Origin of the sequence: Bacillus sp. MRMR6 (assembly GCF_001940785.1) — a bacterium.
Classification (GTDB): Bacteria; Bacillota; Bacilli; order Bacillales; family Cytobacillaceae; genus Neobacillus.
Window position 1 is genome coordinate 1 of record NZ_MSLS01000003.1, and the last position, 336,886, is coordinate 336,886.

308 protein-coding genes, 4 tRNA genes, 1 rRNA gene, 3 pseudogenes and 2 riboswitches are annotated in these 336,886 nt (G+C 40.6%); of the genes and pseudogenes, 75 read left to right on the forward strand and 241 right to left on the reverse strand.

Annotation, left to right across the window (positions count from 1 at the left end; genetic code table 11):
- The 22 genes from BTR25_RS26815 to BTR25_RS04375 form a co-directional block, all read right to left on the reverse strand.
- Positions 1 to 174 (reverse strand): helix-turn-helix domain-containing protein (locus BTR25_RS26815; RefSeq protein ID WP_139311167.1); only part of this gene is annotated, 174 nt, incomplete at its 3' end.
- Between the two features lie 347 nt (positions 175 to 521).
- Positions 522 to 1,535, reverse strand: a complete 1,014-nt coding sequence (galE, locus tag BTR25_RS04275) for a UDP-glucose 4-epimerase GalE (RefSeq protein WP_075686496.1) — start codon at positions 1,533 to 1,535, stop codon at positions 522 to 524.
- 352 nt (positions 1,536 to 1,887) lie between these two features.
- Positions 1,888 to 3,417 (reverse strand): lipopolysaccharide biosynthesis protein, encoded by a 1,530-nt coding sequence (locus BTR25_RS04280; RefSeq protein ID WP_075686498.1) that lies wholly within the window; start codon positions 3,415 to 3,417, stop codon positions 1,888 to 1,890.
- Positions 3,417 to 4,631: a glycosyltransferase family 4 protein gene (locus BTR25_RS04285; RefSeq protein WP_075686500.1), complete on the reverse strand. Its 1,215-nt coding sequence runs from the start codon at positions 4,629 to 4,631 to the stop codon at positions 3,417 to 3,419. Before BTR25_RS04285 ends, BTR25_RS04280 begins: the two co-directional genes overlap by 1 nt.
- Before the next feature lie 28 nt (positions 4,632 to 4,659).
- Positions 4,660 to 5,913, reverse strand: a complete 1,254-nt coding sequence (locus BTR25_RS04290) for a glycosyltransferase (RefSeq protein ID WP_175596698.1) — start codon at positions 5,911 to 5,913, stop codon at positions 4,660 to 4,662.
- Entirely contained in the window at positions 5,879 to 6,961 is a 1,083-nt protein-coding gene (locus BTR25_RS04295) for a glycosyltransferase family 2 protein (protein ID WP_075686504.1), read from the reverse strand. The genes BTR25_RS04290 and BTR25_RS04295 overlap by 35 nt, the downstream gene beginning before the upstream one ends.
- Before the next feature lie 17 nt (positions 6,962 to 6,978).
- Positions 6,979 to 7,950 carry a glycosyltransferase family 2 protein gene (locus BTR25_RS04300; protein ID WP_075686506.1) on the reverse strand — a complete coding sequence of 324 codons (972 nt, stop codon included), beginning with the start codon at positions 7,948 to 7,950 and terminating at the stop codon, positions 6,979 to 6,981.
- 93 nt (positions 7,951 to 8,043) lie between these two features.
- Positions 8,044 to 9,486: a hypothetical protein gene (locus BTR25_RS04305; RefSeq protein WP_075686508.1), complete on the reverse strand. Its 1,443-nt coding sequence runs from the start codon at positions 9,484 to 9,486 to the stop codon at positions 8,044 to 8,046.
- A 4-nt stretch (positions 9,487 to 9,490) separates the two neighbouring features.
- Positions 9,491 to 10,708, reverse strand: coding sequence for a glycosyltransferase family 4 protein (locus BTR25_RS04310; protein ID WP_075686510.1), 1,218 nt, complete (start codon positions 10,706 to 10,708; stop codon positions 9,491 to 9,493).
- A 2-nt stretch (positions 10,709 to 10,710) separates the two neighbouring features.
- Positions 10,711 to 11,835: a non-hydrolyzing UDP-N-acetylglucosamine 2-epimerase gene (wecB, locus tag BTR25_RS04315; RefSeq protein WP_075687051.1), complete on the reverse strand. Its 1,125-nt coding sequence runs from the start codon at positions 11,833 to 11,835 to the stop codon at positions 10,711 to 10,713.
- A gap of 17 nt (positions 11,836 to 11,852) precedes the next feature.
- Positions 11,853 to 13,172, reverse strand: a complete 1,320-nt coding sequence (locus tag BTR25_RS04320) for a nucleotide sugar dehydrogenase (protein WP_075686512.1) — start codon at positions 13,170 to 13,172, stop codon at positions 11,853 to 11,855.
- Positions 13,173 to 13,175: 3 nt separating this feature from the next.
- Positions 13,176 to 14,285 carry a capsular polysaccharide biosynthesis protein CapF gene (locus BTR25_RS04325; protein ID WP_075686514.1) on the reverse strand — a complete coding sequence of 370 codons (1,110 nt, stop codon included), beginning with the start codon at positions 14,283 to 14,285 and terminating at the stop codon, positions 13,176 to 13,178.
- A 16-nt stretch (positions 14,286 to 14,301) separates the two neighbouring features.
- Positions 14,302 to 15,339: a polysaccharide biosynthesis protein gene (locus tag BTR25_RS04330; protein ID WP_075687053.1), complete on the reverse strand. Its 1,038-nt coding sequence runs from the start codon at positions 15,337 to 15,339 to the stop codon at positions 14,302 to 14,304.
- 10 nt (positions 15,340 to 15,349) lie between these two features.
- Positions 15,350 to 16,549: a glycosyltransferase family 4 protein gene (locus BTR25_RS04335; protein WP_075686516.1), complete on the reverse strand. Its 1,200-nt coding sequence runs from the start codon at positions 16,547 to 16,549 to the stop codon at positions 15,350 to 15,352.
- Between the two features lie 42 nt (positions 16,550 to 16,591).
- Positions 16,592 to 17,329, reverse strand: a complete 738-nt coding sequence (locus BTR25_RS04340; RefSeq protein ID WP_075686518.1) for a GNAT family N-acetyltransferase — start codon at positions 17,327 to 17,329, stop codon at positions 16,592 to 16,594.
- Between the two features lie 15 nt (positions 17,330 to 17,344).
- Complete coding sequence (locus BTR25_RS04345; RefSeq protein WP_368482966.1) at positions 17,345 to 18,058, reverse strand: sugar transferase; 714 nt, start codon at positions 18,056 to 18,058, stop codon at positions 17,345 to 17,347.
- Complete coding sequence (locus tag BTR25_RS04350; protein WP_075686522.1) at positions 17,979 to 19,220, reverse strand: DegT/DnrJ/EryC1/StrS family aminotransferase; 1,242 nt, start codon at positions 19,218 to 19,220, stop codon at positions 17,979 to 17,981. Before BTR25_RS04350 ends, BTR25_RS04345 begins: the two co-directional genes overlap by 80 nt.
- A gap of 215 nt (positions 19,221 to 19,435) precedes the next feature.
- Positions 19,436 to 20,317: a UTP--glucose-1-phosphate uridylyltransferase GalU gene (gene galU / locus BTR25_RS04355; RefSeq protein ID WP_075686524.1), complete on the reverse strand. Its 882-nt coding sequence runs from the start codon at positions 20,315 to 20,317 to the stop codon at positions 19,436 to 19,438.
- 73 nt (positions 20,318 to 20,390) lie between these two features.
- A complete protein-coding gene (locus BTR25_RS04360; protein ID WP_075686526.1) occupies positions 20,391 to 22,217 on the reverse strand; it encodes a polysaccharide biosynthesis protein in 1,827 nt (608 codons plus the stop codon).
- A gap of 210 nt (positions 22,218 to 22,427) precedes the next feature.
- Positions 22,428 to 23,192 carry a tyrosine-protein phosphatase gene (locus tag BTR25_RS04365; protein WP_075686528.1) on the reverse strand — a complete coding sequence of 255 codons (765 nt, stop codon included), beginning with the start codon at positions 23,190 to 23,192 and terminating at the stop codon, positions 22,428 to 22,430.
- A 106-nt stretch (positions 23,193 to 23,298) separates the two neighbouring features.
- Positions 23,299 to 24,003 (reverse strand): CpsD/CapB family tyrosine-protein kinase, encoded by a 705-nt coding sequence (locus BTR25_RS04370; RefSeq protein WP_075686530.1) that lies wholly within the window; start codon positions 24,001 to 24,003, stop codon positions 23,299 to 23,301.
- A complete protein-coding gene (locus BTR25_RS04375; protein ID WP_075686532.1) occupies positions 23,993 to 24,745 on the reverse strand; it encodes a YveK family protein in 753 nt (250 codons plus the stop codon). Before BTR25_RS04375 ends, BTR25_RS04370 begins: the two co-directional genes overlap by 11 nt.
- A 241-nt stretch (positions 24,746 to 24,986) precedes the next feature.
- Here BTR25_RS04375 and BTR25_RS04380 point away from each other — a divergent pair, with 241 nt between their 5' ends.
- Positions 24,987 to 25,745, forward strand: coding sequence for an SGNH/GDSL hydrolase family protein (locus BTR25_RS04380; RefSeq protein WP_075686534.1), 759 nt, complete (start codon positions 24,987 to 24,989; stop codon positions 25,743 to 25,745).
- Between the two features lie 38 nt (positions 25,746 to 25,783).
- Here BTR25_RS04380 and BTR25_RS27415 read toward each other — a convergent pair whose 3' ends face one another.
- Entirely contained in the window at positions 25,784 to 25,924 is a 141-nt protein-coding gene (locus tag BTR25_RS27415; protein ID WP_175596699.1) for a YwzD family small protein, read from the reverse strand.
- 210 nt (positions 25,925 to 26,134) lie between these two features.
- Between BTR25_RS27415 and BTR25_RS04385 the strand changes: the two genes are divergently transcribed.
- The 4 genes from BTR25_RS04385 to BTR25_RS04400 all read left to right on the forward strand — a co-directional run bounded on the left by BTR25_RS04385 (position 26,135) and on the right by BTR25_RS04400 (position 31,180).
- Positions 26,135 to 27,058, forward strand: a complete 924-nt coding sequence (locus tag BTR25_RS04385; protein WP_075686536.1) for an LCP family glycopolymer transferase — start codon at positions 26,135 to 26,137, stop codon at positions 27,056 to 27,058.
- 134 nt (positions 27,059 to 27,192) lie between these two features.
- Positions 27,193 to 28,269: a C40 family peptidase gene (locus BTR25_RS04390; protein ID WP_075686538.1), complete on the forward strand. Its 1,077-nt coding sequence runs from the start codon at positions 27,193 to 27,195 to the stop codon at positions 28,267 to 28,269.
- 704 nt (positions 28,270 to 28,973) lie between these two features.
- Positions 28,974 to 29,768, forward strand: a complete 795-nt coding sequence (locus BTR25_RS04395) for a DUF4240 domain-containing protein (RefSeq protein WP_075686540.1) — start codon at positions 28,974 to 28,976, stop codon at positions 29,766 to 29,768.
- Positions 29,769 to 30,178: 410 nt separating this feature from the next.
- The gene (locus BTR25_RS04400; protein ID WP_083652236.1) at positions 30,179 to 31,180 is read left to right on the forward strand and encodes a DUF3231 family protein; all 1,002 of its coding nucleotides are present in this window, start codon (positions 30,179 to 30,181) and stop codon (positions 31,178 to 31,180) included.
- Here the strand turns inward: BTR25_RS04400 and BTR25_RS04405 are convergent.
- Complete coding sequence (locus BTR25_RS04405) at positions 31,167 to 31,688, reverse strand: DUF5683 domain-containing protein (protein ID WP_075686544.1); 522 nt, start codon at positions 31,686 to 31,688, stop codon at positions 31,167 to 31,169. The genes BTR25_RS04400 and BTR25_RS04405 overlap by 14 nt on opposite strands.
- Before the next feature lie 552 nt (positions 31,689 to 32,240).
- Between BTR25_RS04405 and BTR25_RS28035 the strand changes: the two genes are divergently transcribed.
- Complete coding sequence (locus BTR25_RS28035) at positions 32,241 to 32,675, forward strand: LytS/YhcK type 5TM receptor domain-containing protein (protein WP_254842627.1); 435 nt, start codon at positions 32,241 to 32,243, stop codon at positions 32,673 to 32,675.
- Complete coding sequence (locus BTR25_RS28040) at positions 32,639 to 33,334, forward strand: GGDEF domain-containing protein (RefSeq protein WP_254842628.1); 696 nt, start codon at positions 32,639 to 32,641, stop codon at positions 33,332 to 33,334. The genes BTR25_RS28035 and BTR25_RS28040 overlap by 37 nt, the downstream gene beginning before the upstream one ends.
- Before the next feature lie 709 nt (positions 33,335 to 34,043).
- Here the strand turns inward: BTR25_RS28040 and BTR25_RS04415 are convergent.
- Positions 34,044 to 34,241 (reverse strand): hypothetical protein, encoded by a 198-nt coding sequence (locus BTR25_RS04415; RefSeq protein WP_075686546.1) that lies wholly within the window; start codon positions 34,239 to 34,241, stop codon positions 34,044 to 34,046.
- Between the two features lie 313 nt (positions 34,242 to 34,554).
- On the opposite strand from BTR25_RS04415, the gene BTR25_RS04420 reads away from it, so the two are divergent.
- From BTR25_RS04420 to BTR25_RS04430, 3 genes are all read left to right on the forward strand, one after another.
- Positions 34,555 to 35,574 (forward strand): DUF3231 family protein, encoded by a 1,020-nt coding sequence (locus BTR25_RS04420; RefSeq protein WP_075686548.1) that lies wholly within the window; start codon positions 34,555 to 34,557, stop codon positions 35,572 to 35,574.
- A 173-nt stretch (positions 35,575 to 35,747) separates the two neighbouring features.
- A complete protein-coding gene (locus tag BTR25_RS04425) occupies positions 35,748 to 36,104 on the forward strand; it encodes a hypothetical protein (protein ID WP_139311168.1) in 357 nt (118 codons plus the stop codon).
- 65 nt (positions 36,105 to 36,169) lie between these two features.
- Complete coding sequence (locus BTR25_RS04430; protein WP_083652237.1) at positions 36,170 to 36,931, forward strand: hypothetical protein; 762 nt, start codon at positions 36,170 to 36,172, stop codon at positions 36,929 to 36,931.
- A 32-nt stretch (positions 36,932 to 36,963) separates the two neighbouring features.
- Here BTR25_RS04430 and BTR25_RS04435 read toward each other — a convergent pair whose 3' ends face one another.
- A complete protein-coding gene (locus tag BTR25_RS04435) occupies positions 36,964 to 37,176 on the reverse strand; it encodes a hypothetical protein (RefSeq protein WP_075686551.1) in 213 nt (70 codons plus the stop codon).
- A 608-nt stretch (positions 37,177 to 37,784) separates the two neighbouring features.
- Between BTR25_RS04435 and BTR25_RS04445 the strand changes: the two genes are divergently transcribed.
- The 3 genes from BTR25_RS04445 to wrbA are packed head-to-tail and all read left to right on the forward strand — an operon-like array spanning position 37,785 to position 39,869.
- Positions 37,785 to 38,183 carry a DoxX family protein gene (locus BTR25_RS04445; RefSeq protein WP_075686555.1) on the forward strand — a complete coding sequence of 133 codons (399 nt, stop codon included), beginning with the start codon at positions 37,785 to 37,787 and terminating at the stop codon, positions 38,181 to 38,183.
- A gap of 39 nt (positions 38,184 to 38,222) precedes the next feature.
- Positions 38,223 to 39,161 (forward strand): ring-cleaving dioxygenase, encoded by a 939-nt coding sequence (locus BTR25_RS04450; protein ID WP_075686557.1) that lies wholly within the window; start codon positions 38,223 to 38,225, stop codon positions 39,159 to 39,161.
- A 42-nt stretch (positions 39,162 to 39,203) separates the two neighbouring features.
- A complete protein-coding gene (gene wrbA / locus BTR25_RS04455; RefSeq protein WP_075686559.1) occupies positions 39,204 to 39,869 on the forward strand; it encodes an NAD(P)H:quinone oxidoreductase in 666 nt (221 codons plus the stop codon).
- 246 nt (positions 39,870 to 40,115) lie between these two features.
- On the opposite strand, the gene BTR25_RS04460 is transcribed toward wrbA, so the two are convergent.
- Positions 40,116 to 41,558, reverse strand: a complete 1,443-nt coding sequence (locus BTR25_RS04460) for a glycoside hydrolase family 1 protein (protein ID WP_075686561.1) — start codon at positions 41,556 to 41,558, stop codon at positions 40,116 to 40,118.
- Positions 41,559 to 42,065: 507 nt separating this feature from the next.
- Here BTR25_RS04460 and BTR25_RS04465 point away from each other — a divergent pair.
- On the forward strand, positions 42,066 to 43,988 hold the full coding sequence (locus tag BTR25_RS04465; protein ID WP_075686563.1) for a beta-glucoside-specific PTS transporter subunit IIABC: 1,923 nt from the start codon (positions 42,066 to 42,068) through the stop codon (positions 43,986 to 43,988).
- A 199-nt stretch (positions 43,989 to 44,187) separates the two neighbouring features.
- Positions 44,188 to 45,018 (forward strand): BglG family transcription antiterminator LicT, encoded by an 831-nt coding sequence (gene licT / locus BTR25_RS04470; RefSeq protein ID WP_075686565.1) that lies wholly within the window; start codon positions 44,188 to 44,190, stop codon positions 45,016 to 45,018.
- Between the two features lie 88 nt (positions 45,019 to 45,106).
- On the opposite strand, the gene BTR25_RS04475 is transcribed toward licT (BTR25_RS04470), so the two are convergent.
- A complete protein-coding gene (locus BTR25_RS04475) occupies positions 45,107 to 45,295 on the reverse strand; it encodes a DUF4177 domain-containing protein (protein ID WP_075686567.1) in 189 nt (62 codons plus the stop codon).
- 442 nt (positions 45,296 to 45,737) lie between these two features.
- Between BTR25_RS04475 and BTR25_RS04480 the strand changes: the two genes are divergently transcribed.
- Positions 45,738 to 46,925: an MFS transporter gene (locus tag BTR25_RS04480; RefSeq protein ID WP_075686569.1), complete on the forward strand. Its 1,188-nt coding sequence runs from the start codon at positions 45,738 to 45,740 to the stop codon at positions 46,923 to 46,925.
- A gap of 183 nt (positions 46,926 to 47,108) precedes the next feature.
- Here BTR25_RS04480 and BTR25_RS04485 read toward each other — a convergent pair whose 3' ends face one another.
- The 4 genes and pseudogenes from BTR25_RS04485 to BTR25_RS04500 all read right to left on the reverse strand — a co-directional run bounded on the left by BTR25_RS04485 (position 47,109) and on the right by BTR25_RS04500 (position 51,505).
- Positions 47,109 to 47,756 carry an O-methyltransferase gene (locus tag BTR25_RS04485; protein WP_075687057.1) on the reverse strand — a complete coding sequence of 216 codons (648 nt, stop codon included), beginning with the start codon at positions 47,754 to 47,756 and terminating at the stop codon, positions 47,109 to 47,111.
- A pseudogene (locus tag BTR25_RS04490) lies at positions 47,743 to 48,105 on the reverse strand (hypothetical protein); the annotation flags it as partial. The gene BTR25_RS04485 and the pseudogene BTR25_RS04490, both read right to left, overlap by 14 nt.
- A 495-nt stretch (positions 48,106 to 48,600) precedes the next feature.
- Positions 48,601 to 50,766, reverse strand: coding sequence for a YhgE/Pip domain-containing protein (locus BTR25_RS04495; protein ID WP_075686571.1), 2,166 nt, complete (start codon positions 50,764 to 50,766; stop codon positions 48,601 to 48,603).
- Between the two features lie 169 nt (positions 50,767 to 50,935).
- Positions 50,936 to 51,505 (reverse strand): TetR/AcrR family transcriptional regulator, encoded by a 570-nt coding sequence (locus BTR25_RS04500; protein ID WP_075687059.1) that lies wholly within the window; start codon positions 51,503 to 51,505, stop codon positions 50,936 to 50,938.
- Positions 51,506 to 52,031: 526 nt separating this feature from the next.
- On the opposite strand from BTR25_RS04500, the gene BTR25_RS04505 reads away from it, so the two are divergent.
- The 4 genes from BTR25_RS04505 to BTR25_RS04520 all read left to right on the forward strand — a co-directional run bounded on the left by BTR25_RS04505 (position 52,032) and on the right by BTR25_RS04520 (position 58,137).
- Positions 52,032 to 53,663 (forward strand): SWIM zinc finger family protein, encoded by a 1,632-nt coding sequence (locus tag BTR25_RS04505; RefSeq protein ID WP_075686573.1) that lies wholly within the window; start codon positions 52,032 to 52,034, stop codon positions 53,661 to 53,663.
- 216 nt (positions 53,664 to 53,879) lie between these two features.
- The gene (locus tag BTR25_RS04510; protein ID WP_075687061.1) at positions 53,880 to 56,885 is read left to right on the forward strand and encodes a DEAD/DEAH box helicase; all 3,006 of its coding nucleotides are present in this window, start codon (positions 53,880 to 53,882) and stop codon (positions 56,883 to 56,885) included.
- Positions 56,886 to 57,239: 354 nt separating this feature from the next.
- Positions 57,240 to 57,458: an aspartyl-phosphate phosphatase Spo0E family protein gene (locus BTR25_RS04515; protein ID WP_075686575.1), complete on the forward strand. Its 219-nt coding sequence runs from the start codon at positions 57,240 to 57,242 to the stop codon at positions 57,456 to 57,458.
- Between the two features lie 115 nt (positions 57,459 to 57,573).
- A complete protein-coding gene (locus BTR25_RS04520) occupies positions 57,574 to 58,137 on the forward strand; it encodes a CBO0543 family protein (protein WP_075686577.1) in 564 nt (187 codons plus the stop codon).
- A 33-nt stretch (positions 58,138 to 58,170) separates the two neighbouring features.
- On the opposite strand, the gene BTR25_RS04525 is transcribed toward BTR25_RS04520, so the two are convergent.
- The 3 genes from BTR25_RS04525 to ssb (BTR25_RS04535) all read right to left on the reverse strand — a co-directional run bounded on the left by BTR25_RS04525 (position 58,171) and on the right by ssb (BTR25_RS04535) (position 60,655).
- The gene (locus BTR25_RS04525) at positions 58,171 to 59,241 is read right to left on the reverse strand and encodes a 3D domain-containing protein (protein WP_075686579.1); all 1,071 of its coding nucleotides are present in this window, start codon (positions 59,239 to 59,241) and stop codon (positions 58,171 to 58,173) included.
- Between the two features lie 553 nt (positions 59,242 to 59,794).
- Positions 59,795 to 60,097 (reverse strand): hypothetical protein, encoded by a 303-nt coding sequence (locus BTR25_RS04530; RefSeq protein WP_075686581.1) that lies wholly within the window; start codon positions 60,095 to 60,097, stop codon positions 59,795 to 59,797.
- Between the two features lie 27 nt (positions 60,098 to 60,124).
- Positions 60,125 to 60,655 carry a single-stranded DNA-binding protein gene (ssb, locus tag BTR25_RS04535; RefSeq protein WP_075686583.1) on the reverse strand — a complete coding sequence of 177 codons (531 nt, stop codon included), beginning with the start codon at positions 60,653 to 60,655 and terminating at the stop codon, positions 60,125 to 60,127.
- 255 nt (positions 60,656 to 60,910) lie between these two features.
- Between ssb (BTR25_RS04535) and BTR25_RS04540 the strand changes: the two genes are divergently transcribed.
- Positions 60,911 to 61,354 (forward strand): YwpF family protein, encoded by a 444-nt coding sequence (locus tag BTR25_RS04540; RefSeq protein ID WP_075686585.1) that lies wholly within the window; start codon positions 60,911 to 60,913, stop codon positions 61,352 to 61,354.
- 97 nt (positions 61,355 to 61,451) lie between these two features.
- Here the strand turns inward: BTR25_RS04540 and BTR25_RS04545 are convergent, their stop codons facing one another.
- The 7 genes from BTR25_RS04545 to BTR25_RS04575 form a co-directional block, all read right to left on the reverse strand.
- Complete coding sequence (locus tag BTR25_RS04545; RefSeq protein ID WP_075686587.1) at positions 61,452 to 61,814, reverse strand: hypothetical protein; 363 nt, start codon at positions 61,812 to 61,814, stop codon at positions 61,452 to 61,454.
- Between the two features lie 205 nt (positions 61,815 to 62,019).
- Positions 62,020 to 62,448, reverse strand: a complete 429-nt coding sequence (gene fabZ / locus BTR25_RS04550; RefSeq protein WP_075686589.1) for a 3-hydroxyacyl-ACP dehydratase FabZ — start codon at positions 62,446 to 62,448, stop codon at positions 62,020 to 62,022.
- Positions 62,449 to 62,606: 158 nt separating this feature from the next.
- The gene (locus BTR25_RS04555) at positions 62,607 to 64,937 is read right to left on the reverse strand and encodes a hypothetical protein (protein ID WP_075686591.1); all 2,331 of its coding nucleotides are present in this window, start codon (positions 64,935 to 64,937) and stop codon (positions 62,607 to 62,609) included.
- Positions 64,938 to 64,940: 3 nt separating this feature from the next.
- Positions 64,941 to 66,113 (reverse strand): hypothetical protein, encoded by a 1,173-nt coding sequence (locus BTR25_RS04560; protein ID WP_075686593.1) that lies wholly within the window; start codon positions 66,111 to 66,113, stop codon positions 64,941 to 64,943.
- Positions 66,114 to 66,168: 55 nt separating this feature from the next.
- A complete protein-coding gene (locus BTR25_RS04565) occupies positions 66,169 to 67,473 on the reverse strand; it encodes a type IV secretory system conjugative DNA transfer family protein (RefSeq protein WP_075686595.1) in 1,305 nt (434 codons plus the stop codon).
- Positions 67,473 to 68,324: a hypothetical protein gene (locus BTR25_RS04570; protein ID WP_075686597.1), complete on the reverse strand. Its 852-nt coding sequence runs from the start codon at positions 68,322 to 68,324 to the stop codon at positions 67,473 to 67,475. Before BTR25_RS04570 ends, BTR25_RS04565 begins: the two co-directional genes overlap by 1 nt.
- A gap of 64 nt (positions 68,325 to 68,388) precedes the next feature.
- On the reverse strand, positions 68,389 to 69,756 hold the full coding sequence (locus BTR25_RS04575) for a zinc ribbon domain-containing protein (protein ID WP_075686599.1): 1,368 nt from the start codon (positions 69,754 to 69,756) through the stop codon (positions 68,389 to 68,391).
- A 348-nt stretch (positions 69,757 to 70,104) separates the two neighbouring features.
- Between BTR25_RS04575 and BTR25_RS04580 the strand changes: the two genes are divergently transcribed.
- Entirely contained in the window at positions 70,105 to 71,742 is a 1,638-nt protein-coding gene (locus tag BTR25_RS04580; RefSeq protein ID WP_075686601.1) for a zinc ribbon domain-containing protein, read from the forward strand.
- Positions 71,743 to 71,821: 79 nt separating this feature from the next.
- On the opposite strand, the gene BTR25_RS04585 is transcribed toward BTR25_RS04580, so the two are convergent.
- The 5 genes from BTR25_RS04585 to BTR25_RS04605 all read right to left on the reverse strand — a co-directional run bounded on the left by BTR25_RS04585 (position 71,822) and on the right by BTR25_RS04605 (position 75,666).
- Positions 71,822 to 72,118 (reverse strand): DNA-directed RNA polymerase subunit beta, encoded by a 297-nt coding sequence (locus BTR25_RS04585; protein ID WP_254842630.1) that lies wholly within the window; start codon positions 72,116 to 72,118, stop codon positions 71,822 to 71,824.
- Between the two features lie 210 nt (positions 72,119 to 72,328).
- A complete protein-coding gene (locus BTR25_RS04590; protein ID WP_075686605.1) occupies positions 72,329 to 73,282 on the reverse strand; it encodes a calcium/sodium antiporter in 954 nt (317 codons plus the stop codon).
- 251 nt (positions 73,283 to 73,533) lie between these two features.
- Entirely contained in the window at positions 73,534 to 74,538 is a 1,005-nt protein-coding gene (mreB, locus tag BTR25_RS04595) for a rod shape-determining protein (protein ID WP_075686607.1), read from the reverse strand.
- 147 nt (positions 74,539 to 74,685) lie between these two features.
- Complete coding sequence (spoIIID, locus tag BTR25_RS04600; RefSeq protein ID WP_075686609.1) at positions 74,686 to 74,958, reverse strand: sporulation transcriptional regulator SpoIIID; 273 nt, start codon at positions 74,956 to 74,958, stop codon at positions 74,686 to 74,688.
- Between the two features lie 477 nt (positions 74,959 to 75,435).
- Entirely contained in the window at positions 75,436 to 75,666 is a 231-nt protein-coding gene (locus tag BTR25_RS04605; protein WP_075686611.1) for a pyroglutamyl-peptidase I family protein, read from the reverse strand.
- 5 nt (positions 75,667 to 75,671) lie between these two features.
- Between BTR25_RS04605 and BTR25_RS04610 the strand changes: the two genes are divergently transcribed.
- Both BTR25_RS04610 and BTR25_RS04615 read left to right on the forward strand, forming a co-directional pair.
- Positions 75,672 to 75,998, forward strand: a complete 327-nt coding sequence (locus tag BTR25_RS04610; RefSeq protein ID WP_075686613.1) for an MGMT family protein — start codon at positions 75,672 to 75,674, stop codon at positions 75,996 to 75,998.
- A 379-nt stretch (positions 75,999 to 76,377) separates the two neighbouring features.
- Complete coding sequence (locus tag BTR25_RS04615) at positions 76,378 to 79,440, forward strand: rhamnogalacturonan lyase family protein (protein WP_075686615.1); 3,063 nt, start codon at positions 76,378 to 76,380, stop codon at positions 79,438 to 79,440.
- 365 nt (positions 79,441 to 79,805) lie between these two features.
- On the opposite strand, the gene BTR25_RS04620 is transcribed toward BTR25_RS04615, so the two are convergent.
- Positions 79,806 to 81,800, reverse strand: a complete 1,995-nt coding sequence (locus BTR25_RS04620; protein ID WP_075686617.1) for a penicillin-binding transpeptidase domain-containing protein — start codon at positions 81,798 to 81,800, stop codon at positions 79,806 to 79,808.
- A gap of 238 nt (positions 81,801 to 82,038) precedes the next feature.
- Entirely contained in the window at positions 82,039 to 82,854 is an 816-nt protein-coding gene (spoIIQ, locus tag BTR25_RS04625) for a stage II sporulation protein SpoIIQ (protein WP_075686619.1), read from the reverse strand.
- A gap of 149 nt (positions 82,855 to 83,003) precedes the next feature.
- Here spoIIQ and BTR25_RS04630 point away from each other — a divergent pair, with 149 nt between their 5' ends.
- On the forward strand, positions 83,004 to 83,438 hold the full coding sequence (locus BTR25_RS04630; RefSeq protein ID WP_368482967.1) for a VanZ family protein: 435 nt from the start codon (positions 83,004 to 83,006) through the stop codon (positions 83,436 to 83,438).
- Positions 83,439 to 83,660: 222 nt separating this feature from the next.
- Here the strand turns inward: BTR25_RS04630 and BTR25_RS04635 are convergent, their stop codons facing one another.
- From BTR25_RS04635 to BTR25_RS04725, 18 genes are all read right to left on the reverse strand, one after another.
- Positions 83,661 to 84,101, reverse strand: coding sequence for a hypothetical protein (locus tag BTR25_RS04635; protein WP_075686623.1), 441 nt, complete (start codon positions 84,099 to 84,101; stop codon positions 83,661 to 83,663).
- A gap of 109 nt (positions 84,102 to 84,210) precedes the next feature.
- The gene (locus BTR25_RS04640; protein ID WP_139311171.1) at positions 84,211 to 85,173 is read right to left on the reverse strand and encodes a nuclease-related domain-containing protein; all 963 of its coding nucleotides are present in this window, start codon (positions 85,171 to 85,173) and stop codon (positions 84,211 to 84,213) included.
- Between the two features lie 658 nt (positions 85,174 to 85,831).
- On the reverse strand, positions 85,832 to 87,247 hold the full coding sequence (locus tag BTR25_RS04645) for a glycoside hydrolase family 1 protein (protein ID WP_075686627.1): 1,416 nt from the start codon (positions 87,245 to 87,247) through the stop codon (positions 85,832 to 85,834).
- 76 nt (positions 87,248 to 87,323) lie between these two features.
- Positions 87,324 to 89,195: a beta-glucoside-specific PTS transporter subunit IIABC gene (locus tag BTR25_RS04650; RefSeq protein ID WP_075686629.1), complete on the reverse strand. Its 1,872-nt coding sequence runs from the start codon at positions 89,193 to 89,195 to the stop codon at positions 87,324 to 87,326.
- 409 nt (positions 89,196 to 89,604) lie between these two features.
- Entirely contained in the window at positions 89,605 to 90,444 is an 840-nt protein-coding gene (gene licT, locus BTR25_RS04655; RefSeq protein ID WP_075686631.1) for a BglG family transcription antiterminator LicT, read from the reverse strand.
- A gap of 264 nt (positions 90,445 to 90,708) precedes the next feature.
- A complete protein-coding gene (spoIID, locus tag BTR25_RS04660) occupies positions 90,709 to 91,731 on the reverse strand; it encodes a stage II sporulation protein D (RefSeq protein WP_075686633.1) in 1,023 nt (340 codons plus the stop codon).
- Between the two features lie 317 nt (positions 91,732 to 92,048).
- Entirely contained in the window at positions 92,049 to 93,359 is a 1,311-nt protein-coding gene (murA, locus tag BTR25_RS04670; protein WP_075686636.1) for a UDP-N-acetylglucosamine 1-carboxyvinyltransferase, read from the reverse strand.
- A 32-nt stretch (positions 93,360 to 93,391) separates the two neighbouring features.
- Positions 93,392 to 94,141 (reverse strand): YwmB family TATA-box binding protein, encoded by a 750-nt coding sequence (locus tag BTR25_RS04675; protein WP_075686638.1) that lies wholly within the window; start codon positions 94,139 to 94,141, stop codon positions 93,392 to 93,394.
- Between the two features lie 293 nt (positions 94,142 to 94,434).
- Positions 94,435 to 94,671 carry a DUF1146 family protein gene (locus BTR25_RS04680; RefSeq protein WP_075686640.1) on the reverse strand — a complete coding sequence of 79 codons (237 nt, stop codon included), beginning with the start codon at positions 94,669 to 94,671 and terminating at the stop codon, positions 94,435 to 94,437.
- A gap of 166 nt (positions 94,672 to 94,837) precedes the next feature.
- Positions 94,838 to 95,161, reverse strand: a complete 324-nt coding sequence (locus BTR25_RS04685; RefSeq protein WP_075686642.1) for a YflT domain-containing protein — start codon at positions 95,159 to 95,161, stop codon at positions 94,838 to 94,840.
- Positions 95,162 to 95,243: 82 nt separating this feature from the next.
- Positions 95,244 to 95,843 (reverse strand): PP2C family serine/threonine-protein phosphatase, encoded by a 600-nt coding sequence (locus BTR25_RS04690; protein ID WP_075686644.1) that lies wholly within the window; start codon positions 95,841 to 95,843, stop codon positions 95,244 to 95,246.
- On the reverse strand, positions 95,836 to 96,630 hold the full coding sequence (gene sigB, locus BTR25_RS04695; protein ID WP_075686646.1) for an RNA polymerase sigma factor SigB: 795 nt from the start codon (positions 96,628 to 96,630) through the stop codon (positions 95,836 to 95,838). The genes BTR25_RS04690 and sigB overlap by 8 nt, the downstream gene beginning before the upstream one ends.
- Entirely contained in the window at positions 96,596 to 97,066 is a 471-nt protein-coding gene (gene rsbW / locus BTR25_RS04700; RefSeq protein ID WP_075686648.1) for an anti-sigma B factor RsbW, read from the reverse strand. Before rsbW ends, sigB begins: the two co-directional genes overlap by 35 nt.
- A gap of 15 nt (positions 97,067 to 97,081) precedes the next feature.
- The gene (locus BTR25_RS04705; protein WP_075686650.1) at positions 97,082 to 97,396 is read right to left on the reverse strand and encodes an anti-sigma factor antagonist; all 315 of its coding nucleotides are present in this window, start codon (positions 97,394 to 97,396) and stop codon (positions 97,082 to 97,084) included.
- A gap of 287 nt (positions 97,397 to 97,683) precedes the next feature.
- A complete protein-coding gene (locus BTR25_RS04710; protein WP_075686652.1) occupies positions 97,684 to 98,691 on the reverse strand; it encodes a PP2C family protein-serine/threonine phosphatase in 1,008 nt (335 codons plus the stop codon).
- A 13-nt stretch (positions 98,692 to 98,704) separates the two neighbouring features.
- Complete coding sequence (locus tag BTR25_RS04715; RefSeq protein WP_075686653.1) at positions 98,705 to 99,106, reverse strand: anti-sigma regulatory factor; 402 nt, start codon at positions 99,104 to 99,106, stop codon at positions 98,705 to 98,707.
- A 2-nt stretch (positions 99,107 to 99,108) separates the two neighbouring features.
- Complete coding sequence (locus BTR25_RS04720) at positions 99,109 to 99,471, reverse strand: STAS domain-containing protein (RefSeq protein WP_075686655.1); 363 nt, start codon at positions 99,469 to 99,471, stop codon at positions 99,109 to 99,111.
- A 3-nt stretch (positions 99,472 to 99,474) separates the two neighbouring features.
- A complete protein-coding gene (locus BTR25_RS04725; RefSeq protein ID WP_075686657.1) occupies positions 99,475 to 100,293 on the reverse strand; it encodes an STAS domain-containing protein in 819 nt (272 codons plus the stop codon).
- A gap of 230 nt (positions 100,294 to 100,523) precedes the next feature.
- Between BTR25_RS04725 and BTR25_RS04730 the strand changes: the two genes are divergently transcribed.
- Together BTR25_RS04730 and BTR25_RS04735 are read left to right on the forward strand one after the other, a co-directional pair.
- Entirely contained in the window at positions 100,524 to 100,802 is a 279-nt protein-coding gene (locus BTR25_RS04730) for a hypothetical protein (protein ID WP_139311172.1), read from the forward strand.
- Between the two features lie 187 nt (positions 100,803 to 100,989).
- Positions 100,990 to 101,994 (forward strand): DUF3231 family protein, encoded by a 1,005-nt coding sequence (locus BTR25_RS04735; protein WP_075686661.1) that lies wholly within the window; start codon positions 100,990 to 100,992, stop codon positions 101,992 to 101,994.
- Positions 101,995 to 102,496: 502 nt separating this feature from the next.
- On the opposite strand, the gene nuoN is transcribed toward BTR25_RS04735, so the two are convergent.
- The 43 genes from nuoN to spoIIR all read right to left on the reverse strand — a co-directional run bounded on the left by nuoN (position 102,497) and on the right by spoIIR (position 142,737).
- Positions 102,497 to 104,011 carry an NADH-quinone oxidoreductase subunit NuoN gene (gene nuoN / locus BTR25_RS04740; RefSeq protein ID WP_075686663.1) on the reverse strand — a complete coding sequence of 505 codons (1,515 nt, stop codon included), beginning with the start codon at positions 104,009 to 104,011 and terminating at the stop codon, positions 102,497 to 102,499.
- 6 nt (positions 104,012 to 104,017) lie between these two features.
- On the reverse strand, positions 104,018 to 105,523 hold the full coding sequence (locus tag BTR25_RS04745; protein WP_075686665.1) for a complex I subunit 4 family protein: 1,506 nt from the start codon (positions 105,521 to 105,523) through the stop codon (positions 104,018 to 104,020).
- A gap of 1 nt (position 105,524) precedes the next feature.
- A complete protein-coding gene (gene nuoL, locus BTR25_RS04750) occupies positions 105,525 to 107,387 on the reverse strand; it encodes an NADH-quinone oxidoreductase subunit L (protein ID WP_075686667.1) in 1,863 nt (620 codons plus the stop codon).
- 68 nt (positions 107,388 to 107,455) lie between these two features.
- Positions 107,456 to 107,770, reverse strand: a complete 315-nt coding sequence (nuoK, locus tag BTR25_RS04755) for an NADH-quinone oxidoreductase subunit NuoK (protein WP_075686669.1) — start codon at positions 107,768 to 107,770, stop codon at positions 107,456 to 107,458.
- Positions 107,767 to 108,288 carry an NADH-quinone oxidoreductase subunit J gene (locus BTR25_RS04760; protein WP_075686671.1) on the reverse strand — a complete coding sequence of 174 codons (522 nt, stop codon included), beginning with the start codon at positions 108,286 to 108,288 and terminating at the stop codon, positions 107,767 to 107,769. The genes nuoK and BTR25_RS04760 overlap by 4 nt, the downstream gene beginning before the upstream one ends.
- Positions 108,285 to 108,704 carry an NADH-quinone oxidoreductase subunit NuoI gene (gene nuoI, locus BTR25_RS04765; protein ID WP_075686673.1) on the reverse strand — a complete coding sequence of 140 codons (420 nt, stop codon included), beginning with the start codon at positions 108,702 to 108,704 and terminating at the stop codon, positions 108,285 to 108,287. The genes BTR25_RS04760 and nuoI overlap by 4 nt, the downstream gene beginning before the upstream one ends.
- 79 nt (positions 108,705 to 108,783) lie before the next feature.
- Positions 108,784 to 109,791, reverse strand: a complete 1,008-nt coding sequence (gene nuoH / locus BTR25_RS04770) for an NADH-quinone oxidoreductase subunit NuoH (protein WP_075686675.1) — start codon at positions 109,789 to 109,791, stop codon at positions 108,784 to 108,786.
- The gene (locus tag BTR25_RS04775) at positions 109,791 to 110,891 is read right to left on the reverse strand and encodes an NADH-quinone oxidoreductase subunit D (protein ID WP_075686677.1); all 1,101 of its coding nucleotides are present in this window, start codon (positions 110,889 to 110,891) and stop codon (positions 109,791 to 109,793) included. Before BTR25_RS04775 ends, nuoH begins: the two co-directional genes overlap by 1 nt.
- 3 nt (positions 110,892 to 110,894) lie before the next feature.
- On the reverse strand, positions 110,895 to 112,190 hold the full coding sequence (locus BTR25_RS04780) for an NADH-quinone oxidoreductase subunit C (RefSeq protein ID WP_075686679.1): 1,296 nt from the start codon (positions 112,188 to 112,190) through the stop codon (positions 110,895 to 110,897).
- Between the two features lie 3 nt (positions 112,191 to 112,193).
- Positions 112,194 to 112,706, reverse strand: a complete 513-nt coding sequence (locus tag BTR25_RS04785; protein ID WP_075686681.1) for a NuoB/complex I 20 kDa subunit family protein — start codon at positions 112,704 to 112,706, stop codon at positions 112,194 to 112,196.
- Positions 112,697 to 113,071: an NADH-quinone oxidoreductase subunit A gene (locus BTR25_RS04790; protein WP_075686683.1), complete on the reverse strand. Its 375-nt coding sequence runs from the start codon at positions 113,069 to 113,071 to the stop codon at positions 112,697 to 112,699. The genes BTR25_RS04785 and BTR25_RS04790 overlap by 10 nt, the downstream gene beginning before the upstream one ends.
- A 97-nt stretch (positions 113,072 to 113,168) precedes the next feature.
- Positions 113,169 to 113,552, reverse strand: coding sequence for a hypothetical protein (locus BTR25_RS04795; RefSeq protein ID WP_075686685.1), 384 nt, complete (start codon positions 113,550 to 113,552; stop codon positions 113,169 to 113,171).
- A gap of 335 nt (positions 113,553 to 113,887) precedes the next feature.
- Positions 113,888 to 114,052, reverse strand: a complete 165-nt coding sequence (locus tag BTR25_RS27420) for a hypothetical protein (RefSeq protein ID WP_175596701.1) — start codon at positions 114,050 to 114,052, stop codon at positions 113,888 to 113,890.
- A gap of 13 nt (positions 114,053 to 114,065) precedes the next feature.
- Positions 114,066 to 115,217 carry a Ger(x)C family spore germination protein gene (locus BTR25_RS04800; protein ID WP_075686687.1) on the reverse strand — a complete coding sequence of 384 codons (1,152 nt, stop codon included), beginning with the start codon at positions 115,215 to 115,217 and terminating at the stop codon, positions 114,066 to 114,068.
- A 29-nt stretch (positions 115,218 to 115,246) separates the two neighbouring features.
- Positions 115,247 to 116,806, reverse strand: a complete 1,560-nt coding sequence (locus BTR25_RS04805; RefSeq protein ID WP_075686689.1) for a spore germination protein — start codon at positions 116,804 to 116,806, stop codon at positions 115,247 to 115,249.
- A gap of 13 nt (positions 116,807 to 116,819) precedes the next feature.
- Positions 116,820 to 117,917: a GerAB/ArcD/ProY family transporter gene (locus BTR25_RS04810; protein WP_075686691.1), complete on the reverse strand. Its 1,098-nt coding sequence runs from the start codon at positions 117,915 to 117,917 to the stop codon at positions 116,820 to 116,822.
- 212 nt (positions 117,918 to 118,129) lie between these two features.
- Positions 118,130 to 118,885 carry a GntR family transcriptional regulator gene (locus BTR25_RS04815; protein WP_075686693.1) on the reverse strand — a complete coding sequence of 252 codons (756 nt, stop codon included), beginning with the start codon at positions 118,883 to 118,885 and terminating at the stop codon, positions 118,130 to 118,132.
- A gap of 96 nt (positions 118,886 to 118,981) precedes the next feature.
- Complete coding sequence (locus BTR25_RS04820) at positions 118,982 to 119,809, reverse strand: PfkB family carbohydrate kinase (protein ID WP_368482969.1); 828 nt, start codon at positions 119,807 to 119,809, stop codon at positions 118,982 to 118,984.
- Positions 119,810 to 119,816: 7 nt separating this feature from the next.
- A complete protein-coding gene (locus BTR25_RS04825) occupies positions 119,817 to 120,671 on the reverse strand; it encodes a carbohydrate ABC transporter permease (RefSeq protein WP_075686697.1) in 855 nt (284 codons plus the stop codon).
- Position 120,672: 1 nt separating this feature from the next.
- The gene (locus BTR25_RS04830; protein WP_075686699.1) at positions 120,673 to 121,557 is read right to left on the reverse strand and encodes a carbohydrate ABC transporter permease; all 885 of its coding nucleotides are present in this window, start codon (positions 121,555 to 121,557) and stop codon (positions 120,673 to 120,675) included.
- A 93-nt stretch (positions 121,558 to 121,650) separates the two neighbouring features.
- Entirely contained in the window at positions 121,651 to 122,934 is a 1,284-nt protein-coding gene (locus tag BTR25_RS04835) for an ABC transporter substrate-binding protein (RefSeq protein ID WP_075686701.1), read from the reverse strand.
- Positions 122,935 to 123,131: 197 nt separating this feature from the next.
- The gene (locus BTR25_RS04840) at positions 123,132 to 124,106 is read right to left on the reverse strand and encodes an SIS domain-containing protein (protein ID WP_075686703.1); all 975 of its coding nucleotides are present in this window, start codon (positions 124,104 to 124,106) and stop codon (positions 123,132 to 123,134) included.
- Between the two features lie 177 nt (positions 124,107 to 124,283).
- Positions 124,284 to 124,925, reverse strand: coding sequence for an HAD family hydrolase (locus BTR25_RS04845; RefSeq protein ID WP_075686705.1), 642 nt, complete (start codon positions 124,923 to 124,925; stop codon positions 124,284 to 124,286).
- Between the two features lie 166 nt (positions 124,926 to 125,091).
- Complete coding sequence (locus BTR25_RS04850) at positions 125,092 to 125,499, reverse strand: F0F1 ATP synthase subunit epsilon (RefSeq protein WP_075686706.1); 408 nt, start codon at positions 125,497 to 125,499, stop codon at positions 125,092 to 125,094.
- A 20-nt stretch (positions 125,500 to 125,519) separates the two neighbouring features.
- Entirely contained in the window at positions 125,520 to 126,941 is a 1,422-nt protein-coding gene (gene atpD, locus BTR25_RS04855) for a F0F1 ATP synthase subunit beta (RefSeq protein WP_075686708.1), read from the reverse strand.
- A gap of 353 nt (positions 126,942 to 127,294) precedes the next feature.
- A complete protein-coding gene (gene atpG, locus BTR25_RS04860; protein ID WP_075686710.1) occupies positions 127,295 to 128,152 on the reverse strand; it encodes an ATP synthase F1 subunit gamma in 858 nt (285 codons plus the stop codon).
- An 85-nt stretch (positions 128,153 to 128,237) separates the two neighbouring features.
- Positions 128,238 to 129,746 (reverse strand): F0F1 ATP synthase subunit alpha, encoded by a 1,509-nt coding sequence (gene atpA, locus BTR25_RS04865; RefSeq protein WP_075686712.1) that lies wholly within the window; start codon positions 129,744 to 129,746, stop codon positions 128,238 to 128,240.
- Between the two features lie 172 nt (positions 129,747 to 129,918).
- Positions 129,919 to 130,455 (reverse strand): F0F1 ATP synthase subunit delta, encoded by a 537-nt coding sequence (locus BTR25_RS04870; RefSeq protein ID WP_075686714.1) that lies wholly within the window; start codon positions 130,453 to 130,455, stop codon positions 129,919 to 129,921.
- Positions 130,452 to 130,979, reverse strand: coding sequence for a F0F1 ATP synthase subunit B (locus BTR25_RS04875; RefSeq protein ID WP_075686716.1), 528 nt, complete (start codon positions 130,977 to 130,979; stop codon positions 130,452 to 130,454). Before BTR25_RS04875 ends, BTR25_RS04870 begins: the two co-directional genes overlap by 4 nt.
- A gap of 198 nt (positions 130,980 to 131,177) precedes the next feature.
- On the reverse strand, positions 131,178 to 131,390 hold the full coding sequence (gene atpE, locus BTR25_RS04880; protein ID WP_059171849.1) for a F0F1 ATP synthase subunit C: 213 nt from the start codon (positions 131,388 to 131,390) through the stop codon (positions 131,178 to 131,180).
- Between the two features lie 72 nt (positions 131,391 to 131,462).
- Positions 131,463 to 132,173 carry a F0F1 ATP synthase subunit A gene (gene atpB / locus BTR25_RS04885; RefSeq protein WP_075686718.1) on the reverse strand — a complete coding sequence of 237 codons (711 nt, stop codon included), beginning with the start codon at positions 132,171 to 132,173 and terminating at the stop codon, positions 131,463 to 131,465.
- A 21-nt stretch (positions 132,174 to 132,194) separates the two neighbouring features.
- Entirely contained in the window at positions 132,195 to 132,569 is a 375-nt protein-coding gene (locus tag BTR25_RS04890) for an ATP synthase subunit I (RefSeq protein WP_075686720.1), read from the reverse strand.
- Between the two features lie 6 nt (positions 132,570 to 132,575).
- On the reverse strand, positions 132,576 to 132,797 hold the full coding sequence (locus BTR25_RS04895) for an AtpZ/AtpI family protein (RefSeq protein ID WP_075686722.1): 222 nt from the start codon (positions 132,795 to 132,797) through the stop codon (positions 132,576 to 132,578).
- A gap of 316 nt (positions 132,798 to 133,113) precedes the next feature.
- The gene (locus BTR25_RS04900) at positions 133,114 to 135,315 is read right to left on the reverse strand and encodes a S8 family serine peptidase (RefSeq protein WP_075686724.1); all 2,202 of its coding nucleotides are present in this window, start codon (positions 135,313 to 135,315) and stop codon (positions 133,114 to 133,116) included.
- Positions 135,316 to 135,442: 127 nt separating this feature from the next.
- Entirely contained in the window at positions 135,443 to 136,072 is a 630-nt protein-coding gene (gene upp / locus BTR25_RS04905; protein WP_075686726.1) for a uracil phosphoribosyltransferase, read from the reverse strand.
- A 111-nt stretch (positions 136,073 to 136,183) separates the two neighbouring features.
- Entirely contained in the window at positions 136,184 to 136,468 is a 285-nt protein-coding gene (locus tag BTR25_RS04910; protein WP_483295230.1) for a phosphotransferase family protein, read from the reverse strand.
- A 279-nt stretch (positions 136,469 to 136,747) separates the two neighbouring features.
- Complete coding sequence (locus BTR25_RS04915; protein ID WP_075686730.1) at positions 136,748 to 137,989, reverse strand: serine hydroxymethyltransferase; 1,242 nt, start codon at positions 137,987 to 137,989, stop codon at positions 136,748 to 136,750.
- 199 nt (positions 137,990 to 138,188) lie between these two features.
- The gene (locus BTR25_RS04920; RefSeq protein ID WP_075686732.1) at positions 138,189 to 138,755 is read right to left on the reverse strand and encodes a TIGR01440 family protein; all 567 of its coding nucleotides are present in this window, start codon (positions 138,753 to 138,755) and stop codon (positions 138,189 to 138,191) included.
- 160 nt (positions 138,756 to 138,915) lie between these two features.
- Positions 138,916 to 139,350 (reverse strand): low molecular weight protein arginine phosphatase, encoded by a 435-nt coding sequence (locus BTR25_RS04925; RefSeq protein ID WP_075686734.1) that lies wholly within the window; start codon positions 139,348 to 139,350, stop codon positions 138,916 to 138,918.
- A 60-nt stretch (positions 139,351 to 139,410) separates the two neighbouring features.
- The gene (locus BTR25_RS04930) at positions 139,411 to 139,953 is read right to left on the reverse strand and encodes a manganese efflux pump MntP (protein WP_083652240.1); all 543 of its coding nucleotides are present in this window, start codon (positions 139,951 to 139,953) and stop codon (positions 139,411 to 139,413) included.
- A gap of 151 nt (positions 139,954 to 140,104) precedes the next feature.
- The gene (locus BTR25_RS04935) at positions 140,105 to 141,148 is read right to left on the reverse strand and encodes an L-threonylcarbamoyladenylate synthase (RefSeq protein WP_075686736.1); all 1,044 of its coding nucleotides are present in this window, start codon (positions 141,146 to 141,148) and stop codon (positions 140,105 to 140,107) included.
- Between the two features lie 174 nt (positions 141,149 to 141,322).
- Positions 141,323 to 141,769, reverse strand: coding sequence for a GNAT family N-acetyltransferase (locus BTR25_RS04940; protein ID WP_075686738.1), 447 nt, complete (start codon positions 141,767 to 141,769; stop codon positions 141,323 to 141,325).
- Positions 141,770 to 141,900: 131 nt separating this feature from the next.
- Positions 141,901 to 142,737, reverse strand: coding sequence for a stage II sporulation protein R (gene spoIIR, locus BTR25_RS04945; RefSeq protein WP_075686740.1), 837 nt, complete (start codon positions 142,735 to 142,737; stop codon positions 141,901 to 141,903).
- A 207-nt stretch (positions 142,738 to 142,944) separates the two neighbouring features.
- Here spoIIR and BTR25_RS04950 point away from each other — a divergent pair, with 207 nt between their 5' ends.
- Positions 142,945 to 144,741 carry a bifunctional metallophosphatase/5'-nucleotidase gene (locus BTR25_RS04950; protein ID WP_083652241.1) on the forward strand — a complete coding sequence of 599 codons (1,797 nt, stop codon included), beginning with the start codon at positions 142,945 to 142,947 and terminating at the stop codon, positions 144,739 to 144,741.
- Positions 144,742 to 144,854: 113 nt separating this feature from the next.
- Here BTR25_RS04950 and prmC read toward each other — a convergent pair whose 3' ends face one another.
- The 13 genes and pseudogenes from prmC to BTR25_RS05015 all read right to left on the reverse strand — a co-directional run bounded on the left by prmC (position 144,855) and on the right by BTR25_RS05015 (position 155,414).
- Positions 144,855 to 145,721, reverse strand: coding sequence for a peptide chain release factor N(5)-glutamine methyltransferase (prmC, locus tag BTR25_RS04955; RefSeq protein WP_075686742.1), 867 nt, complete (start codon positions 145,719 to 145,721; stop codon positions 144,855 to 144,857).
- On the reverse strand, positions 145,714 to 146,787 hold the full coding sequence (gene prfA, locus BTR25_RS04960) for a peptide chain release factor 1 (RefSeq protein WP_075686744.1): 1,074 nt from the start codon (positions 146,785 to 146,787) through the stop codon (positions 145,714 to 145,716). The genes prmC and prfA overlap by 8 nt, the downstream gene beginning before the upstream one ends.
- Positions 146,788 to 147,041: 254 nt before the next feature.
- Positions 147,042 to 147,551: a membrane lipoprotein lipid attachment site-containing protein gene (locus BTR25_RS04965; protein WP_075686746.1), complete on the reverse strand. Its 510-nt coding sequence runs from the start codon at positions 147,549 to 147,551 to the stop codon at positions 147,042 to 147,044.
- Positions 147,552 to 147,652: 101 nt separating this feature from the next.
- On the reverse strand, positions 147,653 to 148,123 hold the full coding sequence (locus tag BTR25_RS04970) for a hypothetical protein (RefSeq protein WP_075686748.1): 471 nt from the start codon (positions 148,121 to 148,123) through the stop codon (positions 147,653 to 147,655).
- Positions 148,124 to 148,368: 245 nt separating this feature from the next.
- Positions 148,369 to 148,986 (reverse strand): thymidine kinase, encoded by a 618-nt coding sequence (locus BTR25_RS04975; protein ID WP_075686749.1) that lies wholly within the window; start codon positions 148,984 to 148,986, stop codon positions 148,369 to 148,371.
- A 157-nt stretch (positions 148,987 to 149,143) separates the two neighbouring features.
- Complete coding sequence (gene rpmE / locus BTR25_RS04980) at positions 149,144 to 149,359, reverse strand: 50S ribosomal protein L31 (protein WP_075686751.1); 216 nt, start codon at positions 149,357 to 149,359, stop codon at positions 149,144 to 149,146.
- Positions 149,360 to 149,618: 259 nt separating this feature from the next.
- Positions 149,619 to 150,884, reverse strand: a complete 1,266-nt coding sequence (gene rho, locus BTR25_RS04985; protein ID WP_075686753.1) for a transcription termination factor Rho — start codon at positions 150,882 to 150,884, stop codon at positions 149,619 to 149,621.
- 287 nt (positions 150,885 to 151,171) lie between these two features.
- A pseudogene (locus tag BTR25_RS04990) lies at positions 151,172 to 151,321 on the reverse strand (fructose-bisphosphatase class II); the annotation flags it as partial.
- On the reverse strand, positions 151,284 to 151,421 hold the full coding sequence (locus BTR25_RS28600; protein ID WP_483295231.1) for a fructose-bisphosphatase class II: 138 nt from the start codon (positions 151,419 to 151,421) through the stop codon (positions 151,284 to 151,286). The pseudogene BTR25_RS04990 and the gene BTR25_RS28600, both read right to left, overlap by 38 nt.
- 74 nt (positions 151,422 to 151,495) lie before the next feature.
- Positions 151,496 to 152,785, reverse strand: a complete 1,290-nt coding sequence (locus tag BTR25_RS05000; protein ID WP_075687066.1) for a UDP-N-acetylglucosamine 1-carboxyvinyltransferase — start codon at positions 152,783 to 152,785, stop codon at positions 151,496 to 151,498.
- 210 nt (positions 152,786 to 152,995) lie between these two features.
- On the reverse strand, positions 152,996 to 153,646 hold the full coding sequence (gene fsa / locus BTR25_RS05005; RefSeq protein WP_075686755.1) for a fructose-6-phosphate aldolase: 651 nt from the start codon (positions 153,644 to 153,646) through the stop codon (positions 152,996 to 152,998).
- A gap of 299 nt (positions 153,647 to 153,945) precedes the next feature.
- Positions 153,946 to 154,803, reverse strand: a complete 858-nt coding sequence (locus BTR25_RS05010) for a class II fructose-bisphosphate aldolase (RefSeq protein ID WP_075686757.1) — start codon at positions 154,801 to 154,803, stop codon at positions 153,946 to 153,948.
- Between the two features lie 239 nt (positions 154,804 to 155,042).
- Positions 155,043 to 155,414 (reverse strand): response regulator, encoded by a 372-nt coding sequence (locus BTR25_RS05015; protein WP_075686759.1) that lies wholly within the window; start codon positions 155,412 to 155,414, stop codon positions 155,043 to 155,045.
- A gap of 175 nt (positions 155,415 to 155,589) precedes the next feature.
- Here BTR25_RS05015 and BTR25_RS05020 point away from each other — a divergent pair, with 175 nt between their 5' ends.
- A complete protein-coding gene (locus BTR25_RS05020) occupies positions 155,590 to 156,108 on the forward strand; it encodes a DUF2529 domain-containing protein (protein WP_075686761.1) in 519 nt (172 codons plus the stop codon).
- Between the two features lie 108 nt (positions 156,109 to 156,216).
- On the opposite strand, the gene BTR25_RS05025 is transcribed toward BTR25_RS05020, so the two are convergent.
- The 10 genes from BTR25_RS05025 to BTR25_RS05075 form a co-directional block, all read right to left on the reverse strand.
- The gene (locus BTR25_RS05025) at positions 156,217 to 157,812 is read right to left on the reverse strand and encodes a CTP synthase (protein WP_075686763.1); all 1,596 of its coding nucleotides are present in this window, start codon (positions 157,810 to 157,812) and stop codon (positions 156,217 to 156,219) included.
- Positions 157,813 to 158,028: 216 nt separating this feature from the next.
- Complete coding sequence (rpoE, locus tag BTR25_RS05030) at positions 158,029 to 158,622, reverse strand: DNA-directed RNA polymerase subunit delta (protein ID WP_075686765.1); 594 nt, start codon at positions 158,620 to 158,622, stop codon at positions 158,029 to 158,031.
- 117 nt (positions 158,623 to 158,739) lie between these two features.
- Positions 158,740 to 158,937, reverse strand: coding sequence for a hypothetical protein (locus tag BTR25_RS05035; protein WP_075686767.1), 198 nt, complete (start codon positions 158,935 to 158,937; stop codon positions 158,740 to 158,742).
- 220 nt (positions 158,938 to 159,157) lie between these two features.
- Positions 159,158 to 162,424, reverse strand: a complete 3,267-nt coding sequence (gene icmF / locus BTR25_RS05040) for a fused isobutyryl-CoA mutase/GTPase IcmF (RefSeq protein WP_075686769.1) — start codon at positions 162,422 to 162,424, stop codon at positions 159,158 to 159,160.
- A gap of 54 nt (positions 162,425 to 162,478) precedes the next feature.
- Positions 162,479 to 163,123, reverse strand: a complete 645-nt coding sequence (locus BTR25_RS05045; protein WP_075686771.1) for a TetR/AcrR family transcriptional regulator — start codon at positions 163,121 to 163,123, stop codon at positions 162,479 to 162,481.
- Between the two features lie 29 nt (positions 163,124 to 163,152).
- Positions 163,153 to 164,295, reverse strand: a complete 1,143-nt coding sequence (locus BTR25_RS05050) for an acyl-CoA dehydrogenase (RefSeq protein ID WP_075686773.1) — start codon at positions 164,293 to 164,295, stop codon at positions 163,153 to 163,155.
- A gap of 197 nt (positions 164,296 to 164,492) precedes the next feature.
- Positions 164,493 to 165,623: an acyl-CoA dehydrogenase gene (locus tag BTR25_RS05060; RefSeq protein ID WP_075686777.1), complete on the reverse strand. Its 1,131-nt coding sequence runs from the start codon at positions 165,621 to 165,623 to the stop codon at positions 164,493 to 164,495.
- A 20-nt stretch (positions 165,624 to 165,643) separates the two neighbouring features.
- Complete coding sequence (locus BTR25_RS05065; RefSeq protein WP_075686779.1) at positions 165,644 to 166,495, reverse strand: 3-hydroxybutyryl-CoA dehydrogenase; 852 nt, start codon at positions 166,493 to 166,495, stop codon at positions 165,644 to 165,646.
- 91 nt (positions 166,496 to 166,586) lie between these two features.
- Entirely contained in the window at positions 166,587 to 167,774 is a 1,188-nt protein-coding gene (locus BTR25_RS05070; protein ID WP_075686781.1) for an acetyl-CoA C-acetyltransferase, read from the reverse strand.
- A 256-nt stretch (positions 167,775 to 168,030) separates the two neighbouring features.
- Positions 168,031 to 170,130, reverse strand: a complete 2,100-nt coding sequence (locus BTR25_RS05075) for a 4Fe-4S dicluster domain-containing protein (RefSeq protein WP_075686783.1) — start codon at positions 170,128 to 170,130, stop codon at positions 168,031 to 168,033.
- A gap of 335 nt (positions 170,131 to 170,465) precedes the next feature.
- Between BTR25_RS05075 and cls the strand changes: the two genes are divergently transcribed.
- The 3 genes from cls (at position 170,466) to BTR25_RS05090 (ending at position 172,827) form a co-directional block, all read left to right on the forward strand.
- The gene (cls, locus tag BTR25_RS05080) at positions 170,466 to 171,671 is read left to right on the forward strand and encodes a cardiolipin synthase (RefSeq protein WP_075686785.1); all 1,206 of its coding nucleotides are present in this window, start codon (positions 170,466 to 170,468) and stop codon (positions 171,669 to 171,671) included.
- Positions 171,672 to 171,689: 18 nt separating this feature from the next.
- Positions 171,690 to 172,646 carry a UV DNA damage repair endonuclease UvsE gene (gene uvsE, locus BTR25_RS05085; protein WP_075686787.1) on the forward strand — a complete coding sequence of 319 codons (957 nt, stop codon included), beginning with the start codon at positions 171,690 to 171,692 and terminating at the stop codon, positions 172,644 to 172,646.
- Between the two features lie 61 nt (positions 172,647 to 172,707).
- Positions 172,708 to 172,827 (forward strand): DUF4023 family protein, encoded by a 120-nt coding sequence (locus BTR25_RS05090; protein ID WP_075686789.1) that lies wholly within the window; start codon positions 172,708 to 172,710, stop codon positions 172,825 to 172,827.
- A gap of 31 nt (positions 172,828 to 172,858) precedes the next feature.
- Here the strand turns inward: BTR25_RS05090 and BTR25_RS28740 are convergent, their stop codons facing one another.
- From BTR25_RS28740 to speE, 5 genes are all read right to left on the reverse strand, one after another.
- On the reverse strand, positions 172,859 to 173,158 hold the full coding sequence (locus tag BTR25_RS28740) for an H-type small acid-soluble spore protein (RefSeq protein WP_483295232.1): 300 nt from the start codon (positions 173,156 to 173,158) through the stop codon (positions 172,859 to 172,861).
- A 39-nt stretch (positions 173,159 to 173,197) separates the two neighbouring features.
- On the reverse strand, positions 173,198 to 174,868 hold the full coding sequence (argS, locus tag BTR25_RS05100) for an arginine--tRNA ligase (protein WP_075686791.1): 1,671 nt from the start codon (positions 174,866 to 174,868) through the stop codon (positions 173,198 to 173,200).
- Positions 174,868 to 175,290 (reverse strand): YwiB family protein, encoded by a 423-nt coding sequence (locus BTR25_RS05105; RefSeq protein ID WP_075686793.1) that lies wholly within the window; start codon positions 175,288 to 175,290, stop codon positions 174,868 to 174,870. Before BTR25_RS05105 ends, argS begins: the two co-directional genes overlap by 1 nt.
- A 132-nt stretch (positions 175,291 to 175,422) precedes the next feature.
- On the reverse strand, positions 175,423 to 176,295 hold the full coding sequence (gene speB, locus BTR25_RS05110) for an agmatinase (RefSeq protein WP_075686795.1): 873 nt from the start codon (positions 176,293 to 176,295) through the stop codon (positions 175,423 to 175,425).
- 227 nt (positions 176,296 to 176,522) lie between these two features.
- Positions 176,523 to 177,350, reverse strand: a complete 828-nt coding sequence (gene speE, locus BTR25_RS05115; RefSeq protein WP_075686797.1) for a spermidine synthase — start codon at positions 177,348 to 177,350, stop codon at positions 176,523 to 176,525.
- Between the two features lie 518 nt (positions 177,351 to 177,868).
- Between speE and BTR25_RS05120 the strand changes: the two genes are divergently transcribed.
- Positions 177,869 to 179,935 carry a transglycosylase domain-containing protein gene (locus BTR25_RS05120; RefSeq protein WP_075686799.1) on the forward strand — a complete coding sequence of 689 codons (2,067 nt, stop codon included), beginning with the start codon at positions 177,869 to 177,871 and terminating at the stop codon, positions 179,933 to 179,935.
- Positions 179,936 to 180,152: 217 nt separating this feature from the next.
- On the opposite strand, the gene BTR25_RS05125 is transcribed toward BTR25_RS05120, so the two are convergent.
- Complete coding sequence (locus tag BTR25_RS05125) at positions 180,153 to 180,665, reverse strand: YwhD family protein (protein WP_075687070.1); 513 nt, start codon at positions 180,663 to 180,665, stop codon at positions 180,153 to 180,155.
- A gap of 21 nt (positions 180,666 to 180,686) precedes the next feature.
- The gene (locus BTR25_RS05130) at positions 180,687 to 181,340 is read right to left on the reverse strand and encodes a site-2 protease family protein (protein ID WP_075686801.1); all 654 of its coding nucleotides are present in this window, start codon (positions 181,338 to 181,340) and stop codon (positions 180,687 to 180,689) included.
- 136 nt (positions 181,341 to 181,476) lie between these two features.
- Here BTR25_RS05130 and BTR25_RS05135 point away from each other — a divergent pair, with 136 nt between their 5' ends.
- Positions 181,477 to 181,662, forward strand: coding sequence for a 2-hydroxymuconate tautomerase (locus BTR25_RS05135; RefSeq protein ID WP_075686803.1), 186 nt, complete (start codon positions 181,477 to 181,479; stop codon positions 181,660 to 181,662).
- A gap of 49 nt (positions 181,663 to 181,711) precedes the next feature.
- Here BTR25_RS05135 and BTR25_RS05140 read toward each other — a convergent pair whose 3' ends face one another.
- The 3 genes from BTR25_RS05140 to BTR25_RS05150 all read right to left on the reverse strand — a co-directional run bounded on the left by BTR25_RS05140 (position 181,712) and on the right by BTR25_RS05150 (position 183,988).
- Entirely contained in the window at positions 181,712 to 182,227 is a 516-nt protein-coding gene (locus BTR25_RS05140; protein WP_075686805.1) for a YwgA family protein, read from the reverse strand.
- Positions 182,228 to 182,240: 13 nt separating this feature from the next.
- Entirely contained in the window at positions 182,241 to 183,551 is a 1,311-nt protein-coding gene (locus tag BTR25_RS05145) for an HD domain-containing protein (RefSeq protein ID WP_075686807.1), read from the reverse strand.
- 197 nt (positions 183,552 to 183,748) lie between these two features.
- Positions 183,749 to 183,988, reverse strand: a complete 240-nt coding sequence (locus BTR25_RS05150) for a YuzB family protein (RefSeq protein WP_075686809.1) — start codon at positions 183,986 to 183,988, stop codon at positions 183,749 to 183,751.
- Between the two features lie 267 nt (positions 183,989 to 184,255).
- Here BTR25_RS05150 and BTR25_RS05155 point away from each other — a divergent pair, with 267 nt between their 5' ends.
- Positions 184,256 to 185,014 (forward strand): RsfA family transcriptional regulator, encoded by a 759-nt coding sequence (locus BTR25_RS05155; RefSeq protein WP_075686811.1) that lies wholly within the window; start codon positions 184,256 to 184,258, stop codon positions 185,012 to 185,014.
- A 742-nt stretch (positions 185,015 to 185,756) separates the two neighbouring features.
- On the opposite strand, the gene lipL is transcribed toward BTR25_RS05155, so the two are convergent.
- The gene (gene lipL, locus BTR25_RS05165) at positions 185,757 to 186,581 is read right to left on the reverse strand and encodes an octanoyl-[GcvH]:protein N-octanoyltransferase (protein WP_075686815.1); all 825 of its coding nucleotides are present in this window, start codon (positions 186,579 to 186,581) and stop codon (positions 185,757 to 185,759) included.
- 258 nt (positions 186,582 to 186,839) lie between these two features.
- Positions 186,840 to 187,811: a phosphate acetyltransferase gene (gene pta, locus BTR25_RS05170; RefSeq protein WP_075686817.1), complete on the reverse strand. Its 972-nt coding sequence runs from the start codon at positions 187,809 to 187,811 to the stop codon at positions 186,840 to 186,842.
- Positions 187,812 to 188,070: 259 nt separating this feature from the next.
- On the opposite strand from pta, the gene hemQ reads away from it, so the two are divergent.
- Positions 188,071 to 188,814 carry a hydrogen peroxide-dependent heme synthase gene (hemQ, locus tag BTR25_RS05175; protein ID WP_075686819.1) on the forward strand — a complete coding sequence of 248 codons (744 nt, stop codon included), beginning with the start codon at positions 188,071 to 188,073 and terminating at the stop codon, positions 188,812 to 188,814.
- A 230-nt stretch (positions 188,815 to 189,044) separates the two neighbouring features.
- A complete protein-coding gene (gene gerQ, locus BTR25_RS05180; protein ID WP_075686821.1) occupies positions 189,045 to 189,503 on the forward strand; it encodes a spore coat protein GerQ in 459 nt (152 codons plus the stop codon).
- A gap of 39 nt (positions 189,504 to 189,542) precedes the next feature.
- Here gerQ and BTR25_RS05185 read toward each other — a convergent pair whose 3' ends face one another.
- From BTR25_RS05185 to fdhD, 14 genes and pseudogenes are all read right to left on the reverse strand, one after another.
- Positions 189,543 to 189,914: a DUF423 domain-containing protein gene (locus BTR25_RS05185; protein ID WP_075686823.1), complete on the reverse strand. Its 372-nt coding sequence runs from the start codon at positions 189,912 to 189,914 to the stop codon at positions 189,543 to 189,545.
- A gap of 74 nt (positions 189,915 to 189,988) precedes the next feature.
- A complete protein-coding gene (locus BTR25_RS05190) occupies positions 189,989 to 190,294 on the reverse strand; it encodes a YwdI family protein (RefSeq protein ID WP_075686825.1) in 306 nt (101 codons plus the stop codon).
- Between the two features lie 149 nt (positions 190,295 to 190,443).
- Positions 190,444 to 191,463 (reverse strand): thiazole biosynthesis adenylyltransferase ThiF, encoded by a 1,020-nt coding sequence (locus BTR25_RS05195; protein WP_075687072.1) that lies wholly within the window; start codon positions 191,461 to 191,463, stop codon positions 190,444 to 190,446.
- 74 nt (positions 191,464 to 191,537) lie between these two features.
- On the reverse strand, positions 191,538 to 191,771 hold the full coding sequence (gene moaD, locus BTR25_RS05200) for a molybdopterin converting factor subunit 1 (protein ID WP_075686827.1): 234 nt from the start codon (positions 191,769 to 191,771) through the stop codon (positions 191,538 to 191,540).
- Positions 191,764 to 192,228, reverse strand: a complete 465-nt coding sequence (locus tag BTR25_RS05205) for a molybdenum cofactor biosynthesis protein MoaE (RefSeq protein WP_075686829.1) — start codon at positions 192,226 to 192,228, stop codon at positions 191,764 to 191,766. Before BTR25_RS05205 ends, moaD begins: the two co-directional genes overlap by 8 nt.
- 13 nt (positions 192,229 to 192,241) lie before the next feature.
- The gene (locus tag BTR25_RS05210; RefSeq protein ID WP_075686831.1) at positions 192,242 to 194,164 is read right to left on the reverse strand and encodes a molybdopterin biosynthesis protein; all 1,923 of its coding nucleotides are present in this window, start codon (positions 194,162 to 194,164) and stop codon (positions 192,242 to 192,244) included.
- 14 nt (positions 194,165 to 194,178) lie between these two features.
- On the reverse strand, positions 194,179 to 195,411 hold the full coding sequence (locus BTR25_RS05215; protein WP_075686833.1) for a molybdopterin molybdotransferase MoeA: 1,233 nt from the start codon (positions 195,409 to 195,411) through the stop codon (positions 194,179 to 194,181).
- 115 nt (positions 195,412 to 195,526) lie between these two features.
- Positions 195,527 to 196,126 carry a molybdenum cofactor guanylyltransferase gene (mobA, locus tag BTR25_RS05220; RefSeq protein ID WP_075686835.1) on the reverse strand — a complete coding sequence of 200 codons (600 nt, stop codon included), beginning with the start codon at positions 196,124 to 196,126 and terminating at the stop codon, positions 195,527 to 195,529.
- A 15-nt stretch (positions 196,127 to 196,141) separates the two neighbouring features.
- A complete protein-coding gene (locus BTR25_RS05225; RefSeq protein ID WP_075686837.1) occupies positions 196,142 to 196,951 on the reverse strand; it encodes a formate dehydrogenase accessory protein FdhE in 810 nt (269 codons plus the stop codon).
- Positions 196,952 to 197,074: 123 nt separating this feature from the next.
- Positions 197,075 to 197,785: a formate dehydrogenase subunit gamma gene (locus BTR25_RS05230; protein ID WP_075686838.1), complete on the reverse strand. Its 711-nt coding sequence runs from the start codon at positions 197,783 to 197,785 to the stop codon at positions 197,075 to 197,077.
- Positions 197,778 to 198,605 carry a 4Fe-4S dicluster domain-containing protein gene (locus BTR25_RS05235; protein ID WP_075686840.1) on the reverse strand — a complete coding sequence of 276 codons (828 nt, stop codon included), beginning with the start codon at positions 198,603 to 198,605 and terminating at the stop codon, positions 197,778 to 197,780. Before BTR25_RS05235 ends, BTR25_RS05230 begins: the two co-directional genes overlap by 8 nt.
- Positions 198,605 to 201,007 (reverse strand): annotated as a pseudogene (gene fdnG / locus BTR25_RS05240) (formate dehydrogenase-N subunit alpha); the annotation flags it as partial. The gene BTR25_RS05235 and the pseudogene fdnG, both read right to left, overlap by 1 nt.
- 12 nt (positions 201,008 to 201,019) lie before the next feature.
- A complete protein-coding gene (locus BTR25_RS28745; RefSeq protein WP_483295233.1) occupies positions 201,020 to 201,592 on the reverse strand; it encodes a twin-arginine translocation signal domain-containing protein in 573 nt (190 codons plus the stop codon).
- A 74-nt stretch (positions 201,593 to 201,666) separates the two neighbouring features.
- Positions 201,667 to 202,422: a formate dehydrogenase accessory sulfurtransferase FdhD gene (fdhD, locus tag BTR25_RS05245; protein ID WP_075686842.1), complete on the reverse strand. Its 756-nt coding sequence runs from the start codon at positions 202,420 to 202,422 to the stop codon at positions 201,667 to 201,669.
- Positions 202,423 to 202,927: 505 nt separating this feature from the next.
- Here fdhD and pdxK point away from each other — a divergent pair.
- The 6 genes from pdxK to BTR25_RS05275 all read left to right on the forward strand — a co-directional run bounded on the left by pdxK (position 202,928) and on the right by BTR25_RS05275 (position 207,781).
- A complete protein-coding gene (gene pdxK, locus BTR25_RS05250) occupies positions 202,928 to 203,767 on the forward strand; it encodes a pyridoxine/pyridoxal/pyridoxamine kinase (RefSeq protein ID WP_075686844.1) in 840 nt (279 codons plus the stop codon).
- Positions 203,768 to 203,913: 146 nt separating this feature from the next.
- A complete protein-coding gene (locus BTR25_RS05255) occupies positions 203,914 to 204,264 on the forward strand; it encodes a YojF family protein (RefSeq protein WP_075686846.1) in 351 nt (116 codons plus the stop codon).
- 65 nt (positions 204,265 to 204,329) lie between these two features.
- Positions 204,330 to 205,001 carry a bacillithiol biosynthesis deacetylase BshB2 gene (gene bshB2, locus BTR25_RS05260; protein ID WP_075686848.1) on the forward strand — a complete coding sequence of 224 codons (672 nt, stop codon included), beginning with the start codon at positions 204,330 to 204,332 and terminating at the stop codon, positions 204,999 to 205,001.
- A gap of 312 nt (positions 205,002 to 205,313) precedes the next feature.
- Positions 205,314 to 206,036: an ABC transporter ATP-binding protein gene (locus tag BTR25_RS05265; RefSeq protein WP_075686850.1), complete on the forward strand. Its 723-nt coding sequence runs from the start codon at positions 205,314 to 205,316 to the stop codon at positions 206,034 to 206,036.
- Positions 206,033 to 207,121: an ABC transporter permease gene (locus BTR25_RS05270; protein ID WP_075686852.1), complete on the forward strand. Its 1,089-nt coding sequence runs from the start codon at positions 206,033 to 206,035 to the stop codon at positions 207,119 to 207,121. The genes BTR25_RS05265 and BTR25_RS05270 overlap by 4 nt, the downstream gene beginning before the upstream one ends.
- Positions 207,122 to 207,130: 9 nt before the next feature.
- Positions 207,131 to 207,781: a TetR/AcrR family transcriptional regulator gene (locus BTR25_RS05275; protein WP_083652243.1), complete on the forward strand. Its 651-nt coding sequence runs from the start codon at positions 207,131 to 207,133 to the stop codon at positions 207,779 to 207,781.
- A 33-nt stretch (positions 207,782 to 207,814) separates the two neighbouring features.
- On the opposite strand, the gene BTR25_RS05280 is transcribed toward BTR25_RS05275, so the two are convergent.
- From BTR25_RS05280 to BTR25_RS05290, 3 genes are all read right to left on the reverse strand, one after another.
- The gene (locus BTR25_RS05280) at positions 207,815 to 208,882 is read right to left on the reverse strand and encodes a PQQ-dependent sugar dehydrogenase (protein WP_075686856.1); all 1,068 of its coding nucleotides are present in this window, start codon (positions 208,880 to 208,882) and stop codon (positions 207,815 to 207,817) included.
- Between the two features lie 22 nt (positions 208,883 to 208,904).
- On the reverse strand, positions 208,905 to 209,759 hold the full coding sequence (locus BTR25_RS05285) for a Cof-type HAD-IIB family hydrolase (RefSeq protein ID WP_075686858.1): 855 nt from the start codon (positions 209,757 to 209,759) through the stop codon (positions 208,905 to 208,907).
- A 73-nt stretch (positions 209,760 to 209,832) separates the two neighbouring features.
- Complete coding sequence (locus BTR25_RS05290) at positions 209,833 to 210,498, reverse strand: DNA alkylation repair protein (protein ID WP_075686860.1); 666 nt, start codon at positions 210,496 to 210,498, stop codon at positions 209,833 to 209,835.
- A 131-nt stretch (positions 210,499 to 210,629) separates the two neighbouring features.
- Here BTR25_RS05290 and BTR25_RS27425 point away from each other — a divergent pair, with 131 nt between their 5' ends.
- A complete protein-coding gene (locus BTR25_RS27425) occupies positions 210,630 to 210,788 on the forward strand; it encodes a hypothetical protein (RefSeq protein ID WP_175596702.1) in 159 nt (52 codons plus the stop codon).
- A gap of 41 nt (positions 210,789 to 210,829) precedes the next feature.
- Here BTR25_RS27425 and BTR25_RS05295 read toward each other — a convergent pair whose 3' ends face one another.
- Both BTR25_RS05295 and ybaK read right to left on the reverse strand, forming a co-directional pair.
- Positions 210,830 to 211,936 carry a PRK06851 family protein gene (locus BTR25_RS05295; protein WP_075686862.1) on the reverse strand — a complete coding sequence of 369 codons (1,107 nt, stop codon included), beginning with the start codon at positions 211,934 to 211,936 and terminating at the stop codon, positions 210,830 to 210,832.
- 107 nt (positions 211,937 to 212,043) lie between these two features.
- Positions 212,044 to 212,523, reverse strand: a complete 480-nt coding sequence (gene ybaK, locus BTR25_RS05300) for a Cys-tRNA(Pro) deacylase (RefSeq protein ID WP_075686864.1) — start codon at positions 212,521 to 212,523, stop codon at positions 212,044 to 212,046.
- 396 nt (positions 212,524 to 212,919) lie between these two features.
- On the opposite strand from ybaK, the gene BTR25_RS05305 reads away from it, so the two are divergent.
- Positions 212,920 to 214,728, forward strand: coding sequence for a TIGR04190 family B12-binding domain/radical SAM domain protein (locus BTR25_RS05305; protein ID WP_075686865.1), 1,809 nt, complete (start codon positions 212,920 to 212,922; stop codon positions 214,726 to 214,728).
- A gap of 69 nt (positions 214,729 to 214,797) precedes the next feature.
- Here BTR25_RS05305 and BTR25_RS05310 read toward each other — a convergent pair whose 3' ends face one another.
- The 8 genes from BTR25_RS05310 to BTR25_RS05345 form a co-directional block, all read right to left on the reverse strand.
- On the reverse strand, positions 214,798 to 216,003 hold the full coding sequence (locus tag BTR25_RS05310; protein WP_254842631.1) for an MFS transporter: 1,206 nt from the start codon (positions 216,001 to 216,003) through the stop codon (positions 214,798 to 214,800).
- A 211-nt stretch (positions 216,004 to 216,214) separates the two neighbouring features.
- The gene (locus tag BTR25_RS05315; protein WP_075686867.1) at positions 216,215 to 218,077 is read right to left on the reverse strand and encodes an ABC transporter ATP-binding protein; all 1,863 of its coding nucleotides are present in this window, start codon (positions 218,075 to 218,077) and stop codon (positions 216,215 to 216,217) included.
- A complete protein-coding gene (locus BTR25_RS05320; protein WP_075686869.1) occupies positions 218,077 to 219,804 on the reverse strand; it encodes an ABC transporter ATP-binding protein in 1,728 nt (575 codons plus the stop codon). Before BTR25_RS05320 ends, BTR25_RS05315 begins: the two co-directional genes overlap by 1 nt.
- 123 nt (positions 219,805 to 219,927) lie before the next feature.
- A complete protein-coding gene (locus BTR25_RS05325; protein ID WP_075686871.1) occupies positions 219,928 to 220,278 on the reverse strand; it encodes an ASCH domain-containing protein in 351 nt (116 codons plus the stop codon).
- A 269-nt stretch (positions 220,279 to 220,547) separates the two neighbouring features.
- Positions 220,548 to 221,345 (reverse strand): ABC transporter permease subunit, encoded by a 798-nt coding sequence (locus tag BTR25_RS05330; protein ID WP_075686873.1) that lies wholly within the window; start codon positions 221,343 to 221,345, stop codon positions 220,548 to 220,550.
- A 21-nt stretch (positions 221,346 to 221,366) separates the two neighbouring features.
- Positions 221,367 to 222,164, reverse strand: coding sequence for an ABC transporter permease subunit (locus BTR25_RS05335; RefSeq protein ID WP_075686875.1), 798 nt, complete (start codon positions 222,162 to 222,164; stop codon positions 221,367 to 221,369).
- A gap of 6 nt (positions 222,165 to 222,170) precedes the next feature.
- Positions 222,171 to 223,055 carry an ABC transporter ATP-binding protein gene (locus BTR25_RS05340; protein WP_075686877.1) on the reverse strand — a complete coding sequence of 295 codons (885 nt, stop codon included), beginning with the start codon at positions 223,053 to 223,055 and terminating at the stop codon, positions 222,171 to 222,173.
- A 31-nt stretch (positions 223,056 to 223,086) separates the two neighbouring features.
- Entirely contained in the window at positions 223,087 to 223,710 is a 624-nt protein-coding gene (locus BTR25_RS05345; protein WP_075686878.1) for a TetR/AcrR family transcriptional regulator, read from the reverse strand.
- Positions 223,711 to 223,970: 260 nt separating this feature from the next.
- Here BTR25_RS05345 and BTR25_RS05350 point away from each other — a divergent pair, with 260 nt between their 5' ends.
- Together BTR25_RS05350 and pepT are read left to right on the forward strand one after the other, a co-directional pair.
- Positions 223,971 to 224,957 carry a nuclease-related domain-containing protein gene (locus BTR25_RS05350; RefSeq protein ID WP_254842632.1) on the forward strand — a complete coding sequence of 329 codons (987 nt, stop codon included), beginning with the start codon at positions 223,971 to 223,973 and terminating at the stop codon, positions 224,955 to 224,957.
- A gap of 437 nt (positions 224,958 to 225,394) precedes the next feature.
- The gene (gene pepT, locus BTR25_RS05355) at positions 225,395 to 226,627 is read left to right on the forward strand and encodes a peptidase T (protein WP_075687077.1); all 1,233 of its coding nucleotides are present in this window, start codon (positions 225,395 to 225,397) and stop codon (positions 226,625 to 226,627) included.
- A gap of 119 nt (positions 226,628 to 226,746) precedes the next feature.
- Here the strand turns inward: pepT and BTR25_RS05360 are convergent, their stop codons facing one another.
- From BTR25_RS05360 to BTR25_RS05415, 11 genes are all read right to left on the reverse strand, one after another.
- A complete protein-coding gene (locus tag BTR25_RS05360) occupies positions 226,747 to 227,049 on the reverse strand; it encodes a hypothetical protein (RefSeq protein ID WP_075686880.1) in 303 nt (100 codons plus the stop codon).
- Between the two features lie 23 nt (positions 227,050 to 227,072).
- Positions 227,073 to 227,816, reverse strand: a complete 744-nt coding sequence (gene cuyB, locus BTR25_RS05365; RefSeq protein ID WP_075686882.1) for a cysteate racemase — start codon at positions 227,814 to 227,816, stop codon at positions 227,073 to 227,075.
- Positions 227,817 to 227,849: 33 nt separating this feature from the next.
- Positions 227,850 to 229,697, reverse strand: a complete 1,848-nt coding sequence (asnB, locus tag BTR25_RS05370) for an asparagine synthase (glutamine-hydrolyzing) (protein ID WP_075686884.1) — start codon at positions 229,695 to 229,697, stop codon at positions 227,850 to 227,852.
- 42 nt (positions 229,698 to 229,739) lie between these two features.
- The gene (locus tag BTR25_RS05375) at positions 229,740 to 231,224 is read right to left on the reverse strand and encodes a UDP-N-acetylmuramoyl-L-alanyl-D-glutamate--2,6-diaminopimelate ligase (protein ID WP_075686886.1); all 1,485 of its coding nucleotides are present in this window, start codon (positions 231,222 to 231,224) and stop codon (positions 229,740 to 229,742) included.
- 30 nt (positions 231,225 to 231,254) lie between these two features.
- Complete coding sequence (locus BTR25_RS05380; protein ID WP_075686888.1) at positions 231,255 to 232,439, reverse strand: carboxylate--amine ligase; 1,185 nt, start codon at positions 232,437 to 232,439, stop codon at positions 231,255 to 231,257.
- A 299-nt stretch (positions 232,440 to 232,738) separates the two neighbouring features.
- A complete protein-coding gene (locus BTR25_RS05385; RefSeq protein ID WP_075686890.1) occupies positions 232,739 to 233,341 on the reverse strand; it encodes an ABC transporter ATP-binding protein in 603 nt (200 codons plus the stop codon).
- Complete coding sequence (locus BTR25_RS05390) at positions 233,331 to 234,254, reverse strand: oligopeptide/dipeptide ABC transporter ATP-binding protein (protein WP_075686892.1); 924 nt, start codon at positions 234,252 to 234,254, stop codon at positions 233,331 to 233,333. Before BTR25_RS05390 ends, BTR25_RS05385 begins: the two co-directional genes overlap by 11 nt.
- A gap of 34 nt (positions 234,255 to 234,288) precedes the next feature.
- The gene (locus tag BTR25_RS05395) at positions 234,289 to 235,110 is read right to left on the reverse strand and encodes an ABC transporter permease (RefSeq protein ID WP_075687079.1); all 822 of its coding nucleotides are present in this window, start codon (positions 235,108 to 235,110) and stop codon (positions 234,289 to 234,291) included.
- A gap of 5 nt (positions 235,111 to 235,115) precedes the next feature.
- Positions 235,116 to 236,102 (reverse strand): ABC transporter permease, encoded by a 987-nt coding sequence (locus BTR25_RS05400; RefSeq protein WP_075686894.1) that lies wholly within the window; start codon positions 236,100 to 236,102, stop codon positions 235,116 to 235,118.
- Positions 236,103 to 236,123: 21 nt separating this feature from the next.
- Entirely contained in the window at positions 236,124 to 237,719 is a 1,596-nt protein-coding gene (locus BTR25_RS05405) for an ABC transporter substrate-binding protein (RefSeq protein WP_075686896.1), read from the reverse strand.
- Between the two features lie 475 nt (positions 237,720 to 238,194).
- The gene (locus tag BTR25_RS05415; RefSeq protein ID WP_075686900.1) at positions 238,195 to 238,641 is read right to left on the reverse strand and encodes a DUF3052 domain-containing protein; all 447 of its coding nucleotides are present in this window, start codon (positions 238,639 to 238,641) and stop codon (positions 238,195 to 238,197) included.
- 361 nt (positions 238,642 to 239,002) lie between these two features.
- Here BTR25_RS05415 and BTR25_RS05420 point away from each other — a divergent pair, with 361 nt between their 5' ends.
- Positions 239,003 to 239,830 (forward strand): hypothetical protein, encoded by an 828-nt coding sequence (locus tag BTR25_RS05420; RefSeq protein ID WP_075686902.1) that lies wholly within the window; start codon positions 239,003 to 239,005, stop codon positions 239,828 to 239,830.
- A gap of 46 nt (positions 239,831 to 239,876) precedes the next feature.
- Here the strand turns inward: BTR25_RS05420 and BTR25_RS05425 are convergent, their stop codons facing one another.
- A complete protein-coding gene (locus BTR25_RS05425) occupies positions 239,877 to 240,485 on the reverse strand; it encodes a hypothetical protein (protein ID WP_075686904.1) in 609 nt (202 codons plus the stop codon).
- A gap of 12 nt (positions 240,486 to 240,497) precedes the next feature.
- Positions 240,498 to 241,676 carry a ParM/StbA family protein gene (locus BTR25_RS05430; protein WP_075686906.1) on the reverse strand — a complete coding sequence of 393 codons (1,179 nt, stop codon included), beginning with the start codon at positions 241,674 to 241,676 and terminating at the stop codon, positions 240,498 to 240,500.
- Between the two features lie 424 nt (positions 241,677 to 242,100).
- Here BTR25_RS05430 and BTR25_RS05435 point away from each other — a divergent pair, with 424 nt between their 5' ends.
- Positions 242,101 to 242,865, forward strand: a complete 765-nt coding sequence (locus BTR25_RS05435; RefSeq protein WP_083652244.1) for a C40 family peptidase — start codon at positions 242,101 to 242,103, stop codon at positions 242,863 to 242,865.
- A 152-nt stretch (positions 242,866 to 243,017) separates the two neighbouring features.
- Complete coding sequence (locus BTR25_RS05440) at positions 243,018 to 244,667, forward strand: M20/M25/M40 family metallo-hydrolase (RefSeq protein ID WP_075686907.1); 1,650 nt, start codon at positions 243,018 to 243,020, stop codon at positions 244,665 to 244,667.
- Between the two features lie 35 nt (positions 244,668 to 244,702).
- Here the strand turns inward: BTR25_RS05440 and BTR25_RS05445 are convergent, their stop codons facing one another.
- Together BTR25_RS05445 and BTR25_RS05450 are read right to left on the reverse strand one after the other, a co-directional pair.
- The gene (locus BTR25_RS05445) at positions 244,703 to 245,053 is read right to left on the reverse strand and encodes a dehydroquinate synthase/iron-containing alcohol dehydrogenase family protein (protein ID WP_083652245.1); all 351 of its coding nucleotides are present in this window, start codon (positions 245,051 to 245,053) and stop codon (positions 244,703 to 244,705) included.
- A 124-nt stretch (positions 245,054 to 245,177) separates the two neighbouring features.
- Positions 245,178 to 246,389 carry a NupC/NupG family nucleoside CNT transporter gene (locus BTR25_RS05450; protein WP_075686911.1) on the reverse strand — a complete coding sequence of 404 codons (1,212 nt, stop codon included), beginning with the start codon at positions 246,387 to 246,389 and terminating at the stop codon, positions 245,178 to 245,180.
- Positions 246,390 to 246,696: 307 nt separating this feature from the next.
- Between BTR25_RS05450 and rluF the strand changes: the two genes are divergently transcribed.
- Both rluF and ilvA read left to right on the forward strand, forming a co-directional pair.
- Positions 246,697 to 247,404 carry a 23S rRNA pseudouridine(2604) synthase RluF gene (gene rluF / locus BTR25_RS05455; protein ID WP_075686913.1) on the forward strand — a complete coding sequence of 236 codons (708 nt, stop codon included), beginning with the start codon at positions 246,697 to 246,699 and terminating at the stop codon, positions 247,402 to 247,404.
- Between the two features lie 118 nt (positions 247,405 to 247,522).
- Complete coding sequence (ilvA, locus tag BTR25_RS05460) at positions 247,523 to 248,731, forward strand: threonine ammonia-lyase (RefSeq protein ID WP_483295234.1); 1,209 nt, start codon at positions 247,523 to 247,525, stop codon at positions 248,729 to 248,731.
- 275 nt (positions 248,732 to 249,006) lie between these two features.
- Here ilvA and rpiA read toward each other — a convergent pair whose 3' ends face one another.
- The 8 genes from rpiA to BTR25_RS05500 form a co-directional block, all read right to left on the reverse strand.
- Positions 249,007 to 249,705: a ribose 5-phosphate isomerase A gene (gene rpiA, locus BTR25_RS05465; RefSeq protein ID WP_075686917.1), complete on the reverse strand. Its 699-nt coding sequence runs from the start codon at positions 249,703 to 249,705 to the stop codon at positions 249,007 to 249,009.
- Between the two features lie 153 nt (positions 249,706 to 249,858).
- On the reverse strand, positions 249,859 to 252,744 hold the full coding sequence (locus BTR25_RS05470; protein WP_075686919.1) for a glycosyl hydrolase 53 family protein: 2,886 nt from the start codon (positions 252,742 to 252,744) through the stop codon (positions 249,859 to 249,861).
- Between the two features lie 131 nt (positions 252,745 to 252,875).
- Positions 252,876 to 256,193, reverse strand: a complete 3,318-nt coding sequence (locus BTR25_RS05475) for a glycosyl hydrolase 53 family protein (protein ID WP_075686921.1) — start codon at positions 256,191 to 256,193, stop codon at positions 252,876 to 252,878.
- 308 nt (positions 256,194 to 256,501) lie between these two features.
- Positions 256,502 to 258,565, reverse strand: a complete 2,064-nt coding sequence (locus BTR25_RS05480) for a beta-galactosidase GanA (RefSeq protein WP_139311176.1) — start codon at positions 258,563 to 258,565, stop codon at positions 256,502 to 256,504.
- A 21-nt stretch (positions 258,566 to 258,586) separates the two neighbouring features.
- Complete coding sequence (gene ganQ, locus BTR25_RS05485; RefSeq protein ID WP_139311177.1) at positions 258,587 to 259,438, reverse strand: galactooligosaccharide ABC transporter permease GanQ; 852 nt, start codon at positions 259,436 to 259,438, stop codon at positions 258,587 to 258,589.
- Between the two features lie 3 nt (positions 259,439 to 259,441).
- Positions 259,442 to 260,698: a galactooligosaccharide ABC transporter permease GanP gene (gene ganP / locus BTR25_RS05490; RefSeq protein WP_075686925.1), complete on the reverse strand. Its 1,257-nt coding sequence runs from the start codon at positions 260,696 to 260,698 to the stop codon at positions 259,442 to 259,444.
- A gap of 117 nt (positions 260,699 to 260,815) precedes the next feature.
- Positions 260,816 to 262,093 (reverse strand): galactooligosaccharide ABC transporter substrate-binding protein GanS, encoded by a 1,278-nt coding sequence (gene ganS, locus BTR25_RS05495; protein WP_075686927.1) that lies wholly within the window; start codon positions 262,091 to 262,093, stop codon positions 260,816 to 260,818.
- Between the two features lie 189 nt (positions 262,094 to 262,282).
- Entirely contained in the window at positions 262,283 to 263,275 is a 993-nt protein-coding gene (locus BTR25_RS05500; protein ID WP_075686929.1) for a galactan degradation operon transcriptional regulator GanR, read from the reverse strand.
- 322 nt (positions 263,276 to 263,597) lie between these two features.
- Here BTR25_RS05500 and BTR25_RS05505 point away from each other — a divergent pair, with 322 nt between their 5' ends.
- From BTR25_RS05505 to BTR25_RS05520, 4 genes are read left to right on the forward strand one after another with little or no spacing between them, the layout of a single operon-like run.
- A complete protein-coding gene (locus BTR25_RS05505) occupies positions 263,598 to 264,779 on the forward strand; it encodes a galactokinase (RefSeq protein WP_075686931.1) in 1,182 nt (393 codons plus the stop codon).
- Position 264,780: 1 nt separating this feature from the next.
- Complete coding sequence (gene galE, locus BTR25_RS05510; RefSeq protein ID WP_075686933.1) at positions 264,781 to 265,776, forward strand: UDP-glucose 4-epimerase GalE; 996 nt, start codon at positions 264,781 to 264,783, stop codon at positions 265,774 to 265,776.
- A 2-nt stretch (positions 265,777 to 265,778) separates the two neighbouring features.
- Positions 265,779 to 267,257, forward strand: coding sequence for a UDP-glucose--hexose-1-phosphate uridylyltransferase (gene galT, locus BTR25_RS05515; RefSeq protein ID WP_075686935.1), 1,479 nt, complete (start codon positions 265,779 to 265,781; stop codon positions 267,255 to 267,257).
- Between the two features lie 13 nt (positions 267,258 to 267,270).
- Positions 267,271 to 268,308 (forward strand): aldose epimerase family protein, encoded by a 1,038-nt coding sequence (locus tag BTR25_RS05520; protein WP_075686937.1) that lies wholly within the window; start codon positions 267,271 to 267,273, stop codon positions 268,306 to 268,308.
- A gap of 237 nt (positions 268,309 to 268,545) precedes the next feature.
- On the opposite strand, the gene BTR25_RS05525 is transcribed toward BTR25_RS05520, so the two are convergent.
- The 5 genes from BTR25_RS05525 to BTR25_RS05545 form a co-directional block, all read right to left on the reverse strand.
- The gene (locus BTR25_RS05525; RefSeq protein ID WP_075686939.1) at positions 268,546 to 269,715 is read right to left on the reverse strand and encodes an ROK family transcriptional regulator; all 1,170 of its coding nucleotides are present in this window, start codon (positions 269,713 to 269,715) and stop codon (positions 268,546 to 268,548) included.
- Positions 269,716 to 269,842: 127 nt separating this feature from the next.
- Positions 269,843 to 270,970, reverse strand: coding sequence for a glycerate kinase family protein (locus BTR25_RS05530; protein WP_075686941.1), 1,128 nt, complete (start codon positions 270,968 to 270,970; stop codon positions 269,843 to 269,845).
- A 133-nt stretch (positions 270,971 to 271,103) separates the two neighbouring features.
- On the reverse strand, positions 271,104 to 271,460 hold the full coding sequence (locus tag BTR25_RS05535) for a nucleotide excision repair endonuclease (protein WP_075686943.1): 357 nt from the start codon (positions 271,458 to 271,460) through the stop codon (positions 271,104 to 271,106).
- Positions 271,461 to 271,572: 112 nt separating this feature from the next.
- Positions 271,573 to 271,914 (reverse strand): helix-turn-helix domain-containing protein, encoded by a 342-nt coding sequence (locus BTR25_RS05540; protein WP_075686945.1) that lies wholly within the window; start codon positions 271,912 to 271,914, stop codon positions 271,573 to 271,575.
- 22 nt (positions 271,915 to 271,936) lie between these two features.
- Complete coding sequence (locus BTR25_RS05545) at positions 271,937 to 272,866, reverse strand: hypothetical protein (RefSeq protein ID WP_075686947.1); 930 nt, start codon at positions 272,864 to 272,866, stop codon at positions 271,937 to 271,939.
- Between the two features lie 469 nt (positions 272,867 to 273,335).
- Positions 273,336 to 273,419, forward strand: a riboswitch (cyclic di-GMP riboswitch).
- 104 nt (positions 273,420 to 273,523) lie between these two features.
- On the opposite strand from BTR25_RS05545, the gene BTR25_RS05550 reads away from it, so the two are divergent.
- From BTR25_RS05550 to BTR25_RS05560, 3 genes are all read left to right on the forward strand, one after another.
- Positions 273,524 to 274,192 (forward strand): hypothetical protein, encoded by a 669-nt coding sequence (locus BTR25_RS05550; protein ID WP_075686949.1) that lies wholly within the window; start codon positions 273,524 to 273,526, stop codon positions 274,190 to 274,192.
- A 124-nt stretch (positions 274,193 to 274,316) separates the two neighbouring features.
- Positions 274,317 to 274,400: riboswitch (cyclic di-GMP riboswitch) on the forward strand.
- 32 nt (positions 274,401 to 274,432) lie between these two features.
- Positions 274,433 to 277,480 carry an Ig-like domain-containing protein gene (locus tag BTR25_RS05555; RefSeq protein ID WP_075686951.1) on the forward strand — a complete coding sequence of 1,016 codons (3,048 nt, stop codon included), beginning with the start codon at positions 274,433 to 274,435 and terminating at the stop codon, positions 277,478 to 277,480.
- 215 nt (positions 277,481 to 277,695) lie between these two features.
- Positions 277,696 to 278,112: a hypothetical protein gene (locus tag BTR25_RS05560; RefSeq protein WP_075686953.1), complete on the forward strand. Its 417-nt coding sequence runs from the start codon at positions 277,696 to 277,698 to the stop codon at positions 278,110 to 278,112.
- 53 nt (positions 278,113 to 278,165) lie between these two features.
- Here the strand turns inward: BTR25_RS05560 and BTR25_RS05565 are convergent, their stop codons facing one another.
- Together BTR25_RS05565 and BTR25_RS05570 are read right to left on the reverse strand one after the other, a co-directional pair.
- Positions 278,166 to 278,819, reverse strand: coding sequence for a YczE/YyaS/YitT family protein (locus BTR25_RS05565; RefSeq protein WP_075686955.1), 654 nt, complete (start codon positions 278,817 to 278,819; stop codon positions 278,166 to 278,168).
- Between the two features lie 130 nt (positions 278,820 to 278,949).
- Complete coding sequence (locus BTR25_RS05570; protein WP_075686957.1) at positions 278,950 to 279,762, reverse strand: undecaprenyl-diphosphate phosphatase; 813 nt, start codon at positions 279,760 to 279,762, stop codon at positions 278,950 to 278,952.
- A 197-nt stretch (positions 279,763 to 279,959) separates the two neighbouring features.
- Here BTR25_RS05570 and modA point away from each other — a divergent pair, with 197 nt between their 5' ends.
- From modA to BTR25_RS05600, 6 genes are all read left to right on the forward strand, one after another.
- Positions 279,960 to 280,748: a molybdate ABC transporter substrate-binding protein gene (gene modA, locus BTR25_RS05575; RefSeq protein WP_075686959.1), complete on the forward strand. Its 789-nt coding sequence runs from the start codon at positions 279,960 to 279,962 to the stop codon at positions 280,746 to 280,748.
- Positions 280,749 to 281,429, forward strand: coding sequence for a molybdate ABC transporter permease subunit (modB, locus tag BTR25_RS05580; protein WP_075686961.1), 681 nt, complete (start codon positions 280,749 to 280,751; stop codon positions 281,427 to 281,429).
- 4 nt (positions 281,430 to 281,433) lie between these two features.
- Positions 281,434 to 282,495 (forward strand): sulfate/molybdate ABC transporter ATP-binding protein, encoded by a 1,062-nt coding sequence (locus BTR25_RS05585; RefSeq protein WP_075687085.1) that lies wholly within the window; start codon positions 281,434 to 281,436, stop codon positions 282,493 to 282,495.
- Positions 282,496 to 282,694: 199 nt separating this feature from the next.
- Positions 282,695 to 283,792, forward strand: coding sequence for a CotS family spore coat protein (locus BTR25_RS05590; RefSeq protein WP_075686963.1), 1,098 nt, complete (start codon positions 282,695 to 282,697; stop codon positions 283,790 to 283,792).
- Entirely contained in the window at positions 283,789 to 285,201 is a 1,413-nt protein-coding gene (locus BTR25_RS05595) for a glycosyltransferase family 4 protein (protein ID WP_083652246.1), read from the forward strand. The genes BTR25_RS05590 and BTR25_RS05595 overlap by 4 nt, the downstream gene beginning before the upstream one ends.
- A gap of 542 nt (positions 285,202 to 285,743) precedes the next feature.
- On the forward strand, positions 285,744 to 286,886 hold the full coding sequence (locus BTR25_RS05600) for a YdcF family protein (protein WP_075686965.1): 1,143 nt from the start codon (positions 285,744 to 285,746) through the stop codon (positions 286,884 to 286,886).
- A gap of 185 nt (positions 286,887 to 287,071) precedes the next feature.
- Here the strand turns inward: BTR25_RS05600 and BTR25_RS05605 are convergent, their stop codons facing one another.
- The 17 genes from BTR25_RS05605 to BTR25_RS05685 form a co-directional block, all read right to left on the reverse strand.
- Positions 287,072 to 287,920, reverse strand: a complete 849-nt coding sequence (locus BTR25_RS05605; RefSeq protein WP_075686967.1) for an NAD-dependent epimerase/dehydratase family protein — start codon at positions 287,918 to 287,920, stop codon at positions 287,072 to 287,074.
- Positions 287,921 to 288,259: 339 nt separating this feature from the next.
- Positions 288,260 to 288,451: a hypothetical protein gene (locus tag BTR25_RS05610; protein ID WP_075686969.1), complete on the reverse strand. Its 192-nt coding sequence runs from the start codon at positions 288,449 to 288,451 to the stop codon at positions 288,260 to 288,262.
- A gap of 18 nt (positions 288,452 to 288,469) precedes the next feature.
- Complete coding sequence (locus BTR25_RS05615; protein WP_075686970.1) at positions 288,470 to 289,666, reverse strand: class I SAM-dependent rRNA methyltransferase; 1,197 nt, start codon at positions 289,664 to 289,666, stop codon at positions 288,470 to 288,472.
- 55 nt (positions 289,667 to 289,721) lie between these two features.
- Positions 289,722 to 290,201 (reverse strand): 23S rRNA (pseudouridine(1915)-N(3))-methyltransferase RlmH, encoded by a 480-nt coding sequence (rlmH, locus tag BTR25_RS05620; protein ID WP_075686972.1) that lies wholly within the window; start codon positions 290,199 to 290,201, stop codon positions 289,722 to 289,724.
- Positions 290,202 to 290,301: 100 nt separating this feature from the next.
- Positions 290,302 to 290,460 carry a CxxH/CxxC protein gene (locus BTR25_RS05625; RefSeq protein WP_075686974.1) on the reverse strand — a complete coding sequence of 53 codons (159 nt, stop codon included), beginning with the start codon at positions 290,458 to 290,460 and terminating at the stop codon, positions 290,302 to 290,304.
- 182 nt (positions 290,461 to 290,642) lie between these two features.
- The gene (locus tag BTR25_RS05630; RefSeq protein WP_075686976.1) at positions 290,643 to 291,863 is read right to left on the reverse strand and encodes a S1C family serine protease; all 1,221 of its coding nucleotides are present in this window, start codon (positions 291,861 to 291,863) and stop codon (positions 290,643 to 290,645) included.
- A 456-nt stretch (positions 291,864 to 292,319) separates the two neighbouring features.
- Complete coding sequence (locus BTR25_RS05635) at positions 292,320 to 293,114, reverse strand: MBL fold metallo-hydrolase (protein WP_075686978.1); 795 nt, start codon at positions 293,112 to 293,114, stop codon at positions 292,320 to 292,322.
- 5 nt (positions 293,115 to 293,119) lie between these two features.
- Positions 293,120 to 293,917, reverse strand: coding sequence for a two-component system regulatory protein YycI (locus tag BTR25_RS05640; RefSeq protein WP_075686980.1), 798 nt, complete (start codon positions 293,915 to 293,917; stop codon positions 293,120 to 293,122).
- Complete coding sequence (locus BTR25_RS05645) at positions 293,904 to 295,226, reverse strand: YycH family regulatory protein (protein WP_075686982.1); 1,323 nt, start codon at positions 295,224 to 295,226, stop codon at positions 293,904 to 293,906. The genes BTR25_RS05640 and BTR25_RS05645 overlap by 14 nt, the downstream gene beginning before the upstream one ends.
- On the reverse strand, positions 295,223 to 297,046 hold the full coding sequence (gene walK / locus BTR25_RS05650; protein WP_075686984.1) for a cell wall metabolism sensor histidine kinase WalK: 1,824 nt from the start codon (positions 297,044 to 297,046) through the stop codon (positions 295,223 to 295,225). The genes BTR25_RS05645 and walK overlap by 4 nt, the downstream gene beginning before the upstream one ends.
- A gap of 8 nt (positions 297,047 to 297,054) precedes the next feature.
- Complete coding sequence (yycF, locus tag BTR25_RS05655; protein ID WP_075687086.1) at positions 297,055 to 297,765, reverse strand: response regulator YycF; 711 nt, start codon at positions 297,763 to 297,765, stop codon at positions 297,055 to 297,057.
- Between the two features lie 315 nt (positions 297,766 to 298,080).
- Positions 298,081 to 299,541, reverse strand: a complete 1,461-nt coding sequence (locus tag BTR25_RS05660; protein WP_075686986.1) for a peptidoglycan DD-metalloendopeptidase family protein — start codon at positions 299,539 to 299,541, stop codon at positions 298,081 to 298,083.
- 390 nt (positions 299,542 to 299,931) lie between these two features.
- A tRNA-Phe gene (locus BTR25_RS05665) sits at positions 299,932 to 300,004 on the reverse strand.
- Positions 300,005 to 300,313: 309 nt separating this feature from the next.
- Positions 300,314 to 300,390 (reverse strand) — tRNA-Asp (locus BTR25_RS05670).
- 70 nt (positions 300,391 to 300,460) lie between these two features.
- Positions 300,461 to 300,532 (reverse strand) — tRNA-Glu (locus tag BTR25_RS05675).
- Positions 300,533 to 300,552: 20 nt separating this feature from the next.
- Positions 300,553 to 300,628, reverse strand: a tRNA-Lys gene (locus tag BTR25_RS05680).
- A 472-nt stretch (positions 300,629 to 301,100) separates the two neighbouring features.
- The gene (locus tag BTR25_RS05685; protein WP_075686988.1) at positions 301,101 to 302,393 is read right to left on the reverse strand and encodes an adenylosuccinate synthase; all 1,293 of its coding nucleotides are present in this window, start codon (positions 302,391 to 302,393) and stop codon (positions 301,101 to 301,103) included.
- A gap of 216 nt (positions 302,394 to 302,609) precedes the next feature.
- Between BTR25_RS05685 and BTR25_RS05690 the strand changes: the two genes are divergently transcribed.
- Positions 302,610 to 303,524 carry a nuclease-related domain-containing protein gene (locus BTR25_RS05690; RefSeq protein WP_075686990.1) on the forward strand — a complete coding sequence of 305 codons (915 nt, stop codon included), beginning with the start codon at positions 302,610 to 302,612 and terminating at the stop codon, positions 303,522 to 303,524.
- Between the two features lie 616 nt (positions 303,525 to 304,140).
- Here the strand turns inward: BTR25_RS05690 and dnaB are convergent.
- The 11 genes from dnaB to BTR25_RS05745 all read right to left on the reverse strand — a co-directional run bounded on the left by dnaB (position 304,141) and on the right by BTR25_RS05745 (position 315,193).
- The gene (gene dnaB, locus BTR25_RS05695) at positions 304,141 to 305,496 is read right to left on the reverse strand and encodes a replicative DNA helicase (RefSeq protein ID WP_075686992.1); all 1,356 of its coding nucleotides are present in this window, start codon (positions 305,494 to 305,496) and stop codon (positions 304,141 to 304,143) included.
- Positions 305,497 to 305,660: 164 nt separating this feature from the next.
- The gene (rplI, locus tag BTR25_RS05700) at positions 305,661 to 306,110 is read right to left on the reverse strand and encodes a 50S ribosomal protein L9 (RefSeq protein WP_075686994.1); all 450 of its coding nucleotides are present in this window, start codon (positions 306,108 to 306,110) and stop codon (positions 305,661 to 305,663) included.
- Positions 306,110 to 308,080 (reverse strand): DHH family phosphoesterase, encoded by a 1,971-nt coding sequence (locus tag BTR25_RS05705; RefSeq protein ID WP_075686995.1) that lies wholly within the window; start codon positions 308,078 to 308,080, stop codon positions 306,110 to 306,112. Before BTR25_RS05705 ends, rplI begins: the two co-directional genes overlap by 1 nt.
- A 35-nt stretch (positions 308,081 to 308,115) precedes the next feature.
- Positions 308,116 to 309,048: a YybS family protein gene (locus tag BTR25_RS05710; RefSeq protein WP_075686997.1), complete on the reverse strand. Its 933-nt coding sequence runs from the start codon at positions 309,046 to 309,048 to the stop codon at positions 308,116 to 308,118.
- 126 nt (positions 309,049 to 309,174) lie between these two features.
- Positions 309,175 to 309,414, reverse strand: coding sequence for a 30S ribosomal protein S18 (gene rpsR, locus BTR25_RS05715; protein ID WP_075686999.1), 240 nt, complete (start codon positions 309,412 to 309,414; stop codon positions 309,175 to 309,177).
- A 53-nt stretch (positions 309,415 to 309,467) separates the two neighbouring features.
- Complete coding sequence (gene ssb / locus BTR25_RS05720; protein ID WP_075687001.1) at positions 309,468 to 310,016, reverse strand: single-stranded DNA-binding protein; 549 nt, start codon at positions 310,014 to 310,016, stop codon at positions 309,468 to 309,470.
- 64 nt (positions 310,017 to 310,080) lie between these two features.
- The gene (gene rpsF, locus BTR25_RS05725; RefSeq protein ID WP_075687003.1) at positions 310,081 to 310,368 is read right to left on the reverse strand and encodes a 30S ribosomal protein S6; all 288 of its coding nucleotides are present in this window, start codon (positions 310,366 to 310,368) and stop codon (positions 310,081 to 310,083) included.
- 211 nt (positions 310,369 to 310,579) lie between these two features.
- Positions 310,580 to 311,680, reverse strand: a complete 1,101-nt coding sequence (gene ychF / locus BTR25_RS05730; protein WP_075687005.1) for a redox-regulated ATPase YchF — start codon at positions 311,678 to 311,680, stop codon at positions 310,580 to 310,582.
- 327 nt (positions 311,681 to 312,007) lie between these two features.
- Positions 312,008 to 314,014: a molybdopterin-dependent oxidoreductase gene (locus BTR25_RS05735; protein WP_075687088.1), complete on the reverse strand. Its 2,007-nt coding sequence runs from the start codon at positions 314,012 to 314,014 to the stop codon at positions 312,008 to 312,010.
- An 84-nt stretch (positions 314,015 to 314,098) separates the two neighbouring features.
- Positions 314,099 to 314,296: a DUF951 domain-containing protein gene (locus BTR25_RS05740; RefSeq protein WP_075687007.1), complete on the reverse strand. Its 198-nt coding sequence runs from the start codon at positions 314,294 to 314,296 to the stop codon at positions 314,099 to 314,101.
- Between the two features lie 12 nt (positions 314,297 to 314,308).
- A complete protein-coding gene (locus BTR25_RS05745; RefSeq protein ID WP_075687009.1) occupies positions 314,309 to 315,193 on the reverse strand; it encodes a mechanosensitive ion channel family protein in 885 nt (294 codons plus the stop codon).
- Positions 315,194 to 315,415: 222 nt separating this feature from the next.
- On the opposite strand from BTR25_RS05745, the gene yyaC reads away from it, so the two are divergent.
- Complete coding sequence (gene yyaC, locus BTR25_RS05750) at positions 315,416 to 316,033, forward strand: spore protease YyaC (protein ID WP_075687011.1); 618 nt, start codon at positions 315,416 to 315,418, stop codon at positions 316,031 to 316,033.
- A gap of 68 nt (positions 316,034 to 316,101) precedes the next feature.
- On the opposite strand, the gene BTR25_RS05755 is transcribed toward yyaC, so the two are convergent.
- The 11 genes from BTR25_RS05755 to rpmH all read right to left on the reverse strand — a co-directional run bounded on the left by BTR25_RS05755 (position 316,102) and on the right by rpmH (position 326,389).
- Positions 316,102 to 316,803 (reverse strand): DUF554 domain-containing protein, encoded by a 702-nt coding sequence (locus BTR25_RS05755; protein ID WP_075687013.1) that lies wholly within the window; start codon positions 316,801 to 316,803, stop codon positions 316,102 to 316,104.
- A 115-nt stretch (positions 316,804 to 316,918) separates the two neighbouring features.
- Positions 316,919 to 317,776, reverse strand: coding sequence for a ParB/RepB/Spo0J family partition protein (locus tag BTR25_RS05760; RefSeq protein ID WP_075687015.1), 858 nt, complete (start codon positions 317,774 to 317,776; stop codon positions 316,919 to 316,921).
- Positions 317,769 to 318,530: a ParA family protein gene (locus BTR25_RS05765; protein WP_075687017.1), complete on the reverse strand. Its 762-nt coding sequence runs from the start codon at positions 318,528 to 318,530 to the stop codon at positions 317,769 to 317,771. Before BTR25_RS05765 ends, BTR25_RS05760 begins: the two co-directional genes overlap by 8 nt.
- Positions 318,531 to 318,827: 297 nt before the next feature.
- A complete protein-coding gene (gene noc / locus BTR25_RS05770) occupies positions 318,828 to 319,709 on the reverse strand; it encodes a nucleoid occlusion protein (RefSeq protein WP_075687019.1) in 882 nt (293 codons plus the stop codon).
- Between the two features lie 105 nt (positions 319,710 to 319,814).
- A complete protein-coding gene (gene rsmG / locus BTR25_RS05775; RefSeq protein WP_075687021.1) occupies positions 319,815 to 320,531 on the reverse strand; it encodes a 16S rRNA (guanine(527)-N(7))-methyltransferase RsmG in 717 nt (238 codons plus the stop codon).
- A 119-nt stretch (positions 320,532 to 320,650) separates the two neighbouring features.
- Complete coding sequence (gene mnmG / locus BTR25_RS05780) at positions 320,651 to 322,537, reverse strand: tRNA uridine-5-carboxymethylaminomethyl(34) synthesis enzyme MnmG (protein WP_075687023.1); 1,887 nt, start codon at positions 322,535 to 322,537, stop codon at positions 320,651 to 320,653.
- 92 nt (positions 322,538 to 322,629) lie between these two features.
- Positions 322,630 to 324,015 carry a tRNA uridine-5-carboxymethylaminomethyl(34) synthesis GTPase MnmE gene (gene mnmE, locus BTR25_RS05785; RefSeq protein ID WP_075687025.1) on the reverse strand — a complete coding sequence of 462 codons (1,386 nt, stop codon included), beginning with the start codon at positions 324,013 to 324,015 and terminating at the stop codon, positions 322,630 to 322,632.
- Positions 324,016 to 324,281: 266 nt separating this feature from the next.
- A complete protein-coding gene (gene jag / locus BTR25_RS05795) occupies positions 324,282 to 324,902 on the reverse strand; it encodes an RNA-binding cell elongation regulator Jag/EloR (protein ID WP_075687029.1) in 621 nt (206 codons plus the stop codon).
- Positions 324,899 to 325,675, reverse strand: coding sequence for a YidC family membrane integrase SpoIIIJ (gene spoIIIJ, locus BTR25_RS05800; RefSeq protein WP_075687031.1), 777 nt, complete (start codon positions 325,673 to 325,675; stop codon positions 324,899 to 324,901). Before spoIIIJ ends, jag begins: the two co-directional genes overlap by 4 nt.
- A 164-nt stretch (positions 325,676 to 325,839) precedes the next feature.
- On the reverse strand, positions 325,840 to 326,184 hold the full coding sequence (gene rnpA / locus BTR25_RS05805; RefSeq protein ID WP_075687033.1) for a ribonuclease P protein component: 345 nt from the start codon (positions 326,182 to 326,184) through the stop codon (positions 325,840 to 325,842).
- A gap of 70 nt (positions 326,185 to 326,254) precedes the next feature.
- On the reverse strand, positions 326,255 to 326,389 hold the full coding sequence (gene rpmH / locus BTR25_RS05810; protein WP_075687035.1) for a 50S ribosomal protein L34: 135 nt from the start codon (positions 326,387 to 326,389) through the stop codon (positions 326,255 to 326,257).
- Between the two features lie 766 nt (positions 326,390 to 327,155).
- On the opposite strand from rpmH, the gene dnaA reads away from it, so the two are divergent.
- The 8 genes from dnaA to BTR25_RS05850 form a co-directional block, all read left to right on the forward strand.
- Complete coding sequence (gene dnaA, locus BTR25_RS05815; RefSeq protein WP_075687037.1) at positions 327,156 to 328,502, forward strand: chromosomal replication initiator protein DnaA; 1,347 nt, start codon at positions 327,156 to 327,158, stop codon at positions 328,500 to 328,502.
- A gap of 208 nt (positions 328,503 to 328,710) precedes the next feature.
- The gene (dnaN, locus tag BTR25_RS05820; RefSeq protein WP_075687039.1) at positions 328,711 to 329,847 is read left to right on the forward strand and encodes a DNA polymerase III subunit beta; all 1,137 of its coding nucleotides are present in this window, start codon (positions 328,711 to 328,713) and stop codon (positions 329,845 to 329,847) included.
- 121 nt (positions 329,848 to 329,968) lie between these two features.
- Entirely contained in the window at positions 329,969 to 330,184 is a 216-nt protein-coding gene (gene yaaA / locus BTR25_RS05825; RefSeq protein ID WP_075687041.1) for a S4 domain-containing protein YaaA, read from the forward strand.
- A gap of 21 nt (positions 330,185 to 330,205) precedes the next feature.
- Positions 330,206 to 331,324 carry a DNA replication/repair protein RecF gene (gene recF, locus BTR25_RS05830; RefSeq protein WP_075687043.1) on the forward strand — a complete coding sequence of 373 codons (1,119 nt, stop codon included), beginning with the start codon at positions 330,206 to 330,208 and terminating at the stop codon, positions 331,322 to 331,324.
- A 9-nt stretch (positions 331,325 to 331,333) separates the two neighbouring features.
- Positions 331,334 to 331,582 carry an extracellular matrix regulator RemB gene (remB, locus tag BTR25_RS05835; RefSeq protein ID WP_075687045.1) on the forward strand — a complete coding sequence of 83 codons (249 nt, stop codon included), beginning with the start codon at positions 331,334 to 331,336 and terminating at the stop codon, positions 331,580 to 331,582.
- Positions 331,583 to 331,644: 62 nt separating this feature from the next.
- Positions 331,645 to 333,567: a DNA topoisomerase (ATP-hydrolyzing) subunit B gene (gyrB, locus tag BTR25_RS05840; protein WP_075687047.1), complete on the forward strand. Its 1,923-nt coding sequence runs from the start codon at positions 331,645 to 331,647 to the stop codon at positions 333,565 to 333,567.
- 98 nt (positions 333,568 to 333,665) lie between these two features.
- Positions 333,666 to 336,185: a DNA gyrase subunit A gene (gene gyrA / locus BTR25_RS05845; RefSeq protein ID WP_075687049.1), complete on the forward strand. Its 2,520-nt coding sequence runs from the start codon at positions 333,666 to 333,668 to the stop codon at positions 336,183 to 336,185.
- A 330-nt stretch (positions 336,186 to 336,515) separates the two neighbouring features.
- Positions 336,516 to 336,886, forward strand: a 16S ribosomal RNA gene (locus tag BTR25_RS05850); the annotation flags it as partial.

Sequence of the window (336,886 nt, forward strand, 5' to 3'; positions counted from 1 at the left end):
TTTCTTTGATCTATTACTGGTTGTTTGTACCCATTCAGTTGCTTCATCAAAGTTCATATTCAAATACTTATACACAGTGTTTCTAGAAATATCTAATTTTTTCGCAATGGCTGCAATTTTAAATCCCTGATTTTTGAGTTGATGAATCTCAACATACAATAGTAATTTTTCCACCTTTCAAATCCTCCAGCTAAATATAATGTTATAAAATCATAATAGCTTAGCTGATGATTATTTTGGTAAAAAAGTGTTCATTCCTATCGAGCAGAAACTGTTGATTTTAGTTTAGCAGTTACACACCCCAGCAACTGTTATGAGTAAAGGGATTATATAAGTTATCATATTCATTTTGTGGCCTCCGTATAAGTATTAATATTCATACGGAAAAGAGGACAAATTGTTTCAAAAATAGAAAGGTCTTAAAATAAATTAAGAGCCCGAATAGATGGAATTTGTAAGCACAAAAGAACAGATTTCACAACCTGTTCTTTGCTCAAACAACTATACTAAACAATAATACCCTAGCTATTATACCCACCCGGATTCTTCTCCTGCCATCTCCAAGAATCCCGACACATCTCTTCAATTCCTCTTAAAGCAGTCCAACCTAATTTGTTTCGTGCTTTTGTCGGATCCGCATAACAAACTCCTACATCACCAGGTCTTCTATCTACAATCTTATAAGGTACCTTCATTCCTGATGCTTTCTCGAAAGCTGAAACGATTTCTAGTACACTATAACCGGTTCCTGTCCCTAGGTTATAGGCTTCTACACCATTAGATGACATTACTTTCTCAAGCGCTTTTAAATGCCCATTAGCAAGGTCTACTACATGGATATAATCCCTTACACCTGTTCCATCTACTGTAGGATAGTCATTACCAAACACTTGTAGTTCTTCTAATTTACCTACAGCAACTTGTGTAATAAATGGCATTAAGTTGTTAGGAATGCCGTTTGGATCCTCGCCAATCATGCCGCTTTCATGTGCTCCAATTGGGTTAAAGTAGCGTAATAAAGAGATACTCCAACTATTATCTGAAACATATAAATCTCTTAATATCTCTTCAATAAATAGCTTAGTACGTCCGTAAGGATTTGTTGCTGAAAGTGGGAAATCTTCTGAAATAGGTACTTCATCTGGGATACCATATACGGTGGCGGATGAGCTAAACACCAAGTTCTTTACCCCAAACTTATTCATAACATTACAAAGAATAAGTGTCCCAGTTATATTATTATGATAATAGTGAAGTGGTATAGATACCGACTCTCCAACTGCTTTTAACCCTGCAAAATGAATAACAGCATCAATACTATAGTCGAAAAACACTTCCTCAACAGCATTTCGGTCTAGTAGATCAACCTCGCAAAACTTAATATCTTTACCTGTTAACTCTGTTACTCTCATTAATGACTCACGATTACTGTTTGAGAAATTATCGAGCACAATTAGTTCATATCCAGCATTTAGTAGTTCCACACAAGTATGACTACCAATATACCCTGACCCGCCAGTTACTAATATAGCCATTTACAAGTATCTCCCTAAACTTAAATATTTGTAGTTCTTCTAATTCTTATAAAAATATGGGGAAGGTAAGTCTGCTTCTTCAAATGGTACTTTCATATTGGTACCTAAAAATGAGCTAAATTATCGGCAAAATTTTGCTGATTTTTCTGCCTGCTAATTTATACTGAAGATTAACTTTAGCTCCTTTTCTGGGAAAAATAGAAACAAACTGACTCTTTATAGTTATTTATCATAATATTACGTTTCTTACAAATTAGTATCTATAAAGATGATTCCTTTCACCAGATTCTTGGTGAAGCTACCAAAAATCATGAATATAATAAAAGAAACCTAAATAGTTTTAACGTGACGTTCATTCATTTCTAAATTTCTTTAAAAATACTGAGTTTAAAATATTAAATAAGTATTTAAATTCTTTAGTTTTGAAAAATATGATCAAATATACAATATTTGGTATACAAAAACTTATAAGTGTTTTAATAATTATTCCAAATATTCCATAAACTAGTATAAAGGAATTAATGTAAAAAGTTAATAGGCATGTAAATGATACTAATAATGCATATTTTAAATAGTTTTTTAGATATTCCATTATAGAAACTTTAAATCCAACTTTGTGGACCACATATGGTTCCCACCAAAAATTTGTTAACATTGTACTAAAAATTGTCCCTAAGAATATACCTGGCATTCCTATATATTTCAAAAAGAACAGTGAGGACAGTAAATTTAAAAGTGCTTCGATTAAAGATTTGTATCTTAATGGCCAAAATAACCCCATAGCATTTATATATACAATATTGGTCTGTCTCATACCTGTGATGTAAAACAAAATTATTATTAAAAAAACTGTTCTTAAGTCTAATAAATAACTTTCACCAATCCAAAAGTTAATAAAAGGATTCAGTAATGAAAACAATACACATACACAAATACCAAATATCCAAAAACTAATTAAATTTAAGGTTGAATATACAAAATAGGAATGTTGTTTATCCGACTCACTTGCACTAAGGTTACCTACACTCGCCGTAACAGAATTAAAGATTTGATTTATAAAAGATGTTAAAATACTTATAATCAATTTATAATTTGAATATACTCCTACAGATGTTATTCCAACAAAAGATGCTAAAAGAAGATTATCAGTACCACTTACAATAACTGAGCCTATTTTATGGAAAAACATTGCACCGACATTTTTATATATGTCTTGCTTACTACTCTTATCTATTCTTTCTTTTTTATTTTCTTTTAAATAGGGATAAAGTCTATCTACCTTTATAGAAATCACTATATTTGATAAAACGGTACAAACAATTTGTATAATTAAAAAAAGAAAGTAATTTTTAGTTAACAACAAGAATACAGCCTGTAATGAATATTGGATAAGTTGGAACGTATATATATTTTTTGTATTTATATATTGTTTCTGATCTGCTATTATTAGAGTTCTCTTAAATGTAAAAAAATAAGATATAGCAGAATTTGTCAAGAATAGTAAGTAAATTGTCTCAAGATTAGAAATATTAGTATTACCTTTTATCAATAATTCTAAAAAAGGTGTAAGACATAAACCAATAATAGCAACAATACACCCAATTGTTTTATATAATCTTGAAAATAAATTCATAATTGAACTTATTTTTTTTATATCATTTTCTAGTAATGGTTTATATAATGCAAAAGTTATAGCAGTACTTACACCTAATTCTGCTAGAGACAGCATGTATAACAAATCGGTAAATAAACCATTTATACCCAAATATTCTGCACCTAGAACATAGATAAACACGGTTCTATTGACAAAACTAAATAAAATAGTTAAAGCTTGACCGAATATTGCATATACTGTGTTTATCAATGAATTTTTTGTTCTCATTATTTAGATATCTTACTTTCTACTTTTTTAATTATTCTCAAAAAATTATTATAGTACATTTCTATACTGTACTGAGCAACATTTTTTCTTCCTTCTCTTCCCATGTTTTGCCGTAACCCTTTATCTAAAACCAACTTTTCTATAGCCATTCTTAAGCTCTCTACTATATTTTCATCCCGATCAATTAATATAGAGCAATCACCATTTACATATTCCGGTATACCTCCGACATTTGTTGTAATTAACGGAGAGGATGTAGCCATTGCTTCCAATAATACCAATCCAGCTGGCTCCTCCCATAAAGATGGAACAACATTAATATCCGCTATTGAATATATTTCAGGTAATTCATTTGGATTTATAAACCCTGTAAATATAATATTCCCCTTGTTTTTCTCTGATATTTCCCTAATTCTTTTTACAAACTCTGTATCATTATTATCACTAAACCAAGCACTTCCAACTAGTAAGAGCTTTATATTTGAGTTATTTTTAAATTGTAAAAAAGCCTTTATTAAAGGTTCAATTCCTTTTTCGGGGGATAACCTTCCACTGTACATAATAACAATATCATTATGAGATATCTTATACCTTTCACGGATAATATCCCTAATATCTAAGTATAATTCTTTATTAAATCTATCAACATCTACACAGTTTTTTAGCACTATAACATTACTTTCATCAAAATACTTTGATTCTAACACACGATTTTTAATATAATCGCTTACAGTAATTATATAATCAATCTTCTTTGAAAGCTTTTCTATATTTTTAGTTTTCTCATTAATAAAATCATTATGAAGATGAACATATATCTTTGTATTTTTTACTACTTTTGATAACTCATAAGCAAAGGTAGGATCATTTTCAATCACTATCGAATCATAATTTTCATTTTGTATTTTTTTTATTATTTGTGAAAGATATGCCCCTCTTAAACATTTAGTTGCATTAAACACTTTATTCATTATTCGTGCATAAATCTCATAATAACGCTTTTTTATAACATTAACATGAATAAATTCAAATTTAGTATTATTAAATTTTAATGATTTATTATATGCATTATTTTCATAAATACTAAATACAGTTAAATGAATTTGCTTGGCAGATTCATTTTTATCTATTATATGTTGTATTAGAGTTTCAACAGCTCCACCCTTTGTTACAGGTACCGGTAATTGCCCTACAGTTATAATAGCTACTTTCAAAATATCACCTCAAGAACTACTTACTTCATTAATTGGATATTAATTTATCTATAAATTTACTGTAACTCATATCAGCATTATACTTTTCTTCCCAAAGTTCCCTAGAATTATTACGCATTTTAATATATGACTGTGTATCCATATTAAATAAGAATTCTATTTTCCTTGCCAATTCAGAAGTAGAGAAATTCTTGGGAAGTAAATACCCATTTAGACCATCAATTACAATTTCCTTAGTACCTCCTACATCAGTTCCAATAACCGGGATACCAAAAGATATTGCTTCCATAATTGATACTGGAACACCTTCTGACTCACTTACATTAATAAACACATCATACTGATTGTCTTTATACTTATTTAATATATCCTTATTTTCTAATGCACCTTTAAATATACATTTAATGTTACTTTTTTCTATTTTTTTTGCACGCTGTTTTATTTCCTCTAACAATTCCCCGTCACCAATATGTGTCCATTCAATTGGTATATTCAACTCAATAAGAGCATCCAAAATTTTAGAAACCCGCTTTACAGGTCTTACCCATGAACAAGACACAATCCGAAAAATATGGCTACGTTTGAAATCCTTGGACAAACCAAAATCTCTTGTACCTAATCGGCTTACTTCAAATTTGTCTAAATGTTCAGGGTACTTACTTATTAAATAACTGAGGGCATCATCGGATATACAATAAATTTTTTCCATGTTATTAATGATGTATTGTCTCATTGGTATATATTCATACACATGTAAATCTTCATATAAATCGAATCGATGGTTCCTTGTAATTACAAAACATTTATTGGAATTCATTAAATTTTTCTTTAAAAGAATTGCAATATATGAAGGAATATGCATCCAATAGGAATAAATATATATGTCATACTCATTTTTATTAGGAATATTCGAGATATTACTTAATAATTCTTTAAAATAAAAATTCCCATTGGAAATAAAAGAAATTAAAACCTTTATTGTTGTAAGATTTAATTTGTTAATTTTATTCAGATATACAATTTCACGAATTACTTCTCTATTCAATAATGCAGCCATACCATTAAAAAGTTTTTTAAATATATGATTTTCCTTTTTATTTTTGATAATCTCAACATTCGCATCAAAAGTAAAACTAGTTTCATTATCAGGGCCAGACGGAAATGGATATATTAATACTTTATCAAACTTGTTATAATATTTTATTTCAGTTTCTAAAAATGTTTCACCCGGTTTGAATGGGAATGAATCATTGATTAAAACTAGCAGTTTTTTCTTTTCCAAAGATACCATCCCTTACTTTCCCAAACAAGCTGGGTAAATTTCTTCTAATAAATAACTTTAATTTTACTAATCCTAAAATACCATAAGTGAATTTTGTTTCTATTAATTTATTTAAAATTAATTGGTATATATTGATATTTGTAGATATCTTTGCAGCTTCCTGCACTCTTTTTTCTATTATTATACTTTTTATTAATGTTAATGACTCTTTTAAACTTTCATTTAAGGCAATTGATTCAAAACAATAACCAATTCTAGTAATAAAAAAATTAGCAATCGTCTGCTCTTTTACTTTTGAAATTTCCACTCCCCAGTTGTTTAATTTTACATTCAAGTCTTGATCCAATAATATACAAATTCTGTAATAATCTCTTGGTAATTTAAATTTTAAATTCTCATAAGGCATTGTTCTAATATTATAATAACAATTGTCATCTATAAATAAACTTTGTACATAACTGAAGTAGTTATTATTGAAAATAATATCCTGAGATCTACGTAAGTCGGGGAATTTTACTTTATTTTTATCTATTATATTTCTCTTATATAGTTTACAAACAGGTCCGTGTACTATACCTCTGGTATATAGATCAAGATATATTTCTTTACATTCATTCCTACCGTTAATTAATCTACTAGAAACTCTGTTATGCCCTATTTTTTTATAATTACCATCTTTAAAAACAAAATTGGTACTTCCAGTTATTACAAGGTCAACCCCATTTATCTCAGCGGATAACACCATCTTCTCAATCATATCGCTGTCTATCCAGTCATCACCATCTACAAAAATAATATAAGTGCCACTAGCATTTTCTATACCATTATTTCTTGCAGGACCAGATCCCATATTTTGTTGAGATATCACCTTAATCCTTTTATCTTTATAACAAATATTTTTTATTATTTTCTCTGTATTATCTGTAGGTCCGTCTAATACTAAAATAATCTCTATATCCTTATATGTTTGACTTGTTACGCTATTAATGCATTTTTCTATATATTGTTCAACATTGTAAGCAGGTATTATTACACTTACCTTAGGCATAATTCAATCACATCTCTCTATTTTCTAATTAAATAGTACTGGTTTATAATTCTTTTATACAAAGAGAAATTTGTTTTTGTTAAAAAAAGAATAGCTCTATACAAAACAGGAATATCTTTATATTTCTTTTCAAACATTAACCCCTGTACATTTTTTAAATGTTTCTCAATATCTTCAGTTGATTTGCCATACTTAATATATTCATTTAAAATTGATATTACAGATATACAATATGTCGTAAAGGCTAAACTATCTAATCCTTTATACTCATTTTTAATAAATTCATATCTTTGTTTATTCGCTAATATAAAATCTACTTTTTTTTCAATATTCTTAGATGAGGTTATACTGCCTTCTCTATTAACATAGTGATATAAAGTGGCATTAGTATAAACTATCTGGTCAGACTTAGAGAATAATTTATACACTGTAAATGTATCCTCATATATTTTAGAGACGGGAAATCTTATATCCTTAAAAAGTGTAATATCATATAACTTATTCCAGACATAACCCATAAATCCACTATTTAACTGAAGTAGATTTTTCATACCTTCAAAATTATTGAAAACTGAAGAAGTATTTATGTTTTTTATTAATAATTTGTCTCTAGACATATCTTCATTTTCTTGCGATATATTGCATACACTAATTTGTGCTTTATTATTTACTAGTGATTTATACAATTCTTCGATGAAACTAGGCTCAACATAATCATCACTGTCAATAAAGGAAATATAGGCACCAGTTGCAATCTCTATTCCCTTATTTCTAGCTCCTGAAAGTCCAATATTTTGTTGATGAATAACTTTAATACGGGAGTCCCTAATTGAATACTCATCACAAATACTTCCACTATCGTCATTTGATCCATCATCAACTAATATTATTTCCAGATCACGATAAGTTTGGTTTACGATACTATCCAAACATTTTCGTAAGTACCTTTCAACTTGGTATACTGGAACAATAATACTTACTTTTTTCATAATATAGCCCTTTCTCATTTGAACTATGATTAATAGATTGGAAGGAATATTTAACAATTCCATTTTAATTAGGTTTTAAAATGGAATATATTATTAAATATCCTTCTTCTTCCCAACAATATAATCATTCATTTTTAATATCAGAAAATAAAATAAAACAAACTTACTCCAAGACCAAACTATTGTAATTAAACAGTAGCACATTATTAAACCCATAACGACTGACATAAATACATACATGTATTTATATTTAACATCCTCTACTATTTGACTCATTGTTTCCATTCTAACTAACAAAAAAACCATCATTACATTCCCAAGAATCGCAAAAAGCCAACCAAAAACTGGTCCACCATATATCCACATTTGTCCTGAGAGTGTAATCATGGCCCCTGGCGACCATGGATAAAGGTAACTTAAGTATATATCTGTAGTTGAATTTATGGGATTAAACAAGTCCCTTATCCATATTAACCCTGGAATTCGAAATGGATAAAAGGATTCTACAAAGTCCTTTATAGGAGTTAAAACAGAAATACTCGATCTCATAGAATAACTTGCATCAAGGATTGAAGCCATTGGCCAAATACCATTTGTATAGTTCTCAATAATATTTGAAATTTCTTTGAGAGAAATATCGAATCCATTAGTGTTAGCTATATCAACTCCAAATTGTTTTTTAAAATACATATCTAAAATAATGTAAATTGACATTGGAGCCAAGAAGACTAATATCGCTTTTTTTTGTTTTGGAAAAACATATAGATATATTAATACCGTTGCCAAAATGGTTTGAACTACAAAAGACCTGTTTGACCCAAAATAAATACCAATATTTAAAAAGGCAAAAAAGTAAACAACTACTAATGGATATAGGCTTTTAGAAATGTTTTTCCTTGCCCAAATAAGTGAATTCACAAAGAAAAAGGCAGTAAGACATTTCACTACTAAAGCCTCGTATGAACCTAAGTCAATTGTTGGCTCTTTTAAAAAGAATATACCCATAGTCGGTATAAAACGATTACTTCTTAATGCTATTATTAATATTAGAAATGTACAAAGTAATATACCTCCAAGGGATAACCATTTAAAATTATTACCTCGAACATTAACCTGTAGTTTAGCTTTATTTACATATCTTTCCCAAAAAAAGTTTATTACTATGCATGCAATAATTAGTTCTACACAGATAATTAATGTTGCCAAATAGTTTGATGCGGCGGTAACATCCACCATGTGTATATTTCTATAACCTTCAGTAATACTTATAAAAAATGGAGAGATTAGATATCTAATTATTATGATGGTATAGAAAACCTTTAATCCAATTCCACCTTTATGAAATATTATAATCTTCCCAAAAATCAGCACACAAGCAGCAAATGTAAGAGGTAATAAAAATAATAAATCTAATCCTTCTCTTGGAACAGGTCTAAGAGCTATAAATATAAATTCTACCAAACCTATAAAAAATAAAAAGGTTCTTAATATTAGATTATTGTCGGTAATTACTATATTATTATTTTTTATCGTCAAGTTATCATTCAACCTTTTTTTGTAAAGATAAGGTATACAACTTTAGGTAGCTCTTATACATATTCTTTTTATCAAAATATGAGGCCGCCTTCTCCATACCTGCTGTTTTATATTTATTATTTCCATTATTATTTAGGTAAATTATTTTATTTATTAATTGTTTAGTATTTTCTTTTTCTATTACAAATCCCGTATCATTGTCAATGGTTTCTGGACTTCCCCCTGTATCAAATGTAATAACTGGTAATCCACATGCCATTGCCTCTAAGTTAGTTGTAGGGAAATTATCCTCTAATGTTGGGTTAACAAAGACATCTGCAGTTGTGTAGATCTGAGCCAATTCTTCAGTATTGTTAGTCCTTGTTATACCTAAAATATTATTAGGTAGATTCTTTTTTTGTTTATTAGTTAAACCAACCACAACTACCTTGAAGTTCTCTCCTAGTTGGTTTGATAGTTCTATAAAATATTTCAGCCCCTTTCTTTCGTCCCAAGTACTGGCAACCCCTAATACTATAAATTTATCCTCTAAATTATGAATTTGCCTAAACTGATTTTCGGAAGGCTTAAAAACAGTTAGATCAATCCCATTATTTATAACCTCTACAGGGTAATCACCTAAAAAGGAGTGATTTACAATGTTAGCAAGCCATTTTGAGGGTGTAACTATGGTCAAGTTTTTAATTTTGGTAAAAAGCTCTTTCTTTTTATTGAAATTACTTTTTGAATTATCATATAAGACACTTTCAGGATATCTTCTTTTTTGCGGGCAAGAAAAACACGCTGTCTTCCATTTATCACAACCTATATAATCAAAGTGCACGCAATGTCCAGTAAATGCCCAACAGTCATGTAATGTCCATATAATTGGTTTATTTGCATTCCTTAAATAATCAAATAATATGTCAATATCGATATAATATCCGTGTAAATTATGCAAATGGATAATATCTGGATCTATATCCATTATGACATTTATAAAGTCCTTTGTAGCCTTAGTTGATCCAAACCCTGATTTATCAAAGATACGTGTGTTAATAGCATGTAGATAATTGTCAACTTTATTTCCAATAGGTATAGCAGTATCACAGTTCATTGGTTCACCTCTGCCATATGCTATATAACTTTCATGACCAGATTCTTTTAGTACTTTATTGATATCTGAAGCTATTCTTCCAGTACTACCAATACCGCACACAGTATTTATTTGTAATACTCTCACTATTATTTACCCCATACAAACTTATCTATTATTTTAGAATAACTTTGAATTATTTTAACTACTTTAGCTGAAACATTTGTATCTTTATAATCTGGTGCTAGAACTGTTTGCTCCTCGTTAACTCTCATTAGTGCAGCTAATTCTGTTGCCTGTTCTAATTCCTTTCCATTAATTCCACCAATAATGACCGTCCCCTTATCAAGTACTTCCGGCCTTTCAGTTGAAGTTCTTAGTAATACTCCAGTAAAACCTAAAATTGCACTCTCTTCTGAAAGTGTTCCACTATCAGATAGTACACAATATGAATTCATTTGAAGTTTATTATAATCAATGAATCCAAATGGCTTTAAATTTTTTACAAGTGGATGAAATTTAAAGTTCCTTTTTTCGATATATTTCATACTTCTTGGGTGGGTTGAGTATATAATTGGCATTTGATATTTTTCAGCTATATTATTTATTGCCCCCATTAGAGAAAGAAAATTCTGTTCATTGTCTATATTTTCTTCTCTATGGGCTGAAACAAGGAAATACTTTCCTTTTTCTAAATTTAGCTTTTCTAATATATCACTACTTATAATTTTTTCTAAATTACCCTCTATAACTTCACTCATAGGAGAACCAGTCACAAAAATATGTTCTTTTTTAACCCCTTCTGATAAAAGATTTCGCCTTGAATGTTCAGTATAAGTTAAATTGATATCACTAATATGATCCACTATTTTCCTATTAATTTCTTCAGGTACGTTCTGATCAAAACACCGATTACCAGCTTCCATATGAAAAATTGGAACTTTTAGTCTTTTTGCACTAATTGCGGATAAGGCAGAATTTGTATCCCCAAGTATTAATAAAGCATCTGGTTTTTCTTTATTTAATACGCTATATGATTTAGCTATTATATTCCCCATTGTCTCACCTAATGAATCCCCAACACTTTCAAGATAGTAATCAGGTGACCGAATGCCTAATTCTTCAAAAAACACTTGGTTTAAAGTGTAATCCCAATTCTGTCCAGTATGGACTAACACATGATCAAAGTATCTATCACAAGCTTTTATTACAGAAGATAACCTTATTATTTCTGGACGTGTCCCAATTATAGTCATTACTTTTAATTTATTCATATTTAATCCCCCGATTTTTACAATCTCCAATATTCATATCCTTCATCTATGAATACTTTTTTATCTAGTATTCCTTTAACATCTATTAACACTTTGCTCTCGTTTGAATTATCATTGTACAAACTATTTATTTTTTCAAAAGTTAAATGCTTAAACTCATCATGGGAAACTGCAATAATTACGCCGTCGATATTATTGACACTCTCAATATTTTGAAGTTCATAGCCAAATTCATAAAATGCATCATTTTTTTCAGCAATAGGGTCAATGATTGATATATCAATTTCGTATTGCTTTAACTCTTCGATTATATCAATTACTTTAGAATTTCTTATATCAGGGCAATTTTCTTTAAAGGTAATACCAAATATCGCTATTTTAGAACCTCTAACTTTTTTATTTGCTTTTATTAATTTTTTTATTGTAGCATCAGCTACAAACTTTCCCATTCCATCATTTATTTTTCTTCCTGAAAGAATAATTTGAGAGTGATAACCTAATTTCTCAGCTTCATATATAAAATAATAAGGGTCTACTCCTATACAATGGCCGCCTACTAAACCTGGATAAAACTTAAGAGCATTCCACTTTGTATTCATGGCATTTATTACGTCCTTAGTATCTATATCCATTTTATCAAATACCATTGCTAGCTCATTCATAAATGCTATGTTTATATCTCTCTGAGAATTCTCTACTACTTTTGCAGCTTCTGCAACTTTTATAGATTGTGCCTTAAAAACCCCTGCTATTATCACAATTTCATATACCTTTGCTATATTATCCAGAGACTCTAGGTCAATTCCTGAGACTATCTTCTTAATATTCTCTAGTGTATTTATTTTGTCTCCTGGATTAATTCTCTCAGGAGAATATCCTATTTTAAAATCTAATCCACATTTTAAACCTGACTCTCTTTCTAAAATTGGGATACATATATCCTCTGTTACACCTGGGTATACGGTTGATTCATAAACAACATAAGAGCCTTTTTGAAGATTCCTTCCTATTATTTCACTTGCTCCAATAACTGGTGTCAAATCAGGTGTTTTATCAGCATTTATAGGAGTAGGAACAGCAACAATATGAAAACTAGCCTCATTAAGTCTTGATTCATCACTAGTAAAATCTACCTTGCAATTTTTAATAGCCCCGTTACCTACTTCGTTTGTTGGATCTATACCACTCCTATAGAGTTCAATTTTAGAAGAGTTAATATCATATCCAATAACATCCACTTTTTTGGAAAAGGCTACAGCTAGTGGCATACCTACATATCCTAATCCTATTACTGATATCTTACTTTTTTTTGATATTAAATTTTCATATATTTTCATATCTTATACCTCCAAATAATACGTATCAGGGATTTCTTTATTAAAGCATTCATTTACCCACATTACAGTTACTAAATCAGTTTCTCCAACATTCACGATTGAGTGAGTGTAACCTGTAGGTATATCTACCACTTGCAATTTATCTCCACTAACATGGTATTCGATGATCTCATCTGAATCTATTTTTCTAAAACGAATGAGACCTTCTCCACTTACTACCAAAAATTTTTCATTTTTTGTATGATGCCAATGGTTACCTTTTGTAATCCCTGGCTTTGATACATTTACTGAAACTTGGCCTCTTTCTGGTGTTCTAATAAATTCCGTAAAAGAGCCTCTTGCATCACAATTCATTTTAAGATCATATGAAAACTGATCTTCTGGTAGGAAGCTAAGATACGTACTATAGAGTTTCTTAGTTAAAACATCTTCCATATTTGGAATACTTATGTTCGCTCTGCTCTCTTCGAATCCTCTTATTAAATTTGCTAATGCACCAAGAGTGATTGTATGGGTCACAGGTACAAGGCAATAATTATCTTGAATAGTTGGATTTCCATCTAAAGCTCTTAGAAATTCCTCTAATACATCATCTATATAGCTTAGAGTAAGAATGGCCTCTGGGTTACTAACCTTAATATCTAGGTCTCTAGAAATATTATGGCAATAAGTAGCGACTACTGTATTGTAGTTAGGTTTGCTCCATTTTCCAAAAAGGTTAGGCAATCTATATACTAAAGCTTTGGCCCCAGTTTCTTTACCGTGAGCAAACACTAAGTCCTCTCCAGCCTTCTTACTCTCACCATAAAGATTATCCTTTTCGGCCTGAATAGATGAAGTGATAAGTACAGGGGATTTATTACCGTGTCTCTTTAGAGACACTAGTAATTCATTCGTAAGACCAAAATTACCTTCCATAAATTCTTTGTCATCCTTTGGCCTGTTTACTCCTGCTAAATGAAAGACAAAGTCACATTCTTTCGTATATTTATCTAATAGTGAACGGTCACTTTCTCTAGTAAACTCAATAATGTTGTTAAACCCTTTATTTTTCAGCTCAGCAACAAGATTTTTTCCGACAAAACCATTTGCTCCGGTAACAAGAATATTCATAAATTTACTCCATCCTCTAGTTCAATACGTGAATATTTTTATTCCATTCTTTAAGTTCATTTTGAACATACTCTAACTCTAATAATTTTTCCTTTATCTGCTCAACATCTAATATCTCTGTATTATGAGAGTTATATTCTTCTACTGTTGTTAGCTTCTGATCGCCTTCTGCGAAGTATTTATCATAATTAAGGTCTCTATTATCAGCCGGAACTCTATAAAAGCCACCCATATCTTCTGCTACCACATATTCTTCTCTTGTAAGAAGAGTTTCAAATAATTTTTCCCCATGACGGGTACCTATTACTTTAATCTCATTATCAGCATTAAATAGCTCTTTAACTGCTTGAGCAAGATCACCAACAGTACTAGCTGGAGATTTTTGAACCATAATATCGCCTGCTTCAGCATTTTGAAAAGCAAACACAACAAGTTCTACTGCCTCTTCAAGACTCATTAAGAATCGTGTCATAAAGGGATCTGTCACCGTTAGTGGTTTTCCACTTTTGATTTGATCAATAAATAATGGTATAACCGACCCTCGTGAAGCCATAACATTTCCATATCTGGTACCACAGATTAGAGTTTTGTCAGGAGAAACAGTTTTTGATTTAGCAACCAATACCTTCTCCATCATCGCCTTTGAAATCCCCATTGCATTAATTGGATAAGCTGCTTTATCTGTTGAAAGGCAAATTACTTTCTCTACTCCATAATCGATAGATGCTGTTAACACATTATCCGTACCCAAAATATTGGTTTTTACCGCTTCAAGAGGAAAGAATTCACATGAAGGAACTTGTTTTAACGCTGCAGCATGAAAAACATAATCTACCCCATGCATCGCATTTTTTACACTAGCAAGATCTCTAACATCTCCTAGATAAAACTTCAATTTATCGTTTTTATATTGTTTTCTCATATCATCCTGTTTCTTCTCGTCACGGGAAAAGATTCGAACTTCTTTTAGATCGGTATCTAAGAACCTTTTCATTACCGCATTTCCAAATGAACCTGTTCCACCGGTTATTAATAATGTTTTATCTTTAAACATATCCTCAACCTCACTTTTCGAAATGTTTCTCAAGTATTTCAACAGAGTAATTGACATTAAATTTTTCTTCTATATACTTACGGCCGTTCTCACCCATAATAGAAAGTCTTTTTGATTTGGCCAATCCTTTAGCTTTATTAATAAAGCTTTGTAAATCACCTGACCAAGCCCACTCACCACAATCCGCTTCTTCAATCAACTCTTTAAGATCAGTTATCTTATCTGTAGCTGCTAATACAGGCTTAGAGTACTCCATGTATGACAAGATACGAGATGGGAAGTTTGGTATAGAGAAACGTGGATCAAGTACTATTAGTCCAACATCACATTCTTTTGTTATTTGTTCATACTCATTTCTTGGTAAGTTTTCAATGACAAGAGCATTGTTAATATTATTTTCTTTTATGGTTTGTTCTAACTTATATCGATCAGTACCTCTTCCTATAAAGAGGAAGTACATATTTTTCTCGTTTTTACAATCAATAATTAATTCAGTTAAAATATCAATATACTGTGGTCTCCCCATATTTCCACCAAAGAGAAAAACACATGCATCTTCAGGAATCCCTAACCGTTCTCTCATCGGAAATCCATCTGGAAATATGTTATTTGTTAACTTCTTTGTATTTGGAAAAATCTCGACTTTTTCTTGATTGATCCATAAATTATGTTCCAATATATATTGCTTATTTGCAGGTGACATACACCCAATAATATCCGCAGTTTGTAATAATTTTTTTTCTTTGGATTTGAAATATTTTTGAAGAAAACCTTTATCTTTAATTATCCCTAAGTCTACTGCATTCTGAGGAAATATATCCTTCAACATAAGATAAGAAGGACAATTAAATTTCTTTTTAGCCCATGCTACCAAGCCTGCATTTGTCACTGGTGGTGATTCAAATAATATAAAATCAAATTTCCTACCACCTAGATACTTTTCTATCCCCTTTTTCATAAGAAAAGGAATTTTCAAGGTAGTTATTCCTTTTTCTATAAAGCCTACATCATAATAATTCCCAGTAACAATTCGCAGTACATCAAAACCTCGTTCTTTCTTCATTTCAGTATGTTCTTTATTTTTAGCTTGTTCAGATACAGCAACTGTTATTTCGTGACCAGCTTCATTTAATGCTTCTGCTAAGTCAGTATATATTGTAGCTCCCTTATCCGGCTCTGGGAACGAAGTCGCAATGTAAAGTACTCTCAAAAAAATCTCTCCTCAATTCCTTACTGCAAACAAGTCTTAATTCTATAAATTCCATAAATGGTAAATTTGATGACAACCAACTTGCCTACAACCTACTTTATGATAAAAGTTTACCGCTCCTAGATTTCTTACCTGAGTACCCACTTTAATTATTTTCGAACCATTTTTAATGGCTGAGTGCTCTACAGTATTGAATAAACTAGTACCGACGCCACTCTTAGGAACCCTTTGTGATACGGCAATGAGCTCTATAACACATGCATCATCTGAATAGGAGTATAATAAAAAACCATTTATCTCCTCATTCTCATCTTTCGACAGAGCAAAATACTTATTAGGCTTATCAAAAGAGTTAATTAGCCATTGACTATAAACCCTCTCTCCTCCACGATTAGCAAGTTCAATATCAGCTGTAAATTTTGAAAATTGAAAGTCCGCCATTTCGACGATTTTATCATTCCTCTTTAAAGAATGATGAAGAGTAATATTATTGAAAAGGTGCTGCTCATCTTTTTCTTCGAGATACTTTACAAACTGAATATTTATATCCGCTAAAAATGCTGGTGTATCTTTCCCAATTAATTGAGCATTAATAGGGTCTGAATTTTGATTTTCAATAGAAATAAATTGGTACTCTTTAAAGAGTAACTTTAGTTCAGTCCATACATCCAATGTTAACGGCTTATGCAATATGGCTTTGGCACATTTCACTCCAAAAAACTCAGTATCCCACTCTAATTTATAGAATGTTACTCCATTTCTTGTATCAATATCGCTCATTCTGTTCAAAGCCTCCTAAATCCCTGTCGGAGTATGGCTATCAGACTTTTCTCTCTGATCCGTTACAAAAACATCTTCTCGTTTCAATACAGAAACTGCTGTTTTAAAGAAGATTTTAATATCCATCCACCATGTTAAGTGATCAATATAGTAAATATCATTTTTAATTCTTTCTTTCCAAGGAACTGTGTTTCGAAAGTATGCTTGATTATACCCGGTAACACCTGGTCTAATTTCAAGCTTCCGCTCCTCATTCCCAACATATAATTTATAGTGTTCTGGTAAATCAGGCCTTGGTCCTATAATACTCATATCACCTTTAATGATATTTAAAAGCTGAGGTGTCTCATCCAGACTTGTTTTGCGAATAAACTTTCCAATTCGAGTTAATCTGGGGTCATCTTCAGAATTAAAAGTGGATCCATCTTCATTTCTCAAATCAGGAGCATTCAATTTCATGGAACGAAATTTGTACATTTTAAATACCTTTCCATTCTTTCCAAGCCTCGGTGCATTATAAAAAATGTTCCCCTTGTCCTGGAAATATATGAAAGGGCCAACTAGGGCCAAGATTAATATCCAAAAAGGTAAGGCTACTATCGAAAGTATTAAATCGAAAACTCTTTTAAAAAATAATTTATACATTTTCTCACCCCACTCTAGACTCATCATAAATAACTTCTTTAATGATCTTTTTGAAGTTGTCAGTGATATACTCCAAATCTTCATTACTAAGTAAAGTGTGAAGTGGTAGGGTTATCTCGTTTACATACATATCAAATGCATTCGGATAGTCCTTAATGTCAAATCCTAAATTCTTATAAGCGGTAAACATAGGTAATGGTTTATAGTGTACGTTACAAGAAATTCCCGCTTCCGCCATCTTAATGATGATCTCATTTCGCTCATCTTCTTTAATTCCCGGTATCCTAGTTAAATAAAGGTGACCTGATGAAGCGAAGTCCTCACTATAATGTTGCAAGCTTTGAATTCCTATCGGTAAAAGTGCATCGTCGTACATATTAATGATCTCTTTACGTCTTTTCATGATGCTTTCATATCTATCTAACTGTACCAGACCCACACCGGCCATCAAATCTGTCATATTACATTTATAGGCGGGATATACAATGTCATACTCCCATGCACCTTTTTGTGTTTTTGCCAATGCATCTTTAGACTGACCATGAAGGCTGTATAACATATATTGCTTATAGAGCCATTCATCATCTAACCTAATTTCATTCCGCCATACAACAGCACCGCCTTCAGCTGTTGTCAAATTCTTTACAGCATGGAAAGAGTAGCAAGTAAAATCCGCAACCTCTCCGCATTTCATTCCATTTCTTTCAGCCCCAAACGCATGAGCAGCGTCAGTCATTACAATGATTCTATTAAATATCCATTGGAGTTCATTATTAGGTTTAAATAAACCTTTTTTGCTTTGCACAATTTCAAAAATAGTATCGTAATCACACATCTTCCCTGCAATATCAACAGGAATGATTACCTTAGTCTTTTCAGTTATTGCATCTGCAAGCTTTGAATAATCCATCTCAAAAGAATCAGGGGCTGTATCAACTAAGACAATTTTTGCTCCAACATGCTCAATAATTGATGCAGACGCTGTATACGTATAAGCAGAGGTAATTACTTCATCCCCAGGTCCTACTCCCAATATCCGAAGAGTAAGTTCCATAGCAGCTGTCGCCGAGTTTAAACAAACTGCCTTATTTACACCGACATATTTAGCAATAGCTCTTTCAAATTCCTTGGTCCGTGGTCCGGTTGTGATCCAGCCAGACTTCAAAGCCTTAATAACTTCTGTAATTTCAGCATCTGTAATATCTGGTGGAGAGAAGGGTATGTTTCTTACCTTTAAATCAATCATTTCTAGATAACCTCACTTTAGTATTTATTTGATCGTTAAGTATAATTCTTTAGTCGCTTAGTACTTAAGCAGTACAAGGAGATTAGACTATTTAACTACTAAACAACTAAATCCAATTAATTTTTCTTTAAAGAATCGTGCAAATCAATCGCCTTCAAATGCTATGCTCCTCTTCTAGTAAATTTATTTAGAAAAGGAGCATTAAAATTCAGTTATTATTTTACTTTTCTAGATTCCAACAATTCCTCAAGATAAGTTAGCAATTCGCTTTTAATTTCATCATTCTGAAGAGCAAACTCAACCGTCGTCTTCACAAACCCAATCTTCTCCCCAACATCATACCGCTTACCCTCAAAATCATAGGCAAATACTCTTTGAATCTGATTCAACTTCTGAATCGCATCCGTTAACTGAATCTCCCCACCAGCACCAGTTTCCTGCTGTTCCAAGAACATAAAGATCTCCGGCGTAAGAATATAACGTCCCATAATAGCAAGATTAGAAGGTGCAGTACCTGGTGCAGGCTTCTCCACAAAGTTCTGCACCTGATATCTCCTACCTTCTTGAACAGAAGGCTCAACAATCCCATAGCGATGTGTCTCATTATCAGGAACAGTCTGAACTCCAATCACAGATGAAAGAGTTTCTTCATATTGGTTAATAAGTTGTTTTAAACAAGGAGTTTCACTCTGAACAATGTCATCCCCTAGTAATACCGCAAATGGTTCATCCCCAATAAAATTACGAGCACACCAAACCGCATGTCCAAGTCCTCTTGGTTCCTTCTGACGAATATAGTGAATATCCGAAAGGTCAGTAGCGTAACGGACCTTCTCAAGGATATCTAATTTCCCTTTTTCTAAAAGGTTTTGTTCTAGTTCATGAGCAATATCAAAATGATCTTCAATCGCCCGCTTCCCTTTACCCGTAACAATAATAATATCTTCAATCCCCGAAGCCACCGCTTCTTCGACAATATATTGGATCGTTGGTTTATCAACAATCGGCAGCATTTCTTTTGGCATAGCTTTCGTTGCTGGAAGGAATCTCGTTCCAAGTCCTGCCGCAGGAATGATTGCTTTTCTAACTTTTTTCATTTATTTACCCACCTTCATAGTACAAACATAGTCATAAATCATCGTTCTTCATCGAATATTTTTATAAGTAAGCCTAATTTGCTAAAGCTACCAATGACGTTGTTTCAAACCTGTTGTTCGCAACATCAATTAATGTATCGTGCATGTCCTTTTCAGACATTTCTAGTAAACTAGCAATTAGCTCAGCCAACACATCCGCATTAATAACCTTAGCTTTTCCAATATGAATCTTAGGGAAAATCTGCTCTGGATGGATTTCCCCTTCATTAAGAAGCTCTTCGTACATCTTTTCACCAGGACGAAGCCCAGCATAATGAATCCCGATTTCTTCTATAGAATAACCAGACAGCTTGATTAAGTTTTTAGCCAAATCGACAATCTTAACCGGTTCGCCCATATCCAAAACAAAGATTTCTCCACCACGTGCTAGTGTACCTGACTGAATAACAAGACGAGATGCTTCTGGAATGGTCATGAAGTAACGTGTCATATCAGGATGAGTAACCGTAACAGGTCCGCCTGCTTGAATTTGCTTTTTAAATAACGGTATAACACTTCCGCGGCTGCCAAGTACGTTTCCAAATCGTACCGCAACGAACTTAGTATTACTATGCTGCGCTAAACTCTGGATGATCATCTCTGCAAATCGCTTTGTTGCACCCATCACATTCGGAGGATTAACCGCCTTATCAGAAGAAATCATCACAAAAGTATTCACACCGAAAGTGTCCGCCGCCTCTGCAACATTCTTCGTACCATATATATTGTTCTTAACCGCTTCTCTCGGGTTATACTCCATCAATGGAACATGCTTATGCGCTGCCGCATGGTAGACGACAAATGGCCGATGCTCTTCCATTACTTCAAAGATTCTAGTCCGGTCTTGGATATCGCCAATCACCGGAACAATCTCAATTGTATGTTGATAAAGCTTCCGAAGCTCCATATCAATTAAATAAATGCTGTTTTCGCCGTGACCGACTAGAACAATTTTTCGAGGTTTGAACTTACAAATCTGACGGCAGATTTCCGAACCAATTGACCCACCTGCACCTGTTACTAACACGGTTTTTCCTGTAACAGATTCTGAAATACTGCCCATGTCCAACTCTACTGGCTCTCTGCCTAATAAATCTTCTACCTCAACTTCGCGGAACTGGTTAACGGAAACCTTACCCGTCATCAAATCCTCAAGCTTTGGAATGATCTGTGTTTTCGCTTTTGTTTTGACACACTCATCAAAGATCCGCGTAATTTCACTCTGTCTTAATGAGGGGATGGCGATAACGATATGGTCAATTTTATATTTTTCAACTGCTGTTGTGATATAGCTTGAATCCCCGACTACTGGTATCCCAAGGATATCTAATTTCTGCTTCAATGGATCATCATCAATAAACACGACTGGCTTCAAATCAGTATCCGGGTTATGAAGCAATTGACGAACAACCATGGTTCCGCCTCTACCCGCACCAATGATCATCGTTCTTTTGATGTTCTTTTGCTGATTCATATAGTTGTCGCGAAATACCCTCCAAGAAAACCTTGATCCTCCGATTAACAGGACATGCAGCATCCATGTAATCATTAACGCTCTTACGTTTATATGACCAAACACGAGCGATTGCATCAATGCGGTTACCATGACCGAATAGGTGATGGCTTTAACGATGGCTAAGAGCTCTCCGATACTCGCATATTGCCAGGCCTTGTTATACAGTTTATAAATAGAAGCAAATACATGATGGCTGAGTAATAACGTAACCGCGCTGGCCAAGATCATCGGGCTTTTAAAGATATTCAAATCTGGATTTAACGTAAAAATACTTATGTAAATCGCAGTTATGACAATCAGTGAATCTAACATCGCAAGTGCCGTCAATCTTTTCCCGTATGTCATCTCTTCTCCCCCTTTTTGATTATTTCGTTTATCTAAGCATCTTGTTGCAAAAAAATAAATACCTAATGGAAATGCAAGTGCTCGGTCACCTATATTTTCATTAGATATTTATTATTTTCTTTATTTTTCTATCATCTGCCCTATCCTCGTAAGATCTAGTTGCCGATACCTATTATAGAGGGGAGGATTACCCTTACCTCCCAAATTGACCTAAAAAATTTTAAAAAACTTCTTCTTTTTAATTCGCTCTGGCACTTCCTGATACGCGTGTTTCCCGTCGATGGCAAGTGCAGCATTTTCACTAAACAGATACACCATGTCATTCCCATACTTCGCTTGGATCGTGCTATAGGCTTCTCGCAGCTTAAATGTCCTGGTGCTCGTGTTATGAGCATCAGAAGCAATGAAATGAGTTAAATTAGCTTCAATGAGTTGATGTGTAAAGTTCTTAATCTTCTTCCCGAAATCCCCGCAAATACTAGCAGCCGTCACCTGCGTCATTGCTCCCTTTTTCACAAGCTGATACAATATCTCGGGGCGTTCAATGATTTCCTGATTGCGTTCTGGATGGACAATTACTGGAATCAACCCGTTCAGCTGTAAGTCATAAAAGAGCTTTTCGGTATACCGCGGTACATGACTGGATGAGAACTCGACTAATACATACTGCGTGTGATCAACCGGCAGGATTTCTCCTAGCTTGTACCCATCGACCATTTCTCCATGGATCCGTACTTCTTGACCTGGAAGTACCGTTAGGTCAATTTTCTCCTGAAGCAATGCCTGGTTTAATTCTTCTACTCTATTGATAATTACTTGTTTAGGATTTTCATAGCTGCTAGTTAAATGATGTGGTGTGGCCACTATGGTAGTGATTCCTTGTTCGACAGCCTTCCTCGCCATACTGATGCTTTCAGATAAATTCTGTGCTCCATCATCTAAACCTGGTAGTATATGACAATGTAAATCGATCATCGGCAACACACTCTTTCCAGCTAATTGCTAGTTTTCTAAGACTTTTTTAATGGTAACACCGTCGAAAGCACTAGTAAAGGGAGGAATTTTGTCGAATTATATAACTTTACTTTGAACCATAATAATAATAGTAGTCGTTATTCTTGATCTCTTTGTGGTTTAGTACCACGCCAAGTAACTTGCTTTTCGCATTGCTTAACAGCTCTTTCGCCTTTTTCGCTTGGTCAATTTCGGTCTTGCCACTATAAACAACGAGAATCGAACCATCGCACTTATTCGCTAAGATTTGCGGATCGGCTACTGCTAATAATGGCGGTGTATCAAAAATGACATAATCAAAATGTTCTTTTGCTTCCACTACCAATTGCTCCATTGATTTCGAGCTTAATAGTTCAGCTGGGTTCGGAGGAACTGGACCGCTTGTTAGGATAAACAGATTTTCCTCCTCTGTTTCAAGAACTGTCTTTTCAAGTGTTGCCTGCTTTGTTAGGACTGTTGTAAAACCGAATAAATTGTTAACGCCAAAGGTACGGTGAACCGTCGGCTTGCGCAAATCGGCATCGATTAGCAGCACTTTCTTGCCCAGCTGTGCAAATACAACTGCCAGATTTGCCACCGTTGTCGACTTTCCTTCTGCCGGACCGGCCGATGTAACCATCAGCGTGCGAATTTCTTGGTCAATCGACGAATATTGGATATTTGTCCGAATCGTTTTATATTGCTCTGAAATCGGCGACTTTGGGTCTAACTGAGCAATCAACTTTCGGCTAGGATCTGTTGTTTTAAGTTTCTTATTTCTCTTAAGCACCAAAGGTCTCACCTCTTCCTGCTGCTCTTCTTGATTTCCCTCTGCGGAGTTTCAGCTCTTCCATCTTCTGATCGTCAATCGTTGCGATCACCCCTAAGATTGGAAGTTCAAGAATTTTTTCAATATCCTGCTCGTTCTTAATCGTGTTATCAAAATACTCTAGTAAGAAAGCAAGTCCGACAGCAACCATTAACCCAACCACGATGGCAATCGCGATATTCATAACCGGCTGCGGTTTGATTGGTGATGGATTTTCCCCAATATCCGCTTTCGCAAGGATGCTGACATTGTCGACCTTCATAATTTTAACAATTTCTCTTTGGAACACTTCTGCTGTTTTATTCGCAATTAATGCCGCAACTTCCGGTTTCGGGTCTTGAACAGACATATTCACTACCTGTGAATCCTTTTGGCTGCCAACCGTGATTTTCCCGCTCAACTGAGAAGCTGTCATCTCCAAATCTAGTTCTTGTGCTACGATATCTAAGATTCTCGGGCTAGTGATGATGACATTATAGGTGTTAATTAACTGAAGGTTGGTTTGGACTTCACTTGGATTGTAAAAGGATTGTTCACTCTTCACTTGGTTTACAAGTATTTGTGTTGAAGCCTGATAAATCGGCGTAAGGAAAAAGTAGCTAACCACACCGCTAACTAGGGCAAAAGTCGTGGTAATCAATATGATCATAACGAATCGTTTTTTTAATGTATCCAGCAATTCTTTTAAACTAATAGTCTCTTCCATAAGATCCTCCCTTTTGTACATGAAAACAAAAAGTATTATACCATGAAATCTGTCAATTTTTGTGTTTTTATGATGATCTTAACAGGTATTTTTTTGCTGAACTCATTGTAACAGGTTTTTTTGTAAAAAAATGTAGTTTTTTTAGATTGGCAACAATTGCCTAGTCGAAATTTGCTATAATTAGTGGAGGGTCTTATTGCCCGTTAAAACGGGATATACTGGTTAACAGGAGGTACTAAGTATGAAATACATATTAACAGCAGCCTGGTCGCTTGTTTGCATCATCGTTCTCTTTTATGGACATACGCACTATCAAGAACGAATCGAAGCGAAATCAGCCAAAGCAAGTGTGTCTGCGAATGCCGTGAAAGAAGTGAATAACTACGATTCTTATCTGTTGCTCGCCAATAACTGGCCAGACTCTGCCAAACAGCAGCTACAAGCAGCCTTAGAAGCAAAAACACCCTTTCACATCCTGTTCGCCGGCTCCACCGCGTTAGGTGAACCTGCCCAAAACTTGATAACCGCAAGCTTAGCAGAAGCCTATGGCGAACATGTTACCACTAGCGTTCATACATATGATGTCACTTCGGCGGATTTTGTTGCGAACCAGCACGTTTTAGAAGTAGCCGCGCAAAACGCTCAACTGATTATTTTTGAGCCATTTCTATTGAAGGACAACGGTGAAATTGCGATTGAGGATACACTCGCAAATATCACGACGATCATGGAGACAATAAAGAACCTAAAGCCTGACACCACCTTTATTCTCCAGCCGTCCTATCCAATTTATAAGGCAAAGATTTATCCGCTTCAGGTGGAGGCCCTAAAAGCCTATACAGCAGAGAATCAGATTGCCTATCTCGATCATTGGGCAGCCTGGCCGGATTATAATAGTGAAGACTTGATACATTACCTCGAGGCTGACCAGAGCGCACCAAATGAAATCGGATATGAGGTATGGGGGCAATCGATTGTTGATTACCTTATCCACAATTAAAGGCAAACCAGATTGGTTTGCCTTTCTTATCTATATAATTAGCCAACTAGCATCTTTTTTAAATCCGCTTCAATATCTGCAACTAAGGTTGATACCGTTGCATCCTGATCTCGTAACCCTTTTTCATAGGCTTTTTTAATAATTTCTGTAAAATTTTGTTGGTCTTCCTTTGACTCCACCCTCCCTATTCCCCCTTCACAAGATTCTCTTAATTAAACCATTCTAGTAGAAAATCCAGGAACTGTAAATATCTTTCCAGTAGAAAATTGTTGAATTTTGGTGAATCCGCTTTCATTTACCATAACCCAACAAACTCCACTATCTATTTAGTTACAATTTTGATAATCTGGTTGTTAGGTAGAAATTTGTCAAATTTCCGGAGGACTCTTATGAAGAAGAAAAAAGCAGTAAAAATTACCGTTTACATCCTTCTAGCCTTCCTACTTATTGGAGGAACCTATGGCTTTATCGTCTATCAATCATTAAAGTCAGCTGTTAAAACGATGCACGAACCAATCGAACGCGAAACCATCAAACGCTCCGACCCTGTTACCTTTAAAGAAAAAGATCCATTTTCCGTCCTATTGCTTGGAACCGACTCTACTGGCGAGAAAGGACGTACCGATACGATTATCGTGTTAACCGTTAATCCTAATACAGACAGTGTCCATATGCTAAGTATCCCGCGTGACACCCGAACCGAAATCATGGGTTTAGGCTACGAGGATAAAATCAACCACGCGCATGCCTTTGGCGGAGTAGAAATGGCGATGGATACCGTCGAGAACTTCCTTGATATCCCCATTGATTATTATATGAAAATCAACATGGAAGGCTTCAAGGATATTGTTGATGCCGTCGGCGGTGTAACCGTCACTAACACATTGGACTTCAGCGTTGGAAATACCCACTTTCCAGTAGGTGAAATCACCTTAAATGGGGAAGATGCATTAGCATATTCCCGAATGCGGAAAGAGGACCCTAACGGCGACTTTGGGCGTAACACAAGACAGCGCCAAATTATCCAGGCAGTAATCAAAGAAGGTGCCAGCCTCTCAAGCATAACGAACTTTTCTGATATCTTCCAAGCACTTGGAACCAATATCAAAACCAACTTAACCTTCGATGAAATGGTGAGTATTCAAAAGCACTATAAAAGCGTCGCAGGCAATGTACAGCAAATGCAAATGAGTGGTACCGGTACGATGATTAACAGTATCTATTATTTGCAAATATCAGCGGAAGAACAGCAACGGGTTCAAAAGGAACTAAAAGCCCAGCTCGAACTAGACAGTGCCACCGCACAAAACTAATTGATACAATGCGCCCTTACTGTTAGACACAGTAAGGGTGTTTTTTTGCGCTTAAATTGTAAGTTTATGTAGGGTGGTGAGGGAAATCATGGTAGAATATAGATAATATAGTAAAAACATGAGGTGATATCTGCATGAAGAAAACAATCGTCCGGGTGGTTTCGACAACCGCTCTCCTTTCGACGGTTTTTGCCGGCTCCGCATTCGCCAGCACCTATACCGTCCAAAAAGGTGATACTTTAACAAAGATCGCCATAAAGTATCAAACATCCGTTAGTGAACTAAAAACCATGAACAGCTTAACGTCTGACATGATTTATGTCAACCAAACACTAAAGGTTGCACCTGCAGCTGAACTGTCAGCACCAGCAGCTACACCAACAGCCCAAGATATGTATACCGTTGTAGGCGGCGACTATCTCGGGAAAATTGCTCGAGCATACAGTATGACCGTTGCTCAGCTAAAATCACTGAACGGTTTAACCTCTGATATGATCTATATTGGTCAAAAGCTGAAGGTATCTGCAGCGGTAACGGTCGTCAATCCGACACCTGCTCCTCCACCAGTACAGACAATAACACCGCCGCCGGCTAGCACTACTCCTGCACCAAGTGCACCCTCCACCACAGTGTCTGAGTACAGTGTGAAAAGCGGAGATTATCTTGGAAAAATTGCCAAGGAATTTGGATTGACGGTCGCGGCGTTAAAGGCGCTGAACGGTTTAACGTCAGACTTGATCTTCGTTGGTCAGAAACTAAAGGTATCTATCGGAACAACGACAGTGGTGGAAACAGCTCCACCAGCAGCCGTGACAGCTCCTCCTAGCACGCCTGTATTGACAACACCTGAAGTTAGCAATCTGATCGACATCGCCAAAAGCTTAATGGGCATCCGTTACGCTTGGGGTGGACAAACCGTGAACGGCTTTGATTGCAGTGGCTTTATCTATTATGTAGTGAACAAATCAGGCAAATCGATTGTCCGTACCTCAGCTGATGGCTATCACAACCGTTCTTATTACGTCAATCAGCCGCAAATTGGCGATCTTGTCTTTTTTCAAAATACATACAAACAAGGGATCTCGCATCTCGGCTTCTACATCGGCAACAACCAGTTCATCCACGCCGACGCAACACTTGGCGTTACGATTACGAGCCTTAGTAACTCGTACTGGTCCAAGCACTTTGAAGGATTTAAACGATTCTATTAAACTACCGCCTAGTCTTTGGACTGGGCTTTTTTCTACTTGCTTGAGAGTCTGTTTTGGTTGAGGGGGTAGAGTACTGACCTTATGAACCAGTTAGGGAACTGTTTAGGAAGAAATGGGTTTTAGTTTTTACCTTAAAAGCTAATGAGGCGGTTCCTCGGGCAAAACTCGTTAATAGTTTTTACCCTAAAAGCTTGTGAGGCGGTTCCTCGGGCAAAACTCGWTAATAGTTTTTACCCTAAAAGCTTGTGAGGCGGTTCCTCAGGCAAAACTCGATAATAGTTTTTACCCTAAACGCTTGTGAGACGGTTCCTCGGGCAAAACTCGATAATAGTTTTTACCCTAAAAGCTTGTGAGGCGGTTCCTCRGGCAAAACTCGWTAATAGTTTTTACCCTAAAAGCTAGCGAGGCGGTTCCTTGGGCAAAACTCGATAATAGTTTTTACCCTAAACGCTAGCGAGGTGGATTTTCGGGCAGAACTGGGTGCTATTTCTGACCAACAAGCCAGCCGGAGGAGTAATTCCAACAAAGTGCAGCCCTCCACCTGAGCTTTTATTTTTTCAACAACAGTTAAATATTTATATATTATAGTAGAAACTAAATTTTTTTATCATAAAAGGTATATTTCAAATCCTTCTCCCTTATGATGTATAAATGTGGTACTGTTAGTGTAATGATTTTTCCAAAATGAATTGTTTAGGAGAAGGATGATGAACGAGACACTACTAATCTTTAAAAATGGGCCCTTCAATAAGTACTGGCGGATTATTACGAGTGGTAACACCTTGGAAGTGACCTATGGAAAGGTTGGTTCCGTTCGTTCTGTGAAACGAAAAAGGTTCTCAAACTCTGATATTTGCCGAAGAGAAAGTGAAAAACAGATTAAATCTAAACTTGAAAAGGGCTATGTGGTCGTTCAAAGCTCCTTCCAGCTGACAATGGCAAGCACAATGAATGAAGAGTTGTTCTGGGAGCTGCTGGAGCTGTGTAAGCAAAACGAGAACAGCTTTGACGAGCAACAGCAATGGCTGGTCGAGCAATTAACAAAGAAGACGATTAAAGATCTTGTCGTGTTTGATTTCATTTTCAGTCAACAATTCCGCAAGTCGTTCACGTCTGATTTATGGGCGGCAAGTTTCATTGCCACCGGCGTGAGCACGGATGAATGCTTTGATGGTTTCAGAGCCTGGATGATTACCCTCGGCAAGGAAGCGTACGAAGCTGCCATCAAGGACCCGGAAACCTTACTCCCCTACTTAGAGGAACTAAGAGAACAGGGTGAACAGCCTCAGCAAGAAGAAATCTTGGATGTCGCCAGCCTGGCCTATGAAGAAAAAACAGGTCTAGATGAAGATGCTTTTTATAATCTATACAATCAGTACGTACACGATCTCTACCTTGACCCCGTCCTCCAATTTGATTGGAATGAGTTTGACCATGAAAGCCTGAAGAGGAAGTTTCCGAAGCTGTGGGATGTGTATGGCGAAAAACCGTTTAAATAGGGCGTTTCCACTTTGGTGGAGACGTTTTTTTTGTATTAGATTTGGCGTTGGCCCGCTCTCTCGACTTTCGGGCATCTAAGTGCTCCAAGATGACCGTATTGGCTGGCTCCCTCGACTTTCGGGCATCTTAAGTGCTCCAAGATAACCGTATTGGCTGGCTCCCTCGACTTTTGGGCATCTTAAGTGCTCCAAGATGACCGTATTGGCCGCTCTCTCGATTTTCGGGCATCTTAAGTGCTTTGCTTCATGCGACCGAAACTCCACTGCCTTTATGTTCACCAGGTTATACTGAAACTACTCATTATAGGACGTTTTACCCTCTACCCAAAATTAAATTAGACCGATTGACATGGTATAGTTTTTGACTAGTTGAAAAAACTAAGGGAAAATCTGGTTGAGGGGACATGGTGATGAGTGCAGATCAGCGTAAATTAACTTCAGTTGAAATGGGAAAGCTTTGGATTACCTATGCAGGCAATACGATGTCTCAATGCATCTTCAAATATTATCTTCAGCATGTCGAGGACGCAGAGATTAAAAAAGTAGTCGAGTACGCTTTGAATTTATCAGAGTCGATTTTAGCAAGCATAAAAGAAATCTACGAAGAAACAGGTTTTCCTGTACCCATTGGAATGACAGAGGAAGATGTAAACATTCATGCACCAAGATTATTTGCCGACGAGTTCTATCTTTTTTATCTAAGATATGTAGGGAAAACAGGGCTCAGCATTTATTCGATTGCCGTCCCTTTAGTCATGCAGAATGATATTCGTGACCTTTTTATCAGCTGGCTTAACTCTACGGTGGAGCTATCCAATATGGTGAACGATTTGTTGCAGACAAAGGGTCTATACGTTCAACCACCTACCCTTCCTATCCCTGAAAGAGTGACTTTTATTGATAAGCAATCGTATTTACGTGGTTTTTTGGGAGATACTCGCCCCCTTCACGCGATGGAGATCACCCATCTTCACAATAACATGGATAATAACGTAACGAGCAAGGCCTTGCTGACTGCCTTCAGTCAGACCGCTCGGGATGAGAAGGTTCGGGATTTTTTTAAAAGAGGAGAAAAAATCGCCCATAAGCATATTGAAAGCTGTTCTAAACAGCTAAGCGATGAGGATTTACCCGGAGCGCCACTCATAGACCATTTAATCAGCACATCGACCACTCCGCCCTTTTCTGACAAGTTAATGCTGGCGCATAAAATTGATATGTTTTCGATGAAAATCAGGTCGTATGGAAACGGTGCCTCCCTTAATGGCAGACGTGATATCGGTGCGATGTATGCAAAGTTTTTGCTCGATGTCTCACTTTACGTCGAGGACGGAGCCAATTTGATGATTGATATGGGCTGGATGGAACGACCACCCTCCGCCGCCAATCGAAAGCATCTTAATTCAGAATAGTTTTTCGAACTGTCTTTTCAATTAAATGTCCGATGTACCCAAGTACTAGTCCGAGGATCAGTCCATTGAATACCGGCATGTCGAGTATAAAAGTAACAGGGTTTTTCCCCAAAAAGGTATAATCATGCAGCATTAAGCCCAAGTCCATCCCAATGACCATACCAATAAAAAAGCCAGTCAGATAGGTTCTCCGTGCAATCGTATGATGGAGGACCTGGGCGTTGTTTGCTATAGCTATATTGTACGCATGCCATAATGAAAAACAATAGAGTGATGGGTAAAATAAACCCCATTTAAAATTGATGATTTCGTGTGCTTGGAGGAAATCACCTTTAATAGAGTAGAGAAGAGCCAGGTTTAGATTTGAATAAACATTTACTAGAATTTCAAAGACAATTAGTACCCCGCCAATAAAGTAATTTTTATTATATAATTGCCCGAATCCCGGTAACACCATTGACCACACTAGTGCAGCCCCTGGGGATTTGTACCCACGTTGTTGTCTCATGATGTTTGCCTCCTCTTTTCTATATATTACTAGTTTTCACAGTATTTTTGGGGGTTTTTTTGCAGTTTTCACAAATAATGGTAAAATAGTTATAGCAAAATAGCTTGCGCATTGGGTACTTTTACCTATTATCGGTATATTACTAGATACCCTTATTCTCAGTCGATTTTTGTCGGCTGCTACTGCAGAAATTGTCTAACGGTTATGTGTGAAAAAAGGGAACTGAGATGGTACCCTAAACGTCATATATGTTAGAGATTATTCAGGGGGCAGTTTACATGAAAAGAATGCTTATTGCATTATTTATTACGTTGGTGTTGTTTATCGCCACTGGTGGCTTGAACAACTTTACCGTCGTCGACAACCAGGTTAACACCACAGAGAATTTATAGTTAAATAGTGGGCAACCACTTTGAGATTGAAGTCATCCTTTTTATGGGGGTGGCTTTTTTATGTTTAGTGGCAGATAAATGGTTGATTTCTCTAAAAATTGTCACAAATTTAGTTTTCTTTTTGGGAAATAATGTGGTATTTTACATAATGGTGATAAATGTGATTATTAAACAACTTTTTGCAAATTTGACGATACTTGTGTCACTTTTGTTCTTATACACGCAGATTTCTTCTAGTGCTCCTCTTCAATCTAGTTCATCGGCAACGCGGAAAATATTTGCTGGTATCATTGGCGGACTATTAAGCAACATACTCATGCACTACAGTATTCGGATTGAAACAACGATGATTGATTTAAGGCATATCCCCATCATTTTGTTAGCGTATTACGGCGGAGCATTACCCACTGTAACAGCCATGATCTTAGTCATCCTGGGCCGTTTTATGATTGGAGTTAGTCCAGCTGCCTATGCCTCGATTATTTTAGTAACTTTCATAGGATTTTTTGCCCTTTTTATATCAAAATGCAGTTATCTAAAAAAGTTAAAATCCTTCTTATGCTTACTTTTTCAAATATCGTCTTTTCAAGTTTAGCTTTGGTACTTATTAAGGATACAGATTTACATGGTCCCATCATCGTCACCTATTGTGCAATCTCGTATATTGCCGGCTATATGTCCTTTTACATCGTTCACTTTTTGCGGTCAAGCCAGGAGATGTTCAATAAATATAAGTCGGAGTCAACGACAGACCGGCTGACTGGATTAAATAATGTCAGGAAATTTGACGAGGTTTATAACAAGCTAATCAATGATTTAAAAACAAACAATCAAAGCCTGTCTCTTCTTTATATTGATATTGATTTTTTCAAAAAAATAAATGATACCTATGGCCACACGGAAGGCGATGAGGTTTTAAAAGAACTAGGATCGCTTCTTCTGAACAATACAAGAAATTTTGATTTAGTCAGTCGAAACGGCGGCGAGGAATTTACGGTGATATTACTAGATTGTCGATTGGACCGGGCATTCGAAATCGCTGAGCAAATCCGAAAAAAGATTGAAAAGCACAACTTTACCTTGAATAGCGGTAAGGAAATTAACCTCACCATTTCCATTGGAATTGCGAGTTATCAAGAAACCACCGAGGATTCGGCCATGCTGATCAAAGATGCCGATCAAGCATTGTACCAAGCGAAAAATACGGGGCGCAATAAAGTGGTTGCTTTTAAAAATACCCTTAGCCAGGCTTAATGCCTGGCTTTTTTCCAAAGGACACGCTTTTCTCTAAAGTGGGTAGTCATACTTGGGTATCTGCCATTTTGGTGTGGCTATCTGCCAAATTTGCACTTTTATCTGCCAAAATCCACATCCTATCTGCCAATCCAGCCTCTCCCCCCACTAGAGCTTGAAAAAGCCAGGCTTGAGCCTGGCTCAGGTAACTAAATTACCTTTTTTTGGAATTTCAAGGTGCACTCTTTGCTTTAAAGTGGATGGTCATACTTGGGTATCTGCCATTTTGGTGTCGCTATCTGCCAAATTCGCACTTTTATCTGCCAAAATCCGCATCCTATCTGCCAATCCAGCCTCTCCCCCCACTAGAGCTTGAAAAAGCCAGGCTTGAGCCTGGCTCAGGTAATCAAATTTCCTTTTTTTAGAATTTTAAAGTTAGCGCTTTGCTTTAAAGTGGGTAGTCACACTTGGTATCTGCCATTTTGCTGTGGCTATCTGCCAAATTTGCACTTTTATCTGCCAAAATCCGCATCCTATCTGCCAACCCTGCCTACCCACCCCATTAGAGCTCGAAAAAGCCAGGCTTGAGCCTGGCTCAGGTAACTAAATTACCTTTTTTTGGGATTTTAAAGTGAGCGCTTTGCTTTAAAGTGGGTAGTCATACTTGGTATCTGCCATTTTGGTATGGCTATCTGCCAAATTTGCGCTTTTATCTGCCAAAATCTACATCCTATCTGCCAACCCTGCCTACCCACCCCATTAGAGCTCGAAAAAGCCAGGCTTGAGCCTGGCTCAGGTAATCAAATTTCCTTTTTTTGGAATTCCAAGGTGCACCCTTTGCTTGGTCATACTTGGTATCTGCCATTTTGGTGTGGCTATCTGCCAAATTTGCACCTTTATCTGCCAAAATCCGCATCCTATCTGCCAATCCTGCCTTCCACCCCACTAGAGCTTGAAAAAGCCAGGCTTGAGCCTGGCTCAGGTAATTAAATTACCTTTTTTGGGGGTTTTATAGTGCGTGCTTTGCTTTAAAGTGGGTGGTCTTACTTGGTATCTGCCATTTTGGTGTCGCTATCTGCCAAATTTGCACCTTTATCTGCCAAAATCCGCATCTTATCTGCCAACCCTGCCTATCCACCCCACTAGTACCACCAGAAAAGCCAGGCTCTTTGAACTAGGATGGATATTTAAGGTGATAATTGGGGAATTTATTTGATAGTATTTCTTTTTGGAGGTTGCTTATGGAAGAACACGAAAAGCAGATTAGGCTTACGGCCGGTGAGCTGGCCCAACTTTGGTTTCAGTACTTAAATGATAGTGCAAGCGTATGTCTTCTAACATTTTTTCTAGAAAAAGCGGAGGATGGTGAAATTAAGCCATTAATTGAGTATTCTTTAGCCTTATCTACGTCACATATTGAAAAGGTTACAGCCTTCCTGACTGAGGAAAAAAATGCCGTGCCAACTGGTTTTAGCCTTGAAGAGGATGTTGATGTAACGGCACCTAGGCTTTATTCTGACAGTTTTGTACTTAATTTTATAAACCAAATGTCTAAGGTTGGACTGACAACCTATGCAGCAAGTGTTGGAACATGTGTCAGAAAGGATATTCGTGCCTATTATATGGACTGTCTCGCGGAAACCATGCAATTATATAATCGATCTACCGAATTATTACTATCCAAAGGATTGTTTATCAGATCACCGTTCCTGCCTAATTTAGAGAAGGTTGAATTTGTGAAAAAGCAATGGTTTATGCTAGATGTGTTTGGTGAAAAAAGACCATTGGTTGCCGCCGAGGTCGAACATATATTTGCAAATATGCAAAGAAATGCCTTAGGTGTGGCTGCCCTTACTGGATTTAGTCAGGTGGTTACGGACAAGGACGTCAAACAATTCTTTTTAAAAGGATTGGAAATTGGCAATAAGCATATTCGATTATTCAGAGGTAAGCTAGAGGAAAGTAAACTCCCTGCACCGATGGGCTGGGATTCAGAAATAACCAATAGTATCTCCCATACTTTTTCTGATAAATTAATGATGTTCTTCACCTCTGGATTGATTGCTTTAAGCGTTGGCTATTACGGTACCGCGGTTAGTCAAAGTCCTAGAGGCGACCTTGCTGCCATGTATAATAGACTATCAATGGAAGTTCAGATGTACTCTGAAGATGGTGCCAATATCATGATTAAGCATCGATGGTTAGAACAGCCTCCAATTGCATCCGATCGAGATGAGTTAATCCGACAAAAGAATAAATGAGAATCTAAGCTGCCGTCATTTGACGGCTTTTTTTTGTGGATGGTAAGTGGATAGTAACCGGCGCAACTTCCCCTTCTTCCCTACTGAAACGTTCTCTCTGCCCATTAATCAAAGGACTTGTTTCCTGAAGGTAGACGACTACATACCTTATTAAAGATTATGAAGGGAGGAATATGATGGATTATCAACAATTACAACAAAGAAGGCAACATTGCCTTTCAAAAATGCAAAAAGCCGTTGCCAAGTATCATCACTATCAAAATATGCTTCAACAAACAGAGTCTTTATTGGCTCAGCAGCCGTTCCTGCAAGTTAATCCTGCTACTCAAATTAACCCGCACTTAAATGTCAGCCCGTTCACACAAGTTAATCCGCATCTAAATGTGAGCCCGTTAACTCAGGTGAATCCACATGTAGAAGTCAATCCAATTACACAAATTAATCCGAAGTTATTTAGCGATATTCAAGTAAGCCCTACGACACAAACTTATTTAAATTTAGATCCTGATCTTTATTTGAAACTAAAGTAAAAACTACCTGCCCTGCTCCTTAAAAGGTGGGGCTTTATTTTCTAGAAAGTGACGGGTGTGTGTTCATGCAATATTTTAGCGTAGTTTCAAATGAAAATAGCATCACGATTATTAGAAAAAATAAGACGGTACGAGTAGACAAAGTTTCAATTTTTGTAGACCAATCTCTAGTCGGTTCGATGTCATTGGTGGATTCGATTGTGATCAATACCCACGGCTATCAGCCTAGGATCGTGCAAATTCAGTCAGACCTACTCGTAAACGGGAAATCATTCCAGCACCAGGAAGCACATTTCATAAAACAAACTGCCTTTCGTGAACCTTCATACAAACCGGGAGATATTCTCGTGAGCTGCGATAATGTAAATGGCCTGCCATATGGCTATATGGGACATGGGGCGATGGCGATTGATGATCAGCTGGCGATTGAAGTGGCACCGGATGATCCCATTGTGAGGGTGATCCCGATTGACAGCTTCAAAAAAGACCACCCGATTCATGCACAGTTTCGCCCAGTTTCTGAACAAATGGGACAAAATGCCGTGACCTATGCTTTACAATACTTGAAGGGATTTGAAGAGCATAAAAAAAATGGCATCCATAAACCTATTTTTCACTTTTCTCTCGATACCCCGTTGTATGATGAATGGACCTATATTTACTGCACCAAACTCATTTGGTTAAGCTATTACTATGGGGCTGGCTATCAATTTATAAATGATCACCTATGGTTCTCACCTGAAGACGTCTACTCTAATTGTATAAACAATCCCTACTTTGAATTAATTTATATCCATCCAAACTTTAAATTTTACGTTGATTCGTAATATTTTTTTCTCAAAAAAAAAAAAACACCCGACTATTCGGATGCGTACTTAATGATTCCATGTAAATAAACGGAGTATTCACGCTGGATACATTCTCTTAACCTGATCTTTCCTTCGCTTTCTAATTCTCTAATCCATTCTTGAATCCTTTTTTCATCTTCCTTTGTAGCCTTCGGAATCTCTGTTGAAAACAAATTTCCTCGACTGGCATTTCGTAATTTTTTTAATAAATCAACTTTATTCATTTGGGTCAGCCCCTTTATTTATTTAATTTCGACATAAAGAGGGATTTCTCCTTCAAATTGACATATTATAGTTGATAAAAGAATAATAATTTTAATCATTCGCTTTTTTAGTGATTGTGCTTGTTGATGATGGTCACAGGTGTTTTTCCTGCGAAATTCCAGCGTTTCGACTCCTCCCTTCTCTCTTTGGAAAATGTTTACTCCACGGTTCATAACAAAAACACGTTATACTTTATATATTATACCGCATGAGTCAAATCATGCGTTTTTTTTATTGGTATTCTATTAATTACTATAATAGAAAGTAATTTTACTAGAAGGGGGAACAGCTAGATGAACAGGATTAAACTACTAGTGGCGTTTTTGCTCGTCATCTCTTCGACGTTTGCTAGTTTGGCTGCGGTTGCGTCACCTATGGAGCTGTCCACGTGAAAGTGCCGACACGCTGGAAGGAGTTCCTCATTGAACTACTTTTTTACATGGTGTTGACAAAAGATTTTATCTGTTTTACAATTATCTCGAATTCAAGATATTCCGAAACGTCGGAACATCTTTTTTTTAAAAATAAATATCTTGAATTCGAGATAAAAATTTAGGAGGATTTTAAAATGATGAATATTGGATTATTAATCATTCGTGTAGTCATAGGATTACTGTTTGTAGGTCACGGTGCACAGAAGTTGTTTGGCTGGTTCGGCGGCCATGGTTTAAAAGGAACCGGTGGCTGGTTTGAATCGATCGGCATGAAACCTGGAGTGACGTTGGCCCTTTTCGCAGGCTTGGCAGAATTTATTGGCGGCGCCTTGTTTGCTTTAGGACTGTTAACTCCTCTTGCAGCAATCATGATTGCCGGAGCGATGGTCATCGCGATCGTGAAGGTTCATGGAGCAAACGGAATATGGTCAACAGCAAATGGGTATGAATATCACCTCACCTTAATTGCCGTTGTGATTGGTTTAGCTTTAATCGGTCCTGGTCAATATGCGATTGACGCATTTTTATTCTAAATTTCAGGGAAAATAAATGTTAAAAGGGGCGTGAAAGAAATGAGTAAGAAAACGATGGGGATTCACCATATCACAGCGATTGTCGGTCATCCACAGGAGAATGTTGATTTTTACGCTGGTGTTTTAGGGTTACGACTGGTAAAAAAGACAGTCAATTTCGATGATCCGGGAACGTACCACCTTTATTTCGGAAATGAAGCGGGGAAACCAGGAACCATCATTACTTTCTTTCCTTGGGCCGGAGCACATCAGGGAACCATCGGGGACGGCCAAGTTGGGGTCACCTCCTATGTGGTTCCAAAAGGGGCGTTTGATTTTTGGAAAAAGAGGTTGGAAAGGTTTAATGTATCATTTATGGTTACGGAACGCTTTGGCGAGCAGTATTTGGTCTTTGATGACCCGCACAGTCTACATTTGGAACTCGTCGAAAGAGAAGAAGGCGAAGTCAACTCGTGGACCTTTGGTGAGGTCACACCCGAAGTGGCAATCAAAGGCTTTGGCGGAGCAATGCTGCTATCAGCACAGCCTACCCAAACCGCTGAATTGTTGGAAAAAGTAATGGGCCTTGAGTTCATCGGAAAAGAAGGAGATTTTGCCCGCTATCGTTCTACGGGCGATCTCGGAAATGTCATCGACCTTAAATTAACATCCAGCGGCCGAGGACAAATGGGGGTCGGAACCGTTCACCACATTGCATGGCGCGCGGTTGATGATGAAGATCAATTAGATTGGCAAAAACACGTGGCATCCCATGGCTACCGGGTAACTCCGGTACAGGATCGAAACTATTTTAACGCGATTTATTTTAGAGAACACGGTGAAATTCTCTTTGAAATTGCGACCGATCCACCGGGATTTTCCCATGATGAATCTGCTGAGACCATGGGTGAAAACTTGATGCTGCCAGAACAGTATGAAATTCATCGTGATAAAATCGAACGCATTTTACTGCCGTTTCAAGTGAGAAAATTAGATTGACTATAAATCTAAAAAGAAAGAAATAATAGGAGGTGTATTGCAATGGGTTTCTTATCTAAATTATTTGGGTATTCAACTGACAAGGAGGAAGAAAAAATGACCAATGTAAAATTAGCAGTAATCTACTACAGCATGGGCGGCACAAACTATCAACTCTCAAAATGGGCAGAAGAAGGTGCCAAAGAACTTGGTGCTGAAGTGAAAGTCCTAAAGGTTCCTGAATTAGCTCCGGAATCAGCAATTGAAGGAAATCCCGCATGGAAAGCACATGTAGAGGCAACCAAAGATGTACCAGAGGTTAAACTAGATGACCTCGAATGGGCCGATGCGATCATTTTCAGCGTGCCAACTCGATTTGGAAATATGCCGTCACAAATGAAGCAATTCCTTGATACAACCGGCGGCCTTTGGTTTAACGGCAAGCTGGTCAATAAGGTCGTCAGTGCGATGACCTCCGCCCAAAATTCTCATGGCGGTCAAGAAGCAACGATTCTCTCACTATACACCACGATGTACCACTGGGGTGCGATTGTCGCAGCGCCAGGATATACCGATCCAGTTATTTTTGGATCAGGCGGAAACCCTTATGGAACCAGTGTCACCGTCGGTCAAGATGGAAAAATGATCGAAGATGTGGAAGCCGCCGTTAAACATCAAGCAAAACGCACCGTCACCATCGCAGAAGCGGTGAAAAAAGCAAATCAATAAGTTGTCATGGTTGTCATGGGGACGGTTCTCCTGCTTCTTTAAAGAAGCAGGAGAACCGTCCCTGATTAGTTTTCCAGAAGACTCTATAGTGGGCTTTGGCATTTTGACCGCTTTAAGATGACCGGGTTCGGGGTTTTCTCGTGGGTTCAAGGTTTTCTCGTGGGTTCGGGCATCTTGAACGCTTTAATACACACAGGGACGGTTCTCCTGCTTCCTAAAGGAAGCAGGAGAACCGTCCCTGCGCGTTTATAGTTCTTGGCCATTTGTGGCAATGACGTTTTTGTACCAGTGGAATGATTTTTTCTTTTTACGTTCGAGTGTTCCGGTGCCGTCATCGTTTTTGTCGACATAGATGTAGCCGTAGCGTTTGGACATTTCTCCTGTTGACGCACTGACTAGGTCGATACAGCCCCATGATGTGTACCCCATTAGTTCGACACCGTCTTCAATCGCTTCACCCATCGCTTCGATATGTTCACGCAGGTAGTCGATTCGGTAATCGTCGTTAATACTGCCATCCTCTTCTATTTTGTCATATGCACCAAGGCCGTTCTCCACAATAAATAGCGGTACACGGTAACGGTCATATAATTGATTTAAACTAATTCTAAGTCCAACCGGATCGATTTCCCAGCCCCAGTCACTAGCTTTTAGGAATGGATTTTTTATGCCGCCAATCAGATTCCCTTGGCCAATTTCTTCTGGAGTTTTATGCTTCTTCTCTGTGCGCGACATATAGTAGCTGAAGGAAATGAAATCAACTGGATATTGCTTGATCGTTTCTAAGTCGCCTTCTTCCATCTTGATGCTGATGTCGTTTTCTTTGAAGTAACGCTTTGAAAACGCCGGATATTCCCCGCGGACTTGTACATCCCCGCAAATATAGTTAAAGATTTGCTCTTCTTTTAACGCATGCATAACATTGACTGGATTACAGTCGTAAGCGTAAACAGGAGCGTAAATTAACATACAACCGATTTGTGCGCCAGGAATGATTTCATGGCATGCTTTTACAGCTAAACTGCTGGCAACAAATTGATGGTGCAAGCCTTGGAAACTTTCCTGAAGGCGAACGTCTTCTGTGGCAGGGGAAAACCCAAGACCGAAAATCGGCATATGTGTGGCACCGTTAATTTCGTTAAACGTTAACCAATACTTGACTTTGTTTTTATAACGGTTAAATAAAGTCGTTGCATAGCGCTCGAAGAAGCTGATGACTTCTCGGTTTCTCCAGCCGCCGTACTCTTTAATTAAATATAAAGGCATTTCATAGTGAGAGATGGTTACGACTGGTTCGATTCCATGCTTCAAGCACTCATCGAATACGCGATCGTAGAATGCAAGACCTTCCTCGTTTGGCTCAAGCTCGTCCCCATTAGGGAAAATGCGTGACCAAGCGATAGACAGACGGAATGCTTTAAAGCCCATTTCCGCGAATAGAGCGATATCCTCTGCATAACGGTGATAGAAATCAATTCCGTCATGGTTTGGATATGTATATTTTTCTTTGTCAATTTCAAAATCGAATCCAGGAGTAGAGATCACCTTTAAACGAACTTTTCCGCCGGGCATAACATCTGCCAAGTTCATTCCTTTGCCGCCTTCAAGATAGGCACCTTCTAATTGGTTCGCAGCTGTTGCCCCGCCCCATAAAAATCCTTTTGGAAATTGATAAGTTGTTTTACTCATAGAGAATCCCTCCATTTTTTAGTGGTTACACCTCTTAGTTTCTTATAAAACTACACAAAAAAACCTAAATCACCTAACAAAGACACAACAGTCCCATAGTTAAGTGATTTAGGTTTTGCCTGCATAATCAGTTACAATCCTAAAAGGTTGTTTATTGAATTACGCTTACTATAGCATACCTTTTTTAATCTAACAACCATTTTTGAAACCGTTATTTTTTTGCCATATATATAACAATAAGAAGCTTTTTGGATTTTTTTAAAAAAATTATTTTTTAAAAAAGAAAGCGTTGACACCAACTAAACAACCATGCTAAATTACACGTATCAAATAAATTTTAATAAATTCCTCTCAGGAATGTAACCTTAAGCGGGCATAACCTGATCTGATTAAAAACGAACGCACAGCGCTATCTTTGTGTGCAGTTTCTAATCGGATCAGGTTTTTTATTTGATAAAAATCAAATTGGATAAAAATAAAAATCAAATAAAGAAGGAAGTGTCAGAAATGAAACACGAACAGTTAGCTACAGATATTCTTGCAAATGTCGGCGGAAAAGAAAACGTTTCTAGTGTTGTTCATTGTGTAACGCGCTTACGCTTTAAGTTAAAGGATGAAAGCAAGGCAAATACAGAAGTGTTAAAAAATATGGATGGTGTTGTGACCGTTATGAAGAGCGGCGGGCAATATCAAGTCGTAATCGGAAATCATGTACCGGATGTGTATGCAGCCGTTTTACATGTAGGCAATCTTGGTGCTGAGAGTGAAAACAGTGATTCAACTAGTGATGAAAAAATGAGTATGGGTGCAAAATTTATTGACTTGATTTCAGGCGTTTTCCAGCCAATTCTGGGCGTTTTGGCTGCAACTGGTATGATCAAAGGATTTGCCGCTTTAATTTTAGCATTAGGCTGGGTTGATGCAACTTCAGGAACTTACCAGCTAATGAACATTGCCGGAGATGGTTTATTTACCTTCTTGCCCATCTTCTTAGGGTATACAGCCATGAAGAAATTTGGTGGTTCACCGTTTATTGGGATGGCGATCGCCGCAGCATTGGTACACCCTGCATTGTCAACATTAACGACAGGAGAAGTTTCAAAGGTGCTTTTCCAAGGTACCGTCTTTGAATCACCTATCCACATTACATTCTTAGGAATTCCTGTTATTATGATGAGTTATGCATCAAGCGTTATTCCTATCATTCTTTCTACCTATGTCGCTTCAAGAGTAGAAAAAGCTTTAAAGAAGATTATTCCAGATGTAGTAAAAACGTTCGTAGTTCCATTCTTTACCATCGTGATTATGGTGCCATTAACATTCCTTGCGATCGGACCAATCTCTACATGGGCTGGCAGTTTGTTAGGTGCAGCGACTTTATGGATTTATGAATTAAGCCCTCTTGTAGCAGGTTTAATTATCGGCGGATTGTGGCAAGTATTTGTTATTTTCGGTCTTCATTGGGGCCTTGTTCCAATCGCCATTAACAATTTAACGACTTTAGGTTACGACCCAGTTTTAGCAACAACGGTTATGGTATGTTTTGCACAAATCGGTGCCGTATTAGCCGTCATGTTAAAAACTAAAAACAAAAATTTAAAATCACTCAGCGTTTCATCGTTCATTTCAGGTATATTCGGGGTAACTGAACCAGCCATTTACGGTGTTACATTACCGCTTAAAAAGCCATTCATCATGAGCTGTATCGGTGGTGCAGTCGGCGGCGGTATCATCGGTGTTGCAACAGGGAAATTATGGATGTTTGGTGGAATGGGAATTTTCGTTTTCCCAGCCTTTATTAAACCAGGTTCAGGACTTGATATGGCTTTCTACGGATCCATTATTGCATTAGTTGCAGGTTTTGCAGTTGCATTTGTTTTAACTTATTTATTCGGCGGAATGAATCAAGAGAAATCTTCAAACCTAACAAATGAAACAACATCCGCTTCTAAGGAAGTAGCAGCTACAAAAGTTGAAAATGAAGAAGTAGTAAGCCCGTTAAATGGAGAAGTAAAGGCATTATCAGAAATAGCAGATGCTGCATTCTCATCTGGTGCTCTTGGACAAGGTGTAGCGATTGAACCGAGCGAAGGGAAGTTACTCGCTCCTGTGTCTGGAACAGTTTCCGCATTATTCCCGACAAATCATGCGATTGGGATTACGACCGATTCAGGTGCAGACATTCTCATTCACATTGGAATGGACACGGTTCAATTAGAAGGTAGGTATTTCACAGCACATACCACTCAAGGTGAATATGTTAAAAAAGGCCAGCTACTAATTGAATTTGATATGGAAGAAATTAAAAAAGCAGGCAAGCCGTTAACAACACCAATTGTTGTAACGAATCTTAAGGAATTCAACTTAGAGTTATCCAAGCAAAAGCAAGTCAAAACTGGCGATTCCTTATTTACTTTAGGTAAGAAGTAACAACTCTTCAGGAAAAGGAAAGCGGTCCTTTCCTTTTTCCTGTTGTGTTAGAATAGCGGTAATTTCCTCCTAATATTGCAACGAATGGAGAAAATCTATAGTATATAGTGAAGGAAAGCTCGTTTTAAGTTTCCTTCTCTTAAAAAATTTCTGATCACTCGTCCATAGTATATACTATATTTTACCTATAGGTGATTTAATGAAAATAGCCAAAGTTTACAATAACAACGTAATCAGTGCATTTAATGAAAAAAACGAAGAGCTAGTGGTGATGGGAAGAGGGCTCGCTTTTCAAAAAAGGCCTGGAGATTTAGTGGACGAACAGAAGATCGAAAAGATTTTTACGATAAAAAATAATGATCTTTCAGAGAGATTCAAAACTCTTTTACATGAAGTACCGATTGAATACATGGTCATCACGGAGGATATTATTAAAATTGCTAAAAGCAGGTTAGGAAGAAACCTTAACGAGAGCCTCTATATCTCTTTAACTGACCATATTCACTTTGCCGTAGACAGACACAAAAAAGGCTACGACATAAAAAATGCCCTATTGTGGGAAATCAAAAGGTTCTATAAGGAAGAGTTTTCCATCGGAACCGAAGCACTAAAGATGATTAACGAGAAAATCGGTGTTCTCTTGCCCGAGGATGAAGCTGGTTTTATCGCAATGCACATTGTTAACTCTGGCTTGAACGAGGAAATGCCAAACGTCGCTAATATTACTAGAGTGATGCAAGATATCCTAAACATTGTGAAATACCATTATAAAATGAGCTTTGATGAGGAATCATTGAATTACTTCCGATTTGTCACTCATTTAAAATTCTTTGCCCAAAGACTTTATAACCAAAGCTATATAGAAGACGATGACCCCTTCCTGTACGAATCCTTCAAGCAAAAACATAAAGAAGCGATCGAATGTACAGAAAAAATCAACGACTACATCGTCAATCAATTCAACTATAACCTCACCAACAACGAAAAACTATACCTAGCCATCCACATCCAGAGAGTCGTAAATCGCTGAAAGACACAGGAAAGGACACGGGGACGGTTCTCCTGCTTCCTTAAAGAAGCAGGAGAACCGTCCCCGTGTCTTTCCTTCTTTCATAAAATTACTCCCCTTCTACTGGCCTTTCGAAAATAATCTCATATTCTGTTGGTTTTCCATGGCCGTTATGCTTTAAAGGCAATACCTGCACTAACCGCCAGCCCTTTGAAGCATGCTCCTCGATCGTCTCCCTATGCTCGGCATCTGTGAAAAATCCCCCTAAAGTAGTCGTAACAAACTTATATTCGTACATCTCAACACCTCCATTTTCTACCATTATATACGTGAAGTCTCAAATAATGGTTTCAATTTATAACTAAATGTTTTTTCTTTTAATGCGATCGCTATTGTCTCGATAAGAAATAGCAACTGCGAAACCCATCATTTACTGGTATAATTAAAGATGAGATTCACGAACGTTTAACCGATTAGACAGACAGATCCGTTGTATTGGTACGGACTAAGACGGTCTAAATATCCAAGTATATTGAAAAAATAAAATTAAAATTATAATAGACGTACACATGGCTCAGTAACTACTAAGCCATTTTATTTTTGTTTGCAAAATATATTTAATTAGAACATCTTCCGGAGCTTATCATGAGTGGTTGGAAACAAGACTATTTATTTGGAATTACAAAGTCTTGAGCTTGATCTCATGATTACCGACAAATCCAATTGAAAGCAGGTTCTATATGGCAACATTCTTTTTAATCATCATCTACCTGGCATTTATCAGCCTCGGTTTACCCGATTCCTTGTTGGGCGTTTCCTGGCCATTGATGCGATCGGAACTTGGCGCACCCCTTGAGACCGCAGGATGGCTGTTTATGACCATTGCTGCCGGAACGATTATTTCGAGTTTGGCAACCGGCGCTGTCCTTAAACGGTTCGGAACCGGCATGGTCACGTTTGTCAGCGTCCTCATGACGGCTGGAGCCCTGCTCGGATTTCATTTTGCTCCTTCGATTTTTTGGCTGTTTATTTGTGCGATTCCACTCGGACTAGGTGCAGGTGCCGTTGATGCGGGAATAAACAATTATGTCGCGACGCATTACCAGGCACACCACATGAGCTGGCTTCATTGTTTTTGGGGAGTCGGGGCTACGATGGGTCCCGTTATTATGGCTCAGTTTATTACAGGGCAGCAGTCTTGGCGAAGCGGGTACCTTGCGATCGCTGGGCTTCAGTTTGCATTAGTGGTTATCTTGTTTTTCTCTTTGCCGTTATGGAATAAAATTGCCGGCGATGCCCCTAAGGAGCCTGAAACGACTAGACCAGAGCATGATACGCAAAAACCCCTGCAAATTAGCGGGGTAAAACTAGCTTTAGTCGCTTTCTTGTTTTATTGCGGTGCAGAAGCAGCGGTGGGCCTTTGGGGAAGCAGTTTCCTGATTAAGATGAAAGATTTATCCGTCGATACCGCCGCTAAATATGTTTCTTTCTATTATGCTGGTATAACAATCGGCAGATTTATTACAGGCTTCATTACGTTAAAAATAAACAGCACCACACTCATACGAGGCGGGCAAATCATCACGTTGGCTGGTGCCGTACTGCTGTTCCTGCCGCTACCGTCGACTTTTTTGCTTGCCGGATTTATCTTGGTCGGGCTAGGATTAGCACCTATTTTTCCATGTATGCTACAAGAAACACCGATCCGCTTTGGAGAAAAGCATTCTCAAACGATTATGGGCTACCAAATGGCGGTTGCCTATACAGGCAGTACGTTCTTGCCTCCGCTTCTTGGTTTCGTTGCAGCACGCTCCACCATCGGGATTTTCCCCTTTGTCATAGCGGGTTTTATCGCATTTATGCTTTTGGGGTCTGAACGATTAAATAGCTTGTTGAAAAAGAAGGATACGAACTCAACAGTATTTTAATTGAATAGTAGACTTACAGGGAAAAAGATCATTCTCAATAAAAACAGTACCGCAAATCGCAGTGCTGTTTTTTACTAGAAAATGAATGATTTGTACATACTTTGCTAGTGTCCTACTATTGATCCATCCTGTTTCGTCATCAGTAGGAACTTTCCTTTTTTAAAAAGAGAAAAGCATTACCGTTTATTCAGTAATGCTTACTCTAGAAATCGTCATTCCATCACCGATTGGCATCAGGACAGATTCTAGTTGAGGATGGTTGGCCACCGTTTCATTGAATTTCTTCATAAAATCCGTATAGCGTTTTGGTGCGGCATCTAGATCGGCAACACTGCCCCCGGCCAGAACGTTATCGATTACGATTAAAGCTCCCTCTTCTGCCAGGTTCACACAGGCTTCAAGGTAATTTTCGTAATTCTCTTTGTCAGCATCAATAAAGAAGAAATCAAATTTCTTGTTTTCTTCGGATAGTTTTTCGATTGATTGTAGTGCGGGGCCGGTTAGATAGGTGACCTGCTCACCAAAGCCTGCCTTCGCTAAATTGCTGTGAGCTAACTTTGCATACTGTTCCTCTAATTCGAGAGAAGTTAAATGGCCTTCGCCGCCGCCGAATCCTCTGGCCAGGCAAATCCCGCTATAGCCGCCCAGTGCTCCGATTTCAAGGATATTTTTAGCCCCAGAAATGGATACGAGCATGGAAAGCAGCTTTCCGGAAGCCGGAGATACTGAAATCGAGCGCATTCCGTTTTCTGTTATTGATAAAAGGACTTCCGCTAAAAGAGCATCCTCACTGCAAAACACGGAATCGATATAACGATTAATTTGTTTCATCTGCTTCATTACCTTCCGCACCAAGACCCGGCTCATTCTCTTTCTCAACATCATTTGGTTCTAATTTAGCTGCTTCACTTTCATGGATCTCAAATAACTGCGTAAATTCGTTGATCATCAAATCAAGCATCTTTAATTCCCCAATTAAAATTTGGTTAATTGATTGAAATTCAGGTTCCTCCAGCTGCTGCTTAATCGTTGTCCGCTTAAGATTCATCATCTCTAAAAAAGCAATCGCCCGACCGCGACGAAAGGTTTTCGGCCCACGATGTTCACCTTTGGAACGCTCACCACGGTGATGAGAACCACCTCTCCCTTTTGAACCCTCACCTCGATGCGAACCATCCTTTTCATTAAAACGTTCACCTCGATGCGAATCATCCTTTTCATTAAAACGCTCACCACGATGCGAACCATCCTTTCCTCTTGAACCCTCACCACGAGGATGCCCTTCTCTTCTAATTTCATTTCTCATAATAAAAATCCTCCTTGTGTATACAATTGTATACTTACTACTTACAAGTTAATTGTATACCTTTGTATACACCATGTCAATTATTTCCTTAAATTGATAAAGTTGCAATTTTAAACTAGATCAGTTTGCAATTTGCTGCCCTATAAGTGACCTCTTTCTCTTAACCGGACTGGTTTTAGGTCACTTAGAAGCTTTCTAAGTTACCTCTTTCTCTTTATACCACTGCTTTTAGGCCACTTAGAACATCTATACGTGAACTCTTTTTTTACCCTACTGCCTTCAGGTCACTTATCCTTCTATACCAATCATTGCATTTATTTTTTAAAAAAATCACTATACAAAAAAACGAGCCCCTATAGCGGGGACCCGTTATGCTGCTTTTTCAATTAGTGTTTCATTGGCGCGACCACGTTTGAAGCTAAATGCAAAGTAACTGAAGGTTACGAGCATAAACCCAAGCATGCAGGTTAATAGAATAAGATTATTTTGCCACATGTAGTGGAAATCACCGCTTGAAATGACCGCTTTGAACGCCTGCACGGTGTACGTCATTGGGAAGAAGGCGTTCAATGGCTGCAACGCTTCTGGAATCAGTACGAGCGGGAACGTTCCAGCACTTGTTGTTAATTGGATAATGAGGATCAGGATTGCGACGAATCGACCTGCATCCGCCATCGTGGTGACCAGCATTTGAATCAGTGTCACGAACACCATACTGGTAATCATCGATGTGACAATGAACAATGGCACACTTTGCACTTGTATGTCCAAGCCGACCAATAAAATAACATCCACTAAAACGGCCTGGATCACGCCGATGATCGCGATCATGCCTAGTTTGCTTAAAAACCATTGCAGAGCTGACTGGGGTTGAATAGCTGGTTCCTTCAATTGGTACACAATCGATATAATCAACGCGCCTACAAATAATCCAAGCGAGATAAAGTAAGGGGAAAACCCTGTTCCGTAGTTTGGCACAGTGTTAATCTCCTGTTTCTCAACCGTGACCGGTTCGCCCATCATATCATAGGTGTTGTCATCGGCTTGAACCGACTTGGCTCCTTCCGCACCTGCTGCTAGCTTCTCGTTCAATTCAGTGTTGCCTGCTGTTAATTTTTCAGAACCATCCTTTAGAGACTTTGACCCTTCAGCCAATTTCCCTGAGCCATCAGCTAATTGCCCGGCCCCAGCTGAAAGCTGCCCCATTCCTGAAGTAAGTGAGTCGGCACCATTTTTCACAGCGCTTGATCCTTCAGCCAGCTGATGAATTCCTTGCTGCAACTTAGCCTGATTGGAACTGATTTCTCCAAGCCCGGCAATTAATTGGTTAAATACAGGATCGGTTTGCTGTTTCAGCTGGCCTTCAAGCCCGTTCACTGAACCGAGCAATTGCCCATTTACTTCTGTTTTAAATTGGGTAAAACCTTGATGTAGCCCAGGCTGAATCGCCTGTGAAATCTGCTGTTCCACTTCGGACTTTGTTGGTGCCGCTTGCTGCTGCTGAGCCATGATCTCTGAAACGGTTTCTGCTGGGACGCCATTTTCGATTAAAGCACCGGCAAGCTCCTGCATTTTTGCCGTCTGCTGTGCAATCATTTGGTCCGCAACCTGTGACGATAACCCGGCACCAAGCTGCACTTCAAACTGGTCTATCCCGCCGTTTAACTTCTCACTGCTTCCCTTTAGCTTATGATCAACTTCTGCTGCAATCCTTCCCGGTAGTTCCGCTTTGATTTGTTCCGCACCCAGCTGCGCTTCTTCGGTGCCTGTCACCAATTGCGGGAGTTTCGCATCTATTTCTTCTAATGCTTGACTGATTTGCGCTGTACCTTTTGCAAGATCATTTGAGCCTGTTGCAGCACTTTTTACCCCTTGCTCGAACTCGATCGATTTGCTTGCCAATGTTTCAAGGTTTGTTTTGATTTGGTCGACACCATTGTCAAGCTCTGCGGTGCCATCGCTTAATTGGCCTGCACCATCACTTGCTTGCGCTAAACCGTCGGCCATATCGCCTATTTTGTCAAAAATAGTCTCCGAATAGGTTGCAATAATCTGTTTGGAGATCTCGGCTTTGATTTCCTTCACAGCCGTTTCACCAATCTGCGCGGTAAGAAAGTTTGCCCCCTCATTCGGGACATATTTCATTTCTAGCTTCTGAGGCTGATCCTCTAGCAAGGTGGTTGCATTTTTTGAAAAATCCTTCGGAAGTTCTACCACCATATAATATTTCTGTGACTCCAGACCTTGATAGCCTTCGTCTCTATCGACAATATGAAAATCAAAGGTTTTGCTTTCCTCGAGTTTTTTGACTAAGTCACCGCCCAGATTGAGCTGTTCCCCCTCAAGCACAGCACCCTCGTCCTGATTCACAATCGCAACGGGTAAATCGGAAAGGTGTACATATGGATCCCAAAAGGCCCAAAGAAACATTCCCGCATACAATACAGGAATAAAAAGAATCGCAATCACCGGAATAAGCGTTTTACGATTGAACAGTATACTTTTTAACTCAGCAAAAAATGAAGATTTCTTCATGATGTATTCCTCCTTAAGTATCACTGACTAGTTTTCCCAATTAGTCATTTTGGGTTAAAAAATTTTGATGTGGATTCTTGAACTTTTTTTGTATTAAACACCCAAGTTGGGCACTTGACTGTTTTCCTCATTTGGTCATTTTGTTGCAAAAATGAATGACTATTGCTAGTCATTTTGTTGATAAACCCTTTAGTAAGTAAAGTTCAAATAGCTTTGAAATTTCTTCCTTGCCTAGTGGCGGGTGATTTCTTTGCCAATCAACGATTAAAGAAAAATACATTTTCAACATCACGAACGCCGTGATTTCAGGGTCACACGATTTGATTTCACCCATTTCGATCGCTTTTTGAATAATCCCCATCATGTACTGGACAATCGCCTGCTCGATCTGCTGCATCGCTTCCACCACTGTTTGCGTACCCATATCTCGTTCTTCCTGAATCAGTTTAATCGTCAGCTGATGACTCTCACGAAATTCATGGATCATAAATAAAACTCGGTGTACATTTTCATGAAATGAAGCATTTTCATCTAGGACCTCTTCAACAGCCATTTTGATATCAAAGATGAGTGTTTTAATGATTTCTTCAAATAGCTCTTCTTTCGTTTTGTAAAACGTATAGATTGTTCCCTTTCCGACATTAGCTAGCTTGGCAACCTGCTCCATCGTCGTCGCTTTATACCCATACAAAGAAAATGACTTTGCCGCAGCCTCATGAATCAAATTCCTACGATCAATAATCGCCACACCGCACACCTCACCTTCAATAATGACCAAAAAACCATTTCGGTCATTTTCACAAAAAGTACTATAGCATATAAAAATTCATTTAGCAAGGAAGTCTAAATTCAGCCTTTATGTTAAGTGGCAGGTAACCCTTTGAAAGTGGAAAGTAAATCTCGGGAAATGGAAAGTGAATCTCGGGAAATGGAAAGTGAATCTCAGAAAGTGAAAATAAATCCCACAAAATGTAAATTAAATTTCGGAAAGTGAAAATAAATCCCGTAAAATGGAAATAAAATCTCAGGAAACGGAAAGTAAATCTCAGAAAGTAATAACTTAAATCTGTGAAAGTAGCAAATTCGTCTCTGAAACTGGAATGTAACCTCCTCCACCTTATTCATCTTCCCTTGAACTCTTTTTTATTCTAAACTCTTCTCTCCTCTAATGAGCAATTTTTGGGTATAATAAAGGAATATGGATTTTTTGAGAAATCTACTTGCGTTTTTTATATAGAGATTTTTTTATAAAGGGGGTTGTGGGCTTGGAATCTATTCATGCTACGGAACGGATTGGATTTATTTCAGAGGACTTAAAGGAATTGCTGCATCCACATTCCACCGATGATGCGAAGCTTGTGCAAAAGGGCTTGATGCTCTACCGGCAAGGGTTGGTGAAGCAGGTTCAAATTTGGAATGAAAAAGTGACGGCTATGGTTCAGGATGTTATTCCATGCCATGTTTCATTTCATTTACGTTTCCTGTCGCAGAGTACGTGTACCTGTCCTTCTGACGGATTGTGCCGCCATCAGATCGCTGTGTTTTTTGCTGCCTATGCGAAGGTCGGCAAGAGTGTAGCCGATTGGGTAGCAGAATGGCGCGAACCGATGAAGGAGAAAAATGATGCGGCGAATTGGGGACTGCAGACGGCGAAGGATTTGGTGAAGGCAAACGGCGTGATGAAGCCTGATTATGACCGCTGGGTCGAAGCGTTTGAGGTCAGCTTTGATACGATTATTACCAAAAAGCATACGAGTCCGTACGTGGTGGCCGAGCTGTTTCAAATTTATGAGCGGAGAATCAAGGCGAGCTCGCCGGTTGAGAAGGAATGGCGCTTGCTGTATGAATTGGTCGGGAATATCATTTCATTTAAAAAACTTGCTGTTTTTACGGCCGATGCCGGTTTTGCTGAAGAGGTTGTCAAACGGGTTTACCTGCATGTGTTCCACAACCTTGTTGACGATGCCGAGGATCTCGTTCAACGAATCGGCTTTCAATCGCTGCCGTTTGACTTTGATGAGTTTATTTTAAAATTAAAGACCGATGTGTTTGAACTTTTGACGGTTGTTCAAGGTCTAGAGGCTGAACGGGTTTATTTGTACCGCCACTTGTGGACTAGTCTTTTTAAAAAGAAGGAATGGCGCCAGGAGGAAATTCAGAAAATTCGCGACCGGATGCAAGCATTGGAGTCTTGGGAAAATTCCACACCGCTTATTATTGCGGCGATCCATCTGACTATTTTGTCTCAGGATGATGATGTTGCCCTTGACATGGTGGAAAAATCAGCTAATGAAGTGATTGTCCCTTATTTGATTTATTGGATTGAGCTTTTGGCACAGGCAAAGGCTTGGAAACGGGTCGGTCCGTTCATCGAAGTGCTGATTCAGAAAATAAAAGGCTATTTTGTTTATGTTCGAACATATCATACATGTGCAAGCTTTTCGCGGATGGCAATGAAACACATTTCGGCATACGCTACGGAGACAGGCCGAGTGGATGTGTATGAGCGGGCATTGCTTACGACATTGCCGTATAGCTATGCCGATTATGAACATATGCTGTTTGAGCGCCGCCAATATGATAAATGGGGTGAGCTCCAGGCGTTCATGGGCTGGAACTTTCACGATATCCCGAAGGAACGGGTGAAGGTGATTGAGAAGGAAATGCCGGAAGTGCTCCTCGGCCTTCTCCATCAATCAGCGATTCAAGAAATCAACCAGAAGAACCGTCAAAGCTACAAAATGGCTGTTCGCCACCTAAAGAAACTGCGGACCCTATACAAAAAACTCAAGCGCCAAGACGACTTCCAATACTTCCTGGACACCCTAATCGAAAAAACCAAACGCCTCAGAGCCTTCCACGAAGAATGCCGCCGCAGCAAACTCATCGAAGAGTGACAGCGGGGGGCGGGCGCGGCGGCGCTGTAGTGCTGTGACGCAATGATGGTGCCTGTCACCGGAGATGGACAAATGGGGCCATTTGTCCATCTCCGGTGACAGGCACCGCCCGTGGACACTGTCCACCTCAGGCGTACAGTTGATCGGTTTTTTACACTTACATATTAGAAACGCTAATTTTTTTATCCTCCCCTAGTTGAAGGAGTGACGTGGATGATGCTTAGTACGAGATTTATTAAATTGTTGACTTTGAAATTAGAGGATGGACGTTATTTTCTTGCTGCGCTAGATGATCGTGGCGATGATTTAAGGCTGTCTGAATGGAAGAATCTTGTCTTCAGCCGCCATGAAGAGAGCTTCTTTGGCACGCTTTTGGAGCCAGAAACGGTCGATGGGATCGAGGGTGTAATTATCAGCGGCTGGCACCTTGTTTCGCTTTTTGCAAAAGAGTCGTTCAACCGGTTCATTGATTGGGACTGGAGCGATCAGTCTGAGATTTCTCTTGCTTCCGCTCATGCCCTATACGAAGGCATTCTAGAGAAAGATTGGCTGCCTGACTTTACGGTTTGGGAAGACGGCGAATTTCGCTGGAAGCTCCCTGAGCGTGTGAAAGAAGAGTTTGACCCTTCCTTCTGGGAACAAGAGGTATCCATGCTTGCCAATGATTCTTTTGAAAAAGCGGAACCGGCGGATGAATATATTTCCGATTTGTACAACGACGCCCTTGATGCGTATCTCACACGGAATGCCGCAATGAAGCAACTGTTTGGTCCGAAGCTTGATTTGCTGCGGAAACAAAACATTTCCGGCAGCGAGCTTGCGCGGTATTTTGACGAGGAAAGCTGGCTTGAATGGGTTGGCATTAAGGAAAATGATACCCCGTTTACGATTGGGTTGCGGCTTGAGGAGCCTGAAGATGGTGAAGGCCCTTGGAACCTTGGTGTCTTTTTACGCAGCAAAAAGAATCCAGATGATGTCCATGAGTTAGGCGGGAAGATGCCTGCAAGATGGCGGCCTTTTTTAGAAAAAGCGGACCGCGAACTCGAGCGCTGGGTGCGGTTAATCCCGTGGCTGAGCGAAGACGGAGTGACGTTAAAATCTGGGCTTACAGAGGAAGAATCGTGGATATTTTTAACCGAGGCGAGCGAAACGCTTGTCGCTTTGGATGTTGAAATCCTCCTCCCTTCCTGGTGGCAAGCGATGAAAAATGCCAATTTGAAGGTGAAGGCATCGTTGAAGGGTTCTGGGAGCCATCGTCCATCGTTTGTCGGATTGCAGGCGATGCTTGATTTCAACTGGCGTTTTTCAATGAACGGTGTTGACCTCTCTGAGGAGGAATTCGGAAAGTTAGTGGAAGAAAAGCGCCGGCTTGTGTTTATCCGTGGCCGTTGGGTTAAGCTTGACCCTCAGTTTATCCGCAGCATTCAGGATTTAATGAAGCGCGCTGAAAAGGAAGGCTTACACGTAAGAGACCTGCTCGAGCAGGAGCTAATCGAGTCAGAAGCAACGGAAGATGAACTTGAAAATCCAAAGGCCTTTGCCAAAATACAAATCGAACTGAACAGCCAGTGGAAAAAAATGATCAAACAGCTGTCAGAAGTGCACGAACTTCCGTTAGAAACCGTTCCTGCGGGCTTACAAGGAGAACTGCGACCCTATCAGCAGCTTGGGATGAGCTGGCTCTGGTTTCTTCGCAAATTTGGCTTCGGTGCCGTCCTCGCTGATGACATGGGACTCGGAAAAACCGTACAGTTGATCACGTACCTTTTAAAAGTGAAAGACGAACAAGCGACTAGTGGTAGGAAGAGTTTAGCGGTGGTGCCAGGCACTAGGGCTGGAATCGAAAAGGTGGACGATGGTACGGTGACAGGCACCAAGGCCGAGTCCGTGGCGGTGACAGGCACCGAAACCAAGGAAGTTGCTTCGACTACCACTAAGTCCAAAGCAAAGCTTTCGACCAAGTCGGCGTTAATTATTTGCCCGACGTCGGTACTAGGAAACTGGCAAAAGGAGCTTGAACGGTTTGCACCGGAACTCGACGTGTATCTGCATTATGGATCTAACCGTTTGAAGGGAGAAGCATTCTCTGACAATGCACAGGATGTTGATGTTGTGTTAACTTCCTATGGTTTGAGTCATTTAGATTCTGAGGAATTCGAGGGTATGATTTGGAGCTCGATTTCTATTGATGAGGCCCAAAATATCAAGAATGCCGGGACAAAGCAATCCCGTGCGGTTCGCAGGCTCCGTGGCCAGCATCATATCGCACTGACTGGTACACCGATGGAAAATCGGTTATCTGAGTTGTGGTCAATCTTTGATTTTACCAATCATGGGTACCTTGGCAGCCTCGGACAATTCCAAAAGAAGTTTGTTGTTCCGATTGAAAAGGATGAAAAACGAGAAAAAGTCACCCAGCTGCAGTCATTAATCCGTCCGTTCCTGCTACGCAGAACGAAAAAGGATGAAGAGGTGGCTCTTAACCTACCAGATAAGCAGGAGCAAAAAGAATATTGTCCGCTTACCACGGAGCAGGCCTCACTTTATGAGCAGCTAATTCATGACACATTTGCGGAGATTGAAAAGCTATCAGGATTTGAACGTAAGGGGTTAATTTTACAAATGCTCAGCCGCTTGAAGCAGCTATGTGACCATCCGGCCCTCTATTTAAAGGAAAAGGCGGCAGATCGGAAGCTGCTCGATCGTTCGAATAAAATGGAGAAGCTTGTTGAACTGGTTGATGCAGTTCTCGATGCTGGTGAAAGCTGCTTGATCTTCACTCAGTACATTGAAATGGGTGAAATGATTCGAACGACAGTGAAAAAGAAGTTCGGTGTTGAGGTACCATTTTTGAATGGAAGCGTTCCGAAGACACAGCGTGATGAGATGATTGAGAGGTTTCAAAACCATGAGTTCCCGGTATTCCTCTTATCGCTTAAAGCTGGTGGGACGGGACTGAATTTGACCGCCGCCAATCATGTCATCCATTATGACCGTTGGTGGAATCCAGCTGTCGAAAACCAGGCCACCGACCGTGCTTATCGGATTGGGCAATCTCGATTCGTCCACGTGCACAAACTCATCTGCACCGGCACATTAGAAGAAAAAATCGACGCCATGCTCGAAAAGAAACAACACCTAAACGACCAAATCATCACAAGCGAAAACTGGATCACCGAACTCTCCACCGACGAACTGCGCGACCTCGTCTACCTAGGATAAAAGCGTAACAGTTATATAGCCGTGATGAATTGACAGTGACAATGTCGGTGTCATTGTATGGTGACAGGCACCGCCCGTGGACAAAACCACCCCATTTGTACGCCTGGGGTGGACACTTTTTTTCAAACTTATACTTATAGATAGAAGCCCAGTCCAAATTGGACTGGGCTTTTGATTTTATCTCATTTAAAGCACGATGTTCGGCTCAGTGGTGAGCCGGCGGAAAGCAAGATTCCGCAAAAATCACCGCTACATCTTAAGTGCCGGTAGTCCAATATTTTACAAATATGTTTCCTTCTGGCCAATATTGGGTATTACTTTCCTAAACACAAAAAATGATTAGGAGACATGCCCATGTTTGTATGTATGGAAAATGTTGAAATATCAAGTAGAATCCATGAACTAAGGGAGAAAATGATTGAGTCTGGTAAGCAGAATGGTTTTCTTAATTCAGAAACCATAAAATACAGTCAGGAGCTTGATAAATTAATATATAGACAACAAACTGTTAAAAAGGTTTCCTATGGTAGTCAAACTAAGTCAAGATTGCCTAGGTCCAGCCCAAACCGTTGATCCCTGAAACCTTTTTAATCCCCTGTGTAGAGTGGTTGAGTTTCTACTTTAAAGAATACTTTTATCATTTGGTTTCATACTAAGAATAGTGGACATAAATTTTACGGGGTAGTTTATGACGAATAAGGAAAAGACGATTGAGATCACAGACGAAGTGAAAAATCAAATTGAAATGTTGATTCACAAGAAGATTGAAATCTGGTTTGAGCATGTACTATTTACTGGTTTGTGGTGGATGGGGGTCGGGTTATCGACCATTCCATGGGTACTCTGGTTTATTTTCAGAAAAAAGGAAAGCACTGACCGCTTATTGTATGCAGGTTTCTATGTAATGACTATTTCTCTCATTCTTGACGTTCTAGGTGACCAGCTGGGGTTTTGGCATTACCGCTTTAATGTCATGCCGATACTACCAACGTATTTTCCATGGGATATTACGTTAATGCCTGTAGCTATTCTTTTTTTACTACAAGTAAAACCTAACATCAACCCTTGGATTAAAGCCGTATTTTTCGCCCTAATCACTTCCTACCTAGCAGAACCTTTTTTTCATTGGATAGATGTATACGCACCAATGGCATGGAAGTACACTTATTCTGTGCCTATACAGATTTTCATTTATATGACCGCGCATTATCTAAGCTCGCGGAATCAATTCGCCCCATTAAAAAAGACCTGACATTTTTTTAGAAATGTCAGGTCTTTTATCTTGTTAGTTTAATACAATTACTTTCACCGTTCTTCTGCCCCATTGCAGTGCTGCTGCTTTTGTTGGCATTAAGAGATCGATTTTGTAACCTTTGATCGCACCGCCTGTGTCGCCTGCAATTGCTTCACCATAGCCCTCGACCCAGACTCTGCTTCCTAGTGGAATGACAGAAGGATCGACTGCGATTAATTTCATATTGGGATTGGCTTGAATATTATAGCCTAGAGCCGTATACGTTCCAGACTCTTCTGGGCTATAAGCCGTTGCCGTTACATAGAACGCTTCACCGGCTGGTGCTGCTCCTGTCGCTGCTGTAGCTGCTGGTGCAGATGGTTGAGTTGCTGCTGCCGCAGTAGCCTGCTCTCTACGAACCTGCTCTTGAGCCGCTTTTAACTGCGAAGCAATCCCAGCCAATTGCTCGTCCACTTTAGCAAACTTCTCTTCCAATGCCGTTAAGGTTTCTTGACGCTTTTGCAGGTTTTCTGCAAGTTCTGCCTGCTGCTTCGTGAGAACTTCTTGTTCCTCTATTAAAATTCTTTCTTGTTTATCAATCTCTTTTTTATCTTCTTCTATCTGGTTCAAATCTTCCTGCTGCGATTTTAATATGTCCTTATCTGCATTAAAAAGAGTAGAAACCGCGCTCGCACGTTGAATAAAGTCATCTAAGTCCTTTGACTCTAGAAAAACCTTAATGACTAGATTAAGATTATCATCTTCCTGAAGAGCCACGAGTCTAGTCTTCATGACATCTTTACGTGCTAACATTTTATCTTGAAGGATAACAATTCCTTCCTTTTTACCTTCAATCAACTGTTGTGTATCGGCAATTCTCTTTTGTGTTGCTGCCATTGCTTCTTTATTCTTCGAAATGTAAGTATGTAGAGCTTCCATTTCCTCTTCAATCTGTTCTATTTCTCTATTAATTGCTTGCTTTTCTTCTGCTTTTTGCTCAAGCTCTCGCTGTGCATTGTTTATTGCTTCATTACTTGCTTGTGCAGATGAAACCATCATTCCAGACACACACAAAACAAATGTAAGCATTATGAGAATCATACGCTTCATTGACTTCTGCATACTCTTTCCCCCTTTAGATACTCTAGTTATACCAAAAGAGTATGTTAGCCATGTTACAAAGATATTAAAAAAACCAGCTATTTTGTCATATAACAGGAAAAATCAACAAATTGTAACAATTTATAGGCGATACACAAGTTGTTACATTGAAAATAATGGAATTTTGCGTTGCTTTACATTCACGAAAACTTTATAAAATCCGACTAACCCAATCAAAAAAACTACTGCTGGCAGACCAATGGCTGCTAAAATCAGAACATTTATTTCACCAACTCCACTCTAGTTTCTCTATCTTATCTGAATCTAAGACTCCCAGACATGATATTCCTCCATATGGAACAAAAAAATAGACCACAGCTTTGAGCTGAGGCCTTCAAATATATAACAGGGGGGGTTTTATATTAGTTTTACCCTTTTTGTATGATTGTATGCATAAAAACTGAAAAATACTCAAAAAAACTACCGGCGAATATTCACCGGTAATGGGTTGTTGTGGCAGATGGGAGAGTGGATTGATTCTATATAAGAAAGGAATCACATTACGGGGAGAATATTAAATATGAAAAGGGAAATTCTCCGAGATTTCGGATATCATGTTGGTGGGTGATGTGGGGTAAACTTTTAGTGGACCCATTTCTCTGTGGTGTAGCTGCCTTTTCATGATCCATTCCAGCTGGCAGATTCTTTTTTGCAGACTTTCTACATCTTGATTGGCCACATGCAGCTGTTTTTGCAAGCTATCGGCATTTTGGTTTGCCTTGCCAACCATCTTAATCAGGCTTTCTAGCAATTGTTCCAAGCTATCTGCTACTTGATCATTCAACACCAAAAAGGAAACCTCCTTCATCATTCGCATGAGGAAATTTATTCCTCCTTTATCAACCTAAAAGGGAAGATCGACAACTAATTCTTTCTTCAATACTGGCGGCTCTACATTTCGTAACGGAATCTCTGACTCCGCAAACGTTTGAACATGCGCCTGGCCCTGAACTGAGCCCTGTGCCTGCCCCTGCGAATAATTTTGCGCTTGAGCCTGTGATTGAGACTGCCCTTGAACTTGAACCTGAGGCTGAGGCTGCTGTCCCTGAACCTGTGTGGGTTTACTCAAGAACCGAATCGTTTCTGTCACCACCTCGGTCACAAAGACGCGCTTTCCTTCTTTATTGTCGTATTGCCGGGTTTGCAGCCTTCCGGTGATTCCGACGAGTGCCCCTTTCCGACAATATTGAGCCGTATTTTCAGCGGCCTTTTTCCACAGTGTGCATTGGACAAAATCGGCATCAACCTCTCCATTTTGATTCCGAAAATGCCGGTTTACTGCCAAAGTCACATGCGATACAGGCGTACCATCCGTCGTTACTCTCAACTCGGGATCCTTTGTCAACCGTCCAACAAGCGTCACTTGGTTGATCATGAATTTTTCTCCTCTCCTTTTGATGGCTCTATCATAGCGCCTCCCTGATACTATTGTAAAACAGCCAAATTCAAATTTTCTCAGCCCTTTTCCTTCGAAAACACTGAATTTCACCACGAAAATGATTATTTTTGAAAAGCTTTTTTAAAAAAATAACCAAAATACGACAATCGACAAATATTTTTCGACATTTGTTTCTCTTTCAGGTATGTTATAATTTAGAGAAGTGAACGTAACGAACAGGGGGGAATGTGGATGAAAACCTTTAAATTAATCGCGTTAGAAATCGTGGATGATGGTAACACGTTGAATGTACCATTAGAAGATGGATTAATTATCAATAAAGAAAATGAACGCTCGACCTGGATCCTAGAAGCATACACGACCACGGCCCTCTATGATTACTTTAAACGCATCCATGACCAAAACCGTGAAGTCATTGTTCAAGCGGTGATCACCAAACTCGAAAACGACCCTGCTTTCTTCCAAACAAAAATTGCTGTCATAACCAAGTTTGAGCATCACATTAGTGTTCTCTTTGAAGGTCAGCTTCGCCGGAACCGAAGTGACTATTCAGAGCTTCTGCTCGACAGCCTGCTTGAAAAAGGCCTTGGCGGTCAAGCGCTGCTTGTGGAGTTTAAAGAAAAAATGAAAAGCAAACCAAAACTTAAAATCAAAAATACAAGCCCGTCAACATGACTGGCTTTTTTTTATAAAAAAAAGAGAATCGCCAGGAGCCTTTTGTTCGAACATTATATAAGAAAGGACAGACTGTCTTACAGTCTGCCCCCATTTCCTAGCGGTCTCTGTTGTCTCTGTCATTTCTGTCTAATCTGTCTTCAAACATTTCTTCACCGCGAGTATTTCTGTCTCTCACTGGGTCCATATCGTTAGGTGTGTTGATGTCGTTTTGGTAACGAGTGTTTCTGTTGTTCAGGTCATTACGATTGTTCACGTTGCGGTTATTCATGTTGTTTGTACGGTTGTTCATGTTGGTGCCGTTGTCATCACCATCTAAAGTGCCATTGTTGTCAAGCGGAGTATCGACCTCATCGTTGACAGGAGGTGCAGGGTTTTGGTCATTATTTGCATTACACCCCGTTACCATCATCGCAGATAGAACAGAACCAACAAGAAGTAATAACAGCTTTTTCTTCAAAAGTAAAAGCCCCTTTCGTAAAAAATTTGTGACCTTTTCACTGGTCTGCTGTTAGATTTCCCTAAAACCGACAATAATTATTTATCAATTTTTTCCAATAATAAGATGCGAACTATTAAAGGACATATCCGGAATAAATTGACAAAGTCCTTCATCATTCGATGAAGGACAACTTTTAAAAATAATATTCATACAAAAGTAGGTTTTAGCTCTGCACCGCAAACATAATTTCTGCTTCCATAGCTGTCTCGCCGTCTACTTTGGCAATGGCCTTCCCTTTACCAATTCCCCTGCGGATGGAAAGCAATTCAACCTCCATAATTAGGGTATCACCAGGTCGAACTTGACGTTTCCATCTACATTTCTCAACGCCCGCAAAAAAAGCGATTTTCCCTGCATACTCTGGCATCGATAAAAGTGCCACTGCACCAGTTTGCGCACAAGCCTCTAGCGTTAAAACTCCTGGGAAGACAGCGTAGTTTGGAAAATGTCCGTTAAATACTTCTTCATTAGCAGTAAGATTTTTCTTTCCCACTGCCCGTTTGCCCGGCTCCAATTCCACGATTGAATCAATTAATAAAAAAGGATAACGATGTGGAATGATTTCTTTAATTTGCTCGACATTTAGTTCCATTATTAACACCTCATAATAGGATTTAGTACCAATATACCTTTTGCTTATTATACAATAAGATAATCCTATTTAAAAACTTCTTTAATGAACATACTAAAAAGGAGGCAGGGATTTTAAATCTGTATCCCTTGCCTCCTCAGATTCTTTAGTTATTGCTTTTATAAGCTTTCATTGTCATCGTCATTATTAGTTGCTGATGGTGTATTTGGATCTTCAGGCTGTTCTTGAGGAACCTCTTCCGGCTTTTCCTCTGGTATTTCCTCTGGTTGTTCGTGTGGTACCTCTTCAGGCTGTTCACTCGGGACTTCCTCTGGTTGTTCGCTAGGGACCTCTTCTGGTTTTTCGCTCGGAACTTCCTCTGGTTGTTCGCTCGGTTCCTTTTCTGGCTGTTGGTTTGGAACTTCTTCTGGGTGCTCATGTGGTACTTCGTTAGGTTGCTCATTCGGCATTTCTTCCGGATACTCGTTTGGTACTTCATTTGGCTGCTCATTCGGCACTTCTTCAGGTTGTTCGTTTGGCATCTCTTCTGGAAATTCACTCTGTACTTCTTCTGGCTGGTCATTTGGATCCTCATGGGGCTGCTCTACGTGTGTTTCGGTTGGTTCTATATTAGGAATTTCTTCAGGGTGGTCGTTTGGATTCTCCTCAAATTGTTGTTCTTCAGGAGTTTCTGGCATTTCCTCTAGTTCCTCTTCTGGACTGTTCTGTTCTTCCGGTTGCTCACTTGGCGAGTCTTCAGGATTTTCTTCTGCCACTTCTTCTGGTTGATTTTCCGGACTTTCCTCTTGAACTTCTTCTGCCTGTTCTACCTGTTCCTCAGTTTGGTCGCTTTCTGAACGTTCTTCTGGTGTTTCTTCTAATTGACTGTTCTGTTCTTCCGGCTGCTCACTCCGGGAGTCTTCAAGATTCTCTTCTGCCACTTCTTCTGGTTTATCCTGTGGATGATCGCCTGTTTCTTCTCCTGGGCCTTCACCAGATCCATCTCCTGTGTTTTCACTAGGTTCTTCTCCCGGGCCTCCACCTGAGCCTTCCCCGGGACCTGTTCCTGAGCCTCCGCCCGAACCCCCACCTGGACCTTTGTTCGAGTCTTCTCCATTATTTTCATTTTTAGCATCATTTTTTTTGCGATCTGTCACCCTATCATAAGCCTCTTCTGCAATTGTATCACTCACTTCGGAGAAAACATTAACCGCCTTGTTATCTTCGAACATATCCTTTTCAGAGTTACCATCTGGTTCTGTTTCGTTATTTTCTTGTGAGTCTCCCTCAGACGAATCTGCATCCTCTGTGTTGGAATCTTCGTCCGGGTTTTGTTCCGATTCTCCCGGCACGGCCCCTTCCTCAGGGGCCGTATCATTTTCTTCCGTACTCGGCTCTCCTTCTGGAGCGGTCTCCGGCGCACCATCCTCTCCTCCTGTTGAACCGCCATCAGTTCCTGCCCCTTCCTCAGGGGCTGTATCATTTTCTCCCGTACTCGGCTCTCCTTCTGGATCGGTCTCTGGCGCACCATCCTCTCCTCCTACTGAATCTCCATCAGTTCCTGCCCCTTCCTCAGGGGCCGTATCATTTTCTCCCGTACTCGGCTCTCCTTCTGGATCGGTCTCTGGCAATACCTCATTTTCTGGTGCAGGATTTTCACCTGCAGTCTCATCACTTTTGTCGGGTTCTCCCCCAGAGTCTGAATTTTCCCCAGGAGGACCGTCTTCACCTGGTTTTGGCTCTTCTCCTGTCATATCCTGTTCCTCGGGCGTTGCTTCTTCTTGAGATGGAGGCCCCTCAACCGAAGTCGGCGTCGGTTCTTCCCGTGGCTCTGCCTCCTCGCCTGAGACCGGACTTTCTCCTCCATGACTTTCTTCTTTCGCTAATGGCATTTCCTCAGAATTAGTCCCATCCCCTTGTCCTACATCTTGCATTTCCGATTCTGTCGGGGTGTCCTTAGCCTCTGACTCCCCCATTGTATCTTTAGACGCGTCATAATTTTCAACTTGCTGGTCCATATCCTGCAAATCCGAGGCTTCGACTACAGTAGGGTTTTCAAAGAGTATATTTTTCGTTCCAAAAGGAAGAACATCTTTGGCCATATCAAAGCAAGCTGATCGGTATGTACCTGCCTTCTCGAGAATCTTGGATTCGTCCTTAAATCCTTCAGTCCATTTGCCGAAAGCTTCCTTCATCCTGGTATTTCCTTCACGCAAATCACCATTGGACCAATGATTCCATCCTTCTTTCACCGAGGAAAAGCCTTCTTTCGCACGATCCAAATCTACAAAATCCTTTGTCCAAAATTCTTTTTTCCAATACCCACTCACAGAACCATGCTCTTCTTTATAATCAACTGCTGCTCTCGTAATTTCCTGAGCTTTTGTTAAAGATGGCCTTACAAATATAAAAAGCGGTCCTGTAAGACCTACGCCGACTGCTTCCCCTATTTTGTAACCGAACCGATTAAAATCCCGGTTCAAGAATTGTTGTGTTAACCAGGAGGGCATACTTTATTCCCCTCCTGCTACCAAGGTCATTAAATCATGACACATCAGGTATGGAATAAACTCATAAATTGCTTCCTTGGCCTCTTCGTATGTACAGTTTGTTTCTTCTAGGAAAAGCCTTTGTAATTCAGTTAAACTTCCATTTACATTGCTATTTGACCAAATTAAAAAAATTGGAAATTCAATTTTGATTTTGTCTGCGATGGGTGATGCTATTAAAACTACTTGCCCTTTATCATTACTAAGTCCAATCCCTAACGGCAGTGGCCGCAAACCATCCAATGTTCCTGCCGATTTCAATGACCAAGGAGTGATCAGCTTTTTCTCAATCATGGGCTTAATATAGTTCGTTATGAACTGATCTTCCTGTTCCTCCAACGCCTCGATCAGGTCACCTATCCTTAAGACGTTTCGGCGAACTAGCCTCCAGAGGAAGTACTCTCCTGGACTTAAAGCTACTGTTCCTTGCCCATTTGTCACATAAAAGGTCGATTCATCTTCAAATATTCCAAGTTCCTGACCTAGGGGCAGCATGACTGTATCAAATGTCAGGTTTTCAGCTAATGGTTTTTGCGCACTAGGAACAGATCTTTTCTCCACAACCTCACTATTCCACATGCCTTTTTGAATAAACTCACGGCCATGCTGACCGAAGAATGTCAAGGCTTCCTCTAAAGAACAAGCTCTTCCCTTTTGCACTTCCTTTAAGACTTCAGCCACACTCGAAAGCCCATCGGCAGTCCCCCACAGAAGGTACATTTCCTTTGACAGCTTAATCATTTTGTTCTCAATACCCTGCGTTCCAACATACCAGCCACCATCTTCATTCAAACCAAGCCCGGTTCCGTTTCTTGAAATTTTGACCTGGTCCAGTTCCTTTTCTTTCCCTGTTACGACCTCCACCAATAGTCTCTTTCCCGAATAGAAATCTAGCACCTGCTTAAAATCTTGCTCATTCTCAATCAGGTTCTCCCTAAAAAGCTGGCTTTTCCATTCTTCTAGGTTAGTTGAAGTCTTGACCAGCTTCCACGCCTGGTACTGCTTCAAAGATAGCAGAGTGATCGTACCTGCACTGCGAACCGCAAAAACCGTTTCGCCTTCTTTTGTAACCCATTTGCCAAGGCCGCGGCCGGTACTAAGCAATAGACCCGGCTTCTTTTTTCTAAAGAAAAACATCCAATCCCTCCTATAGATATAAAAATAGGAACAACCGCAATTGTCCCTACTTTTCTTACAAATATTCTGTTGGGTAAAACAAGAATGGTTCGCCATTTGGCAGTGATACAACACATTCCCCAATATTGAGTTTGACGATATCCCAGTCCTCGACGACATGGCCGTCGATGAGTGTGTCCTGTACTCCTTTATTAGAATTAGAGGATAACAGACTCACCCACTTTTTCGACTTGCCGTGACGTCCGGAAACAAAGGTCCTGCTCTCAAAGTCAAACAAGCGGAACGCAAACACGGAGCCGAATCCGCTCAAGATACTGCCTGCGAGTGTTTTCCCGTAGCGGTACTCAACCTGGCCGACGTTTTGAATTCCGGCAATTACTTTTACACCTAGAGAACGTCCAAAGTTCAGGGCATTATCCATATAGTTCAATTTCGGAATCAGCGGAAACTCATCAAGAACAAAGTACACATTTCCGTTCGACTTGGAGCGCCCAAGCACTTCCTTCATCGCTAAATCCAATAACACGGTATAGACGGACTCAAGCACATTTCCGCTCGCAAGGTCATATTCAAGAAAAACAGCTTTGCCGCCCTTTTTCGTGACCGCTTCGCGAATCGAAAAGTCTCCTGCCTTTCCAAACGAACCGCCGAACAGCTTATAAATCGTTTGATAAAAGTGGACCATAAAGCTTTGTGTAGTAGACCCGCCATCTTTTTGAATGTAGTTCCGCACCCATTTATGCTCTGGATATTCTAAAAATAAATTCCGTAAAATTAAGTCTGTTGAATCCCGCGTATATTCGATCAATTTTTCATGGTCCCAGTTTTTCTTACCGGCTTCCATTTCCTGAACATGAATATCGAGCAGTGCCGCAAGGATATCCCTTGCCCCCATGCCAAATACAGGAGCCTGGGAATTTTCAATATCCTCTTTAAACAATGCCGAAGTGATTTCACGAATCGTTTCTTGGCGCTTTTCCTTTGGAGTATGCAAAATATCTTTATAAATATTCCAGTTCACACTCCCGGGATGTGGCTCAAGGCTATTGGAAATGACATAATCAACAGGCTGATAAAACTTTTCCAAATAATCGCCTTTCGCATCAAAAAACACCATGACATCCTCTTCGGTCATCATCTTGCGTACGGCCTCAATGACATGATACATCGTATTGGATTTTCCGCTTCCGATGGCTCCCAATGTCAGGATATGCCGGGCAAGCAGTCCTTCATGAAGGGTGATGCCGGTATTTTGATTACCGCGGATTCCGACCTTTGCCTTACCCTTGCCAACAACCGTACCTGCTTCCAATGTCCCGAGCGTTTGCCCATTTAATACATTATTTTGCAAGTATGACATTATCCAAAGATCTCCTCATCTTCTTCTTTCTTTACCTTTTTCCCGCAACTGCCGCAGAACATATCATCTGCTCCAACCACCGCACCACAAGTACAGCTTGCACTTGCCTTATGAGCAGATGCTGTTCTCTCTTGAATTTTTTCAACAGTTGCTGCTAACTGTTCTTTGATCAAATTCGTTTGCGGCTCTGAATTCATTTTCGTTGCTTTCATTTCCACTTGACCCCATTTTTCAATCGCATGGTCGCCCATTACCTGGATGTCTTGAATCAAGGCACCAAGTTCTCTGACCATCACTTCCGTATGCTTGCCAGGTCCTGCTGCTGCAACCGACATCCATGCATGGCTCCCACCAAGACCTAAAGAGCTAAATAATGTTCCTAAAATCCCTGTATTGGATTCAACGGCAACCCCAATCGGACTTGGAGACTGAGCTGTTGCAATAACCTGTAATGCCATTTGGTTACCAGGGTTTGTTACCATTTTATACACGATATAGGCAGGCCAAGCTAACGCCAAAAGGAAAAGAAAGCTGATCCCCACGACGCCGTAAGGGCTGCTCGTGGCACTGTACATCATAAGGAAAAATATCGTTAAAATAATAGCTAAAATTAACTTCCCAATACTCCAGCCTTTTCCATAAAAGGATTCAATTCCAGAGATCTGGTCAATTTTCACTTCGCGCACGAGCACACTTTTACCAGAAATCCCGCTTCCCTCACCAGAAAAAATCAAGCGGCGGTTTGTAGCAATTAAATACCCCTTTGACTTCGGCTTTTTCAGCACAGAAGCCTCATATTTCCTTACAACCTTCTCCCCATTTGCCAGGGCAATTCCATTTACATAATCCATTTTTCTCCCCCTAAGTTGTTGCTATATATATATATTTTCTAGGTAAATCCTAGAATGGACAACCTTATAAATCTCTGCTTTCCAACTCTTTCGTGCTTAATAAAGTATGAATCCTTAACCCATCCTTTAACAGTGTGACAAAAAACTCTGACTCAAAGGACTTGTATTTTCCTGTGTCATCACCATAAAAAATATGATACTCTTCATTGGTTCTAACCTGAAAGCCTCCTTCAACTTCCTCGTAGCTGAGAAGCTCCATACTGAGATATTCTTCCGTAATGCCGCGTTCCTCAAGAACCTTTAAGTAGTCGCGATGCTCTGTGTAAGCCTTGCCCTCTAAGTCCATAACGAACCTTGCAACAGAAGCATCTCTTGTATTGATCGAGGCAACCATCGTTGAAAAATAAGAATCCATAAATCGTGCTATCTCAGCTTCAGTAAAGACAATTGGTTCTTCTAACGTAAAGCGAACCCTTGTGTCCTCGAAAATCTGAATCTGGTCTGATTTCACTGTTTCTCCTTTATGGGTTCTCTCGACATGCAATGTGACAGAGCCGTCGCTTGCAAGCGGGCCTACGGTTCCTATTTCTCGTATACTTTTACCTGTGCTCTTTCCATTCACGAACAGAATCGCATCATCAAAATTGGCATCAAGTTTAACAGTAGTGCTATCAAACTCTAGCATGGCTTCTATCTGATTATTTGCCGCAGCCGAAAAATCAATTTCCTCTTCTAGCTGAAAATTGGTATATTCTGAAGCCGCTTCTGCCTTTATTACATGCTTTCCTGGGAAGAGATAGCCAGCTTCGATGTAGGCGTCTTGCTCCGTTTGCCTTTTGAGCTTTTCACCATTCAACCAAATTTCAGCAGCTTCCAGATTTGAACCAATTCTCAATTCCATAGGATAGAAAATGATTTCATACTGTTTGTACAAAAACCACTTCTTGTCAGCCTTTTGTTCAAGCTTGAACATATTGTTTCCATTCCGGTCTGTGACCGGATACGAAGATTGGAAGTTTAAATCCTCTAGTAAAGATAAGTAGTTCTGCTCATCCTCTGTTAAATACTCTATGTATGATGCTGCTTCCTCTTCAGAGACTTGAGCGGCTGATTGCCCCTCATTCATCATCTCCGCTAGTGCATCTGCATCGTTCCCCTGGATGGCAGCATCAAACTTGTCAATCACCTTCAGCAGGTCGGCTTGTTTCATCATATACATATGACCCCCGCCTAATGAGGCAGCTATCACAATGCCTATGACTACGATTGTCACTAGCTTCCACGGAATCTCCACTTTTTCGTTCAAGGCAATCCTTGAGGTTTTTTCTTGTTTCATTACTCTTTCCTGAGAGGCAGCCGCCTCTGTCCCACATTTAGTACAAAATACCTGACCTTTTGCCAACTGATTACCACACTTTTTACAGAAAAACATATTCCTCTCCTCTACTTTTAAGCTTTTTATATTATACAAACAATCTAGGAGTATAGTACCCTAAATTCAAAAACTGGTCTTCATTTCCATATTTAAAGGATTAATGCCTTATGATAAGATTAATTAGATTTACGAACTATTTAATTATGGACCATTTTACCCTACTTTTCACAAAATTTTAACATTTTTTTCAAAATCGGATCATTTTTTTTAGGAATATAGACTTGCTTTTTTGAAATAAACTAGAAAACTTCCACAAAAAAGGGATTTAGCTACAAATCTAGTGAATTTACTATATAATGGACAGTAATTTGCTTTTTTTAACCGATACATACTAGGGGGTACAACATGAATTTCTGTAAAAAATGTGGAAATCCACTCGCAGCTGAAGCAAAATTCTGTACGAAATGCGGCACGCCCGCAGAAGTCACTGCTGTGGCAAAACAAATTACGAAGGACAATAAATCAAAGCAACCAGAAAAAGAAGAACAACAAGTTAGTGTACCTACTAGCACCTTAAACTTAACGAAAGAGACGAAGGACGCTAAACCGGAAAGAAAAACACCTGCGGCTTGGGAGAAAAAAGTTCCTAAGTGGGCGATTGGTGTCGGGGCAGCGGTCATCTTAGCAATTGCAGGTATTGCCGGCGCGATGACCATGAATAACGGCGGCGAGAAAAAAGAGACAACAGCTCTAGTAGCCGAACCTGAAGAAACAGCTGACAAAAAGCCGCCAGAAATGAGCGATGAAGACGTATCTGCTCTATTCCCAGGCTGGCAGATGATCAAACAGGAAGTAGTCAATATTAAAGGTTCCTACTACACGCTCCTAGCTATTGGAAATAACGAAGTCGAGTTTGAAGAAAAGGTAAAAATGGCCGTAATCGACTACGATTCTGAAAACAACTGGGATAGTGTTTGGGAGTCAGAAGAATATTATGCAGATCCCATTATTGATATCGAATCATATGTAGGAGATTTTTATCTGTTAAATCCTAAGGGCGCGAGTGCAGCCTTGGTTGTATTTAATGTCATGCACAGTGGTACAGCTCAAACCTATGATACACACGCCATTCAAATCGATGAAAAGGGAACAGGTGAAGTTGCTTGGACAGGCAGCGGAAGCTATATCGAGGAACATGAAGATTATATAGAAGTCATGGTTCATGGCGCTGTCCAATTTGCAGTCGAGAAGGATCAAGTAAAGATTACCGAAATCCTCCGCAGTGAAGTAGGCTCAAAGGATGCTTTGAAAATAGAGTTCACACTCGATTCTAACGGCTACGTAGTTCCTACCGGAGACGAAGCCATCTATGTTAAAGTAGGCCAGCCAATTACGTTTGTACCCGCAGATGATGAATCGAAACGCCTGTTTGATAAAGGGGATATTAGTATTTATAGTAACAGCATGGAATATGCGCCTATCGATACTTCTAATGCTAATTTTGTCGCGGCAGGGAATGAATTTACTTTTACCTCTGAAGGTGAGTATGGGTTTTTACTGGAAAACTATACAGGTGACATCGATTCTATCCTTCCTCCTTACACCTTTGTCGTCCATGTGGGAGATGGAAAAAAGCCTGAAGCAAGTGAGAAAAAGTCAGCAACATCTGAAATTACCTCTCCTTTCCCATTGGGGACTAGCTTAAGCGACTTGAAGGCCCATTATGAAGAGCCGGATTTTGACGATTATTATTCAGGTGCCAGATTGGTTGCATTCGGTAAGGAAGGCTACTTCATCGATGATTTTGATGAAACGGTTACCGGCTATTATTTCTCTGCTCCTACTCTATCGGTGTTTGGGGCAACAGTTGGAATGACAGGAGAAGAAATCAACAGCCTTTACTCCGAAAATGTTGAGGGATCTTTCAATGAAGTTGAAGGCGAAGGATATGTTTATACTTACTATAAAAATGGTTATAAAATCTTCTTCGACGCCGAAGAAGTGGATGGTCCAACCATATCGGTTATCGTTGTAAAGGAATAGACGCCGGTTGCTTGCTCCTATGATAGGGCAAGCTTTTTTATTTATAAAACAAAAAGGAAGAGCTGAACAGCTCTTCCCGCTATTTTTTTTCTATTAATTCAAGAATATGATTCCAAGTTGATTGCTTTAGAACATCTCCAGCCTGCCCGTCTCCAAGTATACCATAGCCAACCGCTGCTCCACCGATGACACTAACGACAATCATCATCACCAGTAATAGAACGCGGAGCCAAATAGGAATTAAGCGGATCCGAACCCGTTTGTACGTATTTGGACGAACTGCTGCCGTCGTCTTACTACTTTCCTCTTCCTTGATCTTCTTATATTCTTCTCTGGATTTTACTTGTTGATGGTTCAGATGGTTTACTGACATCATTTATTCCCCTTTAAACGATCTATATATAGGTTTGGACCTTTAGCTTGTCCAAAAGGTTTCTTTTTTCAAGAGATTTTATCTAATATTATACTCTATTATAAAAAATAATTAGTGAATAGACAGTATTTTTTTGCGAAAAAAGTATTTCCATGGAAAAATAACGCAAAAAAGGCGGAAATCTGCGGAGATTTGGCACCTTAAAATGCTCCATTACCCTCTCATAATGATAAAAACAAGATAAATGATATACCCTATGGCAAGGATGATTCCTTCTCCCCTTGAAATTCTAAGCTGAGACCTTGAGAAAATGAACAAAGCACCGGTTACGCCAATTAATATGAGCATATCTGTAAAGATATTGGGGTCTACCGGAAGCGGGGATATGACGGCAGATGTCCCGAGCACAAAGAAAATATTAAAAATATTGCTTCCGACAATGTTACCTAAAGCAATTTCACTTTGTTTTTTCATCGCAGCGGTAATCGAAGTGACAAGCTCAGGCAGTGAAGTTCCAATTGCGACTATCGTCAGCCCAACAAGTGTTTCGCTCATCCCAAATGAAAAGGCAATTTTAACTGCGTTTGTAACAACCAGCTGCCCCCCGAAAATAATCGCAGCAAGACCGCCGAGGGTTAATAAGGTATTCTTTCCCCATCCGGTCTTCGGTGCAGGCTCGTCATCCACCGTTTCGGTTCGATTATTTCGTGCCACTTCAAAAATATAGTAAATAAAGATGCTAAAGATTGCCAGAAACACAAGCCCGTCACTTCGGGTTAGAAGGTTTTCATTTGAGCCATTCAGAGCAACATCGCTGATTAAAACTAACAAAACGATGCTTCCTAGCATGGTAAAAGGAATTTCCTTGCGGATCGTAGAGCTTTCAACCATTAAAGGACTTAAAAAGGCTGTTACACCCACAGTAAAAGTAATATTAAGGATATTGCTCCCAATGACATTTCCGACGGCAACATCTGCACTTCCTTCCAATGCCGCCAGGATACTTACCGTACCTTCCGGTGCACTCGTGCCAAATGCCACAATGGTCAGCCCAATCAACAGCGGGGAAACCCTAAGTGTACGAGCAATATTAGAAGCCCCTTCAACGAAATAGTCTGCTCCTTTAATAAGTAATGCAAATCCAACCAGTAATAGCAGATACGTCATGCTTTCATACCTTCCTTTTTTTATTAGTTCTTTAAAGTTGCCTGTTGACGGGTGCTCCAGATGCTTCGCTTTTAGCAGGAGGTACGGGGAGCCTTCTTAGAGCTAAAGCCCCTTACTGCTGAGTCTCGCACTTGGAACACATTTATCATGATACAAAATCAACTTTTTACTTTGACATTTCCTTAATACAAAAAAGCCCAATGATTCAGGCTTGTCTGCCCATTCATTAGACTTCTCTTGTTTGCAAGCTTTTACCCAAGCAGCTTCCTTTTTGCAATGCGGTCGATGTTGTCGAGCATGATGCCTGTTCCAATGGCGACGCAGTCCATTGGATTCTCGGCAACGAGTACGGGTACCTTCAACTCGTCTGCAAGAAGCATGTCTATTCCGTGCAGCAACGCGCCTCCGCCTGTAAGAATAACACCGCGGTCGATAATATCAGCAGATAGTTCTGGCGGTGTCCGCTCAAGAACACTTTTCGCTGCCTGTACGATCACGGCAACAGATTCTCTTAAAGCACCTTCGATTTCTTCTGAACGTACTGTGATGGTACGTGGTAAACCGCTAACCATATCACGGCCGCGGATTTCCATTTCCTCAGAGCGTGACCCTGGGAAAACTGTTCCGATGTTAATCTTGATATTTTCAGCGGTGCGTTCACCAATTAATAGCTTGTACTCACGCTTGATATGGCTGAGGATTTCCATGTCGAACTTATCCCCGGCCATTTTAATGGAGGAAGACGTTACGATATCACCCATTGAAAGCACGGCAACATCTGTCGTTCCTCCTCCGATGTCCACAACCATGTTACCACTAGGCTGGAAAATGTCCATTCCGGCACCAATGGCAGCAACCTTAGGCTCTTCTTCTAAGTAAATCTTCTTGCCGCCGCTCTTTTCAGCAGCTTCACGAATCGCTTTTTGCTCTACACTTGTGATATTTGTTGGGCAGCAAATTAAAATCCGCGGCTTTGACAAAAATCCCTTTACATTAAGCTTATTAATAAAATGTTTTAACATTGCTTCAGTTACATCAAAGTCTGCGATGACGCCATCTTTCAGCGGGCGAATCGCGACAATGTTCCCAGGTGTCCGTCCGACCATGCGACGAGCTTCCTCACCAACGGCAAGAACACGGTTCGTATTCCTATCAATAGCGACGACAGAAGGCTCATTCAATACAATTCCACGGCCTTTTACGTGGATCAACACGTTAGCCGTTCCCAAATCAATCCCAATATCCCTAGCAAACATTCTCTTTTCTTTCCTCCTTGAAACGGTCATACTTACCTAATTGTTTATTTTACCATACTCATTAAAATTTCCATACTTTTAATAAAAAAAGATGTAAAATTTTGCAGGATGGTGTCGATAATGGAGGAGTCCAAGAGAATCATCTTCTTACTTTACAACTTCTCCTTCCTTTTCTTCCTTCTGGTACTTCATTTTCGTGGCTTCTCCACCTCGGAGGTGGCGAATTGATTTATGATAATCTAATATTTCTTTCACTTCATTTGCAAGTTCAGGGTTAATTTCAGGAAGTCTCTCTGTTAAATCTTTATGGACTGTACTTTTGGATACGCCAAACTCCTTCGCTATGACGCGAACTGTTTTCCTCGTCTCCACGATATACTTTCCAATCTTGATAGTTCTCTCTTTGATGTAATCGTGCACACCACTCGCCCTCCCTAAATTGGATGTGAGAAGTGTGAAATGAGACTCGCTTATCACTTCAACGAATTCTGCTCCGCACAATCATGATCTTGCGGCAGAAGGTACTCATACCTTCTAATCATACAATGAATAGTCATGTCCCCGACTGGATCCACGTTAATTTCAAACGACTCCTCACCTCAAACACTCTCTTTGTAAAGGTTTGTAACCATTCTATTAGCTTGGATACGAGAATATGCACGAATTAAGTAAACAGGACAAGGTATAAAGTAAATTTTTTGAAAAATCGGACATTTTACCGATTTTAAACTCTTTTTCGACATCTCGGCGAAAAGGCTGTAATCCTCTTTGTTAACATGTTTATCCAGGAAATGGCAACGTTTTTGATTATTTCCCAAGGAATTTGTCGCAGAACCATGTCGAATGAAAAATTTTCAGCTGTATAATAATTTTTGTGAATTTTAAGCGTTTTGAGCGCTAAACTAATGTTCCAACAATAACTTTCACTGCCTTCAACAGGTCCTCATCTGACCATGAAGCCATTTCCTTTTTACTATGGATCGCCAGGCTATGGGATGCTGGAATATGAATAAATCCTGCTGGTATTTTATATTCATGAAGGTTGAGATACATGATATTATTGCAGAGATAGGTTCCTGCGGTATTTGATATTTTTGCAGGATAGCCACGAGTGTTGGAAAGGAACAAACTGTATGCAGCCTTTTACAGAAAAAGTGATTACAATTATACAATTTATCCCCGAAGGAAGAGTGATGACCTACGGACAAATTGCAGCCGCAGCAGGTAGTCCGCGTGCTGCCCGTCAAGTCGTCCGCATCCTTCATTCGATGAGCAAAAAGCACCGTCTCCCATGGCACCGTGTCGTTAATGCCAAAGGACAAATCGCAATGCAGGACGACGAGTCCTACCAAGAGCAGCTGTTTTCACTCGAAAGCGAAGGCGTTGCGGTCGGCCTCAAGGGCATCATTGACTTGGAAAAATATCAGCATCATCCAGAGAATCTTTTAGTGGAAAAATAGACCCGAGACCATTTTCCTAGCACTAGAACCATGGTCCTACACACAAAAAAACCGCATTTTTTCTAAAAAGTATTAGTGAAAAGGACAAAGCCTTGAGCCATCAGGGCTTTTTTTCATGCAAAAATGTGTAATAGACGGGTTATCCGGGCGGGTGATAGGATGAAAATTCAGAATAATCTTTTTTCTGACAGAACACTCATTTTGGCTTGCTGACTTTTGTATCCGCTTGCACGAGTGTTTGAAAGGGGGATCAAAAGGACAAATGAAGTTTTCTTGACACAACAGGATGTACATATAAGAATCTTATCTTAATCGGGGGAGACATTCAGCACGATAAGCTTCTTTCCTTGGTCAAAAAACAGAGGAGTGGAAATGTAAATTGAGAAATTTTCAAAAGTTCTTTTCAATCGTTTTGGCATTTGTTCTTGTTTTTTCAAGCCTGCAGTTTGTTGCTAGTGCTGACACCAGCAGCTATAGCCTCGAAACAGGCACTGATTTCGAAGACAACAGTACATGGGGCTTTACTACTGCAGCTGCTACTGTTTCAATTAATTCCGAAAATGTAAGCGGTAACGATACCTCGAAACTACAATTTAGCATTAACAATCAATCTGGCGGCCGCGTTGCCAGCAAGAATTTTGATACAGCGGTAAAAGGACAGGACATCCTGGTCAAATTTGACTGGTATCCTGGTAAGAATAATGATAAAGGTTCGCGAGCTTTTGAAAATGCTGGTGAATTTAGAATCATCGATGCAACAGGTAACATTGTTTTTACCTTAAATAACACAAATAATGCTCCTTTAACCTACTTTGCGGGCAGTCAGACTCCATCAGAAACAAGCATCATCAATCCACAAGCATGGTACGAAGTGGCTGTGAACTTTGATCTCATCAACAATGAAGCTACCTTAACACTGACAAATAAAGAAACAGGTGAAACGGAAGAATACACTTCTACATTAGAAGGCGTTGCTTTTGACGGTTCGGTTGCTGCAGTGAGACTTGTCGGCATCCGTACATCTGGAAACAATCATTCATGGACCACCTACCTTGATGATTTCGGCGTCTACAGTGTGCAGATTCCTGGCAATACCATTTCAAAGGTGAATCAACTACCATACCACCGCGTATATGCTGGTGAAACTACTGCTAACTTCGATTCGATCGGTTTGCCTGAAACGGTAAAAGTCACTCTTGCCGATAACCGGAACGTTGATGTGGCTGTAAGTGAATGGAGAACAGTAGGAAAGGCTTGGACACCAAGCGAAGCAGGGGTTTATGAATTCAGAGGAACTCTTGTTGAAACAGAAGGGATTGTTAACAGTTTTAATAGAGAAGCAACGCTCTACGTATACAACCGCTTAGCTCCTCCTGAAAATGAAAGACAGACAGAATGGCTTGATCGCGGCGTCATCGCGCTTAAATCAGAGGATGGCGTCTTCGTAAGCTGGCGTTTGCTTGCAGACGAGTATGCCGAGGACGTGAAATTCAATATTTTCCGAAATGGCAAAAAATTAAATTCTAAAGCTTTGAATGTGACAAACTATCTTGATGCAGCCGGTAAGCCTGGCGATACCTACACAGTAGAAACACTTGTAAACGGCAAATCTACTGAAAAAAATAACGCCGAAGCTGCAGGTACTGATTACCTGTCGATCCCAATGCAAAAGCCTGAAGGCGGCGAAACCGCTACAGGTAAGTATACGTATACGGTAAATGATTCAAGTGTCGGCGACCTTGACGGCGATGGCGAGTACGAAGTTATTGTAAAATGGTATCCTACCAATGCCATTGACAGCTCGCAAACTGGGATGACTGGTCCAACGATCTTTGATGCGTATAAGCTCGACGGTACGCTTTTATGGCGAATCAATATGGGACTTAACCTGACTTCAGGTGCCCATTATCATCAATTTATCGTTGCTGATTTTGACGGTAATGGAAAAAGTGAATTCCTGATTAAAACAGCTGACGCTACCACTTCCTACGGTGTAACCGATGGTAAGTTTGACAGCAGTAAGGTTTTAAGTGTGATTGGAAACGCTGAGGATAATGGAAAATGGTTAGGAGCTAACGGTCACGTCATCGGCGGACCTGAGTACATCTCTGTTTTCAATGGTGAAACGGGAGAAGTGATTGATACGATTGACTACGCCTTCCCTCTTGGCGAAGATGGCGGGGCTTCATGGGGCGACACGTGGCAAAACCGTTCTGACCGCTTCCTTGCTGGATTAGCTTATTTAGACGGTAAAAAGCCAAGTGCGATCTATGGCCGTGGTTATTATGAAAGAACAAGCTTTGTCGCTTATAGTTTAGTGGACGGCGAGCTTGTTGAGGAATGGACTTTTGATTCTGATGTGGCGGGCCGCGGGAAAAGTATGGGCTTCCATAGTCTGGCAACAGGCGATGTGGATAATGATGGTTTTGATGAAATCATTGCCGGATCCTTGACGCTAGACCATGATGGCTCTATTTTATACGTAATGGATGGCGAAATGCAGCGTGAACAAGGTTCCCACGGCGATGCCATGCATGTTGGTGCCTTTGATCCTGACCGTGAAGGTTTGCTGTTCTTTGGTGTCCACGAGGTACCAGCTGTAGCTTCTTTAGAGCTGCATGATGCAGCAACCGGTGAAACCTTAATGTCCTACTTTGGCTCTATTGACGCAGGCCGAGGTGTTGCCGCTAATATCACCTCTAAGCCAGGCTATGAATTCTGGGGCTGGGGTGGCGACACAGTCGAAACTGGAGGCGGAATCTACAATGTTCAAGGCAGTGTAGTCGCTGACAGCTCTAGAGCTGCAGGACTTTCTTCTAACTTTGCCCTTTACTGGGATGGCGATTTATTACACGAGCTCTTAGATAACACTTCTATCACAAAGTATAATGAATCAACAGGTAAAACTGACCTTGTAGAAGCTTTTAAAGGCGTTCATAGCAGCAATGGAACAAAGGCTACTCCTACACTCCAGGCTGATATTCTTGGAGACTGGCGTGAGGAAGTGCTATTACCGACTAATGACGATACTGAGCTTCGCGTATACAGTACAACCATTCCAACTGAGTATCGACTGTTTACCTTAATGCATGATTCTGTTTATCGAAATGCAATTGCATGGCAAAACGTTGCCTACAACCAGCCGCCGCATATCGGATTCTACCTTGGTGAAGACATCCGCGACGCTGTGCTAGCCGGCGAATTGGCAGCACCGGCAGTAGGCTATACAACCACTCTAGGTTCTTTAACACATACTGTTAACTTAAAAGTAGCTATTCCTGTCTTAAAGAACACCCTAGATCAAGTACAGCACCACCTGGAAAAAGGAAACACGAAACAGGCAATCAAACATATGCAGGACTTTATCAAGCACGCACACAAAAATAAGGTTGATCAAGCACTGATTGCTGCTGCGGAACAATTGATTGAGGATTGGAAGTAAGTCTTATTGAGATGAGGTTAGGCAGAGGATTCTGCCTAACCTTATTTTTTTGGGGTTCTGATTACCGTTCCAGCTATTTTTCCTCGATTACTGGCATCGTTCGTGGTGTATGATTCCCTTGCCAGGTGAAAAATGGTTACCACGGGCATCAGGGGTGGCGTTTGATTCCCTTGGCCGGTGAAAATTGGTTGCCACGGGCATCAGTGGGGACGTTTGATTCCCTTGGTCGGTGAAAATTGGTTGTCATAGGCATCAGTGCAAGTGAATGGTTCCCTTACCCAATAAAAAATGGTAACCAAAGGAATCAAACACTCCCAAAAAAATAACGCCCAGGCGAGTACCCCAAGGCGTTATTTTTCCAATCATTATTTCATTAATTCAAACACATTCTTCACTTTGCCCACCGGAACCTTGGAGCCGCCGCGTTCCTGCACGTTTTCGACCATCATTGCGATCATTAAATTAGGCACGCTGGCGTTATAAGCAATAAACCAGCCATTTTCTGTGCCCTTCTCTCCTTGTTTCTGTTTGATTTCAGCCGTACCTGTTTTACCAGTAAGCGGGTAGTCAGCCATTTCCGCCGAATGCGCCGTTCCTTCCTTACTAGAAACAACCTTCCGCAAACTTCCGTTAATCAATCCTACATGCTCCTTAGCCATTACGCCCTCTTTCAGCACCTGACTTTTCTCTTCATCCGCTAAAAGAATCGACTTAATCATATTGCCACCATTCACAAGCGGTGTGTAGGTTTGCAATAAATGAACAATGCTCATTTGGATTTGGCCCTGACCGTACCCTGAGTCAGCGAGTGAAATCTCCTTCCCCAAATCCCCGATCGTTGATTTTTGCAATGGGAATGGATAATCTAACTCCGCTTCAAAGCCAAATTGCTTCAAGCCCTCGGCAAAAGCATCCTTCCCAACCGTCAAAGACGCCTGCGCAAAATAAATATTGTCCGAGTACACCAGTGCTTGATCAAGATTCACAGAACCTGCTTCATGAACACGGGTAACAAAATAGCCGCCCCATGATTTATCCTTTTGCCATTTTAAACCGCTCACTTCCATCTTTTGCTCTGGTGTAATCGCCTTGGTACCGAGACCAATCGAGGCCGTCAGCGGCTTCAACACCGACCCCGGTGCATACCCTTTATTGAAGCGTGTCGTCATCGGTCGCAAAGGGTCTTCCTGCAAAGCTTTCCACTCACTCGTAGAGAAGCCCAGAGCCGCCTGATTTGGGTCAAAAGACGGGCTACTGACAAGTGCCAGGGTTTCGCCCGTAGTAGGGTCTATTGCGGCTCCTGTGCCTGCCTCCCCTTTCAGCTCATCATATAAATCCAACTGTACATCCCCGTTGATGGTAAGCTTGATATCCTTGCCATCCTCCACGGCTTTTTCAGCAAGGAGTTCCTCTTTACCATCCGGTTTTTTAATGGTAATTTTCACGCCACTCTTGCCCTTCAGCTGCTCATCATACACTTCCTCCAGACCTCTTTTTCCAATCAGGTCTGTGCTGGTGTAGCCTTTATCCTTCAGCTTTTCCAATTCCTCCGCGGTAATCGAGCCGACATAGCCAATTAAATGCGCTGCCGCTTCCCCGTATGGGTAAATCCTAGCCCCGACTTTTTTCGTCCGAACCGGTTCTAACGCAACCAATTGAGCAATCCGCTCCTTTTCATCCATCGAAACCTTCTTCAATGGTACAAACAGCTCTCGCTTTACCCAGCTGGCATTCAATGCCTTGTTTATTTGATCCGGGGTCATTTTTAACAGGCTTGAAAGCTGTTGAATCACCGGCTCCTTCTGACCTTCCAGCAACTCAGGCACCACGCCGATTTCATAGACTTGGCCATTGACCGCCATTCCATTGCCGCTACGATCGAGGATTTGTCCTCTTTGAGGTGCTACGAAACTAAGGCTGATTTTATCAGCATCCTTCAATTCTGGAAAAATAAGCGTCGTGTTCCAGTTTACATACCAGTTGTTTTTATTCTCTCGCTCTTCTTTTTTCATCTTCGCATTATGTGTGAATTCAATCTCTCCTGCGATGCTATTCATTTTGGCAGAAAACGTATAACCGGCTGTTTCTTCCTTGGCCTGCTCATCTTCTTCCGGCTTGTCGAAGGTCATCTTGAGGTCAGTAATCTGTAGGTCGTCGTAGATTTTTTGATAGCGGCTCACGAAATCTTCCTTGGTGATGATTTCTTTCGAACCGTCGGTAAGGTAGTCATACATTTTATCAAATTTCTGTTCATTCCATAATTCTATGTACTCAGCGAATCGGTCCTGAGGCGTCGGTTCCTTGCTGCAGCCAGCCAGCACAGCGATCAACACCAGCAGCACCCCAATTATTTTTTTCAAAAAAATCCCCTCCCTGTCTACTTTACCATATGCTAGAAACTCCTCTTTAATAAGACGATTGAAAGAGAGAAACGTTCCAAACTTTTACAAGATTACTTATAAGTATCCTCTTTCTCTTGGCACAATCCCATTTTGGTCACTTTTCGCCAAAAATCAACGAAAAAAAAGAGGAAGGTTTTTTCCCCTTTCCCCTTTTGTCACTAGTCAACGACACCTAATCGGCATGGTTTCTATCTGATTATGAATTTGTATTGTTAGTTGATCCAGAAGACTCGTCTTCAGCTGGAGTTCCCTCTTCAGCTTCCTCTTCGGAAGATGCAGGGTCTTCAACTTTCTTTTTATCTTCTTTCTCTTCCACAAGAGGTTCTTGCTGTAATACGCTTAACGATTTGTTAAAATAGTTTGCAGGATTAACAGCTACACCATCTTTACGGATTTCAAAATGTACATGTGTTCCAGCTTCTTCATTGAACAAGCTTTGTCCAGCCATGGCAAGGACTTGTCCCTGTTTTACTTGCTCGCCAACCTTGACCTTAACATCTTTAACCGATTGATAATGTGTTACAATACCTTTATCGTGTTCGATTTCGATAACGTTACCAAGTACGGCATCTTCTTCGACTCTGATTACTTCACCGCTGAGAGCAGCCACTACTGTAAAGGATTCGCCATCTTCCATCACGATGTCGACACCAGTGTTTGGAACATACGTATTATTGTAAAATACTAATGCTGCTTCCTGGTCTTCGTCTTTAGCTTTGAAATCATAGAATCCCATTTTGATAACAGCTTCATCTGCTTTTTCCACAGGCATTTTGAAGTTTTCCATTACGGTATTAACTTCAATTGCTGGTTTGTCATTGTTTTTACCAGCTATGTCAGTGGCATCGTAGTTATACTTGTCTGTTGCATTGTCACTGCCTTGGTACCAAAGGACTCCTGTCAAAATGATTGCTGCACTTGCAATATAAATGGCTGGAAATACCCAACGCTTTTTGAAAAAGCGTTTTACGCTGGAACCTTGAGAAGATCGTTTGTTTTCTTCCTCTCTCATTTTCATCACCTCAGCAATCATTCTGAACAGATAAGTAGAATTATATACACTAGCAAAAAAAAAATTTTAAAACTTATTTTTCGACAAGGGTACTTGTTTTATACATAGATTGGGGAAATTTTTTTATTTCCTGTAAATGACTAGGAGGAATGAGAATTATGAACATTTTAAAATGGCTGCTGCGCCTGCTGCCTGTAGCTTATATGGCCGCAATCTGGACGATGTCGAGCCTGCCCGCCAATCATTTCGTCGAGCTGCCAGACTCACAAATTGACCGGACGATTAAGGAATCCTTGCATTTAATAGAGTTCGGTATTCTATATGTATTACTCGTACTAGCTTTCTTAACCGGACGGCGTGAATTCACACCTGCCCTCAATCTGGTATGCGCAGTGATTGCCGGCCTGTACGGGATAACGGACGAACTTCACCAATCCTTCTATCCGTACCGTTCCGCATCGTGGTTTGATTTGGTAAAAGATTTCATCGGTGTGGGTGTGGCGTTTTATTTTATAAGAGGGGCACTGTTTAAAGGGAAATTTAAGCGGCTTGGAAGTGCATTAAATTTAATTAGGAAAATCTAGCCATTACAGATTACTGGAACGGGTTCTGTTTTTGGGTGCAAAATGCCAAAAAACACTTTAATTATAAGTTGTTTTGCACCCCTTGCTACACTTAAGTAGAAGAGAAAAACGAAGGCGAAATGATTGCCTTCTTTTTAAATTATGATGTACGTTTTCTTCGGACTGTGTAATGAACCATTTGGAAATTATTTGAAGAACAAAAAATAAGGAGCAATATCCTCCTTATTGGTTCTTTACTATGCGCTTAAAGTCTTTCATTTCACTTTCGTGCTTAACAGAACGAGCTGCTAAGGTATCAATGACCCGTTGTTGGTCTTCTAATGAACCTTTTAGTTCTACTGTCTTTTCATCTATATGTTTCTCTATGTGTTCAAAGTATGGACCCAAACCGTTGATCAGGTTATCTTTAATACTAGAAACGTCCTTCTTTAGTTCTTTCTGTCCTTCTTTAAGATTCGAAACGTCTTTCTTCAGTTCTATCTGTCCTTCTTTAATATTCGAAACGTCTTTCTTCAGTTCTTTCTGGCCTTCTTTAATATTCGAAACGTCTTTCTTCAGTTCTTTCTGTCCTTCTTTAATATTCGAAACGTCTTTCTTCAGTTCTTTCTGGCCTTCTTTAAGCTCTTTTAATTCATTGAGAATTAATTTTAATGTTCTTTCCATTAAAAATCACTCCGAATTTTTTTTATATTATAACACGGTTAAGTCAAGAATAAATTGTTTTAATCTATTATTTCTTTCTTAGATTATTTTGAGATTTCTATGGTGGTTTTTATTGTGTTTGTTGATAAATGGTGTGTTTATATTTACCAGTTGCGGTAAGATTCATTGAGTTTAAGAGGTGATGCATGATTTTAGGAGAATCAATTTGAAGAAATTTACGGGCAGCAGCGTTTGTGATAGTAGGATTAATCAGAAGGAAGTAATCATGAATAGAATCTTCAAAAGCCGTTTTGGACTCTAGTCGGCACTTTTTGCACCTCCATTTCCCGGCATGGTAAGACATCGGTAATGCATTACATTCGGGACAGTGAACCCCTGGGCGGATATCCTTGCTCGTAAGGTTATACTTTGAAAATAAATTTGGCTCGTCCGGGGTGTTCTTTGTTAACAGCAGCTTATTTATCCTATTTAAGTCTTTCTCGTCAAGTGTTTCATTTTTATAAAAGTGAGCTAGTTGTTCAATTCTTTCCAGTAGAAACTCGCTATTACAGGCATTCCACCTTTCTTTATTGTCCTCAGTTATGAAAATACTCGCTTTTTCATTTGCATTAACGAATAGATATAGAATCGGCAAACCTTGAAAACCATGTGCTCTTAACCACCCCTTCAGTTTATAGGCTTGGAGCTTTGCTTGCAGAATTGGATTATTTGCTCTTTCTTTTTTCCCCTCGTTATCAAAGCTGGTTTGATTCATTACTTTATCAAAGTGCCAGTCTCTCGCTCTATTTTTCACTTCCAGAACTAATGCAAAGTATGTATTTATGATTAGAATATCCATTTGAAAATAATAATTCCCATATAGGAGTCGCAGGTTATGGTAGATTCTGAAGTCTGAATTGGCTAGGGGATCAAGATGGAAGTTCATTACTGATTCTTCTCCTAAACAACCTGTTAGTCGATTGTTATAATCATTAACTAATCCGAACTTTGATATATTACTATCTGAAACCCTCCTTATTAATGCTTGATACATCTCAATACTTCTTAGCATTTTGTATGGCTTTGCTATCATGGGCAACAGTCCTTTCTTCTTTTCCTTCTATTTTCTCTCTTTCCTGTATTACCTCCTGCTAAAAGTTTGTTACAAAATTATGTATTATTTTAAGGCTGGAAAGGCGGCTATGTAGATTTCAGATCCTATCTGCCGTTTTACTAGTTCTATCTGCCAAAACAGCAGTTCTATCGGCCAAAATCCTCATCCTATCTGCCAATCCCACCTGGCCACCCCTCTAGAGCTCGAAAAAGCCAGGCCTGAGCCTGGCCCAGGTCTCTAAATTACCTTTTTTTGGAATGCGAAGTGTTAATCTTTGCTTTAAAATGGGTGGTCCCACTCGCTATCTGCCTTTTTGGTAGTTCTATCTGCCAAAACAGCACTTCTATCTGCCAAATTACACATCCTATCTGCCAATCCCACCTGGCCATCCTCTAGAGCTCGAAAAAGCCAGGCCTGAGCCTGGCCCAGGTCACTAAATTACCTTTTTTTGGAATACGAAGGGTCCATCTTTGCTTTAAAATGGGTGGTCCCACAAGGTATCTGCCTTTTTGGTAGCTCTATCTGCCAAAATAGCACTTCTATCTGCCAAATTCCACTCCCTATCTGCCAATCCCACCACACTCCAAACCAAAAAAGCCAAGCAGTCTCCTGCCTGGCTTAGATAATCTTTGCACCACTATTCCAAATTCTCTCCATTACTACGAATAACATCCTTATACCAATAAAAGCTCTGCTTCGGAATTCGGCGCAGTTCCTTCAAATCAAACTCGTCACGATCAACGAATATAAATCCATAGCGCTTCTTAGCACCTTGGTGTGTGGAAATTAAGTCAATCGCTGACCATGGGCAGTAGCCGAATACGTCTACTCCATCTGTCACAGCAAGCTGCATTTGCTCGATATGTCTTTTAATATAGTCAATTCGGTACGGGTCGCGTACAGAGCCGTCCTCTTCAACCACATCATACGCACCAAGACCGTTCTCCGTAATGATCACTGGCAGCTGATAGCGGTCGTATACTTCACGCAAAGTTGTCCGGAACCCGGTCGGGTCGATTTCCCAGCCGAAGTCATTTTTCGGAAGGTTCGGGTTGCTGTGTCCCTTATAGACGCCAGCCTCACCTATCACGATTTCCTGGTCACCAGTACCGCCCTTGTCGTTGCCATCGCCGACAGAAGCTTCAACCGTTTTCGAAGTATAGTAGTTGAAGGCAAGAAAATCCGGGCGGGCATTTTTCAAAATGTCCATGTCGCCGTCAACAATACTAGGAGTATAACCTTTTTCTTCTAAAAAGCTCCATGCTGTCGCATTATAGCGGCCGTAAACCGCTGCATCTAAGTATAACCAGTTGCGAATCGCGTTAAAGTTCTGCGCCGCTAACACATCCTCTGGCTTTGAACTTGCTGGGTAAACATAAGAAATGTTTGGTGCTGGCCCGATCAACGCAGTAGGCAAGACACCATGACAAATGTCCATTACCTTTGCCTGTGCCACTAACATATGGTGGTTTTGCTGATAAAGCTCACGGTCTGGATCCTCTAGGTTCGGATCTAGTGTGCCAAGGGCTTTTCCGTGCATAATCATCATGTTCTGTTCGTTAATCGTTAACCAGTACTTCACGCGGTCGCCGTAGCTTTCGAACAATACCTTAGCGTACTCAACAAAAGCATCAATCGTTTCACGGTTCGACCAGCCGCCGCGCTCCTGCAAGGCATATGGAAGGTCAAAATGGTACATCGTGACAATCGGTTCAATCCCATGCTTGATCAATTCATCGATTAAATGGCTGTAGAATTCAATTCCCTTCGGATTCACTTCACCTGTTCCGCTCGGGATGACCCGCGTCCAGGCAACCGAGAAACGGTACGCCTTAAAGCCCATCTCCGCCATGAGAGCCACATCTTCTGCGTAGCGGTGATAGTGGTCGCTCGCTACTTTATAATCGGTTGTGCCTTCTGGATACTTCTCGCGCATATCAATGACTGACGGGCCTTTGCCATCCTCATTCCATGCTCCTTCTACCTGGTAAGCAGAAGTTGAAGCTCCCCAGAAAAAATCCTTACGAAATGGTTTCAATTGTGCGTGTTTCATACTTACATTCCTCTCCCTCTAAAAACAGATGGTTTCAGCCTACTGAACTGAAACCATATATCATTTTTTAAAAATCTTAAGCAATGTTTTCTTTCACGTTGGAATCTAGGATGAGTAACGTTTCGTTTTCTGCTACATTTCCTTTTTTAGAAATCGTAATGTCAGAGTACTTGCCGGAATTCGTCACGATCACTGGTGTTGTCGTGTCATAACCAGCTTCATTGATTTTTGCTATATCGAATTCTACTAGTAAATCACCAGCTGCCACTTTATCACCTTGTTTAACATGTGAAGTGAAGTATTTACCTTCAAGCTGTACCGTATCTAGACCAACATGGATTAAAATTTCTGCACCATTGTCTGAAACAAGTCCAATGGCATGCTTTGTTTTGTAAGCAACGGATACCACACCGTTTACTGGTGAAACAACACGGCCAACAGCCGGTTCGATGGCAATTCCCTTGCCCATTGCTTCTGAAGAGAACACTGGGTCTGCTACATTTTTCAACTCGACTACCTTACCTGTAATTGGACTTGCAATTTGTTCGCTAGCCGTTACGTTATCTGTTTCTGTTTCTTCTTCTTCCACTGGATCTTCAAAGCCTAATACATAGGTTAAACCTAAAGATACAAAGAATGCGACAAGGATCCCGACGATTAAACCTGTGAAACCTTCGCCGCCTGGTCCGTAGAAAATAGGTAATGTTAATAATCCAGGAGCACCTGAAGCAAATGCGTTTGTACCAGCCCAACCGATGATACCTCCACCGATTGCTGCACCAATTACACCTGCGATAAATGGCTTTTTAAGTGGTAATGTTACCCCGTAAATCCCTGGCTCTGTGATACCAAATAGACCTGTAATCGCTGCTGAACCTGATAATGTTTTTAACTTTTTGTTCTTTGTTTTTAACATAACCCCAACCATTGCACCCGTTTGTGCGAATACAGAAGCGGTTGCTGCTGGTTTTACACCATCTTGACCGTGAACGGCGATGTTGTTGATGAATACTGGCACCAATCCCCAGTGAATCCCGAACATAACGAGTAACTGCCAGCTCGCACCCATGATCGCACCAGCTAAAATTGGGTTGAATTCAAATGCTGCTACCATTGCCGCTGCTACTGCATTACCAGCGTTTACACCGATTGGACCAAATACGATTAAGGTTAATGGAACCATGATCACTAATAAGAATAATGGCGTTAAGAAATTTTTCACACTTTCGTGAATTCTCTTATTAAAGAAACCTTCAAGCTTACACATAACGAAAACGGCAAGAATGATTGGAAGAACGGTAGATGAATAACTCATCAGGGTTACTGGAATTCCAAAGAAGTCCACTCCGCCTTCTGGTGGTGTTGATCTTAGTGCAATAATCGACGGATACAATAACGCACCAGCAATCGTTAAGGCAACAAAAACGTTTCCGCCGAACTTACGTGCCGTTGTTACAGCTAACAACACGGGTAAGAAGTAGAACAAGCTATCTGCTGCTGCAAAAAGAATCGTGTAAGTCGGATCTGTGTTTGCTAACCAGCCGAAGTTTACCGCGATTAACAATAAACCTTTTAGAATACCGGCACCCGCCATAACACCTAGTAACGGAGCGAAAATACTTGATACGATATCTACTGCTTTCCCTAATAGATTTCCTTTTTCTTCTGTGTTCTTAGGAGCATTTTTTGCATCCTTTGTGATATTGGAGATTTTGCCGATTTCAGCAAATACTTCAGGGACATTGTTACCGACTACCACTTGGTACTGTCCGCCGCTTTCTTTAACCGTAATAACACCATCTGTTTTTAATAATTTTGCTGTGTTTGCTTTTGATGTATCTTTTAATCCAAAACGAAGTCTAGTAGCACAATGTACAAGAGAGTTTACGTTTTGCTCTCCGCCAACTAGTGCAAGAACTTCTTTAGCAATTCTTTCATTTTTTGACATTTTACACACCCCAGTATTTTTTATTGGTAGATTTCAAAAGTCGAAAACCTAGAACGAAAATCAACCTTTTTTAAAAATAAAAAACCCAAGTCGTATGAGCATAGAAGACAAATAGTCCTCTGGTTCTCTCACGACTTAGGTTTTGCCTGCTTGACCAGTAACAATCCTGCTGTCAGATATTATTTTGTTGTTGATATTCATGATTCTAGCATTGTACCTGCGCCTTATTTCAACAGTCCGGATCCATTCAAATAAAAAAACCTAAACTACACACCTCTGACAATGAGAGACGGTAATTTAGGTTTTGCCTGCTTAACCAGTAACAATCCTATTGATTGACGAATATGTAATTTACATTCATAGAGTACCATCTCTTTTTTTACCTGTCAACGCTTTCATTGAAATTTTTTTATTTTTCTAGTTTGGTAATAATTCTTGAAATATGCAGTGTCAAATAAAGCATCTCTTCACTTGTCAGCTCATACTGATATTTTTTCTCGATGAAATCTCGTATTTTTTCCGTACAGGCGTATGCATCCTTGTACTTTTCTTTGACGACTTTAAAAAGAAAATCATCTTCCCCGGTCATATAATTTTGACTAAACATCCGCTGGGCAAAAAATTTAAGATGGGTGACAAATCGATAATAAATCAACGACTCCTCATCAAATTCAATCTGAAAATGATATTTCACAATATTTAAAACCTCTTGGATGACCTTCGTGATGTTGACAATATTCGGCATCTCTTCATTGAGTTCCGCATTCACGAAATGAAGCGCAATAAAGCCGGCCTCATCCTCAGGAAGCGTAATCCCCAGCTTTTCCTGAACAATTTTCAGTGCCTGTTTACCCACTGCGAACTCATCACGATACAGCCTTTTAATTTCCCAAAGAAGGGCATTTTTAATATCAAGCCCTTTTTGATGGCGCTCAACGGCAAAATGAATATGGTCTGTCAACGACACATATATGCTTTCATTCAACTTTTTGCCAAGCGCCGATTTTCCATGCTCGATCACCGCATCGGCCATCTCCATGTACTCCATCGGAATTTCATAAAGCAGCATCTTAAACCGTTCCGAAACATCCTTATTTTCCATCTTAAAAATCTTCTCAATATTAGCCTCATCGACAGGATCCCCAGGCTTCTTCTTAAACGCAAGCCCTCTCCCCATCACCACTAGCTCCTTACCATGCTCGTCCAACACACTGATGACATTGTTATTAATCACCTTATCGATTTCCATGCTGTTTCACCTCTCTCTATTCGTCCTAATCTATATGAAAATTCTTTAACCTACTCTGATAAATTATATTATCTACATTCGCCGTAGAGGTCAATAGTCAGAATTGTGACTGTGGTGATAGATTCGTTCTTTGAGAAAGATTTTTAAATTTTTTCTTAGTATGAACAGTTTAAGAGAATTAATTTGAAGAAGTAAACGTAATGGAAAAGAGAACCCCACCACAACCACAAAAAGAGCCAGACCCAATAGTCCGACTCTCCAATCTTATTTCTGTGCGGTAATCGTCGCGAACATGCTCTCAGCAGACGATATCTCGATCCCTTGATAATAATGTTTCACAATATCTTGATAGTTTTTCCCTTCAGCAGCCATGCCGTTGGCCCCATACTGACTCATCCCGACGCCATGGCCAAAGCCCTTGGTTGTGATGACGATATTGCCACCCTTCCGTTCCCATGAAAAATCAGATGACCTCAGTTCAAGTTTTTCGCGTATTTCTTTTCCTGTTAACACTTTTCCGTTAAAGTCTACCTTCGCGACCCGTTTGCCTGCGGTTCGGTCAACAATCGTTCCAATCGTTGCACTTGAACCAATTTTCACACCTAACTTGGATTCAAATTCAGTCACACTCACGACTTTTTGGTCGCTGAACTTTGGTGAGTTTGTATCCCATGGACTTGATACACTGCGTAAGTAAGGCAGTTCGTTGGGCCAATAATCCTCTGAGTTTTCAGTGTATCCATTGCTTGTTGAGTGGAACGAGGCATCGATGGCTTCGCCGTTATAGGTTAAAATTTGTCCGCTTGTGGTACGGACGGCTTCTAAGACCTTTTTCACTTTCCATTCATAATCTTTTCCCCAGTTATCGCGCAGCTGGGCATCGCTGTAATACACTTGGTGGAGTTGAGTATCTGTGACCTCTGCCCCTTCAGGAACACCAATTTTATCTTTACTAAGTAATTTCTTCACAATATATGTTCTCGCGGTCAGTGCTTGAGCTTTCAAGGCCTCTTCTTCAAAGTCTGCAGGCATTTCTGCGGCGACAACTCCGACCAGATAGTCTTCTAGTGAGACATTTTCAATTTGCCCTAATGTGGAGCGATAGACTGCTACTTCGACAGCTGCGTCTGCAGTAGGACCGGTTTCTTCGGTGGCAGGTGTGACATGTTCACCCAATTTACCGCTGGCCTTGTCGTCTGCAAAGGGCAGCACGAGTACGGCTGGTATAATTAAGACTAAGGCAAATAAAAATGATACTAGTACGATGAGTGGTTTGATTTTTTTCATGAATGTGCCTCCAGTTAGAAATTTGTTTCATCTCATTCAATACTATGGAGGAGGACAAGCATTTATGACTAAAAATGAATGATAGAAAATTCGGAATTTACCGTACAAATAATAACCTTAAATCTCAGCAAAAAGTTGCACGGGGACGGTTCTACTGCTTAAAAAGATGCAGTAGAACCGTCCCCGTGCAACCGCCCTATAAAAAGCAAAAACCGAAGAATGTTGAACATCCCTCGGTCAGGCTTTATGCATTTTTTAAAAAGATTGCGGGCATACTAATTTTCGTTGTATGAATTTTGCAGATGGACTTACATCCTTTACGCGTTCATATCTGAGATTAACGTGTTTACTTCGGTAAAGATTACTTCTGCATCGTTAACACGTTCAATGTCTGCGCCTAATGCTTCAAGCTTGCCGTGGAAGTTCACGTAGCCACGATCTAAATGCTTTAATTCAGTTACCCTTGTGTTTCCTTCAGAAACCAGCCCTGTTAAAATAAGAGCGGCTGCTGCACGAAGGTCTGTAGCAGAAACTTCAGCGCCTTGAAGGTTAGATGGTCCGGTCAGAATCACCGAACGACCTTCAATTTTAATTTCAGCATTCATCCGGCGGAATTCCTCAACGTGCATAAAGCGGTTTTCAAAAACCGTCTCGGTAATCATAGAGGTGCCTTTTGCACGGAGCAATAGGGCCATCATCTGCGATTGCATATCTGTTGGGAAACCTGGATGCGGCATCGTTTTAATATCGACTGCCTTAAGCTTTTCTGGACCGATGACACGAATGCCATCATTTTCCTCGACGATCTCTACACCCATTTCCTCCATTTTTGCAATTAGAGAAGATAGATGCTCTGGAACTGCTCCCTGTACAAGGACATTTCCACCCGTAATGGCAGCTGCTACCATAAAGGTTCCAGCTTCAATCCGGTCTGGAATGATATTGTGGTCAGCGCCAAACAACACATCCACACCCTCAATACGAAGTGTCCCTGTGCCAGCGCCGCGTACGTTTGCGCCCATCTTATTCAAGAAGTTTGCAAGGTCGACGATTTCAGGTTCTTTCGCTACGTTCTCAATGATGGTTGTTCCTTTTGCAAGGGTTGCAGCCATCATGATATTTTCAGTCGCCCCAACACTTGGGAAGTCTAAATAGACTTTTGCACCTTTTAAGCGGCCATCTACTTCCGCTTCAATAAAGCCATTACCAACCTTCACTTTCGCACCCATGGCTTCAAAGCCTTTCAGATGCTGGTCGATTGGGCGAGAACCGATTGCGCAGCCGCCTGGTAATGCTACACGAGCACGGCCATTGCGGGCGAGTAATGATCCCATTACAAGTACAGAAGCACGCATTTTTCGAACATATTCGAAAGGCGCTTCTACTTCTAACTCTCTTGATGCATCGACGACAACCGTATTGTTATCAAAAGCAACTTCAGCGTTCAAGTTGCGCAATACTTCATTGATTGTGTATACATCGGAGAGTGTAGGTACATCACGTATTACACTTTTTCCGTCACTTGCTAATAATGTGGCAGCGAGTACAGGCAAAACGGCATTTTTTGCACCTTCAACTTTAACCGTTCCATATAGCCTTTTTCCGCCGCGGACGATGATCTTTTCCAAGAGTATTCCCCTCCGCGTCCATTTTCTCTATATTAATATTCAATCGTAATGATTGGTGTGCCAACTACAAGGGTAGTTCGAGCGCCCAATCCTTCGGAGCGTATCGCAATTTGTAAGTTCATGTTATCGTATGTTTTTCCAATGGTGTCTGAAAACAGCGGTGAAAACGCCGATACAGACATGAAATTATCCTCTTTTAACGCTTCGACCTCGTTAGCTTTAAAAATTTCAAGCAAATTACTTGCCATTACAGGTAAAGCCGTATCAATCTTATCATTGACGCTGCCTTTCATACAAGAAAAAATTGTTGGTTTTCCTCGAAATATGTCTGATAGCCTATTTTCGTATTGATCCTTTGTGAAAAAGGACTCCATCTCCTTATTCCACTCTTTACCGCTGACCCTATAAACTATATACGCATTAACAGGTTGTTTTGTGTGGGTTGCCATAATTTGAAGCGTTTCTTTGTGGTGTTTAGAAGTTGGAGAAACTGCCATTACTTCCCATTTTTGGCTGGTTTCAGCCCGGGACCAATCCCAATCTGGAAATTTCTGCTGAAGCTCCTGTACATATTCCTGTACCTCTATCTCTGAATTAAGGTCAACCAGTTGTTCCCTTGCATAAAAAGACCATTCTTCGAGCATGATATCTTCTGTTTGAAAAACTTCTGCGATTTTCACTATATCGAGACCGCCTTTTGCTTCTGTTAGGCGGTTACCAAAGCCAACCATCGTCGTTAAAATTATCATCATGATGAATATGCTTGAAAATTTCTTTCTCATCTCTATCTCCCCCTTACTACCATTGTTACCAAGGAGAGAAAGAGCATACTTGGGAAATGTCGTCACTTTTTGACAAAGTACTTTGTTCAAAACTTCACTTGCTGTCGTCTAGCTGTATGTTGGTTTTTAACATAAATAACTTTGTTATAAAAATTACGGTCTTTTTCACACTAAATACGATTGTACTCAATTTATTCGTAAAAGGGAACATGTACGAAGACCTAAATTTTTTCCAGTTCTACTTTTACCCCGCATTAACGGACAGTAAAACCCCCACTGATGGAAGTTTCACTCTATTGGAACATTAAGGGTAGCTGCCTTGACCATTGTAGGTAGTCTAGGAAAAAATTACTAACAGTCGATCCAAGAAAAACAGCCAATAATATGTACAATAATCTCGCTTGAAAAACATGGTTCGGTTTCAAAACTTGATCTAAGCGAACTGCTTGAAGTGCCCACCAGGCAAGACTAATAAAAACCAAATGTGAAAAAATACTTACTAACGCCATTTGTCCAAAATCATTAAACATCCTACGACCTCCTTATAAGACAATAAAATACCCAACTATATTGACGTATCAAAGCAGAAAAGGTTTCGGTTATCTGTAATATTTGTAACATTTTTTAGTGAAGGTTCAAAGCATCGAGAGGAAACAAAAGACCACCTTGGTCTTTCATTTCCTCTCAAGTCCTTGATTAATTCGTTTTTGCGACAACTAACACTTTTCCTTGGTCCAGTTCCTCTTCGTACTCTTCGGCTTCTGCTGAGGTTAAGCCCAGCGACTCGAGCTTTGCACGAAGTTCGTCACCACGGGAGCGGAACACGTTGGCAAAGGTATCGAACAAGCCTTGCTCGGCTACCCCAATTTGGTTAATGTCAAAGGCATCTGTTAAGTTCTCCGAGCGCTGCCGATCATGTGCCAGCACATAAATTTCGTCTTTTAGAAAACCTGTAGTGATAAACTTATCAATCTCCGCTCTCGCTTCTACACCATTTTCAACCACTCTTACAAATTCCATTTTCGGTTCCTCCTTTTAAAAATTAGAAACTTACCATGTATTTATCCGTTTTTTTGAATTTCAAACCTTTTTTTGCAAAAGATCAAAGCAGCTGTCCAACTACAAAGGTCGCGTCGTCCTTGCGTGCTTTTGTATAAGGCTGCAGCCGGCTCGACACGCCTTCAATCGTTTGAAAATCGGCTAGTACACGTTTAATGGATGGAGGATGAAGGCCGTCGGTGTGGATGATAAATTTAGACTCTTTTTCATATGGAAATGTTTCAATGCGATACGTTTGGGGCTTTCCTGATAAAAAACCATTAACAGGGATCGGATAAATATAGAGTCCTGGAGGGTTGTAAAAGGCAAATTGAATATTTCCAACTGAGCAATAGGAAACGAGCTTCTGATGAAAATCTACTCTTAAAATCGATACGGTCGCCCCCCTTTTCAACTTCAAACTTTGATTACAAGCATCCATCAGCACATCAATCTCTTCAGAATGCCGCTTTTCAACCACTTCCTTAATCGCATTTGACGAGTCATGGGCATGCTGACCGCTTCCTAACCCATCAGCCACCACACAAATATAATAATTCTCCGTTGCTTTCATATAAAAACTATCGCCGTTACAGCTGTTTCCTTGCTTTGCTAGCTGATAGGCTAATGATTGAATATACTGATTCGATTGATGTTCAAGCATTGGTAGCCTCGAGACGGGCATTTTTATCTAACTCGCTGCGGAGCTTTTCAATCGCCTTCTTTTGTAAACGGGACACATGCATTTGCGAAATCCCCATAACCTCACCTGTATCCTTTTGCGTTTTATTTTCAACAAAGGTCCAGTGGAGAATTTCCTTTTCACGATCTGATAAAACATGTAAGACACTTTGGAGCAGCTCCTGTTGCTCTACTAATTCAAATCCCCTATCACGGGTGCCGACAACATCGAGTGCCGTCAGTGTACTGCCCTCAGAACTTGTTTCAATCGGAGTATCGACCGACAGAGCTTGATAGCCTTGCCCCATTTCCATTGCCTCTAACACTTCTTCCTCACTGACCTCCAGAGTCTGAGCAATTTCCGGTATCTTTGGCGAGCGCTGATAACGATTCGTCAGCTCGTCCACTACTGTTTTCACCTTTGGCCATAATTCTTTAATTCGTCTCGGAACATGGACACTCCACGTCTTATCCCTTAGGTACCGCTTAATTTCTCCAATAACGGTCGGAATTAGATAAGCTTCAAACGATTTACCTGCATCAGGGTCATATCTTCTAATTGCCCCTAATAACCCAATCATTCCTACCTGTCTAATATCTTCATGATAGTCCCTGCCCTTCGAATACTTGTAAGCAAGGCTCCCGACAAGGGCGGTATAATGTTCAACCAGCACGGTTTGGACTTCAGGACTTTCCGTTCGCTGAAATTCTAAAATTAACTGATCGATTTCCTCTTTATTTCGTTTCCAGGTTTGAGATGGCTGTGTCATGAGTTTCACGCTCCCCGCATACATGCTTCACCATGAATACTGTCACGCCAGAATCATTTAATACATGGACTTCATCCATAAGTGTTTCAATTAAAAATATACCTAACCCTCCCTCAGAAAGGTCGTCTGCTGTACTTGATTTGGTATATGGTCCGAACCTGTCTTTCATTTTTTCAAAATGAAAGCTTTTCCCATAATCCGCCACCATCGTTTCTAGCTTTTCTGGATAAATCCCAAAGCCGATGACAACTTCCCCGCCTTCGTCCGCGCGATAGGCGTGCTGGACCGCATTGGTACAGGCCTCACTAACAGCAATCTTCATATCTTCTATCTCTTCATAGCTAAAGCCCATTCGGCCCGCAATTCCTGATAATGTTAATCGAATAACACCTACATATTCTGGTTTTGCTGGAATCTTGATTTCGATGTATTCCATAATCCCCCACCCTCTTTAGTTTACAGAAATATTTATTAGATTACTTAGACCGGTGATCTCGAAAAGCCGACTGAGTCTTTCAGACAAATCGACCAGCTTTAGCTCTCCACCATTTTGGTTCAATTGCTTGAAGAGGCCCACAAACACACCTAAGCCTGTACTATCTAAATAGGACACTTCCTTTAGACTAATGACAACGGTTTGATTGTCCGCTTCCGCCAGCGGAAATAACTTTTCTCTTAGCATCGGCGCTGTAAAGGCATCAATTTCTCCGGTTACTTGTACGAAGGTTTCTCCATTTATGTGATGCTTGTCTATTTTCAGATCCATTTCTATCACCTCTGGAATATTTAGTTGTTATATACCCGGGCCCAGCAAGCCTGAAACCTTTTTTTAAAAATAAGCTGTTTTAAATTTGCCTGATAATTTCCGCTCCAGGCACTTCGCTTTCCGCGGGGAGGTCCTGGAGTCCCCTCAGCGCTAAATCGCTTGCAGGTCTCCTGCAACCTCTACATCCCGCTGGAGTCGAGTGCCTTCCGCTCCAATCATCAATATCCTATAACCCAGCCTAAAAAGGTTGCATCAGAGCTTTCCTTTTAAAAGTAATTCCCTAATCCTTAGAATTTTCTTTTTAAAATAATCAAGGTAAAGTCATCGCGAATTTCGTATTTTTGCATTTTCTCGAGTTCGCGGTAGATTTTTTCGACCATTTCCTGCGCGGGCCTGTCTTTGTAGCTTAGAATCATATCGGTAATGACTGAACGCTCGATAAAGCCATCTTCTGTCCTCGACTCTGTCACACCATCAGATAGTAAAACAATCATATCGCCACACTCGACCTTTTTTTCAAATTGCCGATAATTCATGTTGGGATCTACCCCTAACACGAGGCCGTTTGCATGAAATTCACTAAGTTCATTTTTTGAAAAATCATAGTAAAATCCCGGCTCATGTCCTGCTGAAGAGTAGGTAAAGGTGTGCTGATTCTGGTCATAAACACCGTAAAGCATCGTAATGAACATGCTGGTGTCGACATTGCTTTCGACCACTCGGTTCAGGTTTTCTAATACTTGGTGTGGACGTTTCCGCAACTCGGGGAAACTATCCATTGTATACTTGATCATCGACATACATAGAGCAGCAGGTATACCTTTGCCAATCACATCAGCGATGGCGATACTGATTAGCTGCTGATCCTGAACAAAACGATAATAATCACCATTCATTTGCTTGGCCGGAACACTGATGGCTCCAATATCTACTGCTTCGGTTTGGGGGATTTGCGTTTCTAAAAGAGTATCTTGAAGGCCTGCGGCAACTTCGATTTCGGATTTCATTTCAAACTGCTTATCTCTTAATGATTGATGTTCCTGATAGGCTAAGCCATAGTCCATCATCACCTCTAAGAGAAAGTCAAACGAGGCGAGTACTTCTTTTGGAAGGTCGGGAAGAAGATCCTTTAAGGCACTTCGATGCACATTGATGATTTCCTCGGGGGATATTTGCTGTTCAATTGCTTGTCTGCTAAACCGATGTCCTTGATATAAGGCTATTTCGGTTGACTTTGTTAAATAATTTTCCAGTATGGCTCGATACCTTGGTTCTAATCTTTCTCTGAAATTCATGGTCATCCTCCTCCTAGCGAAGCCATTTAATTACCTGAATACAGGTTCCTCCCCCTACAGTAGAAGTGATATCGAAATCATCCATTAATCGCTTCACTCCTGGTAATCCCGCCCCTAAACCTCCCGATGTGGTAAAACCATCTTCCATGACTTTTCGGATATCTTGAATTCCCGGACCTTGATCCGTGGCAATGACCTTAATGCCGCGTTTTTCAAATTCATTGATCGTTTCGAACTCAATTCTGCCTCGCCCTGCATACAAATAGATATTGCGTGCAAGCTCCGAAATGGCTGTCGTGATTCTCGCTTGATCCACCGAACCAAATCCAAGCTCCTTTGCAACGTTTCTCCCTAGCTGACGCGCTGCAACGATATCCCATTCCGTAATAATTTTTACATAGGATTCGTTCTCCATGCTTACTCCCCCAACTCCCGTTGTAGTGTTTCTAAGCCTTTTTCCAAATCAAGTGCTGTCCTTACGTCTTGAAGGTGAATCCCAAGCTCTACTAAGGTAATCGCTACAGCCGGCTGTATGCCTGTCAAAACCACCTTTGCCCCCATCAGATGCGACATACTCACCACATCGCCGAGCACCTTTGCAATAAAGGAATCTATCACATCCACAGACGTTAAATCGATGACTACCCCATTCGCACCAGTTTCGTGAATTTTATTAAGAAGATCCTCCTGAAATTGAATGGCTGTTTGGTCATCTAGCTCCCACTGTATCGAAACGAGGAGGCAGTTGTATAGTTTTAAAATTGGTATTCTGACCGCCATGCTTTATTCCCCCACTGAGATGATTTTACGGTTTGTCATTGCAAGTGCTGTTTCCACGCCTTTTTGCAGGCTATTCTTCGTAATCAGCTGCTCTAGATTAATTCCTAAATTGACGATTGTTTGCGCAATCTCCGGCCGAATGCCGACAATTAAACATTTCGCTCCGACCAATCTGACTGCCTCGGAAGCCTGAATAATGTGATGGGCTACCATTGTATCCACCACGGGCACGCCGGTAATATCAATTAACACGACCTGGGCCCGATGCTTCACGACACCTTGCAAGAGATTATCCATAATCTGCTTCGCTCTCTCGGTATCAATCGCACCCACTAAAGGCATAACCGTGATATTATCAAAAATCGGAATTAATGGTGCTGACAGCTCCTGAAGAGCAATTTTTTGCAGAGAAACCGTCCTTTGCCACGAGGCAGCATAGTGATTAAGCACCTCTTTGTTCAGCGGCATCACCCACTTGTCATAATCCCAGCCAAATTGCACCTGCTGTTTTTTTGAAGCATCCTCGGTCATATGCTGATTGAGGACTTTTTCAAACTCTCCTAAACTATCGATAATAAAACTAATATTCCAGCCGAGCGGAACCATTTTTTGCGCAAAATCACTAATCTTGTCCGATAAATCTGTTTCATTTTTCATTAAATGTGAAATTAATAGATTGATATATTCGTTACCGATATTCGTATAAACCTGGTCTGACAGGTAGATGGAAACCTTCTGTTCATCCATCCTCATCAGTTTCTCTGTCCATTCCTCTAGCAGCTGTGACCGGTTTGTTTGAATATACTCCACAAAGCGACGCATTCTCAGTCCCCTTTCTCTCCTCTTGTCAGAATTATCTATTATTATAGCAATATACGCTTGGTAAAACATAATTACAGCACATTTTGGCTCAATAGTCCCATTCGGGATACACCATTATTATTTTAAAAAATTTATAGAAATAATGTTTACCATCAGTTATCAGGGGTATATAGATTGTAAGTCAAATGTATATCCTATTTGGTCCTAAGGGCTATATCGAGGAGGAATTTATGATGAAACAGGTTTTAAGTAAATCTCTAATCGCGGTTGGAATTGGTGCCTCGGCTTCGGCTGCAGCACTCTGGTTATCATCCAAGCCAAATCGAATCAAAGCAGAAAGCGTCCTTCGAGATCTAAAACATAAGATCAAACCGAATGAATTTATAAAAAGCGAGCTGCTTCCAGTTAAAAAAGGGGGTAACCCAGATCCACATGATGTGGAAGATAACAATATGGTGAGTGAAGGTGCGATGTATTCCGTTAATTTCTATAATGAGAAGGTTCAATAGTTGGGGTTCAGTTGCCCCAGCTTTTTTTATTTTGGCATTGTTAATAGTTTACTCTCATCATTTATTATTTTGCATATTAAAGCAGGTCAACTTATCATTAGGTTCTTCTAAGTGAAATTTAAAACTAAAGTTAAAAGACATTAATATCTATAGTTAAATTGGAAAATAATATCCAAGAGGTGATTGTGTGGATGAGAATAAATTAAAACTTACATCTTCCGAAATAGGAACTCTGTGGGGAGAATATGTAAATGGGACCATGACAGATGTGGTAAATAGATATATGGTTTCGATCATTGAGGACGAGTCCATTAAAGCTATTTTTGAGGATGCTATTACTACATTTGAAAAACAAAAGAATCAAATCGTTACTTTTTTGGAGAACGACGGGTTTCCAATTCCAATTGGATTTACTGAATCTGACCTCTTTAAAGGTAAACCAAGATTGTTCACGGATATATTTTGCCTAAATTATTTACATATCATGACATTACATGGTTTGCTGGGGCACAGCACTGCATTAGCCGTATCGGTTAGAAAAGACTTAAGGTATTTTTATGATTCCTGCGATAACGATGCGAAAAAAATGTATCACCAGACCATTGAGTTATTACTTGAGAAAGGAAATTTTCAGAGAGACCCTTTATTTTATCCAGCTAAAAACCCTGAATATATTTCAAGCAAAGATTTCGCCGATGGATTTTTCGGTAAGGGGCGAAAATTAGCAGCGACTGAAATCATTAGTATTTCTCTCAACCTTAAAAAGAACATTATGGCTAAAACACTTTCTATCGCATTTAGTCAAGTCGCTCAAACAAAAGAAACAAGAAAGTTTTTAACTGATTCAGAGAAAACGGCTGACCAACAAATCAAAGCTTTTTCAAAAATTATGCAAGCAGATAATTTACCAGTTCCGAAATCATGGGAAACAGAAGTGACCACTTCAACAGCCTCTCCTTTTTCGGATAAGTTAATGTTATATCATATCGGTTTCTTATTTCAAGCTGCACAAAACTATCATGGAGCAGGTCTTGCATCTTCTATGAGAGTTGATCTTGTGACAGCTTATGAGGGTACTATCCTAAAAAATCTTATGGTAACAAAAAAATGGTTTGATTTGATGGTAGAAAATAAATGGTTAGAACAACCTCCTCTTGCTCCTAATAGAAAAGAAATTGCAAAAGAAGTGTAGTAATACGCTTTGGTTATTTAAGTGGATAATAATTGTTTATACTTTTTTCTATGTGGGATGCTGTAAAAGATTCATGCGGAGGAAGTTCATGTATAACATGATTGTACAGGAATAACCTTCGCGGCTTCCCCGGGACAGACAACCTAGCACTTGTTTCTGCTGACTTTGTCCCGCAGCTTCCCCGGGACAGACAACCTAGCACTTGTTTCAGCCGACTTTGTCCCGCAGCTTCCTCGGGGCAGACAACCTAGCGCTCGTTTAAGCCGACTTGTCCCGCGGCAAACAAAAAAGCACTAGACTAAGCGAACCCTAAACGGGTCCGTTAATCTAGCACTTTTCAATATCTATGTTACCCCTTTTATTTGGACCGTAATCGCAAATCGGCCATACTCACGACCCTACTTACAACCAAGCCCCACATAGCAGCTGGTCCCCCAACCAACATGCATGCTACAAGACAACCATCCGCATAGACTCCCCCAAGCCCACGCGGGTCGCTCCTTTACTGCAAGAAATCCATAAACTGATTAAAGTTTCCGTTGATGAATTCATTTGCTAGGTTTGGTGCTAGACCGAACAGCACCGCACCGCCTGCACCGATGATCAAAACGACTAAGATTCCAAATGGAATTTTCGCGAACTTGCTGTCATCTGCTGCTGGACGGAAGAACATTTGTGTCATAATGCCAAAATAGTAGAAATACGATACGACCGTGGTCGCAATCATGATCGAAGCTAGTACATAATGCGGTTCGCCTAAAAACGCTCCGATAAAGATGTTCAGCTTGCCGATGAAGCCTGCTGTTCCCGGGAAGCCGGCCAGGGAAACTAACAACACACCCATTACCACTGCCAACAAAGGTGAACGGCGATACAAACCAGCGTAGTCCGCAATCTTAGAGGAGCCTGTTTTCGACTCAACCAGTTGAATCACCGCAAATGCACCTAGATTCATGAACAAGTACGCAAATAGGTAGAACCAAATCGAATAGAACAGGTTCGCACTCATCGTCGTTAACGCAACTAGAATATAACCAGCGTGCGCGATACTTGAGTAAGCAAACATTCTTTTAATATTCGACTGCCTTAACGCAATGACGTTACCGATAATCATCGTCGCACCTGCGATAAACGCGATATAATCCTGCATGTTATAAAGGATTGGAATCGAACCAGGACCTTCTGTTACCGCTAAGCCAAATACCGATAACAAAATTCGAATCACAATTACAAAGCCTGCAGTCTTTGATACCACACTTAAAAATGCGGTAACAGGTGTTGGTGCACCCTGGTACACGTCCGGAGCCCACATATGGAACGGGGCTGCCGCTAATTTAAAGGCTAACCCGACGAAGATCATTAAGAACGCTAAACCAAGCAAATAAGCGTGCTGCGGGTCTGCAAGCGACTGCAAACGACCAGCTATTTCAATCAAATTAGTCGTGCCGGTTAAACCGTACACATAGCTCATCCCGAACAAGGTAATCGCAGTAGAGATTCCGCCGTTGATGACGTATTTCATCGCCGACTCGTTTGACTGCAAATTGCGCTTCTTCATACCTGCTAGAATATAAGACGAAATCGACAATGTTTCTAAACCGATAAATAACGTGATTAAATCGCCGCTTGATGTCATGAACATCGCACCGAGCAAGCCCGTTAAAAATAAGTAATAAAACTCCCCGTGATACTCATCCAAACTGTCTTTCTTCTCGTAGCTGATGGCTAAGAACATTACTAATCCCGCTCCACCAAGCAATAAGAATTTAAACGCCTTACCAAAGCCGTCCAAGCGGAAGGTATCATCTAGAATGGACGTTGTCTGCATATCGACTAAACCAGCCAGCGATACCATGGCAGCAAGAATTGCTGCGATTGAGATCCACCCGAGGATGCGGCGGTCTTGATTTTTCGGCATAAATAAATCCATCAATGTAATAAGCGCGGCTACACCGACGATGATGAACTCTGGTGTCATGATGCTCCAATTATATGACATTAACTCTTCAAGACTCATCCTTCATCACCCTCCTAACCCAAGCATAATCGTTTCAAGTGTGGCCTGAAGCGGTGAGCTTAGAACGCTTGGATACACTCCGATTAATACAATAAAACCCATCAGCACAAGCACTGGAATCAATTCCAGCCCGTTTAAGTCGCGCAGCCCTGTGAACTCGCGGTGCGCCTTACCGTAGGTAATCGCTAGAACCGCACGCAGTAAGTACACTGCGGTCATGATAATCCCGAGTGTTCCGATCGCCGCAATCCACGGCATTTCCTTGAATAAACCAAAGAACGCCATAAACTCACTGACAAATCCGGACATCCCCGGTAAACCAAGCGAGCCAAGAGCCCCCGCAAGCAAGAAGCCTGACGCAATCGGCATTCCCTTTGCCATACCGCCCAGATTCTCTAGCAGCGACGTATCTGTACGCTCATAGAACGCCCCAACCAAGAAGAACAATAGTGCTGAAATCAACCCGTGCGAGATGACCTGGAAAATCGCCCCTTGCACACCGGCCTCATTCATTGCCGAAAGCCCAATCAACACAATTCCCATATGCGAAATCGAGCTGTAAGCCAAAACCATTTTAAAGTCTGTTTGAATGAACGCTAGGTAGGCTCCGTAAAGGAGATTAACGACTCCGAGTATGGCCAGCCCTACGGCTAACGTCTCAAACTGTCCGGGAAATAATCCCATCCCAAAACGGATCAAACCGTACGCACCAATCTTTAAGAGAATACCAGAGTGAATCATCACAATTGGCGGCGGTGCTTGTACGTGAACTTTCAGCATCCAGCTGTGCAATGGGAAAATCGGTAATTTCACCCCAAAAGCAATCAGTAAAGCGATCAATAAACCTAGCTTCTGATCATTCGTCATTGGGAAATTAGGATCAGCCAGGATCGCCTGCAAATTATCAATATTCGTTGTACCTGTGCGGGCAAATAGAATCATAATCACGATTAACAGGACCGCTGAACCGAGACCGTTGTAGATTAGGAAGCTGTAAGCCGCTTTTTCTTTTTCAAAATAGCCCCATTTTCCAATTAAGAAGAACATTGGAATCAAGGTAAGCTCGAAAAAGACGAAGAATAGAATCAGGTTTTCAGCTGTAAACACGCCGAGTATTCCTAGTTCAAGAAGCAGGAATAGCATGAAATAACCTTTCCATTCTTTTTTAATATACATGCTTGCAATTGCTGCTAACGTTGCCACTACTGTTGTCAGAACAACCAGCAGCATCGAAAAGCCGCTTAGGCCCAGCTCGTAATTGACGGCGAAGATCCCGTCCTGGACACCCAGGCCGCGGAACTGAATCCACTCTGCATATACGTCGAAGTCTGCTAAATCTTTGCCCCAAAGGTAATGAAAATAAGTGCCTAGTGCGGTAATCAGTGCCGGCAGGGTGGCTAGGAAGCCAACCGTTTTAATCGACTTTTCCTGGTCTTTAGGCATGAATGCTAACACGGCAATCCCTAGTAACGGGGAGAATACTAAGATGGTTAGAACGAAAGAAAGATCCATTTTATAAGTACCCCCCTGTTAACGCAAAGATGACGACGAGGATGGCCAAGCCAACAAAGGCGACTGCACCGTACGTTTGCACCTGTCCGGATTGCAGCTTCGAGCCTGAAGCTCCAAGTCCCTGAACAAAACCAGCTACGCCCTTGACGATTCCTTCTACTAAGAAGACATCGATAAAGCGTAAGAAGTAGCTGACACCTTTTGTAAACGCCACAATCGTATATTTATAAAACTCATCCACGAAATATTTGTTGAAAAGAATCGCATGCAGCGTGTCACCTGAGCCTGACAGCCAATTGCGGGCGATCGAACGCTTGAAATAGATTAAATAGGCCAAGTAAATTCCCGCTAATGAAACCAGAGTTGCGGCAATCATTATCCAAATCGGTCCTTCAATATGGCTGTGTCCCAGTGCTTCATTACCGTCAACAAGCCAAGCACCAAGATTATGGTTGAAAGGCGTTTGCACGTAACCTGCCACGACCGCAAGAACGCCAAGGACGATCATAGGATAGGTCATATTTGTTGGTGACTCGTGAACATTTTTCAATGAGCTGCGAGATTCTCCGGTAAACACCATGAAGAACAAGCGGAACATATAGAAAGCCGTCATAAAGGCTGCTGCTAACGCAAGCAAGAAAAGAACAGGATGTCCGCCTTCCCAGGCTGCGATTAAAATTTCATCTTTACTAAAGAAACCAGAGAACAATGGTACTCCGCTGATGGCGAGTGTTCCGATTAAAAACAACGGCGCGGTAAACTTAAGCTTCTTCCAAAGCCCGCCCATTTCTTCAATGTTTTGCGTGTGTACCGCATGAATAACGCTTCCTGCTGCTAAGAACAGTAATGCTTTGAAGAAAGCATGTGTCATTAAGTGGAATACACCGGCAACATAGCCTGCAGACCCTAGAGCGAGCATCATGTAGCCAAGCTGTGAAACCGTTGAGTAAGCGAGTACTCGTTTAATATCCGTTTGGACAAGACCGATGCTCGCGGCAAAGATGGCCGTAAAGGCACCGATTGTCGCGATGGTTAACAGTGCTGCTTCACTCGCTGCAAACAGCGGGAATAGGGCAGCCACAAGGTATACCCCGGCAGCAACCATGGTTGCTGCGTGGATTAACGCTGAAACCGGTGTTGGACCTTCCATCGCATCCGGAAGCCATGTATGTAGTGGGAACTGACCAGATTTACCAACCGCACCAATGAAAATTAAGATGGCGATTACGGTAATCATTGATTGTGATACAGCGCCAGCCTCTACTGCATGGAAAATTTCACTGTATTCAAAGCTTTTTGTTTCCCAGAATAATAGGATCATCCCAATAAAGAGTCCCACGTCCCCGATCCGGGTCATGATAAACGCCTTTTTTGCTGCCGCTCTCGCCTCATTTTTATAAAAGTAGAATCCGATCAGCAAGAACGAGCCGACGCCGACTAGCTCCCAGAAAATATAGGTTTGCAGAAGGTTTGGCGAAATCACAAGGCCAAGCATCGCAAACGTAAATAATCCTAAATAGGCATAGAATACTGGAAACCGCTCATCCCCGTGCATATATCCCTTTGAATAGGTATGTACCAGGAAGCTGACGAGCGAGACAATCACTAGCATTAATGCATTTAATTGATTCACTTCAAAGCCCGCTGTTAAAGAAATATCTCCTATCGTGAGCCACTCAACTGATGTCTTATAGGTTGGTTCTGTAAAACGTTCAAACAGCACCAATAACGAGTAGACCAGCGCTGCCAATGTAGCAAGAATCCCCACATAAGCACTCGCTTCTCTCAGTCGTTTGCCAAATAGAAGAAGGATCAAAAACGATAATAGCGGGAAAAGCGGTATAATCCATGCATTTTCCATCATTATCACTATCCCCTTTTAAACTGGTACCTGTGCGGTGACAGGCACCACCTATCATTTTTACAATCTTGTTAGTTTTTCATTGTATTTATGTCGTCGATATTAACGGTTTTGCGTGTGCGGTATAGGGCAATCAGGATTGCCAGACCGACAGCTGCTTCGGCAGCGGCAACGCAAATGACGAACAATGCGAAGATCTGACCGGTGATGGACGGTGCCATTCCATATTTACTAAAGGTTACTAGGTTGATATTGACGGCATTTAGCATTAGTTCAATCGAAATCAACACAATTACGGTGTTCCGTTTTGTTAATGCACCATATAACCCGATGCAAAAAAGAATTAGTGCCAGCGCTAGGAAGGCTGAAGCGGGAACTGAACTCATTCCTTATCCGCCTCCTTCTCCTCTTTTTTGGCTAAAACAATCGAACCCACAAGTGCCACTAACAATAAGGCAGAAGTCAATTCAAAAGGAATGACCCATTTTGAGTAAAGGGCTACCCCAATTTGCATGGTATTCTCTACATGTAGGTCGGTTGGAACCTGTGGGATGTTGAAGTCATAAATACCGATGTAAAAGGCAATTGCAAAGCCGACAACACCCAGGAATAAGAAAATCCTTCTCCAACTTCCCGGTGAATTGGTCTCTCCCTTGTCATCATGCTTCGTTAACATGATTCCAAATAGCATGATTATCGTAATCGCACCTGAGTAAATTAAGATTTGCACAGCGGCCACAAATTCTGCTGACAGCAAAACGAAGATACCGGCGATGCTTACGAATGTGAAGATCAGGGCAACGACCATGTGCACGACTTTGGTAAGGTTCAACAGCAGCACGCCGCCGATGATGGCGACAAGTGCAAGGCCCATAAATGCGATAAATTCGCCTGTTATTGTCATGCTTTATTCACCTGCCGTACGTTTTCATCGTTCTCATCTAAATATTCAAGGTTTTTAAATAACATATCACGGCTGTACTCGGCCAATTCAAAGTTATTGGTCATGACAATCGCTTCCGTCGGGCAGACCTCCGTACACAGGTCACAGAGGATACAAATCTCGAAGTTAATGTCGTACGTATCGATGATTTTTCCCTTTTTCGCTGGATCAGGATGCTTTTTACCCGTTAATTGAATACAGTCCGTCGGGCAAATATTCGCACACTGATTACAAACAATACATTTCTCAGGATAAAACTTCTGAATCCCGCGAAATCGGTCTGGCAGTGGAAGCGGCTCCTTCGGATAATTATATGTTACTTTTTCCTTCGTTAATTGTTTTAGGGTATATTTCAAGCCTTTTGTAAATCCAAGCACGTTTTTTCACCCCTTTTTTCATTTGAATGGTGCCTGTCACCTTTAATTATGTCAACCTGGTGCCTGTCACCCATTTTATTTAGAAAAATAATGTTTTGATTAAAGCTGTTAAGAAAATGTTTGCCAATGCTACAGGGAACAGTACTTTCCAAGCGAATTCCATGAGTCTGTCGATTCGGAATCGCGGCAGTGTTGCCCGTAACCATATATAAACAAAGACAACCACGCTAAATTTGAGTGCAAACCAAACGGCACCAGGGATAAACCCTAAAATGTCGAGCGGTGGCAGCCAGCCGCCTAAGAAAATGACGGTGATCAAGGATGACATTGCGAATAAGTAAACATATTCAGTCAGCATAAAGAATGCCCAACGGAATCCTGAATACTCAACAAAGTATCCGGCAACAAGCTCGTTCTCTGACTCTGGGAGATCGAATGGTGTCCGGTTTAATTCGGCAATCGATGCGATAAAGAACACAACAAACCCCACTGGCTGCAAGAAAATGAACCAAGCGGTTTCACCTTGCCGTAAGACAATATCATTTAGGTTTAAGCTTCCTGATAAAAGGATTACGCCCAAGACGCTCATAACGAGCGGAATTTCATAGGAAATCATCTGTGCACCCGCACGCATGCCTCCTAGGAGCGCATATTTATTGTTAGATGCCCAGCCGCCAAGGACCAAGCCAAATACAGTCATTCCGGAAACGGCAATATAATAAAGCAGTCCCACCCCGATATCGGCAAATTGGAATCTGTCCGTAAACGGAATGGTCGCCAGTACCATAAAGGCTGGAGTAAAGGCAATGATTGGTGCCAGGATAAATAACGGCTTGTCGGCTGCCTTTGGTATTACGTCTTCTTTTAATAATAGTTTCAGAACGTCGGCTACCGTCTGCAATAATCCCCACTTACCACCGAGCTGGTTTGGGCCGTGACGTGCCTGCATGTATCCTAAAACCTTTCGCTCTGCTAAAATGGCATAGGTTACGAAGCCTAGTACCACTAATAGTAAGACAACGGCAAGTAAAAAGAAGATTCCAAAGTTGGCCCAGCCTGGACTGGAATGGAGCAACTCTTCTACCATTAGCCGTCCACCTCCCCAAGGACAATATCAATTGCCCCTAAAATCGCAATCAAGTTTGCAATATTTTCGCCTACTAATAATTTCGGAAGAATTTGCAGATTATAGAATGAAGGTCTTCTAAACTTCAAGCGATATGGCTCTTTTTTACCGTTACTTGCGATATAGCAGCCGATCTCTCCGCGTGGAGATTCAATTCTGACAAATGCCTCACCTTTTGGCGCCTTAATAATCTTCGGCACCTTTGCAAGGATATCACCCTCCGCCGGAAATTGTTCACAGGCTTGCTCAAGGATATTTAATGATTCTTCGATTTCCTCTAAGCGAACATGATAGCGCGCCAAACAGTCTCCTGTTTCCCGTGTTACCGTCTTAAACTCAAAACGGTCATAGATTGAATAGGGTTCGTCTTTACGAAGATCCCATTTCACACCGGTACTGCGCAGATTCGGTCCACTTAGTGAATAGTTGATGGCATCTTCTTTCGAGTAAACGCCAACCCCTTTTACCCTGTCCAAAAAGATTTCATTTCCAGAAACCAGGTCGTGGTATCCCTTCAGCTGCTCGCGCAAATATGGAACAAATTCTCTGACCTTATCTACCCAGCCTTCAGGAGCATCCCACTTTACCCCGCCTACACGCATATAGTTAAACGTCAGGCGTGCACCTGATAGTTCATTCAGCATATTAATAATCATTTCGCGGTCACGGAAGGCATAAATAAATGGACTTGTTGCACCCAAGTCAAGGATGTATGTTCCCCATGCGACAAGATGGCTCGCAACGCGCCCAAGTTCCATTGCCATTACACGCAGATATTCGGCACGATCTGGCACTTGAATGCCCGTCATCGTTTCAACTGCGTGACAAAGGACATAGTTATTGGTCATCGCTGACAAATAATCCATCCGGTCGGTATAAGGAATAATCTGCGTGTATTGGAGATCTTCCGCAATTTTTTCCGTACCGCGGTGTAAGTAGCCGATGACTGGAGTTGCTTCCGTGATAATTTCACCGTCTATTTTGACGACAAGCCGGAACACCCCGTGCGTACTTGGATGCTGAGGACCGACGTTTAGTAACATTTCTTCTGTTCTGATCATTGGCTATACCTCCACATCATACGGTTCATAATCTTTGCGCAGTGGATGGCCAACCCAATCTTCTCCAAGCATAATCCGATGTAAGTTCGGATGTCCGGTAAACTTTATTCCCAGTAAATCATACGCTTCGCACTCAGGCCAGTCTGCTCCTGCCCAAATAGGCTGCAAGGACTCGATTGTTGGTTCATCTCGGTCAATCTTCACCTTCAAGGCAACCGATTGACGGTTTTTGTATGAGTATAAGTGAACATACACTTCCATATGGGTTTCAAAATCCGATCCATGAAGCTCTGATAGATAATCAAACCCTAGGAGCTCGTTATACTTTAAAAATTGAGCCAGTTTGAAATATGTATCACGCTTCGCCACAAGGGTCGGAACGTCCTTTGATAATTTATTAATATAAGAATCTTCTAATATGTCAGCGCCTAGGTTTTCTTCTATCACCTTTCTGTATTTATCAAGGAAAGGTTGATTTGCTGATGGTGCCGCTGGGGCTTCCTCGGCTGCCGTGTCGCCAGTTTTTCCAGCTACTTTTGCTTTTGCTGCTGCCGCCGCTTTCGCCTTGGCTTTTGCCGCTGCAATTGCTTTCGCCTTTTCGTCATCGCCGCCCGCTGTGTCCTCGGTTCCGCCTGCTTTTGCCGCTGCCGCTGCTTTTGCCTTCGCCGCTGCTGCCGCTTTGGCTTTCGCTACTGCTGCTGCCTTTTTCTTCGCAAGATCATCTGCATCACCAGAGTCCGCCGCTTCTTCAGCTGGCGTATCTCCCGCGAGCTCCATCGCCTTACGCTTTGCCGCTGCTGCCGCTTTGGCTTTCGCTACTGCTGCTGCCTTTTTCTTCGCAAGATCATCTGCATCACCAGAGTCCGCCGCTTCTTCAGCTGGCGTATCTCCCTCGAGCTCCATCGCCTTACGCTTTGCCGCTGCCGCCGCTTTTGCCTTCGCTACTGCTGCTGCTTTTTTCTTCGCAAGGTCATCTGAGTCACCGCTCAGTTCAGGCTCAGAGGTTTCTACCACTGACGCTTCGGACGCTGGCTCCTCATCTGTGATTCCTTCGCGTTTCTTTTTCGCTAATGCTGCAGCTTTCGCTTTCGCCGCCGCAGCTGCCTTTTTCTTCGCAAGGTCAGCGTCGCCGGACCCAAATGTTGCTTCCTCTTTAGGGGCCTCCGGTTCGGTTTCCTGTTTCGGTGCCGCTGCTGCCGTTTCGCCTGCTTCCTTCGCCTTACGTCTAGCTAAAGCTGCAGCCTTGGCCTTTTCAGCGGCCTCCTTCTTCAATTGGTCGAGATCTTTTTCCCCGCTCATCGGTTAGATCACCTTCTTCCCAGTCTTCGCTTCGTAACGAATCTTTTCCTTTAATTTATTTATTCCATAAATTAATGCCGCTGGGTTTGGAGGGCAGCCAGGAATGTACACATCAACCGGTACGATTTGGTCAACACCTTTAACCACTGAATACGACTTCACATACGGCCCGCCTGCAGTGGCACAGGATCCCATCGCAATTACCCATTTCGGCTCCGGCATTTGATCATACAAACGGCGGACAATCGGCGCCATTTTCTTGGTCACCGTACCAGATACAATCATACAATCAGATTGCCTTGGTGATGTACGGAAAATCGTCCCAAATCGGTCAAGGTCATAATTTGCTCCCCCCGTACCCATCATTTCAATCGCACAACAAGCCAGACCAAATGTCATCGGCCACAGCGAATTACTGCGCGCCCATGCTTTAATTTGCTCCAGCGTAGCGAAAAACACATTTCTTTCTAACTCCTGCATTTCTTCTGGCGAAAGGTTGTCTAGTTTTAAATCCATTGTAGCACCTTCTTATTCCAAGCGTAGATTAAGCCAATTAACAGCATCACTACAAATATCAACATCTCAATTAACGCAAAAACTCCAAGCTTTTCATAGGCAACAGCCCAAGGATATAAAAATACAGTCTCTACATCAAAAATAACAAACATAAGGGCAAAAATATAATAGCGGACATTGAACTGTACACGGGAATCGTGAAACGGATCAATACCGCTTTCATACGTGGTATACTTCTGTTCACTCGGCTTATGAGGACGCAAAAGCTTACCTAAATATAACGCCACCACTGGCAGCAAAACCCCAAGACATAGGAACACAAAAACTATCAGATAATTATTCTGATATAAATTAAAAAGTTCCATGCCTATCCCCTCCAATGTTGTAAATTTTCATATTAATGAAATTTGTAACCGATAACAATTATAGCATTGTTACAAACTTGTGTCGACCGCGCCCACTTTAAAAATTGGAAATTCTATCGCCGCAAAATTTCCCATTCCAAGCGTTTGAGAGCTCGCTCTCAGGAAACGCCTTGGAATGGGGAATTTTGCAAGCTTCAGCGATAGCTGAAGCGCAAGTTGCGATAGCAACTGGCGAGAGAATTTCCAATTTTTCAACCAGGACCGGTCTTAGTCGACACAAGGCCCCAGCCCTGAGCGTTTGCGTGATCTCGCAGTTATAGCTGCCTGAAATCACTTCAGAGATGACGCAAAAAGCGAATGGTATCAATATAGAAGAAAGCTTACCTGCACGTGATCTGAAGCAAAGCGGAAGATGACGTGCCTTTTTAAACAGGCTCGCAAGAGCCATGCACAGCAACAGGCTCGCAAGATCCGCGTCCATCCCCCTGTTGACAACTACCCTTATTAAACACCAAATTTTTCAATATCACAGTGATAATTGTCATGAAAAGTTCACTGGATACACGCATTTTGGTAAAAAAGCTCACTATCTCACAAACATTTCCTCTATCTTAAAATGTGGTATTATGCATTTACTCTATAGGTATGTACAAAAAAACTAGGAAATACGTAAAAAAACAATAACTATTTATTTTTCACTACTATTGAAAAATTCACCTGCCATTTCAAACAATTTATCAGTGGCTACACATTATTTTGGACAAAAAGGTCACTCTCTTGGTTCCCTCCACATCAAACTCACACAGAGAACGACCACTAGATAAATGCTCGAATTACCACAAATATGCTTAATACCAGTCCAATAAGGGCAAGAAAAGAAAAAACCACTAATTCTTTCATTTCTCTTTTTCTTACTAACTGTGGAACTTCCCAGGCAAAAAGTATCGCAAAAATGGATATCATCATTAAAATCTTCAGCATTTTTTTATCCTTTTCATTTAATTAAGCCAATTCTTCTTATGAAGGTTTTTGAAGTTATCTGAACGTCTAATTGGGGAAATCTTTGTTCCCAATCATTTTTATAGGTCGCATTCCATTCTCTTGGATATTTCTTGTATACCGATTGCCCGAATCCGAATATGTCTGACTGATAGCCCTTTTGCGCCTTATCCACGACCATTTGGACTCTTTTCCTAACATTCTTATTAATTTCTTTTTGAATATCCTCAAGTACTTTTGTGTCTGAAAGATCTAACTGTGAGTCATTTTCTATTACACTCATTTCTGAGGTCACATTCAATCTCATTTTTATTTCATCATGTTTTAGAATGGGAATCCTTTTCGTCTCTGCTCTACTAATTTCCATACTTATGTTCCCGCCGCCTTTCTCTTGAGGAACCTTAATCGTAATAACTCCTGTTTCAATTTCATCACGAATCCAAAGCAGGCCGCGCGTTTCCACTTCATCCATCCAGCCCACCAATTTGTCATCTTTAAACACAGCAAGTCCATTAATCGCTTGTGTTTTTGTTTTATTTTTGGAATCAACCTCTAGTGGCTTTAAAGAATACTGGGGGGCAAATGGTTCTATACCCTCTGTAAGAATCATGTTTAAAAAATCCCTAACATACACGGTTACACCTACATTCAGTTTTGCCAGTTCTTTCATTTCTTCCGCCGAAATGTTTTCAAACTTTGGTATGATGGTGATGATTTCAGAGGCTTTACCCTTTGTAAACATGACAAAACTGTTTATCCGAGGCTCAGCGTACCTTGTATGGAAATCAATTATATGATAAACCCCTTGTTTTGCTAAGTCCTCTCCAATCAAAAGGACCCGACTTTGAGAGAAGAATATTCTCCTAGGCAGCTTTCCTTGGATATTTCGGTATGCTTCTGATACGGTAGCACCCGTTTCTGAAATAAGGATGGTGCTTTGCTCACTGCTTCCGCCCTGGCCTCCCCCAGTTGATCCTAACTTTGCTGGAACTGCTACTTGAAGCGATAAGCGAAGTTGATTTTCTTCTACAAGGTCTATTCCAATTGCCGATACAATGGCAATATCGTTAATTTCAGACCGGTCCCAGCAGCCTGCAAGGATACTCATTGTGATTACCCAAAGTGGAAATAGTCTAATCCCTTTCATCGATACCATCCTGTCCTTTTAAAAACATACTAGTATTTACGATTTCGAGTTCTCACCCTCTTCATGTTTCCTTTTCCCGTTTCATGCGGGCGTTCATTCATTTTCCACCACGGAACGCGGATAAAGATATCTTTAAGGTTGTTATAATGAAATGGGGCAACAGGTGCAAAATAAGGAACACCAAACGAACGAAGCTGAACGAGGTGAACCATTACAAAGAAAACTCCAAGGAGAATACCATAAAAACCAAGCGTCCCCGCGAGAAAAATCATAAAAAAGCGAAGGAGGCGAATCGCACCTGTTAGAGGGTAACTAGGAAACATAAACGAGGCAATCCCTGTTGTTGCTACTACAATGACTAGTGGTGCGGAAACAATTCCAGCCTCAACAGCTGCCTGACCAATTACCAACGCTCCGACTATACTTACGGTCGAGCCAATCGGTTTTGGCAGACGCAACCCCGCTTCCCTTAACGCCTCAAAGGTTATTTCCATTAATAATGCTTCAACCACCGCTGGAAAGGGCACCTTTTCCCTGGAGGCAGCGACACTAAATATTAGATTAGTTGGCAATAATTCATGATGGAAGGTGGTCACCGCAATATAAATAGCAGGAAATAATAAAGCAACTAATAAAAATAAATATCTAATCATCCTTATAAACGAAGTCATAATAAATCTTCCATAATAATCCTCTGGAGAACTCATCATCTCAAAAAAAGTGATAGGCACTATAAGTGCAAAAGGACTATTTTCAACGATAATCCCTACTTTTCCTTCAAGAAGATTACCTACTACCCGATCCGGCCGTTCTGTCTGCAGCACTTGAGGAAACAGTGAAAATGGATGATCCTCAATAAACTCAACAATATACCCACTATCCTCAATCGCATCGATATCAATTCGCTTTAATCGGCTTCGAACTTCCTCGATAATTGACGGCTGTGCGATATCTTCAAGATATGCAATGACTACTTCCGTTTTAGAAAGGGTTCCAATCTTCATATATTCAAATTTCAATTTAGTTGTTTTTATCCGTCTTCGAATCATACTTATGTTCGTTCCGATATTTTCAGTAAAACCTTCTCTTGGACCTATGACAACAGCTTCAGACACTGGTTCATCTACTGAACGCTCTTCCCATGACTGTTCGCTTATAATAAGTGCTTTTTTAAAGCCATTCAATAGTAATATCGTTCCGCCTGACAAAATTTCGTCAATCACATCCTGGAATGTTTCCCCTTGAGCAATTTGAGCTGAGCTTAGCACAGCTGTGATCTGATCAATACTTTGTTTCGAAAGCTTTTGTAATTCCTCTCCATTGCTTAACAAAGGCTTGATTACATGTGATTCCATTCTTTCTACATTCACCAAGCCGCTAAGGTATAAAATGACAGCAGAGTGAACAGAGTTGATTTCAAGCTCCCGATAAGCAAAATCCCCAGCCCCTTCAAAAAGCTGTTTTATCTTTGTAAAGTCATCAACAAGGATGCCCGATAATCCATCATTTTCATTACTAACCTGAATTTCAACCCGATTATAGGTTTTATTATTTGCCGCAAATTTTAATATCCGCTTTAAAATTCTCAATGGCCGCACCACCCTATAGATGACCCAATTTTTTACGAATAAAAGCAATACAAAGAAACAAGATTGGCATGATAATTTGTAAAACGGTATGAATATATGGAACATAATATTTAAAGCCAATTTCTATATGTTCCACAAAACTAGATGCGCTTAAAAGTGATAATGGAGTAATAATCGTCCCTAATGCAATTAGCACCGATCGAGTCTGCCTAAGCTTCAGCAATTGCGATATTCCCACTGCAGCTCCAAAAAAAAATGCACCTAACTTAAAAAAAACACCTGCGACCATCATTAATATAATAAGTGCATCAAACCGTTCTAGAAAATCAGCTACAGAAACCATTTGAGTGGCTGCAAGAAGTGAAAAAATATCCCTACTGTATATTTCTGGTCCTAATACAGAAATCATCATAATGGAGTTGACGGTTAAGAGAATACCACCTATGAGAATGATCGATATTCCTACCTTTCTGACATATTTCTTATCATTTAGATATGGAAAGAACATCATGATCACGATGGTTTCTCCAAATGGGAAATTAATTGCACTAGGAATGGCTTCCTTCAAAACTGGCTTTAACCCATTTCCTAAAATAGGTGTAAGGTTATCCACATTAAATTGATCAACACTAAATAGAAGAATCCAAATGAGAATAAGCGATAAAATATAGATGGGAAAGACGATTTCCGCCATTCGGCCAAACGTTTCGACACCGCCTATCAAACAATAAATCATCAGTACCATAAAGCTTGCGATTACCACAAAGATTGGCGTTTCAAACAATATCGTCGTGACAATAAGGTGGCCTAATTCCCTAACCGCTCTAGCAGCAGAATAGGTAAAATGTAAAATATACAGCAATATGACAGGATAGGAAAGAAACTTCCCAATAATCTTAGGAAGCATCTGAACAAGTGAATCACCTGGTAAGTAGCCAGATAATTGGGTATAGACAACCATTAATATCAAACTAGATAACATACCGATTAAGATAAAGATCCATGCATCCTGCTTCGAATCTAAGCCTAGTCCTAAAATAATGGCAGTCCCTAATACATATCCAGCCATTAAGTAAAAAAGTTGGAGTGCACTTATCTTTTCCGTATTCATCCTTAATTCACCCTCAATTTAGCAAACATCTACCTCCGTTTACTATTTTCCAATAAGTAACAGACTATACACATTGAGGGAATCTAGTGAAAATAAATGGTCTCAACTGCCTCCTAACTCGTTTTATCAGTCAACCCTGTACACAAATACAATCATCCGAACAACAACAAAAAACCCTTGCGACGCGAGGGTCTTCATATTGTTGAAGGAAATTATTCAGAGTCGCTGCTCATATCGATATCAATGAAAAAGTTTACTTTATTTGCAAGGAGATAGTACAAAGAATAATGTACTGCTCTACCATGATCATCCATGATTGTCTTTTTGATTTGAATGACAGGTTCCATTCTGGATACTTCAAGGAGCTTACTAATATCCTGAGGAGGGAGAATAATCTCCATTTCCTTTCGCGCCTTGCCGAACTTGATTCCATAATCGTTATTGATCACTTTAAAGGTGGAAACATTATCTTTTATTTTCTCAGATATGTCTGGATAAATATCGCAAGGCAAATAGGCATAGTCAACACTAAATACATTGTTTCTGTCCCTAATTAATCGAACAAGCTTTACCACTTCAAATGGCTCATCACGGTTAAAGTGCTGCATCAGTTCACTGTCAGCGGTTTCAATTTGATTCACTAACACTTCCTTCGAGAAGTTGCCTTCTCCAGCTGATAACCCTTCGGAATAGCCTAACAAATTGAGAATATGAATCTTTTGTTTCGTGCTTTTGACAAAGGTGCCCTTGCCATGGATAATTTCAATAATCCCTTCACTAGCCAGTTCCTTTAATGCCCGTCTGATTGTGATTCGACTCGTGTTGAACGTTTCACATAATTCCTTCTCATTCGGAAGCTTCTGACCCGCAACGATTTTTCCACTTGTAATCATTTCCATAATACCGTGCTTTACCTGATCGTATAAAAATACTGGACTCTCTGTTTCAACGGATTTTTCCTTATTCATAATTTACCTCTTCTAAAATTATTCTGTTATAAGTAATTATAATAAGAAAACAATTCTAAAACTAGTTCTCTAAGAAAAATAACAGCCTAAAGGCTATTATTCCAACTCCTTCGGATAACCGAATCCGCCATAAAACCCGCAAGTAATACTTGCTTGTTTCGCTGCAAAATCTAATGCCTCCGTCATGGCTTTTCCATCATAGAAAGCTGTCAAAAATCCAGCAATAAAACTGTCTCCCGCTCCCATTGTATCAACGATTTCAGTTTCATACACTTCTTGATAAAACCTTTCACCTTGATGGATAAAAAGGGCAGGCTTTGATCCTCTTGTAATCCCGATGGTTTCCAGATTATATTTTTCTAATTCCGCTACTAAATTCTCCAGCTCCTCATCACTTAAATGAGCCCCCGAGAAAAATCCGTTCGTGATATACGGGCAAACTTTACTGAGATAGGCGGCATTGTATTTATCCGAAAAATCAAAGGATACCTTACTATACTGCCCCAAACCTGGAAGTTCTTCCTCCATTGATGAATAACAGCTAGAATGGCAGACATCAAACCCTTTAATAAATTCATAGTCCTCAGGAGTTAGTTTTAATTTTAAGATATGCTGAACTGTATTCTTGGGGCCGCCTACAAATACACGATCCCCAGCAGCCGTCAGATTCACACGCGGCTGGCCGCTAATTCCTTCCGCCACCCGTGACCGGTTGTAAGGAATGCCTTCCAGCTCAAGGACGCTTTTTAAATGGGCGGCTTTTTCGTCAGTGGCAAAAATCCCAATATAACTGACATCCTCCGCCCCTGAACGCTTACAATTTACAGCCACATTGACACAGTTGCCTCCAGGGTAATATTTCCCCTGATCCAAATAACAATCTACCACATTATCTCCTATTGCAATAATTTTCAATATGCTCATCCTTTCTTTACCCTTTTACAGAACCTTCAGATAGTCCTTGAACTAAATACTTTTGCAAGAAAATGAGCAGCGCGATCATTGGAAGCGACGCTAGAACCATCCCCGCAAGCAATACGCCCCAGTCTGTCCGTAAGGCATCTCTAAAGTTCATTAATCCTGATGGAATTGTTTTCAATGACTCTGAATCAATAAAGATTGTTGCAAATAAGAACTCATTCCAAGCAAAGAAAGCAGTTAATACCACAGTTGTCAGTAAAATAGGCATGGACATTGGCAAATAGATTCTTCGATAAATACCGAACTCTGTACATCCATCAATAATCGCCGACTCTTCCAGTTCTTTTGGAATACTTAAAAAATATCCTCTTAAAAGCAGAATCGTCAACGGCAGTCTATACGCGATATACGTCAGGATTAACGCCCAATGAGTATTGATTAAATCCAATGAAGTAAGGATATTAAACAATGGAATTAAGGCAACCTGGGGATTCATCATCATCCCGCCAATGGTAAAAATTAGTGCAATGTCAATCCATCTTGTTCGATATCTAGCCAATACAAATGCCGCCATTGAACCAATAATTAGGACCGCAATAATCGTTATTCCAGTAACAAACGTGCTATTCACAAAATAACCGGAAATCCCTTTTGACCAGGCCAATGCGTAGTTTTCAACAATCCAAGTGCTTGGTAAGCCCCACACATCATTAAAGATTTCCTTATAGCTTTTCATAGAAGAGATAACCATCCAAAAAAGCGGGTAAAGGATGACCATGGCAAAAGCAGCTAACATTAACATGATTAAATATTGGCTGAACCCAATTTTCCGAAGTTTCCGAGAGGTTTTTATGATCTGCTCCATGTTATTCATCCTTTCCCGTGCGAGACAGTTTAATTTGAATAAGTGCTAGAATCGCTGTCAGAAGAAAGATAATAATCGCGAGGGTGGACGCATAGCCCATGTTATCTTTCACAAAACCAGTCTGATACATATGTACAGACAAAACGGTTGAACTGAAGCCCGGTCCGCCATTCGTCAGAATATACGGTTCATTAAAAACGAGCATCGACCCGGTGACCGTAATTAAGGTGTTAACAAAAATAGCTTCTCTTACTTGTGGGACGGTAATGCTAAAAAACTTTCTAACCCTTCCAGCCCCATCTATATCAGCAGCTTCGTAAAGCTCTTTCGGAATTTTCTGAATCGCAACGATAAATAAAAGCATAACAAACCCGATACTATGCCATTGTGACATCGCAATGACCGCATAAATGGCTGTCTTTGAATTGCCTAGCCAAACCTCTTTCAGGTTTTCTAGTCCAACTAGTTCTAGGAAACTATTTAATAGTCCCATTTGCGGGTTATATACAAACCCAAAAAGCAATGCAACAACAGAAATAGAAATCATAACTGGCATAAAGTAAACGACCCTAAGGAAAGGGGCTACTCTTCTAAGTAATTTATCTTCTAATATATAAGCTAACACCAGTGCAAATCCCACCTGTAGTACAACAGATACGATCGCGTACTTAACATTATTGAACAGTGCAACAGTTACTACTTTATCGGTTAATAAGATTTTAAAGTTGTCCAAACCAACAAACGTCTTTGTTTGAGAGAAAACAGAGAAATCGAAGAAGCTATTGTAAAAATTTTGTATAAGCGGAATATAGACAAATACGAGCAGCAAGGCGATGCTCGGCAATAAGAACAGTACAGGGATAATATTAAACTTCCTTCTATACATTGACCCCACCCCCTAATATTTTTCACTTGTTTGGTAGTTTTCCCAAGACTCGGGGAACAAAGTCCTCGAATCTTGGAAAGGGGAATTCATATTCTATTTTTTCAAACGTTTCGCTTCAGCTTGAACTTCCTTCATGATTTCTTCAGGAGTTGTTTGTTCATTTGCTAATGTCTGTCCGCCTCTCATGAATATATCGGCAATATTGATATTAACAGCATTATCAAACCATGGTGTCGTCGCAGAAGCATTTGTTACGATTTCGTAGGCTTCTAATCTAGCAGGAGAAGTATTGCCCTCATCTACAGCACCCTGGACTGCATTCAATTGTCCGTCTGTTTTTGTAAAGTCGTACGCAGTTTCTTCTGATGCTAAGAACTTCAAGAAATCGATTGCTTCTTTTGGAGCATTTTTGCTTAACATCCATCCTTCAGGTGCCCCAGTAAGTGCTCCAGAATCACCTTTTCCTCCTTCAATTTCAGGGAAGTTAAAGAATCCGAAATTTTCCATCCCTTGATCTTCTACCATTTTGACTTCAGCAAATTGCATGTAAACAATTGGAGCGTCACCACTAGCAAACATATTTCTTGCTGCCTCATGGTCAATGGCCGTTGAGAGATCTCCCATGTAATCGGTAAGCTCTTGGAAGATTTCTAATCCTTTAATATAGCCTGGATCGGTAAACTCACCAGTCGCCACACTATAATCTTTTTCTAATACAGCAGGATCGACAACCCTTTGGAAGATCGTTCCCATATAGTGAGAAATGGCCCAAGCATTTGTTAAACCCTCTACTAATGGAGTTTCGTAACCAGCATCCTGCAGCTTATCTAATACTGAGATAAATTCCTTATAGGTTTTAGGCGCTTCAAGATTATTTTTCTTGAAAATTTCCTTATTATAGAAGAATGCTTTTCCGTCAACCGTAAATGGTACACCATACGTTTTTTCATCAAATGTAAACCCGGCAAACTGAGACTGAATGAATTTTCCTGACCATTCTGTATCCTCAGCTAAAATATCATTTAACTCCATAATACGACCAGATGATACAAGATTTTCAGCGAATGAGTTAGACCAAGATGAGAAAATATGAGGAAGATCATCGTTTGAAACGAGTACCCTAATTTTCTCTTTGTAAGAATCGTTCAGAACAGAGTCAACGTTAATTTTTACATTTGGATTAGCTTCCATGTACTCTTTGATTTTCTCGTTATAGAAAGATTTTCGCGGTTCATTCGGCCATCTATGGAAGAAATTAATTTCTACTACATCTTTATCTTTATCGGATGGTTTTTTTTCCTCGTTGCCCGCAGAAGATGAACATGCTGTTAACGCCAATAAAAGAACTGTCATGAAAATTGCTAGTAATTTTTTCATCTTTTCACTCCCTTTTCAACATTCTGAATATTATTATTATAATAATAAAATGGGGTGCGTTCAATTAGGTGTTTTTGTCAAAAGTGTGGAGTAGATAAACCTTCAACTGAACTATGTCCACTTGTCAATCGTATTCTCTAAGTATACTAGAAAACCTTTCTTAAAATCTAGCCTTATTGAGTGAATAATCTGGCAAATTAATATTCCATTTTCCACATATAACGTCTTACGGATAGCGGGTGACCTGTGTGCTCAGCTAATCCGTCAGCATATTGACGTAATACTACACCGGCAAGCGCTGGACCAAAGTATTCTTTAAGGTCTTCGTCAATTCCTGTGTAATCCAATTCTGCGATATCCACAACTTCGACTTTTTTGCTGTATTTTTGTGCAAAATTAATCGCTCTTTCATCTAACGGGCGAGTCGCTCCTTCTCCTTTAATAATGAGGAATGGAACATCAAAGTCCGTTGCTTCAAATGGCCCGTGGAAGTACTCACCAGTATGAATCGCATTAGAGTGGATCCATAACATTTCCATTAACAAACAGCTTGTGAACGAATATGCCTGGTGGTAGTAAGCACCGCTACCCATTGTATAGATCAATTTATCGCGCTTATACTCACTGCCAAATTGGAATGCACGGTCATAAGTCAATTTTCTGTTTGATTCAAAAAGAGTTTCTAAATTATTTAATTGAGTTAATACTCTTTCGTATTTTTCATTAGGTGAAACCGCATTCAATAGATTAAAAATTAAGCTGTAATAAATACCAGTTTCTCCGTCAATCGCATCTGAGCCATCCTTATAGTTATAATGAACTGTATACTCAGCTTCCTGACAAAGTGGAGATTCAACTTCCATAGAGATCGCAATCGTAACTGCACCCTTTTCTCGGGCAAATTTAGCTGCTTCAACCGTTTCTGGAGTAGTTCCTGAATGTGAACGAAGAATCACAACACTCCCTTCACCTAGTCCCGGTGGGTTCACATGAATAAATTCATTTGAAGTGTAAACTCTGCTTGGAATCTCAATTTCTCTGTTTAAGAAATAATCGCCAGTACCAAGAGATGCCATTGAACCTCCACATGCTACAAAATAAACATTCTTCACTTCTGTTGCTTTAACTGCATTAATAACAGCTGCTATTTGGTTAACGTGTTCAGTTTTCATATACTTTACCCCCAAATGTAATATGACCTCATATAACATCATATGATGTCTTACTGAGAATTATATAACCTTGTATGATATATGTCAAACACTTTTAAAAATTCTGTTAATTATTTTTTCGACAAAGAACTCCCCTGCCGCTCCTAATAAAAAAAAACCCTTATTTCATATAAGGGTTTACTCCAATAACGCAATTACTTTTTCTAAATCGTCACAAATCCTAAAAGCCATTTCTTCTATTTCGATCGTCGGCTCAATCAAATCCGGAACCAACACACAACGTATACCAGCGGCACTTGCTGCCTTCAGCCCATTTAATGAGTCTTCCAAGACTAAGGCAGACTCTACCGGCTCTCCGGCAATCTTACATGCTTCTAAAAAAATGTCCGGATATGGCTTTCCATTCTTCACTTCATTTCCACTAATATAAAAATCAAATCGGTCCTCAAGTCCCGTCTGCTTCAAATATGCCGCTATCGTCTCCCGTGAACTTGAGGAAGCAATGCATTTCTTCATACGCCGCCCATCAATTGCATCTAGCAATTGTTTTACCCCTGGCTTAATACCAATACCCTCATCCGTTAAAATCCGCCTAAACCCTTCGCGATACTCTTCAATGACTTCTTCGTAAGGAAACTTTCCTTCATACATCTTTTCCAAAGCATCACGTGACTTCCCGTGCGGCAGCCCAATTAATTGTTTATAGTTCTCTATCGTAAAGGTAAAGTGTCTCCTTTCACTCGCTTCCTTCAAGGCACGAAACGAGGGCCTTTCCGTATCAAACAACAGGCCGTCCATATCAAAGATTACTAACTTCATTTCATTTCACCTCAACGATTTTAATCTCACATATATCTTTTTAAATATATAACATCATAATACGTTATGTGTCAATTCAAGAGTTTTTATTATTCTTACAAGAGAAGAAGATTTATGTATCCAAAAAACACAAAAACCCCCGCAAAGCGGGGGTTGAGTCATATAATTATCTTCCTTGCGATACGGTAAGACGGTTGATGGCGCGTTGCAGAGCTAGCTCGGCACGTTTGAAGTCGGTATCTTCTTGGCGCGAATCGCGTAGACGCTGCTCGGCACGTTCCTTTGCACGAAGTGCGCGTTCCAAATCGATATCGCTTGATCTCTCAGCTGCTTGAGCGAGAATCGTCACTTGATCAGGACGAACTTCGAGGAAACCGCCGCTTACAGCAACAAGATCCTGCTCCTTGCCGCCTTTTTTGAGGCGTACAACCCCAATTGCTAGCGGAGCAACCATTGGAATATGACCGGCCAAAATACCTAATTCACCACTTTGAGCCTTCGTGCTGACCATCTCTACATCTGATTCATACACAGGGCCATCGGGAGTAACAATATTGACTTTAAATGTCTTCATTTTTTACCCTCCTGACAGGCTTAGGCCTCTACACCCATGCGTTTTGCACTTTCAATCACGTCATCAATACGGCCGACAAGACGGAATGCATCTTCTGGAAGGTGGTCATACTTACCTTCAAGGATTTCCTTGAAACCTTTAACCGTTTCTTTAACAGGAACATAAGATCCTGCTTGGCCAGTAAACTGTTCAGCAACGTGGAAGTTTTGTGATAAAAAGAACTGGACACGACGCGCACGGTGTACAACTAACTTATCTTCATCAGAAAGTTCGTCCATACCTAGAATCGCAATGATATCCTGAAGTTCACGGTAACGCTGTAAAGTTGATTGAACTTGACGCGCTATATTGTAGTGCTCTTCGCCTACGATTTCAGGTGACAATGCACGTGAAGTCGAAGCAAGTGGATCCACCGCAGGGTAGATACCCATCTCAGATAGCTTACGCTCAAGGTTTGTTGTTGCATCTAAGTGAGCGAATGTTGTAGCCGGAGCCGGATCCGTATAGTCATCGGCTGGTACGTAAATCGCTTGGATTGATGTAACAGAACCAACGTTAGTAGAGGTAATACGCTCTTGTAATTTACCCATTTCCGTTGCAAGCGTTGGCTGGTAACCTACGGCAGAAGGCATACGGCCAAGTAGCGCGGAAACCTCAGAACCTGCTTGCGTAAAACGGAAGATGTTATCCATGAAGAAAAGAACGTCCTGTCCTTGCTCATCACGGAAATATTCAGCCATTGTCAAACCAGTCAAAGCAACACGCATACGTGCGCCTGGCGGCTCGTTCATTTGTCCGAATACCATCGCTGTTTGCTTGATAACGCCTGAGTCAGTCATTTCGTGGTAAAGGTCGTTACCCTCACGAGTACGCTCACCTACACCAGCGAAAACGGAAATACCGCTGTGCTCTTGGGCGATGTTATTAATTAATTCCTGGATTAAAACCGTTTTACCTACACCGGCACCACCGAATAGACCGATCTTACCACCCTTAATGTAAGGAGCAAGTAAGTCTACTACTTTAATACCTGTTTCAAGGATCTCAACCTCAGTTGAAAGATGTTCAAACGTTGGTGCTTCACGGTGAATCGAGTCACGGCGGGCACTAGCTGGAATCTCTTCTTTAAGGTCAATCGCTTCACCTAATACGTTGAAAACACGACCAAGAGTCGGCTCACCAACAGGTACAGAGATTGGTAAACCAGTATCAACTACTTCTAAACCACGCACCAATCCGTCAGTCGTAGACATCGCGATTGTACGAACAGTATCATCACCTAAATGAAGGGCTACTTCAAGGGTTAAGTTGATGTCAACTTCTGATTGATTCTGCGCTTTAAAATCAACTTTTAATGCATTATAGATCGCAGGCAATTGACCGTTTTCAAACTTAATGTCAACAACCGGACCCATAATCTGAAGAACGCGTCCTTTGTTCATCGTTTTCCCTCCTAACTTACTTGCCGTTTGAAAATAGCTTTGCCTAAATCTTTTTTCTAAAAAAGAACCTAGTAACAGCTCCGGCTATTTTCTTACGCTTCAAAACGGAGTCGGGACACCCGAAATGGTTCCCTCGTCCACACTCTATCAAGGTCCCTGAAACAGGGTACATTTTTTTAAAAAAAGTTTGCCGCCGTGAGGTCGCGCCTAGGCAAGGGGCTTCCGCTTTTCTTTGTCCAGCTGCAGCGCCTAGGGGCTCGGGTCATAAGCCATTCCGTCACGGAGGTTAAAGAACAACCTCCTTGACGGCTCGTCTTATGCCGGTCGCCCCTGGACAAGGCGCTTCCGCTTTTCTATTCTAGTGCTGCCGCACCGCCTACGATCTCGGTGATTTCTTGTGTGATCGCTGCTTGACGGGCACGGTTGTAGCTTAGTGTATAGCTGCGGATTAGTTCTTTTGCGTTATCGGTTGCGTTTCTCATTGCTGTCATTCGGGCCGCGTGCTCGCTTGCCTTGCTGTCTAATAGAGCGCCAAAAATTAAGCTCTCAGCATATTGCGGCAGGAGAACTTCGAGAATTTCTTCTGCAGATGGCTCGAACTCATACGCAGTAAGCTTTGAAGAGGTGCTGATGTCCGTTAATGGAAGCAGCTTCTTCTCGGTTACTTCTTGAGAGATTGCACTGATGTAGTGGCTGTAATATACATATAGTTCATCGAATGTTCCGTCTGAGAACATGCCTACGGTGCTTGAGGTAATGTCTTTAATGCTGTCAAAGCTTGGCTGATCTGAGACCCCGACGATTTCGAGAACTACATTCATACCGCGCTTAACAAAAAAGTCACGTGCCACACGACCGATTGCAATGATCGCGAATTCATCATTCGATTTGTGACGGCTTTGGATTGTTTGATGGACACGACGGATGACGTTACTGTTAAATGCACCAGCAAGTCCGCGGTCTGAGGTCATAACAATATAGCCCGTTTTCTTTACAGGACGAGCTTGAAGCATAGGATGGATCACGTCTTTACTGCCGATTGCGATCGATGCAGTCACTTCCTGGATTTTCTCCATGTAAGGCACGAATGATTTTGCATTCATGACTCCGCGGTTCCACTTAGCGGCGGACGTCATTTCCATTGCTTTCGTAATTTGACTCGTCTTTTTTGTCGAAGTTATACGTTGTTTTATATCGCGTAATGATGCCATAGGTTCTCACCACCCTCATTCAAAGAATGTCAGGTTTGGGGTGTGTTAGCACCCCTCGCCGTCATTTTCAATTGTCAGACCCTACTTATTCGGAAACTGCAAACGTCTTTTTGAAGTCGTTAATTGCAGCAGCCATATCTTCATCAGAAGGAAGATCCTTCGTTTTTGTAATATGGTCTAACAAGTCTTTGCGATTGTGGTCTAACCAATTAAGGTATTCTGATTCAAAACGGCGAACATCTTCCAATGGAATATCGTCGATGAAGCCGCGTGTAAGTGCATAAAGAACGGCTACTTGCTTTTCAACAGCAAGCGGCTTGTGAAGGTCCTGCTTAAGTACTTCAACTGTACGAGCTCCACGGTTAAGTTTTGCTTGTGTTGCTTTATCAAGGTCAGAACCGAACTGAGCGAATGCTTCTAATTCACGGTATGATGCAAGGTCAAGACGTAGTGTACCTGATACCTTTTTCATCGCCTTGATTTGCGCGGATCCACCTACACGAGATACGGATAGACCTGCGTTGATCGCTGGACGAACACCGGAGAAGAAAAGATCTGATTGTAAGAAAATTTGTCCATCAGTGATACTAATAACGTTTGTTGGGATATAAGCAGAAACGTCACCTGCTTGTGTTTCAATGAAAGGTAATGCTGTGATTGAACCAGCACCTAACGAGTCATTAATTTTTGCAGCACGCTCGAGCAACCGGCTGTGCAAGTAGAATACATCCCCTGGATATGCTTCACGACCTGGAGGACGACGAAGTAATAGGGAAAGCTCACGGTATGCAGCCGCTTGTTTAGAAAGATCATCATAGACGATTAGGACGTGCTTGCCGTCGTACATGAATTCTTCCGCCATTGTAACACCCGCATATGGAGCAAGGAATAACAATGGAGCTGGCTGTGAAGCAGATGCCGTAACAACGATTGAGTACTCTAACGCGCCATGCTTACGAAGAGTTTCAACTGCGTTACGTACTGTTGATTCTTTTTGTCCGATTGCAACATAGATACAGATCATGTTTTGACCTTTTTGGTTCAAGATTGTATCGATTGCAACAGATGTTTTACCTGTTTGACGGTCACCGATGATTAACTCACGCTGACCACGTCCGATTGGCACTAATGCGTCAATCGCTTTGATACCCGTTTGTAATGGCTCATGAACGGATTTACGAGCCATAACGCCAGGAGCAACTGCCTCAACTGGGCGAGTTTTAGTTGCATTGATTGGTCCCATACCATCAACTGGTTGTCCTAATGAGTTTACAACACGGCCGATAAGCTGTTCACCTACTGGAACCTCCATGATGCGTCCTGTACGGCGAACCTCGCCACCTTCTTTAATATCAGTGAAAGGTCCTAAAATGATAATACCGACGTTATTTTCTTCAAGGTTTTGTGCCATACCCATAACGCCGTTAGAAAATTCAACAAGTTCTCCAGCCATGACATTGTCTAGGCCATGAACACGAGCGATACCGTCACCAACGGAGATAACCGTACCAACATCACTCACTTGAATTTCTGCCTGATAGTTTTCAATTTGCTTTTTTATCAGGGCACTGATTTCTTCAGCTTTGATGCTCATGAGTTTCACCCCTATCTACAATACTTAACATTCTTTTTCGCTACATGCGACTTTGAGAATTGTCCAGCGCAAGGCGCCTAGTGGCTCGGGTCATATGCTCAATCCGTCAAGAAGGTTAAAAAGCAACCTTCATGCCAGCTTGTCTTATGCCTGTTGCCCCCGGCTTTTCGTTTTAGCTTAACAATTTACGTTCTAGACGGTCTAGCTTACCGCGTAATGAGCCGTCATATATACGGTTTCCGATGCGGAGCTTAACGCCTCCAAGCAGTTCGGAATCAACGATATTTTCAATTCTTAATGACTTCTTCCCAACCTTCGCTGCAAATGTAGCAGAGATGGCGTCGCGCTCAGCGTCAGTTAACTCACGTATGCTGTATACTTTTGCTTCTGCAATACCCATTTCTTCATTTGCAAGCTCAAAAAATTGGTTAGCCACTTCCACGATTTCATCTTCGCGGTGGCGGTCGATTAGGATTAAAAGTGTGTTCAGCACGTATGCACTTACAGTTCCAAAGGATGCACGGATTACCTCTTTTTTCTTCTCTAATGAGAGTTTGGAAGATTTTAATACCGCATTTAGGTCTTTGTTGTAATGCACAACTTCTCTAACTACACGAAGTTCTTCTTCTACTACTCCAAGAAGATTCTGTTCCTTTGCGATTCGAAAAAGAGCCAACGCGTAGCGTTTTGCTACCATCGAGTTGCTCATCGCTCTTCTCCTGCCTCATGAATATATTCGTTAATCAGTTTCTCTTGGTCTGCTGCACTCAATTCTTTTTCAATTACTTTAGAGGCAATTAGGACAGACAATGAAGCCACTTGCTCACGAATAGCGGCAACCGCTTTTTCTTTTTGTTGATCAATTTCAAGCTTCGCACTTTCTTTGATGCGCTCAGCTTCTGAACGTGCAAGCGCAATGATTTCATCACGTTGAACGTCGCCTTGCTTTCTAGCGCCTTCAATTAAAGTTTGTGCTTCAGTACGCGCTTCTTTTAAAAGACTGCGCTGTTCTTCTAGCAACTTTTTAGCTTCTTGACGGCTATTTTCTGCTGCAGTAATTTCATTAGAAACATGTTCTTCCCGCTGTTTCATGATGCCCATTAATGGTCCCCATGCGAATTTCTTTAATAGAACCATTAAAACGATAAACATAACAAGCTGGAAAACAATATCTCCCCAGTTTACACCAGAGTGAGCTGCTGCAGCACCTAATACTAAACTATTTGATAACACCCGCGATTCACTCCCTTCAAGGACTTTCCCTTAAAACAACATGTATATCAGTCGAAATAATTGTCGGAATTAATCGTTTATGTCTAGCTCCAGCGCCTAGTGGCTCGGGTCAACTATGTTCAATAGTGGACATAAACGAATGGCGAAGGTTCTCACGAATGATCTTCGCCATTGTTAATGAACGATTTTGTCGTTCGATTATTGACCTTGAACCATGAACGCGATAACAACCGCGATGATTGGAATCGCCTCAACTAACGCAACCCCGATGAACATTGTAGTTTGAAGCATACCACGAGCTTCTGGCTGACGCGCGATACCTTCTACTGTTTTTGATACGATCAGACCGTTACCAATACCTGCACCTAGTGCTGCTAAACCAATTGCAATTGCTGCTGCTATAAGACCCATTTGAAAATTTCCTCCTTTAATGTATGAAAAAATAAATTTTTATTTTTGTTCAAAATTTGAACAGGGTATATCTTAATGGTCATGACTCACTTTGTGAGACAAGTATACCATTGTTAACATTACAAAAATAAATGATTGAATGGCGCCGACAAAGAGCGAGAAGCCTTGCCATACTAACATAGGTAGTGCTGCGGCTAACGTACCGGCTACGCCAGTTGCTAAGCCAGCTGCGAGTAAGCTTAATAAAATTTCACCCGCGTAGATGTTCCCGTATAGACGGAGACCTAACGTCAGAGTGTTCGCAAACTCTTCAATAATCTTAATCGGGAACATAAACCAGAACGGTTTGAAGAATTCCCTTCCATATGCTGCTGTACCCTTTGACTTTACACCATAATAATGAGATAGACCCACGATTAAGGTTGCTAAAGTCAATGTTACGGCCGGATCGGCTGTCGGTGATTTCCACCATAGCACGCCGTCGACAACAATAGAGAAAGGCAGCCCCAGCATATTTGCTACGAATATATACATGATGATGGTAATTCCAAGTACATGGAACCTTCCTCCATCTTTCCAATCCATCGTACTGTTGATGATGTTCTTTACGAAATCCATAACCCATTCCATGAAGTTTTGCATTCCAGTCGGTTTCATCGCCAGACTACGAGTAGATAGGAGGGCAATCAAAAAGACAATTCCAGTTGCTACGGTAATCATCAAGACGTTTGCCAAGTTAAATTGGAGCCCAAGAAATGTTACTATTGGAGCTTCGTGATGCAACGTATTCACCTCGCTTCCCCGCTATTTATCTAGATAAAAATGTTGAATAAAAAAATCTATCATAATGACAATATAGGATGTCATTAATCCTATGACTACACTAATGAGGTGGAAATGCTCAGGGTACCTCATCGTAATGACAATGGCTAATGCCCCAGTGGCCATTCGAGAAAATGATCCAAGTGAACGAATCCTCCTGCCGCTTTCGGCAGCCTGTCCCATCTGGTCAATCTTTCGAGCCATTAACCACAAATTAAAGAGGCTCAAACTGGTCCCAAGAACCAACCCTAAAAAGATTGATTGATAAGTAGTGAACCCCCAACCAAGCACGTAAAAAGACAATAAAAAGAACATCCATTTTCGCTGTCGTACAAACATTGTTTGAAATTCTGGCATGGTTGGTTAATCTCCTGAAAAGAACTTGCGAATTGTGACGAGCATCGAATATACCCCTGCAGCCAAACCGATAAACAATCCGATTATTAAGAAAATTGGCTCCGTACCCCAGACCTTATCTAACCATCTTCCTGTAAAAATTCCAATTAAAATGGACCCTACAAGGGAGGCAAGAATGGCGGACATAAGGGCATACGCTTGAAATGGGTTGCGGTTTTCTTTACGCATAACTATCGCATCCTCACCATAAGAGAATACAATCCTTAAAACGAGGTTAATATGTACAAAAGAAGAAGTATAAACAAACAGAGAATTCTGTCGAAAGTGATGAAAACCCTATCATTTTATATCCTTTGTTAGCATACAATAGCACCTATTCAATGTCAATGGATTTACGTGAATTAATCCACAATCTATTAGCTCAAAGATACTCTATCAATTACTTAATTTACACTATGACTGTAGTAAAAACAATGGTTTAAATGTTGGTACTATTTGTTATTTGGAAATGTGTCTATTTTGTGACAAAAAAAGAGCAGGGCAGTTACGGCCCTTCCCTCTCTTCGATTACAATCATCGTTTCGATGAAGTCTTCCTTTCCCGCTTTCTTCGCAAACACTTTAGCAAGATAGACACCAGACGGCGGAAGATGCTCTGCCTCTAGTTCCTTTGTGATGAGTCCTTTTTTTATATTTTCTCCAGAATCTAAATAATCGATAAATCTGTAATCATCCGGATGGAAAAGAGCAATCCCGAACTCATCTGCCCCCCCAGGTAAATACACTTCATAGCGGTAATTTCCCGGCTTATCGGCCGCTTTAAAGTCAAAGCCCATCACCCTAGGATAATTCGGCTCCTCCAATACATATAGGTAGGGAATCTTAATCTCTGTTTTTCCTGCCCTTAAATTCAGGTAGCCATCATGAATCTTGCCTTTTAATAGAGAAGGATCGACACTTAATTCTACTTTCACTTCACGCGACTCCCCGGGATCAAGTGTAAAGGATAACGGAAAGTGCCAGGTAAGCCCGTCTGTCTGCTTCGGTATATCAAAGGTATAATGCTGCTTTTTCTTGCTGATATTCTCGACCTGGAGGAAAGCTTTATGTTCATCCGTCTCACCAGCAAACTTTCCAAACTTTATCGAACTCGGGGTCACTAGTGACTCCGTTTTTATCGCCGCATCCACACGGATCCGGCCCGCTCCCTGTTCATAGGTTCGGTAATGGTCTGATTTGCTTGACTCCTTGACCAGCGGCCGGGCCGTATTCATGAGCGCAGCTTTTATTTGCTCAGGTGTCCAATCAGGATGTGCCTGTAAGATTAAGGCACAGGCACCAGCCACATGGGGCGCTGCCATACTCGTTCCTTGTAAGGATAAATAGCCTCCTGGAATCGTGGAATTTACCGATACCCCTGGTGCGACAATATCTGGCTTAACCTCCCAAGTATCGGTAACAGGCCCCCTTGAGCTAAAATCAGCGAGCTGATCCTTTTCCATCGCAATCTCGGTCCTAATCGATTTGCCTACCTTCTTTTTTAACTTTTCCCCTTCTTCTTTTGTGACAGATGCAACTGGAATTTCGAGCGGCAGCTCGAGATTACCGCTAAATCCTCCGCTCAGATTGTTGTAGATAATAACAGCCTTTGCACCGGCATCCTGTGCATTTTTTGCCTTTTCTGTAAAAGTGTATTTTCCTCGTTCAATCAGAACGATTTTTCCAGCAACATTCTTTACATCTCCCTTCGTCCCCATTCCTCCGTCTGCTAGTAGGAGTGACCGGTCTAGTGCCCAGCTAGGCGAGCCTGCCAACGGTTCGATTCGAGTTTTTTTGCTCATTCCTTCTATTAATATGTATGGAATTTCCATTGCCGGTGTCGATGCCCCGACAGAAATTGACTTCGAAGCCGTTCCGGGTGAACCTACCGACCAAATAGAAGGACCTGAGTTACCCGCTGCAGCCACTGCCACAATCCCTTTTTCCACCGCGCGGTTCAGTGCCAGACTAATCGGCAAATCAGGGCCATTCACGTTGTTCCCTAAGCTAAGGTTCATAATGTCCACGTTGTCCTTCATTGCCTCTTCAATGGCGGCTATTACCTGTTCCGTCGTCCCGCCGCCTCCAGGACCAAGCGCACGGTAGGCTCGAATCTTTGCCTCCGGAGCCACACCCTTTATTTTTCCGTTTGCAGCAATGATCCCAGCGACATGAGTGCCGTGTACCGTAGCACTTCCGAGCGTTAACGTTTCCATCGGATCCTCATCATTATCAACTAAATCATGACCGCCGTTATAATTCCCCTTTAAATCCGGATGGGTATAATCAACCCCCGTATCAATGACAGCCACCGTAACACCTTTACCGGTCAGACGCTGGTTCTTGTTATCGAAAAGGCCCCGGACCTCTTCTCCGCCAATAATTTTCACACCCTCTTCCGCTTGGATCTGATAGTTTGTTACCGGTGAAACATTGATGACATCTTCATATTCCTCGGCAAGCTTGGCAATCGATTCCGGATTCCCTTCAACCGAAAAACCGTATAATGCCTCCTGAAACACACGACGGAGCTGAAGGTCTTTGTATGGCTGTAAGGCCTGTTGAATTTCTTGTTTGGATTGAGCTTTTTCGAGGACCACAATCGCCACCCGCTCCTTTGGAATCGGTGGAGCTGTAAGTGTGCGCGCCGCTGACGAGGTCGTTTGACATGATAAAAGCAAAACAAGCAGTAAAATCCATTTTTTCATCTATAAAATTCCCCTTTTTGGTATATCGTTTTCCAGTCACGGGGAAAATATGCAATTTTTTGATTGAATTTTTTGCTGGTTGAAACAAAAAAACTGAGTAGACCATTGTCCACTCAGCTTTTAAATCCTATTTCGTTCCAAACAGGCGGTCGCCTGCATCGCCAAGACCAGGAACGATATAACCATGGTCATTTAATTTCTCATCTAAAGCGGCAATGTAGATGTCTACATCAGGATGTGCTTCCTTCACTGCTTCTACGCCTTCAGGTGCTGCAATCAAGCACATAAATTTAATCTGCTTTGCGCCGCGCTTCTTCAAGCTGTTGATTGCCTCGTTTGCCGAGCCGCCCGTTGCGAGCATGGGATCGACGACAATGAAATCACGCTCTTCCACGTCGCTCGGAAGCTTCACGTAATACTCGACCGGCATTAACGTTTCCGGATCGCGATATAACCCAATATGGCCAACCTTCGCAGCTGGGATCAATTTTAAAATTCCATCAACCATACCAATTCCTGCACGTAAGATCGGTACTATACCAATTTTCTTTCCAGCCAAAACTTTAGATTTTGCCGGGCAGACAGGTGTTTCAATCTCGATATCTTCAAGTGACATATCCCTTGTGATTTCAAAAGCCATTAGTGTAGCGACTTCGTCTACCAGTTCACGAAACTCTTTTGTTCCCGTGTTTTTATCTCGTATGTATGTAAGCTTGTGCTGGATTAGTGGATGGTCGAAGACGTATACCTTTGCCACAATGATCGCCCCTTTTTATAAAATTTATTTCAAACACTTCGTCTAATTTTACAGAAAAAAGTTCTACTGAGCAACTTATCAACAAAAAAAGCTTGCCAATATTTTGACAAGCTATCTCAAAACGATTTCAGTCAATTTAGCATACTGCTGCAAGTTATTTTTCGCCCGATTAAAGCGGTTCAATGCATAGGAGCCGAAATCCTCTCCGCCCGCTTCTTTCATAAGCGCCCAAATCGTCCAAAGGAAGTCTAGAAAGATTTTATTAATCAACAGCTGCTCACGATTTGCCTGAGTCATGTTTTCCTGGAAGTAGGAATCCAGAAACAACTCCTCCTCTGACAAAGACAGCCCTGCTTCAATAATATAAGCCGCAAGATCCCAGAGCGGATCGTTCATACCGGAAAACTCCCAGTCCACTAAATACATCTTCTTCTCAATTCTTGAATATAACTGTATCACAATATTTTTGTAGTGCATGGGTGGATTCTACACTTAATGTGTCCATTTTTTTAAAAGCTATTTTGCAAGAAGAAAAGCGGAATTCGATGTTGACTTATCGTAGGGAAGGGCAAAGTACACTAGCCGAAGGCGCCTAGTGCTGGACAATTCTCAAAGTGGAAATTTACTTTTTTACCTTACAAAAAAACGACCCATTAAGGGCCGCTTTTGATTTGTTTAATATTCTGGATATAGCGTGAATTTGCTGGTTAGGGCGTCTACACGTGCAGCTGCTTCTTCAAGTTTTGCTTCATCTTCGTGGTTTTTCAAGGTAAAGGCGATGATGCTCGCAATTTCGTCCATATCCTCTAAACCAAAGCCACGGCTTGTGACAGCTGCTGTTCCGATACGAACACCACTTGTAACAAACGGGCTTTGTGGATCGTATGGAATGGTATTTTTATTAACCGTTACACCTATTTCATCAAGGACCTTTTCCGCAACCTTACCAGTCAGGTTAAGCGTCTGCAGGTCAATTAATAGCAAGTGGTTATCAGTACCGCCGGAAACTAGCTTAATGCCTTCCTTCTCAAGCCCTTCAGCAAGGCGCTTCGCATTGGCAATGATATTTCCAGCATATTCTTTAAAGTTGTCTTGAAGAGCTTCACCGAAAGCAACAGCCTTGGCTGCAATCACATGCATAAGCGGACCGCCTTGGATTCCAGGGAAGATAGATTTATCAATTTTCTTACCAAATTCCTCTTTGCAAAGTATCATCCCGCCGCGTGGACCGCGCAGGGTTTTATGTGTAGTTGTTGTAACGAAATCAGCGAATGGAACTGGATTTTGATGAAGACCTGCAGCAACAAGACCAGCAATATGAGCCATATCGACCATTAAGTACGCGCCTACTTCATCCGCGATTTCACGGAACTTGGCAAAATCGATTTCCCTTGGATATGCACTAGCCCCAGCAACAATCAACTTCGGCTTATGCTCGCGTGCTTTTTCTAATACATCCTCATAGTTGATGCGATGCGTTACTTCGTCCACACCATATTCAACAAACTTATATTGAATCCCACTAAAGTTGACTGGGCTTCCATGTGTTAAGTGTCCGCCGTGGGAAAGGTTCATTCCCAGTACAGTGTCACCGTGCTCCAAGATTGTGAAATACACTGCCATGTTCGCCTGTGCACCTGAGTGTGGCTGAACATTCACATACTCAGCACCGAAAATCTGCTTCGCACGGTCGCGGGCTAAATCCTCAGCGATATCGACATATTCACATCCACCATAATAACGGCGCCCAGGATATCCTTCAGCATACTTATTTGTTAAAACAGATCCTTGCGCTTCCATTACTGCTTCGCTTACAAAGTTTTCAGAGGCAATTAATTCAATTTTCCCGCGCTGGCGTCCCAACTCTTGTTGGATCGCTTCGAAAACTTGCTTGTCCTGATTAGCCAAATGCTTCATATTTATCCCCCTTATATGTATGACACTAATAATGAACTATTTGAAAATTCCTTCTATATTTTAGCACGTTTTCGATTGAATTGAAAAACTTATTTCAATTTTTCCGAATAATAATTTATTTACATGCGCTTTTCATGTGGATTTATAGCCAAACACGAATGATTAATTGGAAACTAGGTTGTATATTTCGTATTTTTCATTACTGACAGCTTGTATTATCCGGAGTCCTTTCGTACACTGCACGTACTCCGCCAATTAGTTTCGGCCTTGTTTTGGCTAACGTCACATGTGCATGGCCTATCCTTTTTTGCCCGACTCTGACAGGTACCGCGACATGCTTTAAATGCATCCCGATTAACGTGTTGCCAATATCAATCCCTGCATCGGCTTTAATAAACTCCACCACCGCACTATCTTTGAACGCATCAAATGCATACGTTGCCATCGCACCACCAGCGGTTCGTACCGGAACAACTGCTACCTCGTCAAAGTCTATTTCCAGTGCAACAGACCTTTCGACCACAAGCGCCCGATTCAAATGCTCACAGCATTGAAATGCCAAGTTGGCCCCTGTTTCCTGTGCAAACTGGTGGAGTTTATGAAAAATCATTTCCGCTACTTCAACTGTCCCAGCAGTACCGATTTTCTCACCAATCACCTCGCTCGTGCTACAGCCCACCACCAGCAATTGCCCTGGTTTAAGTTGAGCTTGGTCTTTAAATTCAGTTAAAATGCTCTCAAGTTCCTTTTCCCATTCCTGAATCATAACCCTTCACCTGCTTTATATGTATTGGGTTCTATCCGATCGTATTTCGTTCCATCCGCAACTAATCTCCGCCATCTGCCTTAATATTGACATACTGCAAACAAAATATAAAGCCACAACTTAAATGAAAAAAAGCCCTCATATGAGAGCCCAAAACCATTTACCATTTTTTAATCGCCTTTGTGATCAGTTTATCAAGCTCCTTGTACGTTTCTTGATAAATATACAGGTTGCCGCCAAATGGATCGACCACATCGACATCATAGGTTTCACCGACAAACTCCTTTAAAGTGAACAGCTTCCCAGAAAACTGAGGATATTGACCAGTAATCGCCATCTTATGCGACCCCGTCATCGTTAAAACAACATCTGCCCATTCCAGCTGTGTACCAGTCAGCAAGCTAGATTGATGATGATGGTCAATCTGATTTTCTTCGAGCACCTTTTTCGCATTCGCACTTGCCGCGCTGCCATTTGATGCATAAACCCCTGCCGACTTCACTTCCACGCCGTCAAGGTTCTTACTTTTTAAAATCGCCTCAGCCATTGGACTTCTACAGGTATTCCCAGTACAAACAAACAAAACCCGCTTCAAACTGCCTGCCCCCTTTCTCGTTAAACTTATGTACATTTTATCAAAACCTTAATCTATATCCTACAAAAAGAGCAATTTGATGCCAAGCGCCAGCAGGATACTGCCGCCAAGCACCTCCCCATACGCCCCGAGCCATCCCGAAACCTTTCGTCCAAGCAGCAGTCCGGCCCAAGTTTGCAGCGTAGCGGCCACCCCAAAGAAAATGATGACCAACACGGTTTTCGCTCCATATATCCCTAACGTAAGCCCAATCGAAAAACTATCCAGACTCACACTCAATGCAAAAACAAGCAACCCAAAGCCAATCGGAGTGATGATCTTCTCATCACCCTCCTTCAGGCCTGCCCAGATCATCTGCAAACCGAGGACAACTAAGAGCACCCCGCCCATCAAGGTCGCAAACTCGCCAAATTTATCTGATAAAAACCTGCCAGCCAACATGCCTACAAGCGGCATCCACACATGAAATAAGCCGACGGTTATCCCAATTTTAAAAATCTGTCTCAGCCGTAACTTGTACATCCCCATTCCTAGACCCACGGAAAAGGCATCCATTCCTAAAGCAAACGCTATTAAAACAAGCGTTAATATTTCCCCTAACATAACTGACCCCCCTTGGACTTGCCTCTGTTTCACCATATGCACGTCCAAAACCTTTTAGAAGTCAGAGGATAGAATTGGGGTAAAAGGACCTTTGTTTCTATTATATCTGATTTAAAAATGTAAAAAACACCACTTAAAAGCGGAAGTGGTGTTACTCGATAATTTTCTTATTTCCAGCAGCCTTCTGAAGACGGTTCATAATCGCATCGCCCACACCCGTATGCGGGAAAACTTCACTGTAAATGACGTCAACCCCCACCTGATTAAAGGTCCTTAATGCATCATACAAGCCGGTCGCTACCGTTTCTAGCTCTTTTCTCTTTCCACATGCTAAAACAAACTCAGCATCATATTCGCGATGAGTTTCCTCCGTCGTCAAAACACCGACACGGAGCCCATTCTTTTTTTGCTCGTCCACAAGCTTTTGTATAAAAGCAGGGCTTCCGTCTACTAAAAATAACGGAGCATTCGGCGCATAATGGGTATACTTCATACCAGGCGACTTCGGTTTTGACTCCTCATTCACCAGTGCTGGATCCAGCCGGACCTCACCCACTACCCTTTCCAGCTGTTCCCTCGTTACACCGCCAGGTCTCAGAATAACGGGTATAGGCTCTGTACAATCGACAACCGTCGATTCAACCCCTACTCCAGTCGCCCCGCCATCAAGCACACCGGCAATTTTTCCATTCAGATCTTCAATCACATGCTCAGCCTTCGTCGGGCTCGGCTTACCAGAGCTGTTCGCACTCGGAGCAGCAATCGGAAGCTGGCATTTTTCCAACAACGCTAAGGCAACAGGATGATCCGGCATCCTCACTGCCACTGTTTCTAAGCCCGCCGTAGCTAACTCCGACAATACACCGGCTTTCTTTTTAAAAATGATCGTTAACGGTCCCGGCCAGAAGCTTTCCATCAACGTTTCCGCCTTATCAGGAATTTCCGTGACAAACCGGCAGAGCTGACTTTTGTCAGCAATGTGGATAATTAGCGGATTATCTCCAGGCCTTCCTTTTGCACTGAAGATTTTTCCTACTGCATCGTCACTTTCAGCATTGCCGCCAAGTCCATAAACCGTCTCCGTCGGCAGGGCAACCACCTCATTTTCTAGTAAAAAATGAGCTGCATCCACAATCTGTGGATTATTTTCAAGGTTATCCACATTTTTATCCACTTTCCAAACTTTTGTGTTCATTGTTATCCACCTTTATCATTCACGCACATTATAGCGAATTTTGCCGAATTTAGGCTCATAGACTCATATTTCATTTGAAAGTATAAAAGATGATGTTAGTAAATACAAGTCATTATCCACAAATTGTGCATAACAATACTAAAAATGTGGATAACTTTTGTTATATATCCACAATTATAGCGTGAATTTTAAAAATAACGAGTTATCCACATTTAAAACCTGTCGAATATGTTCTGATTCCAATAATGGGACAGGCAATTCCTCCCGAATCACCTTTTGAAACCCTAGTAATTCGAAAAAGGCCAAAGCGCCTCCCTTATTCGTTGCCAAAAACAAGCTGTCCAAGCCCTTATCCTTCGCTAACTTCATCATTTGATTAATCAGCAAATAAATATCCTTCTCAGCTTGTCCAGGGGACACCACAAGTGAGCGTAACATTCCACTGCCTAGTAAGGTCTCCATTCCAAGTGTACCCTTTATCGTACCATCCTCATCCTCTAGCAGCAAAAAGTACTCTATCGTTTCCTCCGTAAGTCCCTCCGTCCCAAGTCCCGCACGCTCTAGAAACTCTCTTAATTTTCCCAAATCCTCCACATTACCGCATCGAATCAACGCCTGCATCCTATCCACCTCTTTTTCAAATTCTTTTCTACTCTATTACTATGAAAGAAACTTCCAAATAGAACGAAAGGCATAGTGGAATCTAGTAAAATTTCAAAAAAAAAGAATGGCAATTCATTTACCATCCAATCCTAATTAAAAATCTTCTGCCAAATTTCTACGACAAAGAATTTCACCTTTACTTGCTCTTCGTCCTCAGCTGTATACACAGGGGCTTCCTTCACCGTCTTTTCAGCTGCCTTGTCTTTTTTCACTTCTTTAACTACAGTTTCTTCCTTTACTTCAACTTCTTCCACAGCAAGCTCCACATGGATTTTTCCTTTTACCTTTTCATTGACCTTTTCATTGACCTTCTCTTTGACTTTCTCCGTAACTTGCTCTTTTACTTCTGGCTCTACTGGTAACTCTACCAAAGGCTCTGTCTGTTCCTCAGCAGCAGCCACGTCCTCGAATCCATCACTGACGGCCACACCGTTTGAGAAATCTAAAAAGCATAACGGTGGATAAAGCACACACCACCAGTTCGCCCCTACACCCTCACCTAACGTAATCAAAATCGCTTCATACTCACCAGCAGGATATAAAAACTGTCCATACAATTTCGTTGGGAACTGAACCTTACCAAATTCAATATTCACACTCTGACCTGACCCATGCTCTGTGACAACCTTTTCAGCAATCGCTTGAATCTCAGGCATATTCGACTTAATCACTGTCTTTGCTTTTTCTAGAGAAGTTAAATCCTGCACCCATAAAGTAATCTGCGCATTAACCTCATCACGAACCTTGCGCTTAATCTCCTGATCCGCAGCCGAATCACTATTTGCTAGAATCCTTAATCGGATGGCATCCCCCGGTATCACAATCGAATCCTTCGCGGCCGCTTCACTTTTTGGCATATATAAATTCATTATCGTAGCAAATGATAAAATTATTAAATAAGACCAAACTAACATTTTATTATTCATTGTTGGCACCGTCCCTTCACTATCCTCAGTGTGGACAAAAGCCAAGAATCTTAAACTATTAAAAATAGATTATTTATCATCTTTGAGGGCTCTTAGATTTAAAGAGTTTCCTGGTCAAGTGTATTACACCTATAAAAAATCTGTATATTCCTTAGTATAAAAACAAAAAATACCAATGCAAGCTTTAGTATACCTAGGAGGAATGTTATGAAGTGTTTTTACAGAGCCTTTTTATCTTTACTAATATTTAGTTTGATTGGTTGTTCAGGCAATCAGAATGCTGGAGAGCGTAATCAAACAAATAACCAAAATCCACAACAAGTAACAGATAAAAACAATAATCTCAATCATATTAATCTTACTGAAAGAAATCAAAATGAGAATAATGTTGGCAAACTAACTCAAAATATTGCCAACAGAGATCAAGGTTTATCAGAAGAATATCACGGACATATCTCCAATCGGCCAGAAACAAAAAAGAAAAAGGAACAGCCCCCTGCTGCCAATAATCGTTATATCCAGGTGCAGCTTCTAGGCATTAATGACTTACATGGTCAGTTAAATGTAACACGTAACGTTGGAGGAAGACCGGCAGGACGAGCTGACTATTTAGCAGCATACTTAAAGCAACGAGAAGCAGAGAATAAGAATACACTATTGGTCCAAGCAGGTGATATGATAGGCGCTAGCCCACCTGCATCAGCACTGTTGCAGGATGAACCTACGATCGAGATTTTGAACAAACTTGGTCTTGATATCGGAACCGTCGGTAATCATGAATTTGATGAAGGCGCAGATGAACTGCTTCGCCTCATTAATGGCGGAACACACGAAGAAACAGGTGATTTTGCTGGTTCTAATTTCCCTTGGGTGGCAGCGAATGTAATCAATCAGAAAACCGGTAAATCGCTATTACCACCCTATGAAGTGATTAAAGTAAACGGGATGCCTATCGGATTTATCGGTGTAGTGACTACTGAAACACCGACAATCGTGGTGCCCAGTGGAGTAGCCGGGTTAACCTTTACAAATGAAGTAGAAGCCATTAATCGCAATGTTGCTGAATTGAAGAAGCAGGGTGTCAAATCCATTGTGGTATTAGCACATAACCCCGGTTCATCAGGCGTGAACGGGGAGAATCCAACTGGTACGCTCGTTGATATCGCGAACAATGTGGACGATGAAGTAGATATCATTTTTGGCGGCCATAATCATGCATACATGAATGCAACGATCGATAATAAGCTTGTTGTTCAATCCTATTCCTATGGAACGGCATTTTCCGATGTGGATATTGAGATTGATCCAAAAACGAAAGATATTGTAACAAAAAGGGGAGAAATCGTCACCACTTTTCATGAAGGAATGGATGCTGATACCGAAATAGCAAAAATGCTGGCAAAGTATGAAGACACCGTTGAACCAATTGTCAATCGAGTCATTGGGACTGCAGCGGTTCCTTTAACAGCCATGCGCAATGATAACGGGGAATCCATTTTAGGAAATGTGGTCGCAGATGCCCAAAGACAGGCTATGAACACTCAATTTGCCTTTATGAATCCAGGCGGCATTCGAGCAGACATTGACCAAGGGGACATTACATGGGGAGAACTCTACACCGTTCAGCCTTTTAATAATGATCTTGTCAAGATGACCATGACTGGACAACAAATACGAGACTTGCTCAACCAGCAATGGGGTACAAAAACAACGATGCTGCAAATTTCTGGGTTAACCTATACATGGGATGAAAATCTGCCAGCAGGACAAAAGATTGTATCGATTATGCTGCCGGATGGCACGCAATTAGACCCGAGCACATCCTATACAGTAACCGCAAACGTTTTCCTATCTGGTGGAGGAGACGGATTTACACTATTTACAAAAGCAACGAATAAGGTAATCGGTCCAGTTGATTTAGAAGCACTTGTCGACTTTATTAAAACGCAACCACAACCCTTTACCTACGGAATCGACAATAGAATCCAAAAGATTAGATATTAATTGGAAAGAAAAGTGCACAACCGCTCTTTTTTCCAAATCTGAATGTATTGAAAGCTCTATCTGAATCCATTTCAGGTAGGGCTTTTTTCAAAATTAAATAAAGCTCCAGAGCATTACGCCCCAGAGCTTTGAGTAATTTCCGCAAACACCATCCGGTCCTTGCCGTTTATATCATTTACCACTTCTACGATGACATTTTCGAAGGCTTTTCGGAAAAGGTCGGCTACCGCCTCCCCCTGACCGGCCCCAATCTCAAACGCAACCAGCGCGCGCGGCGCGAGTACCTGTGGAAGCTCCCTCATAAAGCGCCGGTAAAAATCAAGCCCATCCTCCCCAGCAAACAGCGCACGGTGCGGCTCATGCTCGGTCACTACCTCCGACATTTCCGCTGCATCACTGACCGGGATATAAGGAGGATTCGAAACGACCACATCAAACTGGTCGAGAGCAAATGGCTGCAGTAGGTCACCCCTAACAAACTCAACCTCGGCTTCTAAGCGAAGGGCATTTTCCCGTGCTACCTTCAGCGACTCTTCCGCAATATCAGAAGCAAATACGTTGAGCGACGGTTCTTCCAGCTTCAAGGTGATTGCAATTGCGCCACTCCCCGTGCCGATATCAACAGTTTTTAAATTTCTGGCACTACCCAGCACCTTCATCCGCTTTAGGGTTTCGTAAACAAGCTCCTCTGTCTCCGGCCTTGGAATGAGAACCTCTTCATTTACCATAAACGTCCGGCCATAAAATTCCTCCGAACCGATGATATACTGAATCGGCATCCCCTTCACATGCTCAAGAAGGGCTTTTTGAAATTGCTCCCACTGTGATTCCGATAAATCATCACGAACGTTTGCAAATAGCTGCGCGCGTGACATCCCCGTAAAATGACGGAGCAAAAGCTCTCCAGCATGATCATCACGGTTTGCTTTTTTTAAAAAAGAAGAAGCCCATTGGAGAGCTTCATAGACTTTTTTACTCATTTGAACCACTTTCAAGCTTGCTTGTTTGATCCTCTAACGTTAACGCATCGATGATTTCATCAAGCTTACCTTCGACAATTTGATCAAGCTTCTGAAGAGTTAAGCCGATCCGATGGTCGGTTACGCGGTTTTGCGGATAGTTGTACGTACGGATTCGTTCAGATCGGTCACCAGTACCCACTGCAGATTTCCGAACTGAATCGTACTCAGCCTGAGCTTCCTGCTGGAACTTATCATATACACGCGCACGCAATACCTTCATCGCTTTGTCCTTGTTCTTGTGCTGAGATTTCTCATCCTGGATGGATACCACAATCCCTGTTGGAATATGTGTTAAACGAACGGCTGACATCGTCGTGTTAACAGACTGTCCGCCGGCGCCGCTTGAAGCAAACGCATCAAAACGGATATCCTTATCATTGATTTCTACCTCAACATCCTCTGCTTCCGGTAAGCATACAACCGTTGCTGTTGATGTATGAATCCGCCCGCTGGACTCTGTCTCAGGCACACGCTGAACACGGTGAGCACCATTCTCAAATTTTAATTTGGAATAGGCACCTTGCCCATTAATCATAAAGCTGATTTCTTTGTAGCCGCCAAGACCTGTTGGATTGGCGTCAATTAGTTCCGTTTTCCAGCCCTGTGCTTCTGCAAAGCGGCTATACATTCGGTAAAGCGTACCAGCAAATAAGGCTGCTTCCTCTCCTCCGGCCGCACCACGAATTTCAAAGATAACGTTTTTGTCATCATTGGGATCCTTCGGAATCATAAGGAACTTCATTTTTGCTTCTAGTTCCTCGATTTGCGCTTCAAGCTCACTAACTTCTTCCTTAACCATTTCACGCATATCCGTATCCAGCTTTTCATCAAGCATCGCTTTGGCATCCTTCAATTGCTCGCGTACCTCTTTGTATTCACGGTACGTTTGTACAGTCTCTTGTATATCAGATTGTTCTTTTGAAAATTCACGAAGTTTCTTTGAATCATTAATGATTTGTGGATCGCTCAAAAGTTCATTTAATCTTTCGTAACGATCTTCAACAGATTGAAGACGATCAAACACAGTTTCTCACCTCTATTTTAGTCCATAACATTCTAATTATAGTATAGGTGAAAACCCCCGTCAAAAACAAATTAGTGATGGGAAATTTTTCGTGTACGATTTTGTTCGACAGTTAAGTCTCTGAAGGAAGGTATTTTGGTCAGAACGGCAGGAAGTTGTTCATAGATGCAGGTAAATTTTCTGAAGGCAGGTAAATCTCCAATGGGGTCGATAGTTTCTAAGGCGGAAAAACATGCCCTGGTAGTCAGAGCATGTTATCTACCTCTTACATCAAAGGTATAATGTGGCAGCGATTGTACTAATTTTGCATGGAGTCTTGCAAGTTCATCGTACTGTTCTGCAGTATTATGCCTTCTTGTTTCATGTACCGTTACTACCATATGGTCAGTGTCTTCACTGACATAAATAGAGTCGACTCTAAAATGACCTGTTTGATTCACTAATTTCCTGACACCTTGCATGTCCTGAGAAGAGTCCGTTCTAGCGTGAGAACCTAATGTAACTCTTCTTATATCAAAGGCAGTACCATTCTGTCCTGGGCCACCATTTGGCTCCGCGACAACATTTCGATTTATGACATTTTGATTATAATCAGCCTCATTTCGCTCGCTCCCATTATTATGCTGAACCTGGTAGGCAGCATCCTGCCGGTTTGCCATAAAATTTGGATTCGTTTTAGTGATATTATAGGCAGAATCCTCATTATTCGTTTGACAGCCAGCTAGTAAGAACAAAGCGGTTAAGGCAATCCCATATCTTTTCACGGCTTACACCTCCTCCCATTATCATGCCCCCTCTAAAAGAACTATTGCACCTGATATATTGGGAAAAAGAGACAAAAAAACATGCCCTGGTCTAGAGCATGTTATCTTTCTCTAATATCAAAGCTATAGCGTGGCAGGGCGGTAGTGAGTCTTTTTTGCAGACGCCCAATTGCATGATTTTCTTCACGATTGTTAGCGATTTTTGCTTTTCGGTTTACGGTCACAATCATGTCGTCTCCTGTGTTGCTGATCCAAATCGACTGAGCGGTAAATTCATTAGAGCGGTTAATAATATCCCGCGCGATATCGATATCCCGGCCGCGGTTGTTAACGTTTGACTGGTCTTCATCATCATCATCGGTTCCTACTCTTCTTAAATTAAGGAAATTAGGATTTTGCCCGGTGATATCTTCTTCCACCTGGCGTTGACTTTTATTCTCCGGTTCATGCGTCATGAAGTTCGGATTGGTCCGGTCGTTACGTAAATCATATGCGGTTTGGTCATTACCCGCGTCACAGCCTGCTAACACGAGCAGCATCGTAAAAATTGAGAAACAGAGCCACTTTTTCAAAAGCTTGCACCTCCTACTACTATCATTCCCGCAGCAGAGCAAACTGTTCGAGTGAAATCCTTCCAATGGAACTCACGATAAGAAACATTCTCATCATGGGGACTTATTCTAAAAAGTTTAGAGGTTATTCTACAAAGTTTGGAGTTATTCTACAAAGAACGGGCAATTCTACAAATGGAATTCGCACCCATAAAAATAACCATCAGTAAGGGATGAAGAAAATCCCCACTGATGGAAGTTTCACTTTATTTCAAGACGCTTGTCTCTTCTTTTTCAATGGTCCGGGCTGCTTTTGGAACATAATGGTGGTGACGACAGCGTGGTTCGTAGGCTTCAGATGCACCGACGAGAATAACCGGATCGTGGTAAGATGCAGGGTTGCCATCAATCAGGCGCTGAGTTCGGCTTGAAGGTGATCCACATACGGTGCAGACCGCTTGAAGCTTTGTTACGGTTTCTGCGATTGCCATCAATCCAGGCATTTGGCCGAATGGCTCACCGCGGAAATCCATATCAAGTCCCGCACATACTACGCGATGCCCACTGTCAGCTAGTTGCTGGACGACTCTGATAATTCCTTCATCGAAGAATTGTATTTCATCGATGGCGACAATATCAATGTCAGACTCAACATGGTGGAGGATTTCAATGGAGTGTGATATAGGCTTGGCCTTAAAAGAAGAACCATTATGAGAAACGACAGATTGCACGCTGTAGCGATTGTCGATTTTTGGCTTAAACACAGCAATTTTTTGTTTTGCAAATTGAGCACGGCGCACGCGGCGAATCAATTCCTCTGACTTTCCAGAAAACATACTACCGCAGATAACCTCAACCCATCCGATTTGCTTCATTAGATACATAACTCAGCGTCTCCTTCCTAAGCACAAAACCATAATTTAATCTATTTTTTATGTAGCGATAAGCTTTTATTCAAACCTAAAAAGAAGGTTAATATTTCTGAAAAACTCAAAATAAAAAACAGGCAAGCCAAATTTCCTCTTGCCTGTTCTTGAGCAACTATTGTTGTTGTTCATTCTTGATACCGTATTTTTTGTTGAAACGGTCAACACGTCCGCCAGCTTCAGCGAATTTTTGACGACCTGTGTAGAATGGGTGACATTCTGAACATGTTTCAACACGGATTTCTTTTTTAACGGAACCAGTTTCGAATGTGTTACCACATGCGCAGCTCACCGTTATTGTTTTATAATTTGGATGAATTCCTGTTTTCATTCTTTTCATCTCCTTCCGCCCTGAATCTTTCGAAACAGAGTTATATAAGGTGAAACTTCCATTAGCGGGTGCTTTTTCCCGCTGATGGTTAGTTGAACCAATCGAGCATTTACGAGCAGTTGACCGGAGGTCTTACTGCACGTTACTGCGGGATAAGCCTGTCTTAAAACAAGCATCAAATACTAAAAACACACTGCACCCATTATAACAAGGAGTACCTGTTTTTGCAAGGCAGGTTTCAATGGTTTTATTTGTATATTTACGACCTTCTTGACTTCAGTTCTTCTCCGATTTGGGCAAAGAATTCCTCGTTAGACTTAGTTTGTCTTAATTTTTTCAAGAAGCGTTCGACAAAGTCTGGTGAGTCTGACATAGATTTTCTGATTGCCCATAATTTGTCAAGGTGATCTTTCGGAAGAAGCAGCTCCTCTTTACGTGTTCCGGATCGACGAATATCCAGCGCAGGGAAAATACGGCGCTCGGCAAGCTGTCGGTCAAGATGCAGCTCCATGTTACCAGTTCCTTTGAATTCTTCGTAAATCACATCATCCATACGTGAGCCTGTATCCACCAAGGCTGTGGCAAGAATCGTTAAGCTTCCGCCTTCCTCGATATTACGAGCTGCACCAAAGAAACGCTTTGGACGGTGGAAGGCTGCCGGGTCGATACCACCAGATAACGTACGGCCGCTTGGCGGAATAACCAAGTTATAGGCACGTGCTAGTCGAGTGATACTGTCCATTAAAATGACAACATCACGTTTATGCTCAACTAGACGCATCGCGCGGTCGAGTACAAGCTCGGCAACTTTTATATGATTTTCTGGGACTTCATCAAACGTTGAGCTTACAACATCGCCTGCTACTGAACGCTCGATGTCGGTTACTTCCTCAGGACGCTCGTCAATTAGAAGAACAATTAGTTCAATGTCTGGATGGTTGGTGGTAATGCTGTTGGCAATTTCTTTTAATAGCATGGTTTTACCCGCTTTTGGCGGCGCAACAATTAAGCCCCTTTGTCCAAAGCCAACTGGAGCAACTAGGTCCATAATTCTTGTTGAAAGATATTTTGGAGTTGTTTCAAGTTTCATCAATCTATTTGGATAGAGAGGAGTTAAAGCTGGGAAGTGAACGCGTTCTTTCGCTGATTCAGGGTCTTCACCATTTACCGCTTCTACGTGTAACAATCCGTAATAGCGTTCGTTTTCTTTCGGCGGACGAACCTTACCGGAAACTTTATCACCATTACGAAGGTCAAAACGTCGGATTTGCGATGCCGAGATGTAGATATCCTCAGAGCTAGGTGAATAGTTGATGGGTCTTAAAAATCCAAAGCCTTCCGATTGGATAATTTCAAGGACACCTTCCATGAAGAAGTAGCCCTGCTGCTCTGCACGTGATTTTAAGATGGCAAAAATGAGTTCTTTTTTTGATAACTTGCTGTAGTACGTTACTTTGAATTCACGCGCAAGTTCATAAAGCTCTTTTAGCTTCATGTTTTCTAAACTGGATATTGTTAATTCCATTTGTACACCACTCTTTAATATTTTTCTCTATTCCGCTACCGGAGTCTAAGTGATAGGGAGTTCTATTTTTTTAGAAAAGGAAGTTGAGGAATAGAATTGTTTTTATTGAAGTTTGAAAGATATGAATAGAATAGCAGATATGTTATATACTAAAACAATACTATTGTACCCTTTGGGTAAAAAATTAATCAACTTAATTTTTGATGGAAATCTCAGGTTTGAGGTTTTCTCTAATTGTTGGGGGTTAAGAGACTAGACCTCTGACGCCTAGTCTCTTATGTAAAAAACTATCTTATTACTAAGTTTGGTTTCTTTTTTAAGCTGTGACGACCTTCAACAAACCGTACTGTGCCTGATTTAGCACGCATAACAATCGAATGCGTAGAGCCGTAAGAGCCTTTAAATTGCACACCGCGCAATAGTTCTCCATCTGTTAAATACTAGTATATAAAGCATTGGCGCTTCGTCCATTTCCCCTTCTCCAATGACCACAGTACCTTTCATTGGACAAGCTTCTCTCCATGGTTCAATCCCCAATCTTTCTATTATACCTTTACTTTATAGTATCTACCTCAATGGTATAACAGACTAGGAAAATTAGTATAGCTTATTTAGGTGTTCTCTAATTGTTCTACTTCTTCTTTTGTTAAAGCTTCGCGCCAGATGGTGGCACCAAGTCCGTTTAATTTTTCGACTAGATTGCTGTAACCACGGTCGATGTGTTCAAGTCCGGTTACTTCGGTTACGCCCTCAGCAATAAGACCGGCAATGACTAAGGCAGCACCTGCTCTTAAGTCGCTCGCTTTTACCTTCGCTCCCTGAAGCTGAACAGGACCATTGATGATCGCTGAGCGACCTTCAACCTTAATGTTCGCGTTCATTCGTCTTAATTCATCGATATGCTTAAAACGGGCACCGTATATGGTATCGGTGACGACACTAGAACCAGCGGCTTTTGTCAAAAGTGAGGTAAATGGCTGCTGCAAGTCAGTTGGGAATCCTGGATAGACCAATGTTTTAATGTCAACCGCTTTCAATTCACGCGAGCCACTGACATATATTTGATCGTCCCCTGTCTCAACCTGAACACCCATCTCACGAAGCTTCGCAATGAGTGATTCTAAATGCAGTGGAATAACGTTATCAATCAACACACCCTCACCAACAGCAGCACCAAGAATCATATAGGTACCGGCTTCAATACGGTCAGGAATAATCGTATGCTGACAGCCATGAAGTTGATCAACACCGTCGATCCGAATAACATCCGTACCAGCACCTTTAATTCTTGCACCCATGTTGGTTAATAATGTGGCTACATCAATAATTTCTGGTTCTTTCGCTGCATTTTCAATGATGGTCCGGCCCTTTGCTCTAACAGCAGCAAGCATAATATTGATCGTTGCGCCAACACTAACTACATCCAGGTAAATTCGAGCACCGCGCAGCTCGTCGGCTCGCAAATAAATTGCTCCCTGTTCGTTCGTAATTCTCGCACCTAGTGCTTCAAAGCCTTTTATATGCTGGTCAATCGGACGGGGACCTAGATGGCAGCCTCCTGGTAACCCAATAACCGCCTTTTTAAAGCGGCCCAGCATGGCACCCATTAAATAATACGAAGCACGCAGCTTCTTTACTTTTCCGTTCGGCAATGGCATCGAAATCATCGCTGAGGGATCAACTGTCATAGCAAAATCATCCGAAAGCTCTACCTTCCCGCCAATTTCCTCGAGTAAGTCCTTTAGGATTTCTACATCTGAAATATCTGGCAGGCCTTCAATAGTTACTGGTGATTCTGCCAAGATGGTTGCTGGAATTAAGGCAACTGCACTATTCTTTGCTCCACTTATTCTTACGGTACCTTTTAATGGGTAACCGCCTGCAATTTTAAGTTTTTCCATTTTCGACTCCCTTCTAAGCCTTTGGGTTTGGCTAAAAAAATCTCTGCCAACCATGGGACTGACTCCCATTAACCGCCAATTAAGATAAATATTTCCACCATCAAAAGGCAAATTCCGACAGCTTGTCTATCATCTAGTTTACACGAAAATTTAATTTTCATGTATCTATAATGAAAAAAGTTCGAAAAAAATGGAAAAAATTACAGCCAATTAGCTATTATTACGAGTTTCCCAATCCTTCAGGAACGCTTCGATCCCTTTATCTGTTAATGGATGATGTGTTAAGCCCATTAGAACCTTGTAAGGGATAGTGGCAATATGCGCACCTCTTAGAGCTGCTTCTGTTACGTGAATTGGATTACGGATTGATGCTGCAATAATTTCGGTTTCAAGGCCATGAACCGCAAAAATATCAGCGATTGTAGAGATTAGATCTAAACCATTTTGGCCAATATCATCTAATCTTCCGAGGAATGGAGATACATATGAAGCGCCTGCTCTTGCAGCAAGAAGTGCCTGGTTTGCGTTAAAAATAAGAGTTACATTTGTTTTAATACCTACTTTTGAGAAAGCATGTACAGCTTTTAAGCCTTCTGGTGTCATTGGAACTTTTACTGTGATATTTGGAGCGATTGCTGCTAGTTCTTTGCCCTCAGCGATCATTCCTTCTGCATCTAAAGCGATTACTTCAGCACTTACTGAACCTGGTACTAATTCTGCAATTTCTTTAATACGGTCGTGAAAGGATACGTTTTTTTCTTTCGCCACAAGGGATGGATTGGTTGTTACTCCCGCTAGTAATCCTAAGTCATTCGCCTCACGGATTTCTTCTAAATTAGCTGTGTCAATAAAAAATTTCATGTTATGTTTCCCCTCCAAATTTTCAGTAAAAGTTTCGACAAAATTTTCAATCTATTTATTACAGATTGAAACCGCCCACTTACTTAGGGGCGGTTTCAATTACTACAACTGTACCATTATCACTAGGTCCTAACAAGAGGTTCTAGTAAAGTTAATATAATTTATTATGTTCCTCTGTCTAGCTCCAGTGCCTAGGAGCTCGGGTCATAAGCCAATCCGTCAAGGAGGTTAAAGTACAACCTCCATGCCGGCTCGTCTTATGCCTGTCGCCCCTGGGCAAGGCACTTCCGCTTTTCTACTTAAGCTCTACCTGAAGAACCGAATTCGCGCATTTTGCCGATTACTGTTTCTTTGATCGCGTCACGAGCTGGGCCTAAGTATTTACGTGGATCGTACTCGTTAGGCTTTGCAGCTAATACTTCGCGAACTACTCTTGCTGAAGCGATTTGGTTTTCAGTATTTACATTGATTTTCGCTGTTCCAAGAGAAACAGACTTTTGGATATCCTTTAATGGAATACCAGTTCCACCGTGAAGTACTAACGGAAGGCCAATAGCTTTACCGATTTCTTCCATCTCTTTGAAACCAAGGTTTGGTTCGCCTTTGTAAGGACCGTGAACAGAACCTAATGCTGGTGCCAGGCAGTCGATGCCAGTGCGCTTAACAAGCTCTTCACACTCTTTCGGGTCTGCATAAATAACACCTTCAGCGATAATATCGTCTTCTTGTCCGCCAACTGTTCCTAGTTCTGCTTCAACCGATACACCTTTAGAATGAGCATACTCAACAACCTTAGAAGTTGTTTCAATGTTTTCTTCAAATGGGTGGTGAGAAGCGTCAATCATAACAGAAGTAAAGCCTGCATCGATTGCTTCTTTACACTTTTCAAAGCTTGAACCGTGATCCAGGTGGATTGCAACTGGTACGGTAATTTTATAATCTTCTAGTAAACCTTCTACCATTTTCACAACGGTTTTGAAACCGCCCATATAACGTGCTGCTCCTTCAGAAACACCAAGAATAACCGGTGATTTTTCTGCTTCAGCAGCTTGAAGGATTGCTTGCGTAAACTCTAAATTGTTAAGGTTAAATTGCCCAACAGCGTAACCTTCTGCTTTCGCTTTGTTAAGCATCTCTGTCATTGAAACTAAAGGCATATCATTTTTCCTCCTTAGTATAGGTCATGTATCCTCTCACAAAACAGGGCTTTCCATAACAGGTTTTCCCTCATTTTTGCTGATTATGTATAATCCGATTAGATATTAACCAGTAAAAGTTCCATATGTATCATACCAAAAGGAAGAATGAAATTCCATTAATCTTATCGAGTTTTGCAAACTGTCATAATGAAAGCGGAACCACTGTAATGAAGGCGTTTTCTTTTAAAAACGGTTCTCTAGTTTGCCTTTTGCGGGATATGTTTGCGCACAGCTGCGCGGATGTCATCAATATCAAATGGCTTAGCAAAGTGAGTAATGGCTCCTAGGTCCTTGGCTTCCTGAATCATATCCAATTCCCCGTAGGCCGTCATAATAATTACCCGAATATCTGGTTCGATAACCTTCATTCTTTTTAAAATTTCGATACCATCCATTCCTGGTATCTTCATATCCAATAGAACGAGATCTGGGTCATGCTTCGTAACAATATCAAGTGCCTGTATTCCGTTTGCTGCCTGAAAGGTTTGATACCCCTCTTTTTGAAAAACCTCATTTAATAAAATACGGATTCCAAATTGGTCGTCAACAATTAAAATTTTCTCTTTCATAACTCCACCTCTTCCATTTTGTTAGAATTTTATTTCCAGATTATCCCCTGTTGATTTCTATTCGACATTACTTCCAAATTACCTCCTTATTTCCCAGCTTGTTTTGTGTTAATTTATGGTAAATTGTCTTTTTTCACAGAAAGACTATAATAGACTTGTGTAAAGGAGGTTTAGTATGTTAAAAATGTTTACCACCCAATTAATGGGTTTATTCAAGAGAATTGAGGGAAAAGAAGAGTTTGCTTTCGAAGATGGTGCCCGCTTGCTCACCCAGGCTCCTGCTGGTGAAGGATGCATCTATATTTTCGGTGCCAGAGAAATGAAGGCAATCGAATCAGAGGCGCTTCAGGGGGCAGAACCTTTAACATCTGCAAAAGTGTTAATGAATGTTGCTGAGTTGACCGACGCAGACCGTGTGTTATTGTTTACGCGAACATCTGCCGACCAAGAGGCCATTACTCTGGCAGTGCAGCTTCAGGAGAAAGGGATTCCAATGGTAGCCGTTTCTACTGCAGTCGAAGATGGACAACTTACCGATTTGGCCGATGTACATATTAATTTACAGCTAAAAAAAGGATTATTGCCAGATGATGAAGGAAACCGCTTTGGCTATCCTGCCTCGATGGCAGGTTTATATGCTTATTATGGCTTGAAGTTTACGATTGATGAAATTTTAACTGAATATGATCTATAAAACGACTTTTTAAAAGGGTCGTTTTTTTGTTTGGAATGGTTTTGGACATTTAGACATTTTTTTCCACACAAAAAACCAGTCCCCTTAAAGAGAACTGGCCCTCAAAAATTATTTTTGTAGTGTTGCTTTAATGAAGTCACGGAATAACGGCTGTGGGCGTGTTGGTCTTGAGACGAATTCTGGGTGGAATTGTGATGCCACGAACCATGGGTGGTCCTTGATTTCAATAATTTCCACTAAACGGCCATCAGGGCTTGTACCAGAGAAGACAAAGCCTGCCTCTTCCATTTCTTGACGGTAGTGATTGTTAAACTCATAACGATGGCGGTGACGCTCGTAGATGACTTCGTCTGCGTAAGCCTCAAATGCCTTCGTTCCTTCCTGCAACCGGCATGGATATAGACCAAGTCTTAATGTTCCGCCTAAATCCTCGACATCCTTTTGCTCAGGAAGCAAGTCGATGATCGGATACTTTGTTTCTGGTACAAATTCAGCAGAATGTGCTCCTTTGTATCCAAGAATATTTCGTGCAAATTCAATCGTTGCCAGCTGCATTCCTAGGCAGATTCCAAGGAATGGCTTTTTCGTTTCACGTGCATAACGAGTGGCATGAATTTTCCCTTCGACACCGCGGTCACCGAATCCGCCTGGAACAAGGATGCCGTCCACATCATTTAATAATTCGGCAACATTGTCTCCATTTACTTCTTCAGCATTAATCCACTTAATTTCAACATCAGCATCAAAGGCATAGCCTGCATGTTTCATTGCTTCTACAACGGAAATATAAGCATCCTGCAGTTCAACATACTTTCCAACAAGTCCAATTCTTGTTTTACCAGATAGGTTAAGAACCTTCTCGACAAGTGCTTTCCACTCTGTCATTTCTGGTTCAGGTGTTGTTAATTTTAAGTGATCACACACAATTTCATCCATATGCTGCTCTTGAAGTGCCAGTGGAATCGAGTAAAGGGTATCCGCATCTTGGCACTCAATCACTGCTTTTGAATCGATATCACAGAAAAGAGCAATTTTATCCTTCATGTCCTGTGATACAGGCATTTCTGTACGCACCACGATGATATTTGGCTGAATTCCAAGACTGCGCAGCTCTTTCACACTGTGCTGAGTTGGTTTTGTTTTCATTTCACCCGCTGCCTTGATATACGGGATTAACGTACAGTGGATATACATGACATTACTGCCGCCGATATCACTTTTAATTTGGCGGATCGCCTCAAGGAATGGAAGAGATTCGATATCCCCAACAGTACCACCAATTTCAGTTATGACAACATCAGCATTTGTTTCATGACCAGCACGGAACACGCGCTCCTTGATTTCGTTTGTGATGTGCGGAATAACCTGAACCGTACCGCCAAGATAATCGCCGCGACGCTCTTTCCTTAGTACAGTAGAATAGATTTTACCAGTCGTAACGTTACTATATTTATTTAGGTTAATATCAATAAAGCGTTCGTAGTGGCCTAAATCTAGGTCTGTTTCCGCGCCATCGCCGGTAACAAATACTTCACCGTGCTGGTAAGGGCTCATTGTTCCTGGGTCCACGTTAATATACGGGTCAAATTTTTGAATCGTTACATTCAAGCCGCGATTTTTCAATAATCTACCTAAGGATGCAGCGGTAATTCCCTTTCCAAGTGAGGAAACCACCCCACCTGTTACAAAAATATACTTTGTCATAAAATAAATCCCCCTCTAAATCAGTTTGCGCATTTCTTTGTTGGTTTAAGGCTTCTTTTTTAAAAAATTTTTCAATCACAAATAATCGAAAAAAACAAAAAAAGCGCCCCCCGCTTACACACTGGTAAGGGGAGCGCTTGAGTGTTAATGTTTAGCCGTCCTTTTTTAAGGAGCCCAAAAAAGATTTTACAAGGCTAGTATTAAAAAGTCAAGCCATTAAAGTTTTTCGTCTTCATCCAACTCTAGATTGTCATCCTCATCAAGATCGTCATCCTCGTCATCATCAAGGGCAAATTCGTCATCTTCCTCGATAATTTCCTCATCGATCTCTTCTTCGTCATCGTCGTCAAACTCATCGACTGCATCTATGTCTTCCAGGATGTCTTCGTCTTCATCAAGAAGATCATCATCTTCATCCGCAAAGTCATCAAGATCATCATAATCTTCATCATCGATTTCATCGAAGTCTTCAAGTTCAAGTTCTTCTTCGTCAACAGCCTTCTTCGCCTTTTTCTTCTTAGGTTTGATCACCGTAACGACTTCTTCCTCTTGCGTATCAACTGGATACCATACACGGAGGCCCCAACGGTTGTCCCCTAGTGAAAGGAAACGGCCATCTATATTTATGTCAGTATAAAACTGAGCAATTCTTGACCTAACTTCTTTTTCGCTAAGTTCAGCAGCTCTAGAAACTTCAGTTAATAATTCATGGAAGGAAATTGCTTGTTTGCTATTTTTTAAAAACTCGTAAGCCATCTCGATCAGAGATAACTCTTTTAATTGCTCTTTTGAGTATTGTTTTAAACTCAACTTCGGCACTTCCTTTCTCTATTTACACCCTGACAGCAAAGCTTACAGCATTCAATCAGGCACCTATAAAAATACATATTCTTCATTATAAACAAAATCCTGCCGTTTATGCTAGTTCTATCTGCTGTTTTGCTTGATTTTTTCCTTTTTTGGCTGTTCGCCATCTGATTTTATCTTTTTCAACTCTTTGATTGCAATGAAAAGGAAGAAGAGTGCTAGTAGCAGGAAGGAAATTGCGCCTAGGGAATGCTCATAAAGAAAGTATAGCGGCCAAGCAAAAATGATTAACGTATATATGATGGTACTGAGCCTCATTGTCCACACCCGCCAGAACTTAAGAAGTAATTTGCTAGTTAGATTATATAAGATAATGGCCCAATTTTTGCACTTGTTGAAAAATAAATTTTTAACGAGATTGGAGCGAAAGGTGCTTCGCTTTCCGCGGGCGTGCCGCAGAGTCTCGCACCTTTCGCTCCAATCAAATAAATTGCACTTTGATAAAGCTGTTCAACAGCAATTGGGTCACAGATTTAGATTACATATTTCTTCGATACTGGCCGCCGACTTGGTAGAGGGCTTTGGTGATTTGGCCAAGGCTTGCCACTTTTACTGTTTCCATTAATTCGGCAAATATGTTGCCGTTGTTGACGGCGGCAAGCTTTAGGCGTTTGAGTGCTTCTGCTGTTTCTTGTTTGTGGGCTTCCTGGAAGGCACGCAGATTGTGAATCTGCAATTCCTTTTCTTCTAGGGATGCCCTTGCAAGTTCCATGTTGTTGACGTCGTCTTCTGAAGGTGGATTTGGATTCAAGTACGTATTAACGCCAATGATTGGCAGCTCACCTGTATGCTTTTTCATTTCATAATACATCGACTCATCCTGGATTTTACCACGCTGGTATTGGGTTTCCATCGAGCCAAGCACACCACCGCGGTCATTCAGGCGTTCAAATTCCTGCAGAACCGCCTCTTCTACTAGGTCGGTCAGTTCGTCGACGATAAACGAGCCCTGCAACGGATTTTCATTTTTCGTTAGTCCGTGCTCTTTTGTGATAATCATTTGAATTGCCATTGCGCGGCGAACCGATTCCTCTGTTGGTGTCGTAATTGCTTCGTCATATGCGTTGGTATGAAGTGAATTACAGTTATCCTGCAAGGCCATCAATGCCTGCAGTGTTGTTCTAATATCATTAAAGTCGATTTCCTGCGCATGCAAAGAACGGCCGGAGGTTTGAATATGATACTTTAGCTTTTGGCTTCGCTCATTTGCACCATACTTATCACGCATCACCGTGGCCCAAATTCTCCTGGCTACTCGCCCAATGACCGTATACTCCGGATCTAAACCATTTGAGAAGAAGAAGGAAAGGTTTGGCGCAAAATCATCAATATGCATGCCGCGGCTCAAATAGTATTCCACATAGGTGAACCCATTAGATAACGTAAAGGCCAGCTGCGAAATCGGGTTCGCTCCTGCTTCGGCAATATGGTATCCAGAAATCGAAACAGAGTAATAATTACGCACTTGATGATCAATGAAATATTGCTGAATATCACCCATCATTCGCAGCGCAAATTCTGTTGAAAAAATACAGGTGTTTTGTCCCTGGTCTTCTTTTAGAATATCAGCCTGTACGGTTCCTCGAACTGTTTTTAACGTATAAGCCTTCACTTCAGCAAATTCTTCAACCGTCAGCATCCGCCCAAGCTCTTCCTCTCTGTTCTTCACCTGCTGGTCAATTGCCGTGTTCATGAACATCGCCAAAATAATCGGTGCAGGACCGTTAATCGTCATCGAGACGGATGTTGATGGTTGGCAGAGGTCAAAGCCAGCATACAGCTTTTTCATATCATCGAGTGTACAAACGCTGACGCCGGACTCGCCAACCTTTCCGAAAATATCTGGGCGGTAATCCGGATCCTCACCATATAAGGTTACGGAATCAAACGCCGTACTTAAACGTTTAGCCGAATCATCCTTTGATAAATAGTGGAACCTTCGATTGGTTCTATCCGGAGTTCCCTCGCCTGCAAATTGCCGCTTCGGATCCTCGCCCTCACGCTTGAACGGGAATACTCCTGCCGTATAGGGGAAGTTTCCAGGAAGATTTTCACGGTACACCCAGCGGATAATTTCACCGTAATCTTTATACTTCGGCAAAGCCACCTTAGGAATATCAATCCCTGAAAGGCTCTTTGTTTTTAAGACTGTAATAATATCTTTATCACGAATACGCGTGATAAATTGGTTGCTGCTGTATGCCTCTTTCGTTTTTTCCCAACCACTGAGGATTTTCTTCGATTCAGGTGTCAACTTTGCTTCTGTTTCCTCTTTGAGCGCTGTTAACGCTGCTAAAACAGCAGCATTAGCTCCGCTTTCTTTTACGGCTAGAATGGCACCCTCAAGCTGGAATAATTTCCGGGAAATATTCGCCTGCTCTTCGGAAGCCTTATGGTAGCGCCGGACCGTTTCGGAAATTTCCCGAAGATAATAACGTCGGTCCGTGGGGATGATCACATTTTGTTTTTCAACCACTACATTTTTTGAAAAAGAGGTCACCCAATCCGTTCCGACTTTTTCATTCATTTTTTCTATTAATACAGCAAATAAAGCATTTGTACCCGGGTCATTGAATTGACTCGCAATCGTACCGTATACAGGCATTTCCGAAGGATCCTTTTCAAACAGCATATGGCTGCGCTGATACTGCTTTTGCACCTGACTTCTAGCATCCTCTGAACCCTTGCGCTCAAATTTATTAATGACAATTAAATCAGCAAAATCAATCATGTCAATCTTCTCAAGCTGTGAAGGAGCCCCAAACTCACTCGTCATCACATAAAGGGACATGTCGCAGATTTCGGTAATCTCAGCATCACCTTGACCAATTCCACTTGTTTCCACGATGACAAGGTCAAAGCCTGCCGCCTTCACAACGGATACGGCATCCTTAATGGCCAGCGACAATTCATTTCTCGATGCCCTTGTTGCCAGGCTTCGCATATACACATTGGGGTTGAAAATGGCATTCATTCGAATTCGGTCACCTAGTAAGGCCCCGCCTGTTTTTTGCTTTGTTGGGTCAACAGAAAGAATCGCAACCTTTTTAGCAGGAAACTCATTAATAAACCGACGAATCAATTCATCTGTTAACGAGCTTTTTCCAGCACCGCCTGTTCCAGTAATCCCGACAACCGGAACTTCCTGTGACATCGTTTTAACTTTTTCAAGCAGGCTTTCCGCCGCTGCTGCCGCTTCACGTTTTTTATCAACATGTAGCTCGGCAATCGTAATCAGCTTCGCAATGGCATTAACATCGCCCGTTGGCAGCTTTTCAATCTGCTCGGTTGCATCCGTTGTAACGGTAGGGAAATCACACTCCTCGAGCATGCGATTAATCATCCCCTGCAAACCCATTGTTCTGCCATCTTCAGGTGAGAAAATCCAAGCAATTCCATAGTCATGGAGCTCCTTGATCTCACGAGGGATAATCACTCCGCCGCCGCCGCCATAAATGCGGATGTTCGGAGCACCTTTTTCCTTCAATAACTCGTACATATATTTAAAGTACTCTACGTGTCCACCCTGATAAGAAGAAATCGCAATCCCTTGTGCATCCTCTTGTATCGCTGCGTTTACAACCTCCTCAACCGAGCGATTATGGCCTAAATGAATGACCTCTGCTCCGCTCGCCTGGAGGATTCTTCTCATAATATTAATTGAAGCATCGTGACCATCAAACAAACTCGAAGCCGTCACAAAGCGGACATGATGCTTCGGTCGATAAATTTCCGTTGTCGTCATCCTTCTCCCCCTCATTTGAAACAGGCAGGGTGCTAGGTGAGCACCCGCATTGTATTAATGTTCCGAATTCCCTTTGTTCATGTTTGTCAGTCCGGTAATTAAAAGATTGGTTTGAAGCTCAATGTATTCTTCGAGCGTAAATGATTTTTGCAGTGCCCAGCGGCGGAAGCTCCACATTTGTCCCTCGACAATGATATTGTGGGAAATGATTTTCACCTGCTCATCTGTTAAATGGAGCTCGCCATTTTCCACACAGAGCGTCAGAAGCTTTTCAAACATCCCTGCCATTTGTAATTCCTTCTTCAACACATATGGAAGGGCATCCTTTGTCAGTGACTTCGCTTCTTGGTACATGACCAGAACTTCAGCCTGCATTTCATCGATAACTCGGAAATAGTTGGCAATCCCCTGCTTCAGGCTCTTTAATGTGCCTTGCTTCTGCTCTAGGTCCTGCTGAAGCCGCTCGCTGACATGGTCATAAATACTATCGCAAACGAGGTATAAGACATCTTCCTTCGTTCGGATATATTCGTATAACGTCCCGATGCTAAAACCGGCCGCTTTGGCAATTTCACGTGTAGTCGTTCGATGAAATCCTTTTTCTTTAAAAAGAGCAACGGCCCCTTTGATCATTTGATTTCGTCTTCTTTGCACAAGGCGTTCGTCTTTAACCGAAGCATGTACTTCCCGCTTTTTCATCCCCTATCAAACCGCCTTTGTTCTACAATTCAATTATTTGTTATCATCCTTGAGATAACAAGGCGTTGAATTTCCTGTGTTCCCTCATAAATTTGTGTGATTTTCGCATCGCGCATGTAGCGTTCTACCGGATAATCCTTTGTATAGCCATAGCCGCCAAAGACCTGAACCGCCTCCGTTGTCACCTTCATCGCTGTGTCACCAGCAAGTAATTTAGACATCGCAGATTCTTTACCGTACGGCAGGCCCTCCGACTCTAACCATGCTGCTTGGTAGGTTAATAGCCTAGACGCTTCAATACTTGTTGCCATATCGGCAAGCTTAAAGGCAATTCCTTGATTGGCAGCAATCGGTTTGCCAAATTGCTGGCGCTCTTTTGCATAGTCGACCGCAGCGTCTAACGCACCTTGAGCAATTCCGACTGCTTGTGCGGCGATGCCGTTGCGGCCGCCATCAAGGGTCATCATCGCAATTTTAAAACCTTCTCCCTCCGCGCCAAGCCTATTTACGACAGGCACCTTGCAATCTTCAAAAATAATTTCCGTTGTTGGTGATGAGCGAATGCCAAGCTTCTTTTCTTTCTTCCCAACCGAGAACCCTGGGAAGCCGCTTTCGACGATGAACGCTGTTGTTCCTTTTTGCTTACTTGATGGGTCTGTTAAAGCGAAAACCACATAGATTTCTGCCTCGCCGCCGTTTGTGATGAAAATTTTTGAGCCATTAAGGACGTAATGATCTCCTTCTAAACGAGCCATCGTTCTCATCCCGCCTGCATCTGAACCGCTTCCCGGCTCTGTTAAGCCGTAAGCACCGATTTTCTTCCCCTCTGCCATCGGGCGTAAATAGGTTTGTTTTTGTTCCTCAGAGCCGAATTTGTAAATCGGCCAGCCTGCCAGTGAAGTATGAGCAGATAGCGTTACACCGATGCTGGCATCTACACGAGAAAGTTCTTCTACTGCGATGCAATATGCCAAATAATCACTGCCGATGCCGCCGTACTCTTCCGGCCATGGAATACCCGTTAATCCTAACTCTGCCATTTGATCGAAAATCTCACGATCAAAGCGCTCCTCCTCATCCCGTTCCGCGGCGGTCGGTGCAACCTCGTTTCGAGCAAAATCACGCACCATTTTTCTAATCATTTCATGCTCTTCAGACAATCGAAAGTTCATAATGGGAGTCCTCCTAATGTTTAAAGTACACAAATTCGTATTTCTACAAATTTTAGGTCTATATCAACAAATTCTGGATCGATATCAACAAATTTTAGGTCTATATCTACAAATTCCGGACCGATATCAACAAATTTTAGGTCTATATCTACAAATTCCGGTCTACATTCTACAAAAAATTGAATATACCCAAGAAGTTAAAGATATTTACTAATAACAATCCGCTGAATCTCGCTTGTGCCCTCGTAGATTTCGGTTATTTTCGCATCACGGAAGTAGCGCTCCACCGGGTATTCCTCTGTATAGCCGTAGCCTCCGAAAACTTGTACCGCTTCTATGGCCACCTCTACCGCTGTCTTTGAGGCATATAATTTTGCCATTGAAGCTTCTTTTCCACATTCCAGCCCTTTCGACCGCAGATCTGCAGCCCGGTAGAGTAGTAGTTTTGCCGCCTCAACATTCGTTGCCATATCAGCAAGCTTAAAGCCGATGCCTTGCTGAACCGCAATCGGTTTGCCAAATTGCTGGCGCTCTTTAGCGTAGCCGGTTGCTGCGTCTAAGGCTGCTTCTGCAATCCCAAGTGCCTGTGCAGCAATGCCGATTCGACCGACATTTAGATTCGCCATCGCAATTTTAAAGCCCTCTCCCTCTTGGCCAAGAAGATTTGCTGCTGGTACTCTCATATCTTCAAACGTTAGCTGTACGGTTCTCGAGCCATGTAATCCCATTTTGTGTTCGTCTTTACCGATGACAAAGCCAGGTGTATTTTTTTCAACAATAAAGCATGAGATCCCTTTGGCACCAAGCTCTGGATTGGTTGAAGCAAATACAATATACACATCTGCTTCCCCGCCATTTGTTATAAACATCTTCGAGCCGTTGATCACATAATGGTCAGCATCACGTACCGCTCGTGATTTCAAGCTCGCAGCATCAGAGCCCGAACTGGCTTCTGTTAAACAAAAGGCACCTAAATATTCGCCTGATGCAAGCTTTGGGACAAACCGCTGTTTTTGTTCTTCCGTGCCAAAATAAAGAATCGGGTTGGTGCCGACACTTGTATGCACAGACAAGATTACACCGACCGTGGCACTCACCCTCGATAATTCATTAATGGCAATAATATAGGAGGTAAAATCCATTTCAGCTCCGCCGTACTTTTCAGGGACCGGAATGCCCATCAAACCGAGTTCACCCATTTTACGAAGAATTTCACGGGGAAACTCACCTTTTTCCATTCTATCTATAAAGGGAGCAATCTCATTTTCTGCGAAATCACGAACCATCTTCCGCATCATTTCCTGCTCTTCTGTGAATGTAAGCTTCATATCTTTCTCCCTTCCCGAGGTCACTCGTAAATATAAAAACCGCGTCCTGATTTCTTTCCGAGCCAGCCGGCTTTTACATATTTCCGAAGCAGCGGGCATGGGCGGTACTTGTCATCACCGAAGCCTTCATGCAAGGTTTCCATAATATATAGACAAGTATCTAAGCCGATAAAATCAGCAAGCGTTAACGGCCCCATTGGGTGGTTCATTCCCAGTTTCATTACCTCGTCAATCGCTTCCTTCGTCGCCACACCTTCATAGAGCGTATAAATCGCTTCATTAATCATCGGCAAAAGTATTCGGTTGGAAACAAAGCCCGGATAGTCATTGACCTCCACAGGTACCTTGCCAATTGTTTTCGTCATATCTTCAATGACTTGATAAACGTCATCCGCTGTCGCTAAGCCGCGGATAATTTCAACTAGTTTCATCACTGGTACTGGATTCATGAAATGCATACCAATCACTTTTTCTGGACGATTAGTTGCCGCGGCAATTTCTGTGATCGGCAAGGAGGAGGTGTTAGACGCCAAAATGGCATGTGGAGCTGCAATTTCATCTAATTGCGCAAAAATCTTTGTTTTGATTTCCATATTTTCAACAGCTGCTTCAATTACAAGATCGACCCCGCTGGCATCATTCAGGTCTGTGGAAGCGGTAATCCGACTAAGAATTTCTTGCTTTTCTGCATCTGTCATACGCCCTTTGTCAACATTGCGTGATAAGTTTTTGTTGATTACAGATAAACCGCGCTCCACAAACTCTAGTTTCAAGTCATTGAGTGTAACCTGATAGCCTGCCTGCGCGCACACCTGGGCAATCCCAGACCCCATTTGACCCGCACCGATTACTAAAATCTTATCAACCTTCATTTCTTCCCCTCCAATAGGGGTCAGAAAAAATTCTGACCCCGTTATTAATCTAGTAAAAAACTCAAAACACTAACCAAATTTCCAGCAGCATCTAAGCCTTTGGTACCTCAATCATTACAGCATCGCCCTGGCCGCCGCCGCTGCAGATAGCAGCAATTCCGATTCCGCCACCTCGTCGCTTTAATTCATGCATTAAGGTAATGATGATCCGCGCACCGCTTGCTCCAATCGGATGACCTAATGCCACCGCGCCGCCATTCACATTGATCTTTTCATGGTCAAGTCCGGCAATTTTGCCACTCGCTAAACTAACGGCCGCAAAGGCTTCGTTTATTTCAAATAAATCAATTTCATCAACGGTTTTGCCTGTCTTTTTTAATAAGCTATTAATGACAAGCCCAGGTGTTTGCGGGAAGTCCTTTGCTTCAACAGCAACGGCCGCATGACCTAGGATAATCGCTTCCGGATTACACCCCTGCGCCTCGGCAAGCTCCTCACTCATCAATACAAGAGCCGCCGCCCCGTCATTGACACCCGGTGCATTTCCAGCTGTGATGGTTCCATCAGAATTAAAAACTGGTGCTAGCTTTGCCAATCTATCTAGTGAAGTGTCTTTACGTGGTGCTTCATCCTGTTCGACGACAACGGGTTCCCCTCTTAACTGAGGTACGGTGACAGGCACTATTTCCTGAGAAAATTTCCCGCTTTCGATGGCGGCAATTGCCCGCTGGTGGCTTCTTAGTGCCCACTCGTCTTGTGCCTCGCGGCTGATTTCCATTTCTTTTGCGGTTGAGTTTCCGTAGGTGCCCATATGGACACCGGTAAAGCTGCAGCTTAAGCCATCATGTATCATTAAATCCTTTACGGTGGAGTCGCCCATTTTCAGTCCCCAGCGCGCTTTTGGGAGAATGTATGGTGCATTGCTCATCGATTCCATGCCTCCGGCCACAATGACCTGTTCATCACCGGCGCGTATGATTTGATCTGCCAGAGTCACACTGCGCATCCCTGAAGCACAGACTTTATTTACGGTTTCTGTTTTTACCCCCCAAGGCAATCCTGCAACTCTAGCCGCTTGGCGTGACGGAATTTGTCCCTGGCCCCCTTGTAAAACCGTTCCTAAAATCACTTCCTGTACTTCTTCAGCTTGCACCCCTGCTCGTAGTAAGGCTTCTTTCACAGCTATACCCCCAAGCTGTGAAGCAGTCAGGCTGCTTAATGATCCGCCTAGCTTTCCAAAAGGTGTTCGTACCCCGCTTAAAATGACTGTTCTCCCCATTTCAATTTCTCCCCTTTTCAAATTACTAAGTTTCGTAAAGATCCCTTCACTGATTGACTGAACGCTCGCTCAATATTTGTACAAAAAAATCGTACAGGCCTTCCGACCGCACCTTTTACAAATGTAAGCGTTTTACTTTATGCTTTTATTTTACATAAAAAATAGCAAAAGTTGAAATGTTTTGCACAAAATTCTTAATTTTTTTTGAATTCTGGCAATACACAAATCAACTTCAGCTATTTTAAAAAATTGAAAGTTATGCCACTTCCCCGCATACAGCTTTTTCTAAAAGTTCGGCGACGTCGTAGGTTGATACTTCTTCTTCTACTTCTTTTGCTTTTGTTCCGTCTGACAGCATGGTTAGGCAGTATGGACAGCCTGAGCTGATGACGGAAGGATTGACGGCTAGTGCCTGCTCTGTTCGGCTGACGTTGATGCGATGGCCTGTTTCTTCCTCCATCCACATTAAGCCTCCGCCTGCGCCACAGCACATTCCCGTTTCACGATTACGTTCCATTTCCACAAGCTTTACGCCAGGAATCGATTTTAGAATCTCTCTCGGCGGATCATATACATCGTTGTATCGACCTAAGTAACAAGAATCATGGAAGGTAATCGTTTCATTCACAGCATGCTTAGCTACAAGCTTACCGTCACGAACGAGTTCATATAACACTTCCGTATGATGGTAAACCTCTGCTTCTAAACCAAAGTCAGGGTACTCATTTTTAAAAATATTATAGGCATGCGGGTCGATTGTCACAATCTTCTTAACCTCAGCCTTTTCAAATTCTGCAATATTGTTGCTTGCCAGCTCTTGGAACAAGAACTCATTACCAAGACGGCGCGGCGTGTCACCTGAGTTTTTCTCTTTATTCCCCAAGATTGCAAACTTCACACCCGCTTCGTTTAACAGCTTCGCAAACGAAAGGGCAATCTTTTGGCTGCGATTATCGTAGGAGCCCATTGAGCCAACCCAAAATAAGTATTCAATTTCCTCGCCAGCCTTTTTCGCTTCTTTTACCGTTGGAACATGAACGTCTTCGCGTGCTTCACGCCATGTTTCACGTTCTTTTCGGTTTAAGCCCCATGGATTGCCTTGACGTTCAATATTGGTCATCGCACGCTGGGCATCTGCATCCATCTTTCCTTCTGTTAAAACTAAGTAACGGCGAAGGTCAATGATTTTATCTACGTGTTCATTCATAACTGGACATTGGTCTTCACAATTTCGACAGGTCGTACATGCCCAGATTTCTTCTTCGGTAATCACATCACCAATTAGACTTGGATTGTATACATGCGCTGCTGCTGATTCTTGTGCTCCTTGGCCGCCAGCCGCTATCGCAAGCTGGTTACCAACTGTATTAGTAAAGGCAAAGGTTGGGACCCAAGGCTGTTTCGAGGTCACCGCTGCGCCATGATTGGTCAGGTGATCTCGTAGTTTTACGATTAAATCCATGGGCGAAAGCATTTTGCCTGTTCCTGTAGCCGGACACATATTGGTACATCGTCCACATTCCACACAAGCATAAAAATCAATCATCTGATGCTGGGTAAAGTCTTCAATTTTTCCAACGCCAAAGCTTTCTTGTGATTCATCTTCAAAATCAACCTTCATCAACTTGCCCGGTTTATCTAAACGGTTGAAATAAACGTTTGCTGGTCCAGCAATTAAGTGCGCATGCTTGGACTGCGGAACATAGACAAGGAAGGTTAATAAAAATAATAAATGCACCCACCAGGCAAGATAGAAGATACTAATGGCAGCGGTTTCACCTATCCACGAAAAAGCGACTGCAATCAACGAAGCAATCGGCTCTGCCCACGTAGCCTCATGACCGTGCCAGATAATGCCCATTCCGTTTCCAACTAGAACAGAAAGCATCAAGCCGCCGATAAATATAAGGACAAGTCCTGATTTGAAATTACGCTTTAAGCGAACTAATTTTTCAACGTAACGGCGATAAAAGGCCCAAATCACGGCAACTAAAATCATCAATGTAACGATTTCTTGGAAAAAGGTGAAACCGGAATATATTGGTCCAAGCGGTAAGTGTGAACCTGGAGCTAACCCCTTCCAAATAAAATCAATCGCACCAAATTGAACGAGAATAAAGCCATAAAAGAACATAATATGCATGATACCGCTCTTCTTGTCCTTTAATAATTTCTTCTGACCGAATACGTTTACCCAAATTTTCTGGAGTCGTTCTTTCACCTTGTTGTCAAACTCGACTTTTTTTCCAAGCTTTATGAATTCAATCCGAGTTTTCACTACATAAACAAATAGACTGACAGCGTAAGCGGTTACAACTAGGAATGCAATAAGATTAACCCATAATAGCCCACTCATTCAAAACGCCCCTTCCCCTTAATTTTAAATTGTTCCTTCCAAAACCCAAAGTTGTAGAAAATTTTTAACATTTTCTGAATTTATACTTATCTCCATTATAATATGAATGAGCATTCAGTCAATGATTTTTACTTAAAAGTTCATTTGACTTTTTGCAAATTCATACTAATGGCCTTTCAAATTCATACTAATGACCTTGTTTGGCAAACATAAAACAAAGTCAAACTACAATTAACGGGATTATCCTCCATAACCCTTTGATTGTTTTGTTTGCGGTTCTTTAAACCTTTCCATCCATGTTGTGTGTGGGATAAATGATTGGAGGAAAATTGTTTATGAGGTTTATTTTTATTTTGACAGGACTTTTACTACTGATTTTTGTCTGGCTCTACCTAGATTTCTCGCTAGGCAGGCAGAAACACTTTTCGATCACTCGTAAACAACAGGAGAACCCTATTCTATATGGGGATTTCGATATTTTCCCTCGGGGCAAATCATTATTTTCCGATTATTTTAGTGAATTACAAAGTGCAAAAAAGCATATCCACATATTGTTTTATATCGTCCGAGATGACGAATTCAGTCAGGAATTTTTTGATATTTTAAAAGCAAAAGCGAAAGAGGGCGTGGAAGTCAGACTGCTCGCAGACAGAATCGGCAGTTTTGGATTAAAAAAGCAAACAATAATCGAATTGCAGGATGCTGGTGTCCAATTTGCTTATAGCAATCGAATAAAGCTGCCCTACCTTTTTTACTCGTCACAAGTAAGAAATCACCGCAAAATCTCGATTATTGATGGTAAAATTGGTTACCTTGGCGGCTTCAATATTGGTAAAGAGTACATCGATCAAGATCCCGAGCTGAGTCCGTGGCGTGATTATCATTTAAAAATTACCGGTGAGAGTATCCCCTCCCTCCAGCAAGAATTTTTTAATGATTGGAAGGAGTATTCAGAAGAAAAACTTACGGATGAATCGGTTTATTATGAAAAACAGCCGAAAGGCAGGATACCCCATCAATATGTCCCAACAGAAGCAAATCAGCTTGAAGACAGGTACATCGCTCTGCTGCGGAAAGCGGAGGATTCGATTATGATTGGCACACCTTATTTTGTACCAAGTAATAAGGTCCTTGACGAACTCGTGCAAGCCGCAAAGAGAGGAATTCAAATTACGATTGTTGTCCCTTTTATATCTGATCATATGCTTGTACAAGAAGCTTCATACCGGTATTTACGAACGATGCTTCGTGAAGGTGCACAGGTGTATCAATATAAAAAAGGATTTTATCACGCCAAATCCATTGTCATTGATGAGAAAATCTGCGACATTGGGACCGCCAATTTTGATAAAAGGAGTTTATTTTTAAACAAAGAAATCAATTGTTATTTCTATGACCCTGCCTTTGTTAGGCGTTTTAAAGAAATTTTAGAAAAAGACATTCTTGATTCTAAACAGGTAAGCTTAGAGGACCTTAATAAAAAAAATCTAAAAAGGACATTTAAAGAAGCTATTGCTGGTGCTTTTTCCTATTTTTTATAGACAGGAGTTAGGTAAAAGATGAAGATCCGTTTCGGTTATGTATCAACGGCGATCAGTCTATGGGATGCTTCCCCTGCTAAAAGTCTTACCTATACCCGCTACCAGCAGTTAAGTGAAGGGGAACGCATTGAAAAATTGCTGCATGTTACCCAGCAAAATATTCATCATACATTACGGATGCTTCACTACAATATCGCCCATGAAATTGAGGTGTACCGGCTTTCCAGCTCGATTGTTCCTTTAGCGACCCATCCCGATGTCCGCTGGGATTTTATAACACCTTTTCAGAACGAATGGCAAGAACTTGGCAAACTTATCAAAAAGCATAGACTCAGGGTTAGCTTTCATCCAAATCAATTTACTTTGTTCACCTCGAAGCAAAAAAAGATTACCGATAATGCCGTCATCGATATGGAATACCACTATGACATGTTTCAAGCGATGGGTGTGGCGGATGCTGGGCTAATCAATATTCATATTGGTGGTGCTTACGGCGATAAGGTGGAAACCATTACTCGCTTTCATAAAAATCTTAAAAAGCTGCCACTTCATATTAAAAGAGTGATGACCTTAGAAAATGATGATAAAACCTACAACACAGAGGAGACCCTGCTCGCTTGTGAAAAGGAATCGATTCCGCTCGTGTTCGACTATCATCACCATATGGCCAATCTTTGCGTGCCTGAACTTAGAGACCTTCTGCCAAGAGTGTTTCAAACCTGGGACCATACCCATCACATCCCCAAGATTCACATCAGTTCACCAAGGAGCCAGAAGGAATTCCGCGCCCATGCAGAAATGGTTGATTTGAATTTTATCATGCCCCTACTGGATTTGCTTCGCGAACTAGGACAGGATATTGATTTCATGATTGAGGCAAAATCAAAGGACCAGGCGCTATTAAAACTAGTCGAGGACATGAGCAAGCTTCGCGGCTACAAACGTATCAGCGGCGGGACTATTGAAGTGAAATAACGGTGCATGTTTTTCGTGATAAGTGGTTAAAGTAAATCCGATGAACCAAGGAGGGATATAAATGGAGAGTACTAACCAATTTGTCCAAAAATTCAATGAAAATAAGAAAAAACAAGCGAAAAACAAAAAAAGCCAGGGCAATGGCCATCCCGAACAAAAACTTCCTAATAAGCTGCATTAACCAAAAGAGTCTCCGATGTGGAGACTCTTTTTTAATCTTCCTCGATTAAGTTTAAGACCGGGACGTCTCGCTCTTCTTCGGGATTCTGCTTCGAATAAATTCTCGCCATTTTCGTTGCCTCATCTACATGCTGGATGATCACAGGCGCTCCATCATAGGTCACATTAATCATTTCAACAGACTCAGCAATTTCCTTAGCCCTTCCTACGTTCATACGGTTCACTCCTCCATCAAAGTCACTAATAATATCTGCAAAAACTGGAGAACTATTCATGTGGTGGTGGGAAAATCCAACTGATTTACCTGCCAGCATGGAAGTTTTACCTACCATAAAAATGCCCCCTTTGCTAAAAAGGGAGCAAAATCTTCATTACATTTTTTCAGGAGCAGAAACCCCGATTAAGGCTAGGGCATTGCGGAGGCTGACCTGAACTGCCTTGATCAATCCTAAACGTGCCTTCGTCCGTTCTGGATGCTCAGGATCCAATACTTTTTCCGCATTGTAAAAGCTGTGGAATGTGGAAGCCAGTTCAAAGATATAATTTGAAATTCGGTGCGGCATACGCTTGACCGCTGCCTCGCCTACCGCCTGCGGGAACTCACCAAGCTTTTTCAAAAGATCCATTTCCTTTTCAGATGCCACTAAGGAAAAATCAGCACCGGAATCTACCTGAATTCCTTGTTCTTCGCCTGCACGCAGAATACTGCAGATCCGCGCGTGCGCATATTGTGCATAATAGACTGGATTCTCATTCGATTCTGACACGGCTAAATCTAAATCGAAGTCCATATGTGTGTCCGCACTGCGCATCGCAAAGAAATACCGTGTCGCATCGAGGCCGACCTCATCAACCAAATCACGCATCGTAACAGCCTTTCCGGTCCGCTTACTCATCTTCATCTTCTCACCATCTTTATAAAGATGTACAAGCTGAATAATCTCGACCTCAAGTGCCTCGCGGTCATAGCCAAGCGACTGAATCGCCGCCTTCATCCTTGGAATATACCCGTGGTGATCGGCACCCCAAATATTAATCAGTTTCTCAAACCCACGATTGAGCTTGTCCTTGTGATAAGCAATATCCGGCAGTAGATACGTATAAGAACCGTCCTGCTTGATCAATACGCGATTCTTGTCATCGCCGAAATCCGTCGAACGAAGCCAGGTTGCTCCATCTTCTTCATAAATATAGCCATTTTGACGCAAGGCCACTAACGCTTCGTCAATTTTCCCATTTTTATAAAGTGAGGTTTCTGAGAACCATACATCAAAGCGGACACGAAAATCCTCAAGGTCCTTTTGGAGCTTCGCCATTTCATACTTCAAACCATACTCACGGAAAAACTCAAACCGCTCCTCAGCACTGACATTTGCATGCTTGTCACCAAACTCCTCAGCCAACTTCTTCCCGATACCGATGATATCCGCACCGTGGTAACCATCTTCCGGCATGTTTTTCTCAAGCCCCAGCGCCTGGAAATAACGTGCTTCGACCGAGTATGCCAAGTTATTAATCTGATTTCCTGCGTCATTAATATAATACTCACGGGAAACATCATAGCCCGCCTTGTCTAAAATATTGCACAAAGAATCACCGACCGCCGCACCGCGTGCATGGCCGAGGTGAAGGTCACCGGTCGGGTTTGCCGATACAAACTCAATTTGTATCTTCTGTCTGCCGCCAACCGTCGTTTCCCCGTACTTCTCTCCAGCCTCAAGCACCGTCGGAATCAGGTCAGTCAAATAAGCATTATTCATGTGAAAATTAATGAATCCCGGCCCTGCCAATTCCATTTTTTCTATTGACGCCTTTGAACGATCAAAATGTTCAATAATTGCTTCTGCAATCATTCGCGGCGCCTTTTTTGCCACACGCGCAAGCTGCATTGCCATATTCGTCGAATAATCTCCGTGCGCCTTTTCTTTAGGAATTTCTAAAATCACATCAGGAATTTGCTCTTCTGTTGCCAAGTTTGCCTTGATTACAGCGGCCCGGATTTCTTCCTTTAACCTTGTCTGTACCTGTTCTACAATGTTCATTACTTCTCCTCCTGAAATGCTATTTCTAAATGGTATGTATTATCAGGTGAGCCATTCAACGAGAAATCATAAACGATCTCAATAAGACCTTTCCCATTTTCATAGGAAAAATCAATCTTTCTCGCCGTCGTCTCTGTCGCAAATTCTCCAAAAGACATTTCATAACTCCCATTAAGCCTCCGATTCACCTCAAACGGCAAGCGCATCTTAAGGGCCCCGCCTCGTAGAATCAACGCCCCAGTCTTCGAAATTTTCACAATCGTCCGGACCGTTCCTTCTTCAATCACTTCTTCATATTTCAAAAAGTGGGCATTTCCTTTTTCAAAGTATCGACCAAAAACCGTCAATTCAAAAGTCTCATTCTGGTCAATTGTCGTTTTTACATTAACTTTTACTATTGTTTCTGTTTCAGGGGTAGACAAATCTCCTGCACTCCCTTTGCTAACTTTTTTCGACTAGTTTCAGTCTTCTATTATAACCTTTTCTCATTGTCAAATTCAAAAGAATGCCTGCCCCGGTGTGGGGCAGGCACCTATTAACTCGGATTTCTGGCTTTATTTTACCCAGCCAAGAAGCATTTCACGAATTAGTTTACTAGCTGTGTTTGCTGTTTGTTCTGAATGGTCATAGATTGGCGCCACTTCCACAAGGTCGCCTCCGACTACATTTACTTCAGAGCGGGCAATTTCATGAATCGAAGCAAGCAGTTCTCTTGAAGTGATTCCGCCTGCATCCACTGTTCCCGTTCCTGGCGCATGCGCTGGGTCAAGTACGTCGATATCAATGGTTACATAAACAGGACGTCCTGCAAGTGTTGGCAGGATTTCCTTTAACGGCTCTAGTACCTCAAACTTTGAGATATGCATGCCGTTTTCCTTCGCCCACTGGAATTCTTCTTTCATACCAGAGCGGATTCCGAAAGAATAGACATTTTTCGGACCGATGTGCTCAGCAATTTTTCGAATTGGCGTAGAATGTGACAGAGGCTCGCCTTCGTAATGCTCACGTAAATCGGTATGGGCATCAAAATGAATGATCGCTAAATCAGGGTATTTCTTATACATTGCTTTCATAACAGGCCAAGATACTAAATGCTCTCCGCCCATTCCAAGCGGGAACTTGCCTGCATCTAGAAGCTGGTCGATATAATCCTCGATCATATCAATACTTTTTTGCGGGTTACCAAACGGCAGCGGGATATCCCCTGCATCAAAATACTTTACATCCTCAAGCTCTCGGTCAAGATACGCACTGTACTCCTCGAGGCCAATTGACACCTCGCGAATACGCGTCGGGCCAAAACGGGACCCCGGACGGTAACTTACTGTCCAGTCCATCGGCATCCCATAAAGCACCGCCCTGCTACTTTCAAAACTTGGATGGCTCTTAATAAAAACATTACCAGAATAAGCCTCATCAAAACGCATTAAATATCCCTCAATTCTATGTATACTCGTACAATAGCTATATTTGGACGCGGCCAGGTGGCCGCGCAATAAATATTACTCGATTAACTTTATTAGTTACCTCTTTTGCCAATTCAGCACCCGTTTAGGGCACTTACCACATTAACTGTCCACCCCACGCGTACAAAATGCCGCATTTGTCCACGAGCGGTGACAGGCACCATGTGAAATTTTCACAAACCACCAAATTACTTCAGCAAGTCCCCAACAAATTTTGGCAGGACGAAGGCTGCTTTGTGTAGTTCTTTTGTGTAGTATTTGGTTTCGATTTCGTGGAAGCGGTCTTCGCTTACTTCTAATGGGTCGTATTTTTTTGAGCCGATGGTGAATGCCCATAGGCCGCTTGGGTACGTTGGGATGTTCGCCACATAAAGACGTGTGATTGGGAAGATTTCGCGCACATCACGTTGTACGGTGCGGATTAAGTCCGCTTTGAACCAAGGGTTATCAGATTGGGCAACGAAGATTCCGTCTTCTTTTAACGCTTTTGAAATTCCTGCGTAAAACCCTTTTGTAAAAAGGTTAACCGCTGGGCCCACTGGCTCTGTGGAGTCAACCATGATCACGTCATACTCATTTTCACTATTCGCAATGTGCATGAAACCATCGTCTACTTGTACATCTACACGTGGGTCATCAAGCATACCAGCGATCTCTGGTAAAAACTTTTTAGAGTACTCAATTACCTTGCCATCAATATCAACTAACGTTGCTTTTTTCACAGACGGGTGCTTTAACACTTCACGAATTACACCGCCATCTCCGCCGCCAACAACTAGAACGTTCTCAGGGTTTGGATGTGTAAACAATGGTACGTGTGCGACCATTTCGTGGTAAACGAATTCATCTTTCACAGACGTCATCACCATGTCGTCTAATAAAAGCATGTTGCCCCATTCTTCTGTTTCTACCATATCCAGCTTTTGAAATTCTGTTTGTTCTGTATGTAAGGTTTTATTTATTTTCATGGTAATTCCAAAGTTTTCAGTTTGCTTTTCTGTAAACCAAATTGACATGCTCATCTTCCTCCAAATACTTATTTATAGGCTGTGTTAAACTAGGCTGTTGATTTACGCTACAGGCGCTATGCTTTCCGCGGGCTCGCCCGTGAGCCTATTACAGCTTCGCACCTGTGGGGTCTCACTCAGCTCGTACATCCCGCAGGACAAGGAAGGCTACGGTAGCGAAACATCGCACGAAGAAAATGTGATTTTCATTTTCGAGGAGTCAAGCGCCTTTCACTCCAATCAACAGGTTCTAAAATCAACAGTATCCATTAACACAGCCTATTTATAAAAGATACTTTGACCTATCCTAATGCCGAAAATCGTTTATTAAAAACTAAGGTAATAAACATCATTTTTATACTACCCAAACTATTGAATTACAAACATAAAGAAAAGTCTAGTGAATTCTATCAATATGTCAAGAAAATTTTTCTTTTTGATGTAAAAAATGTTTAAAATGCTTCCCTAATCTCAATACTGTTACTATGAAGATTTTTAGAGACTGGTAAAGTGCGAGGTGATTGTTTGTGGAAGTTATGACGGATCAACGGTTTCGAAAGACAATCAAATATCTGCGCGCGCTGATCATCATTAGTTTGATCGGATTTTCGGTCATGCTGATTTTTTTCCTTGGGGTTCTCGGCTATGCCAAGATTTTAGGGGCACCTCCGCTTGCTGTTCCGCAATCGACTTTATTCTTTGCCAGCGATGGAACATTGATTGGAGAAAGCAACAGCGGCCAAAAGCGTTATTGGGTACCATTTGATAAGATTTCACCTGACTTAGTAAATGCAACCCTTTCTGTCGAAGATAAAAGCTTTTATGAGCATCATGGCTTTGATTATAAACGGATAGCTGGTGCCATTATCGCCGATATAAAAGCATTTGCCAAAGTTCAGGGTGCAAGTACAATCACACAGCAATACGCAAGGAACCTGTTTCTTGAGCATGATAAAACGTGGAAACGGAAGCTTCATGAAGCTTTTTATACGATTCGTCTTGAAATGAACTACTCTAAAAAAGAAATTCTAGAAGGCTATTTAAATACGATTTATTACGGACATGGTGCATATGGGATCCAGGCTGCTAGTCAATTCTTTTATGGTAAAGACGCCTCTGAATTAACGCTTGCAGAGGCAACCATGATCGCAGGAGTTCCAAAAGGCCCTAGCTATTATTCTCCGCTCGCTTCTGAAGAAAACGCAAAAAAGCGCCAAGCCATCATTTTAAATACAATGGTCTCAAATGGCTATATCGATAAGAAACTTGCAGAAGAGACAAAGGATATTCCACTCACCTTAATTGGAGAGCACCCCGATAGCCAGGTGGAGATCGCTCCTTATTTTCAGGATGCTGTCAGAAATGCTTTGAAAAATCAACTGAAGTTAGATGACCGCACGATTGCCCTTGGCGGTTTAAAGGTGTATACCACCCTTGACCCCAAGCAGCAGGAGATAGCGGAAAGAAAGGTTCAAGAACAAATCGCAAGTGAGTCAGAAATTCAAGTTGGCCTTGTTGCGATGGATCCAAAAAACGGTCATGTCCGTGCGATGGTTGGCGGCCGTAACTACGAAGAAAGTAATTTTAATCGTGCCGTCCAAGCCATCAGACAACCGGGCTCTACCATCAAGCCGCTTCTCTATTACGCGGCACTTAATCAAGGGTTTACACCCGCTTCCACGATGCGAAGTGAATTAACCACTTTCCAGTTCGATGAAGGCCGGGACACCTATACACCACATAATTTTAATAATAAGTATGCCGAAGGAGAAATTACTCTCGCCCAGGCTATAGCTGTATCAGATAATATTTTTGCTATAAAAACTCACCTATTTTTAGGTGCTGAAACGTTAATTAATACGGTTAAAGAGTTTGGTATTTCTACGAAAATGGATAAAGTACCATCGCTTGCCCTTGGGACATCGGGAGTTCGTATCATTGAAATGGCAAATGCCTACAGTATGTTTGCTAACGGCGGCCATAATGTTCAACCGACATTGATTACAAAAGTAGAAGATTATAATGGAAATGTTATTTTTAAACATAAAAATGAAGCTAACAAGGTTTTAGATCCTGCTAAGGCATACGTAATGACAGAGATGCTGACAGGGATGTTTGACCCTAGGCTAAATGGCTATGCTACGGTTACCGGCAATTCGCTTGTAAAACAGATTACCCGACCTTATGCTGGAAAATCTGGTTCAACAGAGACCGACAGCTGGATGGTTGGCTTTTCACCGCAGCTTGTTACAGCTGTTTGGATCGGTTATGATGCCGGTAAGCCGATTACCCTTGTAGCAGAGAAATCTTACACGAAAAACATCTGGGCTCAGTTTATGGAGGAGGCATTAGCGGGTAAACCGGTTAAAGCGTTTAAACCACCAAAGGACGGGGTTGTTGGGGTGTATGTAAATCCTGAGAATGGCAAGCTCGCCACGAAGGATTGTCCGGTCCGCCGTTTTACTTATTTTGTCATAGGGACCGAACCAACCGAGTATTGCACAGATCATTTAAAACATAAAGACCATGACCCAAAGGAAGATCACCACGAGAATAAAAAGGACCCTTGGTATAAGCGGATTTTCAAATGGTAGCACTATAAAAAGTAGAAAAGCTCCGGAGAATACACTCCGGAGCTTTTCTTGTCCTAGTCTTACAGTGCCTAAACACTGGTAATAATTTTACTACTTTTTTGCATAAATTGCTATTGTAAAAAATTATTTTATTCAAGGCTGTGTTACAATTTTCCTTCTGATTGAAGCGGAAGGCACTTCGCTTTTCACTACAATCTCCATTGTTTTCTAACACAGCCTATTCTACAGAAAGATCTCTTTTAAGCTCTTCTGTTGAGTTGTTCCATAAATCTAGATTGTGATTGCGGAGGAATTCGGCTAGGATGGTTTTTGATTTGTCATCCATATGGTCAACCATGATGTGACGCTTCAGGGATTTATCCATCTTGTTCACATGCTCTGGAAGCGATTTGTAGCCGCGGCGAATCTCGCGGTCAACCATCATTTCACAGGCCGTGACACCCGCGTAATAGGGACCTTCCGGTTTCCGATCAATCGTTACCCAAACGAGCCAATACGGCTTGCCATTGGGGACCTCTTCTTTCGTCTTTAAAAATTTGATGCCTTTCTCCACAGCGCTCCGAGCGTGCATTGCACCGACATCGATTACTGCATCACCAGCATCCACATCAATGATTACCGGCGAGACATTGTCAAGGCTCAAAGCCCCTTTTCCATACCCTTTGTGGCCGTCTGTCGGGTCGCTTTTTATAATATTAAACCCTAGTTTTCTTTTGTTATTTTCCTCCATCATGTATGCTAGCCTCCTCTTTTAAAAAAAGATTTGGGAAAAGAAGATATTTAGCCCTTCCCAAAGCCCAGGGATGATAAATTGAAAAATCGGCTGTATCGTATAGCGATCCAGCGGTGTAATCACGAGGATTAGAAAAATAAACACACCGTACTGCTCAAACTGAGTCATTTTTGCCCGAATATGGTTTGGCGCTAAGTCTTCGACAATCCGGTAGCCATCCAGCGGCGGGAATGGGAGAAGGTTGAATACAAACAGCACAATATTCAGCCAGATAAAGATATCAAGAAATTCACCAACCCCTGTTAATGTAACGTCTGGCGCCATGCTCGCTAACGCATACCAAGTAAATAAACCAATAGAGGCCAATACGAGATTACTAAGCGGACCAGCAACCGAAACTAACACACCAGCGACACGTGGTTTTTTAAAGAAAAAGCGGTTTACTGGCACTGGTCGGGCCCAGCCAAATCCAGCGATAAAGATCAAGATCGTTCCAAAAGGATCTAAATGCTTGATGGGGTTTAAGGTTAACCGTCCTTGTTTCTGAGCGGTCATATCCCCGAACTTGTAAGCAACGTACGCATGCGAAAATTCATGACAAGTAAAGGCAATCATTAGTGTAATCGCAACATAGGGAATCTCCCTGAGCGAATAGGCAAAAAATCCTTCCAATCTATTTCCCCTTCTCCATTTGTTTCCTATAATTATACATGATAGCCTATCTAAAGTGAAAATAGTATTTATGCTTGTATTTTCCCCATCAAAATGAAACAATACTAGCAGTTATGTTAGCTAGGAGGAACTAATTATGCCATATGTTACTGTAAAAATGCTTGAAGGCCGTAATGAGGATCAAAAAAGAGCACTGGTTGAAAAGGTGACTGCAGCGGTTGTCGAAACAACTGGTGCGCCTAAAGAAGCGGTAGTTGTTTTTATCGAGGAAATGAGCAAAAACCACTATGCTGTAGCTGGAACAAGACTTAGCGACAAATAACAGGGAGAAAGGTGTCCTACCTCTGAGTAGAACACCTTTTTTTCTAACATTAATGTAATTGAAGTTGTGTTTTATCTCTTAACGATTCGATGAATTGGTACGCTTCTTGGATTTCTTCCTCCATATAGCGCTGGCTGCTTTTTAGTGTGAATACTTTATTGGCAACCTCTTCTTTTGAAAGATTATCAAAATATAAGATTGTCGATACCAACTCCAAGAATCTCGCATTTTGATCATTCATATCTAAAAGGCAGTCTTGTAAAAGTGGCATTTCTACCTCATTTAAGCTAAGAAACTCTTTCCCTGTGTCTGTCAGCGTATAGCGGTACTGAAAATAGCCGCCTTTTTTCTCTTTGATTTCATTGAGGAAGCCCATGTTGCAAAGCTCTTCTACTCGTAATGTTAATTCCTCAGAATATGGACCGTAAAAATGAAATTGAAACCTCTCATGGAAGGGAAAGTCTACTTTTTTCGCAATATATATCATTTTTTGCAGCTTTTTTCTCCCGACAATTTCTCCGGATACTAGAATGGCCTGCATTAGCTTAGCATGGTCTTTTAACAACGTTTGTCATCTCCTACTCCAAAGATTCTATCTCTAATAGGCCGCGAATTTGGCTTTTTATCGTTTTGTTTGAAGCGTCATCCAAGAGGATATCTGCCGGGAAGTAAAGCTTATGGTCGGTTCTTCGCTTTCCGGAAATGGCATCAACAATTTCTGACTCTCTAGATAACTCTCTCAGGTCGCCGTTTTTCATCAATAAATGTATCGGCAGACGCTCTTCTTCTTCACCTGGACGATAAAAATCATAAGGCAGGTCAGAGGATGAGTCGACCACTAAATAGTACTCAGGGTCAATTCCTGCTTTTACAAAAAGGCCCGTAAGTTCAGCAAGCTTTTTGTATTCCTTCGCTGGATCGAACTCAGCATACTTAAACAGGTTACGGTTCACAAAGCGCATGCACAGGTCACTTAATATCGGGTCACTTTCTTCCTGCCAGCTTTGAAAATAAAATAACATCACGGCTTCATCTAATTTTAGATAGTCTTCTAAACTCACTTGATTGGTAAAAAAAGAATCGAAGTGAACAGGTCTATATTTAAATGTATAGTTTTCTTCAAATAACTGCTTGGCGCGATGAAGGATCTTTGTCAGAATAACCTCCGCACTGCGGGAAACTGGATGGAAATACACTTGCCAGTACATTTGGTAGCGGCTCATGATATAATCCTCGACGGCATGCATACCGCTCTTCTTAATGACAACCTGATCTTCCTTTGGACGCATTACGCGGAGGATTCTCTCCATATCAAACTGGCCATAGCTGACACCCGTGAAATAAGCATCCCTTTGCAGATAATCCATTCTGTCCGCATCAATTTGACTGGATATAAGGCTGACGACAAGCTTTTTCTCTGAGGTTTTCGCAATCACTTCTGCTACTTTATCTGGAAAATCCGGGCTAACCTTTGTCAAAATGGCGTTAACCTCGGTGTTGCCAAGAATTATTGCTCGTGTAAAATCTTCATGGTCGAAGTCAAAAACTTTTTCAAAGGAGTGAGAAAATGGCCCATGCCCCAGGTCGTGGAGCAGTGCTGCGACTAGGGTAAGAAGGCGGTCATCGTTGTTCCATTCCGGCCTGCCGGCAAATACATCATCGATGATGCGGCGGACGATTTCATATACCCCAAGTGAATGATTAAAGCGGCTGTGCTCAGCCCCGTGAAAGGTCAGGAAGGTCGTCCCGAGCTGTTTAATCCGTCTTAGCCTTTGAAACTCTCTCGTTCCAACGAGGTCCCATATCACCCGATCACGGACATGTACATAGCGATGGACAGGATCTTTAAAAACTTTTTCCTCAGTAAGTTTTTCCGCCGAATAATGCATAGGTTTACCTCTTCCTTTTAGCTCACGTTGATTCTTCTATTTTATCCCAAATCCACAGGTTTTTCATCCTGATTCAGCAAATTTCTGCAGGTTTTTTCGACAAATCTAGAAAATAAAAATCACCTTAGCTTTTTTAGTCAAAGGTGATTATTTTTTATCTATGTCTAGCTCCAGCGTCCAGAGATTAGTGTACTTCGCTAAACGGACGCTTCTGCTTTTCTAATTTTCTTATTTATTTTCTCCATTAATTCCTCTTCGGTTAATGCGGCAACCGGACGGTTATTGACGAAGGCGAAGGTTTTCTTGCGGCCGGGTCCACAGTAGGACTGACAGCCAATTTTCACTTCAGCGTCTGGGTCAACTTCCTTTAAATGAGGGATTAATGTCTTTAGATTTACGGCTTGACAGTCATCGCAAACACGAAATTCATTCGACATCGTTCCATCCCCTTCAATGGCTCAATCTATGTTTACTTTTATCGTAATTCGATACAATCTAACTCCTTAGGTATTTTACATTTTCTTGATTCCTAATGCAAGTTGCAATCTTTAGCAAATCTTATACTTCCTTATCTTTTTAAAAAACTATTATCCTTGCAATCATTTTGGTATAAAGCTTGAAAAACTTGTCCATCCTAAGACTAGAACTTTTAAAACTCGTCTCACGAGTATATTCGTTAATATTTTTTAGGGAGTTGAAAACATATGAAAGTACGTCAAGATGCATGGACAGATGAAAACGATCTACTTTTAGCCGAAACCGTCCTTCGTCATGTTAGAGAAGGAAGTACCCAGTTGAATGCCTTTGAAGAGGTAGGCGACAAGCTTAATCGAACATCTGCAGCCTGCGGATTCAGATGGAATGCCGTTGTCCGTCACCGCTACGAAAAAGCGTTACAGCTAGCGAAAAAGCAGCGAAAGCAAAGACAAAGAGTATTAGGAAAAGATCAAGGTGGCAAGAAAAAGTTACTATATAGCCCACCTGTAACTTCTGTTGAGGGATTTGAAGCAGCACAAATGCCGACAATGGATTCAGCGGTGTTAGTAGAAACGTATGAAATGCCAGATATGACGGCGGAAATGGCAGAAGAAACGTATGTTTTGCCAACAGCAACAGTACAAAGGTCGTATAGAACATCTGCCTCTACAGCATCAGGTCTGACAATTGATAGCGTCATTGATTTCTTGCAAAACTTTAATCTTTCCAATCTGCAAAATGAAGCATTAAAAAGTGAGAATGAAAGATTGAAGCGCGAGATTTCTGAATTACAAAAGCAAAATGAAGAAATGTCTGCGAAATTAAACAACCTCGAGAAAAATAAGGAAACAATCCAAGAAGAATACGAGACATTAATGAAAATCATGAACCGTGCCCGCAAGCTCGTTTTATTTGAGGAAGAAGAAAGACCAGGAACAAAATTCAAAATGGACCGCAACGGAAACCTGGAAAAAGTCGCTGAATAAAAGAAAAGCGGAAGCGCCTTGGGCAGGGGCGACCGGCATAAGACGAGCCGGCATGGAGGTTGCTCTTTAACCTCCTTGACGGATTGGCTTATGACCCGAGCCCCTAGGCGCTGCAGCTGGACAAAGAAAAGCGGAAGCGCCTCGGGCAGGGGCGACCGGCATAAGACGAGCCGGCATGGAGGTTGCTCTTTAACCTCCTTGACGGATTGGCTTATGACCCRAGCCCCTAGGCGCTGCAGCTGGACAAAGAAAAGCGGAAGCGCCTCGGGCAGGGGCGACCGGCATAAGACGAGCCGGCATGGAGGTTGCTCTTTAACCTCCTTGACGGATTGGCTTATGACCCAAGCCCCTAGGCGCTGCAGCTGGACAAAGAAAAGCGGAAGCGCCTTGGGCAGGGGCGACCGGCATAAGCCAATCCGTCAAGGAGGTTGCTCTTTAACCTCCTTGACGGATTGGCTTATGACCCRAGCCCCTAGGCGCTGCAGCTGGACAAAGAAAAGCGGAAGCGCCTYGGGCAGGGGCGACCGGCATAAGACGAGCCGGCATGGAGGTTGCTCTTTAACCTCCTTGACGGATTGGCTTATGACCCGAGCCCCTAGGCGCTGCAGCTGGACAAAGAAAAGCGGAAGCGCCTAGGGCAGGGGCAGGCTCATGCATGGCAACTCTGGGAGAAGGGTAAAAAAACAGTATCCTCGTGTCTATAGAGAGGCCGTAAATCCTAAGTGGTTTACGGCTTTTTGCATTATCCTAACTTTTCATTCCGCTCGACAATTCGTTGATAGTAGCCAGGCAAAAGCTCTAGTTCTGCTGCATTTAACTGTCCGGCAAAAAGGAAGTCACTGTTCTTCTTAAGCTCAGTTAGGAGTCTTAGTAAACAATCTGAAATCGTCAACTGTTCATTAAGCAGTTCGGATAAAGAAGCCATTACTTCCGGAACAATCTCTGGATATTCAAATTTTGTTTGTTCCTTCTTTTTTGCAATTTCGTAAAATTGCTTGATCAGTTCGGCGCGTTTGCTGCCACTGCTATTTACACAAAGATAGATTTGAACAGCAACCCCTTTTCGCAGACGGCGCTGTGAGATCCCAGCGAACTTCTTCCCGTCAATGCTGAGGTCGTAGCTACCTGGACAATAGGAACCGACGATTTCCCTCGCTTCAATCGATTGATGGTAGTCAGCAAACATATTTTGAACAAGCTGCCACATCGTATCATAACCGCGATTAATATCGATGCCTTTTACCGCTTCTGGCAAAATGAGCGAGATATTTAACACGCCTTCATCAAGCACCACGGCTAATCCCCCTGAATTTCGAACGATAGACTGATAGCCTTGTTCGGCTAAAAACTCTCTCGCTTCTTTTAAGAATGGCAGTTTTGTATCTTGTATTCCAAGGACAACAGTATTATGATGCACCCAAGTTCGGGCCGTTGCAGGTGCTTCGAGCGCGCCAACCGATGCACACAAGGTATCATCCGTGGCAAATGATTGCAACGCTTGAAAATGAATACCGACCGCTGACTGGTCAATAACCCGCCACTGGGGCTGGTTCAGCAAACCTTCCATGTACATATCTCCTCTAAAACCTAATTAAGCTTATTTTAACAAAAGGACTTTTAATAAAAAAGTTTTGGATTTTTCCAGGTAATGTCTAAATGTCCAAAATCCTCTTGAAAATGTCCAAAACTCTCTGAAAATTGACCGTACCATGGTCAAAAATGTCTAAAACCCACAAAAAAATGCCCAAACACACCTAAAAAATGTCCAAAACCCAAAAGAAACATCAAAAAGCCAGTCCAACTCCAGGACTGGCCCATCATACGCTTATAATCCTTGTGCAGCGGTAATTAACGCTAGCTTATACACATCTTCTTCGTTACATCCGCGGGAAAGGTCGTTGACTGGACGATTTAACCCCTGCAGAATTGGCCCAACTGCTTCAAACCTACCTAAACGCTGGGCAATTTTATAGCCGATATTACCAGCTTCGAGACTCGGGAAGATGAATACATTTGCATCCCCTTGGAGCACGGAATCTGGTGCCTTACTTTTTGCAACAGAAGGAACAAAGGCTGCGTCAAACTGAAATTCCCCGTCCAAGATCAATGAAGGGTCACGACGCTTCGCTTCTTCGACAGCTGCCGCTACCTTCCCGGTTTCAGGAGATTTCGCTGAACCCTTTGTTGAAAAGCTGAGCATCGCGATTCGCGGCTCAATATCAAACATGTTAGCTGTTTTCGCACTTTCCACTGCAATTTCCGCTAAATCATTGCTGTCAGGAGCAATATTGATCGCACAATCTGCAAACACATACTTTTCATCCTCACGTACCATGATAAACACACCAGAGGTCTTCTTAACGCCTTCTTTTGTTTTAATGATTTGTAGTGCTGGGCGTACCGTATCAGCAGTAGAATGTGCTGCACCGCTCACTAATCCGTTCGCTTTATTCGTATGTACAAGCATCGTACCAAAATAATTTTCATCTAATAGAATTTTGCGTGCATCTTCTTCGGTTGTTTTTCCTTTACGACGCTCAACAAACGAAGCCACTAGCTCGTCCATCCCCGCATAGCTTGCTGGGTCATAAATTTCAGCAGCAGCAAGGCTAACCCCTAATTCTTGTGCTTTTGCCTGAACCTGTTCAATATTACCGACTAGAATCGGTGTCAATAGTTTTTCTTCTGCGAGACGGCTTGTCGCTCTAATAATTCGCTCATCCATTCCTTCTGGAAAAACAATTCTTAGATCACGTCCGGAAATTTTCTGCTTTAAGCCTTCAAATAAATCACTCACATTGAATCCTCCCTAAAACAATCTACTTATTAGCATACTTTACCTGTTGAAAAATTCAAGGAAACCCCTCACAGATAGCGTTTACATTACAAATGTTTTTGTTTTCAAAAAATTCACTTGTATTTCCTACCTTTTACTATGAGCTTATTTTTGAAAAATTATCCATAAAAATATCCTCGGTGTTTTATACAAGCTTGACTTGGTCAAACTATGATATAGTTAAGCTTGTAAATATGGAGAAAATTTAGGAGTGATATGAATGAGTGAAGCAGCTCAAACACTTGATGGCTGGTATTGCCTGCATGATTTCCGTACGGTTGATTGGACAACCTGGAAGATGATTTCTGCTGAAGAGCGCCAGGAAGTGATTAATGAGTTTCTAAGTCTAGTTGAAAAGTGGAATCACACACAGGATACAAACGAAGGCAGCCATGCTTTATATACAATTGTTGGTCAAAAGGCTGATTTTATGATGATGATCTTACGTCCAACGATGCAGGAACTGAATGATATTGAATTAGAGTTTAATAAAACAAAATTAGCAGAGTTCACGGTTCCAGCACATTCATATGTGTCCGTTGTTGAGCTAAGTAATTATTTACCTGCAGGTGAGGATCCTTATCAAAATCCACAAATCCTTGCACGTCTATATCCCAAATTACCGAAGGCGAGCCACGTTTGCTTCTATCCAATGGATAAGCGCCGTCAAGGGAATGATAACTGGTACATGCTTCCGATGGAGGACCGCCGCAATATGATGCGCAGCCACGGCATGATTGGTCGTACATATGCAGGAAAGGTTAAGCAGATCATTACTGGTTCTGTCGGCTTTGACGATTACGAGTGGGGTGTTACCCTGTTTGCAGATGATGTTCTTCAATTTAAAAAACTGGTCTATGAAATGCGTTTTGACGAAGTAAGTGCCCGCTTTGGTGAATTCGGTACATTCTTTGTTGGTAACTTATTAGAAGAAGACCGTGTAGCAAGCTTTTTACATGTATAAAAATTATTAGGCCTCAGCACCGTGCTGAGGCCTTTTTTTATTTTAGGCTTTTTGTCATAAGGCATATTTCGCTTTTTGTTTTCATAGTAATTAAACAGCGAGTCTTACTAATAGCTCCAGATTATTTTTTTCAGGAGTTGCTCCATTCTTTTTGTCACGCTATGGCGGCGAGTGGAGTATGAATAGGTTATTGGGCCATTTGTTTTTAGTTATTATTAGGAGGGGAAAAGATGAGTCAATCTTATAATCAACAAGGGTATCAGCAAAACCCCGTCAGACAGCAGGGAGCTATGCCATATCAAGGTTACTATCCTGCGCAGCAGCAGCAGCAGTATTATCCGCAATTTCCGCCAGCAGGCGTACCTGCCGTACCGGCACCTGCTCCACAGCCGCAGGGCATGCTGCCAATTGAGCAATCGTACATCGAAAATATTTTACGATTAAATAAAGGGAAATTAGCAACCGTTTATGCAACCTTTGAGGGCAATAATCAGTGGAATGCCCAGCGATTTGTCGGGATTATTGAAGCCGCCGGCAGGGACCACCTCATACTTAGCGATCCGCAGGCAGGAACTCGTTATCTCATTCCAATGATAGCCTTCGACTATGCTACATTTGAAGAGGAACTCGAGTACGACTATCCATTTGGTTTGGCAGCTCCTTCGTTGGGTACCTATCCGCCTAGATAAAGGGAAAAAAGGCATTGGATCCATTCCAATGCCTTTCTTTTATAAATATTTAACTGCCCCGATCATGATTAATACCCAAGCTGCTAAAAAGCAGACTCCGCCAAGCGGGGTGATTGCTCCTAATACTCCTACCTTTGTTAAGCTTAGGACGTACAAGCTTCCGCTAAACAAAATAATCCCCGCTGTCATTAACCAGCCTGACCATGTAAATAAAGCGTTGGCTGGGACTTTCCCTAAAAGAATACCAATCACTAATAGGCCTGTTGCATGAAACATTTGGTAGGTAACCCCTGTTTTCCAGATGTCTAAGTAATAAGCATCAAGCCGGTCCTTCAGTCCGTGGGCACCAAATGCTCCTAATGCTACTGCTATAAAGGCATTGATCGCCCCAATAATAATAAAGGTCTTCATGTTTCTCCCTCTTTTCTAAGCTATAAACTGTCATGTTTTGTTTTTGTGAAATTTGCGGCTTTTAATAGCCAACTTTAAAAATCAAATAATGAGTCACCGTTTGCTTCATTGTCCATTTCGATTTTCTTTACTTGATTTAGTGAAACTGGCTGCTGCATGATAGGTCGAGGCATCACTGGCTGCTGGGTGAGCACTGGCTGATAGGCTGGTGCTTTATGTAAAGGAACCTCTGTTTTTGACTCCTTTTCGTCTAGCAGGAGCTCACATAATATTTTAATAGAGTAGACCTTTTCCCGCAAACTCTCTTGTTTTGTACTGATTTTTGCGTGTTTTAACTCTTCTTCTATTTTTGCTAATAGTTGATTTACCGATATATTCATGTTTTGCTACACCTCACTATCATTAGAATAACAGATTCTGCTTACGAATAAAAACTCGACACATTTCTACGTTTCACGTGAAACATGTCAGTTTGTGTCAGAACAGTGCTTTTACACAGAAAAAAACCTGTACTCATTATTCGCACAGGTTATCCTAATATTCTTTGGTAAATGGTTTTTGCATGGGTAAGATCCTTTGTTCCATGGATGAGTGCACGGCCATCGTTAAAAATAACCATTCGCTCTGGCCCCATTTCTACCGACAGTAGATAGGGATTGCCTTTTACAACATAGCCAAGGGAGCTAAGCTGTCCAGCAAGCTTTTCTAATGATAGATCACCTTGGGTGGAGGGGCGAATTTGTACGGTATCCCGGCCGCAAAGCACTGTTGTTTTCGTCCTGTTTTCATGGTCAAGGTACGGATAGGTCCTCTCTTCACCACAGGATAGACATCCAGCAAACTTGGCTTTCCCCATTTTCAAGCTGGTGTATTGGTTTCTCCAAAGGTCAAAACTAACAAATGCTGTTCGCACTGCATCCCAGTCCTCAACTAGAATTTTTAGTGCTTCTGCCGTTTGGTGTGAGATAACCATTTGGACGGCAGGTGAAATAATTCCACCTGTATCACAGGTCATTCCCTGGAGAGGTATCGTCCGAAGCAGGCAGTTGAGACAAGGGGTTTTTCCTGGAATAATCGAAAAGCTCATCCCAAAACTGCCGACACACGCTCCGTAAATCCAAGGGACATTGTATTTTTGTGAAACATCATTGATGCTCATCCGTGTTTCAAAGTTATCAGTCGCATCGATGATGAGGTCAACCGAGGTTACCAAATCCTCTAGAACTGGAGGGGTCGCGTCACCGATGATGGAAACAATCCCAACATCGGAGTTGATTGCCCGCAAACGTTTCTCTGCCGCTGCCGCCTTTGGGAGTTTTTCGGCAACATCTTCTTCGGTATAGAGCTGCTGGCGCTGAAGATTGCTTGCCTCCACATAATCGCGGTCGATAATCGTAATCCGTCCTACCCCAGCCCGGGTCAGCACCTCTGCATTCCCAGAACCGAGTGCTCCAGCACCAACAATCAGAACATGCTTTGCTTGAAGCTTCTCCTGCCCTTCCTTGCCAATCCCTGGGAAGAGGACCTGGCGTGAGTAACGTTCATTCATTTCTGCTTTCCCCTTTCCTAAGCACAAGGACGGTTCTTCTGCTTCCAAGGAAGCAGAAGAACCGTCCCCATGCATCACCCGCCGCTTACTGGCGGGATAAATGCTATTTCGTCGCCTTCTTGAATGGTTTCGTCGTCCTGAGCGAATTCTTCATTCACAGCTGTCATAACGGTGTCCATTTTTGGCAGCTCGTATTTGCCTGCTAACTCTGCTTTCAATTCTGCAACGGTTTTTCCGGCTGCCTCGAGCCTAAGGAAGTCTTCGCCAACTGCGTCACGCAAATGAGCAAAGAATAATACTTTATTCATTCAAATCTGCCTCCTCTGGTTTCCCCGTTGGGTAGGCAACGGTTTCAAGCTGGTTGCCCATCCACTCTTCGCCGTCCTCCCAATGCTCTTTCTTCCAAATTGGGACGATTTCTTTAATTCTTTCAATCGCATAACGATTGGCTTCATAAGAATCCGCACGATGCGGTGTAGATACTGCAATGACAACCGCCACATCCGTGATATCGAGCTTCCCAACCCGGTGGGTAATTGCAACGCGGGAGCCTTCCCAGCGTTCCTCGATTTCCCTGCCAATTTGCTCGAGCTTTTTTACCGCCATGGATTCATATGCTTCATAGATTAAAAATAATGTTTTCTTCCCTTTTGTTAATTCGCGCACCGTGCCGATAAAGGTATTAATTGCACCAGCTTCACGCTGCACAACCTTATCGATTACCAATTGAATATCAATTGGTTCCCTAGAAATCTCGTAATTCAATGACTACACCTCCCTAACCCAAGCTTTTTAGCTCTGGATTTTCAACCACTTTATAACCGCCAATTTTTTCAACCTGCTGTTTAAATGAAGCCGATTGAATGATTTCTAATAGCTGACTGCCGCTTTCACTTTCATAAAAGCTCTTTGTCATCACCAAATCATACTCTTCATCCGCAACGGGGATAAACTCTAAGCCCATTGCTTTGGCTGCTGGGTAAATACCTAAGCCTGCTGCATAAGCATCTCCCTTAACCTCCGCTGCCACGGCCAGGTGGGAAAACATTTCCCGTTCATAACCGATAATTTCCTCAGCAGAAAGTCCGGCTTCCTCGAGCAGCAGATCCAATAAGATTCTCGTTCCCGCACCTTTTTGACGGTTTACAAAGTTAGCCTTTTTCAAGACTAGATCGGAAGCTGTTTCAATTCCGGCAGGATTTCCTTTTGGTAAAATCCAGCCTTGCTTTCTTTTTAAGAATGGATACAGGATGACATCAAGGCCGGCTAATATTTTTTTTACATATGAGATATTATATTGCTTTGTACTCGGGTCTAGCAAATGAATGCCCGCTACATGGGCCTCACCTTTTCGAATTGCCATAATCCCTGCCATGCTGCCAACATGCGAAGAGACAATTTTCATGTCAGTCCGGACACGTTTTAACTGTGATGATAACAGATCAATGGTCAAATCGTGGCTGCCGCAAAACATAATCGCATTTTTGATTTCCTCAAGCGGCCGCATGAGCTCAACTTCAGCGAAATCTCCTTGTTCATAGCCAATTACATTCGCTGGTACAACCAAAAGGCCATCTGCTCTAACATACGACATCGTTACGCCTGCCGCTCTTGTCAGTGGATTGGCAACGTATTGTCCATTCACATAGCCGATATTCATTCGTACATAGTCCTCTGCCCCCATCCCAGAAACAATACGACGGCCGAGTTTTACATTAACGGTTTGCCGTTTCGGTTCCGGCAGCTGCAAATACTTACATATTAGCGGTCTAACAAACCATTCTAAGGCTAGGTAGGCAGAGACAGGATATCCCGGTACACCAACGACGATTTTTCCGTTGATTTCACCCAAAACAACTGGTTTTCCTGGACGCGAGGCCACCCCGTGGGTATAAACCTTGCCAATCTCAGCAATGATGTGAACGGTATAATCCTTAGAGCCCGCAGAAGATCCAGCATTGATGACGATAATATCGGATGTTTCTGCCGCCTCTAGTAACACTGCTTTAATATTCTCAGGCTCATCCTTTACAATCTCATGAAGCTTCGGTTCACCTCCCCATTCTTTTATGAAATTCGCGAAAACGGTTCCGTTGAATTCAATAATTTTTCCAGAGGTAAGCTGCGTTGATGCCTCCACGAGTTCATTTCCGGTCGGAATAATCGTTACAACTGGTTTCTTGGCAACCGGTATAACGGTTTGCTGTGAGGCTAAAAGCACCCCTAGGTCTGCCGGTCTTAATTTATGACCTTGCGGAAACAGCATCTCCTCTTGCACAATGTCTTCACCGATTGGGCGGATATGCTGCCAAGGTGTTGCCGGTTCAATAATCTCGATCGTTTCATCGTCAAGCACATCAACATTTTCAATCATAATGACTGCATTAAATGGCGAAGGAATTGGATTTCCTGTATCTACATAGGTAAAATCCTTGCCTCTTGTAAGCTGCAAGGGATTTTGTTCGTGTGCCTGATACGTTTTTTCAGCCATCACAGCAATTCCATCCATTGCGGAAGCATGATAGTGCGGCATTGAGCTTAATGCAAAGATTGGTTCTGCTGTTACACGTCCAAGCGCTTCTGTTGCAGCCATCATTTCTTTTTCGAGGGGCAGCTGAAATGCTTCGAGAATTTCTCGCTTCGCTTCCGATCGGGGTTTGTCCTCTAAATAAATTTTTCGTTTATAGCCTTTATGCTCCATCTCGTTTCCCCCCCTTATCGTGTTGCCATCACAGGAACATAGTCTCCCTGTGAAATACCCTCTTTTTCTGAAGTGATTTCCACAATTCCATCGCTTTTCACTAAGGTAGTAATTAATCCAGACTTCCCTATAATTGGCTCTGCCCACCATTCCCCTTCTTTCTCCACTAGACGTACCCTGATGTAATCAGAACGGCCTGGAGAGGATGGGATATTTTTCGAAATGCGTGCAAAGATTCGATCTGGTCGTTTTTCGATTTTTTCACCTTTTAGCCTTCGTAAAATTCTTTCACCGAAAAGCTTAAAAATAATCATCGCAGAGGCTGGATGACCTGGCAGCCCAATGACTGGCTTTCCGTCTGCAAGTGCAAGGATTGTCGGCTTCCCAGGTTTAATACTAATTCCATGAACAAAGACACCCGGAGTACCTAGGGACTGGATGACATCTGTTGTATAATCCTTTGCGCCTACGGAACTTCCGCCTGAGAGAATTAAACAGTCTACCTGATTGTAGAGCGCACTTGCCCTCGCTTGAAACTCATGAAAATCATCTCTAACAATACCATCATAAATAACCTCAATGTCCCACTCGCTTGCAAGGCCCAAGATTGTTAGATAGTTAATATCACGAATTTGGCCTGCTAAAAGATTTTCCGTTTGATAAGGAACAATTTCATCGCCTGAAGATAGATAACCGACCTTCAGTTTCCGAAAAACCGTAACCGTTGTCACTCCTAAGGAAGCAAGTGCACCTAATTCCTGCGGTCGCAGCAAGGTTCCCTCACAAAGAAGAATTTCACCTTCACGGATGTCTTCACCAGCACGAATAATATTCTCGCCGGGTGCCACCTGTTTGTAAGTGTTTAACAGTCCATCCATGTCTTCACAATGTTCAATCATAATTACACTGTCACCGCCAGGTGGAATCATCCCGCCCGTAGGGACATAAACGGCCTCACCGCTTCTGACCTCAACATCAGCTGTCTCGCCCATTCTTACCTCTCCTGCCAAGGTCAAAAAGCCGGGCATTGACTCTGAAGAGCCGTACGTATTCTTCGCCTTCACCGCGTACCCGTCAACGGTTGAGCGGTCAAATCCAGGGACATTTTCTTTTGCGGTGACAGGCACCGCTAGGATATAGTGCAGTGCTTCTTCCAAAGGACGTGTTTCCATATCTTTTATTGCATTAATTTTTTCATCAATTAAAGAAAAGGTTTCTTCGACTGTTTTTACCTTAAAAAATTGCATTATGCTTACATCCTCTCTTGGCTAGTCAGAACTTCTATTATAAAGTTCTTGAAACACAAGGAGAATTCCTCCTTCTGTTTTTCCCTATTCGGGCTTGCCAATAGGCGCATTACCTTTACTGATTCGTTTCTGCCCACTTCTTCGCTTCTTCGTACTCGTTTGGATGATTCATATTAAAAAAAACACGGTCGAGGTCCACGCTGCTATAAGCCTGCAGTTCTTGCTCGGTCATGTAAAGGACATTTAAGTCATCTAGCAGCTGCTTCATCCGAAGACGTTCGTTCTTAATACATTCTCCAATTCTATCAGCCGTTCTCTTTTGAAAAACAGAAAATAATGGCTGCTGTCTCCCGTTGAGAACCGGTATGACTGCATCATAATGTGCTCCATTATTGACTAGAGCTTCGGCAAGCTCTCCTGAAACAAACGGCATATCACAGGCAACCACAAGGTTCAGGTCATAATTTGAGGCCATTAAGCCTGCATGAACCCCTGCCAGCGGGCCCATTCCAGGGTAATGGTCCTCTACTACTTTTACCCCCAAAAATTGGTATGGTTCAGGATCATTGGTCACAAGGATTATTTCATCAAAGAGCAGCCTTAGGATATCCGCAATTCTTTCAATATTCGTCTTCTCGTTGATTTTTAATAGAGCCTTGTTTGTTCCCATCCTGCTCGACTTTCCACCTGATAGAATAATGGCCGCAGCTTTCATGAAAAAAGCACCTTCTTAATTTTTAAGTTTCGCTTCGCCTACTGTTTGATAACCATGTTCTTGCGCAATAAAGTCAAGGTGAATAGTATTTAAATCTAGCATGGCCGCAGTTGGCTTTTGCAGGTATTGCCTTGTATCTATTACTTTAATATATCCTTTACATTCGTCGCAAACCTGAATTTGGGAGGCAGAGTCACCTTCAATGGTCAAGAACTGAATGGTCTTATGGTCAGCATTTCCGCATAGGGCACACTCTACGCGCTTAGCAGGCCAATGAGCGTTACAGCGGGGACATTGCATCTCTTTTTTACCTTCTTCAACAAGGACAGCCAGGCGAGCGGGTTCGCCGCATACTGGGCAGCCTGCTCCATGTACAGCATGATGGATTTCGTGCTGAACGATTTCGGCTGTTAGCTGCAAATAGGGTCTAAGTGCTGTTTCGGCTAGGAATTGTGGAATCCATTCTTCTAGGCCATTATCAGCTGCAAAACTGATGAAATACACACTATTAAAAGAAAAAGCCTCTTCAATCCAGCGAATGGCTGTTTCTTCATCTAGTCGTCCGCTAATGCTAGTAAGCTTTGTTTCGAGCTCGGAATTATGGTTGATTAACAGTTCGTTTATTTCATCTATCCACTGTAAGAATAGTGGAATATCAAAATGAATAGCCGTTAATGCCGCAGCCGGCACTCCTGAGACAAGCGCCGCTTTGTCTAGATTAGGAATAATCGATTCTGGGTTAATACTCTTTTTCCATTGTTCCTGGAGGGTTAAGATATCTTTATGCAAATTTTGGTATTCTTTTGTAACAACGGACTTTTTCATCGTTGCACCTCATTTTTTAAAGTTAATAGAATGGCTGTCCTGTTACAGACAGCCACTCTGGTTATATATTTCTCGGCAATTATTATGTCCAGCTCCAGCGCCTAGGGGCTTCCGCTTTTCGTATTACGCGCCTTTTTTCTTCTTTTTGCTTGGGTCGTCTAGGTTAGGGAAGTTGCCTTTTTTGACTTCTTCTTCGTACCATTCTGTGTAGTGTTCTTTTGCCCACCATGCTGGAACTTCACCTGTAACCACTCCAGAGTACCCTGGACGAGAGTTCTTATGAACAACGCTCAGATAGATATGTCCAACGATAACGGCAATTGCTAGTCCAAAGCCTACGTTATGGAAGAAGTATCCCCATTGTACTACAGCTCTCGGGAAAACTTGCGGGAACCACATTGGGAAGCCTGAACCAATAATCATGATTGCTGTAATGATTTGAATTATCGAGTTAATCTTCTCACCTGCATTGAAGAATGTTTGTTTTACATGCTTGAAATTGAAACCGAAAAGCTCTTTAACGAATTCAGTAAAGAACTGAATGTCACGCTTCTTCCAAGTGACAAGCTCCTTCAACCATAGCTTGAAGCCTTTATAATCAAAGATTACCCAGATAAACGTTGGCAGGATAAAGATTACCGCGAATATTCTGTGCAGTAGACGTGCGCCTTCAGGACCGCCTAGAACAGGATAAAGCCAGTTAAAGAACTCAGTATACATAGGCAGTGCTGTAATATACAAAGCAAAGAATGAAATTGCGTTAATCGCATGTGCCCAAACAAAGGCCTTAGAAAAACGTCTTACCTTCACTGTGGACTTTTGAGGCTTACTCATGGTGGTCACCTCCGTCTTCGTTACCTTTTTTCGTCTTACTAATGATTGTGTTTGTGATGAAGGCTCCAACAACAGCCATTGTTGTTGCACCAATCATCATTTTACCAAGCGGCTGTGCATAATCCTTCCAAAGAACCGCAGATGTAGGAACTTTAGGATTTTCAGGCAATCCGTATACTGATGGCTTTTCTGCAAGAACGTAAACAGTATGAGTTCCGCCAACACCTTGCGGATTATAAATCTGCGCATTTGGATAACGGTCTTTGATTTGACTTACACGCTCTTCAGCCTTTTTAATCATCGCTGCTTTATCGCCAAACTCCATTGCACCTGTATGACAAGTGGTAACGCAAGCAGGCTGTAAGCCCTCTTCAAGTCGATCTGTACACATTGTACATTTGTTTGCTTTTTTGTACGTACCGCCATTTTTATCAATATATTCCTTGAGGGAAATAACTTCAAACGGACAGTTATTTACACAATAGCCACAGCCGACACATTTCTCATGGTCAATGACAACTGTACCAAATTCTGTGTAACTAATGGCATTTTCAGGGCAAACCTTCTCACAAGCTGCATCAGCACAATGGAAGCAGGCAGAGTGACGGAATAGGTAATCAAGGTTACCGTTTGAATTTTCATGCTCGATGTATTGCAATACATTCCAAGTATCAGCAGTTGTTTTTGCATGTGATTGGGCACTGCCAAGGAAATCCTGCGGCTCTGCCGGAAGATCATTCCAGTTTTTACAAGCTACCATACAGGCACGGCAGCCATCACACTTGGTTACGTCAACAAATTTTACATATTCAGTAGCCATTAGTCAGCCCTCCTTACGTTACAGAGGAATGCCTTATATTCAGGAATTGTTGTATTTGCATCCCCGATATGAGGCGTCAGGCGATTTGCTGTATCCCCAGTTGCGATTCCTTTATAACCAAAATGCCATGGCATTCCGATTTGATGAACAACTTTGCCTTCAATCTTATAAGGCTTAAAGCGTTTTGTCACCATCGCGTATGCTTTTACCTCGCCGCGAGCAGAGCTGACCATCACTTCATCTTTGTTCTTAATCCCTTTTTCTTTTGCCAGCTCTTCGCTGATTTCAATATACATATGCGGTACAAGTTCTGATAGCCATTCTTGGTTCCGTGTCATCGTTCCGGACTGCCAGTGCTCACTTACCCGGTAGGTAGTAGCTACAATCGGGAAGTCTGCCTTGAAGCCGCGCTCATTGAATTTGCCATCAAAAAGTTGAATAGCCGGGTTAATTTCTTGGCTGGAGAATGGGTTCTTAATCGGGCTTTCAAATGGCTCATAGTGTTCTGGGAACGGGCCATCATTTAATGTTGGTGTAAATAGTCCGCCCAAACCGTCATTCATCATAATGAATGGATCTTCAAAACCTGCATCTCCTGGTTTTCTTGCTGCCACAAAGTCTGGAATGTCAAGTCCTGTCCATTTACCTTGTGCCGCATCATACCATACAATTGCTTTTTCCTTGTTATATGGTACACCGCTTGGATCACATGAAGCACGGTTGTAAAGAACGCGACGGTTCATTGGCCACGCATAAGACCAGTTTAGAAATAAGCTCATACCAGTGTCTTTTTTGTCACGATTTTTTGAACGGTTCTTACCTTCTTCTGGATAGAATCCGCAGTAGATCCAGTTGCCACTACAGGTTGATCCGTCATCTTTCAAGTTACCAAAGCCGGCAATCAATTTACCTGTATTCACGTCATAACCGTTGATTTCTTTACATACAAGGTCAATATCCGGATGATGTCCTTCTCCGTAATTCCAAGAAAGTGCATTAATCGGTGCTGCTGATGTGCCAGCTTCGTTTTTATAAAGACCTTTTATTTTCGTCATTAACTCATGGATAATCTCAAGATCTGCCCTTGAATCTCCCTTAGGCGCAATTGCCTGCCAGCGGTATTGCATCCAGCGAGAGCTGTTTGAAACACTTCCTTCTTTCTCATAAGAAGAAGCTGCTGGGAGTAAAAATACTTCTGTATTAATCTTAGATGGGTCACTTCCGGCTTCTTTTTGCCAGAAAGCTGAGGTTTCTGTTTCCCAAAGGTCAACAGCCACTAACCATTTTAAATTTGAAAGTGCTTCTTTTTCTTTCCCTGAATTTGGCCCGCCGACTACTGGGTTTGTTCCAAATAGGAATGTACCTTCGAGTGTACCATCGTACATGGCTTTAAATAGATTGATATGTGAATAGTTTTTATTGCCTTTTGGCAGGTATTGATAGCAGAATTCATTTTCTGCTGTTGCGTTTTGTCCATACCAAGCTTTCAATAAGCTGACGATAAACTTCGGTTTATTGCTCCAATAACCTGTTTTAGGCGTTTCCTTTTTTAAGTGCCCCGCTAGTGTAGCATTCAAAGGATCTTTTGATGTAGGAGCACCAAGATAACCTGTTAAGTTTCCATATAATAATCCGAAATCTGTTGAACCTTGAACGTTTGATTCACCGCGCATTGCGTTAAGTCCGCCGCCTGGTAAACCGATGTTACCTAATAGAAGCTGAATAACCGCAAACGCACGCACGTTTTGTGTACCAACTGTATGCTGTGTTGTTCCCATTGCATACATGACGGTTCCCGCTTTACCTACTTGACCGGTTGCACAGAACGCTTCATATACCTTCAACAAGTCCTCTTTTGGAGTTCCTGTTACACTTACGACTGTATCAACATCATAACGGGAATAGTGCTTTTTCATTAATTGGAAAACGGATCTTGGATTTTCTAAGCTGAAATCTTTTACTAGTTTTCCTTCGTCATCTCTTTCAAATGCCCACGTTGTCTTATCATAAGCACGCTTATCAGCGTCATAGCCTGAGAATAAGCCATCTTCAAACTTATAGCTGTCTTTCACAATAGCACTTGCATTTGTATAATTAGCAACATACTCTTTGTGGTATAGATTATTATCAAGTGCATATTTGATCATACCACCGATAAACGGAATATCTGTCCCAGAGCGTAATGGTGCATAAATATCAGACATTGACGATGTTCTTGTATAACGAGGGTCAACACTGATAATTTTTCCGCCATTCTCTTTCGCTTTTGTTAACCATCTAAAGCTGATTGGATGGTTTTCCGCAGGGTTTGCACCCATAATCAACGCACAATCAGTATACTGCACGTCATTCCAACTATTAGTCATTGCTCCACGACCTAATGAAGGTGCCAGACCGGCAACCGTTGAGCTATGTCATATTCGTGCCTGGTGCTCTAAGTAAGTGACACCAAGCCCTCTCATCATTTTAGAAAGCAGGTAGGTCTCTTCATTATCAAGAGCTGCTCCGCCAAGGCTTGCGATTGCCTCGGTCTTATTTACTGTCATCCCATCTTCTGAAACAACAAATGTTTTATCACGAGTTTCTTTCGTACGTTTGGCAATGGTTTCATACATCCATTCCCATTCTTTTTCTTCCCATTTATCACTGCCTGGTGCACGATAAAGCGGTTTAGTCAAACGTTTTTCAGAAGTGTATAACTGTCTGATGGTTGTACCTTTACTACAAAGTGTACCTTCGTTGATTGGATTATCCGGATCCCCTTCCGTATAAACCACATCATTGCCTACAGTATGAATTAGAATTCCACAGCCAACGCCGCAAAAGCAGCAAATGGTTGGTGTTACAGTTGATTTGGCAATCTTAAATTCCTTGGTGCTTGCATAAGCTTTATTTTCATTAAAGCCTAATTCCACAACAGCTAGTGTTACCGCTGTAGCACCAGACAATTTTAAAAACTGCCTGCGGTTTAAGTTAATTTCAACCATTTTTCTATCTCCTTCCCAGTAATGAATAGAACATCCCATTTTCTATCTAATGCTTACTTTTTCTATTCCCCCTTTCAATGCATCTCTACAGCCTCTAGTAAATCGTTCTGCACTCTTCCTGTTGAAGTGTAAATATTAGCCATTTTCCCTCTTAAATAACCAATTACTTCTATATTCAAATATTTGGCCAGCTGAACTGCCTGCTTAGTAGCTGCAGTCCTTGAACCAATTACAGGAAAGCCAAACTTTGCTGCTTTGGAGAGCATTTCATATGAAACCCTTCCGGTTGTTAATAAAATTAACCTTTCGGGTTGTAAACCGTTTCGGAGTGCATACCCAATAATCTTATCGACGGCATTGTGTCGTCCAATATCCTCGCGGACGGTGATAGTACCTGATTCATCAACGATGCAGGCCCCATGCATTCCGCCGGTTTCAAGGTACCAAGGTGAATTTTGTGCAAATTCACTTCGTTTCTTCAACAGATAGCTGAGATTATGACTTTGCCCCGAATACACTTTTTCAAAGCTTTTGACATCCGTCATCGAGAAAAAAGTAACTCCTCGGCCACAGCCTGCGGTGTAATGCTTTTTCTTCGAGAACATCTCCTCTTCATTAAAACCGTTTTGAAGGGTAACATGGATGCTTCCCATTTCTTCGTTAATGGTAACGTTGTCAATTTCAGACGCTTCCTGAATAAACCCTTCGGAATACATATAACCATAGGCCCAATCTTCTAGATCTGCTTTGGTTAATTGAAATACAGCCACTTCATATCCATTTACAACAAGGGTAATCGGATACTCATCAGGACAGCCTTTGCGATACATTGTTTCTCCCCCTTTTTAGGAAAATACAATTCGTGTTTCATTGTATTAACTGAGCACGATTGCTCACAGCGATATTTGTCACATTTTAAAACATGATTACACTAATGTTTAATCAATATCTATGTTATTCTCTTTGCAAAATCTATTGGTGACGTGGGATTGAATATCTCTAGTTTTTTTTGTGTCATTATTGTGGATTTTTTGTGAACTGTGTTGTTAATCACTGTGTTAATAATAGATTCTGGTTTTTTTGTAAGCGATTTCACTAGAATAGTACATAAGTCAATTTCTCTGCGTCTTTAGTACCATCGTACGATGTGTGCCGTTTCATGGAAGTAAGAATTATCACAAATAAGCACTTATATAGTGTTGTAACTGTTAAATGTCATTTTTCTGACAAAAAGAAAACGATTGTTCTTTTTCTATGAACTACTATATTTTGTCGATTGATTTATAATAGTAATAGTGATTTTTTCTATTAATTTCTTCAAGGAGGAGTACATATATGACGATTAGAAAGGTTATGACGATTGCTGGTTCGGATACGAGCGGCGGTGCAGGGATTCAGGCTGATTTGAAGACTTTCCAGGAGCTTTCAGTATATGGAATGACAGCATTAACGACGATCGTAACGATGGATCCAAAAAACCATTGGCACCATAACGTTTTCCCTATTTCTGTTGATACACTTGCAACCCAGATCGAGACGATTCTTTCGGTTGGGATTGACGCGATGAAAACCGGCATGCTTAGCACGGTGGAAATTATTGAATTAACAGCAAGGGTAATTGATGAAAACAAGTTAGAAAAAGTAGTCATTGACCCGGTTATGATTTGTAAGGGTGAGGATGAGGTATTAAATCCAGATACGGCCGATGCAATGCGCGAGCTATTACTGCCCCGAGCATTGGTAGTGACCCCAAATTTATTTGAAGCAGGACAATTAGCTCAAACTGGACCAGTTAAAACATTAGAAGACATGAAGGAAGCAGCCGTAAAGATACATGATCTAGGTGCAAAATATGTTGTCATCAAAGGCGGCAGCAAGCTGCTATCAGAGGAAAAATCCATTGACCTGCTTTATGACGGCAAGGAATTCAGGATTTACGAAACAGAAAAAGTAGATACGACCTATACTCACGGTGCAGGCTGTACCTTCTCATCTGCGATCACCGCAGAGCTTGCAAAAGGAAGTTCTGTATATGAAGCAGTAGACGTAGCGAAGGAGTTTATTACGGCAGCTATTCAAGAAGGCTTCCGCCTGAACGAATACGTAGGACCAACCTGGCACGGCGCCTACCGCAACCCAACAAGCAAAACAGAATACTGCGACGACTGCGAATAACAAACCGTAGAGCCGAATTTAACATTCGGCTCTATTTTTTAGCTAATAAGGCAGAGCTTTCGCTTTTTCCAACTGATTTTAGTATGATAGTTACATTATTAATTACACTAGACTTACAACCCTACTATCGGAAAGGAGGGAGAATTTTGGAGCCAATTAAAGGGACAGACAGCGTCCAAAAAGAAATTGACCGTTTTGCCAAACAGGATGTCTATATCCACCTCGAAACAACAAATGGTGCCTATGCGTCCCATCATGACCAGACCTTCTTTTCAGCAGGTGCACACATTCGTAATGCATTAGTCCGCTATGAACATGGAAAAGTCACTGGAACAGATCCTTATCGAGTTGGTTTAAAAATCAACCTAGGCTGGATTTACGCTGAGGGACTTACCCATTTTGAAGTGGATGACCAGGACCGTTTATTAATGGCAGGCCACGATAATAAAGGTAAACTGGCGGTAGCACTGCAGCTTAGCAGAACGCCGTTTGAATAAGAAAAGCGGAAGCCCCTAGGCGAAGCTGGACAATAAGAAAGCAAAAACCCGAAAGGAGAATGAAAATGGAAAAAGAACGTCATGTTTTGGTTGTCTTCCCTCATCCGGATGACGAAGCTTTCGGGGTATCAGGGACCATTGCCACTCATGTAAAAAATGGAACCCCTGTCACTTATGCCTGTTTAACACTCGGTGAAATGGGACGAAACATGGGGAATCCCCCATTTACAAACAGAGAAAATCTCCCGAAAATTAGAAAAGAAGAATTACTGGAAGCCGCCAGTGTCTTAGGAATTCAAGACCTGCGCATGCTCGGCTACCGGGATAAAACCGTTGAATTTGAAGATGATGAAGAATTATCCAATGTGATGAGTTCGTTAATTACAGAACTAAATCCATCACTTGTCATTACCTTTTATCCTGGTTATTCCGTCCATCCTGATCACGAGGCGACCGGCGCGGCTGTGGTCCGCGCAGTAGAAAAGCTTCCCGCCGCCGCAAGGCCTAAGCTGCACTGTGTAGCTTTTTCAAACAACTGCGTGCAGGAGCTCGGTGAGGCGGACATTATTCACAACATTACACCTGTTGCTGATAAAAAACTTGCCGCAATCCAAGCACACCGTTCACAAACTGAGCAAATGTTTGGTGACGTTACCGAAAAAATAAAAAACCTGGACCCGCAAATGATGGCCTGGATCAACAACGAACGCTTCTGGACCTACAAATTCAACAAATAAAAAAATGGTCAGGCAGAACCTCTGCTTGACCATTTTTCAGTTACCCAAAACACATTGTCATTTTATGAAATGAAGCTGGCCCATTATCTGGTATGCTTTTTTATAGAAAATGGTTAAAAGTCCAAAAGGCTTTAAAATTTGTCCAAAACCATCAAATAAATGACCAAAACCACCAAATAAATGTCCAAACCGATATCTGAATCATAAATGCCTCAAAAAACCACTCGAAAATTGTCCAAAACTTTCTGTTGACCAAAGAAATCCATCATTTATAATAAAAGTGAGTAATCACTCACATATGGAGGTAGTTCTATGACCGCTTCAATTAAGATCAGTCATGTTAATAAACGCTTTGGTAAAACGGATGTGTTGAAAGACATCCATTTCACAGTAGAACAAGGACAGATTTATGGTTTAATCGGCCCGTCCGGAGCAGGAAAAACAACATTAGTAAAAATCATTGTCGGGATGGACCACCCCTCGGAGGGAGAGGTAAAAGTTTTAAATACAGCTGTCCCGAACCTCAAACTCTTACAAAGAATCGGCTATATGGCACAAGCGGATGCCCTTTACAATGATTTAACCGGTGAAGAAAATCTTGCCTTTTTTGCCTCGCTTTTTTCATTAAAAAAAGCAGAACGGCAAACACGAATCCACTATGCGGCTGACCTTGTCAACCTTACCGCCGACCTCAAAAAGCGGGTGCAGGCCTATTCTGGCGGGATGAAGCGCCGTTTATCCCTTGCAGTTGCCCTCATACAGGATCCAGAAATTCTTATCCTCGACGAGCCTACTGTAGGAATTGACCCAGAACTACGGCTATCAATCTGGAAGGAGCTTTACCGCTTACGAGCTGCCGGAAAAACGATATTGGTTACAACCCATGTGATGGAGGAAGCGGAAAAATGTGACCAGCTGGCGATGGTTAGAGACGGCAGCATCCTCATTAGCGGCACTCCAGCAGAATTAAAAAATCAATACGGGATTACCAGTTTAGAAGAGGTGTTTTTACAGGCCGGAGGTGAACGCAAATGAGAGTACTAGCTTTAGTCAAGCGAATCTTCCATCAAATGCTCCGTGATAAACGGGCACTTGCATTAATGATGGTCGCTCCGTTAATCATCCTTACTCTTCTTCATTACTTACTTGCTGCGAATACCGTCATTCCTAAACTAGGCGTTCATGCCGCAGATGACAGCCTTCTCGAACAATTAGCGGACAAAGAAATCGAAATAACAGAATATCAGCAGGTCACAAACCTAGAAGGCATACTGCTAAATGATGAGTTAGATGGGTTTCTGCAAATAAATGGTGAAGAATTCGAACTAACACTGACAAATGCAAACCCTTCGACCACAAAAGCATTGCAAATGAAAATTCAACAGGCACTCTCACAACAGCAAGCCGAGAATTTAACGGAGTTCATTAAGTCCATGCAAACGAAGCTTCCTGGATTAGAAATCGAGCCAATGCAAGCTCCCAAAATCGATACAGTTTATATTTATGGTGGCAGTGACACGGTGTTCTTTGATCAGTTAAGCCCCATTTTAGTTGGATTTTTTGTCTTCTTCTTTGTCTTTCTGATTTCAGGAATTGCCCTATTAAGGGAACGAACTACCGGTACACTCGACCGTCTTATGGCAACGCCGATTCAAAGACGAGATCTTGTATTTGGCTATTTAATGGGGTACGGGTTCTTTGCGATTATCCAAACGATTATTGTCGTCTTCTATGCAGTAAAGGTCCTAGATATTATGTTAATAGGCTCGTTATGGAATGTGATTGTCATTAACTTAACACTAGCTCTTGTGGCTTTATCACTTGGAATTTTATTATCCGCCTTCGCCAACTCGGAGTTCCAGATGATGCAGTTCATCCCTATTGCCATTATTCCTCAGGTCTTTTTCGCAGGGATTTTTCCGGTGGAGGGAATGGCGGAATGGCTTCAGGTGATTGCCCGAATGATGCCGATGTACTATGGCGGCGGTGCTTTAGTAGACGTTATGTATAAGGGACTTGGATTCAGCGATATCCTCAATGAACTACTCGTATTATGGGGCTTTGCCCTTGTGTTTATCGTATTAAATATAGTAGCTTTAAAGAAATACCGAAAAATTTAAGGAGCAGTAATAATGAAGGAAGAAGAATTACTCAAGCAGCTTTTTGATGAAGAGGATGAATTCACGGATAAGCAAAAGAAAATTCTAATGGCTGCCATTGAAATGTTTTCGGAAAAGGGATATGCCGCAACCTCGACAAGTGAGATCGCGAAAAAAGCAGGCGTCGCGGAAGGAACCATTTTTCGCCACTATAAAACGAAAAAAGCGCTCTTAATGTCAATCGTATCCCCGATGATGGCAAAGCTCCTTGCTCCGTTTATTATTCATGACATAAACAAAGTACTAAACACCCCTTTCGAGCAGGCAGAGGATTTTTTGAGAGCGGTGACGGAAAATCGAAGGGATTTTTTAAAAAGAAACCTGCCAATCGTAAAGATTATGCTTCAGGAAATCCCTTTCCAGCCTGAATTGAAGGAGCAATTTCTTGATCATGTAGCAAAAAAGACATTTGAACGATTCACGATGATTATCGAGCAATACCAAAACCAAGGGCAAATCATTGAAATGCCCTCAGCCAGTGCCGCAAGACTCGCATTAACGACCATTTTTGGTTTCTTATTTGCCCGTTATTTGTTTTTGCCAGAGCATCAATGGGACGATGAACAGGAAACAGAGCGGACGATTCAATTCATCCTGCATGGCCTGGCATTAAAAAGCTAAAAAGCATGCTGTCACTTTTGGCAGCATGCTTTTCTATTTTAAATTACTAGCATAGACGCGGTACAATTTATCATCATTTTCGTCAGGATTGCCCCTGCCGTCTGTGTTGTTGCTGACAAAATATAAATAGTCGCCGTCGACAAATACGTCACGGATTCGTCCTAAACCAGTAATCACTGCCTTTGTTGTGTTCTGCTCCAAGTCATACTCCCTAACAGCGTTTCCTCTCAAGGCAGCAACGTATAATTTCCCATTAAGGACAGCCATACCCGAAGGTGCCCACGTTTCATCACCAGAATGAAAAAGCGGTGCCTCCATTCTAGCTTTCGTTTCTGAACCAGAAATGACTGGCCAGCCGTAATTTGCCCCTGGTTTAATCTCGTTAATTTCATCATGTGCCGACTGGCCATGCTCACTTGAGAAAAGCGTTTTATCCATCCAAACTAAGCCTTGGGGGTTACGGTGTCCATAGCTATATACATAGGAATTCTTAAAGGGATTATCATCGGGGATGGTCCCGTCGAAGTTCATTCTAAGGATTTTACCATTTAATGAATGGATATCTTGAGCCCTTTCCGGAACCGTTGCATCACCAGTGGTAATATAGAGTTTTTGATCAGGACCAATCTTCAGTCTTCCTCCATGATGATACGCAGCACTGGGGATCTTGTCTAAGAGGATGTCATTCTCCACCCACCTATTGCTTTCAAACCTAAGCGTAATCACTCGATTAAACTGGTCCTGCTCATTATCCGAATACGTGTAATAGGCAAAGGCCATTTGATTTTCTTGAAAATCAGGGTTTAGAACAAAGCCTAGCAATCCTGCTTCAGCTACCTGTGCCAAAGGTTTTTCTAACTTGACCTGCTGACGCTCCATTTTACCATTTTCGACCTTTACGATACTGCCGGTTCGTTCAGTTAAATAGAAAACCTGGTTCACTTTTTCAATTGACCAAGGGACCTGTAAATTTTCAGCGACAATTTCTATTTCTGGCTGAATAACGATTGCTTCATCCTCCTGCTGCGTTTCTTTTTCAACTAAAGAGCAGCCGGTGAGAAATAGAATGATCGAAATTAATATGGAACTGACTTTGTTCATCCTTCTCTTCCTTTCTTCCAATCTACAGCACTTCTAGAATTGCTTTACCCACGCCGTTCTCATCATTTGTATCAGTGATGACGTCACATAATGATTTTATTTCAAAGCCAGCATTACCCATGGCAACAGCACGGCCCGCCCGCTCAAGCATCGAGACATCATTATAATTATCACCAATTGCCATTGTCTCAGATAAATCAATTCCTCTTGATTTTACAAACTGCTCAAGAGCAATTCCCTTTTGTGCCTGCTTATGTGTAATTTCAATATTATCAAAACCTGAACTGGAAATGGCCAAGTCGGCTAGTTCTTCTAAAGAGCGAGCGGCTGCATGCCGTCTATCTGAATCCTCGGAAAAAGCCAGTAGTTTGTAAATTTGATGGTCTGGGTTAGTAAATAGCAGCTCATAGTCTTCGATCTCATAGACTAAACCTTCACTTACTCTTACTTCTGCAGCAGCGATAATTTTCTCTCGATCGACCTCAGGGTTGGCGCTGACAATAATATCAACAAGCGTGGAAACTGCCCTTTCAAAATCGGTTGTAAATGTCCCTTTGTCCGTGTACACCTCGAAATAAATGTCTTTTTCCATAAGCTTTTCAGCAGCCATCCTAGCTGATGGCTTATCGATCGGAGTAGTTGAAATCACTTCACCTTCTTTTGAGCGTATCTCTGCGCCATTTACCCCAATCACCGGGCAATGTAATTCAGCTTCTTTAAGAACAAATTGAGCTTCCTGATAAGAACGGCCTGTTGCTACGACCACTTCAATTCCCTGTGCCTGCGCTTTTAAAATCGCCTGTTTATTTTCTTCGCTAATTTTTTGCTGAGAATTTAATAATGTCCCATCCATATCTGTTGCGATACATTTAATCATGCTGATCACCCTTTTTCTATGTATTTCTTACTGACATTCTAACATGCTCGTTTCAATTCTTTTGCCATTTTGCTTATGATATATACTTGCTTCCTTCTCTGACACTGAGCGGAGCTAACTGATTTCCGGAAATAAACTGCTTAACTGACTGCGGATTTGTCTTTGAATACTCTCTAAGTGCCCAGCCAATTGCCTTTTGGATAAAAAATTCCTTACTAGCTGCATTTTGTAATATGTACGTATATAACAGCTTTTCATTCGTGCGTTGTTTATATTTTAATTGAAAAAGAATGCTGGCTCTTCTCAGCCAAAAGTCCTCATCGACCGCCCAGCCATCAATCGTTTCCTCTATTACCTCTGGTGACCTGCTGGCGATTTCACCAACTGCCTTTGGAGCGATCATATCCACCGTATCCCACCAAGATTTAGTCGTAATTAACTTTTCAAAGAACGGCAGATCGTCTTTTGTTAATTTCTTCAATGACTTTTCGATATAATCTAACGCAGTATATTGGTATTCTCGTTCATTTTTTTCCCAAAGCTCTAAAACCAGTTCTTTGTTAAAGGGTTCTTTTAACATACCTGTCTCGTTGAAAAACTTTCGGACAAGCGCTCTTCTTTCTGGTGTCTTAATTCCCAAAAAGGGAAACAAATTTCTCATATACCTTTCCATCGGTTCTGCATTTTCTGCATTTCGGTACGCTTCAAACAATGTAATTAACGGTTTAATCTTCTCCACCTAAAATCACCCTTACTTATATTTACCTTATACTTCCAGTTTACTCCTTATCGTATTTGATATCAAAGATGTATAAACGAATTAAGGGATGCCAAACTATGATTAGCTTGGACGAAAGGAGCTTTTTATCCATGACGAAGAAATATAATAAAGGCAGTAACAATCAAAATTCTCCCACAGCAGGACATGCCGAAGCGGAATTTTCTACTGAATTTGTCAGCGGCGATAATAGCAAAGGCAATAAACGCAATCAAAAAAGCCAACAGAGCAAAACGAATCCACATCAATAAAAAAAGAAGCAGGCTTTCATTTAGAAAAGCCTGCTTCCCTGTTATTGTCCACTATTAACTGCCCCTAAACTCCTAATTTCTTCCGCTATTTTTTGCTGGATATTTTCAACAACTGAAAAGTCCATCGCAGAAACATAAATCGCTTCTAGCTCATCATGAAGCTCTTTTGCCTTTGCTAAAAAGGAAATCGCCTTCTTCATATTTTTCTTATAACTCTCTGCAATCGGGGCAATTTGATCAGCATAAATCTCATCCGTTCCTGGGGCGATGATCAGCTCATACATATCAATGATTTCATCACCAGCACGGCTTGGGAAGTACTCATGCGGGGCTGTACTGTCAAAAATCGCAATACCGAGCTCTCTAAAAATAACCATATCTAAACTATTCGGGTCAAACCCGCAATGGTAAACTTCACTATCGATTCCTCGTGCTTCAGCAGCTGCAGCCAGTTTTTTCAACATGGTGGATTTACCGGATCCTGGGCGGCCCTTAATAAAATAGCGCTTTGCCACACCCTCCGTCAAATTCGGGACAAAATCGACCGCACCTTTTGGGGTTGCAGCCCCTAGGAAACGATGGCGGACGTCAGACACTTTATTTAATTTAATCTTTCCAAAGAACGACTCCATCAGCTTTTTCGTCAGCTGGTCAGCCTTTTCAAAATCCATGTTATCAATGTAGATTTTCTCCCAATCATCGTGAACATCCAAGGCTGTTTTGAAGGTGGAATAGGCTTGCTTAAACGAATGGCTGATTGCATTTGTTAAACGATAAATCTCCTTTTTATGGGCTGAGAGCTTACGGGCATCCCACGCCTCCCCAAGGTTAATATACTCTTCCACAGCTCCGGGTGCTTTCGGTTCAATGACATGCGGCGCTGTTCCATCAACAATTCCCACCTTTAGCGCGGGAATCAGTACCCCATCAACCGACTCATTATCTGATGAGCAGTGTAAAAACTCAATATCATAGCCCTTTTTAACCCACTCTTCCCCGACCTTTTTCATTAACGAGGATTTTCCCGTCCCCGGTCCACCCTTCAAAATAAACAAACGATCCAGTCCTTGAAGATTCGATTCATAAAGGCTATGAAAACCTCGTGCTGTATTGCCGCCAGCATAATAATTTTTTATTTTCCCTGCCACTGGACAAACACTCCTTTATTGGCTAATTACTGTTGAAATGGGTAGATTTCTTTACACACTATCATATGCAGCAGCCTTTTATAGGTGAATGCCTAGTCAGCAGTTCGTTATTTTTTGCAGATAACGACCGTTTCCGCCTTGGAAAGGGAGATTAAGTCCTCCGGTTTCAACACCATTTGTACGCCTATTTTTCCTGCACTCACGACCATTTCATTGATATCCAAGCAGCTTTCATCTATAAACGTCTTATACTCCTTTTTCATTCCAATCGGAGAGCAGCCACCGCGAATATAGCCCGTCCATTTTTGAATATCCTTCACCGAAATCATCTCGACGTTCTTTTCTCCTGCCGCTTTTGCCGCTCTTTTCAAATCCAGCTCAGCCTCTACCGGAATAACGAACACATATATACCTTTGCTTGCCCCTTGCGCAACAAGGGTTTTATAGACCTCCTTTGGATCCTTGCCAATTTTTCCTGCAACGGAAATACCATCTGTTTTCCCATCCTTATGGTCATAAGTGATGACCTCATGGGCGATCTTTTTTGCATCTAGAATTCGTAGCGCATTTGTTTTAACCTGTGCCATTTTTTAACATCCTTTTTTGTTTCTATTTTAACAAACATTCTTTTAATTGCTAGGAATCCTGTTTTCGGGCTTCATGAACCTTCCATGAGGACCGTAATTGCTGAGGTAGCCTGTTTTCGGTCCTCATGAACCTTCCAGGGGGGCCTTACTTAGAAAAACCCTTCTGCAAACTACCTGCATTTACACGGAATATCCACATTACTGTCACCCGTTTGTCACTCTATCAAACATTAATTATAGTAAACTAAAGATAGTTAGAAGTTTCCAATTAGAGCTGAAATGAATTTGACCAATTTTCCAGTTTGTCATCGTTATTTCGGTAAAAACACATGTGAAGTTATTCACAATAAATACTATAAATATTATTATTCTGATATAGAAAAGGGTGGCTTATGAATGAAATATGATTTAGTCCTTTTACACGCACCCAGCGTTTACGATTTTAGAAAGAATTCCCTGCTTGCAGGCCCTATTAGTGATGTTGTACCATCATCACCGGTTTTTGAAATGTACCCGATTGGCTTAACCAGCATCGCTGACTACCTAGAAAGGTACGGACTTCGCGTTAAAATTATCAATATCGCAAACAGAATGCTGATGAGTGAGAACTTTGATGTTGAAGCAAAACTAAGAAAAATTAAAACGCGGGCATTTGGAATCGACCTGCACTGGCTTCCGCATGCACACGGCAGTATCGAGCTTGCAAAAATCGTTAAAAGGCTTCATCCTAATACCCCGATGATTTTCGGCGGATTATCCGCTACTTACTATCATAAGGAATTAATTCAATATCCCTTTATTGATTTTGTTATGAGAGGCGATTCAACTGAAAAGCTGATGCTGCTGCTCATGAATAAATTAGAAGTCGGCAACACGCATTATGTTGATATTCCAAATTTAACGTGGAAGAAAGGATCAGAGGTTGGCTATAACCCGATTACCTATGTACCAAAGGATTTAAATGACATCGATGTCCCAGGTTACCGTTATACCGTCCGCTCTGTGTTTAAATATCGAAATTTCCTAGACCCGCTCCCTTACAATGGCTGGCTGCAATACCCTAATACAGCCTTACTCACAGCAAGAGGCTGCTCGCAAAACTGTCTGATTTGCGGCGGTTCAAAGGATGCGTATGAACAAAACTGCGGAAGAAGTTCTCTTGCATTAAGATCACCAGAAAAGCTGGTGGAAGACATTCAGTTTATTTCACGATTTAGCCGCGCACCGATTTTTATCCTTCATGACCTGCGTCAGGGCGGCCGTGAATATGTAAAAGAGTTTTTCAGCCGTCTTAAAAAGCTAAACCTTAAAAACGAAATGGTATTTGAATTATTCCAATATGCCGGCGAAGAGTTCTTCCAAATGATGAATGACAGCTGTCCAAAGTATAGCATTGAAATCACCCTTGAAACACATGATGAAAAGATTAGAAGATACAACGGTAAATTTAATTGTACAAATCCCAAAGTGATTGAAACGCTAAACTTTGCATTAAGACATGGTGCTAAGAAAATCGATTTATTCTTTATGACAGGCATACCAGGTCAAACGTACCAAAGTGCCATCGAGAACATTGATTTCTGCGAAAAAATTCACCTGGCTTGTAATAAAGACCCAAGGATTTTCTATTTTGTTGCACCGCTTGCACCTTTCCTTGACCCGGCAAGCCCAGCCTTTGAAAATCCAGAACTGCATGGATATAAAAAGTTCTGTCATACGCTTGAAGACCACCGCAAGGCCATTACTCAGCCTTCTTGGAAGCATATGCTCAGCTATGAAACCAAACAGATGACGCGTGATGATATTGTCAATTCAACTTATGATTCTGCACAATTGCTGAACGACTTTAAATTAAAATACCGCCTCATCGATCAGGCAGGCTATGATGAAATCAAAGGGAAAATCATTAAATCTCAGGCCTATATCGAAAAAATTGACCATGTCCTTGCTCTTCCGGAAGCTGAACAGCAAATAGAATTAGCTAAGATTCAAAAAGAAATTGAAGAGCTGAATAAATATAGTATCTGCGGCAAGAACGAATTGAAGTGGGAGGTACAAAAGAACTATGCAAACTTCTTCTCCCTTGCATTGGTTGGTTTAGAGCAGCTTTATGAGGAATATGCAACCAAATTCAAACATGCCTTGCAGCCAAAGCTTCGCCAGCAATTCAAACTAGATACTGAGCATCAAAAGGCAGAAATGTAAGAAAGCGCAAGCGCCTTGTAAAAAAAACGTGCGGCAGTTCAATGCCGCCCGTCTTATTTTTTGTAAAAACTATGCTAATTCTTGACTCTTTGTTTCTTTTCCTAAGAACAGTACGGTAAAAGCCCCGACTAGAATAGCTATGCAAAAGATCGTAAAAATTGAAGCTATTGGCAGGTTCTGAGTTACCATATATCCAACCAGCAATGGACCGAGGACACCGCCTAAACGGCCGAAGGAAGCAGCCATTCCCGATCCAGTAGCACGGATAACGGTCGGATACTGTTCCGGAGTGTAGGTGTACAATCCGCCCCAGGCCCCGAGGTTAAAGAAGGATAACAAGATTCCCGAGGTCATTAATAATGCAGTCGTATCCGCTGTCCCAAATAAATAGGCACTAGCTGCTGTTCCAAGTAAATAAACTACTAATACAAACTTCCGCCCGAACTTCTCAATCGCCCATGCCGCTGTAAAGTAACCCGGCAGCTGTGCTAACGTCATAATCAAGACATACTCAAAGCTTTTGATTAAACTAAAGCCCTTCATCACCATCACACTCGGCAGCCATAAAAACATTCCATAATAGGAGAAAACCACACAGAACCAAACAATCCAAAGCATCGTCGTCTGGCGGCGGTATTCACTCGACCACAACTTGGCAAGACTTTGAAAAGCAGAAATTTTCTCCTTTTGCTTAATGGCCTCGTAGCGGGGGGAGTCTGGTAAACCAACACGCAAATATAAGGCGTAAAAGGCAGGTGCAGCACTAATTAACAAGGCAACCTCCCAACCATACCTCGGGATAATGAAATAAGAAATAATGGCTGATAACAGCCAGCCTGCTGCCCAAAAGCTCTCTAACAGGACGACCACTCTTCCGCGTTTATCTGCTGACACTGTTTCAGATACAAGTGTCGATGCAACCGGAAGTTCCCCTCCAAGACCCATCCCAATGACAAATCTTAATAACAGAAAAACCGTTAATGAGGTCGCAAATGCGGAAACACCACTGCCTACTGAAAACAATAACAGCGTGATGATAAAAACATTTTTCCGGCCAATTCGGTCTGCCATAATCCCAAAGACTAAAGCCCCGACCGCCATCCCGATCGAATTAACACTGCCGATCCAGCCCATTTGTGCGGCAGACAGATCCCAATCTACCCTTAAAGCAGCAATGATAAAGGAGAGCATCCCCACATCCATCGCATCAAACATCCAGCCCATCCCGGCAACCCCAAGTAGCTTCCGGCTGGAAATCTCTTTATTCTTCTTCATCAAAACCCTCCTGTAAAAACCCAATAGTAATATAATTCCCGAAACCAACAGTTTTACATAATTACATCATGACCTTCTTTAAACATCAAAAAGAGAGAGTAACCATTCTCCTCTCTCGTAAAAACCTTTTATTATTTACCAGACACATTCATTAATAAAATACTACAATACTTTATGACTGGCAAAACAAATTATTTAAAAAATCTAATCACTACTCTACAGCGATTTCGACATTCTTAAATTGGTTGATGAACATTTCTCTATATTTTCCCTCGCTCTTCATTAACTCAGCATGACTTCCCTGTTCGACTACCTCCCCATGGTTAATCACCATAATCGTGTCAGCATCACGGATGGTATTTAAACGATGGGCAATAATGAAACTGGTCCGTCCCTTCATTAAGGTCAACAACGCCTCTTGAATATGAAGCTCCGTGCGTGTGTCAATGCTGCTTGTGGCCTCATCTAATATGAGAACAGCAGGATGAGCTAAAATAACCCTGGCAATCGCCAGTAACTGCCGCTGCCCCTGGCTGAGGTTTCCGCCATTTTCTGATAGGAGGGTATCATACTGCTTAGGCAGACGTTTTATAAACTTGTCGGCATTCGCCATTGCGGCTGCCCGCATCACTTCTTCCTCTGTTGCCTCTGGGTTCCCATACATAATATTTTCTCTGATCGTCCCGGAAAACAAATACGTATCCTGAAGAACAAAGCCAAAGCTTCTTCTTAAACTATCACGTGTGTATTCTCTAATATCACGTCCATCAAGCAGGATTCGGCCTCCGGTCGTGTCATAGAATCGGGTAAGGAGATTAACGATTGTCGTTTTACCTGCTCCTGTTGGCCCCACTAACGCTGTACTGCTGCCAACCTCTGCTTCAAAACTAACGTTTTTCAAAATCGGTACGTCTCTCCGGTAACCAAAGCTGACATTTTCAAATACCACATGTCCTCGAGGATTTACTAGCTCAATTGCCCCCTCGATATCTTCAGGTTCCTCCTGCTCATCTAGAACCTCAAATACGCGTTCCGCCCCGGCTACACCTGCTTGAAGCATATTAAAAATATTTGCCAAATCATTCAGCGGCCTAACAAACTGTCTGGAATAAGTGATAAAGCTGGCAATAGCTCCTACCGTAATCACATTGTCAACCGCTAATAAACCGCCGATTACCGCCACCATAGCAAACCCTAAATTGTTAATAACGTTCATAATCGGCATTAGAAATCCAGACCATATTTGTGCCTTAAGGCCGACATCACGAAGTTTTTTGTTTACCTCTTCAAACTCTGAAATCACCTTTTCTTCATGGTTAAACGCCTTCACGACATGAATTCCAGAGATCGTTTCTTCAATATGTCCGTTCAGCTTACCTAGCTGAACCTGCTGTGCTTTAAACAGAACACTCGTCCTTTTAGCAATTGTCTTTGTTAAGAAGAAGACGAGAGGAACCGTAACTAAACTTGCGAGCGTCAAAATCGGGCTCAAAACAAGCATCATCACTAATGAACCCGCAATCACAATGACACCCGACATCAACTGCGTAGTGGACTGAGAGATCGTATTGCTGACGTTATCAATATCATTTGACAGCCGGCTCATCAGCTCTCCATGTGTACGAGAATCGAAAAAGCTGACAGGCAGCTTTTGAAGCTTTTGAAATAATGCACCACGCAGCCGCTTCACGATACGCTGTGAAACACCTGCCATCAGCCATCCTTGTAAAAGGTTTAACACCGCATCTAATAAAAAGGCAGTAATTAAAATAAAAAGCATCACTTGAAGCAGTCCAAAATCCACACCCTGTGAGTCTAGATTAATCGCATCCACTGCCTTACCAATTAAAAAAGGTGCCAGCAAGGTGAGTGCAGAGCTAATGCCGATAAAAATAAAAACAACAAGCAGCATTCTTTTTTCATTTCCAAAGTAATGCCACAGCCTCTTCATCGTTTCCTTGAAGTTTCTCGGCTTCACCACCGGACCTCTTTTATGAGCACCTCCGAAGCCTCCTGGTCTTCCAGGAATAGGCGGCGGCGTGGAAGTTGGTTGATTTTGACCTTCCTTTGACATTAGCGCACCTCCTTGCCCATCTGAGATTGGTAGATTTCTTGATACACTTTACAGCCTTTTAGCAAATCCTCATGCTTGCCCACACCAGTAATTTCACCATGGTCCATGACGACAATTTTATCGGCATCAATCACAGACGAAATTCGCTGAGCAATAAGCAAACAGGTCAGGCTTTTGGCATATTTTTTTAATCCTTCTTTTATTTTCGCTTCTGTTGCGACATCCACTGCACTTGTACTATCATCCAAGATTAAGATTTCAGGGTTTTTAATCAATGCCCGGGCAATTGATAATCTTTGCTTTTGACCGCCGGAGAAATTGACGCCCCCTTGGCCAATTCTCGTTAAATAGCCTTCAGGAGAATCAGAAATAAATTCATGAGCACCAGCGATTTCTGCTGCCGCTATTAACTCTTCCATACTTGCTTGTTCATTGCCCCATTTAATATTTTCCTCTACTGTTCCTGTGAAAAGGGTTGTTTTTTGCGGAACAATGGCAATCTTTTCTCTTAACCTTTTTGGATTCACGCCCCTGATGTCTTCTCCATCAACCTTAATCGTTCCCTCGGTCGTGTCATAAAAACGTGGAATCAACCCCACCAACGTACTTTTCCCCGAACCAGTAGAACCAATAATACCAACGGTCTCACCTGGTAAAATCCCCAGATTAATATTTTTTAAGATTGCTTCATCACTCGAACCCTCATAGAAAAAGGTCACATTTTCAAAGTCAATCCTTCCTTTTTGCGATTCAACCACATGATTCTCTTCCTTCCAGGTCAACTGGTCCTCTTCGGCAAACACCTCGCCAATTCTGACGCTTGAGGTTTTTGCCCGCACAAACATCGTGAACACCATTGAAATCATCATTAAAGAAAAAAGAATCTGTGTCATATAGTTGATAAACGCCACAATACTTCCAACCTGTATAGTGCCGTTATTGACCCCAAAGCCACCGATCCAGAGAACAGCAACAATCCCAAGGTTGACGGTCAGCATAATTGCAGGGCCAAACACCGCCATTAATCTCGCGGCAGCAACGGATTGCTCCATAAAATGCTCATTTGTTTGATCAAACTTATTAATCTCTACATCAAAGCGGTTAAACGCCTTTACGACACGCACGCCTGAGAGGTATTCCCTCATCACACCATTCACACGGTCCAGTGCCTTCTGTACGCGGGCAAAGCGCGGAAATCCAAGCCGTAGGTTCATGACAATAAATACTGCAACCACTGGTACCACAACCGCAAGGACGACCGCAAGCTGAATGTCGAGCCTCGTGGCCATAAATAAGCCGCCGATCGCAATTAACGGAGCTTTAACAAAGATCCTCATCAGGCCATTGGCAAAGACCTGTACCTGTGTCACATCATTTGTCAGCCGGGTGATTAAAGAGGCCCGTTCAAATCGATCGAGATTATTGAATGACAGACTTTGTATTTTTTTATATAAATCCGATCTTAACTCCGTACCAAAGTTTTGCGAGACAATGCTGGCCATAATGCTTCTGCTTGAAGCAGCGAGAGCCCCGAAAAGGGTAATCAGCAGCATTACGCCGCCCATTTTCAGCACATAGCTGATATCACGGCCAGCAACACCTACATCAATAATCTTTGCCATAATTGTCGGCATCAGCAAATCACTGATGGCTTCAAAGGTTAAAAATAACACCGCTAAACTAAACATCTTCCAATACTTTTTTATGTATTTTGATAAAAATTGCATGACCCTCTCACCTCTGCCTCATACATCATGTAGGAATTTTTTGACTATTTCGATACCCGTATTATAGCAAAAAAAAATAAGCATGTGCCTTTTATTAGGAAGGCTACATGCTTAGGGTTTATTTTATTCCTGAACAGGGCGAAATTCATGGACCCAGACACGCATTTGCGGTAACCACGGCATTCCTGGATGATAGGAAAGGATTGCTTCCTTATATTCTTCAACCGTAGGGTAGCCCTCGCGGCGTACATCTTCGTCTGTCAGTTCACCTAATGATTGTGAATACACGCGGTCAACGACGAACTCGCGGCCTTCAAGCGTCATAATTTCGCCCGGATCGGCATATCTGCCATTTCGGCGCGTTGCTGTTTTTTCACCTGTTAGGACTTTCTGTACATCAGCTTTCATCGTAACTAAACGCTCAATCGAGCATGTTTTTGGCGGTAACGTTTGGTTTTGATTTTCTGTAGACATCATTATTCCTCCTTTTACAATATCACTATTCATATTAACACTATCAGTACGTTATTAAAAATTTGGCTGTGTTATTGTTTCGTGTTGATTTTTGCGAAAGTTTTCTCCCTTTCCGCAGGCTCACCCGTGAGCCTCCTCGGTCGTGCCGACCTGTGGGGTCTCACCTGGCTCGTGTTCCTGCAGGAGTCTCGCAAATTTCACAAAAATCATAATCAACATTCACCTTTAACACAGCCAATAATTAAAAGAACAAGCTGGATGGCTTGTTCTTAGACGTTTAGATCTCTTTTTTGGTAAGCTGTGTAGGTTACAATAGACAGTGTAGCGATGATGAGTATTGAGATGATGATAAAGATGGGCTCGAACCCGCCTCCATACATGACATTTTTTGCTTCGAAATACTTAAAAGGTGTAAGGTATTTTAAGCTCTCTATTGTTTCATTTAAATCAATGGCAACGGATAAGATATAGGTCAGTAACAGAATTCCAGTCGTAATCGATGCTGCTGTCTTAGGTCGCTTCTTAACCGCGGCAATAGAGCTTCCGACGACCAAAAATACGAGCTGCAGAATAAATAGTCCTGCCATTGTAATCGCAATTTCCCCGCTTACGGCTTCACCTTTGCTATAATTCCCGACAATGATAATAGATGATAAAAATGCAACGAGATTTAATATGATGATATTCATAAATGCAGCTAATAATTTCGCCGTAATAATCTGAATTCTCGAAATCGGCTTTACAAATAGGAACTCCGACGTTTTATCCCGCTCTTCTTTTGCAATAATCGTTGCTCCTAACATGGCTGCATGGATGGTTCCCATTAATAACAAATAGATAAACAAAATTCCGTAATATCCGCTAGCTTTCGATAAATCCAAGGTACCGACTCCCAGCACCACCTGAATCGCTTTTGGCATTTGCGCCATCATATCGTTCATTGATTGACCTGAAGACGAGAGCCCCGCATATTTACTCATCCCTGACGTTACCATAAGGATCATACCAATGCTCCAAATGATCAGCGACTTGCGGTGGGACTTCATTTCTTTTATAAAAATATTCATCACTGACTCCTCCGTTTCGCACTAAACCGCGTGGATGTCCTTGTTTCGATACACAAAATAACTTGCGCCAATCGCCATTATTATGAATACCAGCCCGACAATCAAAAATGATGCTTCATAGCTGGAGTTTTCCATAATATAAGCAGGTTCAAAGTATCTAAATGGTGAAATATACCGCTTTGCTTCATCACCAGTTGTTGAACTAATCATCCCTAGAAAATAAAAAGCAAACACTGTACCAAGGGAAATCGACAATACCGATTTAATTTTAGGAACAAGGACACTAATGATGATTCCCAGTGCTAGAAAAATCAACTGGATAAAAAACATCGTAAGTGAAAGCAGCAAGAAAATACTGTAGCTAAAGTCCTCTGTTTTCGTTTGAAAGGCCATAAAGCTGGCGGCAGCAATATAGAATATGTTCGTAATCATAAGCGATACTAGTGCAGCCAATAATTTATTTGTTAGAACTGCCGTCCTTGTTACTGGCTTTGTTAACAAAAAATCTGCCGTCTTTTCGCGAACTTCCTTACTAACAATTGAAGTACCTAAATTCATTGCCTGTATTGCTCCTGAAAGAGTGATAAAGGTCAATGCATAAGTATAATATCCTAGAATCGAAAAGAAATTTTCAAGATTGATTCCAAAAGCATCTCTCACTGCCTGCGGATAGCCTTCTAGTAGTTTCGTGAAGTTCTCTGCATCCTTTGAAAAAGCAGGGAACATCGACATAAATAGAACGACTATGAGCATTAGCGCTACTGACCAAATGATCGTTGACTTCCGATATGCCCTCATTTCATGCAAAAAAATATTCATCGCCGCTTATGCCTCCTTTTCGTAGTAATGCATAAAGATCTCTTCAAGATCTGGCTCTTCAATCCATAGATTGGTAATTTCAATATCAGCGATTTTCTTCATCACGGTATTAACATTTCCCTTAAATAAGAAGCTTGTGATATTATCCTTTCTTTCAAGCTTATTAACCCCACTAATCGTAAAATAGTCAAAATCGAGCGGTGAACTCGTTTCAATTTTAAACTTTTTATAGGTATTTTCTTTTAAAGTACTAATTTTCTCAACCGTAACGATTTTGCCTTCTTTAATAATCGCAACACGATTACATAAGCGCTGTACTTCGCTTAATATATGGGAAGAAAATAGAATGGTCGCCCCATTCTTATTCTCCTTCTCAAGCAATTCAAAGAATTTCTGCTGCATTAACGGGTCTAACCCGCTCGTCGGCTCATCAAGAATAATCAGCTTCGGTGAATGCAGTAACCCTTGCACAATACCGACCTTCTTTTTATTTCCCAGAGAAAGATCATCAATTTTTTTATTAAGATCGAGATCCATCACGTTTGCTAATTCTAGGATTCTCTTACTGCAATCCTTTTTATAAAAGCTAGCTGAATAGTTTAGCAGGTCCTTTACTTTCATATTGTCATAATAAAAGACTTCAGATGGCAGGTAGCCAATTTCCTTCTTAATCTCCGGTGCGAATTTAACCGTATCCTTGCCAAAAATCGTTGCACTGCCACTCGTTGGGTAGATGAGTGAGAGCAGCGTCCGGATGGTCGTTGACTTACCAGCACCATTTGGACCAATGAATCCAAAGATTTCTCCTTCTTCCACGTTGAAACTAATATCAGATATCCCGCGTGCTTTTCCGTAAGTCTTAGTAAGGTTTTTAATCTCGATTACATTCATTCGTGAGACCTCCCTGTTTTTGTGACTAGCTCTACTTATAAAAGCATGTTTTTAACATCTCGATGTATTCTTCTGATTCTTTAAAAACCGCATCATAGTCCATTTCGTGATTGGGTGACAGTTTTGCCTTGTACATAGCCTCTTCGCCTAATTTTTCAAAGGTCCAAGTGATAATCTTTAGGGCTTTTGTGATATCCATTTCTTCTTTAAATTTTGTTACGTCAATTCCTTCATATATGCGGTTGACATTAATGTCTGTAAATTCTTTCTTCCTCTTATCTAACTCCGCCTTTACCTCTCTGGACTCCTCCATATAAGCTATTTCGATAAACTTAAAAAGCTCCGGATATTCCTTGAGCACATCCATTTTCACCATTGAAACGCGATGGATTCTGACAAAAAAATCAGAATCACTTAGGTCAATTTTTTTATAAATTTCCTCTGTTAGAACCTCCATAAAATAGTCATAGAGAAATAAGTAAAGCTGCTTTTTATTTTGAAAGTAATGAAATAATAATCCCTTTGAAATTCCTGCTTCTTTGACTATTTCATTTGTAGAGGCACGATCGTATCCTTTCTGTGCAAATTCCTTCATTGCTGCATTGACAATCCGATTCTGCTTTTCTTTATCTAAGTTGAAAAACTTTGAAAACATACTAATGCCCCTTTCGTGTTTGTTGGTGTGTTTGATTGTTGTGTTTGTTGTTGTGTTTGATTGTGGGTTTTGTGGGTGGTTTGTTTGTTCGTTTGTTCTCGTTGACCACTTGAGTCAATTACAGTATATTTCTTTTGACCGTTATGGTCAATCTCAATCTGTTGTCTAAATATGACAAAAATATTAACTCCTCTCAAATCGGGTAGTAGGAATAGGGCCAGTATGCTACGATGCAGGTGATTCTAATTTTTCGGAGGTGAATGTATATTAATCTAAAAGATTGTTCTGAATCGCTAACCTTACATGGTTTAAATGCAGTACAAAGCAGGATAGATCCGGAGCACCCTATGCTGCCTGTTTTTGATAGCAAGAGGGCTTCGGTTGAAGCAGGGATTGGCGGGGAAAAAAGAGTAGTAGAAATTTTCGATAAATACACCTTTCCTTTTAAAAACAACATCATCCACGGTTTATCACTCGCCTCTGACACCCTATTTCAAATAGACCATTATTTTTTTACGCCCTATTACGGCTTGGTCCTCGAAACGAAAAACATTGGCGGAAGTTTAGAATTTAAAGACAATCCTCCGCAACTCGTTGCTACGAAAGAACATGGCCAAATAAGCTCCTTTGAAAGTCCAGTCGTACAACTTGAGCGCAATCTTGAGCTTTTGACCGCCTGGTTGCACAACCGAAATATCCACCTTCCTCTTTATGGCGCCGTTGTCTTAGCTTATCCTAAACAAATTGTAAGTGTTCCGCCCGTTAACACCACTCTTCTTTTTCCAAATACGATCCCGCCGTTCATCAACAGCTTACCCCTGAAGGACAGGAAGTTGGATGCTGATGCCTTTCAATGGCTATCTGCTGAGCTAGTTAGAAGTCATCGTCCCTACATCCCCAAACCGATTTGCGAATCCTATCAAATTCCTTCTACAGATATCTTGCCAGGAGTCAGGTGTGCAAACTGCGGTAAAATCGGCATGATTAAACTTCCTAGAACCTGGCACTGCCGATTTTGTGAGGTGAACGATAACAAAGCACATATCAGGGCTCTATGGGAGTGGTCTTTGATCTGTAAAAAGACAATTACTAATAGGGAGTGTCGGGAGTTTTTGCAGATTGAGGATAAATACACTGCACATCGAATTTTGAGTAGTATGAATCTAAGGCGTACCGGAACATTTAGAAACCGTTCATATTATTTAGACCTGAATAAAAGTTTTTACTTTTCACCTAGTAAAAGATGAGCACAACTAATTCCGGCTATCCGCAACTAATTCTAGCCATCCGCAACTAATTCCGGCTATCCGCAACTAATTCTAGCTATCCGCAACTAATTCTAGCCATCCGCAACTAATTCCGGCCATCCGCAACTAATTCTAGCCATCCGCAACTAATTCCGGCYATCCGCAACTAATTCYRGCCATCCGCAACTAATTCTAGCTATCCGCAACTAATTCCGGCCATCCGCAACTAATTCCGGCCATCCGCAACTAATTCCGGCCATCCGCAACTAATTCTCGGCTATCCGCAACTAATTCCGGCCATCCGCAACTAATTCCGGCCATCCGCAACTAATTCTCGGCTATCCGATAGTATCTCACGATACAGCAACCAAAATGCTGTCCCACGCCCCCGAAAATGCTATGATAAAAACGTACATACTGAAGGGAGTGTAATGATGTTGAAGAATGAGATTATTGAGAGGTTTACTTCTTATGTAAAAGTGGATACGCAGTCGGATGAGAGCAGTGAGACTTGTCCTTCGACTCCTGGGCAGTTAACGTTAGCAAACATGCTGGTAGAAGAACTAAAGTCCATTGGCATGGAAGAAGTGACAATCGATGAAAATGGCTATGTAATGGCAACCTTGCCTGCGAACACAGAAAAGGATGTACCGACAATCGGCTTCCTAGCACATGTGGATACGGCTACTGATTTCACCGGTACAAATGTAAATCCGCAAGTGATCGATAACTATGATGGCAACGAAATCGTTCTCAACCAAAGCGTAAATGTGATTATGAAACCAAGCGACTTCCCAAGTCTACCAAGCTATAAAGGGCACACGTTAATCACTACTGATGGTACGACGCTTTTAGGAGCGGATAACAAAGCAGGGATCGCTGAAATTATGACCGCAATGGCATACTTAATCCAGCATCCAGAGATCAAGCATGGTAAGGTCCGCGTTGCGTTCACACCTGATGAGGAAATTGGCCGCGGGCCGCATAAGTTCGATGTTGAAAAATTTAACGCGAAATATGCTTATACAGTAGACGGCGGTCCATTAGGCGAGTTGGAGTATGAAAGCTTTAATGCAGCGGCTGCTAAGATCACCATCAATGGGACCAATATTCACCCAGGTACAGCGAAAAATAAAATGGTAAACTCAATCAAAATTGCGATAGAACTGCAAAGCAAGCTTCCTGCTAAAGAGGCTCCAGAGCACACTGAGGGATACGAAGGCTTCTATCACCTGCTTTCCTTCACCGGCGATGTTGAGCAAACAAAGCTATACTATATTATTAGAGACTTTGACAAAGAAGCCTTCAATTCGAGAAAAGAAACGATTGAAACCATCGTTCAAAACCTTCAAGAAAAGTATGGTAAAAGCTCTATTTCCCTTGAACTAACCGACCAGTATTACAACATGAAAGAGAAAATTGAACCGGTTATAGAAATTGTAGATATTGCTCATGAGGTAATGGTGAGCTTAGATATTCAGCCAATCATCAAGCCAATCCGAGGCGGCACGGATGGATCGCAACTATCTTATATGGGTCTGCCAACGCCTAATATCTTTACTGGCGGGGAAAACTTCCACGGAAAATATGAATTTATTTCCGTTGATAATATGATCAAGGCGGTCAAAACTATCGTCGGAATAGCCCAGCTGTTTGAAAAACGAGCATAATTTCTTCATAAAAAAACCTAATCAAAGCTCGGTTAAATTTTACATTAGGCTCCAATTAAAGTTTAGGTTTTTCCATAGGAATTCTTTAAAAGAAAAACGGGTGCCAAATGGCGCCCGTTTTACTTTATTGTCACAATATTCATTGACTGTTTCAAGCTCTCAAGCTCTTGCTTCAATCTCTCATTTTCAAGTTGAACCACTTCCAGCTCGTTACCTTCATTGTTAGGGGAGAGATTGATTTCATACCAAGCTTTTCTGTCAAGGTCTTCCTGAGTAGAAGCACTTTTAATAACCGCTCCTGGAAATTTCTCTTTTACATAAAGTAATTCTTCAGAAGATAATCGTAATTCTCTTAATTTGATCCCATCTTCAAAGGACTCTTGTAAAAAATCCTCAAACTTCACGCTCTTATTTGCTGACATCTTAAAGTCCCTCCTTCAATGATTTATTGTCCAATCGTAGTCAGAGCTTTCTTTTCTGCCGTTTTTGAGCTTTTGCCTGACCGTTCAATTGATTTTTCAACAAGAACACCCATGGCATCGACCGCATAGCTTTCCGCTTCATCACTTAATTTAATACAGGATAATTCTGTACAGGCTAAAATCACACAACTGCAGTTTTCTTCAAAAATGAGGTCATGAATCATGCTCTCAAGCTCTGTTGGATCCACATCTAAATCACCTTTAACATTGTTATAGATGATATCCATCACCTGTTCCTGCTGCAGTTCAGTTGGCAGGTGGAGCTGCATATTGTATTGATTGCACCACTGTTCATAAATACCCGTGCGAATGGTTCCTTTTGTAGCGAGAATTCCAATCTTACTATTTTCTCCATAAACAGCATGAATTTCTTTTATCGTTTCTTCGACCATATTGATAATGTTAATCTGAGTCATGGCTTGCATTTTATCGTAAAAGTAATGTGACGTATTGCAAGGAATCGCGATATTAGAGACTCCTGCATGTTCTAGCAATTTAAAATCCCTGCTGACAGCCTGTAAAAACTCTTCTTCACGATGAGTTAGAATCGCTGTTGTTCGATCTGGTAATGAGGCATGATTTAGGATGATCATGTCGATATGATCCTGGTCCTTGTGAGCAACTGTGTTTTCTACCACTTTGTCAAAAAACACTGAGGTTGCCTTAGGGCCCATTCCTCCGATCACACCTAAGCTTTTCGCTAACATCCTATCATCCTCCTTTTCTTTTAAATTGAAAATTTACAACTCTACGAAAAACTTTTTATACCAAACTAGGAATACGTAGACTGTCCAAATATAACGGGCATGATTTGCCTTTTCAGCATAGTGTTCGTCTAAGAACTTCATTAATTCGTTTGTGTTGAAGAATTCCGCAGCCATATCAGAAGCAAACATTTCTTTTACAAGATTATAGTATTTCTCTTCACGCAGCCAATAACGAATCGGAACAGGGAAGCCTACCTTTGGACGGTTTGCCCATGCCTCTGGCAATGATTCCTTTGCAGCTGTTCTTAGTGCAAACTTCGTATTTTCATCATTTACACGTAAGGCAGCAGGAACCTTAGCTGCTAATGACATAACCATCTTATCTAAGAATGGAACGCGAAGCTCAATTGAATGAGCAGAGCTCATTTTATCTGCTTTCAACAGAATATCTCCTGGAAGCCAAAGCTTTAAGTCAATGTACTGCTTTTTCGTTACATCATCTTTGCCTTGAACCTTGTCATATACTTCCTTGGTAATGCTTTGAACGGATGGACCATGTCGATAGTCGTCCTTTAATACCTTTAAAGCATCTTCTTCATCCCAAACCTTCGCTTCGCCAATAAACGTTTCTTCAACCGTTTTACCGCCCTTTGCTAAAAAGCCAGTAATGCGATTTTGCGGAAGCTTCTCGGCAACAGCCGCGACAGAACGTCGAACACCGAATGGCACCTTTTCATACTTCGCCATTGCTGGGGTAGGGCGGTACCACTCGTAGCCACCGAAGATTTCATCGGCACCTTCTCCTGACAACACAACCGTTACATGCTGACTAGCCAGCTCTGCTAGGAAGTACAACGGTACAGAAGAGGGGTTAGACTGCGGCTCGTCCATATGATATTGAATCGTAGGAAGCTTATCAAAGCAATCATCTGCATTAATGATTGATTTATGATTTTCAATTTTTAAGATATCTGACAGCTCTGCCGCCAAATTCGTTTCGTTGAAGATTCCCTCATGGTCTTGGAAGCCGACAGAGAACGTTTTGTTTGGCATTAGAAGCGACGTAATATAACTTGAGTCGATCCCGCCAGACAAGAACGAGCCTACTTTAACGTCACTAATTTGGTGATAATCTACAGATTCTTTCAACGATTCCTTAATCTTTTCCACATAATGCTCTAAGCTGTTTTCCTGCTCATCAAACTCAGCGTCCCAGTAGGAGTTAGTTTCGATTTTGCCGTTTTTATATAGCATATAATGGCCAGGCTTAAGCTTGTACACACCTTTAAAGAAGGTCTCATCTAATACAGAATATTGGAAGGTTAAATAAGGCTTTAACGCATTCTTGTTTAACTCTTTATTAAAAGACGGGTTCTTTAAAAATGATTTAATTTCTGAACCAAAAATAAATGAATCATCCACTGTGTTTTGCGTATAGTAAAGCGGCTTAATTCCAAAGAAATCGCGTGCAAGGAACATGGTTTCATTCTTCGCATCCCAGATAGAAAAAGCGAACATGCCTCGTAATTTTTGCAGAAGGTCCACGCCGTATTCTTCATAACCGTGGATTAGCACCTCACTGTCTGTTTCACTGTGAAAGACATGACCTTTAGCCAGCAAATCTTTTCTTAGCTCTTGGTAATTATAGATTTCACCGTTAAAAATAAGCACAAGACTATTGTCTTCATTGTACATAGGCTGACTTGCTTCATCACGCAAGTCAATGATACTTAAACGTCTAAAGCCAAAGGCAACGCGGTCATCTGTAAAAACACCGCCGCTATCCGGTCCGCGATGGACAATCGTATCCATCATATTATTGATCGTTGCTGCTTTATCTACTGCTAAGCTTGTGTCTGCAAAGCCAACGAAGCCACACATATATAATCACCTTTCGTTACGTAACATTTGTTTTACCAGATGTTAGTTAATAACTAGCTGTTTTCTATTTAAAATTGCATTCAGCACAATTTCTGTCTCATTAAACGGAATTTCCTTGTCGCCAATAATCTGTGCGGTTTCATGCCCTTTGCCCGCGATCAGGATGGTATCTTCCTTGCCGCTCGCGTCAACCGCACGCTCAATCGCATCCTTACGGTCAACAAATACTTCATAACGCCCGCCCGCCTCATCCATAGCCTCGATAATCTCAGCAATGATGGCATTTGGGTCTTGGTCCTTCGGGTTGTCAGACGTTACAATCGCGAGGTCAGCGTACTGTGAGGCCACCATCGCCATCGCTTTGCGCTTATCACTGCCTAACTCGCCTTTGGCCGCATAGACACCGAATACTAAGATCAATTTCCCTTTCGTATGCGGTCTTAACGTCGTAAGTGCCTTTTCTAAACCATCCTCTGTATGGGCAAAATCAACAACGACCTTAAAGTCATCTTCTTTATAAACCGTCTCTAATCTGCCCTTAATGCCTGGCAATTTATTAATCCCTTTTTGGATATCTTCCAAGCTAATATTGTTACAATATGCACATGCAATCGCCGCTAGGCTGTTATACACATAAATAAGACCTGGTATATTAACAGTAACGTCAACACTTCCCTTTGGCGTATGAACTGTATAGCTTGTGTAGTCCGGTCCATATTTAATATCTGTTGCATATATATCAGACTCGGTTTCAATTCCATAGGTTACAAGCTTTGTATCATAATAGCGAATTTTATTTACTAGTTTTTGGCCATATTCATCATCGACATTGACCACATTATAATCCTGTGCCATCGTGAATAATTCAGCTTTCGCCTCGAAATATTCCTCCATACTGTTATGAAGCTCCAAGTGGTCAGGTGAAAGGTTTGTGAAAATCGCCGTTCTAAAGTTAGAATAAGCTACACGCTTCAGGCTTAACGCATGGGAAGATACTTCCATGATGCAGTTATCTGTATCTGCCAGGACCATTTCCTTAAAGATCTGCTGTAAATGTAAAGATTCTGGTGTTGTATTCTTTGTCTCTCTAATTTCATTATTAATCAACGTTCCGATCGTACCAATTAGACCGATCGATTGGTTGGCCTGTTCAAAAATTGATTTAATAAAATAAGTGGTGGAGGTTTTTCCGTTCGTTCCAGTAATCCCAATAAGATTTAGATTTCCGGTAGGATGTTGATAAAAGTTTGCAGAAACCAATGCTAATGCCTTCCTCGTATCAGCCACTTTTAGAACGGTAACGTCTTTCTCAATGACAACATCTTTTTCGACAACGATCATTGCAGCCCCATTGGCAATTGCTTTATCAATATAATGATGTCCGTCAACAGTGAAGCCAGAAATGGCTACAAAAATACTATTTTCGATTACTTCACGAGAGTTAAAGGCAACAGAGCTTATTTCTTTATCTACGTCACCTTTTACGATTTCAAAATCAAGACCTTTTACTACTTCAGCTGCTAGCATTTTATCAACTCCTCCACTTATTTTAATCTTTTACTTTTTCGTTAGCTTTTTAGCGACTTTTCCAGCAATCATTCCAGCATAAGAGATGGCAGGCACTGGATCCTTCCAATCCCAAATCGCGTATGCGTGCTTTTTAAAGTAAGACTTGAATACTTGTCCCGCTGAAAGCTGGCCTGTTTTAATATAATCTCTTACCGCTAACAGATCTTCATACCCGTACCAGAAGACAATGTTTTTATCTTCCTTTAATGCAGTTGGCGCAAGCGGCTGGCCGATCAATTCCATATAAGTGATATATGGAACATTCATCCCCACTTTATTAAGCATCGTATTAAAGTTCGTAATTCGAACATTGATTTCAATTAAATAATACTTACCCGTTTCTGCGTCCTTTTTAAACTCAATTTCAGCAAAGCCTTTCCAGCCGATTTCCTCTAAAAATTTCGCTCCAATATCATATAAATCTGGAACATAGCGCTGCATCGTGTACACAGACGCACCAAAGTTAATAGGATATTGACGGAATTTTTGTGCTGTAACCCAATGAGTTACCTTCGATTCTTGGTTCAGATAGGCATCAAACGTGTACATATGGTCATCAAATCCAGGAATAATCCGTTGAACGATGACTTCCAAATTAGCATCCTTCGCTTTTTGCAATGCTTCAGCTAATTCCTCTTTGTTATGAACCTTAAAGATTTTCCTTCTAAACTTCGCAACAAAAGAAGGGGAGTCTGTTGGTTTTACGATACAAGGATAGCCAAGGATCGTCTCTACCTTTTCATATAAATTCTCTTCATAAACTCGAACAGTTTCTGGAACGTTTACACCCTTTTCGCTCGCAATTCGGTGCAATACTTCTTTGTTCATCGCTTTTGTATACAGACCTTGTTCTGTTTGCGGAATCAAGTAAACCTCTCTTAACTCTTCCAGATGCTCATCAATTACCTCAACATAGGAATCATGACATGGAATTAACACGGGCTTTGCATCTTGTTTTCGGCCATAATCAAGCAAGTATTGAATAAAATCCTGCTTCTGTTCTTTATAATGGGGAACAATTAAACGCTCAGAGGTGTATTTTGATTTTGCACCGTACGTTCCTTCATTCGAATAATCCACTGCAACGGTGTGAATTCCGTTCGTACCCAAGCAACGAATCGTACTTAAACCTATATAGTAATTACATCCTAGGATGACAGCTTTATTTTTCATGATTTCAGCTCCTCGAAATCTATCATTTATAATTATTAACCGGTCAATGGTCATATCCTTTATTATATGATTATCTTCATTTATTATAAAGCAAATTGATAGAAAGTGAATTGTAAGTATTTGTAAAACACATAGAACTCTCGCTGATATCTCAAAATCTATCTATTAACGTTATCCTCCATAACAAAAGGAAGCAGGAGAACCGTCCCCGTGCGAACCCATGCGAAATACAAAAAAGGACATGTATCGTCATGCGATGTGTATGTCCTTTCGAATTGCCTGCTATGTGTACCGGCTTATTATACACTAGTCATGTCTATAATTCTACTGCATACCCGTTCAAGCAATGGTTGTTCATGACTGATTACTAGGATTCCGAGGTTGCGCTTTTTGGCTTGATCCAGGACTGCCTCCCAAATTTGTGCTTGAGTGATGCTATCTAGCATGGTAGTCATTTCATCTGCAATTAATAATTGTGTTTTCGGTCCTAAAGCTCTTGCTACACAAAATCGCTGCAGCTCGCCCCCTGATAGTTCATTCGGCCAGCGCGCGTGCCACTCTTCGGCAATTCCTAATTGATCTAGCAGCGCTTGATCTGGCTCCCAGCCTTCATTCAAAATCTGCTTCATCTTCCATTTTGGATTCACGGCTTTTTCTGGATGTTGAAAGACTAGTTGAACAGGATGGTAGCCTGTTTTAGGTAGCGGCGCATCATTCCAGGTTATCGTACCTTCCAACGGCTGCTGATATCCAGCGAGAATTCGCGCAAAGGTTGTTTTACCAAATCCGCTTGGACCCGCCAAACCGACAATTTCACCAGCTTTAAGGACCATATTTAGATTTCGGAAAAGATACGTATTCTTTTTATAGCCAAATCCTAGATTATTCACTTCAAGTTGCATGATGACACCACACCGTCCCTTCGCGGAGTAACCTTTTTTTCGGCATTTCATCCGAGCAGGAGGAGACAGCAAGTTCACAGCGCGGGGCAAAGGGACATCCTTTTGGCATTTCACTTGGCAGCGGCTGAGAACCTTTTATTGGCAAAAAATCATTTTGTGGAAGAGCCCGCCATAACGCTTTTGTATAGGGATGTCTTAACTTTTCACCATCGCCAGTAAAGTCATGGACAGATGCTAATTCAATCGTTGTTCCTGCATATAGAACGGCTATTTTATCGGCGAACTGAAGAGCAAAGTCAATATCATGCGTAATCACCATGACCGCACTGCCATTGTCCGCTAATTCCCTAAAGGATCTGCCCGCTTCTTTAATAACCTCAGAATCAAGCCCCGGAGTAGGTTCGTCAGCAATGATTACTTTTGCACCGCTTACGACCGCAGTTGACACAAGAACCCGACGTGCCATTCCTCCTGATAGCTGAAATGGTAAGAGTTTTTCAACAATTGACGATAATTTGTATTTTTCAAAAACCTGCTTCTGGAGGGACACTGATTCCTTCTTATTATGAATAGACCGAACCTGGGCCCCTACCTTCATCAAAGGGTTTAGAAACTGGACCGATTGTGGAACAAGTGCAATTTCCTTACCTCTTATTGCTACTTTTTTCACATCTGTTAGTTCTTCATCGTTATAGAAAATGTTGCCCGTCATCCTTGCATTTGAAGGAAGTATACCGAGAATGGCATGTGCTAATAAACTCTTCCCAGACCCGCTGGCACCAACTACAGCAACTATTTCACCTGCATCGATGCTTAGATTCAACTGATTAATCACCTGAATCTCTTCCTGTTTTAAACCTTTTATATATTTTGTAAAAGCGATATTTAAATTATTCACTGATAAAAGTGGCATATACCAGAGCACCTCACAGATTTAAGCTATGGTCCTATTCATGAGCATGGCGAGGGTCTGCCATTGCCCGAAGCCTTTCGCCTACTGATTCAAACAGACGAACTATGATTAGCAGGCATAGGCCTGGGAAGAAGGCGAGCCACCACATTCCAGTTGAAAGATATTTCATTGACTCCGAGAGGATAATTCCAATCGCCGGCTGATGTGGCGACAACCCCAGCCCTAAAAAGGTTACTGCCGCTTCATGCAAAATCGCATGGGGAAATAATAAAAACAGACCGACAAAAAACTGCGGAGCCAGATGAGGCAAGATATGTTTTATCGCAATAAACCAGCGTGATTTTCCTAACCTTTGTGAGACATGAACAAACTCAGAGTTCCGAATCTGCAAGACCTCGGCCCGGATGACCCGCGTGAGGCTTGGCCAATGTGTAAGCGCCAGTCCAACCATCACCCCTTTTAACCCACCGCCCATGACAAAAGCAATTAAGATTAAAGTAACCAAATGGGGGACACTTAAAAACAAATCAATAAGCCACGAAATGATACTGTCAACCGCTTTTCCCATTGTTGCCGCCATAATCCCTAAACCAAGGGCAATCACCACGCTTGCTAAGGCTGCTGTAAGGCCTACTTTTAGGCTAATGATCAGCCCCTTTAACGTGCGGGTGAACATATCACGACCAAGCCAATCTGTCCCAAATGGGTGGTTAAATGAAGGGGGAAGATTGCGAATATCTAGGTTAGTGGCCATTCGTTCATTACTAAGAAATAAACCCAATAAGATAACACCGGCTAAAAACAAAGTTCTGAAAACAAGTCCCAACACAGTTTTTTGCCGTTTGTTAAAAACCATACTGTTCACAGCGATTTTCCCTCCCTTAACCTTGGATCAACGAGGTAGGAGATCACATCAGCCATTATATTTCCGAAAAATACAAAAACAGCGCTAAAGAGTACCATTCCTAAGAGAAGTGGCACATCGCCGCGCAGCCCTGCGTCAATCGTTGCCTTGCCTAAACCAGGGTAGGAAAATACCTGCTCGGCTAAAACAGCCCCGCCAAACAGCTCACTAAAGGAAGCAAATTGCAGCATGACGGCTGGAAGGGCGATATTTCGGATGCCGTGCCGCCAAAGCAGCGGAAAACTCTTTTCCCCTCTAGCCGTGGCAAACAGCACATAATCACTTGAAAGAACTTCAATTAGTTTCTGTCTCGTATGTAAAGCCACATTTGCTACACCGACCATACTGAGCGTTAATGCAGGTAACAGTACATGCTTCAATCTATCTGCAAGTGTCACCTCTTCAGCAAGCATCCCGGCTGGCACTCCCATCCCTACTGGAAACCATTCTAGCCAAACAGCAAAAACCATTAGCAGCAAGAGGCCCATCCAGAATGTCGGTGTCGATGCAAGTGTATAACAATACCACTTGATCAATCTATCTGCCAATTTACCCTTTTTCATGGCGGCTAAAATACCCATAGAAAAACCGATTAACCCGGAGAAAGTCCAGGCAATCATCATCAAAGCCATACTGCTAATAAATTTTTCACTAATGATTTCTATAACAGGACGGCGATAAATCATCGATGTACCTAAATCACCTTGAAAAACTGACGTTGCCCAGTGGATATATTGCTCAGCAGGAGGCCGGTCTAATCCCCAATACTCAGCAATCTTCTCCTGCTGCAGAGGACCTACTCTCATCATATCGGCACCAATATAAGCTTGAATGGGATCAATAGGGGAAAAGCTTACGAGTGAAAAGGTAATGATGCTAATGGCCAGCAACAATGTAACGAGCCTGGCAGTTTTTTTACATATATGTTTTACAACCTGTAGCATGGTACGTTTTCCCCGTTCATTTTAGTTCTCATCCCATTTCCAATTGATCAGATTGTCTGTAATTGGCCAGCCATGGCCATGCGGCTGTATACCCTGTTCACCAATATCCAATTTCTCTGCAACCAAATAAAGATGATCAATATTTACAAGCCATGCCCAAGGCGAGTCACCCAGAGCACTTAATCCAGTTACTCCATCCCATTGGGCTTTTTTCCAATAATCAATCGCTTCCTGCTCTGTTTTTGCATGTAATGCCAAATCAAGATATTCATTGACGACGCTGTTCGAGTAGAAGCCTGAATTGTAATACTCAATACCAGCCATTTTCCCATGATAAAGGTTATAGATTTCAATAGGATCGTGACTTCCCCAACCCATCATGACTGCATTTGAATGCATTAATTTCTCAATTTCATCCCAGCTTTTGCCCTCAACGGTTATATTGATTCCGAGAGGCTTCAACATATCAGCAACGGTTATGGCGAGCGACTGCCTCGTCACATCATTTGCCGGATAAAGCAGGGGAAATTCTGCTGTCAACCTGCCTTTTTCAAGAATCCCATCTTTATTCTCGTCTCGCCAGCCGGCAAGTGCTAAGATCTTTTTAGCCGCCTCCATATCACCGTCTTCAAAAGTCGTCTCTTCATTCCACCAAGGCAGGCCATCTGCAGCCGAATATCCAGGAGTACCATACCCCTCTAAGATTCCATCTACTAGGGATTGACGATTAATCGCCACATTAATAGCTTTACGAATCGCGATGTCGGCGGTAACGTCATTTCCAATCGGAAGACCTACCTCTGTTTTCTCACCAGACTCTTTATATGGAAACATAATGCCGCGATTGTCTACACTCTGAATGTCTTCAAGGCGCATCCTATTGACTTCTTTTTTGCTAAAAGCTGACGGAATAGCCGCAACGTCGACTTCACCCGCTTTTGCGGCTGCAAAGGCTGCATCCTCATTTAAAAACAGAAAGGTGACTCGCTTGAAATATGGCTTTTTATCGTAATAATAAGGGTTGGCTTCTACAATTACCTGCTGACCTTTATCCCACTGAACGAGCATATATGGACCAGACCCAATTGGATTTTCGGCATATCTATCACCATATGCATGCTTAGGGACAATCCCCAATGTAATAAGGAAGTGAATAAAGGTTGAATTTGCTTGTTTCAAGTGGAATTTAACAGTTGTCTCATCCGCAGCCTCAATCTGTTCGAGAACGGTTAAGTCTAGTATCGATCCACTCTCTTTAGCCGTATCAAAGGTAAATTGAACATCCTCTGCGGTCAACTTTGTCCCGTCCGAAAATGTTACATCATCCCGGATGTTCACTGTCCATATCAAACCATCATCACTAATATCATAATCACTTGCCAAGTCATAGGTAATCTCTAGTTTGTTATCACGCTTTAACAAGGTACTCTGAAATAGTGGTGATCCATACTGGCCCCACCCAAGTGTAGGGTCAAAGCCCGTCTCCGGCTCCGAGCCAATTGCTAGAATAAGCTCATCCTTTTTCTTTTCCTTGCTTGCATTATGATCTGCTCCACTTGCACATCCTGATAAAATCAGCAAAAGGGCAAAAAATAAACTATATGTTTTATTCAACAAGGGTCACTCCCGAAATTCCATGATTTCAAACACTAAAATTATATCATAGAACATCAAGAGAGTTTTCAAACAAGCACACTTTCGGCAATGAATAATCTTATCTGCCACTTTTAGTAGGTCTATCTGCCATTTTTCCAGTTCTATCTGCCAAAATTCACTTTCTATCTGCCAACTCTTCCTTTTCACCCAATAGAGCTCGAAAAAGCAAGACTTCAGCCTGGCTCAGGTCACTGAATTTACTTTTTTTGTAAATTTCGAGGTCGTTCTTTGCTTATAAAGAGGGCAACCTCACTTTCATCAGCCTTTTTAGTAGGTCTATCTGCCAAAATCCACTTTCTATCTGCCAACTCTTCCTTTTCACCGTCCAGCGATCTCATATTCTCACTATCAAAAATTTCTCTCGTTCTTTTATTGAACGAATCTTCCTTCAATTTCTCTTTTATTGCGTCATTAAAAAAGAACCCCCGAGAGGTTCCTATTGTTGTGTCCGCTGCTTTCCTTCTTCTGTTACGGCAAAGCCCCGTGTCATTTTCTTGATCTTTTCCGGCTTCCGAAACCGTAATGCAGACCAATCTTCATCAATGGCAATCTGCCGCACTGGTTCATAATTTTCCTCTACTAACATTCCCGTTACTGTGTCGCGGCTGCAATCAGAGCCCTTATAGGCTTTAGAGGACTTCTTCGGATAACAGAGCCAAAATAAACCATCCTCCTTCACATTAACTGCCACACTTTTTGCCAGTGTCTGCAGCTCCTCATTACTTGCCCCAAAAATCTGAACAAATTCATATTCGTCAAGAACAGCTTCTTTATGTACTTCACCTTCAAAAGTAGTCATCACTTCTTCGTAAGACTTAGGTGGATTCATAATTAAAACGGGTTGACCTTGATCTTTAAACTGGAGTTTTTTTATTACTGACATTTGAATTCATCCTTTCAAACCTAGAGCATAATCTTCCATTTTCCCCTATTTTACCATCACTAAACAAAACGTTCATATTAAAACTTCATTAAATCTAAGGCTGCGTTAAACTAGGCTGTTGATTTACGCTGCAGGCGCTATGCTCTCCGCGGGCTCGCCCGTGAGCCTATTACAGCTTCGCACCTGCAGGGTCTCACTCAGCTCGTACATCCCGCTGGAGTCAAGCGCCTGCAGCGAAAATCAACAGGTTCTAAAATAAACAGTATCCATTAACACAGCTAAATCTAAAATAATCCTCGTCAAGATTTGTCGTCTTGTTTAAAATCATCATAAACATATTTTTCATATAGGAGAATCTTAAATGGCTAATTTAAATTATGGAAAGTACAGAATTCCACCCAAACTAATTAGGATTATCTCGCTTCAAAATCAACTTGAGCAACAGGGCGTGTTACCGCACGGCGACCTTTTAGGTTTTTATTTTGAACTAGCTGACCTTGATTCAAGATACCTAAATACACCTCTTGACCTTATTTCGTTTGCCCGCCCTGGGGTGGATGGCATTCATTATGGGTTTCTTACTGATTTCGGGGGAGTGGGGGACTTAGAGGATGCTTATATTGTAAGGGTATCTCCGATGGACTTTGATGAACCGGTTAAAATTGTCGCGAGGAACCTGCAGGATTTTCTAAGAATCTTATGTTTTACACCCAATGCCCTTGATATTCTAGATATCACAACAAGTGAAGCTCAATTTAAACAGGACTCTGATCTATTCTCAACCAAGAACGACGACGAGAATCAAAAGCGTGTTCGTGAAATTCTACAAAATGAATTTAGTCTAGAGCCCATTGAAAATCTCTATCATTACCTACAACAAGTCAAACTAGAAAGACTCAACGAGACGCTGCTGGCTACCGAAGATGGCATTGGGGTGGCAGTAAGGTCAATCGCACACGAAGCATTTTTAGGTGAAGTCCGTTACCCGTTAAAGCCGCAAAAAGATCTTAACACCGCTGATGTTCGCCGATTTTTCGACCGAGCTTCATATCCAATAAAGCTGGCCTTCCTGCGTGATGTGCAATCGAAAGGATTAATTTTCGACCAACCTGAACTGAAGAACGCTCTAAAACAGCAGCTTCTGTTAATGAAGCTGGCAGACGAGGCTGTGAGAATTGATTTTCCTTAAAAAAAAACAAGCAGAGCCCTGTCTTCCACATGACAGGGCTCTTCACTTACTTATTCATATTCGCAAGAAACCCGCCAAGCAGGTCATCTGCATCAGGCTCTTCATCCTTCATTTCTTCATTCAGGTTTGATGCCTTGTCCCTTGCCAGTTCCCAATCAAACGAATCCAAATCATCTTCAAAGCTGTTCGAATCAGCAGCTGAAGCAACTTCTGCAACCATATCCTGTACCCGTGACTCTTCAAAGGACGGAACAAATGCTTCCTCGGGAAATACTTCTTCCTGCAAATACAAGGCCTCATCAAGGTCAAGTCGGTTGCTATTTAGATGAGCAAGCAGTGAGGTCGCCCGTACGGGATCGGCAATTAATTGATACAGAATGGTACCTAACAGCGCCTCAGAATGCTCATGCTTCAGCCAGGCCTTTTGAGCTTTTGTTAATGTTTTCGGGAGAGGAATCGTGATGGACTCCCGTTCTTTTGCATGTGTTTGGCTGACTCCCTGGATGACAAACTCAGCTATTTTACTGGAAAAATTTCTGCGTTCTGTTTCCTTCAGCTTTTGCAAATGTTTAACAATATGGTCGGGTGTATCAGAGGGGACCCGAAAGGAGATGGCTTGCCCCCGCTCGATACTGCTAGTGGGAGTTTTTTTCATACGCTCACCCTATTAGTTAGTGACAGGTTTCTTCTGTTGATCTGGCTTTTGCTTTTCTGCTTTTCTAGAATAATCTTTGATGAGCTTATAGTAAGCATTTGCCATCATCCAAATGCTTTCTTTTTCATCCTCAAAAAAGTCAATATTAAAGCCGTCCAGGCTGTTATTTAGCGCCTTAAGATAATCCTTTAAAACCGTTGCTCCGCCGCCGACAAAATAGCAGATTTCTGTTTGTGAGTTCTTTGCCCAAACATTGCGCAATAAGCGGTACTGCTTTTTAGCTAGCTCAAGCAGAATTCGGTCAGTAATATCATGAACGCTTGTCCGGCTTCCCTTTACCATGATATGATTGCGGTCATTTTTCTTTGTAATAATTTCAACAACATCACGGCGGCTATCGAGTTCAACACCATGCTTTTTTCGGATTTCCTCGCGAATCATTTCCAGCGATTCTGACACACCCAGGTTAAAGCCTTGTGCCTTATCATCATCAACATTGCGATTCTTAATGACTGCGATATCAGTAGATAATCCGCCAATGTCTTGAATAAGAATACGCCGATCAATTAAATCCTTATTGATGATTTTGAGATCGTTATCCATTACAAGGTTGATATACGCTGCAAATCCCTCTGGATAGACCTTAACCTCTTCAAACTTCAAGTTCACTTTTATTCCTTGATATTTTGGCGTGATCAAAAATTCGACCTGATGGACAGAGCCTACTAATTTGGAACGATAGCCTGCATCTTTGCCTTCCTTAACCTCACGTAGGGGAAGACCTGTTCCAAGTGTATAGTTGGCATCAATTACATTTTTCGTTCTTGGAAAGATTTTTGCATTTTCTTCTCTGACTGCATCCAATGCTAAAGTTGTAAACAGCATAATGAGAGTTTGATCTTCCTCAGACTTGCTGCTGCCTGGATCTAATTCAGTTGCATTGTTTGCTTTTGTTGCTAGATTGCCCACTCGATAAATAGAGTTGTTTTCTTTTAAAGCAGGGGAGTGGACTTTAATATGAATTCCATCAAGCGGATTCTTACTATCCAATTCCTCAATGCCAATCACAGGGCGATCTTCCGTATCTCTTGCTACTATATTTGGAATGTTAAGTTCATAATCTACTTCTCCAAATATCGCCTTAATGGAATCATTTCCAACATCAACAGCTGCAATTCTAGTATTAGTCATCATCAATCATCCTTTCATTCTCTTCTATTATTAGATAGTAAATTATGAGGTTATGTAACTAGTTCTCTACTATAAGGGTATAGAAGATTCCTAGATTCTTCAATGCAAAACTGGAAAAGAAATGAAATCGTAAAGTTGTAAACAACTTGTAATTGTTGTAAACATTTCTGTATACAACTCCAACAACCTTGTTTACACGCACCACAGCGGGATGCATACAGGTTTGTAAACATGTATACGCATTTGTAAACACTAAGAATACAAATTGTTTACATGTATACATTTTTGCAAACAACAAAAATGATTAAGGTAATATTCCATTCATGTCCATTTATATGTGGACTTGCTTCACATAACATTAACACTACATACCTTTATAATAAGGAACTCTATCCCTTTGAAGCTTATTAAAGGAGCGATCTAAGTGGTTCATTATTTTAAGGTGTTTTTACAGGATAATACGATCACCATTACCCTCAAGAATAAAAGACTTTCAGTGAATAAACTTTCTGTTATGTTTGACCACTATTTTCTTGGTTCACTGGCACTCAGTGACACCATCGTCTTAAATACAAGGGGCTATCAGCCAAAGACTGTTAGGATTCAAGCTGAATTTTTTATGAATGGGCAGTTGTATCCAATTAACGAAATCCATTATGTTAAAGCGTTGCCAGTTCGTGAAACGGAGTACAAAGCAGGGGATCTCCTCATTGCCTGCGATAATGTCAATGGACTTCCATTTGGTTATATGGGCCATGGAGCAATGGCCATTGATGATAAACACGCGATTGAATCCATTCCATTTGATCCAATTGTTCGAATCATTCCAATAAAAAGCTTCACCACAGATCACCCTAAACATGCCCATTTTCGGCCGGTTTCTGAAGAAATGGGTCAAAATGCTACCAAATATGCCTTGCACTACCTGAAGGTATATGAGGAAAATAAAAAGAATGGAATTAATAAACCAGCCTTTCACTTCACAATTTCCACCCCCTTGACAGATGAATGGACCTATATTTATTGCACAAAACTAATATGGTTGAGTTATTACTATGGAGCCGGCTATGAATTTAAAAACGACCATTTGTGGTTTTCACCAGAAGATGTCTATTCAAATTGTATCGATAATCCTGATTTTGAGTTAATTTACCAGCATCCTAACTTTAAATTTCTTATTGATTTATAAAAATAGCCTCGTCACTCTAAGAAGACGAGGCTATTTTTTTATTTAGAAATGTTTTTTTAGCAAACTGCTCCTAGAACATGTTCACCCTTGACGTGTTATCGGGTCTTGATATACTTTTGGTAAACTACTATTTTCAGAAAAGAGGACGTTTGATGTTACAATGCCGTGAGGAAGTGCTGGCCTTAACGAAACAACTCGTTAACATTGAAAGTGTTGTTAATACACCTGGCGAAAAAGTAATTGCCCATTCTTTATATACGATGATTTCACTTATGCCCTATTTTAAAGACAATCCTGACTATGTAACCGTTGAACAGACGATTCAGGATACCATAGAGCGCTACAATGTTCTTGCTTTTGTAAAAGGTACAAAGGGAACAAGTAATCGAACGGTGATTTTGATGGGTCACATGGATACGGTCGGTATAGAGGATTATACACAATTAAAGGATAAAGCATGTTCTCCAGACGAATTAATGGACGCGTTAAAAAAGGAGAGCCTGCCAGCTTCAGCAAAGGAGCATTTAGATTCTGGAGACTGGTTATTTAGCCGTGGCATTCTTGATATGAAAAGCGGCGTCGCTAGTCATCTATATCTATTAAACTACTATTCAAATCATCCTGAGAAATTAGTTGGAAATATTGTCTTTTTGTCAGAATGTGATGAAGAAGACAGTTCACATGGTATATTATCTGCCCTGAAAACGCTAAAGCGCTGGAAGGAAGAACATGGCTTTGAGTATGCTGCAGCGATTAATTCAGATTTTGTATCACCGCGTTATGAAGGGGACATGAATCGCTATATTTACAAAGGAACTGTCGGAAAGCTCTTGCCATCTTTCTTTATTACGGGGGCAGAAACACATGTAGGATCAGCCTTTGAGGGACTAGATCCCAACTTTATCGCCGCTGAATTAACGAGACAAATCAATTATAACCCTGAATTATGTAACGAAGCCTTCGGTGAAACGACCGTACCGCCTGTTTCCCTAAAGCAAACGGATTTAAAGCCGTCCTATACCGTTCAGACTGCTTTAGCTGCATATGTTTATTATAATTTCTTTATCCATTCTTGGTCCCCAAAGGAAGTCCTGGATAAATTAAAGGATCAGGCTGCTATTGCTTTTACAAATGCTCTCACTACATTTAATGAAAGATACAAGCACTATAGTCTATTAAGCGGGGAACCATATATGCAGCTGCCTTGGAAACCTCGTGTGTTTACCTATGAAGAAATGGAACAAATGCTAGTGAAGGAAAACGGTGATTTGTTCGTTGCACATATGAAATCGTTTAAAGAAGTGCTGTTACAAAATACAGAGTTAGACACTCGGATGTTTTCTGCTAGAGTAGTAGAGGAAGCTTGGAAATGGATGAAGGATAAAAGTCCAGCGATCATCGTGTTCTATTCTTCGCTATATTCGCCTAGAATTGAATTATCAGGAAAAACAGCAGCTGAACTTGACTTAATTCACGCATTAGATGAAGCAGTTGTTGAAATCCAGCCTGAATATCCACATCCAATTGTGACCAGAAACTTCTTCCCCTATATCTCTGACATGAGTTTTGTTGCTTTAAGCGATGATGAAGAGGGGATTAGTGCTGTCTCAAAAAATAACCCTGGCTGGGGCACGAAACATTATGTTGACTATCAGGACATCCGTGATATCAATGTCCCTGTCATCAATATTGGCCCTTATGGATTGGATGCCCATAAAAAGCTAGAGCGAATGGAAATGACCTATTCTCTCGAGATTGTACCGAATCTAACGAATCTAGTTATTAAAAAGCTATTAAAATAATGCAAAAACCTACCTGCTGAGGTAGGTTTTTTGTATTAGAGGAGCTTTTCGACGATACTTTCGATTTCATTTGCTGTTGGCGTCCGAGGATTTGTTTTTGTACATGCATCATTCAATGCTGCTTCACTTATATGCTGTTTTACAATAGTGAATTGTTCTTTACTAACCCCGCATGCTCTTAGATTTACCGGCATATGTAGTTCTTTTGCTAATTGATTAATTTGCTGAAGCAGACTTTTGACTGCTACCCTTATGTTACCTGAAGGATATCCCAATATTTTCGCAAGCCTTGCATAGCTTTTAGCAGCAGCACTGTACTCATTCTGTGTAAGAGATCGGAAATCCGCATTATATTCGATAACTGCGGGTAAGGGAAATTCTTTTATCTAAGACTCTCCTCCCTCCCTTTACTATACTTGAGGATAACAAACAGTCAAATGATATTTCTTTGTCAAAGCAGGTACAAAAAAACACAATGAATAAAGCTTCATTGTGTTTTTTTATACGTTATTAAATAAACATTCCTGCAATCGCTGCACTCAGTAGGGAAGCCAGCATACCTGCTGCAACAGCACGAAGGCCTAATCTCGCAATGTCTGGACGACGGTTTGGAGCAAGGCTTCCTAATCCACCTAGAAGGATTGCCATCGAGCTTAAGTTTGCAAAACCACAAAGTGCAAAGCTTATTACAGCTACGGTTTTTTCAGATAGATTTGGAATTTCTGGAGCAAAAGCTGAATATGCTACAAACTCATTTAAAACTAGCTTTTGACCGATAAAGCTACCAGCCTGTACCGCTTCTGACCATGGTACACCAACAGCAAAGGCGATTGGTGAGAATAAGATTCCTAAAATTCCTTCTAGAGATAGAGCTTCAAATCCAAATATTCCACCTAGACCACCTAGAATACCATTGATTAATGCGATTAAAGCAATAAACGCTAATAACATCGCTCCAACATTTAGGGCTAGCATTAACCCATCACCAGCACCTCTTGCCGCTGCATCAATAACATTAGCTGATTCTTTATCCTTACCAATTTCAAAATCGGTTACCATCGACTTTTCAGTCTCTGGAATCATCATCTTCGCCATAATCAAACCAGCAGGTGCAGCCATAAAACTTGCAGCAAGCAGGTATTCTAACGGCACTCCTAACAGTGCATATCCAACCAGCACTGAGCCCGCAACCGAGGCGAGTCCACCGGTCATAACAGCAAATAATTCAGAGTTGGTCATTTTCGGCAAGAACGGACGAATGACAAGCGGGGCTTCTGTTTGACCAACGAAAATATTCGCAGCCGCTGACATTGACTCTGTCTGGCTTGTTCCTAATAATTTTGAAAGACCTCCGCCAATGATTTTGATAAACCATTGCATAATGCCTAAATAATATAACACTGAAATTAATGATGAGAAGAAAATAATAACTGTTAACACTTGAAAAGCAAAGACAAATCCAAAGTTTTGCGTATCTGCTGCCGGGCCAAATAAGAAGGAAATCCCTTCATTAGCGTAGCCAATAATATCCTGGATTCTCATTGTAAACCAATTTAATCCAGCACGGCCTGCTTCCCACTTCAATACAATGAAGGCAAATGTGAGTTGGATCGCTAAACCGCCAAGAATCGTTCTATAGTTAATCGCTTTCTTATTACTTGATAATAGGAGAGCGATTCCCAAAATAATGATGACACCAAATATTCCCCATAAAAAATTCATCGTGTACACCTCATATGTTGTAGTAGTTTGTGATACCGTTGTAAATGCTTACATATGTGGTCAGTCCTTAGTCGTCCGACCACTTGTACATAGTATCAAAACGTTTTCAAAAAGTAAATGGATAAATTGTGAACAGACATTCCTTTTGTTTTTCCACACAGGCTTATACGGATTAGTATATGGATAAACCCGATTTATTACATGTCTTATTTATTTTCTAGACCAGCAATTATGGCTAGTCCTTGAAAATAAGATAGCAGTTCAGTATTCTTATAAAGACAATTAACCTTTTAAGGGTGTGTATAGCATGCGAATTAATAAATTTATCAGTGAGGCTGGAAAAGCTTCTAGACGTGGAGCGGATAAACTCATTAGCGAAGGACGAGTTACCATAAATGGCAGAATTGCAAAAATTGGCGACCAAGTTGAGCCCGGAGATGATGTCCGCGTTAGTGGAAGTCAAATTCGAATGGCAAGAAATTATGTTTATATTGCCTTAAATAAGCCTGTCGGAATTACCAGTACAACTGAAAAAAATGTTAAAGGGAATATTATTGATTTGGTTAATCACCCTTTAAGAATTTTTAATATTGGACGATTAGATAAGGACTCCGAAGGTCTGATCCTGCTAACGAATGATGGCGATATTGTAAATGAAATATTGCGTGCTGAGAATCGGCATGAAAAGGAGTATATCGTAACAGTAGATAAGCCGATCACACCAGAATTCTTAAAGAATATGGCTACGGGGGTTAAGATTTTAGGAACGAAAACTCTCCCTTGTGAGGTTTTTCAACTATCTAAATTTGAGTTTAAAATTATCCTGACACAAGGCTTAAACCGACAAATTCGCCGCATGTGCGAAGCATTAGGATACGATGTCTATCGATTGCAGCGAATCCGGATTATGAACATTCACCTTGGCAATCTTCCGCCAGGACAATGGCGCGATTTATCTAAAAAAGAAAAGAATCAGTTATTTAGGGAACTGAATTACGAACCTAAAGAATGGTAACAAGACGGGCTGTCTCCATGCGGGGCGGTCTCTTTTATTTGGCTATTTTTAAAAACAGACATAGTTTATTCTCAGCCGTACATCCTAAAATTAATGTAAGTGTATTTAGGAGGCTATCATGAACTTAGATGATATTATCATTGCACGTGAAAAGATGAAGGGAATTGTCCACACCACACCCCTTGATTACTCCAAAACCTTTAGTCAGCTTTCAAAAAACGAAGTATTTTTAAAGCTCGAAAACCTGCAAAAGACTGGCTCTTTTAAGGTAAGGGGGTCCTATAACAAACTTATCAATCTATCAGAAGAAGATCTTCAAAAAGGGGTTGTCGCAGCTTCTGCCGGCAATCACGCACAAGGGGTAGCTTATTCAAGCCAAATGCTCGGCATTCCCTGTACGATCGTTATGCCTAAGGGAGCGCCACTTAGTAAAGTGCTGGCAACAAAACAATATGGTGCAGAGGTCATTTTAGAAGGAAATGTATTTGATGAAGCACTAGCATTTGCCTTGGATCTGAAGGAGCAGGCAGGGGCCACCTTTATTCATGCCTTTGATGATGATTGGGTCATTGCTGGACAAGGAACAGTCGGATTAGAAATTCTTGACCAGCTACCAGACGTTGAGGCTATCGTCTGTCCAGTGGGTGGTGGCGGACTGATTGCTGGTTTGGCCATGGCGATAAAGGAGAAGAATCCTCGAATTTCCGTATACGGTGTACAAGCAGCAGCCTGTCCTAGTATGAAACAATCATTAACCGAAGAGAAACCCGTCATGATTGCCTCTTCTCCGACAATGGCAGATGGTATTGCCGTGAAAAAGCCAGGATTAAAAAATTTCGAGCTCGTACAGAAATACGTTGATGATATATATTGCGTCGATGAAATGGAAATCGCTAGAACCATGCTTATGCTTTTAGAAAGAAATAAGCTATTAGTAGAAGGCTCAGGTGCCTGCTCATTATCTTCCTTACTTTACGAAAAAGTAAGCTTAAAAGAGAAAAAAGTCGTTGCGGTGCTGAGTGGCGGAAACGTCGATATGAATTTTATCTCTAGGATCATTGAGCGTGGTCTTGTTGAATCTGGAAGATATGCCACCCTGCTCATCACTTTGAAGGATAAACCTGGCGAGCTTCAAAGAGTTCTATGTTCTATTACGGACCTTGATGCCAACGTCCAAACGGTTAACCTCCATCGAATGGGTAAAGACATTTACCCCGGCTATGCTCAATTAGAAATTTCAGTTGAGACTAAAAATCACGAACATGTAGAACAGCTTCACCATGCGTTAACGAAGAAGGGCTATCATATAGGGATGAGTCAGTTCTAAAACTAGGCTTTGTTTGATGGAATGGAGCTATGAGGGCTTCATGAGTGCCGGTTTGATGGCTTTCATCGGTTACGCACTACATGAACGCTTCATAAGACCGGTTTGTTGAATCTCATCGCTTTTCGGTCATCTTAAACGCTTCATGAGGACCGGTTTGTTGAATCTCATCACTTTTCGGGCTTCATGAACGCTTCAAGTACTTTTAGGTGAAGAATTTGTAGCATTTCTCCCGAAAAAGGAGCTATACCTCATAAAGAAGTATAGCCCCTTTTCAATTATGTAGTTAAGATTTCTACTGGATAGTTAATAAAAAGACCGGACTCAATGACTCCAGGGATCTTCTTGATCTCTTGTTCAAATAATGTAGTTATTTCTTTAAAGCGTACGTCTAATATTAAATTGCCCGCTTCTGTAATAACTGGCCCGTCCTTAGATACAGCTAATCTTAAGTTAATTTCAGTAGCATCTAATTTTAGCAGCTCTTCCTCCACTAGATTTACTGCTCTAGGGTCCACTTCAATCGGGGCTGCAAACTTTTCACCTAGGAAGGTTACAAATTTGGAAGGATCGACTAGAATATAGTTCTCAGGTGAGCTTTTCATAACTAGCTTCTCTGCAAACATCGCTCCACCTCTGCCCTTAATTAAGCTCTTTTGTGGGTCAACTTCATCTGCACCATCAAAGGACCAATCCGGTCTGGCATTTAATAAGGTAGTCGTAGGCAGCCCTAGGATCGAACAGCTTAGTGATACTTCATAAGAAGTAGGGATAGCCAAGATATTAAGTCCTTCTTCCTTCACTTTCCTACTAATTTCTTGAAGCGCTAAGAACGACGTTGACCCTGATCCAATGCCAATTACATCTCCATCTTTAACTCTTTCTGCAACCTTTCTAGCAACCTTTTCTTTTTGTTCCTTATTCGAGATTTCACGTGCCCATTGTAGTGTAGTAGCAATTTTATTTTCCCAGATCATCTTTAAACCTCACTTTTTTTAAAAAATCATTCTTTATTATAATGCCTATTTTATAGCATAATTACCAATTATTTAAGTTTAAGTTATATCTAGCCGAATGTACATATCACAAAAAGTCTGACCTCATAATAAGGCCAGACTTAGTGCAAATAATTATTTTACTCTTTTAAACTTTCTTACCATGAATAACACTGTTCCAGCTGCCATTAACAGTAAGCCTAACAGTAAGCCGTTATACATATTTGTTGCTGTGTTTGGCAGCTTGCTGCCTTCTTTCGTTTCCTCTCCAGTCGTTGGGTTTGGTGTTTGTCCCGGCTGGTCCACAGGAGTCTGGCCTGGGATTTCAACAGCTGGAGTTTCTTCTCCTGGAGTTTGACCTGGTTCTTCTCCTTCACCCGGAGTTTCTTCTCCCGGAGTTTGACCTGGTTCTTCTCCTTCACCCGGAGTTTCTTCTCCCGGAGTTTGACCTGGCTCTTCTCCTTCACCCGGAGTTTCCTCTCCCGGAGTTTGACCTGGCTCTTCTCCTTCACCCGGAGTTTCCTCTCCTGGAGTTTGACCTGGCTCTTCTCCTTCACCTGGAGCTGGTTCATTCACATAATCTCTTACTTTATAAAGATAGAAGTCATCTAAAGTACCCCATGCACCTGCATTTGCTTTAATGCTGGCTCCAATCGTAATTGTGCCATCTAAAACAAGGATTTCAGTTACTTGCGGGTTTCTCCAAACTGTCCAGCCATTTACTGAAGTATTGGTTTTTAACTCCTCATCACTTGTTTTTGCATAAAGATGCATTTCTGAGTTTGAAGCATCTCCGCCTTGAAGGAACATAGACAGATTATAATATCCTGGAGCCAAGCCTGTAATCATTTGCTCTACCTTGAAATCAACACCTACACCTGAGTAAAAATGAACAGTGTAATCCCCTGATTTAGCATCTGCAGCATTTGATTTGAAAGTTGCATGTGGGGTTACGCCCTCACCATGAATGATTGCCCACATAGATCTGTCACTATTCTCAAAGCTTGGGTTAACTACTAGGTTTTCAGGTTTAATTGTAAGACGGGCTTTTACTGCTCCCCCCTCGACAACACCATTTATCACGTAAGTTCCTGCGCCGCTGTTGATTGCTGCTTCTAATGCTGCAGCATCCCAAGTAACTGGAGTAGTTCCTTTTGTACCATTATTGTATGTTACTGTAACAGTTGCCGGTAAAGTAATATCATCTCCTAGATTAGCACTTACGGTAATATCTTTAATTTCATCAACTTTTAATGGAGCAACCGCACCTGAATTTACGTATTTAAAAACGTTTAATGATGGAAGCGGATTACCATTGAAATCAAATAATGCTTGGTTATCTACTGCGCTTCCACCGTACCATGCACCTGCGTCATGCGGATCGTATTCTGAAGCGGAGCTCGTTGCCCAGCCAGATCCATACTTTTCCCAAATAGCTTTATTTTGCTTTAATTGATTTGGAGGACCTACTGGCAGCCATGCTGGTTCCCAATAGAACACACCAATTCCTGCTTCTCCTACATTCACAACCGCTTCAATTACGTCACGAACAGCCGTCGCTTGCCCTTGAACAGTAATAGGGTAATTTAATGTTTGACCTGAATCCTTCGGTGCTGTATTGCCATGCCCATCTCCATCTGCAGCAGTATAGGCATAAGATGTTTCGGCCACCATTACTTTTTTACCATAAGTTTTTGAAACATTTTTCAAAACAGATGTTAAATTAGATAATGTTCCGTGCCAGAATGGATAATATGAGCTTGCAAATACATCGTAGTCGACACCATTATCATTTAATGTTTTTGCAATACTTGCATATCGTCCAGAAGTTTCAGGGTTAGTAAAATGTAAAGCTATTAAAATAGTTGGATCTACTGCTCTGACTGCTTTGCTTCCTTCATTGAATAAAGCACTCATTTTTGTCCAATCTTTTTCACCAGCTAATCCACCATTGGTTTCATTTCCCACTTGGACCATGCCAATTTCAATACCTGCAGCCTGCATCGCTTCTAAGCTGTTTTTTGTATAGTTATAAAGTGCTGTTTTCTTTTCTTCAAAACTCATGCCTTCCCAAGCCTTTGGTGCTTGCTGTTTTGCTGGATCTGCCCAGAAATCAGAGTAGTGGAAGTCCACTAATAACTTCATTCCATATTTTGTGGCTCTTTTTCCTATTTCGATTGCGGTTTCTAAATCATTGTTTCCGCCGCCATATCCATTTCCACTCGTATCAAAAGGATCGTTCCAGATACGTACGCGAATATAATTCACGCCAGAATCCGCTACTGTTTTAAAGATGTCCTGTTCAACGCCAGCTTCATTCTTAAATTTCACGCCGCTGTTTTCTAATGAGATAATACTAGAAATGTCGACACCTTTAATAAAGTCATCACTCATACCATCTACTTTTTTTACAAAAATATCAGCTTCCACTGGATCTATTGGCGCAGGTGTTACTAGATTTGTAGAAGTTAAGCTAAAGTTATCTAAATAACCCCAAGCTTTTGGCTCTCCAGTAACAACTGCCCCTACCGAAACATTTGAAGCCGTTTCGGTTAATTCGAATTGCAATGTTACCGTGCCCCAATTTCCCCAACCTGTAGTTGCAGTCGGCTCAATTACTGTTTCACCAGCAAATAGCTTCACCAACCCTGCTTCTTTACCTGTACCACCCATGGATTTAACTGTTAATTCATAGCTTCCTGCTGGAAGTGAAGCAACCGTCTGTTTTACCGTAAAGGATTGTGTTCCAGTCACGGTATCTTTAATCCAATAGTTAAAGGATGAATTTCCTTCAAATTTATCACCTGTAGATGGATTTGCAGTGAATCCGTCCCAGTTTGCCGTTTCTACTGTCCATGAACCATCAGCCCAAAAGTCTGATTCAAAACCGCCATTTTCTAGGTACTGGGTCGAACTTGCAGCAAAACTACTATTGCTTGATAAACCAAATAAGTTAAAAACCAAAATAAGTGCAACTAGAATTGTAAAAAACTTATTTCTGTTGATGCCTTTTTTCTTCATCTGTTCCATCACCTTTCTTTACTATCTAGTAATTATTTAAAGTTTATATAAAAGATAGATGATTCTATCTAGTATATCCGATTGTAAGGATACGAGAATCCCTTGAGAGGGACCCTCGTATTCACACTTATTTAAACGTTATGAACTTCTTTTTTTCTCTTTACTAAATATAACGCTATCCCTCCAGCCAACAACAATAACATACCGATTAGTAACAACGTGTACATAGATGTTGCTGTATTGGGAAGTTCATTATCTTTTCCATTTTTATTATCATTTTTGTCTTGATTAGGTGCTTGATCTTTATCTTTATCTTTATCTTTATCTTTATCTTTATCTTTATCTTTATCTTTATCTTTATCTTTATCTTTATCTTTATCTTGGTCTATTGGACTTTGCTTTACCAATTCTAGACCATCAATCGCTGCCTGCAGTGCAAGGATAGCCGCCTTTAATGTTGCTTCAGTATCTACCGTCTCAACCGCTACTTCTGCTGCTGTGATTGCTTCCTGTAATGCTTTATATGTTGCTTCAGTGTACGTACCTTCTTCATTTGAGGTGGCACGTGCTGATTCTATTAATTCTTCTAATTTACCAATATTCAACTCTAGTAGTTCAATCGCTTCGTAGATTGCCGCTTCTGCAGCATCCACTTCACCTTGAAGCGCACCTGAATCCTCTAGTAAAGCTAATCCAGTATTCAACGCCTGTACAAGACCTGCATAACTTTCAGAAGTATACATTTCACTGTCTAGTAATTGACCTCCAGACACAGCTGATGCTAGTCCAGCTTTATCAGCTTGTGACAATCCAATATCCACTTTTTCAAGAACAATATGATCAATAATTCCAGTGTATGTTCCACTTGATAACGCATCGAAGCTAATAGTCAATTTACCGTCTCTAACTTCGATATTGTTAACGGAGTATTTCCTCCAAATCATCGCACCACCAGTTACATTTATTGTTTCTATATTACTAGTAAATTCTTGACCTCTTGATATTGCAGATAAATTCATCTTTGTTTCATCAGTTGTCTGATGATCTCCTTTTGCATACAAAGAAAGACTATATACACCGTTTGGAACATCAACTTCTTGACTTAGTTCAAGTCCTTCACCCGGGTTTAGTGTAAACTGGAATGAACGATCTCCAGCATAGGCATTTTTCACATAATCTTCAGGAGTAACAACACTCGCTGTATCAGCTTCAGTGGTTAAATTCCAACCGCTTAGATCTCCTGTTTCAAACCCACCATTCGTCAAAAGATGCTTGCTATAATCATAGACTGCTTTATAGCTTGCTGTAACAATAGGGCTGTTTCCTAGAATCGTAAGATCACTGCCCCAGCTTCCAGAAACATAGTTATACCCCATACGTTTTGATACTGCTTGAATCTTTACATTTTGTGAAATTTGAATCGGACCAGAGTACACTCGAATCGAATCAGCTGCCTTAATATATGGGGCACCAATAAATTCTCTTGTTGAACCACTGCCATTAAGCGGATTCGCACCATCTAAAGTAAAGAAAATACCAGCATTAGGCGTTGCAGTTTTCAATTCAATATAACCAGCACCCTCTACAACATGTCTTGTAGAATGGGATAAACCGTTACCAATTCCTGCTACTGAAGAACCGTTTGCGAGACTAAAAGTTGGAGTTTCTGCTGTTGCAGCTTCTTTTACAACTATATGTGCAAATGTATTGTTTTCAATCCCCGCTACACTTCCAAATACAATGTATTCACCAGGGATATTAACATCTACACGTGCCACATCGTCAGCATTCCAAATAACTGGCTGTTTTGTAATTGTACGTTTCGTATCACCCATCATACCGTTATGCTTAACAGCGATAACCGTGCTAGGCATAGCAAGTGTCTGACCTTTATTAACAACAACCTGTGTTTCCCAGCCATATGCGTAATCGTTTGCATTAGAAGGTACTGTCTGGTTGCCCCTTACAAGTTTAAAAGTTTGTACGGAAGGCAGGGCATAACCATTAATATCAAATAAGCCCGCAACTTCCCAACCAGTTCCATACGGAGTAGCCCAGCCATTTTCAGATCCTGGTAACCATGCTGGTTCCCAATAAAAAGCACCTAGGCCCTTTTCATTTTCAATGCTTGCTGCCACATTCAGTACTTCACGAAGCGCAGTAGCTTGTCCTTGTACAGAAGCAGCCAAACCAACTGTACTTACATCACCATGCTTGAAATTCTGAGGAATGTCATCCCCGGCATCTTCGCGAATTGTCCAAGGGTATGCAGTTTCAGCAATAAATGCAAACTTTCCATATGTTTTGGTTATATTGTTTAGATTGTTTAGTACCTGATCATACGTTCCATGCCATGATGGATAATAAGATGCTCCAATTGCATCATAATCCACACTGTTCTTATGCAAAGCTAAAGTAAAACGATTATACAATGTTGTGTTATTGCCATTTGCAAGGTGGAACGAAACCAATGCTTTATTTTCTGGATCATTTGCATTTGGATCTGTATTTCGTACAGCCGCAGCACCAGCTTTAAACACATCTACAGCAGTTGGATGCATATCACCATTAGCATTAAGTCCAAAGTTTACATCAACAATATTACTGTTGGTTTCATTACCGATTCCAACCATATTTGGATAAACACCAGCATCCTTCATCCTATTTAGAGAATCAGTAGTAAATTTCCCTACTGCATCAACAAGTTCTTGTCCAGTTAAGTTTGACCATTCTTTCGGTCTAACCTGCTGCCCTGGATGTGCCCAGAAATCACTGTAGTGGAAGGTAACAAAGATTTTCATGCCTCTTTGTTTTGCTTGTTTAGCAAGCTCGATTGTGGTGTCCATGTTGCTGTTACCACCGCCATATGGATTTCCAAACTTATCATATGGATCATTCCATACGCGTAGTCGAACCCAGTTCACACCATTTTCAGCTAAAATATCAAATAGATGGGACTCTTTCATATTTGTATCATAGAACTTTTTATTTGCTTCCATAATTTGATATAGGGAAGAAATATCTGCACCCATCATGAAATCAGGACGATTGTTATTTTGAAGTGCTGGAATAGGCTCAACAATTGGTGTTGGTCCGCCTGAAACCGTTACATCGCTAGAGGTTGAATAGGTGTTATCATTCTGATCCACTGCCGTTAATGTGATTGTTGCTTTTCCGCTGCCAATCGCATCAATTCTTCCAGTCTTTGAATCAAGATTAACGATATTGGTTTTATTGACACTCCATTTAACTTCCTTTAATGTGACTCCGTCTTGAACATTAGCCTTTAGGACTGAGAAATCCCCAGGAGCCATTGAAAAATTCCCACCTTCAATAGTAACCGGTACACCTTCTGCATAGCTAATAGGCAAAGTAGCGTTAGAAAAAGGTATGGAGAATAACATAACTAGCGTAAGTACCGAAACAAATATTCTTCTCATTTTTTTCATAAACCAAGAGTCCCCTTTTAAATTAGTAATCTAGCAATCTATGGTGCTTAACCTCTCCACCTTTCATAGTTATAGTAAGAAATTTTTCTTATTACCACACCTTTCTCAACACTTTAATAGAAAATCTATATATTAATCCGTAATAGATTGTTTACGGCATTAATATTATTATTAATTTTTAGAGATATATTTTCATAGTGTATAAAACGCTTACAAAAGGTTCTGTTTGAAAAATGTATAATAAAGTATCCGTTCCATAATGTAAGCAGTGCTTAGAGTATAGAACGGACGAAATATTTTAAGTAACCTTACTTTATTTTTTCTACGATTCGTACTGCATAACGTTCTAGTGTTAATTCACCTTGAAGCTCTTCGCCAGTAACCACGTCTTTTACAGGGACTTCAATGGTAATAGGCTGTTCTTCCTCGGTAAAATTCATAACAAAGATATAATCACTTTCAGGGGCTTGTCTTACTTGAACGGATACGCCTTTATTATGTTTAATATCAAAGACAGATTCAAGCGCCAAATCATGGATGATTTCCTGGTAGAAATCACGTTGGAAATCAGCTTCTAAACGGCCGCCAATATAGTAGGCTTTACCCTTTTCATATTCATGACTCGTCACTGCAGGGGTACCTGCATAGAAATCATCTTCATAAGAAGCTTCAACCGTAGCACTGTTCACTTCAATAACCGTTGCATAGTCCTTTAACTCGTAAGATTGGTTGCGGAATTGAACGGCGTTTCGATCGCTCGGATAGTACGTATCTGTTTCGATAGGATTGATGCCAAAGATATCTTGAAGCTTCTTATGCCAGCCGCCTGTATAAGTTAAATCATGCTCATTGACGAGCCCGCTAATATAAGTCGTGACCAAACGACCGCCAGTTGCAACAAAAGACTGCAAACGTGCAATGGTTTCTTCACTTACCAAATAGAGCATTGGAATGATTAATAATTTGTAGTTTGAGAAATCCTGTTCTTTCGTAATGACATCAACCGGAATATCCTTTTCCCAGAAAGCTCGGTAATGCTCGACCAAGGTTTGTGGATATCGTTTTGTTTCTAATCCAAAGCCTTGTGCATCATTTATGGCCCAATTGCTCTCCCAATCGTAGAGAATGGCTACGTCAGAAGGACGGTTTGTTCCAACCACATCTGCCAGCTTTTCAAGCGTTTTACCAACTTCAGCCACTTCTTGGAACACGCGGTTGTTTGGACTATTATCATGATCGACGACGGCACCATGGAACTTCTCTGAAGATCCACGGGATTTTCTCCACTGGAAGTAAAGGATACTATCAGAACCATGCGCCACCATTTGCATCGATGCGAGCATATGCATACCTGGTCGCTTTGTCTTATTGACTGGATGCCAGTTGACCATGCTAGGAGTTGATTCCATTAATAAAAATGGCTGTTGCTTCAAGCTACGGTACAAATCATCAATAAAACCTACTCGGATTGCCAAGTCCGCCGTGCTTTCCCAATCATTATGCCATGCAGGGTATGCATCCCAGCTGATCACGTCTAAATGTTTGGCAAATTTGCTGTAATCAAGTGCCTGGAAAGGAATTAATTCATGAGTGTCTGCCATAAAGTTTGTCGTAATCGGAACCTCTGGTGTTAACTCCTTTATTGGAACGATTTCATTTTCAAAAAAGTCAATGGTTTGGTCTGTTACAAATCGACGCCAATCGAGATTCAATCCATGAACCATACTTTCTCCAATAGAAGAAGGGGATTCGATTTGAGACCACTCTGTAAAGGTATGGCTCCAGAAAGGACCCCACCAAGCATCATTCAATGCTTTAAGATTATGATTGTACTTATTCTTTAACCACTCTCTAAAAGCATCCTGGCAAAGGTCACAATGACATTCACCGCCATACTCATTGGAAATATGCCACATAAGCAATGCAGGATGGCTGCCATATCTTTCAGCAAGCATCCGATTGATTTTCTGAGTTTTTTCACGGTAAACAGGTGATGTAAAACAGTGGTTATGACGACCGCCATGAAGTTGTTTTACTCTGGCACCATTTACACGAAGGACCTCAGGGTATTTTTGTGACATCCATGCAGGACGCGCCCCACTTGGTGTTGCAAGGATGACACGTCCATTAATTTTATAAATATCATCAATTACTTTATCCAGCCATTCAAAATGGTAGATTCCTTCCTCCGGCTCAAGTGCCGCCCATGCAAAAATCCCAACCGAAAATGTATTTGTATGAGATAGCTGCATTAGTTTGATATCGTCTTCCAAAATATCTGGACGATCTAACCATTGATCAGGATTGTAGTCTCCTCCATGAAGCATGAAGTTCGCTTTAGTTGTATATGTTTTTTCATGTTTAGACATAATACTCTCCTTCTACCTTTCTGATTAACCCTTTGTTCCGCCTGCTGTTAAACCTGATACGAAGTTCTTTTGCAGTAACAAGAAGGTAATAGCAATCGGAATACTAATTAAAATGGCACCTGCTGCGAAGGTTGTATAGCTTGCACCCATGACATCGTTTACTAATTTATATAATCCGATTGGCAGTGTATAAGCTTCAGGTGTTCTTAGGATAACGGATGATAAAACGAAATCTCCTAGCGGACCGGTAAATCCGTTCATTGCCACAACCGCTAACATTGGACGTGATAAAGGCAGGATGATTTGCCAAAAGATTCTCGTGTTGCTCGCACCGTCAATCTTTGCACTTTCATCCAGGTCCATTGGAATCGAATCCATATAGCCTTTCATTAAGTACGTGTTCATTGGAATCTGTCCGCCAATATAGAGAAGAATTAATAGCCAATGGCTGTTCATCATTCCTAGGATTTGCGCTAATACAAACAAAGCAATCAATGCGGCAAATTGCGGAATCATTTGTAATAACAGGAACAGCATTAACGCATTCTTTCTTCCTTTAAAGCGGAAACGAGAGAAGGCATAGGCCGTAAATGAAACAGTAATCATGGTCCCAAGCATGGTAAATAAACTAATTTTTAACGAGTTGATATACCATTGTCCATATTGCAGACTTTGTCTTCCTTCAAACAACTCTCGATAATGATCGAGGGTTGGGTTTTTCGGAATAATCGAGGTACTAATTAGACTGTTACCGGGATTAAAGCTGGCTCCCACTGTCCAAAGCAGGGGATAGATTATGATCACGGACATAAAAATTAGGATTCCGTAGGCAAAAAGAAGACGAAAGAATCGATTTGTTTTCATATTTGTCTGCATCTTTTATGCCCCCTCTTTGAACGAATTTGTGCGTCTGAACTGCCATAGAGCGATTCCAACGACAAAAATGGATAACAAAATCGTTAAGGCAGCTGCTAGTGAGTATTGACTTGATTGCATCGTCAGTTTGTATATCCAAGATACTAATATGTCGGTTCCACCAGCATTTGACCCCGCCACCGCAGGACCGCCGCCATTGAAAAGATAAATGATATTAAAGTTATTAAAGTTAAACGTAAATTGCGTGATAATGATTGGTGCCATGGCAATTAAGATCATTGGCAGGGTAATATTTCTAAATTTAGCAATAATAGAAGCTCCATCAATCGTTGCTGCTTCATATAAATCTTCAGGGATGGACTGAAGCACACCTGTTGTTACGATAAAGATGTATGGGAATCCAAGCCAGCCCTGCATTAGAATCAGTGCTACTCTTGCCCACATTTCATCTGTCATCCAAGGAATCGGATCAACTCCAAAAAACGCTAAAATATCATTGTTGATTGCGCCAAAGCTGTCATTAAATAATCCGGCAAAGATAAGGATTGTTACAAATCCTGGCACTGCCCATGGTAAAACCAAAACGGTACGGAAAAATCTTTTGAAGCGGATGTCCTTTTGGTTTACGATGATGGCCAAGAATATACCAAGACTTACTTGAAGACTTGATGCAACAAGAGTCCAAATGATGGTCCATGCTAAAACATCAAAGAAAGTAGAACGCCAAATATCAACTGTAAATATTTCTGCAAATGTTTGTAATCCAACCCAGTCTGCTAGGTTTGCTGGCGGTGAATGATATAAGTCATAGTTCGTAAAAGCCAAAGCAAAGCTGAACAAAATTGGGAAGATTACTGCAAAGATTAATAGAAATAAGGATGGACCACTGATCAAATATGGATATCCTTGTGCAATTAGATTTTGATAATCATTTCTTAAAGAGTTTACCGGTACTTTTTCATCTCGTAATTTGCCGTTGGTATAAGCATCTTTGATATTCCAATAATAAATACCCAGACCAAAGGCAGTCACAATTACAGCGATGATTCCTTCTGCTAGAAGGAATATAGAGTTATCTCGAGGTACTTCTGTTCCTAGTGTAAACAGTCCCCAAAATCCCATGTTTAATAAATCCTTAAATGCCACAATAAATGAAGCACCTAGGATTAGGAAGATCAGACCCTTTACCCATTGTTTGTTATAGAATTGTCCTAATCCTGGAATGATGGATAACAGCGGGGCTATTCTACGATGCTGCACATTTTTCACCTCTTTATAGTAAGACCATTATGTAAATAAATGGTTCTTGTCTTCAAGTTCATATAAGTAATGGTGTCAAACATAATTAGCGTTTGACACCATTACTTTGATTACTAATTATTTACCGCTATGTTTTGCTTCGATTTGACCTTTAATTGTTTGTACTGCTTGATCTAGTGCTGCTTTTGGTTCTGCTTTTCCTGTTGCAATTGTTTGTAATGCTGAGTCTGCAGGTGTCCAAACTTCGTTCATTTGTGGAATATTAGGCATTAATTCTGAGAATTGAGATTGCTCAGCAACTGCTTTTGCAACTTCACTTTCAGTAACAACTGGGTCGCTAGCTAAAGCAGCTACAGCCGGAACTTCTTGTGTAATTTCATATCGTGTTTTTGAGTTTTCTTCATTTGCAATAAACTTAACAAACTTCTCTGCAAGTTCTGCATTTTTTGAATAAGAACTTACGTTGTAGCTTTTTACACCAACGAACGCACTCATGTTTTTACCATTTTCAAGTTCTGGTAACTTGGTTACACCCCAATTTACGCCTGCTTTTGTAAACGGCTCAACATTCCATGGTCCTGAAATAATTGCAGTTGCTTTACCTTCAGTAAATAAAGACTCGATTACGCTGATCCCTTGTTCACCGATAATACCTGATGGGAAAAGACCATCTTTGTAGAACTTCTGGATATATTGTGCTCCTTCAACTGCCCCTGCATTGTTGATTCCGATATCAGTCGGGTCATAATTTCCATCTGCATCAAGGCCGAAGATATACCCGCCATATCCGCTTAATACGCTGTTTGCATAATAAATTTGATCAAAAAGTGCAAGGAATCCAAATTTCTTACCATCTGCTACACCTTTAGAATACTCATACCAGCCTTCAAGAGTGGTTGGTAATTGATCATCAGAGATAAGATCTTTATTGTAATAAAGCATAGTTGTTTCTACTGCCTTAGGTAATCCATAAACCTTACCATTAACCTTTTGTGCGTCCATTGCTACTTCTGTAAAAGTACCTTGAGTTTCTTCATCAACAGTTAATTCTTTGATTAAGCCTTCAGTAACAGCAGTACCAATTTGATCACTTGGCATTGTTAGGACGTCAGGACCTGTACCAGCCGGTCCATCTAAACGAAGGTCCTCAATTTGTTTTGTATATTGTTTTTCAACCATTGTAATTTTTACATCATTTTCTTCCTCAAACTTTGCGATGGCATCTTTGATCCCTTCACCCTTCATAACATCTTCCCAGACAAGTAATTCTTTCGGCTTGTCCGCATCTTTAGTATCAGTGCCTTCTTTCGCATCGTCTTGAGGTCCGCAGGCAACTAAAGATAAACTTAAAGCAATTCCACTCATTAAGCCAAAATACTTTTTAAACTTTTTCATGGATGTACATCCCTTCATCATAGTTTTAGAAGCGCAGAAGTAATTGTATTTACCTGAAAGCGCTTCAGTAAATTTAATATAGCATTGCAAAGAAAATGTGTAAACAACTTTTTTACTAGATTAGGTAAAATAATTTACGAAAATTAAACGCCAACATTTTACCCCTACTTTTACTTTAAAAAATATTACCTAGTTAGTGCTCTTTCGAACGATGAGTTCAGACCCAATATAGAGAGTTTTTACAAGCTTGCGTTTTTCAAGCACTCGCTCTAATAATAATTCTATTGCATTCTTGCATAGCTCTCTGATATCAATATGAAAAGTTGTTAACGGCGGAGAAACATACTTTGCAACGCTAATATTATTGATGCTGATAACACTCACTCGATTTGGTATCGCAATTCCATGTTCGTTTAAAGCTTGAAGACTGCCTACCGCTATGGGATCTGAAGCAATTAAAAATGCTGTTGGTAAGTCATCTCCTAGTTGCTCGACTGCTTTTTTCATCAAGTAATAGCCATTTTCTACCGAAAACCCTCTATGGGAAAAAATATATTGCTTCTTTAGGATTCCCTTTCCCTCCATGTACCTGCGAAATACTCGTTCCCTTAGATCAGGCTCATCGACATCCGTGTTCGGATTGTGATAAGTTCCACCTATAAAGCCAATTTCTTTATGACCTTTCTCTATAAGAATATCCACTGTTCTTCTTGTGATTTGCGCTAAATCTGGCCTAACAGAATCATAATAATTGGGGTCTGGTGAAGTATCTAAAAATACACCATTAGGCGTGATACTTCTTAAGTAGGCCAACTCCTTTTCAGAAAAAGTGCCTACTGCGATAAAACCCTCAATATTACTTGGAATTTGCTGGATACCATTAGATATCTTGTAGGTTATCAACTCTACATTGAATAATCTTGCCAACTTTTCTATCTCTATTCTCATTGTTTTAAAATAAACATCTTCAAGTTCTTCTTTATCGGTTAACCAGTATAGGAAAACTATATTTTTCACCTGAAGTCTTACTGTTTTTTTGCGGTAATTCAACTTCTCCGCCATATCGTAAATTTTTTCCCTAGTTTCATCCGGAACAGAAAGGCTTTGGTCATTATTGAGCACGCGAGAAACGGTCGAAATCGAGTAACCCGCTTTTTCTGCAATATCTTTAATTGTTGCCAATCTATCCACCTCCAATGTATTTAGTATTTCTTTAAAAGAGTAGTTTTTTTAGTAAAATATTTTACTAAAGTTTACTTCATTTCAGGAAAAAGTCAAGTGGCGAAAATTGTTAGAAGAACTTTAGTTATAAATAATCGTGAAAGTTGGAACATTATGATTGCACCCTCTCTATATTATCAAAGCGTGTACCTTTTTCTTAGTACTTTTTTATTGCAACATAAATTGAAACATAGTAGACTTAGGTTGACTTAATTAAATTAATTAATTAAGTATATTAAACACTTACATTACCATATTGGACTTTTTAATAATAGGAGGCATTATGACTACTACAGCCCATTTAACTAGTGAATTTCAAACGATATTCGATACAACCAGTACCCCAAGAACCTTTTTTGCGCCCGGAAGAATTAACTTGATTGGGGAACATACAGATTATAACGGCGGACATGTTTTCCCTGCTTCGATTTCCTATGGAACATATGCTCTTGCAAGAAAACGTGACGACCATAAATTACGCTTTTACAGTATAAACTTTGCTGAAAACGGCATTATTGAAGTGGATTTAAACCATTTAGCCTTTGATGAATCCGATCATTGGGCTAACTTCCCTAAGGGAATGTTCCTTTATATGAGAGAAGCAGGTAATGACATTGATGCTGGTGCAGACATTCTGTATTATGGAAATATACCAAATGGTGCAGGTCTTTCATCGTCGGCATCGATTGAATTGGCAACTGGGGTTTTAATTAATGAGTTATATCATCTTAAAATGGATCGAATCCCTATGGTAAAACTTGGTCAAAAGGTTGAAAACGAGTATATTGGGGTTAACAGTGGAATTATGGACCAATTTGCCATCGGGATGGGAAAAAAAGACCATGCCATTCTATTGGATTGTAATACACTGGAGTATCAATATGCGCCAATCGTACTGAACGATCATGACATTATTATTATTAACACTAATAAACAACGAACATTAGCTGGCTCTAAATATAACGAGCGCCGTGCTCAATGTGAAGAAGCATTAAGTAATCTGCAGCAAGATTTATCCATCAATAGTTTAGGAGAAATATCTCCAGTTGAGTTTGAGAAAAGTAAACATCTAATTAAGGATGAAGTTAATCAAAAACGCGCTAAACATGCCGTTTATGAAAATGCTCGGACATTAGAAGCATTGGAAAAATTGCAGCAAGGCGACCTTGATCAATTTGGCAAGCTTATGAATCAATCTCATATTTCTTTAAGAGATGATTATGAAGTAACCGGCCTTGAGCTTGATACCATTGTTCAGGCAGCTTGGGAGCAGGATGGTGTCTTAGGAGCCCGGATGACAGGTGCCGGGTTTGGAGGCTGTGCAATTGCCATTGTGGAAAAAGATAAAGTAGAGGATTTTAAGAACAGTATTAATAGCATCTATCGCGATAAAGTTGGCTATGATGCTACTTTTTATATTGCATCCATAGGTGACGGTGCAAAAGAACTTTCTGAGGAGTGCTAGTATGAGTGTATTGGTTTTAGGCGGAGCAGGCTATATTGGGTCACATGCGGTTTATCAGCTAATCGACAAAGGCGAAAGTGTGGTTATCATTGATAATCTTGAAACTGGACATAGGAAGGCATTGCATCCACAGGCTGCTTTCTATGAAGGAGATATGCGCGACATCCATTTCCTTCGGTCCGTATTTGACAAGGAAAATATTGATGCGGTGATTCATTTTGCTGCCAATTCTCTTGTTGGTGAATCAATGGAAAATCCACTAAAGTACTATGATAATAATGTTCATGGAACACAGGTTTTACTACAAGCTATGGTCGAGTTTAATGTTAAGAAAATTGTTTTCTCATCTACAGCGGCTACTTATGGAGAGCCTGAATCGGTACCGATTACAGAAGCAGTACCAACCAATCCGACAAATGCCTATGGGGAAACAAAGCTTACCATGGAAAAGCTAATTAAATGGACGGAAAAAGCACATGATGTTAAATTCGTCTCTTTACGGTACTTTAATGTGGCCGGATCTAGAGAAACAGCAGAAATCGGGGAAGATCACCGCCCCGAAACACACCTGATTCCAATCATCCTGCAGGCCGCACTAGGACAAAGGCCTCACATAACCATTTTTGGTGAAGATTATGACACACCCGATGGAACATGCATCCGTGATTACGTCCATGTAGAGGATTTAATCAATGCCCATTTATTAGCATTAAACTATTTACGAGATGGCGGCAAGAGTGATGTCTTTAATCTTGGTAGCAGCCAAGGATTTTCAGTGAAAGAAATGATTGATACAGCAAGAGCGGTAACCGGCAAGGAAATTCCAGCACAAATAGGCCCGCGCAGAGCAGGAGATCCTAGTATTTTAGTTGCGAGCTCTGACAAAGCAAAGCAAATTTTAAGCTGGAATCCGACACGAACTTCCGTTACAAAAATAATGGAAGATGCTTGGAAGTGGCATTCCAATCATCCAGAGGGTTACGGAGAGGAAGTATAACAATGATTTTTCAAGATATAGCGGGACTGATACAAAAAGCTATTGAAGTGGAATTAATTGAAGCTTCGGATTGTTTTTATGTTCGTAACCAGGTCATCCACCTCTTAGGCTTAGAGTCCTTTCCTGAAGACCGCACTGATCCAACGGAAGATACCATTGCTAACCTAGTAGAGAAGCTGGTTGCTTATGCGGTGGAACAAGGCGTGATTATGGATGTTTTAGATGATAGGGAAATTATGTCAGCAAATATTATGAATTGCTTTGTTGCTAGACCATCTGTAGTCAATAACCTGTTTAACCAAAAATATAAGGAATCACCTATAGCCGCAACTGATTATTTCTATCATCTGAGTCAAAACAGCAATTATATCCAACTTAATCGGATTAAAAAAAATATCTCCTACAAGGTTGATACAGTTTACGGACAGATGGATATAACCATAAATTTATCCAAGCCCGAGAAGGACCCGGAGCAAATTAAACGAGAACGGGCAATGAAACAAACATTAAATTATCCAAAATGCTTGTTGTGTAAAGAAAACGAAGGATATATCGGACGAACCGGTCACCCAGCTCGTGCTAATCACAGGATTATTCCTATTCCTCTGCAAGGAGAAATGTGGTACCTGCAGTATTCACCATATGTTTATTATAACGAACATAGTATTTTACTTTCTGAAGAACATCGATATATGAAGATTGACCGGAGTGCCTTTGAAAGGCTGCTCTCTTTTACAGATAAGTTTCCACATTACTTTATTGGCTCAAATGCGGATTTACCGATTGTCGGCGGCTCTATTTTAAGCCATGATCATTATCAGGCTGGACGTTATGAGTTTGCGATGACCCGCGCTCGGGATGACTACTCTTTTGAACTGAAACACCATCCGGAAATAAAGGCTGCGGTAGTCAAATGGCCGATGTCTGTCATCCGCTTAAGAGGAGATGACATCAGTCATCTCGTGGCGGCTGCTGATGATATTTTTCTAACGTGGAAAAACTACTCAGATGATCAGGCAGATGTCCTTGCCTTTACTGATGATATTCCACATAACACGGTTACACCAATTGCGAGAACGCGTGACGGTCTATTTGAATTAGACCTTGTTCTTAGAAACAATCGAACAACAGACGAACATCCACTTGGTATCTTCCATCCCCATGAGGATGTTCATCATATTAAAAAAGAAAATATTGGCCTGATTGAGGTTATGGGACTAGCTGTTTTACCGCCTCGCTTAAAAGAAGAGCTTGAGGAAATTACTGCCTATCTTCTTGGTCAAACAAATCGGGTAGCGGACTATCACCAAGAGTGGGCCTACCAAATAAAATCACAATATGGAGCAATTACTTCTCCAGAGCAGGCAGAATTCATTTTAAGAGAAGAGCTTGGAAAGAAATTTGTCAAAGTACTTGAGAATGCTGGAGTATTTAAAGATCGAGGGTCTTTTGAAAAATTCCTTCATACACTAAATAGCTAGGTGGAACGTAGATATGAACATAGACAAAAGAGATATCAATGGTAAGTGGAATGAATACACGTTAACAAATCAGCACGGAATGAGCGTAAGTGTACTGGATTTTGGCGGGATCATTACGAAAATAATGGTTCCTGATCGAAATGGAAATATTGAAAATGTCGTAGTTGGCTATAAGGATTATTCGGAATATCAGCAAAATCCTAATTATTTTGGAGCTATTATTGGACGGGTTGCGGGGAGAATTCAGGGCGCTGCCTTTGAACTGAACGGTGAGACCTACCATTTGGCTGCCAATAACGGAGAGAACCATTTACATGGCGGTCCAGAAGGGTTTCATCAAATCATTTGGCAGGTTACTCCCTTTGAAAAAGATGCAGAAGTTGGCTTAGAACTTAAGCATACAAGTGTTGATGGTGAAGCTGGATATCCTGGAAATGTAGACATTACCGTTACTTATACACTTACTAACGACAACCAGCTTGTCCTTGCCTATGAGGCAAAAAGTGATCAGACAACACCGATTACCTTGACAAATCATGCCTATTTTAATTTAAGTGGAGATTTGAAGCATACGATAAAAGATCATTATGTCACTCTAAATAGCAGCAAGTTTGTCGAGTTAGATGAGGAATTGATCCCGACTGGAAAAATACTGAATGTCGAAGGAACTTCTTTTGACTTCCGCGGCGGCCGAGTGCTTGGCGATGGATTTAATGATCACTTTGAACAAAATAAAATAGCGGACAGCGGCTATGACCATTATTTCATTTTTGATCAGACGAATGAATATAGTGCGACAGTTTTAGACCCTGAAAGTGGACGAGTGATGACCGTAACCACAAATGAACCGGGTATGGTCATGTACACATCAAACAGTTTAGGGGAAGAATTAGAATTAGCAGAACGTTCTTCTTGTAAATACCTAGGTGTTTGTCTTGAAACACAGGCTTCACCTGCTTCCTTACATCACCAAGGGTTCCCGTCTGTTGTGTTAAAGGCTGGAGAAACGTATCAAAAAGAAACCGTATTTTCATTTATGGTAGAGGATTAGAAATGGCTGGGGCTGATTGGCGCTCCAGGTGCTTCGCTTTCCGCAGGAGGTACGGGGAGCCTCCTCGGCGCTAAAGCGCCTGCGGGGTCTCCCCTGTCCCTTCCTCCTGCAGGAGTCTCGCACCTTCCGCTCCAATCAATATAGCTCTCTACGAACACTAGCCTTTTATAAGTGCTAAATCTGTATAATTTATATAAACACAGCCATAAAAATAAGCTGAACCTTAATTTTAAAGGTTCAGCTTATTTTTATGATTGGGTCAAATAGTTCGACTAGTAGCAGTGAAACAGCACCTAATAATGTTGCTTCATCACCTAGCTGTGTGACCGTTACATTCGTCTGTCTTGCTTCCGTTGTTAGTACTCTTTCCTGAATCGTTTCATGGATTTGAGGCATCATGTAGTGCTCACTCTTCATGACTCCTCCGCCTAGGACAATCTTACTTGGATTAACCAAATGAATTAAATTCGTTAAGCCGATTCCGATAATTCGCCCCGTTTCATTCAGGTGCTCAATACAGATTTGATTTCCCTTTTCGGCTAATTCATATATTTCTTTTCCTGTTAATCTGCCTTCCAGCTGTTTGCTCGCCCGTTCAGCAATCGCTTCACCGCTTACAAAAGTTTGCAGGCACCCTAGATTGCCGCACTCACACCTACTGCCATTCATATCAATCGTCATATGACCAAACTCACCGGCAATCCCTTGTGCACCATGATAAAGCTTACCGTTCATTACAACACCCGCACCGACCCCACGTCCAATATTAACCGCAATCATGCTGTCTACATCACCATGGCCCCCAAACCAGGATTCTCCTAACGCCATGGCACGAGCATCGTTTTCAACTTTAATCGTTAAGTTGAATTCTTCTTCTAACATCGCTTTAATGGGAATATTTCTTAGGTTTAGAATCGGTGCAACTAGCGATGTTCCTTTTTCAACATCCACTACCCCGTGCATCGCTATCCCAATCCCAATAATTTTCTCTTGATCGATGGTAGTTAGTTTCAGGATGGTTTTAATATTTTCTTTTAAAATAGCGATAAACCTTTCATTTGTTAGCTGTTTATCTAACAAACTAGAGGTTCTTTCAAGGATTTCGCCCGTTAAATCTGTTAGAATACATTCAACGGTCTCCGGTCCAGCATCCACCCCAATGACATAAAACGCATTGGAATTGATATGGAGCATGGTCGGTTTACGCCCGCCGCTTGAGTGTCCAAGTGTGCTTTCCCTCACTAATCCCTGTTCTATTAGTTCTTTCACAATACTACTGACGGTTGGTGGGGTTAGGCTTGTATCTTTGGCAATTTGTGCTCTCGATATCGGTTCACAGGTACGTATTTTATTTAAAATAATTGATTTATTAACGGATTTCATTAATTGGAATGTCCCGCGCTGCATAGAAAATCCTCCATATAAACGGCTTCATAACTAGTATTATAACATACTTAGTTAAGTTAATTTACCTTACTACCTTACTTCCAAACAGAAAAAGGTACCGTCAATTTAACGATACCCTTGTGAATTATTATTTTTTTAAGAAGCGGCAAATATTCTCTGCTGCAAATGCTAAATTTGCTTCTCCCGAGGCTAATGCTTCTTTTAAGGAAGATGTTCCTTTTAAAATTCCAATGATCGCGGTAATGCCGTGATGATAAAGCGGTTCAACACCTTCGCCAATTTTTCCGGCAAAAGCAATCACAGGGACAGAATGTTTCTTGGCGACATTTGCTACTCCAAAGGGGGTTTTCCCAAATAGTGTTTGACCGTCTATACTGCCTTCACCAGTGAAAACATAATCTGCATCTTTCACTAGTTCTTCAAGTCCGGTGTACTCGATCACAAGCTCAATTCCTTGTTTTAACTGTGCATTAAGGATGGCCAGTAAACCTGCACCGAGTCCGCCTGCAGCCCCCGCACCACTCATGTAGGCAATATCCTTACCAATGGTCCTTTTTATTACATCTGCATAATGAGTCAAATTTTGGTCAAGAAGCTTCACTATTTCAGCTGACGCTCCCTTTTGCGGCCCAAAAACAGCTGAAGCACCATTCTCACCAATCAATGGGTTTGTTACATCACAGGCTACATCAATCTGTACATTTTGGATTCTTTTGTCTAATTCCTGTATATCAATGGTCTGTAAATACTGTAAGGCTCCACCGCCATATGAAAGCTCAGCACCGTTTTGATCCTTAAAAGACGCCCCTAAAGCCTGGAGCATCCCAATACCGCCATCATTGGTAGCACTTCCGCCAATGCCAATCAATATCCTATTTACACCTTGATCAAGGGCATGTTTAATTAGTTGTCCTGTCCCATAGGTTGTTGTGAGTAGTGGATTGCGGTTTTCTGCCTGGATCAATTCTAATCCGCTCGCACTCGCCATTTCAATTACTGCTGTTTTTCCTTCACCTAACAAACCATAGTGAGCGATCACCATTTCTCCTAATGGTCCAATTACTTCCGTTTCAATCATCTTTCCATTAGACATGCTTACAAGAGATTCGACTGTGCCTTCTCCGCCATCTGCCATTGGGACAACGACACATTCCGCATCAGGGTAAATCCTCCTAATGCCTGTTTCCATGGCAAGGGCAGCCTTTTTCGCCGTCATACTTCCCTTAAATGAATCAGGCGCTAACACAAACTTCATAACAATCTGTCCTTTATTCTTTAATTTGTATTATCTTCTATCATATCAAACCTATGTCAATATTTACTCTGAAAGCCATAATAAAAAGCAGTAAATATAGTTATAACTATATTTACTGCTTTTTATTAAATATTTATCTAAAGAATACCTTATCAATATTGTACTTCGCTTTAAGTTCGTTCACGATGTACGTTTCATAAATTTCTCTATGAACAGGATCTTCGATTACACAAACTCGGATTTTCGTTACTTCGTCCCGATGCATTTTCATCGGAGATACGTTATCCTCAAAATGCTTTTTAATCCTTGGTCTTAATTTCCTTGCTTTACCAACGAACAATAACTCTCCATTGGCATTATAAAACATAAAAATGCCGCCCTTATCTCTAGGGATCAAGTGAAAATCGGTAAATCCAGAAATATTACTAAGCTCAGGATTATTTTGTTTCGTAATGGTAACATCAGGTGTTGGAATCGTTATGTTGATCACGTAGCTCACTTCTCTTTCTTTCATGCTTTGTAAATACTAACATATATCGATCTTTATTGCTATTTCGCTAATAAACTTCCCAATTTTGTTATAAAAAATTCCATAAATTATACTACCGTAACAGCTTTGAAAAAATGTCCTTTAAGCTCTTTCCTTTTTTATAATAAATTTCATCACGTACTTTTTCGTTAATTGACTGCCAAAGCATAATTTCTACATCGGAAAGCGACCTTGATTCTTCTTCCGCCCTGATAAAAGCCGCAAAGTAATCCAATGGAACGCCATAGAATCTTGCTATATCAGCCATAATTTCAAAGGAGACTGATTTTCGAGCTCCTTTTTCAAGCATACTTAAGTACTGCAGCGTTATGCCGGTCCCGTTCGCCACATCTTCGAGCCTTAAGTTTCTTTCTAGCCTTAATCGCCTTAATTCTTTGCCTAATGGGGTGGTCATATAACTCTTCCTCTCTGATAATCTATTTCTGATCAAACCTAATTATAATGATATAGTACCAGCTTACTAGTGCTTCAAATAAGATAATCAAACTTTCTTCTGCCTTCTTAGGAAAGTAAAACCGGCCACTTATATGGTAGTGAAGCAGTTCATGGATCATTGTTTGAAGCTGTTCTGGGTAATCCAGCTTTTCATCAATAAAAATCACTTTTTTCTCTAAATTTATGATCCCTTTTATCTCCTTTAAATCCATAAAGTAAATATCAATAGCATATTTTCTTGTGATTTTTTCAGTGAATAGGTTGATATGGTCTTGATTAATTGCCATAAACTTTTTATGAAGAAATCCAATAATCGTATAGTAAGAAAGAAATAGCATGAGGACTAGATTCACTTCCAGTTGTTCAAAGAAAGCGAGAATTGGAAAAGTAATTGCAATTTCAAACATCATTGGCCCAAACCGGTCCAAAAATAGCTTGCTCGTAATCGCCCCTGTTTCAAGGTAGACGTAGGCGTATTTCAAAAGAATACTTAAAACTAACATCAGCAACAATGTTAGATATCGATCAGAATAAGCCTTTTCTAAGTATTCATTGTATAGTTGATTACAGGCAATGATAATAATCATATAGATGGAATAGAGAGAAATCATTGATCTCATATTCGCCTTTTTTTGAAGAATCACTGCAACGATACCATTCAAAAGAAGATAAATCATACCGTAAATAATTGAAAATTGATCAAAGATGATTAACGATACCATTACATTAACAAACGAATAACCGAAACCGGAAAACACCTTAAGATTCACTTGGTCAAAGACTGCCATACACAATAAAAAAACAACTAGATTCCATTCCAATTCACTTGGAGTACGTATAAAGACAGCGGTTAGTACAAGTGCAGGAAATAGAAAAAATAGAAAAACATACTGACGTCTACTATCCCCCATAATGGTCTCCTATATAGTAAAATCATAATCTATCAATAGTATAATCCCACTGTTAGGAATATTAAATAGATTCTTTCAACCCTTGTTTCCGTTCATGACGAAATTTGTCTATCAAAAATTCACCTATTCAACTATTGTTTAATATATGATTTTACTAGGAAAGGTTTCAAAGCTTTAACAGGCGTTTCCTCCATATGACAGTATATATTATTGTAAGTACTAACTCGTGTTAGTGCTCTTTTTTTGTTTTTTAATCTAATAGGCATGATAGACTAGCAAACTGGTAAAAAATGTCGAAATGTATTAGAGAAATGTCGAAGGGAAATAATTCCTGTTAACTATTGTTTAATTTATAATGAACTCATATAGAACGATGTTCGATATATCGAAGTGGCCATCGATTATCTATCATTGTTTAGATTACTAAGCAGAAGCGACTTCACTCCAAACCGTACATAACCGTCTTCTGCGATATCAGGGAAGCTTTGAAGTATAACCTTTATCTGGACACTTGGGTAATATGGAGCTGGTAGTGTAACCGATCCTCGATTCAGGGGTGCAATGAAGCCTAGCCCTTATCTGGACACTTGGGCTATGTGGAGCTAGTAGTGTAACCGACCCTCTTACTTAAAAACACTATTTTAAGGAGAGATGGAAATGAAAAAACAGATCGGACTAGCATTATTGGCAACAACACTTTTATTTGGTGGAACAAGTTTAGAAGCTTTAGCTGCTGGAAAAGGCAATTCAGCTGTAAAAGTTGCCGACTTATCGGATGGGCGCAATGAAAATGGGATTGGTACAGGCGTAATCTCCAACTTAGGCGTAACGGAAGGTCCATTTTATGTAGGTGACTCTATTACCCTTTCAGCAGGTGATGTCGTTATTGACGGACCTCTAGATACATTAAAATGGAATGTATCATACAAGGGAGAAAATCATGACTTAGGCACTTTTAAACTAACAGAAGCTGGAACACATGTGTTCACTGTTACAGCTACTACTTATTTCAAGAACGGTGCTAAGGCAGGTTTAGTCCATAGTTCCACAGCTCCTTATGTGGTAAGAATTGAAGTACTTGAAGTTCAAGAGATTGAGTTAGTTTCTATTACATTGAAAAATTACAAGTATACGGAAGAAACTAATCCTGGTGGTCATATACAGTATGACCTCACTGCTACTGCTGAACTCGTATTCTCAGATGGTGGCACTATTGAGGTGGAAAGGTTCTTCAATAATGTACAGCCTCCACAATCTATCTCCTTTAGTACCATCTATAAAGGTAAGCCATACTCTGATTCTATTAAAGCACCTGCACGTAATTAGTCATATTTCTATTAACAAATGAATCGTAAACTCTACAAAATCGAGTCAATTGTTCGCTATAGATGGCCACAAATAATAGGTAAAGCATTTATCTATAGGTCTAATTGGAGATTCCAATTGGACTGTTTTATTGGGAAGCGTTGAAGTATAACCTTTATCTGGACACTTGGGTTGTATGGAGCTAATAGTGTAACCGGCCCTCTTATTTAACAACAAACTTATCTAAGAGGAGAAGTAATAATGAAGAAAAAACAATTAAAAAAAGTAAGTGCTGCTTTTCTGGCAGGATCATTAATCTTTAGTCCAAGTGCACCAACCATCCTTGCAGCTAATAATACACCTGCAAAAACAGAAGCAGCTTCTACTGGCAGAACGGAATTAAACAAAGTTACTGGTGTTACCACTTTATACGCTATTCCAGCACGTGTAGATAACGCTAGTACGGTTTTACTTAGTGGTACTGTTGTGATTGATGGGCCAAAGTTGGAGCTAAAAGTAAATGGTGAAATCGTAAAATCAGAAACTACAAAAGTTACGGATACGCTTTGGACATTCCAATATGTCCATATGTTAAATCCAGATAATCTCTCAAATAAGAAGGATGAGACAATCACTCTGGAGGCTTATACTGTTTACCAAAATGGTAAGAATGCAGGTGCGTTCCATACTGGTGCAGCTCCAGTTACCAAGACTATTGATTTAACTCCTCCAGACATTACATTTAATGATTACACTAAAGACTGGACGAATCAAAATATTACAGTATCAGCTAGTATTAATGAAAAAGGAACACTTAATGCAGAAAGTTATACCTTTGAGGAAAATGGAATCTTTACCTTTATTGCTACGGATTTAGCTGGAAATACTTCTGAGAGGACAGTAACAATAGATAAGATTGATAAGATCAACCCTAAAGCAGAAATCGAGTATTCTACTACTTCACCTATTAATACTGATGTTGTAGCAACGATAGTACCTAGCGAACCTATCACATTTACGAATCTTGATGAATTAACTGAAACTCTTTTGTTTGATGTGGAGGCTAAAACTCTTACTTTCATTGAGAACGGCAGTTTTGAGTTAAAATTTGTTGACAGAGCAGGAAACCCAGGTTCTGTTTCTGTATCAGTTGAAAATATTGATAAAGAAGCTCCTGTCGGTTCACTTACTTACTCTACTACTGATTGGACGAACGAAGATGTAACCGTAACGGTAGAAACCACTGAACCAGTTGAGTTTAATAATCTTAATACTTTACCAGAAACTGTTATCTTTGAAGAAGTAGACGGTGTATATAATCTTACTTTTTCAGAAAATGAAAGTGTTATATTAAAATTTAAAGATGCCGCTGGTAACACTGGCGAGGTAGAAATTAATGTAGCAAACATTGATAAAGTAGTTCCTACGGCTGAGGTTAGTTATTCCACCACAGGACCAACTAATCAAGATGTGGTTGTTACAATTAATCCAAGTGAAGAGATCACAATCCTTAACAACGAAGGTTCTCCTAGTATCACCTTTACTGAAAATGGTGATTTTGAATTCCTTTTTGTTGATAAAGCTGGAAACACTGGAACTGCTAAAGTAAGTGTGCAAAATATTGATAAAGTTGCTCCTAAAATTACAATTAGTGAGTATTCTACAGAATGGATTAATCAAGATATTACTGTTACCGCTAGCATGGATGAAGAAGGTACATTAAATGAGGAAAGTTACACCTTTACTGAGAACGGAAGCTTTGAATTCGTTGCTACAGACCTTGCAGGTAACGTAACTAGACATACTGTTCAAATAACTAATATTGATAAAGAGGCTCCGGAAATTACTGTTCTACCTTATAATACCGACTGGACAAACCAAGACATCACTGTTGAGGTTAGCATGAATGAAGAAGGAACCTTAAATGAAACAAGCCATACTTTTACAGAAAACGGAACCTTTACATTTATTGCTACTGACCGTGCAGGTAACGTAGCTGAGCTTCCGGTTACTATTTCAAATATCGACAAAGTAGCTCCTGAGATCATTGTTGAGGCTTATACTACTAACCCTACAAATCAAGATATTACAGTAAGAGTTAGCATGAATGAACCTGGTACATTGAACCAAGAAAGCTATACGTTTGAGGAAAATGGCGAGTTTGAATTCATTGCTACAGATCGTGCTGGGAATGAAACTAAGAAGAAAATTGTTATTTCAAATATCGATAAGGTTGCACCAGTTATCACAGTGTTTACTTACAACACTTCACCAACAAACCAGGATGTGATTGTAACAGCTGAAACCAATGAAGGAACTCTAAATGCAAGAAGTCACACTTTCACAGAAAATGGATCTTTTGACTTTATTGCAACAGACGAAGCTGGAAATGAAACTGTTGAGACAATTACCATTACTAATATCGATAAAACAGCTCCGGTCATTACGATAAATCCTTACAATACAAATCCTACTAATCAGGATGTTATTGTAACTGTTTCAACTAATGAAGGTTCTTTAAATGCAACTGCCCATACTTTCGAAACAAATGGTGAATATGAGTTTGTTGCTACAGATGAAGCTGGAAATGTGACTAAAGTCAAAGTTACTATTTCTAATATTGATAAAACACCTCCAACAGTAAGCAATGTGATCAATGGTTTTGCTTATAATAAAAATGTTGCTCCAACCTTCAATGAAGGTATGGCTACATTAAATGGAGAAGCCTTTACTTCCGGCACAACCGTTTCTGAGGAAGGAAGCTATACTCTAGTGGTAACCGATGCAGTAGGAAATGAAACCACTGCAACCTTTACAATTGATAAAACAGCTCCGGTTGTGAGCGGCGTAGCAAACAATCAATATTACAATCAAGACGTTAAACCTATCTTCAATGAAGGAACAGCGACTTTAAATGGTAATACCTTCCTTTCTGGCACCGTTGTCTCTGCTGAAAGAACTCATACACTTGTTGTAAGAGACATAGCTGGAAACGAAACAATTGTTACATTTACGATTGATAAAACAAAAGCTAGCTTAACAAATGTAACAGCAACCACAATAAATGGTAAGGATAGTTCCACAACTGTTTCAGGAGGTTTTGCTGAACCAGGGGCAAACATTAAAGTATATTTGAGAAATAACAATGGAACACAAGGTGAACAAGTTGGTGATACTTCTGTCCAACAAGATGGCAAGTTTACTATCACGCTCAATAGAGTAATTAGTAACAATACAGATATAATCGTAACTGTAACAGACAGAGCTGGTAATATCTCTTCAGTAACTGTAACAGTAAGCAATAAATAAATCCTATAATTCACCATAAAACTACCTGCTAACTGACAGGTAGTTTTATTAGTTTACCTTTAGGAAACAGGCCCTCTTTACTCCTTCCGAATATCAAGTTCTTGACCTAAATCAAGGAATTCCATGGCTCTCTATCCTAAAATAAAAGTAGCCGAACAGCACGCGCCTGTTTCGCAAATTTTAAAACAAACTTTTGATATAAAGGAGACAAGGTCATGAAGAAACTTGGTTTAATTTTACTATCTGGTGCATTGTTATTTGGTTTAACGGCTTGCGGTGGGTCTACAGAAGAGGAAACGAAGGCTCCTGCGACTGAACAGACGGAGAAGGAAAATGTTGTGGCAGCGTCAGCATCTGGTGTTGAGGAGTTCACGCTGACTGCGACGAATTGGGAGTTTGCTTCTGATAAAGAGCTGGTTGTCAAAAAGGGAACAAAAGTTAAACTAAATTTAGTAAACAAAGAAGGTATTCATGCAGTAGGCAATGAGGAGTTAGGCATTGATTTAGCTGCAAATAAATCAGTTGAATTTACTGCCGATACAACTGGAGAATATGAATTGATTTGTTCCATTGTCTGCGGTGCGCTGAAAGATCATGATGATATGAAAATTAAACTAAAAGTAATAGATTAACATACTAGAAAAGGCTCCCTAACCGCTGTAGAGGGAGCCTTCTTACTTTCTGGTTACTGTTTATGATTGTAACCAGCATCGCGTATATAAAATGCCTTCTCTACAAGGAGATTTTTCAATAAATTCTTACACTGTGGCAAAGAGTAGCCTACAATTGGGCCTAATAATAAGGCGATAATAACTGTTCCAATCCCAACTGGACCGCCCAATGCCCAACCCATAAGCAGGACGATTACTTCCATCGCATTACGTACCCACTGGATTTTCCATCCGGTTTTACCAACGATCAATAACATAATACTATCTCGAGGACCTGAACCCACATCAGCTGAAACATAGAGTCCAACTCCATAGCCCATCAAAATCACACCTAAAACAAAGAAACATAATGCTCCTATAAAACTATCCATACTTGGAAGTACCCAGTTAAAAAAGTCAATAAATAACCCTATTAACAGCATATTTAAAAATGATCCTAGTTTAGGCAGCTTTTTCGTTGCAATCGAGGAAATGCTTAACAGTATTAGTCCTACAATAATGGACCATGTTCCGATCGTTAATCCCCATTGCAGGAACAGCCCGTAATGCAGTACATCCCAAGGTCCTATTCCTAATAGCTTTCCTTTGATCGTTAAAGAAGCACCTAATGAAAGGACAATAAGTCCTAAAACAAAAAAAAACCAGCGAAGAATCGATTCTTTTCTCATAACTGCCCCTCTTATCCTTAAATTTTAAACCTACACCACTATACCACAACATACATAACGACGCATGTAAAATAAATGGGAATCTCTAAATTAGAAAATGCACTCTAAATCGATTGCACTCTTCTAAACATTAAAGAAAAATAACCACGGTCGCACCTGCAATGAAGCAGTAGATGGCGAAATAAATTAGGTTTCCCTTTGCCATGATATTCATAAACCATTTCAAAGAAAAATAAGACATGATAAAGGATGCAAGAAAAGCGGCAACATATGGAATAAAAAGTTCACTTAAATTGGGGTCTTTGCTAATGTCAGTAATACTTAGCAGCAAGCCTCCGAAACTCACAGGAATAAACAACAAAAACGAAAAACGGAGAGCTGTTTCTTGTTTCATTCCGAGCATCATCGCCGCGACAATGGTCGCTCCTGAACGACTAATTCCAGGTATTAAGGCAACAGCTTGTGCAAATCCAATGATAATAGCATCTCTCAGAGAAAGCTCGGCATCATTTTTGCGTCCCCTTAGATTGCGGATAATCCATAAACCAACCCCTGTAATCAGTAAGGTGACCCCAATAACTTTAACACCTTTAAAATAGGTGCTGATTTGGTCCTCAAAAAGGACACCAATTACCCCTGCTGGGATGGTTGCTATGACTAAATAAACAATAAAGAGGAAATCAGGCTTGGCCGTATCAGATTTCGTATGTAAATAAGAAACTCCATTATGTGCTAATCGAATAAGGTCAGATCGATAAATGAGCAATACCGCAAACAATGAGGCAGAATTGACAAGGAGCTCGAAGCTTAACCCCTCTATGCGTATTCCAAATAAATGTTGGGCTATGACCAAATGTCCACTCGATGAAATGGGAATAGGCTCTGTAAATCCTTGAAATAAACCAAGCAATAAGTACTTAACCGTTAAATAAAATTGTTCCATTCTTTCCTCCTAAAAAAATAGTAAATCTCTCTCGATACATTATAGCAAATGGTTTAACTTAATGTGTGATTTAGGAGGTATAGTCTCGGTCAGCTATTTTAGTTTTAACATGGATAAAACAATTCTGATTGTATCCTTTTATTAAAAACACTTATAATTATATGTAGTTATATCCTGATATAAGGAGAGAAGCTTACGTGAAAAAGAGTTATCTAACTATTATTATAGTACTTACTTTTTCACTTCTGATACTTACCACCGGTTGTACTTCAACTAAGTCAAAAGATAGTGATGTACACGAATTAAAGATTGCTGCCGCTTCCGATTTGGCATTAGCCTTTAATGATATAGGGAAGTTATTTGAAGAAGAAACAAACTCAAAAATCACCTTTTCATTCGGATCTACTGGTCAATTAGCAGATCAAATTGAAAATGGTGCCCCATTTGACGTATTTGCTGCCGCTAACATTAAATTTGTTGATCAGTTACGGGAAAAGGATCTAATCCTCCCTGAGACACAAACCACCTATGCTTTTGGTAGAATTGGCCTTTCGACCCTTATTGATAGTTCCTTATCAATAAAGAATCTAGAAGATTTATTAAAACCAGAAGTGAAAAAAATCGCCATAGCTAACCCAGAGCATGCCCCATACGGCTTAGCAGCAAAACAAGCCCTTAAAAAAGCTGGGTTGTGGGAAGAACTTGAAAGTAAGTTAGTATATGGACGGAATATTTCAGACACACTTACTTTTATTGAAACCGGAAATGTGGAGGCGGGCATTATCGCTCTTTCTCTTTACAAAGAAGAAGAATTCACTTTTCATATCATTGATGATCATATGCATGCCCCACTTGAACAGTCGATCGCTGTTATAAGACCCACAAATCAAGAAGAATTGGCAAAACAATTCATTACCTTTATTAAGGGTCCCATAGGGAAACCTATTATGGAGAGTTATGGATTTATCGTACCGGAGGGAAAGTAAATGTTCGAAGAGATTAATTTATTTCCACTCTTTTTATCATTTAGAGTTGCTCTAACTGCAACTCTATTTACTTTTATTATTGGTATTCCCATTGCTTATTTTCTCAATCGATCAAACGGAAAGTTAGCGGATATTATCGATACTTTAATCACCTTACCTATTGTCCTGCCGCCAACCGTTCTAGGATATTATTTACTTGTTTTATTAGGAAGGCAAAGTTCAATTGGGAAATTCCTAGAAGATCGATTTGATATAACGATTGTTTTTACACCAACTGGTGCTGTTATTGCCGCACTAATTGTATCAATACCCTATTTAATTAAGTCAGCAAGGGCTGCATTCGCCGGGATTGATCCAACATTGTTAAATGCTGCCAGAGTATTAGGAAGAACAGAATTGAATATTTTCCTAACAGTCATTATCCCTCTTGCTTGGCGGGGTATTGCAGCTGGAATGACACTTGCATTTGCAAGAGCCCTCGGTGATTTCGGAGCAACACTTATGGTTGCAGGAAGTATTCCAAATGTAACGATGACTATGCCAATTGCCATTTATGACGCCTTACTCGCAGGAAATCGAGACTTAGCAAAAATTCTAGTCATCATTATGACTTCCGTATCAGTTAGCGTATTGTACGTTATTAATCGATTAGAAAAACGAATGAATAAGGGGAATGGGTGAATTAATGCTGAAGGTAGCTATCACAAAAACACTAAAGCACTTTCAATTAAATGCGGAATTTGCAGTGGGAACAGGTATTACTGGGATCATTGGCCCTTCAGGTTGTGGAAAAAGTGTTACATTACAGTGCCTTGCTGGTCTTCAAAATCCAGATCATGGTGAAATCCTATTAAACGGACAACCTCTTTATCAATCTAATAATCGGACTAATATTAAGTCAAGGAATCGAAATATAGGTTATGTTTTTCAAAACTATGCCCTTTTTCCACATTTAACTGTTGAGAAAAATATTGAGTATGGCCTAAAGGGAAAGAAGAATAGCCTTGAGAAGAAACAAATTGTATCAAACATGATTGAGAAAGTTCAACTTGTTGGTTATGAAGAACATTATCCAAGTCAACTCTCTGGTGGACAGCAACAAAGGGTAGCCCTCGCCAGAACGTTAGTAACAGATCCAGATTTACTCTTATTAGATGAACCTTTTTCTGCTCTAGATCATCATGTAAAACATATTCTTGAGCAAGAATTATTAAATATTTTGAGAGAAAATTACTCGGGTATCGTCCTCCTTGTAACCCATAATATGGAAGAAGCCTATCGACTTTGTGACCATTTAATCCTTTATGACAATGGGGTTATTATACAATCAGGAAAAAAAGAAGAGATTTTTAAGAAGCCGGTTAATATATCTGCAGCAAAAATCATCGGGTGTAAAAATATCTTACCTGTCAATTCAATAAAAGAAACTACAGGCCACTTAGAATGCCAGGTTCAAGGCATAAAATTAAGACTTCTCAAGCAAACAATCCCCTTCAAAGCTACACATATTGGCATATATTCTGAAAATATCCGTTTTACAAAACATGCCACACATTCAGATAACCTGTTTCAGTTCACCATTACTGAAATGGTAAAAGGCATTCACCAGACGAATATTACTTTATTAATTGAAAACACATTTAGCATAGTTGCTTCTATTTCCAATCATGAAGTTGATTCTCTGATAAAGGAGAATTATAAAGTAGAACTTTCACCTAGTTTTATCTTTTTATTAGAGAATAGATAGTAATATACTAAAAAACAGCCTTAAACAAAGTTGAGGCTGTCTTTTTTAATTTAATCGTTTATAGCCTTCACCTTCTTGTACAATCAGCATATTAATATTGTAAATAGGGCTTGCTTACTTAAAGTTTGGTATTTATTAAATAGCCATTCATTAATAAGCTGTAAGGATATAAGTTGCTCGGAAAAGGAGATGTGATACATTGGAGAATCAAGTGATTATACCTTGGGAAGAGGATGAAATAACTTATGGAGAATTCTATGTTCCAGACTATGTAAATAATATTGGATTAGAAGTTCTTAAACAATACAATTTAGAAGTTAATAGTATGGAAGTGATCACAACAAAGCCTGACAAGGGTGGTGCTATTTGGAAGCTAGAGACCAATTCAGGGCCAAAAAGTTTTAAGCTTCTCCATCGAAGACCTACAAGAAGTATGTTTAGTCTTGGAGCTCAGAGATATTTGGTTGATATAAAAAAAGCAAGAGTACCAGGAATTATCACAACTAAATCTGGAGAAGATTATGTTCAGGCCGGAGGTAAGTTGTGGTTTGTTGCGGAATGGATTGAACCACTAACTCCTGTTGCAAAGGATTTAGTGGGGGCAAAACAACTTTGCTATGCACTCGGTGAATTTCACCGCCTTAGTCAGGGGTATGTACCTCCAGCTGGGTCTGAAATGGCTTCGCGATTATATAAATGGCCAAAAAGCTATCAAAAAATCCTTACGAAAATGGATTGGTTCCGAACTACTGCCAAAGCATATAATTCCATGCCTGCAAGTCAGGACCTATTAAACGTTGTCGATCTATTTGAAGAGCAAGCAAAGAGAAGTATGGAATCACTTAATCAGTCAAAATACTTGGAACTAGTAAAACTCGGAAATACAAATTGGGGGCTAGTGCATCAGGATTACGGATGGTCTAATGGTCAAATGGGGCCAAATGGCATGTGGATTATTGATCTAGATGGGGTAGCTTATGATCTTCCAATTCGTGATTTAAGGAAACTGATTACGGGTACCATGGCAGATTTATATAGATGGGATGTAACGTGGATGCGTGAAATGATTCAATCTTATCATGAAGCAAATCCGATTAGTCCAGAGCTTTATGACATCTTAATGATTGATATGTCACTTCCTAATGAATTTTATAAAAATATTAAAGAAGTACTATATGAACCGGAAATATTTTTAAATGAGACAACCTCTCAATTAATTAGAACAATTGTCGATACTGACCAATCAAAATGGCCGGCATTACAAGAAATTCAAAACGATTGGAGGAAGAATACTTGAATATTTTAATGATAGCTACTGAAAAACTTCCAGTACCTCCTGTCCTTGGAGGAGCAATCCAAACATATATTGCTGGAAGCTTACCCTATCTAGCAAAGTCGTATAATATTACTGTTTTAGGTATAACAGATCCCACGCTTCCAAATGAAGAAGTGAAAGATGGAATAAAATATGTTCGGGTACCAGGAAAATTATTAGAGCTTTATCAACACGGAGTCATTCAATATTTAGCTTCCAATTCCTTTGACATTATTCACATTTTTAATCGCCCTCGTCTTGTTATGCCCATTCGACGTGTTGCACCCCAATCCAAAATTATCCTTAGCATGCACAATGATATGTTCAATCTTGATAAGATTGAACCAAATGAAGCACATGCAGCAATAAATGAAGTCTCTATGATCATAACAATCAGTAACTATGTGGGGAATGTCATCCGAAGCCTCTATCCTCAGGCATCATCAAAGCTCCGAACCATTTATTCAGGTGTTGATTATGAAAGATTTTTACCTGGTAATGATTCAAAAATGCAATCTATTCGAAATCGCCTTCGTAAAGAGCATGGCTTAGAAAATAAGACGGTTATTCTATTTGCAGGAAGGCTTTCCGAAAACAAAGGTGTAGATCGCTTAATTCGGGCATTACCGCTGCTTTCAAAGAACTTCAAAGACTTAGCCTTAGTTGTGGTAGGAGGTAATTGGTTTAGTCAGAATCAATTAACCGATTATGTAGCCTATATTCGATCTTTATCAAAACAACAATCCGTTCCTGTTGTGACAACAGGTTTTGTATCACCAGCTGAAATTCAAAATTGGTTTGCTACTGCTGATTTATTTGTTTGTACTTCCCTTTGGCAAGAACCACTAGCACGAGTTCATTACGAAGCAATGGCTGCCAGTCTTCCTATCGTGACAACAGCAAGAGGAGGAAATGCAGAGGTAATTAATTTAGGGGAAAATGGCTTTGTGGTCGAAAATCCAGAAGACCCAGCAAATTTTGCAGAAATAATCACACAAGTATTATCAAATAAATCATTAATGCAAAGTATGGGAAAAAAAGGAAGGGAACTCGCTATAAGCAATTATAGCTGGCCTCGAGTAGCAAAAGAAATTATCGAAGTTTGGGCGATTACGATGCGAATGGAGCTTCCAACAGCTCTGCCAGATGGATATGTAGCACCAGAGGAAGAAAGTTTCCCAAATATTATTCCTATACAAGAGGGTCCTGCAGAGGTCCACGTTAGTAAGGTTGAGCTAACAAGCAATCCATTCACAAATGAATCGAGTAATCATGAAAAGGAAAAAAAGAAGGACAAAGACAAAGAGAAAAAAGTAAAAAAGGATAAAAAAGAGAAAAAGGTAAAAAAAGAGAAAAATAAAAAGAAGGATAAGGATCAAGAATTAAATTAAAGAGGAGATCTATCATCAAAGGGGAAAAGTAATCTCCTCAGGGACACAGGAACCTTCCCCCCCTAGCCCCGTCCCAAAAATAGGTACTTTTACCCTTTAAAACGTTTTCATTAAACGTTATATTATTCTGTAAATAATGTTATTCGCATGTTACTGATTCGATCAGGCAGGGCGGCACGTGTGAGAAGGACAGACCTTTTCATCGTGTTCCCCTGCCTTTTTGCTGTTGTTCCTATTTTCCATCTAATCCCACACTCCGTTTGAACAGGCTTTATGCTTTTTCAATATACTCCACCAAGACCTTCACCTAAATAATTCATACTGAAAGGAGGCGTATAAAACAAACCTACACTTCTTCGTAACGTCCGTATGTTCGAAATCAAGCGTGCAAGCGGCTAGGGCTACCTGCTATACGAAATGAAAACTAAATTCTATTTTTGTATTTTTCCATCCATAGGTATGTTCATAAGTGTGCTGAACCAGGAGTGGAAGAGGTCGAATTATTGCTTAATGGAAACTAAATTTTTTTGAGGAGAGATACCATGAAAAACATGAAAAGCAAACTGAGCTTGGTACTTGCTTTATGCGGGACAATCACATTATCATCCGCTTTTGCAGCACCTGATTTAAAAACGGCGGAACAAACGGACCCGAATCCAATTATTGCCCCAATTAAAACGGATGAACCAACCTCTTATCGAATCAACCAGCTAGAAGATATCGCAATGTACTATTACTGGCATGGCGGCGACCTCAAACAGGCGGAGGAAGAAATCTTTAAAGGTATTACCTTAAAAGGCAAATATGATGTAGTTGAAGCAGCCTATAATGAGGCAGTCAAACTGGACCCTCATAATTTGGATCTCAAATTCTCACTAGCATCAACACAAATCATCCAGAAAAAAATCCCGGAAGCATTAAAGACCTACCAACAAATCTTGAATTTAAACCCTGACAATTATAATGCCAATCTACTACACGGGGTTTATTCAAAAGTAAATGGGGATGAAAAGGCCTATAAAACAGCAATCTCTAATTTAAAACGTTTGGACGCCCACAAAACCAATGAATATCTTGAGAAATTTTCTGCAACAGAAACGATTAAGAAAACAACATTAAACACGGAAGCTCCGGTAAATTTACCGCAGAACAACCACGCCATCGTTATTCTTGGCTATGCACTTGCGGATGATGGAACAATGAGAGAGCCATTAATTGAACGCTTAAAAGTCGGTCTTGCCGCAGCAAACAAATATCCAAATTCCAAAATCATTGTTACCGGCGGCGTGCCGAAGCAAGGCAATACAGAATCGAAATTAATGAAGGAATGGCTCGTTTCCAAAGGAATAGCCGGGGATCGGATTTTAACAGAGGATAAATCTACAGATACAGTTGAAAATGCCTTCTTCACAACAGCGATCCTTGAAAAAGAAGGCTTGAAGGATGTCACGCTAGTAACAAGCGCAAGCCATATGAGAAGAGCACTCACGATCTTTACAGAAGCAAGCAATTTTTATGATAAAATGAATGCAAAAAATAGCAACCGGGCATTCACAAATGTGGTTTACTTGGACTACCCATCCATCGAGGAAGCCCACAACGTAACAAAAGACGAAACGCTGGTCATATACCGTGACCTAATGAGAGCTTCTGGAGTTTGGCAATATCCAGGTAAGCAGCGCTAAGCATCTGTAAAAAGGCTAAATCAATTTTTCATGGGTTTAGCCTTTTTTACAGGTGACAGGCACTTATTTGATTTCATTAACAGCAGCGTAATGAGACCAATACGGATCGCGTAACATGCCACTTCCCACAGCAACCAAATCTGCATTTAGGTTCGCGTGGGCATGAACAATTTTAATAGATAGAATTATAGGTTTACATAATTTCTCCACTTATGAAGAGGCTCCCAATTTAAAAGTTTCTTAGCCTTCTCATTATTTAACAGCGGCTCGAAGCCTGTTAGTTCTTTTCTAAAATCTTTTACATCCGGGTAGCATATTTCCATTAGTTGTTTGCTCTCAATATCCATGCTTGTTTCATCCGCCCCGATATTAAGGGAAACAGAACCAAGCCCATCAGTCTCAACGGCCAGTCGATAAGCAGTCGCCGCATCACGTGTATCAATATAACTCCACAAAATTGTTTTTCGCTGTTCAGGATTATGGATGAATCCAGGGAAATTCTGATACATTTCAGGTGAAATGACATTTCCCAATCTGAATGATACTATCTGCATTCCCGTTCTGCGGTGGATCATATCAGCTGTTTTTTCATTTACAATCTTGGATAAACCATAGCTTTCTTCCGGCAATTGCGGGTGATCCTCATCTACTGGTACATATTGTGGTTTTAAATTCTGCCTTGAAAAACAAATACCATATGACGACTCACTTGATGAGATTACAGCTTTTTTAATCCCTAAGTTCCCCGCAGCTTCTAAAATGTTATAAGTGGACATGACATTATTCTGAAAAGTCACTTCGTTTGGATGTGAGTAAGCAACCGGAATCGCTGCTAGATGGACAACTGCATCAGCACCTGCTAATGCACCATATACCTCACCAAGATTCGTTAAGTCAGTTATGACCGTTTTGCAAAGTACTTCTTTTGGATATTTAATATCTGCATTAACGACTTCATAACTATGTTCTAAAAATTCTTTGATAACCTCTCGACCAAGCAAACCACTTCCACCTGTTATGACTACCTTTTTCATTTCCAACCCTCCATTTTTCTAACCGTTAGGACAAGATACTCTGTGCTTCCTAAATTGCGTAGCTAAAAGAAATATTGTATATGACTTTGTTTGTTGATTGCCTAAACTAAGTATATGTAAAAATATTTTTATTTTCAAGTAATTCCTGTTTGGCTTTGCCAAATTTAAGAATACATTTATTACTGAATAATTTATGAAGGAGAATTTCATCCGTTCTTTGAATTATAAAGACAGCTCGCGATAGTTGAAAGTTTAATGCTGGTTATTGTCCTAAACTATTTCTAGAGATTGGGATATGACAATCTCTAGATAGACTTAGTATAATATTAAAAAAATGACCTACCCTTTGGGTAAGTCAAGTGCTTGATATGCTAGTTGATACTTTCCGCCTTCAGCAACCTCTGCATGGTACAAAGCCTTGAGGGCAAAGCCTTTATCAAGCTCGTGTTCTTCCATCAACTCCCTTAAACGCGTTTGCAATTCCTGATTGTCTTTGATTAGCTGTTTCATTTGAGATTTGATAAACTTCATGATCTATGTAGCTCCTTTCTAATGCAAATTCTTTATAAACACAACCTTAAGGTAGCTGCCCTCTGGAAATTCGTTTATTGTTTTAAAGTCTTTCGGAAGGGAAAATTCCTCAACTATCTGATATTTCCTGTTTGTTTCTCTAAATGCCTGATCAATAAAACCTTTAAATTTATTCATATTAAAAGCACTAGAATTGGTAGAAGCTACAATAATCCCCTCATCCTCTGTTATGGCAATAGCTTCCTTTAAAAGATCTTTGTAGTCCTTTTCAGCGCTAAATACCATCTTCTTTGACCTTGCGAAGCTTGGGGGATCCAGTATAACCATATCAAATTTCAGCTGCTTTTTCACCGCATACTTAAAGTAATTGAACACGTCTTCTACAATGATATTTTGTGAGTGATAATCTATCCCGTTCAAACTAAACTGCTCAATGGTCTTGTTTAAGCTTCTATTTGCTAAATCCACACTTGTCGTTTTATCGGCGCCTCCTAAGGCTGCAAATACTGAAAACGCTCCTGTGTAGGAAAAGGTGTTCAGTACTTTATTTCCTTCCGCATAAGCATCCCGGATTTTCTTTCTTACGTCTCTTTGATCTAAAAATACACCAACCATCGCACTTTCATTTAAGTAAACAGCGAAATTTACTCCATTTTCTTTTACGATAATCGGGAAGGTTCCTCTTTCTCCCGCTACAAAGTCATCTTCTTCAATATATTTTCCGCTGACATCAAATCTTTTCTTTTGGTAAATCGCTTTAAACTCAGTCAATTCTTTCAGAGCATTAATAATATACTCCCGAAAACGGTATATTCCTTTGCTATACCAGTTGATTAAATAGTAGCCATCAAAGTACTCTATCGTCAATCCACCTAATCCATCACCTTCGCCATTTACTACTCTGAAGGCATTGGTATCGGGATTATTAAAAAACGGCTCTCTATAGTTGATCGCATCTCTCAATTTATTCGCAAAAAATCCTTGGTCGATCTGGTCATTCTTGTTTCTACTAAGAACCCAACCGTAACCTTTGTTTTGTTTGCCAAAATAGCCCTTTGCTATGAAATTATTCTTTTCATCAACGAGACGGATTATGGTTCCTTCTTCAGTAACATCGTTCAAATTAATTATGGCTTCCTTTGATATAAGCGGATATCCAGTTTTATATTTATTTACAAACTTGCTCTTTACCGTTACAGTGACATCTTTTTTCATCTTGTCATCCTTCAAAAAGTTTTTTCGCAATCAATATTGTATATAAAAACCTCATTTACTTATGGTACGGTTCACCGCGATTAATCCGAAATGCTCGATATATTTGCTCGACCAATATCAGCTTCATCAACTGATGTGGAAATGTCATTTTTGAAAAGGATAGCTGCTCATTTGACCTTTTTATCACTTCGTCACTCAGTCCTAACGATCCCCCAATGACAAAAGCAAGCTTACTTTTACCGTAAGTCGCAAGTTTATCTATTGATTCTGCTAGTTCCTCCGACGATTGCATTTTCCCTTGAATCGCCAAGGCAATGACATATGTATCCTGGCTAATCTTTGCTAAAATTCTTTCTCCCTCTTTTTGCTTCACTTGAACCATTTCGGCTTCACTTAATACTTCGGGTGCTTTTTCGTCTGCAACCTCGACAATATCAACCTTCGCGTAAGCGGACAGCCTTTTTAAATATTCATCAATTCCCTGTTTTAGGTATTTTTCTTTTAATTTGCCAACCGTGACAATTGAGATATTCACAATCCACAACCCTTTTTTTATGATTACAAACAGCTTACAAACAAGATATCCACAGGAGTTATCCACATGTCCACAATTTTTATCCACATCTTGTATGGAATCATTTGTTCCCCACAATATATGTTGCTGCATTTGTGCAGTATTCACAGCCTGTTGATAAGTTATCCACACCCACTTTTGATAAACTCGGAAAGGTTTCAAATTCATCTAACACTGATTCTAGGGCGAGGTCAACATGTTCATCGCAACAATAAATCAAACGAAATCCCCCTTAATCACTATTTACCCTTATTATTTACTTCAAAAACAGCCTGCATACAGCCAATACAATACCATACTATACCACAAAAAAGCAGAAAGGGAATGTAACCTTTCTGCAGCCATTTGCACTTTTATCCCTCATTAACGGGCAGTATGACCCCCATTAATGGAAGGTTCATTTTATGATTGGTCTTGACCCAATTTCATCGTTGTTTCCATCAGCTTACCCTCACGATAGAATTTCACTTCCATTTGGTCGCCGATTTTCTTCTTCTGATACAGATGCTTTCGTAAAGCGATGACGTCTTCGATTTTCTCGCCATCCATTTCAACAATTACATCTAGCTCCTTTAATCCTGCCTGCTGTGCTGGTGAGTTTGGCACTACTTGACGAAGTGCCACTCCGTACGTAACTTCACGTGGAAGTTTAAGGGCTTCCTCTTGATAATAACCAGGAATTTCAGATACTGATTTCAAATCAACGCCCATATACGGTCGTCTTACAGCACCGTGCTGCTCTAAATCATTAATAATTGGGTAAGCATAATTAATCGGAATTGATAAGCCAATTCCTTCAACTGCTTCTTGTGCAATTTTCATTGAATTAATACCGATAACTTGTCCCGCAATATTAACTAGTGCGCCACCGCTATTACCAGGGTTAATCGCTGCATCTGTTTGCAACACCTCTGCCTGCCAATCAATTAGTCCATCCATGTTAATATCAACTGGTATGGTCCGGTTGATTCCAGAGATAATCCCTTGCGTCACTGATCCTGAGAAGGTTGTTCCAAGTGGGTTCCCAATCGCCATTACCGGCTCACCCATCTTTAGAGTATCAGAGTTGCCAAACTCCGCAACTTTTGTAACATGACCTGCATCTATTTCTAGAACCGCTAAGTCAGTCCATATATCCCCACCCAGCAGTTTGGCTGGAATCTTTGTTCCATCGTTTAACGTTACTTCTAACTGGGTAGCGCCTTCAACAACATGCTGGTTTGTCACTACATAGGCTTTATCGCCAGATTTTTTATAAATGACACCAGAACCTGTTCCAGCTGCCTCAGCATTTTCTCCATCTGACCAAAAGTTAGTCGTTTGAATATTATTGATTCCTACTACTGCATCCGCTGCTTTATCAATTGCCGCCGTGATGTCAGTATTTACATCATAACCAATCTGTCGGTGGATGGCACCTTCTTGGTTGTTTGTTCCTGCGGTGGGACTTTGGTTTGGCTGAACATTGTAGGATAGAAATCCTTGATTAGACAATGACGGAATTGAAATAACAACTAACATAGCACCTAAAATTGCACCTACAATACTAGCTAGAAAAAACCCACCTCGATTACCTTTTTGCTCCTTCTGTCGCCCAGGTGAGTGATCATCATAATATCCCATTGCACCATGCTCCTCCCTTTAAAAAAGCTGCTAAAATCTATTTTGCCTTATACTATTGATTATACTCTTTCAATCAGAAATTTATAAAAAATAACAGCTATTCTTGAAAAGCCTACCAATTTGTTCACTTTTTTATTAAGGCTTTGTTCAACTAGGCTGTTGATTTGCACTCCAGGCGCTATGCTTTCCGCGGGCTCGCCCGTGAGCCTATTACAGCTTCAGCTTCGCACCTGCGGGGTCTCACTCAGCTCGTACATCCCGCTGGAGTCAAGCGCCTTCCATTCCAATCAACAGGTTCTTAAACCAACAGTATCCTTTAACACAACCTTTATTAAAGAAAGGCTGTAATAAATTATCCAGTTTATTTACGCTCCATGCACTTTGCTTTCCGCAGGTGATACCATAAAATAAAATGAGTAAAGATACCCGAAGGCTCTTTACTCTAATTTTTGCCTATTATACAGCTGTTAGTACGGTGGGTATTTTCGGATCGGTGTCATACAGGTCAAATTGTTCTCCAACAATAACACCCTGACTTTGAAGCGTTTGAGACACCGCCATTTTTGCTAAGTCCTTCATATTGTTATCCATACTTAAATGAGCAAGATAGATTTTCTTGGTTTTATCACCGATTACTTCACTCATTGCAACAGCCGCATCTTCGTTGGAAACATGGCCGAGATCACTAAGAATCCGTCGTTTTATATTCCAAGGATAACGTCCCATTCTCAGCATCTGAACATCATGGTTTGACTCGAAAATATAGGTATCGGCATTAGAAATGATCCCCTTCATCCGGTCACTTACATAGCCCGTATCGGTAATGAGAACGATTTTTTTTCCGGAATGGTGGAAAACATAAAACATCGGCTCAGCAGCATCATGCGATACTCCAAAGGATTCAATATCGGTACTGCCAAAGCTTTTAACCGTTTCAGTTTGAAAAATAAACTTTTGCTCTGTTGGAATCTCGCCAACTAACCTGTCCATTGCCTGCCATGTTTTTTCATTTGCATACACAGGCAGCTTATACTTACGTGCTAATACCCCAATTCCTTTTATATGATCACTGTGTTCATGTGTAACGAAAATCCCTGACAATTTGCTTATATCACGGTCTATTTGTTGAAAAAGAGACTCCATTTGCTTTCCGCTAAATCCAGCGTCAACAAGAAAGGAGTGTTCATCTGACTCTACGTACAAAGAATTTCCCGTACTCCCACTAGCTAAAATGCTATATCTTAGACACATTTTTTTCACTCCACATCCGTATTTTCCTTGCTGTCAAATTGAATAATCTGTCCTTCAAATGCATTCACAAATAGACTCTGTTGATCATCGACGACAAAGTGCCATGTAGGTGCTAGGGCTTGTGAAGCCGCCAGTTGAATCAAGGTTGAGTATCCTAGTTCAATTTTGGTAATCTTGCTTTTCGGTTTCAGTTCTCCTTTTTGATGCAGTGTTTCAATTGCTTTCAGCGGAGAAAGAATATCCCCTTTAGCTGCTTGCTTTTCAATCTCCCCTAAATAAGTTTGCTCATAGTAAACAATTTGGTCATCACTATTAAGATGAAAGGTAAGCATGCCGCTGATATTTTTATAAAGGGTCATATATTCATATTGTTGAAAGTAGATAATCGTATTCTCCTGCTCGTTCTTTTCCCAGAACTGATACTGATCCCCATGGATAATATTTTCTTTAATAAAAGTAGAAAGCTCTGATGGCTCAAACTTCAAACTAAGCTGTACTGGCTTTTCAAGCTCCATCTGTAAAACAGCACTAGGTTCCTTTATTAAAGCTGTTTGCCCCTTTAACTTAGCAAGATCACTTTTCGTGAAGGTTTTTGGTTTTGCACTAAGGTATGGATGCTTAATCGTTGCCTTAGGCAGTTCTCCAATTTGAATCTCATCCACCTTCAACTTGTCCTCAATGGAAGCTTCCGTAACATACTCGTACTTATTTGCATCCCTTATTTTCATGAACTGAAATAACAGATAAACATCTAAAATCAAAAAAGTTATGATAAAAATGGTTTTAATTTTACTCCAGTCCACGTAACAATCCCCCCAGGTCTTCGTCCGTGATTTGTCCCCATGATTGATCATAGAGGTAGAACCAAGCGGGTGCTAAGAGAATCACTTGATTTGCATCCTTATCCCGTTCCATCCTATACCCTAAAGTAATCCGTTCTAGTAACTCTGGCTTAAAGTTACTCCGACTTTGTAAAAACTCCAAAACCTTAGAGCCAGATGGAAGCATGGTATATTCCATTTCTGATAATAATGGGAGCTCTAGAGAAATGTTGGGCCTCTCATACTTACTAATTTCATCTCTGCCCCATACCTCTTCGATTTCCGATAATCCTCTTTCATTGAAAACAGGAAAACCATCCAAACTGTATAAACGGAAAGTAACCGAATGATTATACTCATCTTTTGCAACATAACGGTATGGGTCTGTCCATCCCCCATGTTCATTAATAAAGTCAATACTTCGCTTTACAAGCTCGTAGGTACTGGCATAGTACTTACTTTCAACCGTTGGATTCACGTAAAGTAGCATATTACTTTCATCATCGATTGTCATTTTACTGGATACATCTGTATATTCTTCACCGTTAGGAACTGGGCTTTTTTGAACAAAACTAGGATCATTAAAAAGCGCCTCTTTAAATTCCTCTGCATTTAAGACAGCCGGCAGATATTTATACACCAACAATTCTTGCTCACCTTCAGGTATAAATACTGTTCGCTGAGACGTAGCTTCATATGGAAAATATTTTGGGAAGGCATCTGCATTTTTAAAGTGGCTGCGGTTAAATTCATTGATATATGGCGTGGAAATATGGCTCATATATACTTGGTTTGATTCAGTAGAAACAAAATAAACCGTACCATTTTCCTTATCAACGTGGTCCACATTGATAATAATTCGGTTAAAGTTAAAAGAAGGAATCTTTTTCTCTTCAAATTTTAAGACACCTCGGTAAAGCTCAATCGGAATCTCCCCAGGAAAAACAATTTCAACATTGCCGCTGCCATGCATTAGTTCATTCATGTTATCTATTCTATCCGATACATTTTTCACATCATAAAACGACCAGCTTTTGATCTCTTTCATTATTTGCGAAAGGTCTTCACTATTAGTGGTCCCGTGATGTCTATCTTTTATATGGAATAAAGCTAGATCAGGTCGGATAATCTTATGCAATTCTTGCTTTTCACTAACTGAAATTTCAGCAACATAATTACTGCTTTCCATCGTGTCATAATTCGGCTGGAACGTCCAGAGACTCCAGGTTAGCACTATACTAATCAAGATGAGAACTGTTAGGATTATTGATTTTATATTTTCATATTTCATGACCATTCTTCCTCTTCAGCTTGCTCGTACGGTAATGAAAAGGATATTTGCGTCCCTTTTCCTTCTTCACTTTTTGCCCAAATGGCACCATCGTGAGCCAAGACCATTTCTTTTGCTATTGCCAGTCCTAGACCCGTTCCGCCCAACTTTCGGGTTCTTGCTTTATCAACTCGATAAAAACGGTCAAAAATCTTACCTATATTCTCTTTTGGAATTCCCACACCCTCGTCAGTTATGCTAACGGTTATTTTATCTTCCTCTTCAGTTATAGAGAAAGTAACTAAACCGCCTTCAGGTGAGTATTTCAACGCATTCGAAATAATATTATAAAGAACTTGTGTCAGCTTATCCTCGTCAATTTCTACAAAAATAGCATGCGAAGGCAATAACCTTTTAAAGCTTACATTTTGTTCTTTCGCCATTTCTAAACGGTCGATAATCCGGTGGAAGAACTCAACAAAGTTCACCCACTCTTTGGAAAGATGGTAGTCAGTGCTGTCCATTTTAGATAGCTGAAGCAAAGCATTTACGAGACGAATCATTCGCTCGGTTTCTGTTCTAGTCACCTCTAGAAAATTCGGTGCGATCTCTTCATCTTTCCATGCACCATCTGCTAATGCTTCTAAGTAGCTTCTCATCGTCGTTAAAGGTGTTCTTAACTCATGAGATACATTGGCAACAAACTCTCTTCTTTCCGCATCAATTTTCTCCTGGTCGGTAATATCATGAAGAACTGCTATTAAACCATTAACAAAACCTGTCTCTTTTTGAATAACAGAGAAGTTTGCCCTTAGAATATAGGGTTCTTTTTTCGTGCTGTAATCTAAAATTAACGAGTCCTTTTCCTCCAATAGATCTTCAAAGATATTAGTGTCCGTTAATCCTAATAGTTCAACAATAGGCTGTGAGAGGACTGTTTCACGTGAAACATCCAGCATTTCTGCTGCAGGTTCATTGATTAAGATGACCCGCCCTTTACGGTCTGTTGCGATTACACCATCTGTCATATAAGACAAGACAGATGAGAGCTTTCTTCTTTCACCCTCCGTCATTGCCTGTGCCTCTTGAAGCTTTTTTGTTAAGTTATTGAAGGTGATTGCAAGCGTCCCTATTTCATCATGGCCATAAACTTTAACTTTTCGGGAGAAGTTTCCTTTTGCCATCGCTAAGGCTTGCTTTTTCATATCCGCGATCGGCCTGGTAATCGTTTGCGCCAATAAAATCCCAAGAATAGCTGTAATTCCTAATGCAATCGCCGTTCCAGTAGTAAAAATCTTGTTGATTGTTTTCATTTGAACAAAAACATTTTCTATTTTTGCAACTAAGTCAATCGCTCCAATTACTTTACCGCCAGATTTAATCGGTGTAGAAAGCACCCAAATTCGTTTTCCACTTTGGGGATCAATTAATATATTACTTTGATCTTCCTCTAAATTAATGGACTGGGTAATCCTAAGTTCGGTTGTCCGCTGTCCCACAACAGCTTGATTAAGCATCGATGTTCCTAAGATCTTTCGAGATCTGCTGTCTATCACCCTCACTTCAGAAATGTCTTCAGAAACGAAGTCTCGAAGTATTTTTCTTATGTCTTCCTCCAGTATAGGGTCCTCTTCCGTTCGCTTTTTTTCCATTTCTTCAACGACATTATAAGCTAGAAGGTTCACACGTTCTTTTAAGGCTGTTTGAAAATTAGTCCGTAGTGTTTCTTCAAGCTGCCGGACAAAATACACACCAATAATCTGCATTGCCACTAAAATAAGCAACACATAAATAATGACAAACTTTACGTGGATGGAACGAAAAAAACTAACTTTATTCATAAAGGAAATTACTCCTGCTCTGGATTCCGCAGATAGTATCCAACCCCTCTTCGCGTCACAATCCAGGTAGGATGACTTGGGTTATCTTCGATTTTCTCACGTAATCGGCGAACCGTTACATCAACCGTACGGACATCGCCAAAATAGTCATAGCCCCATACAGTTTGCAGTAAATGTTCTCTCGTCATTACTTGTCCAATATGCTTTGCTAAATAGTATAATAATTCAAATTCACGATGCGTCAACTCAATCGTCTCTCCGCGTTTTGAAACCACATATGCATTTGGATGGATAGTAAGGGAACCCACTTCAATTTCATTTGTATCAGACTCGGCATCAGGCTGTGAAGCCACCAGTTGATGACGACGAAGATTCGCTTTTACTCTTGCAATTAATTCTCTTGTGCTAAACGGTTTCGTTACATAATCATCTGCACCTAGCTCTAGACCTAAAACTTTATCGATCTCCGAATCCTTTGCAGTCAGCATAATAATCGGCATATCATATTTTTTTCGTACTTCACGGCAGACTTCCATACCATCTCTTAGTGGAAGCATAATATCAAGAAGTATTAGATTTGGCTGTATAGACTCCACCATAGAAAGTGCTTCGTTTCCGTCATATGCACAGTAAACATCAAAGCCTTCCTTCTTTAAATTAAATTGCAAAATATCCGCAATCGGTTTTTCATCATCCACTACTAGAATCTTTTTTTCCATACCCATTGCTCCTTTAATTGTATAATCTATTGATAACATTGATAATGTGAAACTTCTATCAGCGGAGGTTTTCTTCATCCCCCACTGATGGTTAGTTGAACTTATCGGGCTTTTACGGGCAGTTAACCCTTATTTAGGAATTCTTGTTTTTTCTCATAGCCTTGAGATGGGGGTCTTACTGCCCGTTAATGCGGGATAAAAAGGCATATCTACTCTAGATTACTTTACCATGTAATCTAATTGAATTCATCTATTAGTAGTTTTTAACAAGAAAAGAGTCTCTATCAGTGCTAGAGACTCTTTTTTATAAAAAACTTATCTACTTACATAAGAAAGTGGATTTTGGTTTACACCGTCTTTAAACACTTCAAAATGTAAGTGTATTCCAGTTGAATCTCCAGTTGATCCCATAACACCAATCGTTGAACCTTTAGAAACAGTTTGTCCCACACTTACGTTAATCGAAGCTAAATGTGCATAAAGGGTACGAATACCATTTTGATGGTCAATAACAATTTTATTTCCGTAACCTCCGTCATATCCAGCTGAAACTACTACTCCGTTGTCTGCCGCTAGAATAGAACGATTACTTGGCCTAGCAATATCAATTCCCTTATGCATTCTTCCCCAACGATAACCCATTTGACTAGAAATGTAGCCGCCAACTGCCGGCCAAGCTAGGGTACCGCTGCCACGAGATGGAATTACCTTTGTTCCCTTAATAAGGATATGATTTACAGGTTCTTGTACTACCTGTTCGTTTGTTACAGTTTTTGTAGTAGTTGTTCCATTTTGTTGTGAGATCATGTAAGTAACAGACTTAGAACCATTTTGTCCTTGCTGTTTCACTTTTGAATCACCTTTAGGCATGGCTGCATCTTCTTCTACTTCATTCGCATAAGGAATTTCCTCTAATTGGTTAACTTCTTTATCTACGATAATCTCAATTAGCGGCTCATATGCAGTCACGTTAACTTCTTGACCAATCTTCAAAACGGAATCTTCATTTAGTTCTGGATTTAATGCTAGAAAGTCAACTAACTTTAATCCATGTCCATTCGCGATCGTTCCTAAGACATCGCCCTCTTGAACCGTATATTTCTTTTCTTCCAATGTGCCTTTTTGTAAAAGCGTTACTACTTCATCAATTGTCATCATTTTATCTGGGGAAACTTTTTCTTCTAAAATTGAAACTTCCTTAGATAATCTAACGTCTATTAAACGAGTTTGATTTTCTGATAAAGCGGGTAAGTCAGTAGTAACTTCAGCTTGTCTATTCTCAAGATCTGTTAATTCATCTTCAGTTACATATTGTAGCTTTAAAGTTCTAATTACTTGATCTGCAGTTGATTTGCTGTCAAGGTAGGCAACTGCTTCTCCGTCAATGACAATAGCAGCAGCTTCTGCTTGTAGCTGAATAGCACTCTCAAGGTTTCTGCTGGCTTGTTGATTATTGGCTGTTGAATGGAAAACTTGTTCAGCGATGTACTCAATATCTGAACCTATTTGTAAATCCATATTTTTATACGTTTCTTTTAATTCAACTAGTTTCTCGTCAAGAATCTCTTGAACTACCTCTTTATCTGAAACGGTTCCAATAAAAGAATCATTTAGATAAACATGAAAGACAGTTGTTAATTTAAAGCTTGCCGCTGCACTGGCAGTGATGCCACTTAATGCAATAGTAGATGCAGCAATGGCCGACATAACCGTCATCTTTAAAGATCGTTTTTTCGTTAATTTACTTGATTTATTTCCTTTATTAAAAAATAACATTGGAATCCTCCTAAACTACGGAAACAACTCTCTTAATCTAGTTCGTATTATCTACAAAAGAAATTTCCCTCTTTTTTATCCTCTATAACAATATCATAAAATATAGAAATATGACGATTAGTCTTTATAATGTAACAAAAATGTATAATACCTGACATTTTTCTACAATTATAGTAGAAATAGATCGATACTTTCGACCTTATTTTGTAGCTGAATCTAGTAAGAAATCCTTATTTTATCAACATTTTCCCCTATTACCAAAGAAGGCAACTGAATAATACAAATTGAATCACACCACGTATACATCCGACAAATTCCCTACTCTTTTTATTACAAAATCATTACAATAGTAACAAAAAAAGAAGCCTACAATTGTAAGCTTCTTTTGGATGGCTCAGGACGGAATCGAACCGCCGACACAAGGATTTTCAGTCCTTTGCTCTACCGACTGAGCTACTGAGCCATAAGATAAATTGTTTCCTAAACCTCGAAGGTGGTCATACCTTCGTCCTCATCTCAGAAAGCTTATTCAAGCAGCAGCTCGATGAGTACGCTGATGCATTTTCAATGTAGCTTATTCGGACGTGCTCTACCGACTGAGCTACTGAGCCATAAGATAAATTGTTTCCTAAACCTCGAAGGTGGTCATACCTTCGTCCTCATCTCAGAAAGCTTATTCAAGCAGCAGCTCGATGATTACGCTGGTGCATTTTCAATGTAGCTTATTCGGACGTGCTCTACCGACTGAGCTACTGAGCTATATCAATAAAAATGGCGGTCTGGACGGGACTCGAACCCGCGACCTCCTGCGTGACAGGCAGGCATTCTAACCAACTGAACTACCAGACCTAAAGTTTAGATATCAGTCATCAGCAAGACAACCGGGCTTGCCAGTCGCTTGCCAACAACCAATTGCCAATGACCCCTACGGGATTCGAACCCGTGTTACCTCCGTGAAAGGGAGGTGTCTTAACCACTTGACCAAGGGGCCATACATACTTTAAAACTAAATGGTGAGCCATGAAGGATTCGAACCTTCGACCCTCTGATTAAAAGTCAGATGCTCTACCAACTGAGCTAATGGCTCGTACTTTGAAATGTTCCCTAAATTTTGCGTTAGACGTCCACACCTCAGAATGCTTATACAAGCAGCAGCTCGGCGTGTACGCTGAAGCTACTCATCGAAGCTTACTCGGACGTGCTCTACCAACTGAGCTAATGGCTCGTACTTTGAAATGTTCCCTAAATCTTGCGTTAGACGTCCACACCTCAGAATGCTTATGCAAGCAGCGGCTCGGCGTGTACGCTGAAGCTACTCATCGAAGCTTACTCGGTCGTGCTCTACCAACTGAGCTAATGGCTCGTACTTTGAAATGTTCCCTAAATTTTGCGTTAGACGTCCACACCTCAGAATGCTTATGCAAGCAGCGACTCGTACTAAACTGCCTCGTTTGTGACGACGCTTTTTATAATATCACGGTGATTGTTATTAGGCAATAGTTTTTTTAAAAAAACTTTTAATAAAAATAAAAAGCCCTCGAATTAGAGGGCTAATATAATTAGATCTGTCTCCAAGGGCTGCGGACAACGTTTGTTTGATTGCGGTCCGGACCGACAGAAAATGTAGTCAAAGGAATTCCTGTAAGCTGTGTAACACGTTCAACATAATGACGGGCATTTTCAGGCAATTCATCTAAGGTCTTAACTCCTGTAATATCCTCAGACCAACCTGGAAGCTCTTCATAAACAGGCTCGCACTCGGCAAGAACCTTTAAACTCGCAGGATATTCTGTAATAAGCTCACCCTTATAGCGATAGGCCGTACAAATCTTCAGAGCTTCAATCCCAGATAATACATCAATGGAATTGAGTGAAAGGTCAGTTAATCCGCTGACACGACGAGCATGACGCACAACCACACTATCAAACCAGCCAATACGACGCGGACGACCTGTTGTTGTCCCATATTCACGGCCAACCTCACGAATTTGACTGCCGATTTCATCAAATAGTTCAGTCGGGAAAGGACCATCACCAACTCGAGATGTATAAGCCTTACAAACACCAACTACATGGCTAATTTTAGAAGGACCAACACCCGAACCAATGGTAACCCCGCCTGCTACTGGGTTAGAAGAGGTAACAAATGGGTAAGTACCCTGGTCGATATCCAGCATGACACCTTGAGCACCTTCAAATAAAACGCGCTTACCCTCATCCAGGGCATCGTTCAGTACAACCGATGTATCGCAAACATACTGTTTAAATTGCTGACCATATTCATAGTATTCATCGAGGATTTCTTCTTTTGTAAATCCTGTTGTTTCATAAATACGTTCAAACAGACGATTCTTTTCTTTAAGGTTTTGCTCTAACTTCTCCTCAAAAACGTCGCGTTCAAGTAAATCAGCAATTCTAATTCCCACGCGTGCTGCCTTATCCATATAAGCAGGGCCAATACCTTTTTTCGTTGTACCGATCTTGTTGGCACCTTTGCTCTCTTCTTCTACTACATCTAATTTCAAATGGTACGGAAGGATTACATGTGCACGGTTACTTATGCGAAGGTTATCAGTTGAAATCCCCTTTTCATGTAAATACGCTAATTCTGTTACAAGTGCCTTTGGATCAACAACCATACCGTTGCCAATAACACATATTTTTTCTTTATAAAAAATCCCGGATGGAATTAGATGAAGCTTATATGTTTCACCATCAAACTTAATCGTGTGACCTGCATTATTACCACCTTGATAACGAGCGATAGCCTCTGCATTCTCAGAAAGAAAATCAGTAATTTTACCTTTTCCTTCGTCTCCCCATTGTGTACCAACAACCACTACTGATGACATTAAAGGCACCTCCAAAATAAATACACTTTTCCTTTTCCATAGACAAGTTTAACAATTATTAGGGGTAAAAGTCAATAAAACACGAACAATTTATACCAATATATTAAAATATGTTCGTAAAACATTATTATACTAATCTAGTAATATCCTACTTGTAAAAATGGGTAATTTTACATATGATTAGTTTGAAGTTTCTACTAAGAAAGGAAGTGGAATATGATTAATAGAAAACGCCTAGAACCATTAGAACTTATCTTTTTTAAGTACTTATCTTCACGGATGGCATTATCTGATACAGACTTTTGGAGGTACCAAACCTTAAAAAAAGGATACGAAGGTGAGAAAAAAAGCGATATATGGCTTCAGGATCTTTCAGATGAATGGATTGTCCTCCACGATTTACTCCTCGAATACAATCAATCTAAATTCCAAATCGACACACTTATTTTTACCTATGAAAAAATCCACCTTTTAGACGTAAAGAATTATGAAGGCGACTACACGGACAATGGAGAAAATTGGTCCACCGAAACTAACCTTAAAGTGCAAAATCCACTGCACCAGTTGAATCGTTGCGAAATCCTGCTAAGCAAGTTGTTACATAGCCTTGGTTGCCATTATCCAATAGAATCCCACTTAATCTTCATACACCCAGAATTTCATTTGTATCAAACCTCTATTAATCCTAAAATTATCTTTCCTGCCCAACTCAATCGCTTTATGAAAAAATTAAATTCTAGACCTGTTAAACTCTCAGATAAATACCTTGAATTAGCTGAGCAAATAATTTCCATGCATATAGTACAACAACCGTGTATGCCGCCTTATAGCTATGATCAGTTGCGGAAAGGGATAATTTGTCCGAAGTGTTATTCGTTTTATACTCAACGAGTTAGGAATAAGTTAATATGTGGTACTTGTAGTACCTTGGAGGAAGTTGATTCTGCTGTTTTGAGGAGTGTAAAAGAGTTTATGTTCCTCTTTCCTGACCAATTAGTAACAACTGACATTATTCACGACTGGTGTTCAATTGTTAAATCAAAAAAGACAATTAGGAGAATATTATCTAGTAATTTTAAACTAGTGGGACATAGCAAGACAGCTAATTATATTGTTTATGAAGATAAATAACACATTAAAATTTTTAATAATCTTTCAGATTACCTTCGTAACTATTTTTCACTTACGACGGTAATCTGACGCTTCTTCTGGTTACCGCTAAACCCCTTTTTCCTTCATAACGGTAATCTGACGCTTCCCCTGGTTACCGCTAAACCCTTTTTTCCTTCCTAACGGTAATCAGGCGCTTCTTCTGGTTACCGCTAAACCCCTTTTTCCTTCATAACGGTAATCTGACGCTTACCCTGGTTACCGCTAAACCCTTTTTCCTTCATAACAGTAATCTGACGCTTACCCTGGTTACCGCTAAACCCTCTTTTCCTTCATAACGGTAATCTGACGCTTACCCTGGTTACCGCTAAACCCTTTTTTCCTTCATAACGGTAATCTGACGCTTACCCTGGTTACCGCTAAACCCTTTTTTCCTTCATAACGGTAATCTGACGCTTACCCTGGTTACCGCTAAACCCTTTTTTCCTTCATAACGGTAATCTGACGCTTCCCCTGGTTACCGCTAAACCCTTTTTCCTTCATAACGGTAATCTGACGCTTCTTCTGGATGCTGCTATCTTATCCTCCGATAAAAAAAGCCAGCCAAGATAAAATCCTTGGCCAGCTTTCCAAAACTCTATGCACCCGGAGCACCGTCGTACCGGGTTTCGAGGTTTACGAATTTATTGTATTCTTTTACGAACGCTAGCGAAACTGTTCCAGTTGGCCCGTTACGCTGCTTAGCAATAATGATTTCAATGATATTCTTGTTCTCAGATTCTTTGTCATAGTAGTCATCACGATACAAAAAGGCTACGATATCGGCATCCTGCTCAATCGATCCTGATTCACGGATATCGGACATCATCGGACGTTTATCTTGACGCTGCTCAACACCACGGGAAAGCTGAGAAAGAGCGATAACCGGTATCTTCAGCTCACGGGCTAACTGCTTAAGGGAACGAGAGATTTCTGATACTTCCTGTTGACGGTTTTCGCCAGCACGACCGCTGCCTAAGATTAGCTGTAGATAGTCAATCAAAATCATCCCTAAGCCATGTTCCTGCTGAAGACGGCGGCATTTTGACCGAATATCACTAATACGAACCCCTGGTGTATCATCAATAAAGATACCTGAGTTCGAAAGGCTGCCCATAGCCATCGTTAGCTTGCCCCAGTCCTCGTCCGTCAAAGATCCGGTACGAAGCCGCTGGGCATCGATATTTCCTTCAGAACAAAGCATACGCATGACAAGCTGCTCAGCACCCATCTCTAGACTGAAAATTGCAACATTTTCACCTGTTTTTGTCGCGACATTCGAAGCAATATTCAAAGCGAAGGCCGTTTTACCCACGGAAGGACGGGCACCAACAATAATTAAGTCATTTCGCTGAAAGCCTGCTGTCATTCGGTCAAGCTCGGCAAACCCAGTTGAAATACCGGTAATTTCCCCAACACGATTGTGCATTTCTTCAATATTGTCATAGGTACGAACGAGTACGTCCTTGATGTTATGGAAGGCGCCGGCGTTTTTACGCTGTGCCACTTCCATAATGCTTTTTTCCGCTTCACTTAATAGGGCATCGACTTCATCCTCACGAGAGTAACCGTCGGTAGCAATATTAGTTGCAGTACGGATTAATCTTCTAAGTAATGATTTCTCCCCTACAATGTTCGCGTAATATTCTATATTGGCTGCTGTTGGTACTGACCCTGCAAGCTCACTTAAATAACTAACACCGCCCGTATCTTCTAATAACTTGGCTGCTGCCAACTCTTCGGTTACGGTAATTAAGTCGACTGCTTTCCCTCTGTCGTTCAACTTAAGCATAACATCAAAGATCTTTTGATGTGCTGCTCGATAGAAGTCTTCTGGAATTAAAATTTCCGAGGCCACCGTTAAGGAAGAAGGCTCTAAAAAAATTGCACCTAGGACTGCTTGTTCAGCTTCTATATTTTGCGGGGGTAGACGATCTGCGAATAAATCATTCATATATTTTATAACCTCCTATTCTAGAAAAGAAGGATGATATTTTAATAGTATTATATATCTTATAATATCCATAAAAAGGAAAAGTGACCAGCTCATACCGATCACATTCACATCTTGCTCAACTTTTTTATTTTAACATGTTTCCTTTATTTTTGAACTGGAAATTAATTTACTTCTTTTACAGACACAGTTAAAGTGGCTAAAACCTCGTGATGCAGCTTTACTGGAACCTTTGTATGTCCGAGTGAGCGAATGGCATCAGGAAGCTCCATTTTGCGCTTATCAATCTTAATGCCGTGTTTCTTTTGTAGTTCTTCCGCAATTTGCTTCGTCGTAATGGAACCAAACAATCTGCCGCCTTCACCAGCTTTAGCGGAAAGTTCAACGGTAATATTCCCCAAAACTTCACCTAACTTCTTCGCTTCTTCTAACTCTTCTGCAGCACGCTTATCTTCCTTTTTCTTCTGACCCTCAAGTGTACTGATATTTGCACTGCTTGCTTCAATAGCTAAGCCTTGTTTAATTAGGAAGTTATGTGCATAACCATCTGCCACATTCTTGACTTCACCTTTTTTCCCTTTACCTTTTACATCCTTTAGAAAAATGACTTTCATTATTTATTCCCACCTTCAAGATAATCTTCTATTGCAAGCTTTAATTGCTTTTCTGCTTCTTCTACTGTGATTCCACTAAGCTGTGTAGCTGCATTGGTCAAGTGTCCGCCGCCTGAGAGGCTTTCCATGATGATTTGGACATTTACATTACCTAAAGATCTAGCACTAATCCCAACCATTTCTTCGTTGCGCTTTGAAATGACGAATGAGGCTGAGACGCCATCCATCGTTAACAGGGTGTCTGCTGCCTGAGCGATAATCACCTGGTCAAATGTTTCAATTTCGTCTCCCTTAGCAATGGCAATCCCATCATAGTAAAATTCTACGGACTCAATTAATTTTGCTCTCTTTATATAGATATCAATGCTTTCCTTTAAGAACTTTTGCACGAGGATGGTGTCTGCACCTTGCCCCCTTAAATAAGAGGCAGCATCGAAGGTTCTTGCACCTGTTCTAAGTGTAAAACTCTTAGTATCGACAACAATACCAGCGAGTAATGCTGTCGCCTCAATCATTTCTATTTTACCGCGTTTTGGCTGATACTCAAGGAATTCTGTGACCAGCTCTGATGTTGACGAAGCATATGGTTCCATATAAACAAGAACTGGATTATCAATAAATTCTTCTCCGCGACGGTGATGGTCAATGACGACGACATGGTCTATTTTGTTTAACAAACGTTCTTCAATCACGAGTGCTGGTTTATGGGTATCCACAACCACTAGCAGTGTTTTATCAGTTGAAATCTCAAGCGCTTCCTCCGGACCAATGAAGTGAGAAAAAAGTTCTTCCTGATGCCGGATTTCCTCCATCAGCCTTTGAACCGCTCCATCAATCTCTAAAGGGTTAATCACAATGTAGGCATCCTTTTGATTCATTTGAGCAACTTTATGAATACCAATGGCTGAACCAATTGAATCCATATCAGGATTCCTATGTCCCATAATGATGACCTTATCACTCGCGGTAATCAAATCCTTTAAAGCATGAGAGATGACTCGTGCTCTCACTCTCGTCCTTTTTTCCACTGGATTTGTTTTACCGCCAAAGAACTTCACCTTTCCATTCGGCTGTTTAATAGCAACTTGGTCTCCGCCTCTTCCTAAGGCTAAATCAAGGCTTGATTGCGCTAGGACACCTAGTTCAGGAAGGGAGGCCGTTCCAGCACCTACGCCAATACTCAGTGTAAATGAGACATTTTGTTTTGACGTCATTTCACGTACTTCATCAAGGACAGAGAATTTTGCCTTTTCAAGACTGTTCAAGATCCCTTCACTAAATACGGCAATAAACCTTTCAGAAGAGATTCTTTTTAGAAAAATCCCATTGTCTTGAGCCCATCTATTCAGGGTAGACGTTACCATATTATTAATACTACCGCGCATTTGGTCATCCATGCCTTGGGTTAGTTCATCATAATTATCTAAAAAGATGATAGCAATGACGGTTCTTTCATCGTGATACATTTTTTCAATTTTTGTTTGTTCTGTCACATCAAAAAAGTATAATAGTCGCTCCTCAGGCTTATGGATTACACGAAACTTCCTGCTATGAAGAGTTATAATCTCTGTTTCTACTTCTTGCTTGATTAACGGGACCAGGGAGTCTGCCACATCATATAAGGACCTTCCAAGAAGGGTATCTTCATCAAAATAAGAAGATAAGAATGGATTGGCCCAATCAATAAAATATTCTTCATTAATAAGCATAATCCCAATCGGCATTTCCATCAGGGCTTCTTCCCCGACTTTTTTCACACGATAAGAAAGAGTTGAGATATATTCTTCCATCTCTTTACGTTGACGGCGATCAATCTCGAACATATAGTACAGCGGGATACCAATCACTAACAGCCCTGCTAGACCAATAATCCAATTATAAATAGACAATACAATCAGCAACACCACTGTAATGCCCAACAGCCCATAAAAAGGGTAACGAATCGAACGCTTTTCTATAAATGCAGGCAAAGTTTTCAGCTCCTAGCCTTAGTGATCATGCTTAATTAAAGCTTATTTCTCAAATCAAATCCTAAGTCAATTATACCTAATATCGCAATAATATAAAGGAAAATAGGTATTAGGAATGAGACAATCGCGATTGTTATAGAGACTGCTCTGGACATTCCTTTTTTACTAAAGAAGTAAAACATAAAGGTATACCCTTGCACAATCATGAAGAATTGAAGGATATAGGTGAGATTTAACAGTGCAGTATATACATATGTACCTTCCTCAGGATTTAAGAACATGCTTAACAGTAATGTAATTAAATAATACCAAAGTAAGCTTTTTGGTAATGTAATTTCTTTTACTGAATTCCATTTTTTAACCTCAATTCCAAAACGCTTAATAATTGGAAAGGACACTAATTGAATAACAAAAACTACAGAAATGGAAGCCATCACAATAAGAGTAGGGAGCAGGGTTTCTAATAAGGCAATACCTTTAACCATTTGTTCGATAGCCTTCTCTGTCTCTTCTGAATTACCAAAGTTTTTCAGCAGTTCTGCTGAAGTTTTTATTGACTCATTCATCGTTACGAACATTTCATCAATCATATTAACGTTAAAAATGACCGTAGAGGCTGCATAGATGATGATAATGTTAATTAAGAAAACAAGCGATCCAACAATCAAAATGGAAATCCTGCCCTTTTTCAATTGTATAAGATATCCAATTACTGCACCTGTTGTTCCATACGCAAGTCCTAATGGCAATGATAGAATGGATCCCACTATCACAGAAAGGAACAAAGAGGCAATCATAAAGACAACAATGCTTTTCCCATCATTTTTTGCGGCAAATATGATAAACGGTATTGCTAAAAATAAATTAACAACCATTCCAATTACTGGGACATAAATAGTTATTAACAATAGTACAGCGAAGACTGCTAACAGAATAGCGCCCTCTGTTAGTTTTTTTGTATTTTTCACTACTTCACCTCTAAATTCTTTACACCTATCTTTAATTTTAGCCAGAATAGTACTAGTATACAACTTTAACCAAAGGAAACAAAAATAAAAGGCAGCATGGGTGAATTCCCTGCTGCCTCTCTTTTATTATTCACCTGCAACGAATGGTAATAATGCCATTTGACGTGCACGTTTGATTGCAACTGTTAATTTACGCTGATATTTAGCGCTAGTACCAGTTACACGACGTGGTAAAATCTTTCCACGCTCAGAGATGAATTTCTTAAGTAAATCCACTTCTTTATAATCAATCTTTGTGATTGCGTTAGAAGTGAAGTAACACACTTTACGGCGTTTTGCGCGACCGCCTTTACGTCCTCCTGCCATGAAAATTCCCTCCTTTATCATTTTTTTATATTCAAGTTTGATTTAAGGTTGATTTAGAACGGTAAATCGTCATCAGAGATGTCAATTTGTCCGTTGCCAGCAAATGGATCCTCGTCCATTCTTGTGTAACCTTTGTTGCTATTTTGATTTTGAGTTTGGTTTTGGTTTGGGCGTTGATTCTGATTTCCGTTGCCGCTGCCATAGGGATTACCTTGTGGTTCCCGTGGAGGAGTACCGAAATAATCGTTGTCGCTTCTTCCACCGCCGCCACCGCCAGATGCGTTTTTAGGTTCTAAGAACTGAACGCTTTCTGCCTGGATTTCAGTAACATAGACGCGTTTACCATCTTGTCCTTCATAGTTGCGGGTTTGAATGCGGCCATCAACACCTGCAAGACTACCCTTCTTTAAGAAGTTCGCCACATTTTCAGCAGGTTTGCGCCAAACAACACAGTTAATGAAATCTGCTTCACGCTCACCTGACTGACTAGAAAATGGACGATTAACAGCTAAAGTGAAAGTAGCTACAGGAACCCCATTCGGCGTATAGCGCAAATCAGGATCTTTTGTTAAACGGCCAACAAGTACGACACGATTCATCATCAGAATCAACTCCTTTTCTTCTGTGAAATGTTTCATGTGAAACATTTAGTACCAGAAATTTATATTAAGCTTCTTCTTTAATTACGAGATGGCGAATGATATCTTCGCTGATTTTTGCAAGACGAGAAAATTCTGTTACTGCATCAGCTGAAGATGTAATTTTAGCAATTTGGTAGTATCCGTCACGGAAATCGTTGATTTCGTATGCAAGACGACGCTTACCCCATTCTTTTGTTTCAGCAGTTTCCGCACCGTTTTCAAGAAGAATTGTGTTAAAACGCTCAACTAGAGCTTTTTTAGCTTCATCTTCAATATTTGGGCGGATGATGTACATGATTTCGTACTTATTCATCACAGTCACCTCCTTTTGGTCTAAACGGCCCATATGGGCAAGGAGCAATTATTAATTACTCACAAGTTGAAATTATAGCACATGTGTTCAGGAAAAGCAATGACCTTCACTGGAAAGTGTTTTTTTCGTCAAAAACACTTTCTTAAAAAAGTAGAAGGCTCCACATTTATGCAGAGCCTTTCAACAAATATCTGGCGGTGCCTGTCACCTTTTACACATTAAAGCGGAAGTGGATGACGTCACCGTCTTTTACTAGGTATTCTTTGCCTTCTAGGCGGACTTTTCCGGCTTCTTTTGCAGCATTTTGGCTTCCTGCTGCTAATAGATCATCATAAGCAACCGTTTCTGCGCGGATAAATCCACGTTCGAAATCGGAGTGAATAATTCCGGCACACTGAGGAGCTTTCATTCCATGACGGAATGTCCATGCACGTACTTCTTGCACTCCTGCTGTGAAGTAAGTAGCAAGTCCTAACAGATTGTAAGCAGCGCGAATTAATTGGTCAAGTCCTGACTCTTCAATTCCTAGCTCTTCTAGGAACATTTGTTTTTCTTCGCCTTCAAGTTCAGCAATTTCTTCTTCAATTTTCGCACATACAACGATTACTTCAGCATTGTCTGCTGCAGCAAACTCACGAACTTTTTGTACATATTCATTTTCTGATGGATCAGCAACATCATCTTCGCCAACATTTGCTACATAAAGAACGGGCTTAATGGTTAGGAGATGGAGCATTTTTGCAATTTTTAATTGTTCTTCAGTAAATTCAACTGTTCTAGCTGGCTTTTCATTTTCAAAAGCTTCACGAAGCATGGCTAGTACTTCAAACTCAGCTGCCGCCTCTTTGTCCTTTTGCTTAGCTAATTTTTCTACACGGCCAATTCTTTTTTCAACAGATTCCATGTCAGCTAAAATTAATTCCAAATTAATGACTTCAATATCCGAGAGTGGATCAACCTTCCCCGATACGTGGGTAATATTATCATCTGCAAAGCAGCGAACTACTTGACAAATCGCGTCAACTTGACGGATATGTGATAGGAATTTATTTCCTAACCCTTCGCCTTTACTTGCCCCTTTTACAATCCCAGCGATATCGGTGAATTCAAAAGCAGTCGGAACTGTTTTTTTCGGCTGCACAAGTTCCGTTAGTTTGGTTAAGCGGTGATCTGGTACTTCTACAATTCCTACGTTTGGATCGATGGTACAGAATGGATAGTTTGCTGATTCAGCACCAGCCTGTGTGATTGCATTAAATAACGTAGACTTACCGACGTTCGGTAATCCTACTATTCCAGCTGTTAACGCCATTTCGTTCACTCCTCAAATATAAATACATCTATTATCAGTAAATTAAGTACTATGTTAAATGTAAAATCCTCTCACAATTATAGAGATAAGCAGCGAAAAAGACAAGAACATTACGATTGAGGAGTTAGACTCACCATATAAAGGAAGGCTGTCTGATAGTTTACTGTTAATTTGTGCTCCAGGTACTTCGCTTTCCGCAGGAGGTCCGGGAAGCCTCCTCGGCACTAAAGCGTCTGTAGGAGTCTCGCTCCTGGAGCACAAATCATCATGAAACACTAATAATATCCTTTACCAACCTAAAATAAAAACTGATGCAGGTAGCACCAGTTAGTTTATTTTTTCTAGGTTAACAAGACAATCATATAATGTGCTGCCGAGGTCGTTATCAGATTTACTGCTTGCGGTCAGGTTATTGACGGAGCCGCCAAATTCTTTCCAAATGCCTTCATCTATATTAATCGTATTAGGATGTGCTTTCGATAAAATCGTCGTATATCCTCTAACCTCACCACGATCATTCCAAACTCTTACTTCATCGCCTTGCTCGAGTTTCAATCGATCTGCAATATTTTTAGCTACTTCAACCTTTAACTGCGGTTTAGAAGGAAGGAGGTGATAATTCTGTGAATGATTCGACCGCAATGGATGAATCGTTAACAGGCTATAGGGATATTTTTCAGCTAGTGCAGGATTACTCCAAACTGATTCCTCTGGAACCGATAATTTGAGCATTCCATCATTACCCTTTTGCTTGCCAAGCTGGGAGGTAAATTCAAATTTCCCGGATGGTGTCTTGAATTTATGCTCTTGCCAGGGCACTCTTTCCACAGGCAACTCTAATGTACCTTTTTCCTTAAGCATTTCAAGGGTTAATCCTTTAGCGGCTAATGATGAAAATGACTGTTCCATCCATTGTTCCCTAGTAAAGTTAAATTCATTTCCAAATCCCAATTTTTCTGCCAGCTTTGTCCAAATCCATAAATCGGACCTAGCCTCACCTGGTGCGGAAACAAGCTTTGGACCATAATTGACATAATGATGATACATCGAAGAAAAATAAAAATCCTCTTCTTCAAAGGCTGTTGTAGTCGGGAGTACATAATCAGCCAGCTTTGCGGTATCTGTCAAAAAAAAGTCAACGACTACTAATGTTTCCACAGAAGTAAAAGCTTTTTCTACTATATTTGAGTCAGGTACTTGTGTGATCGGATTCCCACAGGTCACAAAAATCATTTTTATTTCTGGATCTTTAGCAGTTAAGATTTCCTCTGCCTGCTTCATGATTGAAAATTGTCTATGGTCTAATCTACGTTCAGAAAGTGTGATTTCACCAACCTCAAAGCTTTGACCTACTTGCAAATTGGCATAATTGGCTCCACCGCCTTTAAGTCCAATATTGCCGCTTACAGCAACGAGCGCGTCAATCAAGCGAATGGTATTGCCGCCATTTTTGTATCTTTGGAGCCCTAGGCCCATGAAGGTGGAAGTTGGTTTATCAGCATAAAGCTTTGCTAACAGACGGATGGTTTCTAAAGGGACCTCCGTCATCTCACTCACTTTTTCTACTGAAATATCATTTAGCAATTCTTTTAAATCTTCAAACCCGTAAGAATGCTCCTCAATAAATTCCCGATCGTCCAAACCTAAACGAAGGATCTCTTTTATTATACCGGCAGCTAGCATTCCATCCATTCCTGGCTTGATTGTAATATATTCATCAGCTATTTTTGCTGTTGCATTAAATAGAGGATCAATGACGATAAGCTTAGCGCCTTTTTTCTTTGCTTCTAGCAGCTTTTCATAAAAGTGCATATTGGTCCGCGCTACATTTCTACCCCAGATAATAATATTTTTACTTTGAAAAATATCTTCTGGTCCATGGCTGTATGCATCGCCAAAATCCCACTTTTGTGCCTCAATCCCGGCTCCCCAGCACAGTGAGCCATAAAGCTCTGTTACGCCGCCATAAGCATTAAAAAAGCGCTGGTCTAAATTTTTCAAGATTCCACTGTTTGCATAGTCATGACTATGCAAAACAGAGGTTGTTCCATACTTTTCTTTTATGTTACTCATTCTTAAGGCAATTTCATCAAGAGCCTGCTCCCAAGAAATTCGCTTAAATACTCCGTTAATCTTTTTCAAAGGATATCGTAATCGTTCAGGGGAATTTGTCCTTGTTTCTAACATTCTGCCCCTGCCGCATATTTTTCCCTGTGTAATTGGGTGTGAAGGATCACCTTCAACCTTTATTACCCGATCGTTTTCTACCGTCACATGAAAACCACAGCTATCCCAACAATTTAACGGACAGGCTGACTTTAGTACTTCTGTCATAAAAACCCCCACCCCCATGTTCCATCCTCTATTTCTTGTTTACTACTAAGAATAATACAGAAAGTCAAAAAAAAAAGCATGAATTTATTCTTCATGCTTCACTAGTAATTTTTTCATTTTACGAGAAAACTCTCTTCTTGGAATAAGGACACTATGCTGACAGCCTTCACATTTAATCCGAATATCCATACCTAGGCGAATAATTTTCCACCGATTCGTACCGCAGGGATGCTGCTTTTTCATTTCCACGACATCATTTAGTCCATATTCCTTCTCTTCCATGAACACTCCTCCTTATAAGCCTATTCCTTTATTATTTTGTGAATCCTTTGAGTACATAACAAGTCGAGGGTATGGAATTTCAATACCATTCTCATCTAAGTACTGTTTTATATCTTTCCTAAGCTTTCTGCCTAAAGCGGCATGCTTCATAGGGAAAGTTTCTGCGACAATCCGCAATACTACCTCTGAAGGTCCAAAATTTTGAACGCCTAGTATTTCTGGTGCCTTAACCAGCTCCTCATATTTATCAGGCAATGTCTCAAGCAATTCCTTTATTTTCTTCTCTGCCTGCTCAATATCTTCTTCGTATGCAATGCCTATATCGATGATAGCAAGGCTATTATTTAAGGAAAAGTTAGTTACTTGAACAATACTTCCATTAGGAATAATATGAACTTCTCCAGTCCAGCTTTTCATTCTTGTCGTCCTTAGCCCTATGGTTTGAACTGTACCTTCAAACTGATCAATTCGTACATGGTCACCAACTGAAAACTGATCTTCAAAAATGATGAAAAATCCAGTAATGATATCCTTCACAAGACTTTGAGCACCAAACCCAACCGCTAAACCAATGATCCCTGCACCGGCTAATAAGGCTTTTACATCGATTGCAAATACAGAAAGAATTGTAATAGCCGTAATAAAATATACTACATAGGTAAGAACATTATCGAGCAGTCGAGCGAGTGTTTCATCTCTCCGCTCTGAAGTCTTTAATGGAGAACGTGTTCTTAATAAAAAGATATTGCGAATAGCAGCCTTCCCAATTTTAATTAGGATTTTTGATATGATTAAAATGACAATAATTTTTAATAAACCCTCGCCGATTGCCATCCATGTTTCTTCATTTTGAAATTTATTTATGAAATTTTGAATAACCTTTTCTGTCGAACTCATATCAACACCCTTTCTAACTTCCCCTACTACACTATATATCTTATCAACTTTTCCTTGTACTTTATAGTATTGTGAATTTCTCCTTTTTTCAACTTAAAAAGAACTTACATGCAAGATGTATAGACTTCCTGTATTTTCCGTATACTGTTAAAAGAATAATACAAGAGCTATGTCAGCGCAAAATCTAGAAATAATCAAAAAGCTCATGAAGGAGTGGACTGAATGAATCTGAAAGCGAACTTTTTGGGATTGAGGTCCAGTGGACGTATTTTTCATACTGATTTTGAAGCTGCTGAAAATCTTGCCAAGAAATTGCTTTCATCCATCCCTAGCGCTTCCGGTCGCCCCGTGGTTTTTGTTTGTATCGGTACTGATCGATCCACTGGAGATTCACTTGGCCCACTTGTTGGGACTCTACTAGAGGATAAGAATCTCACAGGATTCTATGTTTACGGAACATTAGATGAACCCATTCACGCGGTCAATTTAGAAGAACGTTTAAAGGAAATAACGGTAAAGCATGATCATCCCTTTATTATTGGAATTGACGCCTGTTTAGGAAGATTAAAAAATGTTGGAGCAATTCAACTGGGTGATGGCCCCGTAAAGCCTGGTGCAGGAGTCAATAAAGAGCTTCCTGCAGTAGGAGATATTCATATTACAGGAATTGTAAATGTTAGTGGATTTATGGAATTTTTCGTCTTACAAAATACACGTTTAAACCTGGTTATGAAAATGGCAAAAACGATTAGCAATGGGATATACCAAGCGAGCTTACTTCATCCAAAGGGACGCTGGCAGGAGCTTGTTAATCTTAATGAAGAAGAACAAACGAACTAAAAAATGAGCCGTTCGGACTAATCCGAATGCTCATTTTTTTGCTTATTCGTTGTTATAAATATGGTTGGTTAGAAGAAATAATAGCCTGTTACGATTACCCCTGTTACGATAATCCCAGGCAGTAGATTAGCAACCTTGATTTTTAGAATCCCTGTTAAATTTAAGCCAATTGCAAAAATCATGACTCCGCCTGTTGCAGTCATTTCAACAATAAACTGATCCATTAACATTTGTGGAACAAACCGGTCAATCTGAGTAGCAAATAAAGCAATGAACCCTTGATACAGTATAACCGGAATAGCAGAGAACATCACACCGATCCCAAGAGTTGTAGTTAAAATAATCGAGGTAAAGCCATCAATAATCGATTTGGTATATAGTACCTGATGATCTCCACGAATGCCGCTGTCGAGTGCACCGATTATGGCCATAGCTCCAATAACGAAAATTAAGGTAGCCGTAACAAAGCCTTCCGCTATACTTCCTCTTCCGTTTGAGCCAATTTTCTTCTCTATCCATAATCCAAGCTGATTAAGCTTCTCATCTAATTTCATTAACTCACCCATTACTGCCCCCACTACCAGGCTGATAATTACAATGAGGAAGTTTTCGCTTTTCAATCCCATTTGCAAGCCTAAGACCATAACTGACAAACCGATTGCATACATTACGGTTGTTTTCATACTATCTGGTATTTTGTGTAAAAATATCCCAATAACTGTACCAATGATTATAAGTAAACCGTTCACAATTGTCCCTAGTAAAAACATCTTCTATTCACCTATTCTTCGAGTATCGAAATTTACAATACTATTAAACTACCATGTTTCATAGCCATTGAAAAGCTATTTTTTTTCAGAAAAAAATAAACCATCTTTTGATGGTTTACACGGATTCTTCTTGGTCTAGCATCGCTAAGATTCGCTCTAAATCATCTTGAGAGAAGAATTCAATTTCAATTTTCCCCTTGTTTTTGGACTGTTTAATAGTCACGGTTGTACCAAAGCGTTCCCGAAGGGAGTGTTCCTGCTCCTGTAGGAAGACATCTTTTTTCTTTTCTGGTTTTTTTGTTTCACGTGAAACATTTTCATTTAGCTGTTGAATCAGCTTTTCTAGCTGTCTGACATTAAGTGATTCAGTGATAATCTTATCTACCAATGCTGGTAATTTGGCCTTTTGTCGCAATCCTAATAATGCTCGGCCATGCCCCATTGTAATTTTCCCTTGGTAAATCAAATCTTGAATTTTTGCAGGAAGTGAAAGGAGGCGGATATGGTTCGCTACATGAGGGCGGCTTTTTCCTAAACGCTTGGCTACCTCTTCTTGTGTAAGCTTTAATTTCTCCATTAATGTTTGGTAGGCAAGGCCCTCTTCTATCGGGTTTAAATCCTCCCGCTGGAGATTTTCTAAAACTGCTAACTCCATCATTTGCTGCTCTGACAATTCACGCACCACTGCAGGGACAGTTTCAAGCATAGCTTCCTTTGCCGCACGGAATCGTCTTTCACCGACTACAATTTCATAGCCTTTAATACTTTTTCGCACTACAAGCGGCTGTAAGATTCCATGCTCTAGGATTGATTCTTTTAATTCATCTATTGCCTCTTGCTGAAAGACTTTACGCGGCTGATAAGGATTTGGACGAAGTTCTTTAATTGGGATCTCTTGGACTGATTCTTCCTTGCTGGCTTCGATATTGTTAAAAAACGCATTCAAGCCTTTTTTGCCTAAACCTTTAGCCATTTGAGACCACTTCCTTTGCTAAATCTAAATATACTTCTGCCCCGCGGGACCTAGAATCATAATTAATGATTGGTTCACCATGGCTCGGAGCTTCACTTAGACGCACATTTCTTGGAATGATTGTTTTATAAACTTTATCTTGGAAATATTTTTTAACCTCTTCAATCACTTGAATGCCTAGATTTGTCCGTGCATCAAGCATGGTTAAAAGAACACCTTCGATTTTTAAATCTTGATTTAAATGTTTCTGTACAAGCCTGACTGTATTTAATAATTGGCTAAGCCCCTCTAATGCATAGTACTCGCACTGAACCGGAATTAAAACAGAGTCAGAGGCAGTTAATGCATTTAACGTCAATAAGCCTAAAGATGGCGGGCAATCGATAATAATATAATCAAACTCGTCTTTTACTTCTCCTAGTGCTCGCTTTAAGCGGACCTCTCTTGAAATAGTGGGCACTAGTTCTATTTCTGCACCTGCTAATTGGATCGTAGCAGGAATGGCATATAAATTTTCTACAGATGTTGGCTTGATTACGTTCTTTGCTTCCACATCATCTACTAAAACATCATAAATACATTGTTCTACGTCTGCCTTGTCGATACCAATCCCACTTGTTGCATTTCCTTGGGGGTCAATGTCTACTAATAAAACCTTTTTCCCTATGTATGCTAAGCAGGCGCCTAGGTTGACAGAAGTAGTCGTTTTACCGACTCCGCCCTTTTGATTGGCGATTGCAATGGTTTTACCCACGATGTCACCTACCCTTATTTTTTTCTATCTTTAACTCGATCTATATTTATTGCACTCTAGCAAAGCTGTTATTTTTAGCAGAATGCTAGTTGAGTATTTTTCCATGCATTCTATTTTATCATGAAACGGAATGATTGTTATTTATTTTTAAAAATATTAAGCGAATGCTCATTACAAGTATTTACCTTTTTTACCAGTATTTTTTTGAATTCAACATAGGATTTTTGCGGAAGTCCTAATACACGAGGAAAAAAAAGAACCAAACGTTTGGTTTGTTTGGATTCTGGTGAGTTTATATTATTTTTTCTTTGGTATTTTGATTGTAAATTGATAGTATTCTTCAAATTCTTCTTCCTCGGCGTCGAGGTTAATCCCGCTGTCTGATACCATTGTTAGTGATTGTCTGATTGTATTGACGGCAATTCTCATATCCTTGCTAAAGGCCTTTCTCTTCGGCTTCGGCTTTTGATTCTTTTGCTCAAGCAATCTGACAACTCTTTCCTCGGTTTGCTTAACATTTAAATTCTTCTCAATAATTTCACCTAAAATCATTACTTGCTTTTCAGGATCTTTTAAAGGAATCAGTGATCTGGCATGACGTTCAGTGATCATTTTGTTTAACAATGATTCTTGAATCGGCTGCGGTAATTTTAACAGTCTTAGTTTATTTGCAACAGTCGATTGTCCTTTTCCGAGCCGCTGAGCAAGTGCTTCTTGTGTTAGATTATGAAGCTCAAGTAATTTACCATAAGCAATTGCCTCTTCTATTGGTGATAGCTCTTCACGCTGCAGATTTTCTATCAAAGCAACAGATGCTGTTTCTGTATCGGTATAATTTTTAATAATTGCTGGTACTTCATACCAACCAAGCTTTTTCATTGCCCGCCATCTGCGCTCGCCGGCAATAATCTCGTAGCGATCTCCTTCATACTGCCTTAAAACAATTGGCTGAATGATTCCGTGCGTATGAATGGTCCGTGACAATTCCTCAATTTTATCATCATTAAATACGGTACGAGGCTGAAAACGGTTTGGAACAATCCGATCAATTGGTATCTTTTTTATTTCATCATTTTTTTCCATTTCTAACTCATTCTCGAGCTCAGCCTCAACTTCAAATTCAACCTTTTGATCTCCCTTTTCGCCGAGGCCAAAAAAGCGTGAAAACGAATTCTTCATCCCCAACACCACCTTTACGAAACTCCCTAATACTAATTCGCCATCCCTATAAAAACTTCCTGCCAAACCTCATTATAAAACAAAAAAATTCATTTGTACCGCACTTTATTCAATTGGCATTTTACTTGGCGTACCTGGTTTACGCGGATATTTTTTTGGAGTTTGTTTTTCCTTTTTTATAACCAAGATGTTTCGTTCACTCTCTTCCAATGGCAGTGTAAAAGTATACTTCTCCTCTAACTTTCCCCCGAGGGTAGTAATCGCTTTTTCACCAGCAGCCATTTCTTCATTTGCATGTGCCGCCTTCATCGCGATAAAATAACCACCTACTTTTACCAGCGGAATACAAAGCTCACTCAATACAGACATCCTCGCAACTGCTCGTGCGGTCACGATATCATAGGATTCACGATGTTTCAGATTAACCCCAAAGGTTTCAGCACGATCATGTACAAAATGAACCTTGTCTAATTCTAGGACATTTGCTAAATGATTTAAAAAGGAAATTCGTTTATTCAATGAGTCAACAATGGTTACTTCTAGTTGTGGAAAGACAATTTTGAGCGGAATACTTGGAAATCCAGCACCTGCTCCGACATCACATAAATGGACAGGCTTGGTTAAATCAAAATAGAACGATGCAGAGATGGAATCATAAAAGTGTTTTAAATACACATCCGCCTTATCCGTGATTGCCGTTAAGTTCATCTTTTCATTCCACTCAACTAAGGTTTCGTAGTACTTTTCAAACTGGTTCATTTGTTTATCAGTAAGAGTAATCCCCTTTTCTGATAGCATATCTTTAAATTGTTCGATGTTCATCAGCAAAACTTCCTCACTCGTTTTGTATACTCTACTAGCAACAGAAATTTACGAAAAGCAGACCTCGCTCAAGAGCGAGGTATTAGAATGTGATTTTTTATACTCAAACTGTTTTTTTCTTAATTAGATACTTTTGCGATGCGGCCTTGTTCTAAATAAATTAGAAGAATTGAAATATCAGCAGGGTTTACACCTGAGATCCGCGATGCCTGTGCAAGGGACAATGGTTTAACTAGCTTAAGCTTTTGTTTTGCTTCTGTAGCTAGTCCATTAATTGCATCATAATCGATATTTTCAGGTATTTTTTTATTCTCCATTTTCTTTAAACGTTCAACCTGCTGGAGTGACTTTTCAATATAGCCTTCATACTTTATTTGAATTTCCACCTGTTCTTTTGTATCTTGATCTAATTCGACATCACTCGTAGTTAGACGCTCTAACAGTTGATAGTTCATTTCTGGCCTCTTTAGTAAATCTGAAGCCCGAATACCATCCTTTAATTCACTGCCGCCGATACTCCTGATCAGTTCTTGAACTTCTTTTGTTGGCTTTAGGATAATCGTTGCTAATCGGTTTTTTTCCACTTCAACCGCTTCTTTTTTTAATAGAAATCTTTGATAACGCTCATCACGTATTAGCCCAATCTGGTGGCCAATTTCCGTCAACCTTAGATCAGCATTATCATGACGGAGTAATAGCCGGTACTCTGCTCTTGAAGTTAATAAGCGATAAGGTTCATTTGTCCCCTTGGTAATTAAGTCATCAATTAACACACCAATATAAGCATCCGAGCGACTTAACACCAGTTGATCTTTGCCCAGTGCATTCAAACCAGCATTGATACCAGCCATTAAGCCTTGGCCTGCTGCTTCTTCATAGCCGGAGGTGCCATTTATTTGACCTGCCGTATATAAATTTTTAACTACCTTGGTTTCAAGAGTAGGCCAAAGCTGCGTGGGAACAATTGCATCATACTCGATAGCATATCCAGAACGCATCATTTGGACATTCTCAAGGCCAGGAATCGTTTTAAGCATTTGCTGTTGTACATCCTCCGGAAGACTAGTTGATAAACCTTGGACATATACTTCCTGTGTGTGCCTACCCTCAGGCTCAAGGAAGATTTGGTGTCTTGGTTTATCGTTAAAACGGACTACTTTGTCTTCAATAGAAGGACAGTACCGTGGGCCTGTACCTTTGATCATCCCAGAATACATTGGTGAACGATGAAGATTTTGGTCAATTAATAAATGGGTCTGTTCAGAAGTGTATGTTAACCAGCATGGAAGCTGATCCGTTATATACTTAGTTGTTTCATATGAAAAAGCTCTTGGAACATCATCACCAGGCTGAATTTCAGTTTTACTGTAATCAATCGTATGACTGTTAACTCGTGGAGGAGTTCCTGTTTTAAAACGGACTAATTCAAATCCTAGCTCTTCTAGATGTTCGGATAATTTAATCGATGGCTGCTGGTTATTAGGTCCACTTGAATATTTGAGTTCACCTAAAATAATTTCCCCGCGTAAAAAGGTACCGGTTGTAATCACAACCGTCTTGGCACGATACATTGCACCTGTTTGCGTGATGACACCGACACAAACGCCGTTTTCAACCATTAATTTTTCGACCATTCCTTGAAGTAACGTCAAGTTTGGTGTATTTTCAATGGTCTTTTTCATTTCATGTTGATAGGCAAACTTATCTGCCTGCGCTCTTAGGGCACGCACTGCAGGGCCCTTCCCTGTATTTAGCATCCTCATCTGAATATGTGTTTTATCGATATTTTTTCCCATTTCCCCACCAAGTGCATCAATTTCGCGTACTACGATTCCCTTGGCTGGTCCGCCAACAGATGGATTACACGGCATAAATGCGACCATATCGAGGTTAATGGTGATCATTAACGTCTTGGCGCCCATGCGGGCCGCCGCGAGGCCAGCCTCACTGCCCGCATGACCTGCCCCAATGACAATAACGTCAAAATTACCTGCTTCGTAAGTCATTATGTTCCTCCTTCTACAACCATTACTTCCTGTATCTAACATAACCTTGAGTCCTTTTATTTTGCTCTATTGGATATCATAGTTTACATCGATTATTTTCCTAAACAGAACTGTGAAAATAACTGGTCGATTAGGCTTTCATGGACACTTTCTCCAATGACCTCACCGAGTAATTCCCAAGATCTTGTTAAATCAATTTGAACGATATCTATTGGCGTTCCCATTTCTACTCCCTCGATTGCTTCTTCAATTGTCCTTAAGCTTTGACTGATTAAAGCAATGTGACGACTATTCGATACATATGTCATATCACCTGTTTCAATCGACCCTGCAAAAAATAATGAAGCGATGGCTTCTTCTAACTCGTCTACACCTCGATCTTCTAATAAGGAGGTTGTCACTAACTTATGATCTGAGGCAAGCTGTTTCACTTTCTCCATATCAATTTGCTTCGTGAGGTCTGTTTTATTAACAATGACAATGACATCCATTCCCTTCACAACTTCGAACAGATTTTCATCTTCCTTTGTAAATTGATCAGCATAATTTAATACTAAAAGAATCAAATCGGCTTCTTTGAGAACTTGACGCGACTTTTCGACACCAATCCGCTCTACAATATCTTCCGTTTCACGGATACCAGCAGTATCAAGTAACCTTAATGGAACGCCCCGTACATTAACATACTCTTCAATCACATCGCGGGTTGTCCCTGGAATATCAGTAACAATTGCTTTATTCTCTTGAACAAGACTGTTTAATAGTGAAGATTTCCCTACATTAGGACGCCCGACAATCACCGTAGATATACCTTCTCGCAAAATTTTCCCCTGCTGAGAGGTCTGCAACAGTTTCGTTAGTTCATCCCGGACATACACTGCTTTTTCCATCAGCATTTTATGGGTCATTTCTTCCACATCATCATATTCAGGATAATCAATATTCACTTCAACATGGGCTAGAATCTCTAATATCTCTTGGCGTAAGCCGCGAATTAATCTAGATAAGCGCCCTTCCATTTGTCCTAATGCCACATTCATCGCGCGGTCCGTTTTTGCCCGTATTAAATCCATTACCGCTTCTGCTTGGGATAGGTCTATTCTCCCATTCAAAAAAGCACGTTTTGTAAATTCTCCTGGCTCTGCAAGTCTCGCACCAAACGCTAATACATGCTGCAATACTCTATTAACGGATACAATGCCTCCGTGACAATTGATTTCCACTACATCCTCTTTTGTAAAGGTTTTTGGACCTTTCATTACAGAAACCATTACTTCCTCTATTACTTCTTCCTTTTTAGGATCCATTAAGTGTCCATAATGAATGGTATGGGAAGCCATTTCCGTCAACCTTTTACCACTTATACTCCGAAATATGCGGTCTGCGATGTTAATTGCATCATCGCCGCTTAAACGGACAATCGCAATCGCTCCTTCACCCATAGGAGTCGAGATGGCTGCTATTGTATCAAATTCCATTTCCTTCACCACTCTTTTATTAAAGATAATCTATATAAAATCCGAAATTTTACTCCAAAAAATTAGAATACAATGTTTTTATTTGAAAAACCATCTTTTTGAATCCGATTTATCCACAACATTAAAATCTACAAGTATTATTTTAACTTATCCACATGTGAATAACAATAAAACACCGGAACTGAAATAATTACTGCCTTAAGCCTATAAAACCTAATAATGTGACAAAAAAAGACACCCTACAAATAGCAGAATGTCTTTAGTAACTATTTAATTGGAGAAATCACAATATAACGATGTGGGTCTGAACCATCAGAATATGTTTTCACGCGCTTATTCTCAGATAAAGCGGTATGAATTACTTTACGCTCATACGAAGGCATTGGTTCTAATGCAACATCTTTTCCAGTCCTAACTGCTTTTTGAGCAAGCCGATGTGCTAATTGCATTAAAGTTTCATTTCTTCTATTTCGGTAATCCTCTGCATCTAGAATCACGTTTAGATATTGATCAGAGAAACGGTTAATGACTAACTGTGTCAGATATTGAAGAGAATTTAAGGTCTGCCCTCTTTTTCCAATTAGAAGCGCAATTTTTTCACCTGTAAGAACAAAGTAAACTTGTTTCCCCTCACGTTTAACTTCGATTTCTACTGGCGCCCCCATCTGTTCACTTACATGGATGAGGAACTTTTGTGCTTCTTCAATCGGATCAATGATTACGGAAACCTTGACTACAGCTGGCCGAGAACCAAAAATACCAAAAAAACCTTTTTTACCTTCATCGATAATATCTACATCTGTGCGGTCTTTTGTTGTCTGTAATTGAGCTAAAGCTGCTTCTACTGCTTCTTCGACAGTTTGTCCTGTAGCAGTTACTTGTTTCACTTTTTTGCTCCCCCCGCGTTACCGGTCGCTGAAGCCTTCTTCAGATCCGGCCCCTTAATAAAATAAGTTTGAACGATCATAAATAGGTTTCCTACTACCCAATACAATGAAAGAGCAGCTGGGAAGTTAAACGCAAAAACGACAATCATAATCGGCATCATCCAAAGCATCATAGCCATTTGTGGATTATGCTCTTGTCCTGCCATCATCATTTTTTGCTGAATAAAGGTTGTGATACCCGCGATAATCGGCAAAAGATAAAGTGGATCCTTATCTCCTAAGTCAAACCATAGAAAACTATGCTCAGCAATTTCTCTTGTTCTTGAGATTGCATGGTAAAAACCAATTAAGATTGGCATTTGTACGATTAACGGGAAACAGCCGGCCATAGGATTCACTCCATGTTTTTGGAAAAGTGCCATTGTTTCCTGTTGCAATTTTTGCTGTGTTTTTTGATCTTTTGAACTGTATTTTTCACGAAGTGCCTTCATATCAGGCTGCAATGCCTGCATTGCCTTTGAACTCTTAGTCTGCTTTATCATGAGTGGTAAGATCGCTAGACGAATGATAATTGTAACGGCGATAATTGATAAACCAAAACTTCCAAATAGCAATTCAGCAACTTTTACAATCAGCCAAGATAAGGGGTAAACAATATATTCGTTCCAAAAGCCTGTACTTTCTGCATCAATTGGTTTATTAATTTCAGTACAACCCGTGAGAAATAGGAATACTGAAACGATACCAAGCAAAAGTAATATTCGTTTTTTCAACCGAAATTTCCTCCTTGAAAATGTTAAATATAATTAAAGTGTAATGAACCTTTATGTATAGACAAACTACATCGGAGTCATTCCATAGGTATTTTAACATCTTTATAAATACTTTGTCTCCAAAACACAGGAAATTTATCACTGGTTTCTAATATTTCACGGATTCATTTCTTTTTAAGGACTTTCCCGACCTTAAGAACATGGATTAAGCTCTTCTTCAATTCAAAGAAGTCCATTTCAGCCAAAGGTTTGCGGGCAATAATGACATAATCAAGTCCAGGTGTAAGTTGGTCCGATAACTCAAAAACAGCTTGTCTTATGTATCTCTTGATTTGATTCCTCATGACAGCATTCCCTATTTTCTTACTTACAGAAAGCCCAATTCGAAAATCCTCTTGATTCTCTTTTGTGAGAACATAGACAACAAATTGACGATTTGCAAATGAGCGCCCTTTTTGAAAGGCTTCTTGAAATTCTTTGTTTTTCTTAATACGTAATTCTTTTTTCATAAAAAAACACCTTCATTCTAGTTGGGACTTCCTTTTTTATGAGAAAAAAGACCACTGACGTTTCAGTGGCCTAAGCTGATAATACTTTTCTTCCTTTTTGACGACGGCGAGCTAGAACATTACGTCCGTTTGCTGTGCTCATACGACTACGGAAACCGTGAACTTTACTATGTTTACGTTTATTTGGTTGATACGTTCTTTTCATTATATGACACCTCCCTGAGGAATAGCTATCAGAATTGTTTTCAGACAGTCCTACTTATTATAAGGACGTACCCATATAATTGTCAACCACTCTTCAAATTATTGTCTGCAATTTCTTCCTTTTTGTCCCGATCAGTTTTAAAAATCTGGATTAACCTACCGGAGTAAAAATGAAATTTACGGCTGCTTTTCTTTTTTCTTTTAATATGTACAGTGAACCAGTTTTACTATTTCATTTTGGTTGTGGATAATTTTTTCGACATTTTTTTCTTTGTCCCACATGATATTGACAGTTTTTGCACAGGAACCACTACCTGTGGACAAGTTTAGCTCACAGACCGTTATCATTGTGGATAAAGTATGAAAAGGCATTGCACCTATTGATTTTATTTGATATTATATTTGTGTTTTCACTCTTAATAACTTTGTCTCAATTATTTCTTATCCACAGATTGTGGATAACCTGTGGACAAGTTATTCTGTCATACTGCAGAAACTTGTCCACAGGCGGTGGATATTGTCGAAACTCCACATTACTTCCTATTTATATGTTTTCCACAACCATTGTTTCGTATATTTATAAATTAGTAGGTTATACAGCGTGTACAACTATTATATACGCAGCTAAATGGTTATTGATATTACAAGGATACTTACTCATATTTTGTGAAAAAATATATTTATTTATGGAGTTAGACAGAACAAATCCTGCAAAGTGCTAAAGGCAACAAGAGAAATAAATTATCGATGATAAGGAGGGACAACCGTTGGAGAATATTGCGGATCTTTGGAATGCTGCTCTAGCCGATATCGAGAAAAAGATAAGTAAGCCTAGCTTTGACACATGGCTAAAGTCAACAAAAGCTCATTCCCTTCAAGGCAATTTACTTATAATTACTGCTCCTAATGAATTTGCGCGAGATTGGCTGGAAGAGCGCTATTCCAAGTTAATTTCTGGTATTCTCTATGAAATTACCGGAGAAGAGCTTTCTGTAAAATTTATTATTCCGCAAAATCAGAAAGACGAAGATCAGGATATGCCGACGCCTCCAAAAAAGGCAAAGAGAGATGCGGATCAGCATGATTTTCCACAAAATATTTTAAATCCGAAGTATACCTTTGACACATTTGTTATTGGTTCCGGAAACCGCTTCGCTCATGCTGCTTCACTAGCGGTAGCAGAGGCACCAGCAAAGGCCTATAATCCGTTATTTATTTACGGGGGTGTAGGTTTAGGGAAGACACACTTGATGCATGCAATTGGCCATTATGTTATAGATCATAACCCTGCAGCAAAAGTAGTTTATTTATCATCTGAAAAGTTCACTAATGAGTTCATTAATTCTATCCGCGATAACAAAGCAATTGAATTCCGCAATAAATACCGCAATGTTGATGTTTTACTAATTGATGATATTCAGTTCCTGGCTGGAAAAGAATCAACTCAAGAGGAATTCTTCCACACTTTTAATACTCTTCATGAGGAAAGTAAGCAAATTGTCATTTCCAGTGACCGGCCGCCGAGGGAAATACCAACACTCGAGGACCGTTTACGCTCACGTTTCGAGTGGGGATTAATAACCGATATTACTCCGCCAGATTTAGAAACAAGAATTGCGATTTTGAGGAAAAAAGCAAAGGCAGAAGGATTGGATATTCCAAACGAAGTGATGCTCTATATTGCCAATCAAATTGATACAAATATCCGGGAGCTCGAAGGTGCATTAATCCGAGTTGTTGCATACTCTTCCTTAATAAATAAAGATATCAACGCTGACTTAGCCTCGGAAGCATTAAGAGATATCATTCCAAGTTCAAAACCTAAAGTCATTACTATTCTTGATATTCAACGAATAGTTGGGGAACATTTCAGCGTGAAACTGGAAGATTTTAAAGCGAAGAAACGTACAAAATCAGTTGCTTTCCCTAGACAAATTGCGATGTATTTATCTCGTGAGCTGACAGATTATTCGCTTCCTAAAATCGGTGAAGAGTTTGGCGGCCGAGATCATACGACTGTCATTCATGCTCATGAAAAAATTTCTAAGCTTCTTCAATCAGATTTACAATTACAAAAGCAAATGAAAGAGTTAAATGAGATGTTAAAACTTTAATCAATCTGTGAATAACTTTCACCTATTTATACACAGTCTATCCACATGTGGATAGACTGTGTTTCCTTTGTTAAAATGTAGTTATCCACATAATCACAGGGCCTACTAGTACTTCTACTCTTTTTCTTTTAAAAAATATATTAATATATGCTGTTAAAAATCAATTATTCCAAAGGATAAAAATATCCTGAAAATGGAGGATTATCTTATGAAATTTATTATTCAACGAGACCGCCTCGTTCAAAGCGTCCAAGATGTTATGAAGGCTGTCACTTCAAGAACAACGATTCCAATTTTAACAGGAATTAAAATCACAGCAGCTCATGATGGTGTTACTTTAACGGGAAGTGATTCTGATATTTCAATTGAATCATTTATCCCAAAAGAGGAAGCTGGAGACGAAATAGTTGAGATTAAACAACCGGGCTCAATTGTTCTTCAAGCAAAATTCTTTAGTGAAATTGTAAAGAAGCTGCCAACTGATTCAGTAGAAATCGAGGTGTTGGGTTCATTGCAAACTGTTATTCGCTCTGGAAAATCAGAGTTTAATTTGAATGGCCTTGATGCAGAAGAATACCCTCACCTTCCACAAGTTGAAGAAAATAATAAATTTCAAATTGCTACAGATCTTTTAAAAACAATGATTCGTCAAACCTTTTTTGCCGTCTCGACCTCAGAAACGCGCCCCATCTTGACAGGTGTAAACTGGAAGATAGAAAATAGCGAATTAACCTGTATTGCAACAGATAGTCATCGTCTTGCCCTAAGAAAGGCAAAAATAGAGATTGAAAATAATGACAGCTATAATGTCGTTATTCCAGGAAAAAGTCTTAATGAGCTTAGTAAAATTATTGATGATACAAATGAGTTAATTGATATTGTGATTACAGAAAATCAAATTTTATTTAAAGCAAAGCATTTATTGTTTTTCTCCAGATTATTAGAAGGCAATTATCCAGATACATCTAGATTAATTCCAAATGAGAGCAAAACAGATGTTACAGTAAATACAAAGGAATTCCTTCACGCTATTGATCGTGCATCGCTGCTTGCCCGTGAAGGCAGGAACAATGTTGTTAAGTTCTCAACAATTGAAGGCGGCATAATTGAAATTTCATCAAATACACCTGAGGTTGGTAAGGTTGTTGAGGAAATTCAAAGTCAATCAATTGATGGTGAAGATTTAAAGATTTCTTTTAGTGCAAAATATATGATGGATGCATTAAAAGCATTAGAAGGTACGGACGTTAAGGTCAGCTTCACTGGTGCAATGCGGCCATTCTTAATTCGTCCACTTCACGATGAAACAACATTACAGTTGATTTTGCCTGTACGAACGTATTAGAAGCTTAAGAAAGTCTCCTTAAATGGGTGACTTTCTTTTTATTTTTTACTTTCCTTTGTATCTGGCAAAGTTTTTTAGTAAAATAAAGTATTGAGACCATTTTAGAAATGAGTGATGAACATTGACTGTAAAAATCCAGCTGCAAACGGAGTATATTACGTTAGGACAATTTCTTAAGTTGGCTGACGTCATTCAATCAGGTGGAATGGCTAAGTGGTTTTTAAGTGAAAATGAAATTTTTATAAATGGCGAGCAGGATCAGAGAAGAGGAAGAAAGCTTCGTGCTGGAGATAAAATTCAAATTGCCGGCTTTGGGGAATTTTTAATAACCGAGTAACTAAAGGATGATGTCGGTTAAATGTATATTGAACAGATTGAATTAAAGGATTATCGCAATTATGAGCGATTATCTGTTGAATTTGAAAATAAAGTGAATGTCATCCTGGGTGAAAATGCTCAGGGAAAAACAAATGTTATGGAATCAATCTATGTTCTAGCGATGGCAAAATCCCACCGAACCTCAAATGATAAAGATTTAATTCGCTGGGACCAAGATTATGCTAAAATTGAGGGTAGGATTCAAAAGCAGCATAGCTCACTACCTTTGCAATTAATTATTTCGAAAAAGGGTAAAAAGGCTAAATGCAACCACATGGAACAGCAAAAATTAAGTCAATATGTTGGAAACATGAATGTTGTTATGTTTGCACCAGAGGATTTAAATCTAGTTAAAGGTAGTCCGCAAGTGAGACGCCGTTTTATTGATATGGAGATTGGGCAGGTTTCGCCAATTTATTTACATGATATGAGTCAATATCAAAAAATACTTCAACAACGCAATCATTTTTTAAAAATGATGCAGATTAAGAAGCAAAATGACCAAACGATGCTCGAAATACTAACAGAGCAGTTTATAGAAATGTCCGTGAAAATTGTCATGAGGCGCTTTCAATTCCTTAGGATGCTGCAAGAATGGGCAAAACCCATTCATAATGGGATATCTAGAGGCCTCGAAACGTTAGAAATTACCTATAAACCTTCTGTTGATGTATTAGAAGACCAAGATTTGTCGAAAATGAAAGCAAGTTATGAAGAAAAATTCAGTAAAGTTAGAATGAGAGAAATCGAACGAGGAACTACCCTTTTCGGACCACATCGTGATGATTTATTGTTTTTTGTTAACGGAAGAGATGTACAAACATTCGGCTCACAAGGTCAGCAAAGAACAACCGCTCTTTCTGTTAAACTTGCCGAAATTGAATTAATTCATTCGGAAATTCGTGAATATCCGATTTTGCTTCTTGATGATGTTTTATCGGAATTAGACGATTACCGTCAGTCACATCTGCTTAATACCATTCAAGGGAGGGTCCAAACGTTTGTGACCACTACAAATGTTGATGGGATTCACCATCAAACATTAAAAGAGGCATCAACATATGAAGTATCCTCTGGTATTATCAATAAAGTAAATTGAGGTGGAAGAGTGTATATTCATATTGGGGAAGATCTTAATATCAGGGCAAAAGATATTATTATGATACTTGATAAAGGTTCTGTGAATTCTTCGGATTCCATCAGTGACTTTCTAAAGCATCATGAAGAAAAACTAATAAACCTATCGAAAAACCCCTTTAAATCGGTCGTTGTCACCCAAGAGAAAGTATACTTATCCCCGATTGCTTCCGGAACCTTAAAGAAACGATCTAATCAAATGTATTTTCAAGAATATTGAAACCCTTATTTAAAATATAGAGTTATTTTTCACTAAGAAAGTGCGGGTGAATTGAATTGACGATGGAACAAAAAACAATCGACGAACAAGCATATGGTGCGGATCAAATCCAAGTTCTTGAAGGACTTGAAGCTGTACGGAAAAGACCGGGAATGTATATTGGCTCAACTAGTGCAAAGGGCCTACATCACCTTGTTTGGGAAATTGTAGACAACAGTATCGATGAGGCGTTAGCTGGATATTGCGATGAAATTAACGTCAGCATTGAAGAAGATAATAGTATAACAGTAAAAGATAATGGCCGCGGTATTCCCGTTGGTATTCATGAGAAAACTGGCAGACCAGCTCTTGAAGTGATTATGACGGTTCTCCATGCAGGAGGTAAGTTTGGCGGCGGCGGTTATAAGGTTTCTGGTGGACTTCATGGTGTTGGAGCATCAGTTGTTAATGCCCTTTCCACAGAGTTAGAGGTTTACGTTCATAGAGATGGAAATATCCACTACCAGAAATTCGAAAAAGGTGTACCTGCTGCTGACATCAAAATGATCGGTACAACAGAGGTAACAGGTACGTTTACCCGTTTTAAACCAGATAGTGAAATTTTTACGGAAACACTTGAGTACGAGTATGATATTTTAGCGACACGTTTGCGTGAACTTGCATTCTTAAATCGTGGCATTAAAATTACAATTGTAGATAAGCGGGCTGAAAACAAACATAATGAATATTACTATGAGGGCGGAATTAAATCCTATGTTGAGCATCTAAACCGTACCAAGGAAGTTATTCATGATGAACCAATCTTTATTGAGGGCGAGCGCGATGGAATCAGCGTTGAAGTAGCACTTCAATATAACGAAGGCTATACAGATAATATATACTCATTTGCAAATAACATTCATACCTATGAGGGCGGAACACATGAATCTGGCTTTAAGACAGCTTTAACACGGGTTATTAATGACTATGCTCGTAAAAATAGTTTGATTAAAGAGAATGATACTAATCTTTCAGGTGAAGATGTTCGCGAAGGAATTACAGCGATTGTCTCAATTAAACATCCTGATCCGCAGTTCGAAGGCCAAACTAAAACAAAACTTGGTAATTCAGAGGTAAGAACGATTACAGATCAGTTGTTTGCAAGCCATTTTGATAAATTCTTATTAGAAAATCCAACTGTAGCTCGAAAGATCGTTGAAAAAGGTCTTATGGCTGCACGGGCGAGACTAGCTGCGAAGAAGGCAAGAGAATTAACTCGTCGAAAAAGCGCACTGGAAGTTTCGAGTTTACCTGGGAAATTGGCTGACTGTTCATCTAAGGATCCTGCAATTAGTGAAATATATATCGTTGAGGGTGACTCTGCGGGTGGATCTGCCAAACAAGGACGTGACCGTCATTTCCAAGCAATTCTACCATTAAGAGGTAAAATACTTAATGTTGAAAAGGCTCGTTTAGACAAAATTCTTTCTAATAACGAAGTTAGGGCCATGATTACAGCGATAGGTACGGGGATTGGTGAAGATTTTGATATTTCTAAGGCTCGTTATCATAAAATCGTGATCATGACGGACGCCGATGTTGATGGTGCTCATATTCGAACACTTATCTTAACTTTCTTTTACCGTTATATGAGACAAATTCTAGAAGCGGGTTATGTATATATTGCACAGCCCCCACTCTATAAAGTTCAACAGGGTAAACGAATAGAATATGCCTATAACGATAAAGAATTAGACAGGATATTTTCAGAACTTCCAGCAAGTCCAAAACCAAATATCCAGCGATATAAAGGTTTAGGAGAGATGAATCCTGTACAATTGTGGGATACAACAATGAATCCAGAAACGAGAACTATGCTTCAGGTTAGTCTAGAAGATGCAATTGAAGCAGATGAAACCTTTGAAATGTTAATGGGTGATAAAGTTGAACCACGCCGTAACTTCATAGAAGCAAACGCACAATACGTTAAGAATTTAGATATATAAAAAGGATAGAGGGTAGACCACTATCCTCCTTTTTTCGTTTATCTAGTTCAAGAGGTGGCCCTAATAAAGTTAGGTCACCAAATTAGGAGGTACCAAATATGGCTGATACACCAAATCCTCAGGTAAGAGAAATTAATATTAGTCAAGAAATGAAGTCTTCTTTTCTTGATTACGCAATGAGTGTTATTGTTTCACGTGCACTGCCGGATGTTCGCGATGGTTTAAAACCAGTTCATCGCCGTATTCTTTATGCTATGCATGATCTCGGAATGCATTCGGACAAACCTTACAAAAAATCTGCTCGTATCGTTGGAGATGTAATCGGTAAATACCATCCACATGGTGATTCTGCCGTTTATGAAACAATGGTACGTATGGCCCAAGACTTCAACTACCGCTATATGCTTGTTGATGGACATGGAAACTTTGGTTCGGTTGATGGTGACGGAGCTGCAGCGATGCGTTATACAGAATCACGTATGTCCAAAATCTCTATGGAACTATTAAGAGACATTAATAAAGATACGATTAATTTTCAAGATAACTATGATGGTGAAGAAAGAGAACCTGTGGTTTTGCCAGCGCGTTTTCCTAACCTTCTTGTAAATGGTACAACAGGTATTGCGGTAGGGATGGCAACAAATATTCCTCCACACCAGCTCGGTGAGATTATTGACGGCGTATTGGCTGTGAGCCAAGACCCAGAAATTACGACACAGGAGTTAATGGAAATTATCCCTGGCCCAGATTTTCCTACAGGCGGTATCATTATTGGACGAAGCGGTATTCGTAAAGCATATGAAACCGGAAGAGGCTCCATTACGATAAGAGCCAAGGTTGAAATTGAACAAAAATCTAATGGTAAAGAAGTCATTATCGTTAATGAAATTCCTTACCAAGTAAATAAAGCGAAATTGATTGAGAAAATTGCTGAATTAGCACGGGATAAGAAAATTGAAGGTATTACCGATTTAAGAGATGAATCGGATCGAAATGGAATGAGAATAGTCATTGAAGTCCGTAAAGATGCTAATGCCAACGTCCTTCTAAATAACTTATATAAGCAAACAGCACTGCAAACAAGTTTTGGAATCAATACACTGGCTCTAGTTAATGGTCAGCCAAAGGTTCTGACTCTTAAACAATGTTTAGTTCACTATCTTGACCACCAACAAGTTGTTATCCGAAGAAGGACTTTATTCGAACTCCGTAAAGCGGAGGCACGTGCTCACATTTTAGATGGTTTAAGAATTGCACTCGATCATCTCGACCAAGTCATTGCATTAATTAGAGCCTCACAAACAGCGGATATTGCCCGTGAAGGATTGATGACCACATTCAATCTTTCTGAAAAGCAAGCTCAGGCTATTCTCGATATGCGCCTACAGCGTTTAACAGGATTGGAAAGAGAAAAGATTGAAGAAGAGTTCCAAAGCTTAATGAAGCTGATCGGTGAATTAAAAGCAATTTTAGCTGATGAAGAAAAAATACTCGAAATCATACGTGAGGAATTAATAGAAATTAAAGAACGCTTTAACGATAAGAGGCGTACAGATATCGTCACCGGCGGGATTGAAAATATCGAGGATGAAGACCTCATACCACGAGAAAACATTGTTATCTCGCTTACTCATAACGGCTACATCAAACGCCTTCCAGTGTCTACATACCGTGCTCAAAGACGTGGAGGACGAGGTATCCAAGGAATGGGGACAAACGAGGATGATTTTGTTGAACATTTAATTACTACTTCAACACATGATACGATTTTATTCTTCACGAACAAAGGAAAAGTATATCGTGCGAAGGGTTACGAAATTCCAGAATACAGCCGTACAGCAAAAGGACTGCCAATTATTAATCTCCTTGGTGTAGAAAAGGGAGAATGGATTAATGCAATTATTCCTGTTGAGGAATTCGTTGATGAATGGTCCCTATTCTTTACTACTCGTGAAGGGATTTCTAAACGTTCGCCGCTAACTTCATTTGCACACATTCGTAATAACGGATTGATAGCCCTAAGTCTTCGAGAAGGTGATGAATTAATATCTGTTCAGTTAACAGATGGAACTAAACATATCATTATTGGAACGAAAAAGGGTATGCTGATTAGATTCCCTGAAACAGACGTAAGATCAATGGGAAGAACAGCTACTGGTGTAAAAGGAATAACCTTGGATAGTGACGATGAAGTAGTCGGTATGGAGGTACTGGAAGAGAATAATGATATCCTGATTGTTACTAAAAATGGATACGGAAAACGTACCCCATCAGCTGAGTATCGTATACAAGGAAGAGGCGGTAAGGGGATTAGGACTTGCCACGTAACTGAGAAAAATGGCTACCTAGTATCTATGAGAGCTGTAACAGGCGAAGAAGATCTGATGCTTATAACCACTGGCGGTGTTTTAATTAGAATTGATGTAGCAAGTATTTCAAGCATGGGCCGTAATACACAAGGTGTTAAATTAATTAGCATTAAAGAAAGTGAGAATGAATACGTTGCAACTGTAGCTAAGGTTGAAAAAGAAGAACAGATAGCAATAGAAGAAGGTGAAGATGCAGAAACAATTGAAGCATCTGAGCTAGATACAATCATTCCATCAGATGAGGAATAAAGTGAAGCCTCCATCAATGGGGGTCTTACTGCCCGTTACTGCGGGATAGATAACTTTAAGGGGGAACATTCAAACGTTCCTCTTTTTTTATTGACCCAGCCTAATACTTCTGGTATACTCATTTGAGTCGGCAACAATTTATATTATATTCACATTGGAAAATAATATTATGTTGACTTATGCAAATAAAGATGATATATTAATAAAGTCGCTTTTGGTGATGAAGTAAAAATTGATCTTTGAAAACTAAACAAACAAAAATGTCAACAAACAATATTTTTCGTTTCTTGATTGAAATGAAGCCAACGTAACAAATGAGCTATATCAACTTTCATGGAGAGTTTGATCCTGGCTCAGGACGAACGCTGGCGGCGTGCCTAATACATGCAAGTCGAGCGAATCCTGAGGTGCTTGCACCTCTTGGTTAGCGGCGGACGGGTGAGTAACACGTGGGCAACCTGCCTGTAAGACTGGGATAACATCGGGAAACCGATGCTAATACCGGATAATCCTTTTCCTCTCATGAGGGAAAGCTGAAAGTCGGCTTCTCGCTGACACTTACAGATGGGCCCGCGGCGCATTAGCTAGTTGGTGAGGTAACGGCTCACCAAGGCGACGATGCGTAGCCGACCTGAGAGGGTGATCGGCCACACTGGGACTGAGACACGGCCCAGACTCCTACGGGAGGCAGCAGTAGGGAA

Excerpts from the sequence above, each read along its gene's own strand:
- atpG (WP_075686710.1), bottom strand. The coding sequence starts at position 128,152 with ATGGCATCATTACGCGATATAAAACAACGTATAACTTCGACAAAAAAG.
- BTR25_RS05335 (WP_075686875.1), bottom strand. The coding sequence starts at position 222,164 with ATGAATATTTTTTTGCATGAAATGAGGGCATATCGGAAGTCAACGATC.
- BTR25_RS05350 (WP_254842632.1), top strand. The coding sequence starts at position 223,971 with ATGTATATTAATCTAAAAGATTGTTCTGAATCGCTAACCTTACATGGT.
- BTR25_RS04760 (WP_075686671.1), bottom strand. The coding sequence starts at position 108,288 with ATGACAATAACAGGCGAATTTATCGCATTTATGGGCCTTGCACTTGTC.
- mobA (WP_075686835.1), bottom strand. The coding sequence starts at position 196,126 with ATGAAAGCTGCGGCCATTATTCTATCAGGTGGAAAGTCGAGCAGGATG.
- BTR25_RS05330 (WP_075686873.1), bottom strand. The coding sequence starts at position 221,345 with ATGAATATTTTTATAAAAGAAATGAAGTCCCACCGCAAGTCGCTGATC.
- BTR25_RS27425 (WP_175596702.1), top strand. The coding sequence starts at position 210,630 with ATGACGAAGAAATATAATAAAGGCAGTAACAATCAAAATTCTCCCACA.
- BTR25_RS04405 (WP_075686544.1), bottom strand. The coding sequence starts at position 31,688 with ATGAGACAACAACGTGGGTACAAATCCCCAGGGGCTGCACTAGTGTGG.
- BTR25_RS05385 (WP_075686890.1), bottom strand. The coding sequence starts at position 233,341 with ATGCAACTTGAAGTGAATAATCTAGGATTTGGCTATAAAAAGAATACG.
- BTR25_RS05210 (WP_075686831.1), bottom strand. The coding sequence starts at position 194,164 with ATGGAGCATAAAGGCTATAAACGAAAAATTTATTTAGAGGACAAACCC.
- BTR25_RS04840 (WP_075686703.1), bottom strand. The coding sequence starts at position 124,106 with ATGAAAACTGAACACGTTAACCAAATAGCAGCTGTTATTAATGCAGTT.
- recF (WP_075687043.1), top strand. The coding sequence starts at position 330,206 with ATGTATATTGAACAGATTGAATTAAAGGATTATCGCAATTATGAGCGA.
- BTR25_RS04395 (WP_075686540.1), top strand. The coding sequence starts at position 28,974 with ATGATGAACGAGACACTACTAATCTTTAAAAATGGGCCCTTCAATAAG.
- ganS (WP_075686927.1), bottom strand. The coding sequence starts at position 262,093 with ATGAAAAAGTTTAAAAAGTATTTTGGCTTAATGAGTGGAATTGCTTTA.
- BTR25_RS04775 (WP_075686677.1), bottom strand. The coding sequence starts at position 110,891 with ATGATCAGAACAGAAGAAATGTTACTAAACGTCGGTCCTCAGCATCCA.
- BTR25_RS05525 (WP_075686939.1), bottom strand. The coding sequence starts at position 269,715 with ATGCAGCGCGGGACATTCCAATTAATGAAATCCGTTAATAAATCAATT.
- rpsR (WP_075686999.1), bottom strand. The coding sequence starts at position 309,414 with ATGGCAGGAGGACGTAAAGGCGGTCGCGCAAAACGCCGTAAAGTGTGT.
- pdxK (WP_075686844.1), top strand. The coding sequence starts at position 202,928 with ATGACGATTAGAAAGGTTATGACGATTGCTGGTTCGGATACGAGCGGC.
- BTR25_RS04920 (WP_075686732.1), bottom strand. The coding sequence starts at position 138,755 with ATGATTCAGGAATGGGAAAAGGAACTTGAGAGCATTTTAACTGAATTT.
- galU (WP_075686524.1), bottom strand. The coding sequence starts at position 20,317 with ATGAAAAAAGTTAGAAAAGCAATCATTCCTGCGGCAGGACTTGGAACG.
- BTR25_RS05420 (WP_075686902.1), top strand. The coding sequence starts at position 239,003 with ATGGCTAATTTAAATTATGGAAAGTACAGAATTCCACCCAAACTAATT.
- BTR25_RS04820 (WP_368482969.1), bottom strand. The coding sequence starts at position 119,809 with ATGAGCATATTGAAAATTATTGCAATAGGAGATAATGTGGTAGATTGT.
- BTR25_RS05060 (WP_075686777.1), bottom strand. The coding sequence starts at position 165,623 with ATGAAGCTTACATTCACAGAAGAGCAGGAAATGATGCGGAAGATGGTT.
- moaD (WP_075686827.1), bottom strand. The coding sequence starts at position 191,771 with ATGAATAAAGTATTATTCTTTGCTCATTTGCGTGACGCAGTTGGCGAA.
- BTR25_RS04365 (WP_075686528.1), bottom strand. The coding sequence starts at position 23,192 with ATGATCGATTTACATTGTCATATACTACCAGGTTTAGATGATGGAGCA.
- BTR25_RS04325 (WP_075686514.1), bottom strand. The coding sequence starts at position 14,285 with ATGAATATTCTTGTTACCGGAGCAAATGGTTTTGTCGGAAAAAATCTT.
- BTR25_RS04530 (WP_075686581.1), bottom strand. The coding sequence starts at position 60,097 with ATGCGAATGATGAAGGAGGTTTCCTTTTTGGTGTTGAATGATCAAGTA.
- BTR25_RS04445 (WP_075686555.1), top strand. The coding sequence starts at position 37,785 with ATGATGAATATTGGATTATTAATCATTCGTGTAGTCATAGGATTACTG.
- spoIIQ (WP_075686619.1), bottom strand. The coding sequence starts at position 82,854 with ATGAGAGAGGAAGAAAACAAACGATCTTCTCAAGGTTCCAGCGTAAAA.
- ybaK (WP_075686864.1), bottom strand. The coding sequence starts at position 212,523 with ATGGCACAGGTTAAAACAAATGCGCTACGAATTCTAGATGCAAAAAAG.
- BTR25_RS05320 (WP_075686869.1), bottom strand. The coding sequence starts at position 219,804 with ATGCAATTTTTATCAAAATACATAAAAAAGTATTGGAAGATGTTTAGT.
- BTR25_RS05125 (WP_075687070.1), bottom strand. The coding sequence starts at position 180,665 with ATGGAGGAAAATAACAAAAGAAAACTAGGGTTTAATATTATAAAAAGC.
- fabZ (WP_075686589.1), bottom strand. The coding sequence starts at position 62,448 with ATGGAACTAAATGTCGAGCAAATTAAAGAAATCATTCCACATCGTTAT.
- BTR25_RS05345 (WP_075686878.1), bottom strand. The coding sequence starts at position 223,710 with ATGTTTTCAAAGTTTTTCAACTTAGATAAAGAAAAGCAGAATCGGATT.
- BTR25_RS04890 (WP_075686720.1), bottom strand. The coding sequence starts at position 132,569 with ATGCCAGAATTTCAAACAATGTTTGTACGACAGCGAAAATGGATGTTC.
- BTR25_RS04465 (WP_075686563.1), top strand. The coding sequence starts at position 42,066 with ATGAAACACGAACAGTTAGCTACAGATATTCTTGCAAATGTCGGCGGA.
- dnaN (WP_075687039.1), top strand. The coding sequence starts at position 328,711 with ATGAAATTTATTATTCAACGAGACCGCCTCGTTCAAAGCGTCCAAGAT.
- ychF (WP_075687005.1), bottom strand. The coding sequence starts at position 311,680 with ATGGCGTTAACAGCTGGAATAGTAGGATTACCGAACGTCGGTAAGTCT.
- BTR25_RS05425 (WP_075686904.1), bottom strand. The coding sequence starts at position 240,485 with ATGAAAAAAACTCCCACTAGCAGTATCGAGCGGGGGCAAGCCATCTCC.
- rsbW (WP_075686648.1), bottom strand. The coding sequence starts at position 97,066 with ATGGAATACATCGAAATCAAGATTCCAGCAAAACCAGAATATGTAGGT.
- BTR25_RS05430 (WP_075686906.1), bottom strand. The coding sequence starts at position 241,676 with ATGACTAATACTAGAATTGCAGCTGTTGATGTTGGAAATGATTCCATT.
- BTR25_RS05190 (WP_075686825.1), bottom strand. The coding sequence starts at position 190,294 with ATGAATATATCGGTAAATCAACTATTAGCAAAAATAGAAGAAGAGTTA.
- BTR25_RS04485 (WP_075687057.1), bottom strand. The coding sequence starts at position 47,756 with ATGAAACAAATTAATCGTTATATCGATTCCGTGTTTTGCAGTGAGGAT.
- uvsE (WP_075686787.1), top strand. The coding sequence starts at position 171,690 with ATGAAGATCCGTTTCGGTTATGTATCAACGGCGATCAGTCTATGGGAT.
- BTR25_RS04710 (WP_075686652.1), bottom strand. The coding sequence starts at position 98,691 with ATGAATTTCAGAGAAAGATTAGAACCAAGGTATCGAGCCATACTGGAA.
- ganQ (WP_139311177.1), bottom strand. The coding sequence starts at position 259,438 with ATGCAGACAAATATGAAAACAAATCGATTCTTTCGTCTTCTTTTTGCC.
- BTR25_RS04375 (WP_075686532.1), bottom strand. The coding sequence starts at position 24,745 with ATGGAAGAGACTATTAGTTTAAAAGAATTGCTGGATACATTAAAAAAA.
- BTR25_RS05380 (WP_075686888.1), bottom strand. The coding sequence starts at position 232,439 with ATGAAAAATAAAGCTGTCATCCTAGGATGTAATTACTATATAGGTTTA.
- BTR25_RS04510 (WP_075687061.1), top strand. The coding sequence starts at position 53,880 with ATGCTTAGTACGAGATTTATTAAATTGTTGACTTTGAAATTAGAGGAT.
- BTR25_RS05745 (WP_075687009.1), bottom strand. The coding sequence starts at position 315,193 with ATGAGTTCGACAGAAAAGGTTATTCAAAATTTCATAAATAAATTTCAA.
- BTR25_RS05565 (WP_075686955.1), bottom strand. The coding sequence starts at position 278,819 with ATGAGAAAAGAATCGATTCTTCGCTGGTTTTTTTTTGTTTTAGGACTT.
- BTR25_RS05185 (WP_075686823.1), bottom strand. The coding sequence starts at position 189,914 with ATGAAGACCTTTATTATTATTGGGGCGATCAATGCCTTTATAGCAGTA.
- BTR25_RS04940 (WP_075686738.1), bottom strand. The coding sequence starts at position 141,769 with ATGCAGGCGTTGATTCGATGCGGTAATGTGGAGGATTTGGGAAAATTA.
- gyrA (WP_075687049.1), top strand. The coding sequence starts at position 333,666 with ATGGCTGATACACCAAATCCTCAGGTAAGAGAAATTAATATTAGTCAA.
- BTR25_RS04850 (WP_075686706.1), bottom strand. The coding sequence starts at position 125,499 with ATGAAGACATTTAAAGTCAATATTGTTACTCCCGATGGCCCTGTGTAT.
- fdhD (WP_075686842.1), bottom strand. The coding sequence starts at position 202,422 with ATGTATCGCAAAGGCTGTCCTGATGAGTATCCGATTACCCTTGTTGTA.
- speE (WP_075686797.1), bottom strand. The coding sequence starts at position 177,350 with ATGTCAATTTGGTTTACAGAAAAGCAAACTGAAAACTTTGGAATTACC.
- BTR25_RS05690 (WP_075686990.1), top strand. The coding sequence starts at position 302,610 with ATGATTAATAGAAAACGCCTAGAACCATTAGAACTTATCTTTTTTAAG.
- BTR25_RS05450 (WP_075686911.1), bottom strand. The coding sequence starts at position 246,389 with ATGAATTTTTTATGGGGAATATTTGGTGTCATCATTATTTTGGGAATC.
- BTR25_RS05660 (WP_075686986.1), bottom strand. The coding sequence starts at position 299,541 with ATGTTATTTTTTAATAAAGGAAATAAATCAAGTAAATTAACGAAAAAA.
- BTR25_RS28740 (WP_483295232.1), bottom strand. The coding sequence starts at position 173,158 with ATGGTAGGTAAAACTTCCATGCTGGCAGGTAAATCAGTTGGATTTTCC.
- yycF (WP_075687086.1), bottom strand. The coding sequence starts at position 297,765 with ATGGAAAAAAAGATTCTAGTAGTGGATGATGAAAAACCGATTGCGGAT.
- BTR25_RS04675 (WP_075686638.1), bottom strand. The coding sequence starts at position 94,141 with ATGAGAAAGAAATTTTCAAGCATATTCATCATGATGATAATTTTAACG.
- rho (WP_075686753.1), bottom strand. The coding sequence starts at position 150,884 with ATGGAATTAACAATATCCAGTTTAGAAAACATGAAGCTAAAAGAGCTT.
- rpmH (WP_075687035.1), bottom strand. The coding sequence starts at position 326,389 with ATGAAAAGAACGTATCAACCAAATAAACGTAAACATAGTAAAGTTCAC.
- dnaB (WP_075686992.1), bottom strand. The coding sequence starts at position 305,496 with ATGAATGATTTATTCGCAGATCGTCTACCCCCGCAAAATATAGAAGCT.
- BTR25_RS04825 (WP_075686697.1), bottom strand. The coding sequence starts at position 120,671 with ATGGAGCAGATCATAAAAACCTCTCGGAAACTTCGGAAAATTGGGTTC.
- rpiA (WP_075686917.1), bottom strand. The coding sequence starts at position 249,705 with ATGATCTGGGAAAATAAAATTGCTACTACACTACAATGGGCACGTGAA.
- BTR25_RS04910 (WP_483295230.1), bottom strand. The coding sequence starts at position 136,468 with ATGAACGATCCGCTCTGGGATCTTGCGGCTTATATTATTGAAGCAGGG.
- nuoK (WP_075686669.1), bottom strand. The coding sequence starts at position 107,770 with ATGAGTTCAGTTCCCGCTTCAGCCTTCCTAGCGCTGGCACTAATTCTT.
- BTR25_RS04495 (WP_075686571.1), bottom strand. The coding sequence starts at position 50,766 with ATGAAGAAATCTTCATTTTTTGCTGAGTTAAAAAGTATACTGTTCAAT.
- BTR25_RS05075 (WP_075686783.1), bottom strand. The coding sequence starts at position 170,130 with ATGAGTGGGCTATTATGGGTTAATCTTATTGCATTCCTAGTTGTAACC.
- BTR25_RS05315 (WP_075686867.1), bottom strand. The coding sequence starts at position 218,077 with ATGTCAAAGGAAGGTCAAAATCAACCAACTTCCACGCCGCCGCCTATT.
- BTR25_RS05010 (WP_075686757.1), bottom strand. The coding sequence starts at position 154,803 with ATGCCTTTAGTTTCAATGACAGAGATGCTTAACAAAGCGAAAGCAGAA.
- BTR25_RS05415 (WP_075686900.1), bottom strand. The coding sequence starts at position 238,641 with ATGTCAGTAATAAAAAAACTCCAGTTTAAAGATCAAGGTCAACCCGTT.
- noc (WP_075687019.1), bottom strand. The coding sequence starts at position 319,709 with ATGAAGAATTCGTTTTCACGCTTTTTTGGCCTCGGCGAAAAGGGAGAT.
- BTR25_RS04430 (WP_083652237.1), top strand. The coding sequence starts at position 36,170 with ATGCAATATTTTAGCGTAGTTTCAAATGAAAATAGCATCACGATTATT.
- BTR25_RS05050 (WP_075686773.1), bottom strand. The coding sequence starts at position 164,295 with ATGAACTTTCGATTGTCTGAAGAGCATGAAATGATTAGAAAAATGGTG.
- cuyB (WP_075686882.1), bottom strand. The coding sequence starts at position 227,816 with ATGTTAGCGAAAAGCTTAGGTGTGATCGGAGGAATGGGCCCTAAGGCA.
- BTR25_RS04810 (WP_075686691.1), bottom strand. The coding sequence starts at position 117,917 with ATGAATACGGAAAAGATAAGTGCACTCCAACTTTTTTACTTAATGGCT.
- BTR25_RS05395 (WP_075687079.1), bottom strand. The coding sequence starts at position 235,110 with ATGGTTTTTAACAAACGGCAAAAAACTGTGTTGGGACTTGTTTTCAGA.
- BTR25_RS05145 (WP_075686807.1), bottom strand. The coding sequence starts at position 183,551 with ATGCATTATTCGGCGGAAAAACTTACTGAGGAAAAAGTTTTTAAAGAT.
- BTR25_RS04330 (WP_075687053.1), bottom strand. The coding sequence starts at position 15,339 with ATGTTTAAAGATAAAACATTATTAATAACCGGTGGAACAGGTTCATTT.
- mnmG (WP_075687023.1), bottom strand. The coding sequence starts at position 322,537 with ATGACTTACGAAGCAGGTAATTTTGACGTTATTGTCATTGGGGCAGGT.
- BTR25_RS05310 (WP_254842631.1), bottom strand. The coding sequence starts at position 216,003 with ATGAAGAAGAATAAAGAGATTTCCAGCCGGAAGCTACTTGGGGTTGCC.
- BTR25_RS05605 (WP_075686967.1), bottom strand. The coding sequence starts at position 287,920 with ATGAAAAAGGTAGTCATAACAGGTGGAAGTGGTTTGCTTGGTCGAGAG.
- BTR25_RS05270 (WP_075686852.1), top strand. The coding sequence starts at position 206,033 with ATGAGAGTACTAGCTTTAGTCAAGCGAATCTTCCATCAAATGCTCCGT.
- BTR25_RS04830 (WP_075686699.1), bottom strand. The coding sequence starts at position 121,557 with ATGTATAGAAGGAAGTTTAATATTATCCCTGTACTGTTCTTATTGCCG.
- yyaC (WP_075687011.1), top strand. The coding sequence starts at position 315,416 with ATGAATCTGAAAGCGAACTTTTTGGGATTGAGGTCCAGTGGACGTATT.
- BTR25_RS05440 (WP_075686907.1), top strand. The coding sequence starts at position 243,018 with ATGTTACAATGCCGTGAGGAAGTGCTGGCCTTAACGAAACAACTCGTT.
- BTR25_RS05000 (WP_075687066.1), bottom strand. The coding sequence starts at position 152,785 with ATGGAAAAACTTAAAATTGCAGGCGGTTACCCATTAAAAGGTACCGTA.
- BTR25_RS04590 (WP_075686605.1), bottom strand. The coding sequence starts at position 73,282 with ATGACGTATCTGCTATTACTGGTTGGATTTGCATTACTTATTAAAGGA.
- gerQ (WP_075686821.1), top strand. The coding sequence starts at position 189,045 with ATGAGTCAATCTTATAATCAACAAGGGTATCAGCAAAACCCCGTCAGA.
- BTR25_RS04460 (WP_075686561.1), bottom strand. The coding sequence starts at position 41,558 with ATGAGTAAAACAACTTATCAATTTCCAAAAGGATTTTTATGGGGCGGG.
- BTR25_RS05570 (WP_075686957.1), bottom strand. The coding sequence starts at position 279,762 with ATGGAACAATTTTATTTAACGGTTAAGTACTTATTGCTTGGTTTATTT.
- BTR25_RS04385 (WP_075686536.1), top strand. The coding sequence starts at position 26,135 with ATGAAGAAGAAAAAAGCAGTAAAAATTACCGTTTACATCCTTCTAGCC.
- BTR25_RS05600 (WP_075686965.1), top strand. The coding sequence starts at position 285,744 with ATGAAAAACATGAAAAGCAAACTGAGCTTGGTACTTGCTTTATGCGGG.
- galE (WP_075686933.1), top strand. The coding sequence starts at position 264,781 with ATGAGTGTATTGGTTTTAGGCGGAGCAGGCTATATTGGGTCACATGCG.
- BTR25_RS05645 (WP_075686982.1), bottom strand. The coding sequence starts at position 295,226 with ATGAAATATGAAAATATAAAATCAATAATCCTAACAGTTCTCATCTTG.
- BTR25_RS04555 (WP_075686591.1), bottom strand. The coding sequence starts at position 64,937 with ATGCCCTCCTGGTTAACACAACAATTCTTGAACCGGGATTTTAATCGG.
- BTR25_RS05340 (WP_075686877.1), bottom strand. The coding sequence starts at position 223,055 with ATGAATGTAATCGAGATTAAAAACCTTACTAAGACTTACGGAAAAGCA.
- BTR25_RS05375 (WP_075686886.1), bottom strand. The coding sequence starts at position 231,224 with ATGCTAGCAGCTGAAGTAGTAAAAGGTCTTGATTTTGAAATCGTAAAA.
- BTR25_RS05400 (WP_075686894.1), bottom strand. The coding sequence starts at position 236,102 with ATGCTACAGGTTGTAAAACATATATGTAAAAAAACTGCCAGGCTCGTT.
- BTR25_RS05155 (WP_075686811.1), top strand. The coding sequence starts at position 184,256 with ATGAAAGTACGTCAAGATGCATGGACAGATGAAAACGATCTACTTTTA.
- rsmG (WP_075687021.1), bottom strand. The coding sequence starts at position 320,531 with ATGAACATCGAACAATTTAAAGATATGCTATCAGAAAAGGGGATTACT.
- BTR25_RS05020 (WP_075686761.1), top strand. The coding sequence starts at position 155,590 with ATGTTAAAAATGTTTACCACCCAATTAATGGGTTTATTCAAGAGAATT.
- BTR25_RS04715 (WP_075686653.1), bottom strand. The coding sequence starts at position 99,106 with ATGGAGAACGAATCCTATGTAAAAATTATTACGGAATGGGATATCGTT.
- fsa (WP_075686755.1), bottom strand. The coding sequence starts at position 153,646 with ATGAAATTTTTTATTGACACAGCTAATTTAGAAGAAATCCGTGAGGCG.
- lipL (WP_075686815.1), bottom strand. The coding sequence starts at position 186,581 with ATGGAAGGTTTGCTGAACCAGCCCCAGTGGCGGGTTATTGACCAGTCA.
- BTR25_RS27420 (WP_175596701.1), bottom strand. The coding sequence starts at position 114,052 with ATGCTGAAGATTTTAATGATGATATCCATTTTTGCGATACTTTTTGCC.
- nuoN (WP_075686663.1), bottom strand. The coding sequence starts at position 104,011 with ATGAGTCTTGAAGAGTTAATGTCATATAATTGGAGCATCATGACACCA.
- BTR25_RS04380 (WP_075686534.1), top strand. The coding sequence starts at position 24,987 with ATGAAATACATATTAACAGCAGCCTGGTCGCTTGTTTGCATCATCGTT.
- BTR25_RS04520 (WP_075686577.1), top strand. The coding sequence starts at position 57,574 with ATGACGAATAAGGAAAAGACGATTGAGATCACAGACGAAGTGAAAAAT.
- rluF (WP_075686913.1), top strand. The coding sequence starts at position 246,697 with ATGCGAATTAATAAATTTATCAGTGAGGCTGGAAAAGCTTCTAGACGT.
- BTR25_RS05685 (WP_075686988.1), bottom strand. The coding sequence starts at position 302,393 with ATGTCATCAGTAGTGGTTGTTGGTACACAATGGGGAGACGAAGGAAAA.
- icmF (WP_075686769.1), bottom strand. The coding sequence starts at position 162,424 with ATGACGACAACGGAAATTTATCGACCGAAGCATCATGTCCGCTTTGTG.
- BTR25_RS04845 (WP_075686705.1), bottom strand. The coding sequence starts at position 124,925 with ATGAAGTTAGTAATCTTTGATATGGACGGCCTGTTGTTTGATACGGAA.
- BTR25_RS04785 (WP_075686681.1), bottom strand. The coding sequence starts at position 112,706 with ATGGATTTAAAACTAGACAACCTTTCGCCAGAAGAAATGCAGGAGTTA.
- BTR25_RS05635 (WP_075686978.1), bottom strand. The coding sequence starts at position 293,114 with ATGTGTCTAAGATATAGCATTTTAGCTAGTGGGAGTACGGGAAATTCT.
- BTR25_RS04585 (WP_254842630.1), bottom strand. The coding sequence starts at position 72,118 with ATGATGTCAGTAAACCATCTGAACCATCAACAAGTAAAATCCAGAGAA.
- BTR25_RS04780 (WP_075686679.1), bottom strand. The coding sequence starts at position 112,190 with ATGAGCGGGGAAAAAGATCTCGACCAATTGAAGAAGGAGGCCGCTGAA.
- BTR25_RS05070 (WP_075686781.1), bottom strand. The coding sequence starts at position 167,774 with ATGGGGAGAACAGTCATTTTAAGCGGGGTACGAACACCTTTTGGAAAG.
- BTR25_RS05090 (WP_075686789.1), top strand. The coding sequence starts at position 172,708 with ATGGAGAGTACTAACCAATTTGTCCAAAAATTCAATGAAAATAAGAAA.
- BTR25_RS05065 (WP_075686779.1), bottom strand. The coding sequence starts at position 166,495 with ATGAAGGTTGATAAGATTTTAGTAATCGGTGCGGGTCAAATGGGGTCT.
- BTR25_RS04975 (WP_075686749.1), bottom strand. The coding sequence starts at position 148,986 with ATGTATCTAATGAAGCAAATCGGATGGGTTGAGGTTATCTGCGGTAGT.
- asnB (WP_075686884.1), bottom strand. The coding sequence starts at position 229,697 with ATGTGTGGCTTCGTTGGCTTTGCAGACACAAGCTTAGCAGTAGATAAA.
- BTR25_RS04630 (WP_368482967.1), top strand. The coding sequence starts at position 83,004 with ATGAGAATTATGAACATTTTAAAATGGCTGCTGCGCCTGCTGCCTGTA.
- BTR25_RS05195 (WP_075687072.1), bottom strand. The coding sequence starts at position 191,463 with ATGAATGAACGTTACTCACGCCAGGTCCTCTTCCCAGGGATTGGCAAG.
- nuoL (WP_075686667.1), bottom strand. The coding sequence starts at position 107,387 with ATGATGGAAAATGCATGGATTATACCGCTTTTCCCGCTATTATCGTTT.
- ilvA (WP_483295234.1), top strand. The coding sequence starts at position 247,523 with ATGAACTTAGATGATATTATCATTGCACGTGAAAAGATGAAGGGAATT.
- walK (WP_075686984.1), bottom strand. The coding sequence starts at position 297,046 with ATGAATAAAGTTAGTTTTTTTCGTTCCATCCACGTAAAGTTTGTCATT.
- BTR25_RS04790 (WP_075686683.1), bottom strand. The coding sequence starts at position 113,071 with ATGGAACTTTTTAATTTATATCAGAATAATTATCTGATAGTTTTTGTG.
- BTR25_RS04340 (WP_075686518.1), bottom strand. The coding sequence starts at position 17,329 with ATGAGCGATATTGATACAAGAAATGGAGTAACATTCTATAAATTAGAG.
- argS (WP_075686791.1), bottom strand. The coding sequence starts at position 174,868 with ATGAACATTGTAGAACAGGTACAGACAAGGTTAAAGGAAGAAATCCGG.
- BTR25_RS05520 (WP_075686937.1), top strand. The coding sequence starts at position 267,271 with ATGAACATAGACAAAAGAGATATCAATGGTAAGTGGAATGAATACACG.
- BTR25_RS04540 (WP_075686585.1), top strand. The coding sequence starts at position 60,911 with ATGAAAACCTTTAAATTAATCGCGTTAGAAATCGTGGATGATGGTAAC.
- BTR25_RS05360 (WP_075686880.1), bottom strand. The coding sequence starts at position 227,049 with ATGTCAGCAAATAAGAGCGTGAAGTTTGAGGATTTTTTACAAGAGTCC.
- BTR25_RS04360 (WP_075686526.1), bottom strand. The coding sequence starts at position 22,217 with ATGACATACGGGAAAAGATTGACGGCACTTGCGATGTTAGATTCACTG.
- BTR25_RS04680 (WP_075686640.1), bottom strand. The coding sequence starts at position 94,671 with ATGTTTAATGATTTTGGACAAATGGCGTTAGTAAGTATTTTTTCACAT.
- BTR25_RS04930 (WP_083652240.1), bottom strand. The coding sequence starts at position 139,953 with ATGTTAGGGGAAATATTAACGCTTGTTTTAATAGCGTTTGCTTTAGGA.
- mnmE (WP_075687025.1), bottom strand. The coding sequence starts at position 324,015 with ATGGAATTTGATACAATAGCAGCCATCTCGACTCCTATGGGTGAAGGA.
- BTR25_RS04795 (WP_075686685.1), bottom strand. The coding sequence starts at position 113,552 with ATGGACGCGGATCTTGCGAGCCTGTTGCTGTGCATGGCTCTTGCGAGC.
- BTR25_RS05560 (WP_075686953.1), top strand. The coding sequence starts at position 277,696 with ATGAAGAAACTTGGTTTAATTTTACTATCTGGTGCATTGTTATTTGGT.
- BTR25_RS05735 (WP_075687088.1), bottom strand. The coding sequence starts at position 314,014 with ATGACAGAAGTACTAAAGTCAGCCTGTCCGTTAAATTGTTGGGATAGC.
- BTR25_RS05390 (WP_075686892.1), bottom strand. The coding sequence starts at position 234,254 with ATGCCACTTTTATCAGTGAATAATTTAAATATCGCTTTTACAAAATAT.
- bshB2 (WP_075686848.1), top strand. The coding sequence starts at position 204,330 with ATGGAAAAAGAACGTCATGTTTTGGTTGTCTTCCCTCATCCGGATGAC.
- spoIID (WP_075686633.1), bottom strand. The coding sequence starts at position 91,731 with ATGAAAAAAATCAAACCACTCATCGTACTAGTATCATTTTTATTTGCC.
- BTR25_RS05280 (WP_075686856.1), bottom strand. The coding sequence starts at position 208,882 with ATGAACAAAGTCAGTTCCATATTAATTTCGATCATTCTATTTCTCACC.
- BTR25_RS04690 (WP_075686644.1), bottom strand. The coding sequence starts at position 95,843 with ATGCTTGAACATCAATCGAATCAGTATATTCAATCATTAGCCTATCAG.
- BTR25_RS05230 (WP_075686838.1), bottom strand. The coding sequence starts at position 197,785 with ATGAGTAAGCCTCAAAAGTCCACAGTGAAGGTAAGACGTTTTTCTAAG.
- BTR25_RS04950 (WP_083652241.1), top strand. The coding sequence starts at position 142,945 with ATGAAGTGTTTTTACAGAGCCTTTTTATCTTTACTAATATTTAGTTTG.
- BTR25_RS04610 (WP_075686613.1), top strand. The coding sequence starts at position 75,672 with ATGCAGCCTTTTACAGAAAAAGTGATTACAATTATACAATTTATCCCC.
- BTR25_RS05470 (WP_075686919.1), bottom strand. The coding sequence starts at position 252,744 with ATGAAGAAAAAAGGCATCAACAGAAATAAGTTTTTTACAATTCTAGTT.
- licT (WP_075686631.1), bottom strand. The coding sequence starts at position 90,444 with ATGGAAATCGATAAGGTGATTAATAACAATGTCATCAGTGTGTTGGAC.
- ssb (WP_075687001.1), bottom strand. The coding sequence starts at position 310,016 with ATGATGAATCGTGTCGTACTTGTTGGCCGTTTAACAAAAGATCCTGAT.
- BTR25_RS05530 (WP_075686941.1), bottom strand. The coding sequence starts at position 270,970 with ATGAAGTTTGTGTTAGCGCCTGATTCATTTAAGGGAAGTATGACGGCG.
- BTR25_RS04645 (WP_075686627.1), bottom strand. The coding sequence starts at position 87,247 with ATGAAACACGCACAATTGAAACCATTTCGTAAGGATTTTTTCTGGGGA.
- BTR25_RS04525 (WP_075686579.1), bottom strand. The coding sequence starts at position 59,241 with ATGCAGAAGTCAATGAAGCGTATGATTCTCATAATGCTTACATTTGTT.
- BTR25_RS05015 (WP_075686759.1), bottom strand. The coding sequence starts at position 155,414 with ATGAAAGAGAAAATTTTAATTGTTGACGACCAATTTGGAATCCGTATT.
- BTR25_RS04300 (WP_075686506.1), bottom strand. The coding sequence starts at position 7,950 with ATGAAAAAAGTAAGTATTATTGTTCCAGTATACCAAGTTGAAAGGTAC.
- BTR25_RS05215 (WP_075686833.1), bottom strand. The coding sequence starts at position 195,411 with ATGCAATTTTTTAAGGTAAAAACAGTCGAAGAAACCTTTTCTTTAATT.
- BTR25_RS04450 (WP_075686557.1), top strand. The coding sequence starts at position 38,223 with ATGAGTAAGAAAACGATGGGGATTCACCATATCACAGCGATTGTCGGT.
- BTR25_RS04295 (WP_075686504.1), bottom strand. The coding sequence starts at position 6,961 with ATGCCTAAGGTAAGTGTAATAATACCTGCTTACAATGTTGAACAATAT.
- BTR25_RS05305 (WP_075686865.1), top strand. The coding sequence starts at position 212,920 with ATGAAATATGATTTAGTCCTTTTACACGCACCCAGCGTTTACGATTTT.
- BTR25_RS04650 (WP_075686629.1), bottom strand. The coding sequence starts at position 89,195 with ATGTCAAAAAATGAAAGAATTGCTAAAGAAGTTCTTGCACTAGTTGGC.
- rpmE (WP_075686751.1), bottom strand. The coding sequence starts at position 149,359 with ATGAAAACAGGAATTCATCCAAATTATAAAACAATAACGGTGAGCTGC.
- BTR25_RS04800 (WP_075686687.1), bottom strand. The coding sequence starts at position 115,217 with ATGAAAGGGATTAGACTATTTCCACTTTGGGTAATCACAATGAGTATC.
- nuoH (WP_075686675.1), bottom strand. The coding sequence starts at position 109,791 with ATGGTAGAAGAGTTGCTCCATTCCAGTCCAGGCTGGGCCAACTTTGGA.
- BTR25_RS04915 (WP_075686730.1), bottom strand. The coding sequence starts at position 137,989 with ATGAAGCATTTGGCTAATCAGGACAAGCAAGTTTTCGAAGCGATCCAA.
- modB (WP_075686961.1), top strand. The coding sequence starts at position 280,749 with ATGTTCGAAGAGATTAATTTATTTCCACTCTTTTTATCATTTAGAGTT.
- BTR25_RS04400 (WP_083652236.1), top strand. The coding sequence starts at position 30,179 with ATGAGTGCAGATCAGCGTAAATTAACTTCAGTTGAAATGGGAAAGCTT.
- galE (WP_075686496.1), bottom strand. The coding sequence starts at position 1,535 with ATGGCTATATTAGTAACTGGCGGGTCAGGGTATATTGGTAGTCATACT.
- BTR25_RS05035 (WP_075686767.1), bottom strand. The coding sequence starts at position 158,937 with ATGAGGCTCAGTACCATCATATATACGTTAATCATTTTTGCTTGGCCG.
- BTR25_RS04725 (WP_075686657.1), bottom strand. The coding sequence starts at position 100,293 with ATGCGTCGCTTTGTGGAGTATATTCAAACAAACCGGTCACAGCTGCTA.
- BTR25_RS05285 (WP_075686858.1), bottom strand. The coding sequence starts at position 209,759 with ATGATTAAATGTATCGCAACAGATATGGATGGGACATTATTAAATTCT.
- BTR25_RS04390 (WP_075686538.1), top strand. The coding sequence starts at position 27,193 with ATGAAGAAAACAATCGTCCGGGTGGTTTCGACAACCGCTCTCCTTTCG.
- prmC (WP_075686742.1), bottom strand. The coding sequence starts at position 145,721 with ATGAGTAAAAAAGTCTATGAAGCTCTCCAATGGGCTTCTTCTTTTTTA.
- BTR25_RS04685 (WP_075686642.1), bottom strand. The coding sequence starts at position 95,161 with ATGGAATTTGTAAGAGTGGTTGAAAATGGTGTAGAAGCGAGAGCGGAG.
- BTR25_RS05235 (WP_075686840.1), bottom strand. The coding sequence starts at position 198,605 with ATGGCTACTGAATATGTAAAATTTGTTGACGTAACCAAGTGTGATGGC.
- BTR25_RS04575 (WP_075686599.1), bottom strand. The coding sequence starts at position 69,756 with ATGTTTTTCTGTAAAAAGTGTGGTAATCAGTTGGCAAAAGGTCAGGTA.
- cls (WP_075686785.1), top strand. The coding sequence starts at position 170,466 with ATGAGGTTTATTTTTATTTTGACAGGACTTTTACTACTGATTTTTGTC.
- BTR25_RS05505 (WP_075686931.1), top strand. The coding sequence starts at position 263,598 with ATGACTACTACAGCCCATTTAACTAGTGAATTTCAAACGATATTCGAT.
- BTR25_RS28745 (WP_483295233.1), bottom strand. The coding sequence starts at position 201,592 with ATGGTTGAAATTAACTTAAACCGCAGGCAGTTTTTAAAATTGTCTGGT.
- BTR25_RS04900 (WP_075686724.1), bottom strand. The coding sequence starts at position 135,315 with ATGAAAAAATGGATTTTACTGCTTGTTTTGCTTTTATCATGTCAAACG.
- licT (WP_075686565.1), top strand. The coding sequence starts at position 44,188 with ATGAAAATAGCCAAAGTTTACAATAACAACGTAATCAGTGCATTTAAT.
- BTR25_RS04280 (WP_075686498.1), bottom strand. The coding sequence starts at position 3,417 with ATGAGAACAAAAAATTCATTGATAAACACAGTATATGCAATATTCGGT.
- rnpA (WP_075687033.1), bottom strand. The coding sequence starts at position 326,184 with ATGAAAAAAGAATTACGTATTAAGAAAAACAAAGAATTTCAAGAAGCC.
- BTR25_RS04425 (WP_139311168.1), top strand. The coding sequence starts at position 35,748 with ATGATGGATTATCAACAATTACAACAAAGAAGGCAACATTGCCTTTCA.
- rpsF (WP_075687003.1), bottom strand. The coding sequence starts at position 310,368 with ATGAATAAGTACGAAATCATGTACATCATCCGCCCAAATATTGAAGAT.
- BTR25_RS05265 (WP_075686850.1), top strand. The coding sequence starts at position 205,314 with ATGACCGCTTCAATTAAGATCAGTCATGTTAATAAACGCTTTGGTAAA.
- BTR25_RS05555 (WP_075686951.1), top strand. The coding sequence starts at position 274,433 with ATGAAGAAAAAACAATTAAAAAAAGTAAGTGCTGCTTTTCTGGCAGGA.
- BTR25_RS04705 (WP_075686650.1), bottom strand. The coding sequence starts at position 97,396 with ATGGATCTGAAAATAGACAAGCATCACATAAATGGAGAAACCTTCGTA.
- mreB (WP_075686607.1), bottom strand. The coding sequence starts at position 74,538 with ATGTTTGCTAGGGATATTGGGATTGATTTGGGAACGGCTAACGTGTTG.
- BTR25_RS04815 (WP_075686693.1), bottom strand. The coding sequence starts at position 118,885 with ATGAATAAGGAAAAATCCGTTGAAACAGAGAGTCCAGTATTTTTATAC.
- BTR25_RS05545 (WP_075686947.1), bottom strand. The coding sequence starts at position 272,866 with ATGGGGGATAGTAGACGTCAGTATGTTTTTCTATTTTTTCTATTTCCT.
- BTR25_RS04570 (WP_075686597.1), bottom strand. The coding sequence starts at position 68,324 with ATGGATTATGTAAATGGAATTGCCCTGGCAAATGGGGAGAAGGTTGTA.
- BTR25_RS04565 (WP_075686595.1), bottom strand. The coding sequence starts at position 67,473 with ATGTCATACTTGCAAAATAATGTATTAAATGGGCAAACGCTCGGGACA.
- BTR25_RS04640 (WP_139311171.1), bottom strand. The coding sequence starts at position 85,173 with ATGATAGCAAAGCCATACAAAATGCTAAGAAGTATTGAGATGTATCAA.
- BTR25_RS05630 (WP_075686976.1), bottom strand. The coding sequence starts at position 291,863 with ATGGGATATTATGATGATCACTCACCTGGGCGACAGAAGGAGCAAAAA.
- BTR25_RS04730 (WP_139311172.1), top strand. The coding sequence starts at position 100,524 with ATGATGAAACAGGTTTTAAGTAAATCTCTAATCGCGGTTGGAATTGGT.
- BTR25_RS28040 (WP_254842628.1), top strand. The coding sequence starts at position 32,639 with ATGCTTACTTTTTCAAATATCGTCTTTTCAAGTTTAGCTTTGGTACTT.
- BTR25_RS05325 (WP_075686871.1), bottom strand. The coding sequence starts at position 220,278 with ATGTCTACAGAAAATCAAAACCAAACGTTACCGCCAAAAACATGCTCG.
- BTR25_RS05585 (WP_075687085.1), top strand. The coding sequence starts at position 281,434 with ATGCTGAAGGTAGCTATCACAAAAACACTAAAGCACTTTCAATTAAAT.
- BTR25_RS04475 (WP_075686567.1), bottom strand. The coding sequence starts at position 45,295 with ATGTACGAATATAAGTTTGTTACGACTACTTTAGGGGGATTTTTCACA.
- BTR25_RS04635 (WP_075686623.1), bottom strand. The coding sequence starts at position 84,101 with ATGGAAAGAACATTAAAATTAATTCTCAATGAATTAAAAGAGCTTAAA.
- wrbA (WP_075686559.1), top strand. The coding sequence starts at position 39,204 with ATGGGTTTCTTATCTAAATTATTTGGGTATTCAACTGACAAGGAGGAA.
- BTR25_RS04435 (WP_075686551.1), bottom strand. The coding sequence starts at position 37,176 with ATGAATAAAGTTGATTTATTAAAAAAATTACGAAATGCCAGTCGAGGA.
- BTR25_RS04320 (WP_075686512.1), bottom strand. The coding sequence starts at position 13,172 with ATGAAAATATATGAAAATTTAATATCAAAAAAAAGTAAGATATCAGTA.
- atpA (WP_075686712.1), bottom strand. The coding sequence starts at position 129,746 with ATGAGCATCAAAGCTGAAGAAATCAGTGCCCTGATAAAAAAGCAAATT.
- ssb (WP_075686583.1), bottom strand. The coding sequence starts at position 60,655 with ATGATCAACCAAGTGACGCTTGTTGGACGGTTGACAAAGGATCCCGAG.
- BTR25_RS05740 (WP_075687007.1), bottom strand. The coding sequence starts at position 314,296 with ATGGAAGAGAAGGAATATGGACTAAATGATGTCGTGGAAATGAAAAAG.
- BTR25_RS04515 (WP_075686575.1), top strand. The coding sequence starts at position 57,240 with ATGTTTGTATGTATGGAAAATGTTGAAATATCAAGTAGAATCCATGAA.
- galT (WP_075686935.1), top strand. The coding sequence starts at position 265,779 with ATGATTTTTCAAGATATAGCGGGACTGATACAAAAAGCTATTGAAGTG.
- BTR25_RS04350 (WP_075686522.1), bottom strand. The coding sequence starts at position 19,220 with ATGATTGATTTAAAGGTAAGAAACATACCCTTCTCTCCACCAGATATT.
- BTR25_RS04870 (WP_075686714.1), bottom strand. The coding sequence starts at position 130,455 with ATGAGCAACTCGATGGTAGCAAAACGCTACGCGTTGGCTCTTTTTCGA.
- BTR25_RS05760 (WP_075687015.1), bottom strand. The coding sequence starts at position 317,776 with ATGGCTAAAGGTTTAGGCAAAAAAGGCTTGAATGCGTTTTTTAACAAT.
- BTR25_RS05045 (WP_075686771.1), bottom strand. The coding sequence starts at position 163,123 with ATGAAAAAGCGGGAAGTACATGCTTCGGTTAAAGACGAACGCCTTGTG.
- BTR25_RS05540 (WP_075686945.1), bottom strand. The coding sequence starts at position 271,914 with ATGACCACCCCATTAGGCAAAGAATTAAGGCGATTAAGGCTAGAAAGA.
- BTR25_RS05025 (WP_075686763.1), bottom strand. The coding sequence starts at position 157,812 with ATGACAAAGTATATTTTTGTAACAGGTGGGGTGGTTTCCTCACTTGGA.
- BTR25_RS05475 (WP_075686921.1), bottom strand. The coding sequence starts at position 256,193 with ATGAAAAAAATGAGAAGAATATTTGTTTCGGTACTTACGCTAGTTATG.
- speB (WP_075686795.1), bottom strand. The coding sequence starts at position 176,295 with ATGCGTTTTGATGAGGCTTATTCTGGTAATGTTTTTATTAAGAGCCAT.
- hemQ (WP_075686819.1), top strand. The coding sequence starts at position 188,071 with ATGAGTGAAGCAGCTCAAACACTTGATGGCTGGTATTGCCTGCATGAT.
- rplI (WP_075686994.1), bottom strand. The coding sequence starts at position 306,110 with ATGAAAGTCATTTTTCTAAAGGATGTAAAAGGTAAAGGGAAAAAAGGT.
- BTR25_RS05550 (WP_075686949.1), top strand. The coding sequence starts at position 273,524 with ATGAAAAAACAGATCGGACTAGCATTATTGGCAACAACACTTTTATTT.
- wecB (WP_075687051.1), bottom strand. The coding sequence starts at position 11,835 with ATGAATAAATTAAAAGTAATGACTATAATTGGGACACGTCCAGAAATA.
- spoIIR (WP_075686740.1), bottom strand. The coding sequence starts at position 142,737 with ATGAATAATAAAATGTTAGTTTGGTCTTATTTAATAATTTTATCATTT.
- BTR25_RS04580 (WP_075686601.1), top strand. The coding sequence starts at position 70,105 with ATGAATTTCTGTAAAAAATGTGGAAATCCACTCGCAGCTGAAGCAAAA.
- BTR25_RS05755 (WP_075687013.1), bottom strand. The coding sequence starts at position 316,803 with ATGTTTTTACTAGGGACAATTGTGAACGGTTTACTTATAATCATTGGT.
- BTR25_RS04420 (WP_075686548.1), top strand. The coding sequence starts at position 34,555 with ATGGAAGAACACGAAAAGCAGATTAGGCTTACGGCCGGTGAGCTGGCC.
- sigB (WP_075686646.1), bottom strand. The coding sequence starts at position 96,630 with ATGACACAGCCATCTCAAACCTGGAAACGAAATAAAGAGGAAATCGAT.
- BTR25_RS05615 (WP_075686970.1), bottom strand. The coding sequence starts at position 289,666 with ATGAAAAAAGATGTCACTGTAACGGTAAAGAGCAAGTTTGTAAATAAA.
- atpE (WP_059171849.1), bottom strand. The coding sequence starts at position 131,390 with ATGGGTCTTATAGCAGCAGCAATTGCAATTGGTTTAGCAGCACTAGGT.
- BTR25_RS05225 (WP_075686837.1), bottom strand. The coding sequence starts at position 196,951 with ATGAAAAAGTCCGTTGTTACAAAAGAATACCAAAATTTGCATAAAGAT.
- BTR25_RS04480 (WP_075686569.1), top strand. The coding sequence starts at position 45,738 with ATGGCAACATTCTTTTTAATCATCATCTACCTGGCATTTATCAGCCTC.
- BTR25_RS04345 (WP_368482966.1), bottom strand. The coding sequence starts at position 18,058 with ATGAAGATTTGGAGTATATCACTGACAACTTCAAAAAGATCATTAAAG.
- BTR25_RS04895 (WP_075686722.1), bottom strand. The coding sequence starts at position 132,797 with ATGCGTAAAGAAAACCGCAACCCATTTCAAGCGTATGCCCTTATGTCC.
- BTR25_RS04935 (WP_075686736.1), bottom strand. The coding sequence starts at position 141,148 with ATGAACACAAAAGTTTGGAAAGTGGATAAAAATGTGGATAACCTTGAA.
- BTR25_RS04835 (WP_075686701.1), bottom strand. The coding sequence starts at position 122,934 with ATGAAAAAATTACTAGCAATTTTCATGACAGTTCTTTTATTGGCGTTA.
- BTR25_RS04745 (WP_075686665.1), bottom strand. The coding sequence starts at position 105,523 with ATGGATCTTTCTTTCGTTCTAACCATCTTAGTATTCTCCCCGTTACTA.
- atpD (WP_075686708.1), bottom strand. The coding sequence starts at position 126,941 with ATGAACAAAGGACGCGTTCTTCAGATTATGGGTCCGGTTGTTGACATT.
- BTR25_RS04560 (WP_075686593.1), bottom strand. The coding sequence starts at position 66,113 with ATGTTTTTCTTTAGAAAAAAGAAGCCGGGTCTATTGCTTAGTACCGGC.
- BTR25_RS04720 (WP_075686655.1), bottom strand. The coding sequence starts at position 99,471 with ATGGCGGTCAGAATACCAATTTTAAAACTATACAACTGCCTCCTCGTT.
- gyrB (WP_075687047.1), top strand. The coding sequence starts at position 331,645 with ATGGAACAAAAAACAATCGACGAACAAGCATATGGTGCGGATCAAATC.
- BTR25_RS05135 (WP_075686803.1), top strand. The coding sequence starts at position 181,477 with ATGCCATATGTTACTGTAAAAATGCTTGAAGGCCGTAATGAGGATCAA.
- BTR25_RS05150 (WP_075686809.1), bottom strand. The coding sequence starts at position 183,988 with ATGTCGAATGAATTTCGTGTTTGCGATGACTGTCAAGCCGTAAATCTA.
- BTR25_RS05610 (WP_075686969.1), bottom strand. The coding sequence starts at position 288,451 with ATGAAGTTTATCAAATCTCAAATGAAACAGCTAATCAAAGACAATCAG.